We start from the raw sequence: 452,357 nt of genomic DNA on the forward strand, positions 1-452,357 counted from the left end.
CCGTTCACCGTCCCTTTGCCATCCGGCTGCCATCCTCGGTGCACGGTGGGGGTCCGACGGCGCGGTAGGGTCTGCGAACCCGACCCAACGTACCCAAGCCCGGAGGTGGCACCATGACCGAGTTCGTCGAGCAGATGAGGCAGCGGGTCAACGACGCCCTGGGCGACCTCGCCGAGGCGCGCGCCGCCGACGACGAGTACCGCATCCAGGTGCACACCGGCGAGCTCGAGTCGTTCGCCCGGCTCGCCGCCGAGAACGGCGTGCGGGTGCCCGGCCTCGAGGCCTTCGACGCGGCCTGAGCCCCGCGTCAGGCGCAAGGCTCAGTCGCGGGCGCCCTCGGTGAAGAGCGCGCGCACCTGATCGACGAGCGCCGGCCCCGCCGCGACCGTGAGCTCCTTGCCCGGGCGGCCCTGCGACCCCACGACGACGCCACCGGCCTCCTCGACGATGAGCCAGCCGGCCGCGAGGTCCCACGCGTTGAGGCCCGTCTCGGCGTAGGCGTCGACCGAGCCCTCGGCCACCCGCACGAGGTCGAGGGCGGCGCTGCCGATGCGGCGGATGTCGCGCACCGCCGGCAGCACGCGTCGCATCACGTCCGCCTGCCGGGCCCGCACCTCGGGTGCGTAGCCGAAGCCGGTCGCGAGCAGCGTGCGCGCGAGGCGGTCCTCCCCCGAGACGCTCAGCACCGTCGCGCCGGCACCGAGCGCACCGAGCGCGGCGAGCGCGTCCGGCTCGTCCGGCTCTTCGCGGTCGGCGACGTCACCCTCCGGCCGGGTCCGGGCACCCGTGCCGCGCCCTGCGTGGTGCACGAGCCGCAGCGACGGGTCGGCCACCGCACCGGCGACCGGCTCCCACCCCTGCTCGGTACGGGCGTCGCCGACGACGACCGCCACGGACACGGCATACGCCGGCACCTCGTAGAGGTAGTTGACGGTGCCGTCGATGGGGTCGACGACCCACGTGAGACCCGACGTCCCCGCCACGTCGGCGCCCTCCTCGCCGAGGATGCCGTCGTCGGGGCGCGCCTGCTGGATGAGGCGGTGCAGCAGCTCCTCGGAGCGGCGGTCCATGACGGTGACGACGTCGGTCTCCGTCGACTTCGTCGCCGCGACGCCCATCCGGGGCGGCCGCTCGTCACGGATGAACCGGCCGGCCTCGACGGCGAACCGGATGCAGAGCCGCTCGAGCTCCTCGACGGTGGTGCCGGCGGGCAGCTCGGGCGCGCCCTGCCGGCCGTGGTCGCTGCGTGCTGTCGTCACGGCGCTCCTCAGTCGCTGCCGCAGAGGGCGGGACGGGCCTGGCGCAGGTTGGGGCAGCACCCGGGTGCGCACACCGACGGCATCCGGCCCTCGAACTGCGGCACGGCCTCGCCGCGTGCCTCGGCCGCACGCTCGAGGAGCGCGTCGACGAGGTCGCGCACGAAGGCCGCGTCGGTGCCGACCGTGGGCACGCGCACGTGGGTGAGGCCGAGCTCGTCGGCCGTCTCCTGCGCCTCGGTGTCGAGGTCGTAGACGACCTCCATGTGGTCGCTGACGAAGCCGATGGGGGCGGTGACGACCGTGCGCACCCCCGCCGCCGCGAGCTCGCGCATCCGGTCGTTGACGTCGGGCTCGAGCCACGGCTGGGTCGGCGGGCCCGAGCGCGAGCAGAAGACGAGCTCACCCGTGAGGTCGCGGCCGAGCACGCGGTTCGCCTCCTGCGTCAGGCGGGCCGCGAGGGCCAGGTGCTGGCGCTGGTAGAGGTTGCCCTCGCCGTCGCCCGGGCCGGACGTGTCGTCCATGGCGTCGGGGATCGAGTGGGTGACGAAGAGCAGCGCGATCTCGGCGTCGGGCGCCCCGTCGAGTGCCCGCAGCGCCCGCACCAGCTCGCCGAGGTTCGCCTCGGCGAACCCCGGGCGGGGCGCGTACTGGGCGACCTTGTCGATCTCGAACGAGAGCCCCTCCTGCGTCACCGTGCCGAGGGCGTCCGCGAGGTTCTCGCGGTACTGCCGGCAGGAGGAGTAGGAGGAGTAGGCGCTCGTCGTCAGCGCGACGAGGCGGTGCTGCCCGGCCGCGTAGGCCTCGCGCAGCGCGTCGTCGATGAACGGCTCGCTGTTGCGGTTGCCCCAGACGATGGGGGTGTCGATGCCGCGGCCGTCGAGCTCGGCGCGCAGCGCGGCGAGCAGGGCACGGTTCTGGTCGTTGATCGGGCTGCGGCCGCCGAAGTGGTGGTAGTGCTCGGCCACCGACTCGAGGCGCTCGTCGGGGATGCCGCGGCCGGCCGTCACGCGGCGCAGGAACGGCATGACCTCCTCGGGGGCCTCGGGCCCGCCGAAGCCGAGCAGCAGCACGGCGTCGTAGGGCGAGAGGTCGGCGGTGGTCGGGGGGTTGGTCTGCGATGTCATGTCTCCGCCATCTGGTCGATCCGGTCGTGGGAGGTGCGGTCTGGCTGTGGTCCGTCGGTGGGTCCGCGCTGGGTCCGTGGTGGGTCCGGGGTGGTCTAGGGGCCCGGGGTCGAGCGGAGGGGCGTCGGCGCGTTGAGGTCGAGGCGCACGGCCAGCATGCGCACCGCGAAGACGAGCGCCACCGCCGTCCACAGCACCCAGTCCTGCAGCGAGCCGACGCGGGCGGCGACGACGATGATGACGGCGCCGAGCATGGCCGGCACGGCATACAGCTCGCGGCGCAGCACCTCGGGCACCTGCCCGGCGAGCAGGTCGCGCAGCACACCGCCGCCGATCGCGGTGATGACGCCGACGAGCACGGCGGCGATGGGCGAGACGCCGACCGTCGTGACGGCCTTGAGGCTGCCCGCGACCGCGAAGGCCGCAAGCCCCGCCGCGTCGAGCACGCGCACGAAGCGGGTGATCCGCTCGACGCCGGGGTGGAAGAGGAAGGTGACGAGGCCGCCGAGCGCGGCCGCCGTCAGGAGGCGCCAGTCGCTGATGCCGACGGGCGGGATGTCGCCGATGAGCAGGTCGCGCACGATGCCGCCACCGAGGGCGGCCGCGCAGGCCAGGACGATGACGCCGAAGAGGTCGAAGCGCTTCTTGACCGCCACGAGGCCGCCGGAGAGCGCGAAGACGAACACGCCGACGATGTCGAGGGCGAGCTGGGCGGACGCGAAGGTGGTGGGCATGCCAGAGCAAACGGTACCTGTGCGGCGTGGTCGCTTTGGCGGGTGCCCGCGCCGGTGGCATGCTCGACTGCACAGCACCCGCCGAATCGCCGTGAGCGACGCCCGGCAGCGGGGCACGACCACCGCACGACACGCAGACACGTTCCCGGGAGACCCACCCATGCAGCACCTCAGGCTCGTCGGCGTCCACGAGGACGGATCGCACCTGCTGCTGGCCGACGACGAGGGCAACAGGTATGCCGTCCCGCTCGACGAGCCGCTGCGCGCGGCCGCGCGTCGTGACCGTCCGCGTCTGGGACAGCTGCAGATCGAGATCTCCGGTGGCCTGCGCCCCAAGGACGTCCAGGCCATGATCCGGGCCGGCCTGACGGCCGAGGAGGTCGCCGAGCGCGCGGACTGGCCCGTCGAGAAGGTGCACCGCTACGAGGGCCCGATCCTCGCCGAGCGCGAGCACGTCGCGAGCCTCGCCCGCCAGGTACGCCTGCGCTCGCGGGGTGCGACCGGCGGTTCGGCGCAGACCCTCGACGCCCGCGTCGCAGAGCGCCTGCGCTCGCGGGCCATCGACGCCGGCTCCGCCCGCTGGGACTCACGTCGCACCGACAAGGGCGCGTGGACCGTGCTGCTCCTCTTCGCCGCCGGCGGCCGCGAGCGCGAGGCCGCCTGGCACTTCGACCCGCTCGCCCGCACGGTGTCGGCGACGGACGACGAGGCGAGGTGGCTCAGCGAGGACGAGGACCAGCAGGCCCCCGGCCCCATCCCCGCCCCGCACCTGTCCGCCCCGAGCCGGCCCAGCCGCGTCTACGACGTCGAGGCCGAGGGCGGCGTGTCGGCCGCGACCCCGGTGCGCCGCCGCGAGGGCGAGACCGTCGACCTGATGGCCGCGATGCGCGAGCGCAGCGCCCAGCGGGGCCGCCGTCGTCGGCCGAAGTCGGCTGACGTGCCGGGACTGGAGAGCGCCCCCGAGGAGGCGCTGCCGCTCGAGGAGCTGGCCCGCGACCCCCGCGACGAGCTGCCTCCCGCCGCGCACACCCACCCCGAGGACGACCCCGAGGTGGTCAAGACCGGCGCCGCCGAGGACCGCATCGGCGTCGAGGCCGCGCAGCGCCAGGCCCGCCGCACCGAGGCCACCCAGCCGGTGCGCCAGACCCTCCCGCCCGAGCCCACCGCCGAGCCCACCGCAGAGCCCGCCGCCGAGCCGGTCGTCTCTGGAGCCACCGAGTCGGTCGAGCCGGACGCGGAGTCGAACGAGCCCGTCGCCGGGACCGGCCTGCCCGTCGAGGAGCCGGCCGAGGACGACGTGACGGACGTCCCCGCACCCGAGGAAGCTGCACCCCAGGACGCGGCTGGCGAGTCCGACGAGTCCGCCGAGGCAACCGACGAGGCAACCGACGAGGCCCGGGTTGCCGACGCGCCGGCCACCGAGGCGCCCGTCGACGACCGGCCCGACATCCTGCCCGACCTGCTGGCCGACGCCGCACCCCGCGAGGAGCACGCCCCGGCGTCAACGCAGGCCACGCAGGCCGCGCGGGTGACCGAGCCCGAGCACGACGACGTCATCGAGCGCCGCACCCCGGCGACCCCGGCGACCCCGGCGACCCCGGCGACCCCGGCGCCCCCGGCAGCCGCTGCGACCCCGGCGACCCCGGCGGCCGCGTCGACGAAGGACCGCCCGCGCCCCGGCATCCCGAAGCCGAAGCCGGCCGCGCGCAAGTCGGGCCGTCCCGGCGTGCCGAGCTGGGACGACATCATGTTCGGCCGCAAGGGCGACTGACCCCGGCGCTCCCCCCGCCCGGGTGCCGGCGGCGTCAGTCGGCCTGGGTGACCGGCAGCGGCGGCAGGGGGCAGACGTCGAGGTCGAAGGGCAGCACCTCCGGCGAGATCGCGGCGGCCTTGGCCGCGTGCGAGGTCATCCGCCGCATGTAGTGCCGTCGGCACAGCACCTCGTACTCCACGAGACCCGTCGTGCCCGGCTTCGTGTCGCCGACGACGACCTGCTCCCCCTCGACGACCATGACGCCGTCGAGCACGCGGGCGTTGGTCGTCGCGCGGCGGCCGCACCAGCACAGGGCCTCGACCTGCAGCACCTGCACCTTGTCGGCGAGCTCGATGAGGCGCTTGCTCCCCGGGAAGAGCTCGGTGCGGAAGTCGGCCGTGATCCCGAAGGCGAAGACGTCGACCTCCATCTCGTCGACGATGCGCGCGAGCTGCTCGACCTGGTCGCAGGTGTAGAACTGCGCCTCGTCGCAGATGAGGTAGTCGATGCGCGTGCCGGCCGTGGCCCGGCCGACGATCGACTCCCAGAAGTCGAGGTCGTCGCCGACCTCGAGGGCCCCCGTCGAGAGGCCGAGGCGCGAGCTGAGCACGTTGCTGCCGGCGCGGTCCATCTTCGTGTAGATGAGGCCCACCCGCCCCCGCACGCGGTGGTTGTGGTCCATCTGCAGGGCGAGGGTCGACTTGCCGCAGTCCATGGTCCCGGAGAAGAAGACGAGCTCAGCCACGAGGCACCACCCTAGCCACGACGCGGCGGCACGACGACGACCGGCACGGCGATCTCGGCCTCGCTCGTCGACCCGTGCAGGCCGAGGAGCGCGACGACCTCCCGGCGCATGAGCCCGGAGTGGACGATCGCGAACGTCCCGCTGGTCACGACGACGAGGTCGCCGATGCGGCCGAGCACGTCGGGACGCACCGTGCCGAACCAGCCCTCTTCGACGGCGCGCTCACGGGTCAGCACGCGGACCCGCTCGCCGAAGCGCGCCGTCCAGGCCTGCTCGACGTCTGCTGCCGCACCGGCGTCCGTGTAGAGCTGGAGGTTGCGCGCCTCGCCGCCGAGGTGGCGCACCCCCGACATGAGGGCGGGCTCGTGCGCGAGGTCGACGCGGTCGGCGAACGGCACGTCGACCATGCCGTGGTCGGCCGTCACGACGACCGACGTGTCGTCCGGCACGCTGGCGCAGAGCCGTCGCAGGGCCGCGTCAACGGACTCGACCTCGTCGCCCCACTGCCACGACTGGCACCCGTGCACGTGGCCGACCTTGTCGACCTCGCCCCAGTAGAGGTAGACGAGCGAGCGGGGCGTCGCGCGCACGGCCGCCACCGCGGCGTCGACGCGGTCGTCGATGCTGCGCGCGGCCCGGAAGCCGGCGCCGCGGAGCGCCGCCGTCGTCAGGCCCGACCCGTCGAAGTAGTGCGGCCCGACCATCGTCACGGTGACGCCGGCGTTCTCGGCGGCCTCGAAGACCGTCTCGTTCGGCTGCCACCGTCGCGGGTCCGGACCGTCCTCCCACGACAGCTCGTTGAGCAGCCGGTCGGTGTCCGGGTCGAGCACCTGCATGCCGACGAGACCGTGCGCTCCCGGCGGCAGGCCCGTGCCGAAGGTGCCCATCGACGTCGCCGTCGTGGACGGGAAGCCGCAGGGCACCCGCGCCGCGCCGCCGAGGTGGCTGCGCAGGAAGGGTGCGTGACCGCTGCGCTGGCGCAGCAGGTCGTGCCCGAGCCCGTCGACGAGCACGACGACGGTGCGCGGCACCGCGGGGAGGTCGAAGACGTCGCGGCCGGCATACCGGCTCACGCCGAGGCGGTCGGCGACGGAGGGCAGCACCGAGGCGAGGGTGCCGGCGGACCAGTCGGGGGGACGCGTCGCGGCGTCGGGCAGGGCGGTCACGCGTCAGAGGGGGGAGCCGCCGCCGATGCTCGCGGACAGCGTCCGCGCGAAGCTCATCGCGTGGCCCACGGCGTCCTCGCCGTCGGCGGCCGAGCTGACGCGCAGCGAGATGTCGTCGGAGGCGATGGTGCCCTCGAAGCCGTGGTCGGCCGTGCAGTCGGGGTCGCCGCACTGGGCGGGGATCATGTCGAGCCGGCTGACGGCGCCCCAGCCGAGGGTGAGTGTGAGGTCACGCCCGTGCGTGCCCGGCGTGAAGGTGTCGGGCTGGGCCACGACGTGCGTGAGCATGACGCCCCGGACGGCCGCGAGCGGCACCGTCTCTGTCGTCGCGGTCGCCATCAGCTTGTCCTCGGACTCGGCGTGGTCGTCGGCGTGCGCGATGACGAGGCGCTTCGGGGTGATGACGAGGACGGTGACGTGGCGGCGCACGGTCTCGTGGTCGAACGTCGTCTCCTGGTGCACGAGGTGCGAGACGACCTCCTCGTCGGCGAGCGCCGACTCGACGACGTCGCACACGAGCGCGGGGTAGTACCCGGCCCGGGTGATGGCCTCGGTGAGGTCCGTCGGAAGGGTTCGGCCGGTGCCCGGGCTGGCGTGTCGCATGGCCCCATCCTTGCACCTGCCGGCCGTGACCCGGCCCGCGCCGCCCACAGGCCCGATCGGCCGCCTCCCCCGACGACCCGGGTCCGGGACGACGCTCAGGTCATCCGTCGACGGCCGGGGTCCTTGCGCACGAGTGCGGGGCGCACGACGACCTCGGCCCCGAGCACGTCCACGCCGCCGGTCCACGCGTTGACCGGGTTGAGCTCGACCGACGCGAGCTCGGGGTGGTCGTCGGCGAGCACCGAGAGCCGCGCCACGAGGTCGCTGAGGGCGGCCCGGTGCACCGGCGCGGCGCCGCGGTGGCCGCCGAGCAGCGGCGCGGCCTTGACGCCGTCGATGAGGTCGGTGACGTCGACGTCGGTGAGCGGCGGGATGCGGTGCGCGACGTCGCCGAGCAGCTCGGTGGGCGGTCCGGCCACGGAGAAGCTGACGACGGGCCCGAAGAGCGGGTCCTCGCTCGCCCGGATGACGCACGACACCCCGGGCACGGCCATGCGCTGCACGACGAAGCGGTCGGCGCCGAGCGGGCCGAGGCGCTCGCTCAGCGACGCGTGCGCGTCGCGCACCGACTCGGCGTCGACGAGGTCGCCGCGCACGCCGACGAGCCCCGGCTGGTGGCGCACGATGGGCGAGGTCGACTTGAGGATGACCGGGTAGGTCAGCTCGTCGGCGGCCGCGACCGCGCTCGCGGCGTCGGTCACCTCGACCGCCGGCCACACCCGGATGCCGTAGGCGCCGAGCAGCTCGCGCGTCTCCTCGCGCGTCAGCGCCCTCCCGTCGGGACAGCCCGCGAGGTAGCCCTCGAGGAGGCGCTCGGCCCGCAGCCGGTCGACGCCGACGGGCGCGACCGGCGTGCCCCGGTCGCGCTGGCGCCACTGCGCGTAGCGCGTCACCGCGTTGAGGGCACGGATGCCGTCCTCCGGCATCGAGTACGCCGGCACCGACCGCCGCTGCCCGTGCTGTTCGTAGGACAGGCCGTCACCGACGCCGCGCATGCCGAGGAAGGTCGCCACGCAGGGCTTCTCGTGGTCGGCGACGATGTTGCGCACGGCCTCGTGCACGTCCTCGTCCGGGGTGACGAGGGGCGGGATGAACGCCGCGACGACGCTGTCGACCTCGGGGTCGGCGAAGGCGGCGTCGAGGGCGGCCGCGAACTCCTCGGCCGACGCCTGCGGCTGGAGCGAGACGGGTCCGTGGGTGACCTTGAGGCCCCAGCTGAGGCAGGCGCTCGCGCTCAGGGCGCCCAGCGCGTCGGAGTTGCCGACGATGGCGACGCGGTCGCCCTTGGGCAGCGGCTGGTGCAGCGTCAGCTGGGCGACGTCGAAGAGCTGGTGCACGTTCTCGACCCGGATGACGCCGGCCTGGCGCAGCAGGGCCCGGAACGCCTGCGGCGGCACGTTGGTGACACGGGTGCGGTGCCCGGGCGGGGCCGCGAAGCTCGAGACGCCCGAGGAGACGACGATGACCGGCTTGACCGTCGCGAGGTGGCGGGCGATCCGCGAGAACTTGCGCGGGTTGCCCATCGACTCGAGGTAGAGCCCGACGGTGTCGGTCTCCTGGTCGTCGATCCAGTACTGCATGAGGTCGTTGCCCGACACGTCGACGCGGTTGCCCGCGGAGGCGAACACCGAGATGCCGAGGCCGCGGCGGGCGGCGGAGGCGAGCACCGCGACGCCGAGCGCGCCGCTCTGGGCGAACAGGCCGAGGCGCCCCTGCTCGGGGATGACGGTCGCGAGCGTGGCGTTGAGCCGCACCGACGGGTCGTTGTTGACGATGCCGAAGCTGTTCGGCCCGACGATGCGCATGCCCGCGCGGCGCACCCGGCGGCGCAGCTTCTCCTGGAGGCGCACGCCCTCCTCGCCGGCCTCGGCGAACCCCGCCGAGAGCACGAGCAGGGCCTTCACCCCGGCCTTGCCGCAGTCCTTGACGACGTCGACCGCCTGCGCGGCGGGCACGACGACGATGGCGAGGTCGACGGGTTGCGGCACGTCGTGGATCGAGGGGTAGGCGGGCACGCCCTGGATCCGGTCGGCCACGCGGTGGATCGGGTAGAGCTCGCCCTGGAAGCCCGCCGCGAGGATGTTGCGCATCACGAGCGCACCGATCGACTCCGCGCGCCGGCTCGCGCCGATGATGGCGACCCGCTCCGGGAAGAGGATCGTGTGCATGCTCCTCGACTCCGCACGGTGCTCGCGCGACAGCTGCACCGCCTTGCTCTGCTCGGTCGGCGAGATGTCGAAGCTCACCTCGACGACGCCGTCCTCGATGTGGTGCGTGACCTCGTAGCCCGCCTCCTTGAAGACGGTGAGCATCTTGCGGTTCTGGGGCAGCACCTCGGCGACGAACCGGTTGATGCCCATCTCCTGCGCGATGGCCGCCAGGTGCTCGAGCATCACCGACCCGATGCCCTTGCCCTGGTAGTGGTCGGAGATGTTGAAGGCCACCTCGGCCGAGCCGGGCTCGATGCGGTCGTAGCGCCCGATGCCGATGATCTCGCCGTCGAGGGTCGCGACGAGGGCCACCCGGTCGTGGTGGTCGACGTGCGTGAACCGGTGGACGTCACGCTCGCTCAGCTCGCGCAGCGGCGCGAAGAAGCGCAGGTAGATCGACTCCGCGGACTGCCGGCTGTGGAAGTGCCGGATGCCCTCGGCGTCCTCGGGGGTGATCGGCCGTACGTGCGCGACGGTGCCGTCGCGGAGCACGACGTCGGCCTCCCACTCGACCGGCGCCCCCGTGGCCCGGGCCGAGACCCGCTCGAGTGCACCCGTGTCGTCGCTGAACCCGCCAGCCGTCATGCGCACATCGTGTCACGTCGGGCTGCGGGGGCCACCCGGATGGCAGTCTGCTCGCATGGAGTTCACCGAGGTCGTCCGCACCCGCCGCATGGTCCGCCGCTACGACCCGGACCGCCCGGTGGCCCGTGAGGTCGTGCAGCGCTGCCTCGACAACGCCGTGCGCTCCCCCAGCGCCGGCTTCAGCCAGGGCTGGGACTTCGTCGTGCTCACGGCTCCGGCCGAGCGCGACGCGTTCTGGGCGGCCACGACGGGGCCCGGCGCGGCGCCGGACGCCTGGCTGGACGGCATCCGGAACGCGCCCGTGCTCGTGCTCTGCCTCTCGCACAAGGACGCCTACCTCGACCGCTACGCCGCCCCCGACAAGGGCTGGACCGACCGCGACGAGGCCCGCTGGCCCGTGCCCTACTGGGACGTCGACACGGGCATGGCCTCGCTCCTGCTGCTGCTCACGGCGACCGACGAGGGCCTGGGCAGCCTGTTCTTCGGGGTGCCGCCCGAGCGCCACGCGGCCGTGCACGCCGCGTTCGGCATCCCGGGCAGCCGCACCGTCGTCGGCGTCGTCGCGATGGGGTATGCCGTCCCGGGACCGAGGAGCCCGAGCCTGCGCCGGCACCGGCGCACCGGGAGCGAGGTGGCCCACTGGGGTCGTTTCGGCGTGGCAGGTGAGGACGCGTGAGCGGCCTGCGCGAAGATGGGGCGTTGACCCGCTAGGCAAGGAGCACCCCCCGGCATGGCCCGACGAACGACCACCCCGCCTCCTCCCGAGGACTTCGAGGAGAAGATCGTCGGCATCGACGTCGAGGAGGAGATGCAGAACGCCTTCCTCGAGTACTCCTACAGCGTCATCTACTCCCGGGCCCTGCCCGACGCCCGCGACGGCCTCAAGCCGGTGCAGCGGCGCATCCTCTACGGCGCGAACGAGCTGGGCCTGCGGCCCGACCGCGGGCACGTCAAGAGCCAGCGCGTCGTCGGCGAGGTGATGGGCAAGTACCACCCGCACGGCGACCAGGCAATCTACGACGCCCTCGTGCGCATGGCGCAGCCGTTCACGCTGCGCCTGCCGCTCGTCGACGGCCACGGCAACTTCGGCTCGCTCGACGACGGGCCCGCCGCGGCCCGCTACACCGAGGCCCGCATGGCGGCCGCCGCGCTGCTCATGGTCTCGGGGCTCGACGAGGACACCGTAGACTACGTGCCGAACTACGACGACACGCAGCTACAGCCCGAGGTGCTGCCGGCCGCCTACCCGAACCTGCTCGTGAACGGCGCGGCCGGCATCGCCGTCGGCATGGCCACGAACATGCCCCCGCACAACCTCGTCGAGGTCATCGGGGCGGCGCGGCACCTCATCGCGAACCCGTCCTGCTCGCTCGAGGACCTCATGAAGTTCGTGCCGGGGCCCGACCTGCCGTGCGGCGGCAAGATCGTCGGCCTCGAGGGCATCCGCGACGCCTACCTCACGGGACGCGGCAGCTTCCGCACCCGCGCGACGGCGCGCATCGAGTCGATCACGCCGCGCCGCAAGGGCATCGTCGTGACCGAGCTGCCCTACCTCGTCGGGCCCGAGAAGGTGATCGACAAGATCAAGGACCTCGTCCAGGGCAAGAAGCTGCAGGGCATCGCCGACCTCAAGGACCTCTCCGACCGCGCGAACGGGCTGCAGCTCGTCATCGAGATCAAGAACGGCTTCAACCCCGACGCCGTGCTCGAGCAGCTCTACAAGCTGACGCCGATGGAGGAGAACTTCGGCATCAACAACGTCGCGCTCGTCGAGGGCCAGCCCCGCACGATGGGCCTCAAGGACCTCCTCAAGGTCTACGTCGACTTCCGCACCTCGGTCGTGCGCCGGCGCACCGAGCACCGGCTCGCGAAGCGGGAGGAGCGCCTGCACCTCGTCGAGGGCCTGCTCATCGCCATCGTCGACATCGACGAGGTCATCCAGGTCATCCGCGGCTCCGACGACGCCGCGACGGCCCGCACCCGCCTCATGGAGGTCTTCGACCTCTCCGAGGCCCAGGCCACCTACATCCTCGACCTCCAGCTGCGGCGCCTGACGAAGTTCTCGCGCATCGAGCTCGAGACCGAGAAGGCCGACCTCGAGCGCGCCATCGAGGAGCTGCGCGCGCTGCTCGAGAACGAGAAGCTGCTGCTCAAGCTCGTCAGCAGCGAGCTCGCCGACGTCGCCAAGGCGCACGGCACGCCGCGGCGCACCGTGCTCCTCGAGAGCTCCGGTGCCAACGCGGCCGCCACCTCGGCGACGCCCCTCGAGGTCGCCGACGACCCCTGCTGGGTGCTGCTGAGCGGCACCGGGCTGCTCGCCCGCACCGGCACCGCCGAGCCGGTGACGGCCGAGGGGTCGCGGGCCAAGCACGACGTCGTGGTCGGCGCGGTGCGCACCACGGCCCGCGGGGAGTTCGGCCTCGTCACGAGCGCCGGCCGCATGGTGCGCCTCTCCGCCCTCGACCTGCCGACGCTGCCGCCGACGAACGGCGCGCCCGCCCTCTCCGGTGGCGCGCCCCTCGCGGCGTACGTCGACCTCGCCAAGGGCGAGGAGCCGCTCACCATCGTGCCGATCGGTGCGGACGCGCCCGTCGTGGCGCTCGGCACCGCGAGCGGTGTCGTCAAGCGCGTCACGCCGGACGCCCCGAAGACCAACGACTGGGACATCATCAGCCTCAAGGACGGCGACCGGGTCGTCGGGGCCGCCGTCGCCGACCGCGACGACCTCGACCTGGTCTTCCTCACGAGCGACGCCCAGCTGCTGCGCTTCCCGGCGAGGTCCGTGCGACCGCAGGGCCGCTCGGCCGGTGGCATGGCCGGCATCAAGCTGGGCGGCTTCGGGCGGGCCGTCTTCTTCGGCGTCGTCGACCCGACCCGCGAGGGTGTCGTCGTCACGTCGTCCGGCTCGTCGGGGGCGCTGCCGGGCACCGAGGGCGGGTCGCTCAAGGTGACGCCGTATGCCGAGTACCCCGCCAAGGGGCGTGCCACCGGTGGCGTGCGCTGCCACCGCTTCCTCAAGGGTGAGGACACCCTCGTGCTCGCGTTCGCCGGCAACACGCCGGTGCGCGCGGCCGCCGCGAACGGCGTCGCCATCGAGCTGCCGGCGGCCGAGGGGCGCCGCGACGGTTCCGGCCTGCCCACGACGACGGTCATCGCCCACGTGGCGGGGCCGCCCCCCGCGGCGGACCCGACGCCGGGCGGTCAGGGCAGCGCTCAGGGCAGCGGCGGGGCGGGCGACGTGCCCGCCGCCGAGGGATCGGACCCGGGAGGCAGCGAGTGACCACCGCCGACGAGCAGGGCCGCCACCCGGCCACGACGGGGCACGCCACACCGGCCTCCGACGCGTGCTCGGTGCTCTTCGACCACGATGGGACGAGCGCCTACGGCACGGCGGCCGCGGCGACCTTTTTCGTCGTCGTGGAGCAGCCCGGCCCGTGGGGTCGCGACGCGGCACGGGAGTCGCACCTCGACGTCGAGCTGGCCGGCGAGCTCGAGGCCCGCACGACGCGGGCGGGCGGCCGCTTCATGCTGATCCGTCGCCCCGGCGGCCACCCGGTGCACGAGGGCCCGCGCCGGGTGCTGCTCGCCCACGCCGGTGGCCCGCCCGACGAGGCCTGGCTGCTCGTCGCCGACCTGCCGCACGTCGGCGACCTGCTCGGCCTCGACTGGGCGGCCCTCGCCCGCGGCAACCGGGCGCTCGTCGAGGCCTCGTTGCCGGGCGCCCGCGAGGGCGAGCCCACCCTGCTCGTCTGCACGAACGGCCGCCGCGACGTGTGCTGCGCCGTGCGCGGCCGGCCGCTGGCGGCGCACGCGGCTCGCCGGGCCCCCGGCCGGGTCTGGGAGGTCTCGCACACGGGTGGGCACCGCTTCGCGCCGACCGCCGTGCTGCTGCCGTGGGGCCAGACCTACGCGCGACTCGACGACGTGGCGGCGGAGTGGGTGCTCTCGGCGAGCACGACCGGGCACACGCCCCTCGAGCTGCTGGGACCGACCCACGACCGCGGGCGTTCGGGCCTGCCAGCCGCCTCGCAGTGCGCCGAGTCGTTCGTGCGCGAGCACCTCGGCGAGACGCGTCTCGGCGCGCTCTGGGCCGGACCGGCCGAGGCCACCGACGACGGGTGGGAGGTCATCGTCACCCACACCGACCGCCGCCGCTGGCGCATCGGGGTCACGCGCCGCAGCGCCGGGCTCACCCGCCCGGAGTCGTGCGGCAAGAAGGCCGTCGAGGTGCACGAGCACGCGGCCACCCTGCTGGAGGCGTGGTTCTGACGGTCACCACGGCTTGGGGTAGGTCGGCCCGCCGTCGCCCGGCGAGGTGTCGTCCTGGCCCTGCTGCTGGTTGCGCTCGATCGTGTTGCGGCGCTGCTGCTCCTTGAGGTAGTCCTGCTCCTCCTGGCTGGGGGTCCTGCCGGGCGCCGGCGCGGGCTGGGTCGGCTGGTCGGGGGCGGGCTGGTCCCGCTGCTCCTGCGGCTGCGGAGGCTGGTCCGGCTCGGCGCCCGAGCTCTTCTCCTCCATGCGCTGCTGGGCCGACTCCAGCTGCTCACCGGTCTGGCCACCCTCGGGGGCCTCGCACAGGGGCGGTCGCTCGCTCGTGATGGCGATCCCCTTGTCGTAGAACTGCTTCCACTCGTCGGTGCGCTCCCGGGCCTTGGCCTGGTCGCCGAGCGCCTCGTAGGTGAGGCCGAGGTTGACGCGCACCTTGCAGTCGTCGAGGCCACCCTTGGGCACCTGCTCGAAGGCCTGCTCGAACCACGGGCGGGCGAGCTCGAAGTGGCCGGACAGCACGTGCGCGTCACCGATGGCGAAGGGGCTGCGGAACGGCTCCACGACGTTGACCCAGCCCTGGCGCTCGCCCCAGGCGAGGGTCCGCGGCTTGTCACCCGCTGCGTAGCCGTCGATGGCCTGAGCGGCGACGAGGTTGAGCGAGACGAGGCGCACGGCGGCGAGCAGGAGCAGCACGACGACGGGGGCCGACGCGAGGAGCAGCCGCCGGCGCCGGCGGCGCAGCCGCGGCGGCAGCGGTCGCCGAGCGCGACGCCGCCACGCCCCACGGCGAGACGGTCGCTCCCCGTTGGCCGCGGACGCCCCGGTGGCACGTGGGTCGGGGCCGTCGCCCGATCGGGCCGGGCGGTCGTCGAGCACGGTCATCGGCTCGTCCCCTTCCGTCGCCGGGTCTGTAGCAGGGCCGTGACCCCGGCCCCGACCTCCCAAGCCGCGAGGCCCGCGACGCCGAGCAGCAGGGGCCAGTAGAGCTCACGTCGTCCGAGCACCTTCTGCTTCTCGATCTGCTCGCTCGTGCCGAACCGGTCGAGGTCGACGCCCGCCACGGCCGGGGCGATCGGGTCGCCGGACTCGCGGTGCAGGTAGGGCAGGCCGAGCTGGGTGCCGATGTCGCGCAGGGTGTCCTCGCTGATGACCGACCGGGCGTCCTCGCCCGTCGTGGGGTCCTTGATGTAGTCGTTGCTCGTGTCGAAGCGCGAGCGCGTCGCCTTCATCCGGCCGCCCCCGGTCGTGCCGTAGCCGAGCACCGCTCCCCCGTTGACGAGCGAGCGGTCGATGTCGAAGGGTGCGGGCGCGTCGGGGGCCGTCTGCTCCCCGTCGCCGAAGTAGTAGACGACGCGACCCCGCTCCGGGGTGCGCGCGTCGGCCTGCTGGAGCAGCGTCTTGAGCCGGTCGTTCGCCTCGCTCACCGACGTGCCCCGCGACGCCTCGTACGACTCGGGCAGCAGGGTCTCCACGGCCGCGTCGAGTGCGGTCGTGTCGGTCGTCAGCGGCAGGCGCACCCGGGCGGCCTGGTCGAAGGTGAGCACCGAGTAGCGGGCGCCGGGCAGGGCCTGCGCGATGGCCGCGATGTCGCTCGCCACGCCGCTGACGCGCGGCGCCCCGTCGCCGTAGTCCTCGGCGATGATGCTGCTCGTCGTGTCGACGACGAAGTAGACGTTGAGGTTGGCGGCCGTCGTGTCGACCTGCTCCCCCGCCACCGCCGGGCGCACCGCGGCGACGCCGAGGAGCAGCACCACCGCCGTGAGGCGCCAGTGCGTGCTGCGCGACTCGCCGGGCACCGAGCGCGACGTCGGGTTCCACCACACGGCCGCGAGCGCCGCGACGACGAGCACGAGCAGCACCGGCCACGGCGCCACGGGCAGGAAGCTCACGACCCCCACCTCCGGCTCGCGCCGATGAGCCCGACGAGGCCGACCCCCGCGAGGGCGATCGGCACCGTGGGGTCGTCGGTGTAGAGGGCCCGGGACGCCGCGTCGATGAGGGTGGCCTCCTGGGCCTGGACGGAGTCGACGATGCCGCTGATGGCCGACTGGTCGCTCATCGGGTAGTAGCGCCCCGAGGTGCCCGTCACGACCTCGCGCATCTCGACGGCCTCGTCGTCCGGACCGCTCTCCTCGGGGTTCAGCCCGTAGACGCGCACCCCCTTGGCCTTGGCGAGCTCGCCCGCCTCGTCGAGCTCGATGACGGGGCGGCCCGCGACGTGGTTGTCGGTGGCGAAGACCACCGAGCGGGCCCGCTGCAGGTCGACCTTGTCGAAGCTCGACACGCACGTCGCGAGGCCGTCGCCGATGAGCGAGGTGCCCCGCCCGTTGAAGGTGCCGGCGAAGAACGACTCGAACTCGGGGTCGCCGCCCAGGGCCTTGGACGCGTCGTCGAGCTCGTCGTTGATGAAGTCGTAGTCGTCGGTGAGCGGGAAGACGGTGGCGGCCGAGCTGTTGAAGATGACGAGGCCGATGCGCTCGCCCTCGAAGCTCTTGACGAGGGTCTTGAAGGTCGTGACGAGCGTGGCGTCGTAGGCGGCCATCGACCCGGAGATGTCGAGGCACAGCATGATGTCGCGGCTGCGCGTCTGCGGCTTCTCGACGGTCGTGTCGAGCGGGCGCGCCGCGCCGACGAGCGCGGCACCGCCGAGCAGCACGGCGCTCACGGCGAGCACGGTCATGCGGACCCGGTGCAGCCGCAGCGCCCGCCGGAACTCCGGCAGGGCGGTCAGGGTGTCGCTGTTGGCGACCGCCGCCGCCGCCCGGGCCGACCGGCGCGCGAGCCGGCGGTGCACGGCATACGCCACCGCGACGGCGACGAGCGCGCCGACGGCGAGCAGCCCGGGCCACCTGAGGTCGAGACCGGTCAGCTCCATCGCGCGACCACCGCCTTGGCCACGGTGCCGGCGCCCACGAGCGTCGCGGTCTCGCGGGGACCGAACTCCCCCGGGTAGAGCGCCCCCACGACCTCGGAGACGGGGGTGAGGCGCGACCCGGACGCGTTGAGCTCGGTCAGGGTCATCGTCGGTGCGTGGATGCCCGAGACCTCCTGGACGAAGTGGCGCACGAGCACGCTCAGCTGCTGGTGCGCGCGACGCTGCGTGATCTCGCCGGCCGCCGCCCGGTCGAGCACGAGGTCGATCTGTCGCGTGTAGTCGGCCCGCAGCCGGCTGAGGCGGTCGGGCGTGACGCGGGGCGGCACCACGACGGGGCGCTCCCGCGTCGACCACCAGACCCAGGCGTACCAGGCGGCGACGAGCGCGACCGCGCCGATGCCCACCCACAGCCAGTGGGCGGCATACGGGTCCGGGGCGTAGAAGCCCGGCGGCGGGGCATCAGCGGCGCGCACGGCGCTGTCTCTCGAGCAGGGCGAAGACCGTCGTGACGACCTCGTCGGACGAGCCGAGACGGCCGTGGTTGATGCCGCGCCGGTCGAGCAGCTCGGTCGTGCGCCGCACGCGCGCCTCCACCGTCGCGGCGTACGCCTGGCGCACCTTCGGGTCGAGGCGCACGAGCGTCGGCAGCGTGTAGGCGTCCGCGACGTCGTATGCCGTGCGCTCGCCCCCGATCGAGGTCGGGTCCGCGTCCTCCACCGTGAGCCAGAGGATCTCGTGCTGGGCGTGCAGGCGACGGAGCAGGTCGTCGAGCTCGGGGTCGAGGTCCCTGTCGTCGGCCACGACGAGCAGCACGAGGCGGCGGCGCACGGTGCGCACGATCCAGCGCAGCTGCGTCGCGAGGTTGCTCTGCTCCCCGTCGACCCGGGTGGCGGACTCGACGGCGCGGAGCAGCTGCTCGAGGTGCGCCTCGCTGCCGCGCAGCTCGTGCGCGACCGTCGACGTGGCGGTGCCGCGGACGAGGCCGACGAGGTCGCCGTGGCGGTGCGCGAGGTAGCCGACGAGGCCGGCGGCCGCGATCGCGACGGCCGACTTGGGCTCGCCGCTTCGGGTCGAGGCCGCCATGCCGCGGCCGGTGTCGACGACGAGCATGAGGTTCTGCTTGCGGCTCGCGACGTAGCGCTTGACGAGGGGCGACTGGTGGCGTGCGGTCGCGCGCCAGTCGATGTCGCGCACCTCGTCGCCCGGCACGTAGTCGCGCAGGTCGTCGTAGTCGAGGCTGCGACCGTGGAAGACCGACGCATACTCGCCCTCGAGGAGGCTGCGCGAGCGGCGGCGCGCGTGGACGAAGAGCTTGCTCTTCACCCGCGTCAGCAGCGTCGTCATGTCACGTCCTCGCCCGGCCCGGTCAGGGCGTGCGGATCCCGGCGACCATGGCGTCGATGACGCTCTCGACGGCCACCTCGTCGGCGGCCGCCTCGAAGCCGAGGGTGACGCGGTGGCGCAGCACGCGGTGGGTCAGCGCCTTGACGTCGTCGGGCACCACGTGGTTGCGCCCGTCGACGAGGGCCCGGGCACGCGCCGCGCTCGTGAAGGCGATGCTCGCGCGGGGGCTCGCCCCGAACTCGACGTAACCGGCGAGCCGCGGCTCGACGTAGTCCTGCGGGTGACGGGTGACGTAGCCGATGCCGACGATGTAGTTGACGATGGCCGGGTCGATGTAGACGCGGGAGACGAGGCCCTGCAGCCGCTTCACGTCGTCGGTCGAGACGACCGGCTCGGCAGGTGCGCCGAAGACGCCCGAGTCGATGCGGCGCAGCACCTCGGCCTCCTCCGCCGGCGACGGGTAGTCGAGGACGTCCTTGAGCATGAAGCGGTCCATCTGCGCCTCGGGCAGCGGGTAGGTGCCCTCCTGCTCGATGGGGTTCTGCGTGGCCAGGACGAGGAAGGGGTCGGGCAGCGCGTAGCTCTTGTCGCCGATCGAGGTCTGCCGCTCCTGCATCGCCTCGAGCATCGCCGACTGCGTCTTGGCGCTGCTGCGGTTGATCTCGTCGAGCAGGACGAAGTTGGCGTGGACCGGGCCGAGCTGGGTCTCGAACGTGCCGGCGTGCTGGTTGTAGACCTGCGTGCCGACGATGTCGCTCGGCAGCAGGTCGGGGGTGCACTGGATGCGGTGGAAGCGGCCGCCGACGGCCTGGGCGATCGTCTGGGCGGCCGTCGTCTTGGCGAGGCCGGGCACGCTCTCGAGCAGCACGTGCCCACCGGTCAGCAGCGCGATGAGCAGGGTCTCCTGCAGGCGCGCCTGGCCGACGACGCGCGAGGCGAACGCCGTGGAGATCGCCTCGACCTTCTCGCCGGCCCAGCGCAGCTCGTCGGGGGTGAGGTAGCGCGCCGGGGCGGGGACGGTGCGCTCGGGCACGCTGTCGATGCCCGCGACGGCGACGTCGTCGTGCGGTGAGGACGGGGCGCCGGCGAGCTGCTCGGGCTCCTCCGGCGCCGTGGTGCCGGGCACGGCGACCGAGAAGGACGCGGTCACGTGGTCGCGCTGCGCGTCCTGTTGCTCGTCCTGCTGCTCGTCGGTCGCCGACTCATCGGCGTTGACGTTCGACACCATCGATCCCCTTCTCGACGCGTACCGGCGCGCGGGAGCGCCGGCACGCACATCGTAAGCACTGCGGCCACCCGGTCGGGCCGGCGCACCCACAGCGGCGCCGGTGGTGACGGCTCCCGTCAGGCGTCGATGCGCTCCCGGTCGACCTCGGCAGCGGACTCGATGATGAAGTCCTTGCGGGGGGCGACCTCGTTGCCCATGAGCAGCTCGAAGACCCGCTCGGCGGCCTCGAGGTCGCGCATCGTCACCTTGCGCAGCGTGCGGTGGCGCGGGTCCATCGTCGTGTCGGCCAGCTGGTCGGCGTCCATCTCGCCGAGGCCCTTGTAGCGCTGCATCGGCTGCTTCACCTTCTTGCCCGACTTCTCCAGGCGCGTCAGGGTGCGGCGCATCTCCATCTCGTTGTAGGTGTAGATCAGCTCGTTCTTCTTGGCGCCGGCGTTGATGACCTCGATGCGGTGCAACGGCGGCATCGCGGCGTAGACGCGCCCGGCGTCGACGAGCGGGCGCATGTAGCGGAAGAAGAGGGTCAGCAGCAGGGTGCGGATGTGGGCGCCGTCGACGTCGGCGTCGGTCATGATGATGACCTTGCCGTAGCGCGCGGCCGAGAGGTCGAAGCTGCGGCCCGACCCGGCACCGATGACCTGGATGATCGAGGCGCACTCGGCGTTCTTCAGCATGTCGCTGACCGAGGCCTTCTGGACGTTGAGGATCTTGCCGCGGATCGGCAGCAGCGCCTGGAACTCCGAGCTGCGGGCCTCCTTGGCGGTGCCCATGGCCGAGTCGCCCTCGACGATGAACAGCTCGGAACGCTCGACGTCGGTGCTTCGGCAGTCACGCAGCTTCGAGGGCAGGGTCGAGCTCTCCAGGGCGTTCTTGCGCCGTTGCGTCTCCTTGTGCAGGCGCGCGCTGATGCGCGACTTCATCTCCGAGACGACCTTCTCGAGCAGCAGCGCGGCCTGCGCCTTGTCGCCCCGCTTGGTCGACGTGAGCCGCTCGGTCAGCTCCTTCTCGACGACCTTGGCGACGATGGCGCGCACGGCGTTGGTGCCGAGCACCTCCTTGGTCTGGCCCTCGAACTGCGGCTCGGCCAGCCGCACCGTGACGACCGCGGTCATGCCGGCGAGGATGTCGTCCTTCTCCGGCTTGTCGTTGCCGGCCTTGAGCCGGCGCCCGTTGACCTCGATCTGCTTGCGGAAGACCTTGACGATCGACTGCTCGAAGCCGGCGACGTGGGTGCCGCCCTTGGGCGTGGTGATGATGTTGACGAACGACGAGACCTTGGTGTCGTAGCCCTGGCCCCAGCGCAGCGCCACCTCGACGCCGCACTCGCGCTCGAGCTCGGTCGGGGTCATCTGCCCGTTGACGTCGAGGACGGGGACCGTCTCGGTGAAGGTGCCGGAGCCCTCGAGGCGCCACACGTCGGTGATGGGGGTGTCCGGCGCGAGGAACTCGACGAAGTCGGTGATGCCTCCGTCGTGCTGGAAGACCTCCTCGATGGGGCCCTCCTCACCGGGCGTGCCCTTGAGGCGACGCTCGTCGCGGATGACGAGGCGCAGGCCGGGCACGAGGAAGGAGGTCTGCCGCGCGCGCCCGAGGATCGCGTCGTAGTCGAGCTCGGCGTCCTTGAGGAAGATCTGGCGGTCGGGCCAGAAGCGCACCCGCGAGCCGGTCACGCCGCGCTTGGCCTTGCCGACGACCGGCAGGGCGCTCTTCTTCTCGTAGGGAGTGAACTCCGCCTCGGGCGAGTGCACCGGTGAGCGGTCGGTGAAGGTGCCCGGCTCGCCGCGGCGGAAGCTCATGCCGTACGTCTTGCCGGCGCGGTCGACCTCGACGTCGAGGCGGGCGGAGAGGGCGTTGACGACGGACGCGCCGACGCCGTGGAGTCCACCGGTGGCGGCATACGACGCCCCGCCGAACTTGCCGCCGGCGTGCAGTTTGGTGAAGACGACCTCCACGCCGGAGAGGCCGGTGCGCGGCTCCACGTCGACGGGGATGCCGCGGCCGTTGTCGCGCACCTCGATCGAGCCGTCGCCGCCGAGGATGACCTCGATGCCCGTGCAGACGCCCGCGAGGGCCTCGTCGACCGCGTTGTCGATGATCTCCCAGAGGCAGTGCATGAGACCGCGCTGGTCGGTCGAGCCGATGTACATGCCGGGGCGCTTGCGCACCGCCTCGAGGCCCTCGAGGACCTGGAGGTGCCGCGCGGTGTAGTCGCCGGTGCCGGAGGGGGCGGGTCGGGAGGCGGAGGCCACGGTGTGTCGATCTCTTTCGGTCGGGAAGCGGCCAGCGGTTCGCCGCGGGTGCGTGCTGGCAGAGGCAGCCTAACCACCGGTGGTGACGGCCCCCGGGAGGCTCGCGGCCCCGCCCGCGGGCACGCCGGTGAGGTCGGCGGAGCGGGTATGGCATCCGTATCGGGCGGCGGCGCCGAATCACCGACACATAACGATGTCGAGCCGTGGGGTGTCTCACCGACCGAGCCTGCCGATCGGGAAGGTTTCCACGTGATTGACTGTTGCAACGTCCGCGACGCACACCCGGTCCACCCGGTGGACCATCGAGTGTCGCAGGCACATGGCAGGGTTTCCCTGACGGGAGACCCCCGAGGGAGGAAAGAGGCGAAGACATGACGACAGCACTGGCACCCGAACTGACTGCTGCTGACCGCTGCGACCGATGTGGGGCTCAGGCCTACATCCGCGCCCGCCTCGTTTCCGGCGGAGAGCTGCTCTTCTGCGCGCACCACGGACGGGAGCACCTCCCGGCGCTGAAGGACAAGGCTCTCGACATCCGCGACGAGACGGACCGACTCAACGAGGTCCCGGGCTCCGCGCCCGTCGACGAACGCTGAGCACTGCAGGCGATCTCCGACCCGGCCCTTCCTGACCCCATCCCGACCCGCACGCCGCCGACGGCGCACCCATGATCACCGCGACGAACGTCCTCGTCCTGCTCGCGATGCTCGTGGGGACCGTCGGCATCGTCGTCCCGGTGCTCCCGGGACTTCTGCTGGTCTGGGGTTCGACGCTCCTGTGGGCGCTCGGACGTCAGGACGGGCCGGGTTGGCTCGTCCTCGGCCTCGCCACGCTCTGGTATGCCGTGGGCCTCGTGACGCAGTACACGGTGCCCGGGCGCGGGATGAGGACCGCCGGCGTGCGCGGCTCCGTCGTGGCGGTCGCCCTCGCGGTCGCGGTCGTCGGCTTCTTCGTCGTGCCGGTCGTCGGTGCACCGCTCGGCTTCGTGCTGGCGGTCTACGCCATCGAGCGGGTGCGACGTCGGGAGCACGCCGGCGCCTGGCGCGCCACGGTGGCAGCGATCCGTGCGGTCGCCCTCAACGTGGGCATCGAGCTCGCGACGGCGTTCGCCATCATCGCGACGTGGGCCGTCGCGGTCTACGTGACGAGACCCTGATTCGACACCGACGACCCTGAAACGACGACAGGGCGGCGTGACCACTGCCGAATCGTGTTCACCGCTGCTGCGTCGTGGTCACCACTGGTCGCGGCGGCGCTTCTCCCAGCGTTCCTCGAGGCGCTCCATGAAGCTGCCGCCCTGTCGGGAGGCGTTCGCCTTGGCCTTGCCACCGGCGCGCGGCTTGGGCTGCCCGTCGGTGCCGACGGCCGCCAGCTTCGTCTTGGACGGCGTGATCGCGTAGACGATCCCGGCCACCATGACGGCGAAGCCGACCGCACCGAGCCAGATGTAGCTGCTCATCGCCGAGACGACGACGAGCGCCAGACCGGCGACGCCGGCGACGATGCCGGCCAGAACACGGCCTCGGCCCAGCCCTCGCGACTTCGTCTTCTCGATGCGCGAGGCAAAGCGTGGGTCTTCGGCGTAGAGAGCCTCCTCCATCTGCTGAAGGAGGGCTTCCTCGTGTTCCGAAAGTGCCACCCGGCACCTCCCTGGTGCGAAATCGACTGTGCCCGAATCGTATGTCGGAAACGGCCGACGCGGACTTCTTTCCCTCAGGATAAGTCGCGTCGCTCCCGTTGGGAACCCGAGGGTCGGTCGGGCATGAGTGATGCCGGCCGCACCGACCCGGCGCCGAAGCGCGCGCTCGCCCGGTCGACCGCCCGGTCGGCCTCCCGCCACCCGTGCTCCGGCTCGTCGAGGGTTGCCTGGATGGGCGCGACGGACGACGGGACGAGCCCCTCGAGGCGCACGCCGACGAGCCGGATCCGGGCGCGTTGGAGGCCGAGCCGGTCGTAGAGCTCGCGCGCCGTCGCGAAGATGTCCCGCGAGACGTCGGTGTGGTGGCGCAGCGTCTTGGCGCGGGTGATCGTCGTGAAGTCGGCGAAGCGCACCTTGATCGAGACGGTGCGTCCCGTCATCCCCGCCGACCGGGCCCGCGCGGCCGTGCGGTCGGCGAGGCGGAGCAGCTCGCGGTGGATGCGCACGGGGTCGTCGATGTCGTGCGCGAAGGTCTCGTCGGCCCCGATGGACTTCTCCCGCCGCTCGGGGACGACCGAGCGCGGGTCGCGGCCCCACGCGAGGTCGTGCAGGCTGCGGCCCGACACGTCGCCGAGGGCCCGCTGGAGGGTCTCGACGGGCGTGTGCGCGAGGTCGGCCACGGTGCGCAGGCCGAGTCGGTGCAGGTGCTCCTCGGTCTTGTCGCCGACGCCCCAGATCGCCCCGACGGGGAGCTGGTGGAGGAAGGAGACGACCTCGTCGCGGGGCACGACGATGAGACCGTCGGGCTTGGCGAGGTTGGACGCGAGCTTGGCGACGAACTTCGTCGAGGCCACCCCGACCGAGCAGGTGATGCCCTGCTCGTCGGCGATGGTGTCGCGCAGCTGCTCGGCGATCTGCGTCGGGCGACCGAGGCGGCGCACGGCCCCGGCCACGTCGAGGAACGCCTCGTCGAGCGAGAGCGGTTCGACGCTGTCGGTGATCGTCGCGAAGGTGGCCATGACGGCCTCGGAGATGGCGGCATACCGGCGGTGGTCCGGCTCGATGATGACGGCCTGGGGGCAGAGCCGCTGCGCGCGGGCCATCGGCATCGCCGAGGTGACCCCGAAGGCGCGCGCCTCGTAGGTGGCCGAGAGCACGACGGAGCGCCCGCTCGCCCCACCGATGATGACGGGGCGACCCCGCAGCTCGGGACGCGAGATGAGCGAGGCGGAGGCGTAGAAGGCGTCCATGTCGACGTGCAGGACGGTGCAGCCCGTGTCGTCCGGCGGCTCGGAGCTGCCCCGCGTCGGCGCCGTGAACTGGCGGCGGCTCACCGGGTCACCCCCCGGCACCCGGTGGGGCGACGGGACGCGCCGGCGTCAGCCGCGGCGTGCGGTGACGTGCAGGGCATTGCCGAGCGTCCGGAGGAACTCGCGCCCCGGCCCGGCGACGAGCAGCTCGTCGAGCTCGGCGAGGGCGGCCCGGTCGGCCTCGGTGTCGACGAGCTGGGCGGGCACGAGGTGACCGAGGATGTTGGTGCCGCGCACGACGACGTCGTGGAAGCCGGCGTCGGAGAGCAGCGCCTCGAGCTGGTCGACGTCGAAGCGGCGCGGCAGTGGGTCGGTGCTCCCCCAGCGGCCGGACGGGTCGACGAGGGCGGCCCGGGCCTGGGCGAACTCGCCCGCGACGGCCTTGGCGAAGACGACGGAGAGGCGACCGGCGACGAGCAGCGAGAGCACGCCGTCGTCCCCCAGCGCCTGGGCGACGGCCCGCAGGGTCGCCGCGGGGTCGTCGACGAACTCGAGGGTGCCGTGGCAGCAGGCGAGGTCGACACGGCGGCCGGCGAGCAGCACGTCGAGCGAGTCGCCGTCGCCCTGCACCGCGGTGACCCGGTCGACGATGCCGGCCTCGCGCGCCCGCCGGGCGAGCGCGGCGAGGGCGTCGGGGCTGGGGTCGACGACGGTGACGTGGTGCCCGGCCTCGGCGAGCGGGACGGCCACCCCGCCGGTGCCGCCACCGAGGTCGAGCACCTCGAGCGGTCGGCCGAGGTGCGCGGAGCGCTCGTCGGCGAGGCGTGCCACGGCCGAGACGACCGCCGTCGGGCGGACGCCTCCACGTCGCTGGGGGCGGTGCTCGTCGGGCACAGGGTCCTCCGTGGGGTTGCCGTGGGGCAGGGCCGGACCCGGGGTCGGGGCCGCTGCGCTGCCGGTGCCGACCGACCCCGCGTCATCGGGTGGCCGGGGCGGCACGAGCGGTTCAGGATCGTCTTCACCCTAGTGCCCCGAGCTTCCCGGGCTCGCGTGCCACAGCTTGCGTGGCGGCCCGCCCGCGGTGTCGGACGGCACGAGCGACCCGGTGGCCCGGCCCCCTCTGACGTCGTCGCCCGCCGGTTTGATGTCGGCGTACGGGGACTGCTTGAACCCCGAGGCGTGCACGAGCACCCGGCGACCGTCCGGGCCCTCCCCCACGCCGCGCGGGGACCCGTCGGGACCGGCGAGCGCCGCAGCCCGCTCCCAGGCCGACCGGTCCGCGGCGTCGAGCGCGTCGCGGACCGCCGTGATGCCGCCCGCGGTCCACGCGTCCTGCAGCCCGGAGAGCTCCCACGCCCCGGTGGCGCGGATCGAGATCCCCCGCGGACCCGTGCGTCGGACGAACCCGCGGCAGAGCAGCAGCCACGAGTGGAAGACGGTGGCGGCATACGGACCCTGGACGTCCTCGAAGAAGGTGAGGTCGACGGGCCCGGTGGCGTCGTCGAGAGTGAGGAATACGACGCGGCGCCCCGTCCGGATCGGCGGGGTCTGGGTGGCGACCTTGACGCCCGCGACCCACACCTCGCGGCCGCTGCGGCCGGAGAGGAGGTCGCGGCCGCGGGTGACGCCGAGCGCGTCGAGGAGCGGACCGTAGAAGTCGACGACGTGGCCGCTCGCGTCGAGGCCGAGCACCTCGAGCTCGGCCCGCACCCGCTCGGGACCGGTCATCTCGGGCAGCCCACTCGTCGCCGACAGGCGTGGCGTGTCGCCGAGGTCGAGCGTCAGCTGGGTCGCGACGTGCGCGGGAGCCCCGGCCGACGCCTGGGACTGCGCCGCCGCGAGCGCCCGGATGTCGCCGGTCGCCGACACGGACGTCACCCGCCGGGACGCCCGGCTCGCCGCGGAGACCCGACGGGTCGAGCGCCGCTGCGACGACGACCACCGGTCGAGCTCGGCGACGTGGAGCAGCAGGTCGCGGCGGGTGATCCGCCCGCGCCGGCCGAGCCCGTGGCGGGCTCGGCCCACGACGCCCGAGCTGCCCTCGTCGAGGCGGGACGGGCCGCCGAGGTCGATGTCGTGCAGGGCGTCGAAGCCCCCGGCGAGCACGAGCTTCTCCGCGACGGGTCGGGAGACGTGCGCGCGCTGCCAGAAGTCGGAGAGGCTCGAGTAGGGCTGGCCGGCCACGATCTGCGCGACCTCGGCCTCGCTGATGCCGTGCACGTCGGCGAGCGAGAGCCGGATCGCCTCGCCCCCGTCCTCGGTGCGCTCGAAGCGGTAGGTGCCGGTGGAGACGTTGACGTCGAGCCCGAGCACCGTGATGCCGAAGCTGCGGGCGTCGTCGAGGATGAGCCGCTTGGGGTACATGCCGGGATCGTGGGTCAGCACGCCGGCGAGGAAGGCAGCCGGGTGGTGCGTCTTGAGCCACGCCGACTGGTAGGTGGGCAGCGCGAACGCCGCCGCGTGCGCCTTGCAGAAGCCGAACGAGGCGAACGCCTTGAGCACCTCCCAGATCTTGTCGGCCACCTCGGGGGCGTAGCCGCGGGCCAGGGCAGCCGGGCGCCACCACTGCGCGATCTGCGCCTGGCCGGCCGGCGTGCCGAGGGTGCGGCGCACCTCGTCGGCCTGGGCGAGCGTCACCCCGGTCGTCTCCGCGACGATCATGAGCACCTGCTCGTGGAAGACGACGACGCCCTCGGTCTCCTCGAGCGCGGGGACGAGCGTCGGGTGCAGGTAGGAGGGGTCCTTCCACCCCTGCCGGGCGTCGAGGAACGGGATGATCATGTCGCTCTTGACCGGACCGGGCCGGAAGAGCGAGATGTCGATGATGAGGTCGTCGAAGCTGCGGGGGCCGAACTTGCCGATGAGCTCGCGCTGTCCGGGGCTCTCGATCTGGAAGCAGCCGAGCGTCCGCGTCGAGCGGACGAGCTCGAAGGTCTCCTCGTCGTCGAAGGGCACCTGAGCCTCGTCGTCGAGGTCGATGCCGGTGTCGTCGACCCGGGCCACCTCGGCGACGGCGTGCGCCATCGCCGACTGCATCCGGATGCCGAGCACGTCGAGCTTGAGCAGGCCCATCTCCTCGACGTCGTCCTTGTCGAACTGGCTCATCGGGAAGCCCAGCCAGCTCGCCTCGACGGGGGTGCGGTCGAGCAGCACGGAGTCGGAGAGCACGACCCCGCACGGGTGCAGCGCGACGTGCCGGGGCAGGCCGTCGAGCCGTTCGACGATGTCGAACATCAGCTGGAGGCGGGGCACGTCGAGGCCGCTCGCGCGCAGCTCGGGCAGCTCGGCGAGGGCGTGGCGCACGTTGCGCGCGGCGATGTGCGGGAAGGCCTTGGCCATGGCGTCGACCTCGGGCGGGGGCAGCCCGAGCGCGGCGCCGGCGTCACGGATCGCGTGGCGCACCCGGTAGGTGTCCATCATCGAGACGCAGGTGACCCGCTCGCCGCCGAAGTGGTCGAGGATGCGCTCGTAGATCTCGGTGCGGCGGGCCGACTCGACGTCGATGTCGATGTCGGGCAGCTCGGCACGGAGCGGGGAGCAGAAGCGCTCCATGAGCAGGCCGTGGCGCATCGGGTCGACGCCGGAGATGCCGAGCAGGTAGTTGACGAGCGAGCCGGCGCCGGAGCCGCGCGCCGCGACCCGGACCCCCATCTCGCGGATGAGGTCGCAGACCTGCGCGACGGTGAGGAAGTACGTCGCGTAGCCGAGCCCGCCGATGACGCCGAGCTCGTCCTCGAGCCGGTCGCTGACGGCCCGGAGCTCGGGCTCGGACCGTCCGGGGTAGCGCCCCGGGATCGCCTCGCGGCACCGGCGGGCGAGGACGTGGTGCGGGTTGGTGCCGGCCCGGATGCCAAGGACGCCGGGCTCGGGCAGGTGCACCGAGCCGATGCCGAGGTCGGCACGAGGGTCCTGGATGCACTCGGTGGCGAGGGCCGTGGTGCGCGCGACGAGGGCGCGGGCCTGCTCGCGCGCACTTGCACCGCCGCCGGCGAGCCCGGGGCCCGAGACCTGGACGACGTCGAGCGCGAGCGCGTGCATGACGGGAGTCGGCGAGAGGTGGCCGGCCGTCGTGACCCGGTCGAGGTGCCGCTCGTCGAGCGCGACGAGGCGCCGGGCGGCGTCGAGCACGTCGACGATCGCGGCGTCCTGAGGGTCGGCGTGCCGCACCGCGGCGGTGATGACGCTCGGCACGCCGACCTCGCGGGCGAGCGCGAGCATCCGGCCGGCCTGGCCGAGGCTGCCGGGCAGGTGCTCCGGCCCGCCGTGGCAGACGACCTCGACGGCGACCGCGCCGCGCGGCAGCAGGGAGACCCAGCGCTCGAGGGCCGCCCGGGCGCGGTCGCGCCGCTTGGCGAGCACGGCCCGGCCGACGTCGGAGTCGGGGCCGAGGAGCACGACGAGCCGGGCGTCGGCCGCGTCGGCGGCCGCGCCGGGCGACGCACCGCGGGCCGGTTCGGCACCGGCCGCGTCCGGACGCGGCCTCGCACCGGCGTGCTCGGCGAGCAGGGACGCGGTGGTGACCGGGTTGCCCCGCTCCCCCCGCAGGTGCGTGGCCGTGACGAGCCGGCAGAGGGCCGCCCACCCCTCGCCGGGCTGCAACCCACCGTTTGCTCCACGCGCGAGCACGGTGACCCGGGGCAGCCTCGGGTCGACGAGCGCACCGCCGCGCACGGGGGTGCGCACCGACGGTCCCCGCCGGACCTCCGCCGGCTCCGGCCCGAGCGCCAGGTCGACGCCGAGGACGGGCGCGACGCCGTGCTCCATGCAGGCGCGGACGAACTTCACGGCGCCGTAGAGCCCGTCGCGGTCGGTGAGGGCGAGCGCCGGCTGCCCGAAGGCGGCCGCGCGCTCGACGAGGTCGTGCGGCTTGGCCGTGCCGTAGCGCATCGAGTAGCCGGAGGCGACGTGCAGGTGCACGAAGCTCTCCCCCGAGCGGCCGGGCGCCGGTCGGTGCAGGCGTCGCGCCGGATCCGGGTCCGGGTGTGGGGACGAGGGGGCGGGGTGGGGGGTCGTCATGCTGCTCGTCACCCGATCGCCCGGCTCCTCGCCCCGGAGCTGACCGAGACCGGGGTGATCGACTGCGGCAGCGGGACCGTCTGCGGGATCCCGAGCAGGTCCTGGACGATCTCGAGGAACATCTCGGCCTGGCGCAGCAGGTCGTCGGCCTCCCGGGTGCTGAGGTGTCCGCCACGGTCGATGACCGACCGCTGCGCCGAGCAGGCCGCGAAGAAGCCGGCCCACTCCCCCAGCTCCGGCGCGACGCCGGGCAGCACCTGCCACACGCTGCGCGGCCGCGAGCGCGGGGTCGGGACGGTGCGGGCGGCGACGATGGCCGCCGCCGCACGCAGCGCTCCGAGGTGGGCGTCTCGGTAGCGCTCCGAGGCGTCGGTCGTGCGGCAGGCGCACTCCAACGTGGTGCGGGCTCGCTCGAGCAGGTCGATCACGGCGACCGAGATCGGCGGGCGGCGCAGGTGGCCAGCAGTCACGACGGTCTCCTCTCTGGGTTCGGCGGTCCGGGCCGGGGGCCGGACCGGGTCTGGTTCGTGGGTGGTTCTGGGCCCGAAGCCCGGGTCCGGGATCAGGAGCCCGGCGTCTGGAGCCCGGCGTCTGGAGCCCGGCGTCTGGAGCCCGGCGTCTGGAGCCCGGCGTCTGGAGCCCGGCGTCTGGAGCCCGGCGTCAGGAGCCCGGCGTCAGGAGCTCGGCGTCAGGGCAGCAGGTAAGGCCCGGAGCGGTTCCGGTCAGTCGGCGACGCGGACGAGCGACCAGCGGTCGTCGGCCCGGGCGGACTCGTCGTGGGCGAGGTCGTAGACCCCGGGAGCGAACGACCACCCCGGGCTCGCCTCGACCCGCCAGACGTGCTGCTCGCGTGCTGCGGCGGCGAGCGTCTGACCCGGCTGCACCTGCGCCTCCTCGGCCTCGAGCGCGTCGTGCCACCACGCCCGCCGCTCGCGCCACTGGGCGAGCACGCCGCGCACGACGTAGAGACGTCCACGCCAGATGAAGGCCTCGGGGGCCGGCGCAGCGGCACCAGGCTCCTCGTCGAGGTGGCTCCCGGCGACACCGCTGCCGCTCCCCTCGTCGAGGCTCCGGAGCGGTCCGCGATGCGGCATCGCCCGTCCGCTCGCGACGAGCTGTCCGTTCGCGCCACGCCACCCGGCGGACCGGTCCCCACCCCCGGACCGGACGGCCCCGGCTGCTGACCGTTCCTGCTCCGGAAGCTGCGTGCGGGACTGCTCCTGGGACTGCTCCCAAGACCGCTGCCGCTGCTCCTGCTGCTCGTGCTCTTGCTGCTGCCGCAGCCTCACCTGCACGGAATCCCTGAACCTACGCACCGCGACACGTCTCCCTCGGACACGTCGAGGCCGACATCACGACCCGACACGCTCGCGCCCCACACGAGCGGCCGACACCAACCGACGACTGGACTGAATTTCTCGAACACCTGTTCGATACGACAACAGTAACCCCTGCCGCCGACACCGTGTCAAGACGGCCATCCAGCCTCCGCCGGACGCCTGTCGCAGCCCCGTCGGAGGCCCGTCGGAGGCCCGTCGCAGGCCCCGTCGGAACACTTCCGGAAGCCCGCAGAGGCGCGGTCCCGACGTCATCCAAACCGACCTGAGTACCCGTGCTCAGGCCTCCCGGCCGCGCTGACGGAAGAGTGGCGCACACGCGGGTCCGGTCCGCGAACGGAGAGGCTCAGGGGTCCTGTCCGCCCACGGATCGGGCCCGTCGTCATGCCCCGCCGCAGCCTCCCGCGACTCCCACGACCGGGCGTCCTGCAGGGCGTCCGGCAGGGCGTCCCGTTGCGCGCCGCCGCGGAATGCGACACCGTCGGCAGCGACGACCTGCTCGAGCCGCCGGCCCGAGCAGCCCGTCATGTCGCCGGCGCACCGCACCCGGCACCGGACCGAAGGAGCGGCATGGGCGCCGAGCTCATCCCCCTGGCCTTCACCACGGGGTGGGGCAGCGGCATCAACGCGTATGCCGTCGTGCTCGTCCTCGGCCTCGCCGACCGGATCTGGGGCTTCGGCCAGATCCCCGACGCCCTCGCGCGCACCGACGTGCTCGTCGGCGCCGCCGTCCTCTTCGTCATCGAGATGCTCGCCGACAAGATCCCCTACGTCGACTCGGTCTGGGACTCCGTGCACACCGTGGTGCGCCCGGCGGTCGGCGCGACGATCGGCTACCTCATCGGCCACGAGACGGCGAGCCTCGACGCCGCCGTCGGCGCCGCGACCGGAGGCGTGACGGCGCTCGTCTCCCACGGCATCAAGGCCGGCCTGCGCGCCGTGGTCAACACCTCCCCCGAGCCGGCGAGCAACGTCCTCGTCAGCACGACCGAGGACGTGACCGTCACCGGCGTGACGGCCCTCGCCCTCGCCCACCCGTGGTGGGCGGCCGGGATCGCCCTCGTGCTCCTGCTGCTGGGGGCCTACCTCGTCGTCACCCTCACCCGACGCCTGCGTCGGTACAAGCAGCGCTACGACGCCTGGGGTGAGCGCGTCGGCGTCACCACCCCGCGCACCGGGCGGGACGGACCGGGCGGCCCCCGCGGCCGGCCCGGCCGTCCCGGTGGGCCCGGCGGGCGCGGGAGACGCCCCCGCCAGCACACCGGCATACCTGAGCGGGGAACGTCCGACACGCCCCGACCGCCGGCCGCCCGCCCCGAGGAACCTCCCTTCGACCAGGACGCCTGAGCGCCCCCGCCCACAGGAAGGGCGCGTTCTCACAGCCGGGTGCGACGCCGCGGCGGGTGGCCGCACAGGGCGCCGTCCGACGGTGGGACCACTGGCACGAGGCCAGTCCACCGAAGGAGCGGGAACCATGAAGAAGAAGACCATCACGCTGGCCGGGGCCGGCATCGTGGCCGCGTCGGCGCTCGCGCTCGGCGGGGCCGCCCTCGCCAGCGCGGACGAGAGCGGCACCACGGGCACGACGACGACCGGCGGCTACGCGCAACTCGGCGAGGGTTCCGGGGGCCAGCGCGGCGGGCCCGAGGCCCGCGGCGGCACCGACCCGAGCCAGCCGATGCGCTCCGACGAGAAGCTGCTGACCGGCGACACCGCCGCCAAGGTGACCGCGGCCGCCAAGGCCAAGGAGCCGACCGCGACCGTCGAGCGGGTCGAGACCGACTCCGACGGCGTCTACGAGGCCCACATGGTGCGGGCCGACGGCACCCACGTCACCGTGCAGGTCGACGCGTCGTTCACCGTGACCGCCGTGCAGGAAGGTGGGCCCGGTGGTCCGGGTGGCGGCCCCGGTGCGATGGGCGACCACGACGGCGACGGCCCGCACGGGCAGGCCGGCCCGCAGGGCGAGTCGCCCAGCTCACCCACGTCGCCCACCTCGCCCACGGGCTCGGCGACCTCGTCGGGCAGCGCCACCACCTGAGCGCGGCCATCTGAGCGCCGCCATCTGGGCACCGCCATCTGGGCACCCCGCGTCCGGCCGCCCGGTCAGAGGTTGTGGAAGACCTCGAGGGCGGCCGACGAGCGGTTCATCGTGATGAAGTGGATGCCGGGGGCCCCCTCGTCGAGGAGCCGCCGCGACGCCTCGCTCGCGATGGCCATGCCCTCGGCCCGCACCCCGTCCGCGTCGTCGCCGTGGCGTGCGAGCCGGTCGGTCACCGCCGAGGGCATGGGCTGGCCGGCGAGCTGGGCCATGCGGACCACCTGGCGCGCGTTCGTGATGGGCATGATCGCCGGCACCACGGGCAGCGCCGAACCGCGCCGGGCGAGCTCGTCGCGCAGGCGCAGGTAGTTGTCGACGTCGAAGACCATCTGCGTGATGGCGAACTCCGCGCCGGCGCGCTCCTTGCGCACGAGCGTCTCGGCGTCCTCGGCGACGTCGCCCGACTCGGGGTGCCCGTCGGGGAACGCCGCGACGCCCACGGTGAAGTCGCCGAGCCCGCGGACGAGCTGCACGAGCTCGTCGGCGTGGTCGAGTCCCTCGGGGTGGGCCACCCACGGCTCACCGAGCCCACCCTGGGGGTCACCGCGCAGGGCCAGGATGTTGCGCACCCCGGCGGCGGCATACGACCCGACGATGCCGCGCAGCTCGGTGACCGAGTGGCCGACGCAGGTCAGGTGCGCCATCGGCGTCAGGGACGTCTCCTCGAGCACCCGCTGGGTCAGGCGCACGGTGCGGTCGCGCGTGCCCCCGCCGGCGCCGTACGTGATGGACACGAAGCTCGGCGACACCTTCTCGAGGCGGCGGATGGCGTCCCACAGCTGCGCCGCGGCCGCGTCGTCCTTCGGCGGGAAGAACTCGAAGCTGAACGTCGGGGTGTCGGCGGCGATCATCGCCGGGATGGACCGGGTGAACCGCTCCGCCCGAGCCATCGAGGACGCCGTGCCGTGTGCCATGCCGCACACCCTAGGACGCGCGGTCGCCGGACGCGTGGGCTGTTCACGGGCTGTGCACGGGCCGTCACCGCCGCCGCGTAGGCTGACCACGATTCCCGCGACTCGATGGAGGACCCCGTGCAGACCCCCACCGACCTCGACGTGCTGCGCCGTCGGGTGCAGCAGGCGATCGACGGGCAGATCGCGGGCGCCTCGCAGTCGCTGGCCGCCATCGGCGACGAGACCGCGCCGCTCGTCGCGGCCGTGTCCGGCCTGCTGAGCGGTGGCAAGGGCCTGCGCGCCGGCTTCCTCTACTGGGGCTACCGCGCCGCCGGCGGTGCCGACTCCGACGCGCTGGTGCGGCTCGCCGCGAGCATGGAGCTCTTCCAGGGCGCCGCGCTGCTGCACGACGACGTCATGGACCGCAGCGACACCCGACGCGGTATGCCGTCCGCGCACCGCGCCGTCGCCGCCCTGCACGCCCGTCGTGGCTGGTCGGGCGACGGCGACCGCTTCGGTGAGGGCACCGCGATCCTCGCCGGCGACCTGTGCCTGACGTGGTGCGACGAGATGTATGCCACCTGCGGGCTGCCGGCCGACGAGCTGGCCCGCGGTCGCCGCCTCTTCGACACGATGCGCACCCAGCTCATGGGCGGCCAGTTCCTCGACCTGCTCGAGTCGGCCCGGGGCTGGGAGGGGCTCGACCTCGAGGCCCGGGTCGCCTCGGCCCGCACGGTGATCCGCTTCAAGAGCGCGAAGTACACCATCGAGCACCCGCTCCTCATCGGCGCCCTCGTCGGCGGGGCGCCCGACCGCTCGCTGGCCCCGCTCTCCGACTACGGCCTGGCCCTCGGCGAGGCGTTCCAGCTGCGCGACGACCTGCTCGGCGTCTTCGGCGACCCCGAGGCGACCGGCAAACCGGCCGGCGACGACCTGCGCGAGGGCAAGCGCACCGTGCTCGTCGCGCACGCGCTCGACGCCGCGACCGACGCCGACCGCGAGGTCGTCGAGCGCCTGCTCGGCCGCGACGACCTCGACCTCGCGGGTGTCGAGCAGATCCGGCGCGTGCTCGTCGCGACCGGCGCCGTCGACCGCGTCGAGAGCCTCATCGAGACCCTGGCCGGCGAGGCCCGCGCGGCCGTGCGCCGGGCGCGCGACACGGGCGACTACGACGACGCGGCGCTCGACGTGCTCGAGGCGCTCATCGCCGTCTCGACCGCCCGGCACGCCTGACCGGACGGACAGGACCGCTCGCCGAGGACCGGTCGCTCAGGTCCGGACGAACCGGACCGGTCGCCGGCCCGGTCGCCGGACCGGTCGCTCAGAAGGCGAGCTCCTGCGCGCGGCGGCGGATCTCCGTCTTGTGCCCGGCCCGCATCGCGTCGATGGGAGCGCCCTCGACGGGCAGGGTCGCGTCGGGCGTGAAGAGCCAGGTGATGATCTCGTCGTCGTCGTAGCCGCCGTCGGCGAGCACGGTGAAGGTGCCACGCAGGTCAGGACGGGGGCCGGTCTCGTCGAGGAACTTCTCGGGCACCGCCATCACCCGTCGCTCCCCGATGCGGGCGCCGAGCAGCTCACGGTCGGCGAGCAGCTGGCGCACCCGTGAGAGCGGCACGCCGAGGCGCTCGGCGACGTCGGGGACGGTGAGCCACTGCCCGACGAGCGACTCGAGGTCGCCGCCGGACTGCACGGCCTCGTCGGGCTGCTGGTCGGGCTGCTGGTCGGGCTGCTGGGTGGGGTCGGTCTGCGCCTGGGACTGGTCACTCACGCTGCGCAGTCTGCCACCGTCGGGACCCGGCGCGCGCACCCGTGCGCGCCACCCGGCATCCGGCGGCGGGGCGCGGACGTCGTCGACGCCCGCGTGCGTGAATTACACCGCTGTATTTTTACTTTAGTGCTCAATTATGCGTTATCGTCACTGGCGCCACTCCACTCACAACCGTCACACTTCGTCATAGACCCGGCGAATTGGACATTCCTCCGCTCCACCCAGGCGGCCGCTCCCCTGCGACCGTCCCCCACCACCTTCTCCCAGCCCCTCCACGACGCACCTCGCCCGGGCTCCAGGAAAGGACCTCACCCCCATGCCCTTCGCCGACGCCGCTGCCCTTGCGCCGCCTGCCCACGCTGCAGTCGCCCCCGTGGCTGCGACCCCGTGGAAGACCGTCACGGTCCGCCCCGGTGACACCCTGTGGGGTCTCGCCGTCGCCAACCACACGAGCATCGCCGCCCTCGTCGAGAAGAACCGGCTCGCGCTCGGCGGCTCGGTGATCCACGCCGGCCAGAAGCTGCTCGTTCCCGGCCGCCCGTCGGCCACCCCGTCCCGCGGCGCTGCCGCCAAGCCCGGCACGAGCCGTCCGGCGGCCACGGGCGGCACCGGCGCCGTCATCCACGTCGTGCGCGCGGGCGAGAGCATGAGCGTCATCGCCCAGCGCTACGGCGTGTCGCTGACCAAGCTGCTCGCCGCGAACAAGCTGGCCAACGCGAGCCTCATCTACGTCGGCCAGCGGATCACCGTCCCCGGCGCGACGTCCACGACCCCGGCCACCCCCGCGAAGCCGAGCAAGCCCGGCACCAAGCCGGGCACCACCAAGCCCGGCGCCGCCGACTCGGTCTACGTCGTCAAGGCCGGCGACAGCATGAGCGTCATCGCCCAGCGCTTCGGCGTCTCGCTGACCAAGCTGCTCGCCGCGAACAAGCTGGCGAACGCGAGCCGCATCTACGTCGGCCAGAAGATCGTCATCCCCGGCACGGCCTCCGCCCCGAAGCCGACGACGCCGACGACGCCGACGACGCCCCCGGGCGGCTACACCTACCCGAGCAAGACGGCCCAGGCCGTGGCCGAGAGCAAGGCGAAGCTGGCCGCGATGACCGTGCCGAACCGCACCGAGACGGCGGCGCTCATCCGGGCGACGGCGACCCGCAACGGCGTCGACCCGAAGCTCGCCCTCGCCATCGGCTACCTCGAGTCGGGCTGGTCGCAGCGCGCCGTGTCGTACACGAACGCCGTCGGCGTCATGCAGCTCATGCCGGTGGCCGAGACGTGGGCCTCGCAGCTCGCCGGTCGCGACCTCGACCGCTTCGACGTCAAGGACAACGTCACCGGCGGGGTGCTCATCCTCCGGGCCCTGCAGGCCATGGCCGACTCCCGCGAGCAGGCCATCGCCGGCTACTACCAGGGCATCTACTCGGTGCGCACCAAGGGCATGTACGCGGACACGAAGCGCTACGTCGCCAACGTCCTCGCCATCTACGACCGGATGTGAACCGACCGGCCGGGTGGGGTGGCGCAGCGCCTCCCCGCCCGGCCGACGGCTGGCCTGCACGGGATGCGCCCGGTCTGCCCGTAAACTTCCGTGCGTGACGTCCAGCGTGGCGGACGCTCTCGTCGGTCGGGTGATCGACGGCAGGTACCGCATCCTCTCCCACCTCGCAGCCGGAGGCATGGCCTCGGTCTACGTGGCGCTCGACGCACGCCTCGACCGGGAGGTCGCGCTCAAGATCATGCGGCCCGGCCTGGCCACCGACCCGGTCTTCGTCGACCGGTTCCGGGCCGAGGCCCGTTCCGCCGCCCGGCTCAGCCACCCCAACGTCGTCGCAGTCTTCGACCAGGGCGAGGACGACGGCGAGGTGTTCCTCGCCATGGAGCTCGTCGAGGGCAAGACGCTGCGCGACGTCATCCACGAGGAGGCGCCGCTCACGGCCCGCGAGGCGCTCGCCATCCTCGAGCCAATCCTGCTCGCGCTCCGCGCGGCGCACACGGCCGGCATGATCCACCGCGACGTCAAGCCCGAGAACGTCATCGTCCGTCGCGACGGTGAGGTCAAGGTCGCCGACTTCGGCCTCGCCCGCGCCATCACCAACCAGACGACGACGAGCCAGACCGGCGTGCTGCTCGGCACGGTCTCCTACCTCTCACCCGAGCAGGTCGAACGGGGCGTGGCCGACCAGCGCAGCGACGTGTACGCCGCAGGCCTGCTCCTCTTCGAGATGCTGACCGGGCGCAAGGCCGTCACGGGCGCGACCCCCATCCAGATCGCCTACAACCACGTGCACGGCTCGATCCCGACGGCGTCCGCGGTCGTCTCGAGCGTGCCGCCCGACCTCGACGACCTCGTCGCCCGCGCGACGGCGGTCGAGCCCGAGGACCGGTTCGACTCCGCGGCCGAGTTCGTCGCCGCGCTGCGCTCCGTGCGCCGGGGCCTCACCCCTGGCGAGCTCGACCGTCGCGGCACCGCGAGCGACTCGACCGACGCGACCGACGCGAGCGGCACGGCCGGTTCGACCGGCGTGGCGGGCGCGACCTCCGGGACGTCTGCGACCGGTGCCACGAGCCGCTTCGAGCCCCCTCGCTCGTCCGACCGGACCGACGGGCTCGAGCACACGGCGCGCTTCTCCCCCGCTGCCGGCCGTCCGCCCGCGCGCTCGCCGCTCGCAGGACTGCCCGTCCACGACGACGGCCCCGTCGTCGAACGCACGACCGCCATGCCCATCGACCGCGGCCCCGGCCGCGGCGGGGCTGATGGAGCAGGCCGCCGCCGGTGGCCGCTGTGGCTCGCCGCGGCCCTGCTCGTCGTCGCGGGCGGCGGCGGCTGGTGGTTCACGGCCGGCCCCGGCGGCAGCACCGTCGTGCCGGCCGTCGTCGGGCAGCAGGTCGCACAGGCGGCCTCCGTCATGGAGCAGGCGTCGCTCGCCATGGACACCACCGAGGAGTTCTCCGAGACCAAGGCCAAGGGTGTCGTGCTCCGCGTCGAGCCCGCGCCCGGCAGCGAGCTCGGCAAGCAGTCGACCGTGCGGGTCGTGCTCTCCAAGGGCAAGGAGCGCTACGCCGTCCCGACCCTCGTCGGCACCGACCTCGACGCCACCGGGCGTGCCCTGACCCCGCTCACCCTCCGCCTCGGCGACACCACCAAGGCGTGGAGCGAGACCGTGCCCGCCGGCCAGGTCATCTCCCAGGACCCCGCGCCGGGCGCGTCGGTGCGCCGCAGCACGGCCGTCTCGGTCGTCGTGTCCAAGGGCCGCGAGCCGATCGACGTGCCGAAGGTCACCGGCTCGGGCGCCGACGCGGCGGCCGCGGCCATCACGAAGGCCGGCCTTAAGGCCGTGCGGGCCCCGGACGTCAACAGCGACACGGTGCCGACGGGGCAGGTCGTCTCGCAGACCCCGGCCACGGGCACGCTGCACCGGGGCGACACCGTCTCGATCGTCGTCTCCAAGGGCCCGGTCATGGTCGCCGTGCCCAACGTCGTCGACCAGCAGGACACCGCGGCCGAGAGGACCCTGACCGGCCTCGGCTTCAAGGTCGAGAAGCGCTACCCCTTCGGCCAGCTCTTCGAGAAGAAGGTGCGGGCCCAGGAGCCCGGCACCGGCACGTCGCTGCCCAGGGGCAGCACGGTCGTCCTCACGATCGTCTGAGGCGGCTCGTGACCCTCACGGCGCGCACGCGCCTCGCGACGCTGCTCCTGCTCGCCCTGACGGCGGTGTGGGGCTCGACCTTCTTCCTCATCCACGACCTCGTCGAGCACGTGCCCCCGGTCGACTTCCTCGCCGTGCGCTTCGCCATCGCCGCCGTCGTCATGCTCGTGCTGTTCCGGAGGGCGGTGCGGTCGCTGACCCGCCGCGAGGTGGCGATCGGCGTGGGGCTCGGCCTGCTCTACGGCCTCGCGCAGATCTTCCAGACGCAGGGCCTGGCCACGACCCCCGCCTCGGTGTCGGGCTTCGTCACGGGCAGCTACGTCGTGCTGACGCCCGTCTTCACGGCCCTCGTCCTGCGCGAGCGGGTGCCGGGCTCCACGTGGGCCGCCGTGGGCATCGCGACGGCGGGCCTCGCGCTGCTCTCGCTCAACGGCTTCTCCGTCGGGGCCGGCGAGGCGATCACGCTGCTCGCGGCCGTCTGCTACGCCCTGCACATCGTCGGCCTCGGCCGCTACAGCGCCTCACGCATCGCCACCGGACTCTCGGTCGTGCAGGTGGTCGTCATCGCGGTGATCTGCCTCATCGGCGCCCTCCCCGGCGGCATCGTGCTCCCCCGCACGCCGGCGCACTGGGCCTCGGTGCTCTACATGGTCGTCTTCGCGAGCATCCTCGCGCTTTGGGCGCAGACGTGGGCCCAGGCGCACCTGCCGGCCACCCGCGCCGCGATCATCATGACGGTCGAGCCCGTCTTCGCCGCGTTCTTCGCCGTGACGCTCGGCGCCGAGACACCGACGTGGCGGATGGTCGTCGGCGGTGGCCTCGTGCTCACGGCCATGTATGCCGTTGAGCTCCTCGCGCGCCGCCGACCCGGCGAGCTCCCGGTGGAGGCCCTGCACCACGAGGTCTGACCCGGCCCCGGCACCGCGGCACGTCTTGGGCCCCGACACGTCCCACCACCTGCACCACCTGAGTCACCTGCCAACTGCGCCTTGGCTGAGTTGGCGCGCCCGATCACCGACCCGACCACCCGCCACCTGCGCCTTGGCGGAGTTCGCGCGCCCGACCACCAACCCGACCACCCGCCAACTGCGCCTTGGCGGAGTTCGCGCGCCCGACCACCAACCCGACCACCCGCCAACTGCGCCTTGGCTGAGTTCGCGCGCCCGATCACCGACCGAACCGCCCGCCACCTGCGCCTTGGCGGAGTTCGCGCGCCGGATCACCGACCCGACCGCCCGCCACCTGCGCCTTGGCGGAGTTCGCGCGCCCGACCACCAACCCGACCACCCGCCAACTGCGCCTTGGCGGAGTTGGCGCGGTCGGCTCGGGGTGGTCGGCCTCAGGTTGTCGGCGGCGGGGTGCGGAGCAGGCCCGTCAGCACGTCGACGGCGGCGTCGGTGGCCGCGTCGTCGACGTCGAGGTGCCAGACGAGGCGCACGGATGCCGGCCCGACGGCGTACGTGCGCACGCCCTGCTCCAGCGCGGCGGCGACGAAGTCCGCCGAGGTCCACCCGGCGGCGGCGACGTCGACGAGCACGATGTTCGTCTCGACCGTGTCGAGGTCGACCGAGCCGGGCGCGGCCTCGGCCATGGACATCGCCGCGCGGCGCGCCCGGGCGTGGTCGTCGGCGAGGCGGTCGACGTGGTGCTCGAGGGCGAAGAGCCCCGCGGCGGCGAGGATGCCGGCCTGTCGCATGCCACCGCCGAAGCGCTTGCGCCAGATCCGCGAATCCGCCATCGCGTCGGCCGACCCGACGAGCACGCTGCCGACAGGGGCGCCGAGGCCCTTGCTCAGGCAGATCGACACGGTGTCGAACTCACGGCCGTAGTCTCCGACCGGCACGCCGGAGGCGACCGAGGCGTTGAAGAGGCGTGCGCCGTCGAGGTGCATCGCGACGCCGCGCTCGCACGTCAGCTCGCGCGCCGCCCGGATCTCGTCGAGCGACTGCACGGTGCCGCCCCCGAAGTTGTGGGTGTTCTCCACGATCACGAGCGAGGTGCACACCTGGTAGGGGCCGACGCCGGTGATCATGAGCGACGCGGCGTCGGCGGCCCGGAAGCGGCCACGCGCCGAGACCCAGGTGCGCGACGAGATGCCCGAGAGCACCGCCGCCGCGCCGAGCTCGGCCCGCACGACGTGCGCGAGCGAGTCCCCGACGAGCTCCTCGCCGGGGCGCACGTGCAGCCGCACGCCGAGCTGGTTCGCCATCGACCCGGACGGCGTGAAGAGCGCCGCCTCGTGCCCGAGCAGGTCGGCCACCCGCTCCTCGAGCGCCCGCAGGGTCGGGTCCTCGCCGAAGACGTCGTCGCCGACCTCGGCGCGCACCATCGCCTCGCGCATGGCCGGGGTCGGCCGGGTGAGGGTGTCGCTCAGCAGGTCGGCCCGGTAGGTCGTCGCCACCGTCAGGCCTGCGAGAGCATCTCGGCGACGAGGAACGCGAGCTCGAGCGACTGCTGGTGGTTCAGGCGCGGGTCGCACACCGACTCGTAGCGCTTCTCGAGGTCGGAGTCGATGATCTTCTCCGCGCCGCCGAGGCACTCGGTGACGTCGTTGCCCGTCAGCTCGACGTGGATGCCGCCGGGCACGGTGCCGAGGGACTGGTGCACCTCGAAGAAGCCGCGCACCTCCTCGACGATGTCCTCGAAGTCGCGCGTCTTGTAGCCCGACGGGCTCTCGAAGGTATTGCCGTGCATGGGGTCGCAGATCCACGTCACCGTGGCGCCCGACGCCGTCACCTTGTCGACGATGGCGGGCAGCGCGTCGCGGATCGTGCCCGCGCCCATCCGCGTGATGAAGGTGAGCCGGCCGGGCGTGCGGTTCGGGTCGACCTTGTCGATGAGCCGCAGCACCTCGTCGATGTCGGCCTTGGGGCCGAGCTTGACGCCGATCGGGTTGCTGACGCGCGAGACGAAGTCGACGTGGGCACCGTCGAGCTGGCGGGTGCGCTCGCCGACCCAGACGAAGTGCCCGGACGTGTCGTAGAGCCGGCCCGAGCGCGAGTCGATGCGGGTGAGCGGCCGCTCGTAGTCGAGCAGCAGCGCCTCGTGGGCGGCGAAGAACTCGACCGTGCGCATCGCGTCGAAGTCGGCGCCGCAGGCCGCCATGAACTTCATCGCCTTGTCGATGTCCTTGGCGATCTTCTCGTAGCGCTGGTTGGCGGCGTTCGCGACGAAGCCGCGGTTCCAGTCGTGCACGTGACGCAGGTCGGCGAATCCGCCTGTCGTGAAAGCGCGCACGAGGTTCAGCGTCGCCGAGCTCGCGTGGTAGGCGCGGACGAGGCGCTGCGGGTCGGGGATGCGCGCGCTCTCGTGGAAGGCGAAGTCGTTGACCATGTCGCCGCGGAAGGCGGGCAGGGTGACGCCCTCACGGGTCTCGACGGTCGAGCTGCGCGGCTTGGCGTACTGCCCGGCCATCCGCCCGATCTTGACGACCGGCACGGACGCGCCGTAGGTCAGGACGGCCGCCATCTGCAGGATCGTCTTGATGCGGTCACGGATGTTGTCGGCGGTGGCCGACGCGAAGGTCTCGGCGCAGTCACCGCCCTGCAGCACGAAGGCCTCGCCGACGGCGGCCTGGGCCATCCGGTCGGTGAGGATGTCGCACTCGCCGGCGAAGACGAGCGGCGGATACGACGCGAGGGTCTCGATCACCTCGGCGAGCGCGGCCGTGTCGGGCCAGCTCGGCTGCTGGCCGGCCTCCAGCTCGGCGGCTGCTGCCGTGAGGGCAGCGAGGGCCTCGGACCCGTCCACGGGTTCCAGGCCGGCATCGGCGGTGACGGTCCTCGTGTTCACCCGCCCAGCGTAGACGGCGCCGGAGGTGCCCCCTGCACGGGTCCGCGATCCGAAACCCCGGACGCCGGGCCAGCTCAGGGTCCGGGCGGGTCCGCGAGGTCGAGCCCGCGCTCCATCGCGAAGCGCACGAGCTCGACGCGGTTGTGCATCTGCAGCTTGCCGAAGATGTTCTGCACGTGGTTCTGCACGGTGCGGTGCGAGAGGAAGAGCGTCGCCGCGATCTCCTTGTAGCCCATGCCGGTCGCGACGTACTTGAGGATCTCGGTCTCGCGGTCGGTCAGCTCGGGCACCGGGCGGGTCGGGTTGGCGCGCCCGGCGGCCTTGACGCGGCGGAACTCCCCCAGCACGAGCCCGGCCAGCCCTGCGGTGAAGACCGGCTCGCCGGCGGCGGTGGCTCGCACGGCGGCGAGGAACTCCTCGCGCCCGGCCGACTTGACGAGGTAGCCGAGTGCCCCGGCCTTGACGGCCTCCAGCACGTCCTGGTGGTCGCCGCTCGCCGAGAGGATGAGGATGCGCGTCGGCACCTCGGCCGCCGCGAGGGCGGCGCACACCTCGGCGCCGCTGAGGCCCGGCAGGTTGAGGTCGACGACGAGCACGTCCGGCACCGTCGCCCGCGTGCGGGCCAGGGCGGAGCGCCCGTCGTCCGCGGTCGCGACGACCTCGAAGCCGGCGTCGGCGAGGTCGCGCGCCACGGCGTCGCGCCACATCGGGTGGTCGTCGGCGACGACGACCCGGATGTGCTCGGCCGCCGCGTCCTTGCCGCTGCGGCCCGCGTCGGTGCCTGCGCTGCTCCCCTGCTGCGGCATGGCCGCCTCCTCCTGTGTCACGGTGCCCGCCGGCGCCCGGGGCGGCGGATGGCCGCGGGACCATGGTCGTGTCTCGAGCGCTCCCGCGCCGCGCCCGCGCCCGGTCCGGCCGGCACCTTGAGCTCGACGGTGGTGCCCCCGGCGGCGCCGGAGGTGATGCTGGCGCTGCCGCCGAGGTCGGCCAGCCGTCCACGGATGCTCGACGAGACCCCCAGCCGGCCCTGGCCCACGGCCTCCTCGAGTCGGCCGGCCGGCACGCCCCGGCCCGAGTCGCGGATCGTGACGCAGACCTCGTCGTCCGCGTCGTCGAGCAGCACCCAGGCCCGCGCCCCCTCGCCCGCGTGGCGACGCACGTTGTCGAGCGCCGCCTCCACGGCCGCGACGAGCTCGTCGGCGACCCGCCGCGGCAGGAGCACCGGCTCGGTCGGCGACACGAGCTGCACGCCGGCGCCCTCGACGTGCCGCAGGAGCGCCCGCAGGTCGGTCTCGCCGCTCACGGCGTGGTCGACCTCGGTGAGGTCGGCCTGGCTGACCAGGGTGCGCAGGATGCGCTCCTGCTCGGCGGCCATGGCTCCGAGGCGGGCCGTCTCGCCACCGATGTCGAGGCCCCGACGGTTGATGAACGACAGCGTCTGGAGCACCCCGTCGTGCACGGTGCGCGCCAGTCGGTCGCGCTCCGCGCGCGCGGCGTCGAGGCGCATCGCCTCGGCGAGGGCGGCGTGGCTCGCTCGGGCGAGGTCGGCGCAGTAGCCGACGCAGCCGCCGAGCAGCAGACCGAAGATCGTGTTCGTCACGGTGTTGGCCGTCGGCTCGACGACCTCGACGAAGGAGGCCGCGCCGACGAGCGCGCCCGCGGCGAGACCGCCGCGCCACCCGCGCAGCACGGCGAAGCCGACGATGGCCGCTGCCGGCCAGATCGTCGGGATCGTCTTCGCGCCGGCCGTGATGACCTCGGCGTCGTCGACGAGGCGGGTGGCGAGGATGGCGCCGCAGCCGATCGCGAGCTCGACGGCGTACGCGCGCACGGTCCGCATGGGCCGCACCGCCTGCGCCACGGTCCACGCCCCGAGCACGGCGAGCACGACGACCGCGCGGACGGGGTGGGCGACCTGCTCGTGGCGCTCCCACACCGACCACACGGCATACGCGAGCGCGAGGAGGCGCAGCACGTCGACGCCGCGCCACAGGCCACGGACGATGGCGTGCTCGTCGTCGAGCACGGCCCGGGTCGGCACCGTCATGGCCTCAGGAGGCCGCCACGACGGGACCGCCGCCGTCGGCGTCGTCGTCACCGGCCTCGTCGACGGCGGCGTCGCGCGCCGTCGCCGACGCCGGGCGCACCCGGCCCTCGGCGGCGTCGAGGGCCTCCTCGAGCTCGGGGGCGGCGCTGCCGGGCTTCGCGGCCTCCTGCAGCTCACGCGCCTTGGCGCGGGCCGCCGACACGAGGCGGTCCTTCATCGAGGTGGCGTACATGTCGACGTACTCCTGGCCGGAGAGCAGCATCAGCTCGTACATCACCTCGTCGGTGATCGAGCGGAGCACGAAGCGGTCGTCCTCCATGCCCTCGTAGCGGGAGAAGTCGAGCGGCTTGCCGACGCGCACCCCGACCCGCATGATCCGCGGGATGACCTTGCCGGTGGGCTGCGCCTTGTCGGTGCCGATCATCGCGACGGGGATGACGGGCACGCCGGCCTCGAGCGCCATGCGGGCCACGCCGGTGCGTCCGCGGTAGAGCCGGCCGTCGGGCGAACGGGTGCCCTCCGGGTAGATGCCGAGCAGCTCGCCGCGGCGCAGCACCTTCAGGCCCGAGGTCAGCGCCGCGTTGCTCGCCTTGCCGCCGGACCGGTCGACGGGCAGCTGGCCGACCCCCTTGAAGAAGGCGGCCGTCAGGCGTCCCTTGATGCCGCGGCCCGTGAAGTAGTCGCTCTTCGCGAGGAAGGTGACCCGGCGCGAGACGACGAGCGGCAGGAAGATCGAGTCGGAGAAGGACAGGTGGTTGCTCGCGAAGATCGCGGCACCCTCCTCGGGGATGTGCTCCTCCCCCTCCACCCACGGACGGAAGAGGAGCTTGATGATCGGCCCGATGACGATCGTCTTGAGGAACCAGTAGAACAACTGTGTCCGCCTTCCGTCTGTGACCGCTCGAACTCTACGACACTCGCGCACACCGGGCGGCGCATGCGAGGATCAGCAGGTCCAGCCGCAACGCCTCCGGGAGCTCCAACGTGACGGTCCTGCACGACGCCCCACCCTTGACGGGCGCGGCCTGCGCGGTGCGCGAGGCGGCGGCATGAGCGACCGCGACCTCGACGCCGAGTTCGAGCGCATCATCGCGGGCTGGGACGACGAGGCCCCCGACCCGCAGGCGCGCAAGCACACGAACCCCGCGCCCACGCCCGCGAGCGCATCGCCGGACCCCGCGCGTCCGGATGCCGCACGTCCGGATGCGGCGCGCCCCGAGGCCACCCCGGCGGGCTCACCCGCTGCGCCGGTCGCGGGCGGCGTCGAGCCCACCGCCGGTCAGACCACCCCGATGACGGATGCCGTCACCGACGCGGGCGCGCCGCCCGCCGGTGGCCCGGGGTCGGGGCTGCTCGAGCTCCCCATCGCTCCGGGCGCCGACCACGCCTGGCGCAGCAGCGGGACACCGCGCCGCGACGACGCGGACGAGCTGCTCGACGCGGTCGGGGCCGACGACGACCACTTCGTGCCCCCGTCGGAGATCGACCTGCCGTCGGCGGAGAACGACCCGATGTTCTGGGCGATCGTCGGCGGTCTCGTGGGCGGGCCCCTCCTGCTGCTCTACCTGCTCTTCTTCGACCGCGACGGCAGCGGCTGGTGGGTCGTGACGGCGCTCGCGATGGTCGTCACCGGCTTCGTGCTGCTCGTGCTGCGCGGTGGCACCGAGCGCGACCCCTTCGACGACGGCACGCGCGTCTGATCCCCACCCGGCCGCGAGGTCCCGGTCTCAGCGGCCGGTGACGGTGCCGGCTGCTGTCCGGCGCGCCGACCAGCCCCGCTGCACCAGCCAGGCGGCCGCGGCCAGGCACCAGGCCGCGTGCACCCACATCCACGGGTGGACGTCGGCGGAGGCCGAGACGGAGGCGGCCGCGGACGCACCGGTGCCCGCGAGCACCGCGCCCCGGTAGAGGGCCATGCTCCACTCTTGGCCCGGCCTCGACCGCGACACGAGGTCGGCGCCGAACCGGCCGGAGGCCGCACCGAACGCCGCCACCAGGACGATCCCCGTCGCGGTGCCCGTCACGGCGCCGGCCGCGGAGTCCGCGACCGGGTCCCACGGGCCCGACATGATCGGCAGGGAGGCGAGGGCGAAGAGACCACCGACGACGACGGCGACCAGCGCAGCCACCAGGTCGCGCCGGGTCACACGAGCCCTCCACGGGACGCGGGGTGCGGGGGGTGCCGCGCCCCGGGCACGCGCCGCACGGACGTGACGCGGCGGCTCCCCGGGCGGCCACCCGGTCTCGCGGGTCAGCTGCGGCACGCGCACCTCGGGGGTCACGCGGCAAGGCTAGGGCGGGGAGCGTCGAGCCGCGCCCGGAATGCGTGGAGTGGCGTCGCCGCCCGCCGGTGACGGCGGCCCGGGGCCTGCGTCGCGACGCGACGCAACGCAGAGCAACCCCACCGGAGACGCTGAGTCGTGACGCGACGCAACGCAGAGCGACCCCACCCGGGACCCTGCGTCGCGACGCAACGCAACGCAGAGCGACCCCACCGGAGACGCTGCGCCGTGACGCGACGCAACGCAGAGCGACCCCACCCGGGACCCTGCGTCGCGACGCCAGGCAACGCAGAGCGACCCCACCGGAGCCCCTGCGTCGTGACACGACGCAAGGCAGAGCAACCTCACCCGGGACCCTGGGTCGTGACACGACGCAACGCAGAGCGGCGCACCCGGGACCCTGCGTCCTGACGCGACGCAAAGCAGAGCGGCGCGGCAGGGCCCACAGGAGGTGTCAGGCGGGGCGCGGCCGCAGGTCGAGGTCCACCCAGACGGGACGGTGGTCCGAGCCGCTCGCGAGGTCGCGCTCGGGGAGCTCGACCGTCGCGCCGGGCACGCGAGACAGGCCGGGCGAGGCGAACACCACGTCGATGACGACCGACGGGCGATCGGCGGGGAAGGTCGCCTCTGCGGACGACACCACCGGCAGCCGCGCGGCGACGAGCCGATGGGCAGCGCCGTCAGCGCCCTCGTTGAGGTCGCCCGCCACGACGGCCCGCGCCGAGAGCGTGGCGAGCAACGCCGCAGCGTGCCGCACCCGTTCGGGGGCCTTCAGGCCGAGGTGGACGCTGACCACGTCGACCGGCGCCACGGTGGCACCGCCACCCGGCAGCGAGACGGTGGCGACGGCATACCCCCTCGTGCGGTCGGGGAAGCGGACGGGCAGCCGACCCCGACGCGAGCCGTGCACGACGACCCGGGGGCCGGTGAGCACGGCGGTGCCGCCGGTGCCGAGTCGCCGCCCGTCCCAGCGCAGGCCGCAGGCGCGCGCGAAGGGTGGGAGCCGCAGCTCGGTCGTGAGCCGCCGCGGCACCTCCTGGAGGCAGAGCACGTCGGGGTCGACGGCCCGCACGACGCGGGCGGCAGCCGTCCGGTCGTCACGCAGGTCGTGCAGGTTGTAGCTCATGACCCGCAGCACGTGCGCCCTGCGGCCGTCCGCGGGCCGGGACGGCACGACTCAGCGACCCGCCCGGGCGAGCTCCGCGGCGCCGATGAGCCCGGCGTCGCTGCCGAGCACCGCCCGCACGATGCGTGCCTCCGGCCGGTAGCCACGACCGGGCAGCTGGCGCCGGAACGCCTCGCGCGCCGGCCCGATGAGCATCTCGTCGGCCGCGCTCACTCCCCCGCCGATGACGAAGAGGCCGGGGTCGAAGGCGGCGGCCAGGTTGGCGAGCCCGACGCCCAGCCACTCGCCGATGTCGGCGAGCAGCTCACGGGCCGTCGGGTCACCCTCGCGGGCGGCCTCGGTGATGAACGGTCCGGTCAGGGCGGCGGCGTCGCCGCCGAGGCGGACGAGCAGGTCGGCGACGACGGGCGAGCTCGCCTCGATCATGGCGCGGGCCTCGCGCACGAGCGCGTTGCCGCTCGCGTACTGCTCCCAGCAGCCGCGGTTGCCGCACTCGCAGCGGATGCCGCCGGGCACGATCTGCATGTGCCCGAACTCGCCGGCGATGCCGTGGCGCCCGCGCTGCACCCGCCCGTCGATGATGAGGGCGCCGCCGATGCCGGTGCCGAGGGTGATGACGACGACGTGCGACTCGCCGCGCGCGGCCCCGAAGGACGCCTCGGCCCACGCCGCCGCGTTCGCGTCGTTGTCGACGGTGATGGGCAGGTCGATCCGCTGCGAGAGCGCGTCGCGCAGCGGCTCGTTGCGCCACGAGAGGTGGGGCGCGAAGACGACGGTCGCGCGGTCCTCGGCGACGAAGCCGGCGGCGCCGATGCCGACGGCCACGACGTCGTCGGCGCCGACCAGGCCCAGCAGCTCCTGCACCGACTCGACGATGGTGTCCTCGACGACGGCCGGTGACGTGGAGCGGTGCGGCGTGTCGCGGCGGGTGCGGTGCAGGATCGCCCCCGTCTCGTCGACGACGCCGCCGGCGACCTTCGTGCCGCCGATGTCGATGCCGATGGCGAGCCGTCTGCTCATGCGCTGCCTCCCGGCGCGTCGTCCCGTCCGGTCGGTCCGTCGGTGCGGTGGTGGTGGTCGGTTTGCCCGGGATGCGCGGGCCGCTCGCGCCGGTCGCGCTGCGCCGTCGCGAGGTCGCGCAGTGCCGTCGCCGCGAAGCCGACCACGTCGGCGACCCTCTCGATGGTGTCGGGGTCGACCTTCTGGACGAAGGCGATGAGCTGGCAGACCGGGCAGACGCGGCAGGAGGCGGGCGTCGTGCCGCCGCACGTGCACTCGCGGTCGGGCGAGCCCGCTCCGTCGCGTGCCCCCGCGTGGGCCGCGCCGGCTCCCCCGTCACGAGCAGGGTCGGGGGCGCCGTCGGCAACCCCGGCGGCAGCACCGCCGGCGGCACCGTCACGCGGACGGCGCCGCGGGCCCGCCTCGGGGTCGGCGGACCAGCCGCGCGCCGAGAGCAGGTCGAGCAGCAGGGACGCCTCATGGGCCACGCTGCTCGGGGGCGCGTCGTCGGGCACGGCGCCCGCTGCGTCGTCGGAACCCACCGGGGTCAGGCCTCGACGCGCTTCTTCAGCTCCTTGAGCGCGGTGTCGACGATGACCTTCTCCGCCTTGCGCTTGAGCAGCCCGATCATGGGGATCTTGACGTCCACGGCGAGGCGGTAGGTCACCTTGGTGCCCGCGCCGTCGGCCGCGAGGGTGTAGGAGCCGTTCATCGCCTTGAGCACCTGGGCCGAGACGAGCGACCACGAGATGACGCCGGTGCCGTCCTCGACGACGTCCCACTCGTAGTCGAGCACGTAGGTGTCCTTGATCGCCCCGGCGTCGAGGGTGAACTGCACCTGGTCGGCCCAGCCGTCGCCCTCCTCGGCGAGCACGCTGACGTCCTTCACCTCGCCGGCCCACTCGGGGTAGGCCTCGAAGTCCGCGATGACGTCGAGCACCTCTCCCGGAGGGGCGTCGATGACAATGGAGGACTCCGTGCGATCGGCCATGCGCCGAAGGTTATCGCGTCACCGGGCCGGCGACGCCGCCGACCGCTCGCCTGTCACGGCGTCCTCGTCGCGTGCGAGGATGAGGCCGGCGTCAGCCCACGGCCGGTGTGACCACGGTGACGTGGCCACCCTGGTTACCGATCGGTATGGTGCAGCAGAGTTCCCGGCCTCGCCCACAGGAGTGACAGTGAAGGACAACGTCGTCGCACCCCTCGCGCCCGTCACGACCGAGGGCAGCCTCGCCGACCTGCCGGTCCGCAACGCTGCCGAGGCCGGAGGCGAGACGGCGTTCTCGCGCAAGACGCCGTCGGGCGGGTGGACCCACGTCACGTGGCGCCGGTTCGCCGACGACGTGTCAGCCGTCGCCAAGGGTCTCGTCGCGCACGGCGTCGCACCGGGTGACCGCATCGCCATCATGTCGCGCACCCGCTACGAGTGGACGCTCGTGGACTTCGCGGCGTGGACCGCGGGCGCCGTCGTCGTGCCGATCTACGAGACCTCCTCGGCCGAGCAGCTGCAGTGGATCCTGTCGAACTCCGACACCCACGTCGCGGTCGTGGAGACGTCCGCGCACGCGGCCGTCGTGGAGCAGGTGCGGGCGGACGTGCCGAGCCTGCGCGACGTCGTCACCATCGAGGACGGCGGCCTCGACGCGCTGCGCGAGAAGGGTCGCGAGGTGCCGGACGCCGACCTGGACGCGCGCCGCGCCGGCCTCGACCGCCGGGCCGTGGCCACGATCATCTACACCTCGGGCACGACCGGCCGGCCCAAGGGCTGCGAGCTGACCCACGGCAACTTCCTCGACCTCGCCGAGAACGCCATCGGCAAGCTCGGCGACGTCGTGCTCACCGAGAACGCCTCGACGCTGCTCTTTCTCCCCCTGGCGCACGTCTTCGCGCGCTTCATCGAGGTGCTCTGCGTGGCCGGCCGCGCCCGGATGGGCCACTCGGCCGACATCAAGACGCTGCTCGACGACTTCGCCGGCTTCCAGCCCACCTTCGTGCTCGCCGTCCCGCGGGTCTTCGAGAAGATCTTCAACTCCGCGGAGGCCAAGGCGTCCGCCGAGGGCAAGGGCAAGATCTTCCTCCGCGCCGCCACGGTGGCCGTCGCCTACAGCGAGGCCCTCGACACCGCCGGCGGTCCCGGGCTCCTGCTGCGCCTGCAGCACGCGCTCTTCGACCGGCTCGTCTACGGCAAGCTGCGCGCCGCGATGGGCGGCAAGGTGCGCTACGCCGTCTCGGGCGGCGCCCCCCTCGGCACGCGCCTCGGACACTTCTACCGCGGCATCGGCATCCTCATCCTCGAGGGCTACGGCCTGACCGAGACAACGGCGCCGGTCGCCGTCAACACGCCCGACAAGATCAAGATCGGCACGGTCGGCCCGCCCCTGCCCGGCACCGGCATCCGGATCGCCGAGGACGGCGAGGTGCTGCTCAAGGGGGTCGGCGTCTTCACGGCCTACCACGACAACCCGGCTGCGACGGCGGAGGCCGTCGTGGACGGCTGGTTCCACACGGGCGACGTCGGCGAGATGGACGAGGACGGCTACCTGCGGATCACCGGGCGCAAGAAGGAGATGCTCGTGACCGCCGGCGGCAAGAACGTCGCCCCGGCGGTGCTCGAGGACCGCCTCCGCGCGCACCCGCTCGTCTCGCAGTGCATCGTCGTCGGCGACCAGAAGCCCTTCATCGGCGTGCTCGTCACGCTCGACGAGGAGATGTGGCCCCTGTGGGCCAAGAGCCACGGCGTCGAGGGCGTGACCCTGGAGCAGGCGCGGACCAACGAGGTCGTGCTCGGCGCGCTGCAGGATGCCGTCGACCGGGCCAACGAGGCGGTCTCCAAGGCGGAGTCGATCCGCAAGTTCGCGGTGCTCTCCGGTGACTTCACCGAGGCCAACGGCTACCTGACGCCCTCGCTCAAGCTCAAGCGCAACGTCGTCATGAAGGACTACGCCGACGAGGTGGAGAAGCTCTACGCCTGAGCCGTCCGCTCGGGCAGAGGCAGCCAGGGCCGTCGGGCGCCGTCCGGGTCCGCCGGGCGCCGTCAGCGCAGCAGGGTGGCGTCAGCGCAGCAGGGTGGCGTCAGCGCAGCAGGGTGCGCAGGCGCGCGCGCCAGTCGCGCACCAGCACGGACCGGCTCGTGCCCAGCGTGTCGGCCAGCGCGTCGTCGGTCGTGGCCTCCGCGTCGCCGAGACGCGAGGTGGGCTCGGCGAGGCCACCGGCGGCCGCCGCGTAGAGACGCACGACCGCGGCCGTGCCGTGGGTGTCGTCCAACGTGCGCAGCGCGAGCAGCGCCAGCCCGTATGCCGTCGGCAGGCGTCCGGTGCTCGGGTCGAAGTCGGCGTCGGCGGGGAGCGACCGGGGCAGCCCCGACGCGCGGACCGTGTCGAGGGCCTGCGCGACGACGGTCCGCTCGGGCAGGTCGACGGAGCGGTAGGCGACGAGTTCGGCGAAGCCCTCGGACAGCCAGAGCGGCACGGCGCGGGTCGTCGACGCCCGCACCGCGACGTGGGTGAGCTCGTGGGTCATCACGACGTCCCGGCCCCCGGGTTGCAGCGATGCCCAGGGCCCGGGCACGATCACGACGCGGTCGGCGCCCGCCGTCTCGCCGGGAGTCAGCGGTCCGTCCGTGGCGGCCGCCACCCCCGCGAGACCGGCGGGGTCGCGGCCGAGTAGGGCGCCGGCGTCCTCGTCGGTGGCCGGCGCGATCCACACGGCCGGGGGGACGCGCCCCCAGACGGCCGACACGTGGGCGGCCGCCGTGGCCGCACGGCGCACGACCTCGTCGACGGTGGCCGGCGAGCCGACGGCGAGCACCAGGGCGGAGGGCGACCGGCGCACGACGAGCCCGTCGAGGTCCCACGGCTGGGGACGGTCCGACGGGCTGGACGCGGTGACCACCGCGCTGCTGGGGCGGGCCGGGTCGGCTTTCAGGGTGAGGTCGAGGTCGAAGGTCCGGGGGCGCCGGTCGAAGCCGGTGAACCTGTAGGTGAAGCTCGCCCTGACGTCCCAGCCGACGTCGGTGCCGGCCGCGGCGGGGACGGGCGGCGTGGCCTCGCGGACGCCGACGAGCCTGAGGTCGCCGACGCGCATCCGCAGGAGCCTCTGACCGATGGTGAGCTGCCCGCGCCGTACTTCCTGGCCCTGCACCGGCGCGAGCCAGGCCGTCAGGTCACCGCGGGACAGGGCCGCAAGGCGCCGCTCGACCAGCGCCCGGACGGCGTCCCGTCGGGGGACCTGCCACCGCTCGGGGGCGATGTCGCCGCGCGTCGCCGTCGGGGTGGCGCCGGGATCCTCCGTCGGCACGGTCGGCACGGTCGGCACGGCCGGCACCGTCGTGCCGTCCGAACGGCTCGCGGCTGTTCCTCCGTTCGTGCCGCTCCCGCTCGGATCGGCTCGGGGCGGCGCAGCGCCGCACCCGGAGAGGGCGGCCAGCACGAGGCCGACAGCAGCCAGCCGGGCCGCCCGGCCTCGCGACCGGCGGTCGGCTCCGGGCCCGAGGGGGCTGGGTCGTCCGAGGCGTCCGAGGCGTTCGAGGCGTTCGGGGCTGCGCACCGCGTCATCGTGCCACGGTGCGCGGGACGCGGGCTCAGACCGCGCGGCGGACGTGCGCCGTCGTGACCTCCTCGTCGAGCACGGCCCGGGCGGCGTTCGCCGTGGCCGTCGTCACGAGGCCCGCGCCGAGGAACGCCGACACGGCACGACGCTCGGCCCGGTCGAGCGGTCGGTCGAGCGGTCGGTCGAGCGGCCGGTCGAGCGGTCGGTCGAACCCGCCGTCGGGCGCGCTCGGGTGGGTGCGCCCGTGCTCCCGGTCGGGGCGCCCCGGGCGCAGCGGGATCGTGGTCAGCGCGGTCACCATGCAGTCTGCGCAGTGGACGTCCCGCACCGGGCAGGTCTGGCAGTCGACGAGCATCATCTGGTCCAACCCTTCGTCTCTCGTTGCGATCTGTCGTGCCGACGCTAGGCGGACCCACCGACAACGCTCCCCCGGCCCGGCCCCTGGGCCAGCTCCGGCCGCGCCTCCCGGGCGCTGTCGGCGGCCGCGCATACGGTCGGGTCATGCAGGCGATCCAGTCCACGTTCGACGACCTCGGCACCCCCCTGGCCGGCGTCACGTTCGTCGTCGTGGACCTCGAGACGACCGGCGGCACCCCGGCCCAGTGCGGCATCACCGAGATCGGTGCCGTCAAGGTCCGCGGCGGTGAGGTCCTCGGCGAGTTCCAGACGCTCGTCGACCCAGCCGAGCCGATCCCCGCCTTCATCTCGGTGCTCACCGGCATCACCGACGCCATGGTGCGCGACGCGCCGCGCATCGACAGCGCCCTGCCGGCCTTCCTCGAGTTCGCGGCGGGCAGCGTCCTCGTCGCCCACAACGCGGGCTTCGACATCGGCTTCCTCAAGGCGGCCGCGGCCCGCGTCGGCGCCCCATGGCCCGGATTCCCCGTGCTCGACACCCTGCAGCTGGCGCGCCAGCTCGTCGTCCGCGACGAGACGCCGAACCACCGCCTCTCCTCGCTCGCCCAGGTCTTCGGCTCACCGACGACGCCCGACCACCGTGCGCTGCACGACGCGCGGGCCACGGTCGACGTCCTCCACGGGCTCATCGCCCGGGTCGGCGGCCTCGGCGTCCACACGCTCGAAGAGCTGTCGAGCTACAGCTCTCGGGTCACGCCGTCGCAGCGGCGCAAGCGCTTCCTCGCCGACCCGCTGCCGAGCGCGCCCGGCGTCTACCTCTTCAAGGACGGCAACGACCGGGTCCTCTACGTCGGCACGAGCCGCGACATCCGCACCCGGGTGCGCACCTACTTCACCGCCTCGGAGCAGCGCAGCCGGATGGCCGAGATGGTGCGCCTCGCGCACGTCGTGCACCCCATCGTGTGCCAGACGCCCCTCGAGGCCCAGGTCCGCGAGCTGCGCCTCATCGACGAGCACAAGCCCCGGTTCAACCGACGGTCGAAGGACGGCCGCAAGGCGATGTGGGTCAAGCTGACCCAGGAGCGCTTCCCCCGCCTGTCGATCGTCAAGCAGGTCCGTGACGACGGCGCGCACTACATCGGGCCGTTCCGCTCCCGGGCCACGGCGCAGTCGGCCGTCGACGCCGTCCACGAGGTCGTCCCGCTGCGACAGTGCACCGGCCGCCTCGCGCGCCGGGGCAGCGCCTGCGCCCTCGCCGACATGGGTCGCTGCGGGGCACCGTGCACGGGCGCCCAGTCGGAGGGCGACTACGCACTCGTGGTGGCCGAGTGCCGCGAGATCTTCACCGGCAACGCCCGTCCCGGCGCCGACCTGCTGCGCTCCCGCCTCGAGGAGCTCGCGTCCCAGGAGCGCTTCGAGGACGCCGCGCGCGTGCGGGACCGCTTCCTCCAGCTCGTCCGGGGCGCCGCGCGGGCGCAGCGGCTCACACCGCTCACCCGCTCCCCCGAGGTCGTGGCGGCCCGCCGCAGCGACCTCGGCGGCTGGGAGCTCGTGACGATCCGCCACGGGCGCCTCGCGGGCACCGTCGTCAGCCCGCGCGGCGCCGACCCGATGCCCTACGTCGAGTCCATGCGGCTCACGGCCGAGGTCGTCGCGTCGCCGACGCCCGAGCGTCCTTCCGCGCTGACCGAGGAGACCGAGATCCTGCTGCGCTGGCTCGAGTCACCCGGCGTGCGCATCGTCGAGCTCGACGGGCTGTGGACGTGCCCGGTCGGCGGGGCGGGCTCCGTACGCCGCGAGCTCGAGCCCGCCGTCGCGTCGGCCCACGAGGTGGCCGGCTTCGACGACGACGTGCCCCACCCAACCCGCCCCGGCCGCCCCCGTCGCGCCGGCGCGACGACCGGCCGCGCGGGCACCCCGGCTAGGGTGTCCTCGTGATCACCGCCATCGTCATGATCAGCTGCGAGGTCGACCGCATCCCCGAGGTCGCCGAGGCCGTCGCCGACATCCCCGCCGTCTCGGAGGTCTACTCGGTGACGGGCGACGCCGACCTCATCGCCATGGTGCGGGTCAAGGCGCACGAGGAGTTCGCCGACGTCATCGCCGGCCGCCTCAACAAGGTCGAGGGCGTCGTGGGCACCTCGACCCACATCGCATTCCGCACGTACTCCTCGCACGACCTCGAGGCGGCCTTCAGCCTCGGCCTCGACGGCGAGTAGCCGCCCAACGGCGAGTGGCCGCTCTACCGCGAGTAGCCGCCCGACGGCGAGCAGCCGACCGAGCGGGTCAGCGCCGGGTGGCGGCCACCCAGCGCTCCACGACCGCGGTCGCGGCGCCGCTGTCGATGGCGTCGGCGGCGACGGCCAGACCGGCCCGCAGGTCGTCCTCGAACGACTCCTGCGTCGAGCCGGAGTCCGGCCGCGTCAGGGCCAGGGCGATGCCGGCGTTGAGCAGCACCGCGTCGCGCACCGCACCGGTCGCGCCGGCGAAGACCTCGCGCACGACGCCGGCGTTGTGCGCGGCGTCGCCCCCGCGCAGGTCCTCGATGGGGTGCAGGGCCAGGCCGAGCCGCGTCGGGTCGACCGAGCGCTCCGTGACGGAGCCGCCGCGCACCCACCACACGTGCGTCGTCGTCGAGACGGTCACCTCGTCGAGCCCGTCGTCGCCGCGGAAGACCGCGGCATCCTTGCCGCGCTCGGCGAAGACCCCCGCCAGGAGCGGGGCCATGCGGGCGTCCGCGCAGCCGACCGCGGCATACGTCGGCTGGGCCGGGTTGGTGAGCGGACCGAGGAAGTTGAAGGCGGTGCCGATCCCGAGGTCGCGCCGCGGCGCGGCGGTGTGGCGGAACGATGGGTGGAACGTCTGGGCGAAGCAGAAGGTGATGCCCGCCTCATGGGCCACCTCGACGACGCGCTCGGGCGCGAGCGAGAGGTCGATGCCGAGGGCCTCGAGCACGTCGGCCGACCCGGACGACGACGACGCCGCCCGGTTGCCGTGCTTGACGAGGCGCACGCCGGCAGCGGCGGCGACCACCCCAGCCATCGTCGAGATGTTGACGGTGTGGGCGCGGTCGCCGCCGGTGCCCACGATGTCGAGGCTCGGCTCGGGCACCTCGATGCGGCGGGCGTGCGCGAGCATCTGCTCGGCGAGCCCGCGCATCTCCTCCACGCTCTCGCCCTTCGCGCGCAGGCCGACGAGGAACCCCGCGACCTGCGAGGGGGTCGCCTCCCCACCCATGATCCGGCCCATCGCCCACTCGACCGTCGCACGGTCGAGGTCGCGACCGGCGATGAGGTCGCCGAGGACGGCGGGCCAGTTCGTCGAGTCCGGCGCCATGCTCAGGCCGTGGGCACGCCCGAGCGCGCGAGCGTGGCCACGGCCGACGTCAGCGCGATCGGGTCGAGCGGGTGCGGCACGGCGAGGTCGGCCTGCGACCAGGCGGCGAGCCAGCTGTCCTGCGGCCGGCCGGTCAGCACGATGATGGGCGGGCACTCGAAGATCTCGTTCTTCAGCTGCCGGGCGAGGCCGAGACCGCCGACCTTGGCGGCCTCGCCGTCGAGCACGAGCACGTCGAAGCGCTCGGCGTCGACGGTGCTGATGACGGCGTCGGCCGTGGCGCACTCGTGCCAGCGGACCACCTCGACGTCCTTGGCCGGACGCCGGCCGACGGCGGCGCGCACGGCGTCACGCGTCGTGATGTCGTCGCTGTAGAGCAGGACGCTGATCCGCGCGACCGGCCGCGCGGACCCGGCGGTCGTCGCGACGTCGGTGGACGTGCCGTGGGGTGCGCTGTCGTTCGAGGCGGTCGAGGCGGTCATGGCCCGAATGCTACCGGGCCGCCCCGCGCAGCCGGCAGCGCCCTCCCGGCGGCAGGCGCGCCCACCTGCGACCCGGTGCACGGCGTCGCCGGGGCCGTGGGAGGGTGGTCCCCGGACGGCCACCAGGACGGCTGTTCAGGGTTCGTGTCGGAATGGTCACGAATCCTCTACACCCGCGCGAGAAAAGCCTCCCTGGCAGGGGGTGCCTCGCGCAGCCGGACAGGAATGTGGGAATAATGTCCAACGTGGCGACAGCATCGGCAGTTCCTTCCAGCGCAGTGGCGAGTTCGGCCCATCACGGACCGGCGACCCGACCCAACATGGTTGCCGTCGGCACCATCGTGTGGCTCTCCAGCGAGCTCATGTTCTTCGCGGGCCTCTTCGCCGTCTACTTCCAGCTGCGCTCGGTGCGCGGTGAGCTGTGGGCCGAGCAGACCGAGAAGCTCAACCTGCCGTTCGCGAGCATCAACTGCCTCGTGCTCGTCATCTCCTCCGTGTGGTGCCAGCTCGGCGTCTGGAAGGCCGAGCGCGGCCAGAAGGCCCGCACCGGCTCGCTGCTCGACGTCAAGAACTGGGGCATGCGCGAGTGGTACGTCCTCACGTACTTCTTCGGTGCGTTCTTCATCGCCGGCCAGGTCATGGAGTACGCCGAGCTCGTCCACGAGGGCATCACGCTGAGCTCGGACGCCTACGGCTCCGTCTTCTACATGGCGACCGGCTTCCACGGCCTGCACGTGACCGGCGGCCTCATCGCCTTCCTGCTCATCATCGCCCGCACCTTCACGACGCGCCGCTACACGCACGCGAACGCGACCGGCGCCGTCGTGACCTCCTACTACTGGCACTTCGTCGACGTCGTGTGGATCGCGCTCTTCGCGACGATCTACATCCTGCGCTGACGCGCCGGTGCGACGCATGAGCCCCACCCCGACACCCTCCACCACGGACGACAGGAACCCACAGTGAACGCCTTGGCCGCCCGCCGCCGACACCCCGCCGCGATCGCGGTGCTGCTGCTGCTCGGGCTCCTCGTGACCGGTGGCGCCTACTCCTTCCTCGCCCCCAAGGACGCCAACGCGGCCGCTCCCACCGCGGCCGCGGACGCCGTGGCCGACGGCAAGAACCTCTTCGTCGCCAACTGCGCCTCCTGTCACGGCATCGCGGCCCAGGGCACGAAGTCGGGCCCGTCGCTCGTCGGCGTCGGTGCGGCCTCCGTCGACTTCCAGGTCGGCACCGGCCGTATGCCGCTCGCCGGCCCGAACGTCCAGGCACCGAAGAACAAGGTGAAGTTCGACGACGAGCAGATCAGCGCCCTCGCCGCGTACGTCGCCTCGCTCGGCCCCGGCCCGGCCATCCCCGAGGAGCAGTACACCAAGGTCATCGAGCCGGGCACCGCCGAGAACAACAAGGCGATCGCCGAGGGTGGCGAGATCTTCCGCGTCAACTGCGCCATGTGCCACAACTTCGCCGGCGCCGGTGGCGCCCTGACGCGCGGCAAGTACGCCCCCGCCCTCGACAACACCACCCCGAAGCACATCTACGAGGCCATGGTCAGCGGGCCGCAGTCGATGCCGGTCTTCAACGACAGCAACCTCACCCCCGAGGCGAAGCAGAAGGTCATCTCCTACCTCAAGGCGCAGGAGGCCGAGACCAACGTCGGCGGCCTGACGCTCGGCAACCTCGGCCCGGTCTCCGAGGGTCTCTTCGCCTGGGTCTTCGCCCTCGGCATCCTCATCGGCTGCGCCGTGTGGCTGGGCAAGAAGGCCGCATGAGCGCGCGCACCCTCGTCCTCATCTCGAAGAACCACGACAGGACCACCACCCGATGAACCACAACGAGACCACGGATCCCGGAACGGGCAGCGCCCTCGTGCCCGCCTCGGACAGCTCCGACCACAGCCACGAGCTGCTCCCCGCGTCGCTGGTCCGCGACGCCGACCGGTTCGAGAACCCGGGCCTGCCGGCCCACGTGCACCGCCAGGCCGACGACGACCCCAAGGCGGCCCGCCGTGCGGAGCGCCAGGTCGCGACGCTCTTCGGCCTGTCGATGCTCGCCACCCTCGTCTTCCTCGTGAGCTACTTCGCGATCCCCGACGAGTCGGTCTTCTTCTTCCCCGGCATCGGTCGGGCCAAGACGCAGAACGTCGTGCTCGGCCTGTCGCTCGGCTTCGCGATCTTCCTCATCGGCATCGGGGCCGTGCACTGGGCCAAGACGCTGATGTCCGACGAGGAGGTCAGCGAGGAGCGCCACCTGCAGGCCTCCACCGACGAGCAGCGCGCCAAGGCCGTCGCTGTCGTCAAGGAAGGCGTCGAGTCGACGCAGTTCGCGCGCCGCCCCCTCATCAAATACTCCCTCGGCGGGGCCCTCGGGCTCTTCGCCCTCCCCCTCGGCCTGCAGGTCGCCGGCTCGCTCGGCCCGGTCACGGTCGAGGAGCTCAAGCACACGATCTGGGACCCGAAGGACAACGGCGGCAAGCCGATCCGTCTCATGCGGGACCCCGAGATGACCCCGATCAAGTTCGACGAAGTCACGAACGGCTCCGTCTTCCACGTCATGCCGGAGACGCTGCAGAAGTACATCGACGAGGGCAAGCACGTCCTCGAGGCCAAGGCCAAGGCGGCGGTCATCCTCATCCGCCTCGACCCGAACGACATCAAGGTGCAGAAGGCCAGGGAGTGGGGCGTCGACGGTGTCGTCGCGTACTCCAAGATCTGCACCCACGTGGGCTGCGCCGTCGGCCTGTACGAGCAGCAGACCCACCACCTGCTCTGCCCGTGCCACCAGTCGACGTTCGACCTCACCGAGGACTGCGCCGTCATCTTCGGCCCGGCCAAGCGGCCGCTGCCGCAACTCAAGATCACCGTCGACGACGCGGGATACCTCGTCGCCCCCGAGGGCTTCGCTGAGCCCGTGGGACCGAGCTTCTGGGAGCGTGCGCGATGAGCACCATCAACGACACCCGCCCGGCTGACGCCCTGCGCGCCGGCGACCGTCAGGCCGACGAGCGCGCCACGGCAAGCAAGCCGCTGGGCGGCATCGCCGGGTGGATGGACGACCGCCTCGGCGCGGCCAAGGGCGTCTCCTTCCTCGCCAAGAAGGTCTTCCCCGACCACTGGTCGTTCATGCTCGGCGAGATCGCGATGTACTCGATGATCGTCTGCCTGCTGACCGGTGCGTTCCTGACCTTCTGGTTCGTGCCGAGCGCCAGCCAGGTCGTCTACGACGGCTCCTACGTCCCGCTCCAGGGCGTGACGATGTCGGACGCCTACCGCTCGACGCTCGGGATCTCCTTCGACATCCGCGGTGGCCTGCTCATCCGCCAGATCCACCACTGGGCCGCCCTGATCTTCGTCGTCTCGGTCTTCGTGCACATGGCTCGCGTGTTCTTCACCGGCGCCTTCCGCAAGCCGCGTGAGATCAACTGGGTGTTCGGCACGATCCTGTCGATGCTGGCCTGCATCGAGGGCTTCGCCGGCTACTCGCTCCCCGACGACCTCCTCTCGGGCACCGGCATCCGCGCCATGAACGGCTTCGTCCAGTCGGTCCCGGTCGTCGGGTCGTACATGAGCTACTTCATCTTCGGCGGGGCCTTCCCCGGCGAGGCGATCATCCCGCGCCTCTACTCGGTGCACGTGCTGCTCGTGCCGGCCATCCTCGTCGGCCTCTTCACGGCGCACATCCTGCTCGTCTTCGTGCACAAGCACACGCAGTTCCCCGGACCGGGCCGCACGAACAACAACGTCGTGGGCTACCCGCTCCTGCCCGTCTACATCGCCAAGGCCGGTGGCTTCTTCTTCATCGTCTTCGGTGTCATCGCGCTCATCTCGGCGGTCGTGACGATCAACCCGATCTGGGCGTACGGCCCGTACGACCCGTCCCCCGTGACGGCCGGTTCGCAGCCCGACTGGTACATGGGCTTCGCCGACGGTGCCCTGCGACTGCTGCCGGGCTTCCTCGAGTTCACGACGTTCGGCTTCACGTGGAGCATGAACATCTTCCCGGGCTCGATCCTGCTGCTGCCCGTCATGTGGGGCATCATCGGGGCCTACCCGTTCGTCGAGTCCTGGGTGACCGGTGACAAGCGCGAGCACCACCTGCTGGACCGCCCGCGCAACGCCCCGACGCGCACCGCCATCGGCATCGCCGGCATCACGATGTACGTCGTGCTCTTCTTCGCCGCCGGCAACGACCTCATGGCGATCAAGCTGCACCTGTCGATCAACGACATCACGCAGACCCTGCGCGTGCTCTTCTTCATCGGCCCGCCGATCGCCTTCTGGATCACGAAGCGCATCTGCCTCAGCCTGCAGCGCGCCGACCGTCAGAAGGTGCTCCACGGCCGCGAGACCGGCACCATCTGGCGTCACGCCGACGGTCGCTTCGAGGAGATCCACGCCCCGCTCACGCCCGAGGAGCGCTGGACCCTGGTCCAGCACGAGTCGCCGGAGCCGCTGCAGCTCTCGGCCGCCAAGGACGAGAACGGCGTCGACAGCCCGGTGGCCCGCAAGGAGCGCCTGCGCGCGAAGTTCTCGAACTTCTACTTCAAAGACCGCGTCGCGCCGCCCACGCCCTCGGAGCTCGAGGCCGCCCACCACGCGCACGACGACCACGGCGTCGTCGCGGCTCCGGGTGCCCACGAGGCCATCGAGGCCGGCGAGGCCACGGGTGCCGGCCAGGAGCGCGAGACGATCAAGGCCGACAAGCAGCACGACTGAGTCGGCTGCGGCTCGAGCCGCCCGCACGAGAGGGACCTGCCCACCGGGCAGGTCCCTCTCGTCGTGTCGGTGGGCTTTGCTCCCTTGTGAGAAGTTTCTGAGACGGTCGCGGCAGCATCGGGACGCTCGGTAGTCCCCCGTTGGTCCCACGAGAGGCACCCCATGCTCGACACCGTCTTCGGTCTGCCCGTCCACCCGCTCATCGTGCACGCCACGACCGTCGTCGTCCCGGCGGCCGCCGTGGCGGTGCTCCTGGCCGCCGTCTGGCCGCAGCTCCGTCGCTGGAGCGGGTGGCTGCCCGTCGCCCTCGCCGTGGCTGCCGTCGTGCTGACTCCCCTGTCCACGGAGTCCGGCGAGTCGCTCGAGCGACGCGTCGAGCACAGCGACCTCATCGAGACCCACTCCCAGCTCGCCGAGGGCCTGCTGCCGTGGGTGATCGCGCTCGCGGTGGCCGCCGTGGCCCTCTCCGTCGTCGGCCGGCGCGAGCGCGCCGCCCGTGCCGCCGAGACCGAGGCCCGCGCCACCACGACGGCCACCACGACGGCCACCGCCCGGCGTGGAGGAGCCGCCCGGTGGCTGCTCACCGGCGCCGCCGTCCTGGGCCTCGTCGCGGCGGTCGGCACGTCGGTGCAGGTCGTCCGGATCGGCCACAGCGGCGCCCAGGCCGCCTGGGGCGACGCCGTCTCCCAGACGCCCCCGCCCGCGGGCGGTGGCGGCGACTCGGACGGCAACTGAGCCCGTTCCCCACCTGGCCACCCAACCCCTGCAGGGGCGTAGGGGCCTCCCCAGAGGCTCGTACGCCCCTCCGAGGGGCCCCGAGAGGCCACAGCGGACCTCGTCGCGCCCCAGGGCCTGTACGCGCCGCGCGCGGGTGTCCCCCGCCCGCGCGTGACAGACTCGGGCCATGGACGAGCTCTCGGACGCCGCGTTCGAGGACGCGGTCTCACGCGCCCTCGACTCGATCCCGGCCGAGCTGGCCCGCGCCATGGACAACGTCGTCGTCCTCGTCGAGGCGGAGCCCCCCGCCGACGACCCCGACCTGCTGGGCGTCTACGACGGCACTCCCCTGACCGAGCGCGACGGCTGGTGGGGCGCCGGCTCCCTGCCCGACCGGATCACGATCTTCTCCGGTCCGCTCCGGCGGATGTGCGCCGACGCCGAGGAGCTCGAGCACGAGATCGCCGTCACCGTCGTGCACGAGATCGCGCACCACTTCGGCATCGACGATGCGCAGCTGCACGAGCTCGGCTGGGGCTGACCCACCCGGCCCGACGAGGACCGGCGCATCGCGAGGAGGTCTCGCGGGCGGGACAGATCCTGCGGTCGCCCCGGGGCGACCCTTTACGCCGCGCCGGAGGTGATCTACCGTCGAAGGACAGCAGAACCGGATCGGACGGAGGTGCTCGCCTTGTTCAATCCCTCACGATCGCACCACGAGCCCGAAGGGCCGTGAAGGAACAGATCGCCACGAAGGGGAAGGTCTCGCGCCTTCCCCTTCGTCATGCGCGCCGGGCGCCGGACGCGCCGCGGTCATCGGCATCGGCGGGCGCCCGGAGGCGGCCCGCACACGCAGCCCACACACGCAGCGCACGCACGCAGCCCACACACGCAGCCCACACACGCAGCACGGGCCCCGGTCGCGACGACCGGGGCCCGTGCTGCGTTGCGTCGTCACCGCGCACGCGGCGCGGTCGACACCTCAGATGGAGTACTCGCCCGAGAAGGACTCGAAGACCCAGAGGCAGACGGCGACGACGGCGAGGAAGCCGCCGATGATGAACAGCCACCAGCCGACGGCGAGGCCGGCGAACATGATCGCGGCCGAGCCGGCGAGCCAGAGCGGCGTCCAGGAGCTCGCGACGAAGTAGCCGTAGTTGCCCTCGGCGTCCTCGATCTCACCGGACGCGTTGTCCTCCGGGCGGAGCGGCAGCTTCTTGCCGGTCATCGCCAGATAGAAGCCGCTCAGCGCGAAGAGCAGGGCCGTGAGGATCAGCGCCGTGACGCCGATCGGCTCCTGCCACTTCGACCAGAAGCCGTAGATCAGCGTGATCGGCACGAAGAAGACGAACAGGTAGAGGAAGAGCTTGGTCTCGACACGCATCGGGGTCAGTCCTCACGCTTCGTGGTGCTGGCGGTCTCGTGGCCGGCGACGTCCGCCGGGCCCATGACCTGGACGAGGGTGCTCTGGTCGGCGACGATCGCACCGCCACCGCTGGCCGCCTCCGGGTGGTGCAGGTCGAACGCAGGGCGCTCGGACCGGATCCGCGGCAGCGAGGTGAAGTTGTGGCGTGGCGGCGGGCACGAGGTGGCCCACTCGAGCGAGGCGCCGTAGCCCCACGGGTCGTCCGACTCGACGAGCGGCGCCGTGCGCCACGTCTTCCAGACGTTGTAGACGAACGGGATCATCGAGGCGCCGAGCAGGAACGAGCCGAGGCTCGAGACGATGTTCGCGGCCTGGAAGCCCTCCTCGGGCAGGTAGTCCGCGTAACGGCGGGCCATGCCCTCGACACCGAGCCAGTGCTGGATGAGGAAGGTCATGTGGAAGCCGATGAAGAGCATCCAGAAGTGGATCTTGCCGAGCGTCTCGTCGAGCATCCGACCGGTCAGCTTGGGCCACCAGAAGTAGTAGCCGGCGAACATCGCGAACACCACGGTGCCGAAGACGGTGTAGTGGAAGTGCGCGACGACGAAGTAGCTGTCGGAGAGGTGGAAGTCGAGCGCGGGGCTCGAGAGGATGATGCCGGTCAGGCCACCGAAGAGGAACGTCACGAGGAAGCCCATCGACCACAGCATCGGCGTGGCCATGACGACCTTGCCGCCCCACATCGTGCCGATCCAGTTGAAGAACTTCACGCCGGTCGGCACGGCGATGAGCATCGTCATCACCGCGAAGAAGGGGAGGAGCACCTGCCCCGTCACGTACATGTGGTGCGCCCAGACGCTCGCGGAGAGCGCGGCGATCGCGATGGTGGCGAAGACGAGCGTCTTGTAGCCGAAGATCGGCTTGCGGGAGAAGACCGGGAGGATCTCGCTGATGATGCCGAAGAACGGCAGCGCGATGATGTAGACCTCCGGGTGTCCGAAGAACCAGAAGAGGTGCTGCCACAGCATGGCGCCGTTGTTCTCGGCGTCGAAGATGTGCATCCCGAAGCGCCGGTCACCGCCGAGCGCGAAGAGCGCGGCCGCGAGGATCGGGAAGACGAGGATCGCGAGCAGCGAGGTGATCAGCACCGTCCAGGTGAAGATCGGCATGCGGAACATCGTCATGCCGGGCGCACGCAGGCAGATGATCGTCGTGATGAAGTTGACGGCGCCGAGGATCGTGCCGAAACCACCGAGGGCGAGGCCGAAGACCCAGAGGTCACCGCCGAGGCCGGGCGAGTAGCTGACGTCGGAGAGCGGCGCGTAGGCGAACCAGCCGAAGGCGGCCGCACCCTGCGGGGTGAGGAAGCCGATCGAGGCGATGAGGCCACCGAAGAGGTAGAGCCAGTACGCGAACATGTTGAGGCGCGGGAACGCGACGTCCGGCGCACCGATCTGCAGCGGCATCACCGCATTCGCGAAGCCGGCGAAGAGCGGCGTCGCGAAGAGCAGCAGCATGATCGTGCCGTGCATCGTGAAGAGCTGGTTGTACTGCTCCGGGTTATCGACGATCTGCAGACCGGGAGCCATCAGCTCGGCGCGGATCAGCAGGGCCATGAGGCCGCCGAGCAGGAAGAAGACGAACGAGGTGACGAAGTAGAGGTTGCCGATCACCTTGTGGTCGGTCGTCGTCACCCACTTGACGAAGGTCTGCCCCTTGAGCAGGCGCGGGCGGGCGGCGCTGACGCCGGTCGCCTGGGCCTCACGGTTGAGGGTTGCGGAGGTCATGAGCTGCTCCCAGAGCGTGCGGGTGCGGGGATCTTGTCGGCGTCGGCGGGGACCATCTTCTCGCGGCTGACGTCGACGGGGATGAGGCCGGTCTGGCCGACGGAGCGCAGGCGGGCCATCTCCTGGTCGTACTCGGCCTGCGGCACGACCTTGACCATGAAGAGCATCTGCGAGTGGTAGGCGCCGCAGAGCTCGGCGCACTTGCCCTGGAAGGTGCCGACCTCGGTGGGCGTCAGCTGGAACTTGTTCGTCTTGCCCGGGAGCATGTCCATCTTCATCATGAACGCCGGCACCCAGAAGCTGTGGATGACGTCACGCGCGTTGAGCACGAACTCGACGCGCTTGTTGACGGGCAGGTAGAGCACGGGCATCTGGTCGCGCTTGCCGGTCGTGCCGTCGAGCTCGGTGTGGACACCGCTCTCGTGCACGTCGGAGTCGACGTAGTTGAAGTCCCAGCTCCACTGCTTGGCCACGACGCTGACCGTGAGGTCCTTCTTCGTGCTCGTGTCGACGAGGGCGGCCTCGTCGCGCGCCGTGTAGGCGAAGAACACGGCCACCATGAAGACGGGGATGATCGTGTAGAGCAGCTCCATCGGCACGTTGTAGCGCAGCTGCACGGGCAGCGTCTCGTCGCCCTTGCGCTTGCGGAAGCGGATGGCGGCGTAGAGCATCAGGCCCCACGTGATGGCGCCGACGCCGAGCACGGCGATCCAGCTGCCGACCCAGAGGTCCGTGACGCGCTGGCCGCTGTCGGAAACCACTTCGGGCAGGTATCCGTTGGACACCTTGCCCTGGCATCCGCTGAGGGCGAGACCCGCGAGGGTCACGATCCCGGCGACACGCAGACCGGTGCGTCGCCGCCCGGTCCCGCCTACCACCGACGTCACCACCGGCGTCGCCGCTGGGGTGTCTTCGTGCTCAGGCACCAGGTGCACCTTTCGTTCCATACGTGGGCGCGCGAGGCGCGCGTCGAACGTGTTCCCGTCAATCCCAGTCAATCCGTCAGGGCAGCCATGGCCCACGGCGCAACCCTACCGCCCCACTTGTCACGGTGTCCGCGGGGGGCGGCTAACGTTGCGGAGTGGCCAGTCACGATCCGGGAACGAACGTTGGACCCGGTGCCGGACGCGGCCCGGAGCGCCCCGTACCCCCGCGTCGGCTGCTCGACGCGGCGGCCGGACCGCTCCACCCGGCCGCCCGCTCCACGCTCCTCGCCGCGGTGGACGTCGGGTGGGCCGACCCCGCCCGGCTGCACGCCGAGGGTCGCCGCGCCCGCGGGCTGCTCGACCGGGCGCGCGAGGTCGTCGCGGGTGGCCTCGGGGTGCGCCCCGTCGAAGTGAGCTTCCTGCCCAGCGGCCCCACCGCGCTCGCCCGGGCCGTCGACGGCATCACGTATGCCGCCCGCCGGCGTGGAGCGCGCACCGTGACCTCCGCGATCGAGCACTCCGCGGTGCTCGTGCCGGCCCGGGCCCGCGCGGCCGCCGCCGCCGACCCGACGCTGCTCGAGGAGGTCCCTGTCGACGCGCGGGGCCGCGTCGACCTCGGGGCCTGGGCCGCCGCGGTGGCCCACCCGGCGACCGTCGTGGCTGCCCTGCAGAGCGCGAACGGCGAGGTCGGCACCCGCCAGCCGCTCGGCGAGGCCAGGGCGGCCGCCGCGGCCCACGGCCTGCCCCTGCTCGTGGACGCCAGCGCCGGGCTCGGCCGAGACGCCGTGCCCACCGAGTGGGACGTGCTCGTCGGCGACGCCCGCTCGTGGGGCGGCCCCCCGCTCGGCGTGCTCGTCGTCCGCGAGGGCGTGCGTTGGCACTGGGACGGTGCCCGCGCCGACGTGGAGCACGGCCGCACCGACGTGACCCCGTGGGTGCCGCTCGCGCTGGCCGCGGCCGAGGCGTGGCAGCAGACGGCCGCCACGCGGCCGGCCGACGCCCCCGCGGCGCACGCGCTCGTCGACCGCATCCGGGCCGCGGCCGCCGAGGTGCCCGACACCGAGGTCGTCGGCGACCCGGAGGACCGCCTCCCCCACGTCGTGACCTTCTCCAGCCTCTACGTCGACGGCGAGGCGGTGGTCGGGGCGTTCGACGCGGCCGGCTTCGCCGTCTCCAGCGGCTCCGCGTGCACGTCGAGCACCCTGGAGCCCAGCCACGTGCTGGCGGCGATGGGGGTGCTGACCCACGGCAACGTGCGCGTCACCCTGCCCCTGCCCGCCGCCTCCTCCGCGCTGGCGGCCGACGTCGACGCATTCCTGGAGGCCATCGCCCCGACGGTGCGGGCCGTGCGCGACCGGCTCGGGGTGGGCGACCTGTGACCGCCGGCGCGGACGATCCCGCCGTCGTCGACGCACGCGGCCAGCGGTGCCCGCTGCCCGTCATCCGCCTCGCCCGCCTCGTGCGGCTGGTCGAGGACGACCCCACCGTCCTCGAGGTCACGGTGCTCGCCACCGACCCCGCTGCCGCGCACGACGTGCCGGCGTGGTGCCGGATGCGGGGACACCGCTTCGTCGGCGCGCGCGACGAGGGCGACCACACGGCATACGTCGTCGGGGTGGTCAGGCCCAGCGCGCCGGCAGCGGGGCGCTGAGCACGGTCGGGAGCGCCGCGAGGTACTCCTCACGCGGCACCTCGCGCACCCCGAGCGACGAGAGGTGCGGCGTCTGCCACTGCACGTCGACGAGCCGGCGCGGGTCGCCGTCGGCCACGAGGAGGTCGCGCAGGCCGACGAGGGCGACCTTCGAGGCGTCGCGCACGTGGTGGAACATCGACTCCCCGGCGAAGAGCCCACCGATGGCGACGCCGTAGAGCCCGCCGACGAGCTCGCCGTCCTGCCAGGTCTCCACCGAGTGCGCCCAGCCCGCGCGGTTGAGCGCGAGGTAGGCCTCGGCGATCTCCGGCGTGATCCACCGGCCGTCGCGGTCGGGCGCGGCACAGGCCTCGACCACGCCCTCGAAGTCCGTGTCGACGCGCACCTCGAAGTGCGCGAGCGACTTGCGCAGCGACCGGCTGACGAGCAGCTCGCTCGGGCGCAGGATGCCGCGGGGGTCCGGGCTCCACCAGCCCATCGGCTCCGCGCCGTGGTCGCCGATGCCCATCGGGAAGACGCCGACGGTGTAGGCCTCGTAGAGCGTGGCGACGTCGAGGTCCGCGCCGATGCCGACGAGGTCCTCCCCGGGGGTCACCCGGTCGAGGGCGAAGTCCCAGGGGGTCGACGGCGGCGGGGTGGGCACGAGCTCACGGCCGCGGGCACGTGATGTGCGGCGCGATCTCCTCGGCCGATTCGGGGCCGTAGGCCTCCGCGAGCCGCGCGAGGAAGCGGGCCTTGCCGAGGACGTACTCCTGCGTGCCGACGGTCTCGATGACGTAGGTGGCGAGCATCGAGCCGAGCTCGGCGCACCGGCGGTGCGGCAGGCCGGCGGCGAGACCGGTGAGGAAGCCGGACCGGAACGCGTCGCCGACACCCGTCGGGTCGGCCTTGCGCACCTCGCGGGCGATGCCGACCTCGATCGGCTCCTCCCCGCGCACGCGCACCGTGACGCCGTCCTTGCCGCGCGTCTTGACCTGCACCCGCACCCGGTTGCCCAGCTCCTCCTCGCTCCAGCCCGTCTTCTGGCAGGCGAGGTGGCTCTCGTACTCGTTCGTGAAGAGGTACTCGGCGCCGTCGACGAGCCGCTCGATCGTCTCGCCGTCGCAGAACGCGAGCTGCTGAGACGGGTCGGCCGCGAACGGGATGCCGCGGCTGCGGCACTCGTCGGAGTGGCGCAGCATCGCCTCGGGGTCGTTGGCGCCGACGACGACGAGGTCGAGGCCGCCGACGCGGCGCGCGACCGGCGCGAGCTCGATGTCGCGCGCCTCGGTCATGGCACCCGCGTAGAACGTCGCGATCTGCGCCATGTCGCGGTCGGTCGTGCAGATGAAGCGGGCCGTGTGCTGCGACTCGGAGTAGTGCACCGAGTCGCAGTCGACGCCGTGGCGCTGCAGCCAGCTGCGGTAGTCGGTGAAGTCCTCGCCCACCGCGCCGACGAGGACCGGGCGCTGGCCGAGGTTGGCCATGCCGAAGGCGATGTTGGCCGCCACACCCCCGCGCCGCACCTGCAGGTCCTGCGTGAGGAACGAGAGGGAGATCTTGTCGAGCTGCTCGACGACGAGGGAGTCGGCGAAGAGCCCGTCGAAGGTCATCAGGTGGTCGGTGGCGATGGAGCCGGTGATCGCGATCTGCACGGGAGCAACCTACCCGGCGGGGCCGCTCCCCCGACCACGGCCGCCCGGACCGCAGCCGGACCGCAGCCAGACCCGGACCACGGCCGGACCACGACGAAGGGCCCGACCGAGTGGTCGGGCCCTGCGTCGTGGTCGCGCTGGTGCGGCTCAGCTGAAGGAGTCGCCGCAGGCGCAGCTGCTGCCCGCGTTGGGGTTGTCGATCGTGAAGCCCTGCTTCTCGATCGTGTCGGCGAAGTCGATGGTCGCGCCCTCGAGGTAGGGCGAGCTCATGCGGTCGACGACGACCTCGACACCGTCGAAGTCGCGCACGAGGTCACCGTCGAGGGTGCGCTCGTCGAAGTAGAGCTGGTAGATCAGGCCCGAGCAGCCGCCGGGCTGCACGCCCACGCGAAGGCGAAGGTCGTCACGACCCTCCTGCTCGAGGAGGCTCTTGACCTTCGTCGCCGCGACGTCCGTCAGCACGACACCGTGGGCGGGAGCCTCGGTCTGAACCTCGGCGGCAGATGCGTTCGTCTCGACACTCATGTGGTGGTCCTTCACGTCGTGGTGCATGGGTCAGGAGTGACAACCCACGCCGTGCGGGAAGTGTTCCCTGCTGCTTCAGGATACGACCGGGGCGCCCGGATCCGTGCATCCGGGCCCGATCAGGCGCGTGTGGGCGACCACGTGCGGGCCACCCGGGCGGCCCGGTCGGCGAGGCGCGCGGCGGGGTCCGCGAGCGCCGCGGCGACCTGGTCGGGGCGCTCGGCCACGGCATACACGCCCGAGAGGCCGGCCGTCATCGACTCGCGCCGCCCGACGAGCGACTGGCCGGGCACCGCGACCGCCGGCACGCCGACGCGGCCCGCGGCCTCGGCGACCCCGACGACGACCTTGCCGCGCAGCGACTGCCAGTCGAAGCAGCCCTCCCCCGTCACCACGAGGTCGGCGCTCGCGACGAGGTCGGCGAAGCCGACGGCGTCGAGCACCGCCTCGACCCCCGAGACCCGGCGCGCGCCGAGCAGGTGCAGCGCGTAGCCGAGGCCGCCCGCGGCGCCCGCCCCCGGCTCGCGCTCGGGCTTGAGCAGGGCGCCGGTGATGAGGTCGCGGGCCGGCGGGCGCACCCGGGCGACGACGCTCGCGAAGTGCCCGAGGGCGTTCTCGAGGCGCTGGGCGTCCTCCTCCGACGCGCCCTTCTGCGGCCCGAAGACCGCGCTCGCCCCCTTGAGCCCGAGCAGCGGCGAGTCGACGTCGCTCGCGATGACGAGGTCGACCCCGCGGAAGCGGTCGCGCGCGGCGTCCAGCCCGGCCACGTCGTCGGCCGTCGTCGTCCCGAGCGCGAGTCCGCCGCGCCCGAGCCGTGCGACGGGCCCCGCACCGAGCGCGGCCAGCAGGCCGGCGCCTGCGTCGTTGGTGCCCGAGCCGCCGAGCCCGACCACGATGCGGCGGGCGCCGGCGTCGAGCGCGGCCTGCAGGAGCGTGCCGACCCCGGTCGTCGTCGTCACCGTGGGGTCGCGCTCGTCGGGCGCGAGCAGGTGCAGTCCGGCGGCCTGGGCCGACTCGACGTATGCCGTCCGGCCGGCCGCGCCGGTCGTCAGCAGGATCGTCGCCGGCACCTCGCGCCCCAGCGGGTCGGTCGTGACGACGGCGTGCACCTGCCCGTCGAGGTTCTCGGCGAGGACGTCGACGAAGCCGGGCCCGCCGTCCGAGAGCGGCACGAGCGTCAGCCGGTCGTGCGGGGCGCTGCGGGCCCACCCCTCGGCCAGGGCGGAGGCGGCCTGCCCGGCCGTCAGGGTGCCGGTGTAGCAGTCGGGGGCGAGGATCACGTGCACGCCGGCATCCTCCCACCGGCGGCGCGCGGGCGGCACGCGCGGGCGAGGCAGGCGCCGGGGGTCGCCGCCGTCGGCATACGATCTGGGGCATGACGACCGACACCACCTCGGCACCGGCCCCGCTCCCCCTCCTCGTGCTCGGGACGGGCACCGACCTGCACACCGAGCGCGGCGTCGAGTGCCCGGGAGACCTGCCCGCGGCGTCCGACCCCGGGCTCGTGGAGCGCGCGCGCGCGGCCAAGGCCGCCCTGGGCGACCGCGTCTTCGTGCTCGGCCACCACTACCAGCGCGACGAGGTCATCGAGTTCGCCGACGTGACGGGCGACTCCTTCAAGCTCGCCCGTGACGCCGCCGCCCGGCCCGACGCGCCCTACATCGTCTTCTGCGGCGTGCACTTCATGGCCGAGTCGGCCGACATCCTGACGAGCGACGAGCAGAGCGTCATCCTGCCCGACCTCGCGGCCGGCTGCTCGATGGCTGACATGGCCGCCATCGCCCAGGTCGAGGACTGCTGGGAGCAGCTCGAGGCGGCCGGCGTCGCGGGCTCGACGATCCCCGTGACCTACATGAACTCGTCCGCCGCGATCAAGGCCTTCACGGGCCGGCACGGCGGCACCATCTGCACGAGCTCGAACGCGCGCACCGCGCTCGACTGGGCCTTCGAGCAGGTGGGCGGCCTCGGGCTCGACGGCACGGGCACCGGCAAGGTGCTCTTCCTGCCCGACCAGCACCTCGGCCGCAACACCGCCGTGCGCGAGCTCGGCCTCTCCCTCGACGACTGCGTCGTGTGGGACCCGCACCGCCCGAACGGCGGCCTCACGCGAGAGCAGCTCTGGGCCGCCCGGATGATCCTGTGGCGCGGGCACTGCTCGGTGCACGGCCGCTTCTCCGTCGACGCCGTCGAGACGGCCCGGCGCGAGATCCCCGGGGTCAAGGTCATCGTGCACCCCGAGTGCCGCCACGAGGTCGTCGAGCTCGCCGACGAGGTCGGCTCGACGGAGAAGATCATCCAGACCATCGCGGCGGCCCCCGCCGGCACGTCGTGGGTCGTCGGCACCGAGCTCAACCTCGTGCAGCGGCTCGCCCGGCAGTTCCCCGAGCAGCGGATCGCCTTCCTCGAGAAGAACGTCTGCTACTGCTCGACGATGAACCGGATCGACCTGCCGCACCTCGTGTGGGCGCTCGAGTCGCTCGTCGAGGGGCGCGTCGTCAACCCGATCCGCGTCGACCCCACCGTGGCCGCCGAAGCGCGGGCGGCGCTCGACCGGATGCTCGCGCTGCCGGGCCACACCTCGAAGGACTGAGGCGTGGCGCCCACGCTCGACCGGATCGCGGTCGTCTCCGACGTCCACGGCAACGTCACGGCCCTCGAGGCGGTGCTCGACGACATCCGCGCCCGGAACATCACCCGCGTGCTCAACCTCGGCGACGTGGTCGGCAAGGGGCCGCGCGGCTCCGAGGCGATCAAGCTGACACGTGAGTCCTGCGAGCTGACGGTCCGCGGCAACTGGGACACCCTCATCGGCGACTGGGAGGGGTTCGTCGCACGCGGCGACGTGCCCCGCTTCCCGGCCGGGCAGTGGACCCGCGACGAGCTCACCGACGAGGACGCCGCCTGGCTGACCGGCCTGCCGAACGCATACGACCTCGTGATGAGCGGCAAGCGGATCCGGCTGTTCCACGCGTCGCAGACGAGCGAGTTCGTGCGGGTGCGCTGGGATCACACCGTGGACGAGTTCCGCGGGATGTTCACCAACACCGACTTCACCGGCCCGTGGGCACCGGGGCTGCCGGGCCACCCGGACGAGGCGTGGCCCGAGGGCACCACGCCCGACGTCGTCGGCTACGGCGACATCCACGGCGCCTACCTCGAGGCCGACGAGGGGCTGGTCCTCTTCAACGCGGGTGCCGTCGGCAACCACCTCGACGGGCCGAGCGCGCCCTACTGCATCCTCGAGGGGGTCACCGACTCGCTCGTGCCGCACAGCTTCTCGGTCAACTTCGTGCGGGTGCCCTACGACATCGAGGCCGAGATCGCGGCCGCGCGCGACCTCGGCATGCCCGACGCCGAGGCCTACGCCCTCGAGCTGCGCCACCAGGTCTACCGGGGAGCGGGCAAGCCGTCGTCGTGAGGGCGCTGCCCTGGCCGCCGACGTCCTGCCGCCCGCTCCCCCGACGCGTCAGCGGGGCAGCGCGCCCAGGCGGGCGAGGAACACGGCCTCGGCCACGCAGACCTTCTCGAACTCGGCGAGGTGCAGCGACTCGTTGGCGCCGTGCGCGCGGGTGTCGGGGTCCTCGACGCCCGTCACGATGATCGACGCGTCCGGGAACCGGGCCGAGAAGTCGGAGATGAAGGGGATCGAGCCCCCGACGCCCATGTCGACCGGCTCGGTGCCCCACGCGTCGGCGAAGGAGGCGCGGGCCTCGTCGTAGACCGGGCCCTCGGCGTCGGCCGCGAAGCCCGAGCCGTACTCCTCGGACTCGACGGTGACCCGGGCGCCCCACGGGGCGTGGTCGAGCAGGTGCTTCTCGAGCAGCTCGAAGGCGGCCTGCGGGTCCTGCGTCGGCGCGAGGCGCATCGAGACCTTCGCGGACGCGCGGGCGGCGAGGGTGTTCGACGCCTTGTCGACCGAGGTGACGTCCATGCCGATCGTCGTGATCGACGGCTTGGTCCACAGCCGGGAGAGGATCGAGCCCGAGCCGATGAGCGAGACGCCGTCGAGCAGCCCGGACTCCTCGCGGAAGCGGGCCTCGTCGTAGTCGAGCTCGGCGGCGGTGGACTCGTCGAGCCCCTGGACGGCGACGTTGCCGGCGTCGTCGTGGAGCGAGGACAGCAGGCGCACGAGCGCCGTGACCGCGTCGGGGGCGGCGCCTCCGAACATGCCCGAGTGCACCGAGTGGTCGAGCGTCTCGACCTTGACCACCGCCCGCACGCCGCCGCGCAGGGTGGTCGTCAGGGCAGGCGTGCCGATGTCCCAGTTGCCGGAGTCGGCGATGACGATGGCGTCGGCCGCGAGCCGGTCGCCGTGCTTCTCGAGGATCGTGCCGAGGGAGGGCGAGCCGGACTCCTCCTCGCCCTCGACGAAGACCGTCACGTCGACGGGGAGGTTCCCGGCGTGCGCACGCAGGGCGGCGACGTGGGCCATGACGCCGGCCTTGTCGTCGGCCGCGCCCCGGCCGTAGAGGCGCCCGCCGCGCTCCTCGGGCTCGAAGGGGGCGCTGTCCCAGTCGGCGTCGTCGCCGGGGGGCTGCACGTCGTGGTGGGCGTAGAGGGTCACCGTCGGCGCGCCCTCGGGACCGTCGAGGTGGCCGATGACGGCCGGTCGGCCACCCTCGACGACGACCTCGACGTCGAGGCCCTCGCGGCGCAGCAGCTCGGCCACGGCCTCGGCGCTGCGCGCCACCTGGCTCTGGTCGAACGACGAGGCCGACACGCTCGGGATGCGCACGAGCTCCTCGAGGTCGGCCCGCACCTGCGGCATGAGCTCTGCCACGCGGGCGCGGATCTGCTCGATCTGGTCAGGGGTCAACGTCGCGTCAGTCACGCCTGCGACCTTACCGACCGGCGGGTCCGGTGTGCCGGGCGGTGGCCGGGCAGCGGTCGCGCGGTGGTTCGGTGGTGGGCAGACGGTGGTCCGCCGGCCTGCGCGATGCGGGGCCCGGGCCCCGTTCGGCTTAGAGTGACACCGTGTTCGGACGCAAGAAGACCCTCAACGACGAGCTCGCCCCCACGGTGACGGCCGACCCGGCCCGCCCCGGTGCGAAGAACCGCCCCACGCCCAAGCGGCGCGAGCAGGAAGCCCTCAACAAGCGTCCGCTCATCGTGACCGACCGCAAGGCGGCCGGTGCCCAGGACAAGGCGGCCCGCCGCGAGGCGATGGCCAAGCAGCGCGCCGGCATGATGACCGGCGACGAGAAGTACCTGCCGGCCCGTGACAAGGGCCCGCGTCGCCGCTTCATCCGCGACACGGTCGACGCCCGCTGGAACATCGGCGAGTTCATGCTCCCCGTCATGCTGCTCGTGCTGCTGCTCAGTTTCGTGCGCACGAACTGGGCCCTGCTCATCGTCTTCGTCATGGTCTACGGCCTCATCCTCATCGCGGTCGGCGACGCCGTCCTGATGTGGCGTCGCACGCGCCGCAAGGTCGAGGACAAGTTCGGGGCGGCCGAGAAGGGCGACGCCTGGTACGCCATCATGCGCGCCTTCCAGATGCGTCGCACGCGCATGCCGAAGCCGCAGGTCAACCGCGGCGAGCACCCCGCCTGACAGCCGCCGCCTGAGCGCCGCCGCCCGACCGGGCGGCGGCCCAGCTCAGGCCTGGAGGTCGGCGAAGGCGAGCGGGGCCCGCGTCACGGCGTACGTCGCGAAGTAGAGCTTGGCGACCGAGCCGTCCGCGTCGCGCACCACCTCGAGCACCTCGCCGCGCTCGCGGCCCTCGACGGCCCGGAAGCGGTCCGGGCCCTCGGCGGCATATCGCGTCTCGGACAACGGGTCATGCTCGTCGAGGCGTGACCACAGCCCGCCGTCGCGCACGAAGAACGTGAGCGGCGAACCCTCCGACCACCAGAGCCCGAGCAGCTCGGCGAGCGCGGGCTGCTCCGACTCGGGCACCCAGGGCGCCGGGGCCGACGGCTCGGAGTCGAGCACCGCCTCGACGAGGTCGGTCGCGAGCGCGAGGGTCAGGGCGTTCGACGTCGCGTTGGCGAAGACGACCGCCCCGATGCCGTTGCGCCGGCGCACCCGCAGCCCGGTGAGGAAGCCGGGCATGGCACCGCCGTGGCCGACGAACACCCGGTCGCCGCGCCGGCCCATGCCGAAGCCGAGGCCGTAGGCGCCGCCCCACCCGTCGACGTCGGTCATGATGATCGGCCGGCACATCTCGTCGATCGTCTCCGGCCGCACGACGCGGTCGTCGGGGCGCGCGACGTAGGCGGCGTAGCGCGCCATGTCCGCGACCGTCGACCAGAGGCCGCCGAGGGGCGCCGTCGCGTTGAGCGTGAAGAGCGGCTCCTCGCTCGCCGTGCCGGCGTAGGGGTCGACCTGGTAGCCGATCGCGCGATCGGGCGCCGGCACGAGACCGGTGCGCGTCATCCCGAGCGGCTCCAGCACCCTCTCCTGCACGACGTGCTCCCAGTCCTGCCCGGTGACGCGCTCGACGACCTGGCCGAGCAGGCCGTAGGCGAGGTTGGAGTAGTGGAACGCGTGGTGGGCGGGCAGCACCTGCTCCGCCTCCTCGACGCCCGCGAGGAAGGCCTCGCGCTCCGGGGCCTCGAGGCTCTCCCAGATGTTGCCGACGGGCTCGCGCTGGAGGCCGGATGCGTGAGCGAGCATCTGTCGCAGCGGGACCCTTGCGTGCCGGGTGCCCGGCAGGTAGGTCTCCAGCGTGTCGTCGAGCGACAGCCTGTCCTCGTCGCGCAGCGACATCACCGTCAGGGCCGTGAAGGTCTTGGTGACCGAGCCGATCATGAACTGCGTGTCGTCGTCGGCGGGCGCCCCGGCGCCGCCCGCAGCCCCCGGCGCGCCGAGCCGGGCCGACCCGACGTGACCCGACCACACGAGGTGCCCGTCCCGCACGACACCGGCGCTGACGCCCGGCGACCGCCAGGAGCGCTGCGCCTCGGCGACGCGGTGGCGCAGGTCGCGCGCGAGCGCGTCGGAGAGCGGCTGCACCTCAGCGCTCACTCGGCCGCCCGCAGGCTCATCGGGCCGTAGACGACGGCGTCGTCCTCGCGGAGCGTGACGGACTCGACCCCGGCGGCGACGAGGTCGCGCCACGACTCGCCGAGGTAGTTCTCGGCGTCGCTCTGCGTCGGGAACGTCGTCGAGCTCAGGGCCTCCCCCGTCATCGGGTTGCCGTGGGCGTCGAGGTACAGCCAGGACCAGTCAGCACTCATGCCCGCCACCCTACGGGTCGGCCGTTTGACGCGCGGGGTGGCCGCGTGCCACGGTTCGCGTACCGAAGGACGATGGGGCAAGCCGGTGGGAATCCGGCGCTGACCCGCAACCGTGACGTCACCCGCAGCCGAACGAGGCGCGGACGACCAAGTCGGAAAACCCTCGTCCTGCCGGCTCCTTTGTCAGTCTGTCGTGGAATGCGGACCGGAGTCACCCGCCGGGGCCGCGCCAGCGCAGACCCGACACGGTGTCCGACCGCGAGGAGGAAACCGTGTCCCCTGTTCGTCGTGCCCCTCTCCGGGCCCTGCTCGTCGCCCTCGTCGCGGCGTGCCTCACCGCCCTCACGGTCGGGCCCGCGCAGGCCGCCGCCTACCGCTACTGGGGCTTCTACCAGCTCACCGACGGCGCCTGGGCCTTCGCGCAGAAGGGCCCGGACCAGACGGTGCCCAAGGACGGCAGCGTCGAGGGCTGGCGCTTCGCCGTCGCCGACGAGGCCTCCACCCGCTACCCCCGCGCCGTCCTCACCTTCGACGCGCTCTGCGCGAGCACGCCCGCCGAGTCGGGCAAGAAGCGCGTCGGCCTCGTCGTCGACTTCGGCCGGTCGGCCGACGCCGCCGACGCCGCCACTCCCCCGGAGCCCAAGGCCCTCTGCGCGGTCGTCGCGAGCGACGCGACGAGCGCCGCCGTGCTGGCCACCGCCGGCGACGTCCGCGTCGAGAAGGGCCTCGTCTGCGGCATCGCCGGCTACCCGGGCTCCGACTGCGGCGGCGCGGTCAAGGAGGTCACCCCGGAGGCCAAGGCCGCCGACCAGCCGGTGACGATCGCCGGCCCCGGCGCCACCCCGACGGCCGGCGCCACCCCGAGCGGCTCGGCCACGACCGCCGGCGACGTCGCCGCGGCGCCCGCGTCGTCGTCGACGGGTGGCAGCACGACGGCATACGTCGTCGGTGGCCTGCTGCTGCTCGCGCTCGTGGCCTACCTCCTCGTGCGCAGCCGCGCCCGGGCCCGCCGGGACGGCTGAGCGGGGGTCGGCGCCGCGATGGCGCAACGGGCGCGACTGCAGCACCCCGCAGCCTGGTGGCTGTGGGGGCTCGGTCTCGCCACGGCGGCGTCGCGCACGACCAACCCGCTCCTGCTCGTCGGGGTCATCGGCGTCTGCGTCCTCGTCGTCGCCGAGCGCCGCGACCCCGCCGTGGCCAACCCGCTGCCGGCCTTCCTCGCCATCGGCGCTGTCGTCGTCGCGTTCCGCGTCGTCATGACCGCGCTGCTCGGCAACGGCATCGTCGGCGGCACCGTGCTCTTCACGCTGCCGCAGGTGCCCCTGCCGGAGTGGGCGGCCAGCATCCGCCTCGGTGGCCCGGTCACGCTCGACGCGATCCTGTATGCCGTGTACGACGCCCTCCGCCTCGCCGCAGTGCTCGCGTGCCTGGGTGCGGCGAACGCGCTGGCGAGCCCGCGCCGGCTGCTGCGCTACCTGCCCGCCACCCTCTACGACGTCGGCACGGCCGTCGTCGTGGGCCTGACCTTCGCGCCGCAGCTGCTCTCGGACGCGCGTGACGTGCGCGCGGCCCGCACCCTGCGCGGCCGCGACGGCCGCGGGGTGCGCGAGCTGGCCCGGCTCACCGTGCCGGTGCTCGAGACCGCCTTCGAGCGCTCGCTCGGCCTCGCGGCGTCGATGGAGTCGCGGGGCTACGGCCGCTCCGTGCGGTCGAGCTCCACGTCACGCCGCGCCGCCACCACGCTGGCCCTCGTCGGTCTCGTCGGCGTCGTCGCCGGCCTCTACGGGCTGCTCGACGCCTCCGCCGGCGGGCTGCTCGGCCTCCCGCTGCTCGCCCTGGGTGCCCTCGTGGCGGCGTCGAGCCTCGCCGTCGGCGCCTCGCGCGACGGGCGGTCGGGGCACCGGCGTGACCGGTGGGCCTGGACCGAGACCGCGACCGTGGTGGCCGGAGCCGTGCCGGCGGCGGCGCTCGTGGTCGCCTCCACGCGCGGGTGGGACGGGGTGACGCCCGCCCAGCAGGCCGGGCTCCCCGCCGTCCCGCTCATCGCCGTGCTCGCCCTCCTCGTGGCCGCGCTGCCCGCGTGGCTCACCCCGATGCCCCGAGAGGTGGCCCCGTGATCACCTTCGACCACGTGTCGGTGCAGTATGCCGACGCAGCCGCTCCCAGCCTCCGCGACGTGACGCTGGAGGTGCCCGAGGGCGAGCTGGTGCTCGTCGTCGGGCCCACCGGCAGCGGCAAGTCGACGCTGCTGCGCACCATCAACGGGCTCGTGCCGCACTTCAGCGGCGGCACGTTGCGCGGACGGGTCACCGTCGACGGCCTCGACACGGCGGAGCACCGGCCGCGCGACCTCGCGACCGTCGTCGGCCTCGTCGAGCAGAACCCGACCTCGACCTTCGTCACCGACGTCGTCGAGGACGAGGTCGCCTACGGCATGGAGACGCTGGGTCTCGACCCGACGACGATCCGCCGCCGCGTCGAGGAGACCCTCGACCTCTTCGGCCTCACCCCGCTGCGGGCCCGGTCGTTGCGGGCGCTCTCGGGCGGGCAGCAGCAGCGCGTCGCCATCGCGGCCCTCTTCGCCGCCGGGCCGCGCGTGCTCGTCCTCGACGAACCGACGTCGGCCCTCGATCCCGTTGCGGCAGAGGAGGTCCTGGCCTCGCTCCACCGCATCGTGCACGACCTCGGGGTCACGGTCGTGCTCGCGGAGCACCGCCTCGAGCGCGTCGTGCACCACGCCGACCGGGTCGTGCTCGTCGACGACGGGCGCGTGTCGGAGCTGCTCGACCCGGCCGAGGCGATGCTGCGCTCGCAGATCTTCCCGCCGGTCGTCGGCCTCTCCCGGCTCGTCGGGTGGTCGCCGACCCCCCTGTCGATCCGTGACGCGCGGCGGAAGGCCGCGACCCTGCGCGACACGCTCGGCGCGAGCACGCCGCGGCCGACGGCCGACCTGCGCCTCATCGGGCCCGGCGACGCCGTGGCGGTCACGGGGCTCACGGTCTCGCGCGGCGGCCGGGTCGTGCTCGACGGCGTCGACCTCGACGTGGCCCGCGGCTCCATCACGACGCTCATGGGGCGCAACGGTGCGGGCAAGTCGACCCTGCTCGGGGCGCTGGCCGCCCAGCACCGACTCACGCGCGGGCAGGTGCGCCTCGGCGCCGACGGCGTCGACCCGCATGCACGGAGCCCGCGTGAGCGCGTGCGCACCGTCGGGCTCGTGCCGCAGCAGCCCGAGCTGCTCCTCTACGCCGACTCGGTCGCCGCGGAGTGCACCGCCGCCGACGAGGACTTCGCCGTGCCGGCGGGCACGGCCCGGGCGGTGCTCGACCGGATCTCGGACGGTGTCGACCCCGACCTGCACCCGCGCGACCTCTCCGAGGGGCAGCGGCTCGAGCTGGCCCTCGCCGTGATCCTCGCCGGCTCCCCCGAGGTGCTCCTGCTCGACGAACCGACGCGAGGCCTCGACTACGGCGCCAAGAAGCGGCTCGGCGAGGTGCTCACCGGGCTCGCCGCGCAGGGCACCACCGTCGTCCTCGCCACGCACGACGTCGAGCTCGCGGCCGAGGTGGCCGACCGCGTCGTCATCCTCGCGGACGGGGAGGTCGTGACCGACGGGCCGGCACGCGAGGTGCTGGCCTCCTCCCCCGCCTTCGCGCCACAGGTCACGAAGGTCCTGCTCCCGCAGACGTGGCTCACGGTGGCCGAGGTCGCCGGGGCGCTCGGGCGGATCGCGTGACCTCGCGCCGCGTCATCCCGCTGCGCTGGCCGGCCGTCGTGGCCGTCGCCGTCGTCGGGCTCGTCGGCCTCGTGGCCTTCACGTGGCCCTTCTTCGCCACGGGCGACGTCGCGCGCGACCACGGCAACGACGCGCCCTGGTTCTTCGCCGTCCTGCTCGCGCTGCTCGCCGTCGTGTGCCTCGCGGAGGTGACGGCCGGGCGCCTCGACGCGAAGACGATCGCCGTGCTCGGTGTGGCGGCCGCTGCGGGCGGCGCCCTGCGCCTGCTCAGCGCGGGCACGGCCGGGCTCGAGCCGATGTTCTTCGTCGTCATCGTCGCCGGGCGGGTGCTGGGCCCGGGCGTCGGCTTCGTGTCCGGGTCCCTCGCGGTCACGACCGGAGCCCTGCTCACGGGCGGTGTCGGGCCGTGGCTGCCGTTCCAGATGATCTGCGCCGGTGGCATCGGGCTCGGGGCCGGGCTGCTGCCGGGACGCGCGGGCGGGCGCACCGAGCGGTGGTCGCTCGCGGCCTACGCCCTCGCCACGGGCCTGGCCTTCGGGGTGCTCATGAACCTGTGGTTCTGGCCCTTCCTCGGCACCAACGCCCCGAGCGGCATGGGCTTCGTGCCGGGCGCCCCGCTGACCGAGAACCTCGGCCACTACGGGCTCTTCTACCTCGCGACGTCGCTGGGGTGGGACGTGCCGCGTGGCGTGCTCAACGCCGTGCTCGTCGTCGTGGCCGGCCCCGCTCTGCTCCGTGTCTTCCGCCGCGGCGCGCGGCGGGCCGCCTTCGGGACTCCTGTCGCGTTCGAGCCGGCGTCGGGAGCCACGGCCCCCGCCCCGGGAGCCGCCGCCCCCGCCCCGGGAGCCGCTGCGCCGGGGCCCCAGCGGTTGCACGGCGCGGAGAACAGCCGGTGAGCACTCCCCCGGGGCGGGTGGACGTGCCCGGCCCGGCCCGTCGGGCCGCGACCACCACTCTCGTCACCGGGCCCGTGCGCAGCGGCAAGAGCCGACACGCCGAGGACCTCGTCGACCTGCTCACCGCGCACCCCGGCGAAGCCACGTACGTCGCGACCGGCCGCCGGGCGGATCCGAGCGACCCCGAGTGGAGCCGGCGGGTGGCGGACCACCGGGCCCGGCGCCGGGGGTCGTGGCGCACCGTCGAGACGACCGACGTCGTCGCGGCCCTCGCCGCCGCCACCGGACCCGTCCTCGTCGACTGCCTCGGCACGTGGCTGACGGCCGTCGTCGACGGTGCGGGGTGGGACGACCTCGTCGTCGCCGCGGCGACGGTCCGGCGCGAGGGCGACCGGCTCGTCGCGGCACTCTGCGAGACGACGGTTCCCGTCGTCGTGGTGACGAACGAGGTCGGCTGGTCGCTGGTGCCCACGACGGCGTCCGGGCGGCTCTTCCAGGACGAGCTCGGCCGGCTCAACGCCCTCGTCGCCTCCGTCGCGGCGCACGTGCACCTCGTCGTCGCCGGGCGCGTCGTCGACCTCACGGACGCCCCGGTCGTGGCCGCACAGCCAGGTGGCGGGGCCACGCGTGCGTGACGCGTGGCGGCTCGCCCTCGGCACCTTCACGGCCCTGCCCGTCGCGATGCCGTCGCACGTCGACCGGCGCGTCCTCGGCCGGGCCATGCTCCTCGCGCCGCTGACGACCGCGCCGGCGTGCCTCGTGTGGGCCGCCCTCGGCGCGGCGGCCGTCCACGGCTGGGTGCCCAGCGGCGTCGCCGCCGTGCTCGCGATCATCGTCACGGCCCTGCTCTCCCGGGCGCTGCACCTCGACGGGCTCGCCGACCTCGCCGACGGCCTGACGTCCGGCCACGACCGCGAGCGGTCCCTGGCCGTCATGCGTCGGGGCGACACCGGACCGGCCGGGGCGGCGGCGATGGTGCTCGTCCTGCTGCTCGAGGCCGCCTGTCTCGCCGGCCTGTTCACCACCCCCGCCGGCACCGCCCTGGCCGTCGTCGCCCTCGTCGCGAGCCGGCTGGCCTGCGCGGTGTGCACGCGCGACGGCATACCTCCCGCGCGCGACGAGGGTCTGGGTCAGGGCGTCGCGAGCACCGTGGGACGCGCCCGGCTCATCGGTCTCGTGACGCTCGTCGCCGTCCTCGGCGCGGTGGTGGCGACGTGGGTGGACTCGGGCCAGACGGGGTGGCGGACCGGGGTCGGCGCCGCCCTCGTCGTGCTGGCCGCCGTGGCGGGCGCCGTCGCCACCCGGCGCCGTGCCGTCCGACGCCTGGGCGGGGTCACTGGCGACGTCATCGGCGCCGCGATCGAGGTCGCGCTGTCCGCCGCCGCAGTCACCGCCACCCTCGTCACCTGACCGTCGAAAGGCCACCCTTCGCGGGTCCCGAACCGTCGAAAGGCCACCCTTTGCGGGTCCCGAACCGTCGAGAGGCCACTCTTTGCGGGTGCCGCCTAGTCGAGGGGCCGATCCGCGCAGCCGAGCCGAGTGACCACTCGACCGACAAGGACCCGCAAACGCTGGCCTTTCGACGGTTGGGGTTGGGGGGAAGGGTTCAGCGGTGGAGGCGGGCGGCCACTCGCGCGGGGAGGCGGCTGCGCCAGTCGGCGCGCGGGGCGTCACGGCGCGCCTCCGCGATGCGCTGGGTGCGGGCGCGCTCGACCGACGGCACGGCCAGGGTAGGCCACGGCTCGGTGCGGCCCGCGGCGCGCGCGAGCACGAGGTCGGCCAGCTCGGGGTTGAGCGCCAGCAACGGCCCGTGCAGCCGCGTGCCGATCACGGATCCGGCGAGCACGCCCTCGGTCACGTGCCCGGACGCGTCCTCGGTGCGGTTGCCCGCCCCGAGCTCGAGGGTGAAGAGCGCCGGCGCGCCGTCCTCGCGGACCGTGCGCAGGTCGTTGGCCTCCCAGCCGGTGAGGGCCGGGAGCGACAGCGCGGCGTCGGGGCGCGTGACGACGGTGCCGGTGGCCTCGGCGGCCGGCTCGACCGTGACCGGCGCGAGGCCCAGCCCCTGCCGGCGCGTGCCCGACGCGTCGACCCAGGAGCGCGAGACCGCGTCGAGCCCGGCGTCGACCGCGAGCAGCAGCGCGCCGTCGGTGACCCGCCGGGCGAGGTCGGTGGACGTCAGCGCCTCGACGAGGGCGCCGACGCCGCCGCGCCCGGTGCCGCCGACGAGGTAGACGTCGGCCTCGACGAAGGAGTCGGCGCGGTCGACGGTGACGGTCTCGACCGTGATGCCACGGGCGGCGCCACGGCGCACGAGCGCCGTCGCGTTGGCCTCGTCGGCCGCGGCGACCGTGGCGAGCGGGAAGAGCGTGGCGACGACGAGCCGGCTCACGGGGTGCCTCCTCGGAACTGCTTGGAGATGCGTCGGAAGGCCGGGTAGTTGCAGGCCACCATCACCTCGCCGGGGGGCTGAGTGCGCAGCGCCGACGCGATGTCGGGCGCCTCGACCGGGTGGACGCCGGCCGCCTCGAGGATCGCGACGGCGTCGGCGGTGCGCCCGCCCGTGACCCCGACCCGCTGACCGGCGAGCCGCTCGAAGGGCGCCTCCCACATCGTCGCGGTGTCCTTGGGCCCGAACGGGTCGACGGCGAGGACGAGCGGACGGCCCGTCGAGACCGACACGTCGATGGCCTCTGCCCATCCGGCCGGGTTCTTCAGCATGAGCAGCCGGGCCACGTGGTCGCCGAGCCGTTGGGGGGCGTACCGCCCGTCGACGTCGGCGACGGCGCTGACGCGCTCGGCGGCGGCCGCCACGTCGACCCCGAGGGCGTCGGCCGCGGCGAGCGCGAAGGCGCCCCCGACGGGACCCGTGCGGCCCGGCACGGTGACCTCGACGCGGGTGCGCCGGCCGTCGTGCTCGACCGCCCACCCGTCGCCGTCGGGCACGACCGTCCAGTCGGGCGTGGGCCGCTCGCGACCGCAGCCCGGGCAGCTCCACGACTCCGCGGTGAACTCCTGGATCGAGCCGCAGGCCGGGCAGACGAGGGCGTCCCCGCGCCAGTAGAGGCCACCGGTGACACCGACGACGCGTGGTGCGGTCTCGAAGGCCCACGTGACGAGGGGGTCGTCGACGTTGACGATGGCGACGCAGTCGGAGGGCAGGGCGGCGGCCGTGCGGCGCCAGTGCTCGAGGGTGCTCTTCAGCGAGACGCCGCGCGTGTACTCCCGCGAGGAGTTGAGCACGACGACGGCGCGGGGGCGGGTGCCCCGGGCCACCGGCTCGAGGTAGACCTCGTCGACCTCGAGGGCCGCGAGCCCGGAGGTGCGGTCGCCCGAGAGCGCGGTGACGATGCCGTCGGTCATGTTGGCGCCTGTCGTGTTGCTGACGACGTCGCCGCCCGGCGAGATGGCCGCGGCGACGAGGGCCGTGACGGTGCTCTTGCCGTTGGTGCCGGTGACGAGCACGCTGCGCCGCTCACCCGCCACGGCGCGCAGCACGCCGGGGTCGACGCGCAGGGCCAGCCGACCGCCGATCATCGAGCCGGAGCCCTTGCCGAGGGCCTTCGAGAGACGGCCCGCGGACCGTCCGGTCGCCAACGCCAGTCGGGCGCGGAGCGGATCGCGTGCGTCGGACAAAAGCGGTTACCCTTCTCGACATCGTCGGTCGCGTCGCCAGTCGGCGAGGGACGACCGCGCGGTGACAGGCCAGATCGACAAGCCAGATGGTAGCCGCAGTCCCGGTCGTCCCGGCCTGCGGGTGGACGAGGAGAAGACCGTGCGAGCCTCCGACGTCGGGATCGAGATCGGGACGGGCGAGTCGGGTCCGCTGAACGCCATCACCGACGTCGCGGGCGTCCGCGTCGGCTACAGCACCATCGTGCAGGGCGACGGCGAGATGACGGTCGGCGGGGGGCCGGTGCGCACGGGCGTCACGGTCGTGCTCCCCCACGGCGGCCGCGCGTCGACCGAGCCGGTCTTCGCCGGCTACCACCGGCTCAACGGCTTCGGCGAGCTGACCGGCCTCGAGTGGCTGCACGAGTCGGGCATGCTCTCGAGCCCGATCGCCCTGACCAACACCGACAGCGTCGGCATCGTGCGCGACTCCCTCATCGCCCGCGAGACGCGCGTGCCGGGCCGGATGCCCATCATGCTGCCCGTCGTGGGCGAGACGTGGGACGGCATCCTCAACGACATCAGCGGCCAGCACGTGCGGCGCGAGCACGTGTACGAGGCGTTCGACGACGCCCGCACGGGCGCCATCGCCGAGGGGAACGTCGGCGGCGGCACGGGCACGCAGTGCTACGGCTTCAAGGGCGGCACCGGCACCGCGTCGCGGGTCGTCGACCTCGGCGACCGGCACTTCACGGTGGGCGTGCTCGTCCAGGCGAACCACGGTGATCGCAAGCACTTCGAGGTGAACGGCGTGCCGGTCGGGCACGTGCTGCCGAAGAAGGTCGTGCCCTTCCCGCGGTCGTCGGAGATCACCCGGGTGCCGCCGCCGGGCACCGGTTCGGTGCTCGCGGTCGTGGCCACCGACGCGCCGCTGCTGCCGCACCAGCTGAACCGCCTGGCCCAGCGCGCGGGCCTCGGCATCGCCAAGTTCGGGGCGCGCGGCGACAACTACTCCGGCGACCTCATGATCGCGTTCTCCACGGCCGCGCACGGCATGCCCGACCAGGGCCCGGGCGCCCGCACCGAGATCGGCATGCAGGTCGAGATGCTCGCGCTCGAGTACTTCGACGCCATGTTCGGCGCGGTCATCGAGGCGACGGCGGAGGCGATCCTCAACGCCATGCTGCAGGCCGAGACGATGGTCGGCCGCGACGGCCTGACGATCCACGCCCTCGACGGCGAGCGCCTCGCGGGCATCCTCGACCGCCACGGCCGGCGGAAGTTCTCGCTGCGCCCCTGACGCACGGCGGCTAGGGCACGTCACCAACTGCCACCACGAGGTATGCCGGCCGGCGCACGTGGGTGCGCAGGCCGGCATACCTTGTGGCGCAGTCGAACTCAGCTCGCGCGGACCTGCACCTTCACGAACGGCGGCTTGACGACCGTGGCCTCGACGGCGCGGCCGCGCACGTCGATCTCGACGGTCTCGCCGTCGGCGATCCCCGGCTCGAGCAGGGCGAGCGCGATGCCCTGCTTGAGGGTCGGCGAGAAGGTGCCGGAGGTGACCTCGCCGGCCGCCGCACCGTGCGACGACACGGTGCAGTGGGCGCGCGGGATGCCACGGCCGGTCACGAGCAGGCCGCGCATGAGCCGGGTCGGGTTGGCGCGCTCGAACTCGAGGGCGGCCTTGCCCCAGAAGGTGTCCTTTTTCCAGCCGACCGCCCAGCCGGCGCGGGCCTGCACCGGCGAGATCTGCAGCGAGAGGTCCTGCCCGTGCAGCGGGTAGCCCATCTCGGTGCGCAGCGTGTCGCGCGCGCCGAGGCCGCAGGGCTTGCCGTCGAAGGTCGCGATCGCGTCGACGAGCGCGTCCCAGAGGGCCGGCGTGTCGTCCCAGCGGGGCACGAGCTCGTAGCCGCGCTCCCCCGTGTAGCCGGTGCGGCAGACGATGACGGGCGCGCCGTTCCAGTCGGCCTCGACGAACGACATGTAGTCGTGGCCGGTCGGCAGCCCGAGCGACTCGAGCACCTCGTCGCTCTTCGTCCCCTGCACGGCGAGCACGCCGTAGTCATGGTGCAGGTTCGTCACCGTGATGCCCTCGGGCGCGGCGGCCTGCAGGCGGCGCACCACCTCGGCGGTGTTGGCGGCGTTGGGGATGAGGAAGACGTCGTCGTCGGCCTTGAGGTAGACGATGAGGTCGTCGACGACGCCACCGGCCTCGTCGCAGCACATCGTGTACTGCGCCGAGCCGGGCTGGATGCGGCGCACGTCGTTGGTCAGGCACGCGTTGACGAAGTCGGCCGCACCGGGGCCCGTGACCGAGGCCTTGCCGAGGTGGCTCACGTCGAAGACACCGACGCGCTCGCGCACCGCGGTGTGCTCGGCGACGACGCCGCCGCCCGGGTACTCGATCGGCATGTCCCAACCGCCGAAGTCGGCCATCTTCGCGCCGAGGGCGACGTGGCGGTCGTGCAGGGGTGAGGTGAGCGGGGCGGTCGTCCCCGACGTCTCTGTCGTCATGAGCGCCAACCTACCGCCCGCCGGGTGGGCCACCGACGCTCGTTATCATCGAACGCCGTCACCCGGCAGCCTCCGCACGCACCCGTGCACCCCGCCCCTCGACGCACGCCGATCGACCCCGGACCCGTGCGCCCCGGAAGCACCTCGACAAAGGAGTCCTTCGTGGCCAACCTGACCATCTCGAACCGCTCGGCCGCCGACACGCCGGGCGACGCGCTCGTGATCGCCCTCGTCAGCGGCGAGCCCACCGCAGCGCTCGCCCCGGGGCACGGCCTCCCGCGCAAGACGGTCGCGCACCTCAAGTCCGTCGTGGCCGACCTCGAGCTGACCGGGAAGGTCGGCGAGGTGACCTCGCTCGCCGCCGTGCCGGAGGTCGCCGCCAGGATCGTCGTGCTGGCGGGCGTCGGGGCGCTCTCGGCCGAGGCGTCGGCGCTCGAGGACGTCCGCAAGGGCATGGGCGCCGCACTGCGCTCGCTGAGCAAGCGCAAGAAGGTCGCCGTCGTCGTGCCGGGCACCTCCGTCGAGCTCGTGGCCGCGGTCGCCGAGGGCGTGGCGCTGGGGGCGTATGCCGTGTCCAAGGCCGGCGCGACGAGCACCGACGCCGTCGCGGCCGTCGCCCTCGTCGGCCCCGCCGACGCCGCGTCGCGCAAGGCCGTCAAGCGCGCCGCCGCCCTGGGCGAGGCCGTCGCCTACACCCGCGACCTCGTCAACCTCCCGCCCAACCTGCTCTACCCCGAGACGTTCGTCGACTCGCTCGCCGACCGGGTCAAGGGCACCAAGGTCAAGCTCAAGTCCTACGACATGAAGGCGCTGCGAGCCGGCGGCTTCGGCGGCACGGTGGCCGTCGGGCAGGGATCCGCGAACGACCCGCGCATCGCGGTGCTCAGCTACACCCCGTCGCGACCCAAGGCCTCGATCGCGTTCGTGGGCAAGGGGATCACGTTCGACTCGGGCGGCCTCTGCATCAAGCCGGCCACCGGCATGCTGACGATGAAGTGCGACATGGCCGGCGCGGCCGCCGTGGCCGGCGCCGTGCTCGCCATCGCCGAGCTCGGCCTGCCCATCGCCGTCACGGGCTACCTCGGCCTGGCCGAGAACATGCCGAGCTCGTCGGCCTACCGCCCCAGCGACGTCGTGACGATGCGCGGCGGCAAGACCGTCGAGGTGCTCAACACCGACGCCGAGGGCCGCATGGTGCTCGGCGACTGCATCGCGCTCGCGTCGGAGTCGACGCCGGACGCCATCGTCGACATCGCGACGCTCACCGGCGCCCAGGTGGTCGCGCTCGCGAACACCGCTGCGGTCATGGGCAACGACGAGGCGTTCCGCACCCGCGTGCTCGACGCGGCCGCGTCGGTCGGCGAGGCCGCGTGGCCGATGCCGCTCCCGACCGAGCTGCGTGCCGGCCTCGACTCGATGAACGCCGACCTCGCCCACAAGGGCGGCGCCGAGGGCGGCATGCTGACGGCCGGCATCTTCCTCGGGGAGTTCGTCGGCGAGGGCATCCCGTGGAGCCACGTCGACATCGCCGGCCCGGCGTTCAACGACAAGGCCCCCACGGGCTACTGGCCCAAGGGCGGCACCGGCTTCGGCGTGCGCACCCTCGTCGGCGTCGCCGAGTCCTACGTCTGACCCACCCGCGGGCCGCACCTGCGGGCCGGGCGGACGCTCACGGCACACGCACGCCGACCGACACCGTCGAGAGGCCGCGTCTTGCGGGTCCGGGAACGTCGAAGGGCCAGAACGCGTCGCGCGTTCTGGCCCTTCGACGTGGAGGCACCCGCACGGGATGGCCTCTCGACGGTCTGAGCTGCGGTCAACCGCCGGACTTGCGGCGGAACATCTGCTGGGCCTTGGCCGGGCCGTGCGCGCCGTGCACCTTGCTGCGGTCGTGGTCGTCGGCGACGTCCTTGCCGCCGTGCGCGTGCTTCTTGTCGAGCGCGGCCCGGAACTTGGCCTTCATCTCCTCGCTCGGACCGCTCGATGCGTCATCCTGCTTCGACATCCGCCAACCTCCTGTTGTGCCGTGGCGCCGGATCCGGCACGCACTGTTCGGGTTTCACCCTGTCAGCCGTTGCGGTCGGGGTCCACCCCATTTGCCGGCGGGGCGCCTCCGGTTCGCGTCGGGGACCCGGCGGCCGGTGGCTGCTCAGGCGTCGCCGCGCCGGCGCCGCTTGCTCCACTCGCGCATCCGGTTGGGGTAGCCGGTCTGGTTGACGTCGTAGACGGGGACGCCGAGCTTCTGGCTGATGCCGAAACCGTCCTTGGGCGAGCCGACGGCCCGGCGCGTCCACTCCCCGTCCCAGGCGATGAGGACGATGGTCGTCGTCGTGATGCTCGTGGCCGGCTCGACGTACGCCTCGACGCCGCGCTTGGACTCGACGAAGGCACGCAGGTGCTCCTCCACGGCCTTGCGGTCGATCTGCATCTGCGGCCCGTCGGAGCGACCCGGACGACCGTTGCCCGACTCGCGGCGGCGTGAGAACCAGCCCATGGCGGCACTGTACGTGCTCATCGCCCCGTCACACCGTGACCCGGCCATGAGCACGCCATGAGCTCGCCATGAGTCCGCCGTGCGCGCCGTGAGCACGAACCCGGCGGCGCGGGCACCGGGCCCGCTTGCGGGCCGGGCGGCGCGGAGCCGCGGAGGCACGCGCGCAGACCTTCGCGGACGCGCGCGGACCTGCCTGTGACGTCCCGGGGGATCAATGACAAGATGCAGGTGCACGTCCCCTTTGCACCTCCCCGCCCTCCCGCCCCACCCCGGCCGGAGGCGGGCGATCCCCATGAAGGAGCACATCCACATGTCGGCTGACGCCGCAGGCGACTACGACGTCGTCATCCTCGGTGGGGGCTCGGGCGGCTACGCCTGCGCCCTCCGGTCGGCAGAGCTGGGGCTCTCGGTCGCGCTCGTCGAGAAGGGCAAGCTGGGCGGCACCTGCCTGCACCAGGGCTGCATCCCGACCAAGGCGCTGCTGCACGCCGCCGAGGTCGCCGACGTCGCCCGCGAGGGCGCGCAGTTCGGGGTGCACACGACGCTCGAGTCGGTCGACATGCCCGGCGTCAACGCCTACAAGGACGGCGTCATCAGCCGCCTGCACAAGGGCCTTCAGGGCCTGGTCAAGTCGGCGAAGATCGACTACGTCGAGGGCTCCGGCCGGCTCGACGGACCCACCACCGTCGTCGTCGGGGACCGTCGCCTGACGGGCCGCAACGTCGTGCTCGCCACGGGCAGCTACGCGAAGACGCTGCCCGGGCTCGAGATCGGCGGCCGCATCATGACGAGCGAGCAGGCGCTCTCGATCGACCACGTGCCCGACCGCGTCGTCGTGCTCGGCGGCGGGGTCATCGGGGTCGAGTTCGCCTCCGTCTTCAAGAGCTTCGGGTCGGAGGTGACGATCGTCGAGGCGCTGCCGCGGCTCGTCGCCGCCGAGGACGAGGCGATCAGCAAGCAGCTGGAGCGGTCGTTCCGCAAGCGCAAGATCGTCTTCAAGACCGGTGTCCGCTTCGCGGGCGCCACGCAGCAGGGTGACGTCGTCACGGTCTCGCTCGAGTCGGGCGAGACGATCGAGGCCGACCTGCTGCTCGTCGCCGTCGGTCGCGGGCCCGTGACCGAGGGCCTCGGCTACGAGCAGGCCGGCGTCACCGTCGACCGCGGCTTCGTGCCGACCGACGAGCGCCTGCGCACCGGCGTCCCCGGTGTGTATGCCGTCGGCGACATCGTGCCCGGGCTCCAGCTCGCGCACCGTGGCTTCGCCCAGGGCATCTTCGTCGCCGAGGAGATCGCAGGCCTCGCGCCGGCGCCCATCGACGAGAGCGGCATCCCGCGCGTCACGTACTGCGACCCCGAGATCGCGAGCGTCGGCCTCACCGAGGCGCAGGCGCGCGACAAGCACGGCGACGTCGCGACGTACGAGTACAACCTCGGCGGCAACGGCAAGTCCCAGATCCTCGGCACCCAGGGCTTCGTGAAGCTCGTGCGCCAGGTCGACGGGCCGGTCGTCGGGGTGCACATGATCGGCGCGCGGATGGGTGAGCAGATCGGAGAGGGGCAGCTCATCGTCAACTGGGAGGCCCACCCCGAGGACGTCGCGGGTCTCATCCACGCGCACCCCACACAGAACGAGGCACTCGGCGAGGCACACTTGGCCTTGGCGGGTAAGCCCCTGCACGCACACGCTTGAGCCAGAAACTGGGAAGAGGAGAAAACACGTCATGTCAGAACGCGTGACCATGCCGGCCCTGGGTGAGTCAGTCACCGAGGGGACCGTCACCCGCTGGCTGAAGAACGTCGGTGACCGCGTCGAGGTCGACGAGCCGCTGCTCGAGGTCTCGACCGACAAGGTCGACACCGAGATCCCCTCCCCCGTGGCGGGAACGCTGCAGGAGATCCTCGCCCAGGAGGACGACACCGTGCCCGTCGGCGCCGACCTCGCCGTCATCGGCGACGGTGCCGCCCCGTCCGGTGGCGAGGACGCGCCCGCCTCCGAGTCGGCCTCCGAGCCGGCCCAGGCCGAGGAGTCCGCTCCCGCGCCCGAGGCGCCGAGCACCGAGCAGGAGCCCCAGGCCGCCACGAGCGAGCCCGAGGCCGACGCGGCGAAGAAGCCGCAGGCCGAGGCGTCCGCCTCGAGCGGTGGCGACGGCCAGACCGTGACGATGCCGGCCCTCGGCGAGTCGGTCACCGAGGGCACCGTGACGCGGTGGCTCAAGGCCGAGGGCGACGACGTCGCCGTCGACGAGCCGCTCCTCGAGGTCTCGACCGACAAGGTCGACACCGAGATCCCCTCCCCGGTCGCCGGAAAGCTGACGAAGATCCTTGTCCAGGAGGACGACACCGTGCCCGTCGGCGCCGACCTCGCCGTCATCGGCGGGTCGGCTCCTGCTGCGCCGGCCGAGAAGGCGCCGGAGCCCGAGAAGGCTCCCGAGCCGGAGAAGGCCCCCGAGCCGGAGAAGGCCCCGGAGAAGGCCCCGGAAACCGCGAAGGCCCCCGCGCAGGAGAAGCCGGAGGAGGCCGCGCAGGAGGCTGCCGGCAAGCCCGCCGACGCCGAGCGCCCACCGGCCCAGCAGTCCCCCGAGGCGGCCGCCCCCGCACCGGCCCCGTCGCGTGACGATGCCGCCGCCTACGTCACGCCCCTGGTGCGCAAGCTCGCCGCCCAGCACGGCGTCGACCTGGGCTCGGTCACGGGCACCGGTGTCGGTGGCCGCATCCGCAAGCAGGACGTGCTCGACGCGGCCGAGGCCGCCAAGGCCGCCCAGGCTCCGGCGGCCGCACCCGCCCCGGCCCAGCCCGCCGCCGCCGCGCCCGCGGCTCCGGCCGCGAGCGCTCCGGCCTCCGGCGAGGTCTCCCCGAAGCGCGGCACGCGCGAGAAGATGACGCGCCTGCGCAAGGTCATCGCGACGCGCATGGTCGAGTCGCTGCAGGTCTCGGCGCAGCTGACGACCGTCGTCGAGGTCGACCTGACGAAGGTGGCGCGCCTGCGCGCCAAGGTCAAGGGCGACTTCGAGGCACGTGAGGGCACGAAGCTCAGCTTCCTGCCGTTCCTCGCGCTCGCCGCCACCGAGGCGCTCAAGGCGCACCCGATGGTCAACGCGAGCATCGAGGGCGACGAGATCGTCTACCACGGCAGCGAGAACCTCTCCATCGCGGTCGACACGGAGAAGGGCCTCATCGTCCCCGTCGTGAAGAACGCCGGAGACCTCAACATCGCCGGGCTCGCCCGCGCGATCGCCGACGTCGCGGCCCGCACGCGGAGCAACAAGATCACGCCGGACGACCTCGCCGGTGGCACCTTCACCATCACCAACACCGGCAGCCGTGGTGCGCTCTTCGACACGCCGATCATCAACCAGCCGCAGGTCGCCATCCTCGGCACCGGTGCGATCGTCAAGCGTCCGGTCGTCGTCACGGACGCCGACGGCGGCGAGACGATCGCCATCCGCTCGATGATGTACCTCGCGCTGTCGTACGACCACCGCATCGTCGACGGCGCCGACGCCGCGCGCTTCCTCGGCACGATGAAGGCGCGACTCGAAGAGGGCCGCTTCGAGGCCTGAGCACCACCCACCGCATCGCCGAACGCCCTCGGGCAGCAGGAGCAGCACATGACGAAGCGCGTCGCCATCACCGGATCCTCCGGTCTGATCGGCGGCGCGCTTCGCCGTCATCTCACCGAGCGGGGTGACGAGGTGGTCCGCCTCGTGCGGCACGCCCCCGGCGCGCCCGACGAGGTGCAGTGGGACCCCGCCCAGGGGCGGCTCGACGAGGCTGCCCTCGACGGGGTCGACGCCGTCGTCAACCTCGCAGGGGTCGGCATCGGCGACCGTCGCTGGACCGACGCCCACAAGCACGAGGTCGAGCGCTCGCGCACCGACGCCACCGGCACCGTGGCACGCGCGCTCGTGGCCCACTGTGAGCGCACCGGCGCCGCGATCCGACTCGTCAACGCCTCGGCCGTCGGTTACTACGGCGACCGCGGCGACGACGTGCTCACGGAGGCGAGCGCCCCCGGCAGCGACTTCCTCGCCGGCGTCGTGACGCGCTGGGAGGGCGCGGCCCAGCCCGCCGTCGACGCCGGCATCCCGACCGCCTTCACCCGCACGGGCCTCGTCATGGCCCCCGACGGCGGCGCCTTCTCCCAGGTGGTGCTGCTCGGCAAGCTCGGCCTCGGGGGGCCCATGGGCTCCGGCCGCGAGTGGTGGCCGTGGATCACCCTTGTCGACGAGGTGCGGGCGCTGACCCACCTCGTCGACCACGCCGAGCTCGTCGGTCCGTTCAACCTCACCGCGCCCCATCCGGCGCGCCAGAAGGAGATCGCGGCGGCCATCGGGGCGGAGCTGCGGCGTCCCGCCTTCCTCCCCGCTCCCCGCCTCGCCCTGCGCGCGGTCGTCGGCGAGTTCGCCGACTACATCATCGCCAGCCAGCGCGTCGAGCCCTCGGCGCTGCTGGCCTCGGGGTTCACCTTCGAGCACCCCGACCTCGCCGGCGCCGTCAGGTGGCTGGTGGGGCACTGACCGACCGGAGCCGCCACCCCTGCGCTCCGCGCACCACCGTGAAGTCGAGGCGCTCCCCCGCGTCGGCCGGCCTCGTCGTCACGCTCCCGTCGCTCCCCAGCACGACGTATGCCGTCCAGTCGACCCGTGCGCGCAGCACCGCCCGCGTCGACGAGCCCCCCACGTAGGTCGCCTCGGCCACCTGCAGGCGCAGCCGTTGCCAACGCAGACCGGAGCGGACGAGCTCGGAGACCAGCGCCCGGTCGGCCGCCTCGCTCGGCGAGCCGGTGGCGTCGACGGCGGCGAGCCCGGCGGGGTCCCGGCTGGCGAGCGCGGTCGCGCGCCGGTCGCTCAGCACCTGGAGGAGGTCCTCCGGGCTGCGGGCGGGGGCCGACACGGCGCGCAGCAGCGCCTCGGGCGACCCGACCGGTGACGCCACCGGTGACGCGACCGGTGACGGTGACGCGCGTGGCACCGGAGACCCCCGCGCGGGAGGCGCGGCGGACCTGCCACCGGACGACCCCACGGACGACCCCACGGACACCAGCCCGGGCGTCGCGGTGACGGACGAAGCCACACCCGGCGTCGGTGCCACGGCGGACCCGCCCGGCTCCCGGGCGACGGCCGCCCAAGCGAGACCCGCGAGGACCAGCGCCGCGACGAGGGGCGCGAGCCACCTCCGGCGCCGCCGGGCAACACGTCGTGGCGACGGGGGGTCGGCCCGCGCCTGGGCCCGTAGTCGGTGGGTCAGCGCGGCAGCGCCGTCATCGCCCAGCACGACCTCGACCGGCTCGGCGGGCACGTCCTCCCAGCACCACCGCGCGAGCTCGGCCGCCGACGGACGCAGGTCCGGGTCGGGGTCGAGGCACGCGGCGACGAGCGGACCGAGCTCCGGGCCGACATGGCTCGCGACGGTCTGCGGGTCGAGGCGCTGCAGCGTGTCGGGGGCACCGTTGCCCGTGACGCAGAACCACGCGAGCGCCCCCAGGGCGTAGACGTCGGAGGCCTCGCTCGGCTCGCCGCCCAGACGCAGCTCGGGTGCCACGAACCCCGGAGTGCCGACCACCTCGCCCTCGGGCTGCCCCGCGAGCCGGGCCGAGCCGAGGTCGAGCAGGACGGGGCGGCCGTCCGGGGTGACGAGGACGTTGCCCGGCGAGAGGTCGGCGTGCAGGCCGCCGGCCGCGTGCACGGCCGCGACGGCCTCGCAGACCGGTGTGACGACCGTGACGACCTCACCCGGACGCAGGTGACCCCGCGCGCGGACCAGGGCGTGCAGCTGCACGCCCCGGACGAGGTCGAAGACGAGCGCGACGCGACCGTCGGCGAGGGGCACGACCGAGCGGAGCGGCACGAGGTGGTCGTGGCGCACCGCCATCAGCACGTGCTGCTCCGCCGCCGAGCACGACGGCGTCGGGTCACCCGCCCCGCCCGTGCCGGGGTCCGGCGCGCGACGGGACACCTTGAGGGCGACGGGCCGCCCGGCCGCGTCGCGGCCCGACCACACCACCGCCGACGAGCCGATGCCCACGACGCCCTCCACGACGTGGCCGGGCACGTCCGGCGGCTCCGGCTCGTGATCCCGCTCCCCGTCACGCGGTCCCCAGGTGCCCGATCCCCGGGCACCCGACGTCCGGGTGCCCGACGTCCAGGCGTTCGCAATCACGGCGTCGGTCGGGCTCCCCTCGTGGCTCACCCCTCCATGGAAGCAGCGCGGGCAGGGCGCGCGAGCGCGTCGTCCACAGGCCCGCGGACCCGGGCGGACGGCATACCGCCTCGGTGACGGACGGGGCGGTGCCCGGGGCGAGCGCTCAGGGGGTCTCGCCGGGGGTCACGACGTCGACGACCCGGCGGTCACGCGCGCTGATCCGCGCGGCGTCGAGCACGGCGAGGACGTGGACCGCGTCACGCGGGTCGACCGGCATGGCCGACTGCGGGTCGGCGGACCCGAGCGCGCCCGCGACGGCGCGGTAGAAGTCGGCCTGGTCCGCGTCGGTGACGACGGGCCCGCGCTCGCGTTCGTCGCCACGCACGATCCAGCCCACCGCGTCGCCGTCGTTCTCGAACTCGGTGAAGGAGCTGACGTCGTCGACCTGGCGGCCGATGACGAACGAGCCCGACGAGCCGCTGACCCGGGCGCGCGGTCCCGGCGAACCGTTGACCGAGCTCGCCATGACGTGGCTGACGACGCCCGAGGTGTGGTGGCACGCGAGGAAGGTGTCGTCCTCGGCGGTCGTCGTGCGCGCGTCGAGCTCGGCGTAGACCGACTCGACCTCACCGTGCAGCAGCACCGCCTGGTCGACGAGGTGGGTCTGCAGGTCGAGGAGCAGCCCGCCGCCCTCCTCCGGTGACACCTGCTCGCGCCACCGCTGCTTCGGCACGGGACGCCAACGGTCCCAACGGTATTCGGCACGCCAGATCTCACCGACGAGGTCGTCGTCACGGACGATGCGCAGGGCCGCGAGCTCGGGGTCGAAGCGCCGGTTGTTGAAGACGGTGAGCGGCACGCCGTGGTGGCGGGCGAGGTCGACGACGCCGAGGGCCGCGCTCGCGTCGACGGCCAGCGGCTTGTCGACGACGAGCGGGATGCCGGCCTCGACGACCCGCTCCGCCTGCTCCGCGTGCACGCCGCTGGGTGAGGCGAGCACGACGAGGTCGAGACCCTCGACCGCGAGCAGCGTCTCGAGGTCGGGCACGACCTCGGCGCCCGGCAGGTCGGCGCGCACCTCGTCGGCCCGCTGCGCGTTCGACGTCGAGACGACCGCCACCTGCAGGCCCGCGCGGACGATGAGGGGGGCGTGGATCCCGCGGCCGGCCGAGCCGTAGCCGACCAGGCCGACGCGGAGGCTGGCAGGGGTGTCGGGCGACGCGGTGGGAGGCATTCCGGCATCGTATGCCGCCCGGCGTAGGGTGACGCCATGCGCTTCGTGCACCTCGGCCTCGACCCCGACCTCGTCGACTACGAGCACGCCTGGCAGGTGCAGCGCGACACCCACGCGAAGGTCGTCGCGGGCGAGGAGCCCGACACCGTCTACCTCCTCGAGCACCGTGCGGTCTACACGGCGGGCAAGCGCACCGAGCCGCAGGAGCGCCCGACCGACGGCACCCCGGTCATCGACGTCGACCGCGGCGGCAAGATCACCTGGCACGGCCCCGGCCAGATCACCGGCTACCCCATCGTGCGGCTGCCCGCCCCGATCGACGTCGTCGGCTACGTGCGGCACCTCGAGGAGATGATGATCCGCGTCTGCGCCGACTTCGGCGTCGAGGCCGGCCGCGTCGCCGGCGAGAGCGGCACGTGGATCGCCGCCGACGACCGCGGGCCACGGCGCAAGATCGGTGCCATCGGCATCCGGGTGAGCCGGCAGGTCGCGATGCACGGCTTCGCCTTCAACTGCAACCCCGACCTGTCGTGGGGCGAGGTCATCATCCCGTGCGGCATCGTCGGTGCCGGGGTCACCTCGCTCTCCTTCGAGCTCGGCCGCGACGTGCCCGTCACGGAGGTGCTGCCGCACGTCGAGAAGCACCTCGCCGACATCCTGCCGACCCTGCGGCCGAACCAGCGCGTCGCCACCTGACCCGCCCCGTCCCGCCCCTAGGGTGTGCTCAAACCGAGCCTCAGGGGAGAAGCGATGGACGCAGCGGTCCGCACGGTCAACTTGCGCAAGACGTATCTGAGCCGCACCACGAGGCGGGTCGCCGTCCAGGGCTTGTCGATGACGGTGCCCCTCGGCGGGGTCCACGGGTTCCTCGGCCCGAACGGCAGCGGTAAGACGACGACGATCCGCATGCTGCTCGGCCTCGCCCGGCCCGACTCCGGCACCGCCGAGGTGTTCGGCGAGTCGGTGCCCGACCGGCTCCCCCACGTCATCGACCGGGTGGGCGCCATCGTCGAGTCGCCGAAGTTCTTCCCCGCCTTCACGGCCCGGCAGAACCTCGTGCTGCTCGCGGGCGCCATCGGCAGCCCGCGATCGCGCGTCGACGAGGTGCTGGAGGCCACCCACCTCGGTGACCGGGGCCGCGACCGGTATGCCGGCTTCTCCCTCGGCATGAAGCAGCGCCTCGCCATCGCGGCCACGCTGCTCAAGGATCCCGACCTGCTCATCTTCGACGAGCCGACGAACGGGCTCGACCCTGCCGGCATCCGGGAGGTGCGCGACACCATGCGCTCGCTCGGCGCGCAGGGCAAGACTGTCCTCGTGAGCTCGCACATCCTGGCCGAGGTCGAGCAGGTCGCCGACACGGTCTCGATCATCGGCCACGGCGCGCTGCTCGCCGAGGGGCACGTCGGCGACATCCTCGGCGGCGCCGGCGTCAGCCAGGTGCGCGTGGGCGTCGCGTCGCCCGACCGCGCCGCGACCGTGCTCGAGGCCGAGGGGTTCGGCGTGACGCGCGACGGTGCGCTGCTGCTCGTCGGCACCGACGACCCCGCCGCGGTCACCCGGTCGCTCGCGGGGCACGGGCTCTACGTCAGCGAGCTCGTGCCCGTGCGACCCGACCTCGAGTCGGCCTTCCTCGCCCTCACCGCCGACGAGGGGCTCGGCAGTGATGCCGACCGGCTCGCCGGTGGCCACTCGACGGGAGGCGCGGCATGAGCAGCACCCTCGTCTCGCCCGACTCGCGGCCGCGCACCGCGCGCCGACCCGGCGGCACGTCGTTCGTCGGGCTCGTCGGCGTCGAGCTGCGCCGCCTGTGGTGGCGCCGGCTCACGAAGGCCGTGCTCGTGGCGATCGTCGTCGTCATCGGTGTCGCCGGCTTCTCGATCTACAAGGACACCTCCCCCGAGAGCCTCGCCGAGCGCCTCGACGCCTACAGCCAGACGGTCAAGCAGATCGAGGCCGACCAGGCGAGCGTGACGCCCGAGCAGCGCGCCGAGCAGGTGGCCGCGTGCAAGGCGGACGAGGCGAAGTCGCAGCAGGACGGCGGGCTGGCCGACTTCGGCTGCGACCGCATCTTCTCGCCCCCGTCCCCGGCGGACTTCGGGCTCGTCAACACCACGCGTGACGCGGTCGTGCGCAGCATCGTCGTGGAGGGCTTCTACGTCTTCGGCTTCCTCGCCTTCATCCTCGGGGCGAGCTTCGTCGCCGCGGAGTTCGCGAGCGGCTCCATGGGCAACTGGCTGACCTTCCAGCCACGGCGGCTGCGGGTGGCGTCGGCCAAGCTCGTCGCCGCGACCGTCGGCGGGCTCGCCGTCGCTGCCCTCGTGACGGCCCTGTCGACGGCGCTGGCGGCCATGATCACGACGGTCAACCGGCCCGGCGCCGACCTCCCGCTCGCCGAGGCGCCCACCGACGGCTCCCTCGTGCAGGAGCTGCTCCGGATCAGCGCGGCCATCGCCCTCGGTGGCCTTGGCGGCGCCGCGATCGGCCTGCTGCTGCGCTCGACGGCCGGCGTCATCGGCGCCGTGCTCGGCTGGGCGGTCGTTATGGAGGGCCTCGTCGCGCAGGGGCTCGCGAACGGACGGCTGCAGCCGTGGCTCGTGCGCGCGAACCTCGACGCGTTCGTCCAGAACGGCACGACGTACTACGCCACGACGTGCGGCCCGGACGGCTGCTCCTCGACCCGGCTGCCGCTCTCGTACACGCACGGCTGGGTCTACCTGCTCGTCATCGCCGTGGTCGGGGTCGGCGCCGCCCTGGTCGCCTTCCGCCGCCGCGACGTCAGCTGACCCACGCCCGGGCGGCTCGGGCCGGCCCCGAGTACGGCCGTCCCCGAGCACGGCCGTGTCGAGGGTTGTCGGTGCCGGGGCGTAACCTGTGCGGAGTCGTAGATCCCGACCAAGGAGCCCGTGTGTCTGTCGTTCCCGACGGCCGTCGTCTGCTGCGCGTCGAGGCGCGCAACTCCGAGACCCCCATCGAGCGCAAGCCGTCCTGGATCAGGACGACGGCGAAGATGGGCCCGGAGTACACCGCGCTGCACTCGATGGTGAAGACCGAGGGCCTGCACACGGTGTGCCAGGAGGCCGGCTGCCCCAACATCTTCGAGTGCTGGGAGGACAAGGAGGCGACCTTCCTCATCGGCGGCGACGTCTGCACCCGGCGCTGCGACTTCTGCGACATCGCGACGGGCCGCCCCACGACCCTCGACCTCGACGAGCCCCGCCGCGTGGCCGAGTCGGTCGCCCGCATGGGCCTGCGCTACTCCACCGTGACCGGCGTGGCCCGCGACGACCAGCCCGACGGCGCGGCCGGCCTCTACGCCGAGACGATCCGCCAGATCCACCTGCTCAACCCGAACACGGGCGTCGAGATCCTCCCGCCCGACTTCGGCGCCAAGCCCGAGCTCGTGAGCCAGGTCTTCGACGCGCGTCCCGAGGTCTTCGCGCACAACCTCGAGACCGTGCCGCGCATCTTCAAGCGGATCCGCCCCGCGTTCACGTACGAGAAGTCGCTCAGGGTGCTGACCATGGCCCGCGAGGCCGAGCTCGTCACCAAGAGCAACCTCATCCTCGGCATGGGCGAGACCGACGCCGAGATCGAGGAGGCCATCCGCGACCTGCACGAGGCCGGCTGCGACATCCTCACCATCACGCAGTACCTCCGTCCGTCCAAGCTGCACCACCCGATCGACCGGTGGGTCAAGCCGGAGGAGTTCGTGCACTGGTCCGAGGTCGCCGAGGAGATCGGCTTCAAGGGCGTCATGGCCGGCCCGCTCGTGCGCTCGTCGTACCGCGCGGGTCGCCTCTGGGCGACCGCGATGCGCAAGTGGGGGCGCGAGATCCCGGCCCACCTGTCGCACCTGGCCGAGGCCGCCGAGTCCCCGGCCCGCCAGGAGGCGGCGTCGTTGGTGGCCCGCGCTCAGAGCGCCGTATCCTGAGCCCCATGGCACGCAACAAGAAGGACGGCGACGCGACGAGCGCGCCCCAGGAGAAGAAGCAGGGACGGCTGTCCCAGATCCGCGACGTCTACCGCGCCTCGAAGCAGGCGGACCCGGCCATCGGCTGGTTCATGCTGCTCGCGTTCCTCGTGGTGTTCGGGGTCCTGCTCGTCGTCGGCTTCCTCGTGAAGCTGCCCTGGATCTTCGGCATCTTCGGCGTGCTCTTCGGCATCCTCGCCGCGACGATCATCATGAGCCGGCGCGCCGAGCGGGCCGCGTACAGCCAGATCGAGGGCCAGGCCGGTGCCGCGGGCGCCGCGCTGACCTCGATCCGTCGCGGGTGGTACACCGACCGTGAGCCGGTCGCCGCAGACGTCGCCCGGCCGGGCGACATCAACTCGGCCGCCATGGTCTACCGCGCGCTCGGCCGCCCCGGCGTCGTCCTCGTCGGCGAGGGCCCGACCGCGCGCGTGCAGAAGCTGCTCGCCGCCGAGAAGAAGCGCGTCGAGCGCGTCGCCCCCGGCGTGCCGGTGACCACGCTGCGCGTGGGCTCCGGCGACGGCGAGGTGTCGCTGCCGAAGCTCGCCAGCAAGGTGCAGCGCCTCAAGCCCCAGATCACCAAGGACGAGATGGCCATGGTCAACAAGCGCCTCAAGGCGCTCGGTGGCCTCCGCGCCCCGCTGCCCCCGGGTGTCGACCCGATGCGCGCGCGGATGGACCGCAAGGCCCTGCGCGGCAAGTGATCCCGCCCGAAAGGGCACCCAACTCACGTATGCCGGAAGGCCAGGTTCGTGTCGAACCTGGCCTTCCGGCATACGTGCTCGGGGTGGTCGCTCAGCGGGTGCGCACGATGACGGTGTTGGGCACCTTGTCGTGCAGGCCGCGGCCGTCGCGGTCCCAGACGACCGCCGGCAGGAAGAGGGCGAGGAGCACCGTGCGCGCGAGGGCCTGGAGCGGCAGCACGCGCCCGCCGCCGAGCGAGCGCACCTGCAGGCCCATGATGCGGTGGCCGATCGTGAAGCCGACCGTGCCCACGAGCAGCAGGTGCATGACGGCGAAGACGCCGAGGACGACGAAGTTCTGGCCACCGGTGGCCGACGGCTGCGAGAACGGCAGCGGCACGGCGAACAGGCCGCGGGCGATCAGCGCCGCGATCGCCCAGTCGACGACCACGCCGACGAGCCGGATGCCGAACCCGGCCACCGACCCGGGTCCGCTCGGGGGCAGTCCGAGGTCGCGGCCGCGCCACTGCCCGTCGGTGTTCGTGCGGGCGCGCGGGCCCTCGAGCCACGAGCTGAAGTCTCTGCGGTCCACCACGGGTCCAGCGTAACGAGATCCGCGGCGTGTCCCCCGCCCGGCCCTGCCACGACCGTTGCCGGGACCTTGCCTGCGCCAGACCCGGCCGTAACACCCGCGAAACATGCGGGTCATGGCCGAGAAATCGGGGGTCGGTAGGGTCGACACCGACAGCACGAGGCCGTCCCACGATCTGCCGCGCTCCCCGGAGCCGGGCCGGAGCCGGTCTCGCCCCACATCAGGAGGTTGGATGTTCAGCTCAGCTGACGAGGTCCTCGCGTTCATCAAGGACGAGGACGTCAAGTTCGTCGACATTCGGTTCTGCGATCTGCCCGGTGTCATGCAGCACTTCAACGTGCCGGCTGAGTCGGTCGACGAGGACTTCTTCACCGTTGGTCAGATGTTCGACGGGTCCTCGATCCGCGGCTTCCAGGCCATCCACGAGTCCGACATGAAGCTCGTGCCGGACGTCCAGACGGCGTTCCTCGACCCCTACCGCGCCGAGAAGACGCTCGTCATGAACTTCTCGATCCTCGACCCCTTCACCGACGAGCGCTACAGCCGCGACCCGCGCAACATCGCGAGCAAGGCCGAGGAGTACCTCAAGTCGACCGGCATCGCCGACACCGCGTACTTCGGTGCCGAGGCCGAGTTCTACATCTTCGACGACGTGCGCTTCGAGACGAAGTCGAACGCGTCCTACTACTACCTCGACTCCATCGAGGCCGCGTGGAACACCGGCCGCGAGGAGGAGGGCGGCAACAAGGGCTACAAGACCCGCTACAAGGGCGGCTACTTCCCCGTCTCCCCCGTCGACCACTTCGCCGACTTCCGCGACAAGATCTGCCTCGAGCTCAAGGAGGTCGGTCTCAACGTCGAGCGCAGCCACCACGAGGTCGGCACCGCGGGCCAGATGGAGATCAACTACCGCTTCAACACGCTGCTCCACTCGGGCGACGACCTGATGAAGTTCAAGTACGTCGTCAAGAACTCGGCGTGGAAGCAGGGCCACACGGCCACCTTCATGCCGAAGCCGCTCTTCGGCGACAACGGCTCGGGCATGCACACGCACCAGTCGCTCTGGAAGGGTGGCGAGCCGCTCTTCTACGACGAGCGCGGCTACGGCGGCCTGTCGGACCTCGCCCGCTGGTACATCGGTGGCCTGCTCAAGCACGCCCCGTCGCTGCTCGCGTTCACGAACCCGACGGTCAACTCCTACCACCGGCTCGTTCCGGGCTACGAGGCTCCCGTGAACCTCGTCTACTCCGCCCGCAACCGCTCGGCCTGCGTGCGCATCCCGATCACGGGCACCTCGCCCAAGGCGAAGCGCATCGAGTTCCGCGTGCCCGACCCGTCGGCCAACCCGTACCTGTGCTTCGCGGCGCAGCTGATGGCCGGCCTCGACGGCATCAAGAACCGCATCGAGCCGCCGGAGCCGGTCGACAAGGACCTCTACGAGCTGCCGCCCGAGGAGCACGCGGCGATCGAGCAGGTCCCGGGCTCGCTGCCCGCCGTCCTCGACGCGCTCGAGGCCGACCACGACTACCTCCTCGAGGGCGACGTGTTCACGCAGGACCTCATCGAGGCCTGGATCGAGTACAAGCGCAAGAACGAGGTCGACCCGATCCGCTTCCGCCCGCACCCGCACGAGTTCGAGATGTACTTCGACATCTGACGGAGCGAAGCGGAGTCAGATGTCGAACAGAAGACTCGGCGACATCTGACGGCGCGAAGCGCAGTCAGTCAACAGCAGCCCGGCCGGGAGGTTCTCCGGCCGGGCTGTCGTCGTGGACCGACGGCATCGCGGCCGGTCCTCGGTCACGGGTCCCTGTGGATTTGCCCATTCCGGAACCTCTGGCTCAGAGGCACCGTAGCCTCGTCGGACACATCGACCAGGGGGATGCCATGAACCGATACACCCGTGCCGCGGTGGCGGCGCTCATCGCCGTAGCCGCACTCGGAGGCTGCAGCACCACCGACGAGACGGCGGCCGTGCCGGTCGGCTTCGTCGACACCACACCGACGGAGCCGTTGATCCCGACCACGAGCACGACTACGGCCACCCAGTCGCCGTCGTCGACGCCGGCCGCTCCACCGGTGTCCGCGACCCCGGATGCCGCTGCCAAGGCAGCCGTGGCCGCGCAGCTCGCGTCGGCGGCACAGGCCAAGTCGCAAGCCGCGGCAGCCGCGAAGGCCAAGGCCGTGGCGAAAGCCAAGGCGGTCGCCAAGGCCAAGGCCGCCGCCAAGGCCAAAGCCGTCGCCGCAGCGAAGAAGAAGGCAGTCGCGAAGGCCAAGGCAGTCGCTGCCGCCAAGCAGAAGAAGGCCGCCGCCAAGAAGAAGGCAGCGGCGAAGGCTCGGGAGCAGGCGCGTGCCCGCGAGGCCGCGCGCCTCGCTGCCGCGGACGTCTACTACCAGAACTGCACCGCGGTGCGCGCAGCCGGCGCGGATCCCATCTACGCCGGACAGCCGGGCTACTCGCGCAAGCTCGACCGGGACGGTGATGGCGTCGCCTGCGAGTGACCAGCTCGAGACGCAGCAGCCCGGCCGGGAGGGTTCTCCGGCCGGGCTGATGTCGTCGTGGATGGGCCGACGGATGGAACTGCGGATGATCCTGCGCCGGGTGGGGTGATCACCACACGTGGCGCAGGTTCATCCGCAGCTCCATGCGCAGCTTCATCCGGGATGCCCGAGCGCCCGCGCAGGGCCTCGCCTCAGATGGCGGCGCGGGCCTCACGCGGGTCCGCGGCCGCTCGCCGGGCGGCGTCGGCCGCGCTGTCCTCGGCGTGCGTCTGCGAGTCCCGCTCGGCCCGCACCCGGTCGCCGTATGCCGCCAGCTCCCCCGCCCGCGTCGCGTCGTCCCAGCCGAGCACCTCGGCCATCACGGCAGCCACGGGCTCGGCGGCGCGCAGGCCGCGGTCGGCGACCTCGATGGAGATGCGCGTGCGGCGCGTCAGCACGTCGTCGAGGTGGAGGGCGCCCTCGTGGGTCACGGCATACCGGACCTCGGCGAGCAGGTAGTCGTCGGCGCCGTCGACGGGCCGCAGCAGCGCGGCGTCCGACCGGGTCGGCTCGAGCACCTCGTGCACGAGGCTGCCGTAGCGGTCGAGCAGGCGCCGCACGCGCCACGTCGGCAGCCCCCAGGCGTGCGCCAGCGACTCGAGGCTGTTGACGAGCGCGGCGTACCCCTCCGCACCGAGGATCGGCGTGCGGTCGGTGACCGACGGCGGCACCGGCCGGTCGAGGTCGAGCACGGCGGCGTCGACGGCGTCGCGCGCCATGACGCGGTACGTCGTGTACTTCCCGCCCGCGACGCTGACCAGGCCCGGCGACGGCCGGGCCACGGCGTGCTCGCGCGAGAGCTGGCTCGTCTGCTCCGACTCCCCCTCGAGCAGCGGCCGCAGGCCGGCGTAGACGCCGAGGATGTCGTCACGGGTCAACGGCGTGAGCAGCACCGAGTTCACCTGTGCCAGAACGTAGTCGATGTCCGAGCTGCTCGCCGCCGGGTGCGCCTTGTCGAGCTCCCAGTCGGTGTCGGTCGTGCCGACGAGCCACTGATTGCCCCAGGGGATGACGAAGAGCACCGACGTCTCGGTGCGCAGGATGAGACCGGTCTCGGAGTTGATCCGGTCGCGCGGGACGACGAGGTGCACGCCCTTCGAGGCGCGCACGCGGAAGCGCTCACGCGTGCCGGCCAGCTCCTGAACGTCGTCGGTCCAGACACCGGTGCAGTTGACGACGACCGAGGCCCGCACGGATGCCGTCCGGCCCGTCTCGACGTCGAGCAGCTGCGCCCCGACGACCCGTCCGCCGTCACGCTCGAGCGCCACGACCTTGGTCGACGTGCGCACCGTCGCGCCGTAGTGGGCCGCCGTGCGTGCGACGGTCAGGGTGTGGCGGGCGTCGTCGGCCTGCGCGTCGTAGTACTGCAGGGCACCGACGAGCGCGTCCGGGCGCAGCGCCGGGCACAGCGCGCGGGCACCGGTGCGGCTGAGGTGACGGTGGCGCGGCACGCTCGAGCGGCCCGCGAGGGTGTCGTAGAGCAGCAGCCCGGCCCCGACGTAGGGCCGCTCCCACCCGCGGTGCCGGAGCGGGTAGAGGAAGGGCACCGGGTGCACGAGGTGCGGCGCAAGACGGGTCAGCATGAGCTCGCGCTCGTGGAGCGCCTCGCGCACCAGCCCGACGTTCAGCTGCTCGAGGTAGCGCAGCCCGCCGTGGAAGAGCTTGCTCGAGCGCGACGACGTGCCGCTCGCGAGGTCGCGCATCTCGACGAGGGCGGTGCGCAGCCCGCGCGTGGCCGCGTCGAGCGCCACCCCGGCGCCGGTGACGCCGCCGCCGATGACGAGCACGTCGAACGGATCCTGCTGCAGCGCAGCCCAGCTCGCCTCCCGGTGGGCGGCGTCGATGGTCTCTTGCGTGCTCACACGCTCTCCTTCGTCAGGTCGTCGACCGTGGGTGCGGCCGTGTCGTCGGCCGCGGCCGGATGCTGCTCGGTGGCCACCCAGCCGAGGGAGCGGTCGACCGCACGGTGCCACTCACGCCACCGGGTGGTGGGCAGGTCGCTGTCGGCGCGCGGCTCCCAGCGTCGCCCGGTGCGCCACAGCTGCCGCAGCTCGTCGCGGTCGCGCCACAAACCGACCGCGAGACCGGCGGCGAAGGCGGCACCGACGGCCGTCGTCTCCACCACCTCCGGCGCGACCACCGGCACCTGCAGCGTGTCGGCCTGCAGCTGCATGAGCAGCGAGTTGGCGACCATGCCGCCGTCGACCCTCAGCTCGCGCAGGCCCGGACCCGAGCCGGATACGTCGTCGGCGCGAGTGTCCGACGCCATCGCGTCGGCCACCTCGCGCGTCTGGAAGCACGTCGCCTCGAGCGCCGCACGCACGAGGTGCGCCCGGCCCGTGTAGGCCGTGAGCCCGGTGATGGTGCCGCGGGCGTCGGGCCGCCAGCGGGGCGCGTAGAGCCCCGAGAACGCCGGCACGAAGTAGGCGCCGCCGCTGTCCTCGACCGAGCCGGCCAGGCTCTCCACCTCGCCGACGTCCCGCACGAGCTCGAGCCGGTCCCGCAGCCAGTGGATGAGCGAGCCGGCGACGGCCACCGAGCCCTCGAGGGCGTAGGTCGGCGGCTCGGCCCCGAGCCGGTAGGCCACCGTCGTGAGCAGGCCGTGCCGGCTGCGGACGGGACGGTCACCGGTGTTGGTCAGGAGGAAGCCGCCCGTGCCGTAGGTACACTTCGACGAGCCGGGCTCGAAGCAGGCCTGCCCGACGAGGGCGGCGTGCTGGTCACCCAGCGCGGCGGCGACCGGGACACCGGCCAGGGGTCCCGCCCGGTGCCCGAGCCCGTAGACCTCGGCCGAGCTGCGGATCTCGGGCAGCACCCGGAGCGGCACTCCCACCTGCTCGGCGAGCTCCGGGCTCCACGCGAGCGAGCGCAGGTCCATGAGCAGGGTGCGGGAGGCGTTCGTCACGTCGGTCACGTGCATCCCGCCGTCCGCGCCTCCCGTGAGGTTCCAGACGAGCCACGAGTCCACCGTCCCCGCGAGCAGCTCGCCGGCCTCGGCCCGCTCACGCGCGCCGTCGACGTGGTCGAGGATCCACGCGATCTTCGGGCCGGCGAAGTACGTCGAGGGCGGCAGCCCCGTCACGTCGCGCCACCGCTCCACGGCACCAGCCGTCGGGGCGAGGCGCCGGCACCGCGCCTCGGTGCGGGTGTCCTGCCAGACGATGGCGTCGTGCACCGGTCGTCCGGTCTCGCGCTCCCAGACGACCGCGGTCTCGCGCTGGTTGGCGACCCCGCAGGCCACGAGGTCACGCGCCTCCACGCCTGCGGCCGCGAGGGCCCGGCCCACGACGGTCAGGGTGTTGTCCCAGATCTCGAGGGGGTCGTGCTCGACCCACCCGGGCTGCGGGTAGTGCTGGGCGTGCTCGAGCTGGGCACTGCCCCGCACGACGGCGCGCTCGTCGAGCACCAGGCAGCGGGTGCTCGTCGTGCCCTGGTCGACGGCGGCCACGAAGCGCCCCCGGCCCGAGTCGGCCGGGGTCGGCGCGGTCACCACGAGAGCACCCCCTTGACGACCGTGAAGCACGCGCCGGTCAGGGCGAGACCGATGGCGAGCCGACGCGCGGCGGCGTGGTCGACGTGGCGCGAGAGCAGCTCACCGCATAGCAGCCCGACGGCGAGGGCGCCCAGCGAGACGAGCAGCGCCGTCGTGCCGATGCGCGGCAGCCCGCCCTTGGCCGCGAGCGAGGCGACGTTCGTGAAGATCGAGTAGAACTGGAACGTCGCGACGAACTTGCGGTGCTCCCAGTCGGTGCTGACGGCATACAGCACGATGGCGGGACCGCCGACGCCGGCGGTGACGTTCATGAAGCCGCTCGCGCCGCCGGCGGCGACCGCACCGCGGGTGCCCTTGAGCACGCGCGCCCGCGTGCTCAGCACGACCGCGCCGAGCGCGACGATGACGAGCGAGCCGATGACGACCATGAGCGGCGCGGGCGGCACCGTGCGGGCGACCCACGCCCCCAGGGGGATCGCGACGAGCGCGGGCACGGCGAGCAGGAGCCCGCGGCGCCACTCCGTGTCGCGCCAGTGCGCGACGAACACGACGAGGCTGACGATGAGTCCGAGCAGGTTCGCGAGCACGACCCCCTCGAACGGCCCGGCGACGAGCACGAGCAGGGGCGCGCAGACGAGCGCGAAGCCGATGCCCGTGACCCGCTGCGTCAGCGCGCCGGCCACGACGCCGAGCGGCAGCAGCACCAGCTCCGTCGTCACGAGCCGTTCACCGCCCTCGTCACAGGCCGAGCGCGAGGTAGCGGACGTCCTCGAACTCCTCGAGGCCGAGGGCCGCGCCCTCGCGCCCGAGGCCCGACTGCTTGACGCCGCCCATCGGCGCGAAGGCGACCGACGGCAGGGCGTTGTTGACACCGACGATGCCGGCCTCGAGCGCCTCGGCCGTGCGCCAGCACCGCGAGACGTCGCGCGACCAGACGTAGGCGGCCAGGCCCATCTCGGTGCGGTTCGCGCGCGCGACCGCCTCGGCCGTGTCGGAGAAGCGGAACACGGCGGCGGCCGGGCCGAACACCTCCTCGCTCGCCAGGGCGGCCGTGTCGGGGACGTCGGTGAGCAGGGTGGGCGCGAGGTAGGTGCCCCCGGTCGGCAGCCGGCGATCGGCGGTGAGGCGCCGGGCCCCGAGCGCCAGCGCCTCGTCGACCATCGCGGTCACGGCCTCGACGCGCGAGTCGTCGATGACGGGCCCGAGGTCGGGGCACGGGTCGGCGAGACCGTCACCGACGGTCATGGCGTCGACGCGGGCGACGAGCTTCTCGACGAACTCGTCGTGCACCCCCTCGTGCACGACGAAGCGGTTCGCCGCGATGCACGACTGCCCGGTGTTGCGGAACTTCGCGAGCAGCGCCCCCTCGACGGCGGCGTCGACGTCGGCGTCCTCCAGCACGACGAACGCCGCGTCGCCGCCGAGCTCGAGCAGCGGGCGCACGATGCGCCGGGACGCGCCCGCCATGATCTCCCGGCCGACGCCGGTCGAGCCGGTGAACGTCACGGCCCGCACGGCGTCGTGGTCGAGCAGCGTCTGCGTCACCTCCCGGGCCGGGCCGTGCACGAGGTTGACGACGCCCGGGGGCAGCCCTGCGTCCGTCAGCGCCCGGAGCATCTCGGTCACGGCCAGCGGTGCCTTCTCCGAGACGCGCGCGACGACGGTGCAGCCGGCCGCGAGGGCTGGGGCGAGCTTGCGGGCCTGGATGGAGCAGGGGAAGTTCCAGGGCGTCAGTGACGCGACGACGCCGACCGGGCGCCGCAGCGTCAGGTGCCGCCGGTCGGGCAGCTCGTGCGGGATCACCTCGCCGTTCGGCCGCCTCGCCTGCTCGGCGAACCAGCGGAAGTACTCTGCGCTGAAGGCGACCTCGCCGACCGCCTCGGGCAGGCGCTTGCCGGCCTCGACGGCGAGCAGGTGGCCGATGTCGGCGGACCGCTCCGCGAGCAGGCGCGAGGCCTCGAGCAGCACGTCGGCGCGGCGCCGGGCGGGCTGCTCGGACCAGTCGCCGAAGGCGCGGGCCGCCGCGTCGGCCGCGCGGGTCGCCGTCGAGGCGTCACCCCAGGCGACGTCGCCCGCGTGGCTGCCGTCGGCGGGGTTCGTCACGGGCAGCACGGCGGTCCCGCTCTCCCAGGTGCCGTCGATGAGGTGGTGGGCGGTCGCGGTCACGGGAGTCTCCTTGGCGTGCAGGGGCGTGCGGTGGGGTGCGGTGGCGTGCGGGGGCGTGCGGGGGCCTGTGGGTCGTCGGCGGGCGTATGCCGTGGGGTGCCGGGCGCCGTCAGCGGACGAGGACGTCGGGGCGCGGTCGTCCCGCGACCTCGAGGGTGGGCCAGGTGGGGTCGTGGACGAGCGGCTCGCAGCCCGACGACGTGACGAGCGTCGTGTCCTCGACCTTCCAGCCGCCGCCGCTCGGGTTCCAGGCGACGACCTGCCCGGCGTCGAGCACGACGTCGCTGCCCGGGTCGGCGGGGAACTCCCGGGGCTGCCAGCCGGTCAGGCCGCCCTGGTGGTGGCGGTGCCACTCGTCGGGGTCGAAGCCGTGGGCGGCGTACGCGGTGGTGCCCGACGCCACGACGTCGCCGAGCCGGGCCCCGGGCCGCGTCGCGTCGAGGAACGCCTGCTCGACGGCGAGCAGGCGTCGGTAGCCGTCCTGCTCCTCGGCCGTCAGGGGCGCGAACGAGACGATGCGGGTGACGCTCGCGACGAGGCCGTGCCGACGGCCGCAGGCGACGAGCATCCCGCGACGGCCGAGGGCGGCTGCCGTCGGCAGCGGGTGGCGGTGGGCGTCGAGACGGTCCACGCCCCCGACGAGCAGCACGACGGGGTCGAGTCCCCGGCGCAGCAGGGCCGCGGCGAGCAGGCCTGCTGCGGCGTGCTCGCTCGTCGTCGGCTCGAGACCGAGGGCGGCCTCCGAGGCCGCGGCGGCCGTGTCGGCGGCCACGTCACGCAGCTGGCCCGACTGGTGCGGCGTCAGGGTGCGGCGCAGGGCCCTGAGGTCGGCGGCGAGGTCCAGCGCACCGGCCAGCGGGCGGTCCGTGCCGACGGGCGCCCCCGACGTGGTGGGCAGCGCCGCGTCGCGGCCCTCCCACCAGGGCACGACGCTCCAGCTCGTCCCGGGCGCGTCGGAGCCGTCCAGCCACGCCAGCTCGGTGTCGCGCAGTCGCGGCGCCTCGATGGCGTTCGTGACGATCTCGATCCTGGGGCCGTCGGCGAGGTGGACGACGACGTCGAGGCAGGCGGCGTCGAGGGTCTGGGGCACGTTGACGCGGCAGCCGAGCAGCCACGTCAGCGCGGCGGGATCGCGCAGCACGATCGTCTCCACGCCCCGCCGGGCAGCGAGCTCGGCCAGCCCGGTGAGCTTGTCGCGCAGGTCCGCTCGCAGCGCAACATCGTCAGCCATGGCGCACGACCTCCCCGGCGACGGTGCACGGCCGGCCGTCGAAGCCGACGAACGACCGCTCGTCGGCGGTGGCCGACCCGTAGGCGTGCAGCCGCCACGGGCGGTCCAGCAGGTCGTCGGTCGAGCGCACGGAGGCGTCGACGTCGGCGCGCGGCAGCACGGCTCCGGCCCGGACGAGCACGGGCATCCGGTCGAGCGGGACGCTCACCGTGTGGAAGCCGGGCCCGACGAAGCGGGTGTCGTCCTGCAGGTCGAACCACTCCCCCTCGGGCACGTAGAAGGTGCGCTCGACGGGTGCGTCCGCGTCGTCGAACACCGGCACGACGAGCAGGTCGGAGCCGAGCAGGAAGCTGTCGTCGACGGTGCGGGCCACCCGGTCGTGCGGGAAGTGGAACCCGAGCGGCCGCATGACCGGCCAGCCGTTGGTGGCGGACTCGACGGCGACCTGCCAGAGGTAGGGCAGCAGCGAGTAGCGCAGCCGCACCCAGTCGCGGCAGATCCCCAGGGCGTGGGCGCCGAAGGCCCAGGGCTCCCGCGGGCGCAGCCCGTGGGCTCGCATGAGGGGCGAGAGCGCGCCCAGCTGCGTCCAGCGCACGTAGAGGGCGGGGGTGAGCTCGGGACCGAAGAAGCCGCCGATGTCGTGGCTCCAGAAGCCCGGCGCGCTCATCGCGTAGGACAGCCCGCCGCGCACGGTGGCCTGCATGCCGGCCACCGTCGACTCGGCGTCGCCGCCCCACTGTCCCGGGTAGCGGTGCGAACCGGCCCACCCGCTGCGACCCCACACGAGCGGTGCCCGGCCGGTGAACTCGCGGATCGCGTCGGAGACGGCGCCGTTGTAGCGCAGCGGGTAGAGGTTGTGCGCCTCGTTCGCGGGCGTGCCGTCGAAGAGCGCGACGTCATCCGGCAGCGCCTCGCCGAAGTCGGTCTTGAAGACGGCGACACCGTCGTCGAGGAAGGCTCGGTGCTGCTCCTGCCACCACCGGCGGGCCTCCGGGTTGGTGAAGTCGAGCAGGGCCCGCATCCGCCCGTCGGGCGTCGGCGTCTTCTGGATGCCGGCGAGCGAGCCGTCGGTGCGCCGAACGAGATAGCCCTCGCGCTCGGCGTGCTCGAAGACCGGCGAGGCAGGGTCGAGGTAGGGCAGCTCCCAGACCGAGAGGCGGAAGCCCTCGTCGGCGAGGTCGGTGACGAACTGCCTGCGGTCCCCGAAGCGCCCGGTGTTCCAGATGAAGTCGGTGTTGAGCCGGTCGACGACGAGCCAGTCGGGGTCGAGGTGCAGCACGTCGGCCGGCACCTCGTGCTCGCGCATCGTCCGCGCCACCTCGAGCATCTCGGCGCTCGAGTGGTAGCGGCAGCGGCCCATCCAGTAGCCGAACGCCCACGGCGCCGGCACGTCAGGCCGACCGGTGAGGGCCGTGTAGGCCGACAGCCGCGCCGCCGGGTCCGACCCGGTCATGACGTAGAGGTCGACGGCCTCGCCGGCCACCCCGAGCGAGAGCACCGACGGGCGCGAGTGGCCCACGTCGGCCGTGACGACCGCCCCGGTGTTGACGAACCCGGTGTAGCCGCGCGACGAGTGCCACACGGGCACGGGCTTGTAGGCGAGGCCGGTGCCGGTGCCGCAGGCGTCCTCGCTGCGCAGGCGCAGAACCTGGCCGTTCTTGACGAGACGGCCGAACTGCTCGCCGAAGCCGAGGATGTCCTCGTCAGGCCCGAGCTCGAGGTTGAGCGTCGTCCCCTCGCCGTCGGTGAGGGCCGACGGCGCGGTCAGCAGCCCTGCGACCTGGCGCAGCCGGTCGGAGGTGCGCAGCACGACGGCGCCGGTGCGCGTGTCGCGGAGCAGCAGCGTGAAGGGAGCTCGGCCCACCTCGAGGGTCAGGTGGCCGGCCGTGACGGCCACGTGAGCCTCGGCCTCCTCGACACCGAGCGCGACGGGCGCCGGTGCGGGGTCGACGACGATGCCGCGACCGGTGCCGTCGTCGTCGAGGTCGGGGTGACCGGCCGGGGCGAGGACCAGCCGCAGGCAGTCCGGCTGCGGCGCGGTGACGCGCAGGGCCCACGGCCTGACGTCGGCCGGGGGCAGGTCGATCGTCGGCAGGTTGGGCATCTCGGTCTCGACGCCCTGGGCGGCGAGCGGCTCACCGGTGAGCCAGCCCGGCATGACGCCGAGCTGCACGCCCGGCAGGGCGTCGAGGTCGAGGGTCACGCCGGTGGCGTCGGCGGCGGTCGCGCGGACGCGGCGCAGCAGCAGGGTGGGCGACGGGTCGGTCACGGGTTCAGCCCTTCACCGCGCCGGCGGTGATGCCGGCGACGAAGTAGCGCTGCAGGAACACGTAGGCGATGACGATCGGCGCGGAGGCGACGACGACGCCCGTGAAGAGCAGCGGGTAGTTGGTCAGGAACTCACCCTGGAACGACAGGAGGGCGACGGGGATCGTCCGCTTGTCGGGGTCCTGGATGAACAGGAGCGGGTAGAGCAGGTCGTTCCAGTGGATGACGAAGAGGAAGATGGCCGTGGCCGAGAGCGACGGCACCGAGACCGGCACGACGACCGAGCGGTAGGTGCGCCACGGGCCGGAGCCGTCGACGGCGGCCGCCTCGAACAGCTCCTTCGGGAGGGTCTTGAGGAAGCCCGTCATGATGAACACCGCGATCGGCATCGTCACGACGACGTTGATGAGCACGAGCCCGAACAGCGAGTCGGTCAGCCCGAACGTCTCGAACTGGACGTACTGCGGGATCATGTTCGCCTGGGCCGGCACGGCCATGCCGAGCACGATGAAGCCGAAGAGCAGGCCGCTCTTCCAGCCCGTCGTCCGGGCGATGCCGTAGGAGGCCAGGCTGGCCAGGAAGAGCGTGATCGGCACCGAGAGCCCGGTGACGACGACGCTGTTGCGGAACGCGACCCCGAGGCCGGAGTCACCGACGATCGTGGAGTAGTTGCCGCCCTGCCAGTCGGTGGGCAGCCCGAAGGGCGAGTCGAAGAGTCCCGCGCTCGTCTTGAACGACCCGAGCACGACGACGAGGATCGGCACGACGATGAGCACGGCGTAGACGCCGAGGACGACACGTCGGGTGAGCTGGTATCTCATGGTGTTCTCCTCACACGTCCGGGTTGGTGGCCTTGACGGCTCGTCGCTGGACCCAGGTGATCACCGCGATGAGGGCCATGAAGACGATGGACTCCGCTGCGGCGTAGCCGAACTGGGAGTTGGCGAACCCGGCGTAGATGCGGGTCGAGAGGATGTCGAGAGAGCCCTTCGGCGGGTTGCCGCCGAGGCCGAGGATGAGGTCGAAGGCCTTGAAGCTCTGCACGGTCGTGTAGGCCATGACGATGGCCGTCGCCGGCGCCACCATCGGGAGGGTGACGTTGCGGAACTGCTGCCACCGGCTGGCGCCGTCGATGCGCGCCGACTCGTAGAGCTCGGTCGGGATCGACTGCAGGCCGGCGATGTAGATGATCATCATCTGGCCGACGTGGAACCACACCTGGGTGATCGCGACCCAGTAGATGGCTTGGTTGTCGTTGCCGAGGAACGCCCCCTGGAAGCGCTCCAGCCCGAGGGCCCCGAGCACCGTGTTGATGAGGCCGAAGTTCGGGTCGTAGACGAACTTCCAGATGAAGGCGACCGAGACGCTCGAGAGGATCGTCGGGAGGAAGTAGATCGACCGGAGCGCGACGGACGCCTTGGTGTTGCGCACGAGGAAGACGGCGAGCGCGAGGCTGAGCAGCGTCTGGAAGACGACGACGACGAGCATGAACTTGATGTTGTTGCCGAGCGCGTTGCGGAAGAGGTCGTCGCCCGTGAAGATCGTCACGAAGTTGTCGAGGCCGACGAACTGCGCCGTCGGGCTGAACCCGTCCCAGTCGGTGACCGAGTAGAGCACGCCCTGGATCGTCGGCACGACGAAGAAGACGGTGTAGAGCAGCACGGCCGGCGCCGGGAAGAGCCAGAGCGCCGGGTGGGCCGCCATCGGGCTGCATCGCCGGCTGCGGCCGCCGGCGTCACCGGTCCCGGCCTCCGCGGCCCGGCTGGGGGCGAGGGTCGTGGACATGTCACTTGCCCCGCTTCTGGTCGACGACGGCCTGCGCGGTCGCCGCGGCCTCGTCCGGCGACGTGCCGCCCACGACGGCGACGCAGGCGGCCTCGACCGCTGCGCGGATGTCGAGGTTGTTGAACTGGAAGCGCGGCGCCAGGAGCGTCTTCTTCTCCAGCCACGGCGCCGTGCGCTTGAGGTCGGGGTTCGTGTAGTCGACGTCCTTGACCGTGAGGTGCTGCGCGGTGCCGTTGGCGTAGACGCTGGCGTTGGCCGGGTCGGAGAGGAACTGCAGCCACTTGAGCGACGCCTCCTGGGCGGTGCCGGCGGTGTTGACCCCGAGGATGAACGTCGCGTTGTAGATGCCCTCGTACTTCGCCTTGTCGGCCGCGACCGTGATGGGGGCGATGAGGTCGATGGGGAACGTGGCGCCCAGCGCGCGGACGGCGCTGATGTGGAACGACCCGGTCGCCAGCATGCCGGCCTTGCCGCTCGCGAAGAGCTGCTGGAGCGGCTCCGAGCTCGTGCCCGTGGAGTTCGGCTCGAAGTAGGGCGCGAGCTGCTGGTACTGCTTGAGCGTGGCGAGGAACCAGTCGTCGGTCACCTTGCGGGTGCCCGCCTCGATCTCGGCGAACGCGGTGTCGCTCGGCATGTTGTTCATCACCATGGGGTTGAGGAACTGGCCCGAGTTGGCCGGCTCACCGCCGGGCCAGGCGATCGGCACGAGGCCCTTGCCCTTGAGCGTGTCGCAGAGGGCGAGAAAGCCGTCCCAGTCGCGGGGCGCCTCGGAGACGCCGGCCGACTCGAAGGCCGCCTCGTTGAAGATCGGCATGTTGAAGACGAGCTGGTAGGGCAGGCCCATCTGGGCCCGGCTCGTGGCCTGGCCGGACTTGATGAGCTCGGCGAAGTAGTTGTCGACGAACGGCTGCGCGCCGAGCCCGGCGAAGAGGCCGGCCTTGTCCATCGTGACGAACTGGGCACCGCGGAAGGCCGCGAAGGCGTTGCCGATCTTGCCGCCCTTGACCTTCTGCAGCGCCGTGCTCTGGTAGTCGTTCGACGGCGCGATGTCCTGGGTGACCCGCACGTCGGGGTTGGCCTTGACGAACGAGTTGATCAGCGTGTCGAAGACCGCCTTGTCCTCGGCGCGCCAGTGGGCGAAGGACACGGTGCCCGTCGCCTTCCCGGTGCCGACGGGGTCGAGGACCGCGGCCCCGGCGCCGGCGGCCGTGCTGCGGCCGCCACGGGCGGTGATCGTCGGGCCGACGCACGCGCTGAGCGACGCGCCGAGGCCGACGGCGCCGATCCCGGTGAGGAACCGACGGCGGGCGAAGGTGGGGGTGTCAGACATCGTTGTCTCTCCTCAGGTCCTGCGATCGGGTCTTACCAGTCGACGACGGTGATGCCCAGGCGGTCCGCCGCAGCCCGCAGCTGCGGGCGCACGTCGGTCCAGGCGAGCACGGTGTGGTGCGGGAAGCCTCCGGTCACGAGGCCGGTGACGAGCGCGGAGGCGTCGCCGTCGACCCGCACGGCGGCGGTGTTGCCCTGGAAGCGGTTGGGCTCCGGCAGGGACTCCCCCGCGGCGAGCAGCAGGCGCAGCTCACCGGGGCGGGACGGGTCCTCGGTCAGCCGCGCCATGACGACGCGACCGGTGCGCAGCGGGAAGTTGCCCGCCACGCCGAGCTTGCGGTTGCAGTGCGTGGACTGCGTCGCGGCGTCGGGTTCCGCGGCCAGGGAGGTCGCGGCCGCGCCGCAGTGCCAGAGCCGCACGACGTTGTCGGCGGCCTCGAGGTCGACGGTGTCGACGAGGTAGGTCGTGCCCGACCCGAGCGCCTCCATGAGGAGCATCGTCACGGCGCCGTAGACGTCGCGCTCGCACGCGGTCGGCGTCCCTTCGTCGGCCACGCGCGACAGCGACGAGCAGGGGCAGGCACCGAGCTGGGTCGGGAACTCCGGCCAGCAGCGGATCGCCATGCCCGACAGGGAGTCCCGGTCGCGCCAGTCGCGCATCGCCGAGGTGATCCGCGCCGAGGTCAGCGCCTGGTCACCGTCGACCTGCGCGAGGGAGGGCTGCGCGGCCAGCGCGGACGCGTGCTCCGTGCGGGCGGTGTCGTCGGGCACCGCCGCGACCCGGCCGAACATCGCGTCCACGTCGACCTGCTCCACCTCGATGCCGAAGAGGCGCTGGAGGAGGTCGCCGTCGTACTGGCTCGGCGTGAAGCCGGGAGGCGCGTCGCCGACGAGGCCGAGGCGTCGCCCGCGGAGCGACTCGAGGCCCCGCACGACCTCGGAGTCCTCGGAGGCGTCGGCGCGGTCGCCGCGTGTGGCGGGCAGCGGCACGACGGGCGGCAGCTCGCCGGCGAGGGCGGCCCGGAGCGTCTCGCGGGTGCCCGGCTCGCCGGGGTCGCCGTAGAGGAACCGCGGCGTGCGCCCGGCGTGCACGACGAGCGCGTGCCCGAAGAGGTTCGCGCCGCACATCGAGTTGAGCCACAGCCGGTCGCCGACGGGGCCCGGCTCGCGGAACGACCAGAGCAGCACCGGCTGCTCGAGGTCGCCGTAGAGCTCGAGGGCGGGCGTCGCGTCGGAGAACGAGGCGCAGACGTTGACGACGAGGTCGGCGCCGGCCTCGACGAACGGCCGCGCGGCCGCGACGTCCTCGGGGGTCATGACGAGGTCGTCGGGGCCGACCACCTCCGCACCGAGGTCGACGAGCAGGGCGCGGGCCTCGGCGGCCAGCGTGCGGGCGACGTCGACGGCGAAGGTGGGGCGGGCCGTCGGTACGAGGAGCACCCGCACCGGGGCAGCACCGTCCGTGCGCGCGGCGACCGTCTGGTCGAGCGTCCCCGTCATCGCTGCACGACCTCGTCGACGAGGGCGCCGAGGCGCTGGAGGCGCGGGATGGAGACCTCGTGGAGGTCGCGCTCCACGTCGTCGCTGCCGATGACCGAGGCCCACACCGCGCGGCCGGCGAGGAAGCCCGAGGCCCCCTCGCGGCAGGCGAGCTCGACGGCGTGCGCGAAGTGCTCGGCCGGCACGCCCGAGGAGAGCACGACCCAGGGCGAGTCGACGGCCTCGGTGATCTGCGCGCAACGGCGACGGATCTCGTCGTCGTCACCCTGCCCCTTGAGCGGCACCTCGGCCTTGTAGAGGTCGGCACCGAGGCCACCGAGCTCGCGGGCCGCCTCGACGACGCACTCGTCCCAGTCCCACACGCCACCGCCACGGGGCGCCTTGGCGACCGGCTCGATGATGCTGACGAGGCCGGCGCCGTGGCAGCGGTCGACGAACTCCTCGACCATCTCGATGCGCTGGGCGGCCGCCTCGTCGGGGCGGTGGATGACGAGCAGCTTCATCGCGACGGCGCCCTGGTCGCGCACCGTCGCCGCCTCGACGGCCCGGTCGATCTCGACGGCCGTGACGAACTCGCCGTTGCCGGCGATGAAGTGGTCGGCGGCGGCGATGAGGCCGCACGAGGGGTCGACGACGCCCTGCTCGACCACCGTGTCGAAGGCGAACTGCTTGTCGACGAGCACGCCGGACGCATACGGCGACAGCACCCGCGTGGCGGTCACCTTGAAGTCGGTCAGCACGGCGTCGGTGACCGGCTCGGTGCGGTGCTCGGCGAACATGGCCCGCATCGCCTCGCGCTGGTCGACGGCGAGCATGGCGAAGGCGCCGCTCGGGCGGGCGATGCGCGCCAGGCCCGCACTGGGGCTCGTGCCGGTCGGGACGGTGGTGACGGACGGGTCGGTCATCGGGTGCTCCTCGTTCGGGGTGGGGCGGCAGCGGTGGGGTCGGGACGGTCAGGCGGAGGTCGTGGACGCGGGAGCCGGCGCCGGGCGAGGCGTCGGAGGGGAGGACGTGGCGAGCAGGGCCGAGGCGCTCGCGGCCCGCGGGATGGCCGAGCGTCCGTCGAGGCCCCGACAGGAGAGCGCCGCGGTGACGTTGGCGACGACGAGCTGGTCGTGGAGCGGGAGGCCGTCGACGACGGCTGCGACGAGCGCACCGTGGAAGACGTCGCCGGCGCCGAGGGTGCTGAGCACGTCGACGCGGTGCGCCGGGGCGTGGGCGCGCTCGCCCTGCGCCGTGAGCGCCCACGACCCGCGAGAGCCCGCCGTGGCCACGACGGTGCCGGCGCCGTCGGCGACGGCTCGCGCCAGCAGATCGTCGACCTCGAGGCCGCCGTGCAGGCGCTGCAGCGCCTCGACGGTCGGGACGTAGAGGCCGGCGCTGCGGGTGTCGAAGTGCGGGATGTCGTTGCCGGCGTCGACCGACAGCAGCTGGCCGGCGCGCACCAGCCCGGAGGCGTGGACCGGCTCCCAGCCCGCATGGTCGACGTGCACGACGGGCGCCGAGGCGATGAGGTCGGCGCCGGCCGTGATCTCGACCCGGGGCGCGGGACGGTTGCTGATGGCGCGGGTCCCGCGGCCGCGGTCGACGACGACGACGCTCGCGGCCGACGCCTCGCCGGGCAGCAGGGTGACCCCGCTGACGTCGACACCCTCGGCCTCGAGCCCCGCCACGATGGCGTGGCCGTTCGCGTCGTCGCCGACCGCGCCGACGAAGGCGCAGGGGACGCCGAGCCGGGCGGCGGCGACCGCGGACGTCGCGGCCGGGCCACCGCCGGCATACGCCACCTCGTCGGCCAGCACGCGCTCGTCGGCGCCGGGGTAGCGGGCCACGAGGGCGATGGCGTCGAGCGTGGCGACGCCGACGAAGACGGCGGCGAGGTCGTCGCGGGCTGGGGCCATGGGGGCGCACTCCTTCGGGCGGTCCGGGTCCGTGCTGATGTTGCTAGGTTAACAGCGAATGTTGGATAGTCAACACTCATGAGCAACTTTCTCCCGTATGCTCGGACCGTGGTGAAGCGATGACGACCGAGTCCACGCCGGCGACGATGCGCTACGACAGCGCCCCCGACCGACGACGCAGCATCCTCGACGCGGTCGAGGAGGCCGGCTTCGTGTCGGTCACCGAGCTGGTCCGACGGCTCGGGGTCTCCGACATGACGGTGCGCCGCGACCTGCGCAAGCTCGCCGAGAGCGGTGGGGTGCGCATCGTGCACGGGGGTGTCAGCGCCCTGCGCCCGGCGCTGCACTCCCCCGAGTTCACCGGCCGGGCCGACGAGAACGCGGACGCGAAGCGCGCCATCGGCGAGGCCGCGGTGCGCGACCTCCCGGCGTCCGGCACCGTGGCCGTCGACGCGGGCACGACGACGTATGCCGCCGTGCAGGCGCTCGCGGACGACTTCCGCGGCACGCTCGTGACGCACTCGGTGCCGGTCATGCAGCTCGCGCTGACGCGCGACCTCGGCCGGGTCGTCGGCCTCGGCGGCGAGCTGCTCGCCGAGAGTCAGGCCTTCATCGGGCCGCGCACGGTCGAGGCGACCGCCGGCCTGCGCGTCGGCACCCTCCTGCTCGGGGCGGCCGCGGCCGACGAGCGCGGCATCTACGTCTCGACCGACAACGAGCGGCCGACCAAGCTCGCCCTCATGGACATCGCCGAGCAGGTCGTGCTGCTCGTCGACGCGACGAAGTTCTCCGCCCCCGCGCCGGTGCTGCTCTGCGGGTGGGACCGGATCACCGAGGTCGTCACCGACGCGACACCGCCCCCGGCCCTGGCCAAGCGCCTGGAGGCGGCCGGGGCGCGGGTGCGCCTCACGCGCTGAGCCGCCGTCCCGGTCGCCCCGGTCGCCCCGGTCGCCCCGGTCGCCCCGCGTCGTCGGGCCACCCACCCCCGGGAACGACTCAGGCCGCCCCCGTCGGGAGCGGCCTGAGGTGCGGTCGTGACCGCGAGCTGGTGGTCAGTGCGAGCTGAGCGCGAGCTCCCGCGGACGGGCCGGCGTGACGGCGATGCTGACGACGACCTCGTCGCAGGTGCTGCAGCGCCAGCCCTCGGCCCACGGCTGGTAGCGGTGGCCCGTGGCGCGGCACGGCTGGTAGGCGACGGGGGCCTCGGGAGCCTTGCGGCTCGACCGGTGGCACGCCACGCCGACGACGAAGCCGAGGATCGGGAAGAGCACGAGCAGCGGCCACATGACACTCGGCGCGGTGGCGATGGTGGTTGCAGCAGTCATGTCAGTCCCTTTCGATCCCCCCGGGCCGGACGGTTCGTCCGGTATGTGTTTCATCGTGCAGTGAGAACTGCAAGGCAGTCGGCCGCGGCCCGCAAGGTTTCCGCAAGATTGCCCCCGCCCCCGTCGAAGGCTCCGCCGCCGGTCCTTCGCGCAGCCACCACCGAGCACGGATGCCGGGTGGTGCGGTGCGTGCCCGGCGCGCCGGCTGGGTAGGGGGCAGTCGTGACGGACGCGGCGCTCGACCCCTTCTCGCTGACCCGCTTCGTGGAGGCGCAGGACGCCGGCGGCAGCTACACCGCGGCGCTCGCCGAGCTGCGGTCCGGGCGCAAGCGGGGGCACTGGATGTGGTTCGTGCTCCCCCAGGTGGCCGGCCTGGGGCAGAGCCCGACGGCCCGGCACTTCGCCGTGACGGGCCTGCCGGAGGCGCGCGCCTACCTGCGGCACCCCCTGCTCGGACCCCGTCTGCTCGAGTGCGTGGCCGCGCTCGACGGTCTCGGCGAGACCGACCCCGTCGCCGTGCTCGGCCACGTCGACGCGACGAAGCTGCGCTCGTCGATGACCCTGTTCGAGCTCGCGGCGCACGCCGAGGGCCCGGAGGCGGCGCGACCGTTCGCGCGGGTGCTCGAGCACTTCTTCGCGGGCCGGCGCGACGGTCTGACGGTCGGCATCCTCGGCCGGTGACGGCAGCAGGACGCCCGCGAGCTCGCGGCACTACGGAGACGGCCCGGCGCGACCGGACGGAGTCGCGGCGTGTCGGTCCCACACTTTCGGCGTTTGATATGCACTAACCGGACAAAACGGTTAAAGTGCGCCATCCGCGTGCGGCAGTTGACGCCGGCCATCCGGCCCGCGCCCGGGCCCGTTCCAGACCCCTCGCGCTCCGCCGCCCGGCCCCCACCGGGACGGCTCTCGTCCGCACCCTTCTGGGAGACCCCACATGTCAACACTGCTCAACCGGCGACGCCTGCGTGCCGCCGGGCTCGCCCTGTCTGCCCTCGCCTCGCTCGCCATCGTCTCGGCCGCTCCCCCGGCCCAGGCCGGCGGCAACGCCCCCGTGCCGCCGACCCCGACCGGCCTGCCGGTCGCCGTGGAGGGCCTGTCGCCGTACGTGCCGGCCACCGGCTGCGACCTGCGCACCCGGGCGGGCTCGGCCAAGCTCGGCAACCTCATCCGCGCGACCTACGGCGCGACCTACGGCCTCAGCCGCTCCTGCACGGCGGCCACGTCGCCGTCCTCCGAGCACTACGACGGCCGCTCGGTCGACACCTTCTTCAACGTGCGCGACACGACGGAGCGGGCGAACGCCAGCGCCCTGCTGACGTGGATGCTCAAGACCGACGCGGCCGGCAACCGCTACGCGAACGCCCGCCGCCTCGGGGTCATGTACGTCATCTGGAACAACCAGATCTGGAGCTCCTACCGCTCCGCCGAGGGCTGGCGGCCCTACAACGGGTGCGCCACGACGACCTCGACCGGCTACGACACCGCGTGCCACCGCAACCACATCCACATCAGCCTCTCGTGGGAGGGCGCCCTGGGCCGCACCTCGTTCTGGAGCAAGCAGGTCGCCCCCGTCGACTGGGGCCCCTGCCGCCCCGCCGACCTCAACTGGTCGGCGGGCGATGCAGCCCCGAACCCTCGTCGCTGCGTCAGCTACCCCACCGTCAAGGCCCCGGCGGGAGCGAGCGCGCTGCTGCGTGAGATGGTGCCGCGCTCCGGCATGGTGCTGCGTCCGGGCATGAGCGGTCCTGCCGTCATGACCCTGCAGAAGGCCATCGGCATCCCGGCGACGGGCAGCTTCTCGTCGACGACGAAGTCACGCCTCATCAGCTGGCAGCTGGCGCGCCACGTGCCCGCGTACGGCATCGCGTACCCCTCGACGTGGCGTGCGCTGCTGGCCGCGCACGGCATGCCGCCCGCCTGACCGCGAGCCACGGGCCCGACGGCCCACGCACCCGGCCGACGCCCGGCGCACCCACACGGGTGCGCCGGGCGTCGCGCGTACGTGGTCCACCCGGACGCACGTCTCCCGCCGCCGGCCGCGGCGGCGCGACCGGTCGGTCAGGCGGCGTGGGAGGTGGTGGACGGCGTGGCGTACGCCCGGTCGACGGCGCTGCGCACCCGTCGGTGCGGCCACGTCACCGCGAGCACGGCCACGAGGCCGAGGCAGGCGAGCGCGCACCAGGCCACACCGGCATACGGGCTCGTGTGCGCGCCGAGCCAGCCCGCGACGAGGAACGAGATGCCCGCGGCGGCGATGGACACGGCACCGGCGAGGCTGAAGATGCGGCCGCGCAGCTCGGGCTCGGTGACGAGCGCGAAGGTCGCCTGCAGCGGCACCATGAACGCCTGCAGCATGCCGGACGCGAAGAAGCACGCCGCCACCACGAGGATCGGCGGGTGCAGGGCGGTCACGAGCAGCGGCAGCGGCATCGCGAGCGCGAGCGGCACGATGGAGCGGTTCTGGCTCTGCACGTCGCGGCGGCCGATGAGCACGATGCCGACGACGGCCCCGACGATCGGGGCGGCCATGAGGGCGCCACCCCAGCCCCTGGTGCCGGCGATCGGGATCGCGAGCGCCTCGGGGGCCGCGATGCCCAGGCTCGCGAACGCGCTGAGCAGCACGAGGCGGGCGAGCACCGGGTGCCGCGCGAGGTCTTTGGCAGCCGTCGAGAGGTCTCCGACGAAGCCACGCACGCCGCGGCCGCGCCGACCCGTCACCGGGCGCGCCTGCACGACGAAGAGGATGACGAGGGCCGCCCCGACGAAGGTCAGCAGGTCGATGAGCAGGCCCGTCTCGTAGCCGACGAGGGCGACGAGGCCGCCGCCGACGGCGAGCCCGATGGCCTGGTTGAACTGCTCCGACATGGCGCCGAGGCCGACGGCCCGGGCATAGAGGTGGCGGTCCTCGAAGAGGTCGGTGAGCAGCACCATGTTCGACGCGCTCGAGGCCCCGCCGATGAGCTCGAGCACGCAGAGCACCGCGAACATGACGTAGACCGACGACCCACTGAGCACGAGCCACATGAGGCCGAGCACGCACGTCGCCCGCAGCAGGTGCGACCAGATGAGCACCCACTTGTACGGGAAGCGGTCGACGACCGGCCCGACGAGGCTGCGCCCGAAGAACGTCGGCACGAGGCTGACGGCGAGCGTCGTCGCGGTGGCGAGCGGCGAGTTCGTCCGGGCGTAGACGACGGCCGCGATGGTGACCCGCGCGATGTAGTCGCCCCACATCGACAGGGCGCCGGCGAGGAAGATCGGCAGGTAGCGCGGCACCCGGAGGACGGCGGCGTACGTCGGCACGCTGCCGGCGGACGCCTGGGTCTGGCTCACGGGATGACGCTACCCCGGGGCGCCGAGTCGTAAAAGTTGAAATCGGTTGCGTGGCGGGCCCGGCGGGCCACCCGGCGCCACAGCTCGGCGAGGGCGGCGCCCTCGCCTGCGGCCCGGCCCATGATCCGGCCGATGCCGTCGAGGTCGCGCAGGTCGGACGGGACGCTGTCGATGGGGCGCCCGCGCCAGAGCACGCCGGCGTTGCGCATCCGCGCCCCGAGGCGCCAGGCCTCCCGCAGGGCCGCGACGTCCTCGCCGGAGAGGATCCCCTCGGCCTCGAGCGCGTCGAGCCCGGCCATCGTGCCGGTCACCCGCAGGGCGGGGTGCGCGTGGGCGTGCCGGAGCTGGTGCAGCTGCACGACCCACTCGACGTCGGTGAGGCCGCCGCGGCCGAGCTTGAGGTGGGTGCGGGGGTCGGCCCCGCGCGGCAGCCGCTCGCTCTCGACCCTCGCCTTGAGGGTGCGGATCTCGCGCACCTGCTTCGTGTCGAGCCCGCCCTCGGGCCAGCGCAGCGGGTCGATGAGCTCGCAAAAGGCGTCGGCGAGGTCGGCCGGGCCGGCGATCGGCGTGGCCCGCAGCAGCGCCTGGAACTCCCACGTGAGGGCCCACCGCTCGTAGTACGTGCGGTAGCCGTCGAGGCTGCGCACGAGCGGACCGGCCTTGCCCTCGGGGCGCAGGTCGGCGTCGAGGCCCAGGGCGGGGTCGGGCCCGGCCCCGGAGAGCAGCTTGCGCAGCTCCTGCACCACGAGGGTGGCCCGCGCCTGCACCTGCGACTCGTCGGCGCCCGGGTGGGGCCGGTGGACGAACATGACGTCGGCGTCGGAGGCGTAGCCGAGCTCGCGGCCGCCGAGGCTCCCCATGGCCACGACGAGCAGGTCGCCGCCGATCGGGGCGCCCTCGCGCTCCTCCACCTGGCGCACGGCCGTGTCGAGCACGACCTGGATCGTCGCGCCCGTGAGGTCGGTCAGGGCCGCCCCCACCCCGGCGAGGTCGACGGTGCCGACGAGGTCGGCCATGACGATGCGGAGCAGCTCGTGCCGGCGGATCGCCCGCACGGCCGCGACGGCGTCGGCGGCGGTGTCGCGCCGCCCGGCCGCCGACTGCATGCGCGCCGTGATGCTCTCGCGCGAGCGTGGCGTCAGCCCGTTGTCGTCGCCGAGGATCGACACGCTCTCGGGCGAGCGCACGAGCAGGTCGGCGGCATACCGGCTGCGGGCGAGGCAGTGCGCGAGACGGTCGGCGGCCCGCCCCTCGTCGCGGAGCATCTTGAGGTACCAGTGCGTCGTGCCGAGCTCGTCGGAGACCCGGCGGAAGGAGAGGAGCCCGGCATCGGCGTCCGCCTCGTCGGCGAACCAGCCGAGCATGACCGGCAGCAGGGTGCGCTGGATCGCCGCGCGCCGGCTCACCCCCGTCGTCAGGGCCTCGATGTGGCGCAGCGCCCCCGCGGGGTCGTGGAAGCCGAGCGCGAGCAGGCGCTGCCGGGCCGCCTCGGGGCTGAGGCGCGCCTCGGTGGGGCTGAGCTTGGCGGCGGCCGCGAGCAGCGGCCGGTAGAAGAGCCGCTCGTGCAACCGGCGCACCTCGCGCGAGGAGGCCTGGCGGTCGGCCTCCACGGCCCGCCCGGGGTGGGTCCGGTGCCCCATGGCCCGGCCGAGCCGGCGCAGCTCGGCCTCGGCGACGGGCATCAGGTGGGTGCGCCGGAGCCGGTGGAGCTGGATGCGGTGCTCGAGGCAGCGCAGGTGGCGGTAGGCGCGGTCGAGCACGGCCGCGTCGTCGCGCCCGACGTAGCCGCCACGGGCGAGCGCGGACAGTGCCTCGAGCGTCGTCGCCGACCGCAGGCTGGGGTCGGTGCGGCCGTGGACGAGCTGGAGCAGCTGGACGCTGAACTCGACGTCGCGCAGCCCCCCGGGGCCGAGCTTGAGCTGGCGCGCGGCCTCGTTGGCGGGCACGTGCTGCTCCACGCGGCGCCGCATGGCCTGCACGTCCTCGACGAACTTCTCGCGACCGGCCGCCTCCCACACGAGCGGGGCGATCTCGGCCTTGTAGCGCAGCCCGACCTCCTTGTCGCCGGCCGAGACCCAGGCCTTGAGGAGGGCCTGGAACTCCCACGTCTTGGCCCAGCGCTCGTAGTAGGCGACGTGGCTGCGGATGGTGCGCACGAGCGGGCCCTGCTTGCCCTCGGGACGCAGCGCGGCGTCGACCGGCCAGAGGCTGCCCTCGGCCGTGGGCGTCGAGCAGGCGCGCATCGTCGCCGTGGCGAGGGCGGTGCCGACCCGCAGCGCCGTGTCCTCGTCGACGCCGTCGGCCGGCTCGGCGACGAAGATGACGTCGACGTCGCTGACGTAGTTGAGCTCGCCGCCACCCGTCTTGCCCATGCCGATGACGGCGAGCCGGCAGGCCTCGTGGCCCTCGCCGTACTCCTCGCGGGCGATGGCGAGGGCGGCCTCCAGGGCGGCCTCGGCCAGCTCGGCGAGCGCCTCCCCGACCCACGGCATCTCGGAGAGGGGGTCACGCGCCGTCACGTCGAGCGCGGCGATCCGCAGCAGCCCGCGCCGGTAGGCGATGCGCAGCGCGTCGAGCGGCGAGCGCTCGCCGCGCCCGTCGGTCACCGCGTGCACGAGGTCGGCACGGACCTGCTCGCCCGGGCGCCGCTCGGCCCGGGCCGCGTCGAGCCAGTGCTCGGGGTGGCGCACGAGCTCGTCGACGAGCGCGGTCGAGGCGCCGAGGACGCCGATGACCCGGTCGCGCGCGACCCCGGGCCGGGCCAGCTCGGCGCAGAACGCGGTCATGCCCCAGTCGGCCGGATCGCCGTGTGCAGCAAGGGACTCGCAGACCCGTACGAGACCCAGGAGGGCCTGGTCGGGGTCGGCCGTGTCGCCCATGACCGCCGCGAGCTCGTCGAGCTGCCCCCCGGGCACGGCCGCCCGCACGGGCAGCAGGGCGCGGTCGTCGACGAGCGTCACGGCCCGGTCGGGGTCGGCGAAGCCGAGTCGCGCGAGCGCGCCCTCGGTGGTCGTGGTGCGGGATGACATCGGGTGCCGGGTCGGGGGCGTCGTCGTCAGAGCCGCGGCAGGTAGCGCTCGAGCTCGAACCGGCTCACCTCGTGGCGGTAGTCGAGCCACTCCTGGCGCTTGTTGCGCAGGAAGAAGTCGAAGACGTGCTCGCCGAGCACGTCGGCGACGAGCTCGCTCTCCTCCATCACCTCGAGGGCACGCCCGAGCGAGGAGGGCAGCGGCTTGATGCCCATCGCGCGGCGCTCGCCGTCGGTGAGGCTCCACACGTCGTCCTCGGTCTCGGGCGGCAGCTCGTAGCCCTCCTCGATGCCCTTGAGCCCGGCGCCGAGCAGCACCGCGAAGGCGAGGTACGGGTTGCAGGCGGCGTCGAGCGAGCGCACCTCGACGCGCGTCGACTGGCCCTTGTTGGGCTTGTGCATCGGCACGCGCACGAGCGCCGAGCGGTTGTTGTGGCCCCACGTCAGGTGGGCAGGAGCCTCTCCCCCGCCCCAGAGGCGCTTGTAGGAGTTGACCCACTGGTTCGTCACGGCGGCGATCTCGGCGCCGTGGCGCAGCAGGCCGGCGATGAACTGCCTCCCGACCCGGCTCAGCTGGTAGGGCGCGCCGGCCTCGTAGAAGGCGTTCGAGTCGCCCTCGAAGAGCGAGAGGTGCGTGTGCATGCCGGAGCCCGGGTGCTCCGAGAACGGCTTCGGCATGAAGGTCGCGTAGATGCCCTGCGTCAGGGCGACCTCCTTGACGACCGTGCGGAAGGTCTGGATGTTGTCGGCGGTGCTCAGCGCGTCGGCGTAGCGCAGGTCGATCTCGTTCTGACCGGGCGCGCCCTCGTGGTGGCTGAACTCGACGCTGATGCCCATGTTCTCGAGCATCGTGATCGCGGCGCGGCGGAAGTCGTGCCCGGTGCCGTGCGGCACGTGGTCGAAGTAGCCGGCGTCGTCGACCGGGATCGGCCGCCCCTGCGGGTCTCGGCCCTGCTCGAGCAGGAAGAACTCGATCTCGGGGTGGGTGTAGAAGGTGAAGCCGAGGTCGGCGGCCTTGCCCAGCGCGCGCTGGAGCACGTGGCGCGGGTCGGCGAAGCTCGGCGTGCCGTCGGGCAGCTGGAGGTCGCAGAACATCCGGGCGGTGCCGGGCGGGTCGCCGCGCCACGGGAGGATCTGGAACGTCGAGGGGTCCGGTTTGGCGAGCATGTCGGCCTCGTAGACGCGGGCGAAGCCCTCGATGGCCGAGCCGTCGAAGCCGATGCCCTCGGCGAAGGCGCCCTCGAGCTCGGCCGGGGCGACGGCCACGGACTTCAGCTGCCCGAGCACGTCGGTGAACCACAGCCGGACGAATCGGATGTCGCGCTCTTCGATCGTGCGGAGCACGAACTCTTCCTGACGGTTCATGTGTCGATCCTGCCGCATCGGTGTTTCGCGCATGTCACGACACACGCGTTTCGGACGGGGTCGCCCGCCGACGTATGCCGTCCGGACCCACGGGTGGGGGCCGCGCCGGTCCGCGGGTGGGCACCGGGTACGGGCGCGGGCCCCCGGGGATGCTCTCCCCGGGGGCCCGCGCGTCGTGCGTGGAGCGTGTCAGCCGTTCCGGCGCCTCACGGGGCCGGGTTGGTGACGCGAACCGTCATGTTCTCGCCCTTGTGCGACGTCTTCGTGACCGTCATGGTCACGCCGGCGCCGGCCACTGCCGTCGAGCCCATCGGGTTCGCGGAGTCCCAGTAGCGCAGCGGGTCGGAGTCGTCGAAGGTCGGGATCGCCGGGCTCGACTTGACGTAGACGCCGTAGCCGTTGCGGTGGAAGGTCACCGCGTCGGTGCGCTCCTGGCCGAACGTCGCGTCGAACGGCTGGCGACGGTTGCCGAGCAGGACGGCGGAACCGCCGTTGGTGCCCGGGAACTTGATCGCCTTCGGACGGGCGTCGACCGGCAGGATGAGGCCGGCGCCGGGGTGGGCCGACGTGTTGTTGTTCGTCACCTCACCGTTGGAGAACCAGACGAGCAGGCCGTTCTGGTACGGGAACTTCTCGACCCAGTCGGGGCGCGTGTTGCTCCAGCCGAAGTTGTACGGGCCGGTCTTGAGCGTCTCGTCGTAGCCGGTGTAGGTCCGGTTCTCGGCGATGTAGTAGTCCTGCACCATGCGCGACGTCGTGCCGCTGGAGACCGTGAAGCCCTTCGCGACCCACGAGCCGGCACCCGACTCGACGTCGTCGACCGGGCCGGCCACGCCGTCCTTGGTCACCGTGACGTCGTCGATGAAGGCCTCGCTCGAGACGCCGCCGTCGGTCGAGACGCGGAAGCGGAACTGGACCGACTGGCCCTTGTAGGCCGAGAGGTCCCACGACTTCGTGGCCCAGGCGAACTTGCCGTCGATCGGGGAGCCGACCTGCGTCCACGTGGCACCACCGTCGGTGGAGACCTCGCCGTAGAGGAAGTCGTACTCCTTCTCGAGGTTGCCCTGGACCCAGGCGTCGACGGAGGCGGAGCTCGTGGCGCCGCTCAGGTCCACGGTGCGGGCCAGCGTCGAGTTGAGGTTGTCGCCGAAGCCGCTCCACCACTCGGCCGCACCGGAGTGCGGCGTGTTGCGCTTCGTGACCACGGAGCGCTCGGGCAGGGGAACGATCGTCGCCTGCGGCTTGACGCCGTAGGAGGTCTCCCACGTGCTCTTCTTGTCGAGCACGACCTTCGAGGCCGGGCCCAGGTCGACGTTCTTCTTCTGGCCGGGCTTGACCACGGCGTAGTCGAGCCAGCCGAGCTGCAGCTTCTCCCACGCGCCCATGTAGGACGGGCGGGTGCCGATGTCGGTGTTGCTCTTGCTCATCCACGAGCCGCCGCTCATGAGCGTCCAGTAGCCGGTGCCGTTGTCGCCACCGGCGGTGTCGTAGAGGTCGGGCAGGCCGAGGTCGTGGCCGAACTCGTGCGCGAAGACGCCGAGGCCGCCGTTCTCCGGCTCGGTGGTGTAGTCACCGATCCAGATGCCGGAGGTGCCGAGCTGCACACCACCGGCCTTGTTGTTCGACGGGCCGGTCTTGCCGGCGTTGTTCGAGTAGGCGTACCAGCGGTGCGACCAGATGGCGTCCTCGCCCTCGGCGCCGCCACCGGCCTCCTCGCCCTCACCGGCGTGGATCGCCTGGAAGTGGTCGATGTAGCCGTCGGGCTCGTTGAAGTCGCCGTCGCCGTCGTAGTCGTAGCGGTCGACCTTGTCGAACTGCGCGAGGTAGGTCTTGATCTGCGCGTCGGTCTTGCCGGCGGCCTTCTGCGCGTCGTACCACGCGGTCGCCGTGTCCTGGATGTAGCTCCAGTAGCCGTCGGCCTCGCTCGTGCCGTCGCCGTCCACGGGGTTGTGGCCGTAGCGGGCCTCGTTGTAGGGCACGGTGACCCAGTCGGAGACGTCGCCCTTGGCGAGGAAGCGGCCGTTGCTCTGCTTGAGGTAGAAGTCGCGGAACGAGTCCGTGGCCCCGAACATCATCTGCAGGTAGTGGTCGCGGTTGAAGTCCTTGAGCCAGTACGTGGAGTTGTTGTCGGTCGCGTTGCCGTCCCACTTGCGGTCGGGCGCCGGGATCGAGTTGTGCACCGGGCCCGCCGCGCCGCCCTGCGTCGGCTTCGTCTGGGTGCCGAAGTCGGTGAGGATCGTGAAGATGTCCTCCTCGCGGTCGACCGGGTAGTTCACGTACTTGGACTTGGCGACCGAACGGCCGTTCTTGTCCTTGGCCCGCGACTTCACCTCGATGACGCGGTTGCCGTTGATGGTGCGCGTGCTGGCCTCACCGGTCACGAGCTTGGTGATGGCGTCCTGCCGCTCGGTCGCAGCAGCCTCCGCCAGCGGGTTCGGCAGGTTGTCGTGCCGGGATGCCTGGTTCGCGGCGGGGTCTCCGCTCGTGGGGGCCTTGGCCACCGGCGTTGCCTGAGCCTGTGCCGGGGCGGTCAGGCCGGTGACGACGAGCGCCCCCACGGCCAACCCCGAGACAGCACTCCAATGACGCTTGTTCAAGATCAGTCCTCCTGGTCGCAGACGCCGTCCATCCGGCGCCATCCGTATGACAGCACAGATGTCAGGAGATATGACGCTGAGGCACAGGCGAATCGAAAAAAGTTGTGCTCCAAGGCAATTCGCGGCAAAGAACGTAAAAACTTCGTAAAGGTCGGGGCCTGGCCCTAGGCGTACGAGGTCCATTCGGGGTACTGCCAGAGACAAAGCGGACGTAAAGGCATTTACGCCCCTTCCGCCTCCCCCACCCCACGATCCGGGCCCCCGTTATGCTCGCCGGATGAGCGCTGACGCCCCCGAGGAAACCGCCCCCTACGGCAGCGGGAACCGCACGCCGGTCACGCCCGAGGGCGCCCCGAGCCCCCGTCGGGTGCGCATCCCCCACCTGCACGCGATGAAGGCCGAGGGCCGGCGCTGGGCGATGCTCACGGCATACGACATGTACGCCGCCCAGATCTTCGACGAGGCGGGCATCCCGGTGCTGCTCGTCGGCGACTCGGCCGGCAACAACGTGCTCGGTTACGAGACGACCGTGCCCGTCACCCTCGACGAGATGGTCCCGCTCGTCCGTTCCGTGGCGACCAGTGCGCGCCGCGCGCTCGTCGTCGCCGACCTGCCGTTCGGCTCCTACGGCGCGTCGGTCGAGCAGGGCTTCACCAGCGCGGTGCGCCTCATGAAGGAGGGCCTCGCCCACGCCGTCAAGCTCGAGGGCGGCCGCCCCATGGTGCCGCTCGTCCGGGCGCTCACGGACGCGGGCATCCCGGTCATGGCCCACCTCGGCTTCACGCCGCAGAGCGAGCACCAGCTCGGTGGCTACCGCGTGCAGGGACGCGGCGACGCCGCCGACGCGCTCGTCGACGAGGCGCGGGCCCTGCAGGACGCGGGCGCCTTCGCCGTCGTGCTCGAGATGGTGCCGACCCCCGTGGCCGCGCGCGTGACCGAGGCCCTCGCCATCCCGACCATCGGCATCGGCGCCGGCAACGCCACCGACGCGCAGGTGCTCGTGTGGAGCGACTTCGCCGGCCTGCGCAGCGGCAGGGCGCCGCGCTTCGTCAAGAAGTACGCCGACCTGCGCGGCACGCTCCTCGACGCCGCGCGCACGTATGCCGCCGAGGTCGAGTCCGGGGCCTTCCCCGACGCGAGCCACTCCTTCGACTCCTGACCCGCGGGCGCACCGGGACACTCCGACGGACCGCCACGACCGCGGCGCGCCACGCCCAGGGCGGTGGCGGATGCAGCGTCGTGGCGGTCCTTCGGGCCGGCGCCCAGACAGGTGCTCAGTCGGTGGTGGCGCTGCCGGCGGAGCCCCGCTCGTTCCAGTCGCGGTCCTCGGAGTCCCACTGCTCGGTCTTCTTGTGCGCCGTGTCGAGCGCGGCCCTGGCCTCGGCCTCGCTGGCGTACGGGCCGAGCACCTGCTCACCCCTGCTGCGGGTCTCGTCGGTCTCGACCTGACCCGTGTCGACGTTGTACCAGAAGCTCACGTGCGCTCTCCTTGTCGCCGGGTCCGCGTCGTGAACGCCCCTCTCGGACGGCACCCGCGGACGACCTAGACTCCACCGTATGCCGTTGCTCTCGCCGCGGGTGTCGCCGCACCCCCTCAGCCCACGCCGATTGGTGCCCGCCTCGATCGAGCGGCCGCACTACGTCGACGTGCCTAACCCGCGCGAGGACGGCGACGTGCACCTCAAGGACGCCGAGACCGTGGAGAAGATGCGGATCGCCTCGCGCATCGCGGCCACCGCCATGGTCGAGGCGTCGAAGGCCGTCGCGCCGGGGGTCACCACCGACGAGCTCGACGCGATCGCCCACGAGTACATGCTCGACCACGGCGCGTACCCCTCCCCCCTCGGCTACAAGGCGTTCCCGAAGTCGGTGTGCACCAGCGTCAACGAGGTGATCTGCCACGGCATCCCCGACGCCCGCCCCCTCGAGGACGGCGACATCGTCAACATCGACGTGACGGCCTACATCCACGGCGTGCACGGCGACACGGACGCCACCTACCTCGTCGGCGACGTCGACGAGGAGTCGCGGCTGCTCGTCGAGCGCACGCACGAGGCGATGATGCGCGGCATCCGCGCGGCCCGCCCGGGCCGCCAGATCAACGTCGTCGGCCGCGTCATCGAGAGCTACGCCAAGCGCTTCGGCTACGGCGTCGTGCGTGACTTCACGGGCCACGGCATCGGGCTCGAGTTCCACAACGGGCTCATCGTGCCGCACTACGACGCCGCGCCGCACTACGACACCGTCATCGAGCCGGGCATGACGTTCACCGTCGAGCCGATGCTCAACCTCGGCACGGCCGAGTGGGACATGTGGGACGACCGCTGGACCGTCGTGACCCGCGACGGGCGCCGCTCCGCCCAGTTCGAGCACACCATCCTCGTCACCGAGGACGGCTACGAGATCCTCACCCTCCCGGAGGGTGTCGCGGCCCCGTAGGCTTCGGCTGCGCCGCGCGGCGCAGCGAGCTCCGCGGTGCCGGCACGACCGACGGCATCGCGGCGGGCACGACAGCACGACAGCACGATCGACCACGTCCTCGACACGGAAGCAGGGACCATGGCCAAGCAGGGCACGCCCCTCGGCATCGACATCGGCGGCAGCGGCATCAAGGGCGCGCCCGTCGACCTCAAGAAGGGCGAGCTCGCCGGCAAGCGGCTCAAGATCCTGACGCCGAAGCCGGCCACCCCGGATGCCGTGGCCGAGGTCGTCGACCAGATCGTCGACCACTTCGCCGACGTGACGGGCGACTCCCCCATCGGCGTCACCGTGCCCGCCGTCGTCATCCGCGGCACCGTGCTCTCGGCCGCCAACATCGACCCGACGTGGATCGACACGGATGCCGAGGCGCTCATCCAGGAGCACACCGGGCGCTCGGTCACCGTCGTCAACGACGCCGACGCGGCCGGCCTCGCCGAGCTCTACTACGGCGCCGCGAAGGGCGTGCAGGGCCTCGTCATCCTCACGACGCTCGGCACGGGCATCGGCAGCGCCCTCATCCACGACGGGCGCCTCGTGCCGAACTCCGAGCTCGGCCACCTCGAGATCGACGGCTACGACGCCGAGGACCGCGCCGCGTCGTCCGTCAAGGACGCCGAGGACCTCTCGTGGGACGCCTACGCCGAGCGCCTGCAGACCTACTACGACACGATCGAGAAGCTCTTCTCGCCCGACCTCATCATCGTCGGCGGCGGCATCTCCAAGGACAGCGACGACTTCCTGCCGAAGCTGAGGCTGCGCTGCCCCATCGTGCCCGCCCAGCTGCGCAACCAGGCCGGCATCATCGGCGCCGCACACCTCGCGGTCGACCTCGCCTGAGCCGTCCGGCCGCTGACCCGGCCCGGGACCCGTTCCCGGGCCGGGTCAGCGCTGGAGAGCGGACAGCAGCTCGGGCGCGCGGCGGTCGTAGAGACGTGCGCCGAGCCACAGGCCCGCGAGACCGCCGACCGCTCCCAGGCAGGTGCCGACCGCACCCGTGAGCCAGACGAAGACGCCGCCGTCCTGCCAGGCGAACCAGGCGAGCACGAGGGTCGGCGCGGCCAGCACGGCCGTGCAGAGGCTCGCGAGCGACTGGGCGCCCAGGGTGATGCCGGCCGCGCCCGGGGGTGCGCTGAAGGGGCTCTCGCCCGACGCCGGCACCGGGTAGGGCAGCACGACGCTCATGACGCTCGAGACGCCGAAGCCGGCCCCGAGCACCCCGAGGGAGAGCCCGACCACGGCCGGCAGGAGGTCCCAGCGGCCGGCGAGCGCGACCCCGACACCGGCGTAGACCGGCAGCAGCACCGCGGCGAGCAGGGCGCCCGGCACGAGCCGCCCCACGCGGTCGTCACGACCCGAGAGCCCGGCGACGAGGTGCAGCCAGAGGGCATCACCCTCGTAGGCCACCGCGTTGTGCTCGCTCCAGCCGAGCAGGAAGGCGAGCAGGGGCGCCATGAGCAGCGGCGCCCAGGTGAGGTCGCCCGTCACGAACGGGATCAGCAGCACCAGCGGGAGCACCGGCGTCATCGCGAGGCTCACCTGGTAGCGCGGGTCACGGCGCCAGGAGGTGAGGGCCCGGGCGGCGACCGCCCCCCGCGGCGTGCCGGGCAGGCGCGCGAGGAGCCCGAGGTCGGCGCCCGTGGAGACCGACGCGTCGGACCGCGCTCCCCCGGTGGGGTTCTCGACCTGCTCACGGATGGCCGTCGCCCAGGCCCGCCCGACGAGGGCGAGCAGGGCGGCGGCGAGCAGCAGCCGCACGACCCCGGCGCCGACGTCGCCGGCCGCGACGTCACCCGCGGCGGCCCAGGCCCACCCGAGCGGCGTCCAGGCGACGACGCGCGCGGCCGTGGTCGCGAGCCCCACGAGGTCGCTGCCGAGGTTGCCCAAGAGGGAGAACGCGGGGCCCACGAGCACGAGCAGCAGCAGCCCGATGACGCCGACGGCATCACGGCCCTTGCGGCTGGAGATGATCCGGGTCATCCGGGCCGACACCCAGCGGCTCGTCGTCACGGCCGTGAGCAGACCCATCGCGACCCCGAGCACCGCTACCAGCGTCGAGGCGACGGTCTGCGACGAGCCGACGACGACACCGAGGCAGAGCACCGCCGAGGCGATGGCGGGCAGTCCGACGAGCGCCGCGGCGAGCAGGCCGAGGGCCAGGTCGCGGTGCGGGATCGCGAAGGTCGCGAAGCGCCCCGGGTCGAGGGTCGGGTCCGAGCCGAACGACAGGAGAGGCACCACGACCCACAGCACCGTCCCGGCCGCCCCGGCGAGGGGCACGACGACCCGCACGGCGTCGGGTGTCCCGCGCAGGGCGCCGAGGCCGACCGCCACGGCGACGACGAGGCCGGCGAAGTAGACGATGCCGATGACGGCCCCGACGGCCTGGGCCCGGCTGCGCCGGAAGGTGTTGCGCAGCAGCGCGAGCTTCAGTCGGACGAGGTGCGCAACCACGACAGCCCCACCACCTCGGTCGAGCCACCGACGAGGTCGACGAAGCGCTCCTCGAGCGACCGCCCGGCACGCACGTCGTCGAGCCCGCCGGCCGCGAGCACGGAACCGTCGGCGATGACCGCGACGTGCGAGCAGATGCGCTCGACGAGGTCCATGACGTGGCTCGAGAGCACGACGGTGCCCCCGGAGTCGACGAAGCCCGCGAGGATGCGCCGGATCGTCGCGGCGGAGACCGGGTCGACCGCCTCGAAGGGCTCGTCGAGGACGAGCACGCGCGGCGCGTGGACGAGCGCCGTCGCGAGCGTCACCTTCTTCGTCATGCCCGCCGAGTAGTCGACGACGAGCTTGCCCTGCGCCTCCGTGAGGCCGAGGGCCGCCACGAGCTCGGCGGCCCGCTCGGCGGCGAGGTCACGCGAGAGACCGCGCAGCAGGCCGGCATACGTGATGAGCTGGATGCCGGTGAGGCGGTCGAAGAGCTTGAGGCCGTCGGGCAGCACGCCGAGCAACCGCTTGGCGGCGAGGGGGTCGGCCCACACGTCGTGGCCCAGCACGAACGCCTGGCCCGCGTCGGGTCGCAGCAGGCCGGTGACCATCGAGAGCGTCGTCGTCTTGCCGGCACCGTTCGGCCCCACGAGGCCGAAGAACGACCCCCTCGGGACGTCGAGGTCGATGCCCTTGACGGCGATGACCTCGCCGAAGCGCTTGCCGAGCCCACGCACCGCGATGGCCGGACCATCGGCCGGAACACCCTGCGGCGCAGGCAGATCCGTCATCTTCGTCATGTCTCCCCCGCTCACGCCGTTGACCTCGCCGATGCCCGGGACGTCAGAACGTCGCCGACTCCGCGTCGCGCAGGGGCACGTAGGTCAGCCCGTCCACGCCGGAGAACTGCTCGACGTGGCCGGCATACATGCGGTGCCCCACCTCGCTCAGCAGGGCGTCGTGGATCGGGATGAAGACCCTGGGGGCGATCCGGCAGACGAAGGCGATCGAGTCGCGGCTCGCGGCCCATGGGGCGCTCAGCGGGTGGGCGAGCACGTCGACCGCCCCCGGCTCGCCGTCGTACGCGTCGCCGGGGTGGAAGATCGAGGGCTCCCCCTCGGCCCGGAGCACGACCCCGACGTTCGGGATGCGCGGCATGTCGGGGTGGTTGAAGGCGTGGAGCTCGCCGACCGGCGACACCGTGACGTCACCGACCGCGAAGTCCTCGCCGTGGCGGGTCGGCACCGCGTCCAGCCCCTCGGCCCGCAGCTTCTCGGCCGTCAACGGGTCGGTGTGCACGCTCGCCCGCGGGTTGTCGCGCAGTAGCGCCGCCACCCGCTCCGGGTCGAAGTGGTCGGCGTGGTTGTGGGTGACGAGCACCGCGTCGAGCTCGCGCAGCTGCTCGAAGCCCGCCGAGAAGGAGCCGGGGTCGACGAGGACACGGCGGTCGGCGAGCTCGACGAGCAGGCAGGCATGTCCGAGGTGAGTCACGCGCATGTCCTCACCTAACCACGACGGACGTCTGCGCCGGGCCGGGACACGGGCGGTCGCGAGCCGTCGGCGTGGCCGAAGGCCCTGACGGCCCCACGGGTGCGGTGACAGACTCGCGAGCAGGACGCGGCGCGACCCGGCGCCGCCCCGGGGCGCATCGGAGGCGACGCGTGGATCGTGCCGGACCTGACGACCTCACCCTGCTTCGGGCGCACGAGCCGGTCGTGCGCCTCACGAAGGGCGAGTACTTCGTGCCGGTCGCCGTCGACGCCTTCGTCGCGCACGCGAGCCTCGTGCGCGACGAGGCGGGCACGACCTCCGTGCTCGCGAGTCCCGGCGCCCTCGACCTCGACCTGCTCGCCGTGCTCGGGGCGCAGCACGACGGGCCCGGCCTGTCGCTGTCGGGCATCGCCGGGCCGAGCACGTGGGTCGACCGCCTGCGCCAGCTCCTGCCCGGCGCCCGGCCGAGCTTCCACGCCGGCAGCCGGCTCGCGCAGGTCGGCCTCCTCGGGCGCATGGTCGACACCCTGAGCCGCATCTCCCTGCTGCTGCGCGGCTCGGTGCCGGGTGGCAGCGCGGCGGCCGCCTACGCGGTGCAGGAGGCGCACCTGCACCCCGAGCAGCCCACGTACTACGGCCGCGTCGTGCGCGGTGACGCCTGGGTGGTCTGCCAGTACTGGTTCTTCTACGCGTTCAACAACTGGCGCTCCGGCTTCTCTGGGGTCAACGAGCACGAGGGCGACTGGGAGCAGGTGACGGTCTTCCTCGACGGCACCGGAGCGGTCGAGGACGACGGCCTGCCGCCGGCGCGGTGGGTCGTCTTCAGCGCGCACGACGAGACCGGCGACGACCTGCGACGGCGCTGGGACGACCCGGACCTCGAGCGGGTGGCGGGGCGGCACCCCGTGGTCCACGCGGGAGCCGGATCGCACTCCGGGGCCTACCTGCCCGGCGACTACCTCATCACCGTGGTGCCGCCCTCGTGGGGCGGGATCATCCCGGCCGCACGGCGCGCCGCCAAGCTCATCGCGCCGTGGGGCCGGGCCGCTCAGGGCAGCGGGCTCGGCATCCCCTACATCGACTACGCGCGCGGCGACGGTGCGGCGATCGGGCCCGGCACCGGCCGGGAGTGGCACCCCGTCGTCATCGACGACGACACCCCGTGGGTCCGCGACTACCGGGGCCTCTGGGGCCACGACACGAAGGACCGCCTCGGTGGTGAGCGCGGCCCGGCCGGCCCGCGCTACGAACGCTCGGCCACGGTGCGCGCCTCGTGGGGCGACCCCGTCGGGTGGGCCGCCCTGGCCAAGGTCGCGCCCGGCCCCGACGCCGAGGCGACGCTCGTCGCCGAACGCATCGGCGACATCGACGCCCAGCTGTCCGACATGGCCTCGCGATCCGACGAGCTCGCGCGCGACCTCGCCACGCGCGCGGCCGGCCTCGGGCCCGAAAGCCCCGACGTGCGCCGGCTGCGGCCCGCGGAGGACGAGCTGACGACCCTGCGGCTCGACGCCGTGCGGCTGCGCGACGAGCGCGCGCGGATGGAGCGCGTGCTCCGCGACGGGCTGCCCACGCCGTCGCCCCACGCGCACCTCTCCCACCGGCGCACCCCGATCGGGGCGAGCGAGCGCTCGCGCGACCGCCTGCTCGGCGCGTGGGCCGTCGTCAGCACCCCGATCGTGCTCTACCTCGTCGCCGGCTTCTTCAAGCCGCAGATGACCGACCGACCGCTCGGGGCGGTCGTGCTGCTCGCGGCGCTGCTCGGCGTCGAGGCGTTCACCCGCGGCTACTTCCTCGCGTATGCCGTGCGCGTCGCCGTCGTCATCGGCCTCGTCGCGCTCGCGGTGGCGTTCGCGGGCAGCTGGCAGCCCGTGACGTACTGGACCCTCGTCGGGGCGGCGGTGCTGATCCTCGTCGTCAACCTCAAGGACGCCCTCCGTCCCTGAGACGGGGACCGGCCGCCGGCCGCGCCGACCTCAGCCGGGACCGCGGTCCTGCGTCCCGGCCGAACGGCGGGACCACCGGAGCCGGCGCACGCGGCCCCACAGCGCCGACGACGTGGGTGGGAGGCGCACGGGGGCGGTGTCGGTGGGCACCACGGCCGACTCCCCCGCGAGCTCGAGCTCGTGCACGGCCCGCACCGAGTCGCTGAGGAGGGCGCCGTAGACGGTCCACTGCTCGGTGTCGTCGAACGGCGTCGCTCGCACCTGCTCGCCCAGCTCGCCGAGCACCTCGAGCGCGTCGGCGACCGCGTCCCGGAAGGCCCGGCGGGAGTCGTCGTCGTGGCGACCGAGCTGGTGCACGGCGAGCGCCATCGACCCGAGCGCCTCGGCGTAGCGCGCCAGGAAGTCCGGTGACGGGGCCGGCCGCCGGTGCGCCTCCCGCGCGGCGTCGACGAGCGTGCGCCCGATGCCCGTGACGTGCCAGACCGTGCAGCGCACGGCGGTCACGGTGCGCTCGTAGCCGTCCCAGTCGACGTCGGCCGGCCGGAGGTTGTCGCGCGGGTTGAAGCGGGTGCTCTCCCGACCCGTGCGCACGTCGTCGAGCACGAGCGGGGCGCGCTCGGCGATCTCGTCGGCGGACCGGTGCCACCGGCCGGCGAGCTCCTCGTCCCAGTCGCCGGCGAGGCCCTCCGCCATGGCCTCGAGCAGCTCGGCGGCCTGGCGCGTCAGCGCCCGCACGCGTTGGCGGGGCTGCGTGAGGTGCAGCGGCGCGAGGACGACCGCGTTCACGGCGACACCGATCACCCCGCCCGCCACCGTCTCGACGATGGTCAGCGCGGTGAACTGCTCGTCGGTGCCCTTGGCGGTGATGAGCGCGAGCAGGACCATCGTCGGCACCTGGATGCCGTGGTCGCCGAGGCGCGACCACCGGCCGATGACGAGCGCGACGAGCAGCACCGGGGCGACCGTCCACCACGTGACGCCGACGTAGGTCGCGACCACCCACGCGACGCTGAGGCCGAGCACCACGGCGGCGATGCGCTGCACGCTCGCCGACAGCGAGCGCACGAGCGTGCGGTCGACGACGAGCAGCGCCGCCATCGGCGCGTAGAAGGGCACCGGGCTGTGCAGCACCCGCGTGGCGAACTGCCAGGCGAGCACCGTGGCGACGGCCGCCTTGACGAGCAGCATGACGGCGTCGCGCTCGGGCCCCGGCCGCGCGGCCGCCGTGCGCAGGGCGACGAGCCGCGTGCGGGTGTCGTCGCGGCACCGGCGCAGCGCCGGGGAGGTCGGCGGCGGGGCGGGCTCCGCGGCGGGGGCCGAGGTGGGTGCGGGTGTGGGCGTGCGTGGCGAGGTCATGGCAGAGGGGTCGCGTCCGGTCGGTCGTGGGGGCGGGGTCTGCCGCGTGGGCTCCGGGGGCGGTCAGTCGGAGCGCCGTTCGGCGGCCACCTCGGCCGCCCGGCGGTCGGCCTCGTCCATGGCCCGGGTGTCGCGGGGCTCTGCGAAGGGCTCGAGGTCCTCGGGCACCCCCTCGGCGATGGCCCGGCTGCGGTCGAGCTCCGCGTTGACCTCGGCCCCCAGCAGGATGGCGATGTTGGTCAGCCAGAGCCACACGAGGAAGACGACGACGCCGGCGAGCGACCCGTACGTCTTGTCGTAGGACGAGAAGTTCGCCACGTAGACGGCGAAGACCGCCGACACCACGAGCCACAGCAGCACGGCGATGACGCCGCCCGGGCTCACCCAGCGCACACCGCCCTGCTTGGCGTTGGGGCTCGCCCAGAAGAGCACGGCGAAGAGCACCGAGACGAGCACGAGCAGCACGGGCCACTTGAGCACGCCCCACACGAGCAGCGTGGTGTCGCCGGCGCCGACGAGCCCGCCGACCTGCTGGGCCACCGGGCCGCTCACGACGACGATGACGGCGCTCACGACCATGACGACCACCGCCAGCACGGTGACCCCGATCCGGATCGGGATGGTCTTCCAGATCGGCCGCCCCTCGGGGATGTCGTAGATGACGTTGGAGGCCCGCATGAAGGCCGAGACGTAGCCGGAGGCCGACCAGAGCGCCACGAGCAGCCCGAGGACGGCTCCCAGCCCGGCGCCGGTGCGGTTCGACTGGGCCTGGGTCACGAGCGTGCGCACGAAGTCGGCGCTCGAGCCGGGTGCCACGGCCTGCACCTGGTCGACGACCTCGGCCGTCGCGTCGCGCCCGAGCAGGCCGAGGGCCGAGACGAGCACGACGAGCGCCGGTGCGAGCGACAGCACGCCGTAGTACGTGAGCGACGCCGCGAGATCGGTCAGGTTGTCACGCTTGAACTCGCCCCGGGCACGCTTCAGCACGGCGACGAGCGATTCCCTGGGCAGGTCGGTCGGGCTGTCGGGAGCCGCTTCGCGGGAGGGGTCCGGTGTCGTGGCCATGCCCCACGCATACCCTCGCGGTGGCCCGTCACACCACGATCACCGCGGCGATCCACACCGCCGGGCGGGGTCCAGGGGGGTACGGGGCCATGGCGTCCGGCGCCGTTCGGCGGTGGCAGGATGGACGCTCGTGCGGGCAGACGGCCCCGCGATCCGACTCGGGGACCGAAGGGAGTGCGACCGATGGGCACCGACCCCGCGCAGGTCATCGCCGGACGGTACCGGCTGCTGGGTCGCATCGGCTCCGGCGGCATGGGCCACGTGTGGCACGCCTGGGACGATCGGCTGAGCCGCGCCGTCGCGGTCAAGCAGCTGCACTCCCTCGCCGGCCTGCCCGAGGCGGAGGCCCAGGTCGCCCACGAGCGGGCCATGCGCGAGGCCCGGATCACGGCGCGCCTGCACCACCCCAACGCCGTGCCGGTGTTCGACGTCGTCGACCACGACGGGCGCCCGTGCCTCGTGATGCAGTACCTCCCCTCCCGCAGCCTGCAGCAGCTGCTGGCCGACGAGGGCCCCCTCGCTCCGACGGAGGCGGCCCGCATCGGCAGCCAGGTCGCGTCGGCCCTCGCCGCGGCCCACCGCGCCGACATCGTGCACCGCGACGTCAAGCCCGGGAACGTGCTCATCGCCGAGGACGGCACGGCCCGGATCACCGACTTCGGCATCTCGCACGCGCTCGGTGACGCCTCGCTCACCTCGACGGGCATGGTGACCGGCACCCCCGCCTACCTCGCCCCGGAGGTGGCGCGCGGCGCGTCGTCGAGCCCGGCCTCCGACGTCTTCTCGCTCGGCGCGACGGTGTATGCCGCCACCGAGGGCGAGCCGCCCTTCGGCACGGCCGCCAACGCCATGGCGCTGCTGCACCGGGTCGCCTCCGGCGCCATCACCGCCCCGACCGACGGTCCGCTCGCCCCGGTGCTCCTGCGGATGCTCGCCGCCGCCCCCGAGGACCGCCCGTCGATGCAGCAGGCGGCGCGCGAGCTCGCGGCCGTGGCGGCCGGAGCCGCACCATCGGCCGGCGCGTCGACCCCGGCCGGCGCCGCCACCGAGACCGTCGCGGTGACGCGAGCGGCAGACGTGACGCGACCGCAGCAGGTCACGCCCGCCGTCGGCGCCACCCGCGCGCTGCCGGTGGCCACGCCGTCCGGCGGCACCCCGTCCGCTGCTGCCTCGTCCGGTGCTGCTCCGTCCGGTGCTGCCCCGTCCGGTGGCACGTCGTCCGGCAGTGCGCCGCGGCGCCGGCGGCGGACGCCGATGGCGGTCCTCGCCGTCCTCGTGGCCGGCGGCCTCGGCGTGCTCGGCTACTCGCTCCTGGGTGGCGACGACCCCGGCGCCGGCCCGTCGAGGGCCGGCGGAGCCGCCCCGACCTCGAGCGCGCCCGCCGCGACGACCCCGGCGACGCCGTCGCGCACGCCCTCGGTCGCGACGTCGACGGCACCACCGGTGACGGCTCCGACCACCTCGCCCGCCACCCCGTCGGGGACGGCCGGCACCTCGGACGAGCCGACCCCGTCCGCGCCGTCGAGCACGGATGCCGGGGGCACGCTCACGTCGGACTCCGACCTCGCGGGCGCGGTGCGCGACTACTACGCCCTGCTGCCCGGCGACACGGAGGCCGGGTGGTCACGCCTCAGCGACCGCTACCGTTCGACGACGGCGCGCGACCGCGCCACGTACGAGTCCTTCTGGGGCTCGGTGCGATCCGTCGACGTGCGGCAGGCCGCGGGGTCCGCCCCGGGCACGGCGCAGGCGACCATCCGCTACGCGTTCCGCGACGGGCGGCGCTTCGAGGAGCGCACGACCTACCGCTTCGTCGAGGAGGGCGGCCTGCTCAAGATCGACGCCTCGACGGTGCGGAGCAGCCGGCAGCTCTGAGACCGCCCCGGTCCGGGGCCGGCGGTTCCCGTCGGCTCAGTGCGCGCCCTGGAGCACCCAGGCCGGCTCGTGCATGCCGATGGGGGCCACGGTGCGGGTCGTGCACGCCTCGACGAGGCGCTGGAGCACGACGGCACGCTCGCTCAGCGTCATCCCGATCGTGGCACCGGTGTCGTCACCCTGGGGCACTGCGCTCATGCTCATCTCCCTGCTGGTAGCCACCGGTGCGTCGGCGCGAACCGGTGTGGGGGTGCGGCTGGGGGGCTGCAGGAACAGAAATAGCACCGCGTCGGGTCCGGCAGGTCCGACTTGTCCTTTCTTTACCTAAAACGACGGTTTATCGGCATCGAGTCACGCAGCGGCCCTCACCGTCGCACCTCGCGGTGCGACCCGTCGGTGCGACGGGTCCAGCCGCGCGCGTCGAGGTGCTCGAGCAGCGGGATGGCGACCCGGCGGGTCGTGGCGAGCGCCTGGCGCGCCTCGCTCGTCGTGAACGGCTGCGGCAGCCCGGCGAGCACGCGCATGGCCTGTGCGGGCCCCGAGGGCAGCAGGAGCACGTCGTCGGCGAGCCGCAGCAGTCGCCCGGCGGCGACGGCCGCCGCCACCTCCCGGGCGCCCAGGGAGGCCTGGGCGAGCTCGCCCTTCTCGGGCGCGGCGAACGGGTGCTCGCGCAGCCGGGCCTCGACGGCGCGCAGGCCGCCCTCCGCGACCGGCCCGAGCGAGGCCCGCACCCCGGGCAGCCACACCCGGCCCCCGTCGACCTCGAGACCGGCACCCGTCGCCACCGCCGCGACGAGCGCCCGGTCGGGCAGCCCCGCCGCCGACCGGGCGGCCTCGAGCGACAGCGCCGGGTCGAGCGGGTCGGCCACGGCGCGCGCCTCGAGGCCGGCCCGGAGCGCGGACGCCCACCCCTGCCAGCAGGCGGGGTCGACGAGCCAGTCCCCCACCTCCCGCACGGGCGGCGCGACGGCACCGTCGAGACGGATGCCGAGGGCCACGGCATCCGTGCGCCGCATCGCGCCCCGGCGCCCGACCTCGCGGGCGAGGTCGAGCCGACCCGTCTCGGTCGCGAGCCGCTCGCCCCGCCGCACGGCCGCGCCGCGCCGCGTCAGCGCGGGCGGGTCGGTGTCGACGACGAGGACGCCACCCGCCATCCGGCGCGGCCCCGGGTCGCGCAGGATGCCGCGGTCACCGGCCCGCAGCGGCAGCGGCCGCGTCAGGGCCAGCCGCGCGGCGTCACCACCGAGCGGGCGCACGCCGACCTCGACGGCGGTCGTGCCGACGTGCAGCAGGAGGCGGCCGGGCAGGTCGGTGGCGACGCTGCCGAGGAGGCGCACGTCGACGCTCGAGGTGAGCGGCCAGGCGCCGGGCGTCAGCAGGGCCGTGCCCCGGCCGACGGCGTCGGGGCCGACGCCGCGCAGGTTGACGGCCACGCGCGCGACGGCGGGCACGGCATCCCTGGGCTGCTCCAGCGACTGCAGCCCGCGCACCCGCACGACCTGGCCACCCACCTGCAGCTCGTCGCCGGTCGTGATCGTGCCCTCCGAGAGGGTGCCCGTGACGACGGTGCCGGCTCCCCGGATCGTGAACGACCGGTCGACCCAGAGCCGCACGCGTGCGGCGGTGTCCGGTGCCGGGAGGTCGGCCACGAGCCGGTCGAGCACCTCCCGCAGCCGGTCGAGCCCCGCCCCCGTGCGGGCCGAGGTGGTCACGACCTCGACGTCGCCGAGGCTCGAGCGCGCCACCCGCGCGCGGGCGTCGGCGGCCGCCGGTCCCGGGTCGGCGAGATCGCTGCGGGTCACGACGAGCAGGCCGTGGCGCAGCCCGAGCGCGTCGATCGCCGCGAGGTGCTCCGTGGACTGCTCGCGCCAGCCCTCGTCCGCGGCGACGACCACGAGCACGGCCGGTGCGGGGCCGAGGCCGGCGAGCATGTTGCCGAGGAAGCGCTGGTGGCCGGGCACGTCGACGAAGGCCAGCTCGGCCCCGGACGGCAGCGTCGTCCACGCGTAGCCGAGGTCGATCGTCATCCCCCGCCGGTGCTCCTCCTCCCAGCGGTCCGGCTCGATGCCGGTGAGGGCGCGCACGAGCGCCGACTTGCCGTGGTCGACGTGCCCGGCGGTCGCGACGACGTGCACGGCTCAGCCGCCCCCGTCGGCGGCCCGCAGGCCGTCGGAGAGCGCCTGCGCCAGGGCGCCGGCCAGCAGCTCGTCCTCGTGCGGCGGCACGCAGCGCAGGTCGACGAGGCAGCGCCCACCCTCGAGGCGGGCGACGACGCCCGGGTCGCCCCGACGCAACCGCACGGCGCACCCCTCGGGCAGCTCGAGCGCGCACCCCGGCAGCTCGAGACCCGGCGCGCCGCCGCCGCCGACCGCGCCGACGACCGGCACGACGCGCACGCCGAGCCGGTCGGCGAGGCGCTCGGTGCGGGCGCGCACCGCGTCGGCGTCCACGTGCAGGTATGCCGTCACGGGAGCACGCGGGCCACGCACCGTCGCCTCGAGCGCGGCGAGCGTCAGCTTGTCGACGCGCAGGGCGCGGGCGAGCGGGTGACGGCGCAGCCGTTCCACGACTGCGGCCTCACCGAGCACGAGACCGGCCTGCGGGCCACCGAGCAGCTTGTCGCCGCTCGCCGTGACGAGGGTGGCGCCGCGCCCGAGGGCCGTGGCGGCATCCGGCTCGTCGGGCAGCAGCGGGTCCGGGGCGAGCAGCCCGCTGCCGATGTCGACGACGAGCGGCACCCCGAGCCCGACGAGCTCGGACACCTCGGCGGCCGACGTGAAGCCCTCGACGCGGAAGTTGCTCGGGTGCACCTTGAGGATGCAGCCGGTGTCCGGTCCCACGGCGTCGGCGTAGTCCCGCGCCGTCGTCCGGTTCGTCGTGCCGACCTCGCGCAGCCGCGCGCCGGTGCTGGCGATGAGGTCGGGCAGCCTGAAGCCGTCACCGATCTCGACCATCTCGCCGCGGCTGACGACCACCTCGCGACCGGCGGCCAGCGCCGTCGTCGCGAGCACGAGCGCCGCCGCGCCGTTGTTGACCACGAGGGCGTCACCGGCCGCGGGGACGGCCGCGCGCAGGGCAGCGAGGGTGCCGCGCCCCCGGCGGGCGCGCTCGCCGGTGCCCGTGTCGTACTCGACGTCCACGTAGCCGGATGCCGCCACCAGCGCCTCGACCGCCGCCGCGGAGAGCGGCGCCCGGCCGATGTTCGTGTGCACGACGACCCCGGTGGCGTTGAGCAGGGGCCGCAGGCTCGTGGCGCGACCGGGCAGGCCGGCCTCGGCGACGCGGGCGACGTCCTCGGGCGCGATCTCGCCGGCGCGGGCCCGGGCCTGCGCGCTCGTGACGGCGTGCTTGACGGTGGCCTCACCCAGGCGGGCGACGGCGTCCGCGAGGGCCGGCGTCCCGAGCAGCCGGTCGGTGCGCGGGATGCGGCGACGCGGGTCGTCCTCGGCCACGCCGGGCCACCTCCTCGGGCGGGTCGTTCGGGTGCGATTGGCGGAGGTGGACGGGAATCGAACCCGCCAGACCGAGATGCTCGGTCTCACCGGTTTTGAAGACCGGGGGGACCACCAGGAACCCTGACACCTCCACGCGCCACCGTACCCAGTGGCCGCCCGCCGGCTGCGCCCGCCCGCCCCGTAGCCGCGCCGTCCCACCCGTCAGGCGCTCGGCATACAGTCGCCGCATGGACACGACGACGACGGCCCGCGGGGCGGCCCCGCGACTCACGCAGTTCGCGCACGGTGGCGGCTGCGCGTGCAAGATCCCCGCCGGTGAGCTCGAGGCCATGGTGCGCGGCCTCGTCGGCGTGCCGTCTCCCGAGCTGCTCGTGGGCCTCGACGACGGCGACGACGCCGCGGCGGTGCGCATCGACGGGGGCGTGGCCGTGCTCGCCACGGCCGACTTCTTCACGCCGGTCGTCGACGACGCGTACGACTGGGGGCGCATCGCGGCGGCCAACGCCCTGTCGGACGTCTACGCCATGGGCGGGCGCCCGGTGCTCGCGGTCAACCTGCTCGGGTGGCCGCGCGACGTGCTGCCGCTGGAGCTCGCCTCCGAGGTGCTGCGCGGCGGCCTCGACGTCGCCCGCCAGGCGCAGTGCCCCGTGGCGGGCGGGCACAGCATCGACGACCCAGAGCCGAAGTACGGCATGGCCGTCACCGGTGTGGCCGACCCGGATCGCTTGCTGCGCAACGATGCCGCCGTGGCCGGTCTGCCCATCAGCCTGACCAAGCCGCTCGGCGTCGGCGTGCTCAACAACCGGCACAAGGCGACCGGCGAGGTCTTCGAGGAGGCGGTCGCCTCGATGGTGGCGCTCAACGACCGGGCCTGCGCGGCGGCCCTCGAGGCCGGCGTCCGGGCTGCCACCGACGTCACCGGCTTCGGCCTGCTCGGCCACCTCTACAAGATGGCGCGCGCCTCGGGCGTCACGGCCGTCGTGGACGCCGCGGCCGTGCCCTACATCGACGGCGCCCGCCAGTCGCTGCGCGACGGCTTCGTGCCCGGCGGCAGCCGGCGCAACCTCGACTGGGTGCGACCGCACCTGCGCGCCTCGCTCGACGAGGAGGAGCTGGTGCTGCTCGCGGACGCGCAGACGAGCGGTGGGCTGCTCGTCGTGGGCGAGGTGCCGGGCGCGCCCGTCGTCGGCGAGATCGTGCCCCGCGGCGAGCACGTCGTCGAGGTGCGCTGAGCGCCCTCAGCGGTTCTGTCAGCGGCGCGCCGCCGCCCTCGTCCCGACGGGCCGGGCGGCGCGCGGCGTCGGCTTCTTGGTGACCAGCGGCAGGGCCATGCCCGCGAGGGCGATGACCCCGACGACGGTGAAGCCCAGCGTGTAGGCCTTGTCCTCGCCGATGAGCGAGGAGATGAGGAGCGGGCCGACGACGCCGCCGATGCTCCAGCCGATGAGCATGAGGCCGTAGATCGCGCCCGCGTTGCGCACGCCGAAGAAGCGACCCGCCGTCGAGGGCATGGTGCCGAAGGCGCCGCCGTAGCAGAGGTAGACGAGGGCGGCGAGCACGGCGAAGAGCGCCGGCGACGACACGTGCGGGATGAGCAGGAGGCAGACCCCCTGGATGCCGAGGATGCCCATGAACGCCGGCATCTTGCCGACGCGGTCGGACAGCCAGCCCCAGAGGATGCGCCCGCCGCCGTTGAAGAGGCCGAGGACGCCGACCAGGCTCGCCGCCGCGGCTGCCGAGTAGCCCGCCACGTCGCTCGCGCTGCCCGCCGCGACGGAGATGAGCGAGATGCCGGCCGTGACGCTGAGCGTCAGGATCGCCGTGAGGAAGTACCACTGCCGGGTGCCCAGCGCCTCGGACGCCGTGAAGTCGGCGTCCGGCTCCGCGCCCGCGGTGGCCGCAGTCGCGGTGGGGGCCGCCGTGTCGGTCATGCCGGGCGGGCGGTAGCCCTCGGGCGGGTTGCGGAACAGGACGGCGCCGATGACGACCGCGACGAGGTAGCCGATGCCGAGCGGGAGGAACGCCTTCGTCGGCATCGACGGGTCGCCCGCGATGAGCCGCTGGCCGAGCGGCGCGGTGATGACCGCGCCGAAGCCGAAACCAGCCACGGCGATCCCCGTGATGAGCCCCGGCTTGTCGGGAAACCACTTCTGCAGCATGGCGATCGGCACGATGTAGGCCATGCCGAGCCCGAAGCCACCGAGCACGCCGTAGCCGAGCAGGAGGATCCAGAAGCGGTCCGCGTCGGCGAACGAGGCGATCATGACGCCGATGCTGTAGATGATGCCGCCGGTCAGTGCCACGACCCGCGGACCCCGCCGGTCCTGGATGCGACCGCCGATGTAGCTGCCGATGAAGATCATGCCGATGGCGAGCTCGAAGGGCACCGCCGCCTGGGCCTTCGACCAGCCGAACGCCTCGTCGCTCTGCATGGCCTTGGCGAAGACGCTCCACGCGTAGACGGCGCCGATGGCGAGCTGGACGAGGACGCCGGCGACGAGGATGACCCAGCGGTTGGCCACCGGCTGGTCGGTCGTGCGTTCGGGAACGGCACTGCTGGTCATGGACTTCCCCTGTCGTCGGTGTCAGCGGGTGGTGGTGTCGGTGGGAGGTGGTGTCACTGCGCGGTCGATCTACCGCGCGGTGGTGATGGAGTCGTCGACGACGCCGGCGGCGCGGCGCTTCTCGAGGCGCTCCCGCTGGGGCTCGACGGTGTACTTCGGGTCGATGGCGGAGACCATGCCGGCCTCGAAGACCCCGAAACGGGTGCAGGCGGAGGCGGCCATCAGGGCCGCGCCGCTCACTGCGGCCGCGAGCCGGTTGCCACCCAGCACCGCGGCGCCGAGGGCCCCGCCGACCGTCAGCGCGCGGCTGGCCCTGAGGAGGCGCCCTGCCTTGCCCGTGCGCAACGGCTCGGAGAGCGTCTCGCCCAGCTGCTCCTGCAGGCGTTCGAACATGACGAGCTCGGCCACCGCGCTGACCGCGGCCAGCTTGCGGGCCGGGCCGTTCTCGCGCGTCGGCACGGCCATCAGCGCGAGGCCCGAGGCAGCGAGGTTCGCGGAGCTGACGAAGACGAACGGCAGCTCGCGGTAGGACTCGTGCCACGTCGGCGTGGCGGTGTCGGCCAGGAGCACCGCCGTGTAGGCCGCCAGCGGCGGGGCGAAGAAGGCGGAGCCGACCGTTGCCGGCCCGTCGGCGAGCCGCAACGCCTTCGATGCCAACGACACGACACGGCCGCTGGATCGCCTGGAGCCGGAACGGCGCTCGAGGAGTGGGCGACCCACCTCGGCCGCGAGGGCGGCGCCCGCGAAGCTGCCGAAGGCCGTGAGGATCCACGAGCCGACCGACATCGGCGAGGTGAGCTTGACCGTGCGCATCATGTTGAGGGCACGGCTCGGCTTGCCGAGGTCCTTGGCGAGCGCGGCGCCACCGAGCGCGGCCCCGGTGACGGCGCCGATGCGCCCGACGCGCTGCAGGGCGGGGTAGCCACGGGCGGCGCCACCGGCACCGAGCAGCGCCGAGCCGGCGGCGACGCCACCGAGGAAGAGGTAGGCCGCCACCTCCTTCTCCCACGGCGCGGGCTTGACGATGTGGCGCCCGTAGTAGCTGTCGAAGCTGACGTCGGGCACCATGATCGACTCGTCGCGGCGACCACCGGAGCCCTTGCCGCCCTTACCGCCCTTGCCACGGCGACGACCGAGGTCCGGCGGACGGTCGGCGTCGAACGGGTTGGTCGTCACGTGCGGCTCCCTACGAAGGAGGCCGCGGCCATGGCGAGCATGGCGAGCCCCGCGTAGCCGGCCTTGCGGAACATGTCGGGCAGGTCGGCCGTCGTGACACGGGGGTCCGGCGGCAGCCCGTAGACCTCGGGCTCGTCGAGCAGCAGGAACGTCGAGCCCGTGCCGCCGACGCCGTCGTTGTCGTCCACGCCGTAGAGGCGGGCCTCCGGGAAGCCCTGCTCGTGCAGCTGAGCGACCCGGGCGCGGGCGGTGGCCCGCATCTCGTCGAGGTCACCGAACTTGATCGACGTCGTCGGGCACGCCTGGGCACACGCCGGCGTCTGGCCGGCGCCGAGGCGGTCGTAGCAGAGCGTGCACTTCTGGGCGATCCCGACGTTCTTGACCTCGCCGTTGCTGGCGGCGTGCGACGGTGCGTTCTGGTGCGAGCCCTTCGTCGTGTCGCCCGCTCCCCCGGCGCCCTTGATGCTGATGCCGTGCGACTGGCCGGTCTGCTCGTGCCCCTCGTTGCCACGACGGCGTTCGATGACGCCGAAAGGGCAGGCGGCCACGCAGTAGCCGCAGCCGTTGCAGACGTCGTCCTGCACGACGACCGTGCCGAACTCGGTGCGGAACAGCGCGCCCGTGGGGCACACGTCGAGGCAGGCCGCGTGGGTGCAGTGCTTGCACACGTCGGACGCCATCAGCCAGCGGACGTCGGGGAGCCCGGTGTCGACGGGGCCGGGAGCGGTGTCCTGGAGCAGGTCACCGGGCGCGGACTGCGCCTCCCCGGCGGAGCGCACCGACGGCATACCGAGTGAGACGAGCTTGCGGCCCGACTCGCGCGCCTGCTCGATGCGGTCGCTCGTCTGCTCGACGAAGGCGACGTGTCGCCAGGTGCTGGCACCGAGCGCGCCGGTGTTGTCGTAGGACTGGCTCAGCAGGTCGAGGCCGTCCTCGGGCACGCCGTTCCACTCCTTGCACGCCACCTCGCACGCCTTGCAGCCGATGCAGATCGAGGTGTCGGTGAAGAAGCCCTTGCGTGGCTCGACGACGTCCCAGGCGGCGTCGGTCGCGGGGTCGGTGGGGCCGGAGAGCTGGTTGCGCCAGAATCCCAACGGTCAGCCTCCTCTCGTGTCGGGGGTGGACTCCGGGTGACCGGTGCGCAGCTCGTTGCTCGTCATCACGGTGCTGCCGGCGCGTGACTGGTACTCCTCGACGAACCGCAGCAGCGCCTCGCCCGCCGGACGCCGGCCCGGAACGATGTCGCACGAGCCGGCCTTGCTCTCCTGGATCTGCACGTTGGGGTCGAGCGCGACCCCGAGCAGGTCGTTGGCCGCGTCGCCCGACACGACGGCGTCGCTGCCGACGCCCCAGTGGTAGGGCAGCCCGACCTGGTGGATCGTGCGGCCCTGGACGACGAGCGGCGTCATGCGCTCGGTCACCATGACGCGCGCCTCGACGGCCGCACGGGCCGACACGATCGTCGCCCAGCCACCGTTCTCGAGCCCACGCTCGGCTGCGAGCTCCGGCGAGACCTCGCAGAAGAACTCCGGCTGGAGCTCGGCGAGGTAGGGCAGCCACCGGCTCATGCCGCCGGCCGTGTGGTGCTCGGTGAGGCGGTAGGTCGTGAAGACGTAGGGGTAGACGTCCGCGCCGGGTGCGTCGCCACTCGGACTCCACAGGTTGTCCTTGCGCGGGAAGACCTTGCGCGAGGGGTTGGACTGCTGCGCGTAGAGCGGGTTGCGGACCGGGGACTCCTGCGGCTCGTAGTGCGTCGGCAGCGGGCCGTCGAGCATCCCCTTCGGCGCGTAGAGCCAGCCCTTGCCGTCGGCCTGCATGACGAACGGGTCGTCGCCGGAGAGGCCGGCGGGACCGCCCGTGCCGGGCTCGGCGCGGAACGAGGGCGCCTTGTCGGCGACGAAGTCGGGCACGTCATGGCCGGTCCACTTCCCCTGCTCCCCGTCCCACCAGACGTAGCGCTTGCGCTCGCTCCAGGGGTTGCCCTCGGGGTCGGCCGAGGCACGGTTGTAGAGGATGCGGCGGTTCGCCGGCCAGGCCCAGCCCCAGTCGAGGGCGGTGAGGTCCTGCTCGCGCCCGGGCCTGCGGTCGGCCGCGTGGTTGACGCCGTCGGCGTACACCCCGGTGTAGATCCAGCAGCCGCCGTCGGTGGAGCCGTCGGCCTTCATCTCGGTGTAGGCCGAGAGCGGCTGACCCGCCTTGTCGCCGGTGAGGTGACGACCGTTGATCTCGGCCAGCACGGCCTCGGCGTCCGGGTCGCCGTGCTCGTCGGTCGGGTAGTCCCACGTGAGGTCGAGGAGCGGGCGGTCGCGCGGGTCGGTCGAGTCGGCGAGCAGCTCGCGGACCCGGAGCCCGAGCTCGTAGAAGAACTGCAGCTCGCTCCGGCAGTCGCCCTCGGGCTGCACGGCCTGGTGGTGCCACTGGAGCATCCGCTGCGTCTGCGTGAAGGACCCGCTCTTCTCGGTGTGGGCGGCCGCCGGGAGGAAGAAGACCTCGGTCTGGATGTCCTCCGTCCTCAGCTCGCCTGACGCGATCTCCGGCCCGTCCTTCCAGAAGGTGGCCGACTCGATCATGTTGAAGTCGCGGACGACGAGCCACTTGAGGTGTGACATCGCCTGGCGCTGCATGCGACCGTGGGCCGACCCGACGGCGGGGTTCTGCCCGAGCAGGAAGTAGCCCTCGACCTCGTCCTCGAGCATCGCCATCGTCGTCTGATAGGTGCCGTGGGCACCGCTGAGTCGCGGGAGATAGTCGAAGCACCAGTCGTTCTCGGCGGTCGCGGCCTTGCCCCACCACGCCTTGAGCAGGCTGACGGCATACGTGTCGGCGTTGGCCCAGAAGCCCTTCTGCTGCTTGTTGCCGATGGCCGACACGTAGTCGTCCCACGTGTCGTGCAGACCCGCGACCGGCATGGCGAGGTAGCCGGGCAGGATGTTGTAGAGCGTCGGGATGTCGGTCGAGCCCTGGATGCTCGCGTGCCCGCGCAGCGCCATGATGCCGCCGCCGGGGCGGCCCATGTTGCCGAGCAGCAGCTGGACGATCGCGGCGGTGCGGATGAACTGCGCACCGAGCGTGTGCTGCGTCCAGCCGACGGCGTACACGAACGCGGTCGTGCGCTCGCGACCGCTGTTCTCGGTCACCGACCGGGCGAGGTAGGCGAAGTCGTCGACGCTGATGCCGCACGTGTCGGCGACCATCTCCGGGGTGTAGCGCGCGTAGTGCTTCTTGAGGATCTGGAAGACCGTGCGGGGGTCCTCCAGCGTCTCGTCGCGCAGCACGCGGGCGTGCTCGAGCGCTGGGCCGCCGGAGCCGTGCTCGTCACCCGCCGCACGCTCGGACTTGTCCTCGCCGTGCTCGTGGGTGGCTGCGGGACCACCGATGGTGCCGGGCGACTCGTCGCCGGGCCCGTCGGCACTCGCGTAGGCCCACGTCTCCTGCGAGTAGTTGCCCTTGGCGTCGTCGTAGCCGGAGAAGAGGCCGTCGAGGTCCTCGGTGTCCTGGAAGTCCTCGCTGACGAGCGTGGCCGCGTTGGTGTACGCGACGACGTACTCCTTGAAGTAGAGGTCGTTGTCGAGGATGTACTTGATGAGCGCACCGAGCAGCACGACGTCGCTGCCGGCCCGGATGGGGATGTGCTTGTCCGCCGTCGCCGACGTCCGCGTGAAGCGGGGGTCGACGTGGATGACCCGCGCGCCCTTGAGCCGCGCCTCGGTCACCCACTGGTAGGCGACCGGGTGGCACTCGGCCATGTTGCTGCCCTGGATGACGATGCAGTCGGCGTTGGACAGGTCCTGCACGTACTGCGTGGCGCCGCCGCGCCCGAACGAGGCCCCCAGACTGGGGACGGTGGAGGAGTGTCAAATACGCGCTTGGTTCTCGATCTGCACCGCGCCTGCCGCGGTGAAGAGCTTCTTGATGAGGTAGTTCTCCTCGTTGTCGAGGGTGGCTCCGCCGAGCGAGGCGATGCCCATGGTGCGCCGCAGCGGGCGACCGTGCTCGTCGTGGTCCTGCCAGCCGTGTCGGCGGCTCGCCACGAAGCGCTGGGCCACCATCTCGACGGCGTTCTCGAGGGAGAGGCTCTCCCAGTCGGCGCCGCCGGGGCGGCGGTAGAGCACCTGGCGCTGGCGCCCGGGGTTGTTGACGAGCTGCTCGCTCGCTGATCCCTTGGGGCACAGACGGCCTCGCGACACGGGAGAGTCCGGGTCACCCTCGATCTGCACGACGCGCTCGTCCTTGACGAAGACCCGCTGCCCGCACCCGACGGCGCAGTAGGGGCACACGCTCTTCACGACGCGATCGGCCGTCGCGGTGCGCGGGGCCATCCCGCGGGTCGCCGCGGACGTCACCGCGGGGCCGCGGCCGAGGAAGTCGCCGCTGCGGACCTGCCGCACCACCGGCCACGACAAGAACGTCGCCTTCGGATCGACCATCGGTTCCTCCTCGTTGCACCGGCCTGGCTGTCCATCTGAGCACCGACCGCGGCCGGGCACAAGCACCCTGTACCCCGTGTCCGTCGCGTCCAACCACGATGTCCCGTCCCGCTGGGAGCGCGCTGTGCGTGACGCGCGGGCCGGCCTGCTCCAGCGGTCCGGCGGCCCGGCTGCGCGGTGGTCAGCCCCCCGTCGGCGACCCTGCCGGCCACCGTTCGTGCAGCGCTGTGCGGACGGCCGACACCCGGATGCCCTCGTTCGCGGCGTAGACGCCTGGCTGCCCGTCGAGACGCGCCATGGACGAGGACCCGGAGTGGTGCAGGCCGATGAGGTTCCAGTGCCGGTCGAAGACGGGGCTGCCCGAGCTGCCGGGGTCGGTGGGTGACCGGTAGTGGATGAGGTGGTCCGAGTAGCCGAGAATCCGGTTGTCCTGCAACGAGAACTGCGGCTGCTCGAGGCCCATGGGGTGGCCGATCACGTAGGCCCGTGGCGTGACGTCCGCGCCGAGCGCGGGCAGCCGCGTCGAGACGGGAACGGGCTCGGTGGCCACCGGGAGCCCGTCGAGCTCCAGCAGAGTGGTGTCGAGGTGCGGCGCCTGGGAGCTGTCGTAGAACCACTGCCGCACGACGCGGAACCGCTGCGGATCGGAATGACCGGCGTCAGCGGCGTGGAAGGCGACGACGACCTGGTCGGCGTCGATCGCCTCGGGCACGACGTGGCCGTTCGTCATGAGGAGCACGGCGGGCAGCCGAGTGTGGAAGTCCGCGCCCCGGACCAGGAAGCCGGTCCCCAGACCCTCCTCGTCGGGCGTCTCCAGGCGGGCGACCGCCCGGCACCGCGTGAGCCCCTTGACGTACCAGCTCAACGTCACGTAGCGGTCGGAGCCGAACACCTTCTCGAGGCCGGGGCTCGAGAGCCGCTCGAGCCGCTCCGCGCCGACGTCCTGCGGGGTGACCGACACGAATCCCCCGCTCTTGCGCAGGAGCTCGGAGCGCAGCAGGGGCAGGAGGCTCGAGCCCGGCGCCGACTCGGTGTCGAGCCGCCAGACGACCGTCAGCTGGCGCAGGAGGGAGTTGAGGGCGAAGGCGTCGGGGCGGGCCATGGTGATGAGGGCCTCGAGTCGTTCCACCGCCTGCGCGTGCTCCCCCACGGCCACGTGGGCCTCGACGGCCGTGGCCTGCGCCCACCCGTCGTCGTCCGGACGGTCGCGCACGACGTCGAGCACGTCGGTGACGAGCTCGCGCAGGGCCGCGCGGGCATCTGGGTGTCCCTCGAGCGGCACCTGCTCGTCGACGGCTCGGGCGAGCAGAGCCACCGCGTTGATGCCGCTCCAGAAGCGCTCCCCGGGTTGCTCGTGGTACGCCTCCAGGTACGTCCCGAGGGCGCTGCGGAGGTAGTCCGCTCGCCGCACCGGGTCGGTGGTGCCGAGGAACAGCTCCTTGCCGCAGCGGCCGAGGAGTCCTCGGGCCTCCACCTGTTCGGCCGGAGGCACGGACTCGTCACCGATCAACGCCGCCAGCGTGATCCGCGCCGCAGCGGGGTAGCCCTGCTCGATCAGGGCCTGGCCGTAGTGCCGGCGCACGAGGGCGTCCGAGACCCCCTGGCTCAGCAGGGCGTCGACGACCCGCGTCATGGCGGTGTAGCGCCGGTTGCTCCGGAGCAGCTGGAGCACCGGGGCGAACTCGTCGTCCGACGCCGGCCGGGCCGCGGCTCGCAGGTGCGCCTCGTACTCGGTCGCCACCGCGTCGACCCCGGCCCAGTCGAACTCGGCTGCGGCCCGGTGGATGCGCACGGCCCAAGACGTGCTGCTCGTGGTCATCGCGGCCCCCGTCCTGCTCCAGCCGGCCCACCGCGCGGGCGCGGCACGGGCTCGGCGCGAGTGGAGGGCGCGCCGGACGAGGAGGCGTCGACGTCGCTGCACCCGCCCCTGCAGCGTAGCCCTCGCGTCCGCCGGTCTCGCCCGATTCGCCACCCGTCCCGGAGCAGCAGGTCTACGGTGGATGCACACGTTTCGGACTCCGCCATCGCCTGTCGAGGAGGTCCGTGTGCACTCGTCCGACCGGGCGCGGGGGCCGGCCCCGCGCAGCGCCACCCGGCCCTCCCCGTTCGCCCGGGGCGCGACGGCGGCCGCTGTCGCTGCGAGCGCGCTGTTCACCGCGGGCTGCCCCGCCGGGAGCGGCGCCGACTCCACCCAGACACCCGTCGGCACGCAGACGTCGCCGACGACCGAGCCGACGACCGTGCCGACCTCGACGGCAGGATCGCCGACGACCCCGGTGACGCGACCCCCCACGACTCCCACGACGACGTCCGCCTCACGGGCCTCGACCACCTTCACCGAGCAGACGCCGACCGATCTCTCGGGTCCGTGACCCCGTGGGCCCGCGTCGACGCCTCACCGCGGCCTGCGCCGGTGCCGTCCTCGCGCTGACGCTCGTCCGAACGGCCCCCGTCCCGTGGTCGCCGGACGGACCGGTGTCCGGGCCCGCCGTCGCCGACCTCCTGACCGGGACGCTGTCGCTGCTGCTGGCCCGAACCCTCGATCCCGTTCTCACGCGCACCGCCGCGGCCACGGCGGCGCTCGACCCCTCCGGGCGGGTCGGGCCCGTCACCGTGCTCGTCGTCGGCAACGACCGGCGACCTGACCGCGTCGGGTCCCGGCGCGACATCCGGGGTGACCGGGCCGACGCCGTCATGCTCTGCGTGGTCGGCGGGGGTCGGAACACCGTGGTGCTGAGCCTTCCGCGGGACCTGCGGGTCACCGTGCCGGGACACGGGGACGGCAAGCTGGGGGGCAGCCTCGACTACGGCCCGGCGGCCGTCGTGGCTGCGGTCCGCGGCGTCACGCGGGTCCCGGTGCAGCACTACGTCGAGGTCCGCTTCGCGGCGGTGGCGCGGGTCGTCGACCGGCTGGGCGGCATCCGCCTCGATCTCGCTGCTCCCGTGCGGGACCGGGCCAGTGGACTCCACCTTGCGGCCGGCCCACAGCGCGTGGGCGGGGCGGCGGCCCTGGCCTGGCTCCGCTCGCGCGAGCCGGAGCGGCTCGTTGCGGGGCGGTGGGTGGCCGACTCCCCCGGCGACATCGGCCGGATCGATCGTCAGCACGTGCTGCTCGCGGCCGTCGCGGCCGCCGTGGCCCGCGCCGACCTCCCGACCGACCTCGGGCTCGCCGCCGCCGCGCACGGGTCGGTGACGGTGGACGACGGCCTGCGCGGCCGCGACCTCGCGATCGTCGTAGCGGCGCTGCGCGGCGCGGAACGGTGGTCGTGGAGCACCCTGCCGACGGAGCCCGAGCTGGACCCCGCCACCGCCTTCTCCCCGTTCCCGCCCGCGCACGCGGGATCCGTCGGATACCGACGGCCGGCCGCGCCCGCCGATGCGATCCTGCGTGCCCTGCGCGCGCGGACGACCCCCGCCTCCGTGGGCGCGCTCCGGTGACCGCCGGCGTCCCGCCCGGCGGCGGCACCGACGGCCTGACCCACGACGCCTTCGTCAGCTACCGCCGGAGCGACCCCGACCGTGCCTGGGTGACGCAACGCCTCGTGCCGGCGCTGCGGGCCTCGGGCGTCCGCGTGCTCCTCGACGAGGACGACTTCCGCCTCGGCGAGCCGCTCGTGCTCGCGATGACGCGGGCCGTGGAACGCAGTCGCTACACGGTCGCCGTGCTGACGCCCGCCTACCTCGCCAGCTCCTACACGGAGCTCGAGTCCCTCATGGCCGAGCACCTCGGGCTCGAGAACGCGCAGAGCCGGCTCATCGGGGTCATGCGCGAGACCGTCGCACCCAGGCTCAGCCTCCGGCTGCACATCTGGCTCGACATGACCGACGACTCCGGTTTCGACACCGCGGTGGCGCGGCTCGCCCGGGAGGTCGTGCTTCCCTGGCCCGAGACGGGGGCCATCCCGTGACCGAGCGGTTCGACGTCTTCGTCGTGTGCGCCGCCGACGACCGAGCCTGGGTCGACGGCTTCCTGCTCAACGGGCTGCGGGCGGCGGGTGTGCGGTGCGGCGACGAGACGCAGTTCGAGCTGGGGCGCCCGCTGCCCCGCCAGTTCGTCGAGGCGGTCGAGCGGTCCGACCGGGTGCTGCTCGTCGTCTCGCCGGCCTTCCTCGCCGACCAGCGTGCCGAGTGGGTGCAGCTGCTCGCGACGCAGTACGGCCAGGAGCACTCGACCTGGCCGGTCGTGCCGCTGCTGCTGCGCCCGGTCGACCGGCTCCCGCTCGACCTCAGCCTGCTGACGCGCCTCGACGCGACGGACGAGTCCCGGTGGGAGCCCTGCCTGGCCCGGCTCGTCGCCGACCTCGACCGCGAGATCGTCGACCCCGACGCAGCGCCCGAGTGCCCCTACCCCGGCCTCGAGCCGTTCACGAGCGAGCGCAGTCGCGACTTCCACGGCCGCGCTGCCGAGACCGACCAGGTGTGCCGGGAGATCGGTCGCCACCCCGTCCTCGCGGTCATCGGGACCTCGGGCAGCGGCAAGTCCTCGCTGCTGCACGCGGGGGTCGGGCCGCGCCTCGCCGCCGACGGCTTCGTCGTCGTGACGTTCCGCCCGGGACGCGATCCCGAGCTGCGCCTGCGGGCGGCCCTGGCCTCGGTGCCGGCGGCTCCCCCGGGAACGCCCGAGCCCCCGGTCCTGCTCGTCGTCGACCAGCTCGAAGAGGTCTTCACGCTCGCCGGTGCTCCGGCGACTCCGGCCGACCGGTCCGCCCGCGTCGCCGCGTTCTGCGCGGCCCTCGAGCAGGTCTGGAGCGGGGGCCGGGTCCGCTGCGTCGTCGCGATCCGCGCGGACTACTACCCGCAGCTCATGACCTCGCCGCTCTGGGCGCACGTGCGGGCGCACCGCCTCGAGCTGCTGCCCCTGGGCGGGGACGGTCTCCGGCAGGCCGTCGTGGCCCCGGCGGCCCGGGTCGGGGTGCACGTGGAGGCAGCCCTCGTGGAACGCGTCGTGCGCGACGCGGCGGGTGAGCCCGGCAGCCTCCCGCTCGTGCAGGAGACGCTCGTGCTGCTCTGGGGACGCCTCACCCGGCGGTTCCTGCCGACGAGTGCCTACGACACGCTGATCCTGCCGGGTCGGTCCTACGGCGAGCCGCCTCGGACCGGGCTGCAGGTGGCGCTGGCCAGGCACGCGGACGCGACGATGGCGGTCCTCGGGGACGCCGATCGTCTCGTGGCCCGGCGCATCCTCCTGCGTCTCGTGCAGCTGCTCGACGGCCGCGAGGACGTGCGCCGCCAGCAGCGCCGCAGCGACCTCGCCAGCGACGACGACGACCCCGCCGCTCTCGACCGAGTGCTCGGCCACCTGGTGGCCTCACGACTCGTCACCGCCACGGCCGCCGAGAGCACGTCCGACCCCGGTGAGACCCTCGTCGACCTGTCCCACGAGGCGCTCATCAGCGGCTGGCCGGCCCTGCGGGACTGGATCGCCGACAGACGTGCGGCCGAGCGGTTCCGGCGCGGCCTCGAGGAGCACGCCGACGACTGGGTGCGTCGCGGTCGCGGCCCGGGCGGCCGGCTCGACGAGGTCGAGCTCGCGGAGGCGGAGGCCTGGCTCTCCGGGCCCGACGCCGGCGAGCTGGGAGCGAGCGCCGACGTCCGGGCGCTCGTGACCGACAGCCGCGCCGCCCTCGACGCCGCGGCCCGCCGCAAGGTTCGGCTCGACCGGCTCTTCCGGGTGCTGACCGCCGCCCTGGCCGTGCTCCTCGTGGCCGTCGTCGTGGCGGCGATCCTCGCCGTGCGTCAACGCGACGACGCCGAGGAGCGACGGGTGCTGGCGCGCTCCGGCGAGCTCGGTCAGGCCGCGCGGGCCCTCCCGGTCGAGCAGCTCGACCGGGCACTGCTGCTCGCGCGCGAGGGCCTGTCGCTCCGGAGCACCCCCGGGGCCCTCGGCGGCATGCTCGCGGCGCTGAGCTCCGGCCCACGGGCGGAGCACGTCCTCGCCGTCGAGTCGCCGCAGTACGCGGTCGCCGTCGGGCCGGGAGGCGGTGTGGCCGTCACGGGTGGGCTCGACGGGGTCGTCCGGGTGTGGGACCTCGTGAGTCGCCGACCCGGGCGTCCCTTGGCGCAGCTGGGCGGCGAGGTTCGCAGCGTCGCGCTCAGCCCCGACGGGACGGCCGTCGCCGCGACCTCGAGCACGGGAGACGTCGGCCAGTGGTCCGTGCCCAGCGGCACCCGCCTCCCGACCGCGTCGGCTGGATCCGACCCGAACACCACGCACCGGGGTTCGGTGCGGGCGGTCGCCTACAGCCCCGACGGCACCCTGCTCGCCACGGCCGGGCAGGACGGGCTGGTCATCGTGAGGGAGGCACGCTCGGGCCGGGCGCGGCACGTCCTCACCGGCTACCGCGACTGGCTCGACGCGCTGGCCTTCACGCCGGACGGCACCACGCTCGTCGCTGCCGGGGGACGCACCGAGGGCCGCAGCACCGATCGCCGGATCCTGCTCTGGGACGTCGACTCCGGCCGGCTGCGGGCTCAGCTGCCCGGCCACCCGGACGCGGTCCGCGCCCTCGCCGTCGACCCCACCGGCTCCGTGCTGGCCTCCGCCGGCGCCGAGGGCACGGTCAGGTTGTGGTCGCTGCCGGACGGTCGGCTGCAGCGCACGATCGCCGCCCATGACGGGCGCATCTTCGGTCTCGCCTTCTCGCCGGACGGCTCTCGCATCGCCACGGCGGGGCGGGACCACACCGTCCGCGTCTGGGACCGGGCGACGGGGCGAGCCGCGCTTCCGGCGTTGCGCGGTCACGGGGCCTCGGTCCGGGGCGTGGCCTTCGCCGGGCCCGATCGGCTCGTCTCGGTGGGCAACGACCCGCGGGTGTTCGTCTGGGACGTCCGGCCCCTCGAGCCGGCCCGCGCGGCCACGTTCCTCACCGACCGGGTCACGCCCAGCCGCGCCGTCGCCCTCGACCCGGGTCGCGACCTCGTCGCCAGCGGCGACGACGACGGCATCGTGACGCTGCGTCGGACGTCGGACGGCGTGCCGACGGGTCTCACGCTCGACGTGGGCGCGCCGGTCAGCGGCGTGGCCTTCGGCCCGGCCGGGCAGCTCGTCACGGCCACCTTCGCCGGACGGGTGCAGCTCTGGGACGCCGGCACCGGCACGCCGAGAAGCGCCGCCGTGGAGGCCGGTCAGGGCTCGCTCGTGGTGGCGGTCTCGCCCGACGGCCGCTTCGTCGCGACCGGAGGCGACGAGGACGTCGTGACGATCTGGGACGCCGGCCTGACACGCCGCCTCGCGACCCTGACCGGTCACCTCAACTGGGTGCGTGGTCTCGCGTTCCGTGGCGACTCCGCCCTCGTGTCGGTCGGAGCCGACGGGATGGCCTACGTGTGGACCGGACTGCCGGACGCCCGGCACGTGGCCCTCAACCTGAGGTCGAGCCCGATGGAGTCCGTCGCGATCAGCCCCGACGGCCGCCGGGTGGCGACGGGGAACACCGAGGGGCAGGTCATCGTCTGGGACGCCGACCGCACCGACGCGCGCGGCGTGGATCGCCCGACGCTGACGGGGCACGACGGCGCGGTCCGCGGGGTCGCCTTCGACCCGGGCGGACGGTGGGTCGTCACGACCGACGCCTCCGGCACCGTCCGGCTCTGGGGCCCGGACCCGTCCTTCGACCCGTGGGGCACGCTCGGCCGGGTGCGCTCCGTCTCGGACGTCGTGGCGGTCTCGTCGACGGAGGTCGTGACCGTCGGGTCGGACGGTCCGGCACGGTGGACCCTCGACGCGCGGGACTGGTCGAGGATCGCCTGCGACGTCGCCGGGCGCGACCTCGACGAGAACGAGGCCCAGCAGTACGGGTTCGCGACTCCACCCCGAACCTGCCCGGCGCGCCCCGATGGCTAGGCCGCTCGTCCGTCGCGCCGTCTGGGTCGTGCTCGTCGGGGCGATCGTGGTGACTGGGGTGCTCGGGACGCTCGCCCTCGTCCCCCGCACCCCCGTCGGCGCACCGACCGACGGCGGGAGCACGGGGGCGCGGCCGACGGCACCCACCGTGCGTCGCCTGCCCGACATCACGTATGCCACGGGCGCCGGTCTCGACGTCTACCTGCCCGACCCTCCGGCCGCCCCTCCGGCCACCCCTCCGGAGAGCCCCGGGACCGGGACGCCCCGCGCGGGAACGGTCGTCGTCGTCCTCGTGCACGGTTGCTGCGGGGACCGCTCGGACCTCGGCAAGCTCGCGGAGGCGCTGGCGGCGGCCGGCGCGGTCGTGCTGAACGTCGGCTGGCCCGGGATGGCCGCGGACGCCCGCTACCCGGGCGCCTACGAGGCCGTCGGCTGCGCGGCCCGTTTCGCCCGGGCCCGGGCCGCTTCCTTCGGTGGTGATCCCGACCGGGTCGTCCTCGTCGGCTGGTCGGACGGGGCACTCGTGGCGACGACCGTCGCCGGGACCGGCGACGACCTCGACGACCGGAGGTGCACGGTGCGGAACGTCACCACCCGACCGCGCGCCGTGGTCGGCCTCAACGGCTTCTACGGTTGGCGCGCACCCGTGCCACCGGCCTACGTCACCGCCCGGGCGGTGCGCTTCTTCGGGGGGACGCCGCGCGAGCGGCCGCAGGCGTGGATCGCGGCGACGCCGTGGACCGCCCTGCGGGAGGCTCCGACCGGCGGCACCTGGGTGCTCGTCGGTCGCACCGACCCCCTCCTGCCCGACGCCCGCCGTTACGCGGCCGCCCTCCGGGCGGTGGGCCGGCCCGTCCACCTCGTCGAGATGGCGCCCGACGGCGACCAGAGCCTCATCTCGCCGCGCTCACCCGAGGGGCGTCTGGTCGTGACGACGGTCGTCGCCGCCGGAGGCCGGCCCTGAGGACCGACCGGTCAGCAGCTGCACGATCCTGCGTCGCACGGCGTCGGGCTGCGCCACCTCCACGGCCTCGACCATGCCCGAGCGCGCGAGCTGGACGGCGCGCGTGTCACGACCCTGCCCGCGAACGGCCGCGACGAGCTCGTCGGCGGTGCGGCCCGAGCCGGCGAGGGCGACGACGGGACGGCGCTGCGACACGCTGTGCCGCAGGTCGGCATACGCGATGTCACCGCCGTTGAGCACCACGGTCACCGACGGCGCGTCGCCCGCCAGCACCATGGCGACCGCGGCGATCCACGGCGACTCGGCGCCCCACTCGTCGCCCGGCACGAGCACGAACGCGTCGTGCCGTGGTTCGAGCCTCGCGGTGCCTTCCCGACCGTCCTCGCCGGGGAGGTCGACGGTCCCGCGGGCGGCCACCCCGACGAGCGTGACGGGCGAGCCCACGTCACGCGCCTGCCCGAGGAGCGCCATGACCCCGGCGTCCGTGCCCCCGTCGAGCACGACGGCACCGGTGGTCTCGCACGCCGCGAGCAGTCCGTCCCGAACGACGGCGAGCAGGTCCCCGCTCGCCCGCGGCCCCAGCCCCGAGGCGCCGCCGACCACGACGACGACGGGCACGGGCGAACGCAGCCCCAGGGCTTCGAGGGCGGTCGTGAGCTCGGCACCGGAGTCGACGCACACGGCGCGCGCCTCCGCCCCGCCGGGCAGACGCAGGACCAGGGGGCGGGGCCCACTCGCAGTGCCCACGGCGCTCCTCCTTCGCGTTCCGACCAGTCTGGCACCTCGTGCGCGGGCCGGGCCCCGCACCGGACCGGACGGCCGGGCCGGACCCGGCTGGGCAAGCGGGTCGGTGGCAGGGGACGATGGGGCCATGGCGAAGCCCCGCAGCGGCCCGAGGTTCTTCAGGCGTCGTGGACACGAGCTGACCGTCGAGGACGCCGACGGCAACCGCCTGCAGGCCACGCTCGAGAAGCTCGGCGCGGACTCGACGCAGGAGGACGGCGCCTTCGTCCTCGGCTACTGCAAGAGCTGCGACTGGACCGGCCCCGCCCGCCGGGCGCGCGACAAGGCACGACGCGACGCCGAGGCGCACGTGGCCGAGTGCCCGAGCAAGGGCAAGATCCGCCTGGGCGTGGGCGACGACCCCACCCGGCCCGACTGAGCCCCGGCCCGCCGGCGGCGGCCCGGGTCAGAGCACCTGGGAGAGGAACCGCTGGAGCCGTTCGGTGCGCGGCGCCTCGAACAGCTGGTCGGGCGCCCCGGACTCGACGACGCGGCCGTGGTCCATGAAGAGCACCTGCTGGGCCACGGAGCGGGCGAAGCCCATCTCGTGCGTCACGACGACCATCGTCATGCCCTCGGCGGCGAGGTCGGCCATCGTCGCGAGCACGCCCTTGACGAGCTCGGGGTCGAGGGCCGAGGTGGCCTCGTCGAAGAGCATCACCTCGGGCTCCATGGCGAGGGCGCGGGCGATCGCCACGCGCTGCTGCTGCCCACCGGAGAGGGTGGCAGGGCGCACGTCCGCCTTGTGCGCGAGGCCCACCCGGTCGAGGTGGTGGAGCGCGCGCTCGGCGGCCTCGTCCTTGCCCAGCCCCTTGAGCCTGGTCAGCCCGAGGGTGATGTTGGCGCGCACCGTCTTGTGCGGGAAGAGGTTGAAGTGCTGGAAGACCATGCCGACGCGCTGGCGCAGCAGGTCGGGGTTGTCGGCCAGGACGCTGCGCCCGTCGAGGAGCACGTCGCCGCGGTCGGGTTCGAGCAGGCGGTTGACGACGCGCAGCAGCGTCGACTTGCCCGACCCGGAGGGACCAATGACGCAGGCGGTCGTCGCCGCCGCCACCTCGAGGTCGACACCGCGCAGCACCTGGTTGCTGCCGAAGGCGAGGTGGACGTCGCGGGTCGCGACCGACACGCCGGCACTCGTCGCGGAGGGGCTCGTCCCGGTCGGGCTCGTCTCGGTCGTCATCGGGGCTCCTGGGTCACGGCGAGGGCGGGTTCGGGGCTCCCCGACGGCTCGTCGGCGTCGGGCGCGTGGGCGGCGCCGTCGTCGCGGCGTCCGTCGCGCAGACGGCGGTCGATCGCGTTGACGGCGTGGGTGAGCGGCACGGTGACGACGAGGTAGAACAGGCCCGCGAGCACGAGCGCCGACTGGTTGCCCGTGTTCGCCGCGGCGTCCTGGCCGATGCGGAAGAGGTCGCGCTGGCTCGCGAGCAGCCCGAGGAAGTAGACGAGCGAGCTCTCCTTGATGAGGGCGATGAACTGGTTGACGAGGGCGGGCAGCACGCGGCGCACCCCCTGCGGGATGACGACGAGGCGCATGCCCGAGGGGCGGCTGAAGCCGAGGGCGCGAGCCGCCTCGAGCTGGCCGGCCTCGACGCTCTGGATGCCGGAGCGGAAGATCTCCCCGATGTAGGCGCTCGCGATGAGCGAGAGCGCGAGGATGCCGAGCGGGTAGGGGTTGGGTCCCCAGATCTGCAGCCCGACGGGAGACAGCCCGACGCCGATGAGCAGGATGGTCACCGCCGCGGGCAGACCACGGAAGACGTCGGTGAAGATCCTTGCGGGCCAACGCAACCAGCGTCGGTGCGAGAGCCCGCACACCGCGAGCACCATGCCGAGCACCGTGCCGATGACGGCCGAGGTCAGCGCGAGCAGGAGCGTGTTGGGCAGCCCGACCGTGACCAGCTCGGGCAGGGCCTCGCGCATGGCGTCGAGGTCGAAGAACGTCTCGCGCAGCGTGGTCAGGATGTCCACGTCGCCCTCCTCTCAGGGGTGCTCGGGCACTCGGTCGTCACGGTGTGGTCGACGGGGTGGCGCCGGCCGCGGCGCCGCTGCCGGGCGTGAAGTCCTCGGGGATCTCGCGGCTCGGGTAGTACTGCTTCTGCAGCTTCTCCCACGTGCCGTCGGCGACGACCTCGTCGATGCCCTTGTCGAGGGCGGCCCGCAGCTTGTCGTTGCCGGGGGCGACGGCATACGCGATGCCACCGGGGTCGAGCTGCTTGGCGACGGCCAGGACCTTGCCGCCGGAGTCGCCGGCGGTCTTCTCGCCGATCTCGGCCGGGGTGATCCAGGCGTCCGCCGTGCCGGCCCGCAGCTGGTTGAGCGCCGCGTTGTAGTCGGGCACGCGCACCGGGTTGAGGTTCTCGCGCGTGACGTAGTCGTCCTGCACCGTGCCCTGCACGACGACGACGCGCTTGCCGGGCAGCTGGTCGAACGAGGTGATCGGCGACCCCTTCGGCACGTCGAGGCCGAGGAAGCCGAAGTCGTACTTGTTCGTGAAGTCGACCGTCTTCTTGCGCGCCTCGGTGATGCTGATCGAGGAGGAGCCGACGTCGAACTTGCGCGTCTTCACCTGGGCGAGGAGCGAGCTGAACTCGGTGCCGACGAACTCGACCTTGAGGCCGAGCTTGCCGGCGACCGCGGTCAGCAGGTCGTTGTCGAAGCCGGTGAACTTCCCGTCCTTGAGGAAGACGTTCGGTGGGGCGTCGGTCAGCGTGCCGGCACGCAGCGTGCCCGGCTGCTGGAGGTCGTACGGGTTGTCGGCGGCGGTCTGGCCGGCCGACGAGCCGCCGCAGGCCGTCAGGGACAGCGCGACGAGAGCAGCGGCCGAGACGGCGAGGGAGCGCTTGAGCACGGGCATGGAGAAGTCCTTCGGGGCGGCGACGTGGCAGGGGACGGAGGCGGGCGTCGTTACCCGCTCGCGCGGCTCCCGGCCCCGGCGCTCCGGACGTCCTCCGGGGCCCTGGTCACCCAGGGGGTCGGACGCGCGCCGGCGGGATCGCCGCGTTCACAACGTCACGTTATCGTCGCCCCAACGTCGAGTCATGTTCGCCCTCGACCTGTCTCACAGGATGGGCAGCCCGTTGACGCCGCCCCTCGCTCGGTCGGGAGCCGTCAGAAGACCGCGCCACCGCCGGTGACGCCCAGCACCGTGCCCGACACGTAGCTCGCGTCGGCCGGTGAGGCCAGGAAGACGTAGGCGGGTGCCACCTCCCCCGGCTGCCCGGCGCGCCCCAGCGGCGTGTCGGCCCCGAAGGTCTCCAGTGTGTCGCCCTCCCGGGTCGCCGGCTGCAGCGGGGTCCAGATCGGGCCGGGCGCCACGGCGTTCACGCGGATGCCCTTCGGTCCCAACGATGCCGCGAGGTTGACGGTGAGGTTGTTGAGCGCGGCCTTGGTCGCGGCGTAGTCGAGCAGCGCGGGTGAGGGGTCGTAGGCCTGGATCGAGGTCGTGTTGAGGATGCACGACCCGGGGGCCAGGTGCGGCAGGGCCGCCTGGCAGAGCCACATGACGGCGTACAGGTTCGTGCGCAGCACGCGTTCCACGTGCTCGGGCCGCAGTCCCTCGAGCCCCTCAGGTCCCCGGGCCCAGTGGTAGCCGGCGTTGTTGACGAGGATGTCGAGGCCACCCAGATCGCGCACGGCGTCGGCGACGACCCCCATGCAGGTCTGCCGGTCGACGAGGTCACCGGGCAGCAGCGCGCCGCGCCGTCCCGCCTTCTCCACCCAGGCCAGCGTCTCCTCGGCGTCGGCCTGCTCCGAGGGGAGGTAGCTGATGGCGACGTCGGCGCCCTCACGGGCGAAGGCGATCGCGACCGCTCGTCCGATGCCCGAGTCACCTCCCGTGATGAGGGCGCGCTTGCCCTCGAGCCTGCCGTGGCCGACGTAGGTCTCCTCGCCGTGGTCGGGTCGTGGCTCCATCGCCGTCGTCAGCCCGGGTGGCTCCTGCTGCTGGGCAGGGAAGCCGCCCTTGTCGTCATGGCGCACCAGCGCCTCGGCGCGGTCGGCGATCTCGGACATCGGTGGTCCTTCGGTTCGGTGGCGTACGGCGGCGGTCGGTGCGACCGGGCCGCCGGGCTGGTCGTCGGCGTCGACTCCCGGTCCCTTACCCACGGCCCGTACCCAGGCACGCGCGCGGACGCGCCGTTCGTCCGAAGCGTCTCCCCGGGCGGCGCACGGGGTATGCCTGCCTGGACAGGCTCCAACCACGCGGCCTCGCCCCTCACCCACGCCGACCCCTCGCCCTCGGCGTCCGGTTGCTCCGAAAGGCAGCTGCGTGCTCCCCGTCATCGCCTCCGTCCCCGCCGGGCACGTCTACGTGCGCCACCTCGACCCGCCGGCCGGTGAGCCGACGGCCGTGCGGCTGGCCGACCCCCGGCCCCGGGCCGACGTGCCCGACGCGCAGTGGTGGCCGCCGCGGATGCTCGAGCCGGGCTGGGTCGACGCGCACGCCGACGACTTCGACCTCATGCACGTCCACTTCGGCTTCGACGCCGTGTCACCGGCCGACCTGGCCGACCTCGTGGCGTGCCTGCGGCGCCACGGCAAGCCGCTCGTGCTCACCGTGCACGACCTGCGCAACCCGCACCAGCTCGACCGGGCCCTGCACGACGCGCAGCTCGACGTGCTCGTGCCGGCCGCCGACGCGCTGCTCACCCTCACGCGCGGTGCGGCGGCGGAGGTGCGGGCACGGTGGGAGCGCGAGGCCACCGTCGTGCCGCACCCCCACGTGGTGGAGGAGCCGCGGCTGTCGCGCCCGCGCCGGCAGCGCGGGCCCGACGACCCCTTCGTCGTCGGCGTCCACGCCAAGAGCCTCCGCGCCGGCATGGACCCGCTCCCGGTCATCGAGGCCGTCGTCGACACGCTCCCGCTCATGCCGGGCGCACGCCTCAGGGTCGATGCGCACACCGACGTCATGACACCCGGCTTCGACCGCCACGAGCCCGCGCTGGCCGACCGGCTGCGCGAGCTGGAGCGCCGAGGTGACGTCGAGCTGCACGTCCACGACTACTTCACCGACGACGAGCTCTGGGACTACCTCGAGGCGCTCGACGTCTCGCTGCTGCCCTACCGCTTCGGCACGCACTCCGGCTGGCTCGAGGCGTGCCACGACCTCGGCACGACGGTCGTCGCCCCGGACTGCGGCTACTACGCGGACCAGCGCCCCTGCCTGCTCTACGCGGTCGCCGGCGAGAGCGCTGCGGCCGCCGACGGTGGCGCCCACCCCGTGGCGGCGGGCTCGCTGCGCGACGCGCTCCTCACGGCCCACCGCGACCGTCCGCAGTGGCGGGCCGACCCGCTCGAGCGGGCGCGTGAGCGCGTCGCCGTCGCGCGGGCGCACGACGAGGTCTATGCCGCAGTGCTCGCTGCCGTCGCCGCCGGGGGTGTCGCGTGCACGTCGTGATCCTCGCCGCGTCGACGTATGCCGTCGCCGAGCCCTTCGCGGGCGGCCTCGAGTCGCTGACGTGGCACCTCGCCCGCGGTCTCGCCGACCGCGGCATCGAGGTGTCGCTCTTCGCAGCGCCGGGCAGCGACCCGGCGCTCGGGGCGGTGCCCCTCGACGTGGCGCCGCTGCAGCTGACGGACGCCGCCCGCCAGGACGTCTCGATGGTGCCGGAGCGGTGGCTGCGCGAGCACCACGCCTACCTCCAGGTGCTGGTGGCCCTGCAGGGCCGGCGTGACGTCGACGTCGTGCACAACAACAGCCTGCACCACCTACCGGTCGCGATGGCGAGCTCGCTCCCCGCCCCGGTGCTCACCACGCTGCACACGCCGCCCACCCCGTGGCTCGAACCGGCCATCGCCATCGACTCGGGCGCGACCGCCGGCGGACCCGGCCGACCGCACCGTCGCAACAGCCACTACGTCGCCGTGAGCGAGCACACGGCCCGGGCGTGGTCGCACGTCGTGCAGCCCGGGGTCGTGCACAACGGCGTCGACACCGGGCGCTGGCTGCCCGGTGCGGGCGGGCCCGACCTGGCCTGGGCCGGGCGCCTCGTGCCCGAGAAGGCCCCGCATCGGGCCATCGCCGTCGCCAGAGCGGCCGGCCGCCGCCTGCGGCTCGCCGGACCCGTGGGCGACCCGGCCTACTTCGTGGAGGTCGTCGCGCCCCTGCTCGGTGACGGCATCGAGCACGTCGGGCACCTCGACAGCCGTGGCCTCGCCGACCTCTTCGGCTCGAGCGCCGTCACCCTCGTCACGCCCGAGTGGGACGAGCCCTACGGCCTCGTCGCCGCCGAGTCGCTCGCCTGCGGGACGCCGGTCGTCGCCCTCGACCGCGGCGGGCTGCGCGAGTTCGTGTCCCCGTCCGTCGGCGTCCTCCTGCCGCCCGCCTCGACGGCCGCCGAGGGCGCCGTGGCCGTGGAGGCCGCGGCTGCCCTCGATCGCCGGGACTGCCGCGACCACGCCATCGCCCACTGCTCCGTGACGCGCATGGTTGACGACTACGTCGCGCTCTACCACGCGCTCTCGAGCGTGCAGGGTGCCGCGTGATCGGCTGGTACGCCCACCACCACGGGCTCGGGCACGTCAGCCGCCTCCAGGCCGTGGCCGCCCACCTCGACGTGCCGGTCACCGGCCTGAGCTCCCTCCCTGCACCCGAGGGGTGGTCCGGCCCGTGGGTCCGCCTGGCGCGGGACGACGCCGCAGCGCTGGCGCCCGGGGGCCCGACGGACCAGACCGCGAACGGCACGCTGCACTGGGTGCCCCGCCACGACCCCGGGCTGGCCGAACGCACCGCGCAGGTCGCCGACTGGGTGACCCGCACCCGCCCCGGCCTCGTCGTCGTCGACGTCTCGGTCGAGGTCGCCCTCACCGTGCGGCTGTGCGGCGTCCCGGTGGTCGTCGTCACCCTCCCGGGGCGCCGCACCGATCCCCCGCACCGGCTCGCCCACGACCTCGCCGACGCGCTGCTGGCGCCCTGGCCGGAGGGCGCGCACTCCCGCGACTGGCCCGAGTCGTGGGTGGGCAAGCTGGCCGCGGTGGGCGGCATCTCGCGGTTCGACGGCCGCACGCCGGACTGCCGCGGCAGCGGCGGGCTCGGGCGCCCTCCGCGGGTGCTCGTCGTGTGGGGCGGTGGCGGCCGGCAGACGTCGCCGGCGCAGGTCGAGGCGGCCCGGGCGGCGACCCCCGGCTGGGAGTGGGTGGAGCGCTCCCCCGCGTCGCCCTCCCGCGACCTGTGGGCCGACCTCGCCCGGGCCGACGTCGTCGTCACGCACGGGGGCCAGAACGCCGTGGCCGAGGTGGCCGCGGCGCGGCGCCCCGCGGTCGTCGTGGCCCAGCCACGGCCGTTCGACGAGCAGGTCGCCACGGCCACGGCGGTGGACCGGCTCGGCATGGCGGTCGGGCTGCCGGCGTGGCCCACCGACCCCGACGAGTGGCCCGGACTGCTCGCACGAGCGCGCGCGATCGGCGGATCCCGCTGGCAGCACTGGTCTTCCGGTCACGGCGCCGCCACCGCCGCAGCGGTCCTGGAGTCCCTGGTGCGCAAGCTCTCCACGCCCACACCCACGTCCACGCCCACACCCACGCCCGGGTCGGCGGCAGACGCCGTCGCGGTCTCGTGAGCACGAACGCGCCGACCATCGCGGTCGTCACCATCGTGCACGGTCGCCACGCCCACCTCGACCGGCAGCTCCACGGCCTCGCGCGCCAGACGAAGTCGGTCGACCTGCACGTCGTGGTGGCCATGGACGACCCCGAGGTGGAGCAGGTGGTGGCGTCGAGGCCCGCCGCACGACGCACGAGGGTCGTCGACGTCGCGAGGCGAGGCCCGCAGCTCCCGCTCGCCGCTGCCCGCAACCGGGGTGTCGAGGTCGCCCTCGCGGCCGGCGCCGACCGGCTCGTGCTGCTCGACGTCGACTGCATCCCGTCACCGGGGCTCGTCGAGCGTTATGCCGACGCGCTCGCGACGCAGTCGGGTCCGCAGCTGCCGCAGTCGGATCCGTGGGCACCCCTCGTCTGGTGCGGCGAGGTCGCCTACCTGCCCCCGGCACCCGGCGGCCGCGACTACCTCGAGCTCGACCTCGACACGCTGGCCGACCCGCACCCCGCGCGGCCGGTGCTCCGGCCCGACGAGGTGCGCGCCGGCACCGACCTCAACCTCTTCTGGTCGCTCTCGTTCGCCCTGACCGCGCGCTCGTGGGCGGCGATCGGCGGCTTCGACGAGACCTACGTCGGCTACGGCGGCGAGGACACCGACTTCGCCCAGCGGCTGCGCGTGGCGGGCGGTGGTCTGCGGTGGATCGGCGGTGCCCGCGCCCACCACCAGCACCACCCGACGAGCTCGCCCCCGGTGGCGCACCTGCACGACGTCGTCGAGAACGCCAACCGCTTCGCGCAGCGCTGGGGCTGGTGGCCGATGGAGGGGTGGCTCGACGCCTTCGCCGAGCTCGGACTGGCCCGGCGACGGCCCGGCGGTGCCTGGGAGGTCACGGCTGGGGCGGACGAGGACACCCGGCCCCGGGCGTGACCGCCGCGGCTCCGGCTCGTGTCCCGCCGACCCTTGATCGCCCGATGCCCGGGGCGGGTCGGGCGACTCAGGCCCGGTGGTCCTCGTCGTCGTGGGCCTTCTCGGCGAGCAGGGCCAGGCGGCGCAACGACTCGCGGTTGCGGCGGTCGAGCACGACGTCGCGCACCGGCTTCGGCACGAGCTGGGCCGGGCCTCCCGACGCGTCCTCCTCCATCGTCACCTCCGTGCCCTCGGCAACCGGCCGGCACGAGATGCGCACGACCCCCTCGCCCGTCGGCCAGGCGCGCACCGTGAGCTCGAGGAGATCAGGTCGCTCCGACCGGACGACGGTGGTGGTGTCGTCGATGAGCATCGGCCAGGCACCCACCGAGTGGTGGATGTGCGTGCCCTCCGCCGGCCAGTCCTCCGAGACCGCCCGCACCCGTGAGGCGCCCACCACCCACTGGCTGTAGCTCCAGCCGTTGGCGAGGACGTCGAAGACCGACTCCGGCTCGGCGCGGATGACGCGTTTCGTCGTGCTCACTGCTTCCTCCATGGTGGTCGGGCTCGGTGGTGCCACAACGCGGCCCGTGCGGCGTTGGCCCCGCAGGCTCCGTGCACCCCGCCCCCCGGGTGCGCCGACGCGGATGCCAGGTAGAGGCCCCGCACCGGCGTCTCGGCACGCCCCGTGCCGGCCACGGGGCGGAAGACGAGCTGCTGGTGCAGGCCCGCCGTGCCGCCGTTGACCGCCCCACCGACGAGGTTGCTGTCGAGCGCCTCGAGCTCACGCGGACCGAGCACGCGACGCGCGGTGATGCGGTCGCGGAAGCCGGGCGCGCGGCTCTCGATGCGCTGCTCGACGCGCTCGGCCATGGCCTCGAGGTCGGACTCGTCCCAGCTGCCGGTCACGGGTCGCACGCCGTGACGCCCCTCGGCGGCATCACTCCGAACCCGTTGCGGCACATGGGTGTACGCCCAGAGAGCCTCGCCGCCGTCCGGAACCCTCGTGTGGTCGGCGACACCCATCTGGCCGACGAGGAGGAAGGGTCGCTCGGGCACGAGGCCGGCCGACACCTGCCCGCCGGCGAGGGTCATGTCATCCATCGAGTCGGCGACGTGGACGGTTCCCGGCGCACGGTCGGGGGCGTTCGACCAGGGCACGGGTGAGCTCAGGGCCCAGTCGACCTTGACGGTCGAGGGGTCCCACTCGAAGCGCGACATGCGGTCGCGCAGCTTCGTCGGCAGCGCGTCCCATCCCACCAGGCCCCCGAAGAGGGCCGGGGCGGAGACGTCCGCCAGCACGGCGCGCCTGACCGGGACCTCACCCGACGAGGTGCGCACGGCGACCGCGCGCCCGGAGCGCACGCACACCTCGGTGACACGCTCGCCGAGCCGCACCTCCCCGCCCAGGGACTCGAGCCGCCGCACCATCGCACCGCTCAGCGCGGCCGCCCCTCCCCGGGGCACCGGGAAGCCCACGGTCTGCCCGAGCATGGCGAGGAGGAGACCCATGACGGCCGAGCCGGGCGACTCGAGGGGGATGTCGGCGTGGCCGGCGTTGCCGGCGACGAGCATCCGCGCGCCCTCCCCGCGGAACCGGTGCTCGGTGAGCGACCGGGCCGGCATGAGCAGCTCGCGCACGAGCCCCAGGCCGCCCGCGCGGGTCAGCTGCAGCGCCATGCCCGCGCCGCCACGCACCGGAGGGAACGGGCTGAGGAGGCAGCGGACGAGGTCGTCGCCGACCCGGTCCCAGGTCGCGCAGAGGTCGAGCCAGGCCTGTCCGTCACCGGGCGCGTCGGCGTCGAGCGCACTCGCGGTGTCGTTGCGGTCGTCGTGGAGCACCGCCCAGCGCCCGTCGGGGAAGGCGTGGCCGAGCACCGACGGGGCCCTCGACCACTCGAGCCCGTGCTGCTCGAGGTGCAGGGCCTGCACCGTCGGCGATCCCGCGGCGAGAGGGTAGAACGAGCTGAAGGTGTCGTGGACGTGACCGGGCGCGACCGACTCGTCGCTCCACACCGCGCCGCCGGGCCGGTCCTGCTCCTCGAGCACGACGACCGACCAGCCGGCGTCGGCGAGGAGGTTGGCGGCGACGAGCCCGTTGGGCCCGCTACCGATGACGACGGCATCCGGGGTCACGATGTCCTCTCGGGGTGGAGTGCCCGGAACATACCCCAGGGCCGGAGCGGGAAACCCCGGCGGCGTCGCTCCAGGAGTGCGCGGCCGGGCGCTGCCGGACGACGGTCGTGGCTGCGGCGAGTGGGTAGGGGGAGGCCACGCGCCGCCTGCGAGTTGTGGGCGGCCCCGACGTCAGGAGAGCCACATGTCCACGGATGCCATCGTCCTGCTCAAGCAGGACCACCAGGAGGTGCGCAAGCAGTTCCGCGCCTTCCGCAAGCAGGGCCAGACGCCGGTGCAGAAGCAGGGCGTCGTCGACACGATCCTCGAGCTGCTGACGGTGCACACCTACATCGAGAACGAGGTGATGTACCCCCGCGTGCGCGAGCTGCTGCCCGACCTCGAGGACGACGTGCTCGAGTCCTACGAGGAGCACCACGTCGCCGACGTGCTCTGCCTCGAGCTCTCGACCATGGACGCGACCGACGAGCGCTTCGACGCCAAGACCACGGTGCTCATCGAGAACGTCGAGCACCACATGGACGAGGAGGAGCAGGACTGGTTCCCCAAGGTGCGCGAGGGCCTGGGCCGCAAGGCGCTGCAGGAGCTCGGCGAGGAGCTGCTGGCTGCCCGGGAGCGGGCGCCGCGACGACCGGAGCAGCCGAGCGCGATGAAGAAGGCCATCGACGCCGTCGTCTCCTGAGGTCGCACCGGCTGCGGAGGATGGGGCGCCGCGGCCGTGCTGGTCGGGCTAGCGCTCCGGGAGGTCGCCGGTCATCGTGACGTGCTCGGCGATCTCGGCGAGCTTCCGGTTGAGGTGCTGGCTCGATGCTCGCAGCTGCTCGAAGGCCTGCGCCTCGGACAGCTTGTGGATGCCCATGAGGATGCCGATGGCCTCGCCGATCTGACGGCTGGTGCCCAGCGCCCGGTGGAGGTTCGCGGCCTTGTCGGCCTGTGCGGCGTGCATGAGCAGGATGCGGGCGTGCGCGGCGAAGAGCGCGACGCCGGCCTGGGTCTCCGCCCCGAAGGCGCACCGCTGTCCGCTGTAGAGGTTGAGCGCCGCGCGGACCGGGCGCTCCTGGATGGGGAAGGCGAGCACGCTGCGCACGGGGGTGCGCGCCGCCACCGCCTCGCAGAAGATCGGCCAGCGACGGTCGGCGGTGACGTCCTCGACGCGGACGGGCATCGTGGCGTCCGCGGCCCGCAGGCACGGCCCGTCCTGCAGCTCGTGCTGGATCCCGTCGACGCTCGCCGCGACGTCGTCGGAGCACGCGAGGCTGTAGGGACGTCCCTGTTGCGGCCAGGCGGTCAGGCCCGCCCACTCGCACCCATCGATCGCCGTGACGGCCAGGTCGATGAGGCGCTGGAGCGCCGACTCCTGGTCGCCACCGGCATGCAGATAGCTGTTCAGCTCGACGAACTCGAGGGCGAGGTCCGCCGTGCCCATCGAGCGGTGTCGGTTCGTATCGACCCACACGGGCTGTGGTTCCGGGCTGCTCATCGCGTCAGCTTCCTTCCTCGACGCCGGACCGGTCACTGCGAGGGGTCGACCGTCGGTCGTGGTTGGGGCCTTCCCTCCGGAGTCTACGTTCGCCGCGGCGTCCCGCCCCTCTCGCGCGGCTCGTTCCTGCCGTGCTCGCGCACAGCCCACGCGCCGGCGGCAGGGCTGCCTATGGTGGTGCGATGGACCCCGATGACGCGGAGCTCGCGCGCCGGGTGGGCGAGGCGGAGCTCGTGCGCCGTGCCTTCGAGGCGAACCCGGTCGCGCAGACGGCGCTGCGCGGCTCCGACCTGCGTTTCGTCGCAGCCAACGCCGCCTATCGAGCGATGGCGGGCCGCACCGACTTCATCGGCAGGACGTTCACCGAGGTCTTCCCCGAGGTCGTGAGCCAACAGCTCTACGACCTCACGCTGTCCGTGCTGCAGACGGGGCAGCCGACGGTGGCCCGCGAGTGGCGTGTGCAGATCGAGCGGAACGGGTCGAGCACCCCGGACGAGCTCTACATCGACTTCACGCTCTCCCCCTGGCACGACACCGGGAGCGCCACGGACGCCGAGGGCCCCTCGGGCGCCACGGACGCGGGCGACGCCTCCCCGGGGCCGGCCGACGGGGTCTTCATCGTCGTCTCGGACGTCACCGACCGGGTGCGTGAGCGGCTGTCCGCCCAGACGCGCGCCGCCGAGGCCGAGCAGCGGTATGCCGCCGCCCGCGACGTCGTCACGCAGCTGCAGAACGCGCTGCTCCCCCACAGCGTGCCCGTCATCGACGGCGTCGACCTCGCCGCACGCTACCTCGTGGCGTCGCAGGACCAGGCGGCCGGCGGCGACTGGTTCGACGCCATCCCGCTCGCGGACGGCCGGCTCGCCGTCGTGGTGGGCGACGTCGTGGGTCACGGTGTGGCGGCGTCGGCGGCCATGGGGCAGCTGCGGGCGGTGCTGGGCGCCGTCCTGGCCCACACCGGAGACCTCGTGCAGTCGCTCGACTGGGTCGACGGGCTCGCCGGGAGCACGTCGACCCTGCGCGCTGCGACGGTCTGCGCCGTGGTCCTCGATCCCGCGGACGGGCGCCTCGAGTACGCCACCTGCGGCCACCCGCCGCCGCTCGTCGTCAGCCCTGACGGCAGCACGCGTTTCTTCACACCCACCGGCGGGGCCCCTCTCGGCACCGGACCCGAGGTGGCCGTGCGGCCCGACCGCCTCGGCCCGGACGACCTCCTGCTGCTCTACACCGACGGGCTCGTCGAGCAGCGCGGGCAGCCACTGCCGCTCGGGCTCGAGCGGCTGGCCCGCACCGCCGCCGACGCGCTCCGCAACCAGGTCATGCCCGCGCACGCCCCGACCTCGGGCGCCGAGCGCACCGTGCGCGACTGCGTGGAGCTGCTCACCCGTAACGGCTACGACGACGACGTGACGGCCGTCGCCGTCCAGCGGCGCCCCCGACTCCCCGCCCTGCACGTCGAGCTGCCGGCGAACCTCGCCAGCGTCAGCGCCGCCCGCTCGGCCGTGCTCGACTGGATCCACGAGATCGAGCCGGAGCGCCCCGACACGCAGGTGCTCGAGCTCGCCGTCACCGAGCTCGTCGCCAACGTGGTCGAGCACGCGTACCCCGCGCGTCCCGACGGCCCCGGCCCGGTGCACCTGGACGGCGCGCTCCTGCCCACCGGCGAGCTCCAGCTCGTCGTCGCGGACGACGGCGAGTGGCGCGAGCCGCCCGACCCGTCCGTCTCGAGGGGCCGGGGCCTCTGGCTCGTGTCCCGAGCGGCCGACAGCCTCGAGCTGCACCACGACGGCAGCACCCGGGCGGTCCTACGCCACGGGCTCAGCCGGGCGGTGGCGCTGGGCAGCGCCGCCACCGACGCCGACCGCGGTCGACGCCCCGAGTCGGAGCTGGACCTCGTCGTCGACGCAGGTCCCCCACGCCGCCTGCGGGTGAGCGGTGTCCTCGACAGCATGACGGCCCCGAGGTTCGCCGACGAGCTCGAGGTCGCGAGCCGCGGCGGTGTCCACCCGCTCACGGTGGACCTGTCGGGGGTCGACCTGCTGGCGAGCGCCGCCGTGCGCGTGCTGTTCGACCTCCGTGACCGCATGGCGGTGCACGACCTGGCTCCCACCCTCGTGGCACCTCGCGGCACGCCGGCGGCGTCCGTCCTCGACCTCGTGGGGCTGGTCCACGCCGAGGACGAAACGATCGACGACCCGATCTGAGCTCAGGCGCGTCGCGCGAGCGTGGCGCTGGGAAGCAGGCCGTAGCGCGCGCGGTAGGCCGCCGCGAACCGCCCCTGGTGACCGAATCGCCACGCCATCGCGATCTCCGTGACGCTGTCGCCACGGTCGACGCTGCCTGCCACGAGGTCGAGGTGTGCGCGTCCCATCCGCACGTGGCGCAGGTAGGCGAGCGGAGTGGACCCGACGTCGGCGAACGCGTACTGGACGGAGCGGACGGTGACGTGGGCCGCGGCGGCGATGTCGTCGAGGCTGACGGCCTCCGCCGCGTTCGTCTCCATGAAGGCCCGGGCCGTGCGCAGCGTCCGCCGAGCCGCGACGGAGAGCTCCCCCGGTGTATTCCGGGCGGTGCCATCGACCATGGCGCCTCCTCTCGTCGCGCTCGTGACGGTCCCTTACCCAGTTCTCGTGCGGCCGGCACCGGCTCCTCCGCGAGAAGCGTTTCTCCTGGAGGAGCAGGGGTACTTCTGCCCTCGAGGGTGCACAGGGCGCACCGGGAGAGAGGCGATGATGCGATCCAGGTTCGTGATCGTGGCGGCGACCGCCACGCTGCTCGCGGGGTGTGCGGGCGTGGGGGGAGGCGACGCCGGCGGCGCCGCCGCGGGCACGGCCGGCGCGACGCCCGCCGGAACGCTCAAGATCATGGGCTTCGGCGGCGAGGACGAGGTGGGCCAGGCTCGGGTGGCGGCCTTCAAGCAGGCCTATCCCGGTGTGACGGTCAGCAACGCCAAGGGCGACTTCGACGCCCAGCAGTTCCTGACGGCGCTGGCCAGCGGCAACCCGCCCGACCTCGTCTACATGGACCGCAACCTCGTCGGCACCTACGCCAAGAAGGGCGCCGTCGTGCCGCTCGACGACTGCATCGCGCAGCAGCGGATCGACACCAGCCAGTACCGCGAGGCCGCGATGCGGTCGGTGACCCTCGGTGGCAAGGTCTACGGCATCCCGGAGTTCTACGTCGTCACGACGAACCTCGTCGACGCCAAGACGCTCAAGACGGCCGGCGTCCCGACGAGTGCCATCCAGACCAAGGACTGGGCCGCCCTCAAGGCGACGACCGCGAAGCTGTTCGCCAAGAACGGCGCCAAGCTCCAGCGCATCGGCTTCGACCCGAAGCTGCCGGAGTACTTCCCCCTGTGGGCCACGGCGAACGGCGCCACCATCGTCAAGGACGACGGTGCCCCGAACCTCAACGACCCCAAGGCCGTCGAGGCCCTCGACTTCACGCTCGGGCTGGTGAACGACCAGGGCGGCTGGACGAGCTTCAAGTCGTTCCGCGACGCCTTCGACATCTTCGGCGAGAAGAACCCGCTGTCGGCAGGCACCGTCGTGGCCTTCCCCATGGAGAACTGGTACGTCAACGTGCTCCGGGACTTCCTCGGCAAGGGCCTCGAGCTCGACAGCACGCCCTTCACCGACCACGAGGGCAAGCCCGTCAGCATGGTCGGTGGCAGCGCCTGGGCGATTCCCAAGGGCTCGAAGAACGCGACCGCCGCCTGCGCGTGGGCCAAGACGCTCACCGACAAGGCGACGTGGCTCAAGGCGGCCGACGCGCGCATGGCGAAGGTGAAGCAGGACAAGAGCTTCTTCACCGGGCTCTTCACGGCGAACAAGCCGGCCGACGAGGAGATCCGCGCGAAGTACCTCACCGACGTGCCCGACCCGGGATTCAAGCGGGCCATCGACAACCTCTACGCCACGCTCGACACCGCGGTGGCCCTCAACCCCTCGCCGGCCGGGGCCGAGATCGACGCCGCGTGGCGCAGCGCCGTGACGCGCGCCCTCGGCGGCCAGTCCGCGCAGGAAGCCCTCGACCAGGCCCAGAAGGAGGCAGAGGCGGCCTTCAGCAAGGCGAACGGCAATGGCTGAGCGGCTGCGGGCCGGACGCCTGCAGCGCCGGGAGGCACGGGCGGCCTACGTCTTCATCACGCCGTGGATCGTCGGCTTCCTCGTCTTCACGGCGGGGCCGATGGTGGCGAGCCTCTGGCTGTCCTTCACCGACTACTCCCTCGTGGAGCCGGCCCATTCCGTGGGCGCCGCGAACTACCAACAGCTGCTTGACGATCCGCGTGTGGGCAAGTCCCTCGCCAACACGTTCGTGTATGCCGCCCTCTTCGTACCGCTCGGCACCGCCGTCGCGCTCGGGCTCGCCGTGCTGCTGCACCGCGTGGGTCGGGCCGCCGGCTTCTTCCGCACCGTCTTCTACCTTCCGGTGATGACCCCTGCCGTCGCAGCGGGGGCGATGTTCCTGCTCCTGCTCAACGGCCAGCGGGGGCTGCTCAACCAGGTGCTCGGGTGGTTCGGCCTCACCGGCCCCAACTGGACGACGGACCCCGCGTGGCTCAAGCCGTCGCTCGCGATCGTCAGCCTCTGGACCGTCGGCGGCAGCATCATCATCTACCTGGCAGCCCTCAACAACGTGCCCCGCCAGCTCTACGAGGCGGCCCTGCTCGACGGCGCAGGGCCGGTGCGCCGCTTCGTCAGCATCACGCTGCCGATGATCTCCGGCGCGCTCTTCTTCACCGTCATCACGCACACGATCGCCGCGATGCAGATGTTCGACCAGGCGTACACGATGTTCTACGGACCGCAGCAGAAGGCCACGGCCTCCGACGAGTCCCTCGTCTACATGGTCTACCTGTTCCAGAACGCCTTCGAGTTCTTCAAGATGGGCTTCGCCTCGGCCATGGCGTGGGTGCTCTTCGTCATCATCCTGCTCATCACCGTCGTGCAGGTGCGCATCGGCAACCGCTTCGTCTACTACGAGGGAGGCTCGACCCGATGAGCGTCGACACGAAGGCGACCCCTCCCCCGCTCGACCCGCCGCTCGACCCCGCCGCGGTCGAGCGTCCGACGGCCAACGAGCCGCTCACGCCCGCCGGCGTCCGCCGCCGGAGGCTGGGCCCCGGGGCGCTCCTGCGGTGGCTGCTGCTGCTCGTGGCCAGCATCGCCTTCACCTACCCGCTCATCTGGCTCGTCGGCGCCGCCCTCAAGCCGAAGTCACAGGTCTTCGACAACCGGCTCGTGCCCGAGACCGTCCAGTGGTCGAACTTCGTCGAGGTGTGGGACGCGGGACCCGTCGTGCGGTGGCTCTTCAACTCCGGCGTCGTCTCGGTCATGGCGGCCCTCGCCGTCACGTTCTCGAGCGCCTTCGTCGCGTTCGGCTTCGCCTACTTCCGCTTCCGCCTCCGCGGACCGCTCTTCGGACTCGTGCTCGCCACGATGATGCTGCCCGGAGCCGTGACGATGATCCCCGTCTACCTGATCTGGCACCAGCTCGGGCTCATCGACACCCAGGTGCCGCTCTGGGCCAACAACCTCTTCGGCTCGGCGTTCTACATCTTCCTCATGCGCCAGTTCTTCCTCGGCATCCCCCGCGAGCTGTTCGAGGCGGCACGCATCGACGGCTGCAGCCACCTGGGCCTGTTCCGCCGGATCGCGCTGCCGCTGTGCCGCCCGGCCCTCATCATCGTCTTCATCTTCGAGCTGCAGGCGAGCTGGTCGGACCTGCTGAAGCCGCTCATCTACCTCCAGACGGAGGAGTACTTCACGATGCCGCGCGGCCTCAAGCAGATCGTCGACGGCTTCGCACTGTCGGGCGAGTACCACTGGGAGATCGCGATGGCCGCGACGCTGGTCGCGACGCTGCCGATGATCGTGGTGTTCGCCTTCGCCCAGCGCTACTTCCTCGAGGGGCTGGCGACGACCGCGCGCCAGGGCTGAGACCCACCTCCCGAGCCGGGACAGGCCGGGACGAGGCGGGGGCGCTCAGACGCCCGATCCCGGGTACGGGCGCACCATGGAGCCCGTGCCCGCCACCCGCGACGCCCTCGGCTCGCTCGTCGCTGCGGGCGACGAGCGGGCTGTGGCCGACCTCGAGGACGTCGTGGAGCGCGCCGAGGCGATCGTGCCGGGTCTCGTCGGGCTCAGCCTGAGCTTCAGCCATCGGGACATCACCCTGACCTACGTGGCTGACACGACCGAGCCGGCCCTGCCCCACGAGTCGGCGAGCGCGGCGGACGGTCTCTCCGAGGATCCGCTCGACGAGGACGCGTGGCAGCGATCTGCGGAGGCACAGGCAGCGCCCGGGGTGCTGAGCAGCCTCTGCCTCCCCATCGTCGACGACGACCGGGTCATCGGTGACCTCAGCCTCTACGGCAGCCGGCGCGACACCTTCGACGCGTGCCGGGCCGCCCTGGCCGACACCGTCGGCGCCTGGGCGCCGGCAGCGGTGGCGAACGCCGACCTCACCTTCCGGAGCAGGGTCGCAGCGGCGGACGCTCCGCGCGTGCTCGCCGACGAACGGACGGTGGCGACGGCGGTGGCCGTGCTCGCCGAGGCCCACGGCGTCAGCCGGCGCACCACGCGTCGCCGGCTCGAGGAAGCGGCGGCCCGCGCCGGCATACCGGTGGTCGCCCTCGCCCTGCTCGTCCTCGAGGAGCGGGAGCGCGACTGACGCCCACCGGGCACGGCCAGGTCTTCGTTTCGTGGCTGTTGCGGAGCCCATCGGTGTGCGAGGGTCGAAGCACGCCGAGCGGTCCAAACACCGTGCCGACTCTGCCGTCCTCTGGACGGAGCAGACCATGGCAATTTCCGCACACCCCGACCGGCACGTCGACCACCAGGAGCGCGACGACCTCACGCGCGAGCTCTTCGAGCGTCGCCTGCAGACCCCGACCGAGCTCGTCCACTCCATCGACGAGCGGATCGTCGAGCTCTACCTCCCCTTGAGCGACGGCATGGCCCGCCGCTACGTCAACAAGGGTATCGAGGAGGAGGACCTCGTGCAGGTCGCACGCCTCGCCCTCGTCAAGGCGATCAGCCGCTTCGACGTCGGCAACGGCGGCTCCTTCGCCGCGTTCGCCGTGCCGACCATCGCCGGCGAGCTCAAGCGCCACTTCCGTGACCACGGGTGGATGGTGCGACCGTCACGCCGCGTGCAGGAGCTGCGGATCGCCGCCCGCACCCAGCGGCAGCAGCTGGAGCAGGAGCTCGGGCACACGCCGTCGCGCGCCGAGCTCGCCGAGCAGCTCGGCGTGCCCACGGAGGCGTTGGCCGAGGCCGACGCCAACGACTCGAGCTTCCGTCCGCTCTCCATCGACGCCCCGACTGCGGGCGGGGACGAGACCTCGCTCGGTGCGGCGGTCGCCGTCACCGACCCGGAGCTGGAGCAGGTCTGCGACCACGTCGCGCTCTCCGCAGCCCTGCGTGACCTCGACGACCGAACCCGCCGGGTGCTGCTCCTGCGTTTCGTCGACGAGGCGACGCAGCGCGACATCGCCGAGGAGCTGGGCGCGAGCCAGATGCAGGTCTCGAGGATGCTCAAGCGCACGCTCGCCGACCTGCGGGAACGCATGGACGACGAGCGCGATGCTGCCGACGTGACCACCGACGTCCCGGCCCACCGCGCGGGCTGACGGGAGGACGCTCCGTGCACCCCGCCGACCGGGAACCAGCAGCCACGCCGGAACGCGCACCCGACGTGACCGGGGGCGACGGCACACGGACGCCCCGAGCCGCCCTCACCTTCGTCGGCACGGCGACGACCGTGCTCCAGCTGGGGGCGTTCACCCTGCTCACCGACCCCAACTTCCTGCACCGCGGTCAGCGGGCCTATCTCGGCAAGGGGCTGTGGTCACGACGCCTGACCGACCCGGCACTCGTGATCGCCGACCTGCCCGCCCTCGACGCCGTCGTGCTCTCGCACCTGCACGGCGACCACTTCGACCGGGTGGCGCGGCGCGACCTGCCCCGCGAGCAGCCCGTCGTGACGACGCCGCAGGCGGCCGGTCGGCTCAGCAGCTGGGGCTTCACGACGCGCGGCCTCGACCCGTGGCAGACCACCGAGCTCGCCCGCGGCGACGAGCGGCTGACGATCACGTCGGTCCCTGGCATCCACGCGCGCGGCCTGCTGCGCGCCGCGCTCCCGCCGGTCATGGGCTCCGTGCTCGAGCACCGGGTCGACGGTCAGCTGCGGCACCGGCTGTACCTGAGCGGCGACACGTTGACGGGCAACCACCTCGACGAGATCAGGATCCGGTTCCCGGCGATCGACACGGCCGTCATGCACCTGGGCGGCACCCGGGTGCTGCTGCACACCGTGACCATGGATGCCGTCCAGGGCGTCGACTTCCTCCGCCGCGTCCGCCCGGCCCAGGCGGTGCCGGTCCACCACGCCGACTACGGCGTGTTCCGCTCACCCCTGCGCGACTTCCTCGGTGCGGCAGCGGGGGCGGGCCCGACCCGCATCCGTCCGGTCGAGCCCGGCCAGCGACTGGACCTGACGAGCCCGAGCTGACGAGATCGACGTCATGCCAGGCTGATCCGCCCTGACTCGATCAGCGGCGGTTGGTCGACACCCACTCGTCTATCGCCTCGACGACGGTGTCGACGACGCCGTGCGCCGGCACGAAGCCGAGCACCCGCCGCGCCTTGTCCATCGAGAACATCGGCGCCCGGGCGAGGTGGTCGATCGTCAGCTCGGCCTGGTCGGGCGTCAGCGTGCCCTCGAACTCGGCCCACGGCAGGAAGGTCAGCCGCGGCTCGTGGCCGAAGTGCCGCGCGAGCACCTCCGCGTAGCCGCGGAGCGTGAGCGCCTCGGTGCACACGCTGTTGAAGCTCTCCCCCGCCGCCGCCTCGGGCCGCTCGAGGCACGCCTGGTGCAAACGGGCGACGTCCTCGGCGTGGACGTGGTGGATCGTCTCGCCGCCCCGGTCGGGCAGCACGCACGAGCCGTCGGCGCGCAGCCGGTCGATGACGGCCGGGTCGACGTTCCCGGTGGGGCCGATCGGCATCCAGCCCGGGCCGCTGATGTGGCCCGGGTGCACGACGCTCGCGCGGACCCGCTGCTGCGACATCAGGTAGGTCTCGACCGCGAGCTTGCCGACGCCGTAGTCGCCGTACGGCTCCTTGGGCGCGTCCTCGGTCGTCGGCACGAGGGTGCTCGGCCCGTAGGACCACACGCTCCCGGTCTGCACGACGTGCTGGCCGTCGAGCGCCTCGACGAGCTGGCGCGCCTGCTCGGGGGTGAAGCACGTCAGGTCGACCACGGCGTCGGCTCGCAGTCCGGCGACGAACGACCCGAAGGTCCCGTCGGCCTCGGCGCCCGCGCGGTCGCACCGGCGCTGTTCGACCTCCTGCCAGAGCGGGTCTGGCCGGTAGGGCCGGCTCGTCCCACGGGTCACGACGACGACGTCGTGACCCGCACGCACGAGGTCCGGCACGAGGTAGGTGCCGATGTGTCCCGTCCCGCCGATGACGACCGTCCGCATGCCGCCACCCTACGAGCACACCGGCGCCCGTGGTGCGCCGGCCCGTGGCCGTCCGCCGGCCGGATGCCGGCCGGTGGCCTCAGCCGGCCAGGTGACCCCAGCTCGGGCTGAGCTCGCGCCACGGCGCCGCCGCCACGACCCGCCCTGCGTCGAGCACGACGACACGGTCGGCCTGGGCGAGCGCGGCCGCCTTGCTCGTGGCGCCGATGACCGTCGCTCCGCCGGAGCGGAGTGCCGCCCACAGCTCGATCTCGGTGGCGGCGTCGAGAGCCGACGAGACGTCGTCCGCGAGGAGCAGGTCGCTCTCGCAGGCCACCGCGCGGGCGAGGGCGAGGCGCTGCACCTGCCCGCCCGAGAGCCGCACGCCGCGGTGACCGACGAGCGAGTCGGGGCCGCCGGCCTCGGCGACGTCGCGCTCCATCCGGGCGGCCGCGAGGGCCGGCTCGACGCGCCGCTCGCCGTGGTCGAGCGCGACGTTGTCGGTGAAGGTGCCGGAGAGCACGCGCGGCACCTGGGCGATGTGCGCCACCCGGCCCGGTCGCAGCTCGTCCTCCGGCGAGCTCAGCACACGTCCGTTCCAGGCCACCTCGCCGGTGTGGGCGGTGAGCCCCGCGAGCGACGACAGCAGGCTCGACTTGCCCGAGCCGACCTGGCCGAGGAGCAGCACGAGCTCTCCCGCGGTGACGGTCAGGTCGACGTGCTCGACGCCGACGGTGCCGTCGTCGTGCACGGCGGTGACGTCGCGCAGCGTGAGGGTGCGCAGCGGCTCGCGCTCGCCGGCACGGGGCGCCGCGGCGACTCCCTGCACGAGGTCCATGCCCGCGGGGAGGACCATCAGGTCGCCACCGCCTGCGAGGCGGCTCGTGGCGTTCATCCACGACCGCACCCCGGGTGCCTCAGTGACGACGGAGCCGGCGACCCGGCCGAACCAGTCGAAGCCACTGACCGCGTTGGCGACGAGCAGCGCGATGGCGAGGGTCCACGTGCCGTGGAGGTAGCCAGCCCAGGCGGCGACCACGCCGCACTGGACCATGACGACGGGCACGCCGTCGAGCAGGGCCTGCACCCGGTGCTCGCGCACGGCGGCGTCGACGCGTCCGCCGTCGACCCGGCGCAGGTGCTCGTGCACCTGCGGCGTGGCTGCAGCGAGCTTGACGGTGCGGATGGACTCGAGCGCCGACACGAGCGAGCGGCCGAACCCGGCGCGGGCCGTCGAGGCCGCCGCCGCCGAGCGACCGGCGACGGGCCGGCCGAGGGTCGAGGCGAGGGCGGAGACGACCATGACGACGAGCAGCACGGCGCCGGCCAGCCAGGAGCGGGCGATGAGCGCGGTCATGGCGGCCACGACGAGCCCGTTGACGAAGTCGACCCAGCGGTCGGTGTAGCGGGCGAGCCGGTCGGCATCCATGGTGCGGGCGACGACCTCGCCCGCCGGGGTGCGCTCGAGGCGGCGCTGCGCGGTCTGGCCGGCGAGCACCGCGGCGCGCACCCGCAGGCGGACCTCGACCCACCAGTGCGGGTAGGACCGGAAGGCCTGCGACAGCACGAGCGGGCCGGCGACGAGCGAGACGACGAGGGCTGCCAGGCGCCACCCGGGGTTGCGGCCCTGCTGGAGGTCGGTGACGACGAGTCCCCAGAACCAGCCGGTGACGGCCCCGAAGGCGCCGGTGACCGAGGCGACGAGGAAGAGCGAGGCGCCGAGCAGGCCCCACTGCGGCTGGATGCGCACGGCGTGCAGCACCTGCCGGGCGAGGCCGGGCGTGGGCTCGAGCGACGGGGACGGCGGCGGGGTGGTGCTGCGCCGCACCGACCCGATCGTCGCTGCGTCGTGGTGGTGCTCCTCGACGGCCACCTCGTGCGCGGCCGCGTCGAGGAGCCGGCGGAACGGCCCGTCCGCGGCTGCGAGCTCGGCCCGGGGACCCTGCTGCACTACGCGGCCCGACTCGAGCACGGCCACCTGCTCGGCCCGCTCGGTCGTCGAGAGCCGGTGCGCGACGAGGATGCCGGTGCGCCCCGAGATGAGCCGGTCGGCCGCCCGCACGACCCGGGCCTCGGTGACGGGGTCCATGCGCGCGGTGGCCTCGTCGAGCACGACCACCCGCACGTCACGGACGAGCAGCCGGGCGAAGGCCACGAGCTGCTCCTCACCGGCGGAGAGGGTGGTGCCGCCCGGGCCGAGCATGGTGTCGAGGCCGTCGGGCAGGCCTGCCACCCAGTCGACGAGGCCGAGCTCGGCGACGGCGGCCTCGACGCGCGCCCGCGGCACGTCGCCGAAGAGCGTCATGTTCTCGGCCAGCGTGCCGGCCAGCACCTCGGTGCGCTGCGTGACGACGCCGATGGCGGCCCGCAGCTGCTGGAGGTCGAGGTCGCGCACGTCGGTGCCCCCGAGGAGCACCGAGCCCCGCGGCGGCTCGACGGCACGCGACAGGAGCGAGGCGAGCGTCGACTTGCCCGAGCCCGTGCGCCCCACGAGCGCGCACGTGTGGCCGGCCGGGACCGCGAGGTCGACGCCGCGCAGCGCGAAGGTGCCGGTGCCGTAGGAGAACTCGAGACCACGGAACTCGACGTCGAGCGGTCCTGCGGGCAGCGGCATACCTCCTGCGGGCTCGGCCGGCGAGGCGAGCATCGAGCGCAGTCGCAGCACGGCACCGAAGCCCTCCTGCAGGTCGGGCAGGTGCCGCGCGAGCATGTCGACGCCACCGACGAACATCGTCGTGACGAGGAAGAGCGTGACGAGGCGGGCCGTCGAGAGGGCGCCGCCCAGCACGAGAGCGGTGCCGACGACGGCCACCGCGGCGAGCGCGCCGTGGAGCAGCCCGCCGCTGCGCCGCGTGATCCGGGCCTCGACCTGGAGCACGCGGTCGAGGGCGGTGTGCACGCGAGCGGCCATCCGCGCGTTGCGGCCCAGCACGTGCGCCTGGCCGAGCGCCGTGCGCAGGTCGTCGCGGGCGGCGATGCCCTCCTCGGTGGAGGCGGCGTGGTCGGTCCACGCGGCCTCCTCGACGACCTTGCGCTCGGCGACCCGCGGCAGCAGCCGGCGCACGACCCAGTAGGTCGCGAGGCCGGTGAGGGGGAAGAGGATCGCGGCCGGCCACCAGGTGAGGCTCGCGACGACCCAGAGCGGCCCGGAGGCGAGGGCCGTGCGCACGGCCTGCCACACGCCCCAGCGCATCAGCTGGCCGACCTCCCACGTGTCGTCGTCGATGCGGTCGAGCACCTCGCCGACGGCCTGCTCCGACAGCTCCGAGAGCGGCTGCGCCATGGCGGCGTCGAGCAGGTCGGCCCGCAGGCGGCCCTCGGCCCGGTCGCACACCGTCGCCCACATCATCTTGGCGACGGTGTCGACGAGCGCTCCCCCGACGACGGCCGCCGCGAGCAGGAGCACGAGGGTCGACGTGGGGTTCGCGGCCAGCCGGCCCGCCACCATCGAGCCGAGCGACGCGGCGACGGCGCCGACGAGCGACATCGAGAAGCAGACGACCGTCAGCGGACGGCGCACCCGGCGCCAGTCGACCGGCGCACGGCCGGCCGGCACCCCGGACGGCGCGGCCGGTCCAGGTCTCGAGTCCCCGTTCGAGACCTCTGCCTCGTGCTGCCCCTGCGTCGTCATGGTCACAATCACTGAACGCTACCGACGACCACCGACACCGCGCCTCTCCTTTTGGTCCGGGCCCCCGGCATACTTCGGCGTGACCCGCCCCACCGAGCCGAGGAGCACCATGGCGACCGCCGAGCCCACGACGATCGAGCTCACCGCCGACGGACTCCTCCTCGAGGTCGTCACGGCCGGGGCCGCCGTGCGGCGCCTCGTGCTCGACGGCGGCAACGGACCGGTCGACGTCGTGCTCGGGTTCGCCGACCCGGCGCTCTACGGCACCGGCACCGACTACCTCGGGGCGACGATCGGGCGGGTCGGCAACCGCATCGCCGGCGGGCGGTTCACCCTCGACGGCGACGAGGTGCGGGTGGAGACGAACGAGGCGGGCAACACGCTGCACGGCGGCCCGGAGGGCTTCGACCGCCGCGAGTGGGCCGTGCTCGACCGCGCGCCCGACCGCGTGACCTTCGGGCTGCACAGCCCGGACGGCGACCAGGGCTTCCCCGGCGCGCTCGACGTGACGGTGACGTATGCCGTCGCGCCGGGTGTCGTGCGCATCGGCTACTCCGCGACGACAGACCGCCCGACCCCGGTCAGCCTGACGAACCACACCTACGTCAACCTCGACGGTGAGGCATCCGGCCGCGTCGACGACCACTCGCTGCAGCTCTCGTCCGACGCCTTCACGGTCGTCGGCCCCGGGCTGGTGCCGACCGGGGAGCAGCGCGACGTCACGGGCACGCCGTTCGACTTCCGCGCCTCCCGACCGATCACCGAGGCGCTCGGCGCCCACGACGAGCAGGTGGCGCTCGGCGGTGGCCTCGACCACAACTTCGCGGTGCGCGGCACGGGACTGCGCCACGTCGCCACCCTGCGCGGCACCTCGGGGCGCACGCTCGTCGTGGAGAGCGACCAGCCCGGCGTGCAGGTCTACACCGGGGCGCACTTCGACGGCACGGTCGTCGGGACGTCGGGCACGGCATACGGCCCCAACGCGGGAATCGCCTTGGAGACGCAGGGTTTCCCTGACGCGCTCAACCACGCCGGCTTCCCCTCGAACGTGCTGCGCCCCGGGGAGACCTACACGAGCACGACCACCTGGACGTTCAGCGCCTGACCGGCGGGCCCGGGCCACGCGAGCCCGTGGGCATTGCTAGCATCAGCGCGGCGCAGTCCTGAAGCGAGCCGGGAGCCGAGCGCCTCTGCCTGCAGGATCGTCATGACCCCGTTCCAGGACCCGGACGCCCCGGCCCCGTTCGACCACTGCCCGACGTGCGGTGTCGACGTCACCGTGCTGCGTGACCAGATCGCCGCGCTGACCTCGAGGTGCGAGCACCTCGTCCACGCCCTGCAACGGAGCCGCGACATCGGCGCGGCCATGGGCATCCTCATGGCGCTCCACCGCGTGACGCGCGACGACGCCTTCGAGCTGCTGCGCCGCCGCAGCCAGGAGACCAACACGAAGCTGCCCACGATCGCCCTGCACGTCATCGAGACCGGTGCGCTGCCCGAGCGGTGACGCCGACGACGACCTCCCGCGCACGTTCGGCAGACGTCCACCGCGCTCCCACCTGACGAGCAGGATCGCGCCCTAGCGTCGAGGGGTGGACGCAGTTCGCGGGACCGGTGCTCGGGGGACCGGACGGCTGCTCGTCGCCTTCGTCGCGGCGGCCGTCGTGCTGGGCGCGCTGGGCGCGGGCCTCGCGGCCCCACCCGTCGCGGCCGTCGGTGCGCTCGCCTCCGCCGGCGGCGCGGACTTCACCGACCTGCCGTCGGTGCTGACCACGGCGGCGCCCGAGCAGCGCTCGCAGATCCTCGCCGCCGACGGCTCGCTCATCGTCGCCCCCGGCGACGAGGACCGCGTCGTCGTGCCGCTGGCGGCCGTCGCGCCGGTCATGCGGCAGGCCCAGGTCGCCATCGAGGACAGCCGGTTCTACGAGCACGGGCCCATCGACGTGCAGGGGCTCGTGCGTGCGGCCGTGTCGGACCTGCGCACGGGCACCGCCGGCGAGGGCGCCTCGACCCTGACCCAGCAGCTCGTCAAGCTGACGCTGCAGTCGCAGGCGCTCGCGGCCGGCCACGACGCGGCGGCCGCCGCCGCCGTGGAGAAGACCCTGCCGCGCAAGCTGACCGAGCTGCGGTATGCCGCCGCGCTCGAACGCGCGTGGAGCAAGGACCGCATCCTCGAGGGATACCTCAACCTCGCCTACTACGGCGCCGGCGCCTACGGCGTCGAGGCGGCGGCCCAGCGCGACTTCGGCGTCCACGCCTCGGCCCTCACGCTGACCGAGGCGGCGACGCTGGCGGGCCTCGTGCAGAGCCCGAGCACGACCGACCCCGTGTCGCACCCGGCAGCAGCGAAGGCGCGCCGCGACGTCGTGCTCGGCCGGATGCTCGCGCTGGGGCTCGTCAGCCGCGCCCAGTGGCAGGCCGCCGTGCACCGTCCGCTCGCGGCGGACCTGCACGTCACCCACGAGCCGACGACGTGCGCGAGCTCCACCCACCCCTACTTCTGCTCCTTCGTCGTCAGCTGGCTCGAGCAGGAGCCCGAGCTCGGCCCGACCCGGCAGGCCCGGCGCGACCTGCTCTTCCGGGGCGGGATCACGGTCCGCACGACGCTCGACCCGGACGTGGAGCGGGACGTCGACCGGGCCCTGCCGGCGGTGGCACCGCGCGGCAACGCGCTCGGTGTCGCGGCGGCGGCCTACGTGACCCGGCCGGGCACCGGCGACGTCGTCGCGCTCGGGCAGGACACGGCATACGGCAGCGGGTCGTCGGCCGGCACGACGGAGCTCGACTACGCGGTCGACGCGCGCTACGGCGGGTCGAGGGGCTTCCAGTTCGGCTCGACCGCCAAGGCCTTCTCCCTCGTGACGGCGATGGAGCAGGGGCTGGGCACCGGTGCGAGCGTCGACGCACCCGCCGCCGACAGTGCGCACCCGGCGACCTTCCACCCCAAGGACTTTCCCCAGCCGTGCGGACTGTCGCGGCCCTGGCGTGTCTACAACGACGAAGCGTGGCACGGCGGCCGGATGCCGCTGTCGACGGCGACCGAGCAGTCGACGAACACGGCCTTCGTGGCGCTCGCCGCTCACATCGGGGTCTGCGCGATCCGGAGCACGATGACCGCCTTCGGCGTGCACGACGCGAGCGGCGGCCCGATCGGCACCTACCCGCCCCAGGTGGTGCTCGGCGCCCAGCAGGTGTCGCCCCAGACGATGGCCGACGCGTATGCCGGCCTCGCCACCGGCGGCGTCCTGTGCCGCACCCGGCCGGTCACGAGCGTCACCCGCGCGGGCCGCACTCTCCTCGCCGTCGCCCCGTCGTGCACCCGTGTCGCCGACGCCCGGGCGGTGCGGCAGACGACGCAGCTGCTCGAGGACAACATGACGCACGGCTCCGGCATCCTCAACCAGCTCTCCGGTCGGCCGTCCGCGGGCAAGACCGGCACGTCGAACGCCAACGCCCAGTCGTGGTTCGTCGGCTACACCCCGCAGCTGGCGACGGCGGTCTGGGTGGGCAACCCGACGCAGCAGAACCGCCCGATGTTCAACGTGTCGATGGCGGGCAAGAGCTGCGCCTCGATGACGGGCGCCTGCTACGCCGCCCCGATCTGGCGCCGCATCATGGATGCCGCCTCGAGCGGCCTCCCCGTCGCACCGATGCCGTGATCCGCGTGGCGGGGCGTGCGGTCGAGGTTCGGCCTCTCAGTGGGCGCGCGACATCCGCGCCGTGCACGACGACGCGGTCACGAAGGGCTGCAGCTCGACGCCGGCGTCCGGCTCCCCGACCGCGGCGAGCGTGCCCCTGAGCAGGCCGAGGTGGATGCCGCAGACCACCTCCGGGTGGGCGCGCGCCATGGCTGCGAACGGGCAGTCGTGCAGGGTGAGCTCGATCGTGCGGCCGCGGTCGGCCGTCCGCAGCTCGGGCTCGTAGCCCCACTCGGCGAGGATGTCGACGGTGAGGCCCACCTTGCCGAGCCAGGCCCCGGTCGTGCCGGCAGGGGCCTGCGTCGGGGTGTCCGCGCTGGTGCGGTCGGCGACCCACTGAGCCCCGGCCTCCTCCGGGGCCACGCGCTCACCACCCTCGCGGGCCTGCGCCCACGTCGCGGTGAGCAGCGCCGCGAACGAGTCGAGGGCGTCCGCCCCGCCCAGGCCGGGAGCGTGCGTCCCGGCCGCGCGGTACACCTTGCGGGGACGACCCACCCCACCGCGACGTTCGCCGGCGACGAGGTCACCCGCCACGACGAGACGCTCGAGGTGCCAGCGGGCCGTGCTCACGTGGATGCCGAGCAGGCGGCCGACCTGCGCCGCCGTCAGGCCCGAACCGTCGGCGCGCGGGTCGCCGGACTCGGCCAGGACGCGGTCGAGCACCGCCCGTCGGGTGCCGCCGACACCCTCGGCGTCAGCCGCCGCCTCCCCCACCTCATCACGCATCAGGTCCTCCACCGTGCCGCTCTTTTACGTGATTTGGAGGATAGTCGATCAAGCCGGCACTCCAACGGGCGACCCCTGAAGATGAGGGCGATGAGTGCGAATTGCCCCGCCGCACGGCGGGACTCGCTACTGTGAGGCGCGAGGGTCACCGTCCTCGGAACCACCGCCCGGCGGGAAGAGGTCGACGTAGACGCAGCATTTGGAGGACTCCCGACAGGGCCTCGCAGGGTGCGTCGCGACCCTTGATCGGCCGCGCCCCACCGCCACCGACGAGAGGTGCCCTCGTGACCGCCGCACGACCCACGCCAGCGCTCGACGGCCCCGCGTCGGACGCGCTCCTGCGCGCCGGCCGCTTCTTCACCCGCTGGGAGGAGTCCGACGACGGGCGGGCGGTCTACCGGTCCGGTGGGCGTGCCGGTGACGTCTTCTACCGCGACCGCTGGAGCCACGACAAGGTCGTGCGCTCGACCCACGGAGTCAACTGCACCGGCTCGTGCTCGTGGAAGGTCTACGTCAAGGACGGGATCATCACGTGGGAGACGCAGCAGACCGACTACCCCTCGGTCGGCCCGGACCGCCCGGAGTACGAGCCCCGCGGCTGCCCGCGCGGCGCCGCCTTCTCCTGGTACACCTACTCCCCCACCCGGGTGCGCTACCCGTACGTGCGGGGGGTGCTGCTCGAGCTGTACCGCGAGGCCAGGACGCGGCTCGGCGACCCCGTCGCGGCCTGGCACGAGATCACGACCGACCCGGTCAAGCGACGCCGCTATCAGAGTGCCCGCGGCAAGGGCGGGCTGGTGCGGGCGTCGTGGGGCGAGGCCGTCGAGATCGCCGCAGCCGCCCACGTGCACACCATCAAAAAGTACGGCCCCGACCGGGTCGCCGGCTTCTCCCCGATCCCGGCGATGTCGATGGTCTCGCACTGTGTCGGCACGCGTTTCATCCAGCTCATCGGCGGCGTCATGACGAGCTTCTACGACTGGTACGCGGACCTGCCCGTCGCGAGCCCCCAGGTCTTCGGCGACCAGACGGACGTGCCGGAGTCGGGCGACTGGTGGGACGCGACCTACCTCGTGATGTGGGGCTCCAACGTGCCCGTGACCCGCACGCCCGACGCGCACTGGATGGCCGAGGTGCGCTACCGCGGCACGAAGGTCGTGACCGTCAGCCCCGACTACGCCGACAACACGAAGTTCGCCGACGAGTGGATGCCGGCCCAGGCGGGCACCGACGCCGCGCTCGCCATGGCCATGGGCCACGTGCTGCTCAAGGAGTTCTTCGTCGACCGCGAGGTGCCGTTCTTCACCGACTACGTGCGCACCTACAGCGACCTCCCCTTCCTCATCCGGCTCGAGCCTCCCGTGGAGGCGTATGCCGACGCGTCCGGTGACGGCGCAGCAGTGCCCTGGGTGCCCGGCAAGTTCCTCACCGCCGCCGACCTCGCCGCCGAGGGCGGTGCCGGCGCAGACGAAGATGCATGGAAGACGGTGCTGCTCGACGAAGCGACGGGACAGCCGGTCGTGCCGAACGGCTCGATGGGCTTCCGCTACGCCGACTCCGGCAAGGGCCGGTGGAACCTCGACCTCGAGGGCGTCAGCCCTGCACTGACGATGGCCGGTGGCCCAGCGAAGGCGGTGGAGGTGCTGCTCCCGGCCTTCGCCGAGCCGGACGGCACCGGGTCCGTGCTCCGTCGTGGCGTGCCCGCACGCCACGTCGGCGGCCACCTCGTGACGACCGTCTACGACCTGATGCTCGCGCAGTACGGCGTCGAGCGGCCGGGTCTGCCGGGCAGCTGGCCCACCGGCTACGACGACGTGTCCGAGCCCTACACGCCCGCGTGGCAGGCCGAGATCACCGGGGTGCCCGCCGAGCAGTGCATTCGCATCGCTCGCGAGTTCGCGACGAACTCCGAGCAGTCGCAGGGCCGCTCGATGATCATCATGGGTGCCGGCATCTGCCAGTGGTTCCACGGCGACGCCACCTACCGGGCCATCCTCTCGCTGCTCGTCCTCACCGGCTGCATGGGGCGCAACGGCGGCGGTTGGGCCCACTACGTGGGCCAGGAGAAGTGCCGGCCCATCACCGGCTGGATCAGCCTCGCCAACGCCCTCGACTGGAGCCGGCCGCCGCGGACCATGACGGGCACGTCGTACTGGTACATGCACACTGACCAGTGGCGCAACGACGGCTACTCGGCCGACTCGCTGGGCTCCCCTCTCGCCAGAGGACATCTGAGCGGCAAGCACACGGCCGACACCATCGCGCAGTCCGCCCGCATGGGGTGGATGCCGTTCTACCCCCAGTTCGCCACCAACCCGCTGCAGGTGGCCGAGGACGCCCAAGCCGCCGTCGAGGCGGGCACCGCCGCCAGCACGGCGGCATACGTGGCCGGCGCTCTGCACGACGGCTCGCTCACCTCGGCCATCGAGGACGTCGACGCCCCCGAGAACTGGCCTCGCACCCTCGTTCTGTGGCGCAGCAACCTCATGGGCTCGTCGGCGAAGGGCAACGAGTACTTCCTGCGCAACCTGCTCGGCACCCACCACAACGTCATGGGCAGCGAGAACCCCCACGCGCCGAGGCCGTCCGAGGTGAAGTGGCACGACGAGGCGCCCGAGGGCAAGCTCGACCTGCTGCTGTCGGCCGACTTCCGCATGACGTCGACGACGCTCCTGTCGGACATCGTGCTGCCCGCGGCGACGTGGTATGAGAAGCACGACCTCAGCTCGACCGACATGCACCCGTTCGTGCACGCCTTCACCCCGGCCATCGACCCGCCGTGGGAGGCCAAGAGCGACTTCGAGCTGTTCCACCTCCTCGCCGAGAAGCTGTCGGACCTCGCGCGCACCCACCTCGGCGTGCGACGCGACCTCGTCAGCGTGCCGCTCATGCACGACACCGCCGGCGAGACCGCGCAGCCGGGCGGGCGCGCGGTCGACTGGCGCACCACCGGGCAGCCGGGCACACCGGGGAAGACGATGCCCGTCTTCCAGGTCGTCGAGCGCGACTACACCGCGATCGCCGAGAAGCTGGCCACGGTGGGCCCGCTCGCCGACAGCCTGGGCTTCACGGTCAAGAACGTGACGTTCCGGGTCGAGGAGGAGGTGGCCCGCCTCGCGGCCAAGAACGGCGTCATGCTCGGCGGCGCCGGTGACGGACGTCCCGCCCTCGACACCGACGCCAAGCTCGCCGAGGCGATCCTCACCTTCTCGGGCACGACGAACGGCCACCTCGCGGTTCAGGGCTTCCGCACGCTCGAGGAGCGCGTCGGCAAGAGGCTCGTCGACCTCGCCGAGGGCTCCGAGGAGAAGCGGATCACCTTCGCCGACACCCAGGTCCAGCCGGTGCCCGTCATCACCTCGCCCGAGTGGTCGGGCTCGGAGACCGGTGGCCGACGCTATGCCCCCTTCACCGTCAACATCGAGCGGCTCAAGCCCTTCCACACCCTGACCGGTCGCATGCACTTCTACCTCGACCACGACTGGATGCAGGACGTCGGCGAGGCCCTCCCGATCTACCGCCCGCCGCTCGACATGCACCGGCTCTTCGGCGAGCCGAGGCTCGGAGCCGACGGCGGCAAGCAGGTGACGGTGCGCTACCTGACGCCGCACTCGAAGTGGTCGATCCACTCGGAGTACCAGGACAACCTGCTCATGCTCTCGCTCTCGCGTGGCGGCCCGACCGTCTGGATGAGCCCCCAGGACGCCGGCTCCATCGATGTCGCCGACAACGACTGGGTCGAGTGCGTCAACGACAACGGGGTGCTCGTCGGCCGGGCGATCGTCAGCCACCGGATGCCCGAGGGCGTCGTCTACGTCCACCACGCGCAGGAGCGCACCATCGACGTGCCGAAGTCGGAGGCGACGGGTCGACGGGGCGGCATCCACAACTCGGTGACCCGCCTGCTCGTCAAGCCCACGCACCTCATCGGCGGCTACGCGCAGCTGTCCTACACGTTCAACTACCTCGGCCCCACCGGCAACCAGCGAGACATGGTCTCGACGGTGCGCAAGCGCTCCCAGGAGGTGACGTACTGATGCGCGTCATGGCCCAGATGGGCATGGTGATGAACCTCGACAAGTGCATCGGCTGCCACACCTGCTCGGTCACGTGCAAACAGGCATGGACCAACCGGGCCGGCACCGAGTACGTCTGGTTCAACAACGTCGAGACGCGGCCGGGCCAGGGCTACCCCCGCCGGTACGAGGACCAGGAGACGTGGCGCGGCGGCTGGACCCTCACCCACCGGGGAAGCCTGAAGCTCAAGGCCGGTGGCCGGGTGCAGAAGCTGCTCGGCATCTTCGCGAGCCCCGTCCAGCCCGGGCTCGCCGACTACTACGAGCCGTGGACCTACGACTACCAGACGCTCGTCGAGGCGCCCCTCGGCGACGACTTCCCGGTCGCCCGGCCGAAGTCGCTCATCACCGGCGAGAACACGAGGATCACGTGGTCGGCCAACTGGGACGACAACCTCGGCGGCGCGAGCCAGCTCGGCCACCTCGACCCCGTCGTCGAGCGCCTCCGGCGCCAGTCGGAGGACGCGGTGCGCTTCGAGCTCGAGAAGACCTTCATGTTCTACCTGCCGCGCATCTGCGAGCACTGCCTCAACCCGTCGTGCATGGCCTCGTGCCCGTCCGGCGCGATCTACAAGCGCGAGGAGGACGGCATCGTCCTCGTCGACCAGGACCGGTGCCGCGGCTGGCGGCAGTGCATCACCGGCTGCCCCTACAAGAAGATCTACTTCAATCACAAGAGCGGTAAGGCCGAGAAGTGCACGTTCTGCTACCCGCGGATCGAGGTCGGGCTCCCCACGGTCTGCTCCGAGACGTGCGTCGGGCGGCTACGCTACCTCGGGCTCTTCCTCTACGACGCCGATCGCGTCACCGCGGCCTCCGCCACCCCGGACGAGGGCGACCTCTACGAGGCGCAGCTGGACCTCATGCTCGACCCGAGCGACCCCGAGGTCGTCGCGGCCGCGCGGCGCGACGGCATCCCTGACGACTGGATGGACGCCGCCCGACGGAGCCCGGTCTACGCCCTCGCCAAGACCTACCGGGTGGCGCTGCCGCTCCACCCGGAGTACCGCACCATGCCGATGGTCTGGTACGTCCCACCGCTCTCCCCCGTCGTCGACGTGCTCTCCTCGCAGGGCCACGACGCCGAGAGGAGCGACGTCCTCTTCGGCGCCATCGAGGCGCTGCGCATCCCCGTCGAGTACCTCGCCGAGCTGTTCACCGCCGGGCGCACCGACGTCGTCACCGGCGTGCTTCGCAGGCTCGCCGCCATGCGCGCCTACATGCGCGACGTGTCCCTCGGCCGCGACGGCGACCCGTCGATCCCCGCGTCGGTCGGGATGAGTGAGGAGTCGCTCCTCGAGATGTACCGCCTCATGGCGATCGCCAAGTACGCCGACCGCTACGTCATCCCGACCGCCCACGTCGAGCGGGCCCACGAGCTCGAGGAGCTGGCCTGCTCGCTCGACTACGCCGAGGGGCCCGGCATGTACGACTCCGGCCCGTTCGGCGAGGCGAGCGGACGGCCGGCCCCCGTGGCGGTCGAGACGTTCAACGCGCTCCGGCAGCGCCAGACCACCGACTCCCCCACGTCCGACGACGAGCTGCGGGGCCGGGTCAACCTGCTCAACTGGGACGGCAACGGCGCCCCGCCGGGGCTGTTCCCGGGTCGGGACGGGGGGCGGTCGTCGTGATCGGGCGCCGTCGCCGCTCCGGGCCGGCCCTCGACCACCGGGTCGTCCACGTCGTGGCCGGCCGCTGCCTCGACTACCCCTCCGCCGACCTCGCGGACGCCCTGCCCGCCATGCGGGACGCCTTGGCCGAGCAGGGCGACTCCCCGGCCGCCACGACCCTGGGCGCGCTCGTGGCGCACCTGGCCGCGGCCGACCTGCCGGACCTCCAGAGGGCCTATGTCGACACCTTCGACCTCAGCCGAAAGCACGCCCTGTACCTCTCCTACTGGACCGACGGCGACACCCGGCGTCGCGGCGAGGTGCTCGGCCGCTTTAAGCAGGCCTACCGCGACAGCGGCGCGGTCGTCGACACGCACGGCGAACTGCCCGACTACCTCCCGATGGTGCTCGAGTTCTCCGCCAGGGTCGACCCCGAGGCCGGCGCGGCGCTGCTCCAGGGCTACCGCGCCAGCCTCGAGCTGCTGAGGATCGCGTTGCAGGAGCGGCAGAGCCCGTATGCCGCCGCCGTCGTCGCCGTGTGCGCGACCCTGCCGGGCGAGTCACCCCGCGACCGTGCCGCCGTGATGGAGATGGTCGGGATGAGCGGGGCGCAGCCGAGCGAGGCCGTCGGGCTCGAGCCCTACGACCCGAGACTGCTGCCGCTCCAGCCGGTCTCGGCCGGCACGACGCCCGGAGGCCGCTCGTGAACAAGTTCCTCTGGGGCGTGCTGCCCTACCTTTGCATCGCCAGCCTCGTCGGCGGCACGGTGTGGCGCTACCGCTACGACAAGTTCGGGTGGACCACCCGCTCGTCGCAGCTCTACGAGTCACGGCTGCTGCGGATCGGCTCGCCGCTCTTCCACTTCGGCATCCTGCTCGTCCTCGTCGGACACATCGGCGGGCTCGTCGTGCCGGAGGCGTGGACCGAGGCGGTCGGTGTCAGCGAGGGGCTCTACCACTTCAACGCGCTGCTCTTCGGTGGCCTCGCCGGGGTCTGCACGCTTGCCGGCATCCTCATCCTCGTGTACCGGCGCCGGCGCACCGGGCCGGTCTTCATGGCGACGACGCGCAACGACAAGCTGATGTACGTCCTGCTCGTGGCGGCCATCGTGCTCGGCCTCTGGACGACCCTGGTCAGCGTCGGCGCGGGCAGCGAGGCGCACAACTACCGCGAGACCGTCTCGCCCTGGTTCCGCTCGGTGCTGCTGCTGCGCCCCGACGTCGCTGCCATGGCGGCCGCGCCGGTGCAGTTCCACGTGCACGCGCTCGTCGGCATGCTGCTCTTCGCCCTGTGGCCGTTCACCCGTCTGGTGCACGCGTTCACCGCGCCCGTGCACTACCTGTTCCGCCCCTACATCGTCTACCGCTCCCGCGACCGCGGGACGACCGGCGCCCGTTCGGCCCGACCGGGCTGGAGCAGCGTCGGCACCCCGGACCGCGAGCAGCACGAGGAGACCCGATGAGTCGCACGGCGACACCCACCACGGCGGCCACCACCCCGGATCTCTCGGGGCAGGGCCGCAACCTCGCCCTCGCCCTGTTCGCCTTCACGGTGACCTTCTGGGCGTGGAACATCATCGGGCCCCTCGGGGTGCGCTACACCGAGCAGCTGGGCCTGACGAGCAGCCAGAAGGCGCTCCTCGTCGCCACACCCGTGCTCGTCGGCTCCGTGGGCCGCATCCTCGCGGGCGCACTGACCGACCGCCTCGGCGGACGCGTCATGTTCCCGGCGCTCACCCTCCTCAGCGTGCCCTTCGTGCTGCTCGTCGCGGTGGCTGGCAACGCGCGGTCCTACACCCTGCTGCTCCTCTTCGGCTTCTTCCTCGGCATCGCCGGCACGACCTTCGCCGTCGGCATCCCCTTCGTCAACGCGTGGTTCACGGCCGACCGGCGCGGCTTCGCCACCGGCCTCTTCGGCGCCGGCATGGGCGGCACGGCGCTCTCGGCCTTCTTCACGCCGCGGTTCGTCACGTGGTTCGGCTACACCGCGACCCACGTGATCCTCGCCGCCGCCCTCGTCATCACGGCGGCGATCTGCTGGGTCGCCATGCGCAACTCGCCGCTCTGGTCGCCGAACACCGACCCCGTCCTGCCGAAGCTGCGCGCGGCGCTGCAGCTGCCCATCACGTGGCAGATGTCGTTCCTCTACGCCGTGGCGTTCGGCGGGTTCGTCGCCTTCTCGACCTACCTGCCGACCTACCTCAAGGACGTCTACGCCTTCGACCTCACCTCGGCCGGCACCCGCACGGCCGGCTTCGCCATTGCCGCCGTCGTCGCTCGCCCGATCGGTGGCGTCCTCAGCGACCGCATCGGGCCGCGGGCGGTGCTCGGCATGTCGCTCGCGGGCACGGCGGTCCTCGCCGTGGTGCTCGCCTTCCGTCCTCCGCTCGAGCTGCCGGCCGGCGCCGCGTTCGTCGCGATGGCCTTCTTCCTCGGCCTCGGCACCGGCGGCGTCTTCGCGTGGGTGGCCGAGGCGGCGCCGCCCGAGCGGGTCGGCAGCGTGACCGGGCTCGTCGGGGCGGCAGGTGGCCTCGGAGGCTACTTCCCCCCGCTGGTGCTCGGCGCGACGTACGAGAAGGTGCTGCCGGCATACGGCGTCGGGCTCGTGCTGCTCACGGTGGTGGCCGTCGCCGCCCTCGCCTTCTCGCAGCTCGGCATCCGGTCGAAGGCATCTTGACGCGATCTTGACGCCGTCGCTCCCCCACCCGGTCACGGGTGGCCGGCCTTGGCTGGGATGATGTCGGCTCGTGGACCATCCAACGACCGGCGCCCGGCGCGGCGCGGCGACCCTTGCGCTCGGTGCCCTCGGCGTCGTCTTCGGCGACATCGGCACCTCGCCGCTCTACGCCCTGCAGACCGTCTTCTCCATCGACCACAACACGGTGGCAGCGACGCCCGACGACGTCTACGGCGTCATCTCGCTCGTGTTCTGGTCGATCACGCTCGTCGTGTCGGTCAAGTACGTCGTCTTCATCCTCCGGGCCGACAACGACGGCGAGGGCGGGGTCATGGCCCTCGCCGCGCTGGCCCGCACCGCGGTGCGCCCGCACGGACGGCGGTTCGGGCTCGTCATGCTGCTCGGGGTGCTCGGCGCGTCGCTCTTCTACGGCGACAGCGTCATCACGCCCGCGATCTCGGTCATGTCGGCCATCGAGGGCTTGTCGGTCGGCGCGCCGTCGCTCGCGCACCTCGTCGTGCCCATCGGGGCCGTCATCATCACGGCGCTCTTCGCGACCCAGCGCTTCGGCACCGCCGTCGTCGGCCGGCTCTTCGGCCCCGTCATGGCCGTCTGGTTCGTCGTGCTCGCCGTGCTGGGCCTCGGCCAGGTCGTGCGCGACCCCGCGATCATCACCGGCCTGTCGCCGCACCACGCCGTCGCGTTCGTCGTGCAGCACCCCTTCGTCGCGTTCGTCGCGATGGGTGCGGTCGTGCTCTCGATCACCGGCGCCGAGGCGCTGTATGCCGACATGGGCCACTTCGGGCGCGGGCCGATCCGCCGCGCGTGGTTCGTCGTCGTCTTCCCCGCCCTGACGCTCAATTACCTCGGGCAGGGCGCCCTCATCCTCGACGACCCGGCGGCCGCCACGAGCCCGTTCTTCCGCCTGGCGCCCGAGGCGCTGCGCCTGCCGCTCGTCGTGCTTGCGACCATCGCCACCGTCATCGCCTCCCAGGCCGTCATCTCGGGCGCCTACTCCGTCTCGCGCCAGGCCGAGCGGCTCGGCTACCTGCCCCGGCTCACGGTGCTGCACACCTCGAAGCAGGAGCGCGGCCAGATCTACGTGCCGGCCGTCAACTGGAGCCTCTACGTCGGCGTCGTCCTGCTGCTCGTGACGTTCCAGTCCTCCGAACGGCTCGCCACGGCATACGGCCTCGCCGTGACGGGGACGTTCCTCATCACGACGACGCTCTTCCTCATCTACGCGCAGAGCGCGTGGGGCTGGAGCCGCGGCCGGCTGCTCGCCCTCGGCGTGCCGCTGGCGCTGCTCGAGCTGACGTACTTCGGCGCGAACGTCACGAAGCTCTTCCACGGCGGCTGGCTGCCCGTGCTCATCGCGCTGCTCGTCGCGACGGTCATGCTGACGTGGCAGCGCGGCCGCACGCTGGTGACCCAGCGGCGCTCGGAGATGGAGGGGCCGCTCGAGCCGTTCGTCGACTGGCTGCACGAGGACCCCGTCACCAAGGTGCCCGGCACGGCGGTCTTCCTCCACCCCGACAAGCACTCGACGCCCCTGGCGCTGCGCGAGAACGCGATGTTCAACCACGTCATCCACGAGACGGTGCTCGTCGTCAGCACGAGCGCCGAGAACGTGCCCTTCGTGGCCGACGACGAACGCGTCGTGCTCGACCACCTCGGCGACCCCTACGACGCGATCACCCACCTGACGCTGCGCTTCGGGTTCCAGGAGGACCAGGACGTGCCGCGCGCGCTCGGGGTGGCGCGTGACCTCGGGATCATCGACGTCGACCCCGACACCGCCTACTACTTCCTCTCCCGGATCACGCTGCAGCGCGGGCCCGGCGCCGAGATGGGGGCGTGGCGCAAACGCCTCTTCCTCGGCCTCGCCCACAACGCCGCGTCCCCGACCCAGTACTTCCGGCTGCCCGAGGACCGCACCGTGGCCATGGGCGCGGCCGTCGTGATCTAGCCGGGCCGTTGCCGGCGGACGGCCCGGGACCGATACTGCGACGGTGGGCGTGCGCAACTACCTCGTCGAGGGCGTCTCCGGCACCGGCAAGACCTCGGTCTGCCGGGAGCTTGCCCGCCGGGGCCTGCACGCCGTCAACGGCGACACCGACCTTGCCTACCAAGGCGATCCGGTCACCGGCGAGCGGCTCGAAACGGCCGACCACGAGCACCACGTCTGGGACGTGGCCCGGGTGCGGGCGATCGTGGCCGACGACTCCGAACCGGCGACGTTCTTCTGCGGCGGCTCACGCAACTTCCCCGCGTTCGTCGAGCTGTTCGACGAGGTGTTCGTCCTCGAGGTCGACCTCGAGACCCTGCTCGCGCGGCTCGACCGGCGGCCACCCGGCGAGTGGGGGTCGGAGCCGGCCGAGCGCGACCTCGTCGTCCGGCTCCACGCGAGCCGGGAGGACGTGCCCGCGACCGGCGTCGTCGTCGACGCCACGCGACCGCTGACCGAGGTCGTCGACGAGATCCTCCGACACACGAGCTGACTGCCACGGCACACGCCCTCGCCGCGAGAGGGTGTGGGGATGCTGACGATCGAGGAGATCTTCCCGCCCTACGGCCTGCGCATCACGAGCGGCCCGGTGCAGATGCGCGTCCTGCGCGACGACGGCATCCCCGAGCTCGTCGACCTGGTCCGCGACGGGGTGCAGCCGCCCGGCCTGCCCATGCCCTTCCTCAACGACTGGCACGCCCAGCCCTTCGCGCCCGGCTCTCCGGAGGGCTTCCCGAGCGACTCGCTCGCGTGGTGGTGGAAGCAGCGGGCCACCTTCGCCCCCGACGAGTGGCGCCTGGCCCTGACGGTGCGCCGGGACGGCGTCCTCGTCGGGATGCAGGACCTGCACGCGCGGCACTTCCCGCAGGCCCGGCACGTCGAGACCGGCTCCTGGCTCGGCCTGCGCCACCAGGGACAGGGCACCGGCACCCTGATGCGCCGGCTGGTGGTCGGCTTCGCCTTCGACGAGCTCGGCGCCGGGTCGTGCGGCTCCGGCTACATCGCGGGCAACCACGCGTCCGCCGCGGTGAGCCGCAAGACCGGCTACGTGCCGAACGGCGTGCACCGGATCGTGCAGCACACCAGCGAGGGGACGGCCGGCGTCGACGAGCAGCGGGTCCTCGTGACCCCGGCCACGTACGTGCGCCCCGACGAACCGGTGACGGTCGAGGGCGCGGCCGCGCTGCGGCGCTTCCTGGGGCTCGAGGGCTGAGCGCGACGTCCCGGCATCCGTGCCGGGTGCCCGGACCGGACTTCGGTCCGGCGACCTGTCGCCCGAACGGACGCAGGTCCCCGGACCGAGCACGGGGTCACCCCCTGACGGCAGCCGTCTGGGGCTCGGTGGCCTCGTGGGCCGCCGGGTGGGCCCGCTCGAGCTTCGCGCCCTCGACGTCGACGTCGGGCAGCACGCGGTCGAGCCACCTCGGGATCCACCAGGCCCGGTCGCCGAGCAGGTGCATGGCGGCCGGGATGAGCAGCATCCGCACGACGAAGGCGTCGAGCAGCACGCCGAAGGCGAGACCGAACCCGATGGGCTTGATCGTCGTGTCGTGCGAGAAGACGAAGCCGGCGAAGACCGAGATCATGATGATCGCGGCTGCTGTGACCACGCCACGGCCGGCGACGAGTCCGCGACGCACCGCGAGGCGGGCGGGCGCGCCGTGCACGTACGCCTCGCGCATCCCCGACACGAGGAAGAGCTGGTAGTCCATCGCCAGCCCGAAGAGGATGCCGGTCTGGATGACCGGCAGGAAGCTGAGGATCGGACCGGGCTCGGTGATGCCGAAGAGCCCCGAGAGCCAGCCCTGCTGGAAGATCGCGGTGATGCCGCCGAACGCCGCGAGCAGCGACAGCATGAAGCCGAGGGTCGCGGTCACGGGCACGAGGATCGACCGGAAGACGAGGATGAGGATGAGCAGCGAGAGGCCGACGACGAGCACGAGGTAGACCGGCAGGGCGTCGGAGAGCTTCTGCGACACGTCGATGTTGGCGCTGGCGTTGCCCGCCACCCCGAGGGTCGCGGTGCCGCCCTCGGCGGTCGCCGGGCGCAGGGCCCGCAGGTCGTCGACGAGGGTGGCCGTCGACTCGCTGTTCGGCCCGCCGTCGGGGATGACCTGGAAGGCCAGGGCGGTCCGGTCCTTCGACACGCTGATGGGCACGACCGCCGCGACGTCGCCGGCGTCGTGGATCGCCTGACCGAGGGCGGCCTGCTCGGCCACCTGGGTCGACTCGGTCACTGCCGTCGGCAGGTCGGCCACGACGAGCAGCGGACCGTTGAAGCCCTCGCCGAACGTGTCGGCCTGCACGCGGTAGGCCTGGTACGCCGACGACTCGGCCGGCTGGCTCGCCCCGTCGGGCAGCCCCAGCCGCATGTCGACGGCGGGCAGGGCGACGACGCCGAGCGCGACGACGCCGGCGACGAGCGCGAGCACGGCCGAGCGGGTCGTCATGGTGCGGTCGGCGACGGAGCGTCGCTTGGCGCCGGCCCGCGTCTGCAGCGGGTCGACGTCGGAGGCGAGCCCGGCCCGCTCCTTGGCGCGCAGGATGCGGAGCCCGACGAGCGAGAGGAGGGCCGGCGTGAACGTCGTGGCGACGAGGATCGCGACGAGCACGGCCCCGGCGGCCACGGTGCCCATCAGGCCGAGGAACGGGATGCCCGTGACGTTGAGCGCGAGGAGGGCGACGATGACCGTCGTCCCGGCGAAGACGACCGCGTTGCCCGACGTGCCGTTCGCGAGCCCGATGGACTCGTGCAGCTCCATGCCGTGCCGCAGCTGCGTGCGGTGCCGGTTGAGGATGAAGAGCGAGTAGTCGATGCCCACGGCGAGCCCGAGCATGACCCCCAGCACCGGCGTCACCGACTGGAAGTCGACGATCCCCGAGAACGACATCGCGGCCAGCGTCGCGACACCGACCCCGAGCAGCGCGCTCGCGAGCGGCAGCGCCGCCCCGATGATCGTGCCGAGCACGGCGACGAGGACGAAGGCCGCGACGAGCACACCGGCGACCTCACCCGGCCCGAGGATCGAGGGCACGGTCTGGGCGATGTCCTGCGAGAGCAGGGCCCGCACGCCGCCGATGCCCGCGCCGGTGACGGCGTCCTCGATCGCGGTCTTCACCTCGGTCGGCACCTGCGGGGTCGGCGTGTCGAAGGTGACGGCGCCGACGGCGGCGGAGCCGTCCTCCGAGACGAACCGGAAGCCCGCGGAGAGGCCCGCGACGGCGGAGCCCGCCTCGAGCGCCTTGGACTGGGCAGCGAGCTCGGCACGCTTGGCCTCGAGCTGCTTCGTGCCGGCGTCGATGCGCGCCTGGCCCGCCGTCAGCTGGTCCTGCACCTGGGCGAGCGCGCCCGCCTCCTCCGCCTGCCGGCGCTGCTCGTCGAGCTGCGCCTGCGACGTCTTGAGCTGGGAGAGCCCTTCGGTGATCGCTGCCTCTCCCTGCGCGAGCTGCTCCTTGCCCTCGCTCAGCTTGGTCGTGCTCGCGTCGATGCGGGCCTGCGTCGCGAACGGGTCGTTGACGCCGCTGACGCCGTCGATCGTGCCGACCTTCTCGAGGAGGGCCGAGACGGCCTCGCGCTGGCTGTCGGTGAACGGCTTGCCGTCGTCGGTCGCGAAGACGACGCTGCCGGATCCCCCACCCGTGCCGTCGAACTCGGCCGAGAGCTGCTCCGTGACCTTGCTCGTGGGAGTGCCCGGGATCGAGATCGCCGAGGAGATCGTGCCGGCGAAGGCGAGGAAGGTCACCAGACCGATGACGAGGGCGGTCAGCCAGCCGCCCACCACCCGCCAGTGGTGTCGGGCGGCGAATCGTCCGATGCGATAGAGCAGTTCAGCCATGACGGGTTCAACGTCCTTCCGGGGCGGCCGGCGTGGCCGGTGCAGGGGTGGGCGGCGTCGCGGAGGACGCGGTGCGGGTGTAGCCGTGCGCGAGCTGGTCGAGCAGGCGCGCGAGGTGGTCGTCCCACGAGCGGCGGGATGCCGGTGTGACCCGGCCGGCGTGCTCGTCGAGCCAGCGGTGGGCGATGACGCCGATGCCGTTCATCAGCAGGGCGATCGTCAGCTGCAGCACGAGCGGGTCGAGTTGGGGGGCGTGCTCGGTCACGCGGGCGGCGAGTCGGTCGCCGACGTGGTCGAGGGCGGCCTGTGAGATCGCCTCGCCGCGCTCCCCCTCGTGCGCGCTGACGTCGAGGACGCGCACGATCGCGGTCATGGCTCGCGGCAGGTCGGCGTCACGGGTGGCCGCGCACAGCGCGTCGAGGGCGACGGCGTCCGGGAGCGCGCCCGTCGGGTGCGGGCGGGCACCGGCGAGCCGCCGGTCCAGCTCGAGGAGCACCTGCGCCGTGGTCTCCTCGAGGATCTGCTCGCAGACCGCGACGAGCAGGTCCTCGACAGTGGCGAAGTGGTTGAAGACGGTCCGCCGCGACACGCCCGCGTGCTCGGCGACCTGGTCGACCGTGAACCCCTCCTGGTCGGGCGAGCCGGCCATGGCGCGCACCGAGGCGAGGATCGCGTCGCGGCGCCGCTCGCGCTGCACGCTGCGCCCGTCGAGCGACCTCTCGGTGGTGTCCACACACCCATTCTAGTTGCACGCAGTGCAACTAGAAACCGCCGGGTCGCAGCGCTCGGGTGTATCGCGGCGCTGCCGGCCCGGCATACGGCGTCAGCGGTGGAGCGCGGCCGCCAGCGCCTCGGGGTCGGTCACCGTCATCGTCGCTCCCGGGTGGCGCAGGGTGCCCGTGGGCTCCATGGCCGCGACGGGGTCGACGAAGGAGACACACAGCCCGCGACGCGAGTTCGTCGCGAAGGTGATGCCACGGTCGGCGAAGGAGAGGTGGGCGGGGCCGGCCGTGCGGTGGAACGCGTAGTCGCCGCTGAGCTGCGTGCCCGCGACGTTGTCGAGCGGGGTCCGCAGGCGCCACGGCCCGAACCGCACGAGCAGCTCGTCGTCGCTGACGGTGGCGAGCGCCGTCGACGGGGTGATCCCGAAGAGCAGGGCAGGCAGGCGGTAGCGGCCCTCGAAGTCGAAGGCGAAGTCGCGCGTCACGACCGGCGCCGCAGCCGCGACGGCGGGTCGAGCAGGCCTGCGGCACCGCGCTGCTGCTCACCGAGGTAGGCGTCGAGGACGAGCAGGCCGGCCGTCGTCGCCGGAGTCCCCCACTGCAGCCTGCCCATCCGCTGGGTGAGCGTGCGCGCCCGGTCGCGGGCCGTCGGGTCGTTCTCCGCCTGCTCGAGGGCGTCGCCGAGCTCCGCGCCCGATCGGTAGGCCTCGGCGCTCACGACGACGGCGGCCGCCGTCAGCGCCGTCTTCAGCACGACGGCCGTCGTCGTCGGCCGGTGACCCAGCACGCGGCGACGGTTGTCGGCGAGGATGGCGATGCCGCTGGCGAGGTGCAGCCCGATCGCGGCCCCCTGCACCGGCCCCCACCGGCGCCAGCCCTCGTCGGCGATCCTGGCCCGCTCCCGCGCGTCGTCACCCGTGCGCGCCGCGGGGTTGAGCGCGACGGCGCCCGCCAGCGACCCACCGAACCAGGCTGCGTTCGTCAGCAGGTGCGTGGCCCGGACGATGGTGCTGTATGCCGTCATGTGCAGTGCCGTACCCGCTTCGCTCCCGCGCACACCCCCTTCGAGTCGGTGCCCACGAGTAGGCTCCGCGGCACCGGGGGAAGCCGTCCCCCGAGACGACAGGGGAACACCACCATGAGCACACGACTGCGCACCATCGCGGCCGGCATCGCACTCACCGTCGCATCGACCGTGGGCGTGGTCGCCGCGGCCCCCGCCACGGCCATCGAGCCCGTCGGCTTCGACGGCGTGAGCAGCTGCGCCGACCCGAAGCTCGACGCCTTCGACAACTGGTCGGGCCACACGCTGGGCGCCTACAAGGACACCAACTGGGTGCCGCAGGGCATGACGTACGACGCGAAGGGCGACCAGCTCTACGTCTCGATGTACCACCGCGACGCCGCCGAGGTGCCGCGCGTCGTCGTCTACAAGCGCTCGACGTCCGCCTGGGTCAAGACGATCGAGCTGACGGGGGTGCCGAAGTCGGGCCACGCCGGTGGCCTCACGATCGGTCGGGGCAGCCTCTACGTCTCCGACAGCGCCGGCGGCGCGTTCATCTACCGCGTGCCGATCGACACGGTGCGGGCGGTCCCCGCCGGCACGCGCCAGGCCGTCAAGACCACGCCCTACGCCCTGAACGACCTGAGCCGCGCGTCCTACGTCGACTACTACGACGGCAGCCTCTACGTCGGCGACTTCTACTCGAACCTCATGCGCCGCTACGCGACGTCCACGTCCGGCTCGGTCTCGCTCTCGCCGCGCGCGACCTACGGCACCCCGTCGATCGTGCAGGGTGTGCAGGTCACCGGAAGCCACTTCGTCTTCAGCCGCTCGTGGGGTCGTGACAACCTCAGCAAGGTGACGACGCAGGTGCGTTCGACCGGCAAGCGCACGAGCCACAACACGCTCCCGATGATGGAGGGAATCGTCTGGGCGCCGCGGTCGGCGGGGTCGTCGGTCAAGCGGCTCTACTCGGTGTTCGAGTCCACGTCCAAGGCGTATGCCGACTCCAACTGCCGCACGCACGACATCTGGAGCGCGCCGAGCAGCTACATCCTCTGAGCGCCACGTCGGCCCGGGCAGTACGCGCCCGGGCCGACGCCCGTTCCGGCAGCGCCGGCTCAGGCCGGGTGTCGCCAGTCGCGCCGCGTCGCGACGAGCCAGTACGCCACGAAGAGCCCGATCTCGACGTACTCGGTGACGATGACGGCGTAGGGCACCTTCAGGGCGATGCAGAGGCCGCCGACGACGAGCCCGCCCCACATCGCGACCATGATGGCGAGATAGCCGCGGCGGGCGGCCTCGGACGACGGCTCCCAGTCCTGGTTCTGCTGCGGCGTCCGCGCCCGTGCAGGCAGCGCGTGGCTCGCGACCGCGAACGAGAGGTTGCCGATGAGCAGGCCGGCCGCGGTGAAGTGCAGCATGCCGAAGATGCTGAGCCCGAAGAGCGTCTCCCGCCCGACGAGCACACCGCCCACGACGAGCACGAGGAAGGCGATCTGCGCCACCCACGAGACGACCGCGAGCACCCCGGCCAGCCGCGACTCGCCCGGACTCCACCGGAGCGCCTCGGAGTGGAAGAGCCGGTGGTCGAGGAGGACGAAAAGCGCTGCGATGACGAGGAAGGAGGTCAGGACGAAGCGCAGGTTGGTCAGCATCTGCGCACGGGTGACGACGTCACCGGTCGTGATGGACGTCGTGGCCGCCGCATCAAGCACGGCGGTGAAGTTGTTGGGCACCAGCGCGACGAAGAAGGCATTGAACCCGGCGAAGTTGAGCGCGTAGTCCTCGAGCTTGGCCCTCCCCTTGTAGGCGATCATGCAGACGCCCGACGCCATGAGCGCGCCGACGAAGACGTCGCGCACCGGCCCCTGGTAGGAGTCGCTGATCGACTCGCGGAACTGCCAGCCCCGCGACCAGGCCTCGAGGACCGTGGCGAGCAGCAGGAAGGCCGCCGGCAGGACGAGGATCATCCGCAGGTAGCGATACGTCAGGAGTGGCGTGTCGTCCTCCCGAGCGGGGAGGCCCCGGGTCGTCATGCCATGTCACGGTACTCGCGACCTCGGCGGCCCGTGCCGATTCCCATGCTCCACGCGGACGCCCGTCGGTCAGTCCGCGGCGCCCTGCTGCCGCACCTGGTGCGCGCGGAAGTAGTCGGCGACCTCGGCGGGCACCGGCGGCACCCGCTGCGGTGCGGCGCCCCCGCGCAGCGACGTCGTCGCGGCCACGCCGGCCGCGACGGCGTCGCGCGCGGCGAGCGGTGAGGTGTCGGTGGGGCTCCCGTCGCGCGCGAAGCGCACGAACTCGGCCACGGTGAGCGCGTCGGCGTCGCCGTGCCCGTCGGCGTCACCGACGACGGGGTGCTGCACGTGGCCCCGCTCGAGGAAGCCGCTGCGCCGGTTCCACACCCGCACCTCGCCGCCCTCGCCGTCGCCGAAGTTCTCGAGCCGGCCCTCGGTGCCGATGACGGTGTAGCTGCGCCAGTAGTCCGGGGTGAAGTGGCACTGCTGGTAGCTCGCGAGCACCCCGTTGCCGAGGCGCATCGTCATCATCGAGATGTCCTCGACGTCGATGACCGGGTTGAGATCGGTCTGCGCGAGCGGCGGCCAGTGGTCGGTCGAGTACCAGTCGCGCATCCGTCGGTCCGAGTTGTCGCGCCGGGAGGTCACGTCGCCGTAGACCATGAGGTCGCCCATCGCGACGACCTCCTCGGTCGACGACCCGGCGAGCCAGTGCATGACGTCGATGTCGTGGGCGCCCTTCTGCAGCAGCAGTCCCGTCACCCGCGCGCGCTCGGCGTGCCAGTCCTTGAAGTAGAAGTCGCCACCGGCCCCGACGAAGTGGCGGCACCAGATGGCGCGCACCTGCCCGATCTCGCCGCGGTCGATGATCTCCTTCATGAGGCGCACGACGTGCATGTGCCGCATGTTGTGCCCGACGTAGAGCCGCGTGCCCGTCCGGTGAGCGATCGCGAGCAGGTCGTCCGCGTCCTCCGTCGTGATGGCGAGCGGCTTCTCCACGTATGCCGCCACCCCCGCCTCGAGCAGCGCCGCGGTGACGGCGTGGTGCGTGTCGTCGGGGCTCGTGACGATCGCGGCGTCGAGGTCCGCGTGGTTCGCCAGCAGGGTGGCGACGTCGTCGTAGCGCGGGACGTCAGGGCCGAAGAGGTCCGTCACCCTCTGTGCGACAGCGGGATCCGGGTCGACGGTGGCCACGAGGACCGCCCCTGCAGCCTCGACGTGCTGCGCGAGACCCGCGCGCGCACCCACCCCGATGAGCGCGATGCGGAACGGTCGGTGGTCGGAAGGGGAGGTCACGAGCGGCTCCTGGAGGTGGTGGGGACGGTGGGGAGTGCGTGGGCGCTTCCCTCTGTCGCGAGGGGCGCGGAGGCGACGAGGGGCGCGGAGGCGGCGAGGGCCGCGAGCCCGCGCACGACCATCGAGCCCGGGTCGTCGTCGACGTCGAGGCGGCAGCGCTCCCAGGCCTCGGGCAGGGACGCCTCGCCTGCCGCGGTGACGACGGCGTCGGCGTACCCGGCATACCTCGTGGCACCCCCGCCGAGGACGACGCGCTCCGGGTTGAGGAGCGTGACGAGCATCCCGACGGCGCGGCCGAGCGCGGCGCCCGCGCTCGTGACGACCCGGACGGCACGCGAGTCCCCTGCGGCGAGGAGGCGCGCGACCTCGGGCCCGGTTCGGCCCAGGGCACGTTCGATGCTGCGCCCGGACGCGACCTCGTCGAGGACCGGTCCCCCGCCACCGATGAGGGATGCCGGCACGCTGCCCAGCTCACCCGCCCACCCGGAGCTGCCGGCGAGCACGCGTCCGCCCGTGAGCACCGACGCGGCGATGCCGGTGCCGGAGACGACCACCACCACGTCCCGCAGCAACGGCTCGCGGTGACGCACTCCGGCCAGCGCGGCCCGAACGTCGTTGACGACCAGGGCGGCCGGACCCACCGCGGTGGGCGCGGGCGACCACCCGGCGAGCCGCGGGAGGACGTCGGAGACGAGCACCCGACCGTCGTCGACGAGTCCCGGGACCGCGACCGCCACCGCCGACGCGTCGGGGTGGGCCTCGACGAACGCGCCGACGAGGGCGTCGAGGCGGGCGCCGTCCGTGTCCGGGCCCGTCTCGTGGCGTGCCTCGGCACGCACCCCACCCTCGGCGTCGCACGCCCTGAGCAGCAGCTTGGAGCCGCCGACGTCCGCCGCGACCACCAGCCCGGTCATGCTCGTGCCTTGAGGGTGGGCGCCATCAGCACGACGACCTGCCCCCTACGCCTCGGAGGGCCACACCGGCCCCACCTCGGTCCACGTGACGCCCGCGTTGCGGCACAGGCAGAACGGGTGGCCGACCGGGTCGGCGTAGACGCGCCACCCGTGGCCGTCGGCCCCGACCGCATCGTGCAGCAGCCTTGCGCCCAGCGCCACGACGCGCGCGTGCTCCACCTCGACGTCGTCGACCTCGAAGTCCAGGTGGAACTGCTTGGGATGCTCACCCTCGGGCCACTGCGGGGCGCGGTAGTCCTCCACGGGTGTGAAGGCCAGCTCGATCGGCCCGACCTGCAGGCCCGCCCAGCTGGCCCGACTCCCCGGCTTCACGGGGATCCCCGTCACCTCGGCGTAGAAGGCCGCCAACGCCAAGGCGTCGGGGCAGTCGACGATGACGTCGGTGAGTCGCAGCACGCCCGGATCCTGTCACAAGGTCGGTTCTCGCCGCGATCGCCTGGACCCCACCCCCGCAACGAGTCCGGCGACCGTCAGGCCGCCGAGCGCACCCAGCAGCCCGTGGTGCTGCGACGCCCAGAGCTGCATGGAGCGGTCGGTCGACCGGTCGGAGAAGAGCCCGCGCGTGCCGTAGTCCCGCTCGTCGTCCGCGGGGGTCTCGAGGTTGTCGGGGCGGTCGGGATCGCTGGGCTCGGTCGTCTGCTGGGAGCCGAAGCCGGTGCGGGCCAGGTAGCGGTCGAGCAGGCCGGGCGCCACCGCGTTGGCCACCAGCGTGCCCATCGTGCTGCCGCCCACCCAGTACTCCCGGCGCCCGGGGTGGTCGGCGGCGTGGACGACGGCGCGTGCGGCCACGTGGGGCTCGTAGATCGGGGGCACCGGCTGCGGCTTCCGGGGCAGGCGCGAGCGCACCCACTCGAACTGGGGCGTGTTGACCGCGGGCATCTGCACCATGGTCACGCGCACCGGGCTCTTCTCGTGGAGCAGCTCGCAGCGCAACGACTCGTGGAAGCCCTGGATGGCGTGCTTGGCCCCGCAGTAGGCGGTCTGGAGCGGGATGCCCCGATAGGCGAGGGCGGAGCCCACCTGCACGATGGTTCCGCTTCCGCGGCGCCTCATCCGCGGCAGCACCGCCATCGTCGCGTAGACGTAGCCCAGGTAGGCCACCTCCGTCACCCGCCGGAACTCCTCCGGCTCGATCTCCACGAACGGGGCGAAGACCGACGTGAACGCGACGTTCACCCAGACGTCCACGGGGCCGAGCTCGCGCTCCACCGTGTCGACGGCGGCGCCCACCGCGTCGGCGTCGGCGACGTCCACCTCGACGACGAACGGGTGTCCCCCGGCGGAGCGCACCTCGTCGGCGGCCGCCTCCAGGCCGGCGCGTCCGCGCGCCAGGAGCGCCACCGCGTCGCCGCGAGCCCCGAAGGCGACGGCGGTGGCACGCCCGATGCCACCGCTGGCACCGGTGACGGCCACTACCTGGCGGGTGCGTCGGCGTGCGTCGTCCATGGTCGGATCCTCTGGTCGCGTGGGGAGTGGGGCATGGCGCGGAACCTCACTTCCTGTCTACGCGCAACTGTTGCGGCACGCAAGGGTTGGCAGGAGGATTCGTCCATGACACCCAGAGCGCGCGTCGCCGGAGCCGACCCGACGACGCCGACCGACGACGAGGTGGAGGTGGTGCTGCGCGCGTGCCGAGTGCTCGTGGCCGTCACGGCCCGCTCGCTGGCCGAAGCCTCGGAGGTGACCGACCTGCTGCACATCCGCGCGCTGTTCGTGGTCTCGGACCAGGCCAGCACGTCGCTGACCGAGCTGGCCGAGGCGGTCGGCATCCACCTGACCCGCGCCAGCCGCCTCTGCGACCGCCTCGTCAAGGCCGGCCTCCTCCACCGCGCGGACGACCCGGCCAACCGCCGCCAGGTCGTGCTTCGCCTGACGCCTGCCGGCCGGGAGGTGGTCGCCACGGTTCGTCGGCGGCGGGCCGACGCCATCGCGCCCATCCTCGCGGGCATGAGCCCCGAGAGCCGTGACACGCTGGTGCAGGCCCTCGAAGACTTCGCGCGGGCGGCCGGCGTCGTCGCCGACAGTGATCTCTGGGCGTTGGGCTGGGAACGCTAGGCGCGCCCGCCGGCAGGACCAGTCACCAGCGTCACGAGCAGGGTCGGGCACGCCAAGGCTCTGCAGGACGAGGGTCTGGCCGGGCCGGGCGCACGACACGGGCAGCCCGTAGCCCTCATGCTGTGGGGAGCAGGAGGACCCATGCCCGCCACCACTCGTTCCCGCGCCCGTCGCCGGTTCCTGCTGCGACGCTGGAGCCGGCGCGCGCGCGGGCTGCTCGGCGGCGTGCTGGCCGTCGTCTCGGGGCTGGCGCTGTGGGTCGCCTTCCTCGGTGGCATCCTTGCCGTCGGCGTCACCGTCGACCAGGACTCGGGGCTCGACCCGGCCCTTCGCCCCGAGATCCTCACCGCCTGGCTGTGGGTCGTCGCCGTCGGCGTGTGCGCCCGGTATGCCGCTCGCACCCTGCGCGCCGTGCCCCGGCGGATGGTGCTGTGGCTCCGGAGGTTCCGGCACGCGGAGTCGATCAGGGCCGTGTCGACGGCGCTGGACCACCTCGGGCACTCCTGGCGCGTCGTCACCCTGGACGACGCGACGGCCCAGCCGACGGGCGCGGCGGCCGGTCTGCGGTTGACGACGTCAGCGGCCTCGCTCGTCAACCGCTTCGTCACGGCGGTCGTGCGGTGGTTCTCGACGTGGGGCGTCTGGGTGGTGCGCGCCTACGTGGCCGCCTGGGTCGCGCTGGTGGGGTGGACGGCCTTGCAGGGCCATCCGTTCGCGGTGCTCGAGGCCCTCGGCGGCGACTGGCGGCAGTGGCCGGTGCCGGCCGTCGTGGCCGTCAGCCGACTCCTCGCCGGCGCGGCCGTCGTGGCCTTCGCCGCGCTGCTCGCGTTCGTCGCCGTCCACCTCGCGATGCTGCCGCTGCTGCCCGTGGTGATGATGGCCGGTTCGGTCGGCGAAGGGGTCCGCAGGGCCGAGCTGCACAAGCGGCAGAACGTGGCCACGCTCTCCGAGCTGGCCGAGGTGTCGGCCACGGTCACCACGGGATCCTCTGCGGCAGTGGCCCCCCGGCTCACCGTGCTCACGGTCGCCACCCCCATCTGGCGCGAGTCGGTGCTCGAGATGGCCGATCGCTGTCACGTCGTCCTGCTCGACGTCTCGACCGCCTCCGAGGCGCTCCTGTGGGAGGTGCGCGAGCTCGCGACCGGTGGCCCGCCAGTGGTGTTCGTCGGCGAGGAGGGGGCGGTGACGCGACTGCTCGCCGCGACCGGGGTGGGACTGGGCGCCGAGGACGCCGCGCTGCGCCGGGCGCTCGACGACCGCGAGGTCATCACCTACCGCACGACCCTCCGGGGTCGCGTGCGCTTCCAGCGCGCGCTCTACGGCGCGCTCGAGGCGACCGCGCCGTCGCAGCTGAGCCTGGCGGGCGCCCGTCGATGGGTGGCGACGTGCGTCGCGGTCGTCGTCGTGGCCGTCGGACTGTGGCAGGCGGTGGCCATCGTCACGGCGTGGCCTTGGTCGCGCCTCGTCGGCCAGGCGCTGTGAAATCGAGTTGCCGCAGAAGGGACGCGAGGCCAGCCTGTCGTCATGCGGTCGTTCGAGGAGCTCGTCGCGGAGGCGGAGTCGGCCGACGTCACGGGCTGGGGGTTCGGGTGGCTGGAGGGTCGCGCGACGGAGGCGCGGCCGCCGTGGGGCTTCTCCCGCCTCCTCGCCGCCCGGCTGGCCGAGGTGGACTCCGCCCTGGACGTCGACACCGGGGGCGGCGAGGTCGTCGCCGAGGTGCCGCGGCTCCCTCAGACGATGGTGGTCACCGAGGGCTGGCCGGCGAACGCCGAGCGGGCGCGGCAGCTGCTGGGCCCGCGCGGGGTGCGGGTCGTCGAGACCGGCGACGACGGTCGCCTCCCGTTCGCGGACGCCTCGTTCGACCTCGTCACCTCCCGCCACCCGGTACGGCCGGAGTGGGCCGAGATCCGGCGGGTGCTGCGGCCCGGTGGTCGCTACCTCGCGCAGCACGTCGGCCCGGCCTCGGCCTTCGAGCTCATCGAGCACTTCCTCGGCCCGCTGCCGGAGGCGCGCCGGGGGCGTGACTCCGAGCAGGAGGTCGCCACGGCCGAGCAGCACGGCCTGGAGGTGACGCACCTGGAGCGGGCGCGCTGCCGCATGGAGTTCCACGACGTCGGGGCGGTCGTGTGGATCCTGCGCAAGTGCGTGTGGTGGGTCCCCGACTTCTCGCCGACGAGGTATGCCGGTCCGCTGCGTGCGCTCGACGCGCAGATGCGCGCCGGGCAGCCCTTCGTCGCCCACTCCACCCGGCACCTCATCGAGGCCCTGGTGCCGGCGCGGTAGCGCCGCCAGGTCAGCCCCGGCGCAGCGTGTCGACGAGCACGTCGGAGCCCTGGCGCAGCGGCTGCACCTCGCCCGTTGCCTCGAAGCCGTGCCGCACGTAGAGGCGGCGGGCATCGTCGTTGCCCTGCGTGACGTGGAGCACGACCGGCCGGCGATCCCGGTCGGCCCGCTCGAGCAGCTGCCCGAGGATGCGTGCGGCGAGGCCCTGGCCCCTTGATGCCGGGGCGACCCACATCCCCCACACGAACGCGTCGTCCGTGTCCTCGGGAAGGTGCAGGCCACCCATCGCGACCGGACGGTCGTCGGTGGACGCGAGGACCACCGGGCCGGGACCCGTCGCCCGGTCGCGCCACACGTCCGGAGGCTGCGCGGACGCCTCCGCGAGGGTGGCTCCGAAGGCGTCGGGCGAGTCGGCCAGGGCCATGAGGCGCAGCGCTCGGAACTCCTCCCAGTCGCCCGGACCGATGACGCGAAGCCGGCTGTCCATCGCCCGAGGCTACCGGCGCCACGGGATGCCTTGACCGCCCGAGTGCAGCTGGTCCTCGTGGGTACGCTGCGGCAGTGACCCGGCAGCCAGACGTCCTGCTGACTCCACGACTCTCGCTGCGGCGGCCGGTGCCCGCCGACGCGGCAGCGGTCCTGCGGATCCTGTCCGACCCTGCAGTCGCACGACACCATCCGTCCGAGCTGGTCACCGAGCTGGACGAGGTCGAGGCCTTGGTAGGGCGTTGGCGAGAACACTGGGAGCACCACGGCTTCGGCAACTGCTGCGTCGTCGAGGAGAGCACCGGCCTGCTCGTGGGCAACGCCGGGGTCCGGTGGACGAGCACCGGCGGCGGTCGGGGACTCAACCTGATGTACCGCTTCAGCCCCTCGACGTGGGGACGCGGCTACGCCACGGAGGCCGCGGACGGACTGCTGGGCTGGGTTCGGGCGTCGCTCCCCGACGAGCTCGTCGTCGCGCGCATCCGCCCCACCAACCTGTCCAGCCAGAGGGTCGCGACCAAGGTGGGCCTGCGCCGGGATCCAGACCACGACGCGCAGGGTGACGACGGCGTGGAGTGGGCCTTCACCAACCGCACGTGAGGACTGTTGTGCCCCTTCCTCGTCGGCGGACCGCGACAGTGACGACGGTGAGCGGCAGCCCGCTCATCCGAGGTCCCCGTGCAGGCCCACACGTAGGCTCGACCCATGGGGGCCACTCCACCGGAACCGGGATCGTTCACGCCGCTACCCGTTCGACGCGTGCGACGCTCTCACGACGCCACGCTGCGGGCGGGCGAGTGGCCCGCCACCCTGGCACCCATCGCCCACGTCCTCGACGAAGGGCTGGAGCTCGGCCCGACGACCATCGTCGTCGGTGAGAACGGGACCGGGAAGTCGACGTTCGTCGAAGCGGTCGCCACGGCATACGGACTCGGCGCTGAGGGTGGGTCCACGGGAGCCAGGCACGCCACTCGACCCACGGAGTCGCCTCTCGCGCAGTCGATCTCGCTCACGCGAGGAGCCGGCGCATCACGGTGGGGATACTTCCTGCGCGCCGAGACCATGCACGGTCTCTTCACCTACCTCGAGGACAACCCGTCGCGGCGCGGCGAGCCCGCCTTCCACGAGCTGAGCCACGGTGAGTCCTTCCTCGCCATGCTCAACAGCAACCGGTTCACGGGCGAGGGCTTCTTCGTCATGGACGAGCCGGAGGCAGGTCTGTCGTTCCACGCGCAGCTCGCCCTCGTCGGGGCGCTCGTGCAGCTCGTCGGCCAACCGGGGGTGCAGGTCCTCGTCGCCACGCACTCCCCCGTCGTCGCAAGCGTTCCCGGCGCACGCATCCTCGAGTTCGACGACGACGGCATCCACGAGCGCGCCTGGGACGAGCTCGACGTCGTCGACCACCACCGCCGCTTCCTCGAGGCCCCCGCCCGCCGCTTCCTCGAGGCCCCCGAGCGCTACCTGCGCCACCTGCTCCCCTGAGACACGTCGGGTGACCGCTCCGAGCCCGGGGGCGGCCCTCTCGGAAGAGTCGGCATACGGCACAGTGAGTGACGGGTGCGGCGGGCAGGCAAGCCGCTGCCGCCACAGGGAGACGGCGGGAGGAGGCGGAGCGGTGCGTGATGACGCGAGCGTGATGCACGTCGACGCCGACTCGTTCTTCGCCTCCGTCGAGACCCGGCACAAGCCGTCGCTCGCACGCACCCCGGTCCTCGTCGGCGGCACCGGCCCTCGCGGGGTCGTCGCGACGGCCAACTACGAGGCGCGCGCCTTCGGGTGCCGTTCCGCGATGCCGATGTCGCAGGCGCGCGTGCTGTGCCCGACCGCGACGGTGCTGACGCCCCGCTTCGCCGCGTATGCCGCCCACAGCGCGCTCATCATGGACACCCTGCGGCAGCTGTCGCCCCTCGTGCAGCCCGTCAGCCTCGACGAGGCCTTCGTCGACCTGGCCGCCGGCCCCTTCGCGGCCGACCCCGTGACCGCCGCCGACCTCGCCCGTCGACTCGTGTACAACCGGTGCGGACTGGTGGTCTCCGTCGGGCTGGGACGCTCCAAGCTGATCGCGAAGCTGGCCTCCGACGAGGACAAGCCGCACGGCTTCACGGTCGTTCCCGGTGAGGACGAGGACGCGTTCCTCCAGCCGAAGCCGGTGGGCGCGTTGTGGGGTGTCGGGCCGGCCACGCAGGCGACCCTGCGCACGATGGGCATCCGTACGGTCGCCGACCTGCGCGCCGCAGCTCGTGAGGAGCTGGTGCGGGCCCTCGGCGAGGCAGCGGGGTGGAACCTGTACCGGCTGGCGCGCGGGGACGACCCACGACCGGTCGTCGTGGAGCGCGAGGCCAAGAGCGTGGGCGCGGAACAGACCTTCGCGCAGGACCTCCTCCGCTGGGAGCTGCCGGGGGCGCTCGATGCCGTGCTCGCGCGGGCCCTGCGACGGCTCGCCCGCCACGGCGGGGGTGCGCGTACCGTCACCGTCAAGGTCCGGCTGTCCGACTTCACGACGCTGACCCGCTCGGTCACGCTGGCCCACCCGACCGCCGAGGCCGACCAGCTCCGGGACGCTGCCACCGCGGCGCTCACGGCGGCGATGGCCGTCGAGCCGGTCCGGCTGCTGGGGGTGTCCCTGTCCGGGCTCACCCACTGGGCCCAGCTGCGCCTGCCGCAGGAGGCGGCTCGCTCGGCAGTCGAGCGCCCGGACGCCCTGGACGTCCCCACCGAGCCGGCCTCCGGCGCAACGGCTTCAGGCGAGCCGCCCCCGGTCGCCGAGGGTCACGACGCACGCGACGGCGAGCTCCTCGACGAGGCCGTGTCGCGATCCTTCGTGGACGACGAGCCGGACGACTCCGACGAGGAGCGGCTGCCGGCGCCACTGACCCTGCACACTGTCGCGGTCGGGCTGGACGTGGAGCATCCGGAGCACGGCGCGGGCTGGGTGGTGAGGTCCGAGGACGGCCGTGTGACGGTGCGGTTCGAGGGACCGGACACCGGACCGGGTCCGGAGCGCACGTTCGACATCCGGCGCGAGCTGCTGCTGCGCGTGGCCCCGCCGGAGCCCTGCCCTCCCACGCGTCTGACGTCGCTGGCCGGTCTCGGTGACGTCGACGCGCTCACCGCGATGCTGCTGCCGAACGAGACGAACCCGCCGACCGCGTAGTCCGACAACGGCTGGGACTGAACAGGTTCGCTGCTTCAGCCTACGGCCGCGGCATCCCATCCACCGCCACGGACGTAGCCGTCGAACCGGTACCGCAGGATCAACACTGCCGCCCAGGCGACGGGGCAGACGTACAGCACGGCGCCCTCGTCGGGCGCAGCCAGCGTCGCCAACGGTCGCAACCCGATCGCCGTCGTCGTGCCGTGCCACCGCGTGGTCGGCAGCGACGGCTCGCTCGTCGGGTACGCCGGCGGCCTCGACCGCAAGCGTCTCCTCCTCGCGCTCGAGGAGCCGCCGGCCGCGGAGACCGGCCGGCTCTTCTGACCCCCGCTCCGTCCCGGGGCCGGGAGTCCGGCCCCGGTCCGGTGACCTGTCGGGCTCCCGGGACCAGGTCGCCGGACCGAAGCCGGATGCCAGGCCGTGGTCGGAGAGCACCTCATGGCCCGGCCCTCGTGCGCAGTCCACGTCACGTCCGTCGTCAGCGTCGGGATCTCGGGGCCGTCGGGCACGCGCTCACCATACGGATGTCGAGGACCGAGCGGAGAAGAACGTCGACCGACCTCCTGCGGGACGCTGCAACGCCAGAAGTGAGGCACAGGCGCGGGTGCCGGTCTCCCCGGGGACCCGGACCGGGCTTCGTCCCTGTCGGGCGCAACCGATGCACCGCTTAAGCGGCCTTTAAGCGCTGCCCGGCAACGTCGTCCTCGCCAGCTAGAAGGCCCGACACCATGAGGAGCACGACATGAGCACCAGCAGCCCCAAGCCCACCCGCACCATCGTGCGGCGCCTCGCGATCATCCTCGCGGCCCTCGTCGGCCTGCTGGTCGCCGCCCCCGCGCAGCCGGCCTCGGCCGCGTCGTACATCACCGCCCCGAGCAACCTGGTCTGCGAGCGGTACGACAACAGGCTGTCCGTCAGCCCGCCCCGCGTGTGGGCCTCGTACCGCACCGAGCAGGTCCTGTGGGTCGCTGTCGTCCAGCGGTGGAACGGCTCCCAGTGGGTCAGCTACTCGACGCACAACTTCTGGGCCTCGTTCAACGTCTACGGACAGAACGTCACCGGATGGAGCACCGGTTGGTACGCCAACAACACCATGAACATCCCCGTCTACCACACCGGCTACTACCGGGTCGCCTCCTCCATCAACGGCGCCCAGGGCGGGGTCACCTGGACCGGCTTCGTCAGCGGCGGCGGGTACTGCCGGGTCTACTGATCGACCACGGGACGCGACGTGCACCGTCGCACGGATGCCGGAGACCTCACGCGGTCTCCGGCATCAGCCGTGCGCGAGCGCCATCACCACACCGAGCGGCACCCAAGGCCGTGACTGCCACCAACCCGAGCGACTCGGCTCTGCAAGTGCCCTGCAGCTGATGTCGGGAGGGCGGTCGACCGCGAGCGGCAACTGGTGGTCAGCACCTATCCGGCCAGATCCCCGGTCCAACGTGTCTCCCCGTCCTCCATGATCTTCGTGGGTCGTAGTCCCAGCCGTCGGGCGACGCCTTGGGAGGCCGTGTGCTCGGGATGGATGTGGGCGACGATCTGCCGAACCCCGCGATCTCGCAGGTCACCGACCAGCCGCAATGCCGCTTGTGTCGCGTAGCCGCGGCCTTGCCAGGCTCGGCCGATCACCCAGGCGATCTCAGCGTGCGAACCGCAGACGGGAAGCGTGGCCTGGACGTATCCGACGGCGCGCTCACCATCCGGCGCCACGACGACGCGGTTGATCCAGATCTCGCTTCCGTCCGGGGAGCGACCGTGGACCTGGAGCGCGTAGCGCCGCTCCAGATCAGGCCGGCTCGGTGGTTCACCTCCCGTGAACAGGTAGAGGTCGGGGTGCGCGAGAACGACAGCCATCTCCTCCGCGTCCGCCGACTCGAGCGGACGGATGCTGACGGTCTCGGTCATCCAGGACCTCCCGGTGGACGATGCCGTTGCGCTCGACTCGGCGCAGCGTCGCACTGAGCGACTTCTGGGCGGCGGGGACGCGCCGTCGCAGCTCGTTGAAACGACACGGGTCCTCGCAGAGCTCCTCGAGGACGTGCACGGACCACGTGCCGGGCGGCGGAGTCGCGCCTCAGCGCCGAGATGGCGCGCTTGGTCCAACGCACTGCCGAGTCGGTGGATGGCAACCCAGGAGTGCCGGAGCGGCCCGCGCGGAACTCATGATCCGTGCCGCTCGGGCGTCCAGTTTTCGCGCGCGCGGTTGACGAGGACCTCGCCATGGAGCTGGTCGAGGTGGCGGGGATGCTCGCCATGCCGGACCACCCGAACCATGACGAGGCATGGGGCACGATGCTCACTTTGGGCCTCCAGTGGACCCGCATGTCCCTCAACCAGGAGAAGGCTCGGCTCGCGCAGGTCAGCTGGAGGTCGAGACTCGCGAGGCTCTTGCGGCGGCGACGTAGCGTGCAGTCGTAGACGTTCGGCGTTCTCACGCTGGCTCCTCGATGGTTGCGGTGGCGTGTTTGCCGGGTACGGTGGGCTCGGCGTCGTCTCCTGGTCTCTCCCCTGTGGCCAGCGAGGCGGCGCCTTCTACAGCCACCACGGCATCGGCGACTCGCGCGGCGATCTGCCCCCAGATCTCGAACGTGGGGGCGTCGTGCCACCCCAGCGCGCGCGTCGCCGCCTCGAGCTGGGCCGGAGTCAAACGCGCGGCGACAGGACGGACCGTCCCGGGCCGAGTCGGCACGTTCGCGGTGGGTACACCGCGAGTGCCGTCGCCGACGACGTTCAGACCGAGTGCGACGTCGGCGGCGACGTTAGGCCCATGCATGAGGTCCCCGCCCTCGCCCTGCCGTGCATCGGGTCGGACGCCGTGGTTTCGTCGTCGTAGGCATGAACGTCAACACCGCCACGACCGCCACCCCATCCGGATGGACGCTGCTCGCCGCTGGCCCCAACGACCAGTCGACGAACGCCCGCGCTACCGCGCGCACCCTCGACGCGAGCGACATCAGCGCCGGGTCGGTCACCTTCGCCTCTACGTCGACCCGGTGAGCGGGCGCCGGCGAGGCGCTCGGGCGCAAGCGGGATCGGCGCGGTCGGCACCCCGACGACCGCGGTCACCTCCACCGTGATTGCCACGCCCACGATCACGACGACGGCCGCAGGCTCCGAGGTCGTCTCCCTCGTCGTCGAGCGCAACGCCGCGACGCCGGCTGCTCGAGCGCGATGAGCACCGCGGCGGCTGCCCCCAGCGCGCGCCTCATCTCGACTGGCTCGACCGCAGCCACTTCGGCCACGACCGGGAGCCGCGACCTCACGTCTGAGCGCGGCCGGGACCTCGTAGTCACGAGCTCGGCCACCGGGTCCGCGAGCGTCATCGGTGGCGCAACCACCATCCCCGCAGAGGACCGTACCCTCTCCGTCCCCGCCGAGACGCGGGTGCTCGTCGTGCCTGCCAAATCCCGCGCCCTCACTGCCTAGGAGCCCGCCGTGCGCCTGACCAACGACCCGTCCGCCGTCCTCGACGACCAGGTCGACTGGAGCAAGTGGCTCGCCGCCGGCGAGACCACCGCGGCCCCCCTCTGTACCGTGCCGGCCGCCCTTACCAGAAACTCTGATGCCCAGGCCGACACCATGGGCACGGTCTGGCTCTCAGGCGGGCAGCTCGATGCCGTGCACGCGGTCATCAACCGCATCACGACCATCCAAGGCGGTCAGGACGAGCGCCAGGCGCCCCAGCCAACACCGCCGAGCCCAGAGCCCCACCCGGTCACGACCCGGGTGGGGGATCTTCGTCATGCCGAAATTTGTCGCGAACGCGCGCGACGCACTTGAATAGCAAGGTCCGCCACGGACCTCCAGGTGGACGCGGAGTCGCGCATTCGGTTCCCCACCGCGCGCGACATGCCCCTTCGACGCGGCACTGACGGCGTCCCCAGCCCCCTGGGAGACGCCGCCAGCCCTCGCACCCCCATGCCCTGATCGATGCCCCCCAATTACCCACGGCACCGCGGCTCACACCTCTCCGCGGCCTCGACCTATACGACGAAAGCATTGGCACGCAGATGGCGCCTCCACCACTGAAGGCGCCATCGTCGGGCAGCCACGAGCCCCCCTCAAAGTCGCGACAACGACACGCTCCCACTCGCGGCGAACTCCGCGGGGCAAACAGCTCAACCTCCTCCGAGGAAAGGCCAACGCGCTCAACCTCTTCGCCGCGGATACTCGGGCAGACAGCCCTGCTCGAGAACGTCCAGCGCGACCTGCCGGACCTTGACGTTGGACTGTTGACTGGTGCAACGGATCAACAGGTACGCCTCGTCATAAGTGACCCGATGCAACGCCATGATGACTCCGACCGCCGCGCCGATCTGGCGGCTCGTCTGCAGCGCCTGCTCGAGCTGCGCGACCTTGTCACGCGACATCTCCAACGCCTGCCGGACGAGGGCGGCATCGACCGCTTCGGGGGTCAGGTGGACGGGAAGCATTTTGTTGGGCATGAGGGGCCTCTGCTCTTCGAGCCTGCACGGCCTTGTGCTTGACCGCGTACCTCAGCCCTCGAGGATATCGAGCCAACTCCGGCCACGGGGGCTTGCGCACCTCAAGACCCCGCGCCTCGCGTCAGACTTGGCTGATGAGAGTGGTTCCCCGGCCACGTAGCTGCACGCCAGCTTGGTCGATCGCTCGGCGCACGGCGGTCTGCGTCCGACCGGTGACCTCGGCCAGCTGCCGGATCGAGCGGCTCTCGTGTAGGGCGCGGCGCAGAAGGCGATCAGCCGCGCGCGCTGCTCCGGACTCTGGTGCCTCGAGGCCGTGCCGACGAACTCGGGGAGCACCTCGAGCTCGGGACGGCCAGGGTAGGGCATGGCTACTGCGATGCCACGCGCAATTGGGCTCTTTGCAGCACGGCTACGGGGTCGACGCCGAGGACCTCGCTCGGCAAAGCGAGTTGGGTCCCGTCGATCGTTCGTGGGTCGTTGAGCACGCGCAGTGTCGTGCCGCGTGCAAGAATCGTCGCCGAGGCAAGGTCGTCGATGGTCATTCTCCTGGTGGCACGCTCTGCCCGCAGCTCGGTCGCCACGCCGGATGCGAGCAGGCTTCGTCGCCGCGCATCGGCCCCCTTGGACTCAGTCTCCATATGGAGCAGACCTGCTCACCCGCGTGGGTGAAGCCTTTGCCGTGCGCGAGACCTGGTTAACGTTGCGGCTCATCATTAACTACAGCGGCCCGCCTACCTGCGCCATGGGTGCGCGCGCGTCCGCCGATCGAGTCCCAGGTGCGTGCAGGTGCGCGGCCGGGACAACGTTATGCAGCGCCGCGGTTGACTGCGTTGGGCGCGCTGAGCATTTGAGGTTCGCTCGGACGTATTGCGGACTCTTTGCGCACTGAACGCGGCCCGGAATGGATGCCTCACGCCACTTGCTTCCACCGCTAAAGGCAAGCTCAGCTCGCCGGCGGGACGGAAGAGGCCTTCCCGTCAGGCCGAGAAGCCGACTTGCGCTCGAGGCATCTCGGCGCGTTGTTGCTAGTTGAGAGGATGAGCCGGGCGGTTGGGGTGCGGCGGCTCAGGCAGCGACCCGACGGACTCACCCCCGCTCGCGTGCCGCCTCAGACACATCTACACATCGGACCTCGGAGGCGAAGCCGCCTGACGATCCGCTCGACAGTCAACGAGGTAAAATCGGACCAAGGAAGGCAGGGCTTGAACTCTGACCGCCTGCCTTGTTCAGTTCTCGCCTCCGCTCACTACGGGGACGCGGCCGACGCGGTTCTTGAGCCAACAGGGGTCGCCTTCGAGGGTGATGACTGGGCCTGGCGCCTGAACCGGTCGATCGCAGAGGGCACGACGTCATCGCCCCACAACTCACCCACTACCCGAGAGGGTTGCTGCCGGTGACGATCGGCGCGGCCCGTTCATAGCCGAAGACCCCAGCGGGAAGAACATGTTCGCCGCGTCGGGCCCCAACGTGATGTCGGGGACCTCGTCGATGACCAGCAGCGGTTATCTCCGAGTGTGAGCAAGGGGCTCCCTCGGGTCACGGTTCCCAACTCAACGCCTCGACGAGCGCTTGCGCCAGGGCGACGACGCTCGTCCCGGCTTGGGCGGCGGCGCGCTTGAGCCTTTCTTCGGCAGCATCGGGGTCGAGATCGCGCGCGCTGATGAGCAGCCCGATGGCTTGGTCGACAAACGTTTGATCCCTCAATCGCCCGGGCGCTTGTACGGCCTCCAACCGTGTAGAGAACGACAGATCGGCATTGGAGACAGCGCCTGGCGCCCACCCTCCGAAGAGCATCGCAAGCTCACTCTGCATCCCTCTGAAAGAGCTGGACAGGCCACCGTAGAGATTTACTCCACCGGTGACTCGGCTCTCGGTCCCGAAGGGGATCGAGAGCGTGCTGCGAACCCCCGCAGCCGCCGTTGCCTGCGCGAAGAGCTGCCATCGCCCCTCGTCGAGGAGCGTCGCGGCGTCCGTGCTGATGGTTTCGTCCGCCGCTACGGCCTCAATGCAGGGGCCGCCGTCGACATACTGGACTGCGTCCATGACCGCGACCTCGCGGGCGGTGGCCACATACGTCAGGACGATGTTCTCGGCCACGAGCGTAACGCTCACCCCAACCAGAGTGGGAACCCTGCGCTTGGCCGCCGACGTGAGGTCTGTGAGCTCGTCACGCAGCTCGCTGTCGCCGAATCTCTCGAGCTCAGAGAGCGCTTCGTTCGTTTCTGGCGTCGGCTCCAAGGTGTTTCACCTCTCCTTTTCACGAACGGGACCGCAAGGTTGACACGCCGACCCGCCAGTGTTCTCCTGACCGTCACCTGCCCACCGCACCTGCGGCTCAAACGTCCGCCGTTGGCATCCAGGGTTGGAGCGCATCGGGATCGATGAGCATCTGCCAAGTCAGCGCACGGCCGACTGTCAACGGCGGCTGAAAATGGACCCCGTCGCGACGGGGTGGTTTCCACCGATTGATGCAACACCTGCCTGATTCTGGGAGTCGTGTTGTCTACTCGTCGTGTCGCCAAGGGGCCCGGCCGCAGGCCGCAGTCGGGAAAGCGTGAACAGTTCATGCGGCTGCTTTCCAAGGGGTGGAGCGTCGCCAGCGCCCGTCGTGAGGTCGGGGTAAGTCGAACCACCGGAAACCGGTGGAAGAACGGCTACAACCTGTTCCACCAGGGTGAGTTGGTCGGCTTCGTGCCGGCGCTCGACCCGGTGGTCGAACGCCGGATCTCGGCGCGATTCCTCTCCGCCGACGAGCGCGTGGACATAGGCGACCGGCTACGGGCCGGGGAATCGATCCGAGCGATCGCGGCGGCGTTGGGCCGCTCACCGTCCACGATCAGCCGTGAGCTGAGACGCCATGACCGGGGCGACGGCATCTACCGCCCGTTCGAGGCCCAACGTGCCGCCGCGCGCAAGCGAGCCCGGCCTCGACCGGCCCGCATCAGCTCCAACCCCGAGCTGTACGAGGTGGTGGCCTCGCTGCTCGCTCAGCGGTGGAGCCCGCAACAGATCTGCCGTGATCTGCGAGCAAGGTTCCCGGACCAGCGAGGCATGTGGCTGAGCCCGGAAACCATCTATCGCGCCATCTACCAACCGAACTCGACGCTGCGACGCCCTTCGCCGGGCCGCCCGGCAGCGCGCTCACCCTTGCGAACCGGACGGGACCACCGACGAGCGCAGGTGCGCGCCGGTCACCGCCGACGCCGCTTCGCCGCCACCATGACCTCCATCCATGACCGCCCCTTCCCGCCCGAGGACCGCAGCGAGCCCGGGCACTGGGAGGGCGATCTGATCGTGGGGCCAGCCCACCGTTCGGCGATCGGAACACTGGTCGAACGCCAGTCCCGCCTCGTCAAGCTCATCCACCTCGAGCGCGCCGACTCACGCACCCTTCACCAGGCGCTCGTGCGCGAGCTGTCCAGCCTGCCCAGACACGTGCTGCGCACGATCACCTGGGACCAGGGAACCGAGATGGCCGCCCACGAGAAGATCGCGACGGACCTCGGGGTCGATATCTACTTCTGCGACCCGTGTTCGCCATGGCAGCGTCCCAGCAACGAGAACACCAACGGCCTGCTGCGTGACTACTTCCCCAAGGGCGCCGACTTGTCCACCCACACGCGCGCTGACCTGCTCCGCGTCGAGCAGGAATTCAACCAGCGTCCCCGAGCAGTCCTCGGACACCGCACTCCGGCCGCGCTCTTCGCCGCCCTGCTAGCCTCCCCAAACCAACCACCGTTGCAATGACCAGTGGAAACCACCCCGTCGATCAGGGGTCAGTTTTCACCCGACGTCGACAGCTTCGTCGTCGAAAGTGCCCCCATGCGGGTGTAAGCCCGGGCAAGGAGGTTGCGATGACCACGTTGGACAACCCGGGCACCGGACTTGACTCGGCCACTGGCGCCCGAAGGACTCATGACTTCAGGCGAGGTTGCCACGCTCATACGCGTCCCCGAGGCCACAATTCGTTACTGGCGGCACATCGGTATCGGACCCCGAAGTTTTCAAGATGGGCCCGAAACGGGTGCTCTACCGGACCACAGACGTAGCTGCTTGGGTCGCCGAGCAGTACGACAACCACCCCTAGAGCCCCCGTGGGCAACATCGCCCGGCGACCGGACGGCAAGTGGCGTGCTCGCTACCGCGACGCCTCCGGTCGCGAACGCACGAGGCAGTTCGTACGGAAGGTCGACGCTCAACGCTGGCTCAGCGAAACCACTCAGGCCTTGGCTGACGGTCGCTACGTCGACCCGCGCGCCGGGCGCATCACGCTCCATGAGTACGACCACGACTGGCTCGCACGTCAGGTGCACCGCGAGACGACGGCCGAGCAGATGAGCGGCGTCGTGCGCCGCTACATCGATCCCGTCCTGGGCGACCTGCGGTTGGCGGCTATCCAGCCAGCGGACGTCCAACGCTGGGTCAAGACGCTGAGCCGCACCTTGGCACCTTCCACGGTCGAAGTGGCCCACCGCATCCTCTACGGCATCCTCAAATCCCCCGTGAGCGACCGTCGAATCGTCTCCAACCCCTGCGTCGGCACGAAACTGCCGAAGGTCACCAAGCCTCGTGTCCACCCCATCTCCGAGGATCAGCTCGCCGCCATCGTCCAGCACATGCCGCGCCGTCACCAGGCCCTGGTCATCCTCGCGGCCGGTACCGGGCTGCGCCAAGGAGAGATCTTCGGGCTCACCATCGACCGCCTCGACCTCGAGCGCCTAACGATCCTGGTCAACCCACAGCTGGTCAACGTCAGCGGACGCGAGCCCTTCTTCGGACCCCCGAAGTCCCAGGCCAGCGTCCGCGTCGTACCTCTGCCCGGCGTCGTCGCGCACGCACTGGAAGTGCACTTGCGCCTCTTCCCCACGAGCTCGCTCGTCTTCGCCAACAGCGTCGGAGCTCCCCTACGCCGCTCCGCCTTCTGGACTGAGTGGAACCGCGCCCTCAGCCAGGCCGGCGTACCGGCGATCCGCTTCCACGAGCTGAGGCACTACTACGCCTCGCTGCTCATCCGCCACGGCGAGTCTGTCAAGACCGTCCAGGCTCGCCTGGGGCATGCCAGCGCCAGCGAAACCCTTGACACCTACAGCCACCTCTGGCCGGACAACGACGAGCGCACCCGGGCTGCCGTCGACGGAGTCCTCCGAAATTTTGCGGACTTATTGCGGACTACCGGGGGTGACCAAACGCATCACCGCAGGTCAGAGACCTAAAAGTGGATGAGTCGGCCGATACGCCGGGTAACCCGGTGACCCGGTCCTGACCTGCACCGATGCCGCACTGGGTGCGCGACAGGTGCGTGCAGCATCAGACCGTTGGCCGGCCCAGGTCGCCATACGCGGCCTCCACCGCCGCTGCGATCCGCGCCTCGTCGGAGGGCCACAGGTGCGCGTAGGTCCGCATCGTCTCCGACGGATCTGCGTGCCCGAGCCGGTCCGCGACCGCACGCGGCGAGGCGCCCTCGCCGATGAGCAGCGACGCATGGTGGTGGCGCAGGTCGTGCCACCCCGACCGCTCCCCCGCGCCCTCGCCCAGGCCCATGCCGGCCGATGCGACGTCCCAGGCGTAGGACAGCTGCGACCGCCGCAGCGGCCCGCCCCGGTAGGAGGTGAAGACCAGGCCGTCCGGGCCGCGGTGTCCCTGCTCCAGCTGCTCGAGCAGCACCTTCTCGACGGTCGGCGACAGGCGCACCGTCCGGTACGACGCCTTCGTCTTCAGCGGACCCCACACCACGCGCGACGAGCTCGTGGCCGCGGCCAGCTGCCGGTCGAGCCTGACCATTCCAGGTGAGTAGCGGTCCTCGGTCACCGAGCGCCACTCCCCCGGCCGCATGCCCGTGCCGGCTGCGAACAGCACCGCTCGGCGGAGATGCTCGGGCGCCTGAGCGTGCAGCTGCAGCACCTGCGCCACGCTGAGCGGCACGACCAGGCGGTGCTCGACGCTCGGCAAGTTGATCGACCGGCACGGCGTCGCGGCGAGCAGCCGGTCCTCGACGGCCGAGTCGAAGACGGCCTGCACGTAGACCATCGTCAGGCGCACCGTGTCGGGTGCGAGCCGCTCAGCGGCCGCCGACACCATCTCCTGCACATCGAGGCGCGTGATCTTCGGCAGCGGCGTCGCTCCGAACGCCGGGAAGGCGTCGAGGCGCAGCCGGCGCTCGGCCGTCTCGGCCGTGCCCGGCTGGTGGTGGACTTGGTGGCGCAGCCACTGCCGAGCGTGCTCCTCGAAGGTGGTGCGCGTGTCTGCGACGTAGGTGCCGGAACGCTTCGACACGTCGACGAGCGCCAGATGCCCCTCGGCGGCATCGCGGCTGGGGAAGGCCTTGGACTGTGACGCCCCGCTGGGCTCCGTCCACCGCGCGAGCCAGCGCTTCCCGCGGCCGTAGCGCGGGCCCTTGACCTTGCGGCCGCTCGGGCCCCTCACCATCCAGCGGTCGACGACGTAGCCCATCAGGACACCGTCACGGCCAGTCCGGCGTGGCCGGCCCTGCGCCCTCGGCCGGCGCCGGCTTCTTCGGGCCCTGGTTGTTCACCATGCCCTCGAACGCAGCAGCGACGAGGACGAGCAGGCCGCCGCCGACGATGAGCTGCCACGTCGAGCGCGACGCCTCCGAGCGCAGCACGCCGCAGGCCTGACCCGTGAGCAGCGTGTTGCCGCCGGAGAACGCCGAGCCGCAGCTGCCGCCGACGGACATGAAGCCGGTGACGACACCGACGAGAAGCATGACGATGCCGACGGCGATGAGCGCCTGTCCCCTGGTGATGCTCGTGGTCTTCATCCCTGTTCCCTTCCTCGAGGCGCGGGGCTATCCCGTCGCCTGTTCTTCCTCGGCTGCCCGTCGGAGCACGGCGCGCTCCGACGGGTGCAGATGTCTCAGCCGGACGTGCACCACGTCCTGAGTCACGTTGAGCTCGTCGGCCAGCTCGGGCATCGAGCGTGCCCAGCGGGTCGCGTCGACCAGCTCGTCGAGCGGGATGAGCGCGTGCGCCGTCGCGACGTCGACGTACCGCTCCTCGCGGTCGCCATGCCCGCCCGGGCCGCGGAGCACGTGCTGGCGCTCGTGCTCGATGATGCAGCGGCGCTGCACCTGGGTCAGGCCGAACCGCAGCCAGATGGTGCGGTCCGACCACCTCGTGGCCGCGTCGACGCCCTCGGGCAGGTCGGCCGTCCAGTGCACGGTCCAGTCCGCCAAGGCGCGGATCTCCCGCCACGGATGGTGTTGCACGCAGTCCCCTGTCGATCCCCTGTGACCCGCTGCTTGGGTCGTGCCCGAGAACCTAGTGGTCAGCTCTGACGCTCGGGCCGGTCGACGCGCCGGGACTTGTGCGCGGCCGCGCGGCCGTCCTCGAGCTCTTCCCTCGTCGGAGCCTTCAGCTCCGTCACGCTTGCGCCGGCTTGCCCGGCCTCCTTGGTGGGGGCGGTGTCTCCACGGCCGTCCTCCTTCACGCGAGCGAATCGCTTCGCGATCTCGCCCAGTAGTTCCGCGTCCGTCGCCGTCGCCAGCGAGGGGCCATGCCCGCCCAGGTATGGGCCGAGGACCTCCTGCAGCTTCGGCAGCGCTGCGCGCGGCACAGTCTCGCCGCGCTCGTAGTTGCCGATGCTGCGCATGGAGACACCGACCAAGTTGGCCAGCTCGCCTTGGCTGAGCCCGGCCATCTGCCGAGCTCGCTTGATGTCGTCTCCAGTGAGCACGAGGGGAACACTCCCGAGGAAAGTTGAGGAAAGCAAACAGCACGTATCGCCCATGGTAGGGGCGAGAAGAGGAAAACCACCGGTGTAACTCACCTGCGTTTCCGCAGGTCAGACGCCTTTTGCCTATCCTTTCCCTTGCCTGCTTGACTGTCTTTCCTGTTGTTGCCTACGATAGGCAACATGAACTCCAAGCGCATGATCCACGGACCCGCGGTCCGGGCCATCCGTGAGGCGCTCGGCATCAAGCACGGAGAGTTCGCCATCCGTTGCAACATCAGCCCGGGTTACCTCACGAACATCGAGGCCGGCCGCAAGCAGCCGGCCCCCGACGTCGCCAGCGAGATCGCCAAGGCCCTCGGCGTCCCGCTCGACGCCATCGCCTACTCGATCCAGGTCGCGGCGGCATGAAGAAGTCGCCGACCGTCCTGCTCACCGCGCAGCAGCTGGCCGACCGACTGGGCGAGCACGTCCAGACGATCCGCACCCGCACCCGCCGCGGCGACTACAAGACCTTCGCCCTGAACCTCGGCACCGAGCAGCGCCCCACGTGGCGCTACGACGAGGCGCTCCTCGAGCGCTGGCTCGACACCCGCCGAGCCGCCTAGAACGCCAGGCCGGCGACGGAGGGTCCACCGCTCGCCGGTCTGAGCAAGACCAGCACCACCACCCGCACATGACGGAGCGCCCGCTCCTGGCAAGGAATCAACGGGCGCCCACGACGGAAGGAATCGTCTCATGACGAACCAGCAGCACACCAGCACCGAGCCGGTCGCGGTCATCAGCCCGACGCTCGACGACGCGACCATCGAGGCGACGCTCTGGCTCATCGACGAGCTGCGCTCCGACGGGTTCTCCGTGGAGCAGGTCGCGCAGACCGCGGCGGAGCACCTCGCCGACGCCGTCGCCCGCTACGGCACGGAGCGCAACCGCAACCTGCAGCTCGTCGAGTCCCACGCGATGGAGACCCTCGCCGCTGCGAGCAGCGCCGTGGACGTCGACTACGACCCGACCGACGCCGAGCTCGAGCAGTCGTTGCGCGCGGAGGGCTGGTCCGAGCGCAACGCCGCCGTCCTGCGCCTCGTCGCCGACATCGAGTCCGGGGCGGTGGCGTGATGCGCACCCTCGCGCAGTGCATGACCGAGCGCCCCGCAGGCCAGCCCGGCGAGGTCAGCCAAGGCAAGCTCCGTGTCCGCCAGAGCGGCGAGCGCTTCGGCCTCAGCTACCCGGCCGTGCGCGACGACGCCGGTGTCGTCTTCTACTGGCGCGACACCGAGTCCGCCACCGCGCACTGGATGGTCGCGCCGGCGAGGCTCGCCGAGTCGTTCATCCCTGGCGAGGAGTGGCAGGCCGACTGCGACCACGCCCACTCCGTCCCGTGGCGCACCTGCGACACCGAGGTCGACTGCCTGAGCCTCCGCCGCGAGGAAGAGTGGACGTGGGGCCGATGAGCGCCACCCAGCCCATCAACGGCGCCGTCCTGCTCCTGCTCGCGGGCATCATGCTCGTCGGCGTCTGGGCCTTCCTGAGCCACACGCCTCGGGCCCGCAACGCCGAGAAGGTAGTCCAGCGTGGCGACCGCCGCAGCGCCCAGCAGATCGCCTGGGCCGCGGCATCCGGCATCCCGCTCCACATCGTGTTCCCGTGCGCCCGCTGCGGCCTGCGCCGCCTCCGCAAGGACGTCGACCCCGCCGAGGCGACACGACTCATGAACGACCCCGACGGCCTCATCTGCGACCAGTGCGTCGCTGCCGAGATCGCCCGACTCGAGGAGGAGCTCGCGTGATCACTGCACCTGGCCTCTACTTCGACGTCGAGGAGAGCACGTATCACGGAGACAGCGACCTGGCTCCGCAGCTCGGACCGTCGCTGAGCCAGTCCGGCGCGAAGACACTGCTCACCAATCCGGCGCGGTTCGCGTGGGAACGAGAGCACGGACGGCCCGCCAAGGACGCCTTCGACATCGGCTCGCTCATCCACGCCTTGGCTCTCCGAGGAGGAGACAACCGGCTCCGCGTCGTCGACGCCTACGACTGGCGCGCCAAGGTCACTCAGCAAGCCAAGGCCGACGCCTACAGCGCTGGGCTCATCCCCGTGCACCGCGGAGACCTCCGGGAGGCATCGAAGGTCGCTCAGGCGGTCCGGCGCGACGAGATGGCAGGCGCGATCCTCTCCGCCGGCCGACCCGAGGTGAGCGCCTACGCCGTCGACCCCGAGACTGGAGTCACCCTCCGAGCGCGCTTCGACTGGCTCCGCGACGGCACCGGTGTGGACTGCATCTGCGACCTTAAGACCGCCGCCTACGGGCGGGGCACGCCCGACGCCTTCGGGAAGTCAGCCGCCGCCTACGACTACCCGGTCCAGGCCTGGTGGTACCGCTACGTCTTCTTCCTCATCACCGGGCGCTGGGTGCCGTTCTACACGATCACCGTCGAGACGCAGGCGCCCTACTTCGTGACCGTCGGCCAGTACAGCGACTTCGACCTCGCCACCGGTGAGGAGCGTGGCCGCACCGCCATCCGCGAGTACGCCGAGCGCAGGTCCACCGGCCTCTGGACCCTCAACCCCGTCATCCACACCTTCGACCTGCCCGGCTGGTACGGCCGGACCGCCTGACCTACAAGGAGACTCGCCATGACCGACCTCGTCCAGCACACGCCTCAGCCCACGCAGGCTGTCGACTTCCACCGCCCCGACCTGCACGAGTGGGCCAGCAACCTCGCCGCCGCCCACCAGATCGGCACCGCCCTCTGCGGCACCTCGTTCGCCCCGGTTCACTTCCGCGGCAAGCCGGACGAGGCGGCCGCCGCCATCCTCTACGGCTCCGAGGTCGGCTTCACGCCCACCCAGGCGCTTCAGAACCTCTACGTCATCGGAGGCAAGCCCGCGCTCTACGCGCGACCCATGGTCGCCATCGTGCAGGCCGCCGGCCACGAGGTCTGGACGGAGCAGAAGACCGACGACTCGGTCACCGTCTGCGGCCGGCGACGCGGCACCGAGCACGTCATCACCGAGACCTGGACCATCGACCGCGCCCGCAAGGCCGGCTACACGAACAACAAGAAGTACCAGACCGACCCGCAGGCCATGCTCTACGCCCGCGCCGCCTCCGACGTGTGCCGTCAGATCGCCGCCGACGCCCTCGCGGGCATGGCCTACAGCGTCGAGGAGCTCGAACTCGCGGGCGAGGTCCGCGACACCGGCCGACCCGTGGTGGCAGCCCCGCCCATGCAACAGCCCGGCCAGGTCACCGCAGCTGCGTTCCGCCAGCCCGCGCCGGCATCGGCTCCCGCCACCCACGGGGAGCGGCCGAGCGACACAGTCGCCGACGAGATCACGGGCGAGGTCCTCGAGGACGAAGCCGCCGGCGACGAGCCGGAGCAGCCGCGCATCACACCGAAGCAGCAGCGGCACCTCTTCCAGCTTTTCAAGTCCAAGGGCGTGCCCGAGGCTGAGCAGCTCGCCGGCATCGCTCACATCATCGGCCGGCCCATCGAGTCCCGAACCGCCATGACCGAGGACGAGTGGCACCGGGTCATCGACCGCCTCGAGCAGCTCCCCGACGGCGGAGCGGCCGCTGAGCCGGACGGAGACGCAGCATGAGCGACACGACCCCACAGCAGCACTACGCCGAGGCCGAGCGCCTCATGGACGAGTCCGACACGGCATACGAGGAGGGCAAGTACTCCGAGTCGGAGGTCCTCGTCGCGGCCGCTACCGCCAGGGCCACGCTCGCCCTCGCGGCCGCCGTCTCCGAGATCGCGAAGCACCTCGCGCCGCGCGACATCAAGGCCCGACCAGGGACCCCGCGATGAGCCGCGCCACCGAGTCGCTCGACGACATCGAGCGCGGGTTCGGAGTCCTGCTCTCCATTGCCGGAGACGCCACCGACCTGCACTATGCGCTCATCCCCGGAGCCCCGGCCTCGAAGTCGCGGCCCCGCTTCGGCAAGGGCGGGCGCGTCTACACCACGACCGAGCAGCGAGCTGCCGAGGACCGCACCGCCAACATCCTGCGCGAGAGCTTCCCCGAGCCGTTCTCCGGCAACGTCGCCTTGGCGTGCGTGTTCTACCGCCCCGACCGTCAGCGCATCGATGCCGACAACATGCTCAAGCACGTCTGCGACGCCGCGAACGGCGTGCTGTGGCACGACGACTCGCAGGTCACGGCCATCGTCGGCATCGTCGAGCTCGACGCTGACCGACCACGCACTCTCATCACCGTCGCACCCCACCTCACGAGCATGACCCGCGGCACCGACGCCCACTACCCCTGCGCGGTCTGCGAGAAGCCGATCACCATGGCCGGCCAGGGCAAGCTCCGCAAGACCTGCTCCCGCGACTGCGCGGCCGCCGCTCGCGGCTTCTCACTCCTCACGGAGCCAGTGCCGTGCGCCCAGTGTGGCCAGCCCTTCAAGCGCTCGACGACCGCTCAAACGATGTGCTCGCCCGAGTGCCGTATCGAGTCGTTCCGGAAGAAGCGCAAGGCCGCGGCCAAGCCGTTCTCGCGCTGCTCTGACTGCGGACTGCCGCTCACGCACTACCGCGGTGGGCGCTGTCGGTCATGCTGGCGCGAGCACATCAGATCGGGCTCGACGATCACCCCCGTCCTTGGCGGACAGGCGGTGTCGTGATGACCACGCTCCACACCGCGACCTGCGAGACCTGCGCCCGCCCCTTCTCCAACCGCAGTGAGGCACAGGTGCGCCGCGCGCTCACCATCCACTCCTGCGAGAAGTGGCTCGCCAAGCAGGCCTCCGAGAAGCGACGACTCGCGCGCGAGGCCGGCGTCGACAAGACGCCGAAGCCCTGCCAGCACAAGCACGCCCATCACGAGCACGGCACCCACGCGTGTTACGTCCTCGACCGGTGCCGCTGCGCCGACTGCACGAGCGCGAACACCGCCTACGAGCGCAAGCGCGGACGCCTGCACGCCTACGGCCGCTTCGGCCAGAAGTGGGTCGACGCCGGCCCCGCCCGCGAGCACGTCCTCGAGCTCGGACGTCAGGGTCTCGGCCTCAAGAAGATCGTCGCGCTGTCCGGCTACTCCCAAGGCGCCATGACCAAGCTCGTCTACGGCAACGGTTCGCGGCCGCCGACCAGGCGCATCCTGCGCGTGCACGCCGAGGCGATCCTCGCCGTCCGTGCCGACATCACCACGCTCGCCGGCGGCGCAGTCCTCGACGGCACCGGCACCCGTCGCCGCCTCCGGGCACTCATGGCGCTCGGCTGGTCCCAGTCGAAGCTCGCTCGGCGCATGGGCTACGAGGTCCGGAACTTCTGCGTCCTCATCAACGGCGACCGCGACGTCACCGCCAAGACCGCGCGCTCCGTGCGCGCCATCTACGACGAGCTCTGGAACACCCAGCCACCGCAAGCCACCCGCGGGGACAAGGGCGCCTACACCAGGTCCCTGCGCTACGCCGCCGAGCGCTCGTGGGCTCCGCCGCTCGCATGGGACGACGACTCGATCGACGACCCGGCGGCCGTGCCCGACCTCGGCGAGCAGAGCGCCACGAACCGCGGCCGGCCGATCGAGGACCTCGTCGAGGACGTCACCGACCTGCTGACCTTCGAGCCCTTCATGACCGCGCAGCAGCTCGCGGACCGGCTCGGCTACCGGGACCGCACCGCGGTCCAGAACGCCCTGCGCCGCGCCGAACGCCAGGACCTGCTCGACCAGCTCGCACGCAACGCACGACTCAACCAGGAAGGAACGGCAGCATGACCGCACAGCACCAGCACGACGGAGAGCCACGCATCAGGCCCTTCGCCGACTTCCTCCGAGAGCACGGACGTGGGCGCACCCACGACGAGCTCGGCGAGGCACTCCACACCCTCATCGCCCGCGTCAAAGACACCGGCAAGAAGGGCTCCCTGTCGCTGACCATCAGCGTCGAGCCGATGAAGAAGGCCGACGAGCGCATGGTCGTCGTCGGCGACAAGATCGCGATCAAGCTCCCGGAGCACGACCGCCCCTCTGCCGTCTGGTTCGTCGGCAAGGACGGCAACCTGCAGCGCGACGACCCGGACCAGCTGTCCTTCGACAGCCTCCGCGAGGTCCCACCACCGCCCGGCGTCAACCCGACGACCGGTGAGATCACCGACACCCGAGAGGCCAACTGACCCATGCCCGAGACCACCGAGAACCACGACCTCATCGAGACCGCTAAGCTCTCCGTCGGCGCCCAGCACCTCGAGCCCGGCATCTACTACGACGGCTTCACGCACCAGGTCATCGACATCCGCGCGGAGCTGCACGAGGAGCTCGAGCGCCGCCCCGACCGCAAGCGCGGCGGCTACACCGTCACCGACGTCCCCTCGTTCGTCGACTACCTCGGCAAGCACGCCCTCCCCGAGACCGAGCTGTGGGCCAACGTCACCACCGGCACCGTCCGCGCCGTCATCAACGCCCACCAGGGCGCCCACCTCGGCGACGAGGTCAGCGCAGGCCACGAGGACCACACCGCCACGCTCCACCTCGCCACCACCGACGACTGGAAGGACTGGACCGCCCGAGACGGCAAGCTCGCCACCCAGCTCGACTTCGCCGAGTTCATCGAGGACCACCTCCCGAACTTCGTGAGCCCCTCCGCCGCCGACATGCTCGAGCTCGCTCAGACCTTCCAGGCCACCACCAAGGTCGACTTCGAGTCCAGTCAGCGCGTCAAGTCCGGCGAGACCCAGCTGCGCTACGTCGAGCAGCAGTCGGCCAGCGCCGGCAAGAAGGGTGGGCTCGCGATCCCCGACACCTTCGACATCGCCCTGCAGCCGTTCGAGGGCAGCCCGCTCTACAAGGTCCAGGCCCGGTTCCGCTACCGCATCAGCGACGGCCACCTCGCCCTCGGCTACCGCCTCACCCGTCCGAAGGACGTCCGCAAGACCGCCTTCGACGACGTCGTGGCCCAGGTGTCCAAGGACGCCGACCGCGCCATCTGGGCTACCAGCTGACCGGTACCCCGCCGGGCGCTCCGCACACTCCTGACGGCGCAGCCCGCCGCGCGCACCCCATGGCGCGCGGCGGGCACCCCCAGACATCCAGCCCGATCCGAGAGACCACCGTGCAGCCCGAGCCCACACGAGGAGGTGACGCGTGACCGACCGACCACGAGCCAGCCACCTCGCCCCCGTCCCAGACGACGACAACCCAGGATGGGCGCCGCCATTCGACCGCGGCGCCGAAGAGGCCACCCTCGCAGCGGCCCTGACCAACCCAGCCAGCCTGGACGACATCACCCTCACCGTGACGTCGACCGACTTCTACGACCACGCGCACGAGCTCATCTACGACGCCATCGTCGCGCTCTACTCGCGCACCCGTCCTGTCGACAAGATCACCGTCGCCAACCAGCTGGGCAAGGACCTCGACCGCGCCCGCGGACGCAGTTACCTCGAGCACCTGACCAACCTCGGCATCGGCATCATCGACGGCAGCTGGCACGCGCAGATCGTCGCCGAGCACGCCGCCCTCCGCCGGCTGCAGCAGCACCACATCCGCGGACTCGCCGACATCGACAACCGCGGCGACTCGCCGGCCCTCGAGCTCTACGAGCGCGCCGCCGAGCAGCTCGAGCAGCTCCCCCGGGGTGTCCCCGGCGTCGAGCAGACCATCGTCAACACCTGGGCGCCCGTCGACCTCGCCGCCATCATCAGCGGCGACCTCACCGGCCCCACCGCCACGCTCTGTGCCCGTCGCGACGGCAAGCTGCTGCTCTACCCCTACGCCGTGCACTCCGTGTCCGGCGAGCCAGGTTCCGGCAAGACGTGGATGGCTCTCGTCGCGATCGCCCAGGAGATCACGGCAGGCCACGACGCGCTGATGCTCGACTTCGAGGACCGACCACAGACGATCGTCGCGCGCCTCCTCGCGCTCGGCGTCGGCCCTGAGCAGATCCTCACCCACCTGCGCTACATCCGCCCCGAGGTCGCCCTCACCCCCGCCTACCGCACGCTGCTCGAGCAGTCCGCCCACGGAACCACCATCGCCGTCATCGACGGCATCACCGAGGCCATGACCCTGCACGGCCTCTCCCTCATGGACAACGAGGACGTCGCCCGCTGGCTCGCGCTCGTCCCCCGCGTCCTGGCCGACCTCGGGCCGGCCGTCCTGCAGATCGACCACGTCGTCAAGAACGCCGACAACCGTGGCCGCTACGCCATCGGCGGCCAGCACAAGCTCGCCGGCATCACCGGCGTCGCCTACAAGATGCTCACCATCAAGTCGTTCGGGCACGGCGCCAAGGGCCACGCCAAGCTCGTCGTCGACAAGGACAAGCACGGCGACGTCGGCCCGAACGGCATCACCGCCGCCGACCTCCACCTCGATGCGACAGCCCCTGACGGCCAGCTCTACGCCTGGCTCGACAGCCCCGAGGTGTCGCACGACGACGAGGGCCACTTCCGGCCCACGACCCTCATGGAGCGGGTCTCGCAGTTCCTGCTCGTCACCGTCGGCCCGCAGTCGCTCGCGGCCATCCAGCGCGGCGTGAAGGGCAAGGCCGAGTCCATCTCTGAGGCCGTCGACGCGCTCGTCCGAGAGGGCTTCGTCCGGGTCGAGCCGGGCCCTCGCGGCTCCCAGATGCACCACCTTCTCGAGGCGTTCGAGGGGGACCGATGAGCACCGCCGCGACCTCTTCCCGACCGCTTCCCCGACCGCTTCCTTTTGGGGCCGGTCGCAGCACCTCTTCCCGCTTCCCCTCCCTACGGGAAGCGGAAGAGGTGCGACCGATTCCCGCGACCACTTCCCCGACCACCGTGACCGACGAGAGGACCGACCGATGAACGAGCACGCAGACCGAGACCACAGCGTCCGACCCGATGCACGGCGGGGCGAGGGCGGGGACCCCCTGCATGCGTCTAACGTCGCCGCCGACGTCGCACTCGGTTTGAACGTCGTCGACGACGGCACTCGCGGTGTACCCACCGGGAACGTGCCGACTCAGCCCGGGACGTCCCGGCCTGTCGCCGCGCGTGCGACGCCGGCCCAGGTCGAGGCGGCGATGCGGGCGCTCGGCTGCCGATGCGTGGTCGATTGGCAGTCGCAGACGACCTTCTGCGACGAGCATCAGATCGGCCGGGGTGGCGTTAACCCCTGTCTTCGAGCGGAGGCCGTCGCTGACGCCGTGGTGGCTGCAGAAGGCGCCGCCTCGCTGGCCACAGGGGAGAGACCAGGAGACGACGCCGAGCCCACCGTACCCACCAAGGACTTTCTCACCACCATCGAGGAGCCAGCGTGACCGACCAGACCCGCGAGGGCCCCACCGACACCGCAGACACCGCCAACGCCGTCCGCGAGCACCTCCGCACCATCACCACACACTGGGCCACCACCAGCGACCCCATGCGCCTCGGCGACGGCACCGGGGCCACCGCCGGCTCACGCCTCCCCGGCTCCACCGTTCGCCTGCGCGCCGACGTCACGCTGACCCTCGCGTTCTGGGTCCACGCCATGATCGACGAGTGGCCGGCCGTGCTGCAGCACCTCGAGCAGCGGCCCGTCCCCACGACCGACCCCGACCACACCGGCTCGAGGCTCATCGTCGTCACCGAGACCCTCGACTGCACCGACGTCTACGCCATGGCCGGCCTCCTCGACCGCGAAGCGGAGCGCCTCGCCGAGTGGGACACCTTCGGGCCCACCCTCGTCGAAGACCTGCGCCCCCTCGCCGCGGAGGTGCGCGCTATCGCCAAGCCGCCCAAGCGCGACGCTGTCGCCATCGGCGACTGCCACCGGTGCGGGGAACTCGTCAAGGTCCGCCTCACCCAGCGTGTCCCCCAGCCCACCACCGACCCCGACACCTACCCGGCCTGGACGTCCGCGCCGAGCACCACCGCGCGCGGCGCGATCATCCGCCACCAGTGCGGCGAGGCGATGACCCTCGACCAGTGGCACGAGAAGCTCGTCGGCAAGGGCCGGCCGCTGACCGCCGACCAGGTCGTGAAGGAGATCCACCAGCGGCTCGGGCTGCGCTACTCCGCGACGACCGTGCGCGTCTGGTCGCGACGTGGGCTGTTCGGCAACCAGGGCTACTCCTCGAGCGGGCAGGCGCTCTACGACCTGCGCGAGGTGCTCGAGGCGCTGGTCGCTCGGGAGGCAACGCGGGCTGAGATGGCGCGGTGCTCGTGAGACGTGCGTGGCTCGTGCTACCGTTTCAGCACTGGGCCAGAACTCCGCCCAGTCTCGGAGCCTCGGACTCGCGTTGAGTCCGGGGCTTTCCCGTTGCCTATGGCGCCAGGCGCTTGAAGAACGAATCACCCGGGCGGCTAGGCGCCCGCTTCGGCTTCGGCGGGTCGCTCGGTCGGGTGGGGTCACACTCGATGAGCGTCTGATTGAGCTGATTGACCGTGATGTTCACCGCGGGAGGTGTCGGCGCCCCTGGCAGCAGGCCTGTTTGGATCCCAAGACCGACCAATGCGGCGGCGGTGCTGATGGCCGTGAGGAGCAGGGTCAACTGCTCCGGCGACGTCAGCTTCCTGCCCCACTTCTTGGCTAGCTCAGGCTCGCGCTCGGCGATGACTGCGGCCGCGGCTTCGGGCCCCCGGGTCTTCCAGGTCTCTCGCACTTCGGCTGCGAACTCAGCCATCCGGTCGGCCGACCATCTGTTGGCTGCGACGAACGTCATCACATCGTCGACAGCCGAGTAGGTCCCGTCGAGGATTCGCGCCGTGTGGCCGCACCGCGGGCAGCTCTCCAGATTGTCGATGACGGTGACGGTCGACGAGCTGTCGAACCCGATGCCGTGACCCTCACTGAAGGTCTTGCAGTGCTCGCAGTAAATGAACGCTCCGTGCATGGTGGTCCCCCTGTGGCTGGTTGTGCTGCAGGTCGAGTGTGGCATCCGCCCACGACACCCGGTTCAGTTTGTCCCGATCCATTGCCGCTGGCAGGCCAGGCGCCTGCGCGGACCCCGAGGCAGGTGAGCACCCATGGCCGCCGCCTTCCCGTGGACCGACGCCCTCGACCTGCAGCTGCGCACCCTCGCCGCCAATGGCCGCTCCGTGCGCGACATCGCCGCCGAGATCGGCACGACGAAGAGCACGATCGACCGCCGGCTCAGGCACCTCGGCATCGTCCTCGATCGGTCCGCCACCGAGGCGGCCACCCGCGCCAACACCACCGACGCCAAGAGCCGGCGCATGCGGCTGCACCTGGCGCTGCTCGACGACGCCGAGAAGCTGCGCCAGCAGATGTGGGAGCCGGCCGTCGTCTTCAACTTCGGCGGCAAGGACAACACCTACGAAGAGCGCACCCTCGACAAGCCGCCGTTCGCCGACCAGCTCAAGATCATGCAGGCCACCGGCATCGCCATCGACCGCTCCCTCAAGCTCGACCTGCATGACGCCGGCGGCTCCCAGGCTGTCATCGGGCTGCTGCAGCAGACCGCGGCCGCGCTCGGCATCCACGACGACACCGACACCCAGCCGTGAGCCTCTCGCGCAAGCAGCTCGGCTCCGTCCGCAACGCCACCGGCACCGTCAACCTCTGGCACGGCTCGATCCGAGCCGGCAAGACCATCGGCTCCCTCGTGCGCTGGATGCTCTTCGTCGCCAACGCCCCCCGCGGCGGCGAGCTCGTCATGGTCGGCCGCACCCGAGACGCCGTCTGGCGCAACGTCATCGGCCCCCTGCAGGACCCCGCCCTCACCGGCACCGCCGCGGCCCAGGTCGTCGGCAACTACGGCGCGCCGACCGTCAGCATCCTCGGCCGCCGCGTGCACGTGCTCGGCGCGTCCGACGCGAAGGCCGAGCTCGTCATCCGAGGCATGACCGTCGCCGGCGCCTACGTCGACGAGGTCACCACGCTGCCCGAGCAGTTCTTCACCCAGCTGCTCGGCCGCATGAGCGTGCGCGGCGCGAAGCTGTTCGGCACGACCAATCCGGACAACCCCGCCCACTGGCTCAAGGCGAAGTTCATCGACCGGCACGCCTCGCTCCCCCACTGGCGCATCTTCCACTTCACGATGGACGACAACCCGGCGCTCACGCCCGAGTACGTCGCCCAGAAGAAGCTCGAGTTCACCGGCCTCTGGTACCGCCGCTTCATCCTGGGCGAGTGGGTCGCGGCAGAGGGCGCCGTCTTCCCGATGTGGGACCCGGAGCGGCACGTCGTGCCGTGGGCGTCGCTGCCGCGCATGCGCCGGATCTTCGGTGTCGGCGTCGACTACGGCACGAACAACCCCGCGACCGGGCTCGTGCTCGGCATCAGCGACGTCCCCGACGAGACGCTCGGGCTGCGGCCGCGGCTGTTCCTGCTCGACGAGTGGCGCACCGCCCAGGGCCACATGCTCACCGACCAGCAGCTGTCCACGCGGTTGCGCGCGTTCATGGACGGGCCGCACCAGCCCGTCGAGCCGGCCCCGAGTCCTGAGTGGGTCTTCGTCGACCCGTCGGCCGCGTCGTTCAAGACGCAGCTGCACGCCGACGGCGTCACGAACCTGCGCGACGCCGACAACGACGTCGCCTACGGCATCCGCACGGTCGCGTCGCTGCTCGGCACCGGTGACTTGGTCGTCTCCGACCGGTGCGCCGGCCTCATCGCGGAGGCGCCCGGCTACTCGTGGGACCCGAAGGCCGCCGAGAAGGGCCAGGACAAGCCGATCAAGGTCGCCGACCACAGCCTGGACGGCGCCCGGTACGTCGTCACGACGACCGAGTCGCTGTGGCGCCCGATGCTGGCGGCCGCGTGACCCATCTCGACCCGTCCAACCCGTGGCAGTGCCAGACGTGCGGCCGTGAGCACCCGATCAAGCCCCTCGCCCGTGACTGCGAGGCACGACACGCCAGCGAGGAGGACACCTGATGCCGCTGCCGCAGAACGGGATCGCGTGGCCGCCCGCCCAGCTCGAGGACATCACCCGCTAGATGCGCGTCTGGGACGCCTGGTACGTCGGCGACCCCGAGCGGCTCACCAGCGTCTACCGCGGCACCCCCACCCCGGCCCGCATCGACAAGCCCGCGCAGTACCGCGGCGGGCTCATGGGCGCGGCCGCGCGCTTCTTCTGGGGCCGGCCTGTGGGCGACTTGCAGCAGGCGCCCGCGCGGCTGCACATCCCGATCGCCTCCGACATCGCGCGCGCCGGCGCCGACCTCATCTGGTCCGAGGCGCCCACGTTCGCCGTCGACGACGAGAGCACGCAGGCCCGCCTCGACGAGCTCGTCGACGACGGCATGCTGCACTCGTTCGCCGAGGGCGCCGAGCTCGGGTCCGCCCTGGGCGGGCACTACCTGAAGGTCGCCTGGGACGTCACGATCCGCCCTGACGCGCCGTTCCTGACGCTCGTCGACGCCGACGCCGCCTGGCCCGAGTTCCGTTACGGCCACCTCGTCGCCGTCACGTTCTGGTGGGTCGTCGCCCGCGAGGGCCAGAAGGTCGTGCGCCACCTCGAACGGCACGAGACCGACGCGGCCGGCGACGGCGTCATCCTCCACGGCCTGTACGAGGGCACCGAGGACAAGCTCGGCATCTCCGTCCCGCTCGCCGAGCACACCTCCACGGCGGCCTTGGCGAACCTCGTCGACGCCGAGTCGTCCATCAGCACCGGCTCGCCCGGGCTGGCCGTCACCTACATCCCGAACGTGACGCCGCAGCGTCGCTGGCGCAACGACCCCATCGGGCGCCACCTCGGCCGCTCGGACCTCGACGGCATCGAGGGCCTCATGGATGCCGTCGACGAGGCGTGGACCTCATGGATGCGCGACATCCGCCTCGGCAAGGCCCGCGTCTTCGCCTCCCGCGAGCTGCTCGAGTCCAACGGGCCCGGGCAGGGCGCCACCTTCGACCTCGACCGCGAGCTGTTCTCGCCGCTGGGCACCTCCATCGGCTCGCTCAACATGTCGACGTCCACCGGCAACGCCAACGGCATCCTCATGGCACAGCAGTTCGCCATCCGGTACGAGGAGCACAAGCAGACCGTCAACGAGCTCGTCCTTAACACGCTGCGCGCAGCCGGCTACTCCGCCGCCACGTTCGGCGAGGCCGACGGGTACGGCGCCGCCGTCACCGCGACCGAGGTCGCCGCCCGCGAGCAGCGCTCCCTCCTCACCCGCGACCGCAAGCTGCGCGTCATCCGCCCCCGCCTGGCCGACATCCTCGAGAAGCTCCTCGCCGTCGACGCCGCCGTCTTCAAGAGCAGCGTGAAGCCGGCCCGCCCGGACGTGCAGTTCCCCGACGGCGTGCAGGACTCTCCGCTCGTGCTCGCCCAGACCGCGTCCGCACTGCGCACCGCCGAGGCTGCCTCCACCAAGACGCTCGTCGCCATGATCCACCCCGAGTGGGACGACAAGCAGGTCGACGAGGAGGCGAAGCTCATCCTCGAGGAGAACCAGGCGGCGCCCCTGTCGGACCCGATGGGCGGCTTCGCTCCCCCGCAGGACCAGGCGAACGGCGTGACCGGTGGCGACCCAGCCGTCACAGCCAGCTGACGACTCGGCCGAGCTCGCGCTGATCGTCGAGCTGCTCGCGGCCGGCGTCGTGCAGGAGTTCGCGACCGCCGAGCAGGACCTCATCGCCGAGGTGGCCAGCCTCGCCCGCCAGGGCCTCGCAGCGCCGGTCGGGTCCGCCGCCCGCCTCGACATGCTGCGCCGCATGCAGATCGCCGCGCACCGTGTCGCCGCCGAGCTGCGCTCCCGCGCTACCCCGCTCGCGCGCCGCGTCACCGACGAGGCCGCCCGGTACGGCATGGCCGCCGCCCAGCGCCGCCTCGCGATGCTCGCCGCGTCCCACCCGAGCTTGCTGCGCACCCTGACCGCGCCACAGCCGGAGCCGGTCTCGGCGCACGGGCTCGCCTCCACAGTCGCGATCCGCCTGGACCTGCAGCGCAACCTCGAGGACGCCGCCGTGCGCATCGCCCGGTTCGGCGACGACGCCTACCGTGCCGCGATCGCACGGGCTGCCGAGGCCGAGGTCCTGCATGGCGTCACCCCAGCGGCGGCGCAGCGTGGCGCGTGGGACGAGCTGATGTCCCAGGGCATCACCGGCTTCACCGACTCGCGCGGCCGGCGCTGGAACCTCGCGTCGTACGTCGAGATGGCCACGCGCAGCGCCGTGCAGCGCTCCTTCAACGCCTCGCACCGGGCCCGCATGACCGCGGCCGGCATCGAGTACTTCACCGTCGCTCCACACGCCCACCCATGCCCGATCTGCCTGCCGTGGGAGGGCGCGGTGCTCTCGGACCGCTTCGGCTCTGGGCTCACCTCGGCGCTGTCGACCGTCTCGGACGAGCGGGTGCAGTTCGAGGTCGCGGCGACCGTCGACCAGGCCATCGCGGCCGGCCTGTTCCACCCGAACTGCACGCACACGCTCGTGGCCTACCTCCCCGGCGCCACGCGCATGCAGCAGCGGTCCGAGTGGACGCAGGCTGACCGGGAGGCGTACCGGGCGGCGCAGCGGCTCCGGGAGCTGGAGCGGCGGGTGCGGGCGGCGAAGCAGCGCGAGGTCGCGGCGCTCGACGACGTCAGCCGTGCTCGTGCACGACGTGACGTGCGGGCTGGCCAAGCTGCGATCCGTGCCCACGTCGCGGCGCACCGGCTGGTGCGGCGGCCGCGACGTGAGCAGCGGGACCTCGGGAACGGCTAGCCGACGATGACGCCTCGACGCTGGCTCTTCTCCTCGCCGGCGCTCTCCTCGTTGACCGTCGACCACGCCCAGTGTCCAGGCGCGTAGATCGCCACCGTGTCCGGGCTGCTCGAGTCCGCGCTGAGGACGTGCAGGTGCCCGTCGCGCACGGCGACGTGATTCCCACCCTCGTGAGTCTTCTCGGTGCGACCGGTGTGGACCTTGACCGCCATGTTTCCTCCCTCTGTCTGCCGTCTCGCCTGGCGCGTGACGGTGCTTGCCCAGTCTCGGCTACGGCGCCGACACCGGGTCCGATCAATCCACACAGATCCGGCCAGGCGCCGGAGATTGCGAGTCCCAGCCATGTCGAAGCACGCACTACGCCGACCCACCGACCTGCGCGCCCCCGGCGCCATCGAGCAGCTGCTCGTCTTCCACCGCCAGCACTTCGGCGACGCCCGCATGGCGGCCGACGGTGACGGCGTCGGAGGCGACGCCGGCGACACCTCGACCGACGGCGGCGAGACCAAGACGGCCGACGCCGACACGAAGAGCGACACGGCCAAGACCGACGACGCCAAGACGACGGACGCCGGCGAGGGCAAGGTCGAGGACCTGCCCGAGTGGGCCCAGAAGCTCGTCCGTGACGCCCGCGCCGACGCCGGCAAGGCCCGCACCACCGCGAAGCAGCAGGCCGCCGACGAGGCCCGCCAGCAGCTCGCCCAGGACATCGGCAAGGCCCTCGGCCTCGTCAAGACCGACAAGGACAAGCCCAACCCCGACGAGCTCGCCAAGCAGGTCACCGACGCGCAGAACGCCGCGCGCGTGACCGCCGTCGAGCTCGCCGTCTACAAGACCGCCAGCAAGCACTCCGGCGACCCGGACGCCCTGCTGGACTCGCGCGCCTTCCTGGCGAAGGTCGCAAACCTCGACCCCACGGCCAATGACTTCGCGTCGAAGGTCGACGGGGCCATCAAGTCCGCCGTGGCGGACAACCCCAAGCTCAAGGCGGCCCGGGCGGCTGGCGCGAGCGGTGCGGACCACGCCGGCGGATCCGGCGAAGGGGCCGCGAAGCCCACCACCCTCGAAGACGCCATCGCCCAGAAGATGGCGCAGTAACCCCAGGAGCACCACATGCCCGTGACCCTCGCCCAGGCGAAGCTCAACGCGACCGACGACGTCGACGTCCAGATCATCGACGAGTTCCAGAAGTCCAACGACGTCCTCAACCGGCTCACCTTCGACGATGTCGTCTCCGGCGCCGGCAACGGCGCCACCCTCACCTACGGGTACACCCGCCAGATCACGCAGCGAGGCGCCGCCTTCCGCGCGATCAACAGCGAGTACACCCCGACCGAGGCGACGAAGCAGCGCTACAGCGTCGACCTCAAGCCCCTCGGTGGCTCGTTCCAGATCGACCGTGTCCTCAACCGCGTGGCCCAGGCCGCGGAGACCGCGTTCCAGATGCGCGAGCTCCTCAAGGGCACGTCGGCGAAGTTCAACGACGCCTTCTTCAACGGCGACACCGCCGTGGACGCCAACGGCTTCGACGGCCTCAACAAGCTGCTCACTGGCACCTCCACGGAGTACCTGCCCGTGAGCAACGGCGTCTCCACCGGCTACGTCGACCTCACCGCAGTCGACAGCCAGGCCAAGGCGTTCGCCGTCATCGCGCACATCGACGCGTGGCTCGGCTCGCTCGACGGCACGCCCGACGCGATCTACCTGCCGCGCAAGGCCAAGGCCCTCGTCAAGGTCGTCGCCTCGTTCGCCGGTCAGTACTCCATCGACCGCAACGAGATCGGCCAGCTGATCGAGTCCTACAACGGCATCCCGCTCATCGACCCGGGCACCAAGGACGGGTCGAACACGGACGTCCTCTCGGTCGTGTCGCGCGACACCGACGGCGCGGGCGCGGGCGGCACCATCACCGGCCTCGCCGACCTCTACGCCGTCCGCTTCGGCCTCGACGGCGTGCACGGTGTCGCCATGGCCGGGCAGCCGCTCGTCCAGAGCTGGATGCCCGACTTCACCGCGGCCGGCGCGGTCAAGACCGGCGAGGCCGAGCTCGGCCCGGTCGCCGTCGCGGTGAAGCGCACCAAGAGCGCGGCGGTGCTGCGCAACGTCAAGGTCGCCTGACCTTCGACCCCCTGAGCGGAGCGGGGCTGGAGAGACAACCGGCCCCGCTCCACCCGGAACCACGACGCCCAGGGAGGGCACCATGAAGATCAGCAGCCCCGACAAGACCTACACGGGCCAGTCCACCTACGGCGAGACCGTGCTGGACTTCGAGGACGGCTCGGCCACCTTCGACGGTGACCTGCCCGCGGGCGTCCGCGCCTACCTGCAAGGCGCCGGCTACGGCCTCGACTCCGAGCCCGCTCAGGTCGACGCCCCCACTCCCGCCGACCCGCGCGAGGTCACGCACCACCGCGGCGGCACGCCCCTGCGCGACGCCGCGGTCGACCCCAAGCCCGAGGACTTCCTCGCGCCGACCAACGCCGGCGCCGAGGGCCCCGAAGGCAACCCGCACGGCCCCAACGTCGTCGCCCCCCAGATCCACGGCTCCGTCGGCCAGGCGGTCGTCCCCGGCCCCGTCGGCACCTACGAGGAGCGCGACGTCACGGACGAGGACGGCCACGTCACCGGCAAGATCGGCGTCGTCACCTCCGACACCGACGTCCAGCAGGAGCGCGAGACCGAGTACGCCGAGCGCGCCCTCGTCGGAGACGAGCCCGTGCCCGAGGTCATCGCCGACATGGGCGCCAAGGTCGGCCAGCCCGCCCCCGGCACCGAGCCGTCAGCCGACGACGCGCTCGAGCTCAAGGGCGCCGCCCTCGACGAGGCGCTCGAGGAGGCCGGCCTCGCCAAGAGCGGCACCGCCGACGAGAAGCGCGCCCGGCTCGCCGAGCACCGCGGGGCCTGACCAGCCCCGACCGAACCATCGGGTGGGGCGTCAACACGTCCCCCGGGAGCCGCGACCACCCGCGGCGGCACACCTGGCGTGAAGGCGGATCGGGGAGTTCACCCCCGGGGTCCTTTCGCTCCCTGCCATGAGCCGACCTGCGCCCCACCCGAACACCCAGGAGGACACCGTGCGCGTCTACGCCTCCACCGACGACCTCGCCGACTGGACCGGCGCCGTCGCGCCCGACAACGCCACCGCGCTGCTGCGCACCGCGTCCGGGCTCGTCGCCGACGCCACCATCACCGCCTGGTACGCCGCCGACACCCTCGGCATGCCGACAAGCTCCCCCGTGGCCGAAGCCTTCAAGGACGCCACGTGCGCGCACGCCGCCGCCATGGCCGCCGCGAAGGTCGACCCGGCCGCCGGCTCCGCCGTCGGGGTCGGGGCCGCCGTGCGCAAGAAGGTCGGCACGGCCGAGATCGAGTACGCCGGCGCCGCAGACGCCGCCGCAGCCAAGGCCCGCCTGCTCGACACCCTCTGCCCCGAGGCCGTGCGCATCCTGCGCGCCGCCGGGCTTACCTCGAGCGTGCTCGGCTGATGTTCGCCGCCGCCGACGCGTTCGCACCGACGACCGTCACGGTGCGCACCAAGACCGGCACCGGCGCCAAGGGCGACATCTTCGCCGACGCCGTCACCCGCGAGGTCTTCCTCGAGGACGCCCGGAAGCTCGTGCGCAACGCCACCGGCGAACAGGTCGTCTCCGAGGCCACCCTCTACGCCGACCCGGCCGACCTGCCCGTCTTCACCGCCGACTCCCGAGTCACCCTGCCTGGGCGCACCGCCCGCGTGCTGCTCGCGAAGACGCGCATCATCGGCGACCACGACGTCGACCACCTCGAGGTGACGCTCACATGAGCCTGCGCATCGAACGCCGCATCAACCTCGGCCACCTCTCCGGCGACGTCGCCGCAGCCACCCCGGGAGCCGTCGCGAAGGGCGGCGAGCACATCCGCGGCGTCGCCGTCTCCCGCACACCCGTCGAGTCCGGGCGCCTCGCCGGCACCGCCGCCGTGCACCTCGACCACCAGGACGGCGACGCGGTCGCCTCCATCACCTACGACGGCCCCTACGCCCGGTACCAGCACGAGCGCCTCGACCTGCGCCACGAGACCGGCCAAGCGAAGTTCCTCGAGTCCGCGCTCTTCAGCGAGGCCGACACCGCACTGGCCATCATCGCCGCAGACATCCGGCGGGCCCTGTGAGCAGCTACGAGCAGGACCTCCTCGAGGGCCTCGCGCAGCAGCTGCACGATGACGGCGTCGCCACCTACCGGCCCGATGAGCCCTACCTCGACGAGGACACCGCGATCACCTTCGGCACCATGCCCGACAGTCCCGACCGCTGCGTCACCCTCACCGCCTACCCGCTGTCGGACGCGCCCCGCGAGGCGAAGTCGCTGCTCGGCGTGCAGGTCCGCTCCCGCGCCGGCTCGTACCTCGAGGCGAACGAGCTCAACGTCGCGATCTTCCAGTCCCTGCACGGCCTCACCGGCCGCCAGTACGACACCTGCCACCTCGTGCAGCTCCTGCGCAACTCCTCGGTCCCGATGGGCGAGGACGACTCGCAGCGCTGGGAGCACTCGGCGAACTTCCACGCCGACATCAACCCACCCACGACCGCGCTGCGGCCCGAGTAGGAGACGACCATGGCTCGCTTCACCTCCATCCACCCGCTGCACCTCACGCAGCCGGCCGTCCGGTTCCACCCCGACGGCGACGTCTACGCCCTCGACACCGACGACGAGTCCACGGCCGCCGCCCTGCGCACGCTGCCCGCCTCGTTCCACGTCGTCGAGGTGCTCGACCGCGACCTCGAGGACCTCACCATCCCCGAGCTCAAGGACGAGGCCACCAAGCGCGGCATCGACCTCGGCGGGGCGAGCCTCAAGGCCGACATCGTCGCCGCGATCCGCGACCACATCGAGCACCCCGAGCCCCCGTCCGGCGGCGAGCCGGAGACCACGCCCGTCGTGCTCGTCTCGTCCGACGCGGACGCCGAGTCCCAGCCCGTCGACGCCGTGGACGACCGCGGCGACACGGAGTAACCAGCCACCCACCATCCCCCGCCGCAAGACCGCGAGCGGGTCCACCGGCACGCCTCTAGGAGGGCACCGATATGGCAAATGAGCTCGCACGCCGGCTCGCGGTCGACGTCTCGGCCGACAACGTCACCTGGCTCCGACTGCTCGGCACGACCGACGTCAACGACCAGGACAACGTCACCAAGCAGGACTCGACCGACTACGACAACGACGGCTTCGGCTCGCAGGAGGTCACCCTCCACGGCTGGATGCTCGCGGTGAAGTTCAACCGCAAGAGCAACGCCGGCGTCTTCGACCCGGTCCAGGAGCTGATCCGTCAGGCCCGCTTCAAGTTCGGCGACCAGGCCCGCATCTACGTCCGCTGGTACGACCGCAACGGCCGCGCCGACGGCAAGTCCGGTCGGGCCCTCGTCGAGTGGAACCGGTCCAAGACCGGCGTCGCCGACATCGAGGAGATCTCGGTGAACTTCGAGGGCGACGGCAAGCTCGTCGACATCGCCAACCCCGGCTCCTCGACGCTGCCCGTCGTCATCTCGGCGCTGCCCTCGGGCGCGGCGGCCGGCGCGCAGGTCACCGTCGTCGGCCAGTACTTCACGGGCGCGACGTCGGTGAAGTTCGCGGCGGTCTCGGCCACGGTCTTCACGGTCGTCTCCGACACAACGATCGTCGCGACGGTCCCGGCCGGCTCGGCCGGCTCGGCGCCCGTCACGGTCGTGACGCCAGCCGGCACCTCGAACGCTCTGCCCTACACCCGGGGCTGAGGCCTGACCCCTCGGGGCGCGCCCTGGCTGGAACGCGCCCCGAGGTCCAGCCACCCAGCCACCCAGCCGAGGAGAACCCGTGAAGCGCTTCACCCCCGACCCGCTCATCTTCCCCATGCCCAACGGTCAGGACTACGAGGTCCCGCCCGTCGACATCGACCGAGGCTGGCGCCTCTCGAAGCTGCTGAACCGCAGCCAGGCCGAGCTCGCCAAGGCCAAGGAGACCGACGAGGACGTCTTCCGGCTCGCCATGACCGACGAGCTGTGGGACCGCATGGTCGCCGACGGTGTCAGCCACTCGGACGCGTTCCGGGCCGGCATGGCCGCCCTCGCCCACTTCCAGGTCCTCGAGACCGCCTCCGGCCCCCGCGAGGCCGTGCACGCCGCCGCGATGCAGAGCGCCGAGGCGATTTGGGAGTCCGGCATCCACCCGGAAGCACTGGCCGCCTGGGCGGCGGCCAACCTGACGACGAGCTCGCAGTCCTCGGCCGAGGCGGCGGAGAGTGCCGAAACGGCATCTGGGACTGGTACGAACTCCCCGAACCGGGCCACCCGACGCTCACGCTCGACGACCTCCTCGACGAAGAAGACCTCCTCGTCGCGGACTTCCAGCAGGTCTACGGGATCGCGCTCGAGCACGCCGACCACCTGACCTGGTGGGACTTCCGCCGGCGCGTGCTCGGCCTCATGTCGACCGACTGCCGCCTGTCCCGCCATTTCGCTCGCGACCTCGAGCACGACACACCTGAGGGGGATGCGTGAGCGAGACCTCTGTCGGCGCGATCGTCGGCTACCTGCAGCTCGACGCCTCCAACTGGCACCGGGAGATCGCGCAGGCGGACCGTGAGGTCGACAAGCTCGACGGCAAGGACGCCCACGTCCAGATCAAGGTCGACGGGGGCGCCAAGGCCAAGGCCGAGATCGACGCCGTCGCGGCCTCGTCCGAGAAGCTCAAGGACGCCAACGTCCGGCTCTCCATCGCGCAGGCCCGGCTCAACGAGGTCCGCTCCCGCGGCAACGCGAAGGCCTCGCAGATCCTCACGGCCGAGCGCGCCGTCGCCGTCGCGACCCGCAACGTAGAGAAGGCCTCCCGCGACGCCTCAGCGGCGCAGGAGGCCTTCTCCCGGGCCAACGACCGCGTCGAGGCCTCGGTCAAGAAGGTCGACCGGTCGACGCAGGGCGCGCACCGCAGCACCCGGGCCCTCGTCACCGCCATCGGCGTCCTCGGGCCCGCCCTGGTGCCCGTGGCGGCCGGCGCAGTCGGTCTCGGTGTCGCCTTCGGCGGCATGGGCGTGGCCGGCGTGCTCGCCATCGTCGGCGTGAACAACGAGATGAAGAAGGGCACCGCGCTCGGGCTGACCTACAAGTCGACGCTCGACCAGGGCAAGGCGTCCGTCGAAGGCCTCGCGCGCACCGCCGCCCGCAGCGTGCTCGGCCCGCTGCAGTCCGCCGTCGCAGACCTGCAGCGCCGCTTTCCGACGCTCAACGGGCAGGTCGGCGAGCTCGCCACCCTCACCGGCAAGACCGCGGGCGCCCTCACCTCCGGGCTCCTGTCCGCCTTCTCGGCGCTGAACCCGCTGATGCGCGACGCGGGCGCCTACGTGCTCGACCTCTCGAACCGGTTCGATGGCGCGATGTCCAGCGGCGGGGTCGTCGCGTTCGGCGACTACGTGCGCTCGGTCTTCCCGCAGGTCATGGACAGCATCGAGTCCATCGTCGTCGGCGCCGCGCACCTCGTCGCCGCCTTCGCCCCGCTCGGCCTCGGCACCCTGTCGACCCTGCGCCTGCTCTCCGACGTGCTCGAGGCCATCCCCGTCGAGGTGCTCTCGACGCTGGCCACCACGGCAGGGTCGGTCTACATCGGCTTCCAGACGTGGCGCGGCCTGTCCGGGCTCGTCACCGGTCTCGGCACCGCCCTAGAGAAGGTCGGCGTCTCCGGCGAGCGGGCAGCCGCCGGCGTGCGCACCCTCAACATCGCCGCGGGCGTCATCGGCATCGCCCTCGCGGGCCTGTCGATGCTCATGTCGGCCAACGCCGAGGCCACCCGAGCCAACGAGCAGGCCGCCAACGACTACGCCGACGCCCTGCGCCAGTCCAACGGCGCCATCGACGAGAACATCCGCCAGATGGCGGCGAAGAACCTCGCCGACCAGGGCGTCCTCGACACCGCCCGCCAGCTCGGCCTCAACCTCGCGGACGTCACCTCGGCCGCCCTTGGCAACAGCGACGCCCAGGCGCGCCTCACCGGCCAGATCGACGCTGCCCGAGAGGCCATGCGCGGGCAGATCGCAGCCACCGGCGAGGCCGGCATGGGCTACGACGACTTCAACGGCAAGGTCGCCCAGGTCCAGAAGGCCATCGGCGGCCAGAACGGCGCGCTCGACGCCGGCGTGCAAAAGCAGAAGGACCTTGCCGCCGCCACGGCTCTCGCCAGCAGCAAGACGTCCGCGTCCGCCCTCGCCGCCCAGGACATGGCCGCCCGCTACGGCACCACCACGCCGGTCCTGCAGGCCGTCACCGACGCCCAGAAGCAGACCGCCGACAAGGCCGCCGCCGCGACGCTGCAGATGCAGTTCGAGAACAACGCCGCCGGCCTGCTCAAGCAGTCCCTCGACGCCCTCGCCGGCAAGAACCTCTCCGCCGCCCAGGCGCAGAACGCCTTCGACTCCTCGCTCGCCAACATGGGCGACCATGTCACGAAGACCGGCAAGAAGGTCCACTTCACGACGACGTCGATCAACAACATGTCCTCGGCGTCGGTGGCCCTGCGCGGCCAGCTGCTCGGCCAGGTCACGGCAGCCCAGCAGACGGCTGAGTCCTACGGCCAGATGACGGGCTCGACCGAGAAGGGCCGCCAGAAGCTCATCGCGCTGCGCAAGCAGATCATCGACAACGCGGTCGCGCACGGCGTCGACAAGAAGGCCGTCACCGCCTTCATCGACGAGGTGCTCAAGGTCCCGAAGAGCGTCCCGCCGACGAAGCTCGACGCCGACAAGGCAGCCGCGCAGCAGAAGGTCCGCGAATTCATCGGCGTCGTCAACGGCGTGCCGCAGTACCGCACCGTGCACATCAGCGTGACCTCGAACGTCAACGCGGCCGTCGCGAACATCCGCGGCGCCCTGGCCGGCATCGGCGCGGCCGTCGTCGCGTCGAGCGGGAAGAAGAAGGGCCACGCAGACGGCGGCACCGTCGTCGGCGAGGGCGGCCCGCGCGAGGACAAGGTCAACGTGTGGCTCTCGCCCGGCGAGGAGGTCATCAAGAACGGGCCCGCGCAGAAGCACCGCGGCCTGCTCAAGGCGATCAACGCCGGCAAGTTCGCCGACGGCGGCACGGTCGGCGGGCAGCGCTTCGCCACCGGGGGCACCGTCGCGCCCATCGGGCAGTGGCTCTCCGACTACCTCAACACCCTCGGCGAGAAGGTCACCGCCGCCGTCATGGCCGGCCTGCGCGGCAACGTCGCCTCGGCCCGCACCGGCGTCACCACCGCGCGCAAGGCGCAGAGCACACGCTCGGCGAACCGCAGCGCCACCCTCAGCGCCGACCGCAAGGCCATCGCCCGCGCCCGCACCGAGGCCGCCAAGGCCCGCACCCGCACCGCTCGTGAGGCCGCACGCAAGCGCCTGGCCGCCGCCGAGGAGAAGTACGAGCGCGACCGCCGCAACGGCTCCCTCGCGGCCCTGCGCGACGCGAACGCGGTCATCGCGGCCAAGCAGCGCCTCGCCAAGGCCACCGCGGCCGTCGGCGACGCCGAGCGCCGTGCGCAGCTGCAGCGGGAGAACCCCCTGACGCAGTTCCGCCGCGCCAACGCGACGGGCCTGCGCAACGCGGGCGCGTTCATCTCGAACCTGCAGAAGCTGTCCTCGCGCGGCTACGGGGGCCTCGCCCGGCAGCTCGCCGAGATGGGCACCCCCGAGGCCGAGCGCATCGCGGCCTCGACCGCAGGCGCCGCGTCGAAGACGCTGCAGAACCTGTCCTGGCAGGTCGGCACCGCCAAGGCGCAGCAGCAGAAGCTCGACCACATGGACGCCATCACCACGATCCTCGGCAGCGTCCGCTCGAAGAACGTCAGCTCGCGCCAGCTCGCGGCATCCTCGGGCATCGACGTCATGGAGATCCTCGACGCCCTCGCCCTCATCAAGGGCGACCTCAAGGGCAACAAGAACGCGACAGCCCTGCTCGCCGACCTCGGGAAGCGCTCGAGCGGCCAGCTCTTCAACGGCGGCGGCCAGGTACCCGGCTTCGCCGGCGGAACGCTCATCGGGCCCGGCACCGGCACGAGCGACAGCATCCTCGGGATCATCGCCCAGACCGGCGAGGCCATCCGCGTCTCGGCGGGCGAGTTCCTCTCCACGGACGCCTCCCGCCGCCGCAACGAGGTGGCCCTGCAGGCCGGTAACCGCGGCGCCACGCTGCAGGTCGCCGGCGCCCGGCAGGGCGGTCACGGCACGGTGCGTCTCGACGAGGCGACGCTGTACCGGCTCGCGGCCATCCTGGCGCGCACGCCCATCCAGTCGACGATCTCGGCGTCGGCGTTCGACCGCGTGATGGGGGCCCGCCTGTGAGCACCACCGACATCGTCTTCGACGGCTGGCCCCTCATCGGGTACACCGACCGCGGCGGACGCAGCAAGGTCACCGGGATGACCGGGTGGCTCACCAAGAGCATGCGCCGCGAACGGAAGTCACGCTCCGGCGACGACGGCGACTGGACCAGCAGCGGCACCGTCGACGGCAAGACCATCACCATCACCGGCCAGGCGGTCTACGACTCCGCGCAGGACGCCGCGGTCGACCGGCGACTCATGCTCGCCCTCGGCGGCCGCGGCCTGTCGGAACTCGTCGTCTCCGACGCCCTCGGCTCCCTGTCCGCCCTGGTCGAGGTCGACGCCATGGACGTCTCCGTCGTGCGCGACACGATGCTCGTCTTCACCATCACCGTGCACGCGCCCGACCCGCTGCTCTACGGCGCCCCCGTGTCCCTGTCCGCTGGCGCCTCGGGCGCGCTGCTCGGCACCGGTCGCGTCTGGCCGCGCGCCTGGCCCCGGGACTGGGGCAACCCCGTTGGGGCGCCGCCGAACTCGATCATCGTCCCCAATGACGGCAGCGTCCCCTACTGGCCCATCCTGCGCGTCAACGGCCCCGTCGACAGCGCCGGCTTCACCGTCAGCGTCGACGAGACCGGCGACTCGCTCACCTACGCCGGGCCTCTGCTCGACGGGCAGTGGGTCGACATCGACTGCCGCAACCGGCGCGTGCTCATCAATGGCAACCTCAGCCACCTCTACAAGGTCACCTTCCGTGGCCGGTGGCTCGCGGTGCCCGTCGGGGGCGCCGCTTTCACCTTGTCCGCGATCGGCGCCACGGCGTCGACCTCACTGGAAGTCTCCGGCTTCGAAGGGGCGTATCTCTGATGGCTGAATGGCGAGGATTCCGCAGCGCCGAGCAGGAGGTCGAGCTCCGCCAGCTCATGGCCTACTTCTTCGAGCAGGTCGGCACCGGCCAGGCGAAGTCCGGCGTCCTGCCGAGCCCCTCGAGCTCCCGACTGCAGGTCCAGCAGACGGCAACGGCCTCCGCGAGCGTGCAGGTCATCTGGGGCGCATGCATCGTCCAGGACGCACGCACGGACGGGATCACCCCGCTGGTGAGCAACAACACGAAGACGGTCAACGTCCTCGGTGGGTCTCCGATGGGGGCTCTCCCGCGCAACGACCTGATCGTGTTCGACGCCGTCACCGGCTCCATCGTCCCCGTCATCGGGACGCCCAACGCATCGCCGACGGACCCGACGCCGCCGAACTCGCACCTCAAGCTCGCGCGGATCCGCAACGCCGCGAACGCGACCGCGATCCCCTCGAGCGCCATCGACGACCTGCGGACGTTCACCAGCCTGAACTCGGCCCTGTCGAGCGTCACCGACTCCGACTGGGTCAGCATCTCTGTCGCCTCGGGCAAGGCCGGACAGGCTGGCGTTCCCCCGCAGGTCCGCAAGGTCGGCAACCAGGTCTTCATCCGCTGGGGCTGGGCCGGCACCGGGCTCACCACCCCGAACGCCTCGGTCGTCGCCGGCACCGTCCCGGCCAGCCACCGGCCGACCGTGCAGGCCGTCTCCTTCGAGATCCTCGGCTCCACGGCCAACCAGCGCGCCATGTGCGTCATCGACACCACCGGGACCGTCACCATCCGCATCGGTGCCGCGCCGTGCGACTACTACCTCTTCTCGGGCGAGCTCAACGGCTGGTTCGTGAGCTGACGTTGGCCACCTACGAGGTCTACGCCACCAGCTGGTCCGACCCGCACATCGTCGAGACCCTCCTGCCCGCGCGCGAGCTCTCGTTCTCCATGCCACTCTCGGACCACGGCGAGTGCACCTTCTCGGCGACCGTCGAGCCCGGCAAGTCCTTCTGGCGGCAGAGCGTCTCCCCGCCCCTGTCCGGCATCCTCATCGCCCGCGACGGCGTGCCCTGCTGGTCCGGGTGGATCACCGCGGATCGGCAGGTGCCGGGCACACGCACCTTCCAGTTCACCGCACGCGAGTGGGGCTTGTTCTTCGCCACCACGCCGGCCAGAGTCCGCCGCTACGACGGGTGGACCGACCAGTCGATCATTCGCGACCTCATCGACTACGCGCAGGCCCAGCCCGGGCAGAACGTCCACGTCGACACCGGCCCGTGGGTCGGCGGCAACACCTCGCTCGTCGAGATCAACGCCTGGGACGACCTGGACAGCGAGGCGGTGCTGCGCCGCATTGCCGAGGCCGAGGGTGGGCCCGAGTGGTACTTCGGAACCGCGGGCGAGCTCATGGACCCGAAGCGAGTCCTCGTGCTCGGGACGAAGCTCGGGCAGACCACGCCCGTCGACACGCTCATGTACGTCGAGGACACCGAGGACTGGGCCCCGCCGTCCGTACCCGGCGTCGCAGGCATCACCCTGCTCAGCAACCTCTTCCCGGTCGCCACCATCGTCGCGCCCACGGGCCGGCGCGGCGGCAACGTCCTCGCGATGGGCCGCACCCGCGACACGGCCCGCTCGACGACTGTCGCGCGCGCCGTCGGTGCCGGCGTCGAGGCCGCATCCCTGCAGCGTTCCGCGCAGGCCTCGAAGCTGCTCGCGGCCGGGTGGCCGCGCATGACCCGCTGGTTCGAGCACAACTCCGTCACCGACGAGGGCATGCTCCAGCGGCACGCGAACGCTGACCTCGCCGCCTCCGCTGGCATCGCGACCGGCTACTCGCTCGTGTCGCTCGACGGCGACCCCGACTGGACGCAGGTTCCGCGCGGCTCGGTCATGCGGATCGTGCTCGACACCGACGTCTACGCCGGCCCACGGCCGTACACCTTCGACTCGCGCCTGCTCGGCGTCAAGGTCGACGTGCCCGACGACGGCGGCACCGCCCAGGTGCAGTGGGACGTCGCTGAGCGCTTGGAGGTGGACTGATGGCGAAGCAGCCCGACCCGTGGCGCACACTCGCCGGAGAGATCCAAGCCCTGCGGCGAGAGCTCGCCGAGGTGAAGCGCCGCTCCCCCTACGCTGGCGCGGGCATGGCCCCTAACGGCAACAACGGCGTGCAGGTCGACGGCGACCTCATCGTCAGCGGCAACTTCAAGCTCGACGGACAGGGCGACGTCGACGGTTCACTCGACGTCGGCGGGTCCCTCCGGCTCGACGGCACCGGCACGGTCGGCGGCACTTGGAAGTCGTCCCAGTTCGACGGCAACCTCGGCACCGGGGCGCCCGGCACCACGGGGTGGGCCTTCGACGACTCGCGCGCGATCCTCCCCGAGCTCGTCCTGCGACCCGGAAGCATCGGCAACGACTCGCTCACCGAGCCGGTCCGCGCCGCCCGGCTGCACGACGACGCCAAGGGCTTCGGCGTTGGCACGGCGTTCGCCACCATCCTGACGGCGACGATCACCGTCCCGGCCGGCTACACGCAGGCGTTGATCATGAGCGCCTGCGTCGGAGCCACCGCCTACAACAACACGACCGCCGTGGACTTCCTGTACACGCGGCTCGTCGTCTCCCCCGGCGGTCTACTCGCAGGCTGGGCCATCGGCTCTGTCGACGTCGACGCCAGCGGCACCGGCGTCTCCTACGACTTCCGGTCCGGGCTGCTCACCGGACTAACGCCCGGCACGACCCTCACCTTCACCGGCCAAGTGTCCTCGGCGTTCGGCGCATGGGCCGGGGCCAGCTACAACGTCGCCAACCTCGACGCCGCGATCCTGTGGCTTCGCTGACGGGAGAACCGATGCCTACGAAGCCGCCCAAGGGTGACCCGGCCGGGATGGTCGTCGACGATCCGTACTCAGCGGCAGTCGACCGCGGCGACCTCGGCGGCGTCGAAGCCGGCGGGGGCGGTCCAGGACTCGGCCATGACGGTCCCGTCCTTGTGGTCCAGCCCGACGACGTGTCCCAGCTCGTGCAAGAGGATGTCGCCGGCTAGGACCCCGACCTTGGGGTCCGCGTCGAGGATGACCGTCGCTGACAGGGCCTGACGGCCCACGAGGTTCGGGATCGTCCGGGCGGACTTCCCATCGAGCTCGACCTGCTCGCTCGCATGCGCGGTCACGACGACGTCTACCTGCCCGCGCTGCATGGCTTCCTCAGCGTCTCGGCGGTACGGGATCGACGCCCCGACCGTCACGTCATATCCGAGGGCGCGCAAGGCGGCGACCGGGTACTCGAGCTGCCGCTGCACCTCGGTGAGGGAGACGCCGGGGCCCGCTGCCGGACGAATCGTCATGGGCCGCTGGCAGCCCCAGCGCCACGTCGTGGCGTCCGCCTTCGCGGACCGAGTGGCTGCCTCGATAGCGGCGGTGCCGTCGGCGGCCGTCAGCGACGTGCGGCCCGAGGTCACGACGGCGGCCTGCGGCTGGTGCTTCGCCGGCGCGGCCAGCGGCGACGCCAGACCCGCGACGACCGCGAGCCAAGCCGCGACGAGCTCGAACATCCCCTGCTCCATCCCCTGAGGCTCCCGACGGTACGGCCTGGCGCCGACAGTCGTGCCCCTTTCGCCCTTTTCGATGCACCCCGAGACGCGGAGGTTCCCCACTGTGACCGTCTACTCGTTCGCGAGCGTGCTCGTCTGGGACAGCGTCGGAGGTGCGGTCCGAGTCGCCCGCCGCCAGGCCATCGACGTGACCGACCCGAACACCGGCCTGACGGCCACTGGGCTCGCGCAGAACGGAGTGCCGGTCGCGTCGCTGACCGCCGACGAGTCCGGACGAGTCACGTTCACCGCGACCATTCCCGTCGTCCGCCTGGTCACGGCCCGAGGCTTCACCCAGGACATCCCCTCGAACGACCTGTGGTCCAGCTACACCGGCGGCGGAACTCCCATGGCCGCAGCCAACGAGTCCTCGAGCACGAAGGCGCTGCGCTCCGACGACCCCCGCGTCAATATCACGATTCTCGCGGCTGCCTCCAACCTCGACGACCTGGTGCAGACCTCCACCGTCGCCGCCCTCCTCTCCGGCGGCCACACCAATATGCCCCCCGAGCCGGGCTCGTCGTTCGAGGTGCACACCAACAGGGCGGGCTCCACCTCTGGCACCCAGCTCGCGTACTCGATGGGCGCCAGCGGCTCGGTGTGGCTGCGCGTGCGCGGCTCGTCCGGCTACGCCGCGTGGAAGCGCATCGACGCCCAGTACGCCATCGACTCCACGGCCGCCACTGTCGACGCCGCCCTGCCCGCACCGACCGCGGCCCGGCCCGGCGCCGGCTTCAAGACCGTGCCGCTCGCACTCACGGTCGGCGGGCCGGCCGCCACCTACCCCAGCACCACGCGTGGCATCCGCATCCCGCTCGACTACGCCCCCGTCATCACCCGCTGGCGCGTGCACCTCCGCAACATCAACCCCCGCTTCGGGCTCAACAACACCGGCGCGATCAGCCTCACGGGGCTCTGGGTGGGTGCGCACAACGGCTCCGGCGGTTTCACCGGCTCGCTGACGCAAGTCTCAGGGGCGGCGACCACGCCCGCAGATGGCTCAGAGTGGGTCTCGCCCTGGTGCGCCCTGCCCATCGGTGGGGGCGGCTCGTTCCTGCTCGCCTACGGTTTCACCGCGGCTGCCGGCGCCTACACCCAGCAGATCCCAGGCGGCGGCTACACGACGACCAACGCCGTCGACGCCAACAACAACGCGGCGAGCAAAGCCGTCGCCACGACGATGCCGCTGCACGTCTGGATCGAGGCCGAGGTCCCGGCCGCCACACCCGTCATCGCCGGACTGGGCGACTCGCTCTCCGCCGGCATCGGCGCGACCGTGCCGGTGCGCGACTCCGTCGTCTCCCAGTACGCCCGCGCCAACGGCGCCCTGCCGGTGCACTACGCCGCCTCGGGCGATACCGCCGCGGCCTGGGCCGACCGTGAGCAGTACAAGTGGAAGGCCTGGGCGCAGCTCGCGAAGCCCGACGCCGTGCTCATCGGCATGGGCAGCAACGACATCAACGGCGGCGCGACGCTCGGCACGGTCCAGGCCGACTACGCCACCCTCGTCGCCAACGCCGTCAAGCTGCTGTCCCCGAACGTCTACGCCGCGACGATCCTGCCGCGCGACGCCGTGACCGGCGCCCCCGAAGACACCCGCCGCGCCTTCAACGCCTGGCTCAAGTCCACCCCGCCCGCCGCGGTGCGCGACGTCTTCGACTACGTCCCCGGCGTCAGCCCGGACGACGAGACGCTCACCCCAGCGCTGCAGGCCGATGGCATCCACCTCACCACCGCCGGCTACGCCGCGAACGTCGCCGCCATCACCCGCCCACTCGTGGCGCCTTCCCCGCCGGCCATCGCAGCCCCGGAAGAGGTCACGGGCGCCAAGGCTCTCGCTGCCAACGACCCTCGCATCGTCGAAGCGCGCCGCAACATCTCGCTGACCCAGCCGGGCGGCACCGACTCGCAGACCGCGGTCGGCGTGCGTGTCCCGTTCCGGGCGCCGTTCGCCACCAGCAAGTTCCGCATCCACCTGCGCAACCGCAACCCCGCCACCGGGCAGGTCTACACCGGCGCGATCAGCGGCTCCGCCATCGGCATCGGCACCGCCCAGATGTCCGGAACCGACCCGCTCGCCAGCCTCGTCGAGGCATCCGGGACGACCCTGCAGGGGTCCTTCACGACACCTGCCGACGGCTCGGAGTGGGTGTCGGGCTGGATCACGAGCTTCCCGCTCGCCTCGGGCACTTGGTACTCCCTGTCCTACGGTCTGACCAGCCCGGCCGGGCAGACGAACTACGCCGGCGCCGGCGCGTCCTGGATGAACACCCTGCCGACGTCCGTGCTCAACAAGACCATGGCGTCGGTCTTCCAGCAGGCCCAGTCCCCGCTCGACGTGTGGATCGAGGCGGTCGCGGTCGGGGGCGTCGCTGCGAGCCTCGTCTATGCCGGCCGCACCCCGGCCGCAACGGCGGTCAATCCGGTCACGGCGTCCTCGCGCACCTCGATCTCCACGTTCGGCGACTCACTCACCGACGGCGGCGCGAACGGCATCGTCTGGCCCGAGACCGACTCGTGGCCCTACAAGCTTGGGACGCTGCTGCCCGGTGTCACCGTCACCAACCTCGGCTACTCGGGCGCGACCGTGGACGAGATGCTCATCAAGGTCGGCGCGCGGCGGCCACGGTTCACCGTCACCGGCGGGTCCGTCCCTTCGAGCGGCACCGTCGCAGTGACGACCGTTGAGGACCTCGGCATCCCCACGTCGCGCCAGATCGGCATGAACGGCAAGCTCGGCGGCCTCACCGGCCGGCTCCTCGTCGACTACGTCAACGGGCACACCTTCACCACCTACGGCGCCGCCCCGGTCACCGCCGTCACCGGGCCGGTGGAGTTCGTCGGCGAGGACGACGGCCACTACGGCGACACCGCCGTCATCTGGATCGGCCGCAACGACGTGACGTTCGCCGTCAAGGGGCCCGACGCGACCGTGCCCGACCACGTCGTCGGCGGGGTGCAGCAGCTCGTCGAGTGGCTCACCCCGCAGGTCAAACAGGTCATGATCCTCGGCACGACGACCCGCACCAACGAGCCCACCGGCAACGCCATGAACAGCCAGGTCCTCGAGATCAACTCGCGGCTGCGGACGCTCTACCCCAGCCGGTTCAAGTCCGTGCAGGACTACCTCATGAACCAGGCGATGGCCGACCTTGGGCTCACCCCGACGACGGCCGACACCACGAACATCGCCAACGGCACGCTGCCGCCCTCGCTGCTCGAGGGCAGCGACAACACGCACATCTCCAAGGCCACCGCGGCCGCGGTCGCGCAGTACCTCGTCGCGCCCTACCTCAAGTCGAAGGGATGGATCTGACGTGCCCCTGCACGGCTACACCACCGACCGCCGTCCGCCATCGAACATGGACCACGTCTACGCCCACCAGTTCGAGCTCGGGCTCGCGCTCTTCGGCATGCTCGGCGGCTTGGGCGCGGTGCTGTCGGCCTTCACCAGCGTGACCGTGTCGCCGTCGATCGACCGGCTTCCGCACTGGCTCGCCGGCGCCGTCGGCGTGCTGCTCCTCGTCGGAGGCGGCTGCGTCTGGCGCGGCCTCTTCGACGACTCCGAGGACCTCATGGTCGGCTGGCGCTACGAGCGCGTCGGCATCGTGCTCACGATGGCCGCCTGGGCGAGCTACGGCATCACCATCGCCACCGTCTCGCCGCGCGCCGTCCTCTCGTGGGGCGTCGCCGGGATCGTCGTCGCGATGTTCGGGCTGCGCTACCGAGCCACCGTCAAGGAGGAGCGTCGCATCCGGAAGGCGATCCGATGACCGGGGGCGACATCAGCATCATCGTCGGGCTGCTCACCACCCTCGGCGGCGGCGTCGCGTGGCTCGTGAAGCGCCACGACGCCGCGAAGGACCCGATCCCGAAGGCCGCAGCCGAGCTGGCCGTCGCCGAGCAGGCCCTAGGCATCATCAAGGAGTCGCGCGACGCTCTGCGCGAGGACGTGTCCCGGCTCAAGGAGGAGCGGGACGAGCACAAGGTGCGCCTCGACGCTCAGCAGGAGCAGATCGACACCCTCCGCGACGACAACGCGACCCTGCACGCCACGGTCGAGCAGATCAAGCACCTGCTCTCCCACGCGACCCGCTTCATCGAGACGCTCCTGCGCTGGGCCAAGGACGGCGCGAAGCCTCCGCAGCCGACGCTCCCGCACGCGCTCGAGGACCTCATCGACCCGACGCTCTACAGCCCGCCGGCCGCGGACTGACCCACCAGCCCACCCCAGCCCACCAGGGCCCCGACACCACTGTGGTGCGGGGCTCTTCGCATACCCGAGGAGATCCGCATGGCGACAGCACTGACCGCCGACGCGATGCTCGCTGCCCTGGCGAAGTGGGGCATCGAGCCGCGCTTCTACAAGAGCGACTGGCGCACCCATCACCGCACCGCCCAGCAGGGCTTCGGACCCATCAACGGCTTCGTGGTCCACAACTTCGGCTCCGACACCTCCGACCCGAACAGCCTCGCCTACCTCTACAACGGCGACCTCGCCCGCGGGATGCCCGGGCCGCTGTCGCAGTTCTCCATCACCGACGACGGCACCGTCTGGATCATCGGCTGGGGCACCGCGAACCACACCGGCTTCCTCGACAAGGACCTGCACGCGCTCGTCCTCAACGATGCCGCCCCGCTCGACAAGGACTTCCGCCCCAACGCCTCCGGCAGCTCCGGCACCGGCTCGGGCACGAACCGCCCCAACGTGCACTACCTCGGCGTCGAGATGACCTACGGCAAGAAGCCCACCGCCGCCCAGCGCAGGTCCGTCGTGCTGCTCGGCGCCGCACTCATGGACGCCCTCGGCCCCGGCTACACCGGCGGCTCCGTCGTCGGCCACCGCGAGGCCACCTCCCAGCGCTCCGACCCCGTCGGCATCCCCATGTGGGAGCTGCGCCAGGAGATCAACGCCCTGCTCAAGGCAGGGCCCGGCCGAGCCGCATCCGGCGGTACCGGCACCCCCGCACCGAAGCCATCACCAGTCCCCGAGGAGGACCCCATGGCAGGCATCACGCTCTCCGAGATCGGCGACCAGATCTGGAACAAGACCCAGTGGACCGGCGCCGACGGCAAGGTCTACAGCGCCGCCTCCTGGCTCAAGGCCGGCAACGAGAAGGCCGGCCGCGCCGAGTCACTCTCGAAGCAGGCCCTCGCCCGCGTCGCCGCGCTCGAGGCGACCGTCGGCGTGCTCGCCGCCGCGCAGGGGCAGTCCAGCGACGTCGTGCTCGACGAGATCCGCAAGGCCCTCGCCAACATCCGCATCGAGGTCACGGCCGAGCCGACGGCCTGAGGTGGACCACCGTCCGCAGCTCGAGCGGGTCGCGCGCCGGGCCCTGCTCACCGGCGCGCTCGTCATCGTCGGCTGCGCCCTGCTCGGGGCGGCCGCGGCGGCCGAGGTCGCCATGCACTACACCACCCCGCCAGTCCCCAAGGAGTCCTGATGCTCGACGCCATCGTCTCGACGCTGCCCGCCAAGGCGCAGCCCTACGCCAAGACCTACGCCGCGGTGCTGCTCACCGCCCTGACGGTCATCGCCGCCGCGGTCGACGCCCCGAAGTGGCTGACGATCCTCGTCGCCGTGCTAACGGCGCCGCTCGTGTTCGCCGTCCCCAACCTCGACCCGCGCGGCCGCGCGCAGGACGAGTCCGTGCAGCCGCCGACGACCGAGTTCGACGGCTTCGGAGCCCCCATCAGCAACCCGAAGGGCGACTGACCCATGCCCGGACTGACGAACGCCGAGGCCGCCGCCACCCTCGACGCGCGGTTCCCGACGACCGGCGGAGGCGACTTCATCGCCTACAGCGCCAACGGCACCACGGAGTTCGCGGGCCTCGCGCGCACCGCCATCGGCGCGACCGGCTGGGCTGCGGCCACGAACGCCGACCCGTCCGTGAAGGCCAACGGCAGCGCGCTCACCACGGCGGCTTCGACGAGCGCCGGCACCGTGTCGCACTGGGCGATCATGTCCGCCTCCTCGGGTGGCACGCAGCGCACCGACTGGACCGCGCTCGTGGGCCCCGACGGCACGACGCCCACCCCCCGCGCGCTGCTCGTCGGCGACCAGCTGCAGTTCGCCATCGGCAAGATCACGGTGACGCTCACATGACCGCCCGTGAGCAGTTCGACGCCGCTCTGGCCGCGCTCCTCACCGAGGCGCACGACTTCGGCGCCGCCGAGGCCACCGCCGCGTCGCAGGCCACCCTCGACGCGCTCCGCTCCGAGAACGCCGTGCAGGCGGCGTCGCTCACCGTCAAGGACGCCACGATCGCCGCCCAGGCAGCGGAGATCGCGCGACTCACGGCCCTACTGCCGCCCGAGCCCGTCGACCCGTGGGCCGGGATGCTCTACGGCGCGAACGACTCCCACTTCGGGCCGCTCAACGCGGCCCTCGGTCGGGAGCTGCAGGTGCGCCGGTTCTACGAGGCGGGCTGGCCGTCGACGCCGACGCAGAAGATGCGCGACGACTGGGCCGCCGGCCGCGTCCCCTACGTGTCGTTCTCCGGGCCGTCGCCCGCGACGATCAACTCCGGCGCGCACGACGCGATCCTCGCCAGCTTCTTCAAGGCCTGCAAGGACCGCACCCTCGTCAGCTACATCCACGAGGTCGACAACGGCAAGGCTCAGCCCGCCGAGTACGTCGCCGCGTGCACCCGCATCCAGCGGATCAAGGACGAGAACGCGCCCGACCCGCGGCTCGTGCTGCACGGTCCGACGCTGATGGGCTGGGCGTTCACGGTCGGCGACTACGAGAAGTGGATCGCGCCGAAGGTCGACTTCATCGGCGCCGACCCGTACAACTTCGTCCGCCCCGCCGGCTCCCCGCCCTCGCCGAAGACGGGGAACCTCGGCCGGGACCGGTCGATGGCGTACCTGCTCGGGACGCTCCCCGCGTTCGCGAAGAAGCGGGGCGTGCCCATCGCGATCGGCGAGTACGGCGTGCATCCGGACCCGGCCCGGCCCTCGTTCAAGCCGGACTGGCTCAAAGCCACCGACGCCACCCTGCGCGCCGCCGGCTGCATCGCCGCGTGCTACTTCCACGCCCCCTACGGCGAGGACGGCCCGTGGTGGCTCGACCGGCAGCACACCTACGTGACCGACACGACCGCGCGCGCCACCGGCACGCCCGACCCCGAGTCGGTCGCCGCGTTCCGGTCTCTCATCAAGCACTGACCCTCGACGAGCTGGAGGTAGGCCGTGGCGCTGCGCGGAGTCATGACCGGTGGCAACGCCGGCGCCACGACCACCACCGACACGGCCACCCTCACGTTCCCGGCGGGCACCACCGCCGGGGACGTGGCGGTCGTCGTCACCTCGCAGAACGTCAACAGCGCCACCGTCGCCACCCCGGCCGGCTGGTCCCTGCTGGCCGGGCCGACCGACCAGTCGACCAACATGCGTACCTACCTCTTCGGCAAGGTGCTCGCGTCCGGTGACGTCACATCCGGGTCCGTCACAGTCATGATGTCGGCCCCGCAGCGCTGGGTCGCCCAGGGCGCTGTCTTCACCGGCGTCTCCGGCTTCGGCGTCGTCTCGGTCATCCCCTCGTCCGGGTCGGCCACGAGCGTCACCACGCCGACCATCACCACGACGGCCGACGGCGCCGACGTCATCTCCACCGTCGCCTACCGACGCGCGTCCACCCCCCTCGGGGGCGCCTCCTGGCCCGCCGGATGGACCGAGATCACCGAGGGCGCGTCCGGCTTCACCTCCGGCGCCAACGCGGGCGTCTCGTTCGCCCAGCTCGACACCAGCGGGCCCATCGGGTCCTACGGCGGCGCGACCGTCACCCTCGCACAGTCCGAGGTATCCGTCGGCTACACGGTCTCGATGCCGCCTGCCTCCACCACCTACGCCGGGTCGGGCAGCGTCGCGGCGAGCACGACCGCGAGCGGCGCACCCTCGTCGCGGCTCACGGCTGCGGCCGTCGTGGCGGCGAGCACCGCGGTCCTTGCTGCCACGACCACACTGCTCGGCGCGACCGCCACCGCGCCGGCCATCTCGAGCACCTCCGCGTCCGCCACCGTCATCGTCGGGCCCGCCACCTACGCCGCGTCCGGCAGCGTCGCAGCCACGACGGGCACGGCCGGCTCCGCCACCATGCTCGCCAGCGCGGCTGGCTCCTCGATCGCGACGAGTACCACGGCGGCCGCCCCCAGCGCGCGCCTTGCCTCGACTGGCTCGGCAGCATCCACCGCGAGCGCAGCGGCCACCGCGACGTCCCGGCTGCTCGCGACCGGCCTCATCACCGCCACGAGCTCGACCACCGGCTCCGCGAGCGTCATCGGCGGCGCAACCACCTACCCCGTCACCGGCACGGTCGCGGCCTCGTCGAGCGCGACGGTACTCCCCCGGCTGCTCGCCGCCACGAGCGGCACCGCCACGGCCGCGACCGACGCGACGGGCGCCGCGACCGCGCGCCTGGTCGCCGCCGGGCAGGCGGGCGCTACCACTGACACGGCGGCCGCCCCCGTGCTGGTCGCGCAGGTAGCCGGCACCATCGCGGCCACCTCGAACGCGGTCGGTATCGCCAGCCCGCCGACCGGCCCCGCCGAACCCACGCCCCCGAGCCGCACCGTCGTCGTCGAGCACGAGTCGCGGTCGCTCACCATCCCCGCCGAGGACCGCGCTTTCACCGTCCCCGCCGAGGCGCGGGTGCTCGTCGTGCCCGCCGAACCCCGCACCCTCACCGCCTAGGAGCCCGCCGTGCGCCTGACCAAGGACCCGACCGCCGTCCTCGACTACCAGGTCGACTGGAGCAAGTGGCTCGCCGCCGGCGAGACCATCGCGACCTCCGTGTGGACCGTGCCGACCGGCCTCACCAAGGACTCCGAGGCCAAGGCCGACACCACCGCCACCGTCTGGCTCTCGGGCGGGCAGCTCGATGCCGTGCACGCGGTCGTCAACCGCATCACGACCAACCAGGGGCGGCAGGACGAGCGCACCTTCTACATCGCCATCGGCAACCGGTGAGAGGAGGAGCCATGTCGAAGCGCATCCCCGTTCGCCGCAAGACCTGGACTTGGGGCTCCTGACCCCCGGCTGTCACATCCGAGGCGTAGCCTCGACACCGCTCGGCCAGGCGCCCCACGCCAACACCGCCGAGCACAGAGCCCCCACCCGGTCACGACCCGGGTGGGGGCTCTTCGTCATGCCCTGATGCTCGGCGCACCGCGGCCGCGGCGATGCACGCCAGCCTGGTCGAGGGCGCGCCGCACGGCGGTCTGCGTCCGGCCCGTGAGCTCGGCCAGCTGCCGAATCGAGCGGCCGTCGGCGTACTGCTCGGCGCAAAACGCGATCAGCCGCGCGCGCTGCTCCGGCGTCTGGTGCGTTGAGGCCGTACCTACGAACTCCGGGAGCACCTCGAGCACGGGCCGGTCCGGGTATGGCATGCCGCAGGCTACCGCCGAGGTATACGACGAAGCCCCCGTTCCAGCGGGAACGGGGGCTCCGAGCGGCGGCTCTCAGCTGGTCGCGGCGGAACTCGTCAAGAAATCCGAGAAGAGCGAATCGTCTGTTGAGCGGAAGTAGTGCCCGTGCGTCTGCATGATCGTGTCGAGGCTGTCGGCTCCGAGGAGCACCACCTCGAACTTGTTCAAAGCTCCGCGAAACTCCTGCTCCGCATCTTCGTAAGCGCGAGTCGCCTCACGCGAGTCCTTGAACTCTCGCTGGCGGATGAGAGCGCCGTCGTCGTAACTGTAGACAAGCAAGAAATGGATGAGTGAGGAGCGCGTGGCTGCCATGGGAGCATTCTCCTGAGTGGTGGGCTGTCAACCAGTGTAGTAGCCGGCCTCGATCACTGCCCGCCGAGCCTGTTCGAAGCGGTCAAGCACCGTGGAGTCGATGGGCAGACCATACTCGCGCAAGTAGATGACGTCGCCGGAAACGGCAAAGTACTCAACCATGTCAGCCGGCCCCACCCCGTCCTTCAGGTTGAGCCCAAGGCGGGCGTCAGCGACCTCAACTGCATCAGCCCACTCCTGCTGGCCGCGAGTACGGAGTTGTACCTCGATCGCGCGCTCGTCCCTTCGAACCACCAGATGCACGGCTCGGTAGCCGATGTCCTTGGGCGTCGCGATGTAGTCACGAGGCTCACGCGCGAGTTGGCCGCGCCACTGCCGTTCGACGTGACGACGAACCCTCTCGAGCTCGGGTCCGTCCTTCAAGACAGCGCGACACCCACCAATGTCCTCCAGTCGCGCGAGGTTGCTGTTGCCCATGCGGTGAAGCTTCCGAACGATCCTCGGAACCCGCTTCAACCTCTGGCTCACGACCTCCGAGGCGCCCTGCGTCCGCACCATGCTCCTCAGGCCATAGCGCACCTTCTGCATGGGGTAAGCGTGAGCAGCGCGGAAGCGGTTCACCGTGTCCCACGCCTCGTCGAGGTCTTCCAGGAGCAGGCCCTCAGGGATCACCCCGTCGTGGAACACCTGCTTCAGCAGGATCCCCGACTTGTTTATCTTGGTCTTACTCGGGAGCTCGATGATGGGAGCGGGCGGCATGCGAAGAGCGTAGCTGCCTACGGCGACAGCTCCATTGGACCGCTATCACCACGCATCTTCGAACGAGCGTTCGACGCTGAGGCACACTGGGAGGATGGCAGGCGGATCAGGTCGGGGGCACCATCACCCTGTCCCGCCCGTGCCACCCAGCCGCCGACACGTCTGGGTCCGCGGCCCTCGCGACGCCCCCGGCCCGCACCCCGGCGTGCTCATCGCGTGGGAGCAGCGCGACGGTGCCTGGTATGCCCTCGTCAGCTATTACCTCGAGGGCGACGGCGTGCTTGCTCAGCAGTGGCTCGCGGCCGACCTGCTGACCCGCGTCGGTGAAGCCTCTGTCCACTCTCGGGCCTAGTGAAGGTTGCGCCGCATCCTTAACCATGGCTGCCGACTGGGGTGCGCCGTGGGTGCGCACCAGCGTTCGCTTACCGGCCATCGGGTGCGTGCAGGTGCGCAGGCGGGGCAACGTCCAACAACGCGAAACTCTCCACGGCTCACTAGGCGTTTCCGCAGGTCAGCGCCAGATCGAGCACGTTCAGCCCGGAGTTGGAGGATGAGTCGGCCGATACGCCGGGTTCTGTTCCGCACCCCCGTTCCCAGGAGCGCGGCGACGGCCATCCATCTAGGCCGACCATTGCTGGCCGGCTCGAGCGTCCTACCCGCGCACTCGACCGGGCCGGTCTCCCCGACGCCCGAGGGCGTCGATTCATGCGCTGTCTGGACTTGCTCCGAGTGGGGTTTACCGAGCCGCTCCAGTCACCTGGAGCGCTGGTGGTCTCTTACACCACCGTTTCACCCTTACCGGCTGCCGAAGCAGCCGGCGGTCTGTTCTCTGTGGCACTGTCCCGCGGGTCACCCCGGGTGGCTGTTGGCCACCACCCTGCCCTGTGGAGCCCGGACGTTCCTCGGCAGGGCCGGGGCCCTGACGCGACCGTCTGGCCGACTCATCCGCGCCCATCATAGGGCCCGTATGCCGCCGGTCCCGTCGGCGCCCACCTGCCCCGGGCGAACGGGTCGTCCCACGCGCCGGCGAGCCCCGGTCAGGGCGTGTGAGAACCGGTCAGAGGGCGGCGGAAGGCGAGCACGGCGACGTCGTCGTGCCGGTCGGGGTCGGAGACGAGCTCGGCCAGGTCGGCGAGCACGAAGTCGAGCTCGCTGTCGTCGTCGACCTGTGTCAGCAGCTCGCGAGCCGCGATCTCGAGCCGGTCGAGGCCCGTGCCGATGCCCTCGCTCCGGCGTTCGACGAGGCCGTCCGTGTAGAGCAGCAGCAGGTCCCCGCGACCGAACGGCAGCCGCACCGAGCCGCGCGGCACCTCGCCGAGCCCGTGGACCGGCGAGCCGTTCTCGGTGACGAAGCGCACCTCCCCGTCGTGCACGATGACGGGCGGCGGGTGACCCGCCACGACGAGCGCGAGCTCGTCCGCGGCCGGGTCGAAGAGCGCATAGATCGACGACGCCATCTGCGTCGGGGGCTCGACGCCCATGAGCCGGTCCATGGCGCCCGCGACCGCCTCCGGTGACGGGTCCTGGGTTGCGAGCACCCTTGCGGCAGAACGCATCCGGGAGCCGGCTGCCGCAGCGTCCACGCCACGTCCCATGACGTCGCCGAGCACGACGCTGACCCGTCCGTCGTCGAGCACGCTGACGTCGTAGTAGTCGCCGCCGACGTCGGTGCGACCGGCCTGGCGGTAGACGGTGCCGATCTGCCAGCCGTCGGGCTCCGGGAGGTCCTGCGGCAGCAACGTCGCCTGCAGCACCGCAGCGACCCGGCGGGTCTGCGAGTAGAGGTCCGCGTTGTCGATGGCGAGTCCCGCACGGCGGCCGAGGTCCTCGGCGAAGGCGACGTCCTCGGCCGTGTAGCGCCGGCCGGACTCGGCGGCGGCGAACGTCAGCACGCCGAGCACCCGCTCCTTGGCCGTGAGCGGCACCGACATCGCGCTCTGCAGGCCGAGCCGGCGGGCGAGGGCGAGGTGCTCCTCGTCACGGGCGGCGGTGACGAGCATCTCGTCGGTCACCGACTCGAGCAGCACGCTCTTGCCGGTGCGGGCCACGTAGGCCGCGCTCCCGGGCCGCTCGGGGTCCGGCGGCCACCGGGTCTCGAGGTCCTTGGCCAGCTGCACGCGGTCGGGGTCGGCGTGCGCGACCGCGAGGGTGCGCAGCACCCCGTCGTCGACCATCTGGACGGAGCACCAGTCGGCGTGGGCGGGCACCGCGAGCGAGGCCACCTGGCCGAGGGTCTCGCGGTAGTCGAGCGAGCTCGCGAGCGCCTCGGACGCGTGCGCGAGGAACTCGAGCTGTGATGCGCGCGCGGCGCTCTGGGCCTCGGCGCGCAGCCGGAGCATCGTCTGCGCGCAGATGTCGCTCAGCACCCCCAGCACCGAGAGCTCCTCCGGCTCGACCGGTCCGTCGCGGCCGTCGAAGCGGAAGCCCACGGCGCCGATGGCCCGGCCGTCGGTCCGGGAGATGAGGGGAAGGGTCACCGACGACCGCTCGGTGCCGTCGTCGAGGAGGGGGTAGCGCCGCGCCATGTCGTCGCGGCTCAGCACCGAGACGACCCGGCTCGTGCGCACCGCCTCGGTGAGCGGCGAGGCGGTCTCGAGGTCCCAGACCGCCCACTGGCGTGCCTCGACCGGCGTCAGCCCGTGGGTGGCGATGGTGCGCAGCCGCGACTCACCCAGCCGCACGGCCAGCACGGCGCGCGAGGCCCCCATGACCTCGGAGGCCCCCTCGGTGATCGTCTCCGTGAGGTCGTCCATCGTCGTGGCGGAGGCGACGCGTGCCGCGATCCGGGCGAGGGCGGCGACCCGGGGGGCCACCGCAGGGTCGGTCCCGAGCTCCTGCCACGGCACATTCATGGCGACATCTTGACACCCGGACGAGCCAACTGCCCACGCATGGCGCAGAAGTGGGAGCATGACCGGGTGACAAGCGGGTCGGTCGTCGCCGGGAGAGAGATCGGCCGCGTCGAGTTCGGCCCCGACGACCTGCGCACCGTCCGCGAGTTCGTCCGGGCCGTGGCCGTCGAGCGCATCCCCGACCGGGCCGACAACGCGGTGCTCGCGGTCTACGAGGTGGCGGTCAACAGCATCGTGCACGGCGGCGGTCACGGGCTCCTGCGCATCGACGAGACGCCGGGCTCGCTCGTCTTCACCGTGGAGGACGACGACGGCACCGGGTCCGCCCCCCGGCTCTCCGAGGTCGACGCCCTCTCGACGAGCGGGCGCGGCCTGCTCATCGCCCAGTGCCTCAGCGACGAGCTGACCATCGAGTCGGGCGCCAGCCGCACTCGCGTGGGCGTGCACCTGTACCTCGCGTCCTGAGCAGACCCGCCTCGGGTCGGGGTGACGTCGTGCCGGAGCGGGCTCACGTCGCGTCGACGACCTCGATCACCTGGTCGAGGTGCATGAGGCGCACGAGCGGCAGGGTCGAGTCACCGCAGACCAGTCGAAGCCCTGCGCCGACAGCGACGGCGCGGTGGTAGAGGCCGATGATGGCCCCGAGGCCCGAGGAGTCGAGGAACGTCACGTCCTGCAGGTCGACGACCACGTGCCCTCCGGGCGGGACCTCGAGGTCCTCGAACGCGTGCCGGACCTCGGGCACCGTGTACGTGTCGATCTCTCCGGTGAGCCGCGCCGTCGTCGTGGTGCTCGACGTCGAGACGGTGACGCTCATGACTTCCCTCGGCTTCGGACGGACGGGTGGACCGGGGCTCGCCGCCCTCCGGTAGCGCCACGGTAGGGGGTGGCCGCTGCGGGTGCGGGCGAATCGACCTCAAGGCGTGACCCTCGTCACACCTCGTGCCGGTCGTCAACGAACCCCACGCCCCGTTCGTCGTGCCAGGGAGACGACGATCGCAACCGACCTCAGGACCATGACCGAACAGAACCCCTCCCTGCCCGACACCCGACCCAGAGCAAAGTTGCTCGATCTCTCCCTGACCCAGCTGCTCGGCGGCTCGATGGCGGCTGCCACCGCCGCCGCGCTGGGCTCGCGCCTCGGCGTCGTCGGGACCATCGCCGGTGCCGCCGTGCTCAGCGTCATCTCCGCGGTCGCCGCGAGCCTCTACACCGGCTCGATGGCCCGGGCGCGCGAGGTGGTCGTGCTCGTGCGCAACCGGCGTGGCGAGCTCGAGCCCGCGACGGCCGACGAGCCCCGCTGGAGCCCGGCCCCGAGGCAGCGCCTGCGACGGCCCGACCGCGCCACGACGCGGCGCATCCTCGCGACGACCGGCGCCGTCTTCGCCCTCGCAGCGGCCTTCGTCACCGGGCTGCAGCTGACGACCGGGGCCCAGGTGACCGGCACCAGCATCGGTGGCCGCGCCGTGGCCGGCTCGGGCGAGGGCACGACCGGCCGCTCGGACGGCAGCGGCGGCCCGGCCTCCCCCGCGACGGCGACGACCCCGGCCACCACGGCCACGACGACCACCCCGGCCGTTCCCGACACCCCCGCGACGACGCCGTCCACCGACCTCCCGGGCAGCACCGCGTCCGGCGCTCCCTCGAGCACGCCGTCGGGGACCACCGACGCGCCGGACGTGCCGGGCGCGACCGCGACAGCTCCCGGCGACACCGCACCAGCGCCGACGACCGGCGGCTCGGGCGCGGCACCGACCGCACCGGTCGCACCGGTCGCACCGGTCGCACCGTCCGGCACCCCTGCTCCCTGACTCCTTGGTCCACTGACTGCCGCGCGCTCGCCCGATCCCGTCACCGTCCGGTGACGGGATCGGGCCGCGCAGCTCAGGCCGGCACGAGGGTCAGCGCGATGGTGCCGCTCGCGACGTCGGCCGCGTCGACCCGCACCGTGACGGTGTCCCCCGGCTCCGCCTCCCCCGTGGCGCGGGCGACGACGGCGAGCTCGATGAGCTGCACGACGACGCCCTTGCCGTTGACGTCGACGACGACCCCCTCGAGCGTGCGGCCCACGTGCCGATGCAGCTCGGCAGCCTCGACGGCGTCGGTGCACTGGCGCTGCACCCCGTTGGTGCGGCGGTCCGAGGTCGCCATGAGGTCGGGCAGCGACGGCAGGGCTTCGCGCACCCACGCGGGCACCTCGGTGCCGGCCGACAGCGCCTCGCACAGCACGAGGCCGAAGCGGTCGACGAGGCGTCGCAGCGGCGCGGTGACGTGCGCGTACGGGCCCGCGACGGCGGCGTGCTCGGGCTGCTCGGGTGCGGCCCCGTCGAACGGCGTGTAGCCCGCTCCACGGAACAGCGAGGTCGCCTCGTGGATGAGGGCGAGGTGCCGGGGGTCCTGCCGGTCGAGGGTGCGCAGGAGCTCGCCGTAGGGCAGGTCGCGCGGCCACGCGACTCCCGCGGCGGCCACCTGGCGCCGGAACCGCGCGAGGTCCCGGGGGTCCGGTTCCGGCATGGTCCGCAGGATGCCGATGCCGCCCCGGAGCATGAGGTCGGCGGCCCCCATGCCGGCCAGCAGGGAGATCTGGGCGTTCCAGTCCTCCGAGGGCACGATCGGGCGGAACGAGATGCGGAAGGCGCCGGAGCCGTCCTCGTCGACGGTCTGCTCGGGCATCGGCAGGCTCGCACCGCCACGAGCCCGCTCGAGGAGCACCCGCTTCTCCCCCACCTCGCGCAGCAGCACGAGGCACTCCTCGGCGGAGCCGCCCTCGACCGCCCGCTGCACCTGCTCGTAGTCGTAGCGCCGGACGCTGCGCACGAGCGCCCGGTACACCTCGACGGCGGTGCTCGACCCGTCCCCGTCGAGCGCGATGTCCCAGACGAAGGCCGAGCGCACGGCATCCGGCAGCAGGCTCGCCGCACCCTCGCTCAGCTGCGGCGGGTGCAGCTGGACCCGCTCGTCGGGGCAGTAGACGGTCTGGCCGCGGCGTCGCGCCTCGGCGTCGACGTGCCCGCCCGCGCGGACGAAGGCCGGCACGTCGGCGATGGCGTAGCGCACGCGGTAGCCCGCGCCCGCACGCTCGAGGTGCATCGCCTGGTCGAGGTCCATCGAGCCGGGCGGGTCGATCGTCACGAACGGGACGGCGGTCTCGTCCCGCTCGGGGAGGCTGGCCTCCGCGGCCGCCCTGGCCGCCTCGTCCAGCACGTCGGCGGGGAACGCCTCCGGCACCTCGAACTCGCGCCGGATGGCCCGGAACCGCTCGACGAGCTGCCGGGCCACGTCGCCCGGCTCGCCGGACGGACGGAAGACGATGTGTCGGGCGGTCATGGCGTCACCCTACGCACCGGGAGGTGGACTCCCGCGGCCCGCGCGTCCGCCGCTTTGCGCGCGTCGCGTCGTCGAATGGGTTTTCCGCGGCCCGGATGCCTAGGCTGGCCCCCGTGCTGATCCTGCTCCCCCCGTCCGAGGGCAAGACGCCGCCGCGGCGGGGTCGGTCGCTCGACCTCGGAGCCCTGTCGTTCCCCCAGCTCACCCCGCTGCGCGAGGCGCTCGTCGACGCCGTGGCCAGCGTGAGCGGTGAACCGGACGCGGCGACGACCCTCGGGGTCAGCCCGAACCTCGTCGCCGACATCGAGCGCAACACGCGGCTGGCCACCGGCCCGACCGGCGCCGCCTCCGACGTCTACACCGGTGTGCTCTACCAGGCCCTCGACCTCGGCTCCCTCGACGCCGCCTCGAAGCGGCGCGCGCAGCGCTGGGTCGTCGTCGTCTCCGCCATGTTCGGTGCGCTGCACCTCGGCGACCGCGTGCCGCCCTACCGCGTCAACGTCTGCACGACGCTTCCCGGCGTCGGCCAGCTCACGACCGAGTGGCGACGCGCGCTCCCCGCCGCCCTCGATGCCGCGGTCAAGCCGCGTGAGCTCGTCGTCGACTGCCGCTCGAGCACGTATGCCGGCCTCTGGCGTCCGCGCGACGAGCGTGCCGAGCACTGGGTGCACGTCACCGTCCCCGGCGCCTCGCACATGGCCAAGCACACCCGAGGACTGGTCACCCGCGAGCTCGTGCAGGCCGACGCCCCGCGGAACCCGGCCGCCCTCGCCGAGCGGCTCTCCGAGCGCTTCGACGTCGAGCTCACCGCACCGCCGCGCCCGGGGAGACCCTGGCAGCTGGCCACGACGCCGAGGGGCTGAGGTGACGCTCGACCTCGGGGCGCTCGTCGAACGGGTCGCACCGATCCTCGTCTTCCTCGTCGCGATCACGCTCGTCGCGGAGATCTGCGACCTCTCCGGCCTGTTCGACGTGGCGGCCCACCGGGCCGCCCGCCTCGCCCGGGGTCGGGTGGCCGTGCTCTGGCTGCTCGTGGTCGTGCTCGCGGTGGCCTGCACGATCCTGCTGAGCCTCGACACGACGGCCGTGCTGCTGACACCCGTCGCCATCACCGTGGCCCGTCAGGTGGGCGCACCGCCGTTGCCGTTCGCGATGACGACGCTGTGGCTGGCCAACACCGCGTCGCTGCTGCTGCCGGTGTCGAACCTGACGAACCTGCTCGCGCTGCACCCTTTCCGGGACCTGCAGGTCGACACGTTCGGCTACATCCGGCTCATGGCGCCCCCGGCGGCCGCGGCGATCATCGCCACGGTCACCGTGCTGTGGCTGCTGCACCGACGCGAGCTCACCGGCGGCTACACCACGCCACCGCCCGACGAGCCGCACGACCTCGTGCTCACCCGCATCGCGGGCGTCGTGTGCGTGCTGCTCGCCCCGGCATTCGTGCTCGGGGTCCAGCCGGCCCTGGCCTCGCTGCCCGCCGCGGCGATCCTGCTCGCCGCGACCTACTGGCGCGCCCCCGAGCTGCTGCGCCGGATCAGCCTGCCGTGGCTGACCGTGGTCGGCGTCTGCGTCCTCTTCCTCGTCGTCCAGGCCGCGCTCGACTGGGGACTGAAGGAATGGCTGCAGACGGTGGTCGGCGGGGGCCACAGCCTGTCCGCGCTCCTGCGCGTCAGCGGCGTCGGCGCGCTGACGGCCAACGGCATCAACAACCTGCCGGCCTACCTCGCGCTGGAACCCACGGCCACCGACTCCCCTGCCCGGCTCGCCGCCCTGCTCGTCGGCGTCAACGCCGGCCCCATCATCACCATGTGGGGCTCGGTCGCGACGCTGCTCTGGGCCCAGCGGTGCCGCTCGGCCGGCCTCAAGATCGACGCCCGGCGCATCGCCGGCGCCGGCGCCCTCTGCGCCGTGACGGTCGTCGTGGCGGCGACCGCCACTCTCGCTGCGACCGCCTCCTGACCCGATACCGCCCCAGCAGCCACGACACTGACCCGCAACGCGGGTCACTGACGTAGCGCACACCCCCACCGCGCGCCGCGGTCCACCCCCAGCGGCTACGACACTGACCCGCTACCCGGGTCACTGACGTAGCGACCACCCCCCCACCGCGCGCCGCGGTCCACCCCCAGCGGCTACGTCACTGACCCGCAACGCGGGTCAGTGACGTAGCGGGCGGGTGGGACCTACACGGCCGCGAGGGCCTGCGCGAGGTCGTCGACGACGTCTCGCACGTCCTCGAGGCCGACCGAGACGCGCAGCACGCCGTCGGTGATGCCGACTGCGACGCGCGCCTCGGGGGCCAGCCGGCGGTGCGTCGTCGTCGCCGGGTGCGTGATGAGCGACTTCGAGTCGCCGAGGTTGTTGGAGATGTCGATGACCTGCAGCGCGTTCATCAGCGCGAACGCCTCGTCCTTGCCACCGTCGAGCTCGAACGTGACGACGGTGCCGCCGGCCGCCATCTGCCGCTTCGCGAGCTCGTGCTGCGGGTGCGACTCGAGGAACGGGTGCACGACGCGCGTGACGCGGGGGTGCGTCTCGAGGAAGCGCGCAACCGTGAGGGCGCTGGCCGCCATCCGCTCGACCCGCAGCGACATCGTCTCGAGGCCCTTGACGAGCACCCAGGCGTTGAACGGCGACATCGACGGCCCGGTGTGGCGCATGAGGTTCTGCACCGGCCCGTCGATGAACTCCTTGGGCCCGAGCACCGCCCCACCGAGCGTGCGCCCCTGACCGTCGATGTGCTTGGTCGCCGAGTAGACGACGATGTCCGCCCCGAGGTCGAGGGGCCGGGAGAACACGGGGGTGCCGAAGACGTTGTCGACGACGACCTTCGCGCCCGCAGTGTGCGCCAGCTCGGTCACGGCCGCGATGTCGACGAGCTCCTGCATGGGGTTGCTCGGCGTCTCGAAGAAGACGGCCGTCGTCGGCTCGGACAGCGCCTCGCGCCACTGGTCGAGGTCGGCGCCGTCGACGAAGACCGTCTCGACCCCCCAGCGGGGCAGGATCTCGTCGAGGATGACGAAGCACGAGCCGAAGAGCGCCCGCGACGAGACGACGCGGTCGCCCTGGCCCAGCAGCGCGGCCAGGGCCACGAATACCGCCGACATGCCCGAGCCGGTGGCGAAGCACGCCTCCGCCCCGTCGAGCTGGCGCAGCCGCTCCTCGAACATGCTGACGGTCGGGTTGCCGTAGCGCGAGTAGACGAAGCGGTCGACGTCGCCCTTGAACGCGGCCTCGGCGTCCTCGGCCGACTCGTAGACGAAGCCCGAGGTCAGGTAGAGCGCCTCCGACGTCTCCTCGAACCCGCTGCGGGCGAGCCCTCCCCGCACGGCGAGGGTGTCGCGCCGCCACGTGGCGCGTCCTTGCGCCTCGCTCATCCCTGGACCCACGGCAGGCCCGCGACCTTCCAGCCGGCGACGGAACGGTGCCGCTGGTCGTCGTGCGGCCCCTCGAACCCGTGGAGCACGTTGTGGGCGCGGGTCCAGCCCGCGCGCGTGGCCGCCTCGGCGGCGGCGACGGAGCGCACGCCCGAGCGGCAGAGCAGGTAGAGCGGCGCGTCCTTGGCGACCCCCGCGGCGGCGAGCTCGTCGGTGAAGCCCACGTTGACGGCCCCGGTCGGGAAGGACTGCCACTCGAGCAGCACGGGCTCCTTGCCGAGGCTGCTGAGGTCGGGCAGCCCCACGTAGGACCACTCGGCCCGCGTGCGCACGTCGACGAGCACCGCACCGGGCTCGTCGCGCAGGCCCGCCCAGGCCTGCTCGGGGGTCACGTCACCGGCATAGCTCATGCAGCGAATATCGCACGGCGTCCGTCAGGCGAGATGGTCGGTCCGATTGGTGAACGCCACCGACGCCGACCCCTCGTCCCACACCTCGACGGCGGTGAGGCTCCCGGGCGCGGTCGCGAGCGCCCAGAACCGGTCCTCCGGCACGCCGAGCACCTCGGTCAGCACCGAGAGCACCCCGCGCCGCGAGGTCACGGCGACCACGGTGCCGCCACGCTCGACGAGGCTGCGGTATGCCGTCCGGACCCTCTCGTCGGCGCGCTCGCCGGGTGCCTGGGCCGACCAGTCGGTCGACGTGCGCACCTGGCTGCCCAGGGCCGTCGCGACGTGCTGCCCGACCTCGGCGGCGAGACCGGCGTCGGCGGCAACGACGGACGCGTCGTCACCCACGAGGCACTGCACGGCCCGGACGATGCGCGGAGAAGCGGCCGCGTCCAGCGGTGCCTGGACGAGGAGCAGCCGCAGCGACTCGCCCCACCGACGCGCGACGGCAGGGGCAGCCCCGGCCTCGACGGCGGGCTCCGCCTCGGATTCGGACTCGGACTCGGCCTCGGGGGTCGCGTCGCCGTCGGTGAGGACGCGGTGCACCGTGACGCCGTCCATGCCCTCGTTGCTCAGCGCGTCGGCATCCTTGTTCTTCTCGCGCGGGATCCACGTGAAGTCGACGCTGCCACCGGCGTTCGAGATCTCGGCGCACAGGTCACGCGCCTCGAGGGCCAGACGGCGCATGTCCTCGTGCTTGATCTTCCAGCGATCCGACATCTGCTCGACGACGAGCTTGGAGTCCATCTTGACCTGCACGGTCGCACCGGGCTCGATGTCGAGCACGGCCCGCAGCCCGGCGATGAGGCCCGAGTACTCCGCGACGTTGTTGCTCTGCTTGCCGAGCGGTGCGGCCAGCTCGACGAGGACCCGTCCCGTCGCGGGGTCCCGCACGAGCGCGCCGTAGCCGGCCACCCCGGGGTTCCCGCGCGACCCGCCGTCGGCCTCGACGACAAGCCGTCGGCCCGCGCCTCGTGAGGCTGCGCTCACCGGCCGATCACAGCCCCGACTCGCCGGTGCGGATCATGATGCGACGGCACTCCTCGCAGCGCACGACCTCGTCCTGCGGCGCGGTGCGGATGCGGTTGAGGTCGACGTTGCCGAGCTCCAGCCGGCAGCCACCGCACCGACGGTGCTTCAGCTCGGCCGCGGCGAGGCCGCCGCTGCTGGCGCGGATCTTCTCGTAGAGCGCGGCGAGGTCGTCGCCGACGCCGGCGACGATGTCGGCGCGGCCGGCGCCCACCGTGACCTCCTCGGCGTCGAGCTTCTGCACGGCCGCGTCCCGCTCCGACTCGAGCTGCGCCACGCGCTCGACGATCTCGGCCCTTCGGGCCTCGAGCTCGGTCACGCGGGCCGCGAGCTGCTCGGAGCGCTCCATGACCTCGATCTCGATGTCCTCGAGCTCGCCCTGGCGGCGGGCCAGCGAGGCCAGCTCGTGCTGGAGCGCCTGCAGGTCCTTGGCCGAGCCCTGGCCCGCGTCGAGGCGGCTCTGGTTGCGCGCGGCGCGGTCGCGCACGAGCTGCACGTCCTGCTCCGACTTCGTCAGCTCGCGCTGCACGTCGTGCGCCGCGGTGCGGGCGTTGACGATCTCGGTCTCGAGGCCCGCCAGGTCGTTGCGGGCCGTCTCGAGCGCCTGCGTCTGCGGCAGGTGCGCGCGCGCGTGCGCGATCTGGTCGAGCCGGGTGTCGATGGCCTGCAGGTCGAGCAGGCGCCACTGGCGGGACGGGTCGGCTTTCAGGACACACCTCCGGGTTCGGGTGCCACGCGGTCATCCCGCGCAGCGTTCGCACCGACGACGAACGTCCACGGCTCGGTGCGGATGGTTGAGACTCTGGTCTCGACCCTAGTCGCTCCGCCGGGCTGCTCGAGCGCGGAGACCAGGCGGTCGCGGGCGTTGGCCGTCCAGAGCCACTCCGTGGCCCAGTGCCCGGCGTCGACGAGGAACGGCCGGCCTCCCCGAGCCTCCTCGCGGGCCTCGAGGACGGGGTGGTGGCGCAGGTCGGCGGTCACGTAGACGTCCGCGCCGCTCGCGCGCACGTCGTCGAAGCGGTCGTCGCCGGAGCCGCCCATCACGGCGACGGTCGAGACGGTGGCGTCAGGGTCGCCGCTCACCCGGATGCCGGCGGCGGTGTCGGGCAGGGCCGCGGCCACGGCGGCGGCGAAGTCCGACAGCGCGACCGGCTCGGGCAGCTCGCCGACGCGGCCGGCGGGGTGACCGCCCTCGGTCGAGAGCGGGCGCTGGCGCAGCAGGCCGAGCGCGTCGGCCAGCACCGTCGACACCCCGGGGTCGGCGACGTCGGCGTTCGTGTGGCCCACCCACAGCGCGACGCCCGCCGTGACGAGCGCCGTGACGGAGGCACCCTTCGCGGTCGTGGTCGCGACCGAGTGCACGCCCCGCAGCAGCAGCGGGTGGTGCGTCACGAGCAGGTCGGCGCCCCACGCCGCTGCCTCGGCGATGACCTCGAGGGTCGGGTCGAGCGCGACGAGCACCCGGCGTACGGGCTGGTCCGGGTCGCCGGTGACGAGGCCCACACGGTCCCAGTCGGCGGCGGTGTCCAGGGGATAGAGCGACTCGAGCGCCGCGACGACGTCGCGGAGCGGGAGGTCGGCAGCGGGCTCGTCCACGTGGGCCCGGCCGGGCTCGAACCGACGACACCCGCGGTGTAAACGCGGTGCTCTACCAACTGAGCTACAGGCCCCTCACGCACCGCGGTCGTCCGCGGCAGGCGGCGGTCAGCCTACGGCATCGCGCTGCCCGGCGCGGAGGCTCGCGAGCGCGGACCGGTAGGCGGTGAAGTCGCGGCCCTGGCCGATCCCGCGCACCTCGGTCCACACGATGCGGCCGTCGCGGTCGAGCAGGAACGTGCCGCGCAGGGCGAAGCCGTCCTCGTCGTCGAAGACGCCGTAGCGCCGGGCGACCTCGCCGTGCGGCCAGAAGTCCGACAGGAGCGGGAAGAAGTGGCCCTCGGCGTCGGCCCATGCGCGCAGCGTGTACATCGAGTCGCACGAGATCGCGAAGACCTGGATGTCGCCGTCCTGGAAGTCCTCGAGGCCGTCGCGGATCTCGCGCAGCTCACCGCGGCAGATGCCCGAGAAGGCTGCCGGGTAGAAGACGACCACGGCGTTGCGCAGGCCGCGGACGGCCGAGAGGCTGACGTCCACGCCGTACTGGTCGACGAGGGTGAAGTCGGGAGCCTGCTCGCCGACACCCAGGGGTGCGAGCGGTGCGGGCGCCGGCATCGGGCGCTCGACCGGGTGCGCGTTCGTCATGCCGGTCAGTGTGACATCCCGGAGGGGATGCCGCTCAACCGTGGACAGGCCGCGGCCGACCCCGCTCGCAGACCTGCCTGGTCGTCAGCGGCGCGGGCCCTTCGGCGGCATGAGCCGGCTCGCCGTCCAGTCCTTGGCGACGTTGACCTGGCCTCCGGTCGTGAGGCCCGCGGTCGAGGCCGCCTCCTCGACGACGCTCGCGTCGACGTGACCGGCCCGGCCGGCCTTGGGCGTCAGCAGCACGACGAAGCCCTGGTCGAAGAGCTTGGTCAGGCCGTCGACCATGAGGTCGACGAGGTCCTCGTCCCCGTCGCGGTACCAGATGAGCACCCCGTCGGCCCCGTCGTTGAAGTCCTCGTCCTCCAGCTCGGTCCCGATGACGTCCTCGAGCTCGAAGCGCAGGTCGTCGTCGACGTCGTCGTCATAGCCGAACTCCTGGATGACCTGCCCCTTGGCAAATCCGAGCTTGCTGAAGGACGCCGCACCTGCGGTCTCGCTCACTGTCACCGGTCCTCTCGTCGACGCGGCACGGTTGCCACGACATCAGTGCATCGGCTCCGACGCTATCGCGCAAGGTGCGGTCCGTCGGGGACAACACGGGCGAGACACGGACGAGGGGGTCGTGGATCGTGCCGGAGACCTAGCAGAAGGCGTCCGCAGGGAGGACCCAATTGTGACCACCACCACCGTTGGGTAGAGGATGGGCACGTGCGTCGCCTCGGCCGACCGGCTGTGAGCGTCGCCTCGCGACGAGAAAGGACCCACGACGTGGCTTCCGAGGCCGGCCCGATCCTCAACGGCATCCCCAGTCAGCTCCCGGACATCGACCCGGACGAGACGCAGGAGTGGATCGACTCCCTCGACGCCGTCCTCGACGAGAAGGGCCGGACGCGGGCGCGCTACATCATGCTCAAGCTCATCGAGCGCGCGCGCCAGCAGCAGGTCGGGGTCCCGTCCCTGACGGCGACCGACTACATCAACACGATCCCGCCCGAGCGCGAGGCGTGGTTCCCCGGCGACGAGGACGTCGAGCGCGAGATGCGCCGCTACATCCGCTGGAACGCGGCGGTCATGGTGCACCGCGCCCAGCGCCCCGGCATCGGCGTCGGCGGCCACATCTCGACGTACGCGTCCGCCGCGACGCTCTACGAGGTGGGCATGAACCACTTCTTCCGCGGCAAGGACCACCCCGGCGGCGGCGACCAGATCTACTTCCAGGGCCACGCCTCCCCCGGCATGTACGCCCGCAGCTTCCTCGAGGGCCACCTCACCGAGGCCCAGCTCGACGGCTTCCGCCAGGAGAAGAGCCACCAGGTCGACGGCACGGTCGAGGCCGTCCCGTCCTACCCGCACCCGCGGCTGCTCCCCGACTACTGGGAGTTCCCGACGGTGTCGATGGGCATCGGCCCGATGAACGCGATCTACCAGGCGCAGTTCAACAAGTACCTCCACAACCGTGGCATCAAGGACACCAGCCAGCAGGACGTCTGGGCCTTCCTCGGCGACGGCGAGATGGACGAGCCGGAGTCGCGTGGACTGCTGCAGCTCGCGGCGAACGAGGAGCTCGACAACCTCAACTTCGTCATCAACTGCAACCTGCAGCGCCTCGACGGCCCGGTCCGCGGCAACGGCAAGATCATCCAGGAGCTCGAGGCGTTCTTCCGCGGCGCCGGCTGGAACGTCATCAAGGTCGTCTGGGGCCGTGGCTGGGACCCGCTGCTCGCGGCCGACCGCGACGGCGCCCTCGTGCACCTGATGAACTCCACGAGCGACGGCGACTACCAGACCTTCCGCGCCAACGACGGCAAGTACGTGCGCGACCACTTCTTCGGGCGCGACCCGCGCACGGCCAAGATGGTCGAGGGCTGGAGCGACGACCAGGTCTGGTGGGACCTCAAGCGTGGTGGCCACGACTACCGCAAGGTCTACGCGGCCTACAAGGCGGCGCGGGAGCACACCGGCCAGCCGACCGTCATCCTGGCCAAGACGATCAAGGGCTACGGCCTCGGCTCGCACTTCGCCGGCCGCAACGCCACGCACCAGATGAAGAAGATGACGCTGGACGACCTCAAGGCCTTCCGCGACAGCCTCCGCATCCCGATCACCGACGAGCAGCTCGAGGCCAACCCCTACCAGCCGCCGTACTACCACCCGGGTGCCGACAGCGACGTCATCAAGTACTCGATCGACCGCCGCCAGAAGCTCGGCGGCACGCTGCCGAGCCGCCGCGTCGACTTCGAGCCGGTCAAGCTGCCCGGCGACGAGGCCTACGCGCAGGTCAAGAAGGGCTCGGGCAAGCAGGAGGTCGCCACGACCATGGCGTTCGTCCGCCTGCTCAAGGACCTGCTGCGCGACAAGGAGTTCGGCCCGCGCATCGTGCCGATCATCCCGGACGAGGCGCGCACGTTCGGCATGGACGCGTTCTTCCCGACGATCAAGATCTACAACCCCAACGGGCAGAACTACACGCCGGTCGACGCCGAGCTCATGCTCGCCTACCGCGAGAACGTCAGCGGCCAGATCCTGCACCTCGGCATCAACGAGGCCGGCTCGCTCGCGGCGTTCACGGCCGCCGGCACGTCGTACGCGACGCACGGCAAGCCGATGGTCCCGATCTACGTCTTCTACTCCATGTTCGGCTTCCAGCGCACCGGCGACTCGATCTGGGCGGCCGCCGACCAGATGACCCGCGGCTTCCTCATCGGCGCCACGGCCGGTCGCACGACCCTGACGGGTGAGGGCCTGCAGCACGCGGACGGGCACAGCCCGCTCCTCGCCGCGACGAATCCCGCCGTCGTGCACTACGACCCGGCCTACGCCTACGAGATCGCCCACATCATGCAGGACGGCCTGCAGCGGATGTACGGCGAGGGGAAGACGGCCGAGGAGTCGAACGTCATCTACTACCTCACCGTCTACAACGAGCCGATCCAGCAGCCCAAGGAGCCGGACGACGTCGACGTCGAGGGCATCCTGCGCGGCATGCACCGGATCTCCCCGGCGAAGACGGAGGGCTGGACCCACGACGCCCCCAAGGCGCAGATCCTCGGGTCCGGCGTCGGCGTGCCGTGGGCGCTCGAGGCCCAGCAGCTGCTCGCCGACGACTGGGGCGTGGCCGCCGACGTGTGGTCGGTGACCTCGTGGAACGAGCTGCGTCGCGACGGCCTCGCCGCCGACGAGCAAGAGTTCCTCTCGCCCGACGGTCCGCCGATCAAGCCGTGGGTGACCCAGTGCCTCGAGGGCACCGAGGGCCCGGTCGTCGGCGTGTCCGACTACATGCGCGCCGTCCAGGACCAGATCCGAGAGTGGGTGCCCGGCACCTACGCCACGCTGGGCGCCGACGGCTTCGGCTTCTCCGACACCCGCGCGGCGGCGCGGCGCTTCTTCCACATCGACGGCCCCTCGGTCGCCGTGCGGACGCTGCAGCTGCTCGCCAAGGAGGGCAAGGTCGACGCCGACGTCCCGCGCCGGGCGGCCGAGAAGTACCAGCTCGACGACGTCACCGCCGGCACGTCCGGCAACGCGGGCGGCGAGAGCTGACCCGCTGACGTATGCCGTCCGGCCCGGTCCCTGCGAAGGGCCCGGGCCGCACGTCTGCCTGCTGGCGGACCCGGTCGACAGCCGGCCGGGACGCGATTGGATAGGTATGCGCTGGTGTGCATATACTTGCATTCATGTCCAAGGTCCTCACGTCGCTCCCCGTTGGTGAACGTGTCGGCATCGCCTTCTCCGGCGGTCTCGACACCTCTGTCGCAGTTGCCTGGATGCGAGAGAAGGGAGCCGTGCCCTGCACCTACACGGCCGACCTGGGGCAGTACGACGAGCCCGACATCGAGTCCGTGCCGGGCCGCGCGGGCCAGTACGGCGCCGACATCTCGCGCCTCGTCGACTGCAAGACCGCGCTCGTCGAGGAGGGCCTGTCGGCCATCGCCTGCGGCGCGTTCCACATCCGCAGCGGCGGCAAGACGTACTTCAACACGACTCCCCTCGGCCGCGTCGTCACCGGCACCCTGCTCGTGCGGGCCATGCAGGAGGACGGCGTCTCGATCTGGGGCGACGGCTCCACCTTCAAGGGCAACGACATCGAGCGGTTCTACCGGTACGGCCTGCTCGCGAACCCGTCCCTGCGCATCTACAAGCCGTGGCTCGACGCCGACTTCGTGACCGAGCTCGGTGGCCGCCACGAGATGTCGGAATGGCTGACCGCGCGCGACCTGCCCTACCGGGCGAGCGCCGAGAAGGCCTACTCGACCGACGCCAACATCTGGGGCGCGACGCACGAGGCCAAGACGCTCGAGTTCCTCGACGAGTCGATCGAGGTCGTCGAGCCGATCATGGGCGTCAAGTTCTGGGACCCCTCGCTGACGATCGAGACCGAGGACGTCACGGTGCGCTGGGAGCGCGGCCGTCCCGTCGCGATCAACGGCACCGAGTATGCCGACGCCGTGGCCCTCGTCGACGCCGCGAACCGCATCGGCGGCCGCCACGGCCTGGGCATGAGCGACCAGATCGAGAACCGCATCATCGAGGCGAAGTCGCGCGGCATCTACGAGGCGCCGGCCATGGCGCTGCTCCACATCACGTACGAGCGGCTCCTCAACGCGATCCACAACGAGGACACGATCGCCAACTACCACGCCGAGGGCCGCAAGCTCGGCCGGCTGCTCTACGAGGGCCGCTGGCTCGACCCGCAGTCGCTCATGGTGCGCGAGTCGCTCCAGCGCTGGGTCGCCTCCGCCGTCACCGGCGAGGTGACGATCCGCCTGCGCCGCGGCGACGACTGGTCGATCGTCAACACCGCCGGCCCGGCGTTCAGCTACCACCCCGAGAAGCTCTCGATGGAGCGCACCGAGGACGCCGCCTTCGGCCCGGTCGACCGCATCGGCCAGCTGACGATGCGCAACCTCGACATCGCCGACTCGCGCGCCAAGCTCGAGCAGTACGCCGCCCAGGGCCTGCTCGGCGCGGACGCCCACGAGCTCGTCGGCGAGCTCGCCCCCGGTGGGGCCGCCGCCATCTCGGCCAACCCCTCGGCGGCCGACGTCGACGACCAGGACGACGCCCTCGACCGCGCGGCCATGGAGTTCGGCACCGACTGAGCGAGCCAGGGCGAGGCCGGACGAGCCCGGACGAGCCCGGACGAGCCCGGACGAGTGGGACCAGGGGCTCGTCCGGGCCGAGCGGGTAGGGACCCTGCATGACCGATTCCCAGAAGATCACCGTCCAGCGGAGCATCGACGCCTCGGCCGCCGACATCTTCGACGTGCTGAGCAACCCCAAGCGGCACGTCGAGCTCGACGGCTCGGGCTTCGTGCGCTCCGACGAGAAGGCCGAGCGCATCCAGCAGGTCGGCGACGTGTTCCGGATGAACATGGCCGGCGACCACATGGGCGGGGAGTACCAGACCGACAACACGGTCTCGGGCTACTCGCACAACGCCCTGATCGCCTGGAAGACCGCGCCCGCCGACACCCCGCCCCCCGGCTGGGAGTGGATGTGGGAGCTGACGCCGGAGGGCCCGAGCTCGACCCTCGTCTCGCTGACCTACGACTGGAGCCACGTCACCGACAAGGAGATCCTCCAGAAGGTGAGCTTCCCGCTCGTCGAGAAGAGCCAGCTCGAGGACAGTCTCGGCAACCTCGCGTCGGCCGTCTCCGGCTGAGCCGGACCGCCGGACCACGCACGCGGCCGCCGACTTTGTGAACGGCATACAAAGTCGGCGGTCCCGTGCGCCTAGGCTGGCGTCGTGAGCGACGCGGCCCGGCAGCACCCGAGCGAGGCGACCTCACGCGCCGTCGAGCGCAGCGCCGGCGACCTCGCGACGCTCGCCTCGCAGCGCATGGAGGAGAAGCTGCGCTGGTACCGCGACCTCTCGGCCGAGGAGCGCTCGCAGGTCGGGCTCGTCGCGCAGGCCGGCATCTCGCAGTTCATCGCGTGGTTCCACCACCAGGAGAGCCACTCCCCCTCGGCCATCTCGATCTTCGGCAACGCCCCGCAGGAGCTGACCCGCTCGGTGAGCCTGCGCCAGACCCTCGACCTCGTGCGCACCGTCGTCGACGTCGTCGAGTCCCGCGTCGAGAGCCTCGCCGGGCCGGGCGACGAGCAGCTGCTCCGCGAGTCGGTGCTGCGCTTCTCGAGGGAGATCGCCTTCGCCGCCGCGGAGGTGTACGCCGGAGCCGCCGAGGCACGCGGAGCCTGGGACGCCCGGCTCGAGGCCCTCGTCGTCGACGCCGTGCTGCGCGGGGAGGCCGACGACTCGATGCAGTCCCGCGCGAGCGCGCTCGGCTGGGGCGACGTCGCCGACGTCACCTTCGTCGTCGGCAGCACCCCGACGACCGCGCGCGCCGGCGCGGTGCCGGCCGTCGACGACCTGCGTCGCTCGGTGCGCCAGCACGGGGTGGAGGCCCTCGCGATCGTGCAGCGCTCGCGGCTCATCGCCATCCTCGGCGGCACGCGGGCGGCCGTCGAGGTCGTCGAGCAGGTCGCCGGCTGCTTCGGGCCGGGCCCGGTCGTCGTCGGGCCGACCGTGCCGCACCTCTTCGCAGCCGGACGGTCGGCGCGCGCCGCCCTGAGCGGGCTCGCGGCCGCGGCGGCCTGGCCGGACGCCCCACGCGTGCTCGAGTCGGACGCCGTGCTGCCCGAGCGAGCCCTCGCCGGCGACTCCCCCGCGCGCCGCGTCCTCGTCGACCGCATCCACCGCCCGCTCTCCGCGCCCGGCCACGTGTCCCTCCTCGAGACGGCGACCGCCTACCTCGAGCTCGGCGGGTCGCTCGAGGCGTCCGCACGGGCCCTGTTCGTCCACCCCAACACCGTGCGCTACCGCCTCGGACGCATCGCCGACGTCACGGGCTACGACCTGACGACACCGCGCGAGGCGTGGGCCGTCCGCATCGCGCTCGCCCTCGGCCGGCTGGCCGCGGCCCCCGGCTCGCGCCCGCCCGCCCGTGGCGGCCAGGCGCAATTGGAGGAAACCTCCAAGGTATCGCCGGCGACTTCGTGACATTCGGTGGCGGGGTCCCCGCCGGTAACCGGGAAGGGTGGGGAACGTGCTAGCGATCGTCTGCCCTGGACAGGGCTCCCAGACCCCCGGCTTCCTCGCCCCGTGGCTCGAGCTCGACGGCGTGCGCGAGCAGCTCACGGCCCTCGGCCTCGCGGCCGGGCACGACCTGGTCGCCCACGGCACCGAGTCCGACGCCGACACGATCAAGGACACCGCCGTCGCGCAGCCGCTCATCGTCGCGGCGGGGCTCGTCACCGCCTCGGCGCTCTTCCCCGAGCGCAGCGCGCTGTCGGCAACGCACGCCGTCCTCGCGGGGCACTCCGTCGGCGAGCTGACGGCGACCGCCCTCGCCGGCGTCCTCACCGACGACGAGGCGATCGCGCTCGTGGCGACCCGCGGCCGGGCCATGGCCGAGGCGAGCGCCGTGACCCCGACCGGCATGGCTGCCGTGCTCGGCGGCGATCCCGACGAGGTGCTCGCCACCCTCCAAACCCACGGCCTCACCCCGGCCAACATCAACGGCGCCGGCCAGGTCGTGGCCGCCGGCACCCTGGAGCAGGTCGAGGCGCTGCGCGAGGACCCGCCCGCCAAGGCCCGCGTCATCCCCCTGCAGGTCGCCGGCGCGTTCCACACCCGGCACATGGCACCGGCCGTGGACGCCATGGGCGAGGCAGCCTCGCGGCTCACCCCGTCCGCGCCCGCGCTGCGGCTGCTCTCGAACGCCGACGGCGCCGCCGTCGCCGACGGGGCCGACACGCTCGCCCGCCTGGTCCGCCAGGTGAGCAACCCGGTGCGCTGGGACCGTTGCATGGAGACGATGACGGCGCTCGGCGTCACCGCGCTCGTCGAGCTCGCACCGGCAGGCACGCTCGTCGGCCTCGCCAAGCGGGCCATGCGCGGCGTGGAGACGCTCGCCGTCAAGACGCCCGACGACCTCGACGCCGCCCGCGCCCTCGTCGAGAACCACTCCAGCTCGTGACCGGGCACCGCCCGCCCGTGGCCGGCCGTCGCCGCACCGGCGTGACCCGTCCCATCCACCCCTGACCCCGAGAAGGCACCCGTGACCGCACCCAGCGCCTCCGCCCCGACGCCCAAGGGCACCGGCACCCTCGTCGACACCGGCGCCGCCCGCCACTCCCGCATCCTCGGGGTGGGCGCGTACCGCCCGGCGCGGGTCGTCATGAACTCCGAGATCGTCGACAAGATCGACTCCAGCGACGAGTGGATCCGCGAGCGCTCCGGCATCATCAGCCGGCACTTCGCCGCCGACGACGAGAGCGTCATCGACATGGCCGAGGCCGCGTCGCGCCAGGCCCTCGAGCACGCCGGCATCGCGCCCGAGCAGATCGGCTTCGTCCTCGTCGCCACGGTGACGCACCCCTACCAGACCCCCGCCGCCGCGCCGGAGCTCGCCTCGCGACTCGGATCGACGGCCCCGGCCCTCGACATCTCGGCCGCCTGCGCCGGCTACTGCTACGGCGTGGCGATGGCGAGCGACATGGTCAAGGGCGGCTCGGCCGACTACGTGCTCGTCGTCGGGGTCGAGAAGCTGAGCGACTTCACCGACCCCTACGACCGCGGCAGCGCCTTCATCTTCGGCGACGGCGCGGGCGCCTGCGTCGTCGGCCCGAGCGACACCCCGGGCATCGGCCCCACGGTCTGGGGCTCGGACGGCACGCAGCGCGACGCCATCACCCAGAAGCAGGCTTGGACCGACGTGCGCGAGTCGTGGCAGACGGCGCAGGCCGACAAGAACGTCTGGCCCGCGATCGGCATGGCCGGTCAGACGGTGTTCCGCTGGGCGGTCTGGGGCATGGCCCCCGTCGCGCAGCAGGCCATCGACAAGGCGGGCATCAAGGCCGACGACCTCGACGCCTTCATCCCGCACCAGGCCAACATCCGGATCATCGACGCGATGGTCAAGCAGCTCAAGCTGCCGGCCGACATCCCGGTCGCCCGCGACATCGTCACGACGGCCAACACCTCGGCCGCCTCGATCCCCATCGCGACGACGCGCATGCTCGCGGAGAAGGAGATCCCGAGCGGCGGGCTCGCCCTGCAGATCGGCTTCGGCGCCGGGCTCGTCTACGCCGCACAGGTCGTCGTGCTGCCCTGAGCGGCGGCGACCCCCAGCACTCCCGCCGGTCCCGACGGGTCATTCGGGCCACGGAACGACATCCAGCACCGCCCACAACACAAGGAGCAGACAGATGGCTCAGTCCGAGCAGGAGATCCTCGAGGGTCTTGCCGAGATCGTCAACGAGGAGACCGGCCTCGACACCGCGTCCGTCGAGATGGACAAGTCCTTCACCGAGGACCTCGACATCGACTCCCTCTCGATGATGACGATCGTCGTCAACGCCGAGGAGAAGTTCGGCGTGCGCATCCCGGACAGCGAGGTCAAGAACCTCAAGACCGTCCGCGACGCCGTCACCTTCATCGCCGGCGCGCAGTCCTGATCCTGTCGGTCGGCGCCCGGGACCACCGGGCGCCGACCGCGCGGGCCGCACCCGGCCCGGGTTCCCACACCGCAGCACTGCACCGCACCACCCGCACGACCTCACCACTTCCGACTCAGAGGAGCACGTCACCATGACGTCCAATCGCGACCGACGCGTCGTGGTCACCGGTCTCGGCGCCACGACGCCCCTGGGCGGCACGGCCCCGGAGACGTGGGACGCCCTGCTCGCCGGCCGGTCCGGCGCCCGCCCGATGGACTTCGACTGGGTCGAGAAGTACGAGCTCCCGGTCACCTTCGCCGCCACCATCGCCGTCCCGCCGGTCGACGTGCTCGCCAAGGTCGAGACGCGCCGTCTCGACCCGTCGAGCCAGTACGCCCTCATCGCCGCCCGCGAGGCGTGGGCCGACGCCGGCGCCCCCGAGATGGACCCGGAGCGCCTCGGCGCCGCCATCGGCTCCGGCATCGGCGGCGTCTGGACGCTGCTCGACCAGTGGGACAACCTGCGCGAGAAGGGCCCCCGCCGGGTCTACCCCCTCGCCGTCCCCATGCTCATGCCGAACGGCCCCGCGGCCGCGGTCTCGCTCGACCTCGGGGCCCGTGCCGGTGCCCACACGACGGTCAGCGCGTGCGCGTCCGGCGCCGAGAGCATGGGCTACGCCATCGACATGATCCGCACGGGCCGCGCCGACGTCGTCGTCGCCGGCGGCACCGAGGCGGCCGTCCACGCCCTGCCGATTGCCGGCTTCGCCGCGATGCAGGCGCTCTCGACGCGCAACGACGACCCGGAGCGGGCCTCGCGGCCCTACGACACGGGTCGCGACGGCTTCGTGCTCGGCGAGGGCGCCGCCGTCATCGTCCTCGAGTCCGAGGAGCACGCCCGCGCCCGCGGTGCGCGCATCTACGCCGAGCTCGCCAGCGTGGGCATGTCGGCCGACGCCCACCACATCACGGCACCGGAGCCGAACGGCTCGGGCGCCGCCCGCGCGATGCGGTATGCCGTCGAGCGGGCCGACCTGTCCCTGACCGACATCATCCACATCAACGCGCACGCCACCTCGACCCCGGTCGGCGACGTCGCGGAGTACAACGCGATCAAGCGCGCCTTCGGCGACCACGTCGACGACATGTCCGTCACCGCGACGAAGTCGATGACCGGGCACCTGCTCGGCGCGGCCGGCGCGCTCGAGGCCGTCATCACGATCCAGGCGATCCACCACCGGCTCGTGCCGGCCACGATCAACCTCGACGACCAGGACCCCGAGATCCCGCTCAACGTCGTCACCGGGGAGCACCAGAAGCTGCCCGACGGCGACATCGCGGCCCTGAACAACTCGTTCGGCTTCGGCGGCCACAACGTCGCGCTCGCGATCCGCAGCGTCTGAGCCACCGCCGGCCGCCGGCCGCCATCCGCTGGCGCCGCGGCCGGTGCCCGACCACGCGCTACGTCACTGACCCGCTTCCCGGGTCAGTGACGTAGCGCTGTCCGCAGGCACGGGCCGCCGACACTCCTCCGCTCGCTGCGTCAGTGACCCGTTTCGCGGGTCACTGACGCAGCGGTCAGCCCTTGACGCAGAGGAGCGTGCTCAGCCGGGCGACGACGGCGACGAGCGGGTCCGGGCCACCGGCCTGCGCCGCGATGACCGACTCGAGGTCCTTGTACGCCGAGGGGATCTCGTCGATCACCCCCGCGTCCTTGCGGCACTCGATGCCGGCCGTCTGGGCGCGCAGGTCCTCGACCGTGAACTGCCGCTTGGCCGCGTTGCGCGACATCCGGCGTCCGGCACCGTGGCTCGCGGAGTTGAACGAGGCCTCGTTGCCGAGACCCCGCACGACGTACGAGCCCGTGCCCATCGACCCCGGGATGAGGCCCAGGTCGCCGGAGCCGGCCCGGATCGCGCCCTTGCGGGTCACGACGACGTCGACCCCGTCGTAGGTCTCCTCGGACACGTAGTTGTGGTGGCACCGCACCGGAGCGTCGAAGACGACGTGCGGGAAGTGCCGTGCCACGACCTCGCGCGTCGTCGCCATCATCACCTCACGGTTGAGCAGGGCGTACTCCTGCGCCCAGTAGAGGTCGTGCAGGTAGGCCGTCATCTCGTCCGTGCCGGCCAGGAACACCGCGAGGTCGCGGTCGGGCAGCCCGAGGTTGTGCTCGAGCGTCTTGGCCGTGGCGATGTGCCGCTCCGCCAGCTCCTTGCCGATGTTGCGCGAGCCGGAGTGCAGCATGAGCCACAGGTGGCCGTCGTCCGCCTCGCACAGCTCCCAGAAGTGGTTGCCGGACCCGAGCGACCCGCACTGCGCCAGGGCACGGCCCTGGCGGTCGGCGATGCGCGGGGCCCGCAGCTCACCGAACTTGGACATCAGCCGGTCGACCCGACCCGCCAGGCCGGCGTCACGGCCGAGCACGGGGGCCGAGCCGTCGTGCGCGTTCCAGCCGACGGGCAGGACCGACTCCACGGCCGACCGGAGCGGACCGAGGTCGTCGGGCAGGTCGGCGGCCGTGAGGTTGGTGCGGACCCCCGTCATGCCGCAGCCGATGTCGACGCCGACGGCCGCGGGCGACACCGCGTCGCGCATCGCGATGACGGAGCCGACCGTGGCGCCCTTGCCGAGGTGGACGTCGGGCATGACGCGCAGGCCGTGCACCCACGGCAGCCTGCTGATGGAGCGCAGCTGCTCGAGTGCCGCCGGCTCGATGTCGGCGGGGTCGGCCCACAGCAGCGTGGACGCCTCCGCACCGGGCAGCGGCACCGGGAAGGTGGACATGGGTTTCATCCTTTCGTGGACCGGACGGTCGTCCGGTGGGTCATGGGTCGACGGCGCCCTCGTCACGCGCTGCGCGGGACGACCCGGTGGGGCGGGCGCACGTTGCCGGGCAGCTCGGTGCTCGGACGTCCCCTGGCGAGCAGGACCCCGCCCCAGACGCCCCACTCCCGGCGCTGCTGCGCGCCGGCGAGGCACCCGACGACGAGCGGGCAGCGCCGGCACACCGCAGCCGCGCGCTCGGCGTCGGCGACCGTCGCCGGCCAGAAGAGCTCGGGGTCGTGGCCGGCGCACGCCGGCTCCGCTCGTGCCGCAGGAGTGGGGAGCCCGGTCGCGTGGTCGTGATGGTGATGGTGGTGGAGCGTCATCGGCCGGGCTCCTTCCTGAGGCGGTCAGCGGCGGTGCGGGTGGGTCGGTGAGCGGTTGTCGTGGAGGGTCGCGCGGTAGGCGCTGGACGGGCCGGACGCGCTGGGGGCGGTGGCGAACTGCAGCTGCACCCGGGTCGGGACGAAGGGGTCCCAGCGCAGCGGCATCCCGGCCTCCTCGGGCGTCCGGTCGCCCTTGCGGGCGTTGCACGGCTCGCACGCGGCGACGGCGTTGGCCCAGGAGGTGGCCCCACCGCGCGAACGCGGGAGGACGTGGTCCATGGTCGTGGCCGCGGCGCGACCGCAGTACGCGCAGCGACCGCGGTCCCGGAGCAGGACCCCGACCCGGGAGTACGTCGCCCGGGTGCGCGAGTAGAGCCATTTCCGCTCGACGTAGCGCACGAGCCGGACCACGACCGGCACCTGGTAGGGCCCGAAGTGCTCCGTGGCGTGCACCTCGACCGGCGTCGCGACGCCGCGCCAGATCATCCCGACGGCGTGCCGGACCGACACCCGGTGCAGCAGGGTCTCGTCGGCGTTCCGCACCTCGACCTGTGTCATGTCGTCCTCCTCTCCTGCCTCGTCGCGTGCGTCTCGTGATGGTCCGTCGGTGGGACGGGCGGCACGAGAAGAGCCGCCCGTCGGGGTCATCCCGGGGCGGCTCGACGGACGGAGCCAGGCGGCTCGTGGCGTCAGTGAGGTCGCGGCACGGGACGGTGCGGGATGCTGCGCGGGTTGCTGCGCTCGCCCGGGAACGGGCAGGGCGCATCGACGGCATACCGTTCGTGCTGCTTCTCCGGAAGGAGTGCCGGTGCCATCTCAGGTCCTCGGGTCTCGGGTGGTCACGTCGTGCGACGCGCAGGGATGCGCGCCGGGTTGATGATCGCAGGGCACCCCGCAGCCTGCCCAGCGATTTTCGCGGACGTGGCACGGACGGCATACGCCCTCGGGGTGGCGGGCAGGACGAGGGCCCGGGAGCACGAACCGCCCGGGCCCTCGCCGCGTCCGGTGCCCGCGGGCGGGCGGGCTCAGCCGGTCTGGTGCAGCCAGCGCACGGGTGCGCCGTCGCCGGCGTAGCGGAACGGCTCGAGCTCCTCGTCCCACGGGATGCCGAGGAGGAGGTCGATCTCCTCGTGCAGGGCGACGACGTCGCCGCGCGTGCGCAGGATCGCCTCGCGCAGCCGGTCCTCCTGCACGACCGCGTCACCGGACGCCGACGTCATGGCGTGGTGGATGCCGAGGCGGGGCGTGTAGGACCAGCGGGCGCCGTCGCAGCCGGGCGACGGGTCCTCGGTCACCTCGTAGCGCAGGCCGTCCCAGCCGCGCAGGGCGCTGGCGAGCTCAGCGCCCGTGCCGGGGGCACCGACCCAGGCCAGCTCGGTGCGCACGGTGCGGGGCGCGGCGGGCTGCGGGATCCAGTCGAGGCTCACGGGCTCGTCGAGGACGGCCTCGACCGCCCACGTGATGTGCGGGCACAGCGCGGCCGGGGTCCCGTGGACGAACAGGACCCCCCGTGTCGTGGTGCGCGGCATCGCGGCAGCCATCCGAACCTCCTGGAGTTGCAGGGACGTCTTCCCCAACGCCTGCGTCTCCGAGCGAGGATCCGGTCGTGCTGTCGTGGTCCCGGCACGCGGCCGGGCGTGCTCGGCAGCGAGCACCCGCCCATTGTGCACCATGCGACACAGGCGCACCAGCAGTACCAATGACCGTTTTAGGCCACTTTCGCCGGTTCGTTGAACCCGTCAGGAGCCTGCGGGCACACCCGGGTGGAGGTAGACCTCGCCGTCGCGCACCTCGACGCGGTGCGTGGCGACCGGCTTAGTGGCCGGCAGGCACATCGGCTTGCCGTCGGCGAGGCAGAAGCGCGTGGCGTGCAGGGGGCACTCGACCTCGCCGGCCTCGATCCAGCCGTCGGCGAGCGAGGCGTCCTCGTGCGAGCACGTGTCGTCGAGCGCGTAGTAGGTGCCGTCGTCGTCGCGGAAGAGCGAGATCGCCTCGACGGTGCCGGTCAGCGCGGTGTCGAGCACGAGCGCCTCCCCCGCCTCGACGTCCTCGACTGCCGCCACGCGGATGCCGTCACTCATGCTTGTCGATTCCTCACGTGCCCGGGATGGTTGGTCACGCCGAGCCTAGAGGCACGTCACCGAGCCGCCGACACCGCTCGCTAGACTCCCACCGACCGCGCCGGCCCTCGGGGCTCGCCAGGTCCCGGGGCAGTAGCTCAGCCGGTCAGAGCAGCGGACTCATAATCCGTCGGTCCAGGGTTCAAGCCCCTGCTGCCCCACCCCATATCTTCCCAGTTCAGAGCTCTAGGAGGCCTGCCCTGAGGACGCCGCCCGCAAGGCTGCAACCGAGCTGGTGGGCACATAGTGGGCTACGTCTTCCGCGACAGCATCCCGGTGGGCGCGCGACAGCCGCTCGGCGAGTTCCTCAGCGTCCGTGTCGAACAGCCCCGCATAGACATCCAGGGTCATCGCCGCAGAGGCGTGCCCCAGCATTCGCTGGACCGCCTTGACGTTGGCGCCAGAGGCGACCGCCAGCGAGGCAGCCGTGTGCCTCAGGTCATGAAAGGTGAGCCGCTCGACACCTGCCGCCTTCTGGGCAGGCTGAAGCACGCGTCGGGCGAAGTTGGTGTTGTCCAAGGCCTCTCCGCTGGCGGTGGAGAAGACCAGGTCTTCCTGCTCCTTGCCCGCGACCTGCGCCGTGAGGCTGTCCGCGAGAAACGGCGGTACGGTCAGGACTCGCCGCTCATGCGTCTTGGGCTCACCGAGCACCTTGCGCCCACCGATGATCGAGTAGGCCTGACGGACCGTGACCCGTCGCCGCATCAGGTCGACATCTGACACCCGTAGAGCTGTCACCTCGCCCCACCGCAACCCCGTGAGACCCGCGAGGCGCACGAGGGCGGCGAACTCGCCACACGACCGTGCCAACGCCTCCAGTTCGGCATGGGTTAGGTAGCGGTGCTCCTTGCTCCGCTTGGCGCTCGGCAGGTACGAGACCTTGCCAGATCGCGACCTGGCCGGGTTCGCCGAGATGATTCCCTCATCGACGGCCGCGTCCAGCATCCGCACCAGTTGAGCACCGGCTGAGCGGCGTCGTGCGTCGCTCAGCTCGCCGCGAGGTCCTCTCATGGACGCCACCCAACGCTTCACCTCGACGAGTTGGATCCGGCTCAACGGCACGCTGCCCCAGGTGGGCAGGATTAGTGAGCCCAGCAGCTCTCGGTACGTGTGGTCCGTCTTTGGCGTGATCTCCAGCGAGGCCAGCCACCGATCCGCCCAGTCCCCCACTGTCATACGCCCGCGCTTTGGATCGATGTAGGTGCCGCGTTTGGCCTCTTGCTCAAGGCGATCCGCCGCCTGCTTCGCATCGGTCTTCCGCTTGAAGACTGGCGTGCTCTTGACGATCCCGTCCACGCGGTACCGGCCAAGCCAACCGCCGGATCTCTTCTCAGTCCAAGCCATGACCGACAGACTAGCAGCCCACTGTTTGCGAAGCGTTGAGCCACAGAATCGTGAATTTCGTAGCGGTTCATCGATGTTGTATACGCAGATATATCCGCGTTCATGGTCATGCCCACCTAGCGCTGTCTGCGGAGCGGTGCTGCCCGTCGCTACGGTTCTCTTCCAAGCCCCTCTTCCTCATCCACATGGGTGCAGGTTCCGCAGGGGAAGGCGGGTCGCCGGACAAGGCGGCCACTCAGGGAAGGGATCACCAAGCAGCATGAACAACACAGCGGCGAGCGAGGCCTTCGTAACCACGGAGGAGGTTGCCAACTTCCTCGGCAAGCCCTCGTCCTGGCTCTACAACAACGCTCATAAGTTGCACGTGCCCAGGTATCGCGTCGGCACTCAGCTTCGGTACCGCCTCAGCGAGGTGGCCGCCTGGGTCGAGCAGACCGGCCGCATCGAGCAGGGCGGGCGTCGGTGAGTGCGGCCCCGTCCCCCCGGCTCTACAGCCTCGCCGAGCTGCTGCATGACGGCCTTCCCCCGTTCCGCGTCTCCGGCCTGGTACACCGTGACCTGACCGGCATCGCCGGGCCCCCTTACACAGGAAAGTCGACGCTCGTCGCAGGTCTCGCCGCGGGTCTGTCGGGTGGCTGCTTCCTGGGGCGTCCGTGGGAGCGCCCACCCGATCGGATCCTGTTCGTCTGCACGGACATGGGGTCTCACCGCCAAATGGCGCGTCTGGTCGCCAGCATGGGCCTAAGCCCCGACTCCCCCGACGTCACCATCGCCGCGGAGGCCCCCGCTGACAAGGCGGGCTGGGTCGACCTCAGGCGGCGGGCGGGGCTCACGAGCGACTCTCTGGTTGTGATCGACAACCTCTCGGCCATCGTCGGCGACTTCAACGACAGCGGGGCCTGCAAGACGTTCTTTGATGCCCTCCGCCAGGCGTTCGTCAGCGAGGACATCAGCACCGTGGTGGTCATGCACATGTCGGAGAAGGCGCCAAACTACGGACCGCAGCGTCTCCAGCCCCTCGGAAGCACAGTCATCAGTGCAGCACTGAGACACGTTCTATACGTCGTGCCGAAGGGAGAGGGAATGGCAGAGATCACGACGCGAGGAAACGACTTGGAAGAGCCGCTGGTGCTGAGCGTACGGACCGTCCGGGGCGAGGATGGGCCGGCTGGCTTCGAGGTGCTGACCGAGCAGGCGGTGGGCGATCGCAAGCGGCAACGAGACCGCGACACCCTCGACCAGAACGCACTGCGCTCGTCTTGGGTCGTCGCCAACTGCCAAGGCATGAACAAGCAGCAGACAGCCGATGCACTGGCGGCTGAGTTCGGCGGGAAGGCGTCCGGGCACGCTAAGCAGCTCCAGCCGAGCAGGCCCTTGGGCATGATGCTGGCCCATCAGCCGGACGGCAACCGGTGGACGCTCAGGGGCGCCTGACCCTGCGCGTGCCCGACCGGACACCGGACAGCCGGACCCCCTATAGGGGGGTTCCGTGCCTCCACCCCCCTTACCCCACTCGGCCAAGTCGGTCCACGCCTGCGCGGCGTGGGGCGACTGGGGGAAGAAGGGGGCGCCCTTGAGGCGACCCTCCCTCGTCGGGGCTGGCGCCCCGCTCGGGAGACGCGAGTCAACCGGTGTCGGAAGAGGAGCGCTCCTTAAGGGACGCTCCAGGTCCCACGAGGTTGCCGGGCGGCCGCTCAAGGCGCCCATCGGCATGAACGAGCTTAAACGCTGCCGTGTGTGAGACACGGCAGGTCCCGGGACGGGAGCACATTCTCCCGTCCCGGGTGAGCAGCCGCTGCTGCTCACCAGAAGAAGCACACGCCGCAACCAACCCGAGACCGCGGTTGGTGCGCTCTGGCGGTCTCTCGCTGCCCGATGGGCGCGAGGGGCCGGCCGACGCCCCACCGGGCTCGCTGCCAACCCTGAACCCAGCGAGGTGCCGCCGCGCGCGGCACAACAAACAAAGGAGATGAACCTTGACCGACCCGACCCGAGCCGTCGACGGACCCACGTTCGTGGGCGACCTGTTCCCACACCAGCGCGCCGGGGTCCAGTTCCTCGTCTCGCAGCCGCGAGCCCTCCTGGCCGACGCCGTCGGCTTGGGCAAGACGGCGATGGCCGCCGCCCTGCTGGCACATGCGGCCGATGCCGGTGAGCTGCTCCACCCGGACCGGCTGCCGGTGCTCTGGGTGACCACGGCGAGCCTCATCACACAGACCATCGCAGAGCTGCGCAAGTTCATTCCGTCTCTCCAGGTAGCCTCCCTGACGGCAAGCCCTGGACAACCACGGGGGCCGCGGCGACTCCCGGACGTGCTCGTCACGCACCACGACATGGCCCACCGCCGTTACTCCGCCCTAAGCACCATGCGCCCGGTCGTCGTGATCGTGGATGAAGCCAGCGCCACAAAAGGCAAGGGCGAACGGTTCGAGAGCATCCGCGACCTATGCGCCACCGCCTCCCGGGCCGTGGCACTCACCGCGACCCCGCAGGAGAACGACCCCACCGAGTTCTGGGCCATGCTCTCCCTCATTGGGGTGCCGGGCCTCCCAAGTCGTGAGCGCTTTGAGGAGTGGTACGTCCAACTGCGGACCTATTCGAACGGCAGGACCCAATGCATCGGATGGAAGGGCCCTGCAGCTGCCAACTACTTCCTGCATGAGCACGGCTCCCACTTCCTGCGCCGCACCACGGAGGACGTTGGCCTCGCGCTGCCCCACAAGGTCGACAGCGTCCCGGTCCTCGTCTCGCTCACGGACCAGCAGCAGGCTGAGTACGGGCGAGCTAGCTGCATCACCAACCCCCTCATCCGACACCAGAAGATGAGTAGGGCAGCCCGTCGTGCCAGCGACGGCTCAAGCAGCCTGCTTCCTACGGCCGCTCACTTCGTCGTAGAGCAGGCTCGCGCCGGCAACAAGGTGGTGCTGTTCACGGAGGAGCTCCTTGACGTGGACAAGCTCTGCGACCTACTGAAGGAACAAGAGGTGGGCTCCGTTTCACTGCGCGGTGAGGACGACTTGGCCGCGCGGGAAGATGCGGTTGCTTCATTCCGTGATTGTCCGGCAGTCTCAGTCCTGGTGGGCACCAAGGTGCTCGAGCACGGACTGAACCTCCAGTTCGCCAACGTGCTTGTATCCGTCTGTGTCTCTTACAATCCAGGCCGAGAGGCGCAGCGGGAGGGGCGACTGCGCCGGATCGGCTCACCCAACGCGACCTTCCGACACCTCGCGTTTCTTCCCGATACCCAGCAGGTTCGGGAGCAGCTATCAACGCTTCACCGCAAATCCTTGGATGCGGCTCCGATCATGGGGTCATACACGCCCACCAACATGCACGATGGAACCACCGACGCATCGCATGCCGACATTCGTGCGTCACAGCCCATCCGAACCCTGTAGACGGTCCGCAGTGAAGTCGCGTAGGGCTACAAGGATATAGAGCCAAAGCGGTCGAGAATGTTCGGCCGCGCCGGTCGGGATCACGACCACCCCTAGAGCCCGTTGGTGTCCCCGGAAGATTGAGGTGAAGGAAACGTCGAACCAGTAGCCGGGACCTACACATCTGTCGCGTGGCCAACTCTCGTTCATGTGACGGATTTGCTCCTGACGAGGGCAGACACAGAATTTGCGCGCGGGTGCTTCGGTCATCTATTAGGGAGTCGCGTGGCCGAACATGCGCGTGTCGTCGGCGCCGAGAGCCGGCCGCTCTCACTCTCGCCTGAATGAGAGGAGTAGTTGAAGAGTGCCTACGCGCCACCGGTGTACGGACGATCCGAGTGCAGGAGGGCACTGATTGAACCTCTGGCCTCCGCTGTTGCATCGTGACGAATGAACGATGCATCTCGACTGGGATAGACCACGTTGATGCCTAGCTTGAGGCACAACTCTTGGAGCGTGGGGGCGGGCTGCTCCGGAAGCAGCACGGTCAGATTGCGCGCAGAGGGAATGTAGCTGCAGTAGTCAAAAAGCTGCCCGATCGCTGTTCGGATGCTCAGTCGGCTTGTGCTCGACTTAGCTTCGACAACTTCGATGGCGTCGTCCGGTCCAATCGCCATGTCGGTCACTCCGGCGGGCACGCGGATGCGCCGCGTATCGACACCGAGGTGCTCTCGGTACTTCTGTACCAAGAGCGCCTCGAAGCGGTTTATGGTCATTCGGTTGCCTTGGCGTTCGTACTCAGTCGACGTCACATTGACGGCCTCGTCGCCAACGAACCGCAGCACATCGGCTGCCCGCGCAGCTTGGGCGGTCGCCGACGACCGGTCCTCTGAGAGTTTAGTGGCCGTCGTGATGCTCAGACCAAACAAAATCTCCTCGGCCTTTTCATCGATTAGGGAACCGCGCGCCCATGAAATTGTCGCCGGCGTTGAAGCTCGGCAGTGCCCAGATTTCGGCGTATGGGATCATGGTCTTCTCGAACGACTTGAGTGAGTAGACGTTGTGGTAGCTGCCACGGTCCGGGTGTGGGTCCCACAGACTGTCAGCCAAGGCCCTATTTCTCGTGACGACCCCAATCTCGCCGACCGCCTGCACGTGATTCCTGCCGGTGAAGAGGACCACGTCACCGGTCCCAAGCCCTTCCGCGCCTTTGTCTTGGTTGCTAGTCATCCCCCAGAAGCGAGCCTGACCGTTGGGGTGCATGTCGCCGAAAGCTTGGCGCTCGTTGAGAGTCATCGCGGGTTCCAGGCCCCAAAGCGGAACCGCCGCGAGCATTGTGTCGTTCCAGTGCCGTCTGGCATCCGCGTTCCCAAGGCTGGGCTGGATGAGAACCGTAACCACAACATCGCTCCCTGCTCGAGTAACTCGTGACGCGATGACCCTAGTGACACTTGGCTTCAGCCGGTGGGGACCCTCAATGCCAGACTTCCGACCATGGACGTCACCCGCGAGCAGCAGATCCTCCACGACTTCGCCGCCGAACGGTCGTGGGGGCAGTTCCACACGCCCAAGAACCTCGCCATGGCCCTCGCGGGCGAGGTGGGTGAGCTGCTCGCCTTGTTTCAGTGGCTGACACCAGAGGAGTCGGCACAGATCATGGGGTCAAATCACGCCGAAGACGTCCGCGATGAGGTCGCTGACGTCCTCATCTACGTGCTGCGGTTGGCCGATGTCCTACACATCGATCTCGACCAAGCAGTCCACAACAAGATCGCCAAGAACCGTGCGAGATACACGGTCGAGGCGAGTGCTGGCAACGCCGACAAGCGCTAGGTGGCATCCTCGCTGACTGCCTGACAACCTCGCAGGGCTACGCGCCGAAGGGGACCTCAGCGTCACCGGACCCTTCCCCCACTGGGACCTGTCCACGCGCCGCCCCTTCACAGTCGCGAGTTGTCCGCTTGACAGGGAAGCGGCTCAGGTCGTGCAGCACTACCTGCCCGAGGCCCTGTGACGCACACTGAGCCGCCGGTCGTCTTGTTGCTTCCCTACGCGAGCTCGATCAGTCAGCAATGCTCGGCGATGAGGTACTGAGTCATCGATCGATCCGTCCTATCTCGACGAGGCCGGGCCCGTTCGCGTCGGTCGGGTAGCTTGTGATGATCCGCACCTCGGAGGGCCGAGCCTCACCCAGCGCCCACGCCAGGCACGTCTCCAGGGGCGAGTCAAAGGGCCCGTCGACCATGTGCACCTCTTCATCCATCCACATTGCGCACCAAACGTCGGCGGTCGGGCTTTCGGTCCGGATGATGACGACCTCGCCGGTGCCGTTGGCCGGTTTCCCCGGCGTCACTCCGTTTCCCATGATCCAATGGTAGAGACCTAGGTGTACTCCGTCAGCCCGCTGGTGACCTTCGAGGCGGTCCCCCGGCGGCGAGGTCGTGACGCGGGATGTGAGTTTGCTCTCCCAACCCGCGCTGAAGGCCAACGCTGCGCGAGGCCGCTCCGCGGCTAGTCGAACGGGCCCGAGCCGAGTCCTTGATGCACGAGGGACTCCTCGCCTATGCCTTCAGCGCGGGGTGTCCGCCCGCGAATCCACAGCGGTCAAAGACGCATCCGCGCATGCCCGGTCCACCGCTTTAAAGACTTTTCAGAAGACCGACTCAGTCCACACCCGCCGCGTAACCGGATGAAAACGTCCAAAAAATACATGTATCCCAAAAATCACAAAAGCGTCTCAATGGACTAACTGAGGGCCATGGTCGCAGAACGGTCAAATTACCCCGAGAATGCAGGCGCTCTTAAGGTCGCCCGCAGCGCGCCGTTGGCTGTAACTTGATTCAACGGATCGCACTCAAGTCGGGGGGGGCAGTAATGTCAGACCTTGTCACGTCAGCGTCTGAGGCTTTGCTCCACATGGCCCAGTTTGGTTCCGCAGCAGCCGCTGCTGGCGTCACTGAGCACGTGGCCGTTCAAGCCTACGAGAAGGGTAAGCGGATTCTTTCTCGGATCGGAGCCGACGACGCGCCGCAACCGTCGATGACCGCTGAAGCCATAGAGGGGCGTCTTGTTCAGGGCTTGGAGGCCGGCGATGTTACCCGGAAGGAGCTCAAGGAGCTCGTCACTCTTCTGAACGGGGGAACGCGCAAGACTGTCATCAAGAACAGGGTGAAGACTGCCAAGGGCAGGGCCAATGTCGGCGGGCACGTTGAGGGAGACTTCCATCAACACTGAAGAGCCCCTCAACGACGGACTCTACGGAACATCGCCTGGAACCGTGGGTGAGGACGAGCAAGAGAAGGACCCGAGCAAGCCGTCCGGCGAAAGTGTCGACACTGAGCGGACCAGAGAGCAGTTTCGCGAACTTCATACAAAAGTTGTGAACCGAGTTGGAAAGGCGACAGGGCGTTCGATAGTTGGCTCGCTCTTCACGGGAACCGTGAACATCGGCGCACACTACGATCACCTCCGGCCGCTCGACATAACGATCGACGCAACTTCGCTGGCGAAGCAGTATGTCCCACACTCGACGTTCCAGCGGGCCCAAGAGGTCCTCACGGAGCACCGACTTCTTGTCGTTGGCGGCAGTCGCGGAAGCGGACGGCAGACCATGTCTGTCGTCACCTTGGTCAAGAGCGGCGGGCGCGAGGTGGTCCGCCTGCCGTCCGAGGTCACCGTTGAGCAACTGTCTGAATGGACACAGGAACAGGGGGCTAGAGCGGACAGGCACTCGATAGGAGTACTGATTGAGGAACCCGGCGCGCTCTTGGAAGCACTCGCTCGCCCCGGCACATCCTCACTGCTGGATTCACTGAAACGCGCCAACCTCTTCGTGGCCGTCGTCGCACCGCCAGCCTTCAACACATCGGATACGGTCCTGTCTTCGGTCCTGATCCAAGCGTCACCGCCCCACCGTGAGCATCTGTACCGCCGATTCAGTTCCGACGTAGCCACGGGAGCGCAGAGAGAGCTGCTGAGCACGGTCCTTCAACAGCTTCCAGCGCCGACGTACGGCGGAGCCCTCCTGATCGCCCAGATGATCAGGGACGGGGAGACGAGCGTTGAGACGCTGACTACCGCCCATACGACTGAGGGCGTCCAGGCAGCCCTCGTGCAGTGGCTGGGCCCGACCGGACGGTCGGCCAACGAGATCGCGCTGCTGGCCGTAGGCGCGTCTACGGCGGGAGCACCAAGATCAACCGTGAGTCAGCTAGCGGACGAGTTGGCTGATCGGCTCGACCCGGGACACCAGGCGGCCGCACAGCCCAAGCTTTTCACCGTGGGGCCACCATTGGGGGATCAACCCTTCCTAGTTCTTGAGCGCCGCGAGGTCGCGGGAAGGTACGGCAGGGTGGACGAAGAGCACGTCGTCGTCTCGCCGCGCTTCCAAGACGACGTCCTTTTCGAGTCCCTGTGGGACAGCTTCGGGGACAAGTTTCGAACCCCGCTGGTCGCGTGGCTGCGCGACGTTCCTGGTCACCGGGGCGTCGAGGACGAGATCGCCGCCGCGAGCATGGCAGGAATGTTGCTCGTCACATCCGGAACCAAGGTTCACCGCCTCCTGCTGGAGCCCTGGCTGGCCGATGGTTCACCGAGCCGTCTGGTGTGTGCCGCCAACGCAATGGGCCTGGCGGCCGTGAACCCAAAGGGTCTCGATACCGCCAGACGGATCCTCACGCACTGGTCGACGGACAGGTCGCTGAACAAGCGGACTGTAGCGAGTCTTGCGTACGGAGGGCTTTTCGGGTTGGTCGACCCAGATACCTCCGCTCCCTCGCGTCTGTGGCGGCTTGGCCGCGACCCGAAGCTGACCACCCTGGCGGATGATGGATTGGCGCTCATCGTGACGAGCTCTGTTGATGCTGTCGCCGTCCGCTCGGTGGCGCTGTCACTACTCCGGTCACATGTCCGAGGTACACGCAGCGACGCCCAAAGGGCCATGTCCGTCCTCGCGGACATCGTGTCCGGTCTGGTCAAGGCCGACGGCGCCCCGGCCCTTGAGGCGCTGATGACGAGTGAGACTCAATCCTTTTCCAGCTTCGTGGAACTTCTAGCGGACCTCTTCACACGTCCCATCGGCCGTAACGCCGGACAACGAGCCATCAACGCCATGGTGCGTGCCGTGCAGCGTGGAGATCTCGAACAAGCCACGGCGGTGGCCCTCATTCAGGCTATCCGCCGCGTCTGCGCCGCCCGAGGATCCGAGATGGAGCTGGCCAGCAGGCTTCGCAACCACCTCGAGGCGGGCAGAAGAGGCTCAAAGAAGTCAAGCGCAACTGCGCGTGCGCTTCTCGAGTATCTATTCGTATTGGAGGGTTCCACGTGACACTGACTGCAAACGAGATCCCGTTCATCGTCGAACGCGGCGAGCTGCCCGCGCGGAAGAAGCGCCTCGGACTGTTCCCAAAGCCCATCGAGGGGTTGCCCACCCCCAAGCCTGGCCAGCAGGTAGTCCTTTTCAGCGCCGACGGCTCGACGGTCCGCGGAGACGCCCTGACCCCGGGAGACCGAACTTGGGGCGACCCCCGCTCCTTCGTGGTCGTCGACACCTCGATCCACCACGTGTCGCTCGTCCTCGCAGAGGTGTTCGCGACCAACTTCGGCTACTTCGATGCCTCCGCCAAACTGACCGCGCAAGTCACCGACGCCGCGCAGGCGGCATCGTCAGGTGCGGACGGGCTACGCAGTCTCCTCCAGCCAAGGCTACGTGGTCTCATTCGCGCGACCTTGGCGCAGCTCGACGGCGTCAACAGCAAATCACCTTCGAAGGCAGAGGTGCTGACTATGCAGAGGCACGCCGAGAGGCGGCTAGCGACGGAGATCTTGGGTCAGACCCAAGGACTCTCCTTCAGTTGGCTCACTGCGCACATCGAGTCAGTAGAGGTCATGCCCTCAGCCGCAACGAAAGAGCACCTCATCAGGATCCAGACCGCGATGCAGGACGGCAAAGTCGGTCGCCTCACCGGTGACATGGCCAACCTAGCCAACGCAAAGCGGATGAGGTTCTGGCAGCGTGAGTTCAAACGTTACCTGCCGGGTAAGATGGCAAGGGTCCTGGCCGTTGCGATGATGAACCCCTCCCGCGAGCATGTGGACGACGTCTTGGGTCGGCTCCGTGAAGCCGAGCAGGAGGAGCGGCGCGCCGTCCTACAGGTCTTCGAAACCATGGTCCGTGAGGACATGATCGAGGACTCGAACCCCGCCGTTCAGGCCCTCATGAACCGAGTCAAGCGAGAGATCGGCGGCTCCAAGGACACGGCGGTTGCGAGTGGTTTCCGAGATCACGAAACTCTCCCGGCGGCTGACGACGCGGATTTAGCCGAACTAGATGCAGACGAGATTGAAGACGCCGAGCCGTCTCGAACCGAGCCATGACCTCGCCTATCAAAGACCTCGTGCAGTTCGTCGTGCCTGTGCCTAGCGTGTGGCGACCGTCCCTATTCATCGCTCTAGTAGTTGGTGGGCTGGTCATCCTTCTGTGGGGAAGAGTGCTTTGGCGACTCATCGCCTTCGCTTTTGCCTGCCTCGCCGCCCTCGTCATACTTGTCACCTTGGTCGAGTACTCCCACACCTCCTGGGCTCGACGACGATCTCGGAACCCCAACGGCCCTCTGCTGGGCGCCAGCATGTTCGCAGAACAGCTGTCGAACGCTGTCTTTGACGCCTCCGAAAAGTTGAACAAACGCAGAGGTCCACACAGATGGGGGCGCCGGTGCGCGGCGCTACTCGTGCTGATCGTCGGGGTCACCGGGCTCATGCCATCGCTCATCATCAGCCAGGCCCCGTCCTCAAAGGCAGCGGAGGTCGTCTACCAGCTGTCCGGACGTTGGCGTCAGCTCGAAGAGTGGGCTGAAGTTCCGCAGCCTCGCCTCAGTGACGTGCTGTCGATCCAGCCCGTGCCGACGCTGGTTAGGGGTCGCACCCAAGTAGTCCTTAGTGCCGGCACCTCCAGGGCATTCATGCCGTACCAGATTTGGGGCGGTCTTACGAACACATCCCGGGTAGGGCAGGTGGTAGCGCAGGGTGCCTTGGATAAGAGCGGCCGCGCAAGCATCTCGATCTCGAAGGCGAACTCAAGCGGTTGGCTTCGCGCTCGTTTATTCCGCGTGAAGGTCGGGTCATCGAACTGGGTTGTCTCAGTTTCTTGACGGTCAGGGCCTTGAGTACCGGCCCAGCGACCGGACGGGCGGACTGATCACGTCGCTGATCATCTTCCTGCACCGAGCGCGCCCGGCTAGTGAGGCGCGTCGTGCCTGTCGTTGAGCTCCGGACAGGGCCGCCCGACGGAGGGGACGGGTGGGCCCCTTCGGCGTCTGCTCAGTTGTCGGCGGCCAGACACCTCGCAGATGTTGGCGCGTGCGCATGCGCACTCTGGCCCGGCGTGCTGACCCGCAGGAACATCAGGCCGAACGGCCTCGACGTTCTGGGTTAACGGAGGTCACGGAGCGCTATGTCTGCTTTTGGTCGTTCGCCGGCATCCCGTCCCCTGTTGCTGCCCTGCTGCGCTCGAACCATGTTCGCTATCTTGACAGCGTGAGCGACTATACGACTCTGTTCTCAACCCTCGCCAGCGGGGGCGCCACCTTCGTCGCTTTGACAGGGGGCCTTGTTTTGCAGCGCACCCTGCAAATGCAGGCGACACTTGCTGGCCATCAGGACCAGTTCCAGCAGGCCGATTCGGCGGTGAAGGCAGCGCAGGACGAGCTTTGCTCGTACCGCGACGGCGCCCAATCCCGTTATGTCGAGCTCGCAATTAGCGATGACCGACTCCTGCGTCAGGTGTATGACAGCGCTGACCGGGTTAGACGAGGCGCGCAAGGTGTAGAGGAATCTGGTTGGCGTGTCCGTTTCCCATCTATCTTGACAGAGTTGATATCCCCCACCGGCTCGGCTCCTACCTTGATGCATAAGTCGGTTGCGGCTGCGCTCTGGGAATATGCTCTCGTGTGTTTGGAGGACATCGAGTCTTGGGTTGCAGAAATGGCCGACCCGGATGATCCTAGAAAGCCAGAACATGTGATCGCTCAACATGAGCCGCCACCCATCGCGGAGCCGCAGTTCAACGCCAGGCTTCTGTGGTCCACGCTCGCGTACTTTAGGGGGCAGGATGCCTACTACGGCGAGCGTGGCAGCGACGATCCAGATGACTACGTCCATGGGCGCATCAAACCTCAGTTAAGCGTCCCCGGATCCTCGATCTGGAGGCTGCGCGACGAACTAACCAAGACGCACTATCCCGAGATCAGGCACGCAATCGCCCAGAGCGAGACATCGTTGAATGAGCGAATCTCGGATAGATCCCGAATAATCGTCCCCAAATTTGATAGGAACGTTTACGTAGAAGCCGCAGTGACGCTGGGCCTGATATTCACGCTCGTGGCTTTGCCGGTCCTATATCTAACTCCGGGCACAGGTGAAGCTCCGACGAAGGTCGATGCAATTTTGGCATCGGTTCTGTTCTTGGCCGGGACGATTCTGTGGCTCGGATTCTTCCTAGGCCGCGCTCGTCTCCAGTATCGTGACTCTGAGCAAGTCGTCCTGCGTACCCGAGAAGAAACCGCACCCCGATCTATGCCATAAGACAGCGCCCGATGCCCGCACGCACTCCGCGCCATCTTCGGATCACGCCCCTCGCAGAAGTAGAACGCAGTTTGACGGCGCCTAGCAGCGAGTATGGGGAGCACCGGAGCAGTCGGACCCCATTACTGTTGGCGCCGCATACGCGGAGCAAGGAGTGGACGGAAATCGACGAGCGGGACCGTTCCATCGCGCGTGGCGGGTCGAGACCGGTCCGAGACCGGTCAAACATTTCGCAGCGATTCCCCTTCACCCGCGCGTTTGGCACTATGCCGCCGAGGAGTGGCAGGTATGGAGGTACAGATAGTGGACCCGGAACCCAGTCCGATATCGGTACGTCGGTTGCACGAGATACGTTCCACGCATCGGTTCGCCCCCGTGGGTGAATGCATATACTGTGGCTCTCGTACGAAACTGACTGACGAGCATATCGTCCCCCTCGGGCTCAATGGCAATCTGGTCCTGCCGAAGGCAAGTTGCACGTCATGCAGCGCCATGACGTCCGAATTAGAATTACGGGTGCTCAGAGGATTCATGCACGACGCTAGGCTTGCCGCAAACTTTAAGTCCAGGAGACCGAAGAATCAACCTCAGGAAATCCGCGTCAGGCTCCTCGAGGAGGGTGGACAGATAGCCGAGACAGAGGTGCCTCGGCGAGAAGCACCTGGGCTTGTAATTCTGCCGACGTTCGCAAAACCCACTTTCCTTTCAGGCGCCGAGCCCATCGAAGGCATTCGGATCGCAGGCTTCCAGTTGATCAACGTCGGTGCCCAGCAGGATCTGAGTGGATTCGTCCAAGAGCGAGAGGCCGTTGGCCTGCAGGCTCAGTCCACTCCGGACATTGAGGCCTTGGCTCAGATGCTCGCGAAGATCGCGTACTCATTTGCCGTCGCCGTTACCGGCGTCATCGGGCGGGAGAGTTCCCCACTGCCAGACCTCATGCGTGATCCCACAAATATCGGGCGATGGATCGGGTCGGACGCGTTCCAATTGCAGTCGGAGGGACCCGGGGCCACACATGGCTTAACGCATAACGCCTCAGTGAAATCACCAAATGGGGAGGCGGAGGTGGTGCGCATCAAGTTGTTCGCAAGCGCTAGGTCCGTCGAGGGCTACGAAGTTGTGACGCGGACGGTCCGATGGCGCGCGTACCCGCCGTAATATCTCGTCAACTCGAGCTGAGAGACGTAGGGGCGCATGCTCTAGCCGGCGTGGCGGCGGCTTGGGCACGGATCTGTCGCCAGCTGATGGGCGAGGTTGCAGGGGAACGTGAGAGGCGGGGCCTCTGTGGTCAGCTGATGCGGCGACTGGCAAGGAACCAGCGCCCGAAGCGGGCCGGCCGACGGCGTCATCAAACGGATTCGCATGGGCGTCAAGCCACATCGGTCTAGGGCGCTCGCGTTCGCACGACACGGCAGGACATGGCCGCGCTCACGGCCGTACGATGCAGATCGTGATCCGGCACACAATCCATGACAGATACTTTTCACGAAACTCGACGCTGCTTACGAACCGAGAAGATCGTTCGAAACACCTGACTTGCTTGGAGTCTCCCGACGTGCCAGCTCAGTTCCTGGTTTTGCGATCAATCGGCTAAGTACATGAGCGCTGCCGGGCAGGCTAACGAGGCGGGGAGTGTGGCGCGCCGCAGCGCGGCCACCTACTTTGGTGTACACATGCTGGCCACAAGGCCAGTCGAAGCATTGGAAAATTACAGGGTAATCACACATGTGGCTTTCGAGTCTTCGGACCCGACCGACGACGTCGTCCTGACCTTCGAGGGCGACGGTCATGCCTTTGTATCTTCGAAACGGAAGGTTACATACGGCAAGCCGTTCACTGACACCGTGGACGGGTGGGTCGCGCAGCTCGACGAGAACCTCGGAGATAACGACCTTCTTGTCTTGGTGTGCGAGGAGGCGTCTGAGTGGGTACGTGATCTCGCCGACGCGCTCGCGAAACTCCGTGCCGGAGTGACACTGACCAGCCGGCGTCACCTTGATGCGCTGAAGCGCCTGGATGAGCACGTCCCGGCCGATAAGCGTGACGAGATCCATCGGAGGGCGCGGCTCGTCGAACTCCCGAGAACCGCGACGAGTAACGATGTCCCGACACTCTTGGCGTTGATGATGGATGAATTGGTCGAGGGCAATGCCGGTGCGCTCGCGGTGAGTGTTATCTCGGCGACCGTCCATGAGTGGGCCGGTCGTGCCCTCGGGTTCGATGCAACGAGGCTAGTCAGGGCCGTCGCCGCTCGTGACATTGTGGTGCGCGCAGATGAGAGTGGACCGGCCGCCGCGCAGGCAGCAGCCGCTCGGGCAGCGGAAGTTGCTTACCTGGACACGCTGGCATCCTCAAACGGTCGCATCGACCTAACTCTCCTGGCTGACGACCTCCAGCCGATAGTGGTGAAGAACCTGCTGGCGAACGTGCGAGTGCAGACCACCGACACGGAGAAGGAAAGGGGTCTCAGCGAGGGCCTGTGGGTCGTGTTACGACGCAACCGGAGGATCCTTTTGGTGGGCCAGCCCGGGTCGGGCAAGTCAGTGCTGATGAGGGAGCTTGCCGGAGCGTGTGCCGAGGATCCGTATGCGCCGACACCGATTCCGGTCCATCTCCCGGATTTGCTTCCACGTCACACTGACCACGATGTGACGATTGAGGACCTCGTGGTCTTGGCTTCCAGACGAGGGCCGAAGTCTGGAGCGCAGCGGGTCGAGAAGTTTCTGACCAAAGCGATTGCACAGGGCGACGCGATTCTGCTTCTCGACGGGCTGGACGAGTGCCGAGACAGAGCAGCGTGGCTGGCCGGCCAACTTCGGACCCTCATGAATGGTCTGCCCGAAACCACAGCAGTCGTGTTGGCTACTCGTGCGAGTGCCGAGGTTCCGGCGGCTGGCATTGGGCTCGCCAGGGTGGACCTCGTGCGACCCGGTGACCTTGATGCAACGGTTGACGCCGTTGTGACTCAGTGTGCAAAGGTGCGGGTCGCTGACCTTGAACAGCGGCGTCAGTGGCTGCGAACTCGACGGGAGTGGCTCGCTGATGCCAGCCACAACCAGCCCGGCATGCTCGAGGTGCCCCAGCTGGCGCTGCTCGTTGCTCTCATCATCGGCTCCACCGCAGAACTGGAGATTCCGAAGCAAAGAGCGGAACTCCTGCACGAAGCCGTCAGACAATCGGTAAAGCGCTGGGAGCACGATCGGTTCAGCGGTGCGCGCAAGAACTGGGCGCGGGATCTGACCCCTGCCACACTTCTCGATGGATTCGTCGTCCTTGGACGTCTGATAGACGGTCGAGACGCCCCGCCCTCGCGCTCTGACGCGAGCGGCGCGTTGTCGGACATGCTGGCGGATCCCGGGGGTTGGAACCTCTCCGTAGGGAAGGCGCGAGAACTTGCCGACCAGGTGCTGACGTTCTGGGACACCCACGTCGCCGTCTTCGTACTGGATGAAGACGATCGCCTTCGAAGCCGCAGCCGTGTCTTCACGGAGATCGCGACCGCGATGTGGACGAAGACATGCTCAACAGCGGCGCTACGAGAGTGGGTAGCCGACGCCATTCGGTACTACGACTCTGAAGGGGTCGTAAGTCTGGCTCTGAGCCTCAATCCGAGCGTGGTAGACCTTTTGCTCGAACTCGGCGAATCCGCGACCGAGGCGACTTTGGCTGTTGCAGCCAGCTCGCGCTCTAACGTTATCGAGTTGAGCGTCAACCAAGTCGATGTGCTGATACGACAGCTCGGTCAACACGCCCGCCAAATTGCCAGTGGCGCCAAGGAGCCTCCAACGAGGCTGGCGCGCGACCTCCGGCCCATAGATCGCATACTTGCGAGCCGCCACGAATCCGGTCCAGAATCATGGCCTGTCATCGATGCGCTGTGCTCATTGACCCTAAATGATACGCACCGACACCAGCGAGAACAAGAGCTAAGCCGGCTCACGCTGAAGCCGCCTTCCGACTCGATAGTGACGGCATGGGTTGCGTTAGAGGACGCGCTATCCGAGAAGCGACCTCTCGACCCGAGTGAGAGTGAGGCTGTTAAAGCGGTCCTCGCCCTTGAGTTGCCTGAGGTGGCAGAGATTGTAAAAGTTGGCGGAGTGCATATGTTCACCAACAGCGATATGCCACACCAAGGGCTTGGTCAGGTGGCTCATCGGGCAGTCAAATTCTTGCCTCAACTGCAGGACAATGCCGCTCAGATAATCTACGATATCTCTGATCGGATCCCTAGTGGCGAAGGCGGCGGGATAAAGGAAGCCCTGCGCCAAGCCGGTGTCGATACTTCCCAATGGGAGCAGAAGAGCCCCTTCGCAGGCGCGCAAGAGTTCTTGCGTCAGCAAGATTACAAGGCAAAAATCCTCGATGACGTCGCAAGCCTCGGCGACACCGGTACGGCTCTCACAAAGAATGATCGGTGGTCCCTTCAAGAACTATCTGACCTCCTTCATGTAACGGGATATTTGAGTACTGGCTTCGCCGACTTTCGAGCGGCTTTCGAGAAGGACGATGTCTCTATCCGTCGCAAATGGTTAAGATCACTCGCAGTCGCACACGCGAAGGACATAGACCGCGCCGCAGCCGAAGCAGCCATCATTCGTGCGCAAATGAGGGATCAGGTGGGTGTCCCATTGGACTGGTGGGTGGTCAGTTGTCGCAGTCTTTATGCAGTGGTGAAGTCCCCTTTGGCGGCACTCAGCGCAGACGATCAGGACGCGTTGGTTGAGAGCTTGCACGCAATTTCACATTGGATTTCATGGTCAGCTCTGTACGTCCTCGCTAACACCGAGCCCTCTTGGGACACTGTGGCATTCTTCAACCAAGAACGAACAACCTGGCCGCCCTATCGGGCCTCTGAGTGCTATTTTCTTTCCCTTCTCGTCAGTCCTGAAGGGCCACGACTCGCTGCCCAAGCCGCCGAATCGAGTGAGGCGGCCCGACGTCATGCCGTCCAGCGAGCACTCCAATATCGGGGGCAAATTGACCCCATGGGCGACTTGGCTGCGAGACTCAGTCGAGATGACGACCTTTGGGTTCGAGGGGACTACAGTCATGACGGGCCTGCCCCGCGCTACTGGACTTGCCGGTGGTGCGGACACCAAAACGCGCCAACCGAAGAATCGTGCGCGAATTGCGGTCTAGCCTCGCGTCCTAGCCGAGATCGGAAGGCGAACACCGACTAAATGTCGTAGGCCAAAACTGAATCTCACGCGTCCGCCTCGAGGCGGTCGTCAACATCATTAGTTCCTGTCCGGGACCGGGCACTCGAGTCGCTCGGGCCGATGCGTCCCTCCACCTCTTAAGTCATGGTCGGCTCCAATAAAGGCGCCCGGCCATACTCTGGAGACCTGCGAGAAAACCATGCAGTTTGGAAGCCTCGCCCGAATTGCCTCGACCAAGTAGGGTCGTCTGCGCGTGCGTGCCAGGAGTCGCTAACCCAACAAAACAGGTTCACGACTGAATGAGCTAAGGTCAAGCTGCCTTCTTGACCGACCACGTGAGCCATGTGCCTTTTGCCGTAGGCGGCGCATTGCTAAATAAATATGGCCATGGGAAGGATTTGGACGGCCGGGCCTGCGACAATTGGGTCTGCCAAGTCAAGGTGAAATTCGTCCGTCTTTAGTCCGTCAAGCAATTCTCTTGCCGTACTGGGCCCGGCAACTCCTAGAACCGTACGTCGCGCCAGATTGACCTCTTGGCCAAGTGGAATTACGCGCGTGACTTTTCCGACGATAGAGAACTCGCCAGCACGTAGATACTCCTTTGTGTGGGCGGAGAAGAAGTTGGATGACACTGCTACTACGGTATTGAGGCCACCTCCGGTACGAAACAGAAGATCGTGCATTGGTGCTGACGATATGTCATCCCACATTCGCAACAGCATTTTCATGCCTAAATCGTCGGAGCTGGACGCGGTGGCGATTGCTGCGGCAACTGCGTCCATAATCTCCGAGGAGTTATCAGTGCCTGCCCCTTTTCGCGCTGGATTGCCGGACCGCGCTGCGCTCCTTGGCTTCGCTTGGCGAAGCGCGGCTTCGGCGGCCTCCCGTTGGGCATGCTGCTGTTCCATTAAGTAAGGGAGAATGGAACTCAAGAAAGCTAAGGCATCCTCCAATGGATTCCCAAGGTATTCGCCGCGGATCTCAACTATCTCGCCGGGCGCAAGAGCCTCGAGATCAGCGGACGTGTCCACCGGTCTCAGCTTCGAATCTTCCTTCAAGTAGTAGTAGAGCAGGTTGAAGAGACTTGCGGCGGTGTGGTGCTTGGTGCTCTTGGACTCCAATGCTGTTTCGTCACGTCGGTTTGTCGACCCCTCCGCGTCAATGGTGGCGTCCGCCACTCCCCACATCCGCGCCTTCGCGCCTGCGCGTGCCTTTGCTCCTCGCTCCCTAGCTCCAGTTTCGCGGGCAGTCTCCTCCTGCTCCACAGACACGCCACCTTCTAGGTGCGCCAAGAAGCTGAGCATCATCGGGTCGTCGAGGTACACAGGGTGCGCGATCTGACTTGCTTCGATCTTCGTCATTTCCGAAGGCTCGCATATCCTTCTCCTGGTTGCTACCAAGGCTCAACGGGCACGCTGAGAGGGGGTCGGCGTCCGAGCGTCAGATCACGGCGGCATCCGGTCATCGATCGCGGCTACGTTGCGATTGATCGTCGTGGTACTTCAACGCAGGGGGAGGAGTGGCCGACTCACTGAGAAGCCGTCTCAAACGTCGTTGAGAGTTACTTGCGTGCCAGCACGCGTTTCGCGCCCGTTTTGTAAGGGACTTGGCGAACCAGTACGGCGCTCGCTCGTCCTGAGCGAGCGAGGAGGATGTGCGCGAGCTAACGACAGTCGTCCGGCAGAACCGTGCGCGCACTTCCATCAGACACCGCGATGCGGCAGCGGCACTCTCATTCCACCTCGCTCGAGAATTTTCAGGAGTGCTTGTATTCGATTGGCCTGTTGGCTGGCAGGGGCCAAGCACGGGGCCCCTTGCTCGATCGGTTGGAAGCATCCTGTCAGTGTCGAGCAGCCCTCAGATTGATGGGCGGGCCTGTCTGTGGGTCAACCAGTTGGGGCCTCCAGCCGCTTCAAGACCCTCTGACCTGCACGCACGCTCCGGGAGAAAATTCTAGGAGGGACAGTCGCAGTGGGTTGGGGTGCGATGTAAGCATCACCCGGGTCAAGCTACGACCTCCACTGCCTGCCGTTGTCGCATTCTGCCTGGGTAGCACAAGGGGGAAGCCCCGGTACGAGTGGGCGTGCCAGGGTACACACCACTTGCGGCCTTCTGGTCCGAACAGACATGGCTGGCGCGCTGGCTTTAGTGAGAGTTCTCTAGTGGGCAATTGGTGGGCACAGTGCCCACCAATGGGCAGCAGCAGGTAGTACTCGTCGATAATGAATCGCGCTCAGCGCCGGCGACTACACACCATGAGCGCAGGTCGGGTTGACGACTGCTACGTTCTCATAATCCGTCGGTCCAGGGTTCAAGCCCCTGCTGCCCCACCACCGACCCTTCCTCCCGCCACCGGGCGGCGGCCCCGGACGCCGAGGCCGTCAGGGCGTCAGGCCGTCAGGGCGTCAGGGCGTCAGGGCGTAGACGTCCACCGCCCGCCGGGTCACGTTGACGAGACGCCCGCCGGCCACCTCGACGGCACCGTCCGCGAGGAAGCCGTAGGGGCTGAGGAAGTCGGAGTCCGCCCCGGGCACCGGTCGGCCGGTGGCGGCCACGAGCGGCGCCTCCGCCGGCGTCACGTAGGCGAGGTCCGCGGCCAGCACGGCGCCCGTCGGAGCCACGCTGCGCGCCGACGTCCACACCCGCGCGCCGGTGGCTCGGTTCAGCGCGCAGACGTTCGTCGCCCCGCAGCCGACGAGGAGCCGCACGGGACCCGCCGCGAGCAGCGGGCCCGCCTCCGCCGAGGTCCACCGCACCGCACCGGTGGGTGAGAGCGCGGTGATCCGGCCCGCCGGGTTGCGGGCGTAGATGTTGGGGCTCACGGTGCCGCTCGGGTCCGCGCGAAGGTAGGACCACCCGGCCGGCTTGCTCCAGCTCGTCGCGCCGCGCCGGGCGAACGACAGGGCACCGCACGTCGTGAGGATGTTGTCGTCGGAGGCGAAGAGACCGGCGTCCGGGCCGAAGCCCGACGACACGCACCCGCTGCGCACCCACCGCTGCGCGCCGGTCGTGAGGTCGTAGGCGACGACCGACGGAACTCCGGAGATGTCGTCGTTGTCGGAGACGACGGTGGTGCCCGAGACGACCATGCTGCGGTTGTAGCCACCCCGCTGGACGGACCACACCGTGGCTCCGGTGGCCGCGTCGAGGCCGACGAGGCTGAGACCGGGGTCGCTCTGGGAGAGACAGCCCCCGCTGCCCTGGACGACGACCCGCGAGCCGCTGACGGCGAGGTCGGTCGCCTGGAACCCCGTCGTCCCGCCGAGGTCGGCGCCCCGCCAGAGCTGCTGCCCGGTCGCCAGATCGGTCGCGACGACCCGCCGTCCGTCGAAGACGTAGAGCCGGCTCGCGGTGGCGACCGCCGCGTGCGGGTGCGCACGACCGCAGACGGAGTAGTCGGGCAGTCGACCGACGGAGTAGCGCACCGCCAGCCCGGCCACCGTCGCAGCGGTGATCGTCGTCTCGGCGTTGTTGCGGTTGCTGTGTGCCGCATCGCCCTGGGGCTGGCTCCACGACGAGGTGGACACCGCACCGGTCGCCGCGCTCGAGCTCAGCACCCCCAGGCACACGATCGACAGTGCCGCCATGGTCAGACCCAGTCGTCTCATCGAGGACCCCCTTGTCGTCCCGGAGCTCCCAGCGTGGCACCACCCGGGCGTGGTCATCACCCGATTGACGAACGCGTAGGCTCAAAGCTGGACAAACCCGGCCTGCAAGGGAATTCACGTTTCGAATGCCCAGATCCTTCGGCCCCGGATCATCGCACGGAGCCCTACCGTCGAAGGAGCGTCCGCCGGTCGAGGCGGACCTCACCAGGGGCGGGGTACGGCGATGGAGTCTGTCTCGAGGCGTGACGTCTCACGCAGGGCGGTGCTGCGGGGTGCAGGCGGCGCGGCCGCCCTGCTCGCAGGTGGAGCGACTGCGAGCGCCGGGGCCGGGGCCGCCGTCGCGGCGCCGGCATGGAGCACGCTGCAGCAGCGGATGAGCGGCCAGGTGCTCGTCAAGGGAGCCACCGGCTACACCGCCGTCGCCCACGGGTACAACCCGCGGTACGACACCGTCTGGCCCTCGGCCGTGGCGCGCTGCGTCTCGACGGCCGACGTCTCCGCCGCGGTGGCGTTCGCGCGGACCAACGCGGTGCCGTTCACGATCCGCTCGGGCGGTCACGCCCTGACCGGCTGGTCGACCGGCACCGGTCTCGTCATCGACACGACCCTCATCTCGGCGATGACGGTCGACCCGGTCACGGCCACCGCGACCGTGGGCGCCGGAGCGCGGCTCATCGACGTCTACCAGAAGGTCGCCTCGGCCGGCCTCGCCCTGCCCGGCGGCACGTGCGGCAGCGTCGGCATCGCCGGCCTCGCGCTCGGCGGCGGCATCGGGGCCCTGACCCGGCCGTGGGGACTGACCTGCGACCAGCTGACGGGCGCGACCATCGTCTTCGCGGACGCCTCCGTCAAGCAGGTCTCGGCGAGCCACTGGCCGGGCCTCTTCTGGGCCCTGCGCGGCGGTGGCGGTGGCTCCTTCGGCGTCGTCACCTCGCTGACCTTCCGGCTGCGCCCGGCGCCGACGTTCCAGGTGTGGTCGATGCCCTACAACATGTCGGCCGCGCCGGCCGTCGTCGCCGGCTACCAGACGTTCATGGCGACCGCCGACAGCCGGCTGCACGGCGAGCTGTCGTTCCGCGCCACGCCCTCGACCGGTGCGACATCGCTGACCGTGACCGGGACGTGGATCGGCAGCGCCTCGGCGTTGACGGCCCAGCTCGACGCGCTCGTCGCGGCCATCGGCGTGCGGCCCAACGCGCGGACCGTCAGCAGCCAGGGCTACCTCGCCGCGATGCTGCAGGAGGCCGAGTGCTCCTCCTACGCGAGCTGCCACCTGCCACCGCAGGGCACGATCCCGCGCGTCCCCTCCGCCGGCGCGTCGACGATGGTCTACGCGCCGCTCTCCCCCACCGCGGTCACGACCCTCGTCGACCGGGTCAGGGCCGGCCTGGCCGTGCCGAAGGCGACGTGGACCGGGTGCACCGTCGTGGCCCTGGGTGGCGCCGTCCGGTCGACGACCACGACCGACTCGGCCTTCGGCCACCGCGACGCCCGGCTCATGCTGCACTACCTCGCCCGGTGGAGCCCGTCGACGCCGACGCTCGACCCGACCCCGTTCGACGGCTACGTGCGCGGCTTCCGTGCGGCGATGGCGCCCTTCTGCGGCACCGGCGCCTACGTCAACTACCTCGACAGCTCGATCGCCGACCACGGCGCGGCCTACTGGCCCGGCACCTACGCCCGCCTGCGCACCGTCAAGGCGACCGTCGACCCCGGCAACCTCTTCCGCTTCGCCCAGTCCGTGCAGCCGTGACGAGTCCCTGACACCCGCCCCACGACCGAGGGCGTATGCCGGGTGGCGCGCCCCCGGCATACGCCCTTGTCGGGCGCGTGGTTCAGCCGGCCAGCAGGAATAGCGACCGCGCGGCCCACGAGACCCGGTCGACGGTCGGCCCGCTGATGCGCACCGGCACGCCCGTCACCGTCGCGCCGTTCCAGCCGACGCGGTAGAGCGAGCTGTCGACCGTGGACGTGTAGTAGAGGTTCGCGCCGGCGACGAGCAGACCGCGGCTCGAGCGGAAGTCGACCGAGCTCGGCACCGTGAAGACGCGCTCGTCGACGATCCCGCTGTCGGGCGAGAACCAGCGCCAGCGCAGCGTCGGGTCACCGCTGATCGTGTAGAACAGCCGGCCGCCCGTGTAGAACATCCCGCTGAGGTTGGGCAGCTGCCCGTAGAGGGTGGGCAGGTTGCCGTCGAAGGTGCCGTTCAGGTGGTTGTCGACGGTCGCCCACCTCGGGTCGTGGTACGGGTCGATCCGGGTCTCGGCGCCCCAGACACCCTGCACGAGCGGGCGCGAGTAGAGGTAGCCGTCCGTCTTGGCGTAGAACACCTTCGAGCCGACCATGAAGGCGCCCCGGGTGCCCGACCACGCGACCCCGCCGTTGCCGACGGGCACCGGCTGCGAGCTGACCCCGGTCGACGTCAGCCCGACGCTCGTCAGCGCGTCGGACGTCGCACCGCCCACCGAGCCACCCAGGAGCACGGTGCCCGGGAGGGTGCCCACGGTCGTCGAGGCGAGGGTGCTGCCCCCGGCATACGGGAAGAGCACGATCTTCTTGCGCACGTACGTGAAGTTGCCGACGTAGTCGGTGTTGGAGCCGAGCCACAGTCCCTCGCTCGTCGCGAGGATGGCGTAGACCGCCTTGCCCGGAGGGTTGCGTCCCGGGTTCCACTGCAGCGGACGGCCGCTCACGGGGTCGAGCGCCACGAGACCGGGGCGCGGCACCGCGCCGGGGCCGGCGAAGTCGCGACCGTACGGGTTGTTGCCCCACCGCTGGTGGCCGCCCACGAAGACGGCGGCCTCGGTGATCTCGACGGCCCACATCGTGTCGCCACCGGTCTCGGCCACCCACGTCGGCTGCAGGGCGGCGCCCACGGCATACGTCTCGAAGCGTGCGGCGGCGTCGCAGAGCGTGTCGCGCACTCCCCCACCGGTCGAGCCGATGACGAAGTAGGAGCCGTTGGGGGAGAAGGAGACTCCGCGCACGTAGGAGTCGAACGAGTTGCTGAAGCACAACGGGTTGTAGCGCAGCGTGTTCCAGTCCGGCGTGACGAAGGCCGACGTCGCCCCGAGGGTGATGAGCGCGACCTGGTCGCGCGGCAGCCCGTCGGCCGTGCGGAAGTTGCCGATGACGACGAGGCGGTCGCCCGCCGGGCTGACGTCGAGGTTCCACGGGCCGACCGCGCCCTGCGCCCCGGTGCCGGAGTTGTTGTGGTGGCCCGCGAACTGCACCCGCAGGTAGGTCTGGTCCACCGCTCCGGTGGTCGCGCTCAGGGCGGCGATCCCGGCGTGGGCCTGCCCGCCGACCGTCGAGAAGTCGCCGACGACGACGAGCCGCGAGCCGACCCTGACCATGTCCTTGACGCGGCCGAAGCTCGAGAACGCGGGGGCCGTGAAGCCCGGCACGACGGTGTTCGTCGAGAGGTCGACGAGGGCGACGTTGCGACGTGCCACGCCGCCGACCGTCGTGAAGGCGCCGCCGATGTAGGCCGTGGTCGCCGTCGGACCCGGCACGACGGAGGAGACCTCACCGTTGACCGCCAGCGAGAGGCCGGTCAGCGCACCGGTGCTCGCGGAGAACGCCGCGAGGCGCGAGCGGGCCACCCCGTTGACGGTCGTGAAGTTGCCGCCGATGACCATCGTGCTGCCGACCTTCGCGATGGCACGCACGTCGCCGTCGCCGACGGCCGGCGTGATCGCGGAGGGCACCGCACTGACCATCGAGCTGCTCGACGGCGCGGGCGCCGGCGGTTGGACCGCCGAGGCGGTCGGCGCGGCCAGCACCGCGATGCCGAGGACGACCGAGCCGAGGCCCGCTGTCGAGACGTGCCAGATCCTGCGCATGTGCACCCACCCCATCCTGACCGGATAGCCGAACTGTAGGTCGGCTGATCGACGGGCGGCCGGTCTTCGGCAAAACCCGGATCCGGGGGCGGGGTGGGTGTCGCCGTCTCCCCCGGCGACACCCACCCCGTCCAGCTCGCACGACCGGGTCCCCCGACCCGACCGGCCAGGCCTCCCGACCTGGCTCCCGGGTCCCCCGACCCGGTGTGCGCTCCCGACTGCAACCCCCACGGCCGTGTCGGTAACCCCTCCCCCTGAACCACAGCCTGCACTGCGGACTGCAGGATCCGGGGCCGTGAACCACGTCCGTTTCCGCAAGATTTGCGCAAGTTGTCGATGGAAACCGTCGACAAGCCCTCACCTGCCGATCAGGAAGGACGAGAGTCGCCCGGGTTCTCGAGGCCGATCCGTACTCAGCGGGCCGCTGTCCTCGCCACACCCGTCACAGCCGTCACACTCAGCCCCACGAGCCTCTGGAAACACAGGGGTCACAGGTCCCTCGACGGGTGCGGCCGGGTGGCCCGGCGATCGGGCAACCAACTCGGCGCGAACCGGCCCGCCACGGGCGGCCCCGACCTAAGGTGGGAGTCGACCGGAACACCGGGCCGAGCAGCCCGGTCGCTCCCGGCCGCGCGGCGTCCGCGGGAGCGGCGACGACCAGGCCCCTCCGTCGGGAGGCAGCCTCAGACGACACGAAGCACGTGGCAAGGCAGGGGGTGGCAGACGGTGCGAACACCGGCACAGCGCACGGGTCCGCTCGTCGTCCACATCAGGATGAGCGGGCGGCTGGTCCCGTTCGCGCTCATGCTGCTCGTCTTCGCCCTGCTGCCGTTCCTCGGCGGGAGCACCCCGCAGTCTCCCGGCGCCACCGTCGTCCTCGCCGCAGCGGCTCCGAGCGAGGTCGACGACGCCGTCGCCGTCGTCGAGCAGGCCCGCACCGAGCTGTCGACGACCGTCACCGCCGCCTCCACGGCCGCGGCGGCTCCCGCGCTCTCCGCCTTCTCGGACGCGCTCGGCGGCGGCCTGTTCATGTTCCCGGCCATCATCCTCGTGCCGCAGACCGCCGAGGCGCTCGCCGCGCCGATCACCGGTGCCCCGTTCTTCATCCATCCCGTGCCCGGCGGCGAGTCCTCGCCGTTCGGCCCGCGGATCCACCCGCTGCTCGGCCGGCCGATGTTCCACACCGGCCTCGACCTCGCCGCGAGCTGCGGGACCCCGATCCGCGCCGCCGCCGCCGGCACGGTCGTCTACGCCCGCACGTCCGACTCGTGGGGCAACCGGACGATCATCCAGCACAGCCCGAGCCTCAAGACCGCGTACGGGCACCAGTCCCGCTTCCTCGTCACCGAGGGGCAGACGGTGACGCAGGGCCAGGTCATCGGGCTCGTCGGCACGACCGGGTGGTCGACGGGCTGCCACCTGCACTTCGACGTGATCATCGACGACCGCTACGTCGACCCGGCCCCCTACCTCGGCTTCGCACCGTCGTCACTGGGCTCGGTGCCCTACGGCGCGGTGCCCCACCTCGTCGTCGAGCCGGGCGGCACCGGGGTGCACACCGTCAAGGACGGCGACGTGCCGATCCCCGACCCGACCGGCACGGGCAGCACGGGCGGCACACCCACGCACACGCCGAGCCAGACCCCGACCGCCACCTCGACGCACACGCCCTCGTCGAGCCCGACGACGTCCGTGCCGACGACCACGGCGCCCACCACGTCCGCGCCCACCACCACGGCGCCCACCACCACCGCGCCCACCACCACCGCGACCACCACCACCGCTCCCACCACCACCGCGCCCCCGACGTCCGGACCGACGACCTCCGGCCCGACGTCCACCACGACGGCGCCGACGACCACCGGACCCACCACGACCGACCCGACGACCTCGGTGCCGAGCTCGTCGGCGCCCACCAGCTCGGCACCCACCAGCTCGACACCCACCAGCTCTTCGCCGTCGAGCCAGGACCCCACCACGTCGACCTCGACGACGACCGCCGGCACGACGCATCCGTCGTCGGAGAGGCCGTCGGCGTCGGCGACGACGGCCCTGAGCACCACGGCCGCCGAGGTGCTCGCGTCCGCGACGCAGAGCGCGCTCGCCACCGAGTCGGCGACCGGGTCGGACGGGCAGACGCCCGGGCCGACCACCTCCGCCCTCGAACGACCCTGACCGCCGGTCCTCACGATTCGAGCACGCTTCGCGCCCGTGCGGCGCGGGATGGGTGCTCGCCACCCCCGGAGCCGATAGGTTGCCCGGATGGACGACGTGAACACCGACCCGCCGGCGGAGAGCACTGCTGACCGCGACGCGTCTCGCGACCCGATGGTCGTCATCGAGGGCGTCAACAAGCACTTCGGCGACCTGCACGTGCTGCGCGACATCAACCTGACCGTCGGGAAGGGTGAGGTCGTCGTGGTCCTCGGCCCCTCCGGCTCGGGCAAGTCGACGCTGTGCCGCGCCATCAACCGCCTCGAGACCATCGAGTCCGGCACCATCTCCATCGACGGCAAGGCGCTGCCCGAGGAGGGCAAGCCGCTCGCGCAGCTGCGTGCCGACGTGGGCATGGTCTTCCAGTCCTTCAACCTCTTCGCCCACAAGACGATCCGCGAGAACGTGACGCTCGGGCCGATCAAGGTGCGCAAGAAGTCGAAGTCGGATGCCGACAAGCAGGCCGCCGACCTGCTCAAGCGCGTCGGCGTCGAGGCTCAGGCCGAGAAGTACCCGGCCCAGCTCTCGGGCGGCCAGCAGCAGCGCGTGGCCATCGCGCGCTCGCTCGCCATGGGCCCCAAGGTCATGCTGTTCGACGAGCCGACGTCGGCGCTCGACCCCGAGATGGTCAACGAGGTGCTCGACGTCATGGTCGGCCTCGCCAAGGAGGGCATGACGATGATCGTCGTCACCCACGAGATGGGGTTCGCCCGCAAGGCAGCCGACCGCGTCGTCTTCATGGCCGACGGCCAGATCGTCGAGGTCGGCACGCCCCAGGAGTTCTTCACGAACCCGACGAGCGATCGCGCCAAGGACTTCCTCGGCAAGATCCTCACCCACTGAACCACCTGTAGCGAACGCACGACAGGGCACTTCCCGCGCCACGCGGGGAGTGAGCAACCACCAGGGAGGAACCCCAGATGAAGGCACGAATCGGAGCCGTTGCAGCGGCTGCGACGCTGGCTCTCACGCTCGCCGCGTGCGGGTCCGGCGAGCCCAGCGGCAGCGGGAGCGGCGGCGGAGGTGGCGGTCTGAAGATCGGCATCAAGTTCGACCAGCCCGGCATGGGCCTCAAGAAGGGCAGCGAGTACAGCGGCTTCGACGTCGAGGTCGCCAAGTACGTCGCCAAGGCGCTCGGCACGTCCGAGGGCGACATCACCTGGGTGCAGGCGCCGAGCGCCCAGCGCGAGACCCTCATCCAGACGGGCCAGGTCGACATGGTCGTCGCGACCTACTCGATCACCGACACCCGCAAGGAGAAGGTCTCCTTCGCCGGGCCCTACCTCATCGCCGGCCAGGACCTGCTCGTCCGCTCGGACGACTCGTCGATCACCGGCCCCGACAGCCTCGAGGGCAAGAAGCTCTGCTCGGTCACCGGCTCGACGTCCGCCCAGAAGGTCAAGGACAAGTACCCGGGTGTGCAGCTCCAGGAGTTCGGCACGTACTCCGAGTGCCTGCCCGCGCTCCAGACCGGTGCCATCGACGCCCTGACGACCGACGACACGATCCTCGCCGGCTACGCCGCGCAGGACCAGTACAAGGGCAAGTTCAAGGTCGTCGGCAAGCCGTTCTCCGAGGAGAACTACGGCATCGGCCTCAAGAAGGGCGACACCGCCATGTGCACGAAGGTGACCGACGCGATCAAGAAGATGATCAGCGACGGCTCCTGGCAGAAGTCGCTCGACGCCAACCTGGGCCCGGCCGGCTACAAGCCGGGCGCGGGGAACCCGCCCACCCCGGCTGCCTGCTCCTGACCCTCGTCACCCCCGCCCTGCGTGGGCCGCGGCGCCAGCTCGGTGACGCGGCCCGCGCAGGCCAGATCCCTTGCACGTGAAGGAGGGACATGCTCGACGTCCTCGAGAAGTACGACATCCTCGCGGCGTTCTGGATGACCATCAAGCTGACGTTCTTCTCGTCCATCGGGGCGCTCGTCATCGGCACGGTGCTCGCGATCATGCGCGTGTCACCGGTCGCCGTGCTGCGACGCCTCGGTGCGTTCTACGTCAACGTCGTCCGCAACACCCCCCTGACCCTCATCGTCTTCTTCTCGCTCGCCGGCGTCGGCATCGTGCTGGAAGTCAACCTCGTCGACCCGAGCTCCGCGACGTCGCTGCGCGACAACGCCATCCGCTGGGCCATGGTCGCGCTCGCCGTCTACCACGCGGCCTTCGTGTGCGAGGCCGTGCGCAGCGGTTTCAACACGGTGCCGCTGGGTCAGGCGGAGGCCGCACGGTCCATCGGGCTCACGTTCGGCCAGAGCCTGCGCGAGGTCATCCTCCCGCAGGCCTTCCGCGGCGCCATCGCGCCGCTCGGGTCGGTGCTCATCGCGCTGACGAAGAACACGACGGTCGCGTCCGTCATCGGCGTCGCCGAGGCCTCGGCCCTGATGAAGGTGATCATCGAGAACGAGACGGCCAGCATCGCGGTCTTCCTCGTCTTCGCCCTCGGCTTCGTCGTCCTGACGCTGCCCGTGGGCCTGTTCTTCACCTCGATGTCGCGACGACTGGCGGTGAAGCGATGAGTGCGCAGAACGTCCTCTTCGACGCACCGGGTCCGCGCGCCCGACGTCGCCACGCGATCCTCACCGTTTTCGGGTTCGTCCTGTTCGCCGGCACGCTCGCGGCCATCCTGTGGAAGCTGAACGCCCAGGGCCAGCTCGAGGCGTCGCTGTGGCAGCCCCTCGTCGACCCCGAGGTCTGGACCGCCTACGTCGTCCCCGGCCTCCTCAACACCCTCAAGGCGGCCGCGGTCTCGATCGTCGCGGCCATGGCCTTCGGCATCGTCTTCGGCATGGGCCGGCTGTCGCACAACCGGGCGATCCGGTGGGTGTGCGGCATCGTCGTGGAGTTCTTCCGCGCCGTGCCGGTGCTGCTGATGATGTACTTCCTCTTCCAGCTCTTCGCGTTCAACAACATCTTCGTGGCGAGCCTCAACTCGTTCATGGCGGTCGTCATCGCGCTGACGCTCTACAACGGCTCGGTCATCGCCGAGCTCGTGCGCTCGGGCGTCTACGGCCTGCCGAAGGGCCAGGCCGAGGCGGGCCTGTCGATCGGCCTCACGGCCACGCAGACGCTGCGCTCGATCCAGCTGCCGCAGGCGCTCACCGCGATGCTGCCGGCGCTCGTCAGCCAGATCGTCGTCATCCTCAAGGACAGCGCGCTCGGTGCCGCCATCACGTACCCCGAGCTGCTCCAGAGCATGCGCGACATGGGCACGGCGTACGCGACCGTCATCCCGGCATACGTCCTCGCCGCGGTCGTCTTCATCGCGCTGAACTTCGGCCTGACCGTCCTGGCCGGTCGCGTCGAGAAGCGGCTCAGCCGCCGCGGACGGGGCCCGCGCAAGGGTGCCCCGGCGACCGGCGTGACGGGTGCCGGCACGGTGGACACCCCCACCGACGGCATCGGCGGGAGCGGCGTCCACACGGGCGACGCACGTCGCTGACGGAACGGTGGAGCTCCCTCCGGCCGAGGTCGGAGGGAGCGGACACGAGAAGGGCCCCGACACCAGTGGTGTCGGGGCCCTTCTCGGTGCTGGCTCCCCCGATTGGACTCGAACCAATAACCTGCCGGTTAACAGCCGGCTGCTCTGCCAATTGAGCTACAGGGGAATGCTGCTGCGCAACCATAGCAAAGCATCCGGGCGGTCGAGAAATCGGGTGCGACCTGCCGAAAACACCCCGTGCGACGACGTCGACGACAGCCTCAGAGACCCACTTCGGCGCGCAGCCGGGCGAGGCGCTGGGCCGCCTCCCGGGCCACGTCCGTGTCGGTGAGGTCGGCGCCCTTGCCTGGCACGATCTGCTCGAGCAGGGCCCCCGTCGCGAGGTCCTGGCGGATGACGACGCGGACCGTTCGCCGGCCCGCGGTGCGGAACTCGTCGGCGAGCACGACGCTGGCCTGCAGGCGCTCGCGCAGGGCCTGCTGGAGCAACGAGGGTTCGGTGACCTGCCAGCGCGCCGGGGCGCCCCGGTCGACCCACGTGACGGTCAGCGTGGACGTCTCGCCCGCCCACGTGCCGGTCTCGGCCTCGTGCCAGGGCCGGCTCCAGGCGAGCTCGTCGCCGGGCCCGACGAAGGCCAGGTGGTGCGTCGTCGCGACGACGTGGCCACCCGTCCGCTCGTCGCGCGCCCAGGCGAGCACGGACGCCCCGCCGTCGAGGGGCACGGCCGCCCGCACGGGTGCAGGCAGCGCCGGCCGGCGCCGCCGTTCGAAGAGTGCCATCAGCCCATCCCTGCCTTGATCGCCGCGAGCTCGCGCTGGAGCGTCTGCAGCTGGATGCCGAGCTCGCGCGTGCGCTCGGGCGACGGCTCCTCGGCGTGGTCGAGCCGGCGCATCTCGCTCATCGAGTCGGCGATCTGCCGGGTCAGCGCGATGGTGCGCACCCGGTCGAAGAGCTCGTCGACGTAGCGCGAGGTGGGCAGGCCGGTGTTGGGGTCCATCCGCGTCGGCAGCGTGTCGACGGCCAGCTCGCTCACGAGGCCGGCGACCGGGCTCGGGGCGGCCTCGGTGACGGCCGACGTCCAGACCCGCACGTTGCCCTTGTCGGTGCCGTGGTGGGCGATCCGGATGCCGTCGAAGACCGCGCGGTGCGCGGGCGCCGAGAAGGCGTCGGGCGTCAGCAGGTCGATGGCTCCCGGCTTGAAGACCGTCGGGAACTGCAGGAGCACCTGGAGCAGCTGCCGCTCGGCGTGCACGACGGGGTCGCGCCGGTCGGGCAGCGGCATGCCCATCGCCTCGGCGGGCGACCCGACGGGCTCGGCCTCGTCGCGGCCACCGTTCCGCGCGCCCGCCCGGTCGGCGCGCGCGTCGTCGTCGACCTTGAGCTTGCCGGCCCGCGACACCTCGGTCGCCACCTGCTCGACGTCGAGACCGAGCATGCCCGAGACCTCGCGGGTGTACTCGGGTCGCAGCGACTGGTCGCGGATCGCGGCGATGATGGGGGCCACCGCGCGCACCGCCTGGATGCGGCCCTCCGCCGTGCCCACGTCGAAGCGCTTGATCGTCGTGCGCACCGCGAACTCGAACATCGGGACCGCGTCCTCGATGAGCGCCTGCACGGCCGGGTCACCCCCGGCCTGGCGCAGCTCGCACGGGTCCTTGCCCGACTTCTCGACGGCGACGAACGACTGCGAGGTCCACTTCTCGTCGTCGGCGAAGGCACGCATGGCCGCCTTCTGCCCGGCGGCGTCGCCGTCGAAGGTGAAGATCACCTTGGCGGGAGCGAGCCCGGCCTCGTCGCGCATGAGCCGGCGCAGCGTCTTGATGTGCTCGGCGCCGAAGGCCGTGCCGCACGTCGCGACCGCGGTGTCGACCCCGGCCAGGTGGCAGGCCATGACGTCGGTGTAGCCCTCGACGACCACGGCCTGGCGGCCCTGCGAGATCTTCTTCTTGGCGAGGTCGAGGCCGTAGAGCACGGTCGACTTCTTGTAGATCGGCGTCTCGGACGTGTTGAGGTACTTCGCCTCGATGCGGTCGTCGTCGAAGATCCGGCGCGCCCCGAAGCCGACCGTGTCGCCGGTGATGTCGCGGATCGGCCACACGAGCCGCCCGCGGAACCGGTCGTAGAGCCCGCGCGCACCGCGGCCGGCGAGCCCGCCGGTCACGAGCTCGTCGTCGCTGAAGCCCTTGGCCCGCAGGTGGCGCACGAGGTCCTCGCCGCCCCGGGGCGCGAACCCGATGCCGAACTGCTTGACGTGGGCGCTGTTGAAGTCACGCGCGCGCAGGAAGTCGCGACCTGCGCGGGCGGCCTGGCCGCCCAGCAGCTGCTCGGTGTAGAACTCCTCGGCCACGCGGTGGGCCTCGACGAGACGGCTGCGCCGGCCGATGCCCTCCTCGCGGGGCCGGTCGCCGTTCTCGTAGCGCAGCTCCATGCCGAGCTTCGAGGCGAGCCGCTCGACGGCCTCGGAGAAGCTGAGGTGGTCGACCTTCTGCACGAAGGAGATGACGTCGCCGCCCTCCTGGCAGCCGAAGCAGTGCCAGGCGCCCACGGCCGGGCGGATGTTGAACGACGGCGTCTTCTCGTCGTGGAACGGGCAGAGGCCCTTGAGCGACCCCGGGCCCGCGGAGCGAAGGGTGACGTGCTCGCGCACGACGTCCTCGAGGGACGACCGCGCCTTGACCGCCGCGATGTCCTCGCTGTTGATCAGCCCCGCCATCTGCCTCCTGTCGCTGCCGTGATTCTAGGTCGTCGCCGGGAGGGTCGTGTCAGCGGCACCACCGGGTGTGGAGGGCGAGCGCCCGCACGTCGGTCAGGGAGGCCACCTGGTCGACGACGACGCGCAGCCGCTCCCCGTCGTCGACGGCCGCGTCGTGGTCGGCCCGGAAGGCGACGTCGAGGCGCTCGTCGGGCGCGGCCGCGAACGCCTCGACGAGGGCGCGCACCACCTCGCGCTGCTGCGACATGACCGCGAGCCGCTCGTCGGTCGTCATCACGAAGTGGTTGGCCACCGCCTTGAGCACCGCGCACTCCGCCCGTGTCCCGTCCGGCACGACGAGGTCGGCGCCGTAGCGGCACAGCGTGCCCGGGCCGTGCCGCTCGCGGGTGGCCTGCTCGACGACGAGCACGAAGTGCCCGATGAGCCGGCTCGTCATGTCCTTGAGCATCGCGAGGTCGCTCCGCGAGCCGTCGTATGCCGTCGGCACCGCCCCCGAGGCGAGCAGCCGTTCCAGCGCGGCGCCCAGCGCGTCGGCGCCGAGGTCGGGGGCGTAGGTGCGACCGGCGACGTCGAGCACGGCGGCCAGGTCGCGCGAGTGCAGCACCCGCGGGTCGAGCCAGCCCGAGGCGATGGCGTCCTCGACGTCGTGCACCGAGTAGGCGACGTCGTCCGACCAGTCCATCACCTCGGCCTCGAGGCAGCGGACCCCCGGCCGCGCGCCCTCGCGGATCCAGTCGAAGACCGGCCGGTCGGAGGGGTAGACGCCGAACTTGCGCGTGCCGTGCGGCCCCTCGCCCCGCGCCCACGGGTACTTCGTCGACGCGTCGAGGCTGGCCCGGGTCAGGTTCAGCCCGGCCGGGCGACCGTCGGCGTGGGCCCGCTTGGCCTCGAGCCGGGTCAGCAGGCGCAGGGTCTGGGCGTTGCCCTCGAACCCCCCGATGTCCGAGGCGATCTCGTCGAGCACGGTCTCGCCGTTGTGGCCGAACGGCGGGTGCCCGAGGTCGTGGGAGAGGCAGGCGGTGTCGACGACGTCGGCGTCGCAGCCGAGGGCGGCGCCGAACTCCCGACCGATCTGCGCCACCTCGAGCGAGTGCGTGAGGCGGTTGCGCACGAAGTCGTCGTGCCCGGGCGCGAGCACCTGGGTCTTGGCCGCGAGCCGGCGCAGCGCCGACGAGTGCACGACGCGCGCCCGGTCGCGGGCGAAGTCGTCACGGTCCGCGCGCTTCTGGGCAGGGTCCTCCGCCACCCAGCGCTCCCGGTCCCGACCCTCGTAGCCCACACCGGGACTCTAGACGGGCGGCTCCTGCTCGGCGCGGAAGCGACGCACCCAGGCCGGCTCCCCGCCGTAGCGCTGGGTCTTGATGAGGCGGGCGTGCGCGCAGTCGTCGACGAGCTCGGCCATCCTCCGGTCCCGCGTCGCCTCCTGCTTGGCCGTGACGACCCAGTTCGTCGCGAGCTTGCGGTACGACGCGGTCGCGGCGTCCCAGAACGCCGACGCCCGGGCGTCGGCCCGCAGCTGCGCCTCGTAGGCCTCCGGCCAGCTGCGCTCCCGGTTCTCGTAGGCGTAGACGCCGGAGCGGTCCTCGCGCCGCCGCTCGAACGCCGCCAGACCTGCGGGGCGCATGCGCCCCTGCGCCGTGAGCTCGGCCACGGCGCTTATGTTGATCGTGCTCCAGTTGCTCCCGGGCTTGCGCGGCGTCCAGCGCTGGCGCACCGCGTCGTCGTCGATGCGCTGCGCCATCGAGTCGATCCACCCGAAGCACAGTGCCTCGCGCACCGCCTCGGCCCACTGCAGGCCGCGCGGCTCCACGTGCTTCTTGTTGAGCCCCATCCAGAGCTCGGTGGCGTGCTCGTGGTTCGCCTCGAGCCAGGCCCGGAAGTCGTCGGCGTCGTCGAAGAACGTCGCGGGGCGCTCCACCGACCCTCCCTCTCTCATGGCCCGATCCTGCCACCGGGCACCGACACTGAGAGGATCGGCGACGTGACCGACCGCATCGTCCTCGCCGCCCGCAACAACGCCCTCTGGTGCGACGCCGTGGCCCGCTCGCACGGCGTCTCGACGACGCTCGATGCCGACGCGTGGACGGCCGCCACCCGCACCCCGCCCTACTACCCCGACGCCGTCACGCTCTCGCCCACCGTCGGCGAGTACGACGTGCTGGCCCGTGTCGACGGCTCGGACGGCTGCTCGGTCAAGGACTCGTGGGCCCGGCTCGACCTCGCCCCGGAGGACTTCGCGCGCCTCGTCGTCGGGGAGTGGGTCTGGCTCGACCCCCGGACGCCGACGGGCGACGCCGGCCCGGGGTGGCGCCCCGTGACCTCCGCCACGGGGATGGCCGCCTGGGTGCGCGCCTGGGCCAGCGACCCCGACGCCGAGGCGATCCTGCAGCCCACCCTGCTCGACGAGCCCGGTGTCCACGTCCTCGCCCAGCACGCGGGCTCCGCCGACGACGCGCCCGTCGTGGCCGGCGCGATCGTCCACGTCACCGGCGAGGTGGCCGGGATCGGCAACGTCTTCACGCTCGACGGCGACGCCCACCGTGCGTGGGCGCAGGCGGCCGCTGTCGCGCGCACCGTCGCGGACGGTCTTCCGCTCGTGGGCTGGGAGGCCGGGGACAGCCTCGACGCCGCGCTCGCCGCCGGGGCGGAGCAGCTCGGTCCGCTCGCCGTCTGGCTGAGGTGAGGGTCGGGCGGGGTCGGCGGAGGCTCAGCCGCCGCTGACCGACAGCTCGGCCTCCGCGATGGTGCGCCGGTGCTCCTCCGAGAGCTCGCGCGACTCGAGCCAGCGGTCGGGCAGAGCGACGGTGCGCGACGATCCGGCCCGTCCGCGCTGGCCCTCGGCGGCCTCGCCGGGCCACGGCGCGTCGGGGTCGAGCGTCGCGAGCAGGTCGTCGAGCGCCGCCATCGAGTCGACGAGCGCGAGGCTGTTGCGGATCGTCGAACCGGCCGGGAACCCCTTGAGGTACCACGCGATGTGCTTGCGGATGTCGCGGCAGGCGCGCTCCTCCTCGCCGTAGAAGTCGCAGAGGTAGGCCGTGTGCGTCCGCAGCGTCTCGGCGACCTCGCCCAGGGTCGGCGTCACCCGCGCCGAGGTGCCCGCGAAGGCCGCCGCGAGGTCGGTGAAGAGCCACGGGCGACCGAGGCAGCCGCGGCCGACGACGACGCCGTCGCAGCCGGTCTCGCGGACCATGCGCAGGGCGTCCTCGGCCGACCAGATGTCGCCGTTGCCGAGCACCGGGATGCTCGTCACGGTCTCCTTGAGCATCCGGATGGCGCTCCAGTCGGCGGTGCCGGAGTAGGCCTGCGACGCCGTGCGACCGTGCAGGGCCACGGCCGCGACTCCCTCGGCCTCTGCCGTGAGGCCGGCGTCGAGGAAGGTGAGGTGGTCGTCGTCGATGCCCTTGCGCATCTTGACGGTGACGGGGATGTCGCGCTTGGCGCCCTCCTCGACGACGGCGCCCACGATGGCCTTGAAGAGGTCCTTCTTCCACGGCAGCGCCGAGCCGCCGCCCTTGCGGGTCACCTTGGGCACCGGGCAGCCGAAGTTGAGGTCGATGTGGTCGGTGCGGTCCTCGGTGACGAGCATGCGCGCCGCGGCCCGGGCCGTCGCCGGGTCGACGCTGTAGAGCTGGATCGAGCGCGGGTTCTCCTCCGGGTCGTGCTCGATGAGCCGCATCGACTCGGGGGTGCGCTCGACGAGGGCGCGCGAGGTGATCATCTCGCTGACGTAGAGGCTCGTCGCGCCGCTCGCCCCGCCGATCGCGCGCCCTTCGTTGCCGTACTCGCGGCACAGGCGGCGGAAGGCGCGGTTCGTGATGCCGGCCATCGGGGCGAGCACGACGGGCGACTCGATGACGTGGCGCCCGATCCGCAGCGGGGGCAGCACGGCGCCCGGGGTCTCGGTCACGGGGGTCAGAACGTCGGTCACCCACCCGATTCTCCCCGCTCAGCCGCCGCGCGCCGAATCGGCGACCCCGCCGGAGGGCTCGGCGATCTCCTCCGCGAAACGGAGCAGCGCCTCGGCGAACGCCACGGGCTGGTCGAGGTTGGCCAGGTGGCCCGCGCCGGGCAGCACCACCTCGCGGGCCCGCGGGCACGCGCGGCGGAAGGCCCGCGCCCCGAGGCGCATCTGGTCGAAGCGCCCGTTGAGGAGCAGGACGGGGCACTCGACCGCGCGGAGCATCGCCGGGCGGCACCGGGCCATGACCTCGCGCCAGGCCGCCCCGGTCGGCGCGAAGTAGTAGCCGCCCGCGATGACCGGCTCGATGCGCTCGGCCGGGTAGAGCCGGCGCAGCACCCGGTCGTTGACGCGGGTCATCCGCGTGGGGCCGACCCGGTCGGTGAGGGCGGCCACGCCGCGGTAGACCGCGGCGCCAGGGCCGGTGGGCGTGGCGCTCGAGTCGGCGAGCACGAGTCCGTCGAGCGCGTCGGGGTGCGCCGCGGCATACGTCATCGCGGCGTAGCCGCCGAGCGAGTGCCCGACGAGCACGACCACCCGGCGGGGCACGGTCCTCGCGGCGGCGCGCACGGCCTCGTCGACGACCTCGACGCAGCGGTCCAGCGTGAAGGCCTCCGCGGCGCGCGTGCCGTGCCCGGGCAGGTCGACGAGCGTCACGTCGACGCGCCCCCGCAGCAGCGGCAGCTGGGGCGCCCACTGGCTGCTCGCCAGCCGCGAGCCGTGCACGAGGACCAGATGAGCACGCACGTGCCGAGGATGCCACGATGGCGGCATGACCCACCTCCTTCGCGCCGAACAGCTCGCAGCCGAGATCGAGGACGTCGTGGTGCTCGACGTGCGGTGGGCGCTGTCGACGGCGAACACGCCGGCCGGCCGGGCCGACTACGACGCCGGCCACGTGCCGGGGGCGTTCTTCGTCGACCTCGACGCCGAGCTCGCGGGACCGGCCGGCGACGGTGGCCGCCACCCGCTGCCCGCGCCCGAGGTCGTGCAGGGGCTCGTCCGCCGGGCCGGCATCACCGAGCACAGCCGGGTCGTCGTCCTCGACGCCCGGGAGTCGTATGCCGCCGCGCGGGCCTGGTGGGTGCTGCGCTGGGCCGGCGTGCCTGACGTGCGCGTGCTCGACGGCGGCCACGCCGCGTGGGTGGCCGCGGGCCTGCCGGTCTCGACCGCGGCACCGGCCGACCGGCACGGCGACATGGTGGTGCGCCCCGGGGCCCTGCCGACCCTCGATGCCGAGGCCGCGGCCGCGGTCGCCCGCGACGGTCTGCTCCTCGACGTGCGCGCGCCGGAGCGCTACGCCGGCGAGACCGAGCCGATCGACCCCGTGGCCGGGCACGTGCCGGGCGCCGTCAACAGTCCGACCGCTGCGTGGCTGACGGCCGACGGCACCTTCCGGCGCGACCTCGCCGAGCACTGGGCGGCGGTGCGGGCCGGGCACGACGGTCCGGTCGGGGTCTACTGCGGCTCGGGCGTCACCGCCGCGCACCACCTGCTCGCGCTCGCCGAGCTCGGCGTCGACGCCACGCTCTACCCCGGCTCGTGGAGCGAGTGGATCCGCGACCCCGAGCGCCCCGTCGCGACCGGCCACTCCCCGGGCTGAGGGCTGACGGCTGAGTCGCCGCGGAACCTGTGGCGCCCCTCGCGATCGGATACTGCTCCGTTTTCGGGAGCAGGATCCGATCGCGCCGGGTGCAGCCTCAGAGGTCCCGGTCGAGGCGCCGCGCCAGGACGCCGAGGGCCCTGACCGCGGCGCTGCGGACCGCGACGTCCGGGTCGTCGAGTGCGTCGTGCAGGGCGGCCGCGTGCTCGGCCTCACCGACAGCACCGATGGCCCGTGCGGCGGCGGCCCGCACCCTCGGGACGTCGTCGGCGCTCACGAGCTCGGCACAACGGTCGGCCGCCGGCCCGACCTCCCAGCGGGTCGACACCTTCGCGCACATCTCACGCACCCGCCACGCGGGATCGGCGAGCGCGGCGACGACCTGCGCCTCGCACCGGTCGGACCACACATGGAGAAGGGTCCGCGCCGCCCACACCCGCGACCAGTAGCGCGTGTGCTCGTCCAGGCGCTCCGGCGACCCCCAGCCCGTCGCCGCCCTGCCCCCGACCCAGCCGACGTCGGGCAGGGCGGGGTCGCCCCAGACGGCCCGGCCGGCCAGCAGGTCGGCGCACCACGCGGTCAGCACCTCGTCGCCCAGCGCGTCGGCCGCCGCCCGGGCGCGGAGACCGGGGGTCGCCCGCAGCACGTCCTCGCCCGCCCGTGACCCGGCCACTCACGCAGTATGCCGCCCGCCCGGGTGGGCGAGCGGCATACGTCGGCGTGGGTGCCTCGGCGATCGGCGGCCGGTCAGCAGCCGATCAGGCGCGCGGCGAGGTAGCCCTCGACCTGGTCGAGCGCGATGCGCTCCTGCGCCATGGTGTCGCGCTCGCGGATCGTCACGGCCTGGTCCTCGAGCGTGTCGAAGTCGACGGTGATGCAGAACGGCGTGCCGATCTCGTCCTGGCGGCGGTAGCGCTTGCCGATCGCGCCGGCGTCGTCGAAGTCGATGTTCCAGTGGCGACGCAGTGTCGCGGCGAGGTCACGGGCCTTCGGCGAGAGGTCGGCGTTGCGCGAGAGCGGCAGCACCGCGGCCTTGACCGGCGCGAGGCGCGGGTCGAGGCGCAGCAGGACGCGCTTGTCGACGCCACCCTTGGTGTTGGGCGCCTCGTCCTCGGTGTACGCGTCGACGAGGAAGGTCATGAGCGACCGCGAGAGGCCGGCTGCCGGCTCGATGACGTACGGCGTGTACTTCTCACCCGTCGTCTGGTCGAAGTAGACGAGGTCGGTGCCGGAGTGCTTGCTGTGCGTCGACAGGTCGAAGTCGGTGCGGTTCGCGATGCCCTCGAGCTCGCCCCACTCCGAGCCGGCGAAGCGGAACCGGTACTCGATGTCCACGGTGCGCTTCGAGTAGTGCGAGAGCTTCTCGGGGGCGTGCTCGTAGTGCCGCAGGTTCTCGGGGTCGATGCCGAGGTCGACGTACCAGCGGGTGCGCTCCTCGAGCCAGTACTGCAGCCACTCCTCGTCCTCGCCGGGCTTGACGAAGAACTCCATCTCCATCTGTTCGAACTCGCGGGTGCGGAAGATGAAGTTGCCGGGCGTGATCTCGTTGCGGAAGCTCTTGCCGGTCTGGGCGATGCCGAACGGCGGCTTCTTGCGCGAGGCCTGCATGACGTTGTTGAAGTTGACGAAGATGCCCTGGGCCGTCTCGGGGCGCAGGTAGTGCAGGCCCGCCTCGTCCTCGATGACGCCGAGGTAGGTCTTGAGCATCATCTGGAAGTCGCGCGGCTCGGTCCAGCGGCCCTTGGTGCCGCAGTCGGGGCAGACGACGTCGGTCATCGGGACCGTGTCGGGGTCCTCGATGCCCTTCTTCTCCGCGAGCGCCTCCTGCAGGTGGTCCTGGCGACGGCGCTTGTGGCAGTTGAGGCACTCGACGAGGGGGTCGGTGAAGGTGCCGACGTGGCCGGAGGCGACCCACGTCTCACGCGGCAGGATGATCGAGGAGTCGAGGCCGACGACGTCGTCGCGGCTCGTGACCATGGACTTCCACCACTGGCGGCGGATGTTCTCCTTGAGCTCGACGCCGAGGGGGCCGTAGTCCCACGCAGACCGTGTGCCTCCGTAGATCTCACCGCTCGGGAAGACGAAGCCCCTGCGCTTGCAGAGGCTGACGACGGTGTCCACGATGGAAGTCTGCTTGGCCATGCCGCACAGGTTATCGGGCCGACACCGGTGCTTCGCCACGCGTCCGACGTCGACGTGCCGGTCCCCTAGGCTCGGTGCGTGGCCCTCAGCTTCCGTTCCCGTCTCGAGCACGCCTCCGTCCCGTGGGTGGAGCGGCTCAACGCCGTCCCCCGACCCGTCGCGCTCGTCGTGCTCGTGGCCCTGCTCGCCGTGGGGATCCTCACCCCGCGCCCGTGGGGCGGCATCGCCTTCCTCGTCGTGTCGGCCTTCGTCGGCTGGCTGCTCTTCCTCACCTGGCAGCGGCTGACGCTGCCCGAGCGGCTCATGCGCGTGGCCGTGCTCGTGCTCGCCGTGGCCGTCGCGATCGTACGGATCGTCCCCGCCTGAGGCCCGGCTGTGGCCCCGCCTGGACCACGATTTTGACAATCATTCTCATTGTGAGAATGATTGTCATCATGCTTCCTGCCTCTCGCCGCCCGGCACGCCGCTCACGTCGCGCCCTCGCCTCCCTCTCCGTCGCCGCGGCCGTCGTCGCCGGGGCCGCCGCCTGCGGGAGCGACGCCCCGGGGTCGGGATCCGCGGGCTCGGCCGAGGGCGCCGTCGTCACCTCGTTCTACCCCGTCGAGTTCGCGACCCAGCAGATCACCGGAGGCAAGGTCCCGGTCACCGTGCTGACGAAGCCCGGCGCCGAGCCGCACGACCTCGAGCTGGCCCCCCAGGACGTCGGCTCGATGACCCAGGCACGCCTCGTCATCTACTCCGACGGCTTCCAGCCGGCCGTCGACGACGCGATCGGCCAGGTCGACCCGGCACGCGTGCTCGACGTGGCCGACGCCGCCCAGCTGACGCTGACGGTCGCCGAGGAGGAGGGCCACGACCACGCCGGCGAGTCCGAGAGCGACCACGCCGCGCACTCCGGCGACGACCCCCACTTCTGGCTCGACCCCAAGCGCTACGCCGCCGTGGCCCAGGCCATCGCCGCGCGCCTCGGCGCGGACGACCCCGCCAACGCCGCGACCTACACGGCCAATGCCAAGGCGTTCGTCGCGAAGCTCGACGCCCTCGACGCGGAGTTCGCGAAGGGCCTCGCGTCGTGCGACTCGAAGGTCGTCGTCACGAGCCATGCCGCGTTCGGCTACCTCTCCCAGCGCTACGGCCTCGAGCAGCACGGCATCAGCGGCCTCTCCCCCGAGGCCGAGCCGAGCGCGGCGGGCCTGCAGGAGGTCTCGAACCTCGTGCGCGCCGAGAAGGTCTCGACGATCTTCCAGGAGACGCTCGTCGAGCCGAAGTTCGCCCAGACGGTCGCCACCTCGACGGGTGCCACGCTCGCCACGCTCGACCCGCTCGAGGGCATCACGACCGAGTCGGCCGGCACGGACTACTTTGAGGTCATGCGCAGCAACCTCGCCGCCCTCCAGAAGGGCCTGGGCTGCAAGTGACGGCCGCCCCGCACCGCGACGCGTCCGCACCGGCAGTCATCGAGCTGCGCCGTGCCTCCTTCGGCTACGGCGAGCGGCCCGTAATCGTCGATGCCGACCTCGTCGTGCACCCGGGCGAGATCGTCGCCGTGGTGGGCCCCAACGGCTCCGGCAAGTCGACGCTCATGAAGGGCCTGCTCGGCCTCAACGAGCGCATCGCGGGCGAGGTGACCCTCTTCGGGGTGCCCGGTCACGAGCTGCACGACCGCGCCCGGCTCGGCTACGTGCCCCAACGGCACACCTTGTCGGCCTCGGTGCGCGCGACCGCGGAGGAGATCGTCTCGACGGGGCGCCTCCCCCGGCTGGGCTGGCTCGGCCGGCTCCGCGCGACGGACCGCCAGGTCGTCGCCCGCTCGCTCGAGGTCGTCGGGCTCGCCGACCGCGCGGCGACCGAGGTCAGCACCCTCTCGGGCGGGCAGCAGCGTCGCGTCCTCATCGCGCGCGCCCTCGCCGGCCAGCCCGAGGTGCTCGTCATGGACGAGCCGACGGCCGGGGTGGACGCCGCGAGCCAGCACGTGCTCGCCGACGTGCTCGAGCGCCTCGTCGACCGCGGCGTGACGATGCTCATCGTCACCCACGAGCTCGGCGCGCTCGAGCGCCTGCTCACCCGGATCGTCGTCGTCGACGGCGGGCGCATCCGCTTCGACGGCACGCCGAGCGCGTATGCCGCCGCGCGCGACCGCGTGCACCACGACCACGACAGCCACCACCACAACGACGAGCTGCACGGCGACGCCGGACCGGTGCCCCAGGGGCCGCTCGACACCGTGCGGGAGAGAAGCACCCGATGATCGAGATGCTGTCCATCGACTTCATGCAGCGCGCGCTCGTCGCCGCACTGCTCGTGGGCACCGTGGCCCCGATGGTCGGGATCTTCCTCGTCCAGCGCCGCCTCTCCCTCATCGGCGACGGCATGGGCCACGTCGCCCTGGCCGGCGTCGCCATCGGCCTCGTGACCGGCTCGGCCCCGGTGCTGACGGCGCTCGTGGCCGCCGTGCTCGCCGCCGTCGTCATCGAGCTGCTGCGCACGCGCGGTCGCACGAACGGCGACGTCGCGCTGGCCGTCATCTTCTACGGCGGCATCGCGGCCGGCGTCGTCATCATCAGCAAGTCCGCCGACGGCACGCCCGCCAACCTCATGAAGTACCTCTTCGGGTCGATCCTCACGACGCAGCGGAGCGACCTCTACCTCTTCGCCGCACTGGCCCTCGTCATCGCCGTGACGACGTGGGCGCTGCGCCCCCGGCTCTTCGCCGTGGCCAACGACGAGGAGTACGCGCGCGCCGTCGGCATCCCGGTGCTGCCGCTCAACATCGTGCTCGCGGTGCTCACGGCGACGACGGTCGTCGTGGCGATGCGCGTCGTCGGGCTGCTGCTCATCAGCGCCCTCATGATCGTGCCGAACGCCGCGAGCCAGCTCGTCGCCCGCTCCTTCGGCGGCGGACTGCGCTGGGCCATCGGCTTCGGGCTCGTCTCCTCGGTCGGCGGGGTCGCCCTCTCCTACCCGCTCAACACCCCGTCGGGCGGCACGATCGTGCTGCTCGCCGTCGGCCTCTTCGTCGTCACGGCCGCGGTGACCGGCATCATGACGCGCGTCGGGTCCCGCCGGCACGCGGAGGCCGAGACGCACGCGCACGAGCACGGCGTGGAGTGCGGCCACCCGTCAGTGACCCACGGCGACCACGTCGACTACGTCCACGACGGCCACCTGCACGCCGCCCACGAGGGGCACTACGACGAGCACGGCGACCACGTCGACGGCCGCCACGACCTCCACGGGCACCCCGACACGCACGGGCAGCCCGCTCCGGCGGGCGCACCCGGCTCCGCCACCCCGACGACGGGAGACCGACCATGACCACCGGCAGCAGCACGCGCGACACGACGGCAGGCGCCTCCCGACGACCCACCCGGCAGCAGGCGGCCGTGGCCGAGCTGCTCGAACGCTCCGACGACTTCACCTCGGCCCAGACGGTGCACGCCCGGCTGCGGGAGTCCGGCGCCGGCGTCGGGCTCGCGACCGTCTACCGCACGCTCCAGTCGATGGTCGAGGCCGGCACGGTCGACGTGCTGCGCACCGACGACGGCGAGGCCGTCTACCGGGCCTGCTCGACGCACCACCACCACCACCTCGTGTGCCGCTCGTGCGGCCGCACCGTCGAGGTCGAGGGGCCGGCCGTCGAGAAGTGGGCCGACAAGGTCGCGAGCGACCACGGCTTCTCGGGCGTCACGCACACCCTCGAGATCTTCGGCACCTGCGCGGACTGCACCGCCGAGGCCCGCTGACGCCGGCGGCCGTGAGGGGCGGCCGTGAGGGGGGCGGTCGTCAGGGGGCGGTCGTCAGGGAGCGGTCGTCGGGGTGTCGACGGCGCCGCCGTAGCGACGGTCGCGGTCGACGTAGGCCTCGATGGCGGCCCAGAGGTCGCGGCGGTCGTAGTCCGGCCACAGCCGGTTCTGGAACACCATCTCGGCGTAGGCCGACTGCCAGAGCAGGAAGTTAGACGTTCGCTGCTCGCCGGAGCTGCGCACGAAGAGGTCGACGTCGGGCATCGTCGGCTCGTCGAGGTACTTCTTGATCGTCTTCTCGTCGACCGATCCCGGCCGCAGGCGACCGTCCTTGACGTCGTGGGCGATCCGTTGGACGGCGTCGGCGATCTCGGCGCGGCCGCCGTAGTTGACGCAGAAGTAGAGGGTCAGTCCGGTGTTCTGCGCCGTCAGCTCCTGCGCGATCTCGAGCTCCTTGATGACGGACCTCCAGAGGCGGGGTGCGCGGCCGACCCAGCGCATGCGCACGCCCCACTCGTTCAGCTGGTCGCGCCGGCGGCGGATGACGTCGCGGTTGAAGCCCATGAGGAAGCGCACCTCCTCGGGCGAGCGGCGCCAGTTCTCCGTCGAGAAGGCATACGCCGACAGGTGCGTCACGCCCACCTCGACGGCTCCGGCCACGACGTCGAGCAGCGACGCCTCGCCCGCCTCGTGCCCCTTCGTGCGCGGCAGCCCGCGCGCGTTGGCCCACCGGCCGTTGCCGTCCATGACGATGGCGACGTGCTTCGGCAGCAGGTGCGCGGGGATCGCGGGAGGCGTCGCCCCGGACGGGTGCGGGAACGGCTTGGCGTACATGGGTCTCCGGTCGGTCGGGATCGGGTTCGCTTCGGGCTCAGGCTCGTTCGACGAGACGCAACGAGCGCAGACCTCGCTCGATGTGCCACTGGAGGAAGGCCGACACGAGCCCGTTGCCCTGGCTGCGGTGTCGCTCGTCGCTCGCGTCCGCGACGTCCCAGTCGCCCGTGAGCAGGGACGCGAGCAGCTCGAAGGTCTCCGGGGCCGGGGCGCTCGAGCCGGGCGGGCGGCAGGCTGAGCAGACGGCCCCGCCGGCCTGCACGTGGAAGGCGCGGTGCGGGCCGGGCGCGCCGCACTTGGCGCAGTCGACGAAGCTCGGGGCCCAGCCCGCGATGGCGAGCGAGCGCAGCAGGTAGGCGTCGAGCACGAGGCCGGCGTCGTGGTTGCGCTCGGCGAGCGAGCGGAGCGCGCCGGCGAGCAGGAGGTACTGCTGCGTCTGCGGCTCGTGCTCCTCGGTCAGCTGCAGCGCGGTCTCGAGCATCGAGGTGGCGCACGTGTAGGCCGTGTAGTCGCGGGCGATGGCGTCACCGTAGGGCGCCAGCGTCTCGACCTGGGTCACGGTGTCGAGGTTGCGCCCCTCGTAGCACTGCACGTCGACGACCATGCCGGGTTCGAGCCGGGAGCCGAAGCGCGACTTCGTGCGCCGCACCCCCTTGGCGACCGCCCGCACGCGACCGCGGGTGCGCGTCAGCATCGTGATGATGCGGTCGGCCTCGCCCAGCTTGTGGGTGCGCAGGACGATCGCCTCGTCGCGGTAGAGGGGCATGTCCCCATTCTCCCCCGCCGGCCCGCCGCCGGCGCACCGCCACGCGTGCCCGCTCCGAGGTCGCAGGCACGTCGACCGGGAACGTGGACCGAAAGTCGGCTGTGATCGAACACGCGTTCGACGACTCGGGCTATCGTGGAGGCATGGACGTCTCACTCCAGGGCTCGCTGCTCGACCTCGGCGAGGCGATGACCCTGCGCGCCCTCGGCACCGGCACCGTGCGCCACCCGCTCGCCCACGGCGCCTGGGTCGACGTGCGGCCCGGCTGGCTCGCAGCGGGCGACGAGCTCTTCACGGCGCTGCTGCGCGACGTGCCGTGGCACGCCGAGCGCCGCCAGATGTACGACTCCGTCGTCGACGTGCCCCGCCTCACGAAGTTCTACGGCGCGGGCGAGCGGCTGCCGCACCCGATGCTCGTCGAGGCCCGCGACGCCCTGAGCCGCCACTACGCCCCCGAGCTCGGTGAGCCGTTCGTGACCGCGGGCCTCTGCCTGTACCGCGACGGCCGCGACAGCGTCGCGTGGCACGGCGACCGGGTGGGCCGGTCCCGCGACAGCGACACCATGATCGCCATCCTCTCGCTCGGCTCCCCGCGCACCCTGGCGCTCCGGCCCCGCGACGGCGGCCCGATCCCCGGGTCGACGGCAAAGAGCTTGCGCTACGCCCTCGGGCATGGTGACCTCGTCGTGATGGGCGGTTCGTGCCAGCGGACGTGGGACCACGCGGTCCCCAAGACGTCCGAGCCGATGGGTCCGCGCATCTCCGTGCAGTTCCGTGTCGCAGGCGTCCGCTGACAGGAGATCCCGTATGCCGTCCAGCCGCTCAGGTGGCCCCCTTCCCTACCTCGACCACCTCGCGGCCGACTCGGCCCGCTTCCGCGCGGTGCTCGCGGCCGCGACCGAGGACGCACAGGTGCCGTCGTGCCCCGACTGGGACGCCGACGACCTGCTGTGGCACCTCGGTGAGGTGCAGTGGTTCTGGGGCGAGATCGCCGAGCGCCGCCTCACCGATCCCGACCAGCTCGAGGCGATGCAAACGGCCCGCGAAGAACGGCCGACCGACCGGTCGGGGCTGCTCGCCTTCTTCGACCGCTCGAGCGCGCGCCTGCACCGGCAGCTCACCGACCTCGCGCCGGCCATGCCCCTCTGGATGTGGGCGGACGACAAGACGGCCGGCTACATCGCCCGGCGCCAGGCGCACGAGGCGCTGATCCACCGCCTCGACGCCGAGCTCACGGTCGGCGACCGCACCCCGCTCGACCCGAGGCTGGCGGCCGACGGCGTCGACGAGGTGCTGCGGATCATGCGTGGCCACGAGCCCGACGACGAGCTCACCCACGCGCCCGTCGCCGGGCCGGTGACGATCGCCACCGTCGACGCCATGCACGCGTGGACGGTCACCCCCGTGCGGATCACCGGCACCTGGAACGGCCGCGACATCGACGTGCAGCGCTTCCTCGTCGCCGACGGGCCCGACACGAGCTCGGTCGCCGAGATCAGCGGCACCGCGGCCGTCCTCGACTGCTGGCTGTGGAACCGGCCGCCCGAGGGGTCGATCGCCCGCGACGGCGACCCGACGGCGCTGGCGGCGGTCGACGCCGTGCTCAGCGACTCGATCGACTGAGGGGTCGGGCGCGTCGCCGCACCGGCCGGGGCGCCCAGGCGTGGACGAGCCCGGCGAGCGCGACGACGAGCGGGACGAAGGCGAACAGGTAGCGGGACCGCCCCTGCAGCACGATGGTGAAGGCAGCGATCCCGAGCACCGAGACCGCGACGAGCAGGGTCTCGCGGCGGTAGGGCACGCGCAGCAGGCCCAGACCGGCCACGAGCAGCACGGCCAGCCAGAGCGCCTGGGTCAGGTCGACCCGCAGTGGGTAGGCGTCTCCCTCGAACCCGTTGAGCGCGTGGACGATCGCGGTCGGACCCGTGGCCGGGGCGAGCGTGCCGGGCAAGGAGTCCGGGCCCTCGCCCCAGGCCCAGAACATCCCGTCGCCCCAGTTCCACGCGGTCTTCGAGGCGTAGAACGCGATGCTCCCACCGAGACCGCGCTCCTCCCAGCGGTCGGCGAGGAACTGCGCCGCGTAGGCCCGCATCTGCTCCTGCGAGGCCCCGTCGACGGCGTCGACCATGGGACGCGAGTAGGCGCCGTAGTTGACGACGCCCCCCGGGCCGCGCTGCTCGTCCGCGCCGAGGGCCACCCACCACAGCAACGGTGGCGAGACCTCGGTGTGCAGGCGGCTCGCGTCGACCCCGGCGGCGGAGGTCGCCGCCGCGGACAGCCCGACCCCGAGCCCGACGAAGGCGATGGCCGAGACCGCGCAGGCGGCGAGCACCTGCGCTCGGCGCACCGGCGCCAGCTCGTGGTCGAAGAGGGCGACCACCGTCGTCAGCACCGCGGCGACGGCGATGACCACGGGGGTGGTCTTGACGGCATACGCGATCGCGACGGCCACGACGGCGAGCACCCACAGCACGATGCGGCCGCGCCGCTCGTCCGGCGTCAACGCCCGCGCGGCGAGCGCGACCCCGCCGACAACGAAGGGCATCGCGTAGAAGTCGGTGTAGGGCACCGCGAGCCAGGGGCTCGTGCCGACGAGCACGAGCGTGACGAGCTGCGCCGCGACGGCCGGACCCCGGCCCGCGACGCGTGCGACGAGACCGTGCACGGCATACAGGGTCACGGCCACGCAGATGCCGTTGAGCGGGATGAGGACCGCGTCGGGCGCCAACGAGAACGCCTGTGCCACAGCGGCGCCCGCGCGGTCGATGGCGAGGAGGGGGAGGTTGTTCGGGTAGAGCGAGAGGTAGTCGTAGTCGGCGGCCCGCAAGGGCTCGCCCGCCTGGAGCAGACGTGCCATGTCGAGCATGACGCGGGCGTCCCAGCCGTAGTGGTAGCGCGTCATGAGGCCGATGACCGTCGCCACGGCGCCGCCCCCGACGGCCACGACGAGCACCGCCCCTCGCCGTTTGGCCCAGCCCGGCACCCGCGCGAGCGCCGCCAGCGCGAAGAGCGCGAACGTCGCTGGCACGACCACCTGCCAGCGGTGCCCGACGTTGACGGGACGCGGCGCGACGAGCGCGACGACGGCCACGGCGACGAGCGAGACCCCGGCCAGTCGTAGCAGGGCTCGACCGACGCGGGACTCCATGGCGCCTGACGCTACCCCAACGCGGGGAGCGTCCGGCGCCCCGCCCGTGACGGCGTGACCGACCGGGCGGGGCCGCGGCTCAGGCGTCGCGCTCGGCCCGGTTGACGGCCGACACGATGGCCTTGATCGAGGCCGTGACGATCGACGGGTCGACCCCGACGCCCCACAGCACCCGGTCGCCGACCGCGCACTCGACGTACGCCGCGGCGCGGGCGTCGCCACCCGCGGAGAGGGCGTGCTCCGCGTAGTCGAGCACCCGCACGTCGGGCGTTCCCTCGACGGTCGAGAGCGCGTCGACGAAGGCGGCGATCGGGCCGTTGCCGGTGCCCGTGACGGTCAGCGACTCGCCGCCGTCGGTGACCGTAGCCTCGATGGTGCTCGCGCCGTCGACGGTCGAGTCGGTGACGACGTTGACGAGCTCGAACCGGCCCCAGGCGCGCGTCGGGTCGGGCAGGTACTCGTCCTGGAAGCGCGACCACAGCTCGGCGGGAGCGACCTCGCCGCCGTCCTGGTCGACCCCGCGCTGGACGACGCCGGAGAACTCGATCTGCAGGCGGCGCGGCAGGTCCATCTGGTGCTCGGTCTTCATGATGTAGGCGACGCCGCCCTTGCCCGACTGGCTGTTGACGCGCACGACGGCCTCGTAGGAGCGACCGAGGTCGTGCGGGTCGATGGGCAGGTAGGGCACGCCCCAGACGAGGTCGTCGATGCCCGTGCCCTTCTCCTTGGCCTCGGCCGCCATCGCCTCGAAGCCCTTCTTGATGGCGTCCTGGTGCGAGCCGGAGAAGGCGGTGAAGACGAGGTCGCCGCCGTAGGGGTGTCGCTCCCCCACGGGCAGCTGGTTGCAGTGCTCGACGGTGCGCCGCACCTCGTCGATGTCGCTGAAGTCGATCTGCGGGTCGATGCCCTGGCTGAAGAGGTTCATGCCGAGGGTGACGAGGCAGACGTTGCCGGTGCGCTCGCCGTTGCCGAAGAGGCAGCCCTCGATGCGGTCGGCGCCGGCGAGGTAGCCGAGCTCGGCCGCCGCGACGCCGGTGCCCCGGTCGTTGTGCGGGTGGAGGCTGACGACGATGGACTCACGGCGCTCGAGGTGGCGGATCATCCACTCGATCGAGTCGGCATACACGTTCGGCGTCGCCATCTCGACGGTCGCCGGCAGGTTGACGATGATCTTGTGGTCGGGGGTCGGGTCGATGACGTCGACGACCGCGTTGCAGATCCGCATCGCGAAGTCGAGCTCGGTGCCGGTGTAGGACTCGGGCGAGTACTCGTAGTAGATCGTCGTGTCGGGGACGGTCTCCTCGAGCTTCTTGCAGAGCCGCGCGGCCTGCACGGCGATGTCGATGATGCCGTCCTGGTCGAGACCGAAGACGACCTTGCGCTGCAGCGCGGACGTCGAGTTGTAGAAGTGCACGATCGCCTGCTTGCTGCCGCGGATCGCGTCGTAGGTCCGCTCGATGAGGTGGTCGCGGCACTGCGTCAGCACCTGGATCGTCACGTCGTCGGGGATGTGGCCGCCCTCGATGAGCTCGCGGCAGAAGTCGTAGTCGGTCTGGCTCGCCGACGGGAAGCCGACCTCGATCTCCTTATAGCCCATCTTGACGAGCAGCTGGAACATCCGCAGCTTGCGCTCGGAGTTCATCGGGTCGATGAGCGCCTGGTTCCCGTCGCGCAGGTCGACGGCGCACCAGCGCGGCGCGGCCTCGATGCGCTTCGTCGGCCACGTGCGGTCCGGGAGCTCGAACGGGATCTGCTCGTGGAACGGGACGTACTTCCGGAACGGCATTCCCGACGTCTGCTGGGGGTGGATCATCGCTGCACTCTCTTCGTCTGCGTCTCGCTCGGTGTCCGGCCGGACACGAGGAACTCCGCGACGAGGAGGGCCGGGGTCAGGCCTCGTCGCGGCAGAGAAGGAGGAGGCTCACCGCTCGCACCCGTTCACCGTATGCCGGTCGCCACGTCCCGTCCACCCCTCGGGACCGCTGCCCGCATCGTGAGACACAGGTTTCGACACCCGTCCGTAGGCCGTCGCGCGGGTCCTCGGGAGGGCCATCGGTCAGGTGGCCGCCGCGATCTCGGCCGGCACCGGCGGGAGCGGCCCCGGGTCCCCTTTGCGACGGCCGGTGGCTCGTCGCGGCCCCAGGGGTCGCGGGTCAGGGGGCGTCCGTCGAGCCCGTCGAGTCCGTCGAGCCCGTGGTGTCCGCGGTCGCGGTCCTGGCGGAGTCCTCCCGGACGTCGGCGATGTTCTCCTCCGGTCGCGGGGGCACCGTCTGGTCCTCCTCGAGAACCTCGAGCTCGTGGTCGGGCTGGCTCGTCATCCGGACTCCTATCGCTCGCGCCCACAACGCCTGACCGACACGCTACCCGCCGTCGGCGTGCCCGTGGTCCGGGACGGTGATCGTCGTGGCCGGACCCGTGACGTCACCGAGCAGGTCCGGGAGCGCACCGGCGCAGCCGGCGATCGTGACCGCGAGGACGGCGGTCACCGCAAGCGCCCGCACGTGGGCCGGGCACCATCGATCGGTCGGGTCGGTGGGCGAGGCCGGACGCACGAGCAGGCCGGCCGCCAGCCAGACCGTCACGAGCTCCAGGGCGACAGCGGCGAGGTCGGCCTGGCCGACGGCCTCGACCTCCCCCGCCCCGGGCCCGAACGGCAGCCCCACCGTGCGCGAGACGAGCCACACGAGCAACGGCCCGGCGCCGAGCAGGACAACGGCGACGAGGACCCGGCGGCCGCGCACGTCGCCGGCGCCAAGTGCGCCACGGCGCAGTTGCAGCCGGGCTTCGCGCTGCTCAGCCACGCCAAGTGCGCCACGGCGCAGTTGCAGCCGGGTTTCGCGCTGCTCCGCCACGCCAAGTGCGCCACGGCGCAGTTGCAGCCGGGTTTCGCGCTGTTCGGCCACGCCAAGTGCGCCACGGTGCGGTTCGGGCGGGGTCACCCGTCCGACGAGGAGGACGGCGACGGCGGCCACGGCCTCGGCGGCCGCGAGCACCACGAAGAAGGCGCCGGCGAGCGGCCACTCGTCGAGGTGCTCGGGCACCACGGCGAGGTGGATCGCGGCGCTGCCCGCGAGCGCCGCGGCCAGCCCGGCCGTTCTCGCGCCCGGTCGAGGCCGCAGGTCCGCCCGACGCGACCGGCGGGACCGGCGGGACCGGCGGGTCACCGGCAGGCGGCCACCGAGGGCCGCCATCACCCAGGCGACGAGGGCGAGGTCGGTCACGACGACGAGTGCGCTTCCCCAGGCGACGCCGCGCACGGCCGTCGCGACCCCGTCGGCCTCGATGCGCTCGAGGCAGGGCGCGCCGCAGCCCGGCGTCATGTGGGTCATGAGCTCGACGTGACCCTGCTGGAGACGCAGGTCGACGACGGCGCCGAGCGCGAGCACGAGCGTGCCGACGGCGGCACCGGCGAGCGCGACGAGCGCGCCGGTCCACAGCTGGCGACGGCCCCGGGGCGCCGGGCCGAACCACCGCACCGCGAGCGTCAGGGCGGCGACGAGCGCCACCACGTGGAGCGGGAGCGTGACGACGGTCTGGTGCGCCCACGTCACGAAGGGCTCCCCGGTGCGCTCGATCGCGCCGACGGCGCTGCGCATCGACGCGGCCCAGAACCCGTCGACGGCGGCGAAGAGTGCGGCTAGGGGAACGACGAGCACCCAGGGGACGGCGAGCCGACGGTGGGCCGACGGGGCACGGCCGCGGGTGACGGGCGAGGCGAGGGTCACGGGAGGACCTTCCGGCGGGGCGAATCGGCTACGGGGTGATCTCCCAGCCGAACATCATGGCGTGGTCCTCGTGGAGGAGGTTGTGGCAGTGGGCCACGTAGGGTCCGACGAAGTCACGGAACCCGCGGTAGATGACCACCGACTCCCCCGGGTCTAGCGCCACGAGGTCCTCGCGGCCGATGTCGTCGGGGTGTGCCGGGGTGCCGCGGGTCGCGTCCTTGCCGTTGCGCAGCATCGTCCGGTGCTCCTCCATGTGGAGGTGGAACGGGTGCACCCAACCCCCGCCGCCGTTGCGGATCTCCCAGAGGTTGAAGCTGCCCTTGCGCTGCGACGCCGCGGGCGTGCGTCCTGCCTTGTTCCTCAGGCTCGTGGCGACGCCGAGGGGCTCGAACTGCTTGCCGTTGATGAGCCACTCGACCTCACCGCCGGCCGCCCCCCGCTGCACCTCGAAGATCGACCGGTTGTCGAGCATCGTCTGCCAGTTGGAGGGGACCGGCGGGAGGGGCCGCATCGCGGTGGGGATCACGCTGTCGTCCTGGGCGTCGTCGCCGACGACGAACTTGAGCACGGGCACGGCATACGCGGGGTCCGGCACCGAGCGCGAGGAGTTGGTCCACATCCGTCCGTCGGGCATCTTCATGACGTCGGTCAGGTAGATGACGTCGCCCTTCGTCGTCGGCGTGCCGTCCTGGTAGCGGGTGAAGTCGATGACGACCTCGCGCCGCTTGGCCGGCCACAGCTCGAAGGAGTCCCGGGTGACCGGGAACGGCAGCAGGCCACCGTCCGCCGCGATCTGGGTGAAGCGCATGCACTGCTGCGCGTCCGGCAGGCGGTACTGGCCGTCGAGCTCGCTCCGCGTGTAGCCGAGGGAGACCGCGGACCTCGGCCCCTTCGTCGACGACATGAGCTTGAACTCGTAGATGCGCGACACCGAGGCGTCGAGGAGGCGGAAGCGGTACCTGCGCCGCTTCACCTCCATGACGGGGTATGCCGTGCCGTTGACGGTGAAGATGTCGCCGACGAGGCCGTGGTTCGGGAAGTGCTTGTAGAACGACTTGCCCCACCACTCGGGGTGGGTCGAGGGGTTCTTGGCGTCGGGGAACTCGCCGAGCTTGTCGTGGAAGTCGAGGTGGGTCGTGACACCGTCGTCGAGGCGCACGTCGAAGAACGCGAGCGGGATGTCGTAGTCGACGTCGAACGAACCGTCGGAGTGGTCGGTGCGCACACCCGGCAGACGCAGGCCCTCCGTCTCCTGCCCCGCGTCGTAGCGGCCCGGGATGCCGGCATACTCCTTCGGGTCGTAGATCGGGTACAGCCCGACCATGCCCTTGTAGACGTTCGCGCCGGTGTGGTCCATCCGGTGGTCGTGGAACCAGAAGAAGCTCTGCTTCTCGCGGTCGTCGTTGCCCGCGGGCCAGTTGAGGTAGAGGTTGTCGCACCACGAGTCCACCGCGTAGCCCTCCGCCTTAGGGCCGTAGAGCTTCGAGTAGTGCGGGTTGCCGTCGCTCTCCGGCGCGGTGTGCGCGTTGTGCAGGTGGGTGAGGAACGAGTGGTCCGGCGCGCCGAAGTCCTGGCGGTCCAGCCCGAAGGGGTTCTCGCCCAGGTTGTTGACGAAGCGCACCAGCGCCGGCCGGCCGTACTCGGCGTTGATCATCGGCCCCGGGAAGGTGCCGTTGAAGCCGTGGATCGTGCTCGGCGGCAGGTTCCTCGGCGTGCCCGCCGGGTAGCGGCGGCGGGTCTCGTCGAACGACACGGTCGGCTTGCCGTCGGGCGTGATGGCGAGCACCTTCGAGCTCGTGAACGAGTGCGGGCGCACCTGCAGCTCGATGCGGTAGACCACCGGGTCGGGGCCCCCGATGTCGCTCGTCCACAGCTGGTGCCGCTCGTTGCCGAGTGAGTTCTGCTGCCCGTCACCGGGGCCCGGCGGCTGGGCCCACGAGCCGACGTCCGAGATCGCCTCCGGCTTGAGCGCCCTCGGGACGGGCAGCTCGTCGGTGAAGGGATCGAGGACGAGCGGACTCGTCGGGAACTTCTCCAGGTAGAAGATCGCGTCGCCGAGCGCCGTCCCGGTGGCGCCGATCGCCCCGTCGAGCGAGAGCAGGCCCCGCTCCTGCAGGTAGGGCTGGCCGAACGCCTTGGCTCCGGCGAGGGCGACACCGAGCCCGCCGGCAGCGCCCAGCCGCAGCATGGTCCTCCGGGCGAACCCGCTCGTCGCGTCCGTCGCGTCCGTCGCGTCCGTCGCGTCCGTCGCGTCCGTCGCATCCGTCTCGTGGTGATCGTGCATGGCTGGACTCCCGTCCAGGTCGGTCGTCTTCCGTCGCCCACCACGGTGCCGGACCGGCCTTGTGAAATCCTTCGGGCCACGGCCCTGCCGAGCCTCACGCACCCTGCGTCAGGTGCGCTGGCAGACCATGAGCGCGTTGCCGTCCGGGTCCTCGAACTGGACGAAGAGGACGCTGCCGATGTCCTCGACGTCGGAGGTGATCGTCACGCCGAGCGCGCGCAGGTGCTGCACCGTCGCCGCCATGTCGTCGGTCCAGAGGAAGAAGCGCGGTGGCCCACCCCCGTCGACGTCCGGACGGTTCGCGTCGAGGGCGAGGCGGGTCTCGCCGTCAGTCGGGACGTCGAAGATCGTGCCCCCGTGGGAGGCGTCGCCCGGCTCGAAGCCGAGCAGGTCGGCATACCAGCGGATCGCCGCCTGCATGTCGATGACGGGGACGAAGACCTGGCCGACGCGGCGCTGGATGGGGCTGCTCATCGCGGCAGGCTAGACGACGGCGCGCCCACCACGAAATCCGTTGGCCCGCCTCAGAAGCCGAGGCGCTGCAGCTGCTTCGGGTCGCGCTGCCAGTCCTTGGCGACCTTGACGTGCAGGTCGAGGAAGACCTTCTGGCCGAGGAGCGCCTCGATGCCCTTGCGGGCGTTGGTGCCGACCTCGCGCAGCCGGGAGCCGCCGCGACCGATGACGATGGCCTTCTGGCTCGGCCGCTCGACGAAGACGTTGACCCGCACGTCGAGCAGCGGGCTGTCCTCGGGCCGGTCCTCGCGGGGCACCATCTCCTCGACGACGACGGCCAGGGAGTGCGGCAGCTCGTCGCGCACGCCCTCGAGGGCCGCCTCGCGCACGAGCTCGGCGATCATCACCATCTCGGGCTCGTCGGTGAGCACGCCGTCGGGGTAGAGCTGCGGCGACCGCGGCAGGAAGGACGCGAGCACGTCGCGCACATCCTCGACCTGGCTGCCCGACACGGCCGAGCACGGGACGATCGCGTCCCACTCGCCCAGCTGGTCGATGGCCATGAGGTGCTCGGCCAGCCGCTCGCGGTCGACGGCGTCGGCCTTGGTGGCGATGGCGACGACGGGACGGCGCCGCACCGAGCGCAGCTCCTTGAGCTCGGTCGCGATGAACGTGTCGCCCGGCCCGATGCGCTGGTCGGCGGGCAGGCAGAAGCCGATGACGTCGACCTCGAGGAGCGTCTCGCGGACGAGGTCGTTGAGCCGCTGCCCCAGCAGGGTCCGCGGCTTGTGCAGACCCGGGGTGTCGACGAGGATCACCTGCGCCGTCGGCGTCGTCGCGACGCCGCGGATCGTGTGGCGGGTCGTCTGCGGCTTCGAGCTCGTGATGGCGACCTTCTGCCCCACGAGCGCGTTCGTCAGCGTCGACTTGCCGGCGTTGGGTCGCCCCACGAGACAGGCGAACCCGGCCCGGTAGTCGTCGGGTCGCCCGGCACCGGGGAGGCGCGCGCCCTCGGTCGGCTCAGCGTCCTGCGTGCCCATGGGCGTCCTCCGTCGTGGTGTGCCGCGTCGTGGGGGCCTCGGGCTCCCCGGCGGGGTGCGGGTCGTGCTCGTCGGGCACCGCGGCGCGGTGCACGATGACCGACGCGACGCGGTGGCGGCGTCCGGCCATCCGCTCGGCCGTCAGCTCCAGTCCGGCGACCGTACCGGACGAGCCGACGATCGGGACGCGCCCGATGACCTTCGTCAGCAGGCCGCCGACCGTGTCGACGTCCTCCTCCTCGATCGTCACGTCGAAGAGCTCGGCGAGGTCGTCGATGTCCATCGAGGCCGGGACGCGGAGCGTGCCGTCCTCGAGCTGCTCGACGCCGGGCGCCTCACGGTCGTGCTCGTCGGCGATCTCTCCGACGATCTCCTCGATGATGTCCTCGATCGTGACGAGGCCCGCGGTGCCGCCGTACTCGTCGACGACGATGGCGAAGTGGTTCTGGTCGCGCTGCATCTCGCGGAGCAGGTCGTCGACGGGCTTGCTCTCGGGCACGAAGTGCATGGGCCGCATCACCTCGGTCGCGAGGTGCCGCCCGTCCTCGGGCGCCGCGGTGAGGCGTCGCGCGACGTCCTTGAAGTAGAGCAGGCCGCGCACGTCGTCGCTGTCCTCGCCGACGACGGGGATGCGCGAGAAGCCGGAGCGCAGGAAGAGCGACATCGCGCTGCGCAGGGTCTTGTCGGCGTCGAGCACGACCATGTCGGTGCGCGGCACCATGACCGCCCGCGCCACGGTGTCGCCGAGCTCGAAGACGGAGTGGATCATCTCCCGTTCGTCGGCCTCGATGACGTCGGAGTCACCGGCCATGTCGACGAGATCACGCAGCTCCGACTCGGTCTGGAACGGCCCGTCGGTGTAGCCCTTGCCCGGCGTGACGGCGTTGCCGAGCACGACGAGCAGCTTCGCGACCGGGCCGAGCACGCGACGCAGCCCGACGGCGAAGGGCGCGCTCCAGAGCGCGACGGTGTCGTAGTGCTGGCGCCCGAGCGTGCGCGGCGAGACGCCGACGACGACGAAGGAGACGATCGCCATGATCGCGATGCTGAGCAGCGCGCGGCCCCACGTGGAGGTCACCTGCCCCGCGACGGCGAGGGTGACGAGGACGGCCGTCGTCGCCTCGGCGACGACGCGCAGGAACGCGATGACCGACAGGTAGGCCGGCGAGTCGCCGACGACGGTGAGGAGCGACTTCGCGCCGGAACGCCCCTCGTCGAAGAGCTCCTGCGCGCGCACGCGCGACATGCGGAAGATGGCGGCCTCGGCCGCGGAGAGCAGGAACGCCACGACGATGCTGACGAGGGCCGGGAGGACGAGCTGCGGGAGCATCGGTTCTGCCGTCCGCTCAGGCGCCGGGGCGGTTGCGCGTGGCGAGGAACGTCAGCAGGAGCTGGCGCTGCAGCTCGAACATCTCGCGCTCCTCGTCGGGCTCGGCGTGGTCGTAGCCGAGCAGGTGCAGGATGCCGTGCGTCGTGAGCAGCAGCATCTCCTCGATGGGGGCGTGCCCGGCCTCGACCGCCTGCTTGGCGGCGACCGACGGGCAGAGCACGATGTCGCCGAGGGTGCCCTCCTCCGGCTCCTGGCCCTCGCGCCCCGGACGCAGCTCGTCCATGGGGAAGCTCATGACGTCGGTGGGGCCGGGCAGGTCCATCCACTGCACGTGGAGCACCTCCATCGCGTCCTCGTCGACGAGCTTGATGCAGAGGTCGGCCTGCGGGTGCACGCGCATCTGCTCCATGACGTACTGCGCGCACGCCAGCAGCTCGAGCTCGTCGACGTCCGCGTCGGTCTCGTTGAGGACGTCGATGCTCACGCCGGGTCCCCCTGTGCCACAGCGGCATCCGATCCCGTATGCCGGGTCGCCCGCTTCCCGGTGCGCCCGCCGGTGGGGCCGGCCTCCTGCGCCGCCCTGCGCGCCCGCTTCTGCGCCCGGTTGTCGTCGCGGTCGTACGCGTCGACGATGGCGCTGACGAGCCGGTGGCGCACGACGTCGTGCGAGGTGAGCTCGGCGAAGTGGATGTCGTCGACGTCGCCGAGGATGTCGCGCACGATCTTGAGGCCCGAGCGGGTGCCGCCGGGGAGGTCGACCTGGGTGATGTCGCCGGTGACGACCATCTTCGAGCCGAAGCCGAGGCGGGTGAGGAACATCTTCATCTGCTCGCTCGAGGTGTTCTGCGCCTCGTCGAGGATGATGAACGCGTCGTTGAGCGAGCGCCCGCGCATGTAGGCGAGCGGGGCGACCTCGATGGTGCCGGAGGCCATCAGCTTGGGGATCGTCTCGGGCGAGACCATGTCGTGCAGCGCGTCGTAGAGCGGCCGCAGGTAGGGGTCGATCTTGTCGTTGAGCGTGCCGGGCAGGAAGCCGAGGCGCTCACCCGCCTCGACGGCGGGACGCGTGAGGATGATCCGGTTGACCTGCTTGGCCTGCAGCGCGGCGACGGCCTTGGCCATCGCGAGGTACGTCTTGCCGGTGCCGGCCGGGCCGATGCCGAAGACGATGGTGTGCTGGTCGATGGCGTCGACGTAGCGCTTCTGGTTCAGCGTCTTGGGCCGGATCGTGCGGCCCCGGCTGCTGACGATGTTCATCGTCAGCACGTCGGCGGGACGCTCGACGGTCTGGCTGCGCAGCATCGAGATCGAGCGCTCGACGGCGTCGCGGTTGAGCGGCTGCCCGGTCTCGACGATGACGAGCAGCTCGTCGACCAGGCTGTCGATGATCTCGAGCTCGCCGGCCGGCCCGACGAACGTCATCTCGTTGCCGCGGACGTGCGTGTCGACGAGCGGGAACTGGCGCTCCATCGTGCGCAGCATCTCGTCGCGGGGGCCGAGGAGCGTCACCATCTCGATCGGCGGCGGGATCTGCCGGGTGAGCACCGGCGAACCGTCTGCGGTGTCGGGTGCTCCGTCGGCGGAGGTGCCCTCGGGGCGGTCGGACTCGGGGAGGCGAGGGTGCGCGTCATTCATCGTGGGATCGAGTCTACGTGTCGCGGCGCGCGCTCCTCACCACGAATTCCGCGAGATCCGCGCTCTGGCGCACCCGCGACGGCTCGTGGACGTACATCATGTGCCCCGCCTCGTAGTACGCGTGCTCGATGTTGGCGACGAGCTCGTCGGGCAGCTGGAGGTGGGCGACGACGTCCTCGGCGGCGAAGTGGGGCGTCGCGCCGTCGTAGTAGCCGTAGGCGACGTGCACGCGCAGGTGCGGGTTCTGGCGCATCGCCCGTTCCAGCTTCGGGGACACGTCGATGGGGCGGCCCTCGAAGTCCTTGAAGCTCCACGGGTGCACGAGACGCGATATCTGCTCGTAGTGCAGGTCGCTGCGGTAGCCGAGCTCGTCGCGCACGTAGTGGTTCCAGGCCGCGGCATACGGCCCGGCGATGGCGTCGTGCGACGGGTCGGCGTCCATGTTCTCGGCGATCGCGGCGGCGGCAGGACCGGTGAAGCGGGCGTCGAGGCGCCCGACCGAGCGCCGTTCGTCGCGGAGCAGCTCGGTGAAGTAGCGCCAGTGCTCGATGCGCAGGTCGGCCCGGTCGACGTAGTCCTCGGTGAGGCCCGACAGGCGGGCGAGGGTCGAGACCGCCTCGGCCCGCTCCGCGCGCCCCAGCCGGGAGCCGCGGGAGAGCACCCACGGGTAGTCGCGGGCGGCATACGCCTCCGCCTCGTCGAGCACGGAACGGAGCGACCTGCGCCCGTGCTTGCCGTGGTAGTGGGCGACGGCGGCGTACGTCGGCAGGTAGAGGGCGTGGGCACGGTCGTTGCGCTGGTTCTCGAAGTCGACCGAGCTGAGGTCGAGCACGCTGCTGATGAGGATGAGGCCGTTGAGGTACATCCCGAAGCGCGACTGGAGGTGCTCGGCGAGCGCCGCGCCGCGCAGCGTGCCGTAGGACTCGCCGGCGACGAACTTCGGCGACATCCAGCGGCCGTGGCGCGAGGTCCAGAGCCGGATCAGCTCCGCTACGGACTCGACGTCCTTCTGGTAGCCGTGGTACTCCCCCGGCTTGCCGCCCTCGACGGCGCGCGAGTAGCCCGTGGACATCGGGTCGATGAAGACGAGATCGCTGACGGCGAGGAGCGACTCCGGGTTGTCGACGAGGTCGTAGGGCGGTGGCACGAGCGCGCCCACGTCGCCGGTCACGACGCGGCGGGGGCCGAGCAGGCCGAGGTGCAGCCACACGCTCGAGCTGCCCGGCCCGCCGTTGAAGGCGAAGGTGACCGGGCGGGTGCGCGCGTCGGCGTCGTCGAGCACGTAGCTCGTCATCGACAGCTCGGCGCGGGCCTTGTGGCCACCGAAGGTGCCCTCCGCGTGCTCCTCCTCGCGGAGCACGACGCGACCGGTCGTGGCGGTGTAGCGCAGCCGGCGCCGCCCGAGCTTGAGCGTGTGCGACGTCGTCACGAGGTCGTCGGTGGGCTCGGCCGGCTCCTTCGGCGTCGCCGGGACGGCGGCCGCGCCGGCCCCGGAGGCGACCGGGGCTGCGCCGGGGGCACCCGGGACGGCGGGCGTGGTGGTGGCCCCGTCGTCGGGCGTCGACGTCGCGCTCACACCATGCTCCCCTCGGTGAAGGCGGCCCCGGCGAGCACGTGGACGTGCGCGTGGAAGACCGTCTGCCCCGCACCGGCCCCGGTGTTGACGATCATCCGGTGCGCGTCCGCGACGCCCTCCTGCTCCGCCACGCGGGCGGCGAGGCGGAAGACGTCGGCGAGGTCGTCGCCGGACGCGGTCGCGAGCGCGCCGACGGTCGGCTCGTGGCGCCGCGGCACGACGAGGACGTGGACGGGGGCCGCCGGGCTGATGTCGCGGAAGGCGACCGATCGCTCGCTCTCGGCGACGCGGTCGGAGGGGATCTCCCCCGCGACGATCTTGCAGAAGAGGCAGTCACTCGGGGTCTGCGAGGTCATGGCGCCACCCTAGGCACCGGCGGCGCCGCGCGCACGGGACGACGCGCAGCCACGCCGTCGGGACGAATGCCGCACACCGTGTCAACCATGGCGTGCCCCTGCGCGTCAGAGGTGCGTGAGAACGTTGGGTATGCCGGTCGGCCAGCGCAGCGAGCCCGACGACCCCGCCGAGCGGGGCGGGCCCGGCGAGCGAGCCGACGGTGCCGAGGCTCCCGATCGCGGTGGGCGCGCCGAGCTGCCGAGCGACCCCGACGCCGCGGTCGCCGAGCTCTACCACGCCCACTGGCACCGCCTCGTGCGCCTCGCGTGGCTGCTGCTGCGCGACCAGCTCGCCGCCGAGGACGTCGTGCAGGACGCGTTCGTCGCGACCCATCGCAGCTGGGCCTCGATCCGCGACGGCGGCCGCGTCGTGGGCTACCTGCAGACCGCCGTCGTCAACGGCTGCCGGTCCGCCCAGCGGCACGCGGTCGTCGTCGACCGGCACGCGGCCCGTGAGGCCGCGGCGGCCGACGCCCCCGGGCGGGCGAGCCACGGCAGCGCCGAGACCCAGGTCCTGCGCGCGGCCGACCGCGAGGCGGTGCTCGAGGCCCTCGCGGCCCTGCCGCCCCGGCAGCGCGAGGTGCTCGTGCTGCGCTACTACTCCGACCTCTCCGAGGCCCAGATCGCCCGGGCCCTCGAGATCTCCGCGGGGGCCGTCAAGACCCACGCGCACCGCGGGCTCACCACCCTGCGCCGCACCGTCGACCCCCTGGAGCTGACATGACCACCGACGAGACGCGCCCCGGCCGGAGCCACGGCGCCCGCGTGAACCACGAGAGCCACGAGAGCCACGAGAGCCACGAGAGCCACGAGAGCCACGAGAGCCACGAGAGCCGCGCGAGGAGTGAGCGGCCCGGGGCGAGCGACCGCGAGCCGGCACTCATCGGCGCAGGCCTGCGACCCGTGGAGGACCGGCTGCGCCGGGCCCTCGACGACGAGGCGCGAGCCATCGCCCCGGCCGACCGGCTGGGCGCGATCCTCGCCGACGCGAACGCGCCGCGGGCCGGGGCCAGCGCCCCCGGCCGTCGCGGCCGCCGCTGGCTCGTGCCTGCGGCGGCCGCGGCCGCGGTGCTGCTCGTCGCGGGCACGGCGTGGGTGGTGAGCCGCCCCGGCACCCCGACCTCGCCGCCGGTGGCCTCGACCCCGACCGCGGTGCAGAGCGCGACGGCCGGCCGGTCGTCGGGCACGGCCTCGACCGGCCCGTCGACCGGCCCGTCGACCGGCCCCTCGACCGCACCGTCGAGCGTGCCGACCCAGACCGCCACCGGCCCCACGGCACCGGCGAGCTCCGGTCCGTCGGCTCCCTCGGGCACGGCGACGAACGTGCCCCCGGCCACGACGACGGCCGTCCTGCCCGTCTACTACCTCGGCCCCGTCGTGGCCGGCTCCGACCGGGTGGGGCTGTTCCGCGAGTTCGTTCCGGGGACGGTGGCCGCGCCCGCGACCCCCGAGTCCAAGGCCCTGGGGGCGCTGCGCCTCGCGACCGGGACCGTCCCCGCCGGGTCGGGCTACCTCGCCGCCTGGGCGGGCGTGACCGTCGAGTCGGTCGCCGTGGGGGGCGACGTCATCACGGTGCGCCTCTCGTCGGGCACGACCGACACGTCGGGCCTCGCGGCCGAGCAGCTCGCCTGGACGGTCCAGGCGGCCCTCGGCCAGAGCCTGCCCGTCCGGTTCGAGCTCGCCGACGGCGGCTCCCTCGTCGCCCCGGGCCACCCGGTGTCGTCCACCGTCACGCGTCCGACCGACCCCCAGGCCGTGCTCGAGCAGGTCGCCCCGATATGGGTCGACGAGCCGCGCCGCGGCGCCGTCGTCGCGGCGGGCGCCGCCCTGCGGGTGTCGGGTGTCGCGAGCGTCTTCGAGGCGAACGTCGAGTGGGAGCTGCTGCGCGGTGGGGCGCGCGTCGACTCCGGGTTCACGACGGCCTCCGAGGCGGCCCCGGCCCGCGGCTCGTACGCCTTCCGCACCCAGGCCGTGCCGGCCGGCGACTACGTCCTGCGCGTCTTCGCGACGAGCGCCGAGAGCGGCGCACCGATCGCCGAGCAGCGCGTGCCCGTCACCGCCCGCTGAGCGCCCTGGCCGTATGCCGTCAGCGCCAGCGGGCGCGCGCGCTGAGCACGGCGAGCGCGGCCGGCCCGGCGGAGGACGCGCGCAGGATCGTCGACCCCAGTCGCACGGTCCGCGCCCCCGCCCCGGTCAGCACCTCGAGCTCGTGCCCGGTGATGCCGCCCTCCGGGCCGACGACCACGAGCACGTCGCCGTCCGCGGGCAGGTCGACCGCGGCGAGCGGCTCGGCGGCGTCCTCGTGGAGCACGAGCGTCAGGGCGGCCGACCGCACCCGCCCCGCGAGGGCGGTGAGGTTGACCGCGGGGGTCGTGACCGGCATCCGGGACCGGCGCGACTGCTTCGTCGCCCGCGTCACGACGGCCGCCCACTTCGCGAGCGAGCGGGCCGCGCGCTCACCTCGCCAGACGACGACGGAGCGCTCGGCCTGCCACGGCACCACCTCGTCGACGCCGAGCTCGGTGGCCGCCTCCACGGCCTGCTCGTCGCGGTCACCCTTGGCAAGGGCCTGCACGAGGACGAAGCGGGGGGCCGGCTCCGGCTCGACGTCGACCTCGAGCACCGAGCCGCGCACCCAGCCGCGGTCGACGTCGGTCGCCTCGACGAGGAGCCGGCGGCCGGCACCGTCGCTGACGTAGCAGCGCTCGCCCGGGCGCACCCGCACGACGGTCGCCGCGTGGCGCCCCTCGTCACCCTCGAGCAGGAACGACGCACCGACGACCGCGGCCGCCACCGCGCCGGGCTCGCCGAGGAAGAGCTGGTGGGTCACCGCAGCACCCGCCGGGCCACGCGGCTCACTTCTCCTTGAAGGCGTCGCGCAGCTTGCCGAAGAGCCCCTTGTTCGCCGGGGTCAGCCGGCCCTCGGGACGCTCCTCGCCGCGCAGCGCCGCGAACTGGCGCAGCAGCTCCTGCTGCTCGTCGGTGAGGCGGGTCGGGGTCTGCACGTTCGCGTGCACGAGCAGGTCGCCGCGGCCGCCGTGCCGCAGGTGCGTGACGCCGAGGCCGCGGAGGGTGAACACGTCACCGCTCTGCGTGCCCGGCTTGATCTCGAGGTCCTCCATGCCGTCGAAGGTCGAGAGCTTGAAGCTCGTGCCGAGGGCGGCGGCCGCCATGGGCAGCTCGACGCTGCAGTGGAGGTCGTCGCCGCGACGGGTGTACGTCTCGTGGTTGACGACGCGGATCTCGACGTAGAGGTCGGCCTGGGGCCCGTTGCCCGGGCCCACCTCGCCCTCCCCGGTCAGCTGGATGCGGGTGCCGGTGTCGACGCCCGCGGGGATCTTCAGCTTGAGCGAGCGCCGGGTGCGCACGCGGCCGTCGCCCGAGCAGTCGTGGCAGGGGTCGGTCAGCGTCGCGCCGAAGCCCTGGCAGTTGACGCACGGCCGCGAGGTCATCACCTGGCCGAGGAAGCTGCGCTGGATCTGCTGCACCTCGCCGGCCCCGTTGCAGATGGGGCAGGTCTGCCGGCCGGTGCCGGGCTCGGCGCCGTCGCCGCCGCACCGGCCGCAGCCGACGGCGGTGTCGAGCGTCAGCTCCTCCTCGGAGCCGAAGACGGCCTTGGCGAGGTCGATGTCGAGGCGCACGAGGGCGTCCTGGCCGCGCTGCACGCGTGAACGGGGTCCGCGCGCGCCGCCCGCCTGGCCGGCGCCGAAGAAGGCGTCCATGACGTCGCTGAACGAGAAGCCCTGGCCCGCGCCGAAGCCGGCTCCGCCGCCCGAGGCGAACGGGTCGGCGCCCATGTCGAACGACTGGCGCTTCTGCGGGTCGGAGAGCACGTCGTAGGCCTGCGAGACCCGCTTGAACTCCTCCTCCGCCTCGGCACCCGGGTTGACGTCGGGGTGCAGCTTGCGGGCGAGCCGGCGGTAGGCCTTCTTGATCTCCTCCTGGCTCGCGTCGCGCGAGACCCCGAGGACGGCGTAGTAGTCGTTCAAGCTGGGCTTCCTTCTGGTGCGTGGTGCGTTCGGTTCCGTCGGTCACGGCGTGGCGTCGTCGGCGCCGCGAGCGGTCGGTGGCCGGTCGGAGGGTCCGGCCGGGTCGGGCGGGTGGTCAGGTGGCCTGGTTCGCGTCGAGGATCTCGGAGACGTAGCGGGCGACGGCGCGGACCGAGGCCATCGTCGTGGGGTAGTCCATGCGGGTCGGGCCGAGCACCCCGAGGCTCGCCACGCGCTCCGCCCCGGAGCCGTACCCCATCGAGACGAGCGAGGTCGTCTGCAGGCCGGTCACGGGGTTCTCCGAGCCGATCCGCACGGAGACGAGCTCCGGGTCGTCGCCGAGCTGGCCGAGCAGCCGCAGCAGGGTCACGTGCTCCTCGAGCGCCTCGAGGATCGGCCCGATGGTGCGCGGGAAGTCGGTGCCGGCGCGGGCGAGGTTCGCCTGGCCGGCGAGCACGACGCGCTCCTCGCGCTCCTCGACGAGGGCGTCGCCGAGCGCCGAGACGACGGCCTCCATGGCCACCCGGTCGGTGTCGGCGGTGTCGTCGGCGCCGGCCGCAGCCGCGGCGTCGTCGACGAGGTGGCGCAGCCGGGCGGCGGCGACCGTGAAGGGCACGCCCGCGGCCACCTCGTTGAGCCGCGTGCGCATCGAGGCCACGAGCCGCTCGCCGTCGGCGTCCGCGAGCACGCGGCCGGTGTCGACGACGCGCTGCTCGACGCGTCCGGTGTTGACGATGAGCACGATCATCAGGTGGCTCGTGCCCATGGGCACGAGCTCGATGTGCCGCACCGTCGAACGGGTCAGCGACGGGTACTGCACGACCGCGACCTGGCGGGTGAGCCCGGCGAGGAGGCGCACGGTGCGGTCGACGACGTCGTCGAGGTCGACGGCGCCCTCGAGGAACTGGCTGATGGCGCGCCGCTCCCCCGGGCCGAGCGGCTTGACCGCGCTCAGCCGGTCGACGAAGACGCGGTAGCCCGCGTCGGTCGGCACGCGCCCGGCGGAGGTGTGCGGGGCGTGGATCAGCCCCTCCTCCTCGAGCAGCGCCATGTCGTTGCGCACCGTGGCCGCGCTGACGCCGAGGTGGTGGCGCTCGACGAGGGCCTTGCTGCCGACGGGCTCGGAGGTCTGGACGTAGTCCTGCACGATGGCGCGCAGCACCATCAACCTGCGGTCCTCGCTCAACGTGTCCCTCCTTCGCTGCCCGGTCACCGCCTCGCACGGCGGACGCCGACCGACTCTGGCACTCTCGGTCGACGAGTGCCAAGTCTACGTCGTGGGCCGCGGATCTCCGACTCCACCGTATGCCGCCCGCCGCCCACCCGCGTGGCGCCGCGGCGCGCGCCCGCCCGGCCGCATACGCTCCCTTGCCGTGCCTCCCATCGACCGATACGGATCCGACGTGCTGAGCGGCGACTGGCGCGCCCCGAAGCGGGGGCGCTCGACGCCCCTGCCCGCGGAGCCCGACCTCGTCGTCGAGGAGGTCGAGACCGGCTGGGTCGGCGCCGTCGTGCGGGTCGAGAAGGTGGGCGGCATGCATGTCGTCCACCTCGAGGACCGGCGGGGGCGCACCAAGGCGTTCCCCCTCGGGCCCGGCTTCCTCGTCGACGGGGCACCCGTGACGCTGACCCCGCCCACCGCCGCGGCGAGCGCGCGCCTCGCCGACGCCCGGCGCGCCGAGTCCCGCACGGCGAGCGGGTCGGTCGCCGTCCAGGGCGCCCGGGCCCGGGTCGCCAGCGGCTCGCGGATCTACGTCGAGGGCCGCCACGACGCGGAGCTCGTCGAGAAGGTCTGGGGCGACGACCTGCGGGTCGAGGGCGTCGTCGTCGAGCTGATGGACGGCGTCGACGACCTCGCCGGCATCATCGCCGAGTTCGAGCCCGGGCCGGGCCGCCGGCTCGGCGTCCTCGTCGACCACCTCGTGCCCGGCACCAAGGAGGCCCGCATCGTCGAGCAGGCCCGCGCGCTCCCGGGGCTGTCGCGGCACGTCAAGGTGCTCGGCCACCCCTACGTCGACGTGTGGCAGTCGGTGCGCCCCGAGCGCCTCGGCTGGCAGCAGTGGCCGGTCATCCCCCGCGGCACCTCGTGGAAGCACGGCATCTGCGCGGAGCTCGGCTGGCCGCACGCCACTCAGGCCGACATCGCCCGGGCGTGGAAGCGGATCCTCGGCACGGTGCGCAGCTACTCCGACCTCGAGCCGACCCTCCTCGCGAGCGTCGAGGAGCTCATCGACTTCGTGACCGAGCCCGGAGCCTGAGACGCACGGGGGTCCGGCACCGCTGCTGCGGCGCCGGACCCACGGCTGCCCTGACGGGCGCGAGGAGCTGAGCCCGGTCCCACCCGGCCGGCTCAGGTCCTCACTTCTTGAGGTACGCCTGCACGTCGACGACGAGGTAGGCGGACGCCGAGGTGTGCAGCGTCACGCTGCCGTCGGCCCCGACGGGCACGACGACGCTGTTGACGAACGTCCGGCCGCTGCCGACCGTGACGTCGGCGTTCACCGGGCGGGCCGTGCCGCTCGGGTAGGCGGTCACCCCCGTCGCCGCGGTCGGCGCGATGGGTGTGACGGTGAGCGAGACGGCGCGCACGCCGACCGTCGGCACGCCGCCGCGGCCGAGCACCGGGATCGTGACGGTGCGACCGGCGGCCACCCGCCCGGTGGGCGCGCCGAGACCCGAGCGCGTGTCGAGCAGGCGCGTCGGCGACACCGGCACGAGGTCGGCGCCGACCTTGACCCACCCGAGCACGTCGACGAGCAGGTCGGTCTGCGCGGTCGAGTGGATCGTCACGCTGCCGCCCGTGCCGAGGCGCGTCAGGACGGCGCCCGTCATGTCCGCACCGGCGTCGTAGCGCACGTGCGCGGTCGTCGGGCGCGCCGACCCCGTGGGGTATGCCGTCAGCCACCCTCCGGCGCTCGGCGTCGTGGCCGACAGGTCGAGCACCACGGCCGTGGCCCCGGTGGACGGGACGAGTCCCCGGCCCGCGAGGGGCAGGTCGACGCTGCCGCCCGCCGGCACGCGCACCTTGGCGACCCCGGTTCCGGTACGGGTGTCGATCACGCGTGTGGGCGTCACGGAGACGAGGTGGCCCGTCGTCGGGTACCAGCCGACCACCGTGACGACGAGGTCGGTCGATCGCGAGGTGTAGAGCCGCACCCGGCCGTCCGCACCGACGCGGGCGGGCACGTGCTCGCGCAGCGTGGTGCCGGCCGGGAACGAGACGCTCCGCGAACCCGGCTGCGCCGTGCCGGAGGGGTAGGCCGTGAGGTAGCCCGGGCTCGCCGCGGCGGTCACCGTGACGTTGAGCAGGGCGGTCCCCACCCCCGAGGGGATGCCGGCCCGGCCCGCCACCGGCACGCTGACCGACGTCCCACCGGCCACCTTGCCCGCCGCGACGCCGACGCCGGTGCGCGTGTCGAGCAGGGTGACCGGCGTCAGGGGGCGGTAGGCGTCGACGTCGACGACCGGTGCGGCCTGGTCGCGCAGGTGGATGAAGCCGTTGGGCCAGCGACCGCCCGTGCGCGTCACCTTGCGCCAGCGGAAGTCACCGCCCCAGTTGTCCTCGGAGATGAGGATCTCGTCGGCCGAGACGACCTTCTCGACGTAGGCGACGTGGCCGGTCGAGGAGAAGGAGGTGTTCCACCAGGCCACCGCGCCGACGGCGGGGTCGTCGTTCGTCTGGCCCGGGAACGACGGGCCCCAGTTGTAGGCGTTGCCCGACAGCGTCGAGGGCTTGGTGTTCGGCAGCCCGTTGCGCACGAGGCGGTAGGCGACGTAGTTGGTGCAGTTGTGCCCGGTCGACTGGCGCCAGTAGCTCGTCGAGCTCACGTTCTGGTAGCCGGCGTTGCCGTAGCCGGCGCCCGCGCACGGGTCGTATCCCGTGCAGAGCACGACCCACTCGGCCGAACGGGCCGTGCCGGCCAGGCCGATGCCCGAGACGACGAGCGCGACGACGGTGAGCAGCAGCGCGAGGGGGCGCGCGCGGCGGTGCGCGGGGGTGGGGGTCGCCAGTGGCATGGGATGCTCCCGATTCGGCAGGGGTCGGCGGGATCCAGGGGGTGGGGATCCAGGGGTCGGCGGGGGGACGCTTCGCGCAATCTAGGACAATCTGCGCAACAGGGCACTGTTTTCCCAGAAAAACCACGCGACACGCCCTTCACGTGCCGCGATCGACCCAGCGGGCATGCTAGAGCCCCGCTCGCCACCGCACCAGGGTGTCAGCGCCGGGCCGACCGCCGTCCCGGGGCGACGACGCCGTCGATGACGCGCTCCTTGAGCCGCGTGAAGGGCGGTCGCACCCACGACGTCGAGTCCGGTCGGGTCGGCGTGCGCAGCACGGCCTTGGCGTGCGAGAAGAGCTCGACCGAGCGGCGACCGTGGTAGGCGCCGGTGCCGCTCGCGCCGACGCCACCGAAGGGCAGCCCGGGCACGGCGAGGTGCGCGAGCGGGATGTTGACGCCGATCGCGCCGGACGAGGTGTCGCGCACGAACCGGCGTTGCACGTCGTCGTCCGCGGTGAAGACGTAGAGCGCGAGGGGCTTGTCCCTGCGGTTGACGAGGGCGATCGCCTCGTCGAGGCCGGCCACCTCGACGAGCGGCAGCACCGGCCCGAAGATCTCCTCCTGCATCACCGCCTCGTCGGGGTCGTCGCCGTCGGCCTCGACGACCGTCGGCTCGAGGTAGCGCGCCGCCGGGTCCGACCGCCCCCCGACGACGACGCGCGAGGGATCGACGAGCCCCGTGAGGCGCTCGAGGTGCCGCGCACTGACGATGGAGCCGTAGTCCGCCGACGCCTGCGGGTCGTCGCCGAAGGACTCCCGAATCGCCTTGACCAGCAAGGGTTTCAGCGCATCGATGGTGGCGCGGCTCGCGATGACGTAGTCCGGGGCGACGCAGGTCTGACCGGCGTTGGTGAACTTGCCCCAGACGAGGCGACGGGCCGCGACCTCGAGGTCGGCGTCGTCCGCGACGTAGGCCGGCGACTTGCCACCGAGCTCGAGCGTCACGGGCGTCAGGTGCACCGCGGCGGCCTGCAGCACGATGCGGCCGACGGTGCCGTTGCCGGTGTAGAAGATGTGGTCGAAGCGCTCGGCGAGCAGGGCGGTCGTCTCCGGCACGCCGCCCTCGACCACGTGCACGGCGTCCCGGTCGAGGTGCTCGCGGAGCAGCCGCGCGAGGACGGTGGAGGTGGCCGGCGCGAGCTCGCTGGGCTTGACGACCACGGCGTTGCCGGCCGCGAGGGCGCCGACGAGCGGCGCCAGGGTCAGCTGCACGGGGTAGTTCCACGGCGCGACGACGAGCACGACGCCGAGCGGTTCCAGCACCACCTCCGCGCGCGACGGCGCGAGGAAGAGCGGCACCCGCACCCGGCTCGGTGCGAGCCAGCTGCGCAGGTGGCGCAGCGTGTGGTCGATCTCGCGCACGACGAAGCCGGTCTCGGTGACCCAGGCCTCGGTCGCGCCCTTGCCGAGGTCGGTGTGCAGGGCCGTGGCGAGGTCGTCGGCATGCTCCACGAGCAGCCGCCGCAGCGCCTGCAGCTGGGCCACGCGCCAGGCTCGGGGCTTCGTGACGCCGCGGTCGAACGCCGCCCGCGCGGTCGCGACGACGGTCCGCGCGTCCGGGTGACGCTCGTGCGTGCTCTGCGGCTCGGCCATCGGGTGCCTTCCTCGTCGGGGTCTAGCCCGGCGACCCCGGGGCTGCGAGGAGCCGGTGCACCACGGTGTCGGCGAGCAGGCGCCCGCGCCGGGTGAGGACCAGTCGGGCGTCGCGCACGACGGCAGCACCCTCGACGAGCCCGTCGGCGATGAGCCCCGCCACCGCGGTGCGCCCCGATCCTCGCAGATCGTCGAGCGGCAGGCCGTCGACGAGCCGCGAGCCGAGCAGCACCCGCTCGTCGTAGCGCTGCTCGTCGGTCAGCGACTCACGCGCGTGGGCCGGCGAGAGTCCGGCACCCAGCCGGGCGGCATACGCGCTCGGGTGCTTGACGTTCCACCAGCGCACGCCGCCCACGTGGCTGTGCGCGCCGGGGCCGACGCCCCACCAGTTCGTGCCCGACCAGTAGGCGACGTTGTGCCGGCAGCGTCGGCTCTCGTCGCGCGCCCAGTTGCTCACCTCGTACCACCCGAAGCCCGCGGCTCCCAGCAGCTCGTCGGCGAGCTCGTACTTGTCGGCCTCGTCGTCGTCCTCGGGAGCCGGCACGACGCCGCGACGCACCTGCGCGGCGAGCTTGGTGCCCTCCTCGACGACGAGGGCGTAGGCCGACACGTGGTCGGGCCCGAGCGCGACGGCCGCCTCGAGGCTGCGGCGCCAGTCGGCGAGCGACTCCCCCGGCGTGCCGTAGATGAGGTCGACGCTCACCTGCAGACCCGCCGCGCGCGCGGCGTCGACGGCCCGCGCGACGTTGTCGGGGTCGTGCGTGCGCTCGAGGGTGCCCAGCACGTGCGGGACGGCCGACTGCATGCCGACGGAGACGCGCGTGAAGCCACCGTCGGCGAGCGCGCGCAGGGAGTCCGCCGTCACCGAGTCGGGGTTCGCCTCCGTCGTCACCTCGGCGTCGGGCGCGAGCCCGAACCGTGCACGGATGCCGTCGACGACCTTCACGAGGTCGCTCGAGCGGAGCATCGTCGGGGTGCCTCCCCCGACGAAGACCGTCGAGACCGCCGGCACCTCGGACGTCCCGCCGCCGAGCACCGCGCGGGCGAGGTCGAGCTCACGCAGGGCCGCGTCGGCGTAGGAGTCGATGCCGATGCTCGCGCCCGGGCCGCCGAGCTCGGTCAGCGTGTAGGTGTTGAAGTCGCAGTAGCCGCACCGCACGGTGCAGAACGGCACGTGGACGTAGATGCCGAGGTCGGTGGCCGCGAGGTCCGCGAGCGCCGGGGCCGGCAGCTCCCCCGACTCGGGAGCGGGGTCACCGTCGGGGAGGGCGGAGGGCGGCATACGCCCATTCTCTCAGCCGGGACGGCAGGTCCCGTCCACGCCCACGGCCGCACGCTGCCCGCACGCCCGGTGCGGTGCGCAGCACGGCCGAGCCCGGCTACGACCTGCCGCTCGAGAACGTCCCGGCCGACCGCACCTGCTCCCCGACCGGCCGCTCCTGGGCTCAGCCCGAGTGCGTCGTCACGCCGTAGCGCTCGCGCGAGGCGAGCGCCCACCGGGCGGCGGGCACCGACACGAGGGCGATGACGACCATGAAGGCGGCGAGCACGAGCCAGCCCGTCTCGCCGAGGTCGACGCAGAAGTACGTGACCACCGGCGGGCCCACGACCGCGAGCACGCTGAAGCCCAGCCCGGCGAAGCCCTGGTACTGCCCCTGCCGCTCGTGCGGCGCGAGGCCCATCTGCAGGCCCCACTGCCCGCCCGACCCGATCATCTCCCCGACGACGTGCACGAGCGAGCCGGCCACGAGGGCGACGATGGCGACCCACGCGGTGCCGCGCTCGGCGAGGCCGACGACCGCGAAGCCCGCGGCGATCCACCACGCACCCCGCACGAGGGCCCGCGCCCCCGCCTCGACCGAGTCGGCCCGCCGCGAGAGCCGCACCTGGAAGAGGGCGACGGCCGCCGTGTTGAGGACGAGCAGCACGGCGACCATGACCGGGGGCGCCGCCGTCCGCGCCGAGATGAAGAGCGCGAGGCCGAGCTCCATGACGAAGAAGTGGAGCGAGAAGAGCCCCGTGATGATCGTGATGACGACGTAGGGCCAGTCGCGCAGCACCGCCAGGCGCGGCTCCCCCTCGGCGCGCGTGTGGGGCGGCAGGAGCGGCAGCCGCGTCGTGTTCCAGGCCGCGAAGCCGGTGAACGCGGCGTTGAGGAAGAAGACGCCGACGTAGGCCCACGGCTCGTCGATGACGAGGGCGGCGCCGCCGAAGACCGAGCCGAGGCCGAGGGCGGTGTTCGTCACCGCACGCAGGTAGGCCTTGAACAGCACGCCCCGGCCGCCCGTCGCGAGCTGGGCGATGACGCCCTGGTTGACGGCGCCCGCGCTGCGCTCGAAGAGCGCGAGGAGCCCGAGCAGCACGGCGAGCGCCCACGGGGTGCGCGCGAAGACGGGGGGCGCGCTGAAGATCGCCGCCCCGGCCATGCAGAAGGTGAGCACCTGCCGGGGTCCGCGCACGTCGCCGAGGTGGCCGGCCGGCACCTGCACGACGATGCCGACGATCGCCGAGACGGACATGGCGAGTGCCACCTCGGTGGCGCTGAAGCCGACCTGCCGGGTGAAGTAGAGGGCGCTCGTCGTCAGCACCGCCCCGGCACCGAACCGGTTCGCGAAGGAGCCCAGGGCGAGGATGCGCAGGTCACGGTCGACCGGGACGCCCCGGTGGGTCAGCGGTGTGCTCGTCGTCGCCGTCACGGCCTGCTCCTCGTCCTCCGATGTATCTCGACGTCAAGATATCTGGCCGCGGGTGGGCGGTGCACCCGGGTTTCCGGCGTCACCTAGGCTGCCACGGTGGACAGGCCCAACTGGATCGAGCTCGACGGCGTCGTCAACATGCGCGACCTCGGGGGAACGGTGACCGCCGACGGCGACGTCGTGCGCCCGCACCGCCTCCTGCGGTCCGACAACTTGCAGGACCTCTCCCCTGCCGCCGTCGAGGAGCTCGTCACGCGCTACGGCGTCACCGACGTCGTCGACCTGCGCACGCACGTCGAGCTGGCCAAGGAGGGCGACGGCCCGCTCCGCGCCGTGGAGGGCATCACGCACCACCACCACACCCTCTACCGCGAGGACACCGACGAGTCGGGCATCCCGGCCGCCGAGCGGGCCCTGCCCTGGGAGAACGACGAGCGGCGCGAGCTGACGAAGGCCGCCGACGACCCGGACCGCGACCGGGCGCACGACCGTTTCTGGTCGGAGCACTACCTCTCCTACCTCGCCACCCGGCCCGACTCGGTCGTCGCGGCCTTGGGGGCCGTCGCCTCGAGCCGTGGCGCCACGGTCGTGCACTGCGCGGCGGGCAAGGACCGCACGGGCACCGTCGTCGGGCTGGCGCTCAAGGTCGTCGGCGTGCCGGACGAGCTCGTCATCGCCGACTTCGCGGCGTCCGCCGAGCGCGTCGGGGCGATCATGGACCGGCTGCGGTCCCGACCGGCCTACGCGAACAACCTGCGCGACAAGACGGTCGCGCAGCAGTCACCGACGACCGACACGATGCGCCTGCTCCTCGGCGCGCTCGACGAGCGCCACGGCGGGGTGCACGGCTGGCTCCGCGAGCAGGGCTGGACGGCCGCCGACACCGACCGGATGCGCCGCAAGCTGCTCGCCGACTGACCGCGTGCCCGCGACCGCCCGGCGGCGGTCGGATCGCCCCCGGCCCGGTCGCGAGCACGCCATGCCTTCACGGTACGACGACGAATCGCCCTGCGGGAGCTACTTCTTCGACTTGCCCGAGTCGCCGTCGCTCGACAGGGCGGCGACGAAGGCCTCCTGAGGCACCTCGACCCGGCCGACCATCTTCATCCGCTTCTTGCCCTCCTTCTGCTTCTCGAGCAGCTTGCGCTTGCGGCTGATGTCGCCGCCGTAGCACTTGGCGAGCACGTCCTTGCGGATGGCGCGGATGTTCTCACGGGCGATGATCCGCGAGCCGATGGCAGCCTGGATCGGCACCTCGAACTGCTGGCGCGGGATGAGGTCCTTGAGCTTGCTCGCCATCATGACGCCGTACGCGTAGGCCTTGTCCTTGTGCACGATGGCCGAGAACGCGTCGACCGTCTCGCCCTGCAGCAGGATCTCGACCTTGACGAGGTCGGCGACCTGCTCGCCGTCGGGCTCGTAGTCGAGCGACGCGTAGCCACGCGTGCGCGACTTCAGCTGGTCGAAGAAGTCGAAGACGATCTCGGCGAGCGGCAGCGTGTAGCGCATCTCGACGCGGTCCTCGGAGAGGTAGTCCATGCCGCGCAGGTTGCCGCGCTTCTGCTGGCAGAGCTCCATGATGGCGCCGACGAACTCGCTCGGCGCGAGGATGGTGGCCCGCACGACGGGCTCGCTCACCTCGCGGATCTTGCCGTCGGGGTACTCGCTCGGGTTCGTCACGTGGACGGCCTTGCCGTCGTCCATCGTGACGTCGTAGACGACGTTGGGCTGGGTCGAGATGAGGTCGAGCCCGAACTCGCGCTCGAGGCGCTCGCGCACGATCTCGAGGTGGAGCAGCCCGAGGAAGCCGACGCGGAAGCCGAAGCCGAGCGCGGCCGAGGTCTCCGGCTCGTAGACGAGCGCGGCGTCGTTGAGCTTGAGCTTGTCGAGGGCGTCGCGCAGGTCGGGGTAGTCCGACCCGTCGATGGGATAGAGGCCGGAGAAGACCATCGGCTTGGGGTCGCGGTAGCCGCCGAGGTCCTTCGTCGCGGGCTTGCTCGCGTTGGTCACCGTGTCACCGACGCGCGACTGGCGCACGTCCTTGACGCCGGTGATGAGGTAGCCGACCTCGCCGACGCCGAGCCCCTTCGAGGGGACGGGCTCGGGGCTGATGACGCCGATCTCGAGCAGCTCGTGCGTGGCCTTCGTCGACATCATGACGATCTTCTCGCGCGGGCTGAGGTTGCCGTCGACGACGCGGACGTACGTGACGACGCCGCGGTAGGTGTCGTAGACGGAGTCGAAGATCATGGCGCGGGCCGGCGCCGCGGGATCGCCGACCGGGGCCGGCAGGTCGCGCACGATCGTGTCGAGGAGCGGCTCGACGCCCGCGCCGGTCTTGCCCGACACCTGGAGGCAGTCCTCGGGCTCGCACCCGATGAGCTTGGCGAGCTCCTCGGCGTACTTCTCCGGCTGCGCGGCCGGCAGGTCGATCTTGTTGAGCACCGGGATGATGGTGAGGTCGTTCTCCATCGCGAGGTAGAGGTTCGCGAGCGTCTGCGCCTCGATGCCCTGGGCGGCGTCGACGAGGAGCACCGCGCCCTCGCACGCGGCGAGCGAGCGGGACACCTCGTAGGTGAAGTCGACGTGTCCCGGGGTGTCGATCATGTTGAGCGCGTACGTCGTCGGGGCGCCGGACGCGTCGTCGACGGCCCACGGCATCCGGACGGCCTGGCTCTTGATCGTGATGCCGCGCTCGCGCTCGATGTCCATGCGGTCGAGGTACTGCGCGCGCATGGCGCGCGAGTCGACGACGCCGGTCAGCTGGAGCATCCGGTCCGCGAGCGTCGACTTTCCGTGGTCGATGTGCGCGATGATGCAGAAGTTGCGGATCAGGTCCGGCGGCGTTGCGTTGGGAGCCAACGCGGAGCGGGCCATGGGCGACACGTGGGACGAACCTCGCAGAGTGGGGGACGGATGGTGCTGGTCGGTGGGTGGTCGGCGCGCGCACGCGGCGCCGGCGCAGCCACCACAGTCTCCCACGGTTTGCGGCCCGGCCGCTCACGCCCTCGCCGACCGCGCGGCGGGCCACCCGGGGTGGTTCATCTCCACGCGAGCGCGCGGTTCGTCACCGAGTGGCTCGAGTGACGCCGGCGCCCACGAGCGGCGCCGGCGCGACGTCCCGGCGCGTGCGTCGTTCGAGGCCGGCGGACAGCAGGGCCACGCCGACCCCGAGCACCGCGAGGCCCGCGCCGACGAGGCTCGGCGCGCCGTAGCCCCAGCCCGCCGCGAGCACGAGGGAGCCGAGCCAGGCGCCGAGGGCGTTGGCGGTGTTGAGCGTCGAGTGGTTGAGCGCCGCCGCGAGCGACTGGCCCTCGTGCGCGACGTCCATGAGCCGGGTCTGCAGCAGCGGCACGACGATCGAGGGCAGCAGGCCGAGCACGAAGACCATGAGCACCGCGAGCCACAGCACCTGCACGGCCGTGCCGAAGACGGCGAGCAGAACCGCGATCATGCCGAGCGCCACGACGATGCCGCGCAGCACCCCGAAGCGGTTCGCGACGCGCCCGCTCAGCACCATGCCCGTGACCATGCCGACGCCGTATGCCGCCAGCACCCAGGGGATGTAGCGCTCGTCGAGGCCGGCGAGCTCGGTCATCGTCGGGGTGATGAAGGAGTACATGGCGAACATCCCGCCGAAGCCCACGACGCCGATGAGCAGCGCGAGCCAGACCTGCGGTCGTCGCAGGGCGCCCACCTCGGCCCGCATCGACTCCTGGCCGCTCGGCGGCTGGTGCGGCAGGAAGACCGCGACGGCGACGACGGTCACGACGGCCACCGCACCGACGAGCACGTAGGGCAGGTGCCACGAGAAGCGCTGGCCCAGCAGCGTCGCCAGCGGCACGCCGACGACGTTGGCCACCCCGAGCCCGCCGAGGATGGCGGCCACGGCTGCCGTCCGCCGCTCGTGCGAGACGAGGGAGGCCGCGACGACCGACCCGATGCCGAAGAAGGCGCCGTGGGGCAGGCCGGCGAGGAACCGGGCGGCCATCACGGTCGGGTACGTGTCGGCCGCGACGATGGCCAGGTGGGCGACGGCGAAGAAGGCCATGAGCGCCATGAGCAGGCCCTTGCGCGGGACCCGCGCCGCCGCGACGGCGATGAGCGGGGCCCCGACGACGACACCGAGCGCGTACGCCGACACGTAGTGGCCCGCGGTCGCGATGTCGACGTCGGTGCCGTCGGCGATCTGGGGCAGCAGGCCCATCGTCACGAACTCCGTCGTGCCGATCGCGAAGCCGCCCACCGCGATGGCGAGCAGGGCGAGGGTAGTGCGGCGGCGGGCTGGGCTCACAGGGTGTCTCCGGGTGGCGATCGGGTGGGCGTTCGGGCGGTCAGGCGGCCGGGCGGGCTGCTCGGGCACGTCCTGACGCGTTGGGGCGGATCGCCGTCGACCCGGTGCAGTCAACGGTAACGGCGGCGCGGCTACGGTGATTCCCATGCCCAGCACCCTCGAGCGCCTCCTCGGCGGCCTGCGCCGCCTCGTGCGCGGCTCCACCGCCCCCGCCCGCCGACCCTCCGGGAGCCCGCGTCGGCCCTCGGGCACGGCGCCCGCCCGCACGGGCCGTGGGACGGGAGACGCCTATCCCGGTGACGCGACGCAGCTGCCCGACACGACGTACGCCCCGCGACCGGACGGGCGCCCCGACCCGGGCGAGATCGTCTGGACCTGGGTGCCCTACGAGGAGGACCACAGCCAGGGCAAGGACCGCCCGGTGCTGCTCATCGGGCGCGAGGGCGGCTGGCTCGTCGGACTGCCCCTGACGAGCAAGGACCACGACCGCGACGAGCAGCAGGAGCGCCGCTCGGGCCGGGAGTGGGTCGACATCGGCTCCGGCGCCTGGGACGGACGGGGCCGCCCGAGCGAGGTACGGGTCAACCGGCTCGTGCGGGTCGACCCGGACGCCGTGCGCCGCGAGGGCGCGGTGCTGGCGCGCGAGCGCTACGAGACGGTCATCGCGGCCGTGCGCGCCCGCCACGGCGGCTGAGCGCGGACGGGCGCAGGGGCCCCCGGATGCCGGACGGGCCCGTCACCGTGAGGTGACGGGCCCGTCCGGGCGAGGGTGTGCGTCAGAGCGACGCGACCTTCTTGGCCATGGCCGACTTCTTGTTGGCGGCCTGGTTCTGGTGGATGACACCCTTGCTGACAGCCTTGTCGAGCTTCTTCGAGGCGGTCTTGAGGGCCTCGGCAGCGGCGTCCTTGTCACCGGAGGCGGTGGCCTCACGGACCTTGCGGACCCAGGTGCGGAGCTCGCTCTTGACGGCCTTGTTGCGCTCGGTGCGCGTCGCGTTCGTCTTGATGCGCTTGAGCTGGCTCTTGATGTTTGCCACGTTGAGAGTTTCTTTCGTTCGGTCGGATGGTTGCCGTTAGAGGGCGGCAAAGCTGCTCGGGACCGGGAGTGGGGACAACCCTGCGTGAGCAGCTCTGGGTGGTGCGTGCATGCGCGCACGACCTGAGCGCGCACGCAAGGGTCAAAGTTACCAGCGGGCGCGGTGCGGGCCAAACCGGCGCCGGACCACCCGGACCGCCCGGACGGCCGGCGCCGCGCCGCCGCTCACCGGGACGCGCGCGCCCGGGCGATGGTGAGGATGGCCCGCTCGACGGCATACACGGGGTCGCGGCCGCCGCCCTTGACCTCGAAGTCGGCGGCGGCGACCGCCTGCACGGCGACCGCGAGGCCGTCGGGGCTCCAGTGGCCGACGGCGCGGCGGGCCTTGTCGATCTGCCAGGGCGCCATGCCGAGGCTCTTCGCGAGCGACGCGGAGCTGCCCCGACCGGCCGCGCCGACCTTGATGAGCTGGCGCAGCTGCGAGGCGAGGACGGCGACGATCGGCACGGGGTCGACCCCCGTCGCGATGGCGTGGCGCAGCAGGCGCAGCGCCTCCCCCGAGTGGCCCGCGACGGCGGCGTCGGCCACCCGGAAGCCCGTCGCCTCGACCTTGCCGCCGTGGTAGGTGTCGACGACGGCGTCGTCGACGGTGCCCTCCGTGTCGGAGACGAGCTGGGAGCAGGCGGCCGCGAGCTCGCGCACGTCCTTGCCCACGGCCTCGACGAGGGCGCGCACGCCCTCGGTCGTGATCTTGCGCCGGGCGGCCGCGAACTCCTTGAGCACGAAGTCGGTCTTGTCGCGGTCGGTCTTGATCGCGGGGCACTCGATGACCCGGGCGCCGGCCTTCTTCATCGTGTCGAGGACCTTCTTGCCCTTCATCCCGCCGCCGTGCGCGACGACGAGCCCGAGGTCGGGGTCGGGCACCGCGAGGAGCGAGAGCAGGTCGAGCTGCAGCTCGTCGGGCGACTCGTGCAGGTCGCGCACGACGATCCACTTCGTGCCGCCGAAGAGCGAGGGGCTGGCGTGCATCTGCAGCGCGCCCGACTCGTAGGTGGCGGGGTCGATCCGGATGATCTCGGCGTCCGACTCCCGGGCCGCCGCGAGCACCCCGGCGACGGCGCGCTCGACGAGGACGCCCTCGGGGCCGGTGACGAGCACGAAGGGGGGAACGGCCGGGTCGGTCATGGCGTCAACTCTGTCATGCGGGCCCGACAGGGGCCCGTGCCGTCCCGTCCTTCGCCCGACCCCAGTCCCGATCCCGTGGAGTCAACTCATGGTCGCCCTCGTCTTCGCCGTCGTCCTCGCCCTCGCCGGCCTCGTCCTGCTCCGCCTCAAGGACCACCCGAAGAAGCTGAGCCGGTATGCCGCGATCCCCTTCGCGCTCGCCGTGCTGCTCGTCGCGAGCGCCTCGTACTTCCGGCTCGACGCGGGTGAGGCCGCGGTGACGAAGACCTTCGGCACGGTCGGCGACGAGGCGATCAGCGCGACGGGCATCCACCTCAAGGCGCCGTGGCAGGACCTCATCCGCTTCGACATCCGCAACCAGACCATCGCGCTCGACGAGGACGGCGGGCGCGTGTCCACGGTGACGAGCGACAACGCGACGGTCGCCTACGACGTGACGATCCGCTACTCGCTCAACCCGGGCAAGCTCTCCGAGATCGTGCGCCAGTACCCCGACCAGGACTCGTTCATCTCCCGGGCCGTGCTCCCCGGCGTCTCGTCGGTGACGCGTGACGCCCCGACGACGTTCACCGCCGCGACGGTGCGCCAGTCGCGCGCCCAGCTCGCGCTCCGCATCACCGAGGGGCTCGAGAAGCGCCTCGGCGAGGTCGGCGTCACGGTCGAGCAGGTCGACCCCCGGGCGATCACCCTCGACCAGAACGTGCAGGCGAACTACGACAAGGTGCAGAGCTCGCTCGCGAACGCCGAGGCGGCCAAGGCCGACCTCCAGACCGCGCTGGCGAACGCCGAGATCACCAAGACCGAGGCTCAGGCGACCTCCGACGCCGACCAGATCATCCGCTGCGGCGCCACCTCGACGCAGGTGCAGGAGGTCATCAACGGCAAGGAGGTCACGGCCGTCAAGGTCGTGCCGGTGCCGTCGGAGAAGTGCCAGAACCGCCTCAACGAGCAGGTCCTCATGAGCAAGTACATCGACATGCTCAAGGAGCACGGCGACTCGCTCATCGTCGTGCCGCAGGGCACGCAGAACCTGCTCCAGCTCCCGACCGCCCCCACCACCAAGTCCCAGCAGTAGCCGCCGCCCCCTCCCCCGCAACACACCGTGGAAGTCGCAACCCACCGGGATCGGATCCCGGTGGGTTGCTCCTTTCTCGGTGTGTTGCCAGGTGGGGGCGTATGCCGGGGGGCGGGCTTCAGTCGAAGAGGGCGCCCGTCGCGATCGTCAGGCCGAGCTGCTCGAGGCGCGCCGAGATCGACTCCTCCGGCAGCTCGAAGTGGTCGACGAGCTCGTCGAGCTGCATGCCCGACTCGGCGGCGTCGCGCAGCTCCTCGTCCTGCTCGTCGGTCCACGCGTGCCCGGCCGTGACGGCACTGCGCGACGACGCGGGGGCGGGCGGCGGGGCGGCGACCGGGCGCGGGTGCTCGGTGCCGTCGGCGTCGGCGCGCGCCCCGGTGAGCGAGCGCAGCGCCGGCTCCTCCACGGTGACGGGTGGCGGCGCCATCGCGTCGAGGCGGGCGAGCGCCGCGAGCACCATGGCCTTGTCGGTCGTCGGGTAGAAGGGCGGCAGCGAGCGCTGGAGGAAGCCGGCATACCGCGCCGTCATCATCCGGGAGTCGAGGAACGCGACGACGCCGCGGTCGTCGGCGCGGCGCACGAGGCGGCCGGCGCCCTGGGCCAGGCGCAGGGCGGCGTGCGTGGCCGACACGGCCATGAAGCCGTTGCCGCCCATCCGCGCGATGGCCTGCGAGCGCGCCGAGGCGAGGGGGTCGTCGGGCCGCGGGAACGGGATGCGGTCGATGAGCACGAGCTGGCACGACGACCCCGGCACGTCGACGCCCTGCCACAGGGTCAGGGTGCCGAAGAGGCAGGTGCGCGGGTCACGGGCGAACTGGCGCACGAGCGTCGTGATCTGGTCCTCGCCCTGGCACAGCACCGGGATGTCGTCGCCGAACCGGGCCCGCATCACCTCGGCCGCGTTCTGCGCCGCGCGCATCGAGGAGAAGAGCCCGAGGGTGCGCCCGCCCGCCGCGCGCACGAGCTGCTCGATCTCGTCGAGGGTGTCGTCACCGGTGCCGTCACGGCCCGGCGCCGGCAGGTGCGCGGCGACATAGGCGATGGCCTGCTTCGGGTAGTCGAAGGGGCTGCCGACGTCGAGGCCCTGCCAGCTGGGCGCGCCGTTGCCACGCAGCCCGATGGTGCCGGCGACGGCGTCGAAGGTGCCGCCGAGCTCGAGGGTCGCCGACGTCAGCACGACGGTGCGCTCCTCGAAGACCTTGTCGCGCACCAGCATCGCCACGCTCATGGGGGCGACGCGCAGCACCGGGCCGCGCCGAGGGTCGCGGTTCAGCCAGACGACGTCGAGCTCGCGCTCCTCGAGGACGCGCTCGGCGTTCTCGTGGACCTCGTCCACGGCGGCCCGGGCGATCTGGCGTGCGCCGTCGGCCTCCTGGCCGGGTGGCGGCTTGAGGTCGCTCTGCACGGTGCGGGCCGTGTCGCGCACCCGGGCGAGCGCGAGAGCGACGGAGTCGGGCACGCCGAGCATGCGCCCCTCCTCGAGCGGCTCGAGGGCCTGGGCGAGCAGCTCGCCCGCCTCGTCGAGGGCCGCGGTGTTCTCCGACATCCGTCCCGCGCGCTTGGCCGCGGTCATGACCATCGCGCCGGTCAGCTCGTCGGTGATCGTGGCCGTGACGCGGTCGACGAGCTCGTGGGCCTCGTCGACGACGAGGACGTCGTGCTCGGGCAGCATCTGGCGCCCCTCGAAGGAGTCGATGGCCATGAAGGAGTGGTTGGTGACGATGACGTCGACGTCCTTGGCCGCCTCGCGCGCCCGCTCGACGAAGCACTCGGCGACGAGCGGGCACTTGCTGCCGAGACACTCGTGCGCCGAGACCGAGACCTGGCGCCAGGCCCGCTCGGACACGCCGGGCACGAGCTCGTCGCGGTCGCCGGAGTCGGTGCTCGAGGCCCACTCGCGCAGCCGCACGACCTCCTGGCCGAGCCGGCCCACCGACGCATCGACCTGGCCCACCGAGAGCAGCCCCTCCTCGTCGTCCGGGAAGCCGCCCTCGAGCTTGTTGAGGCACACGTAGTTGCGGCGTCCCTTGACGAGCGCGTAGGTCGGCCGGCGCCCGAGCACCGGGGCGAGGGCGTCCGCGACGCGCGGCATGTCGCGGTCGACGATCTGGGCCTGCAGGGCGAGGGTGGCCGTCGCGACGACGGCGGGCTTGCCCGCCTCGAAGGCGTGGGCGACCGCCGGCACGAGGTAGGCGAGCGACTTGCCGGTGCCGGTGCCGGCCTGGACGAGCAGGTGCTCACCGGAGTCGATCGCGTGCGCCACGGCGTGGGCCATCTGCACCTGACCGGGCCGCTCGGCGCCGCCCACCCCCGACACCGCGGCGTGGAGGAGGTCGTCGAGCGCGGGGGGTCGAGGCATTGGATCAGGGTATGCCGGGGCGCCGGCCGCCCGCGCCACCTGTCCCCCGCCCGTGAGCGGGCGTGGGACCGAGGTCACGCCCCCGTCTGCGCCGTTGTCGGCCCAGGCCCCCGGGCACAGGAGTTTCATCGACGTATGACCGCCACGAGCGAGCCCCTGCCCACCGACCTCGAGATCGCGCGCGCGGCGACCCTGCGCCCGCTCACCGACGTCGCCGCCGACCTCGGCGTCTCCCCCGAGCACCTCGAGCCCTACGGACGCGACGTCGCGAAGGTCGACCTCGCCGTGCTCGACGGGCCGAGCACCCGGCATCCGTCCCCGGCGACCTACGTCGTCGTCACGGCGATGACGCCCACGCCGCTCGGCGAGGGCAAGACGACGGTGTCGGTGGGGCTCACCCAGGCCCTGCAGCGGCTCGGGCGGCGGGCGACGGTGGCGCTGCGCCAGCCGTCGATGGGCCCGACGTTCGGCATCAAGGGCGGCGCGGCCGGGGGCGGCCACAGCCAGGTCGTGCCGATGGAGCGGCTCAACCTGCACCTCACCGGCGACTTCCACGCCGTGACCGCCGCGCACAACCTGCTCGCCGCGATGGTCGACAACCACCTCCACCACGGCAACGCCCTCGGCCTCGACGTCCGCAACATCACGTGGCGCCGCGTGCTCGACGTCAACGACCGGGCGCTGCGCAACGTCGTCGTCGGCCTCGGCGCCCGGCAGGACGGCGTGGCCCGCGAGACCGGCTTCGACATCACCGCCGCGAGCGAGGTCATGGTGCTGCTCAGCCTCGCGACCTCGCTGCGCGACCTGCGCGAGCGCCTCGGGCGGATCGTCGTCGGCTACACGACCGAGGGGCGCGCCGTCAGGGCCGAGGACCTCCACGCGGCGGGCGCCATGGCCGCGCTCCTCGCCGACGCGCTCAAGCCGAACCTCCTGCAGACCCTCGAGGGCGGCCCCGCGATCATCCACTGCGGCCCCTTCGGCAACATCGCGACCGGCACGTCGTCGGTGACGGCCGACCTCGTCGCGATGCGCGGCAGCGACGTGACGATCACCGAGGCCGGCTTCGGCGCCGACATGGGCGCCGAGCGCTTCTTCGACGTCAAGTGCCGCGTCAGCGGGCTGCGCCCCGACGTCGCCGTCGTAGTCGCGACCGTCCGGGCGCTCAAGGTGCACTCAGGGGCGTATGCCGTCCGCGCGGGCAGGCCTCTCCCCGACGGCCTGCGCCGGGAGGCCCCCGACGAGGTCGAGGCCGGGCTGCCCAACCTGCGCAAGCACATCGAGATCGTGCGCCGCTTCGGCGTGCAGCCCGTGGTCGCCCTCAACGCCTTCCCGGACGACCACGAGTCCGAGCACGCGGTCGTCCGGCGATTCTGCAACCGGCTCGGGGTCCGCTTCGCCGTGACGCGGCACGTCGCCGAGGGCGGCGCCGGGGCGCTGGAGCTGGCCCAGGTGGTCATGGAGGCCGCCCACGAGCCGTCGACCTTCGAGTTCCTCTACCCCCTCGACCTGCCGCTGGAGCAGAAGATCGAGGCGATCGCCACGCAGGTCTACGGCGCCGACGGCATCGACGTCAGCGCGGCGGCCGCCCGGGCCCTCGCCGACTACGAGCGGCTCGGCTACGGCGGGCTCCCGGTCGTCATCGCCAAGACCCACCTGTCCATCAGCTCCGACCCGACGCTGCGGGGCGCCCCCCGCGGCTGGCGCCTGCCGGTGCGCGAGGTGCGGGCCGCCGTGGGCGCCGGCTACGTCTACGCGATCTGCGGCGACATGCGCACGATGCCGGGGCTGCCGTCCTCGCCCAACGCCGAGCGCATCGACGTCGACGAGGACGGCACCGTGACCGGCCTCTCCTGACCCGGCGTCGGCGACAGGCTGCGGACGAGGGACCACTGACCGAATCGCCCCGCTGCGCTCCCCCACCCACTAGTGTCTGCGCAGCCGGAGCCACACCCGGCTGGAGCCACAGGGGAAGCAGGACAGCAGCATGCACGTGGGGACACACGACCGGACGACGGTCCGCCACCATCGGCGCCGAGGGATCGGACTCGCGACCGTGACGGCCTTGCTGGGCTCCTTCGGCGCGGGCACGGCGGGCGCGGCGCCGACCGCCGAGGCTCCGCCTCTCGTCGGGAGCGTGCGCCTGGAGGGAACACCCGGCATCGGCGGCACCCTGCGCGCCGTGGTCGACCCCCCGTCCGCCCCGGACACCTACTACAGGTACGCGTGGATGGACGGCGACCAGGTCGTCGCCGGGGACCGGTCGATGGAGGTGGGCTGGCGGGACTTCGGTTCGAGCCTGTCGGTGCGCGTCACGGCGTACCACGACGGGCGCGCACAGACGGTGGAGTCCGCGCACACCGCGCCGATCTCCGCGATCGTGGCCACGTCACCGCTCACCCTGTCGGCGTCGCGCACGGCCGTCACCGTGGCCGGGACGCCGCCGGTGCCGTCGACGAGCGTCCCTTCGCGGCACGGCGACGTCTCGATCGAGCGGGTCTGGTTGCGCGACGGCACCCCGATCGCGGGGTCCGGCCAGACCGAGTCGCACACCTGGATCCGGGACGACTCACGGCACCGGTTGAGCTTCCGGCTCACCGCACGCCAGGCCTCGACCGGCCTGGAGGCATCGGTGGCCAGCCCCAGCACTCCCGTCGTGGGCTCGATCAGCATCCTGCCGTTCCGGTTGTCGCCGACGACCGTCAGGGCCGGCGGGAGCATCGAGATCATCCGACCGTTGCAGACCTACACCTCGTACCCGCCGGTCGACCAGTGGTGTGACCCCAGGGATTCGTGGTACCGCGACGGCCAGCTCATCCCCGGCGAGTCGTTCTACTCGAAGACGATCTGGACGACCGACGGCGGAGCCCGTTTCTCGGCCTCGCACCGCGTCACGTGCACGAGCCGTTCCGGCATCACCTTCACGCCGGCAACGCGGACGTCGACCAACAGCGTGCTCGTCTCCGGGCAGCCCTACACGGTGACCCCCACCAACAACGACCGGTTCCGCGACATCATCGCGAGACGTGCTTTCCAGCCCCACTACCTGGGCTTCACCGCGCGCCGCTACCCCGGGATCGCCCTCTACGACTTCTTCTACTACGTGGACTTCCTCGAGTTCGACGCCATGTCGCGGGTCGTCTCGGGCGGTGACCTCAACGGAGACGGGATCGGTGACGCGCTCGCGCAGACCCGTTCCGGTGACCTGTACGCCTACGACGTCAACGGGACCGTCGAACGTCTCTGGAAGGTCGGGACGGGGTGGGGTTCCATGAGCACCCTCCTGCTGGCCGGCGACCTCGACGGGAACCACGTCGGGGACATCCTCGCCCGGCGTGCCCGCGACGGTGCGCTGCTGCTCTACAGCAGCACCGGAGCGGGCGTCCGTCCCGGTCGGGTCGTCGGGAGCGGTTTCAAGACCGCGCGGATGCTCGCCGTGAGCCCCGACGCCACCGGTGACACGATCCCGGACCTCTTCGCCCTGTGGCCCGACGGCAAGCTGCGGATGTACGCGGGCCGGGGCAACGGCGGCTTCAAGCCGGGCGTGGTCGTGGGGTGGAGTGGCTGGAACTCCATCGACCACTTCACCGACGGTGGGGACGCGAACCTCGACGGCAGGGGTGACTTCTACGCCGTCGACAGCAGCGATCGCACCTGGGTCTACTACGGCAAGGGCAACGGGACGCTCGGCCGACGTGAGCAGATCGGCCGCGGCTGGGCGTTCACCGCCTTCGGCTGACGGCGCCGAGACCGTCAGCGCAGGGGCGCAGCAGCGGCGCAGTGTCAGCGCAGGGGCGCGCCGTCGACGCGGCGGGCCATGGCGACGTCGTCGCGGTGGTCCGTCGCAGTGAGGCGCAGGCCGCCCGGCACGCGCCCGACCTCGGTCCACCCCGCCCCCCGGTAGAACGCGCCGAGGCCGAGGCCGCCGCGGTAGTCGAGGCGGAGCAGCTCGACCCGGGGCAGCTCGCGCCGCGCGACGCCGACCATGCCGCCGAGCAGGACGCGGCCGAGGTTGCGGCCCTGCAGGGCCGGGTCGACCATGAGCCGGACGAGTCCGGCGACGTGCTCGTGGGGGAAGCCGCGCGCGTGCTCCCAGAGGCCGAGTCCCAGCAGGCTGCCGCCCACGGCCTCGGGCGCACGCAGCAGGCAGAGCAGCGACCGCTCGTCGGCGACGTCGGCGAGGTGCCGGTCGAACGCGGCCGCGACGGTCGCACGAGGCGCCCCGGGCAGGAAGCCGACCGCTCCCCCGGCGTCGTTGACGCGCAGCCACAGGTCGACGACCTCGTCGCGCGAGGCCTCCGCGGCGTCCCGCGAGGTCACGACCGCCAGCGTGGGCGCCTCGAGGTAGGTCATCGGCTCGGCGTCGGGCTCGTCACGCAGCTGACGCAGCCCGACGGGGAAGAGGCCCGCGCGCTCCGACGTGCGCAGCGACGCGGTGTTGACCCGGTCGACCATGGCGGTGACGAGCGCCTGCGGACGGTGCTCGACCGCCCACGCGACGAGCGCGCGTGCGATCTCGCGGCCGAGCCCGTCGCCCAACCGGTCGTGGGCAAGCCGGTAGTAGAGGTTGAGCTCGCTCGGGTCGGAGTCCTTGTGCCGCAAGCCCGCCCACCCGATGACGGCACCGCTGGCGCGGTCGACGACAACGGCATACCCGAGGTCGTCACGCTCCCAGTCGGCGACGTCAGCGAAGAGGCGCTCGCGGCAGCGCTCCGGTCCCGGCATGCTCGCGGGCGCGTGCGCGTACGTCCGCGGGTCGCTGTGCAGCCGCAGGTAGTCGCCGAGGTCGTCCGGGCGGGGACGGCGCAGGAGCAGCCGCGGCGTCGTCAGCCAGACCGCCCTGCCGTGGGCGGCCTCCGTCACGACGTCGGGCGCTCAGGGGCGCGGGTCTCGCACGCCGCGAGCGGCGCCCCGTCGCAGCAGGGCTCGATGTAGAGGCAGCGCGGGCAGCGGTTGTGCGCCTGCTCGGCATACATCTGCGTGCCGCAGTAGGGGCAGGGGATCTCGAGGGCCATGCGCCCATCCTCGCCGCGACCCCCGACAGCCCGCGGCCCGACATGCCGAAGGGCCCCGCGGACGGGGCCCTTCGAGCGGTCGGCGTCAGCTCGCGACGACGGCGAACGCCGCGAGGTCGGGCTCCATCGTCGGGGTGACCTTGGCGCGCAGCCGGGTCCCCTCCGCGACGTGCTCGCTCTCGAGGATCTCGCCCTCCTCGTGCAGCCGCGAGATGAGGTCGCCGCGGTCGTAGGGCACGAGCACGTCGATCTCGATGTCGGGCTTGGGCAGCTCGTGCGCGATGAGCGCGCGCAGCTCGTCGAGCCCGGCACCGGTGCGGGCCGAGACCGTGACGCAGTGGCGCTCGTGCCGCTGCAGGCGGTCGAGCACCTCCGGGTCGGCGATGTCGGCCTTGTTGACGACGATGATCTCCTTGATCTGGTCGCCGCCGACCTCGGAGAGCACTCCGCGCACGGCGGAGATCTGGCCCTCGGGGTCCGGGTGCGAGCCGTCGACGACGTGGAGCAGCAGGTCGGAGTCGCCGACCTCCTCCAGCGTCGAACGGAACGCCTCGACGAGCTGGTGCGGCAGGCTGCGCACGAAGCCGACGGTGTCGGCGAGCGTGTAGACGCGGCCGTCCTCGGTCTCGGTGCGGCGTACCGTCGGGTCGAGGGTCGCGAAGAGCTGGTTCTCGACGAGCACGCCGGCGCCGGTCAGGCGGTTGAGCAGCGAGCTCTTGCCGGCGTTGGTGTAGCCGGCGATGGCGACCGACGGGATGCCACCCGCCTGCCGCGAGTGGCGGCGCGTGTCGCGGCTCGTCTTCATGCCCTTGATGTCGCGACGCAGCTTGGCGATCTTCGTGTTGATCCGGCGGCGGTCGAGCTCGATCTTCGTCTCACCGGGTCCGCGCGAGCCGATGCCCTCACCGCCGGCCACGCGGCCACCGGCCTGACGGGACATCGACTCACCCCAGCCACGCAGGCGCGGCAGCAGGTACTGCAGCTGGGCCAGCTCGACCTGCGCACGACCCTCCCGGCTCTTCGCGTGCTGGGCGAAGATGTCGAGGATGAGGGCGGTGCGGTCGATGACCTTGATCTTAACGACGTCCTCGAGGGCACGCCGCTGGCTCGGGGCGAGCTCACCGTCGCAGATGACGGTGTCGGCGCCCTCGGCGACGACGATGTCACGCAGCTCGAGCGCCTTGCCCTTGCCCAGCCAGGTGGCCGGGTCGGGTCGCTGACGACGCTGGATGACGCCCTCGAGCACCGTCGAGCCGGCGGTCTCGGCGAGCGCCGCGAGCTCGCGCATGGAGTTCTCGGCGTCGTCGGCGCTGCCGTCGGTCCAGACGCCCGCCAGCACGACGCGCTCGAGGCGCAGCTGGCGGTACTCGACCTCAGTGATGTCCTCGAGCTCGGTCGAGAGGCCCTGCACACGGCGCAGCGCCGCGCGCTCCTCACGGTCGAGCTGGTCGCCGTCGAAGCCGTCGTATGCCGGGTCGCCACCGCGGGTGCCCTCGGCCGCGAGCGCGTCGGCCCGGGTCGAGAAGAGGCGCCGCTCACGCACGGACGCGGTGTCCGCGGAGCGGTCGGTGTCGGTGTCGTGGTTCACGTGGTCGTTCGTGTGGTTGCTCGTCATGTTCTCCCTATGGTCCCACCCGTCCAACGTCGTCGGCCACCAGTTTGTGCCCGACCCGTGCTCCGGCGCAGGCTCCACCCGTGCTCGGACGCTCCACCCGCCTTTCGCTACGGTGAGCGGGATGAGCGAGCCGACCGACCACTACTTCACCGCCGAGCCGGCCTCGCCGGAGGAGCGGCGCACCGTCGAGGTGACCCTCGACGGGCGCACCCTCGAGCTGCAGACGGCCAAGGGTGTCTACTCCCCCGACCGCCTCGACCCCGGCACCGCCGTGCTGCTGGGCTCGGCTCCGGACCCCAGCCCGACCGGCGACCTGCTCGACATCGGCTGCGGGTGGGGGCCGATCTCGATCACCCTGGCGCTGCGCTCGCCGGGCGCGCGAGTCTGGGGCGTCGACGTCAACCGCCGCTCCCTCGACCTCGCCCGCACCAACGCTGCCGCGGCCGGCGTCTCCACCGCCACCTTCTGCGAGCCCGACGAGGTGCCGGACGACGTGCGGTTCACCACGATCTGGTCGAACCCGCCGATCCACGTCGGCAAGCCGGCCCTGCACGCCCTGCTCGAGCGGTGGCTGCCGCGCCTCACCGACGACGGCGTGGCCCACCTCGTCGTGCAGAGGCACCTCGGCTCCGACTCCCTGCAGAAGTGGCTCAACGCCCAGGACTGGGGACTGCGGTGCACGCGGCTGTCGTCAGCCAAGGCCTTCCGCGTCCTCGAGGTCCGGCGCGCCTGAGCCGTCCGCCGGGTCGAGGTGGGACCTCGCGCCGGAGGGCGACAGGTCACCTCGAACCACCGACGCCCTTGCCCGGTCGAGGTGGGACCTCGCGCCGGAGAGCGGGACATCACCTCGACCGGGCGGTCAGGCGGGCCGACGAGTTCTCGTCAGAGCGGGAAGTCTCCGTCGGCGACCAGCGCCGAGGGCCCGGCGAGCTCGACGCGGTGCCCGGGCAGCGGCGTCACGGTGAGGCGCCCCCCGGGCACGTCGACGGTCCAGGGCGACTCGTCCTCGACGCCCGACCAGAACCGCGTGGCGAGGGCCGCGGCCGCCGCGCCGGTGCCGCAGGAGCGGGTCTCGCCGACGCCGCGCTCGTGCACGCGCATCGCGACGTGGCCAGGACCCACCGCCTTGACGAACTCGACGTTGGCGCCGTCGGCCGGTGCCGGGTGGATCTCCGGGGGCCCCGAGAGGTCGAGCTGGTCGAGCTCGATGCCCTCCGGCAGCATGACGACGACGTGCGGGTTGCCGAGGTCGACGGAGAGCGCCGGCACGGGCTTGCCGTGTCGCGGTCGCACCATGACGTCGAAGCCGTCGCGCCGCGCACCCTCCTCGTCGAGGAGGCGCCACGGACCGAGGTCGACGGCATACCCGTCCTCGAGCACGCGCACCGTCTTGACGCCGGCTCGCGTCGCGACGGGGATGGCGTCGCCCGTCGCGAGGCCCTCGCGGCGCAGGTAGTCGGCGAAGACGCGCGTGCCGTTGCCGCACATCTCGGCGAGCGAGCCGTCGGCGTTGCGGTAGTCCATGAACCACTCCGCCTGCGCCGACTGCTCCCGCACGGCCTCGTCGGTCGAGTGCAGGGCCCGCACCACGCGGATGACGCCGTCGGCGCCGAGGCCGGCGTGCCGGTCGGCGATGCGCTGGACCTGCGCGGGCGTCAGCTCGAGGGTGCCCTCGAGGTCGGGGACGAGCACGAAGTCGTTCTCGGTGCCGTGGCCCTTCGTGAAGCGCGTCATGTCACCCATTCTCCGGTATGCCGGGTCGCGACCCGTCGTCGGTCGCGCGCACGACCGCGAGCGCCTGATCCACCAGGTCGGGGGCGAGGGCGTCGAGCCACACGATCCGCGGGTCGGGGCGGAACCAGGACTCCTGCCTCCGGGCGTAGCGCCGCGTCGCCTGGGCCGTCTCGGCGCGGGCGTGCTCCTCCCCCATCACCCCGTCGATGACGGCGACCGCCTGGCTGTAGCCGATGGCGCGGCTGGCCGTGACGCCCTGCCGCAGACCCTGGGCCAGCAGGGACTCGGTCTCACCCCGCAGCCCCTCCTCCCACATCCGGTCGACCCGTCGGTCGATGCGGTCGACGAGGAGCTCCCGGTCGACGCGGAGGCCCAGCACCACTGCGGGAGCGACGAACTCGCGCGTGGGCATCGAGGCGCTGAACGGCCGGCCGGTGAGCTCGATGACCTCGAGGGCCCGGATGACGCGCCGCCGGTTGCCCGGCAGGATCGTGCTGGCGGCCCGGCGGTCGAGGGTGAGCAGCTTCGCGTGCATCGCGTCCGCGCCGACCACCTCGGCCTCCGCCTCGAGCCGCGCGCGCACCACGGCGTCGGTGGGCGGGATCTCGAGCCGGTCGAGGGCGGCGCGCACGTAGAGCCCCGAGCCGCCCACGAGGAGCGGCCGGTGGCCGCGATCACGGATGCCGGCGATCTCGGCGCGCGCGGCCGTCTGGTAGCCCGCGACGCTCGCCTCCTCGGTCACGTCCAGCACGTCGAGCTGGTGGTGGGCGATGCCGCGCCGCTCGGAGACGGGCAGCTTCGCCGTGCCGATGTCCATGCCTCGGTAGAACTGCATGGCGTCGGCGTTGACGATCTCGGCGTCGAGCCGTTCGGCGAGGTCGAGGGCCAGGTCGGACTTGCCCGTCGCCGTCGGCCCGACGACCCCGACGATCGGCTCCGGCCCCGCCGGCAGGTGGTCGGACGTCACGGCGCTGCGCGCTCAGCCGATGAGCTCGTCGGCGTGCTCGTCGGCGTCGTCCTCGTCGTGGCCGAACGGGTCGCGGTCGACGCCGGGGTGCCAGGCGTTGCCCGGCTTGCCCCACCCATTCCGCTTGACGGCCTTACGGGCCTTCTTGGCCTGGCGCTCGTCGAGCCGGTCGACGTAGAGGGTGCCGTTGAGGTGGTCGTACTCGTGCTGCATGCAGCGCGCGAACCAGCCGGTCGCGTCGAACTCGACGCGGTTGCCGTCGACGTCGAGGCCCACGACGTGCGCGCGGTCGGCGCGCTTGAGCGGGAAGGCCTCGCCCGGCACCGAGAGGCAGCCCTCGGTCTCCTCGTCGGGGTTGGGCCGCACCTGCGGGATCCGCGAGGTGGTCACCGTCGGGTTGACGACGTGGCCCTGCTCCGGCACGCCGTCGTCGTTCGCCATCTTCCAGATGAACAGGCGCAGGCCGATCCCGATCTGCGGCGCCGCGAGCCCGACGCCGTTGGCGGCGACGTTCGTCTCGTACATGTCCTCGACGAGCGCGCGCAGCTCGTCGTCGAACTCCGTGACGAGGGCCGCGGCACGGTGCAGGACCGGTTCACCGGTGATGACGATGGGACGCACGCTCATGCGCCAAGTCAAGCACGAGGGGTCGGCCGGGCCCGAATCGGCTCAGACGACGGCGCAGCCCGGCCCGGTCGGCGCGGTCGCCGCGGCGGTGGGCTTGCCCAGCGAGGGCATGCCGAGGCTGACCGCCGGCTTGCCGGCGCTCTGCGGCACGTCCTGGAGCGCCGCCCAGGCGTCACCCCCACGGGTGCGCCGGACGGCATACGTGCCCCCCTGCAGGCCCGAGTCGGCGACGAGGTGGTGCGGAGCGCCGTAGGTGACGTCGACGGTGACGACGTCGCCCGGGCGCGGCACGTCGGCGCCCTCGGGGACGGCGAAGTGGACGAGGCGGTTGTCGCGCGCGCGGCCCGACAGGCGCTTGGTCTCGGCGTCCTTGCGGCCCTCCGACGGGGCGACGAGCACCTCCACCCGGCGGCCCTCGAGCCCGCGGTTCTCGGCCCAGCTGACCTCCTCCTGGAGGGCGATGAGGCGCTCGAACCGCTCCTGGACGACCGCCTTGGGCACCTGGTCGTCCATGGTCGCCGCAGGGGTCCCGGGGCGGATGGAGTACTGGAAGGTGAAGGCGCTCGAGAAGCGCGAGGCGCGCACGACGTCGAGCGTGCCCTGGAAGTCCTCCTCGGTCTCGCCGGGGAAGCCGACGATGAGGTCGGTCGTGATCGCGGCGTCGGGGATGTGCTCGCGGACCTTCTCGATGATCCCGAGGAACTTCGTGCTGCGGTAGGAGCGGCGCATGTCCTTGAGCACCTTGTCGGAGCCGGACTGCAGCGGCATGTGCAGGCTCGGCATGACGTTCGGCGTCTCGGCCATCGCGAGGATGACGTCCTCGGTGAAGGCGGCCGGGTGCGGGCTCGTGAAGCGCACCCGCTCGAGCCCCTCGATCTGCCCGCACGCGCGCAGGAGCTTGCCGAAGGCGAGGCGGTCGCCGAACTCGACGCCGTAGGTGTTGACGTTCTGGCCGAGCAGCGTGACCTCGACGACGCCCTGGGCCACGAGGGCCTCGATCTCGGCGAGGATCTCGCCCGGGCGGCGGTCGGCCTCCTTGCCCCGCAGGCTCGGCACGATGCAGAAGGTGCACGTGTTGTTGCAGCCGACCGAGATGGAGACCCAGGCGCTGTAGGCGGAGTCGCGGCGAGTCGGCAGCGTCGACGGGAAGACCTCGAGGCTCTCGAGGATCTCGACCTCGGCCTTCTTGTTGTGCGCGGCACGGTCGAGCAGGGCCGGCAGGGAGCCGATGTTGTGGGTGCCGAAGACGACGTCGACCCAGGGGGCACGCGCCACGATGGTGCTGCGGTCCTTCTGGGCCATGCAGCCACCGACGGCGATCTGCATGTCGGGGTTCTTCTGCTTGGCGGGGCGCAGCTGGCCGAGGTTGCCGTAGAGCTTGTTGTCGGCGTTCTCGCGCACGGCGCACGTGTTGAAGACGACGACGTCGGCCACGTCGGGGCGCTCTCCCGCGGGCAGGCTCGCGAGGTCGACGTAGCCGGCCGTCTCGAGCAGCCCGGCGAGGCGCTCGCTGTCATGGACGTTCATCTGGCACCCGTGGGTGCGCACGTCGTAGGTCCGGCGACCGGCGGGCTGCTGCAGGGCGCTGGGCGCCGTCATGTTCTCGGTTGTCATGGCACCGACAAGGGTACGTCGTGCGGCCGCGCACGCCCGACACCCGTTCGGCAGGTGCGTGGGACGGGCGGGAATAGGTCGCCGGGACGCACCGTTGACGACCTTGCTTGACAGTTCAACAACTTCGGACCATCCTAGTTGTTGAAAGTTCAATAACCTACTCCGAAGGATCCGACATGGGACTGTTCAACCGCACCAAGGACGACGCCGTCACCGAGACGCCCTCCGTCGCCGTGGCCGACATCGCCGGCGACTACACCCTCGACCCGAGCCACACGCGCATCGGCTTCTCGGCCCGCCACGCCATGGTCACCAAGGTGCGCGGCCACTTCGACGAGTTCGAGGGCACGGCGCACATCGACACCACGACGCCCGCCAACTCCTCGGTCACCGTGACCATCTCCGCGGCGAGCGTCACGACCGGCAACGAGCAGCGTGACGGTCACCTCAAGACCCCCGACTTCTTCGACATCGCGAACTACCCGCAGATCACCTTCGTCTCGACCGACGTCGAGCGCGACGGCACCGAGTGGGCCATCTCGGGCGACCTCACCATCAACGGCGTGACCAAGACGGTGACGATCCCCTTCGAGGAGACCGGCTCGGCCAAGGACCCGTTCGGCAACACCCGCGTCGGCTTCGAGGGTGAGGTCACCATCGACCGCACCGAGTGGAACCTCTCCTTCAACGCCGCCCTCGAGACCGGTGGCGTCCTCGTCAGCGAGAAGGTCAAGCTCGAGTTCGACGTGTCGGCCATCGCGAACGTGCCCGCACAGGCCTGAGCGAGCCCAGCACGACGCCCGAGGGGTGGGAACCGGACCGGTTCCCACCCCTTTGCGCTACCCGGCGCCACGACCACCCGGCATCCCTGGCACTCCGCACCCTCGGCACCCTCGCCACCCGTCGTCGCGCTCCGCGACGGCCCGGGGCCACTCGGTCAGTCGCGCTCGTGCTCGGGCAGGCCGTCGAGCGCGTCGCGGATGACGGGCCAGGCCATCTCCCCCGGGTAGCCCTTGCGGGCGAGCATGCCGGCGAGCCGCCGCGCCTGGACGTCGGGCGCGAGCCCGCGCATCGAGCGCAGCTTCTTGGCGACGAGCTGCTCGGCCCGCAGCCGTTCGTCCCCCGGGCCGACCTGCTCGAGAGCCTCGTCGGCGAGCTCCTGGTCGATGCCCTGCTTGCGCAGCTCGTGCGCGAGGGCCCGGCGGGCCAGCCCCCGGTCGGACTGCTTCGAGCGGACGAGCATCTGGGCGTAGGCCTCGTCGTCGACGAGCCCGACCTCGGTCATCCGGTCGAGCACGCGGGCGGCAACGTCGTCGGCGCAGCCGCGCTGGCGCAGCTTCTTCTCGAGCTGCACGCGACTGCGTGGAGCCATGCTCAGCTGGCGCAGCACGATGGCGCGCGCCACCGAGTCGGCGTCGGCCTCGGGCGGCTGGGCCTCGGTGTCCTCGGGCGGCGGCGCCCACTCGGGCCGCTCCCCCGCCGGCGCCGAGCCCCAGGGGGCCCGCACGCCCGCGACACCCTCGGCCTCGGCGAGAGCGGCGGCGGCGCGGGCCCGGCGCTCCGCCGGGCTCGCGCCGCCGTGCTGTGGTCCGGTCACGATCAGAAGTCGACGGGCACGTCCGCGACCTCGGCCGGCTGGTCGACACGGGGGCCCACCCCGAGCTTCTCCTTGACCTTCTTCTCGATCTCGTCGGCGAGGTCGGGGTTGTCCTTGAGGAAGTTGCGGGCGTTCTCCTTGCCCTGGCCCAGCTGGTCGCCCTCGTAGGTGTACCAGGCACCGGCCTTGCGGACGAAGCCGTGCTCGACGCCCATGTCGATGAGCCCGCCCTCCCGGGAGATGCCCTGGCCGTAGAGGATGTCGAACTCGGCCTGCTTGAACGGCGGGGAGACCTTGTTCTTGACGACCTTGACGCGCGTGCGGTTGCCGACCGGGTCGGTGCCGTCCTTGAGCGTCTCGATGCGACGGACGTCGAGACGGACCGAGGCGTAGAACTTCAGCGCCTTGCCACCCGTCGTGGTCTCGGGCGAGCCGAACATGACGCCGATCTTCTCGCGGAGCTGGTTGATGAAGATGGCCGTCGTGCCGGTGTTGTTGAGCGCACCGGTGAGCTTGCGCAGCGCCTGGCTCATGAGGCGGGCCTGCAGGCCGACGTGGCTGTCGCCCATCTCGCCCTCGATCTCGGCCCGCGGCACGAGCGCGGCGACCGAGTCGATGACGATGATGTCGAGGGCGCCGGAGCGGATCAGCATGTCGGCGATCTCGAGCGCCTGCTCACCCGTGTCGGGCTGCGACACGAGCAGCGCGTCGGTGTCGACACCGAGCTTCTTGGCGTACTCGGGGTCGAGGGCGTGCTCCGCGTCGATGAACGCCGCGATGCCGCCGGCCTTCTGCGCGTTCGCGACGGCGTGGAGGGCGACCGTCGTCTTGCCCGAGGACTCCGGGCCGTAGACCTCGACGACACGGCCGCGCGGGAGACCGCCGATGCCGAGCGCGACGTCGAGCGCGATCGAGCCCGTCGGGATCACCTCGATCGGCGGGCGGATGTCGTCGCCGAGGCGCATCACGGCGCCCTTGCCGTAGCTCTTCTCGATCTGCCCCATCACCGAGGAGAGGGCCTTGTCCTTGTCCTTCGTCTGCACCGAAGCCATGTCGGTCACCTATCTGCCGTCTGCGTTGCGGTCGTCTACCTTCGACCCGGGCCGAGGCCTCGCCGGTGCGAGATCCGCTGTCGGGTCAGACGTTAGGTGCCGGCGCCGACATCGGGGTGTTCCACGAGACGGCCTGTGGACGACGGGGGTGGTGGCGCAGGACCTGTGGAGAACACTACCGAACACGTGTTCGACCCGGTGCACGACACGCCGCGACCTGCCGCGACACGTGGTCGCGGGCTCACCGACCCGACCGACCACCCTCCGCGCCCCGCGCGACGCGGGTGTCGCGGCCGAGACGTCGCGCCGGCGGCACGTCCATGTCGACGCAGAGCGCCTCCCACACCGCCCGCGGGGGCTCGCCGTCGGCGAGGGCCTGCGCGGCCGTGCGGTTGCCGAGCGCCCCGATCACGTGGTCTCGGGCGAGCGACCCGGCATACGCCGCGCCGAACTCGTCGTCCATCAGGGTCCAGAAGTGGCTCATCCGCACTCCTGCAGTCTGCCACTCCCCCGACGGGAACCCCGCCGCGCACACCCGGCGTCCGAGGGGTTGCCGCAAGCGCGCACGCCCGCGTGCCGCGACCGGTATCGTCCTCTTCCGCCCGTGCCCACGCGGGCCCACAGCACACGTCAGGGGAGCAACCGATGACCGAAGACAACCCGGGACCCACCGAGGGTCCCTCCGCCGCGCCGGACCCGTCGGCTGCCGGCACGCCCGGCCCGGAGACCACGCAGGCCGTCCCGACCGAGCACACCGTGCCGGTGCCCCAGTACTCCTACCCCACCGGTGCCGACGCGACGTCCGCGCCGGGGCAGGTGCCCACCGCCGCACCCGCCGCACCTGCCGCATCCGCCGCGGCCGGCGTCGCGCTGGCAGACGAGGCGACGCCGCCCACGGCCGGCGGTCGCCGCCGCACGGGCCTGCTCGTCGGGGCGCTCGCGACGGTGCTCGTGCTCGGCGGTGCCGGCTACGTCGCCACCACTCAGCTGAGCGGCGGCGGCGCCCAGCCCGCCGACGTGCTGCCCGGCGACGCCTACGCCTACGTGCGGCTCGACATCGACCCGTCGGCGGGCCAGAAGATCGCCGCCGTCCGCTTCCTCGGCAAGCTGCCGCAGGTCAAGGACACCCTCGGCAGCGACGACCCGCGCAAGAAGCTCTGGGAGCTCGCGACGAAGGACTCGAGCAACGCCTGCGCGGCGAAGTTCAGCTACGACTCCGACATCGCCCCGTGGCTCGGCGACCGCGCCGGTGCCGCCCTCCGCCCCGGCGGCACGAGCGACAAGCCGAACGTCGCGATCGCCGTGCAGGTCAAGGACGAGGACGCCGCCAAGGACACGCTGACGAAGCTGCTCGCGTGCGACACCGACGGCACGGGCGCGGAGCTGCGGATGAAGGACGGCTACGCCCTCATCACGCCGAAGGGGACCGGCGACGCCACCGTCGCGGCCGTCGACCGCGGCTCGCTCGCCGACAGCGCGACGTTCGCCGACGACATGGGCGCGCTCGGCGAGCAGGGCGTCATGTCGGCCTGGTTCGACGCGACCAACGGGGTCAAGGAGATCTCGAAGCTCGGTGGGTCCGGGATGGACTCGACCCTGGCGACCGCCGGGGCCAAGGGCCGCTTCGCCGCCGCCCTGCGCTTCGACGCCGACTACGTCGAGCTGTCGGGCGTCTTCCGCGGCGCCGACGGGACGAAGGCGGTCAAGGGCGACGGCGCGCAGCTCGTCAACCTCCCCGACAACACCGTCGCGGCCATGCACCTCGCCGGGGGCGACCAGCTCGTCGACGCCGCGTGGCCGCAGCTGAAGAAGCAGCTCGACTCGCTGGGTTCGGCCCAGGGCCAGCGCGACCTCGTCGGCCAGCTCGAGGACCAGCTCGACGTCAAGCTGCCCGACGACCTCAAGCTGCTCCTCGGCCGGTCGTTCACCCTCGCCCTGCCCGACCAGGACTTCCAGAGCGGGACGTTCAGCATCGGTGGCAAGGTCGTCACGAGCGACGCGAAGCGCGCCGACGAGCTGCTCGGCCGCCTCAGCGCCCTCGCGGGCGGTGGCACCGACCCGCTGACCCACTCGGTCGACGGCGACACCGTCTACGCGGCGACGACCCAGGCCTACGCCGACGCCCTCAAGGCCGGCGGCAAGCTCGGTGACAGCGACGCGTTCAAGCTGGCCGTGGGTGACGTCTCGTCGTCGACGACGGCCGTCTTCGTCGACCTCGACAAGATCGAGAAGCTCTACCTCGGCGAGATGAAGGGCGATCAGAAGTCGTTCGTCGAGGCGCTGCGCTCCGTCGGCATCAACCAGTCGAGCACCGGCGACGGCGAGGGCACCTTCTCGCTGCGTCTCGTCGGCAACTGACCGACCCCGTCCGCACGACCGAGGGCCCCGCCGGTGGCGGGGCCCTCAGTCGTCCCGGCCCGGTCGCCCTGGCCGCGTCCCTGACCTGCGTCTCAGGCGCGCCGCGTGATGCCGAACCCGCCCGCCGCAGGGAGCTGGATCTCGTTGTCGGAGTAGGCGATTCCGCCCTCGACGGGAGACGCGACCGACCACCACGCGGCATCGAGGTCGCTCACCTCGGTCGTCGGCTCGGCCGCGACGAGCGCCGCGGCGGCACCCACACCGATGTGGCTCTCCATCATCGAGCCGACGATGGTGCGCAGCCCCGCCTCGTGCGCACGGCGCAGCAGGTCGCGGCCCGTCGTCAGCGACCCGCACTTGGCGAGCTTGACGTTGACGAGGTCGGCGGCGCCGAGCCGGATGATTCGCTCGAGGTCGTGCGGCCCGTAGCAGGACTCGTCGGCCATGACCGGCAGCCCGACCCGTTCGCGCACCCACGCGAGGCCCTCGACGTCCTCGGCGACGACGGGCTGCTCGACGAACTCGACGCCGAGGTCGGCCACCTCGAGCGCACGGATGACCTGCACCGCCTCCTCCCGGGTCCAGCCCTGGTTGGCGTCGAGGCGGATCGCCACGTCGGCCCCGACCGCGTCACGCACCGCGGCCACCCGCTGCACGTCGGTGCTCGCGTCGGTGCCCACCTTCATCTTCAGCGTGCGGAAGCCCTCGGCGACCCGCCGCCGCGCGGTGTCGGCGAGGGCGTCGGCCGCGCCCGCCGAGAGGGTGACGTCGGTCGTCAGCCGGTCACGGATGCCGTCCGGCCGGCCGGCGAGCAGCGCGGCGACGGAGGTGCCCTCCGCCTGGGCGACGAGGTCGTGCAGGGCCGCGTCGACGGCGGCCTTGGCCCCGAAGTTGCGTGCCACGGCGCGCTGCACGAGGGCGGCCGCCGCGGCGAGGTCGTCACGGTCGTCGAGCGGCCGGCCGACGACGACCGGGGCCAGCATCTGCTCGATGCACGCCGTCGCGCCGGCGAGCGACTCCCCCGTCACCTGCCAGACCTGGGGCGCCTCGCCCCAGCCCGTGCGGCCGTCGCTGTCGGTGACCGTGACGACCACGGTGTCGGTCGTCTCGGTGCGGCGCAGCGCCGTGACGAAGGGCGTGTGCAGGCGCACCGAGGAGGGCATCGCGCTGACGCGGTCGATGGTCGTCATGCCCGCGCCTCCTCGGCGTGGGCCGCGGCCCACACGTCGCGCGCGACGCCGGCCACGAAGGCCGCCGCCTCGGTCTCCTCGAGGTCGATCGTCGTGCACACCGCGAGGACGAAGGGCTCCTCGCCCTCCGGGCGCACGAGGGCCACGTCGTGCGAGACGCCCGGGATCCAGCCGGACTTGCTCGCGGTGGGCGTGCCCGCGGGCAGGCCGGCAGGCACCTGGTCGACGTGCTGCTGCCGCGCGAGCAGCCCCTCGACGGGGCCGAGCACCGGCTCGCCGCCGAGCGCCGCGTCGCGCCGGCCCACGGCCGCCATGACGAGCCCGAGGTCGGATGCCGTCACCGTGTTCGTGATGCCGGCCGCGCGGGCGGCGCCGTCCTCGATGCCCCGGCCGACGACGGTGCGGGGCGAGCACCCCACGAGACGCAGCACCTCGGCGACCTCCTCGAGCCCGACGACGTCGAGGAGCAGGTTGGTCGCGATGTTGCTCGACTCCGTGATGGCGGCGTCGGCGAGCTCGGCCACGGTGCGGCTGCCGCCCACCGCGCCCCACGTGAGCGGGTCCTGGTCCTCGCTCTCGTCGAGCGCGAAGGGGGTGCCGTCGAGTACGGAGGCGAAGGTGCCGGTCACCGGCACGTCCGCGTGCAGGTCGATCTCCCCGCGCACGGCCCGCCGGTGGGCCGCGACGACGAGCGGCAGCTTCATCGTCGAGGCGGCGTAGTGCGGGGCCTCCGCCTCGTGCGTGTAGCGCGGGCGACCGTCGAGGTCACCGAACCAGACCGACACCGAGGCGGGACCACCACCCCGGGCGCGGTGGTCGACGACGGCCCGATGCAGGCGGGAGTCCAGGTCCGAGAAGGGCGTTGGCACCCTGAAACGGTAGACGATCAGGCAGCGGAGGCCGACACCACGTCGCCGGTCGGGACCGGCAGGGTGACGGTCGTCGCCATCCCCTCGCTCTCGGCCATGCGGCTCGAGACGTCGATGAGGACCTGCGAGAGAGGCAGCTCGAGCGCCCCGCAGATGGAGGCCAGCAGCTCGGACGAGGCCTCCTTCTCGCCCCGCTCGACCTCGCTGAGGTAGCCGAGCGAGACGGATGCCGTCGCCGAGACCTCACGGAGCGTGCGGCCCTGGGCGCGACGGCGCTCACGCAGGACGTCGCCGAGCTCACGTCGCAGGAGTGTCACCATGTCGCCCTCCTTCGGGTCGCTGAGTCGGATCGGTGGGGTCGCGGTCGGTCTCCGGGCCGGTCGCTAGGGCTACCGTACCCCGTGCCTCCCCCGGTGGCGCAGGAGTTCGGCCGGTGGCGCCGGCCTGCTCGACCGCGAGCCGCAGCACGGCCTCGACCGTGCCCGCCCGGATCTGCGCCCGGCTCCCGTTCAACCGCAGGGCCCGCGTGACTGTTCCCACCGGACCGGCCACGGCGACGTGCACGGTGCCGGCCGGCTTGCCCTCCGCGGGTCCGGGTCCCGCCACCCCGGTCGTGGCCAGCCCCCACGTCGCGCCGAGCCGGCGGCGTGCCCCCTCGGCCATGGCGAGCGCCACCTGCGGGTCGACCGTCCCCACCTGCGCCACGAGCGCCGCCGGCACGTCGAGGAGCAGCGTCTTGAGCTCGGCGGCATACGCGACGACACCTCCGCGGAGCACGGCCGAGGCCCCGGGCGTGTCGGCGACGGTCGCCGCGACGAGGCCCGCCGTCAGCGACTCGGCGCACGCGAGCGTCTGCCCGGCGGACGTCAGCAGGGCGACGAGCTCGGCGCCCGCCGACGCCGGGGACACCGCGGACGCAGTAGGCGCAGCCGGTTCGGCCGGCTCTGCCGGTGGCGTCGGCCCAGTGCGGCGGTCGGCAGCCACGCTCAGTTCCGCTCCGTGGTCCGCCCGGTGGTCCGCCCGGTGGTCCGCCCGGTGGTCGGCTCGGTGGTCCGGTCGGGGGTCGTCGACTCGTGCGGCTGCGGCAGGCGTGCGGGCTCCGACGCGTCGAGCGCGCCGGCCGACCGGGCGGCACCCGCGGCGGCTCGCGCGGCACGGCGCAGCCGCGTGCGCTCGCTCGTCTGGCGCAGCCGGGCCGCCTTGAAGACGTAGTCGACCCCGCTCACGACCGTCATGACGAAGGCCGCACCGAGCAGGACGTAGGCGATCGTCGTCAGCACGTCGCCGAAAGGCCAGACCCAGAGGGGCAGCGTGAGCGAGCCGAGCGACAGTGTCTGGAGCATCGTCTTCAGCTTGCCGCCGCGGCCGGCCGGCATGACCCCGTGCCGGATGACGACGAAGCGCAGCACCGTGATGCCGATCTCGCGCACGAGGATGACGACGGTGACCCACCACCACACGACCCCGAGGAGCGAGAGGCCGATGAACGCCGTGCCCGTCAGGGCCTTGTCGGCGATGGGGTCGGCGACCTTGCCGAAGTTCGTGATCTCGCCGCGGCGCCGCGCGAGCTTGCCGTCCACCCCGTCGGTGACCGCGGCGACCGCGAAGACCACCCAGGCCCAGAAGCGCCACCACGGCTGCTCCCCGCCGCCTTGGAAGAGCAGCACGGCGTAGACGGGCACGAGGAGGAAGCGCAGCACCGTCAGGGCGTTCGGCAGGTTCCAGTCGGTGGGTTTGGGCGACGGGCCCTCGCCCCGGTGGAGGGTCTCCTTCGTCATCGCGGCTCCGCGAGCAGGTCGATCCCCTCGGTGCCGACGACGACCGCCGCCACGAGGTCGCCGACCCGGGGCGCCGGAGCGCCCTCGGGCACGTGCACGATCGTCACGCCGTCGACGTCGGGGCCCTGGAAGTCCGCCCGGCCGATGACCGACCCGTCCTCCTCGTCGATCTCCTCGACGAGCACGACGACGCGCTCGCCGACGCGCTCCTCGGCGCGCTGGGCGTTGAGCTCCTCGACGAGCCGCGTGAAGCGGTCGAGCCGCTCTGCGACGACCTCGGGAGCGAGCTTGCCGGCATACCCCTCGGCCTCGGTGCCGTCCTCGTCGGAGTAGCCGAAGACGCCGACGACGTCGAGGCGGGCGGCGGTGAGGAACGCCTCGAGCTCGGCGAGGTCGGCCTCGGTCTCGCCGGGGAAGCCGACGATGACGTTGCACCGGATGCCTGCGTGCGGCGCGTCGGCCCGAACGCGGGCGAGCAGGTCGAGGAAGGCCTCGCGCGAGCCGAAGCGGCGCATCGAGCGCAGCAGGGGCTCCGACGCGTGCTGGAAGGAGATGTCGTAGTACGGCACGACGCCGGGGGTGTCGGCCATGGCCCGCAGCAGGCCGGGTCGGATCTCGGCCGGCTGGAGGTAGGAGACGCGCACGCGCTCGACGCCCTCGATGGCGGTCAGCTCGGGCAGCAGCTTCTCGAGCAGGGCGAGGTCACCGAGGTCCTTGCCGTAGCTCGTCGAGTTCTCGGAGACGAGGAAGAGCTCCTTGACGCCCTGCTCGGCGAGCCAGCGTGCCTCGGCGACGATGTCGGCCGGACGCCGCGAGAGGAAGGCGCCGCGGAACATCGGGATGGCGCAGAACGAGCACCGGCGGTCGCAGCCCGACGCGATCTTGAGCGGGGCCCACGGGCGCCCGTCGAGGCGGGCCCGGATGACGCGCGGGCCGCTGGCCGGCGTCGGCACGTCGGCGTCGGCGAGGTCGGGACGCTCGTCGCCGTGCCCGGGCAGGGCGACACCGGCCGAGCCGGCCTGGCGCTCGACGGGGGTCAGCGGCAGCAGGGTGCGGCGGTCGCCCGGCGTGTGGCTCTCGACGTGGCCGCCGGCGAGGATCGTCTGCAGGTGCGCGCTCATGTCGCGGTAGGAGTCGAAGCCGAGCACGGCGTCGGCCTCGGGCAGCTGGTCGGCGAGCTCCTTGCCGTAGCGCTCGGCGAGGCAGCCGACCGCGACGACCTTCTGCGTGCGGGCACCGTCGCCCTTGAGGTCGGAGGCCTCGAGCAGCGCGTCGATGGAGTCCTTCTTGGCCTGCTCGACGAAGCCGCAGGTGTTGACGACGGCGACGTCGGCCTCGGACGCGTCGTCGACGAGACGCCAGCCCTCGGCGAGCAGCCGGCCGGCCAGCTCCTCGGAGTCGACCTCGTTGCGCGTGCACCCGAGGGTGACGAGTGCGACGCTCTTGTCGGCGCTCGGGTGGGGAGGGGTCATGCGTCCACTCTAGAGGCCGGGGTGTTCAATGGCCGACATGCTCGGACCCGCCCCCCACCGCCGCGACGACCTGCTGGCCCGGGCCCGCGACCTGCTCCGCGAGCACCCGCTCGTCGACGGCCACAACGACCTGCCGTGGGAAGCGCGGGTGCAGACGGGCTACGACTTCGAGGCGCTCGACCTCGCCGGCCCCGTCGCGACGACCCAGACCGACCTCCCCCGCCTCGCCGAGGGCGGCGTCGGCGCGCAGTTCTGGTCGGTCTTCGTGCCGAGCACGCTGCAGGGCGACTCGGCCGTCACGGCCACGCTCGAGCAGGTCGACGGCGTCCACCGGATGATCGGGACGTATGCCGACCGGCTGGCGCTCGCACGGACCGCCGACGAGGTCGAGGCCGCCGCCGCGTCGGGGCGCATCGCCTCGCTCCTCGGCGCCGAGGGCGGGCACTCCATCGGGTGCTCGCTCGGCACGCTCCGACTGCTCCACGTCCTCGGTGTGCGCTACCTGACCCTCACGCACAACGACAACACGCCCTGGGCCGACTCCGCGACCGACGAGCCGGTCGTCGGCGGCCTCAGCGCCTTCGGCCGCGAGGTCGTGCGCGAGATGAACCGCCTGGGAATGATGGTCGACCTCAGCCACGTCGCGGCCACGACGATGCGCGACGCCCTCGGGACCGCCGACGCGCCGGTCGTCTTCAGCCACTCCTCGGCGCTCGCGCTGTGCGACACCCCGCGCAACGTGCCGGACGACGTGCTCGCCGCCCTGCCCGCCAACGGCGGGGTGTGCATGGTGACGTTCGTCCCCGAGTTCGTCTCCCCCGCGACCGCCGCGTGGCGCGTCGAGGCGTCGGCCGCCGCCGCCGAGGTCGGCGTCGACGCCAAGGACTGGGAGGCCTTCGGCCGCTTCACCGCCGGGTGGCAGCGCGAGCACCCCAAGCCCGACGCGACGATCGAGCAGGTCGTCGCGCACCTCGAGCACGTGCGCGAGGTCGCCGGCATCGAGCACGTCGGCATCGGCGGCGACTACGACGGCACCGACACCTTCCCGGTCGGCCTCGAGGACGTCAGCGGCTACCCGCGACTCGTGGCCGCGCTGCTCGAGCGCTCGTGGTCGGAGGCCGACGTCGCCCTGCTCGTGCGCGGCAACACACTGCGCGTCATGCGCGACGTCGAGGCCGTGGCACGCGACCTGCAGACGACCCGGGCCCCGAGCCTCGCGACGTTCGCCGCCCTCGACGGGCCGCGCTGACCGCAGAGCGCGCTGACCGCGCTGACCGCGCTGACCGCGCCGGACGGCATACGTCGTCGGCGCGCCACGCGGCCTACTGGCGGAAGCGGGCGATCGTCAGGCCGACGAGACGGGCGACGACGAGCGCGACGTAGAGCATGCCGGCGATCTGCTGGAGCAGCACGAACGCCCGCGCGTGCGGCTCGACGGCGTAGATGTCCGACAGGCCCGTCGAGGTCATCGTCGTGATGGACAGGTAGAGCAGCTCGAACCACGTGCGGGTGCCGGGGTCCGTCTCGCCGTAGATCGTGAACGAGTTCGGGTAGGCGATCTGCACCGCGAGGTAGAGGTAGGCGAAGCCCCAGGCGACGACGGTGAACGTCGCACCCGTGGCGTAGAGCTCGTCGCGGGTGACCCAGTTGTCGGCGAACATGTACCGGAGCAGGCCGTAGCCCGTGTAGACGTAGAAGCAGGCGTGCAGCACCGAGCTCCAGAAGGTCAGCGTGAGGTTGTCGCTCCAGATCGCCTCGGCGACGGTCAGCACGACGACCGGCCCGCCGAGGATCACCGCGACCCACGTCAGCGCGGGGGTCGCGCGGACCGCGCGGACGGCGAGGAAGAGCACGACGAGGCCGATGAGGCCGAAAATCGCGCGCCCCACCTCCTGCACGTCGCCCTGCCGCGTCTCGATGAACGGGTAGGCGAGCAGCGCTGCGAGCTGGACGAAGAGCAGCAGCGCGCACGGCAGCTCGGCGACCTTGCGGCGCAAGCGGTCCACCCGCGACGGCGGTCCCGTTCGACGCGGTGATGACGGCCAGAGCTCGAGCGACGCACTCACGACTCGGACTCTAGTGGCGCCCCCGTCAAGATCGCGTCAAGAGGTGTCAGCGCGCGGTCAACGTCGCGGTCCCCGCGTGCGGCCACGCCTAGGAAGGAGGCATGTTCTCCACCATCCTCCTCGTCGTGGTCGGGGTCGCCGTGCTGGCCTACCTCGTCCACGTCCTGCTCCACGCGGACCGCTTCTGATGAGCGACACCGCCAGCGGGCTGCTCACCGTCGCCGTCCTCGTCGCCGCCCTCGCCGCCGTCCACGTGCCGCTCGGCGCGTGGATGGCCCGCGTCTTCACCGACACCCGGCACTGGCGCGTCGAGCGCCTCGTCTACCGGCTCTGCCGCGTCGACCCGTCGTCCGAGCAGCGGTGGACGACGTATGCCGTCGCCGTCGTCGGCTTCTCGCTCGTCGGCATCGTGCTGCTCTTCGCGCTCATCGCCCTGCAGGGCGTGCTGCCCCTCGCCCGCGGCGCGTCGATGCACCTCGACACCGCCCTCAACACCGCCGTCTCGTTCGTCACGAACACGAACTGGCAGTCGTACGCCGGCGAGTCGGGCACGTCGCCGCTCGTGCAGACCCTGGGCCTCACGGTCCAGAACTTCGTGTCGCCGGCCGTCGGCCTCGCGGTCGCCGTCGCGCTCGTGCGCGGGCTCGCCCGCTCCGACGGCACGGGACTCGGCAACTTCTGGGTCGACCTCGTGCGCGGCACGGTCCGCGTGCTGCTCCCCCTCGCCCTCGTCGGCGCCGTCGTGCTGCTGCTCGGCGGGGTCGTCCAGAACCTCACCGAGCCGACGACCGTCACGACCGTCTCGGGCGGTTCGCAGGTCCTCCAGGGCGGGCTCGTGGCCTCGCAAGAGGCCATCAAGGAGCTCGGCACGAACGGCGGCGGCTACTTCAACGCGAACTCGGCGCACCCCTTCGAGAACCCCACCGCCGTGACGAACCTCGTCGAGATCTTCCTCATCCTCGTCATCCCGTTCTCGCTGCCGCGGACCTACGGCATCCTCGTCGGCGACCGCCGCCAGGGCTGGACCGTCCTCGGCTTCATGGCCACCCTCTGGGGGCTCATGGTCGCCGCCATCACGTGGGCGGAGGTCAGCGCGGCCGCCGGTCCGCTCGGCGGGCTCGAGGGCAAGGAGGTCCGGTTCGGCACCTGGGCCTCGGCGCTCTTCGCCGCCAGCACGACGGGCACCTCGACCGGTGCCGTCAACTCGATGCACGAGAGCTTCAGCCCGCTCGGTGGTGGCGGGGTGCTCTTCTCGATGCTGCTCGGCGAGGTCTCCCCCGGCGGCGTCGGGTCGGGGCTCTACGGCGCCCTGCTGCTCGCAGTCCTCACCGTCTTCATCTCCGGTCTCATGGTCGGGCGCACGCCCGAGCTGCTCGGCAAGCAGGTCGGGCGCCGCGAGATCACCCTCACCGCGCTCGCGCTGCTCGTCATGCCCGCGCTCGTGCTCGTCTTCACCGGGATCGGCATGGTCGCCCCCCTCGTGTCGTCGCAGATGCTCGCGTCGGGGCCGCACGGGCTCACCGAGGTGATGTACGCCTACGCCTCCGCGGCGAACAACAACGGCAGCGCCTTCGCCGGCTTCTCGGCGGACACGCCCTACACGAACCTCACGCTGGCCCTCTGCATGCTCCTCGGCCGCTTCGTGCCCATCGTCCTCGTGCTGGCCCTCGCGGGTTCGCTCGTCGCCCAACGCCGCCGGCCCGTCAACGCCGGCACCCTGCCCACCCACACGCCCACCTTCGCGGGCCTCTTCGTCGGGGTCGCCGTCGTCGTGACCGGCCTGACGTTCTTCCCCGCGCTCGCTCTCGGTCCCCTCGCGGAGGCACTGTCATGACCCTGTCCCCCTCACCCGCCCCCGTCCACACGCCGGACGAGTCGTCGGCCGGCGGCCCGGGCACGGAACCGGCGATGGCGCCGTCCGCACCCGCACCCGCCCCGTCGTCGCTCCGCGTGCTCGCCCGCCAGCTCGTCGCGACGTTCCCCGAGGCCGTGCGCAAGCTCGACCCGCGGCACGTCTGGCGCAGCCCCGTCGTCTTCGTCGTCTGGGTGGGCTCGCTCCTCACGACGGTCGTCGCCGCCGTCGACCCGTCGTGGTTCGCGTGGAGCACCACCCTGTGGCTCTGGGCCACCGTCCTCTTCGCCAACATGGCCGAGGCCGTCGCCGAGGGCCGGGGCAAGGCCCAGGCCGCGACCCTGCGCGCCGCCCGCACGACGACGACGGCCCGCCGCCGCCTCCCCGACGGCTCGCTCGAGACGGTCGGCGCGGCCGACCTCGGCGTCGGCGACCTCGTCGAGGTGCGCCCCGGCGAGGTCGTGCCCGGTGACGGCGACGTCGTCGAGGGCATGGCCACGGTCGACGAGTCCGCCATCACCGGCGAGTCGGCCCCCGTCATCCGCGAGTCGGGCGGCGACCGCTCGGCCGTGACCGGCGGCACGACGGTGCTCTCGGACGGCATCACCGTGCGCATCACGACCAGGCCCGGCGAGACGTTCCTCGACCGGATGATCGCGCTCGTCGAGGGCGCGGCCCGGCAGAAGACGCCGAACGAGATCGCGCTGACGATCCTGCTCACCACGCTGACGATCATCTTCGTGCTCGCGGTCATGGCGATCCAGCCGCTCGCGGTCTACTCCGGGCAGGCGCAGTCGGTCATCGTGCTCGTCGCGCTCCTCGTCTGCCTCATCCCGACGACGATCGGGGCGCTGCTCTCCGCGATCGGCATCGCCGGCATGGACCGGCTCGTCCAGCACAACGTGCTCGCCATGTCGGGTCGGGCCGTCGAGGCCGCCGGCGACGTGTCGACACTCCTGCTCGACAAGACCGGCACCATCACCTTCGGCAACCGCCGAGCCACCGAGCTGGTCGGCGCCCCCGACCTCGGCGACAGCGAGGTGACCGAGGCCGCCTACCTCGCCTCGCTCGCCGACGAGACGCCCGAGGGTCGCTCGATCGTCGAGCTCGCCGGCGCCAACCTCCCCACGCAGACGAGGGAGCGGTTCGAGGGCCTGCGGCGCGACGGTGCGACGTTCGTGGAGTTCACGGCGCAGACCCGCATGTCGGGCGTCGACCTGCCCGACGGCACGGCCGTGCGCAAAGGCGCGTCCGACGCCGTGTGCCGGTGGGTGGCCGCGGAGCACGGCGACGTGCCGCAGGGCGTGCTGACCGACGTCGCCGCCATCGCGAGCGCCGGCGGCACCCCGCTCGTCGTCGCGTCGCGGCAGCCGGGCCGGGCCGCTCGCGTGCTCGGCGTCGTCCACCTCAAGGACGTGGTCAAGCCCGGCATGAAGGAGCGCTTCGACCAGCTGCGCGCCATGGGCATCCGCACCGTGATGATCACGGGCGACAACCCCCTGACCGCGCGCTCGATCGCGGCCGAGGCCGGCGTCGACGACTTCCTCGCCGAGGCGACGCCCGAGGACAAGATGGCGCTCATCAAGAAGGAGCAGGAGGGCGGCCGGCTCGTCGCGATGACGGGCGACGGCACCAACGACGCGCCCGCCCTCGCCCAGTCCGACGTCGGCGTGGCGATGAACACCGGCACGTCGGCGGCGAAGGAGGCGGCCAACATGGTCGACCTCGACTCGGACCCGACGAAGCTCATCGACATCGTCTCGATCGGCAAGCAGCTGCTCATCACCCGCGGCGCCCTGACGACGTTCTCGATCGCCAACGACATCGCGAAGTACTTCGCCATCATCCCCGCGATGTTCGTCGTGCTCTTCCCGGGCCTCGAGGCGCTCAACGTCATGCGCCTGGCGACGCCCGAGTCGGCGATGCTCTCGGCCGTCATCTTCAACGCGCTCGTCATCGTCGCGCTGATCCCGTTGTCGCTGAGGGGTGTTCGCTACCGCCCGTCCGGCAGCACCGCGCTGCTGCGCCGCAACCTGCTCGTCTACGGCGTCGGTGGGATCGTCGCCCCCTTCATCGGGATCAAGCTCATCGACCTCGTCGTCAGCCACCTGCCGCTGTGACCGCCACGACCCAGCACCTCCCGACCCCTGTGACCCCCGTGACACCCCGTGACCCCGGAAGCGACGTGACCCCGTGAACAACCTCCTGCGCCAGTCCCTCGCCGGTCTCCGCGCGATGCTCGTGCTCACCGTCCTGCTCGGCGTGCTCTACCCGGCGGCCGTGTGGGCCGTCGGCCAGCTCGCGGCCCGTGACCAGGCGGCCGGTTCGCTCGTGCGCGTCGACGGCACGGTCGTCGGCTCGAGCCTCGTCGGCCAGCGCTGGACGGGGGCCGAGTGGTTCCACTCGCGCCCGTCCGCGAGCGACTACGCGGGCGACACGAGCGGCGGCACCAACCTCGGGCCGGGCCCCGACCTGCAGTCGGAGGTGAAGGCTCGTGCGGAGGCCGCCGGCCTCCCGGTGGGCTCCGCGCCCGCCGACGCGCTGACCGCCTCCGGCAGCGGCCTCGACCCGAACATCACGCCGGCGTATGCCGCCGCCCAGGTCGAGCGGGTCGCCGCGGCCCGCGGAGTGGACGCCGCCCGCATCCGGCAGCTCGTCGCCGACCACACCCAGGAGCGCATGCTCGGCTTCCTCGGCCAGCCCCGGGTCGACGTGCTCGGGCTCAACCTCGCCCTCGCGCGCCTCGCGGCGCCGAGCGCGGGGTGACCTGAGAGGATCGGGCCATGGCTCGGGGCTCGCTGCGGATCTACCTCGGGGCGGCGCCCGGCGTCGGCAAGACCGTCGCCATGCTCGACGAGGCGCACCGCCGGCTCTCGCGCGGCACCGACGTCGTCGTCGGCTACGTCGAGACGCACGGGCGGGCGCACACCGCCGTCATGCTCGAGGGCCTCGAGGTGCTCCCGCGCCGCGAGGTCGACCACCGCGGCAGCCGCCTCACCGAGCTCGACGTGGCCGGGGTGCTCGCCCGCCGGCCGGAGGTCGTGCTCGTCGACGAGCTCGCGCACACCAACGTCACGCCGGACGACGCCGCCTCCGGCTCAGGCACGGGCGCCGGCGCCGGTGCCGGGCACGAGAAGCGGTGGCAGGACGTGGAGGAGCTGCTCGACGCCGGCATCGACGTCATCTCGACGGTCAACATCCAGCACCTCGAGTCGCTCAACGACGTCGTCGAGTCGATCACCGGCATCCGGCAGCAGGAGACGGTGCCCGACGAGGTGGTGCGCCGGGCCGACCAGGTGCAGCTCGTCGACATGTCGCCCGAGGCGCTGCGCCGCCGGATGGCGCACGGGAACATCTACGGCCCCGACAAGGTCGATGCCGCGCTCGCCAACTACTTCCGCACCGGCAACCTCTCGGCGCTGCGCGAGATCGCCCTGCTCTGGCTGGCCGATCGCGTCGACGAGGCCCTCGAGCGCTACCGCGCCGACCAGGGCATCTCCGAGCCGTGGCCGGCCCGCGAACGCGTCGTCGTCGCCCTGACCGGTGGGCCCGGCAGCGAGACCCTGCTGCGGCGCGGTGCGCGGATCGCGACCCGCGCCTCGGGCGGCGACCTCATCGCCTGCCACGTCCGCTCCGCCGAGGGGCTCGCCACGACCGAGCCCGCGGTCCTGACCCGGCTGCGACGGCTCGCGGCCGACCTCGGCGCCGAGTTCCACGACGTGTCGGGCCACGACGTCGCCGAGGCCATCCTCGACCACGCCCGGGGCGTCAACGCGACCCAGATCGTCGTCGGGGTGAGCCGACGCAGCCGCTGGCAGCAGATCCTGCGCCCCAGCATCGCCTCGGAGGTGGCCGACGGCTCGGGCGAGATCGACGTCCACCTCGTGTCCCACGAGGGGTCGCGCGTCGGCCGTCGCAGGCGCCGGGCCGGTGGCCTGCCGGTGCGCCGCGTCGTCGGCGGCCTGCTGCTCGCGGTCGTGTCGCTCGCGGCCCTGACCGGGTTGCTCGTCGCGACCCGCGAGGGGCACACGCTCTCGCTCGACCTGCTGCTCTACCTCGCCCTGACGGTCGCGTGCGCGCTCGTCGGAGGCATCTGGCCGGCCCTGTTCTGCGCGGTCGTCGGCTCCCTCGTCGTCAACTGGTTCTTCACCGAGCCGCGCGGCACCCTGACGATCAGCGACCCGCCGAACGCCCTGGCCCTCGCGGTCTTCGTCCTCGTCGCGATGGCGGTCTCATCGGTCGTCAACGTCGCGGCCCGCCGCACCGAGCAGGCCGTGTCGGCCGAGCGGGAGTCGGCGGCCCTCGCGGCCATGAGCCGCGACCTGCTCGCCGAGCCGCGCCCCCTGCCCGCCCTGCTCGACCGGGCCCGCGGCGACCTCGGGATGCGCCGGGCGGTGCTCGGCGAGGTGCACCCGGACGGGCCGGCCACGGTCGTCGCCTCAACCGACCCCGCGCTGCCGACGGGCGGGCTCCTCCCGACCGACACGACGTGGGCCGTCGACGTCGCCGTCGACGACGGCGTGCACCTGCTCCTCGACGGCCCGCCCGTCGCCGCCGAGGACCAGCGCGTCGTCAACGCCTACGCCGCGCACGCGGCCATCCTGCACGCGCGCGAGCAGCTCGTGAGAGCCGCGCGGGACGCCGCCGGCCTGGCCCGCGACAACGCGGCGCGTACGACGCTGCTCGCGGCCGTGTCGCACGACCTGCGCACGCCCCTATCGAGCATCAAGGCCGGTGTCTCGACGTTGCGCCAGGCCGGTCTCGACCTCTCCGCCGACGACGAGGCCGAGCTGCTCGAGTCGGTGGAGGAGAGCGCCGACCGCCTCGACGCCCTCATCGGCAACCTGCTCGACCTCTCCCGGCTCGAGACCGGCGCCCTGCGCGCCCACCACCACAGCGTCGACCTGCTCGACGCGGTCGTCTCCACGGTGCGCACGACTTCCGAGCCGGGCCGCGTCGACGTCGACCTCGAGGCCGACCTGCCCCTCGTGCGGGCCGACCTCGGCCTGCTCGACCGGGTCCTGGCGAACCTCGTCGAGAACGCGCTGCGGCACAGCGGCGACGCCGACGTGCGCCTGACGGCAGGGCGCATCGGCTCGCGCGTCGAGCTGCGGGTCGTCGACCGGGGGCCGGGCGTCGAGGACGCCGACAAGGAGCGCATCTTCGCGGCCTTCCAGCGGGTCGGTGACAGCCCCCAGGGCGACGGGCTCGGACTCGGGCTCGCGGTCGCGCGCGGGCTGACCACCGTCATGGGCGGCACGCTCGTGCCCGAGGACACCCCCGGCGGCGGCCTGACGATGGTCGTCTCGCTGCCGCTCGCCCCCACCGACACCGAGGAGGACGCGTGAGCCGAGTGCTCGTCGTCGACGACGACCCCCGACTGCAGCGCACGCTGACCATCGCCCTGCGCGCCCACGGCAACGAGGTCGTCACCGCGGCCGACGGCCGCACGGCGGTCCAGTCGGTGGGCGAGGACCTGCCGGACGTCGTCATCCTCGACCTCGGGCTGCCCGACCTCGACGGCACCGAGGTGCTGCGCCGCATCCGGGCCACGTCGGTCGTGCCCGTCATCGTGCTCTCGGCGAGGCACGAGTCCGACGACAAGATCGAGGCGCTCGACCTCGGCGCCGACGACTACGTCACCAAGCCCTTCGGGGTCGAGGAGCTGCTGGCCCGCGTGCGCGCGGCCGTGCGGCGCGGCGGTGACGTCGGGCGCCACCTCGAGCCCGTCACGACCGAGCACTTCCGGCTCGACTTCGCCGAGCGCCGCGCGACGGTCGAGGGCGAGGAGGTTCGGCTCACCCCGACCGAGTGGCGGGTGCTCGAGACGCTCTGCCGCGAGCCCGGCCACCTCGTCCTGCAGCAGGACCTGCTGCGCGCGGTCTGGGGGCCGTCGTACGGCAGGGAGTCGAACTACCTGCGCGTCTACGCCAACCAGCTGCGCCGCAAGCTCGAGCCCGACCCCGCCGCGCCCCGGCACCTCGTGACGGAGCCCGGGCTGGGCTACCGCTTCAACCCCTGACCATCAGTCGCGCTCCCGGTAGCCGCGGGCACCGCGGTCGGTGAGGCTCCACGCGTCCTCGGACTCCTCGTCGTCCTCCTCGACCGTCCGCGTCATGTCGCCGGGGGTCCAGCGGGCGGTCGGCGCGGGCCGCTCCTCGTCGTCGTGCTGGCGCTGCTCGCCCCGCTCCGCCACGAGGGATGCCGTGCGCTGCGCGGGTGCAGGGCCGTCCGCTCCGTCGAGGTCGTCCAGGTCGTCCACGTCGTCGCGGTCGTCCATGTCGTCGGGAGCGAACGCGTCCGCCGGCTCGATGTCGACGGGCGGGGGCGCATACGGCTGCGCGGGCTCCACGACGTCGTCGAGGTCGACGGGCTCGTTCGGGTGCGGCACGTCGTCCCCCCGCAGGAGCGCGAGCGTCTGCTCGAGGTCGTCGGGGCGCACGAGCACGTCGCGTGCCTTGGAGCCCTCGCTGGGGCCGACGACCCCACGCGACTCGAGCAGGTCCATGAGCCGGCCGGCCTTGGCGAACCCGACGCGCAGCTTGCGCTGGAGCATCGAGGTCGAGCCGAACTGCGTCGTGACGACGAGCTCGGTGGCCTGGAGCAGCACGTCGAGGTCGTCGCCGATGTCGTCGTCGATCTGCTTCTTCGGTGCCGCGACGGTGACGTCCTCGACGTAGTTCGGCTTCAGCTGGTCGGTGACGAACTTGACGACCTCGTGGATCTCCGACTCGTTGACCCAGGCGCCCTGGACTCGCATCGGCTTGCTCGCGCCCATCGGGAGGAAGAGCGCGTCACCCTGGCCGATGAGCTTCTCCGCACCCGGCTGGTCGAGCACGACGCGGCTGTCGGCGAGCGAGGAGGTGGCGAACGCCATGCGCGAGGGCACGTTGGCCTTGATGAGGCCGGTGACGACGTCGACCGAGGGTCGCTGGGTCGCGAGCACCAGGTGGATGCCGGCCGCGCGGGCCAGCTGGGTGATGCGCACGACCGACTCCTCGACGTCGCGCGGGGCGACCATCATGAGGTCGGCGAGCTCGTCGACGACGACGAGCAGGTAGGGGTAGGTCGTCAGCTGCCGCTGCGAGCCCGGCAGCGGCTTCACCTTGCCGGCCCGCACCGCCTTGTTGAAGTCGTCGACGTGCTTGAAGCCGAACGCCGCGAGGTCGTCGTAGCGCTGGTCCATCTCCTTGACGACCCAGGCGAGCGCCTCGGCGGCCTTCTTGGGGTTCGTGATGATCGGCGTGATGAGGTGCGGGATGCCTTCGTAGGCCGTCAGCTCGACGCGCTTCGGGTCGACGAGGATGAGGCGCACCTCCTCCGGCGTCGAGCGCATGAGGATCGAGGTGATCATCGAGTTGACGAAGCTCGACTTGCCGGAGCCGGTGGCGCCCGCGACGAGCAGGTGGGGCATCTTCGCGAGGTTGGCGATGACGTAGGCGCCCTCGACGTCCTTGCCGACGCCCATGACCATGGGGTGCTCGTTGCTGCGGGCCGTGTGGCTGCGCAGCACGTCGCCGAGCGCGACGTTCTCGCGGTCGAGGTTCGGGATCTCGATGCCGATGGCCGACTTGCCCGGGATGGGGCTGAGGATGCGCACGTCGGCCGAGGCCACGGCGTACGCGATGTTCTTCGACAGGGCGGTGACGCGCTCGACCTTGGTGCCCGAGCCGAGCTCGACCTCGTAGCGCGTGACCGTCGGGCCGCGCGTGAAGCCGGTGACGGCTGCGTCGATGTCGAACTGGTCGAAGACGCCTGTCAGCGACTCGACGACGCGGTCGTTCGTCTCGCTGCGCGTCTTGTGAGGGGCGCCGGGCGTCAGCATGGCCGCGTCGGGCAGGCGGTAGGTGATGTCGCCGCCGAGGCTGAGCTGCTCGACGCGGGCCGGCAGCTCCGACATGGGCGGCGGGATGAGCTCGGCCTTCGGGCCGACCTTGCCGGTGTCGGGGGCGCCGAGGGTCTTCGGGTCCGTGGCGTCGATGACGCGCTCGGCGGACGTGTCGCCGCGCTTCTGGCCGCCCGGTCGGGGCGCGAGCACGCCGGCCGGCGTGGCCCGCTTCTCGCCCGGTCGCGGCTTGCCCGAGTCCTCGCTGGCCTTTTGCGCGGCCTGGCGGAACGCCTCGTCGCCGTCGCGCTCGGCGAGGTCGACGGGCTTGCGACGGGCCCGCTTCACGGCGGCTGCCGGGGCGTCGAGCTCGTCGGCCTCGTCGTCGCCCTCGCGGTGGATGACGAGGGCACGCAGCTGGCGCATCCGCTCGGGGATCATGTTGACGGGCGTCGCCGTGATGACGAGCAGCCCGAAGAGGCCGAGCAGCACGAGCAGGGCGAGCGCGCCGTAGGTCGACACGGCCGCCGCCAGCGGGCTCGAGGCGAGGAAGCCGAGGATGCCGCCGGCAGCGCGCATGCCGTCGGCGCCGTCCGGCGGGTTGGGGATGCCGTCGGCGAGGTGCGCCAGCCCGCACGCGGCGAAGGTCAGGGCGATGGTGCCAACGACGACGCGGTTCGTGGCCGCCTCGTCCTGGGGTGCGCGCAGCATGCGCAGCCCGAGGGCGAGCAGCACGAGCGGCACGGCGTAGGCGACGCGGCCGAAGGTGCCGGCGAAGACGGCGTGCACGACCTGGCCGAAGGTGCCTGAGACGCCCCACCACTCGCGGGCGGCGACGACGACGGCGAGGGCGAGCAGGGCGAAGCCCAGGCCGTCGCGGCGGTGCTCGGGCTCGAGCTCGGCCGCGCTGTGGCCGACCCGGCGCACCGCGCCGCCGGCGAGGTGCGAGACGCCCATCCATGTGTTGCGCACGGCACCGAGCGGGAAGGGCAAGCCGCCCCCACGCGTCTTCGCCGTCTTCGGGGCCGGCTTGCGGGCCGCCGGCTTGCGCTGCGCCGGCCGCGTCGAGCGCGCTGCCGGAGGGCGGGACGAGGCGCCGCTCGAGGAACCCTTGGCGCGCGAGGTGGTCGCGCTGCTGGGTCGTTGGGTGCCGGACGGACGTGTCGCCATGCTGGCACCGTACGTGAACGCCCCTTCGAACTCACGCGTCACACGCGCAACAGCCACCGATTCCGTATGCCGTCCGCACCCCCGGCACCCTCGGGCGGCCTCGGCATGAGCCTCTCGACACACGGGGCGTCTCAGATCTCGACACGACGGGACCGAACGGTGGACAGGCCGCGAGCGGGGCCCCTAACCTCGACGGCAGGTCATGAGTGCCAGCGACAAGCCCCGGCTCGCTGGCCAGCAACCCTCCTCCGCGGTGGGGTGCTCCGGGTGACGACCAGGCCGTCCTCTGCGCGTTCGTGACGCAGAGGCCGGCAAGCGCGGACCTGCAACCGGTGGGTCCCTGGACCCAGGAGCAGTGTCATGTCGGTTCTCCCCTCCTCCCCCTGTGACGGCGCCACGGCCCCGGTCGTGCGCACGCGCACGCTGCACGTCGTCCCGGAGGCGCGCAGTCTGCCGGTCGTCGTCGGCTCGGACCTTCGTGTGCCGACGCTGCACGGTGAGGTCGCCTACGCGAACCTCGACCACGCCGCGTCGACCCCGGCCCTCGAGACGGTGCGGGCGGCGGTCGACCGCGCTCTGCAGACCTACTCGTCCGTGCACCGCGGCGCCGGCTTCGCGTCGCGGGTCACGAGCGCGTGGTTCGAGCAGGCGCGCGCCGAGGTGGCGGCCTTCGTCGGCGCCCGGGCGGACGACACGGTGATCTTCACCCGGTCGACGACCGACTCGTGGGCGCTGCTGTCCAAGGCACTGCCCAGCCGCACGACCGTCTTCGTCTTCGGCACGGAGCACCACTCGACCCTGCTGCCCTGGGGACGCTTCCGCACGGTGCGCCTGCCCGTCCCCCAGACGGTCGAGGACGCCCGGCAGCTGCTCGAGGAGGCGCTCGTCGACCACCCGTCGCGACACCGCCTCGTCGTGCTCACCGCGGCCTCGAACGTGACCGGCGAGGTGTGGCCGATCGAGCGCTTCGCCGCCTTGGCGCACGAGCACGGTGCGCGCGTGGCCGTTGACGCCGCGCAGCTGTCGGCTCACCGGACCATCGACCTCGACGCCTGGGACGCCGACTACGTGGCCTTCTCGGGCCACAAGACCTACGCGCCCTACGGTGCCGGCGTGCTGGCCGGGCGCTCGGACTGGCTCGACGCGGGCAACCCGTACCTGCTCGGCGGCGGCGCGACCCGATCGGTGACCGAGGACGGCACGACGTGGGCCACCGGCCCGGCGCGGCACGAGGGCGGCAGCCCGAACGTCATCGGGGCGGTCGCGCTCGCGGCGGCCTGCGCGACGATCACGCGCCACCGTGAGGCGATCGAGGCGCACGAGGAGCAGCTCCTGGAGAGCCTGCGGACCGGCCTCGAGGAGGTGCCCGGCGTCGAGCTGCTCTCGATCTTCGGAGACGAGCACGACCGCGTCGGCGTCGTCGCCTTCACGATCGACGGCTGGGACTCCTCGCTCGTCTCGCAGGTGCTCTCGGTCGAGCACGGCATCGGGGTGCGCGACGGGAAGTTCTGCGCGCACCTGCTCGTCGACGAGCTGCTCGACGACCCGTGGGGCGAGCGCTCCACCACGGCCGTGCGAGCCAGCATCGGTCTCGGCAGCACGCTCGAGGGCGTGGAGCGTCTCGTCGCGGCCGTCTCCCGGCTCGTCGACGAGGGCCCCGACGCCACGTGGACCCGCACCGACGGCGGGTGGAGCATCGAGGGCACCGACCCCCGGGACGTCGAGGTCCAGCGCCCCTGGTGACCGAGCATGGATGGGGTGGCCCGCGGCGTGAGGCCGCCCCACCCCTCTGCGTTGCGTCGCCACACGATGCACGCAGGGCACCGGTCGCCGGACCGTCCCGACCCGGGCACCCTCCCCCGAGCTCTCTGCATTGCGTCACCACCCGACGCACCCCGAGGACCCGTCGCGTGACCGTCCCACGCGGGCACCCTCCCCAAGCCCTCTGCATTGCGTCACCACGTGACGCATCCACAGCACCCGCCGCGCGACCGCCTCCAGCCGGGCACCCTCCCCGAGCCCTCTGCATTGCGTCTCCACCCGACGCACGCAGGGCGACCGGTCACCCAGCCGCCTGCACGCGAGCACTCTCCCCGCGCCGTCAGCACTGCGTCACCACCCGACGCACCCTGAGCACCCACCGCATGACGGCTGCATCCGGGCACCATCCCCCAAGCCCTCTGCATTGCGTCACCACACGACGCACGCAGGGCGACCGGTCACCCAGCCGCCTGCACGCGAGCAATCTCCCCGCGCCGTCAGCACTGCGTCACCACCCGACGCACCCTGAGCACCCACCGCTTGACGGCTGCATCCGGCCACCATCCCCCAAGCCCTCTGCATTGAGTCACCACACGACGCACGCAGGGCGACCGGTCACCCAGCCGCCTGCGCACGGGCACTCTCCCCGCGCCGTCAGCACTGGGTCACCACACGACGCACCCTGAGCACCCACCGGCACCCGCTTTAGCCCGCCACCGACGCGTGACCACACGACGCAACGCAAAGGAACCCAGCCACCCACCGGCACCCCGTCACGCCAAGCCCACAGCCCGCCCCATGCGTCACCACACGACGCAACGCAGAGGGACCCTGCGCACCCACCGGCACCCCGTGACGAGGAGCCCACCGCCGGAGCCCACCACCCGAGCCCACCAACCCTCTGCACCCCATGCGTCACCACACGACGCAACGCAGAGGAACCCAGCCACCAACCGGCACCCGCCACGCCGAACCCACCGTCCGAGCCCACTGCCCGAGCCCACCGCCCCTCCGCACCCCGTGCGCCACCACACGACGCAACGCAGAGGACACCGAGGGGGCCGGCGGCGGCAGTCGCGAGGAGGTTCGCGCCGGCACGGTCCCTCGCCCCCGGCCACCGGATGCCACCGGTGCTCGGCGTCGGGGTCAGCGCACGCTCAGCGCGGAAGGGCGTAGGCGGCCCACACGGCAGCGTGGTCGGCGCGGTTCATCGCCACCTGGCCGGCGGAGACGACGGTGAGCCCGCGGCTCAGCACGTGGTCGAGCTGGACGAAGGGCGGCAGTCGGTTGCCCGCGAACGGCCACGTGCGCACCCAGCCCTGACCGTCGGCCCGTTGGGCGTCGACGAGGCCGTCGGCCAGACTGCGGAAGGCCGGGTGCCCGAACGAGGCGTTGAGGTCGCCCGCGACGACGATCGGTTCGGAGCCGGTCTGGCGCGACTTCCAGGCCGTCAGCGCCGCGAGTCCGGCCCTCCACGCGTCGGTCTCGCCCGAGAGCGGAGCCGTCGGGTGGGCCACCTTGAGTCGCACCGGCCCCTTCGGCGTCGTCACGACGACCTCGGGCTGGATGCTCGCCGTCGCCTCGACGCTCTGGTCGGTGCCGCGGTTGCTCACCGTGAGCGGGAAGCGCGAGAGCACCATGGTCCCGGTCGTGGTGCCGGCGCGAGCAACACCGCTGCGCGTCGTGAAATAGGAGTCCGCGCCGAGGTCGTCGATCCCGCGGATGGCGTCCGGGGTCGCCTCGGTCAGGACGAGGACGTCGACGGCGTGGTAGCGCACGGCGTCCATGAGCTGGGTGGAGTTGGCCTGACCGACCCACAGGTTCGCGGCCATCACGGTGACGTCGGTGTCGGCCTTGGGCGAGGAGCTGGCCAGGAAGGTGGGCACCGCGAGTCCCCCGCCCACCGCGAGGGCCGCCACGACCGGCACGAGCACGCGCCAGCGGCGCAGCACCGCCGTCGCCACCGCGAGCAGCAGCAGCCCGACCACGACGAACGGGCCGGCCGTCTGCAGCACGACGACGGCGTACGCCGTGGTGTCGAGCCAGCGCAGCGCGCCGACGGCCACGAGGGCGAGCAGCACGACGAGGACGGCGACGTCGACCCGTCGCCCGCGGGCAGCGGTCACCTCACGCCTGCAGGACGACCGGGATGATCATCGGACGGCGCCTGATCTTGCCACCGACCCACGACCCGACGGCTCGGCGGATGACCTGCTGGAGCTGCTGGTCGTCGCGCACGCCGCCGGCGACCGCCTCCTCGATGGCCCGCTCGACCTTCGGGATCACCTGCTGGAAGATCTCCTCGTCCTCGACGAAGCCGCGCGCCGTGATCTCCGGACCGCTCGCGATCTTGCCGGTGGCTGCGTCGAGCACGACGACGCACGTGATGAAGCCCTCGTCGCGCAGGATGCGACGGTCCTTGAGCAGCGCCTCGTCGGCGCCGCCCACGCTGCTGCCGTCGACGTAGACGTAGCCGCACTCGACGACACCGACGACGGACGCCTTCCCGTCGACCAGGTCGACGACCACGCCGTCCTCGGCCAGCACGACGTTGCCCTCGGGCACCCCGGACTGGATCGCGAGCTGGGCGTTGGCGTACATGTGCCGCCACTCGCCGTGGACCGGCAGGACGTTGGCGGGCTTGACGATGTTGTAGCAGTAGAGCAGCTCGCCCGCGCTCGCGTGGCCGGAGACGTGCACCTTGGCGTTGCCCTTGTGCACGACGTTGGCGCCGAGGCGCATCAGGCCGTTGATGATCCGGTAGACCGCGTTCTCGTTGCCCGGGATCAGGCTGCTCGCGAGCAGCACGGTGTCACCGGGGCCGACGTCGATGCGGTGCTCGCGGTTGGCCATCCGCGACAGGGCGGCCATCGGCTCACCCTGCGAGCCGGTGCAGATGAGCACCAGCTCGTCGTCGCGCAGGCTGTCGATCTTCTTGATGTCGATGAGGATGCCGGCGGGCACGCGGAGGTAGCCGAGCTCGGCCGCGATGCCCATGTTGCGCACCATCGAGCGCCCCACCATGGCGACCTTGCGGCCGGCCTTCTCGGCGGCGTCGAGCACCTGCTGCACGCGGTGCACGTGGCTGCTGAAGCACGCGACGATGATGCGCCGCTCGGCATGGCGGAACACCTTGTCGATCGCGGGCGCGATCTCGAGCTCCGGCGTCGTGAAGCCGGGCACGTCGGCGTTCGTGGAGTCGGTGAGGAAGAGGTCGACCCCCTCCTCGCCGAGCCGGGCGAAGGCACGCAGGTCGGTCAGCCGCCCGTCGAGCGGCAGCTGGTCCATCTTGAAGTCGCCGGTGTGCAGCAGCGTGCCGGCCTCCGTGCGCACGAAGACCGCGAGCGCGTCCGGGATCGAGTGGTTCACGGCCACGAACTCGAGGTCGAAGGCGCCGAGCTTCTCGCGCTGCCCCTCCCTGACGGCCATGGTGTACGGCCGGATCCGGTGCTCCTTGAGCTTGGCCTCGATGAGCGCGAGGGTCAGCGTCGAGCCGATGATGGGGATGTCGCCCTTGAGCTTGAGCAGGTAGGGCACGGCACCGATGTGGTCCTCGTGGCCGTGGGTCAGGACGATGGCCTCGATGTCGTCGAGGCGGCCGGCGATGTAGCTGAAGTCCGGGAGGATGAGGTCGACGCCAGGGTGGTGGTCCTCGGGGAAGAGCACACCGCAGTCGATGACGAGCAGCTTGCCCTGCGTCTCGAGGACGGCCATGTTGCGACCGACCTCGCCGAGCCCGCCGAGTGCGACGACCCGCAAGCCGTTGTCGGGGAGGGCGGGGGGTGCGGTCAGCTCGGGGTGGGGGTGGCTCACAGGTGTCCTGTCGTCTCGGTGGTGCGGCCGGGTCGCCGAGGTCGCCGGCCGGAGGTCGTGGTGGTCAGGAGACCGCCTCGAGGGCGTCGCGCACGAGCGCGGTCTGCGCGTCGTCGGCGGCGACGAGCGGCAGGCGGACCGTGGGCGACTCGATGAGCCCCTGCACGGCGAGACCGGCCTTGGCCATGATCGCGCCCTGCGTGACGTTCATGACGGCGTCGACGAGTGGCGCGAGCCCGCGGTGGACGGCACGGGCGTCGTCCCACCGGCCCTCGAGCACGGCGTCGGCGAGCCGGCGGTACGCCTGCGGCGCCACCTGCGAGGTGACACCGACGAACCCCACGGCGCCGTTGACGTAGTGCGGCAGGTTCATCGCGTCGTCGCCGGAGTACCAGTCGAGCCCGGTCAGCTGCATCATCTCGCTCGCGAACCACAGGTCCCCGCGTGCGTCCTTGACCGCGGCGATCCGCGGGTGCTCGGCGATGCGCAGGTAGGTCTCGCGGGCGATGGCGATGCCCGAGCGCCCCGGGATGTCGTAGACCATGACGGGCAGGTCGCTCGCGTCGGCGATGGCCGTGAAGTGCGCGACGAGCCCGGCCTGCGGGGGCTTGTTGTAGTACGGGGTCACCGCGAGCACGGCGTCGGCGCCGGCCTTCTCGGCCAGGCGCACCGACTCGACGCTCTTGGCGGTGTCGTTGCTGCCGGCTCCGGCGACGACGACGCAGCGGTCGCCGACCGCGCCGACGACGGCGCGCAGCAGCTCGTCCTTCTCCTCGGCCGAGGTCGTCGGCGACTCCCCGGTCGTGCCCGAGACCACGAGGCCGTCGTGACCCGCGTCGACGAGGTGCGCGGCCAGGCGTTGCGCCGCGTCCAGGTCGATCGAGCCGTCGGGCCGCATGGGCGTGACCATGGCCGAGAGAACACGTCCGAGCGCGGGTGCGGCTGCCATGGGCCCAAGGTTAGCGCCCGAGGGTGGGAGCGCTGTGGGGGTGCTCAGGCGCGTCGCTCCCAGGTGACCCACGCGAAGCCGTCCTGCTCGTCGCGTGCCGTCTCGACCCAGACCGCGGGGTCGATGTCGGGGAACGTGACCGAGCCCGCCGGGGACAGGTCGACCTCCGTCACGAGGAGGCGGGCGGCATACCCCATCGCCTGGCGGTAGACCTCACCGCCGCCGACGACGAAGACCTGCTCGGCACCCGCCACGAGGTCGAGCGCCTCGGCCAGCGAGTGCGCGACCTCGACGCCGGGCGCGGACCAGTCACGCTGGCGCGTCACGACGACGCTGCGGCGGCCGGGCAGCGCGCCCATCGAGTCGAAGGTGCGCCGACCCATGACCATGGGATGGCCCATGGTCGTGCGCTTGAAGAACCTGAGGTCCTCGGACAGGTGCCAGGGCATCGCCAGACCGTCGCCGATGACCCCGTTGCGGCCGACCGCCGCGATCATCGTGACGTTCGGCAGCACGGTGGACGGCTCGCTCATGCGGCAAGGCTCCCAGACGCGCCGCTCAGACGGCGATCGGGGCCTTGATGCCCGGCTCCGCGACGTAGTCGACGAGCTCGAAGTCGTCGAGGTCGAACTCGTCGATGCTCCGCTTGCCCGGCGTGATCCGCATCGTCGGGAGCGGGTGCGGCGTCCGGGTCAGCTGCAGGCGGGCCTGGTCGAGGTGGTTGAGGTAGAGGTGCGCGTCACCGAGGGTGTGCACGAACTCGCCCGGCTCGAGGTCGGTCAGCTGGGCCACCATCTGCGTGAGCAGGGCGTAGCTCGCGATGTTGAACGGCACGCCGAGGAAGATGTCGGCGCTGCGCTGGTAGAGCTGGCACGAGAGCCGGCGACGGCCGTCGGCCCCGGGCGGCGAGACGTAGAACTGGAACATCGTGTGGCACGGCGGCAGCGCCATGTCGTCGACGTCGGCGACGTTCCAGGCCGAGACGATGAGGCGGCGGCTGTCCGGGTTGGTGCGGATCGCCTCGACGACCTTCGCAATCTGGTCGACGCGCCGGCCGTCGGGCGTGGGCCACGAGCGCCACTGGTAGCCGTAGATCGGGCCGAGGTCGCCCGTCACGGGGTCGGCCCACTCGTCCCAGATGCTGATGCCGCGCTCCTGCAGCCAGCGCACGTTGGTGTCGCCGCGCAGGAACCACAGCAGCTCGCCGATGATCGAGCGCAGGTGCAGCTTCTTCGTCGTCAGGGCCGGGAAGCCGTCGGCGAGGTCGAAGCGCATCTGGTGGCCGAAGACGCTGAGCGTCCCAGTGCCGGTCCGGTCGGACTTCTCCTGGCCGTGGGTCAGGACGTGGTCGAGGAGGTCGAGGTACTGCCGCACGTCCGGAAGCCTAACCCGGCGCCGTCTCAGGCGTCGTAGTCGAGGCTCACCTCGTCGGTGACGGGGTGGCTCTGGCAGGCGAGCACGATGCCGGCCGCCACCTCCTCGGGCTCGAGGGCGTAGTTACGGTCCATCCGCACCTCGCCGGTCACGAGCCGGGCACGGCACGTGCCGCAGACGCCGCCCGTGCACGAGTAGGGCGCGTCGGGCCGGGCCCGCAGCGTCGCGTCGAGGATCGTCTCCTCGCGGCTCGGCATTGGGATCACCGTCGTGCGGCCGTCGAGGTTGACGGTGACCGTGGCCTCCGGCGGGGCGCCGGTATCGACGACGACCGGCCGCTTCGGCGCCGTGCCGTCGTCGACGTGGAAGATCTCGTGGTGGACGTGCCGCGCGTCGACGCCGCGCTCGGTGAGCAGCTCCTCGGCGCCCGTCACGAGGCCGAACGGCCCGCAGAGGTACCACTCGTCGACCGAGCCGACGGGCAGCAGGCTCGCGAAGATCGCCTCGAGACGCTCCCGGTCGAGGCGGCCGTGGAAGAGCTCGACGTCCTGCGCCTCGCGCGAGAGCACGTTGACGAGGTGGAAGCGGCCGGGGAAGCGGTTCTTGAGGTCCTCGAGCTCCTCGAGGAACATCACCGAGCTGGTGCGCCGGTTGCCGAAGAGCAGCGTGGCCCGCGAGCCGGGCTCCTCCTCGAGCGCCGTGGTGAGGAGCGAGAGGACGGGCGTGATGCCCGAGCCCGCCGCGATGGCGACGTGGTGGCGGATGCCGTCGGGCCGGGTCGGGCAGGTGAACGAGCCCTGCGGGGTCATCACCTCGACGACGTCCCCCGGGGCCACGACGTCGTTGAGCCACGTCGACATGCGGCCGCCGGGCACGCGGGCGGCAGCCACGCGCAGGCGGAGCCCGCCCCGGGCGGCCTGCCGTGACTGGCAGATCGAGTAGGACTGGCGCACGTCCTCGCCGCCGATGCTCGCACGCAGCGTCAGGTGCTGCCCCGGCTCGAACGCGAACTCCTCGACGAGCTCGTCGGGCACGGCGAAGGTCACGGCGACCGCGTCGTCGGTGAGGCGTTCGACCGTCGCGACGGTGAGCGGGTGGAAGCGTGCCCGGTGGCGTGCGGCAGCCGCGGGTGTCGTGACGTCGGTCATTCAGAGGGCCTTGAACTCGTCGAAGGGCTCGAGGCACGCGTCGCAGCGGCGCAGGGCCTTGCACGCGGTCGAGCCGAAGTGGGCGATCTCGGTGGTGTCGGTGGAGCCGCAACGGGGGCACGTTACGAGCCGACGGGTCAGCTGCAGGGCCACCGGGCCGTGCCGCTCCCCTGGCTGTGCAGGTCCCGGCGGCGCGATGCCGAAGCGCCGCAAGGCGGCCCGGCCGTCCTCGGTCATCCAGTCCGTGGTCCACGGCGGCGACAGCCGGGTCACGACGTCGGCGGAGTAGCCGAGCCGACCGGCCTCGAAGGCGATCCTCGTCGCGATCGCCTCCATGGCGGGACACCCGCTGTAGGTCGGCGTGATCGTCACCGTGACGGCGTGGGCCTGCTCGTCGACCTCGACCGCGCGCAGGATGCCGAGGTCGGCGATGCTGATGACGGGGACTTCCGGGTCCGGGACGTGTGAGATCGCCTCTGCCACGTCGGATCCCGTCGTCGAGACGGTCACCACGTCGCGCCGGGGTGCGAGCGCGCGATGTGCTGCATCTCGGCGAGGAGGTAGCCCATCGGCCGCGAGTGGACGCCCGACCGGCCGCCCCGCGCGTGCCACGTCGACGCCTCGGGGAGCGCGAGCGTCGCCTCGGCGACGACGGCCTCGACCCGGCGCCGCACCGCGTCGCCCAGGCTCGAGGGCAGCACCCCGACACCGGCGTCGGCCGCCACCACGGCGGCCTCGTCGTCGTCGAAGAGCTCGGCCAGGTAGGGCGTGACGCGCTCGAGCGCGGCCTGCATGCGGCGGTGCGACTCCTCCGTGCCGTCGCCGAGGCGCACGACCCAGAGCGAGGCGTGGTCGAGGTGGTAGCGCACCTCCTTGAGCGCCTTGGCCGCGACGGCGGCCACGACCGGGTCGGCGGAGTCGGCGAGCCGCGCGTGCAGCTCGACCTGCCGGGCGGAGAACCACAGCAGGCGCGCCATCTCGTCGGCGAAGTCGCCCCGCTCCTGCTCGACGAGGTGGACGTTGCGCCACTCGCGTTCGTCGCGCTGCATGGCGAAGTCGTCCTCGGAGCGGCCGGTGCCGTCGAGCGACCCGACGTGCGGGTAGAGCGCACGGGCCTGACCGAGGAGGTCGAGCGCGATGTTGCCGAGCGCCATGTCCTCCTCGATCTGGGGGGCGTTCGTCATCCACTCGGCGAGGCGCTGGGCGTAGACCATCGCGTCGTCGGCGAGCCCGAGCAGGTGTGCCGTGACGTCGGCAGTCTCGCCGGGAGAGAGGTCCCGGAGTCCCCGCGAAGTATCGGAGCGAAGCGGAGAACTTCGTGGGGTGTCGTCGCGGGGTCCCCGCGAAGTATCGGAGCGAAGCGGAGAACTTCGTGGGGTGCTCACAGGTACTCCACGTCGGCGGGGACGTCGTAGAAGGTCGGGTGCCGGTAGATCTTGTCGGCGGCGGGGTCGAAGAACGAGTCCTTCTCCGCCGGGCTGCTCGCGGTGATGTCGTCGGCGCGCACGACCCAGATCGACACGCCCTCCTGACGACGGGTGTAGACGTCGCGGGCGTTGCGCAGCGCGAGCTCCGGGTCGGGCGCGTGGAGCGAGCCCACGTGCACGTGCGAGAGCCCCCGCTTGCCCCGGACGAACACCTCCCAGAGCGGCCAGCTCTTCTCCGTCGCGGCCGCGTTCGTGTCGGTCACGCGGCACTCCCCTGCCGGTCCGAGCGCGCGGCGTGCTTGCCGGCATACGCGTTCGCGGCCTCCCGCACCCAGGCGCCCTCGTCGTGCGCGCGGCGGCGGTGGCTGATGCGCTCGGCGTTGCACGCGCCGTCGCCGCGGAGCACGCGCCAGAACTCGTCCCAGTCGATGGGGCCGAAGTCGTAGTGGCCGCGCTCCTCGTTCCAGCGCAGGTCCGGGTCGGGCAGCACGATGCCGAGCTTCTCGGCCTGCGGCACCATCATGTCGACGAACTTCTGGCGCAGGTCGTCGTTGCTGAACCGCTTGATGCCCCAGGCCATCGACTGCTCCGTGTGGCCGCCCTTGGCCGCCTCGCCGGTGTCGGGGGGGCCGAACATCATCAGGGCCGGCCACCACCAGCGGTCGGCGGCGTCCTGGGCCATCGCCTGCTGCGCCTCCGTGCCGCGCATGAGGGTCCAGAGGATCTCGAAACCCTGGCGCTGGTGGAAGGACTCCTCCTTGCAGACGCGGATCATGGCGCGCGCGTACGGCCCGTAGGAGCACCGGCACAGCGGCACCTGGTTCATGATGGCCGCGCCGTCGACGAGCCAGCCGATGGCGCCGCAGTCGGCCCACGTCAGCGTGGGGTAGTTGAAGATCGAGGAGTACTTCTGCTTGCCGTCGTGCAGGCGCTCGAGCAGCTCCTGCCGGTCGATGCCGAGCGTCTCGGCGGCGGAGTAGAGGTAGAGCCCGTGGCCCGCCTCGTCCTGCACCTTGGCGATGAGGATCGCCTTGCGGCGCAGCGACGGCGCGCGGGTGATCCAGTTGCCCTCGGGCTGCATGCCGATGATCTCGGAGTGCGCGTGCTGGGCGATCTGGCGGATCAGCGTCTCGCGGTACTTCTCCGGCATGGCGTCGCGCGGCTCGATGCGCTGGTCGGCGGCGAGGAGGGCGTCGAAGTCGCTCCCGACCCGGTCGCGCTGCTCCTCGTGGGCCGCCGCCGCGTCGTACGCGTCGGTCTCGGCCGCGTTCAGCGGTTCGCTCGGGTCGATGACGTCGTTGCCATACATGCGTCCAGTATGCGAGATCGCGCGGTCAGCGCCAAAGCAGGGCCACCCCAGCGCGCCTGAGAGGATGCCGGGGTGTCCCCCGACGAGCAGCCGCACCCGCACGACCACACCCACGACCACCAGCACGACCATCAGCACGACCACCAGCACGAGCGCGGCCCGGTGGCCGACGCCTCGGTGCGGGTCGCGCGCGCCAGCGACGCCCCGGCCGTCGGCCTCGTCCAGGCCGTCGTCTTCCGCGAGGCGTATGCCGGCACGCTCGAGCCCGACGTGCTCGCCACCTTCGAGCCCCGCGCGTTCGCGAACGCCTGGCGGGCCACGCTAGAGGGTGGCCAGGCGCGCGACGGCGTGCTGCTCGTCGCCTGCGCCGGCGAGCAGGTCGTCGGCTTCGCCGCGGTCGGCGCCTCGGACGACGCGGACGCCGACACCGGGACGGCGGAGCTGCTCGTGCTCGGGGTGCACCCGGACGCCCGCCGCCAGGGCCACGGCTCGCGCCTGCTGCACGCCGTCGTCGACACGGCCCGGGCCCGCGGGCGCTCCGAGCTGGCGGCCTGGCTGCTCGCCGCCGACGACGCCACGCGCGCCTTCCTCACGGCGGCCGGCATGCTCGCCGACGGGGCGCACCGCGAGCGCGTGGTCTCCGCGGGCGGCGCGACGGCCGGGGAGGTGCGCCTCTCCGCGGTGCTCGCCGAGCCGGAGGCAGACGCCACGGGGGGCGCATGACCCCGACGACGGACCCCGTCGCCCGGCGGGCCGTCGTGCGCCAGAGCCTGTCGGTCGGGCTCGCCACGGGCGCCTACGGGATCAGTTTCGGGGCGCTCGCGGTCGCGGCGGGACTCGACGTGTGGCAGGCCATGGCCCTCTCGCTGCTGATGTTCACCGGCGGCTCGCAGTTCGCCTTCGTCGGCATCGTCGCCAACGGGCTGTCGGCGGCGCCTGCCGCGATCGCCGCGTCGTCGATGCTCGGCATCCGCAACGGGCTCTACGCCCTCGAGCTGACCCAGCTGCTCGGCGTGCGCGGCGCCCGACGGGTCGCGGCGGCGCACCTGACCATCGACGAGTCGGCGGCCGTGGCCGTCTCGCAGCCTGACCCGGAGTCGTCGCGGCTCGGCTTCTGGTTGACCGGGCTCAGCGTCTTCGTCCTCTGGAACCTCACGACGCTCGCCGGTGCCCTGCTCGGCAACCTCATCGGCGACCCGCGCACCTACGGCCTCGACGCGGCCGCCTGCGCCGCGTTCACGGCGCTGCTCTGGCCGCGGCTGCGCCACCGCGACGCCGTGGCGATCGCGGCGGTCGGGGCGGTGGTCGCCGTCGCGCTCTCCCCGTCGGTGCCGCCCGGCATCCCGGTCGTCGCCGCCGCGGCCGCTGCCCTGCTCGCGTGGCGGGCACCGCGACGGGAGTCGGCAACGTGACGATGTGGACGGCGCTGCTGCTCGCGACCGCGATCGCGTTCGGCACCAAGCTGGCCGGCCACCTCGTGCCGGCCCACCTGCTCGAGTCGCCCCGGGTGCGCCGGGTCACGGCTGCCCTCCCCGTGGCGCTGCTCGCGGCCCTCGTGGCGACCCAGGCGTTCACCGCCCCCGGCGGAGCGCTCGTGCTCGACGCGCGCGCGGCCGCCGTCGGCGTGGCGGTCGTGGCGCTCCTGCTGCGAGCGCCCTTCCTCCTCGTCGTCGTGCTCGGGGCGGCCACGGCCGCCGTCCTCCGCGCCGTCGGCTGGGGCTGATCGCTCAGGCGGAGTGCGCGCAGGTGTCGCAGGTGCAGTCCTGGCAGGTGCACTCGTCGCACGTGCAGCCCTCCGGGCAGTTGTCGCAGGTGCAGGGCGCCTGGGGTTGGGCGCCCACCGGGTCGACCGGGGCAGCCTGTCCGCTCATGGTGGTCCTCCTCGTCGGGTGGGACACCGTCGTCCCACGACCCCGACGTACCCCGCCCGGAGCCCGGCCACTCAGGCGTGGGCGTCGCAGACGGGCTGCAGCGGGCGCCCCGGCAGGTCCTCGCGGTTGCGCAGGCGGCTCGTCGGCGTGCCGCAGGCATGGCAGGCCGCGAGGTGGACGGCCTCGTCGGTGAAGGCGATGCTCATCCGCTCGTCGAAGACGACGAGCCGCCCCTCCCAGAGGCCGCGGTCACCGCGCTGCTCGCCGTAGCGCACGATGCCGCCGTCGAGCTGGTAGACCTCCTCGAAGCCGCGCGAGCGCATGAGGCTCGTCAGCACCTCGCACCGGATGCCGCCGGTGCAGTACGTGACGACCGGGCGGCCCTTCAGCTCGTCCCACCGACCCGAGTCGAGCTCGCGGACGAAGTCGCTCGTGTGCCGGACGTCCGGTACGACCGCCCCGCGGAGGCGCCCGATCTGCGCCTCGACCGCGTTGCGGCCGTCGAGGAGCACGACCTCGTCGCCCCGGGCGGCCACGAGGTCGTCGAGCTCCTGCGGGGAGAGGCGGGTGCCGCCGCCGACGACGCCGCCCTCGTCGACGACGACCTCATCCGGCACGCCGAACGCGACGATCTCGTCGCGCACCTTGACCACGAGCCGGGGGAAGTCGAGGCTGCGACCCTCGGCGTCGAGCCCGGTGCCGTCGCTCCACTTCACGTCGACGTCGCGGAACGCGGCGTGCTCCCGGGTCTTGCGGACGTAGGTCTTGAGCGCCGTCACGTCACCGCCGAGCGTGGCGTTGATCCCGTGACGGGAGAGCAGGATCCGCCCGCGCAGGCCGAGGCTCTCGCAGAGGTCGCGCTGCCACAGACGGACGGCGTCCGGGTCGGCGAGCGGACGGAACGCGTAGAAGAGGACGATCCTGGGGATGGCCACGACGAACCGGTCTCAGTCGATGCCGAGGTAGTGCTCGAGCCCCACCGTGACGCCCGGGTGGTCGGCGACGGACCGCACCGCCGCGAGCACGCCCGGCATGAAGCTGCTGCGGTCGAACGAGTCGTGGCGCAGGGTGAGCATCTCCCCCGCGTTGCCGAGGAGCACCTCCTGGTGCGCCGTCAGCCCCCGCAGCCGCACCGAGTGCACGGGCACGCCGTCGACCCTGGCCCCCCGGGCGCCGTCGGGGTCGTGGGTCGTCGCGTCGGGGATCGGCGCGCAGCCGGCCTCGCTGCGGGCGGAGCCGATCATGGCGGCCGTGCGCGCGGCGGTGCCCGACGGCGCGTCGACCTTGGCGGGGTGGTGCAGCTCGATGACCTCGACCGACTCGAAGAAGGGAGCGGCCTTGGCCGCGAACGACATCATCAGCAGCGCACCGATGGCGAAGTTCGGCGCGATGAGCACGCCGACCCCGCTGCCGCTCCGCGAGGGCGGCGCCTCCTCGAGCCTGCCCCGCAGCACCTCGAGGCGCTCCGCGTCCCAGCCGGTGGTGCCGACGACGACGTGGACGCCCCGCCCCACGCAGTGCGCGACGTTGCCCGGTGACGCATCGGGCACGGTCAGCTCGATCACGACGTCGGCACCACCGAGGTCGCCGAGGTCGTCGCCGGAACCGTAGGCGCCCACGAGGGTCAGGCCGTCGGCCTCCACCACGGCGCGCACGGCCTCGGAGCCCATCCGGCCGCCGGCGCCGATGACGGCAACGAGGAGGTCGTGCGAGGTCTGGCTGCTCGTCTCGGTCACGCCGCCAGCCTAGCGAGCGCCCCGGCCACCCCCGTGCGCGCGCCACGCGCGGACTCGTGCGTCACATCCTCCGCCCGCCCGCCGCGACCGGACGCAGACTGGAGGTGCAGAGGAAGTGGTTCGCATGTCTCACCGTCCGCGCAGCAGCGTCGTCCCGAGCCGGCTCCGTCGCCTGGCCCTCGTCCCGCTCGCCGCCATCGGGCTGCTGCTCGGCCTGCTCGTGGCCCCCGTCGCCCGGGCGGCCGTCCTCGTCGGCAACGACGTCTCGTGGCCGCAGTGCCCCGCGTCCTTCCCTCCCGCCTCGAGCCAGTTCCTCGTCGTGGGCCTCACCGACGGGCTGCCCTTCAGCCGGAACCCCTGTGTGGCGACGCAGGTCGCGTGGGCGGCCGACCGCGCGCTGCCGACCCAGGCCTACACGATGGCCGGCTTCCCCACGAGCGCGCAGCTGACGGCATACGGCTCCGCGGGGCCGTGGTCGGCGACGACGCGCGGCGGCCGCCTCTCGAACGTCGGCTACGCCGAGGGGACGTATGCCGCGGCCACGATCCGCTCCGTCGGCGGGTGGTCACCGCGGATGGTCTGGATCGACGTCGAGCCCCGGCCCGCACAGCCGTGGCCCGCCGGCACCACGCTGCGTCGCGCCGAGAACCGGTACGTCGTCGAGGGCCTGATGCGCGGGTTGCGCGAGGCCGGCCGCTCCTACGGCCTCTACTCGTACACCTCGGGCTGGCAGGAGATCGTCGGGTCCTGGCGCCTGCCCGGCGTGCCGGTGTGGGCCGCCTCGGGGCGCCTCGACTACCCGGACGAGGCCCTCGACAAGTGCACCCTGCCGAGCTTCTCGGGTGGCCCGGTGCGGCTGTCGCAGTGGGTGAACGACGCGGGCACCCTCGACTACGACCGCACCTGCGACCCGTACGCCTTCACGACCCTGCCCGTGCCGACCGCGACGCTGTCGAACAGCACGGCCGACTTCGACGGCGACTGGCGCAACGACGTCGTCGCCCGCTGGGCGTCCACCGGGCTGCTCAAGCTCTACTCCGGCACCGGCACGGGAAGCCTCTCGCTCGGGCGCACGATCGGCACGGGCTGGGGCGGCATGTCGGCGCTCGAGACCCCCGGCGACCTGAGCGGTGACGGCGCCGCCGACGTGCTCGCCCGCGAGGCCTCCACCGCGTCCCTCTGGCTCTATCCCGGCAACGGCTCGGGCGGCTGGCGACTCCCCCGCGTGCGCGTCGGCACCGGGTGGAACGGCATGAGCGCGATCGTCGGCGTCGGTGACCTGAGTGGCGACGGACGCCCCGACATCGTCGCGCGGCGCGCCTCGGACGGCCAGCTCTTCCTCTACCCGGGCACGGGATCGTCCGGCTGGCAACCGCGCTCGAGCCTCGGCACGGGCTGGAACCGCTACAGCGCGATCCTCGGGGCGGGCGACGTCGACGGCAACGGCACGTCCGACCTGCTCGCCCGCGAGAGCGCGACGGGCTACCTGTGGCTCGTGCCCGGCACGGGCACCGGCTCGCTCGGGACGCGCGTGCGCGTCGGCACCGGGTGGAACGGCATGACCGCGCTCGTCGCCGCCGGTGACCTCGACGGCAACCGGACGGCCGACCTGCTGGCCCGCGACACGTCCGGCAGGCTCTGGCTCTACCCCCGCACCGAGACGGGCGGGTGGGCCGCCCGGGTGCTCGTCAGCACGGGCTGGGACATCGCGAACGCGCTCTTCTGACCCCGTCCGGGACGGCGAGCGGCCCGCCACCCCGACAGGGGTGACGGGCCGCTCGTGATCCGGACGGTGCCGAGTCGGTCAGGCCTCGGCCGGCGCCTCGGAGGCGTCGGCGGCGGAGTCGCCGCTCTCGCCCTCGGGCAGCACCGCGGCGAGGCTGAGCTTGCCGCGCGGGTCGATCTCCTTGAGCTCGACCTGCACCTTCTGGCCGACCTTGACAACGTCGTCGACGTTGTCGATACGCTTGCCGCCGACGAGCTTGCGCACCTCGGAGATGTGCAGCAGGCCGTCCTTGCCGGGCAGCAGCGAGACGAACGCGCCGAACGTCGTCGTCTTGACGACGGTGCCCAGGAAGCGCTCGCCGACCTCGGGCATCGTCGGGTTCGCGATGGCGTTGACCGCCGCGCGAGCCGCCTCGGCCGAGGGGCCGTCGACCGCACCGATGAACACGGTGCCGTCGTCCTCGATCGAGATGTCGGCGCCCGTGTCGTCCTGGATCTGGTTGATCATCTTGCCCTTCGGGCCGATGACCTCACCGATCTTGTCGACGGGGACCTTCACCGTGATGATGCGCGGGGCGTACGGGCTCATCTCGTCGGGCACGTCGATGGCCTCGGCCATGACGTCGAGGATGTGCAGACGCGCGTCGCGGGCCTGGGTCAGCGCGCCGGCGAGCACGGTGGCCGGGATGCCGTCGAGCTTCGTGTCGAGCTGGATGGCCGTGACGAACTCCTTGGTGCCGGCGACCTTGAAGTCCATGTCGCCGAAGGCGTCCTCGGCACCGAGGATGTCGGTGAGCGCGGCGTACTGCGTCTCACCGTCGACGGTGTCGGACACGAGGCCCATCGCGATGCCGGCGACCGGGGCGCGCAGCGGCACACCGGCGTTGAGCAGCGACAGGGTCGAGGCACAGACCGAGCCCATGGACGTCGAGCCGTTGGAGCCGAGGGCCTCGGACACCTGACGGATCGCGTAGGGGAACTCCTCGCGCGTCGGCAGGACCGGCATGAGCGCACGCTCGGCCAGGGCGCCGTGACCGATCTCGCGGCGCTTCGGCGAACCGACGCGGCCGGTCTCACCGGTGCTGTAGGGCGGGAAGTTGTAGTTGTGCATGTAGCGCTTGCGCGTCACGGGGCTCAGCGTGTCGAGCTGCTGCTCCATCTTGAGCATGTTGAGCGTCGTGACACCCATGATCTGGGTCTCGCCACGCTCGAAGATCGCCGAGCCGTGCACACGCGGCAGGACCTCGACCTCGGCGCCGAGGGCGCGGATGTCGGCGAGGCCACGGCCGTCGATGCGGACCTTGTCGCGCAGGATGCGCTGGCGGATGAGCTTCTTCTGCACGGAGCGGAAGGCGGCCGAGACCTCCTTGTCACGCCCCTCGAACTGCTCGGCGAGCTGCGCCTTGACGGCGGCCTTGATCTCGTCGAGGCGCTCCTCGCGCTCCTGCTTGCCCGCGATCGTGAGGGCAGCGGTCGTGTCGGCCTCGACGGCGGACTCGACGGCGGCATACACGTCGTCCTCGTAGTCGAGGAAGATCGGGAAGTCCTGGACCGGCTTGGCGGCCTCGGCAGCGAGCTGGGCCTGGGCCTCGCACAGCTGCTTGATGAACTTCTTCGAGGCCTCGAGGCCCTCGGCCACGACCTCCTCGGTCGGGGCCTGCTTGCCCTCGTTCTTGACGAGGTCCCACGTCGACTCGGTGGACTCGGCCTCGACCATCATGATGGCGACGTCGTCGCTGCCGTCGGAGTGCTTGACGACACGACCGGCGACGACCATGTCGAAGACCGAGCGCTCGATGTCGGAGAAGTTCGGGAAGGCGACCCACTGGCCGTCGATGAGCGAGACGCGCACGCCACCGATGGGGCCCGAGAAGGGCAGGCCGGAGATCTGCGTCGAGGCGCTGGCCGCGTTGATGGCGAGCACGTCGTACTGGTGGTCGGGGTTCAGCGAGAACACCGAGATGATGACCTGGACCTCGTTGCGCAGACCCTTCTTGAAGGTCGGGCGCAGCGGGCGGTCGATGAGGCGGCAGGTGAGGATGGCCTCGGTCGACGGGCGACCCTCACGACGGAAGAAGCTGCCCGGGATCTTGCCGATGGCGTACATGCGCTCTTCGACGTCGACGGTCAGCGGGAAGAAGTCGAACTGGTCCTTCGGCTGCTTGCCGGCGGACGTCGTCGACAGGAGCATCGTGTCGTCGTCGAGGTAGGCCGTGACGGCGCCGCCGGCCTGCTTGGCCAGGCGCCCGGTCTCGAAGCGGACGGTGCGGGTGCCGAAGCTGCCGTTGTCGATGACGGCTTCGGCGAAGGTGATGTCTGGACCCTCCATGTGGGCCCTCGCTTTCTTTTTCTCAAGTGCCCGCGCACATCGTCGTTGTGTGCGTGGTGTGCAGCGGTGCGGCGGTCCGTCGTGGACCGGGCGCACCTACGACGAAAGGCGGTCACCGCAGGGAGCGGGACCGCCTTTCGTCACGTGTTCATCGACGCAGACCGAGTCGCTTGATCAGCGAACGGTAGCGCTCGATGTCGGTCGCCTCGAGGTAGCGCAGCATGCGCTTGCGGCGGCCGACCAGCAGCAGGAGCCCACGACGGCTGTGGTGGTCGTGCTTGTGGGCCCGCGAGTGCTCGGTGAGGTCCTTGATGCGCTGGGTCAGCATCGCGATCTGGACCTCGGGGGAACCGGTGTCGCCCTCGACGGTGGCGTACTCAGTCATGATCTGCTTCTTCACGTCAGCGTCCAAAGGCATGGATGACCGACTCCTTCTTCTCTCGTTGCGCGGTGCTCCAGGGCATGTCCACCTGGGCGCTATCGGTCCGCGGCCGTTCGACGGCGTCTCCAAGGGTAACAGCGCGCGCAGGCCCGCCCTAATCGGGGCAGTTCACCTGCGTTGGCCTGCACTGGCGTGCGGCAGGCACCGGACGTTACCCCTGGGGCGCAGGTGGGTACGGAGGCTCGTGCTCGGGGTCCACCACTCAAGGGAGAACACGACCACCATGATCGTTCTCGGCATCATCCTGCTGCTGATCGGGCTTCTCGTGAAGTCGCTCAGCATCCTCGTGACCATCGGCGCCATCCTGCTCGTCGTGGGCCTCGTGCTCTTCGTGCTCGGCGCCACCGGTCGTGCCATCGGCGGTCGGAAGCACTGGTACTGACCGGCTGCGCCACCGTCGAACGACCGGACGCCCCCGCGGATTTCGCGGGGGCGTCCTTTCGTGCGCGTGAGCTCAGCCGGAGCCGGCGTCAGAAGTTGATCATGTGGCCGGCGATGCCGTGGACGGCCTCCTTGACCGCCTCGCCGAGCGTCGGGTGCGCGAAGACGGTGCGCGACACCTCGTCGGCCGTGAGGTCCCACGTCTGCGCGAGGTTGAGCACCGGCAGCAGCTCCGTCACGTCGGGACCGATGAGCGCGGCACCGAGGATCTCGTTGTGCTCGGCGTCGGCGATGACCTTGACGAAGCCGACCGGCTCACCGAGGCCCATGGCCTTGCCGTTGGCCGAGAACGGGAACGTCGCCGTCTTGACGTCGTGGCCCGCCTCCCGGGCCTGGGCCTCCGACAGGCCCATCGAGCCGATCTGCGGCTGGCAGTAGGTCGCCCGCGGGATGAAGCGGAAGTCGATGGCCATCGTCTCGACGCCGGCGATCGTCTCGGCGGCCACGATGCCCATGGCCTCGGCGACGTGCGCGAGCATGAGCTTGGCCGTGACGTCGCCGATCGCGTAGACGTTCGGCACGTTGGTGCGGCCGAACTCGTCGATGGCGATGGCGCCGCGCTCGGTGAGCTCGACGCCCGTGGTCTCGAGGCCGAAGCCCTCGGTGCGCGGGGCGAAGCCGATGGCCGACAGCAGCCGGTCGGCCTCGAGCACCTGCTGGTCGCCGCCGGCGGCCGGGCTGACCGTCACCCGGACGCCCGAGCCGGTGTCCTCGACCGACTCGACCTTGGTGCCGAGCATGACCTTCACACCGAGCTTCTTGTAGTGCTTGAGCAGCTCCTTGGACACGTCGGCGTCCTCGGTCGGCACCATGCGGTCGAGGAACTCGACGATCGTCACGTCCACGCCGAAGTTCTTCATGACGTAGGCGAACTCGACGCCGATGGCGCCGGAGCCGGCGATGATGATCGAGCCGGGCAGCTCGGGGTCGAGGATCTGCTCCTCGTAGGTGACGACGTTCTTGCTCACCTCGACGCCGGGGATCATCCGCGTGACCGAGCCGGTCGCGAGGATGAGGTTGTCGAAGGTGATGGAGCGCTTCTCGCCGGAGTTGAGGGCGACGTCCATCGAGGAGGCGGACGTCAGGGTGCCCCAGCCGTCGATCTCCTCGATCTTGTTCTTCTTCATGAGGAAGTGGACGCCCTTGACGATGCCCTCGGAGACCTTGCGGCTGCGGGCGTGCGTCGGGCCGAAGCTCATCGTGGCATCGCCCTCGATGCCGTACTTCGCCTTCTCGTGGGTCAGCGTGTGGGAGAGCTCCGCGTTCTTCAGCAGCGCCTTGCTCGGGATGCAGCCGACGTTGAGGCACACCCCGCCCCAGTACTGCTTCTCGACCACGGCGACCTTCTTGCCGAGCTGCGACGCGCGGATCGCCGCGACGTAGCCTCCGGGTCCGGCACCGAGCACAACGACATCGAAATCAGCCATGCGGACAGCCTATCCGGGCCCTCGGGCCCACTGGGACCGTGCCCACGCCAGTGGTGGGTCGGCACGCGCAACATCACGATCAGTGACGCAGTCGGCAAAACGCCGGGGCGCAGCAGCCACATTCCCTCCGCGCGAGAGTAAGTTTCGGCGACGCACGGCCCACCCCATCCGGCCCGACCAACGGAGGTCACTGCGTGAGCACCACCCCGCACCGTCACGAGGCGCCCCCGGCGAACAAGGGCCTGCTGGCTCTCGCGGGCGTGCTCCTCGCCATCCCCGTCGTCGCGCTCATGCTCGTCGGCACGTATGCCAGGGACGAGCCGCGCCTGCTCGGGTTCCCCTTCTTCATCTGGTACCAGTTCCTCTGGGTCGTGCTCTGCTCGGCCCTGACCTACAGCGCGTACCGCATCGTGCTCAAGGCCCGCCCGCACGTCCCGATGACCCGCACGGGCGACGCCTTCGGCGACGACGACGACACCGACGGAACCGACGCCCGAGAGGCTGGCACCCGATGAGCACGATGGCACCCGTCCTCGCACCCGGTCTCGTGCCGGCCCTCTCCCCCGCCGTCGCGCCCGCCGCGGCTCCCGAGGGCGTCAACGGCGTCGCGCTCGCCGTCCTCATCTTCTTCTTCGTCGTCGTCGCGGCCGCCGGCTTCTGGGCCGCGCGCTGGCGCCGGCCGCAGAGCATGGAGAGCCTCGAGGAGTGGGGCCTCGGTGGCCGCTCCTTCGGCACGTGGATCACGTGGTTCCTGCTCGGCGGCGACCTCTACACGGCCTACACGTTCGTCGCCGTGCCCGCGGCGATGTTCGCGTTCGGCGCGGTCAACGGCTTCTTCGCCGTGCCGTACACGATCGTGCTCTACCCCATCATCTTCGTCTTCATGTCGCGGCTGTGGTCGGTCTCGCACCGCCACGGCTACGTGACGCCGGCCGACTTCGTGCAGGGCCGCTCCGGCTCCCGCGGGCTCTCGCTCGCGGTCGCGGTGACCGGCTTCCTCGCGACGATGCCCTACATCGCCCTCCAGCTCGTCGGCATCCAGGCCGTGCTCGAGGTCGTCGGCATCGGTGGCGGCGGGAATTGGGTCGCCAAGGACCTGCCGCTCTTCATCGCCTTCCTCGTGCTCGCGCTCTACACCTACACCTCGGGGCTGCGCGCACCGGCGATCATCGCGTTCGTCAAGGACATCCTCATCTACCTCGTCATCATCGTCGCGGTCATCTACCTGCCCTCCAAGGTCGGTGGCTGGTCGCACGTCTTCGACGCGGCCAAGGAGAAGATGGCGACGACGAACCCGGCGACGGGCAAGGCCAACGGCGTCTTCATCCCCGCGTCGGCGCAGTACTGGGCGTACGGCACGCTGGCCCTCGGCTCGGCCATGGCGTTGTTCATGTACCCGCACTCGATCACGGCGACGCTGTCGGCCAAGAGCCGCAACACGATCCGCAAGAACGCCTCGATCCTGCCCGCGTACTCGTTCCTGCTCGGCCTGCTCGCGCTCCTCGGCTGGGTCGCGATCGCTGCCGGCACCAAGCCCATCGGCCTCGACGGCAAGCCGAACGCGCAGCTCGTCGTGCCGCAGCTGTTCGAGGACTTCTTCCCGTCGTGGTTCGCCGGGGTCGCCTTCGCGGCCATCGCCATCGGGGCGCTCGTGCCCGCGGCCATCATGTCGATCGCGGCGGCGAACACCTTCACCCGCAACATCTACAAGGCCTGGATCAGGCCCGACGCGACGGTGCAGCAGGAGGCCAAGGTCAGCAAGCTGACGTCGCTCGTCGTCAAGGGCTTCGCGCTGATCTTCGTGCTGACGCTCGACAAGAGCAACGCGATCAACTTCCAGCTCCTCGGCGGCATCTGGATCCTCCAGACGTTCCCGGCGGTCGTCTTCTACCTCTACACCCGCTGGTTCCACCGGTGGGCGCTGCTCGCCGGCTGGGCGGTCGGCATGGTCTACGGCACGATCACCGCCTACAACGTCGTCAACCCGGCCACGAAGGCGAACTTCGGCGGCTCGGTGGCGAGCATCCCCGTCATCGGCCAGATGGGCTACATCGCGGTCACGGCCTTCGCGATCAACCTCGTCGTCGCGGCCGTCGGCACCCTCGTGCTCCGGTATGCCGTCAAGGCGCCGGAGGGCAAGGACGAGACGATCCCCGCCGACTACTTCGCCGACGCCGGTGACCCGCGCGTCGAGAAGCTCCAGGTCGGCCCGCACGAGATGACCCCGTCGGCCTGAGGCACGGACCGCTCTCGAGTGCCCGGTCCCCGGCGGGGGCCGGGCACTCGCGCGTCCGGGTCAGCGGGCCAGTGGGCTAGCGGTCTGTGGCCAGCGGGTCAGCGGGCCGGCGGGCCGACGGGCCGACAGATCGGCCGCTCAGGCGTCGCGCGGTCGCTCGCGCGGGACGGCGGCGACGGCCTGGTCGACGTCGAGACCGGTCACCTGGAGCAGGTCGACGACCGTGGAACGGATCTGCGCGAGCACCGTCTCGGTCGCGAGGCTCTCGGTGCGCGGCACGGTGGCCGTGTCGGCAGCGACCGCCAGCAGGGCCGTCCGGCCGATCTCGGGCGAGGCGTTCTCCGACAGCGCCCGGGCGATGACGTCGGTCGCGCCCGCGAGCTCGAGGAGCAGGTCCTCGTAGCCGGGCGGCAGCGCCTCGCCGCGCCCGACGGCGATCGTGACGCGGCGCACGAGCACGCGCGTGCTGCGCATGGCGCGGTCGAGCGGCTCCACGAGGTCGACCATCTTGCGCACGCCCGCCGCGTGCTGGCGCTTGAACGGCGAGGAGGTCAGCACCGAGAGGCCCTCGTCGGCCGCGGAGCTCAGCTCGCGCAGGAGCGACTCCGTGCCGCGCGCGGATGCCAGCACCTCGGCCGCGCCCTCGACGTCGCCGTCGCGCGCGCTGGCCGCCGCACGGCGCAGCAGCTCGCCGATCTTGCGCACCGCCTCCGCGGCCGCCACCCGGGGACGGCGCAGCGGCGCCTGCGGCACCACCGTCGCGGCGACGAGCGCCACCGCGCC

At 72.2% G+C, this 452,357-nt stretch carries 419 protein-coding genes, 4 tRNA genes, 1 other RNA gene, 1 pseudogene and 2 riboswitches (1 of these 427 running past the window's edge); of the genes and pseudogenes, 206 read left to right on the forward strand and 219 right to left on the reverse strand.

Features of this window, described 5'->3' with window-relative positions:
• Window positions 1-113: 113 nt before the first annotated feature.
• Window positions 114-299 carry a hypothetical protein gene (locus ABT295_RS03355; RefSeq protein ID WP_345507779.1) on the forward strand — a complete coding sequence of 62 codons (186 nt, stop codon included), beginning with the start codon at window positions 114-116 and terminating at the stop codon, window positions 297-299.
• Window positions 300-320: 21 nt separating this feature from the next.
• Here ABT295_RS03355 and ABT295_RS03360 read toward each other — a convergent pair whose 3' ends face one another.
• The 3 genes from ABT295_RS03360 to ABT295_RS03370 all read right to left on the reverse strand — a co-directional run bounded on the left by ABT295_RS03360 (window position 321) and on the right by ABT295_RS03370 (window position 3,117).
• Window positions 321-1,259 carry an inositol monophosphatase family protein gene (locus ABT295_RS03360; RefSeq protein ID WP_352392995.1) on the reverse strand — a complete coding sequence of 313 codons (939 nt, stop codon included), beginning with the start codon at window positions 1,257-1,259 and terminating at the stop codon, window positions 321-323.
• A gap of 8 nt (window positions 1,260-1,267) precedes the next feature.
• Window positions 1,268-2,383, reverse strand: a complete 1,116-nt coding sequence (locus ABT295_RS03365; protein WP_352392996.1) for a ferrochelatase — start codon at window positions 2,381-2,383, stop codon at window positions 1,268-1,270.
• A 95-nt stretch (window positions 2,384-2,478) separates the two neighbouring features.
• Window positions 2,479-3,117, reverse strand: a complete 639-nt coding sequence (locus ABT295_RS03370) for a trimeric intracellular cation channel family protein (RefSeq protein ID WP_352392997.1) — start codon at window positions 3,115-3,117, stop codon at window positions 2,479-2,481.
• Window positions 3,118-3,277: 160 nt separating this feature from the next.
• On the opposite strand from ABT295_RS03370, the gene sepH reads away from it, so the two are divergent.
• The gene (gene sepH / locus ABT295_RS03375; RefSeq protein WP_352392998.1) at window positions 3,278-4,888 is read left to right on the forward strand and encodes a septation protein SepH; all 1,611 of its coding nucleotides are present in this window, start codon (window positions 3,278-3,280) and stop codon (window positions 4,886-4,888) included.
• Between the two features lie 34 nt (window positions 4,889-4,922).
• Here sepH and ABT295_RS03380 read toward each other — a convergent pair whose 3' ends face one another.
• The 4 genes from ABT295_RS03380 to ABT295_RS03395 all read right to left on the reverse strand — a co-directional run bounded on the left by ABT295_RS03380 (window position 4,923) and on the right by ABT295_RS03395 (window position 10,179).
• On the reverse strand, window positions 4,923-5,615 hold the full coding sequence (locus ABT295_RS03380) for a thymidine kinase (protein ID WP_352392999.1): 693 nt from the start codon (window positions 5,613-5,615) through the stop codon (window positions 4,923-4,925).
• 11 nt (window positions 5,616-5,626) lie between these two features.
• Complete coding sequence (locus ABT295_RS03385; protein WP_352393000.1) at window positions 5,627-6,781, reverse strand: alkaline phosphatase family protein; 1,155 nt, start codon at window positions 6,779-6,781, stop codon at window positions 5,627-5,629.
• Between the two features lie 3 nt (window positions 6,782-6,784).
• On the reverse strand, window positions 6,785-7,384 hold the full coding sequence (locus tag ABT295_RS03390; protein ID WP_352393001.1) for a DUF5998 family protein: 600 nt from the start codon (window positions 7,382-7,384) through the stop codon (window positions 6,785-6,787).
• A gap of 95 nt (window positions 7,385-7,479) precedes the next feature.
• Entirely contained in the window at window positions 7,480-10,179 is a 2,700-nt protein-coding gene (locus ABT295_RS03395; RefSeq protein WP_352393002.1) for a bifunctional acetate--CoA ligase family protein/GNAT family N-acetyltransferase, read from the reverse strand.
• Window positions 10,180-10,234: 55 nt separating this feature from the next.
• Here ABT295_RS03395 and ABT295_RS03400 point away from each other — a divergent pair, with 55 nt between their 5' ends.
• Genes ABT295_RS03400 through ABT295_RS03410 form a run of 3 tightly spaced genes read left to right on the forward strand, consistent with a single transcriptional unit; the run spans window position 10,235 to window position 14,448 of the window.
• The gene (locus tag ABT295_RS03400; protein ID WP_352393003.1) at window positions 10,235-10,855 is read left to right on the forward strand and encodes a nitroreductase family protein; all 621 of its coding nucleotides are present in this window, start codon (window positions 10,235-10,237) and stop codon (window positions 10,853-10,855) included.
• Window positions 10,856-10,909: 54 nt separating this feature from the next.
• Window positions 10,910-13,459 (forward strand): DNA gyrase/topoisomerase IV subunit A, encoded by a 2,550-nt coding sequence (locus ABT295_RS03405; protein WP_352393004.1) that lies wholly within the window; start codon window positions 10,910-10,912, stop codon window positions 13,457-13,459.
• Window positions 13,456-14,448: a ferredoxin family protein gene (locus ABT295_RS03410; protein ID WP_352393005.1), complete on the forward strand. Its 993-nt coding sequence runs from the start codon at window positions 13,456-13,458 to the stop codon at window positions 14,446-14,448. The genes ABT295_RS03405 and ABT295_RS03410 overlap by 4 nt, the downstream gene beginning before the upstream one ends.
• Before the next feature lie 3 nt (window positions 14,449-14,451).
• On the opposite strand, the gene ABT295_RS03415 is transcribed toward ABT295_RS03410, so the two are convergent.
• From ABT295_RS03415 to ABT295_RS03445, 7 genes are all read right to left on the reverse strand, one after another.
• A complete protein-coding gene (locus ABT295_RS03415) occupies window positions 14,452-15,327 on the reverse strand; it encodes a tetratricopeptide repeat protein (RefSeq protein WP_352393006.1) in 876 nt (291 codons plus the stop codon).
• On the reverse strand, window positions 15,324-16,334 hold the full coding sequence (locus ABT295_RS03420) for a VWA domain-containing protein (protein ID WP_352393007.1): 1,011 nt from the start codon (window positions 16,332-16,334) through the stop codon (window positions 15,324-15,326). Before ABT295_RS03420 ends, ABT295_RS03415 begins: the two co-directional genes overlap by 4 nt.
• Window positions 16,331-17,320 carry a VWA domain-containing protein gene (locus ABT295_RS03425; protein ID WP_352393008.1) on the reverse strand — a complete coding sequence of 330 codons (990 nt, stop codon included), beginning with the start codon at window positions 17,318-17,320 and terminating at the stop codon, window positions 16,331-16,333. Before ABT295_RS03425 ends, ABT295_RS03420 begins: the two co-directional genes overlap by 4 nt.
• The gene (locus ABT295_RS03430; protein WP_352393009.1) at window positions 17,311-17,793 is read right to left on the reverse strand and encodes a hypothetical protein; all 483 of its coding nucleotides are present in this window, start codon (window positions 17,791-17,793) and stop codon (window positions 17,311-17,313) included. Before ABT295_RS03430 ends, ABT295_RS03425 begins: the two co-directional genes overlap by 10 nt.
• On the reverse strand, window positions 17,780-18,664 hold the full coding sequence (locus ABT295_RS03435; protein ID WP_352393010.1) for a DUF58 domain-containing protein: 885 nt from the start codon (window positions 18,662-18,664) through the stop codon (window positions 17,780-17,782). Before ABT295_RS03435 ends, ABT295_RS03430 begins: the two co-directional genes overlap by 14 nt.
• A gap of 22 nt (window positions 18,665-18,686) precedes the next feature.
• Complete coding sequence (locus tag ABT295_RS03440; RefSeq protein WP_352393011.1) at window positions 18,687-19,892, reverse strand: AAA family ATPase; 1,206 nt, start codon at window positions 19,890-19,892, stop codon at window positions 18,687-18,689.
• 116 nt (window positions 19,893-20,008) lie between these two features.
• Window positions 20,009-22,141: a DNA gyrase/topoisomerase IV subunit B gene (locus ABT295_RS03445; protein WP_352393012.1), complete on the reverse strand. Its 2,133-nt coding sequence runs from the start codon at window positions 22,139-22,141 to the stop codon at window positions 20,009-20,011.
• A 371-nt stretch (window positions 22,142-22,512) separates the two neighbouring features.
• Here ABT295_RS03445 and ABT295_RS03450 point away from each other — a divergent pair, with 371 nt between their 5' ends.
• Window positions 22,513-22,737, forward strand: coding sequence for a DUF7455 domain-containing protein (locus tag ABT295_RS03450; RefSeq protein ID WP_352393013.1), 225 nt, complete (start codon window positions 22,513-22,515; stop codon window positions 22,735-22,737).
• A gap of 71 nt (window positions 22,738-22,808) precedes the next feature.
• Window positions 22,809-23,297, forward strand: coding sequence for a DUF456 domain-containing protein (locus tag ABT295_RS03455; protein WP_352393014.1), 489 nt, complete (start codon window positions 22,809-22,811; stop codon window positions 23,295-23,297).
• Between the two features lie 78 nt (window positions 23,298-23,375).
• On the opposite strand, the gene ABT295_RS03460 is transcribed toward ABT295_RS03455, so the two are convergent.
• The 6 genes from ABT295_RS03460 to ABT295_RS03485 all read right to left on the reverse strand — a co-directional run bounded on the left by ABT295_RS03460 (window position 23,376) and on the right by ABT295_RS03485 (window position 31,140).
• Window positions 23,376-23,780: an SCO2097 family morphological protein gene (locus ABT295_RS03460; protein ID WP_345507800.1), complete on the reverse strand. Its 405-nt coding sequence runs from the start codon at window positions 23,778-23,780 to the stop codon at window positions 23,376-23,378.
• 74 nt (window positions 23,781-23,854) lie between these two features.
• On the reverse strand, window positions 23,855-25,114 hold the full coding sequence (gene dinB / locus ABT295_RS03465) for a DNA polymerase IV (RefSeq protein ID WP_345507801.1): 1,260 nt from the start codon (window positions 25,112-25,114) through the stop codon (window positions 23,855-23,857).
• Window positions 25,115-25,159: 45 nt separating this feature from the next.
• Window positions 25,160-25,924 carry a class I SAM-dependent methyltransferase gene (locus ABT295_RS03470; RefSeq protein WP_352393015.1) on the reverse strand — a complete coding sequence of 255 codons (765 nt, stop codon included), beginning with the start codon at window positions 25,922-25,924 and terminating at the stop codon, window positions 25,160-25,162.
• 129 nt (window positions 25,925-26,053) lie between these two features.
• Entirely contained in the window at window positions 26,054-30,046 is a 3,993-nt protein-coding gene (locus ABT295_RS03475) for a DNA polymerase III subunit alpha (protein WP_352393016.1), read from the reverse strand.
• Window positions 30,047-30,054: 8 nt separating this feature from the next.
• On the reverse strand, window positions 30,055-30,516 hold the full coding sequence (locus ABT295_RS03480) for an SAV_6107 family HEPN domain-containing protein (RefSeq protein WP_352393017.1): 462 nt from the start codon (window positions 30,514-30,516) through the stop codon (window positions 30,055-30,057).
• 252 nt (window positions 30,517-30,768) lie between these two features.
• Window positions 30,769-31,140, reverse strand: coding sequence for a DUF6504 family protein (locus ABT295_RS03485; protein ID WP_352393018.1), 372 nt, complete (start codon window positions 31,138-31,140; stop codon window positions 30,769-30,771).
• Window positions 31,141-31,953: 813 nt separating this feature from the next.
• Here ABT295_RS03485 and ABT295_RS03490 point away from each other — a divergent pair.
• Window positions 31,954-32,730, forward strand: coding sequence for a DUF4126 domain-containing protein (locus tag ABT295_RS03490; RefSeq protein ID WP_352393019.1), 777 nt, complete (start codon window positions 31,954-31,956; stop codon window positions 32,728-32,730).
• Window positions 32,731-32,857: 127 nt separating this feature from the next.
• Window positions 32,858-33,424 carry a hypothetical protein gene (locus tag ABT295_RS03495; protein WP_352393020.1) on the forward strand — a complete coding sequence of 189 codons (567 nt, stop codon included), beginning with the start codon at window positions 32,858-32,860 and terminating at the stop codon, window positions 33,422-33,424.
• A 65-nt stretch (window positions 33,425-33,489) separates the two neighbouring features.
• On the opposite strand, the gene ABT295_RS03500 is transcribed toward ABT295_RS03495, so the two are convergent.
• Entirely contained in the window at window positions 33,490-34,398 is a 909-nt protein-coding gene (locus ABT295_RS03500; RefSeq protein WP_352393021.1) for a methylenetetrahydrofolate reductase, read from the reverse strand.
• A 105-nt stretch (window positions 34,399-34,503) separates the two neighbouring features.
• On the opposite strand from ABT295_RS03500, the gene ABT295_RS03505 reads away from it, so the two are divergent.
• The gene (locus tag ABT295_RS03505) at window positions 34,504-35,610 is read left to right on the forward strand and encodes a polyprenyl synthetase family protein (protein ID WP_502991068.1); all 1,107 of its coding nucleotides are present in this window, start codon (window positions 34,504-34,506) and stop codon (window positions 35,608-35,610) included.
• 88 nt (window positions 35,611-35,698) lie between these two features.
• Here the strand turns inward: ABT295_RS03505 and ABT295_RS03510 are convergent, their stop codons facing one another.
• A complete protein-coding gene (locus ABT295_RS03510; RefSeq protein ID WP_352394684.1) occupies window positions 35,699-36,067 on the reverse strand; it encodes an Rv2175c family DNA-binding protein in 369 nt (122 codons plus the stop codon).
• A 451-nt stretch (window positions 36,068-36,518) separates the two neighbouring features.
• On the opposite strand from ABT295_RS03510, the gene ABT295_RS03515 reads away from it, so the two are divergent.
• From ABT295_RS03515 to ABT295_RS03525, 3 genes are all read left to right on the forward strand, one after another.
• On the forward strand, window positions 36,519-37,643 hold the full coding sequence (locus ABT295_RS03515; protein ID WP_352393023.1) for a LysM peptidoglycan-binding domain-containing protein: 1,125 nt from the start codon (window positions 36,519-36,521) through the stop codon (window positions 37,641-37,643).
• 94 nt (window positions 37,644-37,737) lie between these two features.
• The gene (gene pknB / locus ABT295_RS03520) at window positions 37,738-39,792 is read left to right on the forward strand and encodes a Stk1 family PASTA domain-containing Ser/Thr kinase (protein WP_352393024.1); all 2,055 of its coding nucleotides are present in this window, start codon (window positions 37,738-37,740) and stop codon (window positions 39,790-39,792) included.
• Window positions 39,793-39,800: 8 nt separating this feature from the next.
• Window positions 39,801-40,700, forward strand: coding sequence for a DMT family transporter (locus ABT295_RS03525; protein ID WP_352393025.1), 900 nt, complete (start codon window positions 39,801-39,803; stop codon window positions 40,698-40,700).
• A 431-nt stretch (window positions 40,701-41,131) separates the two neighbouring features.
• Here ABT295_RS03525 and ABT295_RS03530 read toward each other — a convergent pair whose 3' ends face one another.
• The 5 genes from ABT295_RS03530 to ABT295_RS03550 form a co-directional block, all read right to left on the reverse strand.
• A complete protein-coding gene (locus ABT295_RS03530; protein WP_352393026.1) occupies window positions 41,132-42,193 on the reverse strand; it encodes a threonine aldolase family protein in 1,062 nt (353 codons plus the stop codon).
• A gap of 2 nt (window positions 42,194-42,195) precedes the next feature.
• The gene (locus ABT295_RS03535) at window positions 42,196-43,542 is read right to left on the reverse strand and encodes a class II 3-deoxy-7-phosphoheptulonate synthase (RefSeq protein ID WP_352394685.1); all 1,347 of its coding nucleotides are present in this window, start codon (window positions 43,540-43,542) and stop codon (window positions 42,196-42,198) included.
• Between the two features lie 116 nt (window positions 43,543-43,658).
• Window positions 43,659-44,390: a response regulator gene (locus ABT295_RS03540; RefSeq protein ID WP_352393027.1), complete on the reverse strand. Its 732-nt coding sequence runs from the start codon at window positions 44,388-44,390 to the stop codon at window positions 43,659-43,661.
• Between the two features lie 17 nt (window positions 44,391-44,407).
• Window positions 44,408-45,631 carry a MacS family sensor histidine kinase gene (gene macS, locus ABT295_RS03545; protein ID WP_352393028.1) on the reverse strand — a complete coding sequence of 408 codons (1,224 nt, stop codon included), beginning with the start codon at window positions 45,629-45,631 and terminating at the stop codon, window positions 44,408-44,410.
• A gap of 4 nt (window positions 45,632-45,635) precedes the next feature.
• Window positions 45,636-46,505 (reverse strand): lysophospholipid acyltransferase family protein, encoded by an 870-nt coding sequence (locus tag ABT295_RS03550; protein WP_352393029.1) that lies wholly within the window; start codon window positions 46,503-46,505, stop codon window positions 45,636-45,638.
• A gap of 175 nt (window positions 46,506-46,680) precedes the next feature.
• Between ABT295_RS03550 and ABT295_RS03555 the strand changes: the two genes are divergently transcribed.
• On the forward strand, window positions 46,681-47,331 hold the full coding sequence (locus ABT295_RS03555) for a hypothetical protein (protein ID WP_352393030.1): 651 nt from the start codon (window positions 46,681-46,683) through the stop codon (window positions 47,329-47,331).
• A 27-nt stretch (window positions 47,332-47,358) separates the two neighbouring features.
• Here the strand turns inward: ABT295_RS03555 and ABT295_RS03560 are convergent, their stop codons facing one another.
• From ABT295_RS03560 to ABT295_RS03580, 5 genes are all read right to left on the reverse strand, one after another.
• The gene (locus ABT295_RS03560; protein ID WP_352393031.1) at window positions 47,359-47,778 is read right to left on the reverse strand and encodes a hypothetical protein; all 420 of its coding nucleotides are present in this window, start codon (window positions 47,776-47,778) and stop codon (window positions 47,359-47,361) included.
• Window positions 47,779-48,367: 589 nt separating this feature from the next.
• A complete protein-coding gene (locus ABT295_RS03565) occupies window positions 48,368-49,039 on the reverse strand; it encodes an endonuclease/exonuclease/phosphatase family protein (protein WP_352393032.1) in 672 nt (223 codons plus the stop codon).
• A 51-nt stretch (window positions 49,040-49,090) separates the two neighbouring features.
• Window positions 49,091-50,059, reverse strand: coding sequence for an ROK family glucokinase (locus ABT295_RS03570; protein ID WP_352393033.1), 969 nt, complete (start codon window positions 50,057-50,059; stop codon window positions 49,091-49,093).
• Window positions 50,056-50,580 (reverse strand): hypothetical protein, encoded by a 525-nt coding sequence (locus ABT295_RS03575; protein ID WP_352393034.1) that lies wholly within the window; start codon window positions 50,578-50,580, stop codon window positions 50,056-50,058. The genes ABT295_RS03570 and ABT295_RS03575 overlap by 4 nt, the downstream gene beginning before the upstream one ends.
• Window positions 50,581-50,585: 5 nt before the next feature.
• Window positions 50,586-51,029: an SRPBCC family protein gene (locus ABT295_RS03580; RefSeq protein WP_352393035.1), complete on the reverse strand. Its 444-nt coding sequence runs from the start codon at window positions 51,027-51,029 to the stop codon at window positions 50,586-50,588.
• Between the two features lie 187 nt (window positions 51,030-51,216).
• Between ABT295_RS03580 and ABT295_RS03585 the strand changes: the two genes are divergently transcribed.
• A complete protein-coding gene (locus ABT295_RS03585; RefSeq protein ID WP_352393036.1) occupies window positions 51,217-53,010 on the forward strand; it encodes an AMP-dependent synthetase/ligase in 1,794 nt (597 codons plus the stop codon).
• 100 nt (window positions 53,011-53,110) lie between these two features.
• Here ABT295_RS03585 and ABT295_RS03590 read toward each other — a convergent pair whose 3' ends face one another.
• Both ABT295_RS03590 and ABT295_RS03595 read right to left on the reverse strand, forming a co-directional pair.
• Entirely contained in the window at window positions 53,111-54,352 is a 1,242-nt protein-coding gene (locus tag ABT295_RS03590; RefSeq protein WP_352393037.1) for a hypothetical protein, read from the reverse strand.
• A 265-nt stretch (window positions 54,353-54,617) separates the two neighbouring features.
• On the reverse strand, window positions 54,618-54,887 hold the full coding sequence (locus ABT295_RS03595; RefSeq protein WP_352394686.1) for a hypothetical protein: 270 nt from the start codon (window positions 54,885-54,887) through the stop codon (window positions 54,618-54,620).
• A gap of 200 nt (window positions 54,888-55,087) precedes the next feature.
• On the opposite strand from ABT295_RS03595, the gene ABT295_RS03600 reads away from it, so the two are divergent.
• On the forward strand, window positions 55,088-56,881 hold the full coding sequence (locus ABT295_RS03600) for a DEDD exonuclease domain-containing protein (protein ID WP_352393038.1): 1,794 nt from the start codon (window positions 55,088-55,090) through the stop codon (window positions 56,879-56,881).
• Complete coding sequence (locus ABT295_RS03605) at window positions 56,878-57,162, forward strand: Lrp/AsnC family transcriptional regulator (protein WP_352393039.1); 285 nt, start codon at window positions 56,878-56,880, stop codon at window positions 57,160-57,162. Before ABT295_RS03600 ends, ABT295_RS03605 begins: the two co-directional genes overlap by 4 nt.
• 67 nt (window positions 57,163-57,229) lie before the next feature.
• Here the strand turns inward: ABT295_RS03605 and trpD are convergent, their stop codons facing one another.
• The gene (gene trpD / locus ABT295_RS03610) at window positions 57,230-58,279 is read right to left on the reverse strand and encodes an anthranilate phosphoribosyltransferase (protein ID WP_352393040.1); all 1,050 of its coding nucleotides are present in this window, start codon (window positions 58,277-58,279) and stop codon (window positions 57,230-57,232) included.
• A gap of 2 nt (window positions 58,280-58,281) precedes the next feature.
• On the reverse strand, window positions 58,282-58,761 hold the full coding sequence (locus ABT295_RS03615; protein ID WP_352393041.1) for a PleD family two-component system response regulator: 480 nt from the start codon (window positions 58,759-58,761) through the stop codon (window positions 58,282-58,284).
• Window positions 58,762-58,997: 236 nt separating this feature from the next.
• Between ABT295_RS03615 and ctaE the strand changes: the two genes are divergently transcribed.
• The 6 genes from ctaE (at window position 58,998) to ABT295_RS03645 (ending at window position 64,734) form a co-directional block, all read left to right on the forward strand.
• The gene (ctaE, locus tag ABT295_RS03620; RefSeq protein ID WP_352393042.1) at window positions 58,998-59,660 is read left to right on the forward strand and encodes an aa3-type cytochrome oxidase subunit III; all 663 of its coding nucleotides are present in this window, start codon (window positions 58,998-59,000) and stop codon (window positions 59,658-59,660) included.
• A 63-nt stretch (window positions 59,661-59,723) separates the two neighbouring features.
• On the forward strand, window positions 59,724-60,533 hold the full coding sequence (gene qcrC / locus ABT295_RS03625; RefSeq protein ID WP_352393043.1) for a cytochrome bc1 complex diheme cytochrome c subunit: 810 nt from the start codon (window positions 59,724-59,726) through the stop codon (window positions 60,531-60,533).
• Window positions 60,534-60,585: 52 nt separating this feature from the next.
• Window positions 60,586-61,704: a cytochrome bc1 complex Rieske iron-sulfur subunit gene (gene qcrA, locus ABT295_RS03630; RefSeq protein WP_352393044.1), complete on the forward strand. Its 1,119-nt coding sequence runs from the start codon at window positions 60,586-60,588 to the stop codon at window positions 61,702-61,704.
• Entirely contained in the window at window positions 61,701-63,476 is a 1,776-nt protein-coding gene (qcrB, locus tag ABT295_RS03635) for a cytochrome bc1 complex cytochrome b subunit (RefSeq protein WP_352393045.1), read from the forward strand. The genes qcrA and qcrB overlap by 4 nt, the downstream gene beginning before the upstream one ends.
• A 162-nt stretch (window positions 63,477-63,638) precedes the next feature.
• Window positions 63,639-64,211 carry a DUF2231 domain-containing protein gene (locus ABT295_RS03640; protein WP_352393046.1) on the forward strand — a complete coding sequence of 191 codons (573 nt, stop codon included), beginning with the start codon at window positions 63,639-63,641 and terminating at the stop codon, window positions 64,209-64,211.
• 169 nt (window positions 64,212-64,380) lie between these two features.
• Entirely contained in the window at window positions 64,381-64,734 is a 354-nt protein-coding gene (locus ABT295_RS03645; RefSeq protein WP_352393047.1) for a metallopeptidase family protein, read from the forward strand.
• Between the two features lie 441 nt (window positions 64,735-65,175).
• Here the strand turns inward: ABT295_RS03645 and ABT295_RS03650 are convergent, their stop codons facing one another.
• The 3 genes from ABT295_RS03650 to ctaC are packed head-to-tail and all read right to left on the reverse strand — an operon-like array spanning window position 65,176 to window position 68,272.
• Complete coding sequence (locus tag ABT295_RS03650; protein ID WP_352393048.1) at window positions 65,176-65,577, reverse strand: cytochrome c oxidase subunit 4; 402 nt, start codon at window positions 65,575-65,577, stop codon at window positions 65,176-65,178.
• A 5-nt stretch (window positions 65,578-65,582) separates the two neighbouring features.
• Window positions 65,583-67,346, reverse strand: coding sequence for an aa3-type cytochrome oxidase subunit I (gene ctaD / locus ABT295_RS03655; RefSeq protein WP_352393049.1), 1,764 nt, complete (start codon window positions 67,344-67,346; stop codon window positions 65,583-65,585).
• Complete coding sequence (gene ctaC, locus ABT295_RS03660; RefSeq protein WP_352393050.1) at window positions 67,343-68,272, reverse strand: aa3-type cytochrome oxidase subunit II; 930 nt, start codon at window positions 68,270-68,272, stop codon at window positions 67,343-67,345. The genes ctaD and ctaC overlap by 4 nt, the downstream gene beginning before the upstream one ends.
• 293 nt (window positions 68,273-68,565) lie before the next feature.
• On the opposite strand from ctaC, the gene ABT295_RS03665 reads away from it, so the two are divergent.
• The gene (locus ABT295_RS03665) at window positions 68,566-69,651 is read left to right on the forward strand and encodes a cysteine desulfurase family protein (protein ID WP_352393051.1); all 1,086 of its coding nucleotides are present in this window, start codon (window positions 68,566-68,568) and stop codon (window positions 69,649-69,651) included.
• Window positions 69,648-69,923: a sulfurtransferase TusA family protein gene (locus ABT295_RS03670; protein ID WP_352393052.1), complete on the forward strand. Its 276-nt coding sequence runs from the start codon at window positions 69,648-69,650 to the stop codon at window positions 69,921-69,923. The genes ABT295_RS03665 and ABT295_RS03670 overlap by 4 nt, the downstream gene beginning before the upstream one ends.
• On the opposite strand, the gene aat is transcribed toward ABT295_RS03670, so the two are convergent.
• The 4 genes from aat to ABT295_RS03690 form a co-directional block, all read right to left on the reverse strand.
• Window positions 69,892-70,566, reverse strand: coding sequence for a leucyl/phenylalanyl-tRNA--protein transferase (gene aat / locus ABT295_RS03675; RefSeq protein WP_345507841.1), 675 nt, complete (start codon window positions 70,564-70,566; stop codon window positions 69,892-69,894). The genes ABT295_RS03670 and aat overlap by 32 nt on opposite strands.
• A 4-nt stretch (window positions 70,567-70,570) precedes the next feature.
• On the reverse strand, window positions 70,571-71,557 hold the full coding sequence (locus ABT295_RS03680; RefSeq protein ID WP_352393053.1) for a carbohydrate kinase family protein: 987 nt from the start codon (window positions 71,555-71,557) through the stop codon (window positions 70,571-70,573).
• Window positions 71,558-71,704: 147 nt separating this feature from the next.
• Window positions 71,705-72,082 carry an iron-sulfur cluster insertion protein ErpA gene (erpA, locus tag ABT295_RS03685; RefSeq protein WP_352393054.1) on the reverse strand — a complete coding sequence of 126 codons (378 nt, stop codon included), beginning with the start codon at window positions 72,080-72,082 and terminating at the stop codon, window positions 71,705-71,707.
• 119 nt (window positions 72,083-72,201) lie between these two features.
• Window positions 72,202-73,368: a glycerate kinase family protein gene (locus tag ABT295_RS03690; protein ID WP_352393055.1), complete on the reverse strand. Its 1,167-nt coding sequence runs from the start codon at window positions 73,366-73,368 to the stop codon at window positions 72,202-72,204.
• Between the two features lie 89 nt (window positions 73,369-73,457).
• Here ABT295_RS03690 and nadA point away from each other — a divergent pair, with 89 nt between their 5' ends.
• Window positions 73,458-74,672, forward strand: coding sequence for a quinolinate synthase NadA (gene nadA / locus ABT295_RS03695; protein WP_352393056.1), 1,215 nt, complete (start codon window positions 73,458-73,460; stop codon window positions 74,670-74,672).
• Window positions 74,673-74,675: 3 nt separating this feature from the next.
• Window positions 74,676-75,500, forward strand: a complete 825-nt coding sequence (locus ABT295_RS03700; RefSeq protein WP_352393057.1) for a metallophosphoesterase family protein — start codon at window positions 74,676-74,678, stop codon at window positions 75,498-75,500.
• A gap of 48 nt (window positions 75,501-75,548) precedes the next feature.
• On the opposite strand, the gene ABT295_RS03705 is transcribed toward ABT295_RS03700, so the two are convergent.
• Window positions 75,549-76,913 (reverse strand): dipeptidase, encoded by a 1,365-nt coding sequence (locus tag ABT295_RS03705; RefSeq protein WP_352393058.1) that lies wholly within the window; start codon window positions 76,911-76,913, stop codon window positions 75,549-75,551.
• Between the two features lie 143 nt (window positions 76,914-77,056).
• Here ABT295_RS03705 and ABT295_RS03710 point away from each other — a divergent pair, with 143 nt between their 5' ends.
• Entirely contained in the window at window positions 77,057-77,635 is a 579-nt protein-coding gene (locus ABT295_RS03710; RefSeq protein ID WP_352393059.1) for a DUF3043 domain-containing protein, read from the forward strand.
• Window positions 77,636-77,680: 45 nt separating this feature from the next.
• On the opposite strand, the gene ABT295_RS03715 is transcribed toward ABT295_RS03710, so the two are convergent.
• Both ABT295_RS03715 and ABT295_RS03720 read right to left on the reverse strand, forming a co-directional pair.
• Window positions 77,681-79,051 carry a serine hydrolase domain-containing protein gene (locus tag ABT295_RS03715; protein WP_352393060.1) on the reverse strand — a complete coding sequence of 457 codons (1,371 nt, stop codon included), beginning with the start codon at window positions 79,049-79,051 and terminating at the stop codon, window positions 77,681-77,683.
• A complete protein-coding gene (locus ABT295_RS03720; protein ID WP_345507850.1) occupies window positions 79,048-79,263 on the reverse strand; it encodes a hypothetical protein in 216 nt (71 codons plus the stop codon). The genes ABT295_RS03715 and ABT295_RS03720 overlap by 4 nt, the downstream gene beginning before the upstream one ends.
• Window positions 79,264-79,287: 24 nt before the next feature.
• Window positions 79,288-79,446: riboswitch (cobalamin riboswitch) on the forward strand.
• A gap of 89 nt (window positions 79,447-79,535) precedes the next feature.
• Between ABT295_RS03720 and ABT295_RS03725 the strand changes: the two genes are divergently transcribed.
• From ABT295_RS03725 to ABT295_RS03750, 6 genes are read left to right on the forward strand one after another with little or no spacing between them, the layout of a single operon-like run.
• Window positions 79,536-80,285 carry an SCO2322 family protein gene (locus ABT295_RS03725; protein ID WP_352393061.1) on the forward strand — a complete coding sequence of 250 codons (750 nt, stop codon included), beginning with the start codon at window positions 79,536-79,538 and terminating at the stop codon, window positions 80,283-80,285.
• Between the two features lie 18 nt (window positions 80,286-80,303).
• Window positions 80,304-81,380 carry an energy-coupling factor transporter transmembrane component T gene (locus ABT295_RS03730; protein ID WP_352393062.1) on the forward strand — a complete coding sequence of 359 codons (1,077 nt, stop codon included), beginning with the start codon at window positions 80,304-80,306 and terminating at the stop codon, window positions 81,378-81,380.
• On the forward strand, window positions 81,377-82,999 hold the full coding sequence (locus ABT295_RS03735; protein WP_352393063.1) for an ABC transporter ATP-binding protein: 1,623 nt from the start codon (window positions 81,377-81,379) through the stop codon (window positions 82,997-82,999). The genes ABT295_RS03730 and ABT295_RS03735 overlap by 4 nt, the downstream gene beginning before the upstream one ends.
• Window positions 82,996-83,895: an ECF transporter S component gene (locus tag ABT295_RS03740; RefSeq protein ID WP_352393064.1), complete on the forward strand. Its 900-nt coding sequence runs from the start codon at window positions 82,996-82,998 to the stop codon at window positions 83,893-83,895. Before ABT295_RS03735 ends, ABT295_RS03740 begins: the two co-directional genes overlap by 4 nt.
• Entirely contained in the window at window positions 83,892-84,530 is a 639-nt protein-coding gene (locus tag ABT295_RS03745; protein ID WP_352393065.1) for a bifunctional adenosylcobinamide kinase/adenosylcobinamide-phosphate guanylyltransferase, read from the forward strand. Before ABT295_RS03740 ends, ABT295_RS03745 begins: the two co-directional genes overlap by 4 nt.
• Window positions 84,523-85,305: an adenosylcobinamide-GDP ribazoletransferase gene (locus ABT295_RS03750; protein WP_352393066.1), complete on the forward strand. Its 783-nt coding sequence runs from the start codon at window positions 84,523-84,525 to the stop codon at window positions 85,303-85,305. Before ABT295_RS03745 ends, ABT295_RS03750 begins: the two co-directional genes overlap by 8 nt.
• Window positions 85,306-85,501: 196 nt before the next feature.
• Here ABT295_RS03750 and ABT295_RS03755 read toward each other — a convergent pair whose 3' ends face one another.
• Complete coding sequence (locus tag ABT295_RS03755) at window positions 85,502-86,284, reverse strand: hypothetical protein (RefSeq protein WP_352393067.1); 783 nt, start codon at window positions 86,282-86,284, stop codon at window positions 85,502-85,504.
• Entirely contained in the window at window positions 86,281-87,528 is a 1,248-nt protein-coding gene (locus ABT295_RS03760) for a hypothetical protein (protein ID WP_352393068.1), read from the reverse strand. Before ABT295_RS03760 ends, ABT295_RS03755 begins: the two co-directional genes overlap by 4 nt.
• 139 nt (window positions 87,529-87,667) lie before the next feature.
• On the opposite strand from ABT295_RS03760, the gene ABT295_RS03765 reads away from it, so the two are divergent.
• Window positions 87,668-88,804, forward strand: coding sequence for a DmpA family aminopeptidase (locus tag ABT295_RS03765; RefSeq protein ID WP_352393069.1), 1,137 nt, complete (start codon window positions 87,668-87,670; stop codon window positions 88,802-88,804).
• A gap of 98 nt (window positions 88,805-88,902) precedes the next feature.
• On the opposite strand, the gene gcvT is transcribed toward ABT295_RS03765, so the two are convergent.
• Window positions 88,903-90,021 carry a glycine cleavage system aminomethyltransferase GcvT gene (gcvT, locus tag ABT295_RS03770; protein ID WP_352393070.1) on the reverse strand — a complete coding sequence of 373 codons (1,119 nt, stop codon included), beginning with the start codon at window positions 90,019-90,021 and terminating at the stop codon, window positions 88,903-88,905.
• A 162-nt stretch (window positions 90,022-90,183) separates the two neighbouring features.
• Between gcvT and ABT295_RS03775 the strand changes: the two genes are divergently transcribed.
• Window positions 90,184-91,653, forward strand: a complete 1,470-nt coding sequence (locus tag ABT295_RS03775; protein WP_352393071.1) for a leucyl aminopeptidase — start codon at window positions 90,184-90,186, stop codon at window positions 91,651-91,653.
• Window positions 91,654-91,837: 184 nt separating this feature from the next.
• Here ABT295_RS03775 and ABT295_RS03780 read toward each other — a convergent pair whose 3' ends face one another.
• Together ABT295_RS03780 and ABT295_RS03785 are read right to left on the reverse strand one after the other, a co-directional pair.
• Window positions 91,838-92,026, reverse strand: a complete 189-nt coding sequence (locus ABT295_RS03780; RefSeq protein ID WP_352393072.1) for a DUF5302 domain-containing protein — start codon at window positions 92,024-92,026, stop codon at window positions 91,838-91,840.
• A gap of 144 nt (window positions 92,027-92,170) precedes the next feature.
• Window positions 92,171-92,536 carry a hypothetical protein gene (locus ABT295_RS03785; protein ID WP_352393073.1) on the reverse strand — a complete coding sequence of 122 codons (366 nt, stop codon included), beginning with the start codon at window positions 92,534-92,536 and terminating at the stop codon, window positions 92,171-92,173.
• Window positions 92,537-92,825: 289 nt separating this feature from the next.
• Here ABT295_RS03785 and lpdA (ABT295_RS03790) point away from each other — a divergent pair, with 289 nt between their 5' ends.
• Genes lpdA (ABT295_RS03790) through ABT295_RS03800 form a run of 3 tightly spaced genes read left to right on the forward strand, consistent with a single transcriptional unit; the run spans window position 92,826 to window position 97,032 of the window.
• Window positions 92,826-94,205 carry a dihydrolipoyl dehydrogenase gene (gene lpdA / locus ABT295_RS03790; RefSeq protein WP_352393074.1) on the forward strand — a complete coding sequence of 460 codons (1,380 nt, stop codon included), beginning with the start codon at window positions 92,826-92,828 and terminating at the stop codon, window positions 94,203-94,205.
• A 31-nt stretch (window positions 94,206-94,236) separates the two neighbouring features.
• The gene (gene sucB, locus ABT295_RS03795) at window positions 94,237-96,075 is read left to right on the forward strand and encodes a 2-oxoglutarate dehydrogenase, E2 component, dihydrolipoamide succinyltransferase (protein WP_352393075.1); all 1,839 of its coding nucleotides are present in this window, start codon (window positions 94,237-94,239) and stop codon (window positions 96,073-96,075) included.
• A 48-nt stretch (window positions 96,076-96,123) separates the two neighbouring features.
• Complete coding sequence (locus ABT295_RS03800) at window positions 96,124-97,032, forward strand: TIGR01777 family oxidoreductase (protein ID WP_352393076.1); 909 nt, start codon at window positions 96,124-96,126, stop codon at window positions 97,030-97,032.
• On the opposite strand, the gene ABT295_RS03805 is transcribed toward ABT295_RS03800, so the two are convergent.
• Both ABT295_RS03805 and ABT295_RS03810 read right to left on the reverse strand, forming a co-directional pair.
• Window positions 97,010-98,566, reverse strand: coding sequence for a protein kinase domain-containing protein (locus tag ABT295_RS03805; RefSeq protein ID WP_352393077.1), 1,557 nt, complete (start codon window positions 98,564-98,566; stop codon window positions 97,010-97,012). The two genes, ABT295_RS03800 and ABT295_RS03805, sit on opposite strands and share 23 nt — an antisense overlap.
• A gap of 253 nt (window positions 98,567-98,819) precedes the next feature.
• Window positions 98,820-99,890, reverse strand: coding sequence for a Gfo/Idh/MocA family protein (locus ABT295_RS03810; RefSeq protein ID WP_352393078.1), 1,071 nt, complete (start codon window positions 99,888-99,890; stop codon window positions 98,820-98,822).
• A 36-nt stretch (window positions 99,891-99,926) separates the two neighbouring features.
• On the opposite strand from ABT295_RS03810, the gene lipB reads away from it, so the two are divergent.
• The 5 genes from lipB (at window position 99,927) to ABT295_RS03835 (ending at window position 104,567) form a co-directional block, all read left to right on the forward strand.
• Window positions 99,927-100,586 carry a lipoyl(octanoyl) transferase LipB gene (lipB, locus tag ABT295_RS03815; RefSeq protein WP_352393079.1) on the forward strand — a complete coding sequence of 220 codons (660 nt, stop codon included), beginning with the start codon at window positions 99,927-99,929 and terminating at the stop codon, window positions 100,584-100,586.
• 54 nt (window positions 100,587-100,640) lie between these two features.
• Window positions 100,641-101,603, forward strand: a complete 963-nt coding sequence (locus ABT295_RS03820) for an ABC transporter ATP-binding protein (protein WP_352393080.1) — start codon at window positions 100,641-100,643, stop codon at window positions 101,601-101,603.
• Window positions 101,600-102,676, forward strand: coding sequence for an ABC transporter permease subunit (locus ABT295_RS03825; RefSeq protein ID WP_352393081.1), 1,077 nt, complete (start codon window positions 101,600-101,602; stop codon window positions 102,674-102,676). The genes ABT295_RS03820 and ABT295_RS03825 overlap by 4 nt, the downstream gene beginning before the upstream one ends.
• Window positions 102,677-102,798: 122 nt before the next feature.
• Window positions 102,799-103,824: a lipoyl synthase gene (gene lipA / locus ABT295_RS03830; RefSeq protein WP_352393082.1), complete on the forward strand. Its 1,026-nt coding sequence runs from the start codon at window positions 102,799-102,801 to the stop codon at window positions 103,822-103,824.
• A 5-nt stretch (window positions 103,825-103,829) separates the two neighbouring features.
• The gene (locus ABT295_RS03835) at window positions 103,830-104,567 is read left to right on the forward strand and encodes a DUF4191 domain-containing protein (protein ID WP_352393083.1); all 738 of its coding nucleotides are present in this window, start codon (window positions 103,830-103,832) and stop codon (window positions 104,565-104,567) included.
• A 91-nt stretch (window positions 104,568-104,658) separates the two neighbouring features.
• On the opposite strand, the gene ABT295_RS03840 is transcribed toward ABT295_RS03835, so the two are convergent.
• Window positions 104,659-105,141: an RDD family protein gene (locus ABT295_RS03840; protein WP_352393084.1), complete on the reverse strand. Its 483-nt coding sequence runs from the start codon at window positions 105,139-105,141 to the stop codon at window positions 104,659-104,661.
• A 229-nt stretch (window positions 105,142-105,370) separates the two neighbouring features.
• On the opposite strand from ABT295_RS03840, the gene glnA reads away from it, so the two are divergent.
• Both glnA and ABT295_RS03850 read left to right on the forward strand, forming a co-directional pair.
• Entirely contained in the window at window positions 105,371-106,795 is a 1,425-nt protein-coding gene (gene glnA / locus ABT295_RS03845) for a type I glutamate--ammonia ligase (protein ID WP_352393085.1), read from the forward strand.
• 230 nt (window positions 106,796-107,025) lie between these two features.
• Entirely contained in the window at window positions 107,026-107,640 is a 615-nt protein-coding gene (locus ABT295_RS03850) for an excalibur calcium-binding domain-containing protein (protein WP_352393086.1), read from the forward strand.
• Between the two features lie 191 nt (window positions 107,641-107,831).
• On the opposite strand, the gene glpD is transcribed toward ABT295_RS03850, so the two are convergent.
• The 12 genes from glpD to ABT295_RS03910 form a co-directional block, all read right to left on the reverse strand.
• Window positions 107,832-109,541, reverse strand: a complete 1,710-nt coding sequence (gene glpD, locus ABT295_RS03855; protein WP_352393087.1) for a glycerol-3-phosphate dehydrogenase — start codon at window positions 109,539-109,541, stop codon at window positions 107,832-107,834.
• Window positions 109,538-111,172 carry a glycerol kinase GlpK gene (gene glpK / locus ABT295_RS03860; protein WP_352393088.1) on the reverse strand — a complete coding sequence of 545 codons (1,635 nt, stop codon included), beginning with the start codon at window positions 111,170-111,172 and terminating at the stop codon, window positions 109,538-109,540. Before glpK ends, glpD begins: the two co-directional genes overlap by 4 nt.
• Window positions 111,166-111,891, reverse strand: a complete 726-nt coding sequence (locus ABT295_RS03865; RefSeq protein WP_352393089.1) for a TSUP family transporter — start codon at window positions 111,889-111,891, stop codon at window positions 111,166-111,168. Before ABT295_RS03865 ends, glpK begins: the two co-directional genes overlap by 7 nt.
• Before the next feature lie 19 nt (window positions 111,892-111,910).
• The gene (locus tag ABT295_RS03870) at window positions 111,911-113,338 is read right to left on the reverse strand and encodes an NAD-dependent succinate-semialdehyde dehydrogenase (RefSeq protein ID WP_352393090.1); all 1,428 of its coding nucleotides are present in this window, start codon (window positions 113,336-113,338) and stop codon (window positions 111,911-111,913) included.
• Window positions 113,339-113,447: 109 nt separating this feature from the next.
• The gene (locus ABT295_RS03875; protein WP_352393091.1) at window positions 113,448-114,569 is read right to left on the reverse strand and encodes a M24 family metallopeptidase; all 1,122 of its coding nucleotides are present in this window, start codon (window positions 114,567-114,569) and stop codon (window positions 113,448-113,450) included.
• A complete protein-coding gene (locus ABT295_RS03880; protein WP_352393092.1) occupies window positions 114,562-116,838 on the reverse strand; it encodes a glycoside hydrolase family 31 protein in 2,277 nt (758 codons plus the stop codon). The genes ABT295_RS03875 and ABT295_RS03880 overlap by 8 nt, the downstream gene beginning before the upstream one ends.
• Window positions 116,839-116,842: 4 nt before the next feature.
• Complete coding sequence (locus ABT295_RS03885; protein ID WP_352393093.1) at window positions 116,843-117,658, reverse strand: carbohydrate ABC transporter permease; 816 nt, start codon at window positions 117,656-117,658, stop codon at window positions 116,843-116,845.
• 10 nt (window positions 117,659-117,668) lie between these two features.
• Window positions 117,669-118,622 carry a carbohydrate ABC transporter permease gene (locus tag ABT295_RS03890; RefSeq protein ID WP_352393094.1) on the reverse strand — a complete coding sequence of 318 codons (954 nt, stop codon included), beginning with the start codon at window positions 118,620-118,622 and terminating at the stop codon, window positions 117,669-117,671.
• A gap of 1 nt (window position 118,623) precedes the next feature.
• Window positions 118,624-119,952 carry an ABC transporter substrate-binding protein gene (locus ABT295_RS03895; protein ID WP_352393095.1) on the reverse strand — a complete coding sequence of 443 codons (1,329 nt, stop codon included), beginning with the start codon at window positions 119,950-119,952 and terminating at the stop codon, window positions 118,624-118,626.
• Between the two features lie 32 nt (window positions 119,953-119,984).
• On the reverse strand, window positions 119,985-121,451 hold the full coding sequence (locus ABT295_RS03900; RefSeq protein WP_352393096.1) for a hypothetical protein: 1,467 nt from the start codon (window positions 121,449-121,451) through the stop codon (window positions 119,985-119,987).
• Complete coding sequence (locus tag ABT295_RS03905; protein WP_352393097.1) at window positions 121,448-122,356, reverse strand: aldolase; 909 nt, start codon at window positions 122,354-122,356, stop codon at window positions 121,448-121,450. Before ABT295_RS03905 ends, ABT295_RS03900 begins: the two co-directional genes overlap by 4 nt.
• 48 nt (window positions 122,357-122,404) lie before the next feature.
• Window positions 122,405-123,352, reverse strand: a complete 948-nt coding sequence (locus ABT295_RS03910) for a PfkB family carbohydrate kinase (RefSeq protein ID WP_352393098.1) — start codon at window positions 123,350-123,352, stop codon at window positions 122,405-122,407.
• 119 nt (window positions 123,353-123,471) lie between these two features.
• Here ABT295_RS03910 and ABT295_RS03915 point away from each other — a divergent pair, with 119 nt between their 5' ends.
• Window positions 123,472-124,269 (forward strand): DeoR/GlpR family DNA-binding transcription regulator, encoded by a 798-nt coding sequence (locus ABT295_RS03915; RefSeq protein WP_352393099.1) that lies wholly within the window; start codon window positions 123,472-123,474, stop codon window positions 124,267-124,269.
• A gap of 135 nt (window positions 124,270-124,404) precedes the next feature.
• Here ABT295_RS03915 and ABT295_RS03920 read toward each other — a convergent pair whose 3' ends face one another.
• Window positions 124,405-124,677, reverse strand: coding sequence for a hypothetical protein (locus tag ABT295_RS03920; RefSeq protein ID WP_352393100.1), 273 nt, complete (start codon window positions 124,675-124,677; stop codon window positions 124,405-124,407).
• A 222-nt stretch (window positions 124,678-124,899) separates the two neighbouring features.
• Here ABT295_RS03920 and ABT295_RS03925 point away from each other — a divergent pair, with 222 nt between their 5' ends.
• Window positions 124,900-125,358: a DUF1810 domain-containing protein gene (locus ABT295_RS03925; protein WP_352393101.1), complete on the forward strand. Its 459-nt coding sequence runs from the start codon at window positions 124,900-124,902 to the stop codon at window positions 125,356-125,358.
• Window positions 125,359-125,614: 256 nt separating this feature from the next.
• Window positions 125,615-126,601 (forward strand): peptidoglycan-binding domain-containing protein, encoded by a 987-nt coding sequence (locus ABT295_RS03930; protein ID WP_352393102.1) that lies wholly within the window; start codon window positions 125,615-125,617, stop codon window positions 126,599-126,601.
• A 137-nt stretch (window positions 126,602-126,738) separates the two neighbouring features.
• Here the strand turns inward: ABT295_RS03930 and ABT295_RS03935 are convergent, their stop codons facing one another.
• From ABT295_RS03935 to ABT295_RS03950, 4 genes are all read right to left on the reverse strand, one after another.
• The gene (locus ABT295_RS03935) at window positions 126,739-128,013 is read right to left on the reverse strand and encodes an MFS transporter (protein WP_352393103.1); all 1,275 of its coding nucleotides are present in this window, start codon (window positions 128,011-128,013) and stop codon (window positions 126,739-126,741) included.
• On the reverse strand, window positions 128,010-131,042 hold the full coding sequence (locus ABT295_RS03940; protein ID WP_352393104.1) for a bifunctional [glutamine synthetase] adenylyltransferase/[glutamine synthetase]-adenylyl-L-tyrosine phosphorylase: 3,033 nt from the start codon (window positions 131,040-131,042) through the stop codon (window positions 128,010-128,012). The genes ABT295_RS03935 and ABT295_RS03940 overlap by 4 nt, the downstream gene beginning before the upstream one ends.
• A gap of 26 nt (window positions 131,043-131,068) precedes the next feature.
• Window positions 131,069-132,406, reverse strand: a complete 1,338-nt coding sequence (locus ABT295_RS03945) for a glutamine synthetase family protein (RefSeq protein ID WP_352393105.1) — start codon at window positions 132,404-132,406, stop codon at window positions 131,069-131,071.
• 206 nt (window positions 132,407-132,612) lie between these two features.
• Window positions 132,613-135,003 carry an immune inhibitor A domain-containing protein gene (locus ABT295_RS03950; RefSeq protein ID WP_352393106.1) on the reverse strand — a complete coding sequence of 797 codons (2,391 nt, stop codon included), beginning with the start codon at window positions 135,001-135,003 and terminating at the stop codon, window positions 132,613-132,615.
• Window positions 135,004-135,280: 277 nt separating this feature from the next.
• Between ABT295_RS03950 and panB the strand changes: the two genes are divergently transcribed.
• Entirely contained in the window at window positions 135,281-136,162 is an 882-nt protein-coding gene (panB, locus tag ABT295_RS03955; protein WP_352393107.1) for a 3-methyl-2-oxobutanoate hydroxymethyltransferase, read from the forward strand.
• A gap of 115 nt (window positions 136,163-136,277) precedes the next feature.
• Here panB and ABT295_RS03960 read toward each other — a convergent pair whose 3' ends face one another.
• Window positions 136,278-136,481, reverse strand: coding sequence for a methionine aminopeptidase (locus ABT295_RS03960; RefSeq protein WP_352393108.1), 204 nt, complete (start codon window positions 136,479-136,481; stop codon window positions 136,278-136,280).
• Window positions 136,482-136,560: 79 nt separating this feature from the next.
• Here ABT295_RS03960 and map point away from each other — a divergent pair, with 79 nt between their 5' ends.
• A complete protein-coding gene (map, locus tag ABT295_RS03965) occupies window positions 136,561-137,442 on the forward strand; it encodes a type I methionyl aminopeptidase (protein WP_352393109.1) in 882 nt (293 codons plus the stop codon).
• Between the two features lie 120 nt (window positions 137,443-137,562).
• The gene (gene ppgK, locus ABT295_RS03970) at window positions 137,563-138,321 is read left to right on the forward strand and encodes a polyphosphate--glucose phosphotransferase (RefSeq protein ID WP_352393110.1); all 759 of its coding nucleotides are present in this window, start codon (window positions 137,563-137,565) and stop codon (window positions 138,319-138,321) included.
• 45 nt (window positions 138,322-138,366) lie between these two features.
• Here the strand turns inward: ppgK and ABT295_RS03975 are convergent, their stop codons facing one another.
• Genes ABT295_RS03975 through ABT295_RS03985 form a run of 3 tightly spaced genes read right to left on the reverse strand, consistent with a single transcriptional unit; the run spans window position 138,367 to window position 141,414 of the window.
• A complete protein-coding gene (locus tag ABT295_RS03975; RefSeq protein WP_352393111.1) occupies window positions 138,367-139,935 on the reverse strand; it encodes a hypothetical protein in 1,569 nt (522 codons plus the stop codon).
• Window positions 139,911-140,717: an ABC transporter ATP-binding protein gene (locus ABT295_RS03980; RefSeq protein WP_352394687.1), complete on the reverse strand. Its 807-nt coding sequence runs from the start codon at window positions 140,715-140,717 to the stop codon at window positions 139,911-139,913. Before ABT295_RS03980 ends, ABT295_RS03975 begins: the two co-directional genes overlap by 25 nt.
• 43 nt (window positions 140,718-140,760) lie before the next feature.
• The gene (locus ABT295_RS03985) at window positions 140,761-141,414 is read right to left on the reverse strand and encodes an MBL fold metallo-hydrolase (RefSeq protein ID WP_352393112.1); all 654 of its coding nucleotides are present in this window, start codon (window positions 141,412-141,414) and stop codon (window positions 140,761-140,763) included.
• Between the two features lie 164 nt (window positions 141,415-141,578).
• Here ABT295_RS03985 and ABT295_RS03990 point away from each other — a divergent pair, with 164 nt between their 5' ends.
• Complete coding sequence (locus tag ABT295_RS03990; protein ID WP_352393113.1) at window positions 141,579-143,354, forward strand: hypothetical protein; 1,776 nt, start codon at window positions 141,579-141,581, stop codon at window positions 143,352-143,354.
• Window positions 143,355-143,384: 30 nt separating this feature from the next.
• On the opposite strand, the gene ABT295_RS03995 is transcribed toward ABT295_RS03990, so the two are convergent.
• Both ABT295_RS03995 and ABT295_RS04000 read right to left on the reverse strand, forming a co-directional pair.
• Window positions 143,385-144,710 carry an FUSC family protein gene (locus ABT295_RS03995; RefSeq protein ID WP_352393114.1) on the reverse strand — a complete coding sequence of 442 codons (1,326 nt, stop codon included), beginning with the start codon at window positions 144,708-144,710 and terminating at the stop codon, window positions 143,385-143,387.
• 63 nt (window positions 144,711-144,773) lie between these two features.
• Window positions 144,774-145,775 (reverse strand): YihY/virulence factor BrkB family protein, encoded by a 1,002-nt coding sequence (locus tag ABT295_RS04000; RefSeq protein ID WP_352393115.1) that lies wholly within the window; start codon window positions 145,773-145,775, stop codon window positions 144,774-144,776.
• 183 nt (window positions 145,776-145,958) lie between these two features.
• On the opposite strand from ABT295_RS04000, the gene ABT295_RS04005 reads away from it, so the two are divergent.
• Window positions 145,959-147,650 (forward strand): serine/threonine-protein kinase, encoded by a 1,692-nt coding sequence (locus ABT295_RS04005; protein WP_352393116.1) that lies wholly within the window; start codon window positions 145,959-145,961, stop codon window positions 147,648-147,650.
• 36 nt (window positions 147,651-147,686) lie between these two features.
• Here the strand turns inward: ABT295_RS04005 and ABT295_RS04010 are convergent, their stop codons facing one another.
• From ABT295_RS04010 to ABT295_RS04025, 4 genes are all read right to left on the reverse strand, one after another.
• Complete coding sequence (locus tag ABT295_RS04010; protein ID WP_352393117.1) at window positions 147,687-147,848, reverse strand: hypothetical protein; 162 nt, start codon at window positions 147,846-147,848, stop codon at window positions 147,687-147,689.
• Between the two features lie 167 nt (window positions 147,849-148,015).
• The gene (gene selB / locus ABT295_RS04015) at window positions 148,016-149,785 is read right to left on the reverse strand and encodes a selenocysteine-specific translation elongation factor (RefSeq protein WP_352393118.1); all 1,770 of its coding nucleotides are present in this window, start codon (window positions 149,783-149,785) and stop codon (window positions 148,016-148,018) included.
• Window positions 149,786-149,788: 3 nt separating this feature from the next.
• On the reverse strand, window positions 149,789-151,102 hold the full coding sequence (selA, locus tag ABT295_RS04020) for an L-seryl-tRNA(Sec) selenium transferase (protein ID WP_352393119.1): 1,314 nt from the start codon (window positions 151,100-151,102) through the stop codon (window positions 149,789-149,791).
• 38 nt (window positions 151,103-151,140) lie between these two features.
• Window positions 151,141-151,236, reverse strand: a tRNA-Sec gene (locus ABT295_RS04025).
• 96 nt (window positions 151,237-151,332) lie between these two features.
• On the opposite strand from ABT295_RS04025, the gene selD reads away from it, so the two are divergent.
• The gene (gene selD / locus ABT295_RS04030; RefSeq protein WP_352393120.1) at window positions 151,333-152,337 is read left to right on the forward strand and encodes a selenide, water dikinase SelD; all 1,005 of its coding nucleotides are present in this window, start codon (window positions 151,333-151,335) and stop codon (window positions 152,335-152,337) included.
• An 18-nt stretch (window positions 152,338-152,355) separates the two neighbouring features.
• Here selD and ABT295_RS04035 read toward each other — a convergent pair whose 3' ends face one another.
• The 5 genes from ABT295_RS04035 to ABT295_RS04055 all read right to left on the reverse strand — a co-directional run bounded on the left by ABT295_RS04035 (window position 152,356) and on the right by ABT295_RS04055 (window position 161,091).
• On the reverse strand, window positions 152,356-153,669 hold the full coding sequence (locus tag ABT295_RS04035; protein WP_352393121.1) for an L-lactate MFS transporter: 1,314 nt from the start codon (window positions 153,667-153,669) through the stop codon (window positions 152,356-152,358).
• Window positions 153,670-153,738: 69 nt separating this feature from the next.
• Entirely contained in the window at window positions 153,739-154,845 is a 1,107-nt protein-coding gene (gene nrfD, locus ABT295_RS04040; RefSeq protein ID WP_352393122.1) for an NrfD/PsrC family molybdoenzyme membrane anchor subunit, read from the reverse strand.
• Entirely contained in the window at window positions 154,842-155,939 is a 1,098-nt protein-coding gene (locus tag ABT295_RS04045; protein WP_352393123.1) for a 4Fe-4S dicluster domain-containing protein, read from the reverse strand. Before ABT295_RS04045 ends, nrfD begins: the two co-directional genes overlap by 4 nt.
• Window positions 155,940-155,942: 3 nt before the next feature.
• Window positions 155,943-159,272 (reverse strand): formate dehydrogenase, encoded by a 3,330-nt coding sequence (gene fdh, locus ABT295_RS04050; protein WP_352393124.1) that lies wholly within the window; start codon window positions 159,270-159,272, stop codon window positions 155,943-155,945.
• Window positions 159,273-159,453: 181 nt separating this feature from the next.
• Window positions 159,454-161,091 carry a serine protease gene (locus ABT295_RS04055; RefSeq protein WP_352393125.1) on the reverse strand — a complete coding sequence of 546 codons (1,638 nt, stop codon included), beginning with the start codon at window positions 161,089-161,091 and terminating at the stop codon, window positions 159,454-159,456.
• 226 nt (window positions 161,092-161,317) lie between these two features.
• Between ABT295_RS04055 and ABT295_RS04060 the strand changes: the two genes are divergently transcribed.
• The 5 genes from ABT295_RS04060 to ABT295_RS04080 are packed head-to-tail and all read left to right on the forward strand — an operon-like array spanning window position 161,318 to window position 168,079.
• Complete coding sequence (locus tag ABT295_RS04060; RefSeq protein ID WP_352393126.1) at window positions 161,318-161,644, forward strand: hypothetical protein; 327 nt, start codon at window positions 161,318-161,320, stop codon at window positions 161,642-161,644.
• 4 nt (window positions 161,645-161,648) lie between these two features.
• Window positions 161,649-162,710 (forward strand): LCP family protein, encoded by a 1,062-nt coding sequence (locus tag ABT295_RS04065; protein ID WP_352393127.1) that lies wholly within the window; start codon window positions 161,649-161,651, stop codon window positions 162,708-162,710.
• Window positions 162,707-163,180, forward strand: a complete 474-nt coding sequence (locus tag ABT295_RS04070) for a toll/interleukin-1 receptor domain-containing protein (protein ID WP_352393128.1) — start codon at window positions 162,707-162,709, stop codon at window positions 163,178-163,180. Before ABT295_RS04065 ends, ABT295_RS04070 begins: the two co-directional genes overlap by 4 nt.
• A complete protein-coding gene (locus ABT295_RS04075) occupies window positions 163,177-167,115 on the forward strand; it encodes an nSTAND1 domain-containing NTPase (RefSeq protein ID WP_352393129.1) in 3,939 nt (1,312 codons plus the stop codon). Before ABT295_RS04070 ends, ABT295_RS04075 begins: the two co-directional genes overlap by 4 nt.
• Window positions 167,108-168,079: an alpha/beta fold hydrolase gene (locus ABT295_RS04080; protein ID WP_352393130.1), complete on the forward strand. Its 972-nt coding sequence runs from the start codon at window positions 167,108-167,110 to the stop codon at window positions 168,077-168,079. Before ABT295_RS04075 ends, ABT295_RS04080 begins: the two co-directional genes overlap by 8 nt.
• Here ABT295_RS04080 and ABT295_RS04085 read toward each other — a convergent pair.
• On the reverse strand, window positions 168,023-168,826 hold the full coding sequence (locus ABT295_RS04085; protein ID WP_352393131.1) for a TRP family putative cation channel: 804 nt from the start codon (window positions 168,824-168,826) through the stop codon (window positions 168,023-168,025). The two genes, ABT295_RS04080 and ABT295_RS04085, sit on opposite strands and share 57 nt — an antisense overlap.
• 124 nt (window positions 168,827-168,950) lie before the next feature.
• On the opposite strand from ABT295_RS04085, the gene ABT295_RS04090 reads away from it, so the two are divergent.
• Window positions 168,951-169,241: a hypothetical protein gene (locus tag ABT295_RS04090; RefSeq protein WP_352393132.1), complete on the forward strand. Its 291-nt coding sequence runs from the start codon at window positions 168,951-168,953 to the stop codon at window positions 169,239-169,241.
• A 27-nt stretch (window positions 169,242-169,268) separates the two neighbouring features.
• Here the strand turns inward: ABT295_RS04090 and ABT295_RS04095 are convergent, their stop codons facing one another.
• The 4 genes from ABT295_RS04095 to ABT295_RS04110 all read right to left on the reverse strand — a co-directional run bounded on the left by ABT295_RS04095 (window position 169,269) and on the right by ABT295_RS04110 (window position 172,873).
• Entirely contained in the window at window positions 169,269-170,042 is a 774-nt protein-coding gene (locus ABT295_RS04095) for an amino acid ABC transporter ATP-binding protein (RefSeq protein ID WP_352393133.1), read from the reverse strand.
• A complete protein-coding gene (locus tag ABT295_RS04100; RefSeq protein WP_352393134.1) occupies window positions 170,039-170,830 on the reverse strand; it encodes an amino acid ABC transporter permease in 792 nt (263 codons plus the stop codon). The genes ABT295_RS04095 and ABT295_RS04100 overlap by 4 nt, the downstream gene beginning before the upstream one ends.
• Before the next feature lie 37 nt (window positions 170,831-170,867).
• Window positions 170,868-171,716, reverse strand: coding sequence for an ABC transporter substrate-binding protein (locus ABT295_RS04105; RefSeq protein WP_352393135.1), 849 nt, complete (start codon window positions 171,714-171,716; stop codon window positions 170,868-170,870).
• Between the two features lie 254 nt (window positions 171,717-171,970).
• Complete coding sequence (locus tag ABT295_RS04110) at window positions 171,971-172,873, reverse strand: SDR family oxidoreductase (RefSeq protein ID WP_352393136.1); 903 nt, start codon at window positions 172,871-172,873, stop codon at window positions 171,971-171,973.
• Between the two features lie 256 nt (window positions 172,874-173,129).
• Here ABT295_RS04110 and ABT295_RS04115 point away from each other — a divergent pair, with 256 nt between their 5' ends.
• From ABT295_RS04115 to ABT295_RS04130, 4 genes are read left to right on the forward strand one after another with little or no spacing between them, the layout of a single operon-like run.
• Window positions 173,130-174,257 carry a glycosyltransferase family protein gene (locus tag ABT295_RS04115; protein ID WP_352393137.1) on the forward strand — a complete coding sequence of 376 codons (1,128 nt, stop codon included), beginning with the start codon at window positions 173,130-173,132 and terminating at the stop codon, window positions 174,255-174,257.
• Window positions 174,245-175,345 carry a glycosyltransferase gene (locus tag ABT295_RS04120; RefSeq protein WP_352393138.1) on the forward strand — a complete coding sequence of 367 codons (1,101 nt, stop codon included), beginning with the start codon at window positions 174,245-174,247 and terminating at the stop codon, window positions 175,343-175,345. The genes ABT295_RS04115 and ABT295_RS04120 overlap by 13 nt, the downstream gene beginning before the upstream one ends.
• On the forward strand, window positions 175,342-176,418 hold the full coding sequence (locus tag ABT295_RS04125; RefSeq protein WP_352393139.1) for a glycosyltransferase: 1,077 nt from the start codon (window positions 175,342-175,344) through the stop codon (window positions 176,416-176,418). Before ABT295_RS04120 ends, ABT295_RS04125 begins: the two co-directional genes overlap by 4 nt.
• Window positions 176,415-177,323, forward strand: coding sequence for a glycosyltransferase family 2 protein (locus ABT295_RS04130; protein WP_352393140.1), 909 nt, complete (start codon window positions 176,415-176,417; stop codon window positions 177,321-177,323). Before ABT295_RS04125 ends, ABT295_RS04130 begins: the two co-directional genes overlap by 4 nt.
• 67 nt (window positions 177,324-177,390) lie before the next feature.
• Here ABT295_RS04130 and ABT295_RS04135 read toward each other — a convergent pair whose 3' ends face one another.
• Window positions 177,391-177,846: an SRPBCC family protein gene (locus ABT295_RS04135; protein WP_352393141.1), complete on the reverse strand. Its 456-nt coding sequence runs from the start codon at window positions 177,844-177,846 to the stop codon at window positions 177,391-177,393.
• Window positions 177,843-179,438: a phytoene desaturase family protein gene (locus ABT295_RS04140; RefSeq protein WP_352393142.1), complete on the reverse strand. Its 1,596-nt coding sequence runs from the start codon at window positions 179,436-179,438 to the stop codon at window positions 177,843-177,845. The genes ABT295_RS04135 and ABT295_RS04140 overlap by 4 nt, the downstream gene beginning before the upstream one ends.
• Window positions 179,439-179,622: 184 nt before the next feature.
• On the opposite strand from ABT295_RS04140, the gene ABT295_RS04145 reads away from it, so the two are divergent.
• Window positions 179,623-180,120 (forward strand): hemerythrin domain-containing protein, encoded by a 498-nt coding sequence (locus tag ABT295_RS04145; RefSeq protein WP_352393143.1) that lies wholly within the window; start codon window positions 179,623-179,625, stop codon window positions 180,118-180,120.
• Between the two features lie 48 nt (window positions 180,121-180,168).
• On the opposite strand, the gene ABT295_RS04150 is transcribed toward ABT295_RS04145, so the two are convergent.
• A complete protein-coding gene (locus tag ABT295_RS04150) occupies window positions 180,169-180,918 on the reverse strand; it encodes a GAF and ANTAR domain-containing protein (RefSeq protein ID WP_352393144.1) in 750 nt (249 codons plus the stop codon).
• Window positions 180,919-181,100: 182 nt separating this feature from the next.
• Between ABT295_RS04150 and ABT295_RS04155 the strand changes: the two genes are divergently transcribed.
• A complete protein-coding gene (locus ABT295_RS04155; RefSeq protein WP_352393145.1) occupies window positions 181,101-183,122 on the forward strand; it encodes a SpoIIE family protein phosphatase in 2,022 nt (673 codons plus the stop codon).
• Window positions 183,123-183,124: 2 nt separating this feature from the next.
• On the opposite strand, the gene ABT295_RS04160 is transcribed toward ABT295_RS04155, so the two are convergent.
• Window positions 183,125-183,502, reverse strand: coding sequence for a helix-turn-helix transcriptional regulator (locus ABT295_RS04160; RefSeq protein WP_352393146.1), 378 nt, complete (start codon window positions 183,500-183,502; stop codon window positions 183,125-183,127).
• A 169-nt stretch (window positions 183,503-183,671) separates the two neighbouring features.
• Between ABT295_RS04160 and ABT295_RS04165 the strand changes: the two genes are divergently transcribed.
• The 6 genes from ABT295_RS04165 (at window position 183,672) to ABT295_RS04190 (ending at window position 189,438) form a co-directional block, all read left to right on the forward strand.
• Window positions 183,672-185,009: an extracellular solute-binding protein gene (locus ABT295_RS04165; protein ID WP_352393147.1), complete on the forward strand. Its 1,338-nt coding sequence runs from the start codon at window positions 183,672-183,674 to the stop codon at window positions 185,007-185,009.
• Window positions 185,002-185,925, forward strand: a complete 924-nt coding sequence (locus ABT295_RS04170; protein WP_352393148.1) for a carbohydrate ABC transporter permease — start codon at window positions 185,002-185,004, stop codon at window positions 185,923-185,925. The genes ABT295_RS04165 and ABT295_RS04170 overlap by 8 nt, the downstream gene beginning before the upstream one ends.
• Window positions 185,922-186,863: a carbohydrate ABC transporter permease gene (locus tag ABT295_RS04175; RefSeq protein WP_352393149.1), complete on the forward strand. Its 942-nt coding sequence runs from the start codon at window positions 185,922-185,924 to the stop codon at window positions 186,861-186,863. The genes ABT295_RS04170 and ABT295_RS04175 overlap by 4 nt, the downstream gene beginning before the upstream one ends.
• A gap of 85 nt (window positions 186,864-186,948) precedes the next feature.
• Complete coding sequence (locus ABT295_RS04180) at window positions 186,949-187,596, forward strand: GAF domain-containing protein (RefSeq protein WP_352393150.1); 648 nt, start codon at window positions 186,949-186,951, stop codon at window positions 187,594-187,596.
• A gap of 127 nt (window positions 187,597-187,723) precedes the next feature.
• The gene (locus ABT295_RS04185; protein WP_352393151.1) at window positions 187,724-188,557 is read left to right on the forward strand and encodes a SigB/SigF/SigG family RNA polymerase sigma factor; all 834 of its coding nucleotides are present in this window, start codon (window positions 187,724-187,726) and stop codon (window positions 188,555-188,557) included.
• Window positions 188,558-188,571: 14 nt separating this feature from the next.
• Entirely contained in the window at window positions 188,572-189,438 is an 867-nt protein-coding gene (locus ABT295_RS04190) for an MBL fold metallo-hydrolase (protein ID WP_352393152.1), read from the forward strand.
• A gap of 40 nt (window positions 189,439-189,478) precedes the next feature.
• On the opposite strand, the gene ABT295_RS04195 is transcribed toward ABT295_RS04190, so the two are convergent.
• Together ABT295_RS04195 and ABT295_RS04200 are read right to left on the reverse strand one after the other, a co-directional pair.
• The gene (locus ABT295_RS04195) at window positions 189,479-190,411 is read right to left on the reverse strand and encodes an NAD-dependent epimerase/dehydratase family protein (protein WP_352393153.1); all 933 of its coding nucleotides are present in this window, start codon (window positions 190,409-190,411) and stop codon (window positions 189,479-189,481) included.
• Window positions 190,412-190,490: 79 nt separating this feature from the next.
• Entirely contained in the window at window positions 190,491-194,021 is a 3,531-nt protein-coding gene (locus ABT295_RS04200; protein WP_352393154.1) for an ATP-binding cassette domain-containing protein, read from the reverse strand.
• Window positions 194,022-194,100: 79 nt separating this feature from the next.
• Between ABT295_RS04200 and ABT295_RS04205 the strand changes: the two genes are divergently transcribed.
• The 3 genes from ABT295_RS04205 (at window position 194,101) to ABT295_RS04215 (ending at window position 197,680) form a co-directional block, all read left to right on the forward strand.
• Window positions 194,101-195,126, forward strand: a complete 1,026-nt coding sequence (locus ABT295_RS04205) for an aldose epimerase family protein (RefSeq protein ID WP_352393155.1) — start codon at window positions 194,101-194,103, stop codon at window positions 195,124-195,126.
• A gap of 102 nt (window positions 195,127-195,228) precedes the next feature.
• Window positions 195,229-195,528 (forward strand): ANTAR domain-containing protein, encoded by a 300-nt coding sequence (locus tag ABT295_RS04210; protein ID WP_352393156.1) that lies wholly within the window; start codon window positions 195,229-195,231, stop codon window positions 195,526-195,528.
• Window positions 195,529-195,613: 85 nt separating this feature from the next.
• A complete protein-coding gene (locus tag ABT295_RS04215) occupies window positions 195,614-197,680 on the forward strand; it encodes a transglycosylase domain-containing protein (protein WP_352393157.1) in 2,067 nt (688 codons plus the stop codon).
• Between the two features lie 36 nt (window positions 197,681-197,716).
• Here the strand turns inward: ABT295_RS04215 and ABT295_RS04220 are convergent, their stop codons facing one another.
• Window positions 197,717-198,445 (reverse strand): helix-turn-helix transcriptional regulator, encoded by a 729-nt coding sequence (locus tag ABT295_RS04220; protein WP_352393158.1) that lies wholly within the window; start codon window positions 198,443-198,445, stop codon window positions 197,717-197,719.
• Between the two features lie 284 nt (window positions 198,446-198,729).
• Here ABT295_RS04220 and ABT295_RS04225 point away from each other — a divergent pair, with 284 nt between their 5' ends.
• The 8 genes from ABT295_RS04225 (at window position 198,730) to ABT295_RS04260 (ending at window position 210,028) form a co-directional block, all read left to right on the forward strand.
• The gene (locus ABT295_RS04225) at window positions 198,730-202,482 is read left to right on the forward strand and encodes a nitrate reductase subunit alpha (RefSeq protein WP_352393159.1); all 3,753 of its coding nucleotides are present in this window, start codon (window positions 198,730-198,732) and stop codon (window positions 202,480-202,482) included.
• Window positions 202,482-204,152 (forward strand): nitrate reductase subunit beta, encoded by a 1,671-nt coding sequence (narH, locus tag ABT295_RS04230; RefSeq protein ID WP_352393160.1) that lies wholly within the window; start codon window positions 202,482-202,484, stop codon window positions 204,150-204,152. Before ABT295_RS04225 ends, narH begins: the two co-directional genes overlap by 1 nt.
• On the forward strand, window positions 204,149-204,838 hold the full coding sequence (gene narJ, locus ABT295_RS04235; RefSeq protein WP_352393161.1) for a nitrate reductase molybdenum cofactor assembly chaperone: 690 nt from the start codon (window positions 204,149-204,151) through the stop codon (window positions 204,836-204,838). The genes narH and narJ overlap by 4 nt, the downstream gene beginning before the upstream one ends.
• Window positions 204,835-205,593, forward strand: coding sequence for a respiratory nitrate reductase subunit gamma (narI, locus tag ABT295_RS04240; RefSeq protein WP_352393162.1), 759 nt, complete (start codon window positions 204,835-204,837; stop codon window positions 205,591-205,593). The genes narJ and narI overlap by 4 nt, the downstream gene beginning before the upstream one ends.
• A complete protein-coding gene (locus ABT295_RS04245; protein WP_352393163.1) occupies window positions 205,590-206,807 on the forward strand; it encodes an MFS transporter in 1,218 nt (405 codons plus the stop codon). Before narI ends, ABT295_RS04245 begins: the two co-directional genes overlap by 4 nt.
• Before the next feature lie 70 nt (window positions 206,808-206,877).
• A complete protein-coding gene (locus ABT295_RS04250; RefSeq protein WP_352393164.1) occupies window positions 206,878-208,776 on the forward strand; it encodes a potassium transporter Kup in 1,899 nt (632 codons plus the stop codon).
• 43 nt (window positions 208,777-208,819) lie between these two features.
• Entirely contained in the window at window positions 208,820-209,308 is a 489-nt protein-coding gene (locus tag ABT295_RS04255; protein ID WP_352393165.1) for an AAA family ATPase, read from the forward strand.
• Window positions 209,309-209,347: 39 nt separating this feature from the next.
• Complete coding sequence (locus ABT295_RS04260) at window positions 209,348-210,028, forward strand: GNAT family N-acetyltransferase (protein WP_352393166.1); 681 nt, start codon at window positions 209,348-209,350, stop codon at window positions 210,026-210,028.
• 97 nt (window positions 210,029-210,125) lie between these two features.
• On the opposite strand, the gene ABT295_RS04265 is transcribed toward ABT295_RS04260, so the two are convergent.
• The 4 genes from ABT295_RS04265 to ABT295_RS04280 all read right to left on the reverse strand — a co-directional run bounded on the left by ABT295_RS04265 (window position 210,126) and on the right by ABT295_RS04280 (window position 214,397).
• Window positions 210,126-212,651, reverse strand: coding sequence for an MMPL family transporter (locus tag ABT295_RS04265; RefSeq protein WP_352393167.1), 2,526 nt, complete (start codon window positions 212,649-212,651; stop codon window positions 210,126-210,128).
• Between the two features lie 7 nt (window positions 212,652-212,658).
• The gene (locus ABT295_RS04270; protein WP_352393168.1) at window positions 212,659-213,384 is read right to left on the reverse strand and encodes a TetR/AcrR family transcriptional regulator; all 726 of its coding nucleotides are present in this window, start codon (window positions 213,382-213,384) and stop codon (window positions 212,659-212,661) included.
• A 90-nt stretch (window positions 213,385-213,474) separates the two neighbouring features.
• Window positions 213,475-213,858 (reverse strand): hypothetical protein, encoded by a 384-nt coding sequence (locus tag ABT295_RS04275; RefSeq protein ID WP_352393169.1) that lies wholly within the window; start codon window positions 213,856-213,858, stop codon window positions 213,475-213,477.
• A complete protein-coding gene (locus ABT295_RS04280; RefSeq protein WP_352393170.1) occupies window positions 213,855-214,397 on the reverse strand; it encodes a hypothetical protein in 543 nt (180 codons plus the stop codon). Before ABT295_RS04280 ends, ABT295_RS04275 begins: the two co-directional genes overlap by 4 nt.
• 114 nt (window positions 214,398-214,511) lie before the next feature.
• On the opposite strand from ABT295_RS04280, the gene ABT295_RS04285 reads away from it, so the two are divergent.
• The gene (locus ABT295_RS04285; RefSeq protein ID WP_352393171.1) at window positions 214,512-215,438 is read left to right on the forward strand and encodes a hypothetical protein; all 927 of its coding nucleotides are present in this window, start codon (window positions 214,512-214,514) and stop codon (window positions 215,436-215,438) included.
• A gap of 59 nt (window positions 215,439-215,497) precedes the next feature.
• Here the strand turns inward: ABT295_RS04285 and ABT295_RS04290 are convergent, their stop codons facing one another.
• The 5 genes from ABT295_RS04290 to ABT295_RS04310 all read right to left on the reverse strand — a co-directional run bounded on the left by ABT295_RS04290 (window position 215,498) and on the right by ABT295_RS04310 (window position 220,113).
• A complete protein-coding gene (locus tag ABT295_RS04290) occupies window positions 215,498-216,415 on the reverse strand; it encodes a hypothetical protein (protein WP_352393172.1) in 918 nt (305 codons plus the stop codon).
• A 69-nt stretch (window positions 216,416-216,484) separates the two neighbouring features.
• Entirely contained in the window at window positions 216,485-217,693 is a 1,209-nt protein-coding gene (locus ABT295_RS04295; RefSeq protein WP_352393173.1) for a Gfo/Idh/MocA family protein, read from the reverse strand.
• Window positions 217,690-218,607 (reverse strand): ROK family protein, encoded by a 918-nt coding sequence (locus ABT295_RS04300; RefSeq protein WP_352393174.1) that lies wholly within the window; start codon window positions 218,605-218,607, stop codon window positions 217,690-217,692. The genes ABT295_RS04295 and ABT295_RS04300 overlap by 4 nt, the downstream gene beginning before the upstream one ends.
• A 45-nt stretch (window positions 218,608-218,652) precedes the next feature.
• The gene (locus tag ABT295_RS04305; RefSeq protein ID WP_352393175.1) at window positions 218,653-219,063 is read right to left on the reverse strand and encodes a VOC family protein; all 411 of its coding nucleotides are present in this window, start codon (window positions 219,061-219,063) and stop codon (window positions 218,653-218,655) included.
• 12 nt (window positions 219,064-219,075) lie between these two features.
• On the reverse strand, window positions 219,076-220,113 hold the full coding sequence (locus ABT295_RS04310) for an SDR family oxidoreductase (RefSeq protein ID WP_352393176.1): 1,038 nt from the start codon (window positions 220,111-220,113) through the stop codon (window positions 219,076-219,078).
• Between the two features lie 33 nt (window positions 220,114-220,146).
• On the opposite strand from ABT295_RS04310, the gene ABT295_RS04315 reads away from it, so the two are divergent.
• From ABT295_RS04315 to ABT295_RS04325, 3 genes are all read left to right on the forward strand, one after another.
• Window positions 220,147-220,722 carry a MarR family winged helix-turn-helix transcriptional regulator gene (locus tag ABT295_RS04315; protein WP_352393177.1) on the forward strand — a complete coding sequence of 192 codons (576 nt, stop codon included), beginning with the start codon at window positions 220,147-220,149 and terminating at the stop codon, window positions 220,720-220,722.
• Between the two features lie 141 nt (window positions 220,723-220,863).
• Window positions 220,864-222,204: a hypothetical protein gene (locus ABT295_RS04320; protein ID WP_352393178.1), complete on the forward strand. Its 1,341-nt coding sequence runs from the start codon at window positions 220,864-220,866 to the stop codon at window positions 222,202-222,204.
• Between the two features lie 42 nt (window positions 222,205-222,246).
• A complete protein-coding gene (locus ABT295_RS04325) occupies window positions 222,247-223,005 on the forward strand; it encodes a class I SAM-dependent methyltransferase (protein WP_352393179.1) in 759 nt (252 codons plus the stop codon).
• Window positions 223,006-223,015: 10 nt separating this feature from the next.
• On the opposite strand, the gene ABT295_RS04330 is transcribed toward ABT295_RS04325, so the two are convergent.
• Complete coding sequence (locus ABT295_RS04330) at window positions 223,016-223,492, reverse strand: GNAT family N-acetyltransferase (RefSeq protein WP_352393180.1); 477 nt, start codon at window positions 223,490-223,492, stop codon at window positions 223,016-223,018.
• A gap of 74 nt (window positions 223,493-223,566) precedes the next feature.
• On the opposite strand from ABT295_RS04330, the gene ABT295_RS04335 reads away from it, so the two are divergent.
• From ABT295_RS04335 to ABT295_RS04355, 5 genes and pseudogenes are all read left to right on the forward strand, one after another.
• Entirely contained in the window at window positions 223,567-224,091 is a 525-nt protein-coding gene (locus tag ABT295_RS04335) for a GNAT family N-acetyltransferase (RefSeq protein WP_352393181.1), read from the forward strand.
• Window positions 224,092-224,196: 105 nt separating this feature from the next.
• Entirely contained in the window at window positions 224,197-224,973 is a 777-nt protein-coding gene (locus ABT295_RS04340; protein WP_502991069.1) for an AAA family ATPase, read from the forward strand.
• Between the two features lie 133 nt (window positions 224,974-225,106).
• Window positions 225,107-226,645, forward strand: coding sequence for a DNA polymerase IV (locus tag ABT295_RS04345; protein WP_352393183.1), 1,539 nt, complete (start codon window positions 225,107-225,109; stop codon window positions 226,643-226,645).
• A gap of 111 nt (window positions 226,646-226,756) precedes the next feature.
• A pseudogene (locus ABT295_RS04350) lies at window positions 226,757-226,969 on the forward strand (methylated-DNA--[protein]-cysteine S-methyltransferase); the annotation flags it as partial.
• A 418-nt stretch (window positions 226,970-227,387) separates the two neighbouring features.
• Window positions 227,388-227,858: a hypothetical protein gene (locus ABT295_RS04355; protein ID WP_352393184.1), complete on the forward strand. Its 471-nt coding sequence runs from the start codon at window positions 227,388-227,390 to the stop codon at window positions 227,856-227,858.
• 206 nt (window positions 227,859-228,064) lie between these two features.
• Here the strand turns inward: ABT295_RS04355 and ABT295_RS04360 are convergent, their stop codons facing one another.
• Both ABT295_RS04360 and ABT295_RS04365 read right to left on the reverse strand, forming a co-directional pair.
• Entirely contained in the window at window positions 228,065-228,553 is a 489-nt protein-coding gene (locus ABT295_RS04360; RefSeq protein ID WP_352393185.1) for a GNAT family N-acetyltransferase, read from the reverse strand.
• Window positions 228,453-228,692 (reverse strand): winged helix-turn-helix transcriptional regulator, encoded by a 240-nt coding sequence (locus ABT295_RS04365; RefSeq protein WP_352393186.1) that lies wholly within the window; start codon window positions 228,690-228,692, stop codon window positions 228,453-228,455. The genes ABT295_RS04360 and ABT295_RS04365 overlap by 101 nt, the downstream gene beginning before the upstream one ends.
• A gap of 791 nt (window positions 228,693-229,483) precedes the next feature.
• On the opposite strand from ABT295_RS04365, the gene ABT295_RS04370 reads away from it, so the two are divergent.
• Window positions 229,484-229,645, forward strand: a complete 162-nt coding sequence (locus tag ABT295_RS04370) for a hypothetical protein (RefSeq protein ID WP_352393187.1) — start codon at window positions 229,484-229,486, stop codon at window positions 229,643-229,645.
• Between the two features lie 438 nt (window positions 229,646-230,083).
• Complete coding sequence (locus tag ABT295_RS04375; protein ID WP_352393188.1) at window positions 230,084-230,428, forward strand: phage fiber-tail adaptor protein; 345 nt, start codon at window positions 230,084-230,086, stop codon at window positions 230,426-230,428.
• A 368-nt stretch (window positions 230,429-230,796) separates the two neighbouring features.
• Here ABT295_RS04375 and ABT295_RS04380 read toward each other — a convergent pair whose 3' ends face one another.
• From ABT295_RS04380 to ABT295_RS04395, 4 genes are all read right to left on the reverse strand, one after another.
• Window positions 230,797-231,093, reverse strand: coding sequence for an ANTAR domain-containing protein (locus tag ABT295_RS04380; RefSeq protein WP_352393189.1), 297 nt, complete (start codon window positions 231,091-231,093; stop codon window positions 230,797-230,799).
• A 121-nt stretch (window positions 231,094-231,214) separates the two neighbouring features.
• Window positions 231,215-231,358 carry a helix-turn-helix domain-containing protein gene (locus ABT295_RS04385; protein ID WP_352394688.1) on the reverse strand — a complete coding sequence of 48 codons (144 nt, stop codon included), beginning with the start codon at window positions 231,356-231,358 and terminating at the stop codon, window positions 231,215-231,217.
• Between the two features lie 103 nt (window positions 231,359-231,461).
• Window positions 231,462-231,674: a hypothetical protein gene (locus ABT295_RS04390; protein WP_352393190.1), complete on the reverse strand. Its 213-nt coding sequence runs from the start codon at window positions 231,672-231,674 to the stop codon at window positions 231,462-231,464.
• Between the two features lie 955 nt (window positions 231,675-232,629).
• Window positions 232,630-233,331, reverse strand: coding sequence for an ANTAR domain-containing protein (locus ABT295_RS04395; RefSeq protein WP_352393191.1), 702 nt, complete (start codon window positions 233,329-233,331; stop codon window positions 232,630-232,632).
• Between the two features lie 258 nt (window positions 233,332-233,589).
• Here ABT295_RS04395 and ABT295_RS04400 point away from each other — a divergent pair, with 258 nt between their 5' ends.
• Together ABT295_RS04400 and ABT295_RS04405 are read left to right on the forward strand one after the other, a co-directional pair.
• Window positions 233,590-234,840 (forward strand): IS30 family transposase, encoded by a 1,251-nt coding sequence (locus ABT295_RS04400; protein ID WP_352393192.1) that lies wholly within the window; start codon window positions 233,590-233,592, stop codon window positions 234,838-234,840.
• Between the two features lie 347 nt (window positions 234,841-235,187).
• The gene (locus tag ABT295_RS04405) at window positions 235,188-236,306 is read left to right on the forward strand and encodes a tyrosine-type recombinase/integrase (protein ID WP_352393193.1); all 1,119 of its coding nucleotides are present in this window, start codon (window positions 235,188-235,190) and stop codon (window positions 236,304-236,306) included.
• Between the two features lie 94 nt (window positions 236,307-236,400).
• Here ABT295_RS04405 and ABT295_RS04410 read toward each other — a convergent pair whose 3' ends face one another.
• The 4 genes from ABT295_RS04410 to ABT295_RS04425 are packed head-to-tail and all read right to left on the reverse strand — an operon-like array spanning window position 236,401 to window position 238,785.
• Window positions 236,401-237,543: a tyrosine-type recombinase/integrase gene (locus tag ABT295_RS04410; protein ID WP_352393194.1), complete on the reverse strand. Its 1,143-nt coding sequence runs from the start codon at window positions 237,541-237,543 to the stop codon at window positions 236,401-236,403.
• Between the two features lie 10 nt (window positions 237,544-237,553).
• The gene (locus tag ABT295_RS04415; RefSeq protein WP_352393195.1) at window positions 237,554-237,871 is read right to left on the reverse strand and encodes a hypothetical protein; all 318 of its coding nucleotides are present in this window, start codon (window positions 237,869-237,871) and stop codon (window positions 237,554-237,556) included.
• A 27-nt stretch (window positions 237,872-237,898) separates the two neighbouring features.
• Window positions 237,899-238,318, reverse strand: coding sequence for a hypothetical protein (locus ABT295_RS04420; RefSeq protein WP_352393196.1), 420 nt, complete (start codon window positions 238,316-238,318; stop codon window positions 237,899-237,901).
• Between the two features lie 59 nt (window positions 238,319-238,377).
• A complete protein-coding gene (locus tag ABT295_RS04425; RefSeq protein WP_352393197.1) occupies window positions 238,378-238,785 on the reverse strand; it encodes a helix-turn-helix domain-containing protein in 408 nt (135 codons plus the stop codon).
• Window positions 238,786-238,965: 180 nt separating this feature from the next.
• Between ABT295_RS04425 and ABT295_RS04430 the strand changes: the two genes are divergently transcribed.
• From ABT295_RS04430 to ABT295_RS04500, 15 genes are all read left to right on the forward strand, one after another.
• The gene (locus tag ABT295_RS04430; protein ID WP_352393198.1) at window positions 238,966-239,193 is read left to right on the forward strand and encodes a helix-turn-helix domain-containing protein; all 228 of its coding nucleotides are present in this window, start codon (window positions 238,966-238,968) and stop codon (window positions 239,191-239,193) included.
• Window positions 239,190-239,390: a helix-turn-helix domain-containing protein gene (locus ABT295_RS04435; protein WP_352393199.1), complete on the forward strand. Its 201-nt coding sequence runs from the start codon at window positions 239,190-239,192 to the stop codon at window positions 239,388-239,390. Before ABT295_RS04430 ends, ABT295_RS04435 begins: the two co-directional genes overlap by 4 nt.
• Window positions 239,391-239,520: 130 nt before the next feature.
• Complete coding sequence (locus tag ABT295_RS04440) at window positions 239,521-239,898, forward strand: hypothetical protein (RefSeq protein WP_352393200.1); 378 nt, start codon at window positions 239,521-239,523, stop codon at window positions 239,896-239,898.
• Window positions 239,899-239,918: 20 nt separating this feature from the next.
• The gene (locus tag ABT295_RS04445) at window positions 239,919-240,233 is read left to right on the forward strand and encodes a hypothetical protein (RefSeq protein WP_352393201.1); all 315 of its coding nucleotides are present in this window, start codon (window positions 239,919-239,921) and stop codon (window positions 240,231-240,233) included.
• Complete coding sequence (locus ABT295_RS04450) at window positions 240,230-240,568, forward strand: hypothetical protein (RefSeq protein ID WP_352393202.1); 339 nt, start codon at window positions 240,230-240,232, stop codon at window positions 240,566-240,568. Before ABT295_RS04445 ends, ABT295_RS04450 begins: the two co-directional genes overlap by 4 nt.
• Entirely contained in the window at window positions 240,565-241,398 is an 834-nt protein-coding gene (locus ABT295_RS04455) for a PD-(D/E)XK nuclease-like domain-containing protein (protein WP_352393203.1), read from the forward strand. Before ABT295_RS04450 ends, ABT295_RS04455 begins: the two co-directional genes overlap by 4 nt.
• Before the next feature lie 18 nt (window positions 241,399-241,416).
• Window positions 241,417-242,385: a hypothetical protein gene (locus ABT295_RS04460; protein ID WP_352393204.1), complete on the forward strand. Its 969-nt coding sequence runs from the start codon at window positions 241,417-241,419 to the stop codon at window positions 242,383-242,385.
• Window positions 242,382-242,597: a hypothetical protein gene (locus tag ABT295_RS04465; protein WP_352393205.1), complete on the forward strand. Its 216-nt coding sequence runs from the start codon at window positions 242,382-242,384 to the stop codon at window positions 242,595-242,597. The genes ABT295_RS04460 and ABT295_RS04465 overlap by 4 nt, the downstream gene beginning before the upstream one ends.
• Window positions 242,594-243,415, forward strand: coding sequence for a RusA family crossover junction endodeoxyribonuclease (locus tag ABT295_RS04470; RefSeq protein WP_352393206.1), 822 nt, complete (start codon window positions 242,594-242,596; stop codon window positions 243,413-243,415). Before ABT295_RS04465 ends, ABT295_RS04470 begins: the two co-directional genes overlap by 4 nt.
• Window positions 243,415-244,509, forward strand: coding sequence for a hypothetical protein (locus ABT295_RS04475; protein WP_352393207.1), 1,095 nt, complete (start codon window positions 243,415-243,417; stop codon window positions 244,507-244,509). The genes ABT295_RS04470 and ABT295_RS04475 overlap by 1 nt, the downstream gene beginning before the upstream one ends.
• Window positions 244,506-244,907, forward strand: a complete 402-nt coding sequence (locus tag ABT295_RS04480; protein ID WP_352393208.1) for a YfdP family phage-associated protein — start codon at window positions 244,506-244,508, stop codon at window positions 244,905-244,907. Before ABT295_RS04475 ends, ABT295_RS04480 begins: the two co-directional genes overlap by 4 nt.
• 3 nt (window positions 244,908-244,910) lie before the next feature.
• Entirely contained in the window at window positions 244,911-245,732 is an 822-nt protein-coding gene (locus ABT295_RS04485; RefSeq protein WP_352393209.1) for a DUF2303 family protein, read from the forward strand.
• 142 nt (window positions 245,733-245,874) lie between these two features.
• Entirely contained in the window at window positions 245,875-247,398 is a 1,524-nt protein-coding gene (locus tag ABT295_RS04490) for a DnaB-like helicase N-terminal domain-containing protein (protein ID WP_352393210.1), read from the forward strand.
• A 160-nt stretch (window positions 247,399-247,558) separates the two neighbouring features.
• Window positions 247,559-248,017 (forward strand): hypothetical protein, encoded by a 459-nt coding sequence (locus tag ABT295_RS04495; RefSeq protein ID WP_352393211.1) that lies wholly within the window; start codon window positions 247,559-247,561, stop codon window positions 248,015-248,017.
• Window positions 248,014-248,907 carry a hypothetical protein gene (locus ABT295_RS04500; protein WP_352393212.1) on the forward strand — a complete coding sequence of 298 codons (894 nt, stop codon included), beginning with the start codon at window positions 248,014-248,016 and terminating at the stop codon, window positions 248,905-248,907. Before ABT295_RS04495 ends, ABT295_RS04500 begins: the two co-directional genes overlap by 4 nt.
• 97 nt (window positions 248,908-249,004) lie before the next feature.
• On the opposite strand, the gene ABT295_RS04505 is transcribed toward ABT295_RS04500, so the two are convergent.
• Window positions 249,005-249,574, reverse strand: coding sequence for a hypothetical protein (locus tag ABT295_RS04505; protein WP_352393213.1), 570 nt, complete (start codon window positions 249,572-249,574; stop codon window positions 249,005-249,007).
• 133 nt (window positions 249,575-249,707) lie between these two features.
• On the opposite strand from ABT295_RS04505, the gene ABT295_RS04510 reads away from it, so the two are divergent.
• From ABT295_RS04510 to ABT295_RS04525, 4 genes are all read left to right on the forward strand, one after another.
• Window positions 249,708-250,208, forward strand: a complete 501-nt coding sequence (locus ABT295_RS04510; protein ID WP_352393214.1) for an Lrp/AsnC family transcriptional regulator — start codon at window positions 249,708-249,710, stop codon at window positions 250,206-250,208.
• Window positions 250,205-251,467 (forward strand): PBSX family phage terminase large subunit, encoded by a 1,263-nt coding sequence (locus ABT295_RS04515; protein WP_352393215.1) that lies wholly within the window; start codon window positions 250,205-250,207, stop codon window positions 251,465-251,467. The genes ABT295_RS04510 and ABT295_RS04515 overlap by 4 nt, the downstream gene beginning before the upstream one ends.
• Before the next feature lie 175 nt (window positions 251,468-251,642).
• Window positions 251,643-253,202 (forward strand): phage portal protein, encoded by a 1,560-nt coding sequence (locus tag ABT295_RS04520; RefSeq protein ID WP_352393216.1) that lies wholly within the window; start codon window positions 251,643-251,645, stop codon window positions 253,200-253,202.
• Complete coding sequence (locus tag ABT295_RS04525) at window positions 253,174-254,355, forward strand: phage minor capsid protein (RefSeq protein ID WP_352393217.1); 1,182 nt, start codon at window positions 253,174-253,176, stop codon at window positions 254,353-254,355. Before ABT295_RS04520 ends, ABT295_RS04525 begins: the two co-directional genes overlap by 29 nt.
• On the opposite strand, the gene ABT295_RS04530 is transcribed toward ABT295_RS04525, so the two are convergent.
• Window positions 254,352-254,567 (reverse strand): hypothetical protein, encoded by a 216-nt coding sequence (locus tag ABT295_RS04530; protein ID WP_352393218.1) that lies wholly within the window; start codon window positions 254,565-254,567, stop codon window positions 254,352-254,354. The two genes, ABT295_RS04525 and ABT295_RS04530, sit on opposite strands and share 4 nt — an antisense overlap.
• 130 nt (window positions 254,568-254,697) lie before the next feature.
• On the opposite strand from ABT295_RS04530, the gene ABT295_RS04535 reads away from it, so the two are divergent.
• From ABT295_RS04535 to ABT295_RS04605, 15 genes are all read left to right on the forward strand, one after another.
• Window positions 254,698-255,453 (forward strand): hypothetical protein, encoded by a 756-nt coding sequence (locus tag ABT295_RS04535; RefSeq protein WP_352393219.1) that lies wholly within the window; start codon window positions 254,698-254,700, stop codon window positions 255,451-255,453.
• Window positions 255,454-255,468: 15 nt separating this feature from the next.
• Window positions 255,469-256,473 carry a major capsid protein gene (locus ABT295_RS04540; protein WP_352393220.1) on the forward strand — a complete coding sequence of 335 codons (1,005 nt, stop codon included), beginning with the start codon at window positions 255,469-255,471 and terminating at the stop codon, window positions 256,471-256,473.
• 82 nt (window positions 256,474-256,555) lie between these two features.
• Window positions 256,556-257,260: a hypothetical protein gene (locus tag ABT295_RS04545; protein ID WP_352393221.1), complete on the forward strand. Its 705-nt coding sequence runs from the start codon at window positions 256,556-256,558 to the stop codon at window positions 257,258-257,260.
• Between the two features lie 127 nt (window positions 257,261-257,387).
• The gene (locus ABT295_RS04550; protein WP_352393222.1) at window positions 257,388-257,840 is read left to right on the forward strand and encodes a hypothetical protein; all 453 of its coding nucleotides are present in this window, start codon (window positions 257,388-257,390) and stop codon (window positions 257,838-257,840) included.
• A complete protein-coding gene (locus tag ABT295_RS04555; protein WP_352393223.1) occupies window positions 257,840-258,157 on the forward strand; it encodes a hypothetical protein in 318 nt (105 codons plus the stop codon). The genes ABT295_RS04550 and ABT295_RS04555 overlap by 1 nt, the downstream gene beginning before the upstream one ends.
• Window positions 258,154-258,504 (forward strand): hypothetical protein, encoded by a 351-nt coding sequence (locus tag ABT295_RS04560; protein ID WP_352393224.1) that lies wholly within the window; start codon window positions 258,154-258,156, stop codon window positions 258,502-258,504. Before ABT295_RS04555 ends, ABT295_RS04560 begins: the two co-directional genes overlap by 4 nt.
• Window positions 258,501-258,938 (forward strand): minor capsid protein, encoded by a 438-nt coding sequence (locus tag ABT295_RS04565; protein ID WP_352393225.1) that lies wholly within the window; start codon window positions 258,501-258,503, stop codon window positions 258,936-258,938. Before ABT295_RS04560 ends, ABT295_RS04565 begins: the two co-directional genes overlap by 4 nt.
• A gap of 9 nt (window positions 258,939-258,947) precedes the next feature.
• A complete protein-coding gene (locus tag ABT295_RS04570; protein WP_352393226.1) occupies window positions 258,948-259,346 on the forward strand; it encodes an SAP domain-containing protein in 399 nt (132 codons plus the stop codon).
• 71 nt (window positions 259,347-259,417) lie between these two features.
• Window positions 259,418-260,104 (forward strand): phage tail tube protein, encoded by a 687-nt coding sequence (locus ABT295_RS04575; protein WP_352393227.1) that lies wholly within the window; start codon window positions 259,418-259,420, stop codon window positions 260,102-260,104.
• 79 nt (window positions 260,105-260,183) lie between these two features.
• Window positions 260,184-260,756 carry a DUF7426 family protein gene (locus ABT295_RS04580; RefSeq protein WP_352393228.1) on the forward strand — a complete coding sequence of 191 codons (573 nt, stop codon included), beginning with the start codon at window positions 260,184-260,186 and terminating at the stop codon, window positions 260,754-260,756.
• A gap of 106 nt (window positions 260,757-260,862) precedes the next feature.
• Window positions 260,863-264,666: a hypothetical protein gene (locus ABT295_RS04585; RefSeq protein ID WP_352393229.1), complete on the forward strand. Its 3,804-nt coding sequence runs from the start codon at window positions 260,863-260,865 to the stop codon at window positions 264,664-264,666.
• Complete coding sequence (locus ABT295_RS04590; RefSeq protein WP_352393230.1) at window positions 264,663-265,514, forward strand: phage distal tail protein; 852 nt, start codon at window positions 264,663-264,665, stop codon at window positions 265,512-265,514. The genes ABT295_RS04585 and ABT295_RS04590 overlap by 4 nt, the downstream gene beginning before the upstream one ends.
• Window positions 265,514-266,353: a hypothetical protein gene (locus tag ABT295_RS04595; protein WP_352393231.1), complete on the forward strand. Its 840-nt coding sequence runs from the start codon at window positions 265,514-265,516 to the stop codon at window positions 266,351-266,353. Before ABT295_RS04590 ends, ABT295_RS04595 begins: the two co-directional genes overlap by 1 nt.
• A 2-nt stretch (window positions 266,354-266,355) precedes the next feature.
• Window positions 266,356-267,537 carry a hypothetical protein gene (locus tag ABT295_RS04600; protein ID WP_352393232.1) on the forward strand — a complete coding sequence of 394 codons (1,182 nt, stop codon included), beginning with the start codon at window positions 266,356-266,358 and terminating at the stop codon, window positions 267,535-267,537.
• Window positions 267,537-268,340 (forward strand): bactofilin family protein, encoded by an 804-nt coding sequence (locus ABT295_RS04605; protein WP_352393233.1) that lies wholly within the window; start codon window positions 267,537-267,539, stop codon window positions 268,338-268,340. Before ABT295_RS04600 ends, ABT295_RS04605 begins: the two co-directional genes overlap by 1 nt.
• Window positions 268,341-268,408: 68 nt before the next feature.
• On the opposite strand, the gene ABT295_RS04610 is transcribed toward ABT295_RS04605, so the two are convergent.
• On the reverse strand, window positions 268,409-269,065 hold the full coding sequence (locus ABT295_RS04610; RefSeq protein ID WP_352393234.1) for a hypothetical protein: 657 nt from the start codon (window positions 269,063-269,065) through the stop codon (window positions 268,409-268,411).
• Between the two features lie 91 nt (window positions 269,066-269,156).
• Here ABT295_RS04610 and ABT295_RS04615 point away from each other — a divergent pair, with 91 nt between their 5' ends.
• The 10 genes from ABT295_RS04615 (at window position 269,157) to ABT295_RS04660 (ending at window position 278,065) form a co-directional block, all read left to right on the forward strand.
• On the forward strand, window positions 269,157-272,408 hold the full coding sequence (locus ABT295_RS04615; RefSeq protein WP_352393235.1) for an SGNH/GDSL hydrolase family protein: 3,252 nt from the start codon (window positions 269,157-269,159) through the stop codon (window positions 272,406-272,408).
• A 1-nt stretch (window position 272,409) separates the two neighbouring features.
• Entirely contained in the window at window positions 272,410-272,865 is a 456-nt protein-coding gene (locus tag ABT295_RS04620; RefSeq protein WP_352393236.1) for a hypothetical protein, read from the forward strand.
• Window positions 272,862-273,308 (forward strand): hypothetical protein, encoded by a 447-nt coding sequence (locus tag ABT295_RS04625; protein WP_352393237.1) that lies wholly within the window; start codon window positions 272,862-272,864, stop codon window positions 273,306-273,308. Before ABT295_RS04620 ends, ABT295_RS04625 begins: the two co-directional genes overlap by 4 nt.
• Before the next feature lie 78 nt (window positions 273,309-273,386).
• Window positions 273,387-274,385 carry a peptidoglycan recognition protein family protein gene (locus ABT295_RS04630; RefSeq protein WP_352393238.1) on the forward strand — a complete coding sequence of 333 codons (999 nt, stop codon included), beginning with the start codon at window positions 273,387-273,389 and terminating at the stop codon, window positions 274,383-274,385.
• A gap of 1 nt (window position 274,386) precedes the next feature.
• Complete coding sequence (locus ABT295_RS04635; protein WP_352393239.1) at window positions 274,387-274,536, forward strand: hypothetical protein; 150 nt, start codon at window positions 274,387-274,389, stop codon at window positions 274,534-274,536.
• A complete protein-coding gene (locus ABT295_RS04640; protein ID WP_352393240.1) occupies window positions 274,536-274,808 on the forward strand; it encodes a hypothetical protein in 273 nt (90 codons plus the stop codon). The genes ABT295_RS04635 and ABT295_RS04640 overlap by 1 nt, the downstream gene beginning before the upstream one ends.
• A gap of 3 nt (window positions 274,809-274,811) precedes the next feature.
• On the forward strand, window positions 274,812-275,201 hold the full coding sequence (locus ABT295_RS04645) for a hypothetical protein (protein WP_352393241.1): 390 nt from the start codon (window positions 274,812-274,814) through the stop codon (window positions 275,199-275,201).
• Window positions 275,198-276,265, forward strand: a complete 1,068-nt coding sequence (locus ABT295_RS04650) for a hypothetical protein (RefSeq protein WP_352393242.1) — start codon at window positions 275,198-275,200, stop codon at window positions 276,263-276,265. Before ABT295_RS04645 ends, ABT295_RS04650 begins: the two co-directional genes overlap by 4 nt.
• 24 nt (window positions 276,266-276,289) lie before the next feature.
• Complete coding sequence (locus ABT295_RS04655; RefSeq protein WP_352393243.1) at window positions 276,290-277,789, forward strand: hypothetical protein; 1,500 nt, start codon at window positions 276,290-276,292, stop codon at window positions 277,787-277,789.
• 9 nt (window positions 277,790-277,798) lie between these two features.
• Complete coding sequence (locus tag ABT295_RS04660; RefSeq protein WP_352393244.1) at window positions 277,799-278,065, forward strand: phage fiber-tail adaptor protein; 267 nt, start codon at window positions 277,799-277,801, stop codon at window positions 278,063-278,065.
• Between the two features lie 176 nt (window positions 278,066-278,241).
• Here ABT295_RS04660 and ABT295_RS04665 read toward each other — a convergent pair whose 3' ends face one another.
• The 3 genes from ABT295_RS04665 to ABT295_RS04675 form a co-directional block, all read right to left on the reverse strand.
• Window positions 278,242-278,484, reverse strand: a complete 243-nt coding sequence (locus ABT295_RS04665; RefSeq protein ID WP_352393245.1) for a helix-turn-helix domain-containing protein — start codon at window positions 278,482-278,484, stop codon at window positions 278,242-278,244.
• Between the two features lie 72 nt (window positions 278,485-278,556).
• Window positions 278,557-278,835: a hypothetical protein gene (locus ABT295_RS04670; protein WP_352393246.1), complete on the reverse strand. Its 279-nt coding sequence runs from the start codon at window positions 278,833-278,835 to the stop codon at window positions 278,557-278,559.
• Between the two features lie 27 nt (window positions 278,836-278,862).
• Complete coding sequence (locus ABT295_RS04675; protein ID WP_352393247.1) at window positions 278,863-279,594, reverse strand: RelA/SpoT domain-containing protein; 732 nt, start codon at window positions 279,592-279,594, stop codon at window positions 278,863-278,865.
• Between the two features lie 139 nt (window positions 279,595-279,733).
• Here ABT295_RS04675 and ABT295_RS04680 point away from each other — a divergent pair, with 139 nt between their 5' ends.
• Entirely contained in the window at window positions 279,734-279,946 is a 213-nt protein-coding gene (locus tag ABT295_RS04680) for a hypothetical protein (RefSeq protein ID WP_352393248.1), read from the forward strand.
• Window positions 279,947-280,141: 195 nt separating this feature from the next.
• On the opposite strand, the gene rnpB is transcribed toward ABT295_RS04680, so the two are convergent.
• Window positions 280,142-280,538: RNase P RNA component class A (rnpB, locus tag ABT295_RS04685), an RNA gene on the reverse strand.
• Between the two features lie 93 nt (window positions 280,539-280,631).
• Window positions 280,632-282,446: a SpoIIE family protein phosphatase gene (locus tag ABT295_RS04690; RefSeq protein ID WP_352393249.1), complete on the reverse strand. Its 1,815-nt coding sequence runs from the start codon at window positions 282,444-282,446 to the stop codon at window positions 280,632-280,634.
• Between the two features lie 66 nt (window positions 282,447-282,512).
• Between ABT295_RS04690 and ABT295_RS04695 the strand changes: the two genes are divergently transcribed.
• Window positions 282,513-282,911 (forward strand): ATP-binding protein, encoded by a 399-nt coding sequence (locus ABT295_RS04695; protein WP_352393250.1) that lies wholly within the window; start codon window positions 282,513-282,515, stop codon window positions 282,909-282,911.
• Between the two features lie 43 nt (window positions 282,912-282,954).
• Here ABT295_RS04695 and ABT295_RS04700 read toward each other — a convergent pair whose 3' ends face one another.
• Complete coding sequence (locus ABT295_RS04700) at window positions 282,955-283,263, reverse strand: STAS domain-containing protein (protein ID WP_352393251.1); 309 nt, start codon at window positions 283,261-283,263, stop codon at window positions 282,955-282,957.
• A gap of 199 nt (window positions 283,264-283,462) precedes the next feature.
• Here ABT295_RS04700 and ABT295_RS04705 point away from each other — a divergent pair, with 199 nt between their 5' ends.
• Window positions 283,463-284,257: a hypothetical protein gene (locus ABT295_RS04705; protein ID WP_352393252.1), complete on the forward strand. Its 795-nt coding sequence runs from the start codon at window positions 283,463-283,465 to the stop codon at window positions 284,255-284,257.
• Window positions 284,258-284,330: 73 nt separating this feature from the next.
• Here the strand turns inward: ABT295_RS04705 and ABT295_RS04710 are convergent, their stop codons facing one another.
• On the reverse strand, window positions 284,331-285,773 hold the full coding sequence (locus ABT295_RS04710; RefSeq protein ID WP_352393253.1) for an RNB domain-containing ribonuclease: 1,443 nt from the start codon (window positions 285,771-285,773) through the stop codon (window positions 284,331-284,333).
• Window positions 285,774-285,886: 113 nt separating this feature from the next.
• Here ABT295_RS04710 and ABT295_RS04715 point away from each other — a divergent pair, with 113 nt between their 5' ends.
• Both ABT295_RS04715 and ABT295_RS04720 read left to right on the forward strand, forming a co-directional pair.
• A complete protein-coding gene (locus ABT295_RS04715) occupies window positions 285,887-286,636 on the forward strand; it encodes a YaaA family protein (RefSeq protein ID WP_352393254.1) in 750 nt (249 codons plus the stop codon).
• Between the two features lies 1 nt (window position 286,637).
• The gene (locus ABT295_RS04720; protein ID WP_352393255.1) at window positions 286,638-287,735 is read left to right on the forward strand and encodes an SLC13 family permease; all 1,098 of its coding nucleotides are present in this window, start codon (window positions 286,638-286,640) and stop codon (window positions 287,733-287,735) included.
• 224 nt (window positions 287,736-287,959) lie between these two features.
• On the opposite strand, the gene ABT295_RS04725 is transcribed toward ABT295_RS04720, so the two are convergent.
• From ABT295_RS04725 to ABT295_RS04760, 8 genes are all read right to left on the reverse strand, one after another.
• Entirely contained in the window at window positions 287,960-289,153 is a 1,194-nt protein-coding gene (locus ABT295_RS04725) for an O-succinylhomoserine sulfhydrylase (RefSeq protein ID WP_352393256.1), read from the reverse strand.
• Window positions 289,150-289,563, reverse strand: coding sequence for a rhodanese-like domain-containing protein (locus tag ABT295_RS04730; protein ID WP_352393257.1), 414 nt, complete (start codon window positions 289,561-289,563; stop codon window positions 289,150-289,152). Before ABT295_RS04730 ends, ABT295_RS04725 begins: the two co-directional genes overlap by 4 nt.
• A 24-nt stretch (window positions 289,564-289,587) precedes the next feature.
• On the reverse strand, window positions 289,588-290,592 hold the full coding sequence (locus ABT295_RS04735; protein ID WP_352393258.1) for a reverse transcriptase-like protein: 1,005 nt from the start codon (window positions 290,590-290,592) through the stop codon (window positions 289,588-289,590).
• A 7-nt stretch (window positions 290,593-290,599) separates the two neighbouring features.
• Window positions 290,600-291,340: a zinc ribbon domain-containing protein gene (locus ABT295_RS04740; RefSeq protein ID WP_502991127.1), complete on the reverse strand. Its 741-nt coding sequence runs from the start codon at window positions 291,338-291,340 to the stop codon at window positions 290,600-290,602.
• Window positions 291,337-292,227, reverse strand: a complete 891-nt coding sequence (locus ABT295_RS04745; protein WP_352393260.1) for a Nif3-like dinuclear metal center hexameric protein — start codon at window positions 292,225-292,227, stop codon at window positions 291,337-291,339. Before ABT295_RS04745 ends, ABT295_RS04740 begins: the two co-directional genes overlap by 4 nt.
• Before the next feature lies 1 nt (window position 292,228).
• Window positions 292,229-292,301, reverse strand: a tRNA-Val gene (locus tag ABT295_RS04750).
• A gap of 34 nt (window positions 292,302-292,335) precedes the next feature.
• The gene (locus ABT295_RS04755) at window positions 292,336-292,872 is read right to left on the reverse strand and encodes a peroxiredoxin (RefSeq protein ID WP_352393261.1); all 537 of its coding nucleotides are present in this window, start codon (window positions 292,870-292,872) and stop codon (window positions 292,336-292,338) included.
• Window positions 292,873-292,956: 84 nt separating this feature from the next.
• Window positions 292,957-293,373: a DUF3052 domain-containing protein gene (locus ABT295_RS04760; protein ID WP_352393262.1), complete on the reverse strand. Its 417-nt coding sequence runs from the start codon at window positions 293,371-293,373 to the stop codon at window positions 292,957-292,959.
• Window positions 293,374-293,640: 267 nt separating this feature from the next.
• Between ABT295_RS04760 and aceE the strand changes: the two genes are divergently transcribed.
• From aceE to fabF, 8 genes are all read left to right on the forward strand, one after another.
• Window positions 293,641-296,412 (forward strand): pyruvate dehydrogenase (acetyl-transferring), homodimeric type, encoded by a 2,772-nt coding sequence (gene aceE / locus ABT295_RS04765; RefSeq protein WP_352393263.1) that lies wholly within the window; start codon window positions 293,641-293,643, stop codon window positions 296,410-296,412.
• A 134-nt stretch (window positions 296,413-296,546) separates the two neighbouring features.
• Window positions 296,547-297,971 carry an argininosuccinate synthase gene (gene argG / locus ABT295_RS04770; RefSeq protein ID WP_352393264.1) on the forward strand — a complete coding sequence of 475 codons (1,425 nt, stop codon included), beginning with the start codon at window positions 296,547-296,549 and terminating at the stop codon, window positions 297,969-297,971.
• A 98-nt stretch (window positions 297,972-298,069) separates the two neighbouring features.
• Window positions 298,070-298,534: an SRPBCC family protein gene (locus tag ABT295_RS04775; protein WP_352393265.1), complete on the forward strand. Its 465-nt coding sequence runs from the start codon at window positions 298,070-298,072 to the stop codon at window positions 298,532-298,534.
• A gap of 84 nt (window positions 298,535-298,618) precedes the next feature.
• Window positions 298,619-299,872, forward strand: coding sequence for a PucR family transcriptional regulator (locus tag ABT295_RS04780; protein WP_352393266.1), 1,254 nt, complete (start codon window positions 298,619-298,621; stop codon window positions 299,870-299,872).
• A gap of 46 nt (window positions 299,873-299,918) precedes the next feature.
• Window positions 299,919-300,851, forward strand: a complete 933-nt coding sequence (locus tag ABT295_RS04785; RefSeq protein ID WP_352393267.1) for an ACP S-malonyltransferase — start codon at window positions 299,919-299,921, stop codon at window positions 300,849-300,851.
• 81 nt (window positions 300,852-300,932) lie between these two features.
• A complete protein-coding gene (locus ABT295_RS04790; RefSeq protein WP_352393268.1) occupies window positions 300,933-301,988 on the forward strand; it encodes a beta-ketoacyl-ACP synthase III in 1,056 nt (351 codons plus the stop codon).
• A 94-nt stretch (window positions 301,989-302,082) separates the two neighbouring features.
• Complete coding sequence (locus tag ABT295_RS04795) at window positions 302,083-302,331, forward strand: acyl carrier protein (RefSeq protein WP_020145270.1); 249 nt, start codon at window positions 302,083-302,085, stop codon at window positions 302,329-302,331.
• Window positions 302,332-302,464: 133 nt separating this feature from the next.
• Entirely contained in the window at window positions 302,465-303,715 is a 1,251-nt protein-coding gene (fabF, locus tag ABT295_RS04800; RefSeq protein WP_352393269.1) for a beta-ketoacyl-ACP synthase II, read from the forward strand.
• 175 nt (window positions 303,716-303,890) lie between these two features.
• Here fabF and ABT295_RS04805 read toward each other — a convergent pair whose 3' ends face one another.
• The 6 genes from ABT295_RS04805 to ABT295_RS04830 form a co-directional block, all read right to left on the reverse strand.
• Window positions 303,891-305,099, reverse strand: coding sequence for an RtcB family protein (locus tag ABT295_RS04805; protein WP_352393270.1), 1,209 nt, complete (start codon window positions 305,097-305,099; stop codon window positions 303,891-303,893).
• 62 nt (window positions 305,100-305,161) lie between these two features.
• On the reverse strand, window positions 305,162-305,464 hold the full coding sequence (locus tag ABT295_RS04810) for a WhiB family transcriptional regulator (protein WP_352393271.1): 303 nt from the start codon (window positions 305,462-305,464) through the stop codon (window positions 305,162-305,164).
• Between the two features lie 24 nt (window positions 305,465-305,488).
• On the reverse strand, window positions 305,489-306,022 hold the full coding sequence (locus ABT295_RS04815; protein WP_352393272.1) for an HNH endonuclease: 534 nt from the start codon (window positions 306,020-306,022) through the stop codon (window positions 305,489-305,491).
• A gap of 131 nt (window positions 306,023-306,153) precedes the next feature.
• On the reverse strand, window positions 306,154-306,279 hold the full coding sequence (locus ABT295_RS04820) for a hypothetical protein (RefSeq protein WP_352393273.1): 126 nt from the start codon (window positions 306,277-306,279) through the stop codon (window positions 306,154-306,156).
• A 210-nt stretch (window positions 306,280-306,489) separates the two neighbouring features.
• Window positions 306,490-307,005 (reverse strand): DUF3145 domain-containing protein, encoded by a 516-nt coding sequence (locus ABT295_RS04825; RefSeq protein ID WP_352393274.1) that lies wholly within the window; start codon window positions 307,003-307,005, stop codon window positions 306,490-306,492.
• 198 nt (window positions 307,006-307,203) lie between these two features.
• A complete protein-coding gene (locus tag ABT295_RS04830) occupies window positions 307,204-307,545 on the reverse strand; it encodes a bifunctional 3-phenylpropionate/cinnamic acid dioxygenase ferredoxin subunit (RefSeq protein WP_352393275.1) in 342 nt (113 codons plus the stop codon).
• A gap of 126 nt (window positions 307,546-307,671) precedes the next feature.
• Here ABT295_RS04830 and ABT295_RS04835 point away from each other — a divergent pair.
• Window positions 307,672-307,745 (forward strand) — tRNA-Ile (locus ABT295_RS04835).
• 25 nt (window positions 307,746-307,770) lie between these two features.
• On the opposite strand, the gene ABT295_RS04840 is transcribed toward ABT295_RS04835, so the two are convergent.
• A complete protein-coding gene (locus ABT295_RS04840; RefSeq protein WP_352393276.1) occupies window positions 307,771-308,928 on the reverse strand; it encodes a tyrosine-type recombinase/integrase in 1,158 nt (385 codons plus the stop codon).
• Between the two features lie 259 nt (window positions 308,929-309,187).
• Here ABT295_RS04840 and ABT295_RS04845 point away from each other — a divergent pair, with 259 nt between their 5' ends.
• From ABT295_RS04845 to ABT295_RS04855, 3 genes are all read left to right on the forward strand, one after another.
• On the forward strand, window positions 309,188-309,394 hold the full coding sequence (locus ABT295_RS04845) for a helix-turn-helix domain-containing protein (protein WP_352393277.1): 207 nt from the start codon (window positions 309,188-309,190) through the stop codon (window positions 309,392-309,394).
• Window positions 309,391-310,362, forward strand: a complete 972-nt coding sequence (locus tag ABT295_RS04850) for an AAA family ATPase (protein WP_352393278.1) — start codon at window positions 309,391-309,393, stop codon at window positions 310,360-310,362. Before ABT295_RS04845 ends, ABT295_RS04850 begins: the two co-directional genes overlap by 4 nt.
• Before the next feature lie 542 nt (window positions 310,363-310,904).
• On the forward strand, window positions 310,905-312,326 hold the full coding sequence (locus ABT295_RS04855; RefSeq protein WP_352393279.1) for an SNF2-related protein: 1,422 nt from the start codon (window positions 310,905-310,907) through the stop codon (window positions 312,324-312,326).
• 347 nt (window positions 312,327-312,673) lie between these two features.
• On the opposite strand, the gene ABT295_RS04860 is transcribed toward ABT295_RS04855, so the two are convergent.
• Window positions 312,674-313,234, reverse strand: a complete 561-nt coding sequence (locus ABT295_RS04860; protein ID WP_352393280.1) for a hypothetical protein — start codon at window positions 313,232-313,234, stop codon at window positions 312,674-312,676.
• Between the two features lie 16 nt (window positions 313,235-313,250).
• Window positions 313,251-313,601, reverse strand: a complete 351-nt coding sequence (locus tag ABT295_RS04865; RefSeq protein WP_352393281.1) for a hypothetical protein — start codon at window positions 313,599-313,601, stop codon at window positions 313,251-313,253.
• 198 nt (window positions 313,602-313,799) lie between these two features.
• Between ABT295_RS04865 and ABT295_RS04870 the strand changes: the two genes are divergently transcribed.
• On the forward strand, window positions 313,800-314,138 hold the full coding sequence (locus ABT295_RS04870; protein ID WP_352393282.1) for a nucleotide pyrophosphohydrolase: 339 nt from the start codon (window positions 313,800-313,802) through the stop codon (window positions 314,136-314,138).
• Window positions 314,139-314,400: 262 nt separating this feature from the next.
• On the opposite strand, the gene ABT295_RS04875 is transcribed toward ABT295_RS04870, so the two are convergent.
• Window positions 314,401-314,670, reverse strand: a complete 270-nt coding sequence (locus ABT295_RS04875) for a hypothetical protein (RefSeq protein ID WP_352393283.1) — start codon at window positions 314,668-314,670, stop codon at window positions 314,401-314,403.
• 599 nt (window positions 314,671-315,269) lie between these two features.
• On the opposite strand from ABT295_RS04875, the gene ABT295_RS04880 reads away from it, so the two are divergent.
• From ABT295_RS04880 to ABT295_RS04905, 6 genes are all read left to right on the forward strand, one after another.
• A complete protein-coding gene (locus tag ABT295_RS04880; RefSeq protein WP_352393284.1) occupies window positions 315,270-315,539 on the forward strand; it encodes a hypothetical protein in 270 nt (89 codons plus the stop codon).
• A gap of 43 nt (window positions 315,540-315,582) precedes the next feature.
• Window positions 315,583-317,631, forward strand: a complete 2,049-nt coding sequence (locus ABT295_RS04885) for a hypothetical protein (RefSeq protein ID WP_352393285.1) — start codon at window positions 315,583-315,585, stop codon at window positions 317,629-317,631.
• On the forward strand, window positions 317,628-318,680 hold the full coding sequence (locus tag ABT295_RS04890; protein WP_352393286.1) for a hypothetical protein: 1,053 nt from the start codon (window positions 317,628-317,630) through the stop codon (window positions 318,678-318,680). Before ABT295_RS04885 ends, ABT295_RS04890 begins: the two co-directional genes overlap by 4 nt.
• Before the next feature lie 1,158 nt (window positions 318,681-319,838).
• On the forward strand, window positions 319,839-320,885 hold the full coding sequence (locus ABT295_RS04895; RefSeq protein ID WP_352393287.1) for a hypothetical protein: 1,047 nt from the start codon (window positions 319,839-319,841) through the stop codon (window positions 320,883-320,885).
• A 516-nt stretch (window positions 320,886-321,401) separates the two neighbouring features.
• The gene (locus tag ABT295_RS04900; protein WP_352393288.1) at window positions 321,402-322,043 is read left to right on the forward strand and encodes a hypothetical protein; all 642 of its coding nucleotides are present in this window, start codon (window positions 321,402-321,404) and stop codon (window positions 322,041-322,043) included.
• Between the two features lie 440 nt (window positions 322,044-322,483).
• Window positions 322,484-326,065: an NACHT domain-containing protein gene (locus tag ABT295_RS04905; RefSeq protein WP_352393289.1), complete on the forward strand. Its 3,582-nt coding sequence runs from the start codon at window positions 322,484-322,486 to the stop codon at window positions 326,063-326,065.
• A gap of 350 nt (window positions 326,066-326,415) precedes the next feature.
• Here the strand turns inward: ABT295_RS04905 and ABT295_RS04910 are convergent, their stop codons facing one another.
• Together ABT295_RS04910 and ABT295_RS04915 are read right to left on the reverse strand one after the other, a co-directional pair.
• Window positions 326,416-327,405 carry a DUF6414 family protein gene (locus ABT295_RS04910; protein WP_352393290.1) on the reverse strand — a complete coding sequence of 330 codons (990 nt, stop codon included), beginning with the start codon at window positions 327,403-327,405 and terminating at the stop codon, window positions 326,416-326,418.
• A 1,044-nt stretch (window positions 327,406-328,449) separates the two neighbouring features.
• Window positions 328,450-329,652, reverse strand: a complete 1,203-nt coding sequence (locus ABT295_RS04915) for an outer membrane protein assembly factor BamB family protein (protein WP_352393291.1) — start codon at window positions 329,650-329,652, stop codon at window positions 328,450-328,452.
• Between the two features lie 223 nt (window positions 329,653-329,875).
• Between ABT295_RS04915 and ABT295_RS04920 the strand changes: the two genes are divergently transcribed.
• Window positions 329,876-331,405 (forward strand): FAD-binding oxidoreductase, encoded by a 1,530-nt coding sequence (locus ABT295_RS04920; RefSeq protein ID WP_352393292.1) that lies wholly within the window; start codon window positions 329,876-329,878, stop codon window positions 331,403-331,405.
• A gap of 82 nt (window positions 331,406-331,487) precedes the next feature.
• Here the strand turns inward: ABT295_RS04920 and ABT295_RS04925 are convergent, their stop codons facing one another.
• Entirely contained in the window at window positions 331,488-333,503 is a 2,016-nt protein-coding gene (locus tag ABT295_RS04925) for a hypothetical protein (protein WP_352393293.1), read from the reverse strand.
• A 768-nt stretch (window positions 333,504-334,271) separates the two neighbouring features.
• Here ABT295_RS04925 and ABT295_RS04930 point away from each other — a divergent pair.
• The 5 genes from ABT295_RS04930 to ABT295_RS04950 all read left to right on the forward strand — a co-directional run bounded on the left by ABT295_RS04930 (window position 334,272) and on the right by ABT295_RS04950 (window position 339,155).
• Window positions 334,272-335,672, forward strand: a complete 1,401-nt coding sequence (locus ABT295_RS04930; protein WP_352393294.1) for a M23 family metallopeptidase — start codon at window positions 334,272-334,274, stop codon at window positions 335,670-335,672.
• Window positions 335,673-335,825: 153 nt separating this feature from the next.
• On the forward strand, window positions 335,826-336,554 hold the full coding sequence (locus ABT295_RS04935; RefSeq protein WP_345506919.1) for an amino acid ABC transporter ATP-binding protein: 729 nt from the start codon (window positions 335,826-335,828) through the stop codon (window positions 336,552-336,554).
• Window positions 336,555-336,631: 77 nt separating this feature from the next.
• Entirely contained in the window at window positions 336,632-337,465 is an 834-nt protein-coding gene (locus tag ABT295_RS04940; RefSeq protein WP_352393295.1) for a glutamate ABC transporter substrate-binding protein, read from the forward strand.
• Window positions 337,466-337,554: 89 nt separating this feature from the next.
• Window positions 337,555-338,232: an amino acid ABC transporter permease gene (locus tag ABT295_RS04945; protein ID WP_352393296.1), complete on the forward strand. Its 678-nt coding sequence runs from the start codon at window positions 337,555-337,557 to the stop codon at window positions 338,230-338,232.
• Window positions 338,229-339,155 (forward strand): amino acid ABC transporter permease, encoded by a 927-nt coding sequence (locus ABT295_RS04950; protein WP_352393297.1) that lies wholly within the window; start codon window positions 338,229-338,231, stop codon window positions 339,153-339,155. Before ABT295_RS04945 ends, ABT295_RS04950 begins: the two co-directional genes overlap by 4 nt.
• A gap of 90 nt (window positions 339,156-339,245) precedes the next feature.
• On the opposite strand, the gene ABT295_RS04955 is transcribed toward ABT295_RS04950, so the two are convergent.
• The 5 genes from ABT295_RS04955 to ABT295_RS04975 form a co-directional block, all read right to left on the reverse strand.
• Window positions 339,246-339,321 (reverse strand) — tRNA-Asn (locus ABT295_RS04955).
• 94 nt (window positions 339,322-339,415) lie between these two features.
• The gene (locus ABT295_RS04960) at window positions 339,416-339,934 is read right to left on the reverse strand and encodes a hypothetical protein (protein ID WP_352393298.1); all 519 of its coding nucleotides are present in this window, start codon (window positions 339,932-339,934) and stop codon (window positions 339,416-339,418) included.
• Window positions 339,934-341,868: a DNA primase gene (dnaG, locus tag ABT295_RS04965; protein ID WP_352393299.1), complete on the reverse strand. Its 1,935-nt coding sequence runs from the start codon at window positions 341,866-341,868 to the stop codon at window positions 339,934-339,936. Before dnaG ends, ABT295_RS04960 begins: the two co-directional genes overlap by 1 nt.
• Window positions 341,869-341,917: 49 nt before the next feature.
• The gene (locus ABT295_RS04970) at window positions 341,918-343,147 is read right to left on the reverse strand and encodes a deoxyguanosinetriphosphate triphosphohydrolase (RefSeq protein WP_352393300.1); all 1,230 of its coding nucleotides are present in this window, start codon (window positions 343,145-343,147) and stop codon (window positions 341,918-341,920) included.
• Window positions 343,148-343,156: 9 nt separating this feature from the next.
• Window positions 343,157-343,804 (reverse strand): YdeI/OmpD-associated family protein, encoded by a 648-nt coding sequence (locus ABT295_RS04975; protein ID WP_352393301.1) that lies wholly within the window; start codon window positions 343,802-343,804, stop codon window positions 343,157-343,159.
• Window positions 343,805-343,849: 45 nt separating this feature from the next.
• On the opposite strand from ABT295_RS04975, the gene ABT295_RS04980 reads away from it, so the two are divergent.
• A complete protein-coding gene (locus ABT295_RS04980) occupies window positions 343,850-344,551 on the forward strand; it encodes a hypothetical protein (RefSeq protein ID WP_352393302.1) in 702 nt (233 codons plus the stop codon).
• 24 nt (window positions 344,552-344,575) lie between these two features.
• Here the strand turns inward: ABT295_RS04980 and dusB are convergent, their stop codons facing one another.
• Complete coding sequence (dusB, locus tag ABT295_RS04985) at window positions 344,576-345,796, reverse strand: tRNA dihydrouridine synthase DusB (protein ID WP_352393303.1); 1,221 nt, start codon at window positions 345,794-345,796, stop codon at window positions 344,576-344,578.
• 18 nt (window positions 345,797-345,814) lie between these two features.
• Entirely contained in the window at window positions 345,815-346,573 is a 759-nt protein-coding gene (locus tag ABT295_RS04990) for an alpha/beta fold hydrolase (protein WP_352393304.1), read from the reverse strand.
• A gap of 25 nt (window positions 346,574-346,598) precedes the next feature.
• On the opposite strand from ABT295_RS04990, the gene ABT295_RS04995 reads away from it, so the two are divergent.
• On the forward strand, window positions 346,599-347,429 hold the full coding sequence (locus tag ABT295_RS04995) for a sulfurtransferase (protein ID WP_352393305.1): 831 nt from the start codon (window positions 346,599-346,601) through the stop codon (window positions 347,427-347,429).
• Window positions 347,430-347,526: 97 nt separating this feature from the next.
• Here ABT295_RS04995 and ABT295_RS05000 read toward each other — a convergent pair whose 3' ends face one another.
• Together ABT295_RS05000 and ABT295_RS05005 are read right to left on the reverse strand one after the other, a co-directional pair.
• Complete coding sequence (locus ABT295_RS05000; RefSeq protein ID WP_352393306.1) at window positions 347,527-348,102, reverse strand: HEAT repeat domain-containing protein; 576 nt, start codon at window positions 348,100-348,102, stop codon at window positions 347,527-347,529.
• 74 nt (window positions 348,103-348,176) lie between these two features.
• Window positions 348,177-349,571: a glycine--tRNA ligase gene (locus ABT295_RS05005; protein WP_352393307.1), complete on the reverse strand. Its 1,395-nt coding sequence runs from the start codon at window positions 349,569-349,571 to the stop codon at window positions 348,177-348,179.
• A 78-nt stretch (window positions 349,572-349,649) separates the two neighbouring features.
• Between ABT295_RS05005 and ABT295_RS05010 the strand changes: the two genes are divergently transcribed.
• The 5 genes from ABT295_RS05010 to ABT295_RS05030 all read left to right on the forward strand — a co-directional run bounded on the left by ABT295_RS05010 (window position 349,650) and on the right by ABT295_RS05030 (window position 353,314).
• Complete coding sequence (locus tag ABT295_RS05010) at window positions 349,650-349,937, forward strand: DUF6703 family protein (RefSeq protein ID WP_352393308.1); 288 nt, start codon at window positions 349,650-349,652, stop codon at window positions 349,935-349,937.
• 68 nt (window positions 349,938-350,005) lie between these two features.
• Window positions 350,006-350,989: a metal ABC transporter substrate-binding protein gene (locus ABT295_RS05015; protein WP_352393309.1), complete on the forward strand. Its 984-nt coding sequence runs from the start codon at window positions 350,006-350,008 to the stop codon at window positions 350,987-350,989.
• Window positions 350,986-351,819: a metal ABC transporter ATP-binding protein gene (locus ABT295_RS05020; RefSeq protein WP_352393310.1), complete on the forward strand. Its 834-nt coding sequence runs from the start codon at window positions 350,986-350,988 to the stop codon at window positions 351,817-351,819. The genes ABT295_RS05015 and ABT295_RS05020 overlap by 4 nt, the downstream gene beginning before the upstream one ends.
• A complete protein-coding gene (locus ABT295_RS05025; protein WP_352393311.1) occupies window positions 351,816-352,886 on the forward strand; it encodes a metal ABC transporter permease in 1,071 nt (356 codons plus the stop codon). Before ABT295_RS05020 ends, ABT295_RS05025 begins: the two co-directional genes overlap by 4 nt.
• Window positions 352,883-353,314, forward strand: a complete 432-nt coding sequence (locus ABT295_RS05030) for a Fur family transcriptional regulator (RefSeq protein WP_352393312.1) — start codon at window positions 352,883-352,885, stop codon at window positions 353,312-353,314. Before ABT295_RS05025 ends, ABT295_RS05030 begins: the two co-directional genes overlap by 4 nt.
• 54 nt (window positions 353,315-353,368) lie before the next feature.
• On the opposite strand, the gene ABT295_RS05035 is transcribed toward ABT295_RS05030, so the two are convergent.
• Entirely contained in the window at window positions 353,369-354,148 is a 780-nt protein-coding gene (locus tag ABT295_RS05035) for an isoprenyl transferase (protein WP_352393313.1), read from the reverse strand.
• 37 nt (window positions 354,149-354,185) lie between these two features.
• Window positions 354,186-354,914 carry a DNA repair protein RecO gene (gene recO, locus ABT295_RS05040; RefSeq protein WP_352393314.1) on the reverse strand — a complete coding sequence of 243 codons (729 nt, stop codon included), beginning with the start codon at window positions 354,912-354,914 and terminating at the stop codon, window positions 354,186-354,188.
• A gap of 143 nt (window positions 354,915-355,057) precedes the next feature.
• On the opposite strand from recO, the gene ABT295_RS05045 reads away from it, so the two are divergent.
• The gene (locus tag ABT295_RS05045; protein WP_352393315.1) at window positions 355,058-355,708 is read left to right on the forward strand and encodes an alpha-ketoglutarate-dependent dioxygenase AlkB; all 651 of its coding nucleotides are present in this window, start codon (window positions 355,058-355,060) and stop codon (window positions 355,706-355,708) included.
• Window positions 355,709-355,721: 13 nt separating this feature from the next.
• On the forward strand, window positions 355,722-356,537 hold the full coding sequence (locus ABT295_RS05050) for a maleylpyruvate isomerase family mycothiol-dependent enzyme (protein ID WP_352393316.1): 816 nt from the start codon (window positions 355,722-355,724) through the stop codon (window positions 356,535-356,537).
• Here ABT295_RS05050 and ABT295_RS05055 read toward each other — a convergent pair.
• The 12 genes from ABT295_RS05055 to ABT295_RS05110 all read right to left on the reverse strand — a co-directional run bounded on the left by ABT295_RS05055 (window position 356,518) and on the right by ABT295_RS05110 (window position 370,461).
• Entirely contained in the window at window positions 356,518-358,062 is a 1,545-nt protein-coding gene (locus ABT295_RS05055; protein WP_352393317.1) for a glycosyltransferase-like membrane protein, read from the reverse strand. The two genes, ABT295_RS05050 and ABT295_RS05055, sit on opposite strands and share 20 nt — an antisense overlap.
• 79 nt (window positions 358,063-358,141) lie before the next feature.
• Window positions 358,142-359,875, reverse strand: a complete 1,734-nt coding sequence (gene leuA, locus ABT295_RS05060; RefSeq protein WP_352393318.1) for a 2-isopropylmalate synthase — start codon at window positions 359,873-359,875, stop codon at window positions 358,142-358,144.
• A gap of 340 nt (window positions 359,876-360,215) precedes the next feature.
• Window positions 360,216-360,380, reverse strand: a complete 165-nt coding sequence (locus tag ABT295_RS05065; RefSeq protein WP_352393319.1) for a hypothetical protein — start codon at window positions 360,378-360,380, stop codon at window positions 360,216-360,218.
• A 42-nt stretch (window positions 360,381-360,422) separates the two neighbouring features.
• Window positions 360,423-361,787, reverse strand: coding sequence for a hypothetical protein (locus ABT295_RS05070; RefSeq protein WP_352393320.1), 1,365 nt, complete (start codon window positions 361,785-361,787; stop codon window positions 360,423-360,425).
• Between the two features lie 28 nt (window positions 361,788-361,815).
• The gene (locus tag ABT295_RS05075; RefSeq protein WP_352393321.1) at window positions 361,816-364,071 is read right to left on the reverse strand and encodes a multicopper oxidase family protein; all 2,256 of its coding nucleotides are present in this window, start codon (window positions 364,069-364,071) and stop codon (window positions 361,816-361,818) included.
• A gap of 108 nt (window positions 364,072-364,179) precedes the next feature.
• The gene (locus tag ABT295_RS05080) at window positions 364,180-364,545 is read right to left on the reverse strand and encodes a VOC family protein (protein ID WP_352393322.1); all 366 of its coding nucleotides are present in this window, start codon (window positions 364,543-364,545) and stop codon (window positions 364,180-364,182) included.
• 50 nt (window positions 364,546-364,595) lie between these two features.
• A complete protein-coding gene (era, locus tag ABT295_RS05085) occupies window positions 364,596-365,564 on the reverse strand; it encodes a GTPase Era (protein WP_352393323.1) in 969 nt (322 codons plus the stop codon).
• A complete protein-coding gene (locus tag ABT295_RS05090) occupies window positions 365,545-366,894 on the reverse strand; it encodes a hemolysin family protein (protein WP_352393324.1) in 1,350 nt (449 codons plus the stop codon). The genes era and ABT295_RS05090 overlap by 20 nt, the downstream gene beginning before the upstream one ends.
• Window positions 366,895-366,910: 16 nt before the next feature.
• Complete coding sequence (gene ybeY / locus ABT295_RS05095; protein ID WP_352393325.1) at window positions 366,911-367,378, reverse strand: rRNA maturation RNase YbeY; 468 nt, start codon at window positions 367,376-367,378, stop codon at window positions 366,911-366,913.
• Window positions 367,375-368,529 (reverse strand): PhoH family protein, encoded by a 1,155-nt coding sequence (locus ABT295_RS05100; protein WP_502991070.1) that lies wholly within the window; start codon window positions 368,527-368,529, stop codon window positions 367,375-367,377. Before ABT295_RS05100 ends, ybeY begins: the two co-directional genes overlap by 4 nt.
• 13 nt (window positions 368,530-368,542) lie before the next feature.
• Window positions 368,543-370,105, reverse strand: a complete 1,563-nt coding sequence (locus ABT295_RS05105; RefSeq protein ID WP_502991071.1) for a S10 family peptidase — start codon at window positions 370,103-370,105, stop codon at window positions 368,543-368,545.
• On the reverse strand, window positions 370,102-370,461 hold the full coding sequence (locus ABT295_RS05110) for a histidine triad nucleotide-binding protein (protein ID WP_352393326.1): 360 nt from the start codon (window positions 370,459-370,461) through the stop codon (window positions 370,102-370,104). Before ABT295_RS05110 ends, ABT295_RS05105 begins: the two co-directional genes overlap by 4 nt.
• Window positions 370,462-370,591: 130 nt before the next feature.
• Here ABT295_RS05110 and ABT295_RS05115 point away from each other — a divergent pair, with 130 nt between their 5' ends.
• Complete coding sequence (locus ABT295_RS05115; protein ID WP_352393327.1) at window positions 370,592-371,224, forward strand: RNA polymerase sigma factor; 633 nt, start codon at window positions 370,592-370,594, stop codon at window positions 371,222-371,224.
• Window positions 371,221-372,567 (forward strand): Gmad2 immunoglobulin-like domain-containing protein, encoded by a 1,347-nt coding sequence (locus ABT295_RS05120; RefSeq protein WP_352393328.1) that lies wholly within the window; start codon window positions 371,221-371,223, stop codon window positions 372,565-372,567. The genes ABT295_RS05115 and ABT295_RS05120 overlap by 4 nt, the downstream gene beginning before the upstream one ends.
• Window positions 372,568-372,586: 19 nt before the next feature.
• Here the strand turns inward: ABT295_RS05120 and ABT295_RS05125 are convergent, their stop codons facing one another.
• The 3 genes from ABT295_RS05125 to hrcA form a co-directional block, all read right to left on the reverse strand.
• Complete coding sequence (locus ABT295_RS05125; protein WP_352393329.1) at window positions 372,587-373,330, reverse strand: 16S rRNA (uracil(1498)-N(3))-methyltransferase; 744 nt, start codon at window positions 373,328-373,330, stop codon at window positions 372,587-372,589.
• A 25-nt stretch (window positions 373,331-373,355) separates the two neighbouring features.
• Window positions 373,356-374,489 (reverse strand): molecular chaperone DnaJ, encoded by a 1,134-nt coding sequence (dnaJ, locus tag ABT295_RS05130; protein ID WP_352393330.1) that lies wholly within the window; start codon window positions 374,487-374,489, stop codon window positions 373,356-373,358.
• A 115-nt stretch (window positions 374,490-374,604) separates the two neighbouring features.
• Complete coding sequence (gene hrcA / locus ABT295_RS05135) at window positions 374,605-375,675, reverse strand: heat-inducible transcriptional repressor HrcA (protein WP_352393331.1); 1,071 nt, start codon at window positions 375,673-375,675, stop codon at window positions 374,605-374,607.
• A 187-nt stretch (window positions 375,676-375,862) separates the two neighbouring features.
• Here hrcA and ABT295_RS05140 point away from each other — a divergent pair, with 187 nt between their 5' ends.
• Window positions 375,863-376,747, forward strand: coding sequence for a DUF3097 domain-containing protein (locus tag ABT295_RS05140; protein WP_352393332.1), 885 nt, complete (start codon window positions 375,863-375,865; stop codon window positions 376,745-376,747).
• A 100-nt stretch (window positions 376,748-376,847) separates the two neighbouring features.
• Here the strand turns inward: ABT295_RS05140 and ABT295_RS05145 are convergent, their stop codons facing one another.
• The 4 genes from ABT295_RS05145 to ABT295_RS05160 form a co-directional block, all read right to left on the reverse strand.
• The gene (locus ABT295_RS05145; RefSeq protein ID WP_352393333.1) at window positions 376,848-378,506 is read right to left on the reverse strand and encodes a CHAP domain-containing protein; all 1,659 of its coding nucleotides are present in this window, start codon (window positions 378,504-378,506) and stop codon (window positions 376,848-376,850) included.
• Window positions 378,507-378,706: 200 nt separating this feature from the next.
• Window positions 378,707-380,143 carry an aldehyde dehydrogenase family protein gene (locus ABT295_RS05150; RefSeq protein ID WP_352393334.1) on the reverse strand — a complete coding sequence of 479 codons (1,437 nt, stop codon included), beginning with the start codon at window positions 380,141-380,143 and terminating at the stop codon, window positions 378,707-378,709.
• Between the two features lie 22 nt (window positions 380,144-380,165).
• Window positions 380,166-381,425 (reverse strand): radical SAM family heme chaperone HemW, encoded by a 1,260-nt coding sequence (gene hemW / locus ABT295_RS05155; protein ID WP_352393335.1) that lies wholly within the window; start codon window positions 381,423-381,425, stop codon window positions 380,166-380,168.
• A gap of 163 nt (window positions 381,426-381,588) precedes the next feature.
• Window positions 381,589-382,839, reverse strand: coding sequence for an MFS transporter (locus ABT295_RS05160; RefSeq protein WP_352393336.1), 1,251 nt, complete (start codon window positions 382,837-382,839; stop codon window positions 381,589-381,591).
• Window positions 382,840-382,935: 96 nt separating this feature from the next.
• Here ABT295_RS05160 and ABT295_RS05165 point away from each other — a divergent pair, with 96 nt between their 5' ends.
• On the forward strand, window positions 382,936-383,757 hold the full coding sequence (locus ABT295_RS05165; protein ID WP_352393337.1) for a tyrosine-protein phosphatase: 822 nt from the start codon (window positions 382,936-382,938) through the stop codon (window positions 383,755-383,757).
• Between the two features lie 99 nt (window positions 383,758-383,856).
• Here ABT295_RS05165 and lepA read toward each other — a convergent pair whose 3' ends face one another.
• A complete protein-coding gene (gene lepA, locus ABT295_RS05170; protein ID WP_352393338.1) occupies window positions 383,857-385,716 on the reverse strand; it encodes a translation elongation factor 4 in 1,860 nt (619 codons plus the stop codon).
• Between the two features lie 190 nt (window positions 385,717-385,906).
• Window positions 385,907-387,133, reverse strand: a complete 1,227-nt coding sequence (locus ABT295_RS05175; protein WP_352393339.1) for an MFS transporter — start codon at window positions 387,131-387,133, stop codon at window positions 385,907-385,909.
• A 145-nt stretch (window positions 387,134-387,278) separates the two neighbouring features.
• Between ABT295_RS05175 and ABT295_RS05180 the strand changes: the two genes are divergently transcribed.
• A complete protein-coding gene (locus ABT295_RS05180; protein ID WP_352393340.1) occupies window positions 387,279-387,827 on the forward strand; it encodes a type II toxin-antitoxin system PemK/MazF family toxin in 549 nt (182 codons plus the stop codon).
• Window positions 387,828-387,909: 82 nt separating this feature from the next.
• Here the strand turns inward: ABT295_RS05180 and rpsT are convergent, their stop codons facing one another.
• Together rpsT and holA are read right to left on the reverse strand one after the other, a co-directional pair.
• Window positions 387,910-388,170, reverse strand: coding sequence for a 30S ribosomal protein S20 (rpsT, locus tag ABT295_RS05185; protein ID WP_030146502.1), 261 nt, complete (start codon window positions 388,168-388,170; stop codon window positions 387,910-387,912).
• A gap of 224 nt (window positions 388,171-388,394) precedes the next feature.
• Window positions 388,395-389,354: a DNA polymerase III subunit delta gene (gene holA, locus ABT295_RS05190; RefSeq protein ID WP_352393341.1), complete on the reverse strand. Its 960-nt coding sequence runs from the start codon at window positions 389,352-389,354 to the stop codon at window positions 388,395-388,397.
• Window positions 389,355-389,442: 88 nt separating this feature from the next.
• Between holA and ABT295_RS05195 the strand changes: the two genes are divergently transcribed.
• Entirely contained in the window at window positions 389,443-390,429 is a 987-nt protein-coding gene (locus ABT295_RS05195) for a prohibitin family protein (protein WP_352393342.1), read from the forward strand.
• A 118-nt stretch (window positions 390,430-390,547) separates the two neighbouring features.
• On the opposite strand, the gene ABT295_RS05200 is transcribed toward ABT295_RS05195, so the two are convergent.
• Window positions 390,548-392,788: an ATP-dependent DNA helicase gene (locus tag ABT295_RS05200; protein ID WP_352393343.1), complete on the reverse strand. Its 2,241-nt coding sequence runs from the start codon at window positions 392,786-392,788 to the stop codon at window positions 390,548-390,550.
• 135 nt (window positions 392,789-392,923) lie between these two features.
• Between ABT295_RS05200 and ABT295_RS05205 the strand changes: the two genes are divergently transcribed.
• On the forward strand, window positions 392,924-394,642 hold the full coding sequence (locus ABT295_RS05205) for a formate--tetrahydrofolate ligase (RefSeq protein WP_352393344.1): 1,719 nt from the start codon (window positions 392,924-392,926) through the stop codon (window positions 394,640-394,642).
• Window positions 394,643-394,841: 199 nt separating this feature from the next.
• Window positions 394,842-396,524: an FG-GAP repeat domain-containing protein gene (locus tag ABT295_RS05210; RefSeq protein WP_352393345.1), complete on the forward strand. Its 1,683-nt coding sequence runs from the start codon at window positions 394,842-394,844 to the stop codon at window positions 396,522-396,524.
• 44 nt (window positions 396,525-396,568) lie between these two features.
• Here ABT295_RS05210 and ABT295_RS05215 read toward each other — a convergent pair whose 3' ends face one another.
• The 3 genes from ABT295_RS05215 to hflX form a co-directional block, all read right to left on the reverse strand.
• On the reverse strand, window positions 396,569-397,648 hold the full coding sequence (locus ABT295_RS05215) for a GNAT family N-acetyltransferase (RefSeq protein WP_352393346.1): 1,080 nt from the start codon (window positions 397,646-397,648) through the stop codon (window positions 396,569-396,571).
• Window positions 397,645-397,800, reverse strand: a complete 156-nt coding sequence (locus ABT295_RS05220) for a hypothetical protein (protein WP_352393347.1) — start codon at window positions 397,798-397,800, stop codon at window positions 397,645-397,647. Before ABT295_RS05220 ends, ABT295_RS05215 begins: the two co-directional genes overlap by 4 nt.
• Before the next feature lie 85 nt (window positions 397,801-397,885).
• Window positions 397,886-399,415, reverse strand: a complete 1,530-nt coding sequence (gene hflX / locus ABT295_RS05225) for a GTPase HflX (protein WP_352393348.1) — start codon at window positions 399,413-399,415, stop codon at window positions 397,886-397,888.
• A 121-nt stretch (window positions 399,416-399,536) separates the two neighbouring features.
• On the opposite strand from hflX, the gene ABT295_RS05230 reads away from it, so the two are divergent.
• Window positions 399,537-400,148, forward strand: a complete 612-nt coding sequence (locus tag ABT295_RS05230) for a class I SAM-dependent methyltransferase (protein ID WP_352393349.1) — start codon at window positions 399,537-399,539, stop codon at window positions 400,146-400,148.
• A gap of 149 nt (window positions 400,149-400,297) precedes the next feature.
• On the opposite strand, the gene dapF is transcribed toward ABT295_RS05230, so the two are convergent.
• The 4 genes from dapF to miaB are packed head-to-tail and all read right to left on the reverse strand — an operon-like array spanning window position 400,298 to window position 404,357.
• On the reverse strand, window positions 400,298-401,149 hold the full coding sequence (dapF, locus tag ABT295_RS05235; protein WP_352393350.1) for a diaminopimelate epimerase: 852 nt from the start codon (window positions 401,147-401,149) through the stop codon (window positions 400,298-400,300).
• Between the two features lies 1 nt (window position 401,150).
• Window positions 401,151-402,116 (reverse strand): tRNA (adenosine(37)-N6)-dimethylallyltransferase MiaA, encoded by a 966-nt coding sequence (gene miaA / locus ABT295_RS05240; protein ID WP_352393351.1) that lies wholly within the window; start codon window positions 402,114-402,116, stop codon window positions 401,151-401,153.
• Between the two features lie 12 nt (window positions 402,117-402,128).
• Window positions 402,129-402,743, reverse strand: a complete 615-nt coding sequence (gene def, locus ABT295_RS05245) for a peptide deformylase (protein WP_352393352.1) — start codon at window positions 402,741-402,743, stop codon at window positions 402,129-402,131.
• Between the two features lie 42 nt (window positions 402,744-402,785).
• Window positions 402,786-404,357 carry a tRNA (N6-isopentenyl adenosine(37)-C2)-methylthiotransferase MiaB gene (miaB, locus tag ABT295_RS05250; protein ID WP_352393353.1) on the reverse strand — a complete coding sequence of 524 codons (1,572 nt, stop codon included), beginning with the start codon at window positions 404,355-404,357 and terminating at the stop codon, window positions 402,786-402,788.
• A 176-nt stretch (window positions 404,358-404,533) separates the two neighbouring features.
• On the opposite strand from miaB, the gene ABT295_RS05255 reads away from it, so the two are divergent.
• Window positions 404,534-405,139 (forward strand): YceI family protein, encoded by a 606-nt coding sequence (locus ABT295_RS05255; RefSeq protein WP_352393354.1) that lies wholly within the window; start codon window positions 404,534-404,536, stop codon window positions 405,137-405,139.
• Window positions 405,140-405,294: 155 nt separating this feature from the next.
• Here the strand turns inward: ABT295_RS05255 and ABT295_RS05260 are convergent, their stop codons facing one another.
• The 3 genes from ABT295_RS05260 to ABT295_RS05270 form a co-directional block, all read right to left on the reverse strand.
• Window positions 405,295-405,954: a regulatory protein RecX gene (locus tag ABT295_RS05260; protein ID WP_352393355.1), complete on the reverse strand. Its 660-nt coding sequence runs from the start codon at window positions 405,952-405,954 to the stop codon at window positions 405,295-405,297.
• A 2-nt stretch (window positions 405,955-405,956) separates the two neighbouring features.
• Window positions 405,957-407,006 carry a recombinase RecA gene (recA, locus tag ABT295_RS05265; protein ID WP_352393356.1) on the reverse strand — a complete coding sequence of 350 codons (1,050 nt, stop codon included), beginning with the start codon at window positions 407,004-407,006 and terminating at the stop codon, window positions 405,957-405,959.
• Window positions 407,007-407,247: 241 nt separating this feature from the next.
• Window positions 407,248-407,490: a DUF3046 domain-containing protein gene (locus ABT295_RS05270; RefSeq protein ID WP_345506796.1), complete on the reverse strand. Its 243-nt coding sequence runs from the start codon at window positions 407,488-407,490 to the stop codon at window positions 407,248-407,250.
• Window positions 407,491-407,651: 161 nt separating this feature from the next.
• Here ABT295_RS05270 and ABT295_RS05275 point away from each other — a divergent pair, with 161 nt between their 5' ends.
• The gene (locus ABT295_RS05275; RefSeq protein WP_352393357.1) at window positions 407,652-409,364 is read left to right on the forward strand and encodes a DUF3352 domain-containing protein; all 1,713 of its coding nucleotides are present in this window, start codon (window positions 407,652-407,654) and stop codon (window positions 409,362-409,364) included.
• A gap of 92 nt (window positions 409,365-409,456) precedes the next feature.
• On the opposite strand, the gene ABT295_RS05280 is transcribed toward ABT295_RS05275, so the two are convergent.
• From ABT295_RS05280 to rimO, 6 genes are all read right to left on the reverse strand, one after another.
• A complete protein-coding gene (locus ABT295_RS05280; protein WP_352393358.1) occupies window positions 409,457-410,554 on the reverse strand; it encodes a mandelate racemase/muconate lactonizing enzyme family protein in 1,098 nt (365 codons plus the stop codon).
• Window positions 410,551-411,423 carry a serine hydrolase gene (locus ABT295_RS05285; RefSeq protein WP_352393359.1) on the reverse strand — a complete coding sequence of 291 codons (873 nt, stop codon included), beginning with the start codon at window positions 411,421-411,423 and terminating at the stop codon, window positions 410,551-410,553. Before ABT295_RS05285 ends, ABT295_RS05280 begins: the two co-directional genes overlap by 4 nt.
• A gap of 17 nt (window positions 411,424-411,440) precedes the next feature.
• Entirely contained in the window at window positions 411,441-411,743 is a 303-nt protein-coding gene (locus ABT295_RS05290) for a helix-turn-helix domain-containing protein (RefSeq protein ID WP_345506792.1), read from the reverse strand.
• Complete coding sequence (locus tag ABT295_RS05295; protein WP_352393360.1) at window positions 411,721-412,332, reverse strand: CinA family protein; 612 nt, start codon at window positions 412,330-412,332, stop codon at window positions 411,721-411,723. Before ABT295_RS05295 ends, ABT295_RS05290 begins: the two co-directional genes overlap by 23 nt.
• A 77-nt stretch (window positions 412,333-412,409) precedes the next feature.
• Window positions 412,410-413,201: a CDP-diacylglycerol--glycerol-3-phosphate 3-phosphatidyltransferase gene (gene pgsA / locus ABT295_RS05300; protein ID WP_352393361.1), complete on the reverse strand. Its 792-nt coding sequence runs from the start codon at window positions 413,199-413,201 to the stop codon at window positions 412,410-412,412.
• Window positions 413,198-414,673 carry a 30S ribosomal protein S12 methylthiotransferase RimO gene (gene rimO / locus ABT295_RS05305; RefSeq protein ID WP_352393362.1) on the reverse strand — a complete coding sequence of 492 codons (1,476 nt, stop codon included), beginning with the start codon at window positions 414,671-414,673 and terminating at the stop codon, window positions 413,198-413,200. Before rimO ends, pgsA begins: the two co-directional genes overlap by 4 nt.
• Before the next feature lie 28 nt (window positions 414,674-414,701).
• Between rimO and ABT295_RS05310 the strand changes: the two genes are divergently transcribed.
• Window positions 414,702-415,922 carry a dipeptidase gene (locus ABT295_RS05310; RefSeq protein WP_502991072.1) on the forward strand — a complete coding sequence of 407 codons (1,221 nt, stop codon included), beginning with the start codon at window positions 414,702-414,704 and terminating at the stop codon, window positions 415,920-415,922.
• A gap of 73 nt (window positions 415,923-415,995) precedes the next feature.
• Here ABT295_RS05310 and ABT295_RS05315 read toward each other — a convergent pair whose 3' ends face one another.
• Window positions 415,996-416,739: an ion channel gene (locus tag ABT295_RS05315; protein ID WP_352393364.1), complete on the reverse strand. Its 744-nt coding sequence runs from the start codon at window positions 416,737-416,739 to the stop codon at window positions 415,996-415,998.
• Between the two features lie 101 nt (window positions 416,740-416,840).
• On the opposite strand from ABT295_RS05315, the gene ABT295_RS05320 reads away from it, so the two are divergent.
• From ABT295_RS05320 to ABT295_RS05345, 6 genes are all read left to right on the forward strand, one after another.
• A complete protein-coding gene (locus ABT295_RS05320; RefSeq protein ID WP_352394691.1) occupies window positions 416,841-416,927 on the forward strand; it encodes a potassium-transporting ATPase subunit F in 87 nt (28 codons plus the stop codon).
• Window positions 416,927-418,573, forward strand: a complete 1,647-nt coding sequence (kdpA, locus tag ABT295_RS05325) for a potassium-transporting ATPase subunit KdpA (protein ID WP_352393365.1) — start codon at window positions 416,927-416,929, stop codon at window positions 418,571-418,573. Before ABT295_RS05320 ends, kdpA begins: the two co-directional genes overlap by 1 nt.
• Window positions 418,570-420,711, forward strand: a complete 2,142-nt coding sequence (gene kdpB, locus ABT295_RS05330; RefSeq protein ID WP_502991073.1) for a potassium-transporting ATPase subunit KdpB — start codon at window positions 418,570-418,572, stop codon at window positions 420,709-420,711. The genes kdpA and kdpB overlap by 4 nt, the downstream gene beginning before the upstream one ends.
• Before the next feature lie 115 nt (window positions 420,712-420,826).
• A complete protein-coding gene (kdpC, locus tag ABT295_RS05335; RefSeq protein WP_502991128.1) occupies window positions 420,827-421,357 on the forward strand; it encodes a potassium-transporting ATPase subunit KdpC in 531 nt (176 codons plus the stop codon).
• 17 nt (window positions 421,358-421,374) lie between these two features.
• Window positions 421,375-423,939, forward strand: coding sequence for a DUF4118 domain-containing protein (locus tag ABT295_RS05340; protein WP_352393367.1), 2,565 nt, complete (start codon window positions 421,375-421,377; stop codon window positions 423,937-423,939).
• Window positions 423,936-424,613, forward strand: a complete 678-nt coding sequence (locus tag ABT295_RS05345) for a response regulator (protein WP_352393368.1) — start codon at window positions 423,936-423,938, stop codon at window positions 424,611-424,613. Before ABT295_RS05340 ends, ABT295_RS05345 begins: the two co-directional genes overlap by 4 nt.
• Window positions 424,614-424,616: 3 nt before the next feature.
• Here the strand turns inward: ABT295_RS05345 and ABT295_RS05350 are convergent, their stop codons facing one another.
• Window positions 424,617-427,586 carry an FtsK/SpoIIIE family DNA translocase gene (locus tag ABT295_RS05350; protein ID WP_352393369.1) on the reverse strand — a complete coding sequence of 990 codons (2,970 nt, stop codon included), beginning with the start codon at window positions 427,584-427,586 and terminating at the stop codon, window positions 424,617-424,619.
• A gap of 198 nt (window positions 427,587-427,784) precedes the next feature.
• Window positions 427,785-427,910: riboswitch (SAM riboswitch) on the forward strand.
• Window positions 427,911-427,946: 36 nt separating this feature from the next.
• On the opposite strand from ABT295_RS05350, the gene ABT295_RS05355 reads away from it, so the two are divergent.
• Complete coding sequence (locus ABT295_RS05355) at window positions 427,947-429,329, forward strand: aminotransferase class V-fold PLP-dependent enzyme (RefSeq protein ID WP_352393370.1); 1,383 nt, start codon at window positions 427,947-427,949, stop codon at window positions 429,327-429,329.
• A 1,175-nt stretch (window positions 429,330-430,504) separates the two neighbouring features.
• Here ABT295_RS05355 and ABT295_RS05360 read toward each other — a convergent pair.
• The 10 genes from ABT295_RS05360 to paaA form a co-directional block, all read right to left on the reverse strand.
• A complete protein-coding gene (locus ABT295_RS05360) occupies window positions 430,505-431,473 on the reverse strand; it encodes an endonuclease/exonuclease/phosphatase family protein (protein WP_352393371.1) in 969 nt (322 codons plus the stop codon).
• A gap of 1 nt (window position 431,474) precedes the next feature.
• Entirely contained in the window at window positions 431,475-433,160 is a 1,686-nt protein-coding gene (locus tag ABT295_RS05365) for a ribonuclease J (protein ID WP_352393372.1), read from the reverse strand.
• Between the two features lie 64 nt (window positions 433,161-433,224).
• A complete protein-coding gene (gene dapA, locus ABT295_RS05370; protein WP_352393373.1) occupies window positions 433,225-434,109 on the reverse strand; it encodes a 4-hydroxy-tetrahydrodipicolinate synthase in 885 nt (294 codons plus the stop codon).
• A gap of 44 nt (window positions 434,110-434,153) precedes the next feature.
• On the reverse strand, window positions 434,154-434,642 hold the full coding sequence (locus ABT295_RS05375) for a dihydrofolate reductase (RefSeq protein WP_352393374.1): 489 nt from the start codon (window positions 434,640-434,642) through the stop codon (window positions 434,154-434,156).
• A 25-nt stretch (window positions 434,643-434,667) separates the two neighbouring features.
• Window positions 434,668-435,483, reverse strand: coding sequence for a thymidylate synthase (locus ABT295_RS05380; protein ID WP_352393375.1), 816 nt, complete (start codon window positions 435,481-435,483; stop codon window positions 434,668-434,670).
• A 26-nt stretch (window positions 435,484-435,509) separates the two neighbouring features.
• Window positions 435,510-436,631, reverse strand: coding sequence for a 1,2-phenylacetyl-CoA epoxidase subunit PaaE (gene paaE, locus ABT295_RS05385; RefSeq protein WP_352393376.1), 1,122 nt, complete (start codon window positions 436,629-436,631; stop codon window positions 435,510-435,512).
• Window positions 436,632-437,114, reverse strand: coding sequence for a 1,2-phenylacetyl-CoA epoxidase subunit PaaD (paaD, locus tag ABT295_RS05390; RefSeq protein WP_352393377.1), 483 nt, complete (start codon window positions 437,112-437,114; stop codon window positions 436,632-436,634).
• 23 nt (window positions 437,115-437,137) lie between these two features.
• The gene (paaC, locus tag ABT295_RS05395) at window positions 437,138-437,845 is read right to left on the reverse strand and encodes a 1,2-phenylacetyl-CoA epoxidase subunit PaaC (RefSeq protein ID WP_352393378.1); all 708 of its coding nucleotides are present in this window, start codon (window positions 437,843-437,845) and stop codon (window positions 437,138-437,140) included.
• A gap of 167 nt (window positions 437,846-438,012) precedes the next feature.
• Window positions 438,013-438,321 (reverse strand): 1,2-phenylacetyl-CoA epoxidase subunit PaaB, encoded by a 309-nt coding sequence (gene paaB, locus ABT295_RS05400; RefSeq protein WP_352393379.1) that lies wholly within the window; start codon window positions 438,319-438,321, stop codon window positions 438,013-438,015.
• Window positions 438,318-439,367, reverse strand: coding sequence for a 1,2-phenylacetyl-CoA epoxidase subunit PaaA (paaA, locus tag ABT295_RS05405; RefSeq protein ID WP_352393380.1), 1,050 nt, complete (start codon window positions 439,365-439,367; stop codon window positions 438,318-438,320). Before paaA ends, paaB begins: the two co-directional genes overlap by 4 nt.
• Window positions 439,368-439,439: 72 nt before the next feature.
• On the opposite strand from paaA, the gene ABT295_RS05410 reads away from it, so the two are divergent.
• From ABT295_RS05410 to ABT295_RS05420, 3 genes are read left to right on the forward strand one after another with little or no spacing between them, the layout of a single operon-like run.
• A complete protein-coding gene (locus ABT295_RS05410) occupies window positions 439,440-440,090 on the forward strand; it encodes a GNAT family N-acetyltransferase (RefSeq protein WP_352393381.1) in 651 nt (216 codons plus the stop codon).
• Window positions 440,087-440,779 (forward strand): AzlC family ABC transporter permease, encoded by a 693-nt coding sequence (locus ABT295_RS05415; RefSeq protein WP_352393382.1) that lies wholly within the window; start codon window positions 440,087-440,089, stop codon window positions 440,777-440,779. The genes ABT295_RS05410 and ABT295_RS05415 overlap by 4 nt, the downstream gene beginning before the upstream one ends.
• Window positions 440,746-441,090: an AzlD domain-containing protein gene (locus tag ABT295_RS05420; protein WP_502991074.1), complete on the forward strand. Its 345-nt coding sequence runs from the start codon at window positions 440,746-440,748 to the stop codon at window positions 441,088-441,090. The genes ABT295_RS05415 and ABT295_RS05420 overlap by 34 nt, the downstream gene beginning before the upstream one ends.
• Before the next feature lie 4 nt (window positions 441,091-441,094).
• Here ABT295_RS05420 and ABT295_RS05425 read toward each other — a convergent pair whose 3' ends face one another.
• From ABT295_RS05425 to dapB, 3 genes are all read right to left on the reverse strand, one after another.
• On the reverse strand, window positions 441,095-441,238 hold the full coding sequence (locus tag ABT295_RS05425) for a hypothetical protein (RefSeq protein ID WP_352393383.1): 144 nt from the start codon (window positions 441,236-441,238) through the stop codon (window positions 441,095-441,097).
• Between the two features lie 71 nt (window positions 441,239-441,309).
• Complete coding sequence (gene trhO / locus ABT295_RS05430) at window positions 441,310-442,173, reverse strand: oxygen-dependent tRNA uridine(34) hydroxylase TrhO (protein WP_352393384.1); 864 nt, start codon at window positions 442,171-442,173, stop codon at window positions 441,310-441,312.
• A gap of 12 nt (window positions 442,174-442,185) precedes the next feature.
• Window positions 442,186-442,974, reverse strand: coding sequence for a 4-hydroxy-tetrahydrodipicolinate reductase (gene dapB / locus ABT295_RS05435; RefSeq protein WP_352393385.1), 789 nt, complete (start codon window positions 442,972-442,974; stop codon window positions 442,186-442,188).
• Window positions 442,975-443,098: 124 nt separating this feature from the next.
• Here dapB and ABT295_RS05440 point away from each other — a divergent pair, with 124 nt between their 5' ends.
• On the forward strand, window positions 443,099-444,700 hold the full coding sequence (locus ABT295_RS05440) for an FG-GAP-like repeat-containing protein (RefSeq protein WP_352393386.1): 1,602 nt from the start codon (window positions 443,099-443,101) through the stop codon (window positions 444,698-444,700).
• A gap of 78 nt (window positions 444,701-444,778) precedes the next feature.
• On the opposite strand, the gene ABT295_RS05445 is transcribed toward ABT295_RS05440, so the two are convergent.
• Together ABT295_RS05445 and rpsO are read right to left on the reverse strand one after the other, a co-directional pair.
• Window positions 444,779-447,028, reverse strand: coding sequence for a polyribonucleotide nucleotidyltransferase (locus ABT295_RS05445; RefSeq protein ID WP_352393387.1), 2,250 nt, complete (start codon window positions 447,026-447,028; stop codon window positions 444,779-444,781).
• 148 nt (window positions 447,029-447,176) lie between these two features.
• Window positions 447,177-447,446, reverse strand: a complete 270-nt coding sequence (gene rpsO, locus ABT295_RS05450) for a 30S ribosomal protein S15 (protein WP_030146552.1) — start codon at window positions 447,444-447,446, stop codon at window positions 447,177-447,179.
• A 247-nt stretch (window positions 447,447-447,693) separates the two neighbouring features.
• Here rpsO and ABT295_RS05455 point away from each other — a divergent pair, with 247 nt between their 5' ends.
• Complete coding sequence (locus ABT295_RS05455; protein ID WP_352393388.1) at window positions 447,694-447,852, forward strand: DUF6131 family protein; 159 nt, start codon at window positions 447,694-447,696, stop codon at window positions 447,850-447,852.
• 88 nt (window positions 447,853-447,940) lie between these two features.
• Here the strand turns inward: ABT295_RS05455 and lpdA (ABT295_RS05460) are convergent, their stop codons facing one another.
• Window positions 447,941-449,338: a dihydrolipoyl dehydrogenase gene (gene lpdA / locus ABT295_RS05460; protein WP_352393389.1), complete on the reverse strand. Its 1,398-nt coding sequence runs from the start codon at window positions 449,336-449,338 to the stop codon at window positions 447,941-447,943.
• A 194-nt stretch (window positions 449,339-449,532) separates the two neighbouring features.
• On the opposite strand from lpdA (ABT295_RS05460), the gene ABT295_RS05465 reads away from it, so the two are divergent.
• Both ABT295_RS05465 and mctP read left to right on the forward strand, forming a co-directional pair.
• Window positions 449,533-449,853: a DUF3311 domain-containing protein gene (locus tag ABT295_RS05465; RefSeq protein WP_352393390.1), complete on the forward strand. Its 321-nt coding sequence runs from the start codon at window positions 449,533-449,535 to the stop codon at window positions 449,851-449,853.
• Window positions 449,850-451,574: a monocarboxylate uptake permease MctP gene (gene mctP / locus ABT295_RS05470; RefSeq protein ID WP_502991075.1), complete on the forward strand. Its 1,725-nt coding sequence runs from the start codon at window positions 449,850-449,852 to the stop codon at window positions 451,572-451,574. The genes ABT295_RS05465 and mctP overlap by 4 nt, the downstream gene beginning before the upstream one ends.
• 138 nt (window positions 451,575-451,712) lie before the next feature.
• Here the strand turns inward: mctP and ABT295_RS05475 are convergent, their stop codons facing one another.
• Window positions 451,713-452,357, reverse strand: the 3' portion of a protein-coding gene (locus tag ABT295_RS05475) for an FUSC family protein (protein ID WP_352393391.1). The gene runs 492 nt beyond the window's last position; 645 of the gene's 1,137 nt are visible here — the last part of the coding sequence; its start codon lies beyond the right edge, outside the window; it ends in the stop codon at window positions 451,713-451,715.

This window comes from Terrabacter sp. NPDC000476 (assembly GCF_040300125.1).
GTDB lineage: Bacteria > Actinomycetota > Actinomycetes > Actinomycetales > Dermatophilaceae > Terrabacter.

What these genes read in the sequence shown, in the direction of transcription:
- ABT295_RS03355 (WP_345507779.1), top strand. Translation starts at nt 114, where the DNA reads ATGACCGAGTTCGTCGAGCAGATGAGGCAGCGGGTCAACGACGCCCTG.
- ABT295_RS03365 (WP_352392996.1), bottom strand. Translation starts at nt 2,383, where the DNA reads ATGACATCGCAGACCAACCCCCCGACCACCGCCGACCTCTCGCCCTAC.
- ABT295_RS03370 (WP_352392997.1), bottom strand. Translation starts at nt 3,117, where the DNA reads ATGCCCACCACCTTCGCGTCCGCCCAGCTCGCCCTCGACATCGTCGGC.
- sepH (WP_352392998.1), top strand. Translation starts at nt 3,278, where the DNA reads ATGCAGCACCTCAGGCTCGTCGGCGTCCACGAGGACGGATCGCACCTG.
- ABT295_RS03390 (WP_352393001.1), bottom strand. Translation starts at nt 7,384, where the DNA reads ATGCGACACGCCAGCCCGGGCACCGGCCGAACCCTTCCGACGGACCTC.
- ABT295_RS03395 (WP_352393002.1), bottom strand. Translation starts at nt 10,179, where the DNA reads ATGACGGCTGGCGGGTTCAGCGACGACACGGGTGCACTCGAGCGGGTC.
- ABT295_RS03400 (WP_352393003.1), top strand. Translation starts at nt 10,235, where the DNA reads ATGGAGTTCACCGAGGTCGTCCGCACCCGCCGCATGGTCCGCCGCTAC.
- ABT295_RS03405 (WP_352393004.1), top strand. Translation starts at nt 10,910, where the DNA reads ATGGCCCGACGAACGACCACCCCGCCTCCTCCCGAGGACTTCGAGGAG.
- ABT295_RS03415 (WP_352393006.1), bottom strand. Translation starts at nt 15,327, where the DNA reads ATGACCGTGCTCGACGACCGCCCGGCCCGATCGGGCGACGGCCCCGAC.
- ABT295_RS03425 (WP_352393008.1), bottom strand. Translation starts at nt 17,320, where the DNA reads ATGGAGCTGACCGGTCTCGACCTCAGGTGGCCCGGGCTGCTCGCCGTC.
- ABT295_RS03435 (WP_352393010.1), bottom strand. Translation starts at nt 18,664, where the DNA reads ATGACGACGCTGCTGACGCGGGTGAAGAGCAAGCTCTTCGTCCACGCG.
- ABT295_RS03440 (WP_352393011.1), bottom strand. Translation starts at nt 19,892, where the DNA reads ATGGTGTCGAACGTCAACGCCGATGAGTCGGCGACCGACGAGCAGCAG.
- ABT295_RS03450 (WP_352393013.1), top strand. Translation starts at nt 22,513, where the DNA reads ATGACGACAGCACTGGCACCCGAACTGACTGCTGCTGACCGCTGCGAC.
- ABT295_RS03455 (WP_352393014.1), top strand. Translation starts at nt 22,809, where the DNA reads ATGATCACCGCGACGAACGTCCTCGTCCTGCTCGCGATGCTCGTGGGG.
- ABT295_RS03475 (WP_352393016.1), bottom strand. Translation starts at nt 30,046, where the DNA reads ATGACGACCCCCCACCCCGCCCCCTCGTCCCCACACCCGGACCCGGAT.
- ABT295_RS03485 (WP_352393018.1), bottom strand. Translation starts at nt 31,140, where the DNA reads ATGCCGCATCGCGGACCGCTCCGGAGCCTCGACGAGGGGAGCGGCAGC.
- ABT295_RS03490 (WP_352393019.1), top strand. Translation starts at nt 31,954, where the DNA reads ATGGGCGCCGAGCTCATCCCCCTGGCCTTCACCACGGGGTGGGGCAGC.
- ABT295_RS03495 (WP_352393020.1), top strand. Translation starts at nt 32,858, where the DNA reads ATGAAGAAGAAGACCATCACGCTGGCCGGGGCCGGCATCGTGGCCGCG.
- ABT295_RS03500 (WP_352393021.1), bottom strand. Translation starts at nt 34,398, where the DNA reads ATGGCACACGGCACGGCGTCCTCGATGGCTCGGGCGGAGCGGTTCACC.
- ABT295_RS03505 (WP_502991068.1), top strand. Translation starts at nt 34,504, where the DNA reads ATGGAGGACCCCGTGCAGACCCCCACCGACCTCGACGTGCTGCGCCGT.
- ABT295_RS03540 (WP_352393027.1), bottom strand. Translation starts at nt 44,390, where the DNA reads ATGCCGCAGCAGGGGAGCAGCGCAGGCACCGACGCGGGCCGCAGCGGC.
- macS (WP_352393028.1), bottom strand. Translation starts at nt 45,631, where the DNA reads ATGACGGTGCCGACCCGGGCCGTGCTCGACGACGAGCACGCCATCGTC.
- ABT295_RS03555 (WP_352393030.1), top strand. Translation starts at nt 46,681, where the DNA reads ATGAGCGACCGCGACCTCGACGCCGAGTTCGAGCGCATCATCGCGGGC.
- ABT295_RS03565 (WP_352393032.1), bottom strand. Translation starts at nt 49,039, where the DNA reads ATGAGCTACAACCTGCACGACCTGCGTGACGACCGGACGGCTGCCGCC.
- ABT295_RS03570 (WP_352393033.1), bottom strand. Translation starts at nt 50,059, where the DNA reads ATGAGCAGACGGCTCGCCATCGGCATCGACATCGGCGGCACGAAGGTC.
- ABT295_RS03580 (WP_352393035.1), bottom strand. Translation starts at nt 51,029, where the DNA reads ATGGCCGATCGCACGGAGTCCTCCATTGTCATCGACGCCCCTCCGGGA.
- ABT295_RS03595 (WP_352394686.1), bottom strand. Translation starts at nt 54,887, where the DNA reads ATGGTGACCGCGCTGACCACGATCCCGCTGCGCCCGGGGCGCCCCGAC.
- ABT295_RS03600 (WP_352393038.1), top strand. Translation starts at nt 55,088, where the DNA reads ATGCAGGCGATCCAGTCCACGTTCGACGACCTCGGCACCCCCCTGGCC.
- trpD (WP_352393040.1), bottom strand. Translation starts at nt 58,279, where the DNA reads ATGGCGCCGGACTCGACGAACTGGCCCGCCGTCCTCGGCGACCTCATC.
- ABT295_RS03615 (WP_352393041.1), bottom strand. Translation starts at nt 58,761, where the DNA reads ATGACCGCCTCGACCGCCTCGAACGACAGCGCACCCCACGGCACGTCC.
- ctaE (WP_352393042.1), top strand. Translation starts at nt 58,998, where the DNA reads ATGTCCAACGTGGCGACAGCATCGGCAGTTCCTTCCAGCGCAGTGGCG.
- qcrA (WP_352393044.1), top strand. Translation starts at nt 60,586, where the DNA reads ATGAACCACAACGAGACCACGGATCCCGGAACGGGCAGCGCCCTCGTG.
- qcrB (WP_352393045.1), top strand. Translation starts at nt 61,701, where the DNA reads ATGAGCACCATCAACGACACCCGCCCGGCTGACGCCCTGCGCGCCGGC.
- ABT295_RS03640 (WP_352393046.1), top strand. Translation starts at nt 63,639, where the DNA reads ATGCTCGACACCGTCTTCGGTCTGCCCGTCCACCCGCTCATCGTGCAC.
- ABT295_RS03645 (WP_352393047.1), top strand. Translation starts at nt 64,381, where the DNA reads ATGGACGAGCTCTCGGACGCCGCGTTCGAGGACGCGGTCTCACGCGCC.
- ABT295_RS03650 (WP_352393048.1), bottom strand. Translation starts at nt 65,577, where the DNA reads ATGCGTGTCGAGACCAAGCTCTTCCTCTACCTGTTCGTCTTCTTCGTG.
- ctaD (WP_352393049.1), bottom strand. Translation starts at nt 67,346, where the DNA reads ATGACCTCCGCAACCCTCAACCGTGAGGCCCAGGCGACCGGCGTCAGC.
- erpA (WP_352393054.1), bottom strand. Translation starts at nt 72,082, where the DNA reads ATGAGTGTCGAGACGAACGCATCTGCCGCCGAGGTTCAGACCGAGGCT.
- nadA (WP_352393056.1), top strand. Translation starts at nt 73,458, where the DNA reads ATGACGACCGACACCACCTCGGCACCGGCCCCGCTCCCCCTCCTCGTG.
- ABT295_RS03720 (WP_345507850.1), bottom strand. Translation starts at nt 79,263, where the DNA reads ATGAGTGCTGACTGGTCCTGGCTGTACCTCGACGCCCACGGCAACCCG.
- ABT295_RS03730 (WP_352393062.1), top strand. Translation starts at nt 80,304, where the DNA reads ATGGCGCAACGGGCGCGACTGCAGCACCCCGCAGCCTGGTGGCTGTGG.
- gcvT (WP_352393070.1), bottom strand. Translation starts at nt 90,021, where the DNA reads ATGACGACAGAGACGTCGGGGACGACCGCCCCGCTCACCTCACCCCTG.
- ABT295_RS03780 (WP_352393072.1), bottom strand. Translation starts at nt 92,026, where the DNA reads ATGTCGAAGCAGGATGACGCATCGAGCGGTCCGAGCGAGGAGATGAAG.
- ABT295_RS03785 (WP_352393073.1), bottom strand. Translation starts at nt 92,536, where the DNA reads ATGAGCACGTACAGTGCCGCCATGGGCTGGTTCTCACGCCGCCGCGAG.
- lpdA (WP_352393074.1), top strand. Translation starts at nt 92,826, where the DNA reads ATGTCGGCTGACGCCGCAGGCGACTACGACGTCGTCATCCTCGGTGGG.
- sucB (WP_352393075.1), top strand. Translation starts at nt 94,237, where the DNA reads ATGTCAGAACGCGTGACCATGCCGGCCCTGGGTGAGTCAGTCACCGAG.
- ABT295_RS03800 (WP_352393076.1), top strand. Translation starts at nt 96,124, where the DNA reads ATGACGAAGCGCGTCGCCATCACCGGATCCTCCGGTCTGATCGGCGGC.
- ABT295_RS03810 (WP_352393078.1), bottom strand. Translation starts at nt 99,890, where the DNA reads ATGCCTCCCACCGCGTCGCCCGACACCCCTGCCAGCCTCCGCGTCGGC.
- lipB (WP_352393079.1), top strand. Translation starts at nt 99,927, where the DNA reads ATGCGCTTCGTGCACCTCGGCCTCGACCCCGACCTCGTCGACTACGAG.
- ABT295_RS03820 (WP_352393080.1), top strand. Translation starts at nt 100,641, where the DNA reads ATGGACGCAGCGGTCCGCACGGTCAACTTGCGCAAGACGTATCTGAGC.
- ABT295_RS03825 (WP_352393081.1), top strand. Translation starts at nt 101,600, where the DNA reads ATGAGCAGCACCCTCGTCTCGCCCGACTCGCGGCCGCGCACCGCGCGC.
- ABT295_RS03835 (WP_352393083.1), top strand. Translation starts at nt 103,830, where the DNA reads ATGGCACGCAACAAGAAGGACGGCGACGCGACGAGCGCGCCCCAGGAG.
- glnA (WP_352393085.1), top strand. Translation starts at nt 105,371, where the DNA reads ATGTTCAGCTCAGCTGACGAGGTCCTCGCGTTCATCAAGGACGAGGAC.
- ABT295_RS03850 (WP_352393086.1), top strand. Translation starts at nt 107,026, where the DNA reads ATGAACCGATACACCCGTGCCGCGGTGGCGGCGCTCATCGCCGTAGCC.
- ABT295_RS03875 (WP_352393091.1), bottom strand. Translation starts at nt 114,569, where the DNA reads ATGGCTGACGATGTTGCGCTGCGAGCGGACCTGCGCGACAAGCTCACC.
- ABT295_RS03885 (WP_352393093.1), bottom strand. Translation starts at nt 117,658, where the DNA reads ATGAGATACCAGCTCACCCGACGTGTCGTCCTCGGCGTCTACGCCGTG.
- ABT295_RS03890 (WP_352393094.1), bottom strand. Translation starts at nt 118,622, where the DNA reads ATGTCCACGACCCTCGCCCCCAGCCGGGCCGCGGAGGCCGGGACCGGT.
- ABT295_RS03895 (WP_352393095.1), bottom strand. Translation starts at nt 119,952, where the DNA reads ATGTCTGACACCCCCACCTTCGCCCGCCGTCGGTTCCTCACCGGGATC.
- ABT295_RS03900 (WP_352393096.1), bottom strand. Translation starts at nt 121,451, where the DNA reads ATGACGGGGACGCTCGACCAGACGGTCGCCGCGCGCACGGACGGTGCT.
- ABT295_RS03905 (WP_352393097.1), bottom strand. Translation starts at nt 122,356, where the DNA reads ATGACCGACCCGTCCGTCACCACCGTCCCGACCGGCACGAGCCCCAGT.
- ABT295_RS03910 (WP_352393098.1), bottom strand. Translation starts at nt 123,352, where the DNA reads ATGGCCCCAGCCCGCGACGACCTCGCCGCCGTCTTCGTCGGCGTCGCC.
- ABT295_RS03915 (WP_352393099.1), top strand. Translation starts at nt 123,472, where the DNA reads ATGACGACCGAGTCCACGCCGGCGACGATGCGCTACGACAGCGCCCCC.
- ABT295_RS03920 (WP_352393100.1), bottom strand. Translation starts at nt 124,677, where the DNA reads ATGACTGCTGCAACCACCATCGCCACCGCGCCGAGTGTCATGTGGCCG.
- ABT295_RS03930 (WP_352393102.1), top strand. Translation starts at nt 125,615, where the DNA reads ATGTCAACACTGCTCAACCGGCGACGCCTGCGTGCCGCCGGGCTCGCC.
- ABT295_RS03940 (WP_352393104.1), bottom strand. Translation starts at nt 131,042, where the DNA reads ATGTCATCCCGCACCACGACCACCGAGGGCGCGCTCGCGCGACTCGGC.
- ABT295_RS03945 (WP_352393105.1), bottom strand. Translation starts at nt 132,406, where the DNA reads ATGAACCGTCAGGAAGAGTTCGTGCTCCGCACGATCGAAGAGCGCGAC.
- panB (WP_352393107.1), top strand. Translation starts at nt 135,281, where the DNA reads ATGAGCGCTGACGCCCCCGAGGAAACCGCCCCCTACGGCAGCGGGAAC.
- map (WP_352393109.1), top strand. Translation starts at nt 136,561, where the DNA reads ATGCCGTTGCTCTCGCCGCGGGTGTCGCCGCACCCCCTCAGCCCACGC.
- ppgK (WP_352393110.1), top strand. Translation starts at nt 137,563, where the DNA reads ATGGCCAAGCAGGGCACGCCCCTCGGCATCGACATCGGCGGCAGCGGC.
- ABT295_RS03980 (WP_352394687.1), bottom strand. Translation starts at nt 140,717, where the DNA reads ATGACGAAGATGACGGATCTGCCTGCGCCGCAGGGTGTTCCGGCCGAT.
- ABT295_RS03985 (WP_352393112.1), bottom strand. Translation starts at nt 141,414, where the DNA reads ATGCGCGTGACTCACCTCGGACATGCCTGCCTGCTCGTCGAGCTCGCC.
- ABT295_RS03995 (WP_352393114.1), bottom strand. Translation starts at nt 144,710, where the DNA reads ATGACCTCGCCACGCACGCCCACACCCGCACCCACCTCGGCCCCCGCC.
- ABT295_RS04000 (WP_352393115.1), bottom strand. Translation starts at nt 145,775, where the DNA reads ATGGCCACGACACCGGACCCCTCCCGCGAAGCGGCTCCCGACAGCCCG.
- ABT295_RS04005 (WP_352393116.1), top strand. Translation starts at nt 145,959, where the DNA reads ATGGGCACCGACCCCGCGCAGGTCATCGCCGGACGGTACCGGCTGCTG.
- ABT295_RS04010 (WP_352393117.1), bottom strand. Translation starts at nt 147,848, where the DNA reads ATGAGCGCAGTGCCCCAGGGTGACGACACCGGTGCCACGATCGGGATG.
- selD (WP_352393120.1), top strand. Translation starts at nt 151,333, where the DNA reads ATGGACACGACGACGACGGCCCGCGGGGCGGCCCCGCGACTCACGCAG.
- ABT295_RS04035 (WP_352393121.1), bottom strand. Translation starts at nt 153,669, where the DNA reads ATGACCAGCAGTGCCGTTCCCGAACGCACGACCGACCAGCCGGTGGCC.
- ABT295_RS04055 (WP_352393125.1), bottom strand. Translation starts at nt 161,091, where the DNA reads ATGACCACGAGCAGCACGTCTTGGGCCGTGCGCATCCACCGGGCCGCA.
- ABT295_RS04080 (WP_352393130.1), top strand. Translation starts at nt 167,108, where the DNA reads ATGGCTAGGCCGCTCGTCCGTCGCGCCGTCTGGGTCGTGCTCGTCGGG.
- ABT295_RS04090 (WP_352393132.1), top strand. Translation starts at nt 168,951, where the DNA reads ATGGCGAAGCCCCGCAGCGGCCCGAGGTTCTTCAGGCGTCGTGGACAC.
- ABT295_RS04095 (WP_352393133.1), bottom strand. Translation starts at nt 170,042, where the DNA reads ATGACGACCGAGACGAGCCCGACCGGGACGAGCCCCTCCGCGACGAGT.
- ABT295_RS04105 (WP_352393135.1), bottom strand. Translation starts at nt 171,716, where the DNA reads ATGCCCGTGCTCAAGCGCTCCCTCGCCGTCTCGGCCGCTGCTCTCGTC.
- ABT295_RS04110 (WP_352393136.1), bottom strand. Translation starts at nt 172,873, where the DNA reads ATGTCCGAGATCGCCGACCGCGCCGAGGCGCTGGTGCGCCATGACGAC.
- ABT295_RS04145 (WP_352393143.1), top strand. Translation starts at nt 179,623, where the DNA reads ATGTCCACGGATGCCATCGTCCTGCTCAAGCAGGACCACCAGGAGGTG.
- ABT295_RS04150 (WP_352393144.1), bottom strand. Translation starts at nt 180,918, where the DNA reads ATGAGCAGCCCGGAACCACAGCCCGTGTGGGTCGATACGAACCGACAC.
- ABT295_RS04155 (WP_352393145.1), top strand. Translation starts at nt 181,101, where the DNA reads ATGGACCCCGATGACGCGGAGCTCGCGCGCCGGGTGGGCGAGGCGGAG.
- ABT295_RS04160 (WP_352393146.1), bottom strand. Translation starts at nt 183,502, where the DNA reads ATGGTCGATGGCACCGCCCGGAATACACCGGGGGAGCTCTCCGTCGCG.
- ABT295_RS04170 (WP_352393148.1), top strand. Translation starts at nt 185,002, where the DNA reads ATGGCTGAGCGGCTGCGGGCCGGACGCCTGCAGCGCCGGGAGGCACGG.
- ABT295_RS04175 (WP_352393149.1), top strand. Translation starts at nt 185,922, where the DNA reads ATGAGCGTCGACACGAAGGCGACCCCTCCCCCGCTCGACCCGCCGCTC.
- ABT295_RS04185 (WP_352393151.1), top strand. Translation starts at nt 187,724, where the DNA reads ATGGCAATTTCCGCACACCCCGACCGGCACGTCGACCACCAGGAGCGC.
- ABT295_RS04195 (WP_352393153.1), bottom strand. Translation starts at nt 190,411, where the DNA reads ATGCGGACGGTCGTCATCGGCGGGACGGGACACATCGGCACCTACCTC.
- ABT295_RS04200 (WP_352393154.1), bottom strand. Translation starts at nt 194,021, where the DNA reads ATGACGACGCAGGGGCAGCACGAGGCAGAGGTCTCGAACGGGGACTCG.
- ABT295_RS04210 (WP_352393156.1), top strand. Translation starts at nt 195,229, where the DNA reads ATGACCCCGTTCCAGGACCCGGACGCCCCGGCCCCGTTCGACCACTGC.
- ABT295_RS04220 (WP_352393158.1), bottom strand. Translation starts at nt 198,445, where the DNA reads ATGCGTGATGAGGTGGGGGAGGCGGCGGCTGACGCCGAGGGTGTCGGC.
- narH (WP_352393160.1), top strand. Translation starts at nt 202,482, where the DNA reads ATGCGCGTCATGGCCCAGATGGGCATGGTGATGAACCTCGACAAGTGC.
- ABT295_RS04245 (WP_352393163.1), top strand. Translation starts at nt 205,590, where the DNA reads ATGAGTCGCACGGCGACACCCACCACGGCGGCCACCACCCCGGATCTC.
- ABT295_RS04260 (WP_352393166.1), top strand. Translation starts at nt 209,348, where the DNA reads ATGCTGACGATCGAGGAGATCTTCCCGCCCTACGGCCTGCGCATCACG.
- ABT295_RS04265 (WP_352393167.1), bottom strand. Translation starts at nt 212,651, where the DNA reads ATGGCTGAACTGCTCTATCGCATCGGACGATTCGCCGCCCGACACCAC.
- ABT295_RS04280 (WP_352393170.1), bottom strand. Translation starts at nt 214,397, where the DNA reads ATGACGGCATACAGCACCATCGTCCGGGCCACGCACCTGCTGACGAAC.
- ABT295_RS04285 (WP_352393171.1), top strand. Translation starts at nt 214,512, where the DNA reads ATGAGCACACGACTGCGCACCATCGCGGCCGGCATCGCACTCACCGTC.
- ABT295_RS04290 (WP_352393172.1), bottom strand. Translation starts at nt 216,415, where the DNA reads ATGACGACCCGGGGCCTCCCCGCTCGGGAGGACGACACGCCACTCCTG.
- ABT295_RS04300 (WP_352393174.1), bottom strand. Translation starts at nt 218,607, where the DNA reads ATGACCGGGCTGGTGGTCGCGGCGGACGTCGGCGGCTCCAAGCTGCTG.
- ABT295_RS04310 (WP_352393176.1), bottom strand. Translation starts at nt 220,113, where the DNA reads ATGGACGACGCACGCCGACGCACCCGCCAGGTAGTGGCCGTCACCGGT.
- ABT295_RS04315 (WP_352393177.1), top strand. Translation starts at nt 220,147, where the DNA reads ATGGCGCGGAACCTCACTTCCTGTCTACGCGCAACTGTTGCGGCACGC.
- ABT295_RS04320 (WP_352393178.1), top strand. Translation starts at nt 220,864, where the DNA reads ATGCCCGCCACCACTCGTTCCCGCGCCCGTCGCCGGTTCCTGCTGCGA.
- ABT295_RS04325 (WP_352393179.1), top strand. Translation starts at nt 222,247, where the DNA reads ATGCGGTCGTTCGAGGAGCTCGTCGCGGAGGCGGAGTCGGCCGACGTC.
- ABT295_RS04330 (WP_352393180.1), bottom strand. Translation starts at nt 223,492, where the DNA reads ATGGACAGCCGGCTTCGCGTCATCGGTCCGGGCGACTGGGAGGAGTTC.
- ABT295_RS04340 (WP_502991069.1), top strand. Translation starts at nt 224,197, where the DNA reads ATGGGGGCCACTCCACCGGAACCGGGATCGTTCACGCCGCTACCCGTT.
- ABT295_RS04355 (WP_352393184.1), top strand. Translation starts at nt 227,388, where the DNA reads ATGAGCACCAGCAGCCCCAAGCCCACCCGCACCATCGTGCGGCGCCTC.
- ABT295_RS04360 (WP_352393185.1), bottom strand. Translation starts at nt 228,553, where the DNA reads ATGACCGAGACCGTCAGCATCCGTCCGCTCGAGTCGGCGGACGCGGAG.
- ABT295_RS04370 (WP_352393187.1), top strand. Translation starts at nt 229,484, where the DNA reads ATGAACGTCAACACCGCCACGACCGCCACCCCATCCGGATGGACGCTG.
- ABT295_RS04380 (WP_352393189.1), bottom strand. Translation starts at nt 231,093, where the DNA reads ATGCCCAACAAAATGCTTCCCGTCCACCTGACCCCCGAAGCGGTCGAT.
- ABT295_RS04410 (WP_352393194.1), bottom strand. Translation starts at nt 237,543, where the DNA reads ATGGGCTACGTCGTCGACCGCTGGATGGTGAGGGGCCCGAGCGGCCGC.
- ABT295_RS04415 (WP_352393195.1), bottom strand. Translation starts at nt 237,871, where the DNA reads ATGAAGACCACGAGCATCACCAGGGGACAGGCGCTCATCGCCGTCGGC.
- ABT295_RS04430 (WP_352393198.1), top strand. Translation starts at nt 238,966, where the DNA reads ATGAACTCCAAGCGCATGATCCACGGACCCGCGGTCCGGGCCATCCGT.
- ABT295_RS04435 (WP_352393199.1), top strand. Translation starts at nt 239,190, where the DNA reads ATGAAGAAGTCGCCGACCGTCCTGCTCACCGCGCAGCAGCTGGCCGAC.
- ABT295_RS04440 (WP_352393200.1), top strand. Translation starts at nt 239,521, where the DNA reads ATGACGAACCAGCAGCACACCAGCACCGAGCCGGTCGCGGTCATCAGC.
- ABT295_RS04445 (WP_352393201.1), top strand. Translation starts at nt 239,919, where the DNA reads ATGACCGAGCGCCCCGCAGGCCAGCCCGGCGAGGTCAGCCAAGGCAAG.
- ABT295_RS04450 (WP_352393202.1), top strand. Translation starts at nt 240,230, where the DNA reads ATGAGCGCCACCCAGCCCATCAACGGCGCCGTCCTGCTCCTGCTCGCG.
- ABT295_RS04460 (WP_352393204.1), top strand. Translation starts at nt 241,417, where the DNA reads ATGACCGACCTCGTCCAGCACACGCCTCAGCCCACGCAGGCTGTCGAC.
- ABT295_RS04465 (WP_352393205.1), top strand. Translation starts at nt 242,382, where the DNA reads ATGAGCGACACGACCCCACAGCAGCACTACGCCGAGGCCGAGCGCCTC.
- ABT295_RS04470 (WP_352393206.1), top strand. Translation starts at nt 242,594, where the DNA reads ATGAGCCGCGCCACCGAGTCGCTCGACGACATCGAGCGCGGGTTCGGA.
- ABT295_RS04475 (WP_352393207.1), top strand. Translation starts at nt 243,415, where the DNA reads ATGACCACGCTCCACACCGCGACCTGCGAGACCTGCGCCCGCCCCTTC.
- ABT295_RS04480 (WP_352393208.1), top strand. Translation starts at nt 244,506, where the DNA reads ATGACCGCACAGCACCAGCACGACGGAGAGCCACGCATCAGGCCCTTC.
- ABT295_RS04485 (WP_352393209.1), top strand. Translation starts at nt 244,911, where the DNA reads ATGCCCGAGACCACCGAGAACCACGACCTCATCGAGACCGCTAAGCTC.
- ABT295_RS04495 (WP_352393211.1), top strand. Translation starts at nt 247,559, where the DNA reads ATGAACGAGCACGCAGACCGAGACCACAGCGTCCGACCCGATGCACGG.
- ABT295_RS04505 (WP_352393213.1), bottom strand. Translation starts at nt 249,574, where the DNA reads ATGCACGGAGCGTTCATTTACTGCGAGCACTGCAAGACCTTCAGTGAG.
- ABT295_RS04510 (WP_352393214.1), top strand. Translation starts at nt 249,708, where the DNA reads ATGGCCGCCGCCTTCCCGTGGACCGACGCCCTCGACCTGCAGCTGCGC.
- ABT295_RS04520 (WP_352393216.1), top strand. Translation starts at nt 251,643, where the DNA reads ATGCGCGTCTGGGACGCCTGGTACGTCGGCGACCCCGAGCGGCTCACC.
- ABT295_RS04530 (WP_352393218.1), bottom strand. Translation starts at nt 254,567, where the DNA reads ATGGCGGTCAAGGTCCACACCGGTCGCACCGAGAAGACTCACGAGGGT.
- ABT295_RS04535 (WP_352393219.1), top strand. Translation starts at nt 254,698, where the DNA reads ATGTCGAAGCACGCACTACGCCGACCCACCGACCTGCGCGCCCCCGGC.
- ABT295_RS04540 (WP_352393220.1), top strand. Translation starts at nt 255,469, where the DNA reads ATGCCCGTGACCCTCGCCCAGGCGAAGCTCAACGCGACCGACGACGTC.
- ABT295_RS04545 (WP_352393221.1), top strand. Translation starts at nt 256,556, where the DNA reads ATGAAGATCAGCAGCCCCGACAAGACCTACACGGGCCAGTCCACCTAC.
- ABT295_RS04550 (WP_352393222.1), top strand. Translation starts at nt 257,388, where the DNA reads ATGAGCCGACCTGCGCCCCACCCGAACACCCAGGAGGACACCGTGCGC.
- ABT295_RS04555 (WP_352393223.1), top strand. Translation starts at nt 257,840, where the DNA reads ATGTTCGCCGCCGCCGACGCGTTCGCACCGACGACCGTCACGGTGCGC.
- ABT295_RS04560 (WP_352393224.1), top strand. Translation starts at nt 258,154, where the DNA reads ATGAGCCTGCGCATCGAACGCCGCATCAACCTCGGCCACCTCTCCGGC.
- ABT295_RS04570 (WP_352393226.1), top strand. Translation starts at nt 258,948, where the DNA reads ATGGCTCGCTTCACCTCCATCCACCCGCTGCACCTCACGCAGCCGGCC.
- ABT295_RS04575 (WP_352393227.1), top strand. Translation starts at nt 259,418, where the DNA reads ATGGCAAATGAGCTCGCACGCCGGCTCGCGGTCGACGTCTCGGCCGAC.
- ABT295_RS04595 (WP_352393231.1), top strand. Translation starts at nt 265,514, where the DNA reads ATGGCTGAATGGCGAGGATTCCGCAGCGCCGAGCAGGAGGTCGAGCTC.
- ABT295_RS04605 (WP_352393233.1), top strand. Translation starts at nt 267,537, where the DNA reads ATGGCGAAGCAGCCCGACCCGTGGCGCACACTCGCCGGAGAGATCCAA.
- ABT295_RS04610 (WP_352393234.1), bottom strand. Translation starts at nt 269,065, where the DNA reads ATGGAGCAGGGGATGTTCGAGCTCGTCGCGGCTTGGCTCGCGGTCGTC.
- ABT295_RS04625 (WP_352393237.1), top strand. Translation starts at nt 272,862, where the DNA reads ATGACCGGGGGCGACATCAGCATCATCGTCGGGCTGCTCACCACCCTC.
- ABT295_RS04630 (WP_352393238.1), top strand. Translation starts at nt 273,387, where the DNA reads ATGGCGACAGCACTGACCGCCGACGCGATGCTCGCTGCCCTGGCGAAG.
- ABT295_RS04640 (WP_352393240.1), top strand. Translation starts at nt 274,536, where the DNA reads ATGCTCGACGCCATCGTCTCGACGCTGCCCGCCAAGGCGCAGCCCTAC.
- ABT295_RS04645 (WP_352393241.1), top strand. Translation starts at nt 274,812, where the DNA reads ATGCCCGGACTGACGAACGCCGAGGCCGCCGCCACCCTCGACGCGCGG.
- ABT295_RS04650 (WP_352393242.1), top strand. Translation starts at nt 275,198, where the DNA reads ATGACCGCCCGTGAGCAGTTCGACGCCGCTCTGGCCGCGCTCCTCACC.
- ABT295_RS04665 (WP_352393245.1), bottom strand. Translation starts at nt 278,484, where the DNA reads ATGCCATACCCGGACCGGCCCGTGCTCGAGGTGCTCCCGGAGTTCGTA.
- ABT295_RS04670 (WP_352393246.1), bottom strand. Translation starts at nt 278,835, where the DNA reads ATGGCAGCCACGCGCTCCTCACTCATCCATTTCTTGCTTGTCTACAGT.
- ABT295_RS04675 (WP_352393247.1), bottom strand. Translation starts at nt 279,594, where the DNA reads ATGCCGCCCGCTCCCATCATCGAGCTCCCGAGTAAGACCAAGATAAAC.
- ABT295_RS04690 (WP_352393249.1), bottom strand. Translation starts at nt 282,446, where the DNA reads ATGAATGTGCCGTGGCAGGAGCTCGGGACCGACCCTGCGGTGGCCCCC.
- ABT295_RS04700 (WP_352393251.1), bottom strand. Translation starts at nt 283,263, where the DNA reads ATGAGCGTCACCGTCTCGACGTCGAGCACCACGACGACGGCGCGGCTC.
- ABT295_RS04705 (WP_352393252.1), top strand. Translation starts at nt 283,463, where the DNA reads ATGACCGAACAGAACCCCTCCCTGCCCGACACCCGACCCAGAGCAAAG.
- ABT295_RS04710 (WP_352393253.1), bottom strand. Translation starts at nt 285,773, where the DNA reads ATGACCGCCCGACACATCGTCTTCCGTCCGTCCGGCGAGCCGGGCGAC.
- ABT295_RS04725 (WP_352393256.1), bottom strand. Translation starts at nt 289,153, where the DNA reads ATGAGCGAGGCGCAAGGACGCGCCACGTGGCGGCGCGACACCCTCGCC.
- ABT295_RS04730 (WP_352393257.1), bottom strand. Translation starts at nt 289,563, where the DNA reads ATGAGCTATGCCGGTGACGTGACCCCCGAGCAGGCCTGGGCGGGCCTG.
- ABT295_RS04755 (WP_352393261.1), bottom strand. Translation starts at nt 292,872, where the DNA reads ATGACGAACGCGCACCCGGTCGAGCGCCCGATGCCGGCGCCCGCACCG.
- argG (WP_352393264.1), top strand. Translation starts at nt 296,547, where the DNA reads ATGTCCAAGGTCCTCACGTCGCTCCCCGTTGGTGAACGTGTCGGCATC.
- ABT295_RS04775 (WP_352393265.1), top strand. Translation starts at nt 298,070, where the DNA reads ATGACCGATTCCCAGAAGATCACCGTCCAGCGGAGCATCGACGCCTCG.
- ABT295_RS04795 (WP_020145270.1), top strand. Translation starts at nt 302,083, where the DNA reads ATGGCTCAGTCCGAGCAGGAGATCCTCGAGGGTCTTGCCGAGATCGTC.
- fabF (WP_352393269.1), top strand. Translation starts at nt 302,465, where the DNA reads ATGACGTCCAATCGCGACCGACGCGTCGTGGTCACCGGTCTCGGCGCC.
- ABT295_RS04805 (WP_352393270.1), bottom strand. Translation starts at nt 305,099, where the DNA reads ATGTCCACCTTCCCGGTGCCGCTGCCCGGTGCGGAGGCGTCCACGCTG.
- ABT295_RS04810 (WP_352393271.1), bottom strand. Translation starts at nt 305,464, where the DNA reads ATGACGCTCCACCACCATCACCATCACGACCACGCGACCGGGCTCCCC.
- ABT295_RS04815 (WP_352393272.1), bottom strand. Translation starts at nt 306,022, where the DNA reads ATGACACAGGTCGAGGTGCGGAACGCCGACGAGACCCTGCTGCACCGG.
- ABT295_RS04820 (WP_352393273.1), bottom strand. Translation starts at nt 306,279, where the DNA reads ATGGCACCGGCACTCCTTCCGGAGAAGCAGCACGAACGGTATGCCGTC.
- ABT295_RS04825 (WP_352393274.1), bottom strand. Translation starts at nt 307,005, where the DNA reads ATGGCTGCCGCGATGCCGCGCACCACGACACGGGGGGTCCTGTTCGTC.
- ABT295_RS04830 (WP_352393275.1), bottom strand. Translation starts at nt 307,545, where the DNA reads ATGAGTGACGGCATCCGCGTGGCGGCAGTCGAGGACGTCGAGGCGGGG.
- ABT295_RS04840 (WP_352393276.1), bottom strand. Translation starts at nt 308,928, where the DNA reads ATGGCTTGGACTGAGAAGAGATCCGGCGGTTGGCTTGGCCGGTACCGC.
- ABT295_RS04845 (WP_352393277.1), top strand. Translation starts at nt 309,188, where the DNA reads ATGAACAACACAGCGGCGAGCGAGGCCTTCGTAACCACGGAGGAGGTT.
- ABT295_RS04865 (WP_352393281.1), bottom strand. Translation starts at nt 313,601, where the DNA reads ATGACTCTCAACGAGCGCCAAGCTTTCGGCGACATGCACCCCAACGGT.
- ABT295_RS04870 (WP_352393282.1), top strand. Translation starts at nt 313,800, where the DNA reads ATGGACGTCACCCGCGAGCAGCAGATCCTCCACGACTTCGCCGCCGAA.
- ABT295_RS04875 (WP_352393283.1), bottom strand. Translation starts at nt 314,670, where the DNA reads ATGGGAAACGGAGTGACGCCGGGGAAACCGGCCAACGGCACCGGCGAG.
- ABT295_RS04905 (WP_352393289.1), top strand. Translation starts at nt 322,484, where the DNA reads ATGAGCGCTGCCGGGCAGGCTAACGAGGCGGGGAGTGTGGCGCGCCGC.
- ABT295_RS04910 (WP_352393290.1), bottom strand. Translation starts at nt 327,405, where the DNA reads ATGACGAAGATCGAAGCAAGTCAGATCGCGCACCCTGTGTACCTCGAC.
- ABT295_RS04915 (WP_352393291.1), bottom strand. Translation starts at nt 329,652, where the DNA reads ATGAGACGACTGGGTCTGACCATGGCGGCACTGTCGATCGTGTGCCTG.
- ABT295_RS04920 (WP_352393292.1), top strand. Translation starts at nt 329,876, where the DNA reads ATGGAGTCTGTCTCGAGGCGTGACGTCTCACGCAGGGCGGTGCTGCGG.
- ABT295_RS04930 (WP_352393294.1), top strand. Translation starts at nt 334,272, where the DNA reads ATGAGCGGGCGGCTGGTCCCGTTCGCGCTCATGCTGCTCGTCTTCGCC.
- ABT295_RS04935 (WP_345506919.1), top strand. Translation starts at nt 335,826, where the DNA reads ATGGTCGTCATCGAGGGCGTCAACAAGCACTTCGGCGACCTGCACGTG.
- ABT295_RS04940 (WP_352393295.1), top strand. Translation starts at nt 336,632, where the DNA reads ATGAAGGCACGAATCGGAGCCGTTGCAGCGGCTGCGACGCTGGCTCTC.
- ABT295_RS04945 (WP_352393296.1), top strand. Translation starts at nt 337,555, where the DNA reads ATGCTCGACGTCCTCGAGAAGTACGACATCCTCGCGGCGTTCTGGATG.
- ABT295_RS04950 (WP_352393297.1), top strand. Translation starts at nt 338,229, where the DNA reads ATGAGTGCGCAGAACGTCCTCTTCGACGCACCGGGTCCGCGCGCCCGA.
- ABT295_RS04960 (WP_352393298.1), bottom strand. Translation starts at nt 339,934, where the DNA reads ATGGCACTCTTCGAACGGCGGCGCCGGCCGGCGCTGCCTGCACCCGTG.
- dnaG (WP_352393299.1), bottom strand. Translation starts at nt 341,868, where the DNA reads ATGGCGGGGCTGATCAACAGCGAGGACATCGCGGCGGTCAAGGCGCGG.
- ABT295_RS04975 (WP_352393301.1), bottom strand. Translation starts at nt 343,804, where the DNA reads ATGAGAGAGGGAGGGTCGGTGGAGCGCCCCGCGACGTTCTTCGACGAC.
- ABT295_RS04995 (WP_352393305.1), top strand. Translation starts at nt 346,599, where the DNA reads ATGACCCACCTCCTTCGCGCCGAACAGCTCGCAGCCGAGATCGAGGAC.
- ABT295_RS05005 (WP_352393307.1), bottom strand. Translation starts at nt 349,571, where the DNA reads ATGGCCAAGCAGACTTCCATCGTGGACACCGTCGTCAGCCTCTGCAAG.
- ABT295_RS05015 (WP_352393309.1), top strand. Translation starts at nt 350,006, where the DNA reads ATGCTTCCTGCCTCTCGCCGCCCGGCACGCCGCTCACGTCGCGCCCTC.
- ABT295_RS05025 (WP_352393311.1), top strand. Translation starts at nt 351,816, where the DNA reads ATGATCGAGATGCTGTCCATCGACTTCATGCAGCGCGCGCTCGTCGCC.
- ABT295_RS05030 (WP_352393312.1), top strand. Translation starts at nt 352,883, where the DNA reads ATGACCACCGGCAGCAGCACGCGCGACACGACGGCAGGCGCCTCCCGA.
- ABT295_RS05035 (WP_352393313.1), bottom strand. Translation starts at nt 354,148, where the DNA reads ATGTACGCCAAGCCGTTCCCGCACCCGTCCGGGGCGACGCCTCCCGCG.
- recO (WP_352393314.1), bottom strand. Translation starts at nt 354,914, where the DNA reads ATGCCCCTCTACCGCGACGAGGCGATCGTCCTGCGCACCCACAAGCTG.
- ABT295_RS05045 (WP_352393315.1), top strand. Translation starts at nt 355,058, where the DNA reads ATGGACGTCTCACTCCAGGGCTCGCTGCTCGACCTCGGCGAGGCGATG.
- ABT295_RS05050 (WP_352393316.1), top strand. Translation starts at nt 355,722, where the DNA reads ATGCCGTCCAGCCGCTCAGGTGGCCCCCTTCCCTACCTCGACCACCTC.
- ABT295_RS05055 (WP_352393317.1), bottom strand. Translation starts at nt 358,062, where the DNA reads ATGGAGTCCCGCGTCGGTCGAGCCCTGCTACGACTGGCCGGGGTCTCG.
- leuA (WP_352393318.1), bottom strand. Translation starts at nt 359,875, where the DNA reads ATGATCCACCCCCAGCAGACGTCGGGAATGCCGTTCCGGAAGTACGTC.
- ABT295_RS05065 (WP_352393319.1), bottom strand. Translation starts at nt 360,380, where the DNA reads ATGACGAGCCAGCCCGACCACGAGCTCGAGGTTCTCGAGGAGGACCAG.
- ABT295_RS05075 (WP_352393321.1), bottom strand. Translation starts at nt 364,071, where the DNA reads ATGCACGATCACCACGAGACGGATGCGACGGACGCGACGGACGCGACG.
- ABT295_RS05080 (WP_352393322.1), bottom strand. Translation starts at nt 364,545, where the DNA reads ATGAGCAGCCCCATCCAGCGCCGCGTCGGCCAGGTCTTCGTCCCCGTC.
- era (WP_352393323.1), bottom strand. Translation starts at nt 365,564, where the DNA reads ATGGGCACGCAGGACGCTGAGCCGACCGAGGGCGCGCGCCTCCCCGGT.
- ABT295_RS05090 (WP_352393324.1), bottom strand. Translation starts at nt 366,894, where the DNA reads ATGCTCCCGCAGCTCGTCCTCCCGGCCCTCGTCAGCATCGTCGTGGCG.
- ABT295_RS05100 (WP_502991070.1), bottom strand. Translation starts at nt 368,529, where the DNA reads ATGAATGACGCGCACCCTCGCCTCCCCGAGTCCGACCGCCCCGAGGGC.
- ABT295_RS05110 (WP_352393326.1), bottom strand. Translation starts at nt 370,461, where the DNA reads ATGACCTCGCAGACCCCGAGTGACTGCCTCTTCTGCAAGATCGTCGCG.
- ABT295_RS05115 (WP_352393327.1), top strand. Translation starts at nt 370,592, where the DNA reads ATGCCGGTCGGCCAGCGCAGCGAGCCCGACGACCCCGCCGAGCGGGGC.
- ABT295_RS05120 (WP_352393328.1), top strand. Translation starts at nt 371,221, where the DNA reads ATGACCACCGACGAGACGCGCCCCGGCCGGAGCCACGGCGCCCGCGTG.
- ABT295_RS05145 (WP_352393333.1), bottom strand. Translation starts at nt 378,506, where the DNA reads ATGCCACTGGCGACCCCCACCCCCGCGCACCGCCGCGCGCGCCCCCTC.
- ABT295_RS05150 (WP_352393334.1), bottom strand. Translation starts at nt 380,143, where the DNA reads ATGGCCGAGCCGCAGAGCACGCACGAGCGTCACCCGGACGCGCGGACC.
- hemW (WP_352393335.1), bottom strand. Translation starts at nt 381,425, where the DNA reads ATGCCGCCCTCCGCCCTCCCCGACGGTGACCCCGCTCCCGAGTCGGGG.
- lepA (WP_352393338.1), bottom strand. Translation starts at nt 385,716, where the DNA reads ATGGCCCGCTCCGCGTTGGCTCCCAACGCAACGCCGCCGGACCTGATC.
- ABT295_RS05180 (WP_352393340.1), top strand. Translation starts at nt 387,279, where the DNA reads ATGCCCAGCACCCTCGAGCGCCTCCTCGGCGGCCTGCGCCGCCTCGTG.
- holA (WP_352393341.1), bottom strand. Translation starts at nt 389,354, where the DNA reads ATGACCGACCCGGCCGTTCCCCCCTTCGTGCTCGTCACCGGCCCCGAG.
- ABT295_RS05195 (WP_352393342.1), top strand. Translation starts at nt 389,443, where the DNA reads ATGGTCGCCCTCGTCTTCGCCGTCGTCCTCGCCCTCGCCGGCCTCGTC.
- ABT295_RS05200 (WP_352393343.1), bottom strand. Translation starts at nt 392,788, where the DNA reads ATGCCTCGACCCCCCGCGCTCGACGACCTCCTCCACGCCGCGGTGTCG.
- ABT295_RS05205 (WP_352393344.1), top strand. Translation starts at nt 392,924, where the DNA reads ATGACCGCCACGAGCGAGCCCCTGCCCACCGACCTCGAGATCGCGCGC.
- ABT295_RS05220 (WP_352393347.1), bottom strand. Translation starts at nt 397,800, where the DNA reads ATGGCCCTCGAGATCCCCTGCCCCTACTGCGGCACGCAGATGTATGCC.
- hflX (WP_352393348.1), bottom strand. Translation starts at nt 399,415, where the DNA reads ATGACGAGCAACCACACGAACGACCACGTGAACCACGACACCGACACC.
- ABT295_RS05230 (WP_352393349.1), top strand. Translation starts at nt 399,537, where the DNA reads ATGAGCGAGCCGACCGACCACTACTTCACCGCCGAGCCGGCCTCGCCG.
- dapF (WP_352393350.1), bottom strand. Translation starts at nt 401,149, where the DNA reads ATGACGCGCTTCACGAAGGGCCACGGCACCGAGAACGACTTCGTGCTC.
- def (WP_352393352.1), bottom strand. Translation starts at nt 402,743, where the DNA reads ATGAGCGTGCGTCCCATCGTCATCACCGGTGAACCGGTCCTGCACCGT.
- miaB (WP_352393353.1), bottom strand. Translation starts at nt 404,357, where the DNA reads ATGACAACCGAGAACATGACGGCGCCCAGCGCCCTGCAGCAGCCCGCC.
- ABT295_RS05255 (WP_352393354.1), top strand. Translation starts at nt 404,534, where the DNA reads ATGGGACTGTTCAACCGCACCAAGGACGACGCCGTCACCGAGACGCCC.
- recA (WP_352393356.1), bottom strand. Translation starts at nt 407,006, where the DNA reads ATGGCTTCGGTGCAGACGAAGGACAAGGACAAGGCCCTCTCCTCGGTG.
- ABT295_RS05270 (WP_345506796.1), bottom strand. Translation starts at nt 407,490, where the DNA reads ATGAGCCACTTCTGGACCCTGATGGACGACGAGTTCGGCGCGGCGTAT.
- ABT295_RS05275 (WP_352393357.1), top strand. Translation starts at nt 407,652, where the DNA reads ATGACCGAAGACAACCCGGGACCCACCGAGGGTCCCTCCGCCGCGCCG.
- ABT295_RS05280 (WP_352393358.1), bottom strand. Translation starts at nt 410,554, where the DNA reads ATGACGACCATCGACCGCGTCAGCGCGATGCCCTCCTCGGTGCGCCTG.
- ABT295_RS05290 (WP_345506792.1), bottom strand. Translation starts at nt 411,743, where the DNA reads ATGGTGACACTCCTGCGACGTGAGCTCGGCGACGTCCTGCGTGAGCGC.
- pgsA (WP_352393361.1), bottom strand. Translation starts at nt 413,201, where the DNA reads ATGACGAAGGAGACCCTCCACCGGGGCGAGGGCCCGTCGCCCAAACCC.
- rimO (WP_352393362.1), bottom strand. Translation starts at nt 414,673, where the DNA reads ATGACCCCTCCCCACCCGAGCGCCGACAAGAGCGTCGCACTCGTCACC.
- ABT295_RS05310 (WP_502991072.1), top strand. Translation starts at nt 414,702, where the DNA reads ATGGCCGACATGCTCGGACCCGCCCCCCACCGCCGCGACGACCTGCTG.
- ABT295_RS05320 (WP_352394691.1), top strand. Translation starts at nt 416,841, where the DNA reads ATGTTCTCCACCATCCTCCTCGTCGTGGTCGGGGTCGCCGTGCTGGCC.
- kdpA (WP_352393365.1), top strand. Translation starts at nt 416,927, where the DNA reads ATGAGCGACACCGCCAGCGGGCTGCTCACCGTCGCCGTCCTCGTCGCC.
- kdpB (WP_502991073.1), top strand. Translation starts at nt 418,570, where the DNA reads ATGACCCTGTCCCCCTCACCCGCCCCCGTCCACACGCCGGACGAGTCG.
- kdpC (WP_502991128.1), top strand. Translation starts at nt 420,827, where the DNA reads ATGCTCGTGCTCACCGTCCTGCTCGGCGTGCTCTACCCGGCGGCCGTG.
- ABT295_RS05340 (WP_352393367.1), top strand. Translation starts at nt 421,375, where the DNA reads ATGGCTCGGGGCTCGCTGCGGATCTACCTCGGGGCGGCGCCCGGCGTC.
- ABT295_RS05350 (WP_352393369.1), bottom strand. Translation starts at nt 427,586, where the DNA reads ATGGCGACACGTCCGTCCGGCACCCAACGACCCAGCAGCGCGACCACC.
- ABT295_RS05355 (WP_352393370.1), top strand. Translation starts at nt 427,947, where the DNA reads ATGTCGGTTCTCCCCTCCTCCCCCTGTGACGGCGCCACGGCCCCGGTC.
- dapA (WP_352393373.1), bottom strand. Translation starts at nt 434,109, where the DNA reads ATGGCAGCCGCACCCGCGCTCGGACGTGTTCTCTCGGCCATGGTCACG.
- ABT295_RS05375 (WP_352393374.1), bottom strand. Translation starts at nt 434,642, where the DNA reads ATGAGCGAGCCGTCCACCGTGCTGCCGAACGTCACGATGATCGCGGCG.
- paaE (WP_352393376.1), bottom strand. Translation starts at nt 436,631, where the DNA reads ATGACCGACGTCACGACACCCGCGGCTGCCGCACGCCACCGGGCACGC.
- paaC (WP_352393378.1), bottom strand. Translation starts at nt 437,845, where the DNA reads ATGGTCTACGCCCAGCGCCTCGCCGAGTGGATGACGAACGCCCCCCAG.
- paaA (WP_352393380.1), bottom strand. Translation starts at nt 439,367, where the DNA reads ATGTATGGCAACGACGTCATCGACCCGAGCGAACCGCTGAACGCGGCC.
- ABT295_RS05415 (WP_352393382.1), top strand. Translation starts at nt 440,087, where the DNA reads ATGACCCCGACGACGGACCCCGTCGCCCGGCGGGCCGTCGTGCGCCAG.
- ABT295_RS05425 (WP_352393383.1), bottom strand. Translation starts at nt 441,238, where the DNA reads ATGAGCGGACAGGCTGCCCCGGTCGACCCGGTGGGCGCCCAACCCCAG.
- ABT295_RS05440 (WP_352393386.1), top strand. Translation starts at nt 443,099, where the DNA reads ATGTCTCACCGTCCGCGCAGCAGCGTCGTCCCGAGCCGGCTCCGTCGC.
- ABT295_RS05445 (WP_352393387.1), bottom strand. Translation starts at nt 447,028, where the DNA reads ATGGAGGGTCCAGACATCACCTTCGCCGAAGCCGTCATCGACAACGGC.
- rpsO (WP_030146552.1), bottom strand. Translation starts at nt 447,446, where the DNA reads ATGCCTTTGGACGCTGACGTGAAGAAGCAGATCATGACTGAGTACGCC.
- ABT295_RS05455 (WP_352393388.1), top strand. Translation starts at nt 447,694, where the DNA reads ATGATCGTTCTCGGCATCATCCTGCTGCTGATCGGGCTTCTCGTGAAG.
- lpdA (WP_352393389.1), bottom strand. Translation starts at nt 449,338, where the DNA reads ATGGCTGATTTCGATGTCGTTGTGCTCGGTGCCGGACCCGGAGGCTAC.
- mctP (WP_502991075.1), top strand. Translation starts at nt 449,850, where the DNA reads ATGAGCACGATGGCACCCGTCCTCGCACCCGGTCTCGTGCCGGCCCTC.